The 461,373-nt window shown below is 59.8% G+C and carries 410 protein-coding genes, 5 tRNA genes and 7 pseudogenes (2 of these 422 cut by a window edge); 245 read left to right on the top strand and 177 right to left on the bottom strand.

The annotated features are described in order from the left end of the window. Positions 1 to 390 carry the 3' end of an HPP family protein gene (locus KD146_RS05530; RefSeq protein ID WP_212657723.1) on the top strand. The gene continues 837 nt to the left of window position 1, outside the view, so the window shows 390 of its 1,227 coding nt (coding positions 838–1,227); its start codon lies beyond the left edge, outside the window; its stop codon occupies positions 388 to 390. 43 nt (positions 391 to 433) lie between these two features. Here KD146_RS05530 and rimO read toward each other — a convergent pair whose 3' ends face one another. Next, positions 434 to 1,765, bottom strand: a complete 1,332-nt coding sequence (gene rimO / locus KD146_RS05535; protein WP_212657724.1) for a 30S ribosomal protein S12 methylthiotransferase RimO — start codon at positions 1,763 to 1,765, stop codon at positions 434 to 436. Positions 1,766 to 2,016: 251 nt separating this feature from the next. Between rimO and KD146_RS05540 the strand changes: the two genes are divergently transcribed. After that, complete coding sequence (locus tag KD146_RS05540) at positions 2,017 to 2,391, top strand: DoxX family protein (protein ID WP_212657725.1); 375 nt, start codon at positions 2,017 to 2,019, stop codon at positions 2,389 to 2,391. A gap of 77 nt (positions 2,392 to 2,468) precedes the next feature. On the opposite strand, the gene KD146_RS05545 is transcribed toward KD146_RS05540, so the two are convergent. Next, on the bottom strand, positions 2,469 to 3,020 hold the full coding sequence (locus KD146_RS05545; RefSeq protein WP_212657726.1) for a DUF4282 domain-containing protein: 552 nt from the start codon (positions 3,018 to 3,020) through the stop codon (positions 2,469 to 2,471). Between the two features lie 45 nt (positions 3,021 to 3,065). Further along, on the bottom strand, positions 3,066 to 3,833 hold the full coding sequence (lipB, locus tag KD146_RS05550) for a lipoyl(octanoyl) transferase LipB (protein ID WP_212657727.1): 768 nt from the start codon (positions 3,831 to 3,833) through the stop codon (positions 3,066 to 3,068). A gap of 76 nt (positions 3,834 to 3,909) precedes the next feature. Here lipB and KD146_RS05555 point away from each other — a divergent pair, with 76 nt between their 5' ends. The 7 genes from KD146_RS05555 (at position 3,910) to KD146_RS05585 (ending at position 11,047) form a co-directional block, all read left to right on the top strand. Beyond that, a complete protein-coding gene (locus KD146_RS05555) occupies positions 3,910 to 4,143 on the top strand; it encodes a FliM/FliN family flagellar motor switch protein (RefSeq protein ID WP_212657728.1) in 234 nt (77 codons plus the stop codon). 105 nt (positions 4,144 to 4,248) lie between these two features. Further along, positions 4,249 to 4,335: transfer RNA gene (locus tag KD146_RS05560), tRNA-Leu, on the top strand. Between the two features lie 177 nt (positions 4,336 to 4,512). After that, complete coding sequence (locus KD146_RS05565; protein WP_212657729.1) at positions 4,513 to 6,759, top strand: amino acid permease; 2,247 nt, start codon at positions 4,513 to 4,515, stop codon at positions 6,757 to 6,759. A 151-nt stretch (positions 6,760 to 6,910) separates the two neighbouring features. Then, positions 6,911 to 8,323 carry a magnesium transporter gene (gene mgtE / locus KD146_RS05570; protein ID WP_212659122.1) on the top strand — a complete coding sequence of 471 codons (1,413 nt, stop codon included), beginning with the start codon at positions 6,911 to 6,913 and terminating at the stop codon, positions 8,321 to 8,323. Positions 8,324 to 8,680: 357 nt separating this feature from the next. Next, positions 8,681 to 9,106: a DUF1489 family protein gene (locus tag KD146_RS05575; protein ID WP_249327590.1), complete on the top strand. Its 426-nt coding sequence runs from the start codon at positions 8,681 to 8,683 to the stop codon at positions 9,104 to 9,106. 88 nt (positions 9,107 to 9,194) lie between these two features. Beyond that, on the top strand, positions 9,195 to 10,043 hold the full coding sequence (locus tag KD146_RS05580) for a division plane positioning ATPase MipZ (RefSeq protein WP_212657730.1): 849 nt from the start codon (positions 9,195 to 9,197) through the stop codon (positions 10,041 to 10,043). 95 nt (positions 10,044 to 10,138) lie between these two features. Further along, a complete protein-coding gene (locus KD146_RS05585; RefSeq protein ID WP_212657731.1) occupies positions 10,139 to 11,047 on the top strand; it encodes a division plane positioning ATPase MipZ in 909 nt (302 codons plus the stop codon). A gap of 11 nt (positions 11,048 to 11,058) precedes the next feature. Here the strand turns inward: KD146_RS05585 and KD146_RS05590 are convergent, their stop codons facing one another. Both KD146_RS05590 and KD146_RS05595 read right to left on the bottom strand, forming a co-directional pair. Beyond that, positions 11,059 to 11,328, bottom strand: a complete 270-nt coding sequence (locus KD146_RS05590; protein ID WP_212657732.1) for a hypothetical protein — start codon at positions 11,326 to 11,328, stop codon at positions 11,059 to 11,061. Between the two features lie 86 nt (positions 11,329 to 11,414). Continuing rightward, complete coding sequence (locus KD146_RS05595) at positions 11,415 to 13,010, bottom strand: serine hydrolase (protein ID WP_212657733.1); 1,596 nt, start codon at positions 13,008 to 13,010, stop codon at positions 11,415 to 11,417. A gap of 486 nt (positions 13,011 to 13,496) precedes the next feature. Between KD146_RS05595 and clpS the strand changes: the two genes are divergently transcribed. Together clpS and clpA are read left to right on the top strand one after the other, a co-directional pair. Next, complete coding sequence (gene clpS, locus KD146_RS05600; RefSeq protein WP_249327755.1) at positions 13,497 to 13,838, top strand: ATP-dependent Clp protease adapter ClpS; 342 nt, start codon at positions 13,497 to 13,499, stop codon at positions 13,836 to 13,838. 9 nt (positions 13,839 to 13,847) lie between these two features. Continuing rightward, positions 13,848 to 16,190, top strand: coding sequence for an ATP-dependent Clp protease ATP-binding subunit ClpA (gene clpA / locus KD146_RS05605; RefSeq protein ID WP_212657734.1), 2,343 nt, complete (start codon positions 13,848 to 13,850; stop codon positions 16,188 to 16,190). 339 nt (positions 16,191 to 16,529) lie between these two features. Here clpA and KD146_RS05610 read toward each other — a convergent pair whose 3' ends face one another. Continuing rightward, entirely contained in the window at positions 16,530 to 17,414 is an 885-nt protein-coding gene (locus KD146_RS05610) for a LysR family transcriptional regulator (protein ID WP_249327756.1), read from the bottom strand. A gap of 93 nt (positions 17,415 to 17,507) precedes the next feature. On the opposite strand from KD146_RS05610, the gene KD146_RS05615 reads away from it, so the two are divergent. Both KD146_RS05615 and KD146_RS05620 read left to right on the top strand, forming a co-directional pair. Further along, complete coding sequence (locus KD146_RS05615; protein WP_212659125.1) at positions 17,508 to 18,689, top strand: MFS transporter; 1,182 nt, start codon at positions 17,508 to 17,510, stop codon at positions 18,687 to 18,689. Between the two features lie 163 nt (positions 18,690 to 18,852). Beyond that, a complete protein-coding gene (locus KD146_RS05620; RefSeq protein WP_212657736.1) occupies positions 18,853 to 18,990 on the top strand; it encodes a hypothetical protein in 138 nt (45 codons plus the stop codon). A 165-nt stretch (positions 18,991 to 19,155) separates the two neighbouring features. Here the strand turns inward: KD146_RS05620 and KD146_RS05625 are convergent, their stop codons facing one another. Further along, the gene (locus KD146_RS05625; RefSeq protein WP_212657737.1) at positions 19,156 to 19,809 is read right to left on the bottom strand and encodes a YoaK family protein; all 654 of its coding nucleotides are present in this window, start codon (positions 19,807 to 19,809) and stop codon (positions 19,156 to 19,158) included. Between the two features lie 381 nt (positions 19,810 to 20,190). Here KD146_RS05625 and dnaE point away from each other — a divergent pair, with 381 nt between their 5' ends. From dnaE to KD146_RS05695, 14 genes are all read left to right on the top strand, one after another. Then, positions 20,191 to 23,646, top strand: coding sequence for a DNA polymerase III subunit alpha (dnaE, locus tag KD146_RS05630; RefSeq protein ID WP_212657738.1), 3,456 nt, complete (start codon positions 20,191 to 20,193; stop codon positions 23,644 to 23,646). Positions 23,647 to 24,009: 363 nt separating this feature from the next. Next, entirely contained in the window at positions 24,010 to 24,825 is an 816-nt protein-coding gene (gene rpsB, locus KD146_RS05635; protein ID WP_212657739.1) for a 30S ribosomal protein S2, read from the top strand. A 73-nt stretch (positions 24,826 to 24,898) separates the two neighbouring features. Further along, positions 24,899 to 25,828 (top strand): translation elongation factor Ts, encoded by a 930-nt coding sequence (gene tsf / locus KD146_RS05640; RefSeq protein ID WP_212657740.1) that lies wholly within the window; start codon positions 24,899 to 24,901, stop codon positions 25,826 to 25,828. A 202-nt stretch (positions 25,829 to 26,030) separates the two neighbouring features. Next, complete coding sequence (pyrH, locus tag KD146_RS05645; RefSeq protein WP_212657741.1) at positions 26,031 to 26,750, top strand: UMP kinase; 720 nt, start codon at positions 26,031 to 26,033, stop codon at positions 26,748 to 26,750. Between the two features lie 17 nt (positions 26,751 to 26,767). Then, positions 26,768 to 27,322: a ribosome recycling factor gene (frr, locus tag KD146_RS05650; RefSeq protein ID WP_212657742.1), complete on the top strand. Its 555-nt coding sequence runs from the start codon at positions 26,768 to 26,770 to the stop codon at positions 27,320 to 27,322. Positions 27,323 to 27,351: 29 nt separating this feature from the next. Continuing rightward, positions 27,352 to 28,113, top strand: a complete 762-nt coding sequence (gene uppS, locus KD146_RS05655) for an undecaprenyl pyrophosphate synthase (protein WP_212657743.1) — start codon at positions 27,352 to 27,354, stop codon at positions 28,111 to 28,113. Continuing rightward, on the top strand, positions 28,110 to 28,970 hold the full coding sequence (locus KD146_RS05660) for a phosphatidate cytidylyltransferase (protein ID WP_212657744.1): 861 nt from the start codon (positions 28,110 to 28,112) through the stop codon (positions 28,968 to 28,970). Before uppS ends, KD146_RS05660 begins: the two co-directional genes overlap by 4 nt. Positions 28,971 to 29,004: 34 nt before the next feature. After that, positions 29,005 to 30,141, top strand: a complete 1,137-nt coding sequence (gene rseP, locus KD146_RS05665; protein ID WP_212657745.1) for an RIP metalloprotease RseP — start codon at positions 29,005 to 29,007, stop codon at positions 30,139 to 30,141. A gap of 140 nt (positions 30,142 to 30,281) precedes the next feature. Continuing rightward, positions 30,282 to 32,465 carry an outer membrane protein assembly factor BamA gene (bamA, locus tag KD146_RS05670; RefSeq protein ID WP_212657746.1) on the top strand — a complete coding sequence of 728 codons (2,184 nt, stop codon included), beginning with the start codon at positions 30,282 to 30,284 and terminating at the stop codon, positions 32,463 to 32,465. 72 nt (positions 32,466 to 32,537) lie between these two features. Next, positions 32,538 to 33,566, top strand: coding sequence for a UDP-3-O-(3-hydroxymyristoyl)glucosamine N-acyltransferase (lpxD, locus tag KD146_RS05675; RefSeq protein WP_212657747.1), 1,029 nt, complete (start codon positions 32,538 to 32,540; stop codon positions 33,564 to 33,566). Further along, on the top strand, positions 33,563 to 34,027 hold the full coding sequence (gene fabZ, locus KD146_RS05680) for a 3-hydroxyacyl-ACP dehydratase FabZ (RefSeq protein WP_212657748.1): 465 nt from the start codon (positions 33,563 to 33,565) through the stop codon (positions 34,025 to 34,027). Before lpxD ends, fabZ begins: the two co-directional genes overlap by 4 nt. Further along, on the top strand, positions 34,024 to 34,833 hold the full coding sequence (gene lpxA / locus KD146_RS05685) for an acyl-ACP--UDP-N-acetylglucosamine O-acyltransferase (protein ID WP_212657749.1): 810 nt from the start codon (positions 34,024 to 34,026) through the stop codon (positions 34,831 to 34,833). Before fabZ ends, lpxA begins: the two co-directional genes overlap by 4 nt. A gap of 8 nt (positions 34,834 to 34,841) precedes the next feature. Continuing rightward, a complete protein-coding gene (gene lpxI / locus KD146_RS18445; protein ID WP_212657750.1) occupies positions 34,842 to 35,678 on the top strand; it encodes a UDP-2,3-diacylglucosamine diphosphatase LpxI domain-containing protein in 837 nt (278 codons plus the stop codon). Further along, on the top strand, positions 35,671 to 36,801 hold the full coding sequence (locus KD146_RS05695; protein ID WP_249327759.1) for a lipid-A-disaccharide synthase: 1,131 nt from the start codon (positions 35,671 to 35,673) through the stop codon (positions 36,799 to 36,801). The genes lpxI and KD146_RS05695 overlap by 8 nt, the downstream gene beginning before the upstream one ends. On the opposite strand, the gene gltA is transcribed toward KD146_RS05695, so the two are convergent. Together gltA and gltX are read right to left on the bottom strand one after the other, a co-directional pair. Beyond that, positions 36,798 to 38,087 carry a citrate synthase gene (gltA, locus tag KD146_RS05700; RefSeq protein WP_212657752.1) on the bottom strand — a complete coding sequence of 430 codons (1,290 nt, stop codon included), beginning with the start codon at positions 38,085 to 38,087 and terminating at the stop codon, positions 36,798 to 36,800. The genes KD146_RS05695 and gltA overlap by 4 nt on opposite strands. A gap of 155 nt (positions 38,088 to 38,242) precedes the next feature. Continuing rightward, complete coding sequence (gene gltX / locus KD146_RS05705) at positions 38,243 to 39,661, bottom strand: glutamate--tRNA ligase (RefSeq protein ID WP_427857037.1); 1,419 nt, start codon at positions 39,659 to 39,661, stop codon at positions 38,243 to 38,245. Between the two features lie 242 nt (positions 39,662 to 39,903). On the opposite strand from gltX, the gene KD146_RS05710 reads away from it, so the two are divergent. After that, positions 39,904 to 41,883 (top strand): ComEC/Rec2 family competence protein, encoded by a 1,980-nt coding sequence (locus KD146_RS05710; RefSeq protein WP_212657754.1) that lies wholly within the window; start codon positions 39,904 to 39,906, stop codon positions 41,881 to 41,883. On the opposite strand, the gene KD146_RS05715 is transcribed toward KD146_RS05710, so the two are convergent. Genes KD146_RS05715 through KD146_RS05730 form a run of 4 tightly spaced genes read right to left on the bottom strand, consistent with a single transcriptional unit; the run spans position 41,855 to position 46,237 of the window. Continuing rightward, positions 41,855 to 43,813, bottom strand: a complete 1,959-nt coding sequence (locus tag KD146_RS05715) for a beta-galactosidase (RefSeq protein ID WP_212657755.1) — start codon at positions 43,811 to 43,813, stop codon at positions 41,855 to 41,857. The two genes, KD146_RS05710 and KD146_RS05715, sit on opposite strands and share 29 nt — an antisense overlap. Positions 43,814 to 43,823: 10 nt before the next feature. Continuing rightward, on the bottom strand, positions 43,824 to 44,699 hold the full coding sequence (locus tag KD146_RS05720; RefSeq protein ID WP_212657756.1) for an SMP-30/gluconolactonase/LRE family protein: 876 nt from the start codon (positions 44,697 to 44,699) through the stop codon (positions 43,824 to 43,826). Next, the gene (locus KD146_RS05725) at positions 44,696 to 45,307 is read right to left on the bottom strand and encodes a 2-dehydro-3-deoxy-6-phosphogalactonate aldolase (RefSeq protein WP_212657757.1); all 612 of its coding nucleotides are present in this window, start codon (positions 45,305 to 45,307) and stop codon (positions 44,696 to 44,698) included. Before KD146_RS05725 ends, KD146_RS05720 begins: the two co-directional genes overlap by 4 nt. A gap of 9 nt (positions 45,308 to 45,316) precedes the next feature. Beyond that, positions 45,317 to 46,237, bottom strand: a complete 921-nt coding sequence (locus KD146_RS05730) for a 2-dehydro-3-deoxygalactonokinase (RefSeq protein ID WP_212657758.1) — start codon at positions 46,235 to 46,237, stop codon at positions 45,317 to 45,319. Positions 46,238 to 46,531: 294 nt separating this feature from the next. Between KD146_RS05730 and KD146_RS05735 the strand changes: the two genes are divergently transcribed. Beyond that, positions 46,532 to 48,340: an IlvD/Edd family dehydratase gene (locus KD146_RS05735; RefSeq protein WP_212657759.1), complete on the top strand. Its 1,809-nt coding sequence runs from the start codon at positions 46,532 to 46,534 to the stop codon at positions 48,338 to 48,340. 103 nt (positions 48,341 to 48,443) lie between these two features. Here KD146_RS05735 and aat read toward each other — a convergent pair whose 3' ends face one another. The 5 genes from aat to KD146_RS05760 all read right to left on the bottom strand — a co-directional run bounded on the left by aat (position 48,444) and on the right by KD146_RS05760 (position 52,414). Continuing rightward, complete coding sequence (gene aat, locus KD146_RS05740) at positions 48,444 to 49,073, bottom strand: leucyl/phenylalanyl-tRNA--protein transferase (protein ID WP_212657760.1); 630 nt, start codon at positions 49,071 to 49,073, stop codon at positions 48,444 to 48,446. Between the two features lie 50 nt (positions 49,074 to 49,123). Then, on the bottom strand, positions 49,124 to 50,470 hold the full coding sequence (gene accC / locus KD146_RS05745) for an acetyl-CoA carboxylase biotin carboxylase subunit (RefSeq protein ID WP_212657761.1): 1,347 nt from the start codon (positions 50,468 to 50,470) through the stop codon (positions 49,124 to 49,126). 10 nt (positions 50,471 to 50,480) lie between these two features. Beyond that, positions 50,481 to 50,975, bottom strand: a complete 495-nt coding sequence (accB, locus tag KD146_RS05750) for an acetyl-CoA carboxylase biotin carboxyl carrier protein (protein WP_212657762.1) — start codon at positions 50,973 to 50,975, stop codon at positions 50,481 to 50,483. Between the two features lie 34 nt (positions 50,976 to 51,009). Next, positions 51,010 to 51,447 carry a type II 3-dehydroquinate dehydratase gene (aroQ, locus tag KD146_RS05755; protein ID WP_212657763.1) on the bottom strand — a complete coding sequence of 146 codons (438 nt, stop codon included), beginning with the start codon at positions 51,445 to 51,447 and terminating at the stop codon, positions 51,010 to 51,012. Between the two features lie 94 nt (positions 51,448 to 51,541). Beyond that, positions 51,542 to 52,414, bottom strand: coding sequence for a DsbA family protein (locus tag KD146_RS05760; protein ID WP_212657764.1), 873 nt, complete (start codon positions 52,412 to 52,414; stop codon positions 51,542 to 51,544). Between the two features lie 155 nt (positions 52,415 to 52,569). Between KD146_RS05760 and KD146_RS05765 the strand changes: the two genes are divergently transcribed. Further along, positions 52,570 to 53,715, top strand: coding sequence for a pyridoxal phosphate-dependent aminotransferase (locus KD146_RS05765; RefSeq protein WP_212657765.1), 1,146 nt, complete (start codon positions 52,570 to 52,572; stop codon positions 53,713 to 53,715). A 101-nt stretch (positions 53,716 to 53,816) separates the two neighbouring features. Further along, positions 53,817 to 54,398 carry a hypothetical protein gene (locus KD146_RS05770; protein WP_212657766.1) on the top strand — a complete coding sequence of 194 codons (582 nt, stop codon included), beginning with the start codon at positions 53,817 to 53,819 and terminating at the stop codon, positions 54,396 to 54,398. 67 nt (positions 54,399 to 54,465) lie between these two features. On the opposite strand, the gene KD146_RS05775 is transcribed toward KD146_RS05770, so the two are convergent. Further along, the gene (locus tag KD146_RS05775) at positions 54,466 to 57,192 is read right to left on the bottom strand and encodes an Rne/Rng family ribonuclease (protein WP_212657767.1); all 2,727 of its coding nucleotides are present in this window, start codon (positions 57,190 to 57,192) and stop codon (positions 54,466 to 54,468) included. Positions 57,193 to 57,836: 644 nt separating this feature from the next. On the opposite strand from KD146_RS05775, the gene KD146_RS05780 reads away from it, so the two are divergent. The 4 genes from KD146_RS05780 (at position 57,837) to prfB (ending at position 63,419) form a co-directional block, all read left to right on the top strand. Beyond that, complete coding sequence (locus KD146_RS05780; RefSeq protein WP_212657768.1) at positions 57,837 to 59,087, top strand: N-acetylmuramoyl-L-alanine amidase; 1,251 nt, start codon at positions 57,837 to 57,839, stop codon at positions 59,085 to 59,087. A 185-nt stretch (positions 59,088 to 59,272) separates the two neighbouring features. Continuing rightward, positions 59,273 to 61,744 (top strand): penicillin-binding protein 1A, encoded by a 2,472-nt coding sequence (locus KD146_RS05785; protein ID WP_212657769.1) that lies wholly within the window; start codon positions 59,273 to 59,275, stop codon positions 61,742 to 61,744. Then, complete coding sequence (locus KD146_RS05790) at positions 61,745 to 62,239, top strand: peptide deformylase (RefSeq protein WP_212657770.1); 495 nt, start codon at positions 61,745 to 61,747, stop codon at positions 62,237 to 62,239. It abuts the gene before it with no gap. Between the two features lie 57 nt (positions 62,240 to 62,296). Then, positions 62,297 to 63,419 (top strand): peptide chain release factor 2 gene (gene prfB, locus KD146_RS05795; RefSeq protein WP_212657771.1). Its coding sequence is split into 2 segments (ribosomal slippage): positions 62,297 to 62,365 and positions 62,367 to 63,419, totalling 1,122 coding nucleotides; the frame shifts between segments, so codons are not numbered across the junction. A 3-nt stretch (positions 63,420 to 63,422) separates the two neighbouring features. On the opposite strand, the gene KD146_RS18450 is transcribed toward prfB, so the two are convergent. Next, positions 63,423 to 64,583 carry a M23 family metallopeptidase gene (locus KD146_RS18450; protein ID WP_212657772.1) on the bottom strand — a complete coding sequence of 387 codons (1,161 nt, stop codon included), beginning with the start codon at positions 64,581 to 64,583 and terminating at the stop codon, positions 63,423 to 63,425. A 63-nt stretch (positions 64,584 to 64,646) separates the two neighbouring features. Beyond that, positions 64,647 to 65,135, bottom strand: a complete 489-nt coding sequence (locus KD146_RS05805) for a peroxiredoxin (protein ID WP_212657773.1) — start codon at positions 65,133 to 65,135, stop codon at positions 64,647 to 64,649. A gap of 141 nt (positions 65,136 to 65,276) precedes the next feature. Between KD146_RS05805 and KD146_RS18455 the strand changes: the two genes are divergently transcribed. Beyond that, positions 65,277 to 68,762 carry an AsmA-like C-terminal domain-containing protein gene (locus tag KD146_RS18455; protein WP_212657774.1) on the top strand — a complete coding sequence of 1,162 codons (3,486 nt, stop codon included), beginning with the start codon at positions 65,277 to 65,279 and terminating at the stop codon, positions 68,760 to 68,762. Between the two features lie 53 nt (positions 68,763 to 68,815). Here the strand turns inward: KD146_RS18455 and tyrS are convergent, their stop codons facing one another. Next, positions 68,816 to 70,060, bottom strand: coding sequence for a tyrosine--tRNA ligase (tyrS, locus tag KD146_RS05815; RefSeq protein WP_212657775.1), 1,245 nt, complete (start codon positions 70,058 to 70,060; stop codon positions 68,816 to 68,818). A gap of 90 nt (positions 70,061 to 70,150) precedes the next feature. Beyond that, positions 70,151 to 70,813 carry an alpha/beta hydrolase gene (locus KD146_RS05820; protein ID WP_212657776.1) on the bottom strand — a complete coding sequence of 221 codons (663 nt, stop codon included), beginning with the start codon at positions 70,811 to 70,813 and terminating at the stop codon, positions 70,151 to 70,153. A gap of 288 nt (positions 70,814 to 71,101) precedes the next feature. Here KD146_RS05820 and KD146_RS05825 point away from each other — a divergent pair, with 288 nt between their 5' ends. The 9 genes from KD146_RS05825 (at position 71,102) to aroA (ending at position 79,770) form a co-directional block, all read left to right on the top strand. Further along, positions 71,102 to 72,232, top strand: coding sequence for a cysteine desulfurase family protein (locus tag KD146_RS05825; protein ID WP_212657777.1), 1,131 nt, complete (start codon positions 71,102 to 71,104; stop codon positions 72,230 to 72,232). Between the two features lie 66 nt (positions 72,233 to 72,298). Then, entirely contained in the window at positions 72,299 to 73,801 is a 1,503-nt protein-coding gene (sufB, locus tag KD146_RS05830) for a Fe-S cluster assembly protein SufB (RefSeq protein ID WP_212657778.1), read from the top strand. Continuing rightward, positions 73,798 to 74,271 (top strand): cupin domain-containing protein, encoded by a 474-nt coding sequence (locus KD146_RS05835; protein ID WP_212657779.1) that lies wholly within the window; start codon positions 73,798 to 73,800, stop codon positions 74,269 to 74,271. Before sufB ends, KD146_RS05835 begins: the two co-directional genes overlap by 4 nt. Before the next feature lie 92 nt (positions 74,272 to 74,363). Further along, positions 74,364 to 75,113 (top strand): Fe-S cluster assembly ATPase SufC, encoded by a 750-nt coding sequence (gene sufC, locus KD146_RS05840; protein ID WP_212659126.1) that lies wholly within the window; start codon positions 74,364 to 74,366, stop codon positions 75,111 to 75,113. 2 nt (positions 75,114 to 75,115) lie between these two features. Continuing rightward, positions 75,116 to 76,324, top strand: a complete 1,209-nt coding sequence (gene sufD / locus KD146_RS05845; RefSeq protein ID WP_212657780.1) for a Fe-S cluster assembly protein SufD — start codon at positions 75,116 to 75,118, stop codon at positions 76,322 to 76,324. Next, positions 76,324 to 77,544: a cysteine desulfurase gene (locus tag KD146_RS05850; RefSeq protein ID WP_212657781.1), complete on the top strand. Its 1,221-nt coding sequence runs from the start codon at positions 76,324 to 76,326 to the stop codon at positions 77,542 to 77,544. Before sufD ends, KD146_RS05850 begins: the two co-directional genes overlap by 1 nt. A gap of 16 nt (positions 77,545 to 77,560) precedes the next feature. Further along, positions 77,561 to 77,986: an SUF system Fe-S cluster assembly protein gene (locus KD146_RS05855; RefSeq protein WP_249327595.1), complete on the top strand. Its 426-nt coding sequence runs from the start codon at positions 77,561 to 77,563 to the stop codon at positions 77,984 to 77,986. A gap of 54 nt (positions 77,987 to 78,040) precedes the next feature. After that, the gene (locus KD146_RS05860; protein WP_212657782.1) at positions 78,041 to 78,421 is read left to right on the top strand and encodes a HesB/IscA family protein; all 381 of its coding nucleotides are present in this window, start codon (positions 78,041 to 78,043) and stop codon (positions 78,419 to 78,421) included. Between the two features lie 71 nt (positions 78,422 to 78,492). After that, positions 78,493 to 79,770 carry a 3-phosphoshikimate 1-carboxyvinyltransferase gene (gene aroA, locus KD146_RS05865; protein ID WP_212657783.1) on the top strand — a complete coding sequence of 426 codons (1,278 nt, stop codon included), beginning with the start codon at positions 78,493 to 78,495 and terminating at the stop codon, positions 79,768 to 79,770. A gap of 1 nt (position 79,771) precedes the next feature. Here the strand turns inward: aroA and KD146_RS05870 are convergent, their stop codons facing one another. From KD146_RS05870 to parE, 3 genes are all read right to left on the bottom strand, one after another. Continuing rightward, the gene (locus KD146_RS05870) at positions 79,772 to 80,842 is read right to left on the bottom strand and encodes a GGDEF domain-containing protein (RefSeq protein WP_212657784.1); all 1,071 of its coding nucleotides are present in this window, start codon (positions 80,840 to 80,842) and stop codon (positions 79,772 to 79,774) included. A 151-nt stretch (positions 80,843 to 80,993) separates the two neighbouring features. Then, entirely contained in the window at positions 80,994 to 82,583 is a 1,590-nt protein-coding gene (locus KD146_RS05875; protein ID WP_249327596.1) for a DEAD/DEAH box helicase, read from the bottom strand. Between the two features lie 363 nt (positions 82,584 to 82,946). Beyond that, positions 82,947 to 84,980, bottom strand: a complete 2,034-nt coding sequence (gene parE, locus KD146_RS05880) for a DNA topoisomerase IV subunit B (RefSeq protein WP_212657786.1) — start codon at positions 84,978 to 84,980, stop codon at positions 82,947 to 82,949. A 214-nt stretch (positions 84,981 to 85,194) separates the two neighbouring features. On the opposite strand from parE, the gene KD146_RS05885 reads away from it, so the two are divergent. From KD146_RS05885 to KD146_RS05905, 5 genes are all read left to right on the top strand, one after another. Further along, complete coding sequence (locus KD146_RS05885) at positions 85,195 to 85,680, top strand: hypothetical protein (protein ID WP_212657787.1); 486 nt, start codon at positions 85,195 to 85,197, stop codon at positions 85,678 to 85,680. 33 nt (positions 85,681 to 85,713) lie between these two features. Then, on the top strand, positions 85,714 to 86,031 hold the full coding sequence (locus KD146_RS05890) for a hypothetical protein (protein ID WP_212657788.1): 318 nt from the start codon (positions 85,714 to 85,716) through the stop codon (positions 86,029 to 86,031). A 571-nt stretch (positions 86,032 to 86,602) separates the two neighbouring features. Next, a complete protein-coding gene (locus KD146_RS05895) occupies positions 86,603 to 88,123 on the top strand; it encodes an ATP-binding cassette domain-containing protein (protein ID WP_212657789.1) in 1,521 nt (506 codons plus the stop codon). Positions 88,124 to 88,227: 104 nt separating this feature from the next. Continuing rightward, complete coding sequence (locus KD146_RS05900) at positions 88,228 to 88,890, top strand: PilZ domain-containing protein (RefSeq protein WP_212657790.1); 663 nt, start codon at positions 88,228 to 88,230, stop codon at positions 88,888 to 88,890. 118 nt (positions 88,891 to 89,008) lie between these two features. Continuing rightward, complete coding sequence (locus KD146_RS05905; protein ID WP_212657791.1) at positions 89,009 to 89,689, top strand: PilZ domain-containing protein; 681 nt, start codon at positions 89,009 to 89,011, stop codon at positions 89,687 to 89,689. Positions 89,690 to 89,705: 16 nt separating this feature from the next. On the opposite strand, the gene KD146_RS05910 is transcribed toward KD146_RS05905, so the two are convergent. The 3 genes from KD146_RS05910 to KD146_RS05920 all read right to left on the bottom strand — a co-directional run bounded on the left by KD146_RS05910 (position 89,706) and on the right by KD146_RS05920 (position 92,157). Continuing rightward, the gene (locus tag KD146_RS05910) at positions 89,706 to 90,065 is read right to left on the bottom strand and encodes a YciI family protein (RefSeq protein ID WP_212657792.1); all 360 of its coding nucleotides are present in this window, start codon (positions 90,063 to 90,065) and stop codon (positions 89,706 to 89,708) included. A 252-nt stretch (positions 90,066 to 90,317) separates the two neighbouring features. Then, positions 90,318 to 91,727 (bottom strand): type I glutamate--ammonia ligase, encoded by a 1,410-nt coding sequence (glnA, locus tag KD146_RS05915; RefSeq protein WP_212657793.1) that lies wholly within the window; start codon positions 91,725 to 91,727, stop codon positions 90,318 to 90,320. 91 nt (positions 91,728 to 91,818) lie between these two features. After that, positions 91,819 to 92,157 carry a P-II family nitrogen regulator gene (locus tag KD146_RS05920; RefSeq protein WP_035079039.1) on the bottom strand — a complete coding sequence of 113 codons (339 nt, stop codon included), beginning with the start codon at positions 92,155 to 92,157 and terminating at the stop codon, positions 91,819 to 91,821. Between the two features lie 374 nt (positions 92,158 to 92,531). Between KD146_RS05920 and KD146_RS05925 the strand changes: the two genes are divergently transcribed. The 3 genes from KD146_RS05925 (at position 92,532) to KD146_RS05935 (ending at position 95,614) form a co-directional block, all read left to right on the top strand. Then, positions 92,532 to 92,616 (top strand) — tRNA-Leu (locus KD146_RS05925). Between the two features lie 48 nt (positions 92,617 to 92,664). Continuing rightward, positions 92,665 to 94,044 carry a trigger factor gene (gene tig, locus KD146_RS05930; protein WP_212657794.1) on the top strand — a complete coding sequence of 460 codons (1,380 nt, stop codon included), beginning with the start codon at positions 92,665 to 92,667 and terminating at the stop codon, positions 94,042 to 94,044. A gap of 97 nt (positions 94,045 to 94,141) precedes the next feature. Further along, complete coding sequence (locus tag KD146_RS05935) at positions 94,142 to 95,614, top strand: NAD(P)H-hydrate epimerase (RefSeq protein ID WP_212657795.1); 1,473 nt, start codon at positions 94,142 to 94,144, stop codon at positions 95,612 to 95,614. 20 nt (positions 95,615 to 95,634) lie between these two features. On the opposite strand, the gene KD146_RS05940 is transcribed toward KD146_RS05935, so the two are convergent. After that, positions 95,635 to 96,909, bottom strand: coding sequence for a cytochrome P450 (locus KD146_RS05940; protein ID WP_212657796.1), 1,275 nt, complete (start codon positions 96,907 to 96,909; stop codon positions 95,635 to 95,637). A gap of 129 nt (positions 96,910 to 97,038) precedes the next feature. On the opposite strand from KD146_RS05940, the gene KD146_RS05945 reads away from it, so the two are divergent. After that, entirely contained in the window at positions 97,039 to 97,269 is a 231-nt protein-coding gene (locus tag KD146_RS05945) for a hypothetical protein (protein WP_269368593.1), read from the top strand. Here the strand turns inward: KD146_RS05945 and KD146_RS05950 are convergent. Further along, positions 97,266 to 97,655 carry a hypothetical protein gene (locus KD146_RS05950; protein ID WP_212657798.1) on the bottom strand — a complete coding sequence of 130 codons (390 nt, stop codon included), beginning with the start codon at positions 97,653 to 97,655 and terminating at the stop codon, positions 97,266 to 97,268. The genes KD146_RS05945 and KD146_RS05950 overlap by 4 nt on opposite strands. Positions 97,656 to 97,739: 84 nt before the next feature. Between KD146_RS05950 and KD146_RS05955 the strand changes: the two genes are divergently transcribed. The 3 genes from KD146_RS05955 (at position 97,740) to clpX (ending at position 100,384) form a co-directional block, all read left to right on the top strand. Beyond that, positions 97,740 to 98,084: a winged helix-turn-helix transcriptional regulator gene (locus KD146_RS05955; protein ID WP_212657799.1), complete on the top strand. Its 345-nt coding sequence runs from the start codon at positions 97,740 to 97,742 to the stop codon at positions 98,082 to 98,084. A gap of 220 nt (positions 98,085 to 98,304) precedes the next feature. Continuing rightward, a complete protein-coding gene (locus tag KD146_RS05960; protein ID WP_212657800.1) occupies positions 98,305 to 98,934 on the top strand; it encodes an ATP-dependent Clp protease proteolytic subunit in 630 nt (209 codons plus the stop codon). A 172-nt stretch (positions 98,935 to 99,106) separates the two neighbouring features. Continuing rightward, a complete protein-coding gene (gene clpX, locus KD146_RS05965) occupies positions 99,107 to 100,384 on the top strand; it encodes an ATP-dependent Clp protease ATP-binding subunit ClpX (protein ID WP_212657801.1) in 1,278 nt (425 codons plus the stop codon). Positions 100,385 to 100,448: 64 nt separating this feature from the next. On the opposite strand, the gene KD146_RS05970 is transcribed toward clpX, so the two are convergent. Continuing rightward, positions 100,449 to 101,531 (bottom strand): citrate synthase/methylcitrate synthase, encoded by a 1,083-nt coding sequence (locus KD146_RS05970; RefSeq protein WP_212657802.1) that lies wholly within the window; start codon positions 101,529 to 101,531, stop codon positions 100,449 to 100,451. Positions 101,532 to 101,614: 83 nt separating this feature from the next. Here KD146_RS05970 and KD146_RS05975 point away from each other — a divergent pair, with 83 nt between their 5' ends. Then, entirely contained in the window at positions 101,615 to 102,748 is a 1,134-nt protein-coding gene (locus KD146_RS05975) for a citrate/2-methylcitrate synthase (protein ID WP_212657803.1), read from the top strand. 5 nt (positions 102,749 to 102,753) lie between these two features. Here the strand turns inward: KD146_RS05975 and rocF are convergent, their stop codons facing one another. Then, the gene (gene rocF / locus KD146_RS05980) at positions 102,754 to 103,725 is read right to left on the bottom strand and encodes an arginase (RefSeq protein ID WP_212657804.1); all 972 of its coding nucleotides are present in this window, start codon (positions 103,723 to 103,725) and stop codon (positions 102,754 to 102,756) included. Positions 103,726 to 104,147: 422 nt separating this feature from the next. Here rocF and lon point away from each other — a divergent pair, with 422 nt between their 5' ends. The 5 genes from lon (at position 104,148) to KD146_RS06005 (ending at position 109,042) form a co-directional block, all read left to right on the top strand. Further along, a complete protein-coding gene (gene lon, locus KD146_RS05985) occupies positions 104,148 to 106,583 on the top strand; it encodes an endopeptidase La (protein ID WP_212657805.1) in 2,436 nt (811 codons plus the stop codon). Between the two features lie 174 nt (positions 106,584 to 106,757). Further along, entirely contained in the window at positions 106,758 to 108,014 is a 1,257-nt protein-coding gene (locus tag KD146_RS05990) for a TCR/Tet family MFS transporter (protein ID WP_427857047.1), read from the top strand. Between the two features lie 209 nt (positions 108,015 to 108,223). Continuing rightward, positions 108,224 to 108,496: an HU family DNA-binding protein gene (locus KD146_RS05995; RefSeq protein ID WP_212657807.1), complete on the top strand. Its 273-nt coding sequence runs from the start codon at positions 108,224 to 108,226 to the stop codon at positions 108,494 to 108,496. A 131-nt stretch (positions 108,497 to 108,627) separates the two neighbouring features. After that, positions 108,628 to 108,703 (top strand) — tRNA-Val (locus KD146_RS06000). A 262-nt stretch (positions 108,704 to 108,965) separates the two neighbouring features. Further along, a tRNA-Asp gene (locus KD146_RS06005) sits at positions 108,966 to 109,042 on the top strand. Positions 109,043 to 109,434: 392 nt separating this feature from the next. Here KD146_RS06005 and KD146_RS06010 read toward each other — a convergent pair. Next, complete coding sequence (locus KD146_RS06010) at positions 109,435 to 110,094, bottom strand: DUF4386 family protein (RefSeq protein ID WP_212657808.1); 660 nt, start codon at positions 110,092 to 110,094, stop codon at positions 109,435 to 109,437. Positions 110,095 to 110,253: 159 nt separating this feature from the next. Here KD146_RS06010 and KD146_RS06015 point away from each other — a divergent pair, with 159 nt between their 5' ends. Beyond that, the gene (locus tag KD146_RS06015; protein WP_212657809.1) at positions 110,254 to 111,285 is read left to right on the top strand and encodes an AraC family transcriptional regulator; all 1,032 of its coding nucleotides are present in this window, start codon (positions 110,254 to 110,256) and stop codon (positions 111,283 to 111,285) included. A 219-nt stretch (positions 111,286 to 111,504) separates the two neighbouring features. Here the strand turns inward: KD146_RS06015 and KD146_RS06020 are convergent, their stop codons facing one another. From KD146_RS06020 to KD146_RS06030, 3 genes are all read right to left on the bottom strand, one after another. Next, positions 111,505 to 111,987 (bottom strand): DUF3237 domain-containing protein, encoded by a 483-nt coding sequence (locus KD146_RS06020; protein ID WP_212657810.1) that lies wholly within the window; start codon positions 111,985 to 111,987, stop codon positions 111,505 to 111,507. Further along, a complete protein-coding gene (locus KD146_RS06025; protein ID WP_212657811.1) occupies positions 111,984 to 112,919 on the bottom strand; it encodes an alpha/beta hydrolase in 936 nt (311 codons plus the stop codon). The genes KD146_RS06020 and KD146_RS06025 overlap by 4 nt, the downstream gene beginning before the upstream one ends. Positions 112,920 to 113,269: 350 nt before the next feature. Beyond that, entirely contained in the window at positions 113,270 to 113,959 is a 690-nt protein-coding gene (locus KD146_RS06030) for a TetR/AcrR family transcriptional regulator (RefSeq protein ID WP_212657812.1), read from the bottom strand. Positions 113,960 to 114,133: 174 nt separating this feature from the next. Between KD146_RS06030 and KD146_RS06035 the strand changes: the two genes are divergently transcribed. From KD146_RS06035 to KD146_RS06085, 11 genes are all read left to right on the top strand, one after another. Next, a complete protein-coding gene (locus KD146_RS06035) occupies positions 114,134 to 115,039 on the top strand; it encodes a shikimate dehydrogenase (protein WP_345790749.1) in 906 nt (301 codons plus the stop codon). Positions 115,040 to 115,105: 66 nt separating this feature from the next. Continuing rightward, positions 115,106 to 116,098 (top strand): TRAP transporter substrate-binding protein DctP, encoded by a 993-nt coding sequence (gene dctP / locus KD146_RS06040; RefSeq protein ID WP_212657813.1) that lies wholly within the window; start codon positions 115,106 to 115,108, stop codon positions 116,096 to 116,098. A gap of 57 nt (positions 116,099 to 116,155) precedes the next feature. Then, entirely contained in the window at positions 116,156 to 116,671 is a 516-nt protein-coding gene (locus tag KD146_RS06045) for a TRAP transporter small permease (protein ID WP_212657814.1), read from the top strand. Next, the gene (locus tag KD146_RS06050; protein WP_212657815.1) at positions 116,664 to 117,959 is read left to right on the top strand and encodes a TRAP transporter large permease; all 1,296 of its coding nucleotides are present in this window, start codon (positions 116,664 to 116,666) and stop codon (positions 117,957 to 117,959) included. Before KD146_RS06045 ends, KD146_RS06050 begins: the two co-directional genes overlap by 8 nt. 11 nt (positions 117,960 to 117,970) lie before the next feature. Beyond that, positions 117,971 to 119,863, top strand: coding sequence for a bifunctional sugar phosphate isomerase/epimerase/4-hydroxyphenylpyruvate dioxygenase family protein (locus KD146_RS06055; RefSeq protein WP_212657816.1), 1,893 nt, complete (start codon positions 117,971 to 117,973; stop codon positions 119,861 to 119,863). Between the two features lie 160 nt (positions 119,864 to 120,023). Continuing rightward, positions 120,024 to 120,497: a MarR family winged helix-turn-helix transcriptional regulator gene (locus KD146_RS06060; protein WP_212657817.1), complete on the top strand. Its 474-nt coding sequence runs from the start codon at positions 120,024 to 120,026 to the stop codon at positions 120,495 to 120,497. After that, complete coding sequence (locus KD146_RS06065; protein WP_212657818.1) at positions 120,494 to 121,621, top strand: HlyD family secretion protein; 1,128 nt, start codon at positions 120,494 to 120,496, stop codon at positions 121,619 to 121,621. The genes KD146_RS06060 and KD146_RS06065 overlap by 4 nt, the downstream gene beginning before the upstream one ends. 48 nt (positions 121,622 to 121,669) lie before the next feature. Then, entirely contained in the window at positions 121,670 to 123,244 is a 1,575-nt protein-coding gene (locus tag KD146_RS06070; RefSeq protein ID WP_212657819.1) for a DHA2 family efflux MFS transporter permease subunit, read from the top strand. A 45-nt stretch (positions 123,245 to 123,289) separates the two neighbouring features. Beyond that, a complete protein-coding gene (locus KD146_RS06075; RefSeq protein ID WP_212657820.1) occupies positions 123,290 to 123,478 on the top strand; it encodes a CoA transferase in 189 nt (62 codons plus the stop codon). 279 nt (positions 123,479 to 123,757) lie between these two features. Further along, positions 123,758 to 125,236, top strand: a complete 1,479-nt coding sequence (locus tag KD146_RS06080) for a sensor histidine kinase (protein WP_212657821.1) — start codon at positions 123,758 to 123,760, stop codon at positions 125,234 to 125,236. A 6-nt stretch (positions 125,237 to 125,242) separates the two neighbouring features. Further along, the gene (locus KD146_RS06085) at positions 125,243 to 125,620 is read left to right on the top strand and encodes a response regulator (RefSeq protein ID WP_212657822.1); all 378 of its coding nucleotides are present in this window, start codon (positions 125,243 to 125,245) and stop codon (positions 125,618 to 125,620) included. A gap of 92 nt (positions 125,621 to 125,712) precedes the next feature. Here KD146_RS06085 and KD146_RS06090 read toward each other — a convergent pair whose 3' ends face one another. Continuing rightward, positions 125,713 to 126,537: a hypothetical protein gene (locus tag KD146_RS06090; protein ID WP_212657823.1), complete on the bottom strand. Its 825-nt coding sequence runs from the start codon at positions 126,535 to 126,537 to the stop codon at positions 125,713 to 125,715. A gap of 169 nt (positions 126,538 to 126,706) precedes the next feature. On the opposite strand from KD146_RS06090, the gene KD146_RS06095 reads away from it, so the two are divergent. Then, a complete protein-coding gene (locus KD146_RS06095; protein WP_212657824.1) occupies positions 126,707 to 128,290 on the top strand; it encodes a hypothetical protein in 1,584 nt (527 codons plus the stop codon). Positions 128,291 to 128,609: 319 nt separating this feature from the next. Then, positions 128,610 to 129,227 (top strand): hypothetical protein, encoded by a 618-nt coding sequence (locus KD146_RS06100; protein WP_212657825.1) that lies wholly within the window; start codon positions 128,610 to 128,612, stop codon positions 129,225 to 129,227. A gap of 13 nt (positions 129,228 to 129,240) precedes the next feature. Here KD146_RS06100 and KD146_RS06105 read toward each other — a convergent pair whose 3' ends face one another. After that, positions 129,241 to 129,876: a response regulator gene (locus tag KD146_RS06105; protein WP_345790750.1), complete on the bottom strand. Its 636-nt coding sequence runs from the start codon at positions 129,874 to 129,876 to the stop codon at positions 129,241 to 129,243. Beyond that, positions 129,873 to 131,948: a sensor histidine kinase gene (locus KD146_RS06110; RefSeq protein ID WP_212657826.1), complete on the bottom strand. Its 2,076-nt coding sequence runs from the start codon at positions 131,946 to 131,948 to the stop codon at positions 129,873 to 129,875. The genes KD146_RS06105 and KD146_RS06110 overlap by 4 nt, the downstream gene beginning before the upstream one ends. A 156-nt stretch (positions 131,949 to 132,104) precedes the next feature. Between KD146_RS06110 and KD146_RS18460 the strand changes: the two genes are divergently transcribed. Continuing rightward, positions 132,105 to 132,659 (top strand): YbjN domain-containing protein, encoded by a 555-nt coding sequence (locus tag KD146_RS18460; protein WP_212657827.1) that lies wholly within the window; start codon positions 132,105 to 132,107, stop codon positions 132,657 to 132,659. Positions 132,660 to 132,828: 169 nt separating this feature from the next. Beyond that, positions 132,829 to 133,095, top strand: coding sequence for a hypothetical protein (locus KD146_RS06120; protein WP_212657828.1), 267 nt, complete (start codon positions 132,829 to 132,831; stop codon positions 133,093 to 133,095). Positions 133,096 to 133,391: 296 nt separating this feature from the next. Here the strand turns inward: KD146_RS06120 and KD146_RS06125 are convergent, their stop codons facing one another. The 7 genes from KD146_RS06125 to iolD all read right to left on the bottom strand — a co-directional run bounded on the left by KD146_RS06125 (position 133,392) and on the right by iolD (position 141,212). Beyond that, complete coding sequence (locus KD146_RS06125; protein WP_212657829.1) at positions 133,392 to 134,369, bottom strand: Gfo/Idh/MocA family protein; 978 nt, start codon at positions 134,367 to 134,369, stop codon at positions 133,392 to 133,394. A 187-nt stretch (positions 134,370 to 134,556) separates the two neighbouring features. Next, a complete protein-coding gene (locus tag KD146_RS06130; RefSeq protein WP_212657830.1) occupies positions 134,557 to 135,792 on the bottom strand; it encodes an MFS transporter in 1,236 nt (411 codons plus the stop codon). A gap of 105 nt (positions 135,793 to 135,897) precedes the next feature. After that, positions 135,898 to 136,344: a GreA/GreB family elongation factor gene (locus tag KD146_RS06135; protein WP_212657831.1), complete on the bottom strand. Its 447-nt coding sequence runs from the start codon at positions 136,342 to 136,344 to the stop codon at positions 135,898 to 135,900. 335 nt (positions 136,345 to 136,679) lie between these two features. After that, positions 136,680 to 137,510, bottom strand: a complete 831-nt coding sequence (locus KD146_RS06140) for a class II fructose-bisphosphate aldolase (protein WP_212657832.1) — start codon at positions 137,508 to 137,510, stop codon at positions 136,680 to 136,682. Continuing rightward, positions 137,507 to 138,349, bottom strand: coding sequence for a 5-deoxy-glucuronate isomerase (locus tag KD146_RS06145; RefSeq protein ID WP_212657833.1), 843 nt, complete (start codon positions 138,347 to 138,349; stop codon positions 137,507 to 137,509). The genes KD146_RS06140 and KD146_RS06145 overlap by 4 nt, the downstream gene beginning before the upstream one ends. 6 nt (positions 138,350 to 138,355) lie before the next feature. Then, positions 138,356 to 139,339 carry a 5-dehydro-2-deoxygluconokinase gene (iolC, locus tag KD146_RS06150; RefSeq protein ID WP_345790751.1) on the bottom strand — a complete coding sequence of 328 codons (984 nt, stop codon included), beginning with the start codon at positions 139,337 to 139,339 and terminating at the stop codon, positions 138,356 to 138,358. A gap of 1 nt (position 139,340) precedes the next feature. Continuing rightward, positions 139,341 to 141,212 (bottom strand): 3D-(3,5/4)-trihydroxycyclohexane-1,2-dione acylhydrolase (decyclizing), encoded by a 1,872-nt coding sequence (iolD, locus tag KD146_RS06155; RefSeq protein WP_212657835.1) that lies wholly within the window; start codon positions 141,210 to 141,212, stop codon positions 139,341 to 139,343. Between the two features lie 136 nt (positions 141,213 to 141,348). On the opposite strand from iolD, the gene KD146_RS06160 reads away from it, so the two are divergent. The 3 genes from KD146_RS06160 to KD146_RS06170 are packed head-to-tail and all read left to right on the top strand — an operon-like array spanning position 141,349 to position 144,550. Then, positions 141,349 to 142,464 carry a Gfo/Idh/MocA family protein gene (locus KD146_RS06160; RefSeq protein ID WP_212657836.1) on the top strand — a complete coding sequence of 372 codons (1,116 nt, stop codon included), beginning with the start codon at positions 141,349 to 141,351 and terminating at the stop codon, positions 142,462 to 142,464. Between the two features lie 20 nt (positions 142,465 to 142,484). Next, positions 142,485 to 143,378: a sugar phosphate isomerase/epimerase family protein gene (locus KD146_RS06165; protein WP_212657837.1), complete on the top strand. Its 894-nt coding sequence runs from the start codon at positions 142,485 to 142,487 to the stop codon at positions 143,376 to 143,378. Positions 143,379 to 143,389: 11 nt separating this feature from the next. Continuing rightward, positions 143,390 to 144,550 (top strand): Gfo/Idh/MocA family protein, encoded by a 1,161-nt coding sequence (locus KD146_RS06170; protein WP_212657838.1) that lies wholly within the window; start codon positions 143,390 to 143,392, stop codon positions 144,548 to 144,550. An 8-nt stretch (positions 144,551 to 144,558) separates the two neighbouring features. Here KD146_RS06170 and KD146_RS06175 read toward each other — a convergent pair whose 3' ends face one another. Continuing rightward, positions 144,559 to 145,557 carry a LacI family DNA-binding transcriptional regulator gene (locus KD146_RS06175; protein ID WP_212657839.1) on the bottom strand — a complete coding sequence of 333 codons (999 nt, stop codon included), beginning with the start codon at positions 145,555 to 145,557 and terminating at the stop codon, positions 144,559 to 144,561. Positions 145,558 to 145,746: 189 nt separating this feature from the next. Between KD146_RS06175 and KD146_RS06180 the strand changes: the two genes are divergently transcribed. The 12 genes from KD146_RS06180 to KD146_RS06235 all read left to right on the top strand — a co-directional run bounded on the left by KD146_RS06180 (position 145,747) and on the right by KD146_RS06235 (position 158,852). Further along, positions 145,747 to 146,697, top strand: coding sequence for a sugar ABC transporter substrate-binding protein (locus KD146_RS06180; protein WP_212657840.1), 951 nt, complete (start codon positions 145,747 to 145,749; stop codon positions 146,695 to 146,697). 57 nt (positions 146,698 to 146,754) lie between these two features. Next, entirely contained in the window at positions 146,755 to 147,876 is a 1,122-nt protein-coding gene (locus tag KD146_RS06185) for an ABC transporter permease (RefSeq protein ID WP_212657841.1), read from the top strand. A 1-nt stretch (position 147,877) separates the two neighbouring features. Continuing rightward, positions 147,878 to 148,657, top strand: coding sequence for an ATP-binding cassette domain-containing protein (locus KD146_RS06190; RefSeq protein WP_212657842.1), 780 nt, complete (start codon positions 147,878 to 147,880; stop codon positions 148,655 to 148,657). A gap of 808 nt (positions 148,658 to 149,465) precedes the next feature. Continuing rightward, positions 149,466 to 150,572, top strand: coding sequence for an ABC transporter ATP-binding protein (locus tag KD146_RS06195; protein WP_212657843.1), 1,107 nt, complete (start codon positions 149,466 to 149,468; stop codon positions 150,570 to 150,572). Further along, on the top strand, positions 150,559 to 151,629 hold the full coding sequence (locus KD146_RS06200) for an ABC transporter ATP-binding protein (protein ID WP_212657844.1): 1,071 nt from the start codon (positions 150,559 to 150,561) through the stop codon (positions 151,627 to 151,629). The genes KD146_RS06195 and KD146_RS06200 overlap by 14 nt, the downstream gene beginning before the upstream one ends. Before the next feature lie 2 nt (positions 151,630 to 151,631). After that, complete coding sequence (locus KD146_RS06205; RefSeq protein ID WP_212657845.1) at positions 151,632 to 152,504, top strand: carbohydrate ABC transporter permease; 873 nt, start codon at positions 151,632 to 151,634, stop codon at positions 152,502 to 152,504. Beyond that, positions 152,501 to 153,397 carry a carbohydrate ABC transporter permease gene (locus KD146_RS06210; RefSeq protein ID WP_427857057.1) on the top strand — a complete coding sequence of 299 codons (897 nt, stop codon included), beginning with the start codon at positions 152,501 to 152,503 and terminating at the stop codon, positions 153,395 to 153,397. Before KD146_RS06205 ends, KD146_RS06210 begins: the two co-directional genes overlap by 4 nt. Positions 153,398 to 153,406: 9 nt before the next feature. After that, positions 153,407 to 153,688, top strand: coding sequence for a DUF2160 domain-containing protein (locus KD146_RS06215; RefSeq protein ID WP_212657846.1), 282 nt, complete (start codon positions 153,407 to 153,409; stop codon positions 153,686 to 153,688). A 72-nt stretch (positions 153,689 to 153,760) separates the two neighbouring features. Further along, a complete protein-coding gene (locus tag KD146_RS06220; protein ID WP_212657847.1) occupies positions 153,761 to 155,494 on the top strand; it encodes an ABC transporter substrate-binding protein in 1,734 nt (577 codons plus the stop codon). A 223-nt stretch (positions 155,495 to 155,717) separates the two neighbouring features. Continuing rightward, on the top strand, positions 155,718 to 156,905 hold the full coding sequence (locus KD146_RS06225) for an efflux RND transporter periplasmic adaptor subunit (protein ID WP_212657848.1): 1,188 nt from the start codon (positions 155,718 to 155,720) through the stop codon (positions 156,903 to 156,905). After that, positions 156,905 to 157,651, top strand: a complete 747-nt coding sequence (locus KD146_RS06230; protein WP_427857059.1) for an ABC transporter ATP-binding protein — start codon at positions 156,905 to 156,907, stop codon at positions 157,649 to 157,651. Before KD146_RS06225 ends, KD146_RS06230 begins: the two co-directional genes overlap by 1 nt. Then, the gene (locus KD146_RS06235) at positions 157,641 to 158,852 is read left to right on the top strand and encodes an ABC transporter permease (protein ID WP_212657849.1); all 1,212 of its coding nucleotides are present in this window, start codon (positions 157,641 to 157,643) and stop codon (positions 158,850 to 158,852) included. Before KD146_RS06230 ends, KD146_RS06235 begins: the two co-directional genes overlap by 11 nt. A 50-nt stretch (positions 158,853 to 158,902) precedes the next feature. Here KD146_RS06235 and ccoS read toward each other — a convergent pair whose 3' ends face one another. The 8 genes from ccoS to ccoN are packed head-to-tail and all read right to left on the bottom strand — an operon-like array spanning position 158,903 to position 165,777. Continuing rightward, positions 158,903 to 159,067: a cbb3-type cytochrome oxidase assembly protein CcoS gene (gene ccoS / locus KD146_RS06240; RefSeq protein ID WP_212657850.1), complete on the bottom strand. Its 165-nt coding sequence runs from the start codon at positions 159,065 to 159,067 to the stop codon at positions 158,903 to 158,905. Beyond that, on the bottom strand, positions 159,064 to 161,325 hold the full coding sequence (locus KD146_RS06245; RefSeq protein ID WP_212657851.1) for a heavy metal translocating P-type ATPase: 2,262 nt from the start codon (positions 161,323 to 161,325) through the stop codon (positions 159,064 to 159,066). The genes ccoS and KD146_RS06245 overlap by 4 nt, the downstream gene beginning before the upstream one ends. Positions 161,326 to 161,329: 4 nt before the next feature. Further along, positions 161,330 to 162,127 (bottom strand): DUF2189 domain-containing protein, encoded by a 798-nt coding sequence (locus tag KD146_RS06250; protein WP_212657852.1) that lies wholly within the window; start codon positions 162,125 to 162,127, stop codon positions 161,330 to 161,332. Positions 162,128 to 162,151: 24 nt separating this feature from the next. Continuing rightward, complete coding sequence (locus KD146_RS06255) at positions 162,152 to 162,364, bottom strand: hypothetical protein (RefSeq protein WP_212659219.1); 213 nt, start codon at positions 162,362 to 162,364, stop codon at positions 162,152 to 162,154. After that, the gene (ccoP, locus tag KD146_RS06260; RefSeq protein ID WP_212657853.1) at positions 162,361 to 163,242 is read right to left on the bottom strand and encodes a cytochrome-c oxidase, cbb3-type subunit III; all 882 of its coding nucleotides are present in this window, start codon (positions 163,240 to 163,242) and stop codon (positions 162,361 to 162,363) included. Before ccoP ends, KD146_RS06255 begins: the two co-directional genes overlap by 4 nt. Then, positions 163,233 to 163,406, bottom strand: coding sequence for a cbb3-type cytochrome c oxidase subunit 3 (locus KD146_RS06265; protein ID WP_212657854.1), 174 nt, complete (start codon positions 163,404 to 163,406; stop codon positions 163,233 to 163,235). The genes ccoP and KD146_RS06265 overlap by 10 nt, the downstream gene beginning before the upstream one ends. Beyond that, on the bottom strand, positions 163,407 to 164,138 hold the full coding sequence (gene ccoO, locus KD146_RS06270) for a cytochrome-c oxidase, cbb3-type subunit II (RefSeq protein ID WP_212657855.1): 732 nt from the start codon (positions 164,136 to 164,138) through the stop codon (positions 163,407 to 163,409). It lies immediately after the preceding gene. A gap of 4 nt (positions 164,139 to 164,142) precedes the next feature. Continuing rightward, positions 164,143 to 165,777, bottom strand: a complete 1,635-nt coding sequence (gene ccoN / locus KD146_RS06275; RefSeq protein WP_212657856.1) for a cytochrome-c oxidase, cbb3-type subunit I — start codon at positions 165,775 to 165,777, stop codon at positions 164,143 to 164,145. A 237-nt stretch (positions 165,778 to 166,014) separates the two neighbouring features. Between ccoN and KD146_RS06280 the strand changes: the two genes are divergently transcribed. Then, a complete protein-coding gene (locus tag KD146_RS06280; protein WP_212657857.1) occupies positions 166,015 to 166,500 on the top strand; it encodes a DUF2249 domain-containing protein in 486 nt (161 codons plus the stop codon). 6 nt (positions 166,501 to 166,506) lie between these two features. On the opposite strand, the gene KD146_RS06285 is transcribed toward KD146_RS06280, so the two are convergent. The 4 genes from KD146_RS06285 to nirK all read right to left on the bottom strand — a co-directional run bounded on the left by KD146_RS06285 (position 166,507) and on the right by nirK (position 170,657). Then, entirely contained in the window at positions 166,507 to 167,721 is a 1,215-nt protein-coding gene (locus KD146_RS06285; protein WP_212657858.1) for an NnrS family protein, read from the bottom strand. Positions 167,722 to 167,807: 86 nt separating this feature from the next. Continuing rightward, positions 167,808 to 168,506: a Crp/Fnr family transcriptional regulator gene (locus KD146_RS06290; protein ID WP_212657859.1), complete on the bottom strand. Its 699-nt coding sequence runs from the start codon at positions 168,504 to 168,506 to the stop codon at positions 167,808 to 167,810. 66 nt (positions 168,507 to 168,572) lie between these two features. Beyond that, complete coding sequence (locus KD146_RS06295; RefSeq protein WP_212657860.1) at positions 168,573 to 169,463, bottom strand: SUMF1/EgtB/PvdO family nonheme iron enzyme; 891 nt, start codon at positions 169,461 to 169,463, stop codon at positions 168,573 to 168,575. Between the two features lie 69 nt (positions 169,464 to 169,532). After that, positions 169,533 to 170,657: a copper-containing nitrite reductase gene (gene nirK, locus KD146_RS06300; RefSeq protein WP_212657861.1), complete on the bottom strand. Its 1,125-nt coding sequence runs from the start codon at positions 170,655 to 170,657 to the stop codon at positions 169,533 to 169,535. 219 nt (positions 170,658 to 170,876) lie between these two features. Here nirK and KD146_RS06305 point away from each other — a divergent pair, with 219 nt between their 5' ends. Further along, positions 170,877 to 171,323 (top strand): pseudoazurin, encoded by a 447-nt coding sequence (locus KD146_RS06305; protein ID WP_212657862.1) that lies wholly within the window; start codon positions 170,877 to 170,879, stop codon positions 171,321 to 171,323. Between the two features lie 107 nt (positions 171,324 to 171,430). Here the strand turns inward: KD146_RS06305 and KD146_RS06310 are convergent, their stop codons facing one another. From KD146_RS06310 to ltnD, 3 genes are read right to left on the bottom strand one after another with little or no spacing between them, the layout of a single operon-like run. Then, a complete protein-coding gene (locus tag KD146_RS06310) occupies positions 171,431 to 172,318 on the bottom strand; it encodes an NAD-dependent epimerase/dehydratase family protein (protein ID WP_212657863.1) in 888 nt (295 codons plus the stop codon). Between the two features lie 50 nt (positions 172,319 to 172,368). Then, entirely contained in the window at positions 172,369 to 173,142 is a 774-nt protein-coding gene (gene otnI / locus KD146_RS06315; protein ID WP_212657864.1) for a 2-oxo-tetronate isomerase, read from the bottom strand. 3 nt (positions 173,143 to 173,145) lie between these two features. After that, a complete protein-coding gene (gene ltnD / locus KD146_RS06320; protein WP_212657865.1) occupies positions 173,146 to 174,063 on the bottom strand; it encodes an L-threonate dehydrogenase in 918 nt (305 codons plus the stop codon). A 128-nt stretch (positions 174,064 to 174,191) separates the two neighbouring features. On the opposite strand from ltnD, the gene KD146_RS06325 reads away from it, so the two are divergent. From KD146_RS06325 to KD146_RS06335, 3 genes are read left to right on the top strand one after another with little or no spacing between them, the layout of a single operon-like run. After that, a complete protein-coding gene (locus KD146_RS06325; RefSeq protein WP_212657866.1) occupies positions 174,192 to 175,244 on the top strand; it encodes a LacI family DNA-binding transcriptional regulator in 1,053 nt (350 codons plus the stop codon). Between the two features lie 7 nt (positions 175,245 to 175,251). Then, positions 175,252 to 176,532 carry a 3-oxo-tetronate kinase gene (otnK, locus tag KD146_RS06330; protein ID WP_249327598.1) on the top strand — a complete coding sequence of 427 codons (1,281 nt, stop codon included), beginning with the start codon at positions 175,252 to 175,254 and terminating at the stop codon, positions 176,530 to 176,532. After that, complete coding sequence (locus KD146_RS06335) at positions 176,529 to 177,500, top strand: NAD(P)-dependent oxidoreductase (protein WP_345790814.1); 972 nt, start codon at positions 176,529 to 176,531, stop codon at positions 177,498 to 177,500. The genes otnK and KD146_RS06335 overlap by 4 nt, the downstream gene beginning before the upstream one ends. 132 nt (positions 177,501 to 177,632) lie before the next feature. Here the strand turns inward: KD146_RS06335 and KD146_RS06340 are convergent, their stop codons facing one another. Next, a complete protein-coding gene (locus tag KD146_RS06340) occupies positions 177,633 to 178,568 on the bottom strand; it encodes an NAD-dependent epimerase/dehydratase family protein (protein WP_212657868.1) in 936 nt (311 codons plus the stop codon). Between the two features lie 265 nt (positions 178,569 to 178,833). On the opposite strand from KD146_RS06340, the gene KD146_RS06345 reads away from it, so the two are divergent. From KD146_RS06345 to KD146_RS06420, 16 genes are all read left to right on the top strand, one after another. Continuing rightward, positions 178,834 to 180,141, top strand: coding sequence for an ABC transporter substrate-binding protein (locus tag KD146_RS06345; RefSeq protein WP_212657869.1), 1,308 nt, complete (start codon positions 178,834 to 178,836; stop codon positions 180,139 to 180,141). Beyond that, the gene (locus KD146_RS06350) at positions 180,141 to 181,106 is read left to right on the top strand and encodes a carbohydrate ABC transporter permease (protein WP_212657870.1); all 966 of its coding nucleotides are present in this window, start codon (positions 180,141 to 180,143) and stop codon (positions 181,104 to 181,106) included. The genes KD146_RS06345 and KD146_RS06350 overlap by 1 nt, the downstream gene beginning before the upstream one ends. After that, positions 181,103 to 181,924, top strand: a complete 822-nt coding sequence (locus KD146_RS06355) for a carbohydrate ABC transporter permease (protein WP_212657871.1) — start codon at positions 181,103 to 181,105, stop codon at positions 181,922 to 181,924. The genes KD146_RS06350 and KD146_RS06355 overlap by 4 nt, the downstream gene beginning before the upstream one ends. Positions 181,925 to 181,926: 2 nt before the next feature. Then, complete coding sequence (locus KD146_RS06360; protein WP_212657872.1) at positions 181,927 to 183,948, top strand: alpha-amylase family protein; 2,022 nt, start codon at positions 181,927 to 181,929, stop codon at positions 183,946 to 183,948. A 112-nt stretch (positions 183,949 to 184,060) separates the two neighbouring features. Beyond that, on the top strand, positions 184,061 to 185,089 hold the full coding sequence (locus KD146_RS06365; protein ID WP_212657873.1) for a LacI family DNA-binding transcriptional regulator: 1,029 nt from the start codon (positions 184,061 to 184,063) through the stop codon (positions 185,087 to 185,089). 24 nt (positions 185,090 to 185,113) lie between these two features. Next, positions 185,114 to 186,178 (top strand): ABC transporter ATP-binding protein, encoded by a 1,065-nt coding sequence (locus tag KD146_RS06370; RefSeq protein WP_212657874.1) that lies wholly within the window; start codon positions 185,114 to 185,116, stop codon positions 186,176 to 186,178. A gap of 18 nt (positions 186,179 to 186,196) precedes the next feature. Beyond that, positions 186,197 to 188,431: a glycoside hydrolase family 95 protein gene (locus KD146_RS06375; protein WP_212657875.1), complete on the top strand. Its 2,235-nt coding sequence runs from the start codon at positions 186,197 to 186,199 to the stop codon at positions 188,429 to 188,431. Between the two features lie 220 nt (positions 188,432 to 188,651). After that, the gene (atpD, locus tag KD146_RS06380) at positions 188,652 to 190,097 is read left to right on the top strand and encodes a F0F1 ATP synthase subunit beta (protein WP_212657876.1); all 1,446 of its coding nucleotides are present in this window, start codon (positions 188,652 to 188,654) and stop codon (positions 190,095 to 190,097) included. Beyond that, complete coding sequence (locus tag KD146_RS06385) at positions 190,087 to 190,476, top strand: F0F1 ATP synthase subunit epsilon (protein ID WP_212657877.1); 390 nt, start codon at positions 190,087 to 190,089, stop codon at positions 190,474 to 190,476. The genes atpD and KD146_RS06385 overlap by 11 nt, the downstream gene beginning before the upstream one ends. Further along, positions 190,469 to 190,804 (top strand): AtpZ/AtpI family protein, encoded by a 336-nt coding sequence (locus KD146_RS06390; protein ID WP_212657878.1) that lies wholly within the window; start codon positions 190,469 to 190,471, stop codon positions 190,802 to 190,804. The genes KD146_RS06385 and KD146_RS06390 overlap by 8 nt, the downstream gene beginning before the upstream one ends. Further along, complete coding sequence (locus tag KD146_RS06395) at positions 190,791 to 191,102, top strand: ATP synthase subunit I (RefSeq protein WP_212657879.1); 312 nt, start codon at positions 190,791 to 190,793, stop codon at positions 191,100 to 191,102. Before KD146_RS06390 ends, KD146_RS06395 begins: the two co-directional genes overlap by 14 nt. Then, positions 191,092 to 191,799: a F0F1 ATP synthase subunit A gene (locus KD146_RS06400; RefSeq protein ID WP_212657880.1), complete on the top strand. Its 708-nt coding sequence runs from the start codon at positions 191,092 to 191,094 to the stop codon at positions 191,797 to 191,799. Before KD146_RS06395 ends, KD146_RS06400 begins: the two co-directional genes overlap by 11 nt. Before the next feature lie 26 nt (positions 191,800 to 191,825). Further along, positions 191,826 to 192,119 carry a F0F1 ATP synthase subunit C gene (locus KD146_RS06405; RefSeq protein WP_212657881.1) on the top strand — a complete coding sequence of 98 codons (294 nt, stop codon included), beginning with the start codon at positions 191,826 to 191,828 and terminating at the stop codon, positions 192,117 to 192,119. 3 nt (positions 192,120 to 192,122) lie between these two features. Beyond that, positions 192,123 to 192,905: a F0F1 ATP synthase subunit delta gene (locus KD146_RS06410; RefSeq protein WP_212657882.1), complete on the top strand. Its 783-nt coding sequence runs from the start codon at positions 192,123 to 192,125 to the stop codon at positions 192,903 to 192,905. Continuing rightward, positions 192,902 to 194,458 (top strand): alternate F1F0 ATPase, F1 subunit alpha, encoded by a 1,557-nt coding sequence (locus tag KD146_RS06415; RefSeq protein ID WP_212657883.1) that lies wholly within the window; start codon positions 192,902 to 192,904, stop codon positions 194,456 to 194,458. Before KD146_RS06410 ends, KD146_RS06415 begins: the two co-directional genes overlap by 4 nt. Continuing rightward, complete coding sequence (locus KD146_RS06420; protein ID WP_212657884.1) at positions 194,455 to 195,327, top strand: F0F1 ATP synthase subunit gamma; 873 nt, start codon at positions 194,455 to 194,457, stop codon at positions 195,325 to 195,327. Before KD146_RS06415 ends, KD146_RS06420 begins: the two co-directional genes overlap by 4 nt. A 22-nt stretch (positions 195,328 to 195,349) precedes the next feature. Here KD146_RS06420 and KD146_RS06425 read toward each other — a convergent pair whose 3' ends face one another. Both KD146_RS06425 and KD146_RS06430 read right to left on the bottom strand, forming a co-directional pair. Then, a complete protein-coding gene (locus KD146_RS06425; RefSeq protein WP_212657885.1) occupies positions 195,350 to 195,733 on the bottom strand; it encodes a hypothetical protein in 384 nt (127 codons plus the stop codon). Between the two features lie 18 nt (positions 195,734 to 195,751). Further along, positions 195,752 to 196,588: a universal stress protein gene (locus KD146_RS06430; protein WP_212657886.1), complete on the bottom strand. Its 837-nt coding sequence runs from the start codon at positions 196,586 to 196,588 to the stop codon at positions 195,752 to 195,754. A 234-nt stretch (positions 196,589 to 196,822) separates the two neighbouring features. On the opposite strand from KD146_RS06430, the gene KD146_RS06435 reads away from it, so the two are divergent. The 28 genes from KD146_RS06435 (at position 196,823) to KD146_RS06570 (ending at position 228,581) form a co-directional block, all read left to right on the top strand. Then, the gene (locus KD146_RS06435; RefSeq protein WP_212657887.1) at positions 196,823 to 197,578 is read left to right on the top strand and encodes an SDR family NAD(P)-dependent oxidoreductase; all 756 of its coding nucleotides are present in this window, start codon (positions 196,823 to 196,825) and stop codon (positions 197,576 to 197,578) included. Positions 197,579 to 197,594: 16 nt separating this feature from the next. Beyond that, positions 197,595 to 197,972: a hypothetical protein gene (locus tag KD146_RS06440; RefSeq protein ID WP_212657888.1), complete on the top strand. Its 378-nt coding sequence runs from the start codon at positions 197,595 to 197,597 to the stop codon at positions 197,970 to 197,972. Continuing rightward, complete coding sequence (locus tag KD146_RS06445) at positions 197,854 to 200,163, top strand: acetate--CoA ligase family protein (protein ID WP_212657889.1); 2,310 nt, start codon at positions 197,854 to 197,856, stop codon at positions 200,161 to 200,163. The genes KD146_RS06440 and KD146_RS06445 overlap by 119 nt, the downstream gene beginning before the upstream one ends. 184 nt (positions 200,164 to 200,347) lie before the next feature. Beyond that, positions 200,348 to 201,538 (top strand): acetate/propionate family kinase, encoded by a 1,191-nt coding sequence (locus KD146_RS06450; protein ID WP_212657890.1) that lies wholly within the window; start codon positions 200,348 to 200,350, stop codon positions 201,536 to 201,538. Next, on the top strand, positions 201,535 to 203,895 hold the full coding sequence (locus KD146_RS06455) for a phosphoketolase family protein (protein ID WP_212657891.1): 2,361 nt from the start codon (positions 201,535 to 201,537) through the stop codon (positions 203,893 to 203,895). Before KD146_RS06450 ends, KD146_RS06455 begins: the two co-directional genes overlap by 4 nt. Positions 203,896 to 204,010: 115 nt before the next feature. Continuing rightward, entirely contained in the window at positions 204,011 to 204,742 is a 732-nt protein-coding gene (gene msrA, locus KD146_RS06460; protein WP_212657892.1) for a peptide-methionine (S)-S-oxide reductase MsrA, read from the top strand. 141 nt (positions 204,743 to 204,883) lie between these two features. Then, the gene (locus KD146_RS06465) at positions 204,884 to 205,429 is read left to right on the top strand and encodes an outer membrane protein (RefSeq protein WP_212657893.1); all 546 of its coding nucleotides are present in this window, start codon (positions 204,884 to 204,886) and stop codon (positions 205,427 to 205,429) included. Positions 205,430 to 205,779: 350 nt separating this feature from the next. Continuing rightward, a complete protein-coding gene (locus tag KD146_RS06470; RefSeq protein ID WP_212657894.1) occupies positions 205,780 to 206,355 on the top strand; it encodes an outer membrane protein in 576 nt (191 codons plus the stop codon). Positions 206,356 to 206,783: 428 nt separating this feature from the next. Then, on the top strand, positions 206,784 to 207,149 hold the full coding sequence (locus KD146_RS06475; RefSeq protein WP_212657895.1) for an NADH-quinone oxidoreductase subunit A: 366 nt from the start codon (positions 206,784 to 206,786) through the stop codon (positions 207,147 to 207,149). Beyond that, positions 207,140 to 207,718, top strand: coding sequence for a NuoB/complex I 20 kDa subunit family protein (locus tag KD146_RS06480; RefSeq protein ID WP_212657896.1), 579 nt, complete (start codon positions 207,140 to 207,142; stop codon positions 207,716 to 207,718). Before KD146_RS06475 ends, KD146_RS06480 begins: the two co-directional genes overlap by 10 nt. An 11-nt stretch (positions 207,719 to 207,729) precedes the next feature. Further along, entirely contained in the window at positions 207,730 to 208,347 is a 618-nt protein-coding gene (locus tag KD146_RS06485; protein ID WP_212657897.1) for an NADH-quinone oxidoreductase subunit C, read from the top strand. Beyond that, complete coding sequence (locus tag KD146_RS06490) at positions 208,344 to 209,537, top strand: NADH-quinone oxidoreductase subunit D (protein ID WP_212657898.1); 1,194 nt, start codon at positions 208,344 to 208,346, stop codon at positions 209,535 to 209,537. The genes KD146_RS06485 and KD146_RS06490 overlap by 4 nt, the downstream gene beginning before the upstream one ends. Further along, positions 209,537 to 210,826, top strand: a complete 1,290-nt coding sequence (nuoE, locus tag KD146_RS06495) for an NADH-quinone oxidoreductase subunit NuoE (protein WP_212657899.1) — start codon at positions 209,537 to 209,539, stop codon at positions 210,824 to 210,826. Before KD146_RS06490 ends, nuoE begins: the two co-directional genes overlap by 1 nt. A gap of 11 nt (positions 210,827 to 210,837) precedes the next feature. Further along, entirely contained in the window at positions 210,838 to 212,145 is a 1,308-nt protein-coding gene (gene nuoF, locus KD146_RS06500; protein WP_212657900.1) for an NADH-quinone oxidoreductase subunit NuoF, read from the top strand. Positions 212,146 to 212,150: 5 nt separating this feature from the next. Continuing rightward, positions 212,151 to 214,256: an NADH-quinone oxidoreductase subunit NuoG gene (gene nuoG, locus KD146_RS06505; RefSeq protein ID WP_212657901.1), complete on the top strand. Its 2,106-nt coding sequence runs from the start codon at positions 212,151 to 212,153 to the stop codon at positions 214,254 to 214,256. A 9-nt stretch (positions 214,257 to 214,265) separates the two neighbouring features. Further along, positions 214,266 to 215,363 (top strand): NADH-quinone oxidoreductase subunit NuoH, encoded by a 1,098-nt coding sequence (nuoH, locus tag KD146_RS06510; RefSeq protein WP_212657902.1) that lies wholly within the window; start codon positions 214,266 to 214,268, stop codon positions 215,361 to 215,363. Continuing rightward, entirely contained in the window at positions 215,363 to 215,851 is a 489-nt protein-coding gene (gene nuoI, locus KD146_RS06515) for an NADH-quinone oxidoreductase subunit NuoI (RefSeq protein WP_212659133.1), read from the top strand. Before nuoH ends, nuoI begins: the two co-directional genes overlap by 1 nt. A gap of 11 nt (positions 215,852 to 215,862) precedes the next feature. Further along, entirely contained in the window at positions 215,863 to 216,471 is a 609-nt protein-coding gene (locus tag KD146_RS06520) for an NADH-quinone oxidoreductase subunit J (RefSeq protein WP_212657903.1), read from the top strand. Between the two features lie 21 nt (positions 216,472 to 216,492). Further along, a complete protein-coding gene (nuoK, locus tag KD146_RS06525; protein ID WP_269368821.1) occupies positions 216,493 to 216,795 on the top strand; it encodes an NADH-quinone oxidoreductase subunit NuoK in 303 nt (100 codons plus the stop codon). Between the two features lie 11 nt (positions 216,796 to 216,806). Next, entirely contained in the window at positions 216,807 to 218,858 is a 2,052-nt protein-coding gene (gene nuoL / locus KD146_RS06530) for an NADH-quinone oxidoreductase subunit L (RefSeq protein ID WP_212657905.1), read from the top strand. After that, positions 218,858 to 220,429, top strand: a complete 1,572-nt coding sequence (locus KD146_RS06535) for an NADH-quinone oxidoreductase subunit M (protein ID WP_212657906.1) — start codon at positions 218,858 to 218,860, stop codon at positions 220,427 to 220,429. Before nuoL ends, KD146_RS06535 begins: the two co-directional genes overlap by 1 nt. 9 nt (positions 220,430 to 220,438) lie before the next feature. After that, positions 220,439 to 221,884 carry an NADH-quinone oxidoreductase subunit NuoN gene (gene nuoN / locus KD146_RS06540; protein WP_212657907.1) on the top strand — a complete coding sequence of 482 codons (1,446 nt, stop codon included), beginning with the start codon at positions 220,439 to 220,441 and terminating at the stop codon, positions 221,882 to 221,884. Next, positions 221,885 to 222,715: a biotin--[acetyl-CoA-carboxylase] ligase gene (locus tag KD146_RS06545; protein ID WP_212657908.1), complete on the top strand. Its 831-nt coding sequence runs from the start codon at positions 221,885 to 221,887 to the stop codon at positions 222,713 to 222,715. A gap of 71 nt (positions 222,716 to 222,786) precedes the next feature. Further along, complete coding sequence (locus KD146_RS06550; protein ID WP_212657909.1) at positions 222,787 to 224,460, top strand: ribonuclease J; 1,674 nt, start codon at positions 222,787 to 222,789, stop codon at positions 224,458 to 224,460. A 121-nt stretch (positions 224,461 to 224,581) separates the two neighbouring features. Continuing rightward, positions 224,582 to 224,833, top strand: coding sequence for a DUF1467 family protein (locus KD146_RS06555; RefSeq protein WP_212657910.1), 252 nt, complete (start codon positions 224,582 to 224,584; stop codon positions 224,831 to 224,833). A gap of 352 nt (positions 224,834 to 225,185) precedes the next feature. Beyond that, positions 225,186 to 226,535: a proline--tRNA ligase gene (proS, locus tag KD146_RS06560; RefSeq protein ID WP_212657911.1), complete on the top strand. Its 1,350-nt coding sequence runs from the start codon at positions 225,186 to 225,188 to the stop codon at positions 226,533 to 226,535. Continuing rightward, positions 226,532 to 227,902 carry an ABC transporter permease gene (locus KD146_RS06565; protein ID WP_427857060.1) on the top strand — a complete coding sequence of 457 codons (1,371 nt, stop codon included), beginning with the start codon at positions 226,532 to 226,534 and terminating at the stop codon, positions 227,900 to 227,902. The genes proS and KD146_RS06565 overlap by 4 nt, the downstream gene beginning before the upstream one ends. Next, positions 227,895 to 228,581, top strand: coding sequence for an ABC transporter ATP-binding protein (locus tag KD146_RS06570; protein ID WP_212657912.1), 687 nt, complete (start codon positions 227,895 to 227,897; stop codon positions 228,579 to 228,581). The genes KD146_RS06565 and KD146_RS06570 overlap by 8 nt, the downstream gene beginning before the upstream one ends. 14 nt (positions 228,582 to 228,595) lie before the next feature. Here the strand turns inward: KD146_RS06570 and KD146_RS06575 are convergent, their stop codons facing one another. The 7 genes from KD146_RS06575 to KD146_RS06605 form a co-directional block, all read right to left on the bottom strand. Further along, positions 228,596 to 229,012 (bottom strand): HIT family protein, encoded by a 417-nt coding sequence (locus KD146_RS06575; protein WP_212657913.1) that lies wholly within the window; start codon positions 229,010 to 229,012, stop codon positions 228,596 to 228,598. A gap of 4 nt (positions 229,013 to 229,016) precedes the next feature. Continuing rightward, the gene (locus tag KD146_RS06580; RefSeq protein WP_212657914.1) at positions 229,017 to 230,141 is read right to left on the bottom strand and encodes a hypothetical protein; all 1,125 of its coding nucleotides are present in this window, start codon (positions 230,139 to 230,141) and stop codon (positions 229,017 to 229,019) included. A 59-nt stretch (positions 230,142 to 230,200) separates the two neighbouring features. Then, positions 230,201 to 231,376: a GNAT family N-acetyltransferase gene (locus tag KD146_RS06585; protein ID WP_212657915.1), complete on the bottom strand. Its 1,176-nt coding sequence runs from the start codon at positions 231,374 to 231,376 to the stop codon at positions 230,201 to 230,203. Continuing rightward, positions 231,366 to 232,127, bottom strand: coding sequence for a glycerophosphodiester phosphodiesterase family protein (locus KD146_RS06590; RefSeq protein ID WP_212657916.1), 762 nt, complete (start codon positions 232,125 to 232,127; stop codon positions 231,366 to 231,368). Before KD146_RS06590 ends, KD146_RS06585 begins: the two co-directional genes overlap by 11 nt. A 63-nt stretch (positions 232,128 to 232,190) precedes the next feature. Continuing rightward, complete coding sequence (locus tag KD146_RS06595; protein ID WP_212657917.1) at positions 232,191 to 232,649, bottom strand: RidA family protein; 459 nt, start codon at positions 232,647 to 232,649, stop codon at positions 232,191 to 232,193. Next, positions 232,646 to 233,968 (bottom strand): DNA polymerase IV, encoded by a 1,323-nt coding sequence (locus tag KD146_RS06600; protein ID WP_212657918.1) that lies wholly within the window; start codon positions 233,966 to 233,968, stop codon positions 232,646 to 232,648. The genes KD146_RS06595 and KD146_RS06600 overlap by 4 nt, the downstream gene beginning before the upstream one ends. Next, positions 233,969 to 234,250, bottom strand: a complete 282-nt coding sequence (locus KD146_RS06605) for a DUF3572 family protein (RefSeq protein ID WP_212657919.1) — start codon at positions 234,248 to 234,250, stop codon at positions 233,969 to 233,971. A gap of 99 nt (positions 234,251 to 234,349) precedes the next feature. On the opposite strand from KD146_RS06605, the gene KD146_RS06610 reads away from it, so the two are divergent. Both KD146_RS06610 and KD146_RS06615 read left to right on the top strand, forming a co-directional pair. Beyond that, entirely contained in the window at positions 234,350 to 234,721 is a 372-nt protein-coding gene (locus KD146_RS06610; protein ID WP_108459298.1) for a response regulator, read from the top strand. A 93-nt stretch (positions 234,722 to 234,814) separates the two neighbouring features. Beyond that, the gene (locus tag KD146_RS06615; RefSeq protein ID WP_212657920.1) at positions 234,815 to 236,185 is read left to right on the top strand and encodes a PleD family two-component system response regulator; all 1,371 of its coding nucleotides are present in this window, start codon (positions 234,815 to 234,817) and stop codon (positions 236,183 to 236,185) included. A gap of 411 nt (positions 236,186 to 236,596) precedes the next feature. Here KD146_RS06615 and rpmG read toward each other — a convergent pair whose 3' ends face one another. The 3 genes from rpmG to rnr all read right to left on the bottom strand — a co-directional run bounded on the left by rpmG (position 236,597) and on the right by rnr (position 239,571). Beyond that, positions 236,597 to 236,764, bottom strand: a complete 168-nt coding sequence (gene rpmG, locus KD146_RS06620) for a 50S ribosomal protein L33 (protein ID WP_193336018.1) — start codon at positions 236,762 to 236,764, stop codon at positions 236,597 to 236,599. 118 nt (positions 236,765 to 236,882) lie between these two features. Continuing rightward, a complete protein-coding gene (locus KD146_RS06625) occupies positions 236,883 to 237,281 on the bottom strand; it encodes a DUF983 domain-containing protein (protein WP_212657921.1) in 399 nt (132 codons plus the stop codon). A gap of 4 nt (positions 237,282 to 237,285) precedes the next feature. Continuing rightward, a complete protein-coding gene (gene rnr / locus KD146_RS06630; RefSeq protein ID WP_212657922.1) occupies positions 237,286 to 239,571 on the bottom strand; it encodes a ribonuclease R in 2,286 nt (761 codons plus the stop codon). A gap of 226 nt (positions 239,572 to 239,797) precedes the next feature. Between rnr and KD146_RS06635 the strand changes: the two genes are divergently transcribed. Together KD146_RS06635 and KD146_RS06640 are read left to right on the top strand one after the other, a co-directional pair. Continuing rightward, a complete protein-coding gene (locus KD146_RS06635) occupies positions 239,798 to 240,181 on the top strand; it encodes a DUF1761 domain-containing protein (protein ID WP_212657923.1) in 384 nt (127 codons plus the stop codon). Between the two features lie 122 nt (positions 240,182 to 240,303). Further along, positions 240,304 to 241,350 carry a dipeptidase gene (locus KD146_RS06640; RefSeq protein ID WP_212657924.1) on the top strand — a complete coding sequence of 349 codons (1,047 nt, stop codon included), beginning with the start codon at positions 240,304 to 240,306 and terminating at the stop codon, positions 241,348 to 241,350. A 113-nt stretch (positions 241,351 to 241,463) separates the two neighbouring features. Here the strand turns inward: KD146_RS06640 and topA are convergent, their stop codons facing one another. Continuing rightward, positions 241,464 to 244,100 carry a type I DNA topoisomerase gene (gene topA, locus KD146_RS06645; RefSeq protein WP_212657925.1) on the bottom strand — a complete coding sequence of 879 codons (2,637 nt, stop codon included), beginning with the start codon at positions 244,098 to 244,100 and terminating at the stop codon, positions 241,464 to 241,466. Positions 244,101 to 244,360: 260 nt separating this feature from the next. On the opposite strand from topA, the gene KD146_RS06650 reads away from it, so the two are divergent. Then, entirely contained in the window at positions 244,361 to 245,392 is a 1,032-nt protein-coding gene (locus KD146_RS06650) for an aldo/keto reductase (RefSeq protein WP_212657926.1), read from the top strand. Positions 245,393 to 245,469: 77 nt separating this feature from the next. Here the strand turns inward: KD146_RS06650 and dprA are convergent, their stop codons facing one another. From dprA to KD146_RS06680, 6 genes are all read right to left on the bottom strand, one after another. Further along, positions 245,470 to 246,591 carry a DNA-processing protein DprA gene (gene dprA / locus KD146_RS06655; RefSeq protein ID WP_212657927.1) on the bottom strand — a complete coding sequence of 374 codons (1,122 nt, stop codon included), beginning with the start codon at positions 246,589 to 246,591 and terminating at the stop codon, positions 245,470 to 245,472. A gap of 3 nt (positions 246,592 to 246,594) precedes the next feature. Continuing rightward, a complete protein-coding gene (gene plsY / locus KD146_RS06660) occupies positions 246,595 to 247,203 on the bottom strand; it encodes a glycerol-3-phosphate 1-O-acyltransferase PlsY (protein ID WP_212657928.1) in 609 nt (202 codons plus the stop codon). Positions 247,204 to 247,322: 119 nt separating this feature from the next. Further along, on the bottom strand, positions 247,323 to 248,615 hold the full coding sequence (pyrC, locus tag KD146_RS06665; protein WP_212657929.1) for a dihydroorotase: 1,293 nt from the start codon (positions 248,613 to 248,615) through the stop codon (positions 247,323 to 247,325). After that, complete coding sequence (locus KD146_RS06670) at positions 248,612 to 249,601, bottom strand: aspartate carbamoyltransferase catalytic subunit (RefSeq protein WP_212657930.1); 990 nt, start codon at positions 249,599 to 249,601, stop codon at positions 248,612 to 248,614. Before KD146_RS06670 ends, pyrC begins: the two co-directional genes overlap by 4 nt. Positions 249,602 to 249,674: 73 nt before the next feature. Then, positions 249,675 to 250,109: a DUF4345 domain-containing protein gene (locus KD146_RS06675; protein ID WP_212657931.1), complete on the bottom strand. Its 435-nt coding sequence runs from the start codon at positions 250,107 to 250,109 to the stop codon at positions 249,675 to 249,677. Next, positions 250,106 to 250,933: an SDR family oxidoreductase gene (locus KD146_RS06680; RefSeq protein ID WP_212657932.1), complete on the bottom strand. Its 828-nt coding sequence runs from the start codon at positions 250,931 to 250,933 to the stop codon at positions 250,106 to 250,108. Before KD146_RS06680 ends, KD146_RS06675 begins: the two co-directional genes overlap by 4 nt. Positions 250,934 to 251,070: 137 nt before the next feature. Here KD146_RS06680 and KD146_RS06685 point away from each other — a divergent pair, with 137 nt between their 5' ends. Continuing rightward, positions 251,071 to 252,033, top strand: coding sequence for an AraC family transcriptional regulator (locus KD146_RS06685; RefSeq protein WP_212657933.1), 963 nt, complete (start codon positions 251,071 to 251,073; stop codon positions 252,031 to 252,033). On the opposite strand, the gene ruvX is transcribed toward KD146_RS06685, so the two are convergent. Further along, complete coding sequence (ruvX, locus tag KD146_RS06690; protein WP_212657934.1) at positions 252,030 to 252,491, bottom strand: Holliday junction resolvase RuvX; 462 nt, start codon at positions 252,489 to 252,491, stop codon at positions 252,030 to 252,032. The two genes, KD146_RS06685 and ruvX, sit on opposite strands and share 4 nt — an antisense overlap. Positions 252,492 to 252,560: 69 nt before the next feature. Here ruvX and KD146_RS06695 point away from each other — a divergent pair, with 69 nt between their 5' ends. From KD146_RS06695 to KD146_RS06715, 5 genes are all read left to right on the top strand, one after another. Next, positions 252,561 to 253,094 carry a hypothetical protein gene (locus tag KD146_RS06695; RefSeq protein ID WP_212657935.1) on the top strand — a complete coding sequence of 178 codons (534 nt, stop codon included), beginning with the start codon at positions 252,561 to 252,563 and terminating at the stop codon, positions 253,092 to 253,094. 83 nt (positions 253,095 to 253,177) lie between these two features. After that, entirely contained in the window at positions 253,178 to 253,465 is a 288-nt protein-coding gene (gatC, locus tag KD146_RS06700) for an Asp-tRNA(Asn)/Glu-tRNA(Gln) amidotransferase subunit GatC (protein ID WP_212657936.1), read from the top strand. Further along, complete coding sequence (locus tag KD146_RS06705) at positions 253,466 to 253,948, top strand: GNAT family N-acetyltransferase (protein ID WP_212657937.1); 483 nt, start codon at positions 253,466 to 253,468, stop codon at positions 253,946 to 253,948. Between the two features lie 74 nt (positions 253,949 to 254,022). Continuing rightward, entirely contained in the window at positions 254,023 to 255,507 is a 1,485-nt protein-coding gene (gene gatA / locus KD146_RS06710; protein WP_212657938.1) for an Asp-tRNA(Asn)/Glu-tRNA(Gln) amidotransferase subunit GatA, read from the top strand. Positions 255,508 to 255,624: 117 nt separating this feature from the next. Further along, positions 255,625 to 255,942: a hypothetical protein gene (locus KD146_RS06715; RefSeq protein ID WP_212657939.1), complete on the top strand. Its 318-nt coding sequence runs from the start codon at positions 255,625 to 255,627 to the stop codon at positions 255,940 to 255,942. Here KD146_RS06715 and KD146_RS06720 read toward each other — a convergent pair. Together KD146_RS06720 and KD146_RS06725 are read right to left on the bottom strand one after the other, a co-directional pair. Then, positions 255,929 to 256,573 carry a DUF998 domain-containing protein gene (locus KD146_RS06720; RefSeq protein ID WP_212657940.1) on the bottom strand — a complete coding sequence of 215 codons (645 nt, stop codon included), beginning with the start codon at positions 256,571 to 256,573 and terminating at the stop codon, positions 255,929 to 255,931. The two genes, KD146_RS06715 and KD146_RS06720, sit on opposite strands and share 14 nt — an antisense overlap. 122 nt (positions 256,574 to 256,695) lie before the next feature. After that, positions 256,696 to 256,953 carry a YjhX family toxin gene (locus KD146_RS06725; protein WP_212657941.1) on the bottom strand — a complete coding sequence of 86 codons (258 nt, stop codon included), beginning with the start codon at positions 256,951 to 256,953 and terminating at the stop codon, positions 256,696 to 256,698. A gap of 248 nt (positions 256,954 to 257,201) precedes the next feature. On the opposite strand from KD146_RS06725, the gene KD146_RS06730 reads away from it, so the two are divergent. From KD146_RS06730 to gatB, 3 genes are all read left to right on the top strand, one after another. Further along, positions 257,202 to 257,513 carry a chorismate mutase gene (locus KD146_RS06730; RefSeq protein ID WP_212657942.1) on the top strand — a complete coding sequence of 104 codons (312 nt, stop codon included), beginning with the start codon at positions 257,202 to 257,204 and terminating at the stop codon, positions 257,511 to 257,513. Between the two features lie 11 nt (positions 257,514 to 257,524). Then, positions 257,525 to 258,037 (top strand): GNAT family N-acetyltransferase, encoded by a 513-nt coding sequence (locus KD146_RS06735; protein WP_212657943.1) that lies wholly within the window; start codon positions 257,525 to 257,527, stop codon positions 258,035 to 258,037. Positions 258,038 to 258,126: 89 nt separating this feature from the next. Next, positions 258,127 to 259,626: an Asp-tRNA(Asn)/Glu-tRNA(Gln) amidotransferase subunit GatB gene (gene gatB, locus KD146_RS06740; protein ID WP_212657944.1), complete on the top strand. Its 1,500-nt coding sequence runs from the start codon at positions 258,127 to 258,129 to the stop codon at positions 259,624 to 259,626. 60 nt (positions 259,627 to 259,686) lie between these two features. Here the strand turns inward: gatB and KD146_RS06745 are convergent, their stop codons facing one another. The 4 genes from KD146_RS06745 to purM all read right to left on the bottom strand — a co-directional run bounded on the left by KD146_RS06745 (position 259,687) and on the right by purM (position 262,609). Further along, entirely contained in the window at positions 259,687 to 259,896 is a 210-nt protein-coding gene (locus KD146_RS06745) for a hypothetical protein (protein WP_212657945.1), read from the bottom strand. A gap of 49 nt (positions 259,897 to 259,945) precedes the next feature. Then, on the bottom strand, positions 259,946 to 260,836 hold the full coding sequence (locus KD146_RS06750) for a DMT family transporter (RefSeq protein WP_212657946.1): 891 nt from the start codon (positions 260,834 to 260,836) through the stop codon (positions 259,946 to 259,948). Positions 260,837 to 260,945: 109 nt separating this feature from the next. Beyond that, entirely contained in the window at positions 260,946 to 261,536 is a 591-nt protein-coding gene (gene purN / locus KD146_RS06755; RefSeq protein ID WP_212657947.1) for a phosphoribosylglycinamide formyltransferase, read from the bottom strand. Further along, the gene (gene purM, locus KD146_RS06760; protein ID WP_212657948.1) at positions 261,533 to 262,609 is read right to left on the bottom strand and encodes a phosphoribosylformylglycinamidine cyclo-ligase; all 1,077 of its coding nucleotides are present in this window, start codon (positions 262,607 to 262,609) and stop codon (positions 261,533 to 261,535) included. The genes purN and purM overlap by 4 nt, the downstream gene beginning before the upstream one ends. Positions 262,610 to 262,743: 134 nt before the next feature. Between purM and KD146_RS06765 the strand changes: the two genes are divergently transcribed. The 4 genes from KD146_RS06765 to KD146_RS06780 are packed head-to-tail and all read left to right on the top strand — an operon-like array spanning position 262,744 to position 268,282. Further along, entirely contained in the window at positions 262,744 to 263,862 is a 1,119-nt protein-coding gene (locus KD146_RS06765; protein ID WP_212657949.1) for an AI-2E family transporter, read from the top strand. Next, the gene (locus tag KD146_RS06770; protein WP_212657950.1) at positions 263,840 to 264,586 is read left to right on the top strand and encodes a P-loop NTPase family protein; all 747 of its coding nucleotides are present in this window, start codon (positions 263,840 to 263,842) and stop codon (positions 264,584 to 264,586) included. Before KD146_RS06765 ends, KD146_RS06770 begins: the two co-directional genes overlap by 23 nt. Further along, positions 264,579 to 266,744, top strand: coding sequence for an RNA degradosome polyphosphate kinase (locus tag KD146_RS06775; protein ID WP_212657951.1), 2,166 nt, complete (start codon positions 264,579 to 264,581; stop codon positions 266,742 to 266,744). Before KD146_RS06770 ends, KD146_RS06775 begins: the two co-directional genes overlap by 8 nt. Before the next feature lie 2 nt (positions 266,745 to 266,746). Continuing rightward, the gene (locus KD146_RS06780; RefSeq protein ID WP_212657952.1) at positions 266,747 to 268,282 is read left to right on the top strand and encodes a Ppx/GppA phosphatase family protein; all 1,536 of its coding nucleotides are present in this window, start codon (positions 266,747 to 266,749) and stop codon (positions 268,280 to 268,282) included. A 3-nt stretch (positions 268,283 to 268,285) separates the two neighbouring features. Here KD146_RS06780 and rnd read toward each other — a convergent pair whose 3' ends face one another. Continuing rightward, positions 268,286 to 269,464: a ribonuclease D gene (gene rnd / locus KD146_RS06785; RefSeq protein ID WP_212657953.1), complete on the bottom strand. Its 1,179-nt coding sequence runs from the start codon at positions 269,462 to 269,464 to the stop codon at positions 268,286 to 268,288. Positions 269,465 to 269,665: 201 nt separating this feature from the next. Here rnd and aspS point away from each other — a divergent pair, with 201 nt between their 5' ends. The 16 genes from aspS to KD146_RS06865 all read left to right on the top strand — a co-directional run bounded on the left by aspS (position 269,666) and on the right by KD146_RS06865 (position 286,056). Next, positions 269,666 to 271,462: an aspartate--tRNA ligase gene (gene aspS, locus KD146_RS06790; RefSeq protein WP_212657954.1), complete on the top strand. Its 1,797-nt coding sequence runs from the start codon at positions 269,666 to 269,668 to the stop codon at positions 271,460 to 271,462. A 160-nt stretch (positions 271,463 to 271,622) separates the two neighbouring features. Next, positions 271,623 to 273,224 (top strand): EAL domain-containing protein, encoded by a 1,602-nt coding sequence (locus tag KD146_RS06795; RefSeq protein ID WP_212657955.1) that lies wholly within the window; start codon positions 271,623 to 271,625, stop codon positions 273,222 to 273,224. Between the two features lie 128 nt (positions 273,225 to 273,352). Further along, positions 273,353 to 275,638 carry an NADP-dependent malic enzyme gene (locus tag KD146_RS06800; protein WP_212657956.1) on the top strand — a complete coding sequence of 762 codons (2,286 nt, stop codon included), beginning with the start codon at positions 273,353 to 273,355 and terminating at the stop codon, positions 275,636 to 275,638. Next, positions 275,635 to 275,928: a Dabb family protein gene (locus KD146_RS06805; RefSeq protein ID WP_212657957.1), complete on the top strand. Its 294-nt coding sequence runs from the start codon at positions 275,635 to 275,637 to the stop codon at positions 275,926 to 275,928. Before KD146_RS06800 ends, KD146_RS06805 begins: the two co-directional genes overlap by 4 nt. A 112-nt stretch (positions 275,929 to 276,040) precedes the next feature. Further along, the gene (locus KD146_RS06810) at positions 276,041 to 276,205 is read left to right on the top strand and encodes a hypothetical protein (RefSeq protein WP_212657958.1); all 165 of its coding nucleotides are present in this window, start codon (positions 276,041 to 276,043) and stop codon (positions 276,203 to 276,205) included. A 106-nt stretch (positions 276,206 to 276,311) separates the two neighbouring features. Beyond that, positions 276,312 to 276,713 carry an FtsB family cell division protein gene (locus tag KD146_RS06815; RefSeq protein ID WP_212657959.1) on the top strand — a complete coding sequence of 134 codons (402 nt, stop codon included), beginning with the start codon at positions 276,312 to 276,314 and terminating at the stop codon, positions 276,711 to 276,713. 116 nt (positions 276,714 to 276,829) lie between these two features. After that, entirely contained in the window at positions 276,830 to 277,849 is a 1,020-nt protein-coding gene (pdhA, locus tag KD146_RS06820) for a pyruvate dehydrogenase (acetyl-transferring) E1 component subunit alpha (RefSeq protein ID WP_212657960.1), read from the top strand. A gap of 11 nt (positions 277,850 to 277,860) precedes the next feature. Next, a complete protein-coding gene (locus KD146_RS06825) occupies positions 277,861 to 278,256 on the top strand; it encodes a hypothetical protein (RefSeq protein WP_212657961.1) in 396 nt (131 codons plus the stop codon). 1 nt (position 278,257) lies between these two features. Further along, the gene (locus KD146_RS06830) at positions 278,258 to 279,658 is read left to right on the top strand and encodes a pyruvate dehydrogenase complex E1 component subunit beta (RefSeq protein WP_212657962.1); all 1,401 of its coding nucleotides are present in this window, start codon (positions 278,258 to 278,260) and stop codon (positions 279,656 to 279,658) included. An 11-nt stretch (positions 279,659 to 279,669) separates the two neighbouring features. After that, on the top strand, positions 279,670 to 281,040 hold the full coding sequence (locus KD146_RS06835) for a pyruvate dehydrogenase complex dihydrolipoamide acetyltransferase (RefSeq protein WP_212657963.1): 1,371 nt from the start codon (positions 279,670 to 279,672) through the stop codon (positions 281,038 to 281,040). 10 nt (positions 281,041 to 281,050) lie between these two features. Beyond that, complete coding sequence (locus tag KD146_RS06840) at positions 281,051 to 281,698, top strand: SGNH/GDSL hydrolase family protein (protein ID WP_212657964.1); 648 nt, start codon at positions 281,051 to 281,053, stop codon at positions 281,696 to 281,698. Positions 281,699 to 281,728: 30 nt separating this feature from the next. Next, positions 281,729 to 283,168: a dihydrolipoyl dehydrogenase gene (gene lpdA, locus KD146_RS06845; RefSeq protein ID WP_212657965.1), complete on the top strand. Its 1,440-nt coding sequence runs from the start codon at positions 281,729 to 281,731 to the stop codon at positions 283,166 to 283,168. 50 nt (positions 283,169 to 283,218) lie between these two features. Next, entirely contained in the window at positions 283,219 to 284,265 is a 1,047-nt protein-coding gene (locus KD146_RS06850) for a Gfo/Idh/MocA family protein (RefSeq protein WP_212657966.1), read from the top strand. A 121-nt stretch (positions 284,266 to 284,386) separates the two neighbouring features. Further along, positions 284,387 to 284,644: a GlsB/YeaQ/YmgE family stress response membrane protein gene (locus KD146_RS06855; RefSeq protein ID WP_212659135.1), complete on the top strand. Its 258-nt coding sequence runs from the start codon at positions 284,387 to 284,389 to the stop codon at positions 284,642 to 284,644. A 15-nt stretch (positions 284,645 to 284,659) separates the two neighbouring features. Next, complete coding sequence (gene lipA / locus KD146_RS06860) at positions 284,660 to 285,613, top strand: lipoyl synthase (RefSeq protein ID WP_212657967.1); 954 nt, start codon at positions 284,660 to 284,662, stop codon at positions 285,611 to 285,613. Continuing rightward, entirely contained in the window at positions 285,613 to 286,056 is a 444-nt protein-coding gene (locus KD146_RS06865) for a type II toxin-antitoxin system RatA family toxin (RefSeq protein WP_212657968.1), read from the top strand. The genes lipA and KD146_RS06865 overlap by 1 nt, the downstream gene beginning before the upstream one ends. A gap of 22 nt (positions 286,057 to 286,078) precedes the next feature. Here KD146_RS06865 and KD146_RS06870 read toward each other — a convergent pair whose 3' ends face one another. Continuing rightward, on the bottom strand, positions 286,079 to 286,588 hold the full coding sequence (locus KD146_RS06870) for a CinA family protein (RefSeq protein WP_212657969.1): 510 nt from the start codon (positions 286,586 to 286,588) through the stop codon (positions 286,079 to 286,081). Next, positions 286,588 to 287,799, bottom strand: a complete 1,212-nt coding sequence (locus KD146_RS06875) for a bifunctional 2-C-methyl-D-erythritol 4-phosphate cytidylyltransferase/2-C-methyl-D-erythritol 2,4-cyclodiphosphate synthase (RefSeq protein ID WP_345790757.1) — start codon at positions 287,797 to 287,799, stop codon at positions 286,588 to 286,590. Before KD146_RS06875 ends, KD146_RS06870 begins: the two co-directional genes overlap by 1 nt. Before the next feature lie 178 nt (positions 287,800 to 287,977). Between KD146_RS06875 and dusB the strand changes: the two genes are divergently transcribed. The 3 genes from dusB to ntrC are packed head-to-tail and all read left to right on the top strand — an operon-like array spanning position 287,978 to position 291,533. Beyond that, complete coding sequence (gene dusB / locus KD146_RS06880) at positions 287,978 to 288,958, top strand: tRNA dihydrouridine synthase DusB (protein ID WP_249327600.1); 981 nt, start codon at positions 287,978 to 287,980, stop codon at positions 288,956 to 288,958. After that, positions 288,955 to 290,091, top strand: a complete 1,137-nt coding sequence (locus KD146_RS06885) for a two-component system sensor histidine kinase NtrB (RefSeq protein ID WP_212657971.1) — start codon at positions 288,955 to 288,957, stop codon at positions 290,089 to 290,091. Before dusB ends, KD146_RS06885 begins: the two co-directional genes overlap by 4 nt. After that, the gene (gene ntrC / locus KD146_RS06890) at positions 290,088 to 291,533 is read left to right on the top strand and encodes a nitrogen regulation protein NR(I) (protein WP_212657972.1); all 1,446 of its coding nucleotides are present in this window, start codon (positions 290,088 to 290,090) and stop codon (positions 291,531 to 291,533) included. Before KD146_RS06885 ends, ntrC begins: the two co-directional genes overlap by 4 nt. Positions 291,534 to 291,576: 43 nt before the next feature. Here the strand turns inward: ntrC and KD146_RS06895 are convergent, their stop codons facing one another. Further along, positions 291,577 to 292,413 carry an alpha/beta fold hydrolase gene (locus KD146_RS06895; RefSeq protein ID WP_212657973.1) on the bottom strand — a complete coding sequence of 279 codons (837 nt, stop codon included), beginning with the start codon at positions 292,411 to 292,413 and terminating at the stop codon, positions 291,577 to 291,579. Between the two features lie 425 nt (positions 292,414 to 292,838). On the opposite strand from KD146_RS06895, the gene KD146_RS06900 reads away from it, so the two are divergent. The 4 genes from KD146_RS06900 (at position 292,839) to hflX (ending at position 298,372) form a co-directional block, all read left to right on the top strand. After that, a complete protein-coding gene (locus tag KD146_RS06900) occupies positions 292,839 to 295,172 on the top strand; it encodes a sensor histidine kinase NtrY-like (RefSeq protein ID WP_212657974.1) in 2,334 nt (777 codons plus the stop codon). Further along, positions 295,172 to 296,554 (top strand): nitrogen assimilation response regulator NtrX, encoded by a 1,383-nt coding sequence (ntrX, locus tag KD146_RS06905; RefSeq protein ID WP_212657975.1) that lies wholly within the window; start codon positions 295,172 to 295,174, stop codon positions 296,552 to 296,554. Before KD146_RS06900 ends, ntrX begins: the two co-directional genes overlap by 1 nt. Before the next feature lie 183 nt (positions 296,555 to 296,737). Next, positions 296,738 to 296,989 (top strand): RNA chaperone Hfq, encoded by a 252-nt coding sequence (hfq, locus tag KD146_RS06910; protein ID WP_046138466.1) that lies wholly within the window; start codon positions 296,738 to 296,740, stop codon positions 296,987 to 296,989. Between the two features lie 9 nt (positions 296,990 to 296,998). Further along, positions 296,999 to 298,372, top strand: coding sequence for a GTPase HflX (hflX, locus tag KD146_RS06915; protein ID WP_212657976.1), 1,374 nt, complete (start codon positions 296,999 to 297,001; stop codon positions 298,370 to 298,372). Here the strand turns inward: hflX and mazG are convergent. After that, the gene (gene mazG, locus KD146_RS06920; RefSeq protein WP_212657977.1) at positions 298,369 to 299,178 is read right to left on the bottom strand and encodes a nucleoside triphosphate pyrophosphohydrolase; all 810 of its coding nucleotides are present in this window, start codon (positions 299,176 to 299,178) and stop codon (positions 298,369 to 298,371) included. The two genes, hflX and mazG, sit on opposite strands and share 4 nt — an antisense overlap. A 579-nt stretch (positions 299,179 to 299,757) precedes the next feature. On the opposite strand from mazG, the gene fgd reads away from it, so the two are divergent. The 6 genes from fgd (at position 299,758) to KD146_RS06950 (ending at position 305,503) form a co-directional block, all read left to right on the top strand. After that, the gene (gene fgd, locus KD146_RS06925) at positions 299,758 to 300,789 is read left to right on the top strand and encodes a glucose-6-phosphate dehydrogenase (coenzyme-F420) (protein ID WP_212657978.1); all 1,032 of its coding nucleotides are present in this window, start codon (positions 299,758 to 299,760) and stop codon (positions 300,787 to 300,789) included. 28 nt (positions 300,790 to 300,817) lie between these two features. Then, positions 300,818 to 301,654, top strand: coding sequence for a coenzyme F420-0:L-glutamate ligase (gene cofE, locus KD146_RS06930; protein ID WP_212657979.1), 837 nt, complete (start codon positions 300,818 to 300,820; stop codon positions 301,652 to 301,654). Positions 301,655 to 301,658: 4 nt separating this feature from the next. Continuing rightward, positions 301,659 to 302,603 (top strand): putative F420-0 ABC transporter substrate-binding protein, encoded by a 945-nt coding sequence (locus KD146_RS06935; protein WP_212657980.1) that lies wholly within the window; start codon positions 301,659 to 301,661, stop codon positions 302,601 to 302,603. Further along, entirely contained in the window at positions 302,600 to 303,619 is a 1,020-nt protein-coding gene (locus KD146_RS06940) for a putative F420-0 ABC transporter permease subunit (protein ID WP_212657981.1), read from the top strand. The genes KD146_RS06935 and KD146_RS06940 overlap by 4 nt, the downstream gene beginning before the upstream one ends. Then, on the top strand, positions 303,616 to 304,404 hold the full coding sequence (locus KD146_RS06945) for an ABC transporter ATP-binding protein (protein ID WP_212657982.1): 789 nt from the start codon (positions 303,616 to 303,618) through the stop codon (positions 304,402 to 304,404). Before KD146_RS06940 ends, KD146_RS06945 begins: the two co-directional genes overlap by 4 nt. Before the next feature lie 97 nt (positions 304,405 to 304,501). After that, positions 304,502 to 305,503: a TIGR03842 family LLM class F420-dependent oxidoreductase gene (locus KD146_RS06950; protein ID WP_212657983.1), complete on the top strand. Its 1,002-nt coding sequence runs from the start codon at positions 304,502 to 304,504 to the stop codon at positions 305,501 to 305,503. Positions 305,504 to 305,515: 12 nt separating this feature from the next. Here KD146_RS06950 and KD146_RS06955 read toward each other — a convergent pair whose 3' ends face one another. From KD146_RS06955 to KD146_RS06985, 7 genes are read right to left on the bottom strand one after another with little or no spacing between them, the layout of a single operon-like run. Then, a complete protein-coding gene (locus tag KD146_RS06955; RefSeq protein ID WP_212657984.1) occupies positions 305,516 to 306,352 on the bottom strand; it encodes an MBL fold metallo-hydrolase in 837 nt (278 codons plus the stop codon). Between the two features lie 3 nt (positions 306,353 to 306,355). Next, a complete protein-coding gene (locus tag KD146_RS06960) occupies positions 306,356 to 307,135 on the bottom strand; it encodes a TatD family hydrolase (protein WP_212657985.1) in 780 nt (259 codons plus the stop codon). 3 nt (positions 307,136 to 307,138) lie between these two features. Further along, positions 307,139 to 308,689: a methionine--tRNA ligase gene (gene metG, locus KD146_RS06965; RefSeq protein WP_212657986.1), complete on the bottom strand. Its 1,551-nt coding sequence runs from the start codon at positions 308,687 to 308,689 to the stop codon at positions 307,139 to 307,141. After that, a complete protein-coding gene (locus KD146_RS06970; RefSeq protein WP_212657987.1) occupies positions 308,686 to 309,714 on the bottom strand; it encodes an AAA family ATPase in 1,029 nt (342 codons plus the stop codon). The genes metG and KD146_RS06970 overlap by 4 nt, the downstream gene beginning before the upstream one ends. Further along, entirely contained in the window at positions 309,711 to 310,397 is a 687-nt protein-coding gene (tmk, locus tag KD146_RS06975) for a dTMP kinase (RefSeq protein WP_212657988.1), read from the bottom strand. Before tmk ends, KD146_RS06970 begins: the two co-directional genes overlap by 4 nt. 21 nt (positions 310,398 to 310,418) lie before the next feature. Further along, on the bottom strand, positions 310,419 to 311,564 hold the full coding sequence (locus KD146_RS06980; RefSeq protein WP_269368464.1) for a D-alanyl-D-alanine carboxypeptidase family protein: 1,146 nt from the start codon (positions 311,562 to 311,564) through the stop codon (positions 310,419 to 310,421). 45 nt (positions 311,565 to 311,609) lie between these two features. Continuing rightward, positions 311,610 to 312,668, bottom strand: a complete 1,059-nt coding sequence (locus tag KD146_RS06985; protein ID WP_249327601.1) for a septal ring lytic transglycosylase RlpA family protein — start codon at positions 312,666 to 312,668, stop codon at positions 311,610 to 311,612. Positions 312,669 to 312,910: 242 nt separating this feature from the next. Between KD146_RS06985 and metH the strand changes: the two genes are divergently transcribed. The 3 genes from metH to KD146_RS07000 all read left to right on the top strand — a co-directional run bounded on the left by metH (position 312,911) and on the right by KD146_RS07000 (position 318,032). Then, positions 312,911 to 316,672, top strand: a complete 3,762-nt coding sequence (metH, locus tag KD146_RS06990) for a methionine synthase (RefSeq protein ID WP_212657989.1) — start codon at positions 312,911 to 312,913, stop codon at positions 316,670 to 316,672. A 2-nt stretch (positions 316,673 to 316,674) separates the two neighbouring features. Further along, positions 316,675 to 317,025: a hypothetical protein gene (locus tag KD146_RS06995; RefSeq protein ID WP_212657990.1), complete on the top strand. Its 351-nt coding sequence runs from the start codon at positions 316,675 to 316,677 to the stop codon at positions 317,023 to 317,025. A 62-nt stretch (positions 317,026 to 317,087) separates the two neighbouring features. Further along, complete coding sequence (locus KD146_RS07000) at positions 317,088 to 318,032, top strand: patatin-like phospholipase family protein (protein ID WP_212657991.1); 945 nt, start codon at positions 317,088 to 317,090, stop codon at positions 318,030 to 318,032. On the opposite strand, the gene KD146_RS07005 is transcribed toward KD146_RS07000, so the two are convergent. Both KD146_RS07005 and folD read right to left on the bottom strand, forming a co-directional pair. Beyond that, complete coding sequence (locus KD146_RS07005; protein WP_212657992.1) at positions 318,029 to 318,580, bottom strand: DUF1643 domain-containing protein; 552 nt, start codon at positions 318,578 to 318,580, stop codon at positions 318,029 to 318,031. The genes KD146_RS07000 and KD146_RS07005 overlap by 4 nt on opposite strands. Positions 318,581 to 318,590: 10 nt before the next feature. After that, complete coding sequence (gene folD / locus KD146_RS07010; RefSeq protein ID WP_212657993.1) at positions 318,591 to 319,493, bottom strand: bifunctional methylenetetrahydrofolate dehydrogenase/methenyltetrahydrofolate cyclohydrolase FolD; 903 nt, start codon at positions 319,491 to 319,493, stop codon at positions 318,591 to 318,593. 121 nt (positions 319,494 to 319,614) lie between these two features. Between folD and KD146_RS07015 the strand changes: the two genes are divergently transcribed. Next, positions 319,615 to 320,049 carry a DUF1801 domain-containing protein gene (locus KD146_RS07015; RefSeq protein ID WP_212657994.1) on the top strand — a complete coding sequence of 145 codons (435 nt, stop codon included), beginning with the start codon at positions 319,615 to 319,617 and terminating at the stop codon, positions 320,047 to 320,049. 333 nt (positions 320,050 to 320,382) lie between these two features. Continuing rightward, on the top strand, positions 320,383 to 321,855 hold the full coding sequence (locus tag KD146_RS07020) for an AMP nucleosidase (RefSeq protein ID WP_212657995.1): 1,473 nt from the start codon (positions 320,383 to 320,385) through the stop codon (positions 321,853 to 321,855). 8 nt (positions 321,856 to 321,863) lie between these two features. Here KD146_RS07020 and KD146_RS07025 read toward each other — a convergent pair whose 3' ends face one another. The 4 genes from KD146_RS07025 to eno form a co-directional block, all read right to left on the bottom strand. Next, positions 321,864 to 322,070: a helix-turn-helix transcriptional regulator gene (locus tag KD146_RS07025; protein WP_212657996.1), complete on the bottom strand. Its 207-nt coding sequence runs from the start codon at positions 322,068 to 322,070 to the stop codon at positions 321,864 to 321,866. Next, the gene (locus tag KD146_RS07030; protein WP_212657997.1) at positions 322,067 to 322,468 is read right to left on the bottom strand and encodes a hypothetical protein; all 402 of its coding nucleotides are present in this window, start codon (positions 322,466 to 322,468) and stop codon (positions 322,067 to 322,069) included. The genes KD146_RS07025 and KD146_RS07030 overlap by 4 nt, the downstream gene beginning before the upstream one ends. Before the next feature lie 66 nt (positions 322,469 to 322,534). Then, the gene (locus KD146_RS07035) at positions 322,535 to 323,323 is read right to left on the bottom strand and encodes a phosphotransferase (RefSeq protein WP_212657998.1); all 789 of its coding nucleotides are present in this window, start codon (positions 323,321 to 323,323) and stop codon (positions 322,535 to 322,537) included. A gap of 1 nt (position 323,324) precedes the next feature. Further along, entirely contained in the window at positions 323,325 to 324,602 is a 1,278-nt protein-coding gene (eno, locus tag KD146_RS07040; protein WP_212657999.1) for a phosphopyruvate hydratase, read from the bottom strand. A 189-nt stretch (positions 324,603 to 324,791) separates the two neighbouring features. On the opposite strand from eno, the gene KD146_RS07045 reads away from it, so the two are divergent. Next, positions 324,792 to 325,223 carry a VOC family protein gene (locus tag KD146_RS07045; protein WP_212658000.1) on the top strand — a complete coding sequence of 144 codons (432 nt, stop codon included), beginning with the start codon at positions 324,792 to 324,794 and terminating at the stop codon, positions 325,221 to 325,223. Between the two features lie 3 nt (positions 325,224 to 325,226). On the opposite strand, the gene KD146_RS07050 is transcribed toward KD146_RS07045, so the two are convergent. The 6 genes from KD146_RS07050 to tpiA all read right to left on the bottom strand — a co-directional run bounded on the left by KD146_RS07050 (position 325,227) and on the right by tpiA (position 330,038). Next, positions 325,227 to 326,192, bottom strand: coding sequence for an NAD-dependent epimerase/dehydratase family protein (locus tag KD146_RS07050; protein WP_212658001.1), 966 nt, complete (start codon positions 326,190 to 326,192; stop codon positions 325,227 to 325,229). Between the two features lie 10 nt (positions 326,193 to 326,202). Further along, on the bottom strand, positions 326,203 to 326,385 hold the full coding sequence (locus KD146_RS07055) for a DUF4169 family protein (RefSeq protein WP_212658002.1): 183 nt from the start codon (positions 326,383 to 326,385) through the stop codon (positions 326,203 to 326,205). A 60-nt stretch (positions 326,386 to 326,445) separates the two neighbouring features. Continuing rightward, positions 326,446 to 326,952, bottom strand: a complete 507-nt coding sequence (locus tag KD146_RS07060; RefSeq protein ID WP_212658003.1) for a GNAT family N-acetyltransferase — start codon at positions 326,950 to 326,952, stop codon at positions 326,446 to 326,448. Then, positions 326,952 to 328,580, bottom strand: coding sequence for a CTP synthase (gene pyrG, locus KD146_RS07065; RefSeq protein ID WP_212658004.1), 1,629 nt, complete (start codon positions 328,578 to 328,580; stop codon positions 326,952 to 326,954). Before pyrG ends, KD146_RS07060 begins: the two co-directional genes overlap by 1 nt. A gap of 111 nt (positions 328,581 to 328,691) precedes the next feature. Further along, positions 328,692 to 329,174 (bottom strand): preprotein translocase subunit SecG, encoded by a 483-nt coding sequence (secG, locus tag KD146_RS07070; protein WP_212658005.1) that lies wholly within the window; start codon positions 329,172 to 329,174, stop codon positions 328,692 to 328,694. A gap of 108 nt (positions 329,175 to 329,282) precedes the next feature. Next, a complete protein-coding gene (gene tpiA / locus KD146_RS07075; protein ID WP_212658006.1) occupies positions 329,283 to 330,038 on the bottom strand; it encodes a triose-phosphate isomerase in 756 nt (251 codons plus the stop codon). 124 nt (positions 330,039 to 330,162) lie between these two features. On the opposite strand from tpiA, the gene KD146_RS07080 reads away from it, so the two are divergent. From KD146_RS07080 to KD146_RS07120, 9 genes are all read left to right on the top strand, one after another. After that, a complete protein-coding gene (locus KD146_RS07080) occupies positions 330,163 to 332,034 on the top strand; it encodes a peptidylprolyl isomerase (RefSeq protein ID WP_212658007.1) in 1,872 nt (623 codons plus the stop codon). A 37-nt stretch (positions 332,035 to 332,071) separates the two neighbouring features. Beyond that, a complete protein-coding gene (gene trpE, locus KD146_RS07085; protein ID WP_212658008.1) occupies positions 332,072 to 333,580 on the top strand; it encodes an anthranilate synthase component I in 1,509 nt (502 codons plus the stop codon). Between the two features lie 100 nt (positions 333,581 to 333,680). Further along, positions 333,681 to 334,280 carry an anthranilate synthase component II gene (locus KD146_RS07090; protein WP_212658009.1) on the top strand — a complete coding sequence of 200 codons (600 nt, stop codon included), beginning with the start codon at positions 333,681 to 333,683 and terminating at the stop codon, positions 334,278 to 334,280. Continuing rightward, positions 334,277 to 335,299, top strand: coding sequence for an anthranilate phosphoribosyltransferase (gene trpD, locus KD146_RS07095; RefSeq protein ID WP_282221404.1), 1,023 nt, complete (start codon positions 334,277 to 334,279; stop codon positions 335,297 to 335,299). The genes KD146_RS07090 and trpD overlap by 4 nt, the downstream gene beginning before the upstream one ends. Beyond that, entirely contained in the window at positions 335,296 to 336,108 is an 813-nt protein-coding gene (gene trpC, locus KD146_RS07100; protein ID WP_212658011.1) for an indole-3-glycerol phosphate synthase TrpC, read from the top strand. Before trpD ends, trpC begins: the two co-directional genes overlap by 4 nt. After that, a complete protein-coding gene (gene moaC / locus KD146_RS07105; RefSeq protein WP_212658012.1) occupies positions 336,108 to 336,584 on the top strand; it encodes a cyclic pyranopterin monophosphate synthase MoaC in 477 nt (158 codons plus the stop codon). The genes trpC and moaC overlap by 1 nt, the downstream gene beginning before the upstream one ends. Further along, entirely contained in the window at positions 336,581 to 337,783 is a 1,203-nt protein-coding gene (locus KD146_RS07110; RefSeq protein ID WP_212658013.1) for a molybdopterin molybdotransferase MoeA, read from the top strand. Before moaC ends, KD146_RS07110 begins: the two co-directional genes overlap by 4 nt. Positions 337,784 to 337,890: 107 nt before the next feature. Continuing rightward, positions 337,891 to 338,604 (top strand): transcriptional repressor LexA, encoded by a 714-nt coding sequence (gene lexA, locus KD146_RS07115; RefSeq protein WP_212658014.1) that lies wholly within the window; start codon positions 337,891 to 337,893, stop codon positions 338,602 to 338,604. Next, positions 338,604 to 338,978 carry a YybH family protein gene (locus KD146_RS07120; RefSeq protein WP_212658015.1) on the top strand — a complete coding sequence of 125 codons (375 nt, stop codon included), beginning with the start codon at positions 338,604 to 338,606 and terminating at the stop codon, positions 338,976 to 338,978. The genes lexA and KD146_RS07120 overlap by 1 nt, the downstream gene beginning before the upstream one ends. Before the next feature lie 55 nt (positions 338,979 to 339,033). On the opposite strand, the gene KD146_RS07125 is transcribed toward KD146_RS07120, so the two are convergent. From KD146_RS07125 to KD146_RS07135, 3 genes are all read right to left on the bottom strand, one after another. After that, positions 339,034 to 339,537: a GyrI-like domain-containing protein gene (locus KD146_RS07125; RefSeq protein WP_212658016.1), complete on the bottom strand. Its 504-nt coding sequence runs from the start codon at positions 339,535 to 339,537 to the stop codon at positions 339,034 to 339,036. Between the two features lie 107 nt (positions 339,538 to 339,644). Next, positions 339,645 to 340,049 (bottom strand): DUF2155 domain-containing protein, encoded by a 405-nt coding sequence (locus KD146_RS07130; protein WP_212659139.1) that lies wholly within the window; start codon positions 340,047 to 340,049, stop codon positions 339,645 to 339,647. A gap of 37 nt (positions 340,050 to 340,086) precedes the next feature. Continuing rightward, a complete protein-coding gene (locus tag KD146_RS07135) occupies positions 340,087 to 340,470 on the bottom strand; it encodes an NADH:ubiquinone oxidoreductase subunit NDUFA12 (RefSeq protein ID WP_212659140.1) in 384 nt (127 codons plus the stop codon). A gap of 781 nt (positions 340,471 to 341,251) precedes the next feature. Here KD146_RS07135 and KD146_RS07140 point away from each other — a divergent pair. Continuing rightward, positions 341,252 to 344,968 carry a vitamin B12-dependent ribonucleotide reductase gene (locus KD146_RS07140; protein WP_212658017.1) on the top strand — a complete coding sequence of 1,239 codons (3,717 nt, stop codon included), beginning with the start codon at positions 341,252 to 341,254 and terminating at the stop codon, positions 344,966 to 344,968. 677 nt (positions 344,969 to 345,645) lie between these two features. On the opposite strand, the gene KD146_RS07145 is transcribed toward KD146_RS07140, so the two are convergent. After that, the gene (locus KD146_RS07145) at positions 345,646 to 347,766 is read right to left on the bottom strand and encodes a histidine kinase dimerization/phosphoacceptor domain -containing protein (protein WP_212658018.1); all 2,121 of its coding nucleotides are present in this window, start codon (positions 347,764 to 347,766) and stop codon (positions 345,646 to 345,648) included. 20 nt (positions 347,767 to 347,786) lie between these two features. Further along, complete coding sequence (locus KD146_RS07150; protein WP_212658019.1) at positions 347,787 to 348,320, bottom strand: biliverdin-producing heme oxygenase; 534 nt, start codon at positions 348,318 to 348,320, stop codon at positions 347,787 to 347,789. Between the two features lie 127 nt (positions 348,321 to 348,447). Between KD146_RS07150 and KD146_RS18565 the strand changes: the two are divergent. Continuing rightward, positions 348,448 to 348,828 (top strand): annotated as a pseudogene (locus KD146_RS18565) (hypothetical protein). Between the two features lie 240 nt (positions 348,829 to 349,068). Here KD146_RS18565 and KD146_RS07160 read toward each other — a convergent pair. The 7 genes from KD146_RS07160 to KD146_RS07190 all read right to left on the bottom strand — a co-directional run bounded on the left by KD146_RS07160 (position 349,069) and on the right by KD146_RS07190 (position 355,979). After that, positions 349,069 to 349,773 (bottom strand): DUF421 domain-containing protein, encoded by a 705-nt coding sequence (locus KD146_RS07160; protein WP_212658021.1) that lies wholly within the window; start codon positions 349,771 to 349,773, stop codon positions 349,069 to 349,071. A 527-nt stretch (positions 349,774 to 350,300) separates the two neighbouring features. After that, the gene (locus KD146_RS07165; protein WP_212658022.1) at positions 350,301 to 350,438 is read right to left on the bottom strand and encodes a hypothetical protein; all 138 of its coding nucleotides are present in this window, start codon (positions 350,436 to 350,438) and stop codon (positions 350,301 to 350,303) included. A gap of 9 nt (positions 350,439 to 350,447) precedes the next feature. Next, positions 350,448 to 351,341, bottom strand: a complete 894-nt coding sequence (locus KD146_RS07170) for an SDR family oxidoreductase (RefSeq protein ID WP_212658023.1) — start codon at positions 351,339 to 351,341, stop codon at positions 350,448 to 350,450. A 209-nt stretch (positions 351,342 to 351,550) separates the two neighbouring features. Beyond that, complete coding sequence (gene treZ / locus KD146_RS07175) at positions 351,551 to 353,263, bottom strand: malto-oligosyltrehalose trehalohydrolase (protein ID WP_282558795.1); 1,713 nt, start codon at positions 353,261 to 353,263, stop codon at positions 351,551 to 351,553. Further along, on the bottom strand, positions 353,263 to 353,604 hold the full coding sequence (locus KD146_RS18545) for a DUF2934 domain-containing protein (RefSeq protein WP_427857061.1): 342 nt from the start codon (positions 353,602 to 353,604) through the stop codon (positions 353,263 to 353,265). The genes treZ and KD146_RS18545 overlap by 1 nt, the downstream gene beginning before the upstream one ends. Positions 353,605 to 354,128: 524 nt before the next feature. Continuing rightward, positions 354,129 to 354,872, bottom strand: a complete 744-nt coding sequence (locus KD146_RS07185; protein WP_212658027.1) for a DUF4386 domain-containing protein — start codon at positions 354,870 to 354,872, stop codon at positions 354,129 to 354,131. Positions 354,873 to 354,983: 111 nt separating this feature from the next. After that, positions 354,984 to 355,979: an NAD(P)-dependent alcohol dehydrogenase gene (locus KD146_RS07190; RefSeq protein WP_212658028.1), complete on the bottom strand. Its 996-nt coding sequence runs from the start codon at positions 355,977 to 355,979 to the stop codon at positions 354,984 to 354,986. Between the two features lie 94 nt (positions 355,980 to 356,073). Here KD146_RS07190 and KD146_RS07195 point away from each other — a divergent pair, with 94 nt between their 5' ends. Next, on the top strand, positions 356,074 to 357,018 hold the full coding sequence (locus KD146_RS07195; RefSeq protein ID WP_249327604.1) for a LysR family transcriptional regulator: 945 nt from the start codon (positions 356,074 to 356,076) through the stop codon (positions 357,016 to 357,018). On the opposite strand, the gene KD146_RS07200 is transcribed toward KD146_RS07195, so the two are convergent. Together KD146_RS07200 and KD146_RS07205 are read right to left on the bottom strand one after the other, a co-directional pair. After that, a complete protein-coding gene (locus KD146_RS07200; RefSeq protein WP_212658029.1) occupies positions 356,990 to 357,982 on the bottom strand; it encodes an NAD(P)-dependent alcohol dehydrogenase in 993 nt (330 codons plus the stop codon). The two genes, KD146_RS07195 and KD146_RS07200, sit on opposite strands and share 29 nt — an antisense overlap. 490 nt (positions 357,983 to 358,472) lie before the next feature. Then, positions 358,473 to 359,255: a FadR/GntR family transcriptional regulator gene (locus KD146_RS07205; protein WP_212658030.1), complete on the bottom strand. Its 783-nt coding sequence runs from the start codon at positions 359,253 to 359,255 to the stop codon at positions 358,473 to 358,475. Positions 359,256 to 359,361: 106 nt separating this feature from the next. Between KD146_RS07205 and KD146_RS07210 the strand changes: the two genes are divergently transcribed. From KD146_RS07210 to dgoD, 4 genes are read left to right on the top strand one after another with little or no spacing between them, the layout of a single operon-like run. Beyond that, positions 359,362 to 360,384, top strand: coding sequence for a DctP family TRAP transporter solute-binding subunit (locus tag KD146_RS07210; protein ID WP_212658031.1), 1,023 nt, complete (start codon positions 359,362 to 359,364; stop codon positions 360,382 to 360,384). Positions 360,385 to 360,436: 52 nt separating this feature from the next. Next, the gene (locus tag KD146_RS07215; protein WP_212658032.1) at positions 360,437 to 360,946 is read left to right on the top strand and encodes a TRAP transporter small permease; all 510 of its coding nucleotides are present in this window, start codon (positions 360,437 to 360,439) and stop codon (positions 360,944 to 360,946) included. After that, positions 360,943 to 362,217: a TRAP transporter large permease gene (locus KD146_RS07220; protein ID WP_212658033.1), complete on the top strand. Its 1,275-nt coding sequence runs from the start codon at positions 360,943 to 360,945 to the stop codon at positions 362,215 to 362,217. The genes KD146_RS07215 and KD146_RS07220 overlap by 4 nt, the downstream gene beginning before the upstream one ends. Continuing rightward, positions 362,214 to 363,407 (top strand): galactonate dehydratase, encoded by a 1,194-nt coding sequence (gene dgoD, locus KD146_RS07225; protein ID WP_249327605.1) that lies wholly within the window; start codon positions 362,214 to 362,216, stop codon positions 363,405 to 363,407. Before KD146_RS07220 ends, dgoD begins: the two co-directional genes overlap by 4 nt. A 394-nt stretch (positions 363,408 to 363,801) precedes the next feature. Here the strand turns inward: dgoD and KD146_RS07230 are convergent, their stop codons facing one another. Then, positions 363,802 to 364,488 carry a hypothetical protein gene (locus KD146_RS07230; protein ID WP_212658034.1) on the bottom strand — a complete coding sequence of 229 codons (687 nt, stop codon included), beginning with the start codon at positions 364,486 to 364,488 and terminating at the stop codon, positions 363,802 to 363,804. Positions 364,489 to 364,694: 206 nt separating this feature from the next. Then, positions 364,695 to 365,165, bottom strand: a complete 471-nt coding sequence (locus KD146_RS07235; protein WP_212658035.1) for a hypothetical protein — start codon at positions 365,163 to 365,165, stop codon at positions 364,695 to 364,697. A 415-nt stretch (positions 365,166 to 365,580) separates the two neighbouring features. On the opposite strand from KD146_RS07235, the gene KD146_RS07240 reads away from it, so the two are divergent. Continuing rightward, a complete protein-coding gene (locus KD146_RS07240; RefSeq protein ID WP_212658036.1) occupies positions 365,581 to 365,892 on the top strand; it encodes a hypothetical protein in 312 nt (103 codons plus the stop codon). Beyond that, the gene (locus tag KD146_RS07245; RefSeq protein WP_212658037.1) at positions 365,892 to 366,653 is read left to right on the top strand and encodes an SOS response-associated peptidase family protein; all 762 of its coding nucleotides are present in this window, start codon (positions 365,892 to 365,894) and stop codon (positions 366,651 to 366,653) included. The genes KD146_RS07240 and KD146_RS07245 overlap by 1 nt, the downstream gene beginning before the upstream one ends. Here the strand turns inward: KD146_RS07245 and KD146_RS07250 are convergent. Next, on the bottom strand, positions 366,650 to 366,973 hold the full coding sequence (locus KD146_RS07250; RefSeq protein ID WP_212658038.1) for a hypothetical protein: 324 nt from the start codon (positions 366,971 to 366,973) through the stop codon (positions 366,650 to 366,652). The two genes, KD146_RS07245 and KD146_RS07250, sit on opposite strands and share 4 nt — an antisense overlap. Positions 366,974 to 367,250: 277 nt before the next feature. On the opposite strand from KD146_RS07250, the gene KD146_RS07255 reads away from it, so the two are divergent. Both KD146_RS07255 and KD146_RS07260 read left to right on the top strand, forming a co-directional pair. Next, positions 367,251 to 367,520 (top strand): hypothetical protein, encoded by a 270-nt coding sequence (locus tag KD146_RS07255; RefSeq protein WP_212658039.1) that lies wholly within the window; start codon positions 367,251 to 367,253, stop codon positions 367,518 to 367,520. A gap of 281 nt (positions 367,521 to 367,801) precedes the next feature. After that, positions 367,802 to 368,242 carry a thermonuclease family protein gene (locus KD146_RS07260; protein WP_249327606.1) on the top strand — a complete coding sequence of 147 codons (441 nt, stop codon included), beginning with the start codon at positions 367,802 to 367,804 and terminating at the stop codon, positions 368,240 to 368,242. Between the two features lie 384 nt (positions 368,243 to 368,626). Here the strand turns inward: KD146_RS07260 and KD146_RS18195 are convergent, their stop codons facing one another. The 7 genes from KD146_RS18195 to KD146_RS07290 all read right to left on the bottom strand — a co-directional run bounded on the left by KD146_RS18195 (position 368,627) and on the right by KD146_RS07290 (position 375,427). Next, entirely contained in the window at positions 368,627 to 369,043 is a 417-nt protein-coding gene (locus KD146_RS18195; RefSeq protein WP_427857062.1) for an enolase C-terminal domain-like protein, read from the bottom strand. After that, a complete protein-coding gene (locus KD146_RS07265; RefSeq protein ID WP_212658041.1) occupies positions 369,015 to 370,091 on the bottom strand; it encodes an ABC transporter ATP-binding protein in 1,077 nt (358 codons plus the stop codon). The genes KD146_RS18195 and KD146_RS07265 overlap by 29 nt, the downstream gene beginning before the upstream one ends. Before the next feature lie 14 nt (positions 370,092 to 370,105). After that, positions 370,106 to 370,930 carry a carbohydrate ABC transporter permease gene (locus KD146_RS07270; protein WP_212658042.1) on the bottom strand — a complete coding sequence of 275 codons (825 nt, stop codon included), beginning with the start codon at positions 370,928 to 370,930 and terminating at the stop codon, positions 370,106 to 370,108. Further along, on the bottom strand, positions 370,927 to 371,862 hold the full coding sequence (locus tag KD146_RS07275) for a carbohydrate ABC transporter permease (protein WP_212658043.1): 936 nt from the start codon (positions 371,860 to 371,862) through the stop codon (positions 370,927 to 370,929). The genes KD146_RS07270 and KD146_RS07275 overlap by 4 nt, the downstream gene beginning before the upstream one ends. 39 nt (positions 371,863 to 371,901) lie before the next feature. Further along, positions 371,902 to 373,203, bottom strand: a complete 1,302-nt coding sequence (locus KD146_RS07280; RefSeq protein WP_212658044.1) for an ABC transporter substrate-binding protein — start codon at positions 373,201 to 373,203, stop codon at positions 371,902 to 371,904. 110 nt (positions 373,204 to 373,313) lie between these two features. After that, positions 373,314 to 374,471, bottom strand: coding sequence for a serine hydrolase domain-containing protein (locus KD146_RS07285; protein ID WP_212658045.1), 1,158 nt, complete (start codon positions 374,469 to 374,471; stop codon positions 373,314 to 373,316). Then, entirely contained in the window at positions 374,468 to 375,427 is a 960-nt protein-coding gene (locus KD146_RS07290; RefSeq protein ID WP_212658046.1) for a glycoside hydrolase family protein, read from the bottom strand. Before KD146_RS07290 ends, KD146_RS07285 begins: the two co-directional genes overlap by 4 nt. A gap of 122 nt (positions 375,428 to 375,549) precedes the next feature. Here KD146_RS07290 and KD146_RS07295 point away from each other — a divergent pair, with 122 nt between their 5' ends. Beyond that, on the top strand, positions 375,550 to 376,599 hold the full coding sequence (locus KD146_RS07295) for a LacI family DNA-binding transcriptional regulator (protein WP_212658047.1): 1,050 nt from the start codon (positions 375,550 to 375,552) through the stop codon (positions 376,597 to 376,599). An 846-nt stretch (positions 376,600 to 377,445) separates the two neighbouring features. Here the strand turns inward: KD146_RS07295 and KD146_RS07300 are convergent. The 9 genes from KD146_RS07300 to KD146_RS07340 all read right to left on the bottom strand — a co-directional run bounded on the left by KD146_RS07300 (position 377,446) and on the right by KD146_RS07340 (position 390,684). Further along, positions 377,446 to 378,600 carry a mandelate racemase/muconate lactonizing enzyme family protein gene (locus tag KD146_RS07300; RefSeq protein ID WP_212658048.1) on the bottom strand — a complete coding sequence of 385 codons (1,155 nt, stop codon included), beginning with the start codon at positions 378,598 to 378,600 and terminating at the stop codon, positions 377,446 to 377,448. Between the two features lie 157 nt (positions 378,601 to 378,757). Further along, positions 378,758 to 380,869, bottom strand: coding sequence for a beta-galactosidase (locus KD146_RS07305; protein WP_212658049.1), 2,112 nt, complete (start codon positions 380,867 to 380,869; stop codon positions 378,758 to 378,760). A gap of 87 nt (positions 380,870 to 380,956) precedes the next feature. After that, a complete protein-coding gene (locus KD146_RS07310) occupies positions 380,957 to 381,832 on the bottom strand; it encodes a 2-hydroxy-3-oxopropionate reductase (RefSeq protein ID WP_212658050.1) in 876 nt (291 codons plus the stop codon). 10 nt (positions 381,833 to 381,842) lie between these two features. Further along, positions 381,843 to 382,619, bottom strand: coding sequence for a hydroxypyruvate isomerase (gene hyi, locus KD146_RS07315; protein WP_212658051.1), 777 nt, complete (start codon positions 382,617 to 382,619; stop codon positions 381,843 to 381,845). Positions 382,620 to 382,623: 4 nt separating this feature from the next. Continuing rightward, positions 382,624 to 384,372: an ABC transporter ATP-binding protein gene (locus KD146_RS07320; RefSeq protein ID WP_212659143.1), complete on the bottom strand. Its 1,749-nt coding sequence runs from the start codon at positions 384,370 to 384,372 to the stop codon at positions 382,624 to 382,626. Between the two features lie 11 nt (positions 384,373 to 384,383). Next, the gene (locus KD146_RS07325) at positions 384,384 to 385,475 is read right to left on the bottom strand and encodes an ABC transporter permease (RefSeq protein WP_249327786.1); all 1,092 of its coding nucleotides are present in this window, start codon (positions 385,473 to 385,475) and stop codon (positions 384,384 to 384,386) included. A gap of 83 nt (positions 385,476 to 385,558) precedes the next feature. Continuing rightward, on the bottom strand, positions 385,559 to 386,545 hold the full coding sequence (locus KD146_RS07330) for an ABC transporter permease (RefSeq protein ID WP_212658053.1): 987 nt from the start codon (positions 386,543 to 386,545) through the stop codon (positions 385,559 to 385,561). Positions 386,546 to 386,567: 22 nt separating this feature from the next. Then, positions 386,568 to 388,676, bottom strand: coding sequence for a family 10 glycosylhydrolase (locus KD146_RS07335; RefSeq protein WP_212658054.1), 2,109 nt, complete (start codon positions 388,674 to 388,676; stop codon positions 386,568 to 386,570). Positions 388,677 to 388,755: 79 nt separating this feature from the next. Continuing rightward, a complete protein-coding gene (locus tag KD146_RS07340; protein ID WP_212658055.1) occupies positions 388,756 to 390,684 on the bottom strand; it encodes an ABC transporter substrate-binding protein in 1,929 nt (642 codons plus the stop codon). A gap of 238 nt (positions 390,685 to 390,922) precedes the next feature. Here KD146_RS07340 and KD146_RS07345 point away from each other — a divergent pair, with 238 nt between their 5' ends. Next, entirely contained in the window at positions 390,923 to 391,939 is a 1,017-nt protein-coding gene (locus KD146_RS07345) for a LacI family DNA-binding transcriptional regulator (protein WP_212658056.1), read from the top strand. A 352-nt stretch (positions 391,940 to 392,291) separates the two neighbouring features. On the opposite strand, the gene KD146_RS07350 is transcribed toward KD146_RS07345, so the two are convergent. From KD146_RS07350 to KD146_RS07370, 5 genes are all read right to left on the bottom strand, one after another. Continuing rightward, a complete protein-coding gene (locus tag KD146_RS07350; protein ID WP_212658057.1) occupies positions 392,292 to 392,672 on the bottom strand; it encodes a GFA family protein in 381 nt (126 codons plus the stop codon). A 28-nt stretch (positions 392,673 to 392,700) separates the two neighbouring features. Continuing rightward, a complete protein-coding gene (locus KD146_RS07355) occupies positions 392,701 to 393,678 on the bottom strand; it encodes a LacI family DNA-binding transcriptional regulator (protein WP_212658058.1) in 978 nt (325 codons plus the stop codon). 107 nt (positions 393,679 to 393,785) lie between these two features. Next, on the bottom strand, positions 393,786 to 395,276 hold the full coding sequence (locus tag KD146_RS07360) for a tripartite tricarboxylate transporter permease (protein WP_212658059.1): 1,491 nt from the start codon (positions 395,274 to 395,276) through the stop codon (positions 393,786 to 393,788). Positions 395,277 to 395,294: 18 nt separating this feature from the next. Then, positions 395,295 to 395,714 (bottom strand): tripartite tricarboxylate transporter TctB family protein, encoded by a 420-nt coding sequence (locus tag KD146_RS07365; protein WP_212658060.1) that lies wholly within the window; start codon positions 395,712 to 395,714, stop codon positions 395,295 to 395,297. Between the two features lie 69 nt (positions 395,715 to 395,783). Continuing rightward, positions 395,784 to 396,830 (bottom strand): type 2 periplasmic-binding domain-containing protein, encoded by a 1,047-nt coding sequence (locus KD146_RS07370; protein ID WP_212658061.1) that lies wholly within the window; start codon positions 396,828 to 396,830, stop codon positions 395,784 to 395,786. 234 nt (positions 396,831 to 397,064) lie between these two features. On the opposite strand from KD146_RS07370, the gene araD reads away from it, so the two are divergent. Genes araD through KD146_RS07385 form a run of 3 tightly spaced genes read left to right on the top strand, consistent with a single transcriptional unit; the run spans position 397,065 to position 400,446 of the window. Beyond that, on the top strand, positions 397,065 to 398,807 hold the full coding sequence (araD, locus tag KD146_RS07375) for an L-arabinonate dehydratase (protein ID WP_212658062.1): 1,743 nt from the start codon (positions 397,065 to 397,067) through the stop codon (positions 398,805 to 398,807). A gap of 15 nt (positions 398,808 to 398,822) precedes the next feature. Continuing rightward, on the top strand, positions 398,823 to 399,722 hold the full coding sequence (locus KD146_RS07380; RefSeq protein WP_212658063.1) for a dihydrodipicolinate synthase family protein: 900 nt from the start codon (positions 398,823 to 398,825) through the stop codon (positions 399,720 to 399,722). A 13-nt stretch (positions 399,723 to 399,735) separates the two neighbouring features. Continuing rightward, on the top strand, positions 399,736 to 400,446 hold the full coding sequence (locus KD146_RS07385; protein ID WP_212658064.1) for a ribonuclease activity regulator RraA: 711 nt from the start codon (positions 399,736 to 399,738) through the stop codon (positions 400,444 to 400,446). A 63-nt stretch (positions 400,447 to 400,509) separates the two neighbouring features. On the opposite strand, the gene KD146_RS07390 is transcribed toward KD146_RS07385, so the two are convergent. From KD146_RS07390 to KD146_RS07400, 3 genes are read right to left on the bottom strand one after another with little or no spacing between them, the layout of a single operon-like run. Then, the gene (locus KD146_RS07390) at positions 400,510 to 401,490 is read right to left on the bottom strand and encodes an FAD:protein FMN transferase (RefSeq protein ID WP_345790759.1); all 981 of its coding nucleotides are present in this window, start codon (positions 401,488 to 401,490) and stop codon (positions 400,510 to 400,512) included. After that, the gene (locus KD146_RS07395; protein WP_212658065.1) at positions 401,471 to 403,663 is read right to left on the bottom strand and encodes a PepSY domain-containing protein; all 2,193 of its coding nucleotides are present in this window, start codon (positions 403,661 to 403,663) and stop codon (positions 401,471 to 401,473) included. The genes KD146_RS07390 and KD146_RS07395 overlap by 20 nt, the downstream gene beginning before the upstream one ends. Before the next feature lie 15 nt (positions 403,664 to 403,678). Further along, positions 403,679 to 404,152: a DUF2271 domain-containing protein gene (locus tag KD146_RS07400; RefSeq protein WP_212658066.1), complete on the bottom strand. Its 474-nt coding sequence runs from the start codon at positions 404,150 to 404,152 to the stop codon at positions 403,679 to 403,681. A 134-nt stretch (positions 404,153 to 404,286) separates the two neighbouring features. Here KD146_RS07400 and KD146_RS07405 point away from each other — a divergent pair, with 134 nt between their 5' ends. The 7 genes from KD146_RS07405 (at position 404,287) to KD146_RS07435 (ending at position 412,417) form a co-directional block, all read left to right on the top strand. Continuing rightward, positions 404,287 to 404,943, top strand: a complete 657-nt coding sequence (locus KD146_RS07405; protein ID WP_212659145.1) for a response regulator transcription factor — start codon at positions 404,287 to 404,289, stop codon at positions 404,941 to 404,943. Continuing rightward, the gene (locus KD146_RS07410) at positions 404,940 to 406,265 is read left to right on the top strand and encodes an ATP-binding protein (protein WP_212658067.1); all 1,326 of its coding nucleotides are present in this window, start codon (positions 404,940 to 404,942) and stop codon (positions 406,263 to 406,265) included. The genes KD146_RS07405 and KD146_RS07410 overlap by 4 nt, the downstream gene beginning before the upstream one ends. A 136-nt stretch (positions 406,266 to 406,401) precedes the next feature. Further along, positions 406,402 to 407,181 carry a sulfite exporter TauE/SafE family protein gene (locus KD146_RS07415; RefSeq protein ID WP_212658068.1) on the top strand — a complete coding sequence of 260 codons (780 nt, stop codon included), beginning with the start codon at positions 406,402 to 406,404 and terminating at the stop codon, positions 407,179 to 407,181. Positions 407,182 to 407,298: 117 nt separating this feature from the next. Continuing rightward, complete coding sequence (locus KD146_RS07420; protein WP_212658069.1) at positions 407,299 to 407,970, top strand: hypothetical protein; 672 nt, start codon at positions 407,299 to 407,301, stop codon at positions 407,968 to 407,970. Further along, positions 407,967 to 409,364 (top strand): O-antigen ligase family protein, encoded by a 1,398-nt coding sequence (locus KD146_RS07425; RefSeq protein ID WP_212658070.1) that lies wholly within the window; start codon positions 407,967 to 407,969, stop codon positions 409,362 to 409,364. The genes KD146_RS07420 and KD146_RS07425 overlap by 4 nt, the downstream gene beginning before the upstream one ends. A 9-nt stretch (positions 409,365 to 409,373) precedes the next feature. Further along, positions 409,374 to 410,144, top strand: a complete 771-nt coding sequence (locus KD146_RS07430; RefSeq protein WP_212658071.1) for a metallophosphoesterase family protein — start codon at positions 409,374 to 409,376, stop codon at positions 410,142 to 410,144. A gap of 119 nt (positions 410,145 to 410,263) precedes the next feature. Beyond that, positions 410,264 to 412,417, top strand: coding sequence for a GumC family protein (locus KD146_RS07435; protein ID WP_212658072.1), 2,154 nt, complete (start codon positions 410,264 to 410,266; stop codon positions 412,415 to 412,417). A gap of 1,315 nt (positions 412,418 to 413,732) precedes the next feature. On the opposite strand, the gene KD146_RS07440 is transcribed toward KD146_RS07435, so the two are convergent. Further along, the gene (locus KD146_RS07440) at positions 413,733 to 414,530 is read right to left on the bottom strand and encodes a sugar transferase (protein WP_249327607.1); all 798 of its coding nucleotides are present in this window, start codon (positions 414,528 to 414,530) and stop codon (positions 413,733 to 413,735) included. Positions 414,531 to 414,893: 363 nt separating this feature from the next. Then, positions 414,894 to 415,247, bottom strand: coding sequence for a hypothetical protein (locus KD146_RS07445; RefSeq protein ID WP_212658073.1), 354 nt, complete (start codon positions 415,245 to 415,247; stop codon positions 414,894 to 414,896). Between the two features lie 493 nt (positions 415,248 to 415,740). Between KD146_RS07445 and galU the strand changes: the two genes are divergently transcribed. Continuing rightward, positions 415,741 to 416,640, top strand: coding sequence for a UTP--glucose-1-phosphate uridylyltransferase GalU (gene galU / locus KD146_RS07450; RefSeq protein WP_249327608.1), 900 nt, complete (start codon positions 415,741 to 415,743; stop codon positions 416,638 to 416,640). Positions 416,641 to 416,963: 323 nt separating this feature from the next. Here galU and KD146_RS07455 read toward each other — a convergent pair whose 3' ends face one another. The 3 genes from KD146_RS07455 to KD146_RS07465 all read right to left on the bottom strand — a co-directional run bounded on the left by KD146_RS07455 (position 416,964) and on the right by KD146_RS07465 (position 421,005). Next, positions 416,964 to 417,392, bottom strand: coding sequence for a hypothetical protein (locus KD146_RS07455; RefSeq protein ID WP_212658075.1), 429 nt, complete (start codon positions 417,390 to 417,392; stop codon positions 416,964 to 416,966). A gap of 73 nt (positions 417,393 to 417,465) precedes the next feature. Beyond that, positions 417,466 to 417,831 carry a VanZ family protein gene (locus KD146_RS07460; RefSeq protein ID WP_212658076.1) on the bottom strand — a complete coding sequence of 122 codons (366 nt, stop codon included), beginning with the start codon at positions 417,829 to 417,831 and terminating at the stop codon, positions 417,466 to 417,468. 1,158 nt (positions 417,832 to 418,989) lie between these two features. Continuing rightward, complete coding sequence (locus tag KD146_RS07465) at positions 418,990 to 421,005, bottom strand: MobA/MobL family protein (RefSeq protein WP_212658077.1); 2,016 nt, start codon at positions 421,003 to 421,005, stop codon at positions 418,990 to 418,992. 193 nt (positions 421,006 to 421,198) lie between these two features. On the opposite strand from KD146_RS07465, the gene KD146_RS07470 reads away from it, so the two are divergent. The 10 genes from KD146_RS07470 (at position 421,199) to KD146_RS07515 (ending at position 432,836) form a co-directional block, all read left to right on the top strand. After that, complete coding sequence (locus KD146_RS07470) at positions 421,199 to 422,065, top strand: hypothetical protein (protein WP_212658078.1); 867 nt, start codon at positions 421,199 to 421,201, stop codon at positions 422,063 to 422,065. 577 nt (positions 422,066 to 422,642) lie between these two features. Continuing rightward, positions 422,643 to 423,767, top strand: a complete 1,125-nt coding sequence (gmd, locus tag KD146_RS07475) for a GDP-mannose 4,6-dehydratase (RefSeq protein WP_212658079.1) — start codon at positions 422,643 to 422,645, stop codon at positions 423,765 to 423,767. Positions 423,768 to 423,771: 4 nt separating this feature from the next. Beyond that, on the top strand, positions 423,772 to 424,728 hold the full coding sequence (fcl, locus tag KD146_RS07480; protein WP_282558796.1) for a GDP-L-fucose synthase: 957 nt from the start codon (positions 423,772 to 423,774) through the stop codon (positions 424,726 to 424,728). After that, complete coding sequence (locus KD146_RS07485) at positions 424,725 to 425,984, top strand: WcaI family glycosyltransferase (RefSeq protein WP_212658080.1); 1,260 nt, start codon at positions 424,725 to 424,727, stop codon at positions 425,982 to 425,984. Before fcl ends, KD146_RS07485 begins: the two co-directional genes overlap by 4 nt. Positions 425,985 to 426,075: 91 nt before the next feature. Further along, positions 426,076 to 427,407: a hypothetical protein gene (locus KD146_RS07490; RefSeq protein WP_212658081.1), complete on the top strand. Its 1,332-nt coding sequence runs from the start codon at positions 426,076 to 426,078 to the stop codon at positions 427,405 to 427,407. Next, the gene (locus KD146_RS07495; protein WP_212658082.1) at positions 427,404 to 428,456 is read left to right on the top strand and encodes an O-fucosyltransferase family protein; all 1,053 of its coding nucleotides are present in this window, start codon (positions 427,404 to 427,406) and stop codon (positions 428,454 to 428,456) included. Before KD146_RS07490 ends, KD146_RS07495 begins: the two co-directional genes overlap by 4 nt. Before the next feature lie 238 nt (positions 428,457 to 428,694). Next, entirely contained in the window at positions 428,695 to 429,705 is a 1,011-nt protein-coding gene (locus KD146_RS07500) for an MATE family efflux transporter (protein ID WP_212658083.1), read from the top strand. A 323-nt stretch (positions 429,706 to 430,028) separates the two neighbouring features. Beyond that, positions 430,029 to 430,862, top strand: a complete 834-nt coding sequence (locus KD146_RS07505; RefSeq protein ID WP_212658084.1) for a glycosyltransferase — start codon at positions 430,029 to 430,031, stop codon at positions 430,860 to 430,862. Beyond that, complete coding sequence (locus KD146_RS07510; protein WP_212658085.1) at positions 430,862 to 431,725, top strand: sulfotransferase family protein; 864 nt, start codon at positions 430,862 to 430,864, stop codon at positions 431,723 to 431,725. The genes KD146_RS07505 and KD146_RS07510 overlap by 1 nt, the downstream gene beginning before the upstream one ends. Before the next feature lie 310 nt (positions 431,726 to 432,035). Next, on the top strand, positions 432,036 to 432,836 hold the full coding sequence (locus tag KD146_RS07515) for a glycosyltransferase (RefSeq protein ID WP_212658086.1): 801 nt from the start codon (positions 432,036 to 432,038) through the stop codon (positions 432,834 to 432,836). Between the two features lie 50 nt (positions 432,837 to 432,886). Here the strand turns inward: KD146_RS07515 and KD146_RS07520 are convergent. Next, positions 432,887 to 433,816 (bottom strand): annotated as a pseudogene (locus tag KD146_RS07520) (IS3 family transposase); the annotation flags it as partial. Between the two features lie 63 nt (positions 433,817 to 433,879). Between KD146_RS07520 and KD146_RS07525 the strand changes: the two are divergent. Then, positions 433,880 to 434,929: an IS110 family RNA-guided transposase gene (locus KD146_RS07525; RefSeq protein ID WP_212658087.1), complete on the top strand. Its 1,050-nt coding sequence runs from the start codon at positions 433,880 to 433,882 to the stop codon at positions 434,927 to 434,929. A gap of 241 nt (positions 434,930 to 435,170) precedes the next feature. On the opposite strand, the pseudogene KD146_RS07530 reads toward KD146_RS07525, so the two are convergent. The 4 genes and pseudogenes from KD146_RS07530 to KD146_RS07545 all read right to left on the bottom strand — a co-directional run. Further along, positions 435,171 to 435,428, bottom strand: a pseudogene (locus tag KD146_RS07530) (transposase); the annotation flags it as partial. Between the two features lie 63 nt (positions 435,429 to 435,491). Next, a pseudogene (locus KD146_RS07535) lies at positions 435,492 to 436,435 on the bottom strand (sulfate adenylyltransferase subunit 1); the annotation flags it as partial. 11 nt (positions 436,436 to 436,446) lie between these two features. Further along, positions 436,447 to 437,075: pseudogene (cysD, locus tag KD146_RS07540) on the bottom strand (sulfate adenylyltransferase subunit CysD); the annotation flags it as partial. An 18-nt stretch (positions 437,076 to 437,093) separates the two neighbouring features. Then, positions 437,094 to 438,050: an endonuclease/exonuclease/phosphatase family protein gene (locus KD146_RS07545; RefSeq protein WP_212658088.1), complete on the bottom strand. Its 957-nt coding sequence runs from the start codon at positions 438,048 to 438,050 to the stop codon at positions 437,094 to 437,096. 285 nt (positions 438,051 to 438,335) lie between these two features. On the opposite strand from KD146_RS07545, the pseudogene KD146_RS07550 reads away from it, so the two are divergent. Beyond that, positions 438,336 to 439,208, top strand: a pseudogene (locus KD146_RS07550) (IS3 family transposase); the annotation flags it as partial. A gap of 317 nt (positions 439,209 to 439,525) precedes the next feature. Here KD146_RS07550 and KD146_RS07555 read toward each other — a convergent pair. The 6 genes and pseudogenes from KD146_RS07555 to KD146_RS07580 form a co-directional block, all read right to left on the bottom strand. Beyond that, positions 439,526 to 440,544, bottom strand: a pseudogene (locus KD146_RS07555) (IS110 family RNA-guided transposase). 89 nt (positions 440,545 to 440,633) lie between these two features. Further along, the gene (locus tag KD146_RS07560) at positions 440,634 to 441,158 is read right to left on the bottom strand and encodes a hypothetical protein (protein WP_212658089.1); all 525 of its coding nucleotides are present in this window, start codon (positions 441,156 to 441,158) and stop codon (positions 440,634 to 440,636) included. After that, positions 441,149 to 441,712, bottom strand: coding sequence for a tyrosine-type recombinase/integrase (locus KD146_RS07565; protein WP_212659148.1), 564 nt, complete (start codon positions 441,710 to 441,712; stop codon positions 441,149 to 441,151). Before KD146_RS07565 ends, KD146_RS07560 begins: the two co-directional genes overlap by 10 nt. Before the next feature lie 61 nt (positions 441,713 to 441,773). Further along, positions 441,774 to 442,028, bottom strand: coding sequence for a site-specific integrase (locus KD146_RS18550; protein WP_212658090.1), 255 nt, complete (start codon positions 442,026 to 442,028; stop codon positions 441,774 to 441,776). Then, on the bottom strand, positions 442,025 to 443,929 hold the full coding sequence (locus KD146_RS07575) for an AAA family ATPase (protein ID WP_212658091.1): 1,905 nt from the start codon (positions 443,927 to 443,929) through the stop codon (positions 442,025 to 442,027). The genes KD146_RS18550 and KD146_RS07575 overlap by 4 nt, the downstream gene beginning before the upstream one ends. Positions 443,930 to 444,005: 76 nt before the next feature. Then, positions 444,006 to 445,226, bottom strand: coding sequence for a DUF4357 domain-containing protein (locus tag KD146_RS07580; protein WP_212658092.1), 1,221 nt, complete (start codon positions 445,224 to 445,226; stop codon positions 444,006 to 444,008). Between the two features lie 612 nt (positions 445,227 to 445,838). Here KD146_RS07580 and KD146_RS07585 point away from each other — a divergent pair. Continuing rightward, positions 445,839 to 447,251 carry a phosphohexomutase domain-containing protein gene (locus KD146_RS07585; RefSeq protein ID WP_212658093.1) on the top strand — a complete coding sequence of 471 codons (1,413 nt, stop codon included), beginning with the start codon at positions 445,839 to 445,841 and terminating at the stop codon, positions 447,249 to 447,251. Positions 447,252 to 447,505: 254 nt separating this feature from the next. On the opposite strand, the gene cysN is transcribed toward KD146_RS07585, so the two are convergent. Next, positions 447,506 to 449,395, bottom strand: coding sequence for a sulfate adenylyltransferase subunit CysN (gene cysN / locus KD146_RS07590; protein ID WP_212658094.1), 1,890 nt, complete (start codon positions 449,393 to 449,395; stop codon positions 447,506 to 447,508). Continuing rightward, positions 449,395 to 450,303 carry a sulfate adenylyltransferase subunit CysD gene (gene cysD / locus KD146_RS07595; protein WP_212658095.1) on the bottom strand — a complete coding sequence of 303 codons (909 nt, stop codon included), beginning with the start codon at positions 450,301 to 450,303 and terminating at the stop codon, positions 449,395 to 449,397. The genes cysN and cysD (KD146_RS07595) overlap by 1 nt, the downstream gene beginning before the upstream one ends. 442 nt (positions 450,304 to 450,745) lie before the next feature. Between cysD (KD146_RS07595) and KD146_RS07600 the strand changes: the two genes are divergently transcribed. The 3 genes from KD146_RS07600 (at position 450,746) to KD146_RS07610 (ending at position 453,349) form a co-directional block, all read left to right on the top strand. After that, positions 450,746 to 452,173, top strand: coding sequence for a mannose-1-phosphate guanylyltransferase/mannose-6-phosphate isomerase (locus tag KD146_RS07600; protein ID WP_212658096.1), 1,428 nt, complete (start codon positions 450,746 to 450,748; stop codon positions 452,171 to 452,173). 102 nt (positions 452,174 to 452,275) lie between these two features. After that, positions 452,276 to 452,351 (top strand) — tRNA-Thr (locus KD146_RS07605). Between the two features lie 776 nt (positions 452,352 to 453,127). Beyond that, positions 453,128 to 453,349: a hypothetical protein gene (locus KD146_RS07610; protein WP_212658097.1), complete on the top strand. Its 222-nt coding sequence runs from the start codon at positions 453,128 to 453,130 to the stop codon at positions 453,347 to 453,349. A gap of 296 nt (positions 453,350 to 453,645) precedes the next feature. Here KD146_RS07610 and KD146_RS07615 read toward each other — a convergent pair whose 3' ends face one another. The 4 genes in view from KD146_RS07615 to KD146_RS07630 are tightly spaced (at most 21 nt apart) and all read right to left on the bottom strand, a layout consistent with a single transcriptional unit that may run on beyond the window. Beyond that, entirely contained in the window at positions 453,646 to 454,755 is a 1,110-nt protein-coding gene (locus KD146_RS07615; protein WP_212658098.1) for a CehA/McbA family metallohydrolase, read from the bottom strand. Next, positions 454,752 to 457,862, bottom strand: a complete 3,111-nt coding sequence (locus tag KD146_RS07620; RefSeq protein WP_249327610.1) for an alpha-mannosidase — start codon at positions 457,860 to 457,862, stop codon at positions 454,752 to 454,754. Before KD146_RS07620 ends, KD146_RS07615 begins: the two co-directional genes overlap by 4 nt. A gap of 4 nt (positions 457,863 to 457,866) precedes the next feature. Continuing rightward, positions 457,867 to 460,332: a hypothetical protein gene (locus KD146_RS07625; protein WP_212658099.1), complete on the bottom strand. Its 2,466-nt coding sequence runs from the start codon at positions 460,330 to 460,332 to the stop codon at positions 457,867 to 457,869. 21 nt (positions 460,333 to 460,353) lie between these two features. After that, positions 460,354 to 461,373: the 3' portion of an HAD family hydrolase gene (locus KD146_RS07630; RefSeq protein WP_212658100.1), read on the bottom strand. 213 nt of this gene lie beyond the right edge of the window; 1,020 of the gene's 1,233 nt are visible here — the last part of the coding sequence; its start codon lies beyond the right edge, outside the window — the gene reads right to left on this strand; it ends in the stop codon at positions 460,354 to 460,356.

Below are 461,373 nucleotides of genomic sequence, written 5' to 3' on the forward strand. Positions count from 1 at the left end.
AATCGGGTGATCGGCATCCTGACCCAGACCGATCTGCTCGACAAAGCCGATTGGGGCATGTCGGCGACGGGTTCTGGTCTGGGGTGGCGCCTGCGCGCGATAAGCAATTCAGATCGCTCGCTCAAGGGACGGGTGGAGGACGTTATGAGCACGCCGGTCAAGGCTGCTCATCCTGATACTCATATCGCCCAGGTAGTGCCTTATATGGCCGATGCCGGGCTGCATCATTTGCCCGTCACCGATGATGATCAGCGATTGGTTGGCATGCTGACCCAGTCCGATGTGATGGCCGCCATGTATGCAGTGTCGGTCGGCGAGACCGCTTTGGCCGTAGCGCAGACCCCCGTGCGACCGGCCAGAAAAAAGGCGCTGCCCGTGAGCAGCGCCTGATAATTTGAGTCCGGAAACAACGCCAAGGCGTTGAAACTGAATCCTAGTTCAGAGTCGCGCTGGGCGTGGCGAACAGGTCGTATTCATCGCTGTCAGTCACCAGAACGTCGATCATGTCGCCGGGCTTGATGCCGGTGGCATTGGCGATGATGACCTGGCCGTCGATCTCGGGCGCATCCCATTTGGAGCGGGCAATCGCCTTGTTCTGTTCGGGCTGCACATCGTCCACCAGCACCTGAATGGTGCGGCCGACCTTCTTGGCCAGCTGGCCGGTCGAGACGTTCTGCGCCACTTCCATCAGCCGTTCGAAGCGATCCTGCATGACATCGTCGGGCACAATGCCTTCGAGTTCATTGGCAGGGGCGCCGGTGACGGGCTCATATTTGAAGCAGCCGGCGCGGTCGATTTCGGCTTCCTCGATGAAGTCGAGCATCATCTCGAAGTCTTCTTCGGTCTCGCCGGGAAAACCGACGATGAAGTTCGAACGCACGGTGAGGTCCGGAACCTGCTCGCGCCACTTCAGGATGCGGTTGAGCGTCTTGTCCTGATGGGCGGGACGACGCATGGCCTTGAGCACCTTTGGCGAGGCGTGCTGGAACGGAATGTCGAGATAGGGCAGCACCAGGCCTTCGGCCATCAGCTCCATGATCGAATCCACATGGGGGTAGGGGTAGACGTAGTGCAGGCGCACCCAGGCACCCAACTGGCCCAGTTCCTTGGCCAGATCGTAGAACTTGGCCTTGACCGGGCGGCCACGGTAATTGGATTCGGCATATTTGATGTCGACGCCATAGGCGCTGGTGTCCTGGGAAATCACCAGCAGTTCCTTGACGCCATTGCGGACCAGACCTTCGGCTTCGCCCAGAATGCCGGCAGCGGGGCGCGAGGCCAGATCGCCGCGGATCTGCGGGATGATGCAGAACGAGCAGCGATTATTGCAGCCTTCGGAAATCTTGAGATAGGCGTAGTGGCGCGGGGTCAGCTTGAGGCCTTGCTCGGGCACCAGGTCGACGAATTTGTTGGGCACGGGCGGCAGGTGCTCATGCACGGCGCTGACCACATTCTCGTATTGGTGCGGGCCGGAGATGGCGAGCACGGACGGGTGTGTCTGACGGATCAGTTCTTCTTCGACGCCCAGGCAGCCCGTGACGATGACGCGGCCGTTCTCATTGAGGGCTTCGCCGATGGCTTCGAGCGATTCCTGCTTGGCGCTGTCGAGAAAGCCGCAGGTGTTGACCAGGACGATATCGGCCCCGGCATAGTCGCGGCTGAAGGCATAGCCCTGGCTGCGCAGCGTGGACATGATGCGTTCACTGTCGACGAGGGCTTTTGGGCAGCCGAGGCTGACGAGGCCGATTTTAGGCGCTTGGCTCATGTGAGCTTCTTGTTCCGATGTGGGAAAGGATTGCGCGCGTCATACAGAGAATTTGATGGTTACGCAATGTGACCGCCCCTCGGCAGGTGGGTGGCTGCCGTGCTGTGACCGGCCAGCAGGCTGGCTATGAGTGCACTGCTGAACAGTGCGTTTGCATTTGAGCCGATATTGGAAACGTTGGCTATGCTCTAGGAGAGCGGCACCGGCGTCATAAATCTGGCGCATCCAACCCCGCTCAAAGGAGCCTTGCCTTGTTCGATCGTCTCTCCACCTATTCGCCGCAGGCCCTTGGCGTGCTCCGTATCGCGACCGCCCTGCTGTTCATCGCCCACGGTACCCAGAAGCTGTTTGGCTTTCCTGTAGCGGCCATGGGCCCAACCGAAGGCCTGATGCTGATTGGCGGTCTGCTGGAAGTGTTTGGCGGTCTGGCCGTGCTGGTTGGCTTCTTTACCCGTCCAGTGTCGTTCGTGCTCAGCGGCATGATGGCCGTGGCCTATTTCCTGTTCCACTTCCCCGGCAGCTTCTTCCCGCAGGCCAATGGCGGCGACGCAGCCGTGCTGTTCAGCTTTGTGTTCCTCTATCTGGTGTTCGCCGGCCCCGGCGCCTGGAGCATCAACAAGCAGTAAGCTTGCCGAATTGAATCAAGAAGGCCGCCCAGATGATTGTCTGGGCGGCCTTTTTTCTTTCGTGCCGCGCAGCGCGATCAGCTTTTGGCAGGTGGCGTGCGTTTGGCGGTGCGGCGTGGCTTGTGCGTCTCGCCGGGCTTGGTGGCGGGGGAGCGGGTTGCCGCTGGCTTGGGTGCCGCGGCTGGCTTGGCGCTGGCTGGCGGGACGTAAGGGGCGGGCTCGGTCGCCGGGGTGATGTATTCATCAGCTTCAGCGTAATCGGCGTCTTCGCCTTCCTCGGCCAGATCCCGAATGGCGTCGCGCACCTCGTCGATCAGCGACGAGGAATAGCGCGAGCGGTTGACCGTCTCGCCGCTCTGCTCATGGGTCTTGAACCAGACCAGTAGGGCCTCGCAGGTCACGCGCAGGATGATGAAGGCCAGCAGACCATAGACGGCGATCTCCAGCAGGCCCCACAGGCCCATGCCAAAGCCGAAGCTGAAGGTCAGGAACAGATGGCTGACGGCCCAGAGCAGAATGCCGCCCAGACCCAGCGCATAGAGAATGGGCACCAGCTTGGGCGACAGGATGGCGTCGAGCCGGAACAGGGTCTGGCGGGTGAACAGGCGCTTGAGGTCGTCCAGCGTCATGACGGGCTCCTTGGAAATGGCTTAAAACAGGGTTCGATTCGATTGTTACGCAAGTTGGGGGTCGGCGCCAGCCCCGACAAGGCTTGGCTCGGATGCGTCCACCGTGGGGCCGAAACGGGCCTCAAAGGTCTGCCGCAGCACCGAATCGACCTCGGGCATGGACACCAGATGCCCCAGATCCTCGAAGCTGGTCACCCCGGCGTCGGAAATGCCGCAGGGCACGATGCCGTCATAGTGACCCAGATCGGGCGACACATTGAGCGAAATGCCGTGAAAAGTGACCCATTTGGACACCCGCACGCCGATGGCCGCGATCTTGTCCTCGGTCAGCACGCCCTTTTCCGGGCGCTTGACCCAGACGCCGATGCGCGGCGCCGGCTTGCTCTCGGCCTTGATATTGTGGGCCGCCAGCGTGTCCACCACCCAGTCCTCAAGCCCTTGCACCAGGCAGCGGATATCGCGGCCGCGCTGTGTCAGGTCCAGCATCACATAGGCCACGCGCTGGCCTGGACCGTGATAGGTGTATTGCCCACCCCGACCCGCATCGAATACCTCAAAGCGGTCTGAGAGCAGGTCTGCGGGCTGCGCAGAGGTACCTGCGGTGTAAAGCGGCGGGTGCTCGAGCAGCCAGATGGCTTCTTCGGCCGCGCCAGCGGCAATGGCGGCGGCGCGGGCCTTCATGGCGGCCAGTGCGACGGGGTAGGGCACGGGCTCGGCCGAAATCACCCATTGCACGGGCCGGGCGTCGTTCCGTGCCAATTTGCTACGGATTTCGCAGTGCGCGTCACCATTTGTTAATGGTTCCATAACCATGGGTGCCAGAGGATACCTTCACATAAGAGATTCACCGGCACCTTGAGCGGCGCCGCGACGGGGTTCAGACATATCTATGGGCACATTAGACAATATTGAAGTGGACATCACCGTCGAACTGGGTGCCACGACGATGCCGATCCATCATTTGCTGCGCATGGGCCGTGGTGCGGTGATCGAACTGGATGCCGGCGAGAACGATCCCCTGTGCATCTATGCCAATGGCACGCTGATCGCGCATGGCGAAGTCAGCGTCGAGGACGGGCATTTGCGTGTGCAGATCTCCAACAAAACCTCGCGTCACCGCTAGCCTCTCCACAGACATTTCCAAATCTCGATTTAAGCGCTTGAGGTTACGACAGACCTTTGCTACATCCCCACTCGCTTCGCCCGGTGGGCGTGGCTCTACCAGAATGCGGTCGTGGCGGAATTGGTAGACGCGCAGCGTTGAGGTCGCTGTGGGGTAACACCCGTGGAAGTTCGAGTCTTCTCGACCGCACCATCATCTCCGGATGATACGAAAAAATGGGCTGCCCCTCGGGGCGGCCTTTTTTGTTTGCGGTGGGTGCAGATTCGGTCCTGCTGCAGATGCAGGGAAGCTGCGCATTCCATCCCGATTGCTTTGTTTCTGGCGCCGCACTAATCCTAGCGAATTCAGCTGGTGCGGTGCGCTCCCAAAATGTCGAAAAACTCTGAAAAGCCGCAGGGCATGGGCACTTTTGGCGGGGTGTTCACGCCCAGCGTGCTGACGATTCTGGGCCTGGTACTGTTCTTGCGGCTTGGCTATGTCGTGGGCACGGTGGGGCTGTGGCAGACGCTGCTGATTATCGGATTGGCCAGCCTGGTGTCGGTGCTCACCAGTATCTCGCTGGCGGCGGTGGCCACCAATATCGAGGTCAAGAGCGGCGGGGTGTACTACATCATCTCGCGCACGCTGGGCGTGGCCTATGGCGGGGCCATCGGGCTGGTGCTGTTTGTGGCGCTGGCGGTCTCGGTGGGGTTTTACTGCGTCGGCTTTGCCGAGGGCGTCACGGCGACTTTTGACATCACCACGCCCTTTGCTGCGCAGGGCATTGCGGCGGCCGCGGTGCTGCTGATGGCGGTGATCGCCTGGTTCGGCTCGGATCTGGCGACCCGGGTGCAATATGTCGTCATGGCCTTTCTGGTGTTTTCGCTGATTTCCTTTGGCATGGGCGCCTGGGGGCATTGGGACAATTCGCGGCTGGTTGCTGCGTTGGGTCCAAATCAGGGCTGGATCGGCTTCTGGCCAGCCTTTGCCATCTTCTTTCCAGCGGTCACGGGCTTCACCCAGGGGGTGAACATGTCCGGTGATCTGGCTGATCCGGTTCGCAGTATTCCCCGCGGCACTGCCTATGCGGTAGGCCTTTCCATCCTTGTCTATGTCGTGGTGGCGGTGCTGCTGGCGGGCGCGGTGCCACGCGGTATCCTGACCTTCGACTATGGCGCCATGCGCAATGTCGCCGCGTTCGGGCCGCTGATCGATGCGGGAATTTTCGCTGCCACGCTGTCCTCGGCGCTGGCGTCGCTGATGGGGGCCCCACGCATCCTGCAATCGCTGGCCAAGGACAAGGTGTTTCCGTTCCTGGCCGTGTTCGGGGTCGGGCATGGCCCGAGCGACAATCCGCGCAACGGCATTTTGCTGGGCACGCTGATCGCGCTGGGCACGGTGGCACTGGGCAATCTCAATGTCATCGCCTCGGTCGTGGCCATGTTCTTTGTGGTGACCTATGGCCTGCTCAATTACGCGACCTATTTCGAAGCCAGCGGTCGCAGCCCGTCCTTCCGGCCGGCGCTGAGCTGGTATGACCCGCGCCTGAGCCTTGTTGGCGGTCTGGTATCGCTTGGTGTGATGCTGGCGATCAATCTGACAGCGGGGCTGGTGGCCATAGCGGTGATCTTGGCGGTCTATCAATATCTGCAATCGACTGCGACCGAGTCACGCTGGGCCGACGGGCAACGCTCCTATGAGCTGCAGGCGGTGCGCGACAATCTGCTGGCAGCGAGTGCGCGGCCCGAGCATGCCCGCGACTGGCGTCCGCAAATCCTGGCTTTTTCCAATGATGAAGCGCGCCGCGAGCGCCTGCTGCGCTTTGCTGCCTGGATTGAGGGTCATAGCGGCCTGACCACGGTGATCCGGATATTGGAGGGCAAGGGCAGGCGGGCCCGGCGCGAGTTGGCCCTTGCCGAAAAGGCGCTGGAGCGCGATCTGGCGGCCAAGGGGCTGACGGCGTTCCCGTTGGTGGTGTCAGCGACCGATCTGGATGTTGCCGTGCCGGTGGCCGTACAATCGGTGGGGATCGGGCCCACCCGCATCAATACCGTGCTGCTCAACTGGCTTGATCCGGCCAAGCGCACCGAGGATCCCGAACAGGCAAAACGCTTTTTGGGTAATCTGCACGCCTCGTTCCTGCTGGGCTTCAATCTGGTGGTGTTTGATGCCCATGAGGATGATTGGGAACGGCTGACCGCGACCAGGCCTGCCGCGCGCACCATCGATATCTGGTGGTCCGACAATGCGACCGGTCGGCTGATGTTGGTGCTGGCCTATCTGATGACCCGCAATACCGATTGGCGCGGTGCGCCAATCCGGGTGATCACGGCGGATGCCGAAACTGATGTCGACCTGCGCCAGGCCGAGCTTGAGGAAGAACTCAAATCGGTGCGCATCGCGGCCGAGGTCATTGTTCTGCCAATCGGGGACGACCGGCTGGAAGGTTTGATTGGGCAATCAGCCGATAGCGCCATTGTGTTTGTGCCGCTGGGTATTCGCGAGCAGGAGTTCACCGACTGGTTGGGCACGCCGCTGGCCAACATCCTGCCGCGCCTGCCAATTGTTGCGCTGGTGATGGCCGCCGAGGAAATGGACCTTTCTGCTGACCCTGATCAGGCGGAGATCTCCGACTAGTCGTCCGAGGCGGCCTGGGCGACACTTCTTGGCGGTTCTGACGAAGAATTCACTGCAAGGGTCGGAAATCGCTACGGCAAAGCTGGCGGATCATGGGCTGATTGGTTACAGCTGAAGAGCCCCGTAATCCCGGCGAAAAGGGCCTCCCGTGATCACAGACCCCGACAGCACCTCCGGCGAAGAGCCCGGCATCGATCCCAATGCCTTTCGCGATGATGATGATCGCATCAGTCCGCACTGGCTGGAGCGCTTGCGCGCCTTCCTGATTGCCGGGCGCAGCGAAGACATCGCCACGGTCATGCAGCCGCTCTATTCGTCCGATGTCGGCGATGTGCTGGAATCGCTCGATGCCGATGAGCGCCTGTTGCTGGTCCGCCTGCTGGGCGAGAATTTTGACTATTCCGCGCTGACCGAGGTCGATGAATCGATCCGCGTCGAGCTGATGGAAGAACTGCCCAACGCTGAAATCGCGCGCGGTATGGCCGGGCTCGACAATGACGACGCGGTCTTCATCCTCGAGGACATGGAGCAGGTCGACCGCGACGAGGTTCTGGCCAAGCTGCCGACCTTTGAGCGGCTCAGCCTCAAGCGCAGTCTGGACTTCCCCGAAGATTCCGCCGGTCGGCGGATGCTCACCGATTTCATCGCCATTCCGCCCTTCTGGACGGTGGGTCAGACCATCGACTATCTGCGGCGCGAGGTCGATCTGCCGGATGAATTCTACCAGATCTATGTGGTGGATGCGTCCTACTCGGTGCTGGGCACCATCCCGCTGGACAAGTTCATTCGTGCGCCACGCACCACATCGATTGAATCGATGATGAACACCAATCTGGTGCTGGTCGACGCCAATGAAGATCAGGAAGAAGCCGCCCGCGACTTCGAGCGCTACGATCTGGTCGAAATCGGCGTGGTGGATGAGAGCAATCGTCTGGTCGGCGTGCTGACGATCGATGACATTGTCGACGTGATCCACGAAGAGGCCGATGAAGACATCAAGCTGCTCGCGGGTGTGGGTGACGAGGATATTTCTGATTCCACCGCCGATACCGTGCGCAGTCGTGTGCCGTGGTTGATCGTCAATCTGTTCAGCGCTGTGATGGTCTCCATGGTGATCGGGCTGTTCAATGCCACCATCGAGCAGATGGTGGCGCTGGCCGTGCTGATGCCGATTGTCGCCTCCATGGGCGGCAATGCGGGCACCCAGACCATGACGGTGACCGTGCGGGCGTTGTCGATGCGCGAACTCGATGGCCGCCGCCTGCGCCGGTTGATCACGCGCGAGATGGTGGTTGGCCTGTTCAACGGCGTGATTTTTGCCGTGCTGATCGGGCTGGTCACCTGGCTGCGCTTCAACAATCTGCAGTTGGGCGGGGTTATCGGTCTGGCCATGGTGATCAATATGGCCGTGGCGGGGACAGCCGGAATTCTCATTCCGCTGACGCTCGACAAGTTCAAGGCCGACCCGGCGATCGCTTCTTCGGTGTTTGTGACCACTGTCACCGATGTCGTTGGGTTCTTTGCCTTTTTGGGCATTGCCGGGCTGTGGTTCGGGCTGTTCTAGCGCCGTTTCACCCCCTTCAGAACGCGACTCGAAGAGACGTTCACGCCTGTGGACTGTGGCAACATCGCCGCTTGCAAAGCTTTTATGACGCGGTTAACGATTTGATACCGGACCTTGCGGGGACAGCTTTGTCTTCCTATTTGTCCGGAGTGAACGGCTGACAAGGAGCGATTTATGCGTGGTCAACCGAGAGCCACTTTGTGGCGTGCAGCAAGCTGGACAATGGTTTGCCTGCTCTCGATGGGATTGGTTTTCTCCGTGGTTGCTGGCGTCTAGGCGCTGGAGTTATTCACTTTCAAAAATTCAGGAAGGGCGCCCGGGCCACTTGGGCGCCCTTCTTTTTGTCTGGAGTTGCGGATGATCCATATGATCAAGCTGTGCGTGGGCGTATCGAGCTTTGAAGAGCTCGAGAGCTATCGCAATGAGCGCGCCCATTGGTGGGATGCCGATTACGGTGAGGATGTGCATGTCCACCGCACCCGCATGATGCCCAAACGCGCTGCGGAGATGGAGGGGCAAGCCTCGATCTACTGGGTGATTGGCGGGCAGGTGGTGTGCCGCCAGCCTATCCAGCGCCTGGCGCCCTATACCGATCCCGAGGGCAAGAATTACTGCGACATCATTCTGGCCCCAGACCTGATCCGCACCGTCCCCTATCCCAAGCGGCCCTTTCAGGGCTGGCGCTATCTCAAGCCCGACGATGCGCCGCCCGATCTGGGCGCCAATGAGAACGCAGATTCGCTGGCGCTGGCTGCCGACCTCGCCAAATTGGGACTGATCTAGGGGTTAAGATCGGTTAATCTTAAGCGCCTGTTAACCATAGCAGCCCTTGTTAGCAGTGTGCGTTTGAGCACTGATTTGGGGGGCGACGATGGCGCGAAACGGTGCGCATGTCATAGTGGTCGGAAATGAAAAGGGCGGGTCGGGCAAATCGACCACCGCCTTTCATCTGGCAATCTATCTGCTGCATGCTGGCCACCGGGTGGCCAGCATTGATGTGGATAGCCGCCAGCAGACCTTTACCCATTATGTCCGCAACCGGCGCGCCTATGCGCAGGAGCGCGGCATCAATCTGCTCAATCCGCAGCATTTTCATCTGCCATCGGCTTGGGGCGACTCGCGCCGCGAGAACGATCAGGCCGAGTTCGACGTGTTCCGCCGCGCTGTCAGCGAAGTGGAAAACCGCGCCGACTTCGTCATCATCGATACGCCCGGCTTTGATACCAATCTGACGCGGCTGGCCCATTCGCTGGCCGACACGCTGGTGACGCCGATCAATGACAGTCTGATCGACATCAATGTGCTGGCGCGGGTGGACGCGGAAACCGGTGTGCCAGTCGAAACCAGCCATTATGCACGCCTTGTGCAGCGGGCGCGGTCCGAACGCCTGTCAGTGACTGGCGAGAGCGTCGACTGGGTGCTGGTGCGCAACCGCATCTCCATGCTCGGTTCGCGCAATGCAAGGCAGGTGCATGCCACGCTTGATGCCATTGCCACGCGCTTTGGCTGCCGGGTATCGGATGGCATTGCCGAGCGGGTTATCTTCCGTTCGCTGTTTTCGAGCGGTCTGACGGTGTTTGATCCGCTCGATAGCGAGGGGGGTGGCGAACACGCCAGCGTCTCCCATGTCGCGGCCCGGCAGGAGTATCGCAACCTGGTGGGTGCGCTCAATCTGCCCATCATTCAGCGCGCGGCCGAACCGATGCGGCTGTCGGCCTGATCACGCGTTAATCGTTTAACGATTATTCACCATTGGCACGCTTGCAAGCCTGCGCCGAAGGCCGGACAATTGCGCTCGGGTTTCGGGAGTGAAAAATGGCCGGACATGGCGTCCATGTCATCGTTGTAGGTAATGAGAAAGGCGGGTCGGGCAAGTCCACGACGGCCTTCCATCTGGCGATCTATCTGCTCTATCAAGGCTACAAGGTGGCCTCGATCGACGTGGATAGCCGCCAGCAGACGCTGACCCATTATGTGCGCAACCGCCGGGCCTGGGCCAAGGGGCGGGATCTGCGGCTGCCCCATACCACCCATTTCCATCTGCCGGTGGCGCGTGGCGACTCGCTGCGCGAGAACCACAAGGTCGAGTTCGACCTTTTCCGCCAGGCGGTGGGGGAGGTTGAGCACGATGCCGATTTTGTTGTGATCGACACCCCCGGCTTTGACACCAATCTGACACGGCTGGCCCATTCGCTGGCCGACACGCTGGTTACCCCGGTCAATGACAGTCTGATCGATCTCAACGTGATGGCGCAGATTGACCCGGTCACGGGTGAGCCGCGTGAGATGAGCCACTATTCCCGCCTGGTGCAGCGGGCGCGCTCGGAGCGGCTGGCGATTGATGGGAGAACCGTTGACTGGGTGCTGGTGCGCAACCGCATCTCGATGCTGAGCTCGCGCAATATGCGGCAGGTTCAGACCATGCTGGAGCGGATTGCGCTGCGGCTGGGTTGCCGGGTGGCTGACGGGATCGCCGAGCGCGTAATCTTCCGCTCGCTGTTTCCGGCGGGTCTGACGGTATTTGATCCGCTCGACGAGGACATGCTGGGCGGCGTGCCGTCAATGTCCCATACCAGTGCGCGACAGGAATATCGCAATCTGGTGGAAGCGCTGCACCTGCCTGTCAGCGAACGGGCCGAAGCGCGCAAGGCGCTCTCGGCAAGCCTGTCGCCACACAAGGATGGATCCCAGCGCTTCGTGCACATGCTCAATAGCGAAATCTGAGGGCAGGCGGCCTAGCGGTCGCCTACATTGAGCTTGAGTGCGCGGGCACCGCCAGGTGCAAACACGTCGATATCCACATTGACGGGATCCTGCACCATGCGGCGCGTGCGGGCCGACATGGCCATCACAACACCGAGCAGGTCACCCACACCGCGCTTGCGCGGCATCATGCGATCGGTAATTCCGGCCAGCACGCGATTGCGCGCGGCCATATCTTCATTGAGCAGACTCGAACGACCCACAAAGTTGGCCAGCTCGGTCAGGGCAGTACGTTCGCTCATTGGGCTACTCCAAACACAGGCACCAATTTGCTTCCCCTATTGGCCAGTGGCTCCGTGGCCCTGGCTCGTTTTCTTGTCGTCTCAGTTCAGCTCTGCATTGCCAGGCATGCCAGGTTCTGCTGCTTGAGCTGGTTGCACATGGCGGTCGCATCGTCGCGGCCACCAAAGCCGATGAAGCGGGCGCGGTAGAACACGCTGCCATTCTTTTCAAAGCGCTCCACATAGGAGCGGAAGTCACCCAGATTGCCGGCCTTGCCAGCGGCATCGGCCAGCATGGCGCGGGCGCTGTCTTCGGATGGACCTGCGCCGATCTGCACGACCCAGCCGCCGGGCGCGGGGGCTGCGGCAGCGGTCTGCACGCTGCCCGAGGTCAGCAGGTCGATAGGCTGGCTATTGGCCTGGATCGGTGCGGGGGGCTGCATGCCCAGCGGCGCCGATGGTGTGGTCTGGCCGAGCGCAGCGGGCGGCGCGCCCAGATTATAGGTATCGCTGAGCCAGGCGCCGATGACGTCTTCGCTGGGATAGGCCGGCTGTGGCGCCTGGGAAGGCGCTGCAAGCGTGTTGGCGGCCTGTACAGCAGGCTGCAGACCCAGATCGGCGGGCATGGGTGCCGGTACCGGTGCAATGCTGGCCACGGCCACCTGTGGCGCGACTGGGGTCAACTGCGCCTGTGGCTGGGCGCCATTGGCAGCAACCAGCTGCGCCAGACGGAAGCCGGGCAGGGGCATGGGCATGACAAAGACGGGGGCAGCGGCGGGCGACTGGGCGACAGCCACCTGGGTGTTGCCCTGACGACCCGGCATCGGGATCATGGCGGTGCGCAGATAGTCGCCGCGGCGGCCCTTGGTCAGATAGGTCGACACCAGCTGGCGAACCTTCTCGTCACGCGAGGCGGACGAGTTGAAGCCAAAGGCAACGATCACGATGTGGCGATTGTCCTTGCGGGCGGCGGTGAGCAGGTTGGACCCTGCGGCGTTGATATAGCCGGTCTTGATGCCGTCCACAGCGCCCATATAGCCCAGCACGCGGTTATGGTTGCCATAGGTCTTCTTGCCGTAGCTGAAGCTCTTGGTCTGGAACAGTTCATAATAGCTGGGGAAGTGCTGGTAGATGGCGATGCCCAGAATGGCCTGGTCGCGCACTGTAGTCAGCTGAGCGCCATCGGGCAGGCCCGAGGCGTTGCGATAGGTGGTGCTGCGCATGCCAAGGGCTCGGGCCGTTGCCGTCATGCGCTTGGCGAAATTCTCTTCGGAGCCCGAGATGTGCTCGGCGATGACGCGGGCCATATCATTGGCCGACAGGGTCACCAGCGACTTCATGGCGTCTTCCACCGTAATAGTGGAGCCAGCGCGCAGGCCAAGTTTGGTCGGCACGGCCGCGGCGGCATGGGCCGAAACGGTCATCTTGGTGGAGAGTTTGAGGTTGCCTGCGCTCAGTTCCTGGAACAGGACATAGAGCGTCATCACCTTGGCGACCGAAGCGGGGTAGCGCTTGCTGTCGGCTGCGGATTCATACAGCACATTGCCCGACTTGGCGTCGACGACAATGCCGGCATATTTGCGGAGGTTTTCGATTGCCTGTGCCGGTGCAGCAGCATGTGCACTGACCGCCAGGGCAATAAGGATTGCGGCAAAGGCGCGGACAAACGCGACGCGCCATGGGGTTTTCGCCTGGGAAGCCACCCGATACTCCAACTCTTACTCTCGGGCACTTCTGTGCCCGTACGCAACTACAACAACACAAAACTCAGGTCGGTCCGGGGAGCCCCACGCGCCCAGCTCGACCATGAATTTCCAAGTTCTACGTTGCGCCCCGTTACTATTCCGTAAAATGCCACCGATTTCCGGCAGGGTGTTGAAACGGTGTCACGCGGTCGTGATCAGGCAGGCGTGGTTGCGGTGGAGACGCCGGGCTGTGAAGGGTGTGTGCAGGGCAGTGCAGGGGAACAAACCGGACGCCATGGCTCGACGTTTGCGGCGTTCAGACCCGGTGCTTTTTGCCACCTCACAAATTCGGGAAGTATGGGCCCTTAACACAGCGCCGATTTTGCCTACATAATGACACTCACCATGCTGCTTCGTTTTCCTCACGACAGATGTATAGCCATGAACTTTGACGATCGCCTCGCCATGACCGATGCGGTGCCTGCGGTTTTCCGCCAGGTGCCCATGCCTGCCAGCGCGGGGCCCAAGGATGATGAACCCGGCAAGGGTGACACCGACACCGGGACCATCACCAAGACCCGGCCCAAGACCAAGCGCCCGAGCCTGTATCGGGTGCTGCTACTCAATGACGATTACACGCCGATGGAATTCGTCATTCTCGTTCTGCAGGACGTCTTCAACAAATCGCGTGAAGACGCCATGCAGATCATGCTGCACGTTCACCAAAAGGGGGTGGGTGAGTGCGGCGTATATCCATACGAAGTCGCTGAGACCAAGGTCACACGCGTCATGGATACGGCACGCAAGAACCAGCATCCGCTGCAATGCGTGATGGAAAAGCAATAGGAACATCATATGCCCTCATTTTCTCGCGGACTTGAAAAGGCTCTGCATCAGGCAATGAACCTGGCGCGTGAGCGGAACCATGAGTTCGCAACGCTCGAGCACCTCTTGCTGGCCCTGACCGACGACCGTGAAACGATCGCCGTTCTGACCGGCTGCGATGTCGATGTCGACGCGCTCAAGAGCGACCTTGAAGATTTCATCAATGAAGAGCTCGACAGCCTGATCGTGCCCAATGGGCAGGATGCACGGCCGACGGCGGCTTTCCAGCGCGTGATCCAGCGTGCTGTCATTCACGTCCAGTCATCTGGTCGCGAAGAGGTTACCGGTGCCAATGTGCTGGTGGCGATCTTTGCCGAACGCGAAAGCCATGCTGCCTACTTCCTTGAACAGCAGGACATGAGCCGGCTGGACGCGGTCAACTTCATCAGTCACGGCATTACCAAGTCCGGTCCCAGCGAGGAGCGGAAGATCCATGGCGCCGAGGACGGCGAGAACCACGGGGAAGGTGGTGCGGAAGCCAAGAAGACCTCTGCTCTGGCCGATTTCTGCGTCAACCTCAATGAGAAGGCTCGTGCCGGCAAGATCGATCCGCTAATCGGTCGTGATGCCGAACTGCGCCGGACCATTCAGGTGCTGTGCCGCCGTTCCAAGAACAATCCGCTCTATGTCGGTGATGCCGGCGTCGGCAAGACTGCCATTGCTGAAGGTCTGGCCCGCAAGATCATTGAAGGCGATGTGCCTGAAGTGCTCAGGGAGGCGGTCATCTATTCGCTCGATATGGGCTCGCTGCTGGCGGGTACCCGCTATCGCGGTGATTTCGAGGAACGCCTCAAGGCCGTGATGAAGGAGCTCGAAAAGCTCCCCAACTCGGTGCTGTTCATTGACGAGATCCACACCATGATCGGTGCCGGCGCCACCTCGGGCGGCGCGCTCGATGCGTCCAACCTGCTCAAGCCAGCGCTGGCCAGCGGGGCGATCCGGTGCATCGGTTCGACCACCTACAAGGAATACCGCCAGTTCTTCGAGAAGGACCGGGCTCTGGTCCGTCGCTTCCAGAAGATCGACGTCAACGAGCCGTCGGTTCCTGATGCCATCGAGATCGTAAAGGGTCTGCGGCCTTATTTCGAAGAGTTCCACAAGATCAAGTACACCGATGATGCTCTCAAGGCAGCGGTGGAGCTGAGTGCGCGGTACATCAATGACCGCAAGCTGCCTGACAAGGCGATCGACGTGCTCGACGAGACCGGCGCCAGCCAGATGCTGGTGAGCGAAGACAAGCGCAAGAAGGTCATTGATGTCGAAGACATCGAAGCCACCATTGCCACGATTGCGCGCATTCCGCCCAAATCGGTCTCCAAGTCCGATGCCGAACTGCTGGGCAGCCTTGAGCAGAACCTCAAGACTGTCGTGTTCGGTCAGGATGCGGCCATCACCGCGCTATCCTCGGCGATCAAGCTGGCCCGTGCGGGTCTGCGCGAGCCCGAAAAGCCCATCGGCTCCTACCTGTTCACTGGTCCGACCGGCGTGGGCAAGACCGAAGCGGCCAAGCAGCTTGCCGATACGCTTGGGGTGGAACTGCTGCGCTTCGACATGTCCGAATATATGGAGCGTCACACTGTCAGCCGTCTGATCGGTGCGCCTCCGGGCTATGTCGGGTTTGACCAGGGCGGTCTGCTGACCGATGGCGTCGACCAGAACCCGCATTGCGTGGTGCTGCTCGATGAAATCGAGAAGGCCCATCCCGATCTCTACAACATCCTGTTGCAGGTGATGGATCACGGCAAGCTGACCGATCACACCGGCAAGTCGGTGGATTTCCGCAATGTCATCCTGATCATGACGTCCAATGTGGGCGCCATGGAGCTGGCCAAGAGCCCGATCGGGTTTGGGCGCAAGCGCGAGCAGGGCGACGATGAAGAGGCGATCAACCGCCTGTTCACGCCGGAATTCCGCAACCGCCTGGATGCGATCATCTCGTTTGCACCGCTGCCACGCGAAGTCGTGCGCCGCGTTGTCGAGAAGTTCGTGCTGCAGCTTGAGGGCCAGCTGGCCGAGCGCAATGTCACCATCGTGCTGCAGCCAGAGGCCGCCGACTGGTTGGCTGAACGCGGCTATGACGAGCATATGGGTGCCCGTCCGCTTGGCCGGGTCATTCAGGAGCACATCAAGAAGCCACTGGCCGAAGAGGTGCTGTTTGGCGAACTGGTCAATGGCGGCACGGTCACCGTGGCCGTGGTGGGCGAAGGCAAGGAAGCCAAGCTTGAGCTGATCGCGGCCCCGCCGCGCGCCGCCAAGCCCAAGGCGCTGCCCAAGCCCAAAAAACCCAAGGCAACCGCGACCAAGAGCTCGTAGCGTAACCTAGAAAAGAGACCCGGAGCGATCCGGGTCTTTTTTTGAGGGCCTAGAGGGGGCAGCTTTGGGTGGATTCCCGACAGTTCGCTTCTGGAACGGTCACCCGGAAAAGTAGACCTCCGGTGATTGGCGCGTTCGGGACCGGGCGGTCATCAAAGGCCAGGCAAGCGCATCAGTTCTTGAGGGCTCCCGGAGTGGCAGGCCGCTCAGCGCCATGTCTGGAAGGCAGAGCTGGGCGTCGTTTCGAATGAAGAGCATCTCACCCGGATTGCTTTGGCCGTTCGAACAGACATGGAGCAGACAAAATGTCACTTCCGTGCAAATTCCCAAATGACCGCATCACTCTATCAACGCCTCCAGCCAATCCAGAAATACCCCCAGACGCCGCAGGCCGGAGACGCGCGTCAGATACAGGGCAGAGATAGCCAGCGGTTCGGCCTGCAGTTGACTGGGAAATAACTCAACCAAATGCCCCGCAAGGATATCCTCTTCGATCATGAAGTCGGAAAACCGCGCGATACCCAATCCACCCAAAACCATCCGGCGTACGGCTTCTCCATTACCCGCGGTCATGGCGGGCGGCACCGTTACGGGTTCGGCCAGACCGGCGAAGTGCAGCGTGTTGATGTGATCTGGCGCAGCGAAACGCACTTGCTCCAGTTGGGCGAGGTCAACGGGCGTCTCAGGCCATCCGTGGCGATCCAGATATTCCGGTGTGGCCACCAACTTCCATGACGTGCGCCCGAGTGGGCGGTGCAACATATCGCTATCGGGCAGCTGGCCAAGCCGGATAGCCACGTCTGCGTGGCTGCCAATCAGGTCCACCACCGTATCCGTCATGTCGATAGACAACTGGATCTCAGGATACTTGGCGTGAAACTCGGCCAGGCGCGGGGCGAGGACATGTAGGACGTAAGGAACTGGTGCGTTGACACGCAGCGGTCCGGCCGGGGCCTGTCCACTGGTCGCGATCTCTTGCAGGGTTTCACTGCGGTCCAGGATCTCGCGCGCCTCAGCCAGTACGGCAGAGCCTTCGGGGGTAATTTCGATTGATCGCGTGGTGCGGCGCAGCAACGCGACCTTCAACTGCTCTTCAAGCCGCGTGACTGACCGGCTGAGTGTTGAGGCAGACACGCCCCTGCGCCGCGCGGATTCAGCAAAGCCGCCATCATCGACGATCCCGACAAAAGCGGCCAAATCCCCCATGCGCAGCAATTCGTGCATTTTCTGCAAAGATCTGTTCCAAGCTTGCCTGTTCTCGCAATAGATAGCGGCTGGCATATACGGCGTCGACATCAAATTTGTTGGAGAAAACCGATGCCACTAGCCCTCTGGGCGCTGACCATCAGCGCTTTCGCAGTCGGAACGACCGAGTTCGTTATCGTCGGCTTGCTTCCCACCATTGCTGCCGATCTCGGCGTCTCAATCCCATCCGCTGGCCTACTGGTCAGCCTCTATGCGCTTGGTGTAACCATCGGAGCGCCGGTGTTGACAGCGCTGGCTGATCGAATGCCCCGCAAGACGCTGCTATTGGTCTTGTTGGCGCTGTTCATCGTCGGTAACGCCTTTGCCGCCTTCGCGCCGGATTATAATAGCCTTGTCATCGCGCGCTTTATTACGGGCTTGGCTCACGGCGTGTTCTTTGCAATTGCTTCGACTATCGCGACAGATCTTGTGGAGCCTGAAAAGGAAAGTTCAGCCATCGCGCTGGTATTTCTTGGCTTGACCGTTGCGCTGGTCACCGGAGTGCCATTGGGCACCTTTATCGGTCAGAATTTCGGTTGGCAGTCCACCTTCCTGGGCGTCGTCGTGCTTGGCGTGATCGGCTTCATCGCCTCAGCCCTGCTGTTGCCCGCCAGGCTTAGCCGTACTGCATCGCCGGGACTAAAAGCGCAGTTGCAGGTGCTGACCTCACCGCGCCTGCTGCTGGTCTATCTGATCACGGCTGTCGGTTATGGCGGTAACTTCATTGCTTTCACCTTCCTTGCGCCGATGTTGAACGAAATCACGGGTCTGTCTGCGGGCGCGGTGAGCCTTGTGCTGCTGCTCTACGGTGCATCTGTCGCCGTGGGGAACATCGCAGGCGGCAAACTGGCTGACCGTATCGGTGCGGTGGCGTCCTTGACCGTGATCTTTGTTGGCCTTGCGATATCACTGGTCGCACTCGGTGCGGCCCTCACCAGTCCGATTGCAGCCATCGCGGTTGCAGCCTTCTGGGGCGGTTTTGCCTTTGCCAACGTGCCGCCGCTGCAATCTTACGTCGTGCAAATCGCACGCGAGGTCTCTCCGGGTGCGGTTGATGTGGCGTCTGGTCTGAACATTGGTGCGTTCAACCTCGGGATCGCCGGGGGCGCATGGGCCGGGGGGCTTGTGGTCGAAGGCATCGGCCTTGCCGCTGCACCCTACATCGCCGCTGGTGTGGTGTTTGTGGCGATCGTTCTGGTGCGCCTGTCGGGTGGCCTGAACGCGCCAGACCCCCAAGCCGTCGCAGCCGAATAACCTCGCTCGTCTCGCCGCATCATGGTGCGGCGAGACGAGCCAATGACATGGAGCTTCGTGTCATGTCCGCCCTGAATCTGATCTGAAAAGCCCGCCTGACCAACCCTCGGGCTGGTGTTGACGTGGGAATGGCCTTTGTCAGTCAACTCTGGATGGAGACTTCATGCCCAAGACAACCAAAATTGCTCTTGCTGCGTTCATCACCTTTTTCATGGCCCCGATCATTGGTGGTGTGATGGGGTTCATCAATGCCGGATCTGCTTTGTTGGCCCATTGGCCGGCGTCATTCATCATGGCCTGACCGGTCGCCTTTATCGTCAGTCAGGTCGTGAACCCGCTGGCGTTCAAGCTGGCCTTCATGGTGGCGCCGTCACGCAAGGCGTAACGTTGGGGTTACGGATTGGTTTGGGGCGGGCGGTTTGCAGTCCGACCCCGACTGCTCAGCCAGCAAACCTATCTGTGGGGCTCAGGCCATGACCTTGGCGGGGCGGCGCGCGATAAAGGCAATCATAAAGCCGAGATAAACCAAAGCGGGGACCAGCAGGGCGTTGATGCCGAGCATGGCATAGCCCAGTCCGCCGATCAGCGCCCCGATCATCAGTGAGTTCCAGACCAGCAGGTGCTGCAGCCAGCGCCAGGGTGGCGCCAGTCCGCGCAGCGCACGGGCGAAGTCCTGGCCGGCGGCAAATAGCGTACCGGTCACGAAGGTTGTGCCCAACCGCACGGAGCCGGTGGCCGGCAGAATGGCATTCTGCGCGCCCGCGCCAGCAGCCAGCACCAGCATGAACTGGGTTGCCGGAAAACCCAGCATGGCCAGCGCCAGGGTCAGCAGCACGCTCGCCAGCACCAAAGCTGTGACCGCGCCCGATCCCCAGCGGGCCCCCGCCAGCAATGCCAGCATCGAGCCAATAAAGCTGCCGATCACAAACAGCAGCACCAGCGACGCAGCGGTCGCGGCGATGGACCAGCCGCCATGAGCCAGCGCGTCACCGAGCTGGGTGGTGTTGCCACTCATAAAGGAGGTGTAGTGGCCGCCCAGTTCGATGAAACCGATCGCGTCGGCGAAGCCGGCAGCAGCAGTCAGCAACAGCCCCAGACTTAGTTGCGGGGTGGGGGTCATCGGGCTGGCGACATGGTGGTGAGACTCGCTGAGCTGAGGGTGATCAAAGACTGGTCGCTTCGATCCCGTGCGGCAAGGGTTTTGCGGCTTGCGTGCATCTCGATGTTAACAGTCTGCTAACCAGTGACCGCCAATCCCCGCTGTTCCCGCTAGTCACACTCGACAGGAACAAACATCGAACGTATAAGAACATTATAGCAACACGGGAGACGACGATGCTCACTTTCATCAAGGACTTTGCCGCATTCGTTACGCTGGGCGCCTTCACGATTGGTTCGCTCACCTGGATGGATATCATTGCCCGACTCGTGTGACGCTGGCTGTGGATTGCGGCATCGGGGCGGTATGATAATCGCCCCGAGCCGGTCATAAAGGTTCACCATGCACGGCCCCGGTTTTATCCATCTCCACGTTCACTCTGCCTATTCCCTGCTTGAGGGTGCGCTGCAGCTTGAGACCATTCTCAAACTCGCGGCCGCCGATGAGCAGCCGGCGCTGGGTATTGCCGATACCGGCAATCTGTTCGGGGCGTTGGAGTTTTCCGAAAAAGCCAGCAAGAAGGGCATTCAGCCGCTGGTCGGGGTTGAACTGGCGATTGATTTTGCGGCCAGCGAAGAGCGCGTCAACGAACGCGGCCACATCGCCTGGAGCGGCAAGTCCAGCGTGGTGCTGCTGGCCCAGAGCGAGGTGGGTTTCGGCAATCTGTCGCGACTGGTTTCGCAGTCCTATATTGAAGGCGACGGGGGCACGGCGCGGGCACAACTGGACTGGCTGTCGCGGGAGCGGCTCGAGGGGCTGATCTGTCTCAGCGGCGGCCCTGAGGGGGCCATCGACATGGCCTTCGCCCAGGGGCAGGATGCCAATGCGATCAAGCGGCTGGACCGTCTGGCGGAGCTGTTTGGCGAGCGCTTCTACATCGAATTGCAGCGCCATGGCCGGGTGCAGGAAGCAGCCGTGGAGCCGCGGCTGGTGGATTACGCCTACCGCAAGGGCATTCCTCTGGTCGCCACTAATGAGCCCTTCTTCAAATCGGCCAAGGAATTTGAGGCGCATGATGCGCTGCTGGCGATAGCCGGCGGCACCGTGCTGGCCCAGACCGAGCGGCGCAAGCTGAACGATCAGTACTATTTCAAGACCCGGGCCGAGATGGAGGCGCTGTTCTCCGATCTGCCCGAGGCGCTGAACTCCACGGTCGAGATCGCCCAGCGCGTGTCCTACCGACCGCAGACCCGCAAGCCCATCCTGCCCAAATTCGCCGCAGCGCCAGATCTGAGCGATGAAGACGCCGTGGCGGCCGAGGCCGACGCGCTGCGCGCCATGGCAGAGGAGGGGCTGCGCAACCGCCTTGAAGCCACAGGTCCGGCACCCGGCAAGACCGAGCAGGAATACTGGGAGCGACTGGAGTTCGAACTCGACATCATCCAGTCGATGAAGTTTCCGGGCTACTTCCTGATCGTGGCCGATTTCATTCGCTGGTCAAAATCGCAGGGCATTCCGGTCGGTCCCGGCCGTGGTTCGGGTGCTGGCTCGCTGGTGGCTTATGCCACCACCATTACCGACCTTGATCCGCTGGCCTACAATCTGCTGTTCGAACGCTTCCTGAACCCAGAACGCGTTTCGATGCCCGACTTTGACATCGATTTCTGTCAGGATCGGCGCGAAGAAGTCATTCGCTACGTGCAGCGCAAATACGGCACCGAACAGGTCAGTCAGATCATCACCTTCGGTACGCTGCAGGCGCGCGCTGTGCTGCGCGACGTCGGGCGCGTGCTGCAAATGCCCTATGGCCAGGTGGACCGCATCTGCAAGATGGTGCCCGCCAATCCGGCCGACCCCTGGTCGATCGAGCGCACCATGACCGAGGTCCCCGAATTCAAGGCGCTGAGCGAAGAAGACGAAACCGTGGCCGATCTGGTGGCCATCGGCAAGAATCTCGAAGGTCTGTTCCGCCACGCCTCGACCCACGCTGCCGGTATCATCATTGGTGACCGGCCGCTGCATGATCTGGCGCCGCTTTATCGCGATCCGCGCTCGGACATGCCGGTGTGCCAGTACAATATGAAGTGGAGCGAGGCCGCCGGCCTGGTCAAGTTCGACTTTCTGGGCCTCAAGACACTGACCACGGTGCAGTACGCGGTCAACATGGTCAATCTGGATGGCGGCAGCTTCCGGATTGAAGATATCCCGATCAACGACAAGCCGACCTACGAGCTGTATGCGCGGGGCGACACGTTTGGCGTGTTCCAGGTTGAGGGCGCTGGCATGCGTCGGGCGCTGCTCGACATGAAGCCCGACCGGTTCGAGGACATCATCGCTATCGTGGCGTTGTATCGTCCCGGTCCAATGGACAATATTCCGCTGTTCTGTGACCGCAAGCATGGTCGCGAGGAGGTGGAATACCCGCATCCAGAGCTGTCCAAGGTGCTCGACGAGACCTATGGCATTATCGTCTATCAGGAACAGGTGATGCAGATTGCGCAGCTGCTCAGCGGTTACTCGCTGGGTGAAGCCGATATGCTGCGCCGCGCCATGGGCAAGAAGATCAAGGCTGAGATGGACGCGCAGCGCGAGCGTTTCCGCGAAGGGGCGATCAAGCACGGTCTCAAGCAGTCGCTCGCCGACACAATTTTTGACCTGCTCGCCAAGTTCGCCAATTACGGCTTCAACAAGAGCCATGCCGCAACCTACGCCCTGGTGAGCTACCAGACCGCCTATCTCAAGGCGCATTATCCGCACGAGTTCCTGGCAGCGTCGATGACGCTGGATATGGGCAATACCGATAAGCTGGCCGAGTTCCGCAGCGAAGCCAAGCGCAACAAGATCGAACTCGTACCGCCCTGCGTGAACCGCTCACAGGTGGTGTTCTCGGTCAAGGACAAGGCCATTCTTTATGGCCTGTGCGCGGTCAAGGGCGTCGGTCGCCAGGTGGCCGAGCACATCATCGAGGTGCGTGGTGATACCCCGTTCAAGGACCTGGGTGACTTTGCTCGCCGGGTTGATCCGCGCGTGCTGTCCAAGCGGACACTGGAAACGCTGGCGAACGCCGGTGCGTTTGATGATATCGTGCCGCGGCGCGAAGTGGCCTTTGCGGCCATCGAAACCGTGATGGGCATGGCCCACACGCTGACCGCGGAGCGCAATGAAGGTCAGTGGAACATGTTCGACGCTGGCGAGCCTGAAACGCTGCGCCTGCCCGAAGGGGTGCCGAACTGGTCCACAACCGAACGTGCCGACCGTGAGCTTTCGGCCTTTGGCTTCCATCTGTCGGCCCACCCGCTCGATGCCTATTCCGACATGTTCGACAAGCTGCGGGTGCAGCGTTGGGGTGATTTTGAACGGGCCGTCAAGGATGGCGCCTCGGCGGGACGTCTGGCCGGGACCATTAGCGGTCGGCAGGATCGCCGGACCCGCAAGGGAACGCCGATGATGATCCTGACGCTGTCCGATCAGTCGGGCAGCTATGAAGTGATCGCGTTTTCCGAGCAGATTACCCAGTTCGGTGCCATTCTGCAGCCGGGCAAATCCGTGATCCTGCAGGTTGGCGCGGATGAGCGCGCTGAGGGCGTGAGCCTGCGGCTGCTGTCGGCCGAGCCCATTGATGGCATTGCCGAAAAGATCGACCGGCGCCTGACCGTGTTTGCTGCCAGTGCTGCGCCCCTGGGATCTATCAGTGCCCAGCTCAAGCGGGGCGGGGAGGGATCTGTCAATTTCGTGGTGATCCGCGATGGTGGTGCCCGTGAGTACGAGATCGAACTGCCCGGCACCTACCTGCTGACAACGGCCGTCGCCGGGGGGATCAAGGCGCTTGAAGGCGTGACGGATGTCCGCTTCCACTGATTGAAGCGTGGTGTCTGCCGTCCTAGACGACGGTGATGTGGCTGTCATGTCGGGTTCACTGGCTGACTGCCTTGGTGCGAACGCTTGTTGTGCGCTGATCACGACGTGTCAGTGCTTCGGGCGTTTGTCGTCTGCGTGTCGTGCGGCCCGCCGGTTTGCTTTCGCAAGGAATGGGCGTGGGGCAGGGCTTATCTCACTTGCCCTTTTTAGAGACATCGCCTATATCGCGCTTGCGTTTGACTGCGTGTCAGCGCGATTTCACACACGAGGCAGGCTTTTCGGGGAACCGAAGATCCATCCGGTGGCGGGATACCGTCGCAGCGCCTTGTGGAGGCATCAACCGGTAAACAAGGAGCAGCCCACATGGCACTGCCCGATTTCTCTATGCGTCAATTGCTTGAAGCTGGCGTCCACTTTGGTCACCAGAAGCACCGCTGGAACCCCAAGATGGAACGCTACATCTTTGGCGTTCGCAACGACATTCACATTCTCGATCTGAGTCAGACCGTGCCGGCTCTGAGCCGCGCCCTGCAGCTGATCAGCGACACTGTTGCTGACGGTGGCCGCGTGCTGTTCGTTGGTACCAAGCGTCAGGCTGCTCCGCTGGTAGCTGATGCTGCCAAGCAGTCGGCTCAGTACTTCGTGAACTCCCGCTGGCTCGGCGGCACGCTGACCAACTGGCAGACCATCTCGAACTCGATCGCCCGCCTGCGTACCCTGGAAGCCATGAGCGAAGACGAACTCGCTCTGCGCACCAAGAAGGAACGCCTGATGATGAGCCGCGAGCAGGAACGCCTTGAGCGTGACCTGGGCGGCATCAAGGACATGGGCAACCTGCCATCGCTGCTGTTCGTGATCGACACGAACAAGGAAGCCAATGCGATCAAGGAAGCTCGTCGTCTGGGTATCCCAGTTGTGGCTATCGTTGATACAAATTGCGATCCCGACACTGTCGATTATCCGATCCCGGGCAATGACGATGCGTCGCGCGCACTTGAACTCTACGTGTCGCTCGTCGCCAAGGCTGCCATTGACGGCATCGCCCGTTCGTCGTCCGACTTCGGCGCCGATCTGGGTGCTGTTGAGCAGGCTCCTGCAGAAGAACTGCCAGTTGAAGCAGCGCCTGCTGTTGAAGCTGCCGCAGAAGCACCTGCTGCCGCTGAACCAGCCGCCAAGTAAGTTCGCTACGACGAACTCTATATTGATTTGAACCATGCGGCCCCCTCAGACGGGGCCGCCAAGAGGTGACCCCATGGATATCACTGCAGGAATGGTCAAGCAGCTTCGCGACGCGACTGACGTCGGGATGATGGACTGCAAGAAGGCCCTGGTCGAAAACAATGGCGACATGGAAGCAGCAATCGACTGGTTGCGCACCCGTGGCTTGTCCAAGGCTGCCAAAAAGGCTGATCGTATTGCCGCCGAAGGCCTGGTCGGCATTGCCGCCGATGGCAAGAAGGCTGCCGTTGTCGAAGTGAACTCGGAAACTGACTTTGTTGCGCGCAACGAGCAGTTCCAGACCATCGTCGACAATATTGCCAAGCTGGCGCTCGACGCTGACGGCGACGCTGCCAAGCTCGGCGAAATGCCGTTCCCAGGCGCCGGTCATTCGGTTTCTGCCGAGTTGAACGAAGCCATCGCCAAGATTGGCGAGAACATGAACCTGCGTCGCACTGAGGTTGTCTCGGTCACTGATGGCGTGGTGGAAAGCTATGTCCACAATGCCGTCAAGGCAGGCCTGGGCAAGATCGGCATTCTGGTTGCACTGGAATCGACCGGCGACAAGGCTGCGCTGGCCACTCTGGGCAAGCAGCTGGCAATGCACATTGCAGCCACCAACCCGCTTTCGATCGATCCCGAAGACCTCGACCAGGACGTTGTGGCGCGCGAGCGCAGCATCATTCTCGAGCAGGTCAAGGAATCGGGCAAGCCCGCTGATATCGCCGAAAAGATGGTCGATGGCCGTATGCGCAAGTACTTCGAAGAAGTCACGCTGCTGGCACAGACCTTCGTGATCGATGGCGAGACCAAGGTCCGCGATGCGATCAAGAATGCCGAGAAGGATGTTGGCGCCCCGATCAAGCTGACCAAGTTCGTGCGCTATGCGCTGGGCGAGGGCATTGAGAAGGCCGAGAGTGACTTCGCTGCTGAAGTGGCTGCCACTGCCGGCGTGAAGAAGTAACGCCTTTAATGATTGCGGGTGGGCCCAAGGGCCCGCTCGCCGTTCTCCCGCCTGCCTTGATTTGGCCCGGGATCGAGCACAAAACCCTGTCTAAACTTGTTTCGACTGGTGTAGCGCTTTCTTTTGAAGGCGCTTTTGCCTTAGTGTCTGCCGGGCCGCCGGATTCGGTGCCCCACCGCTTTTTTCCGTAAGGGGTTCGTCGATGGTGCCTGCCTATAAACGCATTTTGCTCAAGGTGTCGGGTGAGGTGCTGGCCGGGGACCAGTCTTTCGGCATTGAACCCGAATTTCTCCAGTCCGTTGCCAAGCAGATCGCTGATGCCGCCAAGAACGGTTCGCAGATCGCTATTGTTATCGGTGCTGGCAATATTTTCCGCGGTATGGCTGTTGCGGCCAATGGCACTGATCGCGTGACCGCTGACCTGATGGGCATGCTGGGCACGGTGATCAATTCACTGGCCCTGAGCAATGCCATTGCCCGCCAGGGCATCAAGTCAAAGGTGTTTTCTGCGCTGAACATGCCCTCGGTCGCCGATAGCTTCACGGCACGCGCCGCCAAGGCTGCGCTGGATGAAGGGTTTGTCGTGGTGTGTGCCGGTGGTACCGGCAATCCGTTTTTTACGACCGATACGGCAGCGGCGCTCAAGGCCATCGAACTTGACTGCGACGTGTTGCTCAAGGGGACCAAGGTGGACGGCGTCTATTCAGCCGATCCCAAGAAGGATCCCAATGCGACCCGCTATGATACGATCAGCTATGATGACGTGATCGGTCAGAATTTGAAGGTTATGGACACAGCCGCATTCGCGCTTGCTCGTGATAATGGCTTGCCGATAATCGTGTATGCGCTTGACGACGAAGCCGGTCTGGCCGGTGTGCTGGCGGGGACTACCCGCTCTACGCGCGTTGGCTTGCCGCTCTAGACTGGAAGGACGGAAGAATGGCCTATAACCTGGACGACCTCAAAACCCGCATGCAGAAGTCGATTGCATCACTGCGCGACGAACTGGCTGGTTTGCGAACCGGACGGGCAAGCGCCAGTCTGCTCGAGCCCGTGACTGTTGAAGCCTATGGTTCGCGCATGCCGCTCAATCAGGTGGCGACCGTTACCGTGCCAGAGGCCCGCATGCTCAGCGTGCAGGTCTGGGATCGTGGTATGGCCAATGCCGTTGAAAAGGCAATCCGCGATAGCGGTCTGGGTCTGAACCCGATGGGCGAGGGGCAGATCATTCGCGTGCCGCTGCCCGAACTCAACGAAGAGCGCCGGCGCGATCTGACCAAGGTTGCCCATACCTATGCTGAAGCTGCCCGTGTTGCGGTGCGCCATATTCGCCGTGACGGCATGGACGCGCTCAAGAAGGCCGAAAAGGATGGCGATCTGGGTCAGGACGAGGCACGCTCGCAGTCCGATCTGGTACAGAAGGCCACCGATGCTGCTGTCGCTGATATCGATCAGGTCGTGGCAGCAAAAGAAGCGGAAATCATGCAGGTTTGACGCAAACCCGCTGCGCTGGGAGGGCGTAGATGTCTATTGATCCAGCCATCGTCGCCGAACCGGTGCAGCGGTCGCCTTTGCGCGTGCCGCAGCATCTCGGCGTCATCATGGATGGCAATGGGCGTTGGGCAACGGCGCGGGGCAAGCGCCGAACCGAAGGCCATGTCGAAGGGGTCAAATCCCTGCGCAAGATGGTCGAGCTGTGCATCACCTATGGCGTGGGACATCTGACGGTGTTCAGTTTCTCGTCGGAGAACTGGAGCCGGCCGCGCGAAGAAGTATCCTTCATCTTCAATCTGCTGCGGCGCTTTGTTGCCTCGGATCTGCAGCGACTGATCCGCAACAATGTCCAGGTGCGGATCATTGGCAGCCGGGATGGCCTTGAGCCCTCTTTGGTGCGCCTGATTGAGGACGTCGAAGCCAAGACAGCCGGCAATACCGGGCTGGTTCTGGTGGTCGCCTTCAATTATGGCGGCAAGGCCGAAATTGCCGAAGCAACACGACGCATCGCCCGCGAAGTGGCGGCCGGCCGGTTGTCTGCCGATGATATCGACGAGACCACCATCGAGGCGGCGCTTTATACGGCTGGTTTGCCCGATCCCGATTTGATCATCCGGACCAGCGGCGAACAGCGCATTTCCAATTTCCTGTTGTGGCAGGCGGCATATGCCGAGTTTGTCTTTGTGGATGAGCATTGGCCTGATTTTGATGAAGCCAGCTTTGTGCGGGTGCTCGAGACTTTCTCGCAGCGTGACCGGCGGTATGGCGGCATCGGGACGGAGCAGTCTTGAGTGATCCCAGCGAGCTTGGTTCAGAACCCTCCGGCGGTCGCCGCAGCCTGTGGTCAGATCTCGGTCCGCGGCTGATTTCCGCGATGGTCATGATTGCGCTGACCGTGGCGGCGCTATTTGTCGGCAGCTATTTCTTCGCCGCGGTCGTCGGTGCTGTATTTGCCGGCGCCTATCGCGAGTGGGAAACCATGGTCTCGCGTGCGCCGCTCACGCCGACGGGTATGGCGCTGATCGGCATTGTTGCCTTGTCTGGCCTGGTATTTCCGCTGTTTGGAGCCCTTGGCAGCCTGACGGTGATTGCCATTGGCTGTGTCATTGCATTGTTGGCTCGTGGTGAAGGCATGTGGTGGCGGGTCCTGGGCCTGCTGATCTATGGCGCCATTATCATCGCGGCTCTTGTCATGCGCGGCGACACCATGGCCGGTGTGTGGGCCGGGCTTTATCTCGGCACGGTGGTGTGGATGACCGATTCCGCGGCGTTCTTCACCGGCCGCCAGATCGGCGGCGAGAAGCTGGCTCCGGATATCTCACCGGGCAAGACATGGTCGGGGGCTCTGGGTGGCCTGGCGCTCGGCACCGGGGCAGGGCTGGTGATCTGGATTTTAGCGACGGATTCCCCGTGGTGGATCGGCTTGGCGTTGTCAGCAGCGATCAGCGTTCTGGGCCAGTTGGGCGATTTGAGCGAGAGTGCCGTCAAACGTCATTTCCGGGTCAAGGATAGCGGCGACATCATACCGGGGCATGGCGGGCTGATGGACCGACTGGACAGCCTCACATTTGGCGTGTTGCTGGTGTTGCTGGTCGGCACACTTCATCTCGGCTTCGGCTCCGTCGCTGAAGGGCTGCTCTACTGGTAGATTGGCGCAAGGCGCCGACTGCACAAGGAAGACAATGTTCGAATTCATCTACTGGCTGCTCTCCTACGTCGTTCCGTTTCTCGCGGTCCTGACCGTGATCGTGTTCGTGCACGAGATGGGTCACTATCTCGTTGCCCGCTGGAACGGCATCGCCATCCAGACTTTCTCGGTCGGCTTTGGCCGCGAGTTGTTCGGCTGGGACGACCAGCACGGGACGCGCTGGCGTATCTCCGCGATCCCGCTGGGCGGCTATGTGCGGTTTGTCGGCGATATGGATGCCGCCAGCACGCCGGACCGTGAGGTGATCGCCAAGGCCGACCCAGAGTTGTCCAAGCGACTGTTTGCCAACAAGAATGTCTGGCAACGCATCTCTGTTGTGCTGGCCGGTCCGGTTGCCAACGTCATTCTGACTTTCGTCATTCTGTATGCGCTGCTGCTTGGCTATGGCCGCTATACCATCCCGCCTGTCGTGGGCACGGTGATTGCTGAATCACCTGCCGCAATGGCTGGTCTGGAGCCGGGTGATATTATCGTCTCGGTGGATGGCTATACGGTGCGTGGCTTTGAGGACTTCCAGCGTCTGGTCGCCACCAGCCCTGAGCGGCCGGTGACCATCGAACTGGAACGCGGCAGCAGGCTTGAGACCCTGGTGCTGGTGCCTGAGGCCACCGAGGTGGAAGACAGGTTCGGCAATGCGCAACGGATTGGCCGAATCGGGGTGAGCCGCGACGTCGCTGAAACCGATGTAACGCTCTATCGACCCAGCCCAATTGAAGCGATTGGTATGACAAGCGAAGAAATAAGCTTCATTGTGCAGCGTACCGCCGCTTTTCTTGGTGACTTCTTTGTGGGACGCGGTGATGTCGAGCAATTGGGTGGACCGGTCAAAGTTGCCAAGGTTTCCGGCGAGGTTGCGACTCTGGGAATCGTCGCACTCATAAATCTGACGGCTTTGCTTTCGCTAAATATCGGAATTTTCAATCTTTTACCGGTACCCATGCTCGACGGCGGTCACCTCATGTACTATCTGGTGGAAGCTGTTCGAGGGCGTCCACTCAGCACGAAAGTTCAGGAAATCGGCTTCCGTATCGGATTTGCCCTTGTCCTGAGCCTCATGGTGTTTACGCTCTTTAACGATACGGTTTTTGCTCATCTGGGAATTCTGCGTTAACGCTCAGTTAACTTAGGTTCGTAAGGTGTTGCAGGAATACAAGAGCACCAAGCATTTGCTAACCGCGACAGGGCTTACGCCTTGTCCTTGGTTAAAAAGGCGGTAAAACGGTGTAATGGAGTTAGTCTTGGGGGAGCGCTATGCATGGCGATTCCTTGGGCATGGTCGCAGAAGGCAATAACAATATGATCCACCCCACCAAGTTGATGCGCGGCGCATTTCTGGCGCTAGCGATACTGGGCGCAGCACCGCTCGCAGGTCCCAGCATCCCGCTTCTTGGCGCTGCGACGGCTCAGGCGCAGGAGCAGCTGGTCGGCTCGGTATTGTTTGAGGGCAATCGCCGCTTCACCGATGCGCAGCTTCTGGCAATGGTCGATGTGTCGGCTTCCGGCATTTTCACTCAGCAGCGTCTCGCATCCGATATCGAGAGTATTCGCCAGGCTTATGACCGCGATGGTTTTCTGACCGTATCGGTCACCTCGCGGACCGAGGCGACTGTTGATGGTCGTGTCCGTGTTATTTTCGTTGTCAATGAAGGTGATCGCGCGGGTATCGCGGCAATCAACTTCACCGGCAATAATTCTATCCAGGGCGGCAACCTCAAGGGTGCCATGCTGACCAAGGAAACCGGCATTCTGAGCTGGTTGTTCAAAGATGACGGCTATGACGAGCAGAAGCTTGCAGTCGATCGCGAGCGGATCCGTCTGTATTACGCCAATCGCGGTTTCCCTGATGCTCAGGTGACGTCAGTCGGTGAATACGATGCGGCTCGCAATGCCTATTTCATCAACTTCACCATCAATGAAGGCCAGAAGTACAAGTTTGCCGGCGTCGGTATCGAGACCAGCATTCCCGGCCTGAATACAGATGCGCTTCGCGGCACTGTGCAGACAGGTGAAGGCAGTCGTTATTCCGTGAGCGAACTGCAGTCGACGATCGAGGACATGTCCTACGAAGCGACTACGCAGGGTTACTCCTTTGCTGATGTCCGGGCCCGTCTGGATCGCGATGTTGCCAATGGCACATTCAACGTCACTTACCTGGTCGATGAAGGTCCGCGCGTCTATGTTGAGCGGGTCAACATCACCGGCAATGACAAGACCCGCGACTTCGTTATCCGTCGTGAGCTGGAGTTTGCTGAAGGGGACCCCTTCAACCGTGCACTGGTGGTTCGTGGCCGCAACAACATTGACGCACTGGACTACTTCTCGTCCGTCAGCGTGACGACAGCTGCTGGCTCGGCTCCTGACAAGGTGGTCATCAATGTCGCTGTGACTGAAAAGTCCACCGGTGAGTATGGCGCCACTGCAGGCTATTCGACGACCGATGGTATTTTGGGCGAGGTCTCACTGACCGAACGCAATTTCCTGGGCCGTGGTCAGTATCTGCGCGCAGCCATTGGTGCATCCCAGGCCGGGCGTACGTTTGATTTCTCGTTCACCGAACCCCGTTTCATGGGCTTGAAGGTCTCTGCCGGCATTGACGCGTATCACCGCATCAATGAGGAAACGACCAGCACGTTCTATGGTTCGCAGGCGACCGGTGGTCAGTTGCGTGCCGGTATCCCACTGACGTCCGACTTGTCGTCGACGGTGTTTGCCGGTCTCGAGCGCAAGATCATTACCGACGTCAATGACAACCCGACATACCAGTCATCGCTGGTGGTGGATGGTCAGGAATTCAACAAGGCCTATATTGGCTACACCCTGACCTGGAACGGTTTGGATGATGTCAAGAAGCCAACTGAAGGCCTCTATGCAACGTTCACCCAGCAGTACATTGGCTGGGACCATAATCTGGTGAAGTCCGAAGCTCGCGCACGTTATTTCGTGCCCGTGGTGGAAGACAGCGGGATTGTTGCGAGCTTGAAAGGTCAGGCTGGCGTGATCAATGATCTGAGCGGCAACGGCGTTCATGCGGTTGAGGCGTTCAATCCTGGTACGCAGTTGATCCGTGGCTTTGAAGGCCGGGGCCTTGGTCCACGTCTGCAGAGCGGTGAGTATCTTGGTGCAACCATGTATGCCGGTCTGTCTGCCGAGATCAGCTTTCCGATCCCGGCTGTGCCTGAGAGCTATGGTCTGAGCGGCGCCCTGTGGGCCGATGCGGCCTGGGTTGATGGTCTGCCACGGATTGGCACTGGCAGTGCCGCACTGTCCAATGTTGATGCGGGCAGCCAGGACGCTCCATGGCGTACTTCGATCGGCGCGTCGCTGATCTGGGACAGCCCATTTGGTCCTCTGCGTGGCGATTTCGCCCACGTGCTGAACAAGTCGACGTCGGACCGTACGCAGGTCTTCCAGCTTTCGCTGCAGACTCTGCTCTAGCCATAATGGCGTAAAACAATTCTTTGAGCCGCGGGGCGGTAGCGCCGCGGCTCAATGCATTTAAGTGACATCATGGTCGACACTCGTTTTCATCGCTTTGCCGGCCCCACCACGGTCGGCACCCTTTTAAGAGCGCTTGAGCGCAACGATCTGTTGCAGGATTTAGCAGCGCCCGACCTGATGATCGATGGTGCAACTGACCTCGATGTGGCCGGCGCCAACGATTTCGCCCTTGCTGCCCATGTCAGCTACACCGACGCTCTTAAATCTACTGCTGCTGGTGTGGTCATTGTTTCTCGGGCCTTGGCTGATGCCGTTCCTGAGGGCTGCGTGGCCCTGGTGTGCGACAAGCCGCATCATCTTTTCGCTGATGTCCTGGACTATCTCTATCCCAACAGCACGCGCAGCGTGATTGCCGGCGGTCGTGATGATCTGGGCGAGCCGGTTTTCGAAGCTGATGTGGTGATCGGCACCAATGTGGTGCTCGGACAGGGCGTCGAGATTGGTCGTGGTTCGATCATCGGGGCGAACACGGTCATCGGGGCTGGTGTCACCATTGGTCGCAATACGACCATTGCCGCCAACTGCACCATCGATTGTGCGCATATCGGCAATGGCGTGGTGATTCACTCGGGCACGCGTATTGGCTCTGAGGGCTTCGGCTGGCTCGATTTTGGTGTGTCCAATCGCAAGTTGCCACAGTTGGGGCGCGTGCTGATCCAGAACAATGTCGAGATTGGTGCCAATGCAACGATTGATCGCGGCGCTCTTGGCGACACGATGATCGGCGAGGGCACTAAGATCGACAACCTTGTCCAAATCGGCCACAACTGCCGTATTGGTCGCAATTGCATTATCGCGGCGATGTCGGGCCTGTCAGGTTCGACCATCGTTGGCGACGGGGTTCTGATGGGCGGCGGCGTTGGCACATCAGGGCATTTGGAGATTGGTGCGGGGTCGGTCGTTCATGGCCGCGCCGCCGTCACCAAGGACTGGCCTGAGGGCTCTAAGCTTGCCGGGGCACCTGCCCAGGACATTATGGATTTCTGGCGAGAGATCGCCGCTATGCGCAAACTATCAAAAGGGGTTAAGCGGGGATGACCGAGAGCACCGAGCTCACAGCAATGAGCATTGCCGAGATCCTCACGGCCCTGCCGCATCGCTATCCGTTCCTGATGATTGACAAGATTATCAAGATCAATGGCGATGAGACGGCGGTTGGGGTCAAGAACGTCACGTTCAACGAGCCGATCTTCCAGGGGCATTTCCCCGAGAACCCGATTTTTCCGGGTGTCCTGATCATTGAAGGCATGGCCCAGACCGCTGGTGCGATTGTGATCAAACACGATTCCAACAGCGGCAAGAAGAACATCGTTTTGATGCTGGGGGTCGACAAGGCCAAGTTCCGCAAGCCAGCGGGTCCAGGCGACGTGATTGAATTTCACATTGCCAAGATCCAGCGTCGCCGCAATGTCGGCCGGTACAAGGCCGAGGCCATCGTTGACGGTACGGTCATTGCCGAGGCCGAAATCACGGCAATGATTGTCGAGGCGACTTCGTGAGCCTAGCGATCGTTCATCCGACAGCTCTTGTCGGTGCCGGCGCGCAGTTGGGCCAAGGCGTCAAGATCGGACCGTATTGTATTGTGGGCGACAGGGTCGTGCTGCATGACAATGTCGAGCTGGTTTCTCACGTGTCTATTGACGGCAATACCGTGGTCGGTGCGGGTACGCGGATTTACCCGTTTGCTTCGGTCGGCCACGAGCCGCAGGATCTGAAGTATCACGGTGAAGCCTCACGGCTGGAAATCGGTGAGCGTTGCGTTATTCGCGAGTCGGTCACCATCAATCCGGGCACTGAAGGCGGCGGCATGCTGACCAAGATCGGCAATGAATGCCTGATCATGGCCAGTGCGCATGTGGCTCACGACGCGATCATTGGCAACAATGTGATCATGGCCAACTATGTCGGCATCGCTGGTCATTGCCAGATCGGTGACAATGTCATTTTTGGCGGCACTTGCGTCATCCATCAGTTCACACGCATTGGTGCACACGCCTTTATCGGCGCGCAATCGATGGTTGATGGCGACATCATTCCCTACGGCATGGCTGTGGGTAATCGTGCATCGCTGACCGGTTTGAACCTGGTTGGTCTCAAGCGCCGCAAGTTTGATCGTGAAGCGATCCACCGGCTGCGTGCGGCCTACCGGCAGATTTTCTCAAATGAGGGAACACTGCGCGAACGGGTCGAAGATGCCGCTGACCTGTTCAAGGAAGATGCGCTGGTGCAGGATGTGGTGGCCTTCATCATGGCGGCCTCTGACCGGCCGATTCTGACACCACGCAACGGCCAGTCCTCGGAGTGAGGAACAAGGTGGCGGGACGGCTCTCGATCTTTGCGGGGACCGGGGCTCTCGTTCCCCACATTGTCGAGGCAGCATTGAGCGGCGGGTACAAGGTGCAGGTGCTGACCCTGGCGCCGCGCGACGCAATCCCGGGCATCAAGATGATCAACGTTGATCTCGACAACCCGCTTGGCATCATCTGGTCGCTCAAGGTGTTTCGTACCACGCAAATTGCCATGGCCGGTGGCATCCACTTGCCAGACAAGGCGCGTGAGGGACTGATCCGGTTTGCCAATGGCAATGTCGATACCGGCAACGTGGTGGCCGAAGCGCCGGTTGGTGATGCCGCGCTGGGTGCGTTGGCAAAAGTACTCAAGAACATGACCGGTGCCGACATGATCGGGGTGCATGAATTGTCCCCAGATCTGCTTGCTGGTGAGGGCGTCATTGCCGGCGCTGGATTTGACGATCACGCCGCCGCTTTATTCGCATTGGAAACAGCGCGGGCCATCGGAATGCTCGATATCGGACAGGCGGCGGTGACGTCAGGGCGCCGGATCATTGCCGTTGAAGACATTGGTGGCACCGATGCCCTGATCGAACGCGTCGGGGCGCTGCGCGCGCGCGGGCTGGCAGGCAATGGCAGTACCCCGCTGATCCTGGCCAAGGCCATGCAGCCACAACAGGCCGGGTTCGTCGATTTGCCGGCCGTGGGGCCGCGGACGGTTACTGGCTGTGCCGCGGCCGGCATCGCGGCAATTGCGGTCGAGGCTGGGCATAGTCTGGTGCTGGAGCGCGCTGCGCTTCAGGCCGCCGCCAAGCAGCACGGCGTGGTGGTCCTGGGGATGACTCTTGACCATGGATGAGCCGCTCAAGCTTTTCATTCTGGCGGGTGAACCATCGGGCGATCGGATTGCTGCCGATCTGGTGGCGCGGCTACAGCAGCGTGTGCCGCTGGCCCTTGCCGGTGTAGGCGGTGACGAACTCAGCGCTCTGGGGCTTCAATCACTTTACCCCATGAGCGATCTGTCCGTGATGGGCATTAGTGATGTGTTGCGCCGACTACCGCTGCTGCTGTGGCGGGTTGAGCAGACCGCGCGCGCCATTCGGGCCGACAAGCCGGACATTGTTGTGCTGGTTGACGCGCAGGATTTCTCCAAACTGGTGGCCAAGCGCCTGAAGGCGCTCGGCTATGCGGGGACGGTCATCCTCTATGTTGCACCGTCGGTTTGGGCGCGGGCGCCTGAACGGGCCGCCAAGCTCGAGCCGCTGTTCGACGAAGTTCTCGCGGTGCTGCCATTTGAGCCTGCGGTCATGCGGAGCCTGGGCGGCCCGCTCACCAGCTATGTGGGGCATCCGGCTCTCGCCGAAAGGCTGGAACAGGCTGATGGGGCCGAGAAGGGACCGCTGGTGTTGTTGCCAGGGAGCCGCGAGGGTGAGTTGCGTCGACATCTGCCGCTATTTCGGTCCGTTGTGGCGCAACTGGCCGAGCACCCCGTCATTGATGGTGTAGTGATCCCGACGTTGCCATCACTGGCAGCGCGCATTCAAGGCGAAGTTGCTGACTGGCCTGTGCCAGTGGCTGTGATTGATCAGCGTGGCGATCGCCGAGCCCTATACGGGCGGGCTGTTGCGGCGCTGTCAGTGGCTGGCACGGCAACGCTGGAACTGGCATTGGCCCGCGTGCCAATGGTGGTGAGCTATGTGATGGATGGGCACCAGGCGCGGGTCTTCGACAAGCTGGGGCGCCCCATAATTTCTCTGCCCAACATCATTCTGGATCGCCCCGAAGTCAGCGAGCTGGTGCAGGCCAAGCCGGACGCAGACGCCATCGTTGCCAGTCTGTGCGCATTGCTGGACAACAAAAAAGCCCGCCAGGACCAGATATTGGCCTTTGGCGAGCTTGTCGAATTGATGGTGGCGGGCAGCGGCGACTTTCCCCGTCAGGATCCAGCGGACCGGATCCTGAGCTATTGGTCTGCCGCTTAGCGGGCGTCGACCTGCTTGTAGTCGCGGGCTGGCGAGCCATCATAAAGCTGCCGTGGGCGACCAATCTTCTTCTGCGGATCGCCGATCATTTCCTTCCACTGGGAAATCCAGCCGACGGTGCGGGCGACAGAGAACAGCACGGTGAACATCGACGTCGGGAAGCCAATCGCTTCAAGGATGATGCCCGAGTAGAAGTCCACATTCGGGTAGAGCTTGCGCTCGATGAAGTATGGATCTTCAAGCGCGATTTTCTCGAGTTCCTGCGCCACCTGCAGCGTGGGATTGTTGTGCACGCCGAGCAGGTCAAGGACCTCCTTGGCAGTCTTCTGCATCACGGTCGCGCGGGGATCGAAGTTCTTGTAGACGCGATGGCCAAAGCCCATCAGCTTGAACGGATCGCTCTTGTCCTTGGCGCGGGCAATGAACTCAGGAATGCGATCGACGGTGCCGATTTCCTTGAGCATGTTGAGCGCAGCTTCGTTCGCGCCGCCATGGGCAGGGCCCCACAGGCAAGCCACACCGGCTGCGATACAGGCGAATGGGTTGGCGTCGGACGAACCAGCCAGGCGAACGGTAGAGGTCGAGGCGTTCTGCTCGTGGTCTGCATGCAGGGTGAAGATCAGGTCCATTGCCTTGGCAATGGTTGGGTTCACCTCATAATTCTCGGCCGGAACCGAAAAGCACATGTGCAGGAAGTTCGACGCGTAATCGAGATCGTTGCGTGGATACACGAAGGGCTGGCCGACCGAGTATTTGTAGGCCATGGCCGCGATCGTTGGCATCTTGGCGATCATGCGGATCGAGGCGATCTCGCGCTGCTGCGGATCGGTGATGTCGGTGGAGTCATGGTAGAACGCTGCCATGGCGCCGACCACACCGGTCATGATGGCCATTGGATGGGCATCGCGGCGGAAGCCACGGTAGAAGTAGTGCATCTGCTCATGCACCATGGTGTGACGTGTCACCAGTTCATCGAACTCGACCAGTTGGGTCTTGTTGGGCAGTTCGCCGTAGAGCAGCAGATAGCAGACTTCTATGTACGAAGCGTTTTCCGAGAGCTGATCAATGGGATAGCCGCGGTAGAGCAACTGGCCCTTGTCACCATCGATATAGGTGATGGCACTGTCACAGGCCGCCGTGGAGGTAAACCCCGGGTCGTACGTAAACATGCCGGTCTTGGCGTATAAGGTGCGGATGTCGATGACATCCGGACCAACGGTGCCAGACAGAAGCGGGAATTCGTGGGTCTGATCCCCGATGACGAGTTTGGCGACTTTATCGGTCATTTAGCTCTCCTCGAAGGCCCCGGAACCCCAATTGGAAAGGGATTTCGGTAGGGTCGGGGCCGTGTATGTGGCAGTCACATAATTACCGGACAGGTATCAGCTTTTGCTGTCCTGAGGCAACTGATGGGTAAGCAAGGCTTACCCTGCTATTAGCACTAGACAGCGCTGATTTGATCCTGAAGGCGCGCCATTGCTTCGTCGCGACCGATCAGCACCATAACCTCAAAGATGCCTGGTGAGACAGTGCGTCCGGTCAGCGCAGCCCGCAATGGCTGTGCCAGTTTGCCCAGCTTGAGGCCCTTGGCCTCGGCCAGGGTGCGCATGGCAGCGTCGATGGCAGGCACCGACCATTCATTGAGACCGTGCAGCATTTCGGCCATGTCACCAAGCACGATGCGCGATTCCGGTGTCAGCAGCGCTGACGCCTTTTCATCAATAGCAAGCGGACGTGACGCGTAGATGAACTGGGCCAGATCGATGAGTTCCAACACGGTTTTGGCGCGTGGCTGCAATTCTGGTAGGGCGCTGAGGGCGGTGTCCCGGTTGGCCGAGAGTCCCTCGGCGTCAGCAGTGCGGCCAACTTCCCGGGCCGTTGCCAGCATGACGTCGTAGAGATATTCCGGCGTTGCTTCGCGGATGTAATGGCCGTTGATGTTCTCTAGCTTTACGAAGTCGAAGCGTGCGGCGCCCTTGTTGAGCCCGTCCAGCGCAAACCACTCGACCATCTGGTCGGTGCTGAAGAACTCGTCGTCGCCATGGCTCCAGCCGAGACGGGCGAGATAGTTGCGCAGGGCTTCAGGCAAGTATCCCATCTGGCGGTAGGCTTCTACGCCCAGAGCGCCATGACGCTTGGAGAGCTTGGCGCCGTCAGGACCGTGGATCAACGGGATATGGGCCATCTCCGGCACGGGCCAGCCCATGGCGTTGTAGATGATAATCTGGCGGGCCGCATTGGTCAGGTGATCGTCGCCACGGATAATGTGGGTGACGCCCATATCGTGATCATCGACCACCACGGCGTGCATATAGGTGGGCGTGCCGTCAGAGCGCATGATGATGAAATCATCCAGGTTCTCAGCCTTGAATACGACCTGGCCCTGCACATGGTCGTTGACGGCGATGTCGCCGCTCAGCGGCGCCTTGATGCGGATCACCGGGGCAACCCCCTCGGGAGCTTCGCTCTGGTCGCGATCGCGCCAGTAACCGTTATAGCGTGGCGGCTTGCCGGCGGCACGGGCCTCTTCACGCATCTGGTCTAGCTCGGCTGATGAGCAATAGCAGTAGTAGGCATGGCCCAGTTCAACCAACTGGCGCGCCACCTCGGCGTGACGGTCGGCGCGTGCGAACTGGCTGATCGGGTCGCCTTCCCAATCCAGACCCAGCCATTTCAGGCCATCGATCAAGGCAACCACAGCCGCATCAGTAGAGCGTTCGCGGTCCGTATCTTCGATACGCAGCAGCATCTTGCCGCCCTGGTTTTTGGCGAATGCCCAGCTGAACAGCGCCGTGCGGGCGCCGCCAATGTGCAGATAACCAGTGGGCGAAGGGGCGAAACGGGTGACGACCTGGGACATGAGACCGGAGTGCTTGGAGAGATTGAGAGCCGTGTGTAGCATAGAGGGGCACGAGCGCAAGGGCGGGGGCAGGGCCGGTGCAGCGGGGCGAAACTCTCGATCGCGAAATCGACGATATGAGACGGGTCTCACCCGCATCCCCTATGCCTGCCGTCCTGCCCGGACGGGGGCGTCAGACTGGACGAACCGCTCCCTTCTCTGCGGCTGTCACGCAAGTCAGGGACGCTGTATCGGCGCGGCGGTTGTTCATCCTGTTGCCCTTTGCAATGCTGGCGGGGCTGATTGCGTATGCCAGTCTTCCCGTTGAACCGCAAAGCTGGGCGTTGGTCGCCGTCGGGCTGGCTGTCCTGGCATTGGTCGTAGCGCTGCGTGCGTCGACTATCCTGCCGCTGTTGGGGCTGCTGGCCGCGTTTTGGGCCGGGGTCTGCCTATTGCCACTACATGGGTTCTGGTTCGGCACCGAAATGCTGCGCTATCCGGCTTATGGGGCGTATTCGGCACGGGTCGATGCCATTGTTTCGGCCACTGAAAGTACGCGCCGCATCATCATTTCGGATCTGACCCCGTTCGATGGCGCCCGAGCACTGCCGATTGTCCGGGCACGGTTGGTCACGCCACCCACGCCGCCGCTGGCGCCGGGTGACACGATTGAGGCCAAAGTTCGCTTGGCACCCGTTCCCGGTCCCGTTCTTTCCGGTAGCTTTGATGGACAGTTTCACGCCTACTTCGCCGGTGTTGGCGCCTATGGCATTGTAACCAGCGGTTTTTCCAAAACCGGGTCGGGGGCGCAGTTCGACCCGGGGCGCGTGGTTGAGCAATTGCGCATGGGGATTGGTGCTCGTATCGCGGGTGTGCTTGATGGTGCTTCAGCTGCCATTGGGCGGGCCATGGTGGTGGGCGATCAAAGCGAGATCACCGATGAAACCCGCGAGGTGATGGCGCAGTCGGGGCTGGCCCATATCTATTCGATATCCGGGCTGCATCTATCGATTGTTGCAGGTGGCGTGTTCTGGCTGATGCGCTGGCTGCTGGCCGCCATTCCGCCTGTCGCCAATCGCTGGTCGGTCAAGAAGGTAGCGGCAGTGACCGGGCTGATCGCGGCAGGGGGATATTTGCTGCTGGCCGGTGGCGTGGGGAATATCCCGGCTCTGCGTTCAACCATGATGCTGGGCCTGATCTTTGGTGCGGTTCTGGCCGGACGCCGGGCGCTAACAATGCGCAATGTTGCCATTGCGGCCCTTGCGATCATGGTGATTGATCCAGCCAGCGTGTTCCGGGCCAGTTTCCAGCTGTCATTTGCCGCTGTGGTGGCCTTGATCGGTATCTACGAGATGCCGCGATCTGCCCCAAGGGGTAATCGCAACTGGATGGCTCGCATGGGCGGATCGTTATGGGCTGCGGCGGCTACCAGCCTGATCGCCGGTATGGCGACGCTGCTGTTTTCCGCATATCATTTCCAGCAGACCGCACCCCTCAGCGTGGTAGGCAATGTGTTGGTGCTGCCTGTCGTCAGCCTGATCATCATGCCCTTCGGGGTGTTGTCCGTGCTGGCGATGCCATTGGGCATCGAGAAGCCCTTTGTCGCCATCATGGGCTGGGGCATCGACCGGATGGTCGATGGTGCTGTTCTGGTGGCGGGTTGGAGCGCTGGACTAACGGGTAACCCATTGCTGACCGTTTGGGCCCTGATCATCGGTCTGGCGGCCTTGGCGTGGTTTGCCTTTTTGCCCACTCGCTGGCGCTTGGCTGGCCCGCTGCTGGCGGTGCCGTTGGTGCTGCTGTTTGGGCTGGACCACCGTCCCGATGTGCTGATTGCCGACACCACCCAGGCAGTGGCGGTTCGACAAGGCGAAGCGATGGGTCTGGTGACGGGGCGCGGCGGCAGTTTTGCGGTCAATGTTTGGAGCGATCACTACCAGGAGGAGATCGCTGACACTTTCGAAGGAGCCCGCTGCGACAGATTGGGGTGCATCGCGCGTACCCCGGAATTCTCTATCGCCGTGATCAAAAATGCCGCCGCTTTTGCTGAAGATTGCGGGCTGCATGATTTGGTGGTCGCCCGTCTGCGCGCGCCGGTTACCTGCAAAGGAAGCCTGGTAATCGACAGTGAAGACCTGCAGGCCGGGGGCGTGCAGTGGCTGCGCTGGGATGGTTCGGCGGCGCGGTTTGACCTCCGCACCGCCATTCCCAACCTCAACCGGCCGTGGCGAGTCGCGCGATAGTAACGCCCGCCGCTGGAATTTCGGCGGTGCCAAGCACGTATCCGGTTTCGTCATGCGCAAGTGTCAGGGTGGCTGGGCCAGCATTGTAGTTGACGTAGACACGCAGGCCGTCGCGCGTGCGGCAGCGCACGCCCGCTGGCAGGTTCAATGTCACCAGATCGGCCTCGGCGATCAGATAGTCGACCACGCGATGGACGAGTGCCTTGGTGCCGGTGCCGCCCAGATAGTAGAGCTTGCCCTGATTGACCAGAACCGGCCAACCTTCGGTGTCCTCGATGACCACATTGGCCTTGGTCTCGATGCGTTCGCGCCAGTGGTGGACCGAGCCGCTGCCTTTGACCTCGATTTCGAGCGACGGATCAATGCTGTCGATGCGCAGCACCTTGAGGTCAAGCAGATTGCTTGGCAGATCCGGCGCCAGCCTGGGCGGGATGGCGAAATTCTGCGTCTTGGAGCCAGAGCGCGGACCGATCAGCAGGTGGCCATCAAATTCGCTGATTGCCGTGCGCAGCTCGTCATTCCAGGCAAACAGGGCCGGGATAGCAATAATGTCGTAGCCGGCAAAGCTAGTGGTGCTGGGTGGTAGAATATCGATATCCAGCCCGTGACGGCGGAAGGCCGCATAGAGCGCCCGCACATGGGCGCCATGCGTGAAGCCCTTGGCCTGCGGTTGAACGTCCCAGGCCCATTCGCTCTGATAGTCATAGACGAGGCCGACGCGTCCCTTGCTGGCGGCGCCCGTAATGCCGATCGACTTGAGTTCCTGCGCGACCTGAAGGGCTTCATGGTAAGCGGGAGCAGGTTCGCTGTCGGGGCGCAAGAGGCCGGCATGCATCTGTTCCTGCGCAAAGGGTGCCTGGCGCCAGCGGAAATAGGAAACAACCTCCGCGCCATGGGCAAAGGCTTCCCACGCCCAGAGACGCGCCATGCCGGGCAAGGGATCGGGATTGAAATCGGCCCAGTTCACCGGACCGGGCTGCTGCTCCATGATCCACCAGCGGCCGTGACCAACGGTGCGGTAGAGATCGTGGTGGAATGCCTGATAGTCGGGTTCACCCTGGCGCAGATACTGGCGCTTGACCTCTTCGGGCTCGGTGCTAACAGCGAGATGGCCAATCGGGTAAGCGTCCCAGGCCGCCACATCAAGGGATTTGGCAACGTCATAGTGGTCGAATTCGGTATAGCGGCCCATGAAGTTATGGATGACCGGCAGGTCGGGGCGCTTGGCTTTGAGGATGTCGTACTGCACCTTGTTGAAGGCGGCGACCTGATCTGATGCGTAGCGCCGATAGTCCAGGTCATGGGCGGGCGCTGGTTCGCAGACCAGAAGATTGGGGAGTTCGACCTGATCGAAGCGGTTGTATTCCATGGACCAGAACACATTGCCCCATGCCTCGTTCAAGGCTTCGACCGTGCCGTATTTTTCGGCCAACCAGCGCTGAAACCCAACCTTTGCGGCCGGCGAATAGGAATAGGTGGTGCCGTGGCAGCCATATTCATTGTCGGTCTGCCAGCCGCCCAGCGCGGGATGGCTGGCGACGGCATCGGCCAGCAACTGCGTGATGCGGGCGGATTCTTCGCGATAGCCAAGATGCGAGAAATCGTAGTGGCGGCGCGAGCCAAAACCTTTCTGGCGGCCATTGGCGTCGACAGCGAGCATGTCTGGGTGCTTGTCGACCATCCAGCGTGGTGGGGTGGCAGTGGGTGTGCAGAAAATGACCTTGAGCCCGTGGCGTCCCAGCACATCCATGGAGCGGATGATCCAATCGAACTGCAGATACCCCGGCGTGGGTTCGAGCTTTGACCAGGCGAACTCGCCTATCCGGACAAAGGCGATGCCGACCTCAGCCATGCGCGCTGCATCCTGCTCCCAGACCTCCTCGGACCAGTGTTCTGGATAGTAGCAAACGCCCAGGGCTGGATTGATCATGACGGAGTTCTCAGAGTTTGATTGGGGTTTCGGCCTGACCGGCGACGTCGACGTCGATAGCAAAGACACTGCCGGCGTGTGGTTCATTTGCCCTCTGTTCTGGGCTCAGTCCGGTATTGGCGGTGGTGATGAACATGGTCTTGAGGTCAGCTCCACCAAAGGCAGGGCAGGTCACCTGACTGACGGGGAGTTCAACGATCCGATCAATTGATCCATCGGGTGCGTGGCGGACGACACAATTGCCGCCCCATCGCGCGTTCCAGAGGTAGCCTTCGCTATCCACGACCGCGCCGTCAGGGGAGCCGCGATGGTCCGATACATCGGCAAACAGTGTCCACTCGCCAATCGGCATGCCGGTTGCCGGATCAGTGGCGCATTGCATGATCTGGCGGGTCGGGGTGTCGGACCAGTAGGCAATGGTGCCATCGGGCGAGAAGCAGGTGGCATTTGGAATGCTGATATTGGACTTGAGCGTGCTCAGCGTGCCGTCACGATAGTGATAGACGGCGCCGATAGGGGTTTCTTCGTTCTTGCCCATGGTGCCGATCCAGAAGGCGCCAGAGGGATGCACGCGGCTATCATTGGTGCGGGTCTCACCATTGCTGGCTTCGATGCCCACAATCGGCGCGATGCCGCCCATGGTGATGTCAAAACCCTTGAGTCCGGTTTCAGCGGCCAGCACCAGGGTGTTGTCGTCAACAATTGCGGCCGCAGCGACCACTTCGTTGAACAGCCACTGATTGGTGATTTCACCGGTAGCATTGGCCGCGTACAGGGTGTCTTCCTTGATATCGAAAAAGAACAGTTCCTGGCGTCCGGGATGCCAGAGCGGGCCCTCGCCGAGGGTGCACTGGGTGTCGATGAGAAGGCGGGCCGTCTGGCTCATTGGGGGAACCCCGCATCATAGGCGGCAACCGCCGCATTTGCGCGTTCGCTAACCTGGGCCGCGTCCATGCCGGGCTTGTAGATATAGGTTCCCAGGCCAAAGCCCGAGCAACCGGCAGCGAAGTACTCATCGAAATTGTCGGGATTGGCACCGCCGACCGCATAGAGCGGAATTTCCGGCGGCAGCACGGCCTTCATGGCCTTGATACCCTTGGGGCCAAGTACTTCGGCGGGAAAGAACTTCAGGCCTGTGGCACCCGCCTTGATGGCGCGGAATGCGTCGGAGGGCGTGAATACGCCGGGGAAGGACAACATCTGCATTCGGATCGTTTCTGCGATCACCTGCTTGTTGGTGTCAGGCGAGACAACGAATGTGCCGCCTGCCTCGGATACGGCGGCGACCTGCTTCTTGTTCAGCACGGTACCCGCCCCAATGGTGGCGATATCGCCCAGCGCATTTGACGCCATGGCGATACTGATCAGCGCATCGGGGGAATTGAGCGGGACCTCGATCATGGTGATCCCTGCCTCGATCAGGGCTTCACAAACATCGATGGTTTCGCTGGGGGGGATGCCGCGCAGAATGGCAATGAGGTGACGGTGTTCCATAAGCGGCTCCTAGGCGGCGTAGCTGCGCGCGGCCTTCAGGCCCGCCAGCACAATATTGGTGGTGTCCTGCGGCAACCCGGTGGCGCCAATCATTTCAAGGACTTGGGCGTAAAGGGCGCACAGGCTGGGTGAGCCAATCAATGGCACTGCCTGCTGGCCGATCAAATGGCGGTTGCTGGCGACTTCAGTGCCGATCAGCAGACCCGAGAGATAGCCGGCGCACCAGTCAGGCTGACGATTTGACAGCAGGGCGCTGGCGCGTACCTGAAACAGGGTGCCGAGCAATTGTTCGGGGTGGTCCAGACCGGCGCGGGCGCCTGCTATAAAGCCCTCCGCTCGGCCGGGACCGTCGAGGTCCCCGTTCATGGAGTGGCGCAGGACCGAGTGGGTACGCAGGACTTCGTAGATTTCGCCGGTCATCGCCGTTGAGAAGTGGTCAATGCGGGTCCCCGAAAGACGGGCCCATTTGGAGTGGGTGCCGGGCATGCAAACCATGCCGGAAAAGCCGGGCTCAAGAGCCGCAAGACCGAGCAATTGGGTCTCTTCGCCGCGCATGACATTGTCAGCGCCCGCCTTTTGGCAAACGCCGGGTAGAATCGCCGGGGCGAAGCGTCCGTCAGGCATTGTAGGGTGGACAGCGCCGGCCAGCAGACCGCGCAAATCGGTGGGAGTTTCAAGATAAGGGGCCTCGAGCCAGCCCTGACGCGCGCCGGCCATGCCACAGATCAGCACGTCCAGTGCTCCCCCGCCGGCAGCCGTAACCCCATCAAGCACCTCGATAAGTGCGGCGGGAAATTCCTCGCGAGTCAGCTTACCCATGCCCTTGGCCGATTGCCGCTCCAGCGCCACGCTGCCATCAGGGGCAATGCCCCATGCTCGCAGGTTGGATGTGCCCCAATCAACGGCGACCCAGTCTACGATATTCGTCACGAATTCCCCTCCGTCGCCCAAATTTGGCGCGACCCTAATGGCTGAATCTCATTTCAGCCAGACCGAATATCCGGCCCGGTCGTCGTCAAACCTGCTCTCCGAAGCATCGTCCTGTCTCGTCGTCCGGTAAGTCCGTGTGAGCGTTCCGACAGATTTTCGCGGGATTTCTGGACTTTGCGCATAAGTATGATTTTTTCTACCAAAGACCATTCACAGCGCGTCCAGCCATGCTAGAACGTTGGCAAATCCCGGCGCCTGCGTGCGCACGGTGAGGAGCAGCAAGGAAGTTCAAAAATGACGGCAGGTAACGGCGATTCAGCGGGCAACAAATTGCGTTCGCGCGCCTGGTTCGACAATCCAGAGAACCCGGACATGACGGCTCTCTATCTTGAGCGCTACATGAATTTCGGCGTTTCGCGTGAAGAGCTGCAGTCAGGCAAGCCCATTATCGGTATTGCCCAGACCGGTTCGGATTTGAGCCCCTGCAACCGTCATCACATCGTTCTGGCAGAGCGCGTGCGTGAAGGCATTCGCGAAGCGGGCGGTATTGCCATCGAATTTCCGGTGCATCCGATTCAGGAAACCGGCAAGCGTCCGACGGCGGGGCTGGATCGCAATCTGGCCTATCTTGGTCTGGTTGAAGTTCTGTACGGCTATCCACTTGATGGCGTTGTGCTGACCATTGGTTGCGACAAGACCACGCCCGCCATGCTGATGGGTGCTGCTACCGTCAATATTCCGTCGATTGCCCTGTCGGTCGGCCCCATGCTGAACGGCTGGCACAAGGGCGAGCGCACTGGCTCGGGCACCATTGTGTGGAAGGCGCGCCAGATGATGGCCGCCGGCGAAATCGACTATGCCCAGTTCATCGAACTGGTGGCCTCATCGGCCCCCTCGACCGGCTTCTGCAACACCATGGGCACGGCTTCGACCATGAATTCGCTGGCGGAAGCGCTGGGCATGCAATTGCCCGGTTCGGCGGCAATTCCCGCGCCCTATCGTGATCGCCAGGAAATGGCTTATCGCACCGGCAAGCGGATCGTTGACATGGTGCATGAGGACCTCAAGCCCTCTGACGTCATGACCAAGGACAATTTCGTCAACGCCATCGTGGTCAATTCGGCCATTGGTGGTTCGACCAACGCGCCGATCCACATTCAGGCCATCGCCAAGCACATGGGCGTTGAGCTCGAGTTGCAGGATTTCCAGACCCACGGCCACAAGGTGCCGCTGCTGGTGAACCTGCAGCCCGCCGGTGAATATCTGGGCGAAGATTTCTATCATGCCGGCGGTGTGCCGGCGGTGGTCAATGAGTTGATGGGGCAGGGGCTGATCCGTGAGGGTGCGCCGACAGTCAACGGCAAGACCATTGGCGAAAACTGCGCCGCGACCACCATTCAGGACGACAAGGTCATCCGTCACTTCGACAACCCGCTCAAGGTGGATGCAGGCTTCCTGGTGCTGCGTGGCAATCTGTTCGACAATGCCATCATGAAGACCAGCGTGATCTCGCCCGAGTTCCGCGATCGCTACCTCAACAACCCAGCCCATCCAGGCATGTTTGAGGGCAAGGCGGTGGTCTTTGATGGTCCGGAAGATTATCACCACCGGATCGATGATCCGGCGCTGGAAATCGACGAAAACACGCTGTTGTTCATGCGCGGCGCTGGTCCGATCGGCTATCCCGGCGCGGCCGAAGTGGTCAATATGCGGCCACCCAGCTATCTGATCAAAAAGGGTATTACAGCGCTCGCGTGCATTGGCGATGGTCGTCAGTCCGGCACCTCCGGCTCACCCTCGATCCTGAACGCTTCGCCAGAAGCTGCCGCGGGTGGCAATCTGGCCATTCTCAAGACTGGCGATCGGGTTCGGATCGATCTGAACAAGGGGCAGGCCAACATTCTGATCTCGGACGAAGAGATCGCCACACGGCGAGCCGATCTGGAAGCTTCGGGTGGCTATAAGTATCCCAAGCATCAGACCCCATGGCAGGAAATCCAGCGCGGTATCGTTGGCCAGCTGGGTGATGGCGCCATCCTCAAGCCTGCCGAGAAGTATCAGCGGATTGCTCAGAGTGAGGGCGTGCCGCGCGACAACCACTAGGTTGCGCCAAGCCCCCAAAACACCAAAGGTCCCGCCAACTGGTGGGGCCTTTTTCGTTTCTGCCACTGCGTTATCGGTAACGGGTCAGTTGCGCGTTGGGCGGTCAGTTTCGGTCGATGGCTGACCAGTCGCCCTGCAGCAGGAGTGCATCGGCAAGGCGCTCTTCATAGAGTTCGCGGGGGATTTCGATGCCGCCCAGCGATTCCAGATGATCGGTGAGAAACTGGGTGTCGAGCAGCACGTAGCCACCGGTGTTGAGCCGATCCACCAGATGGGCCATGGCGATCTTGCTGGCATTGGTACGGCGGTGGAACATGGATTCCCCGAAAAAGGCGCCGCCAATGGCGAGCCCGTAAAGTCCGCCGACCAGTTCGGCGCCGTCCCAGACCTCAACCGTGTGGGCCACACCGCGTTCGAACAACTCGCCATAGACTGACCGGATGGTGCGGTTGATCCAGGTCGTGTCGCGGTCTGCGCCCACTGTGGCACAGGCGTCGATTACAGCTTCGAAATCGGTATCGACCTTGGTGACAAAACCGGATTTGCGGATTGCCTTGCGCAAGCTGGTGGAGAGGCGAAAGCCGTCCAGGGGAATGATGCCGCGCTGCTCCGGGCTGACCCAGAACAGGTTCTCGTCCTGAGCGTCCTCAGACATGGGAAAGATGCCCGCCTGATAGGCGCGCACGATCAATTCAGGGGTGATCTCAAGTTCGAACGGGTTTGGGCGGGACATGACGCACCTTGGGTCTAAAGGAAAGGGGCGCAGTGCGCCCCTTTGGTAGATCAGACCTTGTTCTCGGCCAGGTATTTTTCAAGCCAGTGAATGTCATAATTGCCCGAAAGAATGTCGGGCTCCTTGATCAGACGCTGGAACAGCGGCAGCGTGGTCTTGATGCCGTCGATTACGAACTCGTCAATGGCGCGGCGCAGGCGCTGCAGACACTCGTCGCGGGTGCGACCATAGACGATCAGCTTGCCGATGAGCGAGTCGTAATAGGGCGGGATCTTGTAACCCTGATAAACCGCCGAATCGACGCGAATTCCGACGCCACCTGCGGGGTGGTAGAAGGTGATCGTGCCGGGCGAAGGAGCGAAGGTCTGTGGGTCTTCGGCATTGATACGCACTTCAATGGCATGACCGTTGAACTGGACCTTGTCCTGGGTGATGGACAGCTTCTCGCCCGAAGCGACGCGAATCTGCTCATAGACGATGTCTATACCGGTGATGCGTTCGGTGACTGGATGCTCCACCTGCAGGCGGGTGTTCATTTCGATGAAATAGAACTCGCCGTCTTCGTAGAGAAATTCGATCGTGCCAGCGCCTGAGTATTTCAGCTTGCGCATGGCGACCGCGCAAATTTCGCCGATTTCGTCGCGTTCCTGCGGCTTGATGGTGGGGCCACCGGCCTCTTCCCAAACCTTCTGATTGCGGCGCTGCAGCGAGCAGTCACGAACGCCCAGATGCACCGCATTGCCCTGTCCGTCGCCCAGTATCTGGACTTCGATGTGGCGCGGCTTGCCAAGGTATTTTTCCATGTAGACCGAGCCATTGCCGAAAGCAGCAGCAGCTTCGGAACGTGCGGTGGACCAGGCGGTCAACACGTCGTCTTCGGAGTTGGCCAGCTTCATGCCGCGACCACCACCGCCAGCGGTGGCCTTGATCAGGACGGGATAGCCAATTTCCTTGGCCATGCGCTTGGCTTCAGCTTCGGTTTCAACCGCGCCGGGCGAGCCGGGAACCACGGGAATGCCAAGCTCGACGGCGGTCTTTTTGGCCGTGATCTTGTCGCCCATGATGTCGATATGGTGGCTGGAGGGACCGATGAAGGTCACCTTGTGCTCGGTCAGGATCTTGGCAAAGCGAGCATTCTCGGACAGGAAGCCATAGCCGGGATGCACGGCGTCTGCGCCGGTGATCTCGATGGCAGCCATGATCGAGGGAATGTTGAGATAGCTGTCCTTGGCGGACGGCGGCCCAATGCAGACGCTTTCGTCGGCAAGGCGAACGTGCATGGCATTGGCGTCAGCGGTGGAGTGCACCGCCACGGTCTGGATGCCGAGCTCCTTGCAGGCGCGCAGGATGCGCAATGCGATTTCGCCGCGATTGGCGATCAGGACCTTTTGGAACATGGGGTTCCCCTTACTCGATGACGACGAGTGGCTCGCCGTATTCCACCGGCTGGGCGTCCTCGAACAGGATGCGCGTGACGGTGCCCGAGCGATGTGCGGGGATCTGGTTCATGGTCTTCATGGCTTCAATGATGAGCAGCGTCTGACCCTCGGTCACCTTGGCGCCAACCGAAACAAAAGCCGCCTTGCCTGGCTCTGGTGCGGTGTAGGCGGTGCCAACCATCGGCGAGGTCAGTGTGCCGGGGTTGGAAGCGAGATCTTCAGCGGCAGCAGGCGCTGCAGCAGGAACCGAGCCAGCTGGTGCCATCGAGGCGGCAGGCGCTGCCGCCGGTGCGGGCGCATAATGCTGCGGCGCTGCGTAGGTTACGCCTTCATTGGGGTATGAGCGGGTGACACGGACCCGGAAGTCCTCCTGCTCGATTTCGATCTCGGCGAGATCTTCCTTGTTCAGCAGCTCGGCGATGGCTCGGATCAGATCCTGATCCACTTGCGATGACTTGGTCATTCTTGTCGGTCTCCCGCGCGTTACGCGTTGATCGTTACTTGAGTTTTTCGGCGAGCGCCATGAGCGCCATTGTATACCCGGTGACACCAAAGCCGCAAATGACACCGAACGCCACAGCCGACACATAGGAATGGTGCCGGAAGGCTTCGCGCTGGTGGATGTTGCTCAGATGCACTTCTGCAACGGGCAGCCCGACGGCCTTGAGCGCGTCGTGGATGGCTACGGACGTATGGGAATAGGCTGCCGGATTGATGATAATCGCGTCGGCGGTCTTGCGGGCATCCTGAATCCAGGTGACCAGCTCGCCTTCGTGATTGGATTGGCGGAAGTCGATTGTCAGGCCCTGTTCAGTGCCTGTCTGCTTGCACAGAGCCTCGATATCCTTGAGCGTTTGCGCGCCATAGATATCCGGCTCGCGCGTGCCGAGCAGATTGAGGTTCGGGCCGTTGAGGACGAGAACGCGCTTTGCCATAATTTTTGCCTTGTGCACCGGGTCTTCGTGCTGAAGCAAGCGCGGTTACACGAAATGCACCGAAAACGCAAAGAACCCGGTAGATTATGACCGATCAGCTATCGCACTGGGTTTCGCCGCATTCGCGCATATTGGCGATACGCTGGCGCAGTTCATCCACGCCGATGGCGCCAGGGATGACCTCATTGCCGATGATATAGGTCGGGGTGCCGGTGATGTTGAGCGCCTTGGCGATCTCATAGGACGTCTGGATCGTCCTGGAGACGCTGTCAGTGCCCATATCGAGCTCAAGGCTGACCGGGCTCAGGCCCAGGTCGGCTGCGGCCGCCAGGGCCACATCCTTGTCGACCTTGCCGCGACTGGTGAACAGCGCTTCGTGGAAGCTCCAGTAGTCGACGTCAGAATCACCAACCAGCACGGCGATGCGGGCGGCATCGATGGATTCGTTGGAAAGAATGGGGAATTCCTTGAAGATCACGCGCAGATTGGGATCTTCGGCCAGCAGGGTGGCCAGGTCGGGCAGGGCCGAGCGGCAGTAGCCGCAATTGTAATCAAAGAACTCGACCAGGGTCACATCACCATCGGGATTGCCGACCACAACCTGACCGGGGTCATTGAAGATCGCTTCCTGCATGGTGGCAATGGCGGCGGTGGCCTGACTGCGTTCTTCGGCGCGCAGTGTCGAATCAAGCGCCACCGAGACGCGCTGCAGGATCTTTGGATCGCTCATCAGGAAGGATTCGATCATCGGGTTGATGATGTCGGCGTCGAGCGTGGCGACTTCCTGAGCAGGCGCGGCAGCCATGGTGGCGCTGCGCTGGGCGTCATAGGCGGTGATTGCGTCATCAATCATGGCCTGCACAGCCACGCTGTCCGTCTGCGGGGCGGGCTGGATGATTGTGGCATAACCCAGGGCGCCAGCAAGGATACCCGCAAGGGCGACGAGAGCGATGGTGACGCGTGACATGGCTGGTTGGAACTCCGGTCCTGATGAAACGCCTGCCTTCTAGCAGAGCTGAAGCCAGATTAGCAGGGGGGAGTGAACAGGTACTTGGTGTGCCCATCAATTGTTGTTGAGGGGCGGGGCAGTTCGCGATAGGCGGATGGGGTCAAGGAGTGTGCATGACCGACCTTCCCGCCGACGGGCTGATGCCCTTTCACGCCATGGAAATTCTCAAGCGCGCCAAGGTGCTTGAGGCAAGCGGGCGCAGCATCTGCCATCTCGAGGTGGGCGAACCCGGTTCGCCGCCGGCGCCCAAGGTGCTCGAAGCAGTGCGTCAGGCGTTGCCGCAGGCACAGGGCTATACCAATGCCAAGGGCCTGGGCGAGCTGCGCGAGGGCCTTGTCGCCTACTACCAGAACCAGCATGACGTGGTTGTGGATGCCGACGTCATTGTGTGCACCATGGGGTCATCGGCCGGTTTTATCCTGGCCTTCCACACGGCGTTTCGTCCCGGCGCGCGGATCGCCATCACCCGGCCGGGCTATCCGGCCTATGTGAACACGCTGCTCGGGCTGGGCTTCGGTATCACCGAAATCCCGCTGTCCGTCAGCAATGGCTGGCGCCTGACCGGCGCTGATATTGCAGCCGCTCATGCGGAGCAGCCATTTGAAGGGCTGCTGTTTGCCAGCCCGGCCAATCCCACCGGTGCCGCAATTGATCGGGCAGGGCTGGCTGACATTATCGCCACTTGCGAGCGTCTGGGGATAACTATGATCTCAGACGAGATCTATCACGGTCTCGATTATCGCGGTCCCTCCGTCAGCGCGCTGGAGCTGACAAAAAAAGCTATCATTATCAATAGCTTCTCAAAGTATTATTGCATGACCGGCTGGCGCATTGGCTGGATGGTGTTGCCTGAAATGCTGGTGCGGCGGGCCGAAATCCTGCAGCAGAACCTGTTTATCTCAGCGCCGACACTGAGCCAGATTGCGGCGACTGTGGCGCTGGGGGAGCGCGATTATGCCGAAGAGCAGAAAGCGGGCTACGCAAACAACAGGTTGGCGCTCGACGACGGGCTGCGCGCCTTGGGATTTGATGTCGGCGGGGCGTCCGACGGGGCGTTCTATGCCTATGTCGGTATCTCCAAATTCTCCAATGATTCCATGGCGTTCTGCGAAGCCATGCTGGAGGAAGCGGGCGTGGCGATGACGCCTGGCATCGATTTCGATCGGGTCAATGGGCAGGGCTATGTGCGGCTGTCCTATGCGGGAAAAAGCGAGACAATTGCGCTGGCGCTTGAGCGCATGAGCGGGTTTTTACGCTAACAGACTGTTAGCACTGAACCTATGAAGTGCGTCGCAACACTGACATTGACGCAACTTTGCGGTGCTAGAGTGCATTGGCGGGAGGACGAGGAGGTCCGGCCATGCATGCACAACCGGTTGATCCGAGTGTTCTGGCGCATTGCGTTGCCATTGTTGTGTCCCAGAACAAGGTAGATGGCGAGGCGCTTATGCGACTTGCCGAACGGCTTCGCTTCGGCGCGGTGATAGCCCACTCACCCAAGCTCAAGCCGGAGCCTTTCAATCACCGCCTGGTATTCTTTCTGGTCCATTTCGACTTCGCCAATACCGCCCGCATGCAATTGCTGCGCGATCTGCGCCACTTTCCCTCAGTCAGCCTGGCCTATGCGCCGGTGGTGATGTTTTTGCGCGACGCGTCGGCAGCGCAGATCAAAGCCGGCATCGAGATGGGCTTTGACGATGTGATCAATGTGCCGGGCGAGGGGTCCGCTATTGCGCATCGGCTGGCAAGCCAGATCGGGCGCGAACATCTCTATGTCGAAACCCGCACCTATCTGGGGCCTGACCGTCACCGCATGGACAGGTTCGGGCCTGGTCCGGCGCAACGTCAGGCGGAAGAACCCCATGCCCGTCTGTTCATTATGCGCACGGTCGAGGAAGGGGTCCATATCTTGCGGCGCGAGGATGTCCACAAAGCCCATTGAGGCCGGTTGGCGCGCTCGCAGCCCCCCAAAACAATGAAGGCGGCCCGAGGGCCGCCTTCTGTCTGTCTTAGCCCAGGCCAAGGCGGCGTTGCCACCAGCCGGCCTTCTTCTTGGGTGCCGGTTCGTCAGCCGCTTCGGCTTCGCTCGGTGCGGCGCTGGATGAAACCACAACGCCCTCTTCAGGCAGTTCCTTCTTGGCGCGGCGTGGCTTGGCTGGCGCCTCGGGTGCGGCTTCAACGGCTGCGGCAGCTTCTGGCGCTGGTGCAGGCTCGGCTGTGGGTGCAGCTTCAGCGACGCTGACCTCTGGCGCTGCCTCAGCGGCTGCTTCAGTGGCCTTGGGCTTGCGCGCCCGTGGCTTACGCTTGGGCTTTTCGGCCGGCGCTTCCTCGGCCGCAGCGTCTGGCGCCGCAGCAGCGGCTTCAGCGGCAACAGCGGCCACTTCGGCTGGCGAGGTTGGCTTGCCCGCTGCCGGCTTGCGACGGCGGGTCCGCTTGGGCTTTTCAGCCGGTGCGTCTTCTGCCGCAACTTCAACAGCTTCAGCGGTTGCCGCTTCTACGGGAGCAGCTTCGGCGGGTGCTGCCAGTTCTTCCTGGACCAGCAGCTTGTCGGCCACTGCATCGACAGTTTCAGGTGTCAGCGCGGTTTCACCGGTGGCTGGGGATTGTTCGGTTCCCTCTTCGCCATCGCGACGGTTGCGGCGGCCACCACGACGACCGCGGCGGCGGCGCTTGCGCGGCTCGCCATCGGCGCCTTCAGCATCTTCAGCTGTGGGACGAGCGCTGTTTTCCTCGCCGTCTTCGGCCTCGGCATCAGCATCGGCTTCAGCGCCTTCGGCAGGAGCCTGTGCGGCGCGCTGCTGGGGTGGACGCTGGCCATTCTCTTCGCCGCGCTCGGCACCGCCACGACGGCGACGGCGACGACGGCGCGTCCGGCCTTCACCTTCGCCAGCGTCGGCGTTGGATGCGGCCTTTTCCTCGGCTTCTTCGTCCTCGACCTCGTCGACGATATCATCGTCAGCATCGTCTTCGATGATGGCGCTATCGACGCGGACATGCTCGGCAGCGCGCTGCTCGGCATAGGCGATGACCCGGGCATCGCCCTTCTCGATGGCGAACTGGTGACCGGTCATCTTGCCATCAGCGGTGATGGTGATGGATAGCTGGTTGCGGATTTCCAGCGTGGTCAGGGTCTCGCGCTTGAAGTTGAGGATGTAGAGGGCGACCTCGACGGGCACCCGCACGTTGATCGACTGGCCCTGACGGCGCAGCACGTGTTCCTCGATATTGCGCATGATCATCAGCGCCAGCGACTCGACCGAGCGCACCAGACCGGTGCCATCGCACATCGGGCACTTGTGGGTGGAGCTTTCAACGACGCCAAAGCGGATACGCTGACGGCTCATTTCCATCAGGCCGAAATGGCTGATGCGGCCAACCTGAATGCGGGCGCGATCGTCCTTGAGGCAGTCCTTGAGCTTGCGCTCGACAGCCCGGTTGGAGCGGTTTTCCATCATGTCGATGAAATCGATCACGATCAGACCGGCCAGATCCCGCAGACGGAGCTGGCGCGCGACTTCATCGGCAGCTTCCAGGTTGGTCTGGAGCGCGGTGTCCTCGATATTGTGCTCCTTGGTGGAGCGGCCCGAGTTCACGTCGATCGAAACCAGCGCTTCAGTCGGGTTGATCACGATGTAACCGCCTGAAGGCAGGGTGACCGTGGGCGAGAACATGGAGTCGAGCTGTGCCTCGATGCCATATTTGGAGAATAGCGGCTGATCATCCTTGTAGAGCTGCACGTTCTTGGCGTGGCTCGGCATGATCATGCGCATGAAGTCCTTGGCTTCACGGAAGGCGTCGTCGCCCGCCACAAAGACCTCGTCGATCTCCTTGTTGTAGAGATCGCGGATGGTTCGCTTGATCAGCGAGCCTTCCTCATAGACTAGGCACGGTGCCTGGCTCTTGAGGGTGAGCTCGCGCACGCTCTCCCAGAGGCGCATCAGATATTCAAAGTCGCGCTTGACCTCGGCCTTGGTGCGTGACGCACCGGCGGTGCGCAGAATGACGCCCATGCCCTGGGGTACTTCGAGATCGGACGTGATTTCCTTGAGGCGCTTGCGATCAGCAGCGTTGGTGATCTTGCGCGAGATGCCGCCACCGCGAGCGGTATTGGGCATCAGCACCGAATAGCGACCAGCCAGCGAGAGATAGGTTGTCAGGGCAGCGCCCTTGTTGCCGCGCTCTTCCTTGACCACCTGCACCAGCATGACCTGACGGCGCTTGATGACTTCCTGGATCTTGTAGTGCTTGCGGGTGTGGCTCTGACGGCGACGCTCTGGCACTTCCTCAAGCGCATCGGCGCCACCGATCGATTCGACCGGTTCGGAATTGGCTGGAGCCTGTTCGATGTGGCTCTCGTCTTCCCCGTCAGCGCTGTCGGAATCGCCATCGGTCTCGGCTGCAGCTTCTGCCGCGCCGGTATCCTCGGAGTCTTCCGCGTGCTCGTCATCGTGTTCTTCGTCGCGCAGCAGGGCTTCGCGGTCAGCAACGGGGATCTGGTAATAGTCTGGGTGGATTTCGCTAAAGGCCAGGAAGCCATGGCGATTGCCGCCATAGTCGACAAAGGCGGCCTGCAGGGACGGCTCAACGCGCGTCACCTTGGCGAGGTAGATGTTACCCCGCAACTGGCGGCGGGTCGCCGATTCAAAGTCGAACTCCTCGAGCCGGTTACCTGCGGTAACGACGATCCGTGTTTCTTCCGGGTGGATGGCATCCACCAGCATTCTCTTGGTAGCCATAATTAACTCCGCGCGCTCGCGCGCCGACAAGAGGGCGCCGGATAGCCGACATCCTTCTGGTAGCGCAGTGCGAGGCGAATGGTTTGGGGGTAAGTGCGCGCAGAAGCTCTGCCTTGGGCGCGCCGATATGATTGGTCATGGCTGAAAGTTGCAGCGTGACAAAGCGGCAATCGTCTTGTTCGATCGCGTCGCGTGTTGTCCGACTGCGGGCCATCTGACCTCTTCCTATTGGGTTGCCTGTATCCGAGGATCAACGGGCAACCGTCCGGCCCGAGTGGGACCGAAATTCGTATAAAAGCGCAAGAATTGCCGCTTTCAAGCCAGGGTCAGCGGGTCTCTTCGTCCCGCGTCCCGGCCACTTCTCGTTCCGCCGTTGTGAGCTTTAAGCTGCAAAAACAGGTGCACCGAGAAGCTTGCGCTTCACCATAAGCGTGTAGGGGCGTCGCGACCAAATGGCAACAGGAAACTCCAAAACCCAGCCATGACGGCGATTTGTCTGGGCATAGGCGAGCCGATGGCAGAGCGGATGTTGGCCCGGTGGGCAAATCATCGCATAAGAGCCAGATGCGCCGCAGAATCGCCCAAAGCGGATGGGAGATGCAGCGCATTCAGATTTAGGGGTCGATCTGCTCTTGTTCCATTCCATGCGTATTCTGCTGTTGCCACTGCTGGTCTGCCTGATGTCGATGACGGTTGGCAGCCTGGCGCAAGAGGCGGTGGCGCCCGTTTCGGCGCCCGTTGGCCTGCCCAATGTGATGGATGTGCGGGTTACGGTGACGCCCGAGCGCGCCCGGCTGGTCATTGATCTGGCCGCCAAGACCGAATTCTCGCTGGTTTCGCTGAGTGAGCCGGATCGACTGGCCATTGACGTGCGCGCGGCCACCCTCACGGTGCCAGAGCCGGTGGCGACGCCCTCGGAAGAAGGCGTGATCTCCGAATATCGGGTGGAGCAGGCTGGCCCGGACCGGGTGCGCACCACGCTGATGCTATCGGCGCCCGCCCAGGTACAGCAGGCTTATGTGCTCGATCCGTTCGAAGATCAGCCCGCGCGTCTGGTTGTAGATATCATTCCGGCCAGCGCCGGCGAGTTTGCGACCAATGTCGCGCGGGACCTGGCGACGGCGCAGGATATGGCGGCACTGGGCGCCGTCGTGCCCGTGACCGACAGCTCCACGCCGGCGGGCGGTTCGGAACTGCCAATCGCAACGCGTCCGCTGGTAGTGATTGACCCCGGTCATGGCGGCATTGACAGCGGCGCCGAGGCGGCCGGGGGCATCAAGGAAAAGGACATCGTGTTGTCCTTTGCGCTCAAGCTGCAGCAATTGCTGGTGGATTCGGGCCGGTTCGACGTGGCGCTGACGCGTGAGGATGACACGTTTCTGCGCCTTGAGGAGCGGGTTGCGCTGGCGCGGACCAACAAGGCCGACATTTTCATCTCGATCCATGCCGACAGCTTCCAGCAGCCCGAAATTCGCGGCGCCAGTGTCTATACGCGCGACGAGAACGCCACCGACGTGCTGGACAAGGTGCTGGCCGACTCCGAGAACAAGAGCGATGTGATCGCCGGGTTTGCCATGCCGCAGATGGCGCCCGAGGTGGTCGACATCCTGCTCGACCTGATGCGGCGCGAAATGCGGCACCAGTCCTATACGCTGGCCCAGTCCATCGTGCATCAGCTCGAGCCCAGCGTGACGCTGCGGCGGTTTCCGGTGCGGCAGGCCGATTTTTTTGTGCTGCAGGCGCCCGACGTGCCCTCCGTTCTGGTTGAGCTGGGCTTTCTGTCCAATGCCAGCGACATGGCCAATCTGCTGCAGGGCGACTGGCAGAGCCGGACAGCGGATGCGCTGGCACGCGGGATTTCGAGCTATTTTGACAGCCTGAGTGCCCCGCAGTGATGTGATAATTCGGCCACGACGGCGAGCAAGCGGTGGAAGCGTGGGGACGTTGCGGGCTTGTGATCCACTTTGGGGCCCGCGTCTGCTATGATTCTGCCAACTATCCCGGTGCGCCAGAGGCGGCACCGCATTGACCATCAAGCGTTTCTGGCCATACGAGGCGGCGCTGCGGAGAAATTGACTATATGCTGCGCTTGATCGGCTGGCTGTTCGGCTTTGGAATGTTTCTGGCCCTGGTCGCGGTTGCCGGGGGCGTCATCTATCTGACGTCGGTATCCTCGCAACTGCCCGACTATACCGTGCTCAAGGATTATCAGCCGCCGGTGACGACGCGCGTACATGCGGCCGATGGCACGCTGCTGGCCGAATTTGCCCGCGAACGGCGGCTGTTCCAGCCCATCGAGACGGTGCCGCCGCTTGTTATCGAGGCGTTCCTGTCGGCAGAGGACAAGGACTTCTACAGCCATGGCGGCATCGCCATTGATGGCATTTTCCGCGCGCTGCGTGACAATGCGCTGGCGCGGCTGGATGGCAATAATACCATTCAGGGCGGCGGTTCATCGATCACCCAGCAGGTAGCCAAGAATTTCCTGCTGACCGCGGACCAGACCTGGGATCGCAAGCTGCAGGAAGCGCTGCTGGCGATCCGGATCGAATCGACCTTTTCCAAGGACCGGATCCTTGAGCTCTATCTCAACGAGATCTTTCTGGGCCTGAACTCCTATGGAGTGGCGGCGGCGGCGCTGAACTATTTCGACAAGGCGCTGTATCAGCTGACGCTGAGCGAGGCCGCCTATATCGCGGCGCTGCCCAAGGGGCCGAACAATTACCATCCATTCCGACGCCCGCAGGCGGCCATTGAGCGCCGCAACTGGGTGATCGATCGCATGGTCGAGAATGGCTATGTCAGCGCCAAGGACGGCGCCGCGTCCAAGGACGAGCCACTCAATGTCATTCCGCGTTCGGGCGGCAGCCAGCTCTATTCGGCCGAGTATTTCACCGAGGAAGTCCGGCGCGAGCTGGCCAAGCTGTATGGCGAGGACCAGCTGTATGGCGGCGGGCTGTCGGTGCGCACGACGCTGGAGCCCAAACTGCAGGGCTATGCACGCCAGGCGTTGATGGACGGGCTGATTGCCTATGACCATGGCAAGGGGTTCCGCGAGCCGGTGGCCAGCATCGAGCTGGGCTCGGACTGGGGCATCGACGTCAACAAGGTGTCGCCGCTGAGCGATGTGCCCGAGTGGCAACTCGCCGTGGTGCTCGAGCTGGGCCAGAACGAGGCGCGCATCGGGCTGCGCCCGGATGGTGCCGCGGGCGGCGGGGTGTCGGACGAACGGCTTGAGGGCACGCTGTCCGGTCCGGAAATCAAGTGGGTTTCCAAGCCGGTACAGGACATTCTCAAGGTGGGGGATGTGGTGTATGTCTCGCCTGTGGCGGGCAAGACCGGGATCTATACGCTTGAACAGGTGCCCGAGATCGAGGGCGCGCTGGTGGCGATGGATCCACGCACCGGACGCGTTCTGGCCATGGTGGGCGGTTTCTCCTATTCGCTGAGCGAATTCAACCGGGCGACCCAGGCGCTGCGGCAGCCCGGTTCCTCGTTCAAACCAATTGTCTATGCAGCGGCGCTGGACAATGGCTATACGCCGGCCTCGGTGGTGCTCGATGCGCCGGTTGAAATCCGCAATAGCGATGGCTCGATCTGGCGCCCGGAAAACTACGCGCAGGAGTTTTACGGCCCGCAGACGCTGCGGCGCGGCATTGAACGCAGCCGGAACGTGATGACAGTGCGGCTGGCGCGCGATATCGGCATGCCGCTGGTGGCCGAATATGCGCGCCTGTTCGGCGTCTATGACACCATGCAGCCGGTGCTGGCGATGGCGCTGGGCGCGGGTGAAACCACCGATATGCGGATGACTGCGGCCTATGCGACTATCGCCAATGGCGGGCGCAAGATTGTGCCGACACTGATCGACCGTGTGCAGGATCGCTATGGCGTGACGGTCTACAAGCATGACCAGCGCCTGTGCCAGGGCTGCAAGGCGGATGGCTGGCAAGGGCAGGGTGAGCCGCTGATCGTGGACAATCGCGAGCAGGTGCTCGACCCGATGACGGCCTACCAGATCACCTCGATGATGGAAGGCGTGGTGCAGCGCGGCACCGGTACCGCCGCCAAGGTGCTCAACCGGCCCGTGGCCGGCAAGACCGGGACAACCAATGATTACAAGGATGCCTGGTTTGTCGGGTTTACGCCCGAACTGGCGGTGGGCGTCTATGTCGGTTACGACCAGCCGCGGTCGATGGGACGCTCGGTGACAGGTGGCTCGTTCGCGGTCCCGATCTTCACCGAATTTGTCGGCAAGGCGCTTGAGGGCAAGCCGGCCACGCAGTTCAAGGTGCCATCGGGCATGAGCACGGCCTGGATCAATCCCAATTCGGGCGTGAAGGCATTTGATGGCGAAGCGGCCATTGAGGAAGCGTTCAAACCCGGAACCGGCCCCAATCTGATGACCTCGGTGATCGGGCTGGACGTCAATACGTTCGATGCCATCCAGCGCCAGCAGCAGATGCAGCAGCAATATGGCGGCGGGATTACCCAGCCGAGCGGCAATGGGCAGTATCTCGATCCCAATCTTGGACGTGGCGGGCTGTTCTAGATGGCGGACTTTACCGTCTATCCCGATCAGGTCCTGACCCAGGCGGCGGCTGCGCGCGCAGTTGACGATGGGATGCGCGCGGCGGGTGTAGCCTTGCAAGCGGCGGCTGCCAGCGTTGAAGCCTATGGGCTGGCGGCAGTCCATATCGGACTGCTGGAGCCCGTGGTGGTGGTCAGCCTGGCCGGGCAGGGCGCGGCGCGTGACTATCGCGTGATGTTCAATCCGCGGATTGTCGCACTGGCGGATGAGAAGGCCTTCGGCCCCGAGGGCTCGGTCTCAATGCCGGGCATTGAAGTGCCGATCGAGCGGGCCGAGTGGGCCGAGATCGCCTTTGACAGTGCCGAAGGCCATGGCGAAACGATGCGGCTTGAGGGCTTTGCTGCGCGGGTTGCCCAACATGAGATCGATCAGGTGAACGGGGTGTTTTTCCTCAACCGGCTGTCGCGGCTCAAGCGCGATACGGCGATCCGGAAATTCCACAAGAGCCAGCGCTAGCTTGATCGCGGCGGGCGGGTCGGCTACACGGGGCGCCGCTAATACAGGATAGATTCAATGCGCACGGAAATCGAAAAGACCGTCGCCGAAATCGAGCAGGTTCTGACCCTGCTGAGGAGGCATCTTTGACTGGGATACTGCAGAAATACGCCTCGACGCGCTAACGGCGCAGACTGAATCCCCCGAATTCTGGAATGATCCGGAAAAGGCCCGCACGACCATGCGCGAGCGCGATGAGCTCGACGTGGCGGTCAAATCCGTGCGCGAGCTGGAAGCAGGGATTCGCGACAATTCCGAGCTGATCGAACTGGGCGAGCTGGAAGGCGATGCCGAGGTGGTCAAGGAAGCCGAAGACGCCCTGCTTGAGCTCAAGCAGCTGGCGCGACGCCGGCAGATCGAAACGCTGCTGTCAGGCGAAGTGGACAGCAATGATTGCTATGTGGAAATCCACTCCGGTGCCGGCGGTACCGAGAGCCAGGACTGGGCCAACATGCTTTTGCGCATGTACACCCGCTGGGCGGAACGGCGGAAGATGAAGGTCGACGTCATCGAAATGCACGATGGCGAAGAAGCTGGCATCAAGTCCGCCACCATTCTGGTCAAGGGCCACAACGCCTATGGCTGGATGAAGACCGAGAGCGGCGTGCATCGTCTGGTGCGCATCAGCCCCTATGACTCGGCTGCGCGGCGCCACACCAGCTTCTCGAGCGTCTGGGTCTATCCGGTGGTCGATGATTCCATCGATATCGAGATCCGCGAAGCCGATCTCAAGGTCGATACCTATCGCGCCTCGGGCGCTGGTGGTCAGCACGTCAATACGACGGACTCGGCGATCCGCATCACCCATATTCCGTCAGGCATTATCGTGGCCTGTCAGCAGGAGCGTAGCCAGCACAAGAACCGTGCGACGGCCATGGCCATGCTGAAATCGCGGCTATATGAAGCCGAACTGCAGAAGCGCGAGGAAGAGGCCAACGCCCAGGCGGCGAGCAAGACCGAGATCGGCTGGGGTCACCAGATCCGCAGCTATGTCCTGCAGCCCTACCAGATGGTCAAGGATCTGCGTACGAGCGTGGAAAGCGGCCAGCCGTCGCTGGTGCTGGATGGTGATCTGGATGGCTTCATGGAAGCCGCGCTTGCCCAACGTGTGGGCGTGGCGACTGATGTGGAGAGCGAGTAGGCGTTAGCTCAACAGGGCTGACAGTCGGTTACCAGCATCAAGGAAGGCCTTGGGGTTGATGGCGCTGTCGCCCTTGCGCACTTCAAAATGCAGATGCGGGCCGGTTGACCGGCCCGTTGAGCCGACCTTGGCAATGGGGGTGCCGGTGCTGACGCGCTGGCCCTCCTTGCTGAGATAACCCGACAGATGCGCGTAGCGGGTTACGAGGCCGCCATCGTGGGTGACCTCGACCACCTTGCCATAGCCCGAGCGGGTGCCCACGAAAGTGACGACACCGCGTCCCGCGCTATAGACGGGTGTGCCTGACGCTGCAGCGAAGTCGAGACCGGAGTGGAAGGCGCGGTTGCCGGTGAACGGGTCGGTGCGGTTGCCGAAGGTCGAGCTGCGGCGATAATTGCCGGAAATGGGCATGTGGACGGGCGCACCCTCGATGCTGTCGCGCGCCGCCTTGTAACGCAGCAACGCTTCCATCACGGCATTGGCGTCATCGACCATTGGCGAGCTTTCGCTGCTGTCGACGGCGTCCAGCAGTGGGCCACCCATGCCGGCTTCACCTGCCGGCAGATCAACCCGAATGCCCAGATCGCTCAATTCGGCGACAATGCTGTCGGTGCGGGCCACGGCCGTCTCGGCGATGGAGGTCATGGCAAACTGGGTTTCGTCCATCATCTGGTTGACGGCTGCGGCGGTCGCGTCGATGTCGGGGTTGCCGCCAATAGCCGGGTTGGCCAGAAAGGCGAGCGGCATGTCGGACTGGGCTGGCTGGGAGAGCGTAGCCGCTTCAATGCCAAGTTCGCCAGCCTTGTCGACCAGAATACGGACCAGTTGGTGCTGTTCGAGCAGAACTTCCTGCTGCTGAGCCAGTTCCTGGAGCTGCAGGTTGACGTCGCCGGCCTGGGCATAGCTGCGCGAGTGCAGGCGGTCGATTTCGACGCGGAGCTGGGCGATGCGGTCTTCATAGGCCTGGACGACCTGTTCGCTCTGGCCATTGAGCAGGCGGGAGATGTCGGGCGAGAGCAGAAACGCGGTGCCGAGCAGTCCATTGCCGCCCAGCAGCAGTGCGAACATGGTGTAGAACAGGGCGGGATGGACGCCGCGACGGGCTGGTCTGGTCGATTTGTCGCGACCTTTGTCGGTCCGCCCGAAACTGGCTTGATTACGCACTCTACATCCCCGTCGCACCACACTTATGGTAAGCAGAGTATGGCGCGCCGTGGTTAATAAAGCCTATTTGGCGCCTTGTTCGGACAGGTGTTCTGCCAGGGTATCGAGCACTTTTTGAGCGTGGCCACGTATGCGGGTAGCCTTGATTACCGCGGCAATGGTGCCATCGGCAGCGATGATGAAACTAGTGCGGATCAACCCCATGAACTCACGGCCATAGAGTTTCTTGAGCTGCCACAGACCGTAGGCCTGGATGGCAACACGATTGGGATCGGCGGCGAGCGGCACCTTCAGATCGTGTCTGGCGCGAAACTTCTGATGGCTTTGAATGGTGTCGGGGGAGATGCCGACAAGAGTGGCGCCGAGGGCGGTAAACTCGTCAGCGAGATCGGAGAATTCGCGGTTCTCGTCATTGCAGCCGGGCGTGCCATCCTGCGGGTAGAAGAACAATACGACGGGGCTGCCTGTGTGGGCGGCGAGATGAAAGTCACGGCCATTGTCGAGGGGCAGGGAAAAGTCTGGCGCTTTGTCCCCTGTTGCGAGTTGGCGCATGACGCGTCCTATCAGTGAATGCTCGAAAAATGTGGGTGTCGGTGCCCTAAAACAGCCGGTATCATTGGGCATTAGAGCGCATAACGCGCCTGATTCCTTTGGGCGCCAGAAGATATCGGCAGAGCCTGGTTCTGGAAGCAAGTGAGCGCGTCAATCTTACCACCAGACACCCCCGACAGTAAGGCGGCGCCAGCCAAGCGCCACCCTGTGCGCCATACAGCCAAAATCGCGGTCTGGGTTCTGGGTATTCCGGCGCTTCTGTCGCTGCTGCTCTATCTGGTGCTGCTGATCACGCCGATCCGCCTGCCATTCGGCAGTGAGGCGGCACAGGCGGCCGCCAGTTCGGCGCTGCCGCCGACCAGTCAATTGACGCTGGGTCCCATGGCGCTGGCGCTGGAAAACGGTGTGTGGCCGGTCATCCAATTCTCGCCGGTATTGTTCACCGACAGCAAGACTGGTGCGCGGGTCGCCATGGATGCGCTGGAAGTCGGCTTTTCGCCGACCCGGGCCTTGTTCGGCCAGCCTGGCGCGACGGTGACCATCGTCAAACCCCACATCCAGATTGTGCAGGATCTGTTCGGGCCCCGGCTGACGAGCTTTCAACTGGTGGAAGACCCCGGCGGCGGCCCTCCCATTATCCGGGTTCAGGAGGGCGATGACGCCTTTCCCACGGTTGATATCGGATCAGAGGGCATTGATCTGGGCGCGGCTGCAGCGCCCATTTCCATGCGCTCGGACAATGACTGGCTGATCTACAATCTCGAAGCCAGCGAAGTGGGTATTGCCGATCTGGTGGATCAAGCGGCGCAGGGGCGGTTCTCGCGGCTGCGCGTGCGTGACGGCATCGTGGGCATGCATGATTCCGTCTATGGGCTGTTCCGCCGCTTTGAGGACATCAACCTGGAGATAGGCCCATCTGCCGATTTGCAGGATACGCACGGCACGTTCTCGGCGACACTGGGTGGACGGCGGCTGTCGGGCAGCGTGTCGCGCACGCTCGACGATGCAGGCAATGCCCGGTTCGAGGCCGATGTAGCCAATATCGATTTCGCGGCGTTTCTGCCCTTTATCGACGATGCCGGCAGTATGGCGGCGCTGCGTGGCGCCGGGGCCTTGTCGATTGACGTCAATTTCGATGGCGCGCGCGGCAAGCTGGTCGATGGGCGGTTCAAGGTCGACCTGACCGGGCTCGATCTGCGGCTCAAGGATGCCTATTTTCCGATCGCCAGTTCGATCATGGATATCAACTGGACGCCGGGTTCGGGGCAGTTTTCCCTAGAGGATGCGGCGCTTCAGATTGGCAATAGTTCGGCTCGGGTGTCGGGCGTTTTTGCGATGGGGCTGGACCCGACCTATGGGCCGACGCTGGGTATTGCGCTGAACGCGAGCAAGGTCGTCATCCACCCCGAAGATATGGAAGCGCCGCAAACGCCGTTTGACAGCGTGGAGTTCTCGGGCTGGTCGGCACCGCTTTACGGGGCGCTGGGCATTGATCGGTTGATCGCGCGCAAGGGCGCGGCTCTGGTGGAGGCCGCGGGCCGTATGGACATGCTGCAGGCCGGGCTGGGGATCGACATGACGATCGCCGGGCAGGGCGTCAGCGCGGACGACATGAAACGCCTGTGGCCCTACGTGATGGCGCCGGAAAGCCGCGACTGGTTTGTGGCCAATGTAACCGAAGGCGCAGTCAAGACGGCGCGCATGGCATTCAGGTTTCCCGTCGGCTCGATGGGGGAAGAGGGCGAGAACAAGCCGATCCCCGATGGCGCGATTCAGATCGATCTGGTGGGCGAGGGGGTGGCGGTCAAGCCAACCGCGGCGATGGCACCGATTGCGGTGGGCGGCGAGACGCGGCTGCAGATCGATGATGCCGATGTCACCATTTCGGCGGGTGGTGGGCGACTGGCGACAGAAGCCGGCACGATCGTGGTCGCCAATCCGGCGGTGATTATCGACAATTCGCAGCTCGACGACCGGATCGTCGAGGTTTCCGGCGATATCACCAGCGCCATTCCGGCCTTGCTCGATCTGGTGGAAAGCCAGCAGCCCGATCTGCTCGCCAATGCCGAGTTGCCGTTTGATCTCAAAGCACTGACCGGGGTGGTTGATGCGGGGTTGGTGGCCACGATCCATCTGCCGGACGAGGCATCGGGCCGGCAGATGAGCTTTGACTACGTGCTCAACGGCACGGTGGCCGATTTCACCAGCACCCAGCCCATCGAAAATCGCAGCATTGGCAATGGCCAGCTGACCTTCAGCGCATCGCAGGACGGCTATCAGCTGGGTGGAACGGCGGAGATCGACGGCATCCCGGCCCGCGTGGAAATCGGTGGTACCCCAACCACTGATCCGATGTTCCGGCTGTCTTCGACCCTGGATGTGGCCGAGCTGGCCAAGATGGGGGTGGATGCCTCTAAGTTCCTCTCGGGCAAGGTGCGCTTTGTGGCGCAGCCGGCGGCTGACGGAACGCTGCAAATGGCGGTCGACCTCAAGGATGCCGCGCTCAATATCAAGGATCTGGGGATCACCAAGGCAGCCGGTACGGCCGGTTCGCTCAGTGCGATTGTGCGCCAGGACGGTCAGCGCACCGCGCTGAGCGGGATTGACCTGTCGTTTGGCAGTGTGCGGGCACTGGGCGAGATGGAAGTCGATGCCAGCAAGGGGCTAGTGTCGGCCGATTTCAGCCAGATTGCGCTGAGCCAGGGCGATAGTGCGCGGCTGACGGTCGCGCCGCTTGATGGCGGCTATGCGGTGCGCATTGGCGGCACCCAGCTTGATCTCAAGCCGATGCTGAAGCGGTTCTTCGGGCTCAATGAAGGGGCGGGCGGGGTGCAGGCCACCCAGCTGGACCAGACCATTGTGCTCGATGTCGAGCTTGAGCGGGCGCTGGGTTTCTATGCGACCACGGCGTTCAATCTTGATCTCTCATTGCGGTTGCGCGGTAGCGATGTGCGCGAGGCCAGCCTGACCGGGCAGTTCAATGACGGCAATGGGCTGTCGGTGACCAGCAATCCGGCGCCGAAGGGGCGGACGATTTCGGTGGCCTTCAATGATGCCGGCACGATCCTGCGCTTTCTGGGGGTCTATTCCCAGCTTGCGGGTGGGTCGGGCAATCTGGTGCTGACCACCGATCGCGATCAGGATGTCGAGATGGGGCAGTTGCTGATGCGCGACTTTGCCATTGTCGATGAGGCCAATGTTGCGCAGGTGCTGGGCAATCACTCGGATTCGCGGGCGGCAATTGCGCGGCAGAACCGGCTCGATTTTGATGTGGCCGAGGTTGATTTTCTGCGGCGCTCAGACCGGGTAGAGGTGAGCAATGCCATGGTGACCGGCAGCACGGTGGGCGGCACGATGCGCGGGTTCATCTATACCAAGCAGAAGCAATATGACCTGACGGGCACCTATGTGCCGCTGTTCGGGCTCAACAGCGTGTTCCAGAAGATTCCGCTGCTCGGCCCGATCCTGGGCGGGCGCGATGGCGAGGGCCTGGTGGGCGTGACCTTTGCGGTGCAGGGGCCGCTGGACAAGCCCGAGTTCAAGATCAATCCGCTATCGGCGCTGGTGCCGGGGGCGTTCCGCGAGCTGTTCGAATTCCGGGCCAAGGAATTGCCGCAGGCAGAATAGAAAAAGGCGCCGATTGCGCGGCGCCTTTTGTCTGGTTCGCTGTGGGGCCTCGATCAGACCGGCTTGAGCAGCGCGTGGCGCTTCTTGCCCACCGAAAGTTTGATGACGCCTTCTTCGAGCAAGGCATTGTCGCCAATGGCCAGCTTGTCGTCGTCGATCACCGCGTCATTGACGCGAACGGCGCCCGATTTGACGTGGCGGCGCGCTTCGCCATTGGAGGCCGCCAGACCAACCGTGACCAGGGCGGCCAGAATGCCGACGCCGCCCGCCAGTTCGGCATGGGTGACGGTGGCGGTGGGCAGCGACAGATCAATCGAGCCCGCCTCAAAGGTGGCGCGGGCGGTTTCGGCAGCTTCTTCGGCGGCAGCGCGGCCGCGGATCATGGCGGTGACTTCGGTGGCGAGGCGCTTTTTGGCTTCGTTGATGTCCCCGGCAATGACGCGGGCGATCTCATCGAGCGGCAGGGTGGTGTAGAGCTTGAGGAAGCGCTCGACGTCGGCGTCCTCGGTATTGCGCCAGTACTGCCAGAAATCGTAGGCCGAAAGCAGGTCTTCATTGAGCCAGATGGCCCCGTTGAGCGACTTGCCCATCTTGGCGCCCGAGGCGGTGGTCAGCAGCGGGCTGGTCAGGGCATAGAGCTGGGGGGTGCCCAGACGATGACCCAGATCGATGCCGTTGACGATATTGCCCCACTGGTCCGATCCGCCCATCTGCAGCCGCACGCCATAGCGGCGGTTGAGTTCGACGAAGTCGTAGGCCTGCAGGATCATGTAGTTGAATTCGAGGAAGCTGAGCGACTGCTCGCGATCGAGCCGCTGTTTGACCGAGTCAAAGCTGAGCATGCGGTTGATCGAGAAGTGCTGGCCGACATCGCGCAGGAATTCGAGATAGTTGAGCGGCATGAGCCACTCGGCATTGTTGAGCATCAGTGCGTCTTTGGCGGCATCGCCAAAGGTCAGGTAGTTGGAGAACACCTGCTTGATGCCATTGATGTTGGCATCAATGGTGTCGGTGGTCATCAGCTTGCGCGCTTCGTCCTTGAAGGAGGGGTCGCCCACCATGCCGGTGCCGCCGCCCATCAGGGCTACGGCGCGGTGGCCGGTCCTTTCGAGCCAGTGCAGCATCATGATCTGGATCAGGCTGCCGACATGGAGCGAGGAGGCGGTGGGATCAAAGCCGATATAGGCGGTGACGGTCTCGGTGCAGAACAGCTCGTCCAGCCCCGTATCGTCGGAGGTCTGGTGGATGAAGCCGCGCTCGGAGAGCGTGCGGAGAAATTCAGATTTGAACTGGGTCATTTGGTGCGATCCGGATAACGCTTTTGGAATGGGGAGACCCGCCTGGCGGCATCTCCCCGGGTTCGGATGATCGCAATAATGCGCTCGAGACTAGCGCCCGCCGCCGTCGGCGATCTCCTGACGGCGACGGTCGAGATATTCGGCGCAGGCGGTGGTCAGTTCGTCCACCTTGCCCTCGAAGAAGTGGTTGGCACCTTCAACGATCTGCTGCTCGATGGTGATGCCCTTCTGGGTCTTGAGCTTGTCGACCAGCTTCTGCACCGAGCTTGGCGGCGCAACGCGGTCCTTGTCACCATGGATGATCAGGCCCGACGACGGGCAGGGGGCCAGGAACGAGAAGTCATAAAGGTTTTCCGGTGGGGCAACCGAGATGAAGCCCTCAACCTCGGGACGGCGCATCAGCAGCTGCATGCCGATCCAGGCACCAAAGGAGAATCCGGCGATCCAGCAGCCGCGCGATTCGCGGTTGATGGTCTGCAGCCAATCGAGCGCGGATGCGGCGTCAGAGAGTTCACCGACACCGTGATCGAACATGCCCTGGCTGCGGCCGACGCCGCGCGAATTGAAGCGGAGCACCGCAAAGCCGCGTTCAACGAACATGTAGAACAGGTTGTAGATGATCTGGTTATTCATCGTGCCACCAAACTGGGGGTGGGGATGAAGCAGGATGGCAATCGGAGCATTGGGCTCCTTGCCTGGCTGGTAACGGCCTTCCAGACGACCCTCTGGTCCGTTGAAAATCACTTCTGGCATGGTGTCACTTCTTCCGGCCGTTGTGGCTCTGTTCGTGTGCATTCTGCGGTGTTTTGGCGGGGGGCTGCGGCTTGACTAAGCCTGCCCGGCTCCCTAAAACATGGGTCGCAAAATCTAGTTTAGAATTATTCGAAACTCGGGTTTTAGGCCACGTGCGGCCTGCAAGAGCGCCCCTTGTAATGAAGTTGGGCGTCAAATTTCAAGAAGTGTTTGCAAGCAGGGGCGCCAAGGCGTCTCGGCACAGGCATGGATGGTATGAGCGGCGCGCATGCGCCAAACGGGAATCCGATGACCAGACCGGCGATCTATCTTGATCATAACGCCGCGTCCCCGCTTCTGCCTGAAGCGCGGGCGGCGCTGATGGCTGCGCTCGATCTGGTCGGCAATCCATCATCGGTGCATGGCCATGGCCGTGCCCTGCGCAATGTTATCGACACCGCCCGGGGGCAAGTGGCTGCGCTGGCAGATGCCGAACGCAAGCAGGTGGTGTTCACCGGTTCGGCGACCGAAGCGATCACCCAGGCAATTGTCGGTGGCGCCAAGGCGTTTGATGCCAGTGCCATTGTCATCAGTGCCGGTGAGCATGCGGCGGTAGGCAAGGCGGCCGAAGCGACCGGATTGCCGGTGATCATCATTGGCCTGCTGGGCGATGGCTGCATTGATCTCGATCAACTGGCGCAGGTAATCGCGGACGCCGAGGGTAATCTGCTGGTGGCGCTGCACTGGGTGAACAATGAGACCGGCGTGATCCAGCCTATGGGGCGGATCAATGGGCTGGTCGGACCAACCCGGCATACGCTGTTTGTTGATGCGGTTCAGGCCTTTGGCAAGCTGGACCTCGAATTTGCCGCTTCGGCACCCGATATGATGGCGGTGAGTGGCCACAAGATTGGCGCTGCGGCCGGTATCGGTGCGCTGCTGGTCAAGGCTCATGCCGACACTGTCCGGTTGATTCCGGGCGGCGGGCAGGAGCAGGGTCGACGCGGTGGCACTGAAGCGGTGGCGCTGATTGCGGCCTTTGGTGCGGCAGCGGCTGCCATCGCCGGACGCTACCAGGCGGCCGATGTTGCCGCACTGACGGCACGGCTCGAAGCAGCCCTGCCTGCTGAAGCGGTGGTGTTTGGCGGCGATCGGTTGGGCAATGTGACCAATTTCGCGGTGCCGCGCGTAAAGAACAGTACAGCGATGATGGGACTGGACCTGCTGGGTCTGTCGGTATCGTCGGGCTCTGCCTGCTCGTCGGGCAAGGTTGGTCCCAGCCATGTGCTGGCTGCCATGGGGGTCAATGAAGACCTGGCTGAGTGCGCATTGCGTGTCAGCCTGGGCTGGAATTCCACTGCGGCGGACGTTGATGCGTTCGTTGCCGGTTACAAATCAGTGCTTGAGCGCCAGAGGGCGCGGCAAGGGCAGGCGGCCTAGGCTGCATCAGTTTTAGACGGTTCGCGGCGACCTTGAATCGCCGAGGAGCAATTAGGAGAAGCCGACATGGCGGACTACGACCATATTCCGACGCTCAAAGAGAACATTGATCGCGCCACCGTGGATTCGGTGCTGTCGCTTGACGTGGACAAGTACAAATACGGTTTCGAGACCGATATCGAATCCGACATGGCCCCGAAGGGTCTGAGCGAAGATACGGTCCGGTTCATCTCGGCCAAGAAGAATGAACCCGAGTGGATGCTGGAATGGCGTCTGGAAGCCTATAAGCGCTTCCTGACCCTAGAAGAGCCGACCTGGGCCAAGGTGCATTATCCCAAGATCGATCTTCAGGACATGCACTACTACGCTGCGCCCAAATCGACGCCAGCGCCCACCAGTCTGGATGAAGTCGATCCGGCGCTGCTCGAGATGTATGACAAGCTGGGCATTCCGCTCAAGGAGCGCGAGATCCTGGCCGGCGTCGAGCGTCCCAATGTGGCCGTCGACGCGGTGATGGATTCGGTGTCCGTCGTGACTACGTTCCGTGAGGAACTGGCCAAGGTGGGCATCATCTTCTGCTCGATCTCGGAAGCCATTCGTGAATATCCCGAGATGATCAAGAAGTACCTCGCCTCTGTGGTGCCGGTTTCGGACAATTACTATGCGACGCTGAACAGCGCCGTGTTTACCGATGGCTCGTTCGTCTACATCCCCAAGGGCGTCCGCTGCCCGATGGAACTGAGCACCTATTTCCGGATCAACGAAAAAAAGACCGGGCAGTTCGAGCGCACGCTGATCATCGCCGAAGAAGGTAGCTATGTGAGCTATCTCGAAGGCTGCACCGCACCAATGCGCGCCGAGAGCCAGCTGCATGCCGCTGTGGTGGAGCTGGTGGCGATGGATGATGCCGAGATCAAGTACTCGACCGTTCAGAACTGGTATCCCGGCGACAAGGACGGCAAGGGCGGCATCTACAATTTCGTCACCAAGCGTGGCGATTGCCGCGGCGCCAATTCCAAGATCTCCTGGACCCAGGTGGAAACCGGTTCGGCCGTGACCTGGAAGTATCCAAGCTGCATTCTGCGCGGCGACGGTTCGCGCGGCGAGTTCTACTCGATCGCCATTTCGAACGGGTACCAACAGGTCGATAGCGGCACCAAGATGATCCATCTGGGCAAGAACACGTCCAGCCGCATCATCTCCAAGGGCATTGCCGCCGGCTTTTCGGACAATACCTATCGCGGTCAGGTCTCGGCTCATGCCAAGGCCAAGAATGCGCGCAACTTCACGCAGTGCGACAGCTTGCTGATCGGCGACAAGTGCGGTGCCCATACCGTGCCCTATATCGAGAGCCGCAATGGCACCGCGGTGTTCGAGCACGAAGCGACGACATCCAAGATTTCGGACGACCAGATGTTCTATTGCCAGCAGCGTGGCCTGAACGAAGAAGAAGCGGTGGCGTTGATCGTGAACGGCTTCGTACGCGACGTGCTGCAGCATCTGCCCATGGAATTCATGGTCGAGACGCAGAAGCTGATCGCCATCAGCCTAGAAGGCAGTGTTGGATGAGCCAGAACAATATGCAGACCGTGGTCAGCCTGGCTGATCTGGCGCTCAAGCGGCGCGACATGGCTGCGGGTATTGGTTCGAATTCAGCCAATATCTCCAAGGCCATGGGACTGACCCAGCTTGGTGCGAGCTATTTCGAAGTCGCGCCGCGCGAAGCCGCCTTTCCGCTGCATGCCCATTATCAGGAAGATGAGATCATCATCATTTTGTCGGGCACAGGCACCTATCGCTTCGGCGAGCACAGCCATGCGGTCAAGGCGGGTGATGCCTTGTCGGCCCCCGCTGGTCGGGCGGAGCTAGCGCATCAACTGACCAATACGGGCAGCGAGAGCCTGAAATACATCTGTGTTTCGACCCTGCCTGAAATCAATGTGGTGGAGCTGCCCGAGCTGGGTGTGGTGCGCATTCATAGCCGCGCACCCAATGGCCCGGGGTCGGTGGAGCTGAAAACGCCCGCCAGCAACACGTAATTCGGGCTTTCGGCCCAGACGCAATTGGGGGCATTGCCCCGCACAAACGGACGGCAGCAGTGCCGGAAAGAGCAGACAAGATGACCACTCCAATCCTTGAAATCCGCAATTTGCACGCGCGTATCGAAGATCGTGAAATCCTTAAGGGCGTGAACCTGATCATTCCGCCCGGCGAAGTGCACGCCGTGATGGGCCGTAATGGTTCGGGCAAGTCGACGCTGAGCTATGTGCTGGCGGGCAAGGAAGACTATGAGATCACCGAGGGCGAAGTGCTGCTCGACGGCGAGAACCTGCTGGACATGGACCCGGCCGAGCGCGCTGCGGCCGGCCTGTTCCTGGCCTTTCAGTACCCGATCGAGATTCCCGGCGTGGCAACCATGACATTCCTCAAGGCCGCCATGAACGCCCAGCGCAAGGCACGCGGCGAAGCCGAGATGAGCACACCCGATTTCATGCGCGCGGTGAAGACTGCCGGCACCGATCTGCAGATCGACACCGCCATGCTCAAGCGTCCGCTCAATGTGGGCTTTTCGGGCGGCGAGAAGAAGCGCGCCGAAGTGCTGCAGATGGCGCTGCTCGAGCCCAAGATGTGCATTCTGGACGAGACAGATTCGGGCCTCGATATCGATGCGCTGCAGGTCGTTTCCAAGGGCGTGAACGCGCTGCGGACTGCTGGCCGCTCGATGCTGGTGATCACGCACTATCAGCGCCTGCTCAACCACATCGTGCCTGACGTGGTGCATGTGTTCAGCGATGGCAAGATTGTTGAAAGCGGCGACAAGGATCTGGCACTCAAGCTCGAAGCCAAGGGCTATGCCGACTTCGACGGCGCGGCGGCCTGATCATGAGACAGACCATGCCCGTCCGGCTCGGTGCAGCCGAAGATACATTGATCGCCCAGCTCAACAGCGTGGGTGCGACCGCAGAAGCCGAACGGATGACCGTTGCGGGCCTGCCGACGCGCCGGGTCGAGAGCTACCACTATACCGACCTCAAGACGCTGCTTAGAGCCGTGCCCCCGCTGGCACAGGCCGCCAACGAGGCCAGCGCCCCGGCGCTGCGTGTTCCCGGCGCCTACCGGTTGATGATTGCCAATGGCGTGGTGCAGTCCGCGACCACGGCGCCCGCTGGCGTGATCGTCGGCAAGGCCGAGGGTGGCGTGCTGAGCACGCGCGACGACGTGCTGGTGCACCTCAATGGGGCGCTGGCCAAGGAAAGCCTGACGCTGACGCTGGAGAACAGTGTTGATCCGGTGATCCAGATTGATCGCCGTGCCGAAGGCGAAGCAGCCCATGTGGCGGATTCGCTGAAGATCTTTGTGGCAGACAATGCCTCGGCGGTAATCCTGGAGACCTTCTCGGGCTCCGATGCCGCCCATGTGGGTAATCACGCGACCTATCTGGCAGTTGGTAAAAATGCGGTGGTGACCCATATCACCGTTGATCTGTCGGCCAAGGCGACCACGCACTTCGCGACCAATGAGTATCAGCTGGCCGAAGGCGCCAAGCTGCGCACGCTGACGATCCATGCCGGTGCGGCGCTGTCGCGCTCGCAGGTGTTCGCCCGCTTTGCCGGCGAAGGTGCCCATGCCGACTTTACCGGGCTCAACCTGGTCGAAGACGGTCAGCACAATGACATCACGATCGATATCCGGCACGGCGTGGCCAACACGACCAGCCAGGAAATGTACAAGCAGATCGCCCGTGGGCGGTCCAAGGCGGTGTTCCAAGGCAAGATCGTTGTCGACCGCGACGCTCAGAAGGTCGACGCCAAGATGATGATGCAGGGGCTTATGCTCTCGGACGAAGCCGAGATCCTGAGCAAGCCTGAGCTGGAAATCTATGCCGATGACGTGGTGTGCGGTCATGGCTCGACCTGTGGCGAGCTGGACGAAGACTCCATGTTCTACCTGATGAGCCGCGGCATTCCCAAGGCTGAAGCCGAGACCATGCTGGTGCGCGGCTTCATCGAGGAAGTGCTCGACCCGATCGAAGATGAAGAGCTCAACGAAGCCCTGACAGGCATTGTTGATGGCTGGTTGCTGGGGGCCTGATGGCTTTCGATCTCGATACAGTCCGGGCGGACTTTCCGATCCTATCGGAAGTCATCCACGGCAAGCGTCTGGTCTATCTGGACAGCGGTGCATCGGCGCAGAAGCCAGTGCAAGTGCTTGATCGGATGGATTATGCGTTCCGCCACGAATACGCCAACGTCCACCGGGGCCTGCATACGTTGGCCAACCGGGCCACTGAGGCCTATGAGGGCGGTCGTGAGGCCACAAGGGCGTTTCTGAATGCGGGCCGGGTCGAGGAAATCATCTTCACCCGTTCGGCGACCGAGGCGATCAATCTGGTGGCGTCGTCCTTTGCTGGGCCGCGCATCAGCGCGGGCGACGAAATCGTGCTCTCGATCATGGAGCACCACTCCAATATCGTGCCGTGGCACTTTCACCGCGAACGCAAGGGTGCGGTGATCAAATGGGTCGATGTACGCGATGATGGCAGTTTTGATCTGGAGGCCTTCGAGGCCTCACTGAGTGACCGGACGCGTATCGTTGCGGTTACCCATATGTCCAATGTTCTGGGCACGGTGACGCCGATCAAGCAGGTTATCGAGATCGCCCATGCGCGCGGCATTCCGGTGCTGATCGATGGCAGCCAGGGCGCCGTGCACACCAAGGTCGATGTGCAAGATCTGGATGCTGATTTCTACATCATGACCGGGCACAAGCTGTACGGACCCACCGGGATCGGTGTGCTGTATGGCAAGTATGACCTGCTGGCCGAAATGCAGCCCTATCAGGGTGGCGGCGAGATGATCGATACGGTCAGCCTGGACGAGGTGAGCTATAACGAGCCGCCGCATCGGTTCGAGGCTGGTACCCCGCCGATCGTGCAGGGGATCGGGCTGGGTGCGGCGCTGAAATACATCACCGATCTGGGGCAGGACGCGATTGCGGCCCACGAGGCCGAGGTGGCTGCCTATGCCGCCGAGCGGCTGAGCCGGATCAATTCGCTGCGCATGATCGGCACCGCGCCGGGCAAGGGCGGGATTTTCTCGTTTGAGATCAAGGGGGCGCATGCCCACGACGTCTCGACGATCCTGGATCGCTTTGGCATCGCCGTGCGGGCCGGGACGCATTGCGCCCAGCCGCTGCTCAAACGTTTTGGTGTCACCTCTACCTGCCGTGCCTCGTTCGCCCTATATAACGGCAAGGACGATGTGGACGCTCTGGTGGACGGCATTGAACGCGCCATGACCTTTTTCGCGTAACAGCGAGGACTTTTGAATGACCGACGACGCCAAGACTGACGAGACGAGCATCGACGAATCCCAGATCGCGCCAGCACCGGCACTGCCTGTGGCGGGCGTTCAGCCGACCATTGGCGGCGATCTGCCCGAATCCGAGGTGGAGCGCATCACCTCCGATCTGATCGGCGCGCTCAAGACCGTCTATGATCCGGAAATTCCGGTCGATATCTATGAGCTGGGCCTGATCTACAAGGTTGATCTGGATGACGACCGCAATCTGGTGATCGACATGACGCTGACCGCGCCGGGCTGTCCGGTGGCTGGCGAAATGCCGGGCTGGGTGGAAAATGCCGCGCGCAGCGTCGAGGGCATTCAGGACGTCACCGTCAATATGGTGTTTGATCCCCCCTGGGATGCCACCCGCATGAGCGAAGAAGCTCAAGTTGCGTTGAACTGGTGGTAATTTCGGCCGGTCAGACCTATATATCGTGAAACGCCGATAGAAAGATTTCCGCTTATGGCCTTCAAGATCATGTCGCTGAGTGATGCCGCTGCAGAGCGAATCCGCGAAATCATCGAAGATTCCGACAAGCCCGTGATCGGCGTGCGTGTCGGCGTCAAGAATGCCGGCTGCGCGGGCATGGCCTATACGCTTGACTATGTGAGCGAGCCGGTGGCCGGTGACGACCATGTCAGCGACAAGGGCGTTGAGGTCTATGTCGAGCCTAAGGCGACGATGTTCCTGCTTGGCACGATGATGGATTTCGAAGAATCCAAGATGAGCGCCGGTTTCACCTTCCGCAATCCCAACCAGACCGGGGAATGCGGTTGTGGCGAGAGCGTGCAGCTCAAGCCCGCTGACCTCAAGGCCATCGCCGAGGCGCGCGCCACCGCCTAGCGCTGGTTGCACGGCGGGGCGGTATGGCCTAACAGGTCTGAGCATTTTGGCTCCAGCCCCTGAGACCATTCATGACTGCTCTGCCCGCGGCTCTCGCGATTACGCCGCCATCCCATCCGCTTGTGGGCCGCGTGTCCCCGCCAGGCTCGAAATCCATCACCAACCGGGCCTTGCTGCTCGCGGCACTGGCCAATGGCACCAGCCATCTCACCGGCGCGCTCAAGAGCAAGGACACCGTGCTGATGGCGGCGGCGCTGCGCCAGATGGGTGTCAGCGTCGAAGAGCCCGACGCCACCAGTTTCGTGGTCACCAGTTCGGGCCGGCTGCAAGCGCCTGAGGGACCACTTTTCCTGGGCAATGCGGGCACTGCCACGCGGTTTCTGACCGCTGCGGTGGCCACGGTGAACGGCACGGTCATTGTTGATGGTGACGAAGAGATGCAGGTGCGTCCGATTGGGCCACTGGTCGACGCGCTGGTGTCACTGGGCATTGAGGCGAGCTGTCCGACAGGCTGCCCGCCGGTGACCATTGTGGGCAAGGGCAGCTTTGGCCAGGGCCGGGTCGAAATCGATGGCGGGCTTTCCAGCCAATATGTTTCAGCACTGCTGATGGCGGCGCCGCTGGGCGATGGTCCAGTCGAGATCGCCCTGACGGGCAGCGATATCGGCGCGCGCGGCTATGTCGATCTGACGCTGGCTGCCATGCGCAGCTTTGGCGCGGTGGTCGAACAGGTCGATGCGGGCACGTGGCGGGTTGAACCCACCGGTTACACGGCCACCGACCTGCTGATTGAGCCCGACGCGTCAGCGGCAACCTATCTATGGGGCGCAGCGGCGCTTACCGGCGGCGATATCAACCTGGGGGTTGAGGCGGACGCCTTCACCCAGCCCGATGCTGCTGCACAGGCTGTTATCGCACAGTTTCCCAATATGCCTGCCGTGATCGACGGCTCGCAAATGCAGGATGCGGTGCCGACCCTAGCGGTGCTGGCAGCGTTCAACAATTATCCCGTGCGGTTTGTCGGTATCGCCAATCTGCGTGTCAAGGAAACCGACCGGGTGCATGCGGTGGCGACGGAGCTGTCGCGCATTCTGCCGGGTCTGGGAGTCGAGGAGGGCGATGATCTGCTGGTCGCGTCCGATCCCGACCTCGCCAGCAAGCTGGCGGACCGCAACAGCCGGGTCAAAATCGAGACCTATCATGATCACCGGATTGCCATGAGCTTTGCCCTGGCGGGGCTGCGTGTGCCCGGGATCGTCATCCTGGACCCCGCATGCACGGGCAAGACCTATCCGGCCTATTGGGACATGCTGGCGGGTCTTGGTGTGCAACTGACGGCGGCAGACTAGATCAGGCCGCCGAGGCCTTGCCTTTGCCGGTCGCAGGAATGGCGTTGACCAGTTCCTGCTCGTTGATCACCCGGTTGCGGCCTGCATGCTTGGCGGCGTACAGGCAGCGATCGGCGCGTTCGATCAGCGAGGCGGCCGTGTCTGAGCGCCGGAACGTGGCGACACCGAACGAGGCGGTGATGCGACCAAGCTTCTCATTGGTGGAGCGCTTGAGCAGTTCCTTGGCCTGAATGGCCCGGCGGATGTTCTCGGCTGTGGTGATGGCGCCTTCGATATCGGTGAACGGCAATACGGCAACGAACTCCTCGCCACCGTAGCGCGCGGCAAGATCCTTGCCCCTGATATTGGACTTCAACGTCATGGCGACGAGGCGCAGCACCTGATCGCCGGTCTGGTGACCATAGGTGTCGTTAAAGTTCTTGAAGTGATCGATATCAACCAGCATCAGGCTCAAAGGCTCTTTGCTGCTGCTTGCTTCGGCGATCGCAGTATCGAGGCCTTCGTCAAAGCTCTTGCGATTGGCGATCTTGGTGAGCGGGTCGAGCATGGACTCGCGGCGCACATCGTCCAGATCACGCTGCAGGGCGGCGATATCGTCGCGCGAATCCTGCAGTTTCTGTTCCAGAGACCGGTTGGTTTCCTGCATCATGCGGGTTTCAGCCAGCAGTTTGGCGGAAAGCGCCTTGATTGCTGCAGCGGAAATCTCGCGTTCCAGGTCGCCACCGGCGGACTGCAACGAGCCAGAATAGGCATTGGCCGTGGTCATGGCGCTGTCGATGGCGTCGTGCACGGCCTCGATGCGGTCGTGCATGCGCTTGGAGACAGCAGTCATGCGGTCGTTGACGTTGGATTTGAGGAATTCGTTGTAGAGCGCCTCGGCAAGTCCCTCGGTCGGGGACCCGCCATTGCGAAACATCTCGTTGATGCGGTTGTTCAACGTCGGGTTTACACCCGTGGCATAGGTATACAGCAGTTCATAAAACTGAGGGTAGGGCGGAATGCCGCTACGCTTCAGCAGTTCAAATGCTGAGTTGGCGTAACCAAGTGCCCGTTTGAATTCCTGATCCGACAACTCTTCCCTCTTGCGCCGTGGTGCCGCAACCGGTAGCGCCAAAGCAAGCGCCCCCCGAGTCATTGTCGATAACTACCTCAATGCCCCTAATAAACACAACAGCACTGGATCAATAAAACCCAATAACTGCGCAGTCTTGCGTATAGATAGACTAGGGGTCGATGCGCGCAGAGCGAAGCAGGAAGGCTGGAATAGGACCGTCATTGCCAAAAGGCGAACTGCTGTCGGTCACGGTTTCAGTCTCGCGCTTTTCAGCAGGACGCCGATTGCGACCCCGTGTGGGGCGGGACTCGGCGGCTTCCTCTGCCTTGGCTTCCTGTGCCGGAGCCGGTTCGGCCGCTGCCTCGACGGCCTTGGGCCCGGCAGCTTCGGCGGGCGGCCGGGTGCGCGAACCACCGCGGCGCGAACGCGCTGGACGGGTTTCGGAGGTATCGGTTTCGCTGGCTGCCAGGGTTGCTTCCGGTTCTGCTGCCGGCGTGGTGGCTGCAGCTTCAGATGCGGCCGCTTCGGCCTGTGCGCGGGTGCGTGGGCCGCCCCGGCGTGTACGGGCCGGACGGGCAGGGCGATCCTCGGTTGCATCGGCGGATGCAGCGGGCGCAGCCGGGCGCTTGCCGGCATCATCGAGATACTCGATGGGCTTTTCGATCAGCTTGAGGATGGCGTCCAGGTGCTTGCTGTCGGCAGGACCAACCAGCGTATAGGCAACACCCGAGCGACCGGCACGACCGGTACGACCGATGCGGTGCACATAGTCTTCGGCGTGCACGGGCACGTCGAAATTGAAGACGTGGCTCACGGCCGGAATATCGAGGCCGCGGGCCGCAACGTCGCTGGCCACCAGAAGGGTCAGACGATCGTTCTTGAACGCATCAAGCGTTTCGGTGCGGCTCTTCTGGTCCATATCGCCGTGCAGGGCGCCAGCGCTGAAACCATGGCGCTCCAGCGAGCGGGCCAGGGTGGCCACATCGCGCTTGCGATTGCAGAAGATGATGGCATTGGTCAGACCGTCGGCAGCCTTGATGCGATCGCGCAAAGCGGCGCGCTTTTCATCGGGCTTGGAGCCAACACGGATCAGTTTCTGATCAATGGTGTCAGCGGTCGAGCTCTGGCGCGATGCCTGAATCTGAACCGGGTCCTTGAGGAATTTCTTGGTCAGCCGCTCGATCTCTTTGGACATGGTGGCCGAGAACAGCATGGTCTGACGGCGTGGCGGCAGGCGGCCACAGATCTTTTCGATGTCGTCGATAAAGCCCATGTCGAGCATGCGGTCGGCTTCGTCGATCACCAGGATCTCGACGCCGTTGAGCATGATCTTGCCCCGCTCGATCTGGTCAAGCAGGCGCCCGGGCGTTGCGATCAGCACGTCTACGCCACGATCGAGCTTCTTGTTCTGCTCTTCGAAGGAAACGCCGCCAATGATCAGGGCCATCGAGATGCGATGGTTCTTGCCGTATTTCTCAAAATTCTCGGCAACCTGCGCAGCGAGTTCGCGCGTCGGCTCCAGAATAAGCGTACGGGGCATGCGGGCACGGGCACGGCCGTTTTCGAGCAGCGTCAGCATGGGCAGAACGAACGAAGCCGTCTTGCCGGTGCCGGTCTGAGCGATGCCGATAATGTCCTTTTTCTGAAGGACATGGGGAATAGCCTGAGCCTGGATTTCGGTCGGCTTGGTGTAGCCCGCCGCGGTGACCGCATCGGTTACTTTGGTTGATAGGCCGAGCTCGGAAAAATCGTCAGTCAAATTGGGTAATCCACGTGTGAGGCGAAGCCCGGGGCCAAGTCCAGTCCGAGACATTCGAACGGTGCGCCGGGATGGTCAGTTGTGGCGCGAAACCGCGGCTGCAAAAAGCATCCACAACTGGGATGGCCACCGAACGGGATGCACCTAGTGCAGGTACGACGGAGTGGCCCTGAGGCACTGTAGCAAAGGCGGGCACAGTCAATGTGACAGGCCGTCAAGCAGAATGCCCCAGCGGCGCGGACCATAGCGCAAAGGCCTTATCTGTCAACGGTCTTGCGCCGTTTAGCCTTAATAGGCGTTCCTTGCAGGTCAGTTGTTCTGGCGCCTGTTGCGAACCATGAGTGGGTCGCAACACTATTGACGCTAGATATCGAGGTCGGTGACGAAGGCAGCATTCTCCTGAATGAAGTCGAAGCGGGCTTCGGGTTTGGTCCCCATCAGACGATCCACGCTGATGCGTGTGGCGTCCAAATCATCGCGCACCTTTACCTGCAACAGTGTGCGGCTTTTGACCGACATGGTGGTTTCGCGCAGATGGGCGAATGGCATCTCGCCCAGGCCCTTGAAGCGGGTGGTGTCGATCTTGCCCTTGCCGGTGAACTCGGTGGCCATCAGTTCGGCCCGGTGCTCATCATCGCGGGCATAAAGGGTCTTGCCGCCCTGGCTGATGCGATAGAGCGGCGGCATGGCCAAGAACAGGTGACCGCCATCAATGAGCTTTGGCATCTCCTGGAAGAAGAAGGTCATCAGCAGGGCTGCAATATGGGCGCCGTCGACGTCAGCATCGGTCATGATGATGATCTTGTCGTAGCGCAGGTCTTCCTCGCGATAGCGATCGCGGGTGCCACAGCCCAGCGCCTGGATCATGTCGGAGATCAACTGGCTGGCCGCCATCTTCTCGCGACTGGCGCCGGCGACATTGAGGATCTTGCCGCGCAGCGGCAGCACGGCCTGGCTGGCTCGGCTGCGGGCCTGCTTGGCGCTGCCACCAGCCGAGTCACCCTCGACGATGAACAGTTCAGCGCCCTGGGCGGCCGTCTGTGTGCAATCGGCCAGCTTGCCGGGCAGGCGCAGCTTGCGCGTGGCGCTGGCGCGATCAATCTCTTTTTCCTTGCGGCGGCGCAGCCGTTCCTCGGCGCGCTCCACGGCCCAGTCGAGCAGTTTGCCCGCCTGGTTGGGGGAGGCGGCGAGCCAATGATCAAAAGCGTCGCGCACGGCGCTGTCGACAATGCGGGTGGCTTCGCCAGAGGCCAGCTTGTCCTTGGTCTGGCCGACAAATTCGGGTTCACGCACAAACACCGAGAGCATGGTGTTGCAGTGGGCGAAGATGTCTTCGGCGGTCAGATTGGCGGCCGCCTTGTTCTTGGTGAGTTCGGCATAGCCCTTGAGGCCGCGCAGCAGGGCCGTCCGCAGACCTGCTTCATGTGTGCCGCCATCGCGGGTTGGCACGGTGTTGCAGTAGGATGACATGCCGCCATCGCCCAGCGTCCAGGAGATGGCCCATTCGACCGCGCCGTGCGTGCCAGGCTTGCCGTGGCTGCCGGCGAACAGATCATCGACGATGCGGGTCTCGCCCTCGATGCGGGCAAGCATGAAGTCCTTTAGGCCATTGGGATAATGGAACACGGCCTTGGCGGGAGCGTCGTCGGATGCCAGTTCCTCGTCGCAGCTCCAGCGCAGCTCGACACCGGCAAACAGATAGGCCTTGGCCCGGGTCATGCGGAACAGACGGGCTGCCGAGAAGTGAGCGGCGTCGCCGAAAATCTGGGCGTCAGGATGGAAGCGGGTGGTGGTGCCGCGACGGTTATTGACCCGACCAACGGTTTCCAGCGCCGTCACGGGTTTGCCACGCGAATAGCTCTGGCGATAGAGCATCTGGTCGCGGGCGACCTCGACCGTGAGGTCGTCAGAGAGCGCGTTGACCACCGAGACGCCGACGCCGTGCAGGCCGCCGGAGGTTTCATAGGCCTTGGAGTCGAACTTGCCGCCGGCATGGAGCTTGGTCAGCACCAGTTCCAGGGTGGAAATTTCGGGCTGCTTGGGATGCGGTTCGACGGGGATGCCGCGGCCGTTATCGGTCACCGTGACATAACCATCAGTGCCCAGATGCACCTCAATGCGGGTGGCGTGGCCGGCAATGGCCTCGTCCATGGAGTTGTCGATAACTTCGGCAAACAGGTGGTGCAGCGCGTTGGTATCGGTCCCGCCAATATACATGCCGGGGCGCCGACGAACGGGCTCAAGTCCTTCAAGGACTTCAATATCGGAGGCCGAGTAAGAGCCCGCCGCAGCCGCCGCGCTTGGCGTTTTGGCTGCAGGTGTGGCAGGCTGAGGCTGGCTGGCTTGCGGCTGAGTTGAGGGTTCAGCTGCGCCGAAAAGATCTTCTGCTTGCGACATGCACGTTCCGTCTCTCGTGCCCGAATCAGGCGTTTTCGAGTTCTATCATATAAGAGGGCCTTGCCGGCGCGGGCACGCCAGAGCCGGACACAACTGGTTTCCCCACAAAGCTGAACCCGCGATGAATGAGCGGTTCCGGGGCGGTTCAAGGGGATGGAACTAGACCGGGATCAATCACGTCAATGCGTCAGACACCTTGAAAGGAATTTTCCACATGGCTTTTACTGCCGCCGCCTTCAAGACCATCACCCGTAGCGCGCTTGTCGCCGCTGTATTGGGCGCATCCAGTCTGGTGGCTGCGCCGGCATTTGCCGAGAGCAGTTTCACGCTGCGCATCGAGGGTGGTCAGGGTCTGGCCCAGGATCAGCGCTATGACCGGCACAATAGCTGGAATGGCAATCCCGGCTATCGCATGCGCTGCCTGACCAATCGCGAAGTTGTGGGGGGTGTTTCGGCCTATGGCTATGGCCAGGTGGACATTGTGGGCGAGTATGCGGATGATCGCCTGGAATTGCGGGCCGTCAAAGGCAACTGGCTCTACGGCATGCGCATTGACAAGTGCACGGGGCAGGTCGACCGCCTGCAACGGATTGGACGGGCCCATGGTGGCTATGATGGTGGTCGTCACGACGATGGCGGCTATCGCAGCCACAGTCGCAGTGGCGGCGGGTTTCAGTTCCAGTTCAATTTCGGCAATTGATAAAAGCAGCGGGGGCGCAGCAAGGAGACGATCATGGCCAAATTTACGGCTGTGCTGATGATGGCTTTAGCATTGGGGGCGGGCGCTGCAGCGCCGGCCCAGGCGCAAAGCTTTGGGATATTCTTCGGAGATGAAGCCTCCGACTTCTATCCAGAGCGCATAACCTGCCTCAACGATTACCAGATCCGGCAGGAAGTTGCCGATTTGGGGTACACAAATATCTATCTCAATGTCCCCAACGAAAAACACGTCCAGGTGCGCGCCACCAAGGGTGACTGGGTCTATCTGCTTGATTTCAATTACTGTTCTGCCCAGATTGAGCGACGCGCCCGGCTGCGCCCGGCTGGCTGATGGCCGCTTTGGGACAAAACCGTCCCGGAATCGGGCGGCAGATTTACGTTCCGTTTGCTTCTTGAAAGCACTTTCTTAAAGGCGCGCTGATAGACCAATCGTCATACGGTTTTTTGTTTGGAGTATCCGTATGCGAGCCGATCGGGATCTCAGTTCTGCGTATCAGAATCCGAATGGTTCGGTTGCTATCGGTGTTTGGCCGCAAGCCGGGTTTTCCAGTATTGCGTACCGGCTGGCCAATCTCTCTGTCCCGCGTATTGGGGCACTTATAATGGTATCAGCGCTCTTTTACCTGGTCTGATCGGCGGCGAATTGATTTTCGCGGCCGGCTTGGCTATTGTCGCTCTGTTCAAACCACTCAGACGACAGGAGGGCTGCATGATCGTTTTTAGGCATCACCGTCAGCGTGGCCCCGTCTTCGCCCTGCGGCTTCAACTGCAGGGCTGATCAGGACCTGGTTCGGACGCACTAACGTATCCCCCATTCTGGTTTGCCCTTCGTGGCGGTCATTGACGACCGTCTAACGGCATTTTGGCGCCCCATGTCCGGCGCCCACCAGTGAGATAACGAAATGGGTTCGATCAGCCTCCGCAATGCTGGCCTAGTGGCCACAGAAACACTTTTCTCCAATCTGAGCTTTGTCATTGGCGATGGCGACCGTGTCGGCCTTGTGGCTGGCAATGGGCGTGGCAAGACAAGCCTGCTGCGCGCCATGGCCGGGAAGGGCGCGTTGAGCGAGGGCGATGTCGTGTGCTCGCGCGGTCTGCGGGTGGGCTATGTCGAGCAGGACATGCCGGCAACCAGCATGGGGCTGACGCTATACGAGATGGTGCAGGCAGCGCTGCCTGAGAGCGAGCGGGAAACAGATAGCTGGCGGGTTGATGTGGTGCTCGACGAATTCGAGACGCCCGAGGCCATGCGCCATCGTCTGCTCCGTGACCTCAGTGGCGGGTGGCAGCGCATTGCGTTGATCGCGCAGTGCTGGGTACTGCAGCCCGACGCGTTATTGCTTGACGAGCCGACCAATCATCTCGATCTGGGCAAGCTGTTTCAACTAGAGAACTGGATCAACCAGGCCGCACGCAATATTCCCGTGGTCATTGCCAGCCATGACCGGGAGTTTCTGGACGCCACGACAACGCGTACATTGTTTCTGCGTCCGGAAGCCCCAGCCATGTTTGCCTTGCCCTATAGCCAGGCCCGACTGGCACTGGCGGAACTTGATGAAGCTGCCGAAGCCAAGCGCGAACGAGACCTCAAGGAGGTCAGCAAGCTGCGCAAGCAGGCAGCCAAGCTGACCAATATCGGGATCAATTCAGGCAGCGACCTGCTGGTGGTGAAGTCCAAATATCTGCGCGAGCGGGCCCAGAAAATCGAAAGCGCGGTGCGGTCGGTCCACAAGGAGCGTAGTGGTGACATCCGGCTAGGCAATAGTGGCGCACAAGCCAAGGTGATGCTGGCATTTGAGGATGTCACGGTAAACACGCCGAGCGGCGAAAAGCTGTTCCGTATCGACAAGCTGCACGTGTTTCAGGGTGACCGGCTGGTCATTCTGGGGCGCAACGGGACTGGCAAATCGCAGTTCATGGGATTGGTGCACCGCGCCATGACGGGGGCTGAAATGGCCGGGGTGCGAGTGAGCCCGCAGGTCGTGCCCGGATATATCGACCAAGCCATGAGCTTTCTGCCCAAGAAGGGGTCGCTGCTGGACTTTATTGCCGGCAATTATGATCAGGGCGACCAACGCAGCAAGAGCCTGCTGGCAACAGCGGGTTTTGCGCTGGAAAAGCAGGAACGGCCGATCAGTGAGTTGTCCTTTGGTCAGCGGGCGCGGCTGGGGCTCCTGGCTCTACGCCTTCAGGAACCGAATTTTTACCTGCTTGATGAGCCTACCAACCACGTTGATATCGCCGGACAGGAAAGACTGGAGGCCGAAATTCTGGCCCATGGCGCGACCTGCCTGTTGGTTTCGCATGACCGCAGTTTCGTACGGGGGCTGGGGGACCGTTTCCTGATCATCGAGAACAGACGACTGGTAGAGGTTGAAAGTCCGGAGCCGTTCTTTGCAGTAATGGCGCAAGAAGAAGGGTGAGTTATTTTATTTTGCTGTCAGTAATTTAGCGTCTCGATTGTGAATGGTTTGTTTATGAGTTCGCAAGCAATCTCTTGCCATAGCGCAGTGTGGGGGAAGACGTTGTGGCTTCAGAACAGATTACAGCCTTGCAAAAGCAAGGTCAGCACAACAATGTTCGCTATGTAGGCGCAGTGACCGGGCGTTATATATTGTCCGGGCGGCCGGTGACGTCGGGTGAAGGCGCTGCGGTGCTGGCGTGTCGGCTCTGTTCTGTTTCGCCGGTGCAGGCTGTCATCGTCGCGCCGGTGCTGGCCCAACTTGCTGAGCCGGTTGTCGCGCACTTCCAAGACTTCGGCATGTTGCGTGGGTCAGTGGTGCGCAAACTGGCCAGTGGCTTTGTGATCGATCTGGAGCTCGAAGACGACGGTCGGGCGCGACTAGCAGCAAAAATCCGCTGGAAGAAGATCATTGTCAGTCGGCATACGCCGGACAAACGTGAGTTCAAGCGTGTCCTGCCGCGCCATCCCCGTACCGTAATGACGCTGGGCGATGGCAGTACGTCGCCGTGCTTTGTCATTGATATTTCGCAGTCTGGGGTCGCGGTATCGGCCAGTCTGGTACCCGGAATAGGCACGCCCGTGGCCATCGGCGCGCTGCTGGGGCGGGTTGTGCGTCACCTCGAAATAGGGTTTGCGGTGGCGTTTCTGACAGTGCAGCCTTTGGAGCTGCTGGAAAAGCTGATGGCGCCCAAAGCAACCAGAACGATGTCTGCGGTGGCTGCTTAGCTACATCCTTATCTTTCACGGATAAGAAGTCTTAAGGAACGGTCCCTACATTTATATTCGTATTGCGTACGAATGCCAAAACTCAGCTCTTATTGCGAGCGGATGGGAGAGGGACCCCATGTCAGTGAGCGTTGATTGCGGTGAATTGTCACCGCGGACCAGTTATGATTGGCACGATGTCCGTTTTATCGGTGCCGTGGCCGGTCGTTACGCCCTGTCGGATCGCAAGCGTCCAGGTGCCAACAAAGCTCCCGTCTATGCGTGTCGCCTGTGTTCGGTTTCCACACGTACCGCTGTTGTGGTGGGGCCGGTGGTGGGCGAAGAGGGGGAGGTCGTCACCGCACATTTTGATGCTTTCGGCATATTGCGTGGCCGCATCAACCGGCAGCTCCCGTCCGGTTTCGTCATGGATCTGATGCTGAATACGGCGGCGCGGGAGAAGCTGGGCCGCAAAATCGTCTGGCAGAAGAAGCGCGTTTACGAGCAGGTGGAAGATCGTCGCGAACACAAACGCATCCAGTTGCGTGACCCGCGCACCATCATTTCGCTCGGCGACGGATCCCGGATACCCTGCTTCGTGATTGACGTGTCCAAATCCGGTATCGCGCTGTCGGCGCAGCACGCGCCCGAGATCGGCACGCCGCTGGCGGTGGGCAAGCTGGTTGGCCGGGTGGTGCGCTATCTCGATGTCGGCTTTGCCGTCAAATTCCTGCAGTTGCAGGAACTCGAAGATATCGAGGCGCTGGTGGTGCCGCCTGAAATCGCGCCGCTTGCTGATAGTGAGCGCGCGGGGCGCTAGCACCGCGCCAACTGCGCTATTGCATGATCTGGCGGACTTCGACTGTGCCTTCCCAGCCCGGCCAGAACTGCTTGTGCAACTCCAGAAACCGGCTGGCCCGGTCGATTGCTGCCTGGCGACTGTCCACTTCATAGACCGCGTGGCCGCCCACCCATTCCTTGGTTTCAGCAAATGGCCCGTCGATCACATCAACCGTGTTGTCAGCCAGTCTGACGGTGGCGCCGTGCTCTATGGGGAGCAGGCCACCCTGTTCCAGCAAGGCGCCGGCGGCGGCGGCCTCCATGCCGAGCGCCATGATCGCGTTCATCAGTTCGGCAGGCGGCGGTGAGGTGGTCTTGCTCGTCGATGATGTCTTGACCAGCGTCATGAACTTCATGGTGTGCTCCCGTATCAGGTTTGAAACGCGCGGATGCTTTTCGCGGTTCGTACTGTCTCGACGAGCGAGCGCTGCGCTTTTCGACACGCCCCACGGTGGTCTGGAAGGAAAATCCAGTTAAGGGAGGCAAATGGCTTTCAAAACGCCCGAGCCAGCGTGGATGGATGGCATTTGGAAGGCTGGCAATTGCGTCCAGACAAAAAGAAAGGGCGCCTCGTGGCGCCCCTTCCCAAATTTTTGGACCGTTTCGGCTTATGCCGAGTAGTACATTTCGAACTCGACCGGATGAGGGGTCTGCTCGTACTTGATTACTTCGGCCATCTTGAGCTCGATGTAGGCATCGATCTGATCGTTGTCGAACACGCCGCCAGCGGTCAGGAATTCGCGATCCTTGTCGAGGCTTTCCAGCGCTTCGCGCAGCGAGCCGGAAACGGTCGGGATTTCCATCAGTTCCTGGCGTGGGAGCTCGTAGAGATCCTTGTCCATTGGATCGCCGGGGTGGATCTTGTTCTTGATGCCATCGAGGCCAGCCATGAGCATGGCCGAGAAGGCCAGGTATGGGTTTGCCAGTGGATCGGGGAAACGGATCTCGACGCGCTTGGCCTTGGGCGACTGGCCAAAGGGGATGCGGCAGGAAGCGGAACGGTTGCGAGCCGAGTAGGCCAGCAGCACGGGGGCTTCGAAACCGGGCACCAAACGCTTGTAGCTGTTGGTGGATGGGTTCGAGAAGGCGTTGATCGCCTTGGCGTGCTTGATGATGCCGCCGATGTAGTACAGCGCTTCCATCGACAGGCCGGCATACTGATCGCCAGCAAAGAGCGGCTTGCCGTCCTTCCAGATCGACTGGTGGCAGTGCATGCCCGAGCCGTTGTCACCAAAGACTGGCTTTGGCATGAAGGTCACGGTCTTGCCATAGGCATTGGCAACCTGGTGGATGACATACTTGTAGATCTGTACGTCGTCGGCAGCCTTGATCATCGGCGCAAACTTGATGCCGAGTTCGTGCTGGGCCGAGGCCACTTCATGGTGGTGCTTTTCAACGACCACGCCCATGTCGGCCATGGCAGCGAGCATTTCGCCACGGATGTCCTGGGCGCTATCGAGCGGCGGCACGGGGAAGTAGCCCTTCTTGAGACCGATATGGTGACCGGTGTTACCGGACTCATAGGCGGTGTCGTTGTTGGACGGCAGTTCAGGGTGGTCGACTTCAAAGCCCACCTTGTAGGGGGTGTTGGAGTACCGCACGTCGTCGAACATGAAGAATTCTGGCTCTGCGCCGAACACTACGGAATCGCCAATGCCGGAAGCCTTGAGGTATTCCTCGGCCTTCTTGGCAGTGGTGCGTGGGTCGCGGCTGTAGGGCTGGTAGGTCAGCGGCTCGAGAATGTCGCAGTTGATGACCATGGTGGACGCGCCAAAGAAGGGGTCCATGTAAGCAGATGACGGATCGGGCATCAGAACCATGTCGGACTCGTTAATGGCCTTCCAGCCACCGATCGAGGAACCATCGAACATGGTGCCTTCCTCGAACAGATCCTCGTCAACGATCGAGCAATCGAGCGTGACGTGCTGCAGCTTGCCGCGCGGGTCGGTGAAGCGCAGGTCGAGATACTTGATGTTCTCGTCTTTGATACGCTTGAGGAGGTCGCTTGCGGTGGTCATTCGGTATTCCCCTGTCTAATTAGGAACTTTTGTTATTGGCACGGCTGGACGCGTGCGGGGTGAACTACCCCGCCCAATGGGTTCGAAAACCCTAAAGCGCGTCGTCCCCGAATTCTCCGGTACGGATACGGATGGCTTGCTCGATCGAATAAACAAAGATCTTGCCGTCGCCGATACGTCCTGTCTGGGCTGCGTTGCGGATGGCTTCGATGGCCTTTTCGGCGAGTTCATCGGGGCACACGACCTCGACTTTCACCTTGGGCAGGAAGTCCACGACATATTCAGCGCCGCGATAAAGTTCGGTATGGCCCTTCTGGCGACCAAAGCCCTTGGCTTCGGTCACAGTGATGCCCTGGAGGCCTACTTCCTGCAGTGCCTCTTTGACTTCGTCGAGCTTGAACGGCTTTACGATAGCCTCGATCTTCTTCATTTGAGCCTCCACGGGTCTTTCTGGGCGGATACCGCATAGTCGTATGCACGGGGTGTGCCAGCTCGATTTTGCAACCGAAAAGGCAATTAGTACAACGCTTTACGTCAGTATGGCGGCGGTATTGCCTGCGCCGCCACGGGTGTCTATGCCTAATTGTTGTGCAGTATGGGTGTATTTTGTGCGGAATGTCGATGTCTGTCGGTCTGGTCCTGCCTCGACGCCGCTACATTGGGCAAACTGCCTGCCAAAGCCAAGCGGCATGTGGGGCCAGGGAGCAGAACCGCCCAGCAATCGGCGCAAATAGAGCAGCAAGGCTTTGACTGGCTTTCCGTCTTCATATAGATGCAACGCCAACCCGGCCAACGGGTCCTTTAGCGGGTGTGGCGGAACTGGTAGACGCACTGGATTTAGGTTCCAGCGCCGCAAGGCGTGGAGGTTCGAGTCCTCTCACCCGCACCAAATTTGGGATCTGGCCCTCCAGAGACAATGATCACGGGATTGAACCGAATGCAGGTTACCGAAACCCTCAATGAAGGTCTGAAGCGCAAGTTGAGCGTTACCATTCCGGCCGCCGACTTGAACGAGCGCCTCGGTGCCAAGCTCGAAGAGCTTAAGGGCCAGGCCAACATCAAGGGCTTCCGTCCGGGCAAAGTGCCAATGGCGCACATCAAGAAGATGTTCGGCCGTTCGGCCATGTCCGAAGTGATGACCGACGCAATCAACAACACCGTCACCGAGACGCTGGACAAGCGCGAAGAGCGCGCTGCCGCCCAGCCAAAGGTTGATCTGCCCGACGATCAGGCCGTGATCAACGAAGTGCTCGAAGGCAAGGCCGATCTGGCATTTGAAGTCGAATATGAAGTCCTGCCACCCGTCGAACTGATGGACCTCAAGGGCGTGCCGCTGACCAAGCCGGTCATCGATATCGCTGAAGACGAAATCGACGCCGAAGTGAACCGCGTGTTCGCGCAGAACCGTGGCTACACCGACAAGGGCGACGGCGCCGTTGTTGAGAATGGCGACCGTCTGGGTCTGTCGTTTGTCGGCAAGATCGACGGCAAGGAATTCGATGGCGGCAAGTCCGACCATGCGCACCTGACCGTTGGTTCGAACGAATTCATCCCGGGCTTTGAAGAGCAGCTGATCGGTTTCAAGAAGGGCGAGACCCGCGAAATCGAAGTGACCTTCCCCAAGGATTACCAGAGCGACGAACTGGCCGGCAAGAAGGCGACCTTCGAGGTCACCGTGCTGCATGTCGATGGTCCGAACACTGGCGAGCTGGACGATGAGTTCGCCAAGCGTCTGGGCGTTGAGAACGTTCAGGCGCTGCGCGATGCCGTCAAGGGTCAGATGGAATCGGCGCTGGCGTCGATGAGCCGTCAGCACATGAAGCGTCAGGTGCTCGATGCGCTTGATGATGGCCACAAGTTCGACGTTCCAGCCCAGCTGGTTGAAGCCGAATTCGCCACCATCTGGCAGCGGGTCGAGCATGAAGTGCAGAGCCATGGCAAGTCCTTCGAGGACGAAGGCACCACCGAGGAAGCTGCACGCGAACAGTACCGCACCATTGCCGAGCGCCGCGTGCGTCTGGGCCTGGTGGTTGCCGAAATCGGCAACAAGAACGACGTGAACGTGACCGAGGAAGAGCATCAGCAGGCACTGATCGCCGAAGTGCGCCGCTTCCAGGGCCAGGAACAGCAGGTTTATGACTACTACCGTCAGAACCCGCAGGCGCTGGCTGGTCTGCGTGCCCCCGTCTTTGAGAACAAGGTCGTCGACTTTGTCATCGAGCAGGGCAAGATCACCGACAAGAAGATGACCCGTGAAGAGCTGGCCAAGCTGATCCAGGCCGACGAGGACGAGGTTCCGGCAGAACATCACCACTAAGGTGCCCTGACCGCCAAATTTAAAGCCGCCCAGAAATGGGCGGCTTTTTTGTTTGTGGTGTAGAACAGGCCGACGATTCCCCGCCCTGCGAGTTCCCATGACCTCTTCGAGCGCCGATATTCTCCTGACCCCGCGACAAATGGGCGAGGCCGACCGGCTGGCCGCGCAGGCTGGCAGCAAGTCCCTCAAGCTGATGGAAGCGGCGGGTCGGGCGGTCGCCGAAGCGGTCACCGAGCACTATTATCAACGTTCGGTGCTGGTGCTGTGCGGACCGGGCAATAATGGCGGCGACGGTTTTGTGGTTGCGCGATTGCTCAAGCACAAGGGTTGGCCGGTACAGCTCCGGCTGATCGGCGATCCGGCTGCGCTCAAGGGCGACGCGGCGGCGATGGCCAAGCAATGGGCCGGGCGGCTGGTAGCACCGACCGCCAAAGATGTGGACGAGGCCGATCTGATCATTGATGGCCTGTTGGGCGCCGGGCTGGACCGCGATGTCGATGGCGCGTTTGCCGAGATCATCGCGGCCGTCAATGCCAGTTCGCGGCCGGTTGTCAGCATCGATGTGCCCTCGGGGCTGGATGGCGCGACCGGTCTGGAGCGTGGCCCGACAATGGATGCGGCGCTGACCGTGACGTTCTTCCGGCTCAAGCCGGGGCATTTGCTGCTGCCCGGTCGTGAACTGTGCGGCGAAGTGGTGCTGGCCGATATTGGCATCCCGTCAGCCGTCCTTGATACGATCGGGGCAGAGACATGGCAGAACTCGCCGACGCTGTGGTCGGTCCCGGTGGCCAGCAATGATGGCAACAAGTTTGATCGCGGCCACTGCGTGGTGGTTTCCGGCGGCCCGCTACAGACAGGGGCAGCGCGTCTGTCGGCCATGGCAGCGTTTCGCGTTGGCGCGGGCGTTGTCTCGCTGACCGGGTCTGAGGCCGCGCTGCAGGTGCACGCGCAGCATGTCACAGCCGTGATGCTCAAGCCGGCCGCTGACAGCGCAGCGCTGGCGGACCTGTTGACCGACAAGCGGATGAATGCGGTGGTGATCGGGCCGGCGGCCGGCATTGGCCCGCACACGCGTGACAATGTGCTGGCCGTCCTGCGCTCGGGCGCGGCTGCAGTGCTGGATGCGGACGCCCTGACCAGCTTTTCCGATGATTTCCAGACGCTGGCCGAGTCCATCAAGGCACAGGACCGCCCCGTGGTGCTCACGCCGCATGCGGGCGAATTTGCGCGGCTGTTCGGCGATGTGCCGGGCGGCAAGCTGGAGCAGGCGCGCGCTGCTGCCGAGCATTCAGGCGCGATCATTGTGCTCAAGGGCAGCGATACGGTGATTGCCAGCCCCGATGGCCGCGCTGCCATCAATGCCAATGCGCCGGCCTGGTTGGGCACGGCGGGGTCTGGCGATGTGCTGGCGGGCATGGTTGCCGGATTGATGGGGCAGGGCATGGCGGGCTGGGAAGCGGCGTGTGCCGGTGTCTGGCTGCATGCCGAGGCCGCCAACCGTTTCGGCGGTCCCGGACTGATCAGCGAAGATCTACCGTTGCTGGTGCCAGGGGTGCTGGCGAGCCTCTAATAGCGCAGGGTCAGGGGAGCTCAGTCCCACCGCACCATGAGCTTTTGCAGGCCGTGGAATGGATAGACGTCATTGTATTGAGGCGGCTCGGCCAGACGCAGGCGGGGCAGGCGTTCGAACAGGGTGCTGAGCGCTATCTGCAGTTCGATGCGGGCCAGCGGGGCGCCGATGCAGAAGTGGATGCCGGCGCCGAAGCTGACATTGGCGCCGTCGGTGCGGAAGGGATCGAAGCTACTGGCATTGGCGAAACGGGCGGGGTCGCGATTGGCAGCGCCCATCAACATGCCGATGACATCGCCTTTGCGCAGGGTAATGCCATTATAGTCCATGTCACTGAGCGTATAGCGGGTGAACAGATGCAGCGGCGCGTCAAAGCGCAGGCATTCCTCAACTGTGGCAGCCGTCTGGGCGTCGCTGGTAAACAGGGTGGCGGGGTCCAGTCCACTCTCGAGAATCGATTTGACGCCATTGCCGGTCGTGTGGACGGTTGCCTCGTGCCCGGCATTGAGCAGCAGGATGACCGTTGAGAGCACTTCTTCGTCGCTCAGCCGCTCGCCATTCTGTTCGGCGGTGATCATGTGCGTGAGCAGATCTTCGCGGGGCTGCTTGCGGCGCTCGGCGATCACGCCGCGCAGATAATCGGTGAATTCAGCGGCCGCAGCATTGGCGTCGAGCTCGACTTCCCGGGTGACGCCGAACATGTACATTGCAACCATGCGGTTGGACCAGGCCAGCAGTTGCGGCGCGCTTTCGGCGGGTAGTCCGATCATTTCGGCAATGATGATGGCGGGGATCGGGGCTGCAAAGGCCTTGATCAGGTCAACGCTATCCTGATCCTGGAAGGCGTCGATATCCTGGAAGGCGTCGATCATCTCATTGGCGAGCTTGAGGATGCGCGGACGCAATTGCTCGACATGGCGCGAGACAAAGGCGCGGTTGACCAGCGTGCGCAGGCGGGTATGGCCGGGCGGTTCAAGGTTGAGCAGCGAATATTGCTCGGTGAGATCGAAATCGGCCGTGTGCGCCTGGGGCTGTGGCATGCCGATTTCTTCGCGCGTGGCCACGTGCAGGATTTCGCGGCCGAAGCGCTTGTCGCGGAGCAGGGCGCTGACATCCTTGAAACTGGCAAAGCACCAGTGACCATACTGATCCCAGAACGCCGGTGCACTGACCGCGTGCAGTTGCTGATAGAAGCCATAGGGGTTCTGCACGAACCCAGGTGCCTGGGGGTCTGCGCTGATACGGGCAGTTTCGGGGATGTTGGTATAGGGGGTAAGCTGAACGATGGCGGCCATGCAGAGGGGTAACCGATGCTAGAAAATACTGGTGCGACATTAGAAGGTCGGCACTGCAATGCAATCGGCGGGTTGCCCTTGCTGGAAAAATCGCTAGTTGAATGCCAACGAGCCATGGAGTGCCGACACGTGAGCGACCTGACCCTGAACCAAGCCATCGACAATATCTACGCGTCGATCAAGAATGATAACGACGAGCTGGACAGCCACATTGCCGCGCTCAAGGCTGCCATGGCGCGCGAAGGCGCCAAGGAAGCCGTGTTTGAGCCCGGCAAGCTAGCACAGTCCAATCGGCAGGGCCGCAAGATCATGCAGTCCTACTTCAAGAAAAAGGGCGTGGCCGTCAGTTTCTCGGCCTAAGCCATTATCGGTGGCTGCCGGCGTCGCAAGGCGATCAGCAGCAGACCACTGAACAGAATTGCGTTGAACATGGGGAAGCCCGACACCGCCAGCGGCAGCACGCCATTGGCGGTGTAAAACAACCCTACGCCCAGATCGACGAGTTGAATGGCCAACATGGCCTGCAACCAGAGCGCGTCCACCTGCGGGCGGCGCGCCAGCACGATCAGCGCTACGCCGAATGCCAGGAACCGCGCTGCCAGCATGCCGATGAGGTAAAAGCTGTCGCTTGGCGGTGTCGCCAGCCCCATGCTGGCGAGGAAGAACTCCGGCGCGAATAGCGTCAGGACGCCCAGCGCAAGCTGGGAGATGGCAATAAGCAGCAGAACAATGCGGAGATAGGTCATTTGAGATGCCTTTCGGTTGTTGATTGCCGAGAGGTAGCCTTTTCGCTATACAAAAGTAAGTAATTACAAAAAGTATAGCGCAAAATGATTGATCCCAACGCCGCATGTGAGCCGGAGTGTCCGGTGGCCGAGGCTGCCAGTGTGCTGGACGGCAAGTGGACCACGCTGATCTTCCGTGAACTGCTGGGTGGTACCAAGCGGTATAGCCAGTTGCAGCGCGCCATTGGCGGAATCAGCCCACGCATGCTGGCCATGCGGCTGGGTGATCTCGAAGCGCGGGGGATGGTGGACAAGACCATTTATCCCACGGTGCCACCCAAGACCGAATATACGCTGACCACGCTGGGGCGCTCGGTGGAACCGGTGATTGCTGCAATGGCGCAGTTTGGTGTGCAATTGCAGCAACGTGCAATTAACCCCGCGCCGTGAGAATGGCCTGAGTGGTGCTTGGCCTATTGAAGCGCGCCGCAATGCCGCCTATCTCTGCCGGTATCGCGCAGTGAGGCGGTTTCGACCGTAGTTGCGCAGTCGCGCTGATTCGAATTGACACGATCGCCGGATCTGGAATTTCCGTTCCGGCGGCTACCGTGTCCCAACAAACGACAAATGCTAGCCTGGTCAGCGAACCGGCACAGCAAAGGGGCAATACATGCGGGATCCGCACGATATCTACATGAATACGCTCGTTCCGATGGTGGTTGAGCAGTCCAACCGCGGCGAACGCGCCTTCGACATCTATTCGCGTCTGCTGCGCGAGCGCATCATTTTCGTGACCGGCGTGGTCGAGGACAACATGGCTTCGCTGATCGTGGCGCAGCTGCTGTTCCTCGAATCAGAGAACCCGAAAAAAGAAATCGCGCTCTACATCAATTCGCCTGGCGGCGTTGTGACAGCTGGTTTGTCAATTTATGACACCATGCAGTTCATCCGTCCTGCCGTTGCCACCATGGTGATGGGTCAGGCTGCATCGATGGGCTCGCTGCTGCTGGCCGCTGGCGAAAAGGGCATGCGTACCTCGCTGCCAAATTCGCGCGTGATGGTTCACCAGCCTTCCGGCGGCTTCCAGGGGCAGGTCACCGACATCATGATTCATGCCAAGGAAGTCGAGGGCTTGAAGCGTCGTCTTAATCAGATTTATGAGAAGCACACCGGCCGCACTTACGAGGAAATCGAGAACGCTCTTGAGCGCGATCGCTTCCTTTCGCCGGAAGAAGCGCTGACCTTTGGTCTGATCGACAGCGTCCACGACAAGCGCGCGGTGCCTGACACTGCTGAGTAATTTGTCCACGTTAAGCACAAACCCGTTGCGCCGTGGACTGTGATCCACACGCGATTGCACCAAGCCGGATCGATCTTTAGGATCGGTTCGGCTTAGACTTTCTTTAGGCTCAGGTATTACCGTCAGGGAAATGCCTGGTTTTGGGGGCGCTCTGCCCCCGGGAGTGACAAAGATGTCCAAAGAGACAACGAACGGCGAAACCTCTAAGAACACGCTTTATTGCTCGTTCTGCGGGAAATCCCAGCACGAGGTTCGCAAGCTGATCGCCGGTCCGACCGTTTTCATCTGTGATGAATGCGTCGAGCTGTGCATGGACATCATCCGCGAAGAGAACAAGACCAGTATGGTCAAGTCCTCCGAGGGCGTGCCGACACCGGCAGATATCTGCAAGGTGCTCGATGATTACGTTATCGGTCAGTTCCGCGCCAAGCGGGTACTCTCCGTGGCTGTCCACAATCACTACAAGCGTCTGCACCATGCGTCCAAGAACCAGGACGTTGAGCTTTCCAAGTCCAACATTCTGCTGATCGGTCCGACCGGTTCGGGCAAGACCCTGCTGGCGCAGACACTGGCGCGCATCCTTGATGTGCCGTTCACCATGGCTGATGCCACCACGCTGACCGAAGCCGGCTATGTCGGCGAGGACGTGGAAAACATCATCCTCAAGCTGCTTCAGGCCGCCGACTACAATGTCGACAAGGCTCAGCGCGGCATCGTCTACATCGACGAAGTCGACAAGATCAGCCGCAAGTCTGACAATCCGTCGATAACCCGCGACGTTTCGGGTGAAGGCGTGCAGCAGGCGCTGCTCAAGATCATGGAAGGCACCGTTGCTTCGGTGCCGCCACAGGGTGGCCGCAAGCATCCACAGCAGGAATTCCTGCAGGTGGATACGACCAATATCCTGTTCATCGTCGGCGGTGCGTTTGCGGGTCTGGAAAAGATCATCTCGGCGCGCGGCGAGGGGTCGGGCATCGGCTTCTCGGCCGTGGTCAAGGATCCCAATGATCGTCGTGTTGGCCAGATCTTGGCTGACGTTGCTCCCGAAGATCTGGTCCGTTTCGGCCTGATCCCGGAATTCATCGGCCGTCTGCCGGTGCTGGCAACGCTGGAAGATCTCGATATCGCCGCCCTGATCGAAATCCTGACTTCGCCCAAGAATGCTCTGGTGCGTCAGTATCAGCGCCTGTTCCAGATGGAAGAGGTCGAACTGACGTTCAAGGACGAGGCGCTGCAGGCGATTGCCGAAAAGGCAATCGAACGCAAGACCGGTGCACGTGGTCTGCGCTCGATCATGGAAGGCATTCTGCTCGATACCATGTACGACCTGCCTTCGCTTGAAGGTGTGGAAGAAGTGGTGATCAGCGCCGAAGTGGTGAACGGCAAGGACGTGCGTCCGCTGTACATCTACTCCGAGCGCAAGAAGGAAGAAGTGCCCGCAGGGGCATAAGCCTTCCCGCGACTGAAATTGAGAACGCCGGGCCCCTGGGTCCGGCGTTCTTGTTTGTGCACTGTCAGGCGGCGGCTTGTGGCTGCGGGCCGATATATAGCGATCTGGGGCGGATGAGCCGGCCGGTCTCGGCTTGTTCGCGGGCATGGGCAATCCAGCCGCCAACCCGACCCATGGCAAAGACGCCGGTGAAAGCCTGACGCGGGAAGCCGAGCGCCTCGAGCAGCAGGGCGGTATAGAATTCGACATTGGTGTCGAGTGGCCGGTCCGGCTTTTTGGCCTTGAGTTGGTCCAGTGCAGTGCGCTCCACGGCCTCGGCCAACGCCAGGCGGGCGGGGTCGATGGCGCCGGCGCCGGCGAGCAGGCGCACGGCAGATTTCAGCGCATCGGCACGCGGGTCACGGACACGATAGACACGATGGCCAAAGCCCATCAGCCGCTCGCCGCGCGCCAGTTCCGCGGCGATCCAGTTGGGTGCATTGTCGGGCGTGGCCGCAGCGTCGAGCATGTCGAGCACAGGGCCTGGGGCGCCGCCATGCAGCGGGCCCTTGAGCGCACTGAGGGCGGCCAGCACGGATGAGGTCATTCCCGCCCGGGTCGAGGCCACCACACGGGCCGCAAAGGTTGATGCGTTGAGGCCGTGATCGGCGACTGTCACCAGATAGCGATCAAGGGCCGCAGTCTGCTCGGGGCTCGGAATGTCGCCGGTCATCATGCGCAGCGTGTCAGCAGCGTGGCTGCTGGCCCGCTTGGGGGCGATCGCGGATTTGCCTGCCTTGAGCCGGAGGAGGGCGGGGATGAAGACCGCCGGGGCCGCAACCAGGCGAAGGGCGGCGGACAGATCATCTCCATCATCAAGGCGAGCGATCAGGGCTCGCATGGCATCGACCGGTGGCAGTGTCAGAACGGCCGGATCGACCGTTATCAGGTGGTCGAATATCTCTGCACGGGCTGCGCCTAGTGCTGCGGGCAGAGAGGGTGTTTGCGGGAAGAAACCGGCAAACAGCAGGGCCAGTACATTCTCATAGCGAGCGTTCGCAACCAGATCATCAAGCGAGCTACCGCGGATGATCAGGCGACCATTCTTGCCGTCAACATCAGACAGCACGGTGCTGGCTGCGACGACGTCTTCAAGACCTGCGTTCATCTTGTTCTCCTGTGGTTGTTGCTGGCCAAACTAGGAGAGTTTAAGTTGACGTCAATCTTGACCAATTGGATCAATGTGACGCGATGGACTGGCTGAACACCAACGAAGCTCTGACGCTGCTGGGAACCCAGCCGCAGACCCTGTACGCCAATGTCAGCCGTGGCCGGATCAAGGCCAAGCGCGACCCCAATGACAGCCGCAAGAGCCTGTATCGCGGCGACGATGTGCGGCGACTGGCCAAGCGGGCTGCGGGGCGGCGGCGTCAGGAAACAGTGGCTGCCGAGGCAATCCGCTGGGGCGAACCCGTCATGCCATCCAGCCTGTCGACCATTGAAGAGGGACGACTGCTCTATCGCGGGCAGGATGCTGTCGAGTTGTCCGAGCGCGCCACACTGGAGCAGGTGGCGGCCCTGTTGTGGGAGGTTGACGGTTTCCAGTTGCCGACCCGCCCGCGTGGGGTGGCGCCATCCCTGCAGGCGGCGTTTGTGGCCATGGCTGAGCGCGCTGCCATCGATCCGCCCAGCATTGGACGATCCGAAGCGATTTTGCGCAGTGAGGCGATTTCGGTCCTGGCGACGCTGGCCAGTAGTCTGGTGGGCGGGCGATCGGCAACCGATCCGTTACATGTTGCGCTGGCGATCTCCTGGGATCGGGCAGGGGCGGCTGACATTATTCGCAGAGCGCTCGTGCTACTGGCGGATCACGAACTCAATGCCTCAACCTTCGCGACCCGGGTGACGGTGTCGACGGGGGCTGCGCTATCTGCTGGTGTGCTGTCGGGGCTGGCGACGCTGAGTGGTCCGCTGCATGGCGGTGCTGGCAAGGCCGCACAGGCGCTGGGGGCAGAGGCCAAGGCCATCGGGGCCGAGGCGGCCGTCTTGGCGCGGCTGGGGCAAGGCGTGCCCTTGCCCGCTTTTGGGCACCAGCTCTATCCCGACGGTGACATCCGAGCGGCGGCGCTATTTGGGCGCTTTACGCCGCCTGAACATTTCGCGGCATTGCATGCCGCCGCCACCAAGATCACGGGCGAACGGGCCAATATCGACTTTGCCCTAGCGGCCTTGACCGAAGCGTATGATCTGCCCAGCGACGCGCCGCTGGTACTGTTTTCGCTGGCGCGCTGTGTCGGCTGGCTGGCGCACGGGCTTGAGCAGGCCACCAGCGGCCAGTTGATCCGGCCTCGGGCGCACTATGTCGCGGTTGCGGGCGACCGCTAGCGGTTTCAGATGCCGAGCGTGGTGGCTTCTATGCCCAGGCGTCGGCTCTGCCGCGGCATGATCTGACGGCCGAACAGGCTGGCGGTCAGATCGACCAGCAGACGTGCGCTCATGCCGCCATTGTCGAGATAGGGGTTGAGTTCAACGATATCGAGCGAGCCCATGGTGCCGCTATCGTGGATCATTTCCATGACCAGATGGGCCTCGCGGAAGCTGAGGCCGCCGGCAACGGGGGTGCCAGCGCCGGGGGCAATGCCGGGATCGATCACGTCAACATCAAGGCTGACATGGAGGTGACCATCGGCCTGTTCGACCTTGGCCAGCACGTCGCGCATCAGCGCCACAACGCCGCTCTCATCGATGCGCCGCATATCGATCACATCGACGCCGCGTTGCTCGAGAAGTTGACGTTCGGGACGGTCAATAGAACGCGCACCAAACACGGTGACGTTGCGCGGGTCGACACTACCGCGCCAGTCGCCGGAATACTCCGGCCCGAAATCGGGTTCGCCGCATAGCAGGGCCAGCGGCATGCCGTGAATATTGCCGGTCTCGGAGGTGGCTGGGGTGTTGAAGTCACCATGCGCATCAACCCAGAGCACGAAAAGGGGCTTGTTGATGGCTGCGCAGTGTTTGGCGACGCCGGACAATGTGCCCATTGAGAGGCTGTGGTCGCCGCCGATGAACACGGGCAGGCGCTGTTCCTGCAAGGTTTCAAGAGCCAACAGGCTGCTGCGGGCTGCCAGTGCCAGCACTTCGGCCTTGCGACTGTCCGGTGTCTGCCAGGCTGGGCTTTCGGTCGCGCCGCCCGATTCGATATCGCCGCGTTCGGCCACGGTGTGCCCAAGATCGGCGAGAACATCAGCAAGTCCGGCAATGCGCATCGCCTCGGGGCCCATGATGCAGCCGCGCCGGGATGCGCCGGCGTCGCAGGGGATGCCGATCAGATCGATAGCGGTGTTGGCCGTTTGGCTCATGAGATTTCCTGAAAATGGCGGCGGGTGCGGCGTGCGTGATGGGAGACGAGAGTATGCAGGCTTAGGGCGACAAGGCAAAAGCGCATTTGCGCCGTTAACCGCTTTGGTGGCGATAGGGGTGCACAAAGCCGTCAACGCGCTTGATCGGTTCGGCTGGCCTCCCCAATTATCCCGTCATGGGAACAAGGTATTCGGACTTGTTCGCATCCGCTTTGCAGCCAAGGCACATGGGTGTTTCCGGGCTGGCACGCATATCTTGTGTGCATGGGCGCATTAACTGTCGGTTTTCCGCCAAGGTTGACTTGCAGCGGGCTTAGGCGGACCTATTTATTAACCGGAATCAGCCCAATCTTAAGGTTTGGAGCTGTCTACTAAGGGCGCGCACCAATCCTTCCTCCCGCGCGCCCCGGAAAGGATACGAGATGACGGACGTCAATCCCACAGGCGGCGAAACCAGCCGGGATCGCGTTTACCCAGTTCTTCCGCTGCGCGATATCGTCGTTTTCCCCGGCATGATTGTGCCGCTATTCGTGGGCCGCGAGAAATCGGTCAAAGCGCTTGAAGACGTCATGCGCGACGATAAGCACATTCTTGTCGTGACCCAGAAGAATGCGCAGGACGATGATCCGGCTCCCGATCAGATTTACGACACCGGTACCATTGCGACCGTGCTGCAGCTGCTCAAGCTGCCCGACGGCACCGTAAAGGTTCTGGTCGAAGGTCTGCATCGCGCAACCATTGATCGCTATCTGCAGACGGAAGAGTATTTTGAGGCCGAGGCATCAATTCTGCCCGAGCCCGAAGAGGACGCGGTCGAGATCGAGGCGCTGTCGCGCTCGGCGCTGACCGAGTTCGAGAGCTATGTGAAGCTGAACAAGAAGATTTCGGCTGAAGTGGTGGCTGCCGTCGGGCAGATCGAAAACCACTCCAAGTTGGCCGATACCATTGCCAGCCATCTGGTGATCAAGATCCACGAGAAGGAAGATCTGCTTTCGAGCATTTCGGTCATTGACCGCTTCCAGAAGATTCTTGGTCTGATGGAAGGCGAGATCGGCGTCCTGCAGGTAGAAAAGCGCATCCGGAGCCGCGTCAAGCGGCAGATGGAGAAGACCCAGCGCGAGTACTATCTCAACGAGCAGATGAAGGCGATCCAGAAGGAACTGGGCGATGGCGAAGAGGGCTCCAACGAGATCGCCGAGATCGAGGAGCGTATCGCCAAGACCCGTCTGAGCAAGGAAGCCAAGCTCAAGGCTGAAGCCGAGCTGAAAAAGCTCAAGGCCATGAGCCCGATGTCGGCTGAAGCCACCGTGGTACGCAATTATCTCGACACGCTGCTCGGCCTGCCATGGGGCAAGAAGAGCAAGGTCAAGCGCGACCTGGTTCTGGCTGAAAAGGTGCTCGACGAAGATCACTACGGGCTCGAAAAGGTCAAGGAACGCATTCTCGAGTATCTTGCCGTGCAGGGTCGTACAGGCTCGCTGAAGGGTCCGATCCTGTGCCTTGTTGGCCCTCCGGGCGTCGGCAAGACCTCACTGGGCAAATCGATTGCGAAGGCGACTGGTCGTGCCTTCGTGCGCATGGCGCTGGGCGGCGTGCGGGACGAAGCCGAGATCCGTGGCCATCGCCGGACCTATATCGGGTCCATGCCTGGCAAGGTGATCCAGTCCCTCAAGAAAGTCGGCAAGTCCAATCCGCTCTTCCTGCTCGATGAAATCGACAAGATGGGCCAGGATTTCCGTGGCGACCCGTCGTCGGCACTACTCGAAGTGCTCGATCCGGAACAGAACCACACCTTTGCCGATCACTATCTCGAAGTCGATTATGACCTCAGCGATGTGATGTTCGTGACCACCTCGAACACGTTGAACATTCCCGGCCCACTGATGGACCGCATGGAGATCATTCGCCTGTCCGGTTACACCGAGCAGGAGAAGCACGCGATCGCCAAACAGCACCTGATTCCGGAAACACTGAAGGAAAACGGTCTGGCCCATGGCGAGTTCGAGCTGAGCGACGAGATGCTGACCGCCTTGATCCAGCGCTACACCCGCGAAGCGGGCGTGCGTAACCTCAAGCGTGAAATCAGCAAGCTGATGCGCAAGGCGGTGGCCGAGATCGTCAAGACCAAGGTCAAGACAATCGTCATCGACGAAGAGAAGCTGACGAAATATCTGGGCGCTGACATCTACAAGCATGGCGAGATCGAAGCCGAGGCCCAGGTCGGCCTGGTAACCGGTCTGGCATGGACATCGGTGGGCGGCGAGTTGCTGACCATTGAAGGCGTGATGACGCCGGGCAAGGGTCGCATGACCGTGACCGGCAACATCAAGGAAGTGATGAAGGAATCGCTGACGGCGGCCACGGCATATGTGCGGTCCAAGTCGATAGATTTCGGTATCAAGCCGCCCATGTTCGATACGCGTGACATTCACGTGCATCTGCCAGAAGGCGCTACGCCCAAGGATGGCCCATCGGCTGGTATCGGCCTGGCGACCGCTATCGTTTCGGTGATGACGGGTATTGCCGTGCGCAATGATGTGGCCATGACTGGCGAGATCACCCTGCGTGGTCGCGTGCTGCCGATTGGTGGCCTGAAGGAGAAGCTGCTCGCGGCGCTCCGTGGTGGCATCAAGACGGTGCTGATCCCTGAAGAGAATGTGCGTGATCTCGCCGAGATCCCGGACATCGTCAAGGATGGCATGGAGATCATTCCGGTCAGCCGGATGGATCAGGTCATCGAGCACGCCCTTGTCAGCAAGCCAGAAGCCATTGAGTGGGATTTTGAAGCTGCTGCTGCCGAGGCGGCACGCAAGCCGGCCGCCCCTGCAGATGATGCAGCATCGGGTCTGCCGCACTAGGCTGGACTGGATTGTAGAACCAACGGCGGCCCTTCGGGGCCGCCGTTTTTGTTTGGGGGGACAGAACCGGGAAGTGATGCCACGCCGGTTTTGGATCATCCCTGCGCCCGGAGGCTTCAATCGGGCAGGGCACCTCAGCTTCGACAAAGGCGCAGGAACGGCCTTGTCAGCCAGATGTGTGGCGTACATCTATGTTGGGCGGGGCCATGTGGCCCCTTGAGGGACTGGGCCGTGAACAAGGCGCTGATCGTGATTCTGGCGGCGGTTCTGCTTGATGCGGTGGGCATCGGCCTGATTTTTCCGATTCTGCCTGCGTTGTTGCGCGATGTCGGCCACATCAGCGAGATCGCCACTCTGCTGGGCATCATGCTGGCGCTGTATTCGGCTTGCCAGTTCCTGTTCTCGCCCGTGCTAGGCGTATTGAGCGACCGGTTTGGGCGTCGGCCGGTATTGCTGGTGTCACTGGCGGGGGCGGCCTTGGACTACCTGGTCATGGCGGTCGCGCCCGAGTTGTGGATGCTGGTCCTGGGACGGGCTATTTCGGGCATGACCAGCGCCAATATGGCGGTGGCGACAGCCTATATCACCGACATATCGAGCGAAGAGGAACGGGCCAAGCGGTTTGGACTGTTCCACGCCATGTTCGGTATCGGCTTCATCATCGGGCCCGTGCTGGGCGGGGTGTTGGGTGATTACTGGGTGCGGGCGCCGTTCATAGCGGCGGCGGTTCTCAATGGCCTGAACTTTGCGCTGGCGCTGTTTGTGTTGCCAGAATCCCGGGCAGGGCAGCGCGACGCCAAGTTTGATCTTGATGCCCTCAATCCCTTCAAGCCGCTGAAATGGGCGCTGAGCTTTGTGGCGCTGATTCCCTTGATCGCGATCTTTGTGATTCTGAATTTTGTCGGCAGCATGTATGGCACGCTATGGGCGCTTTTCGCCGAGGACAGCTTTGCCTGGAACGGCATGATGATTGGCTTGTCGCTGGGGGCCTATGGCTTGTTCCATGCAGGGGCGCAGGCATTTCTCACCGGTCCGGCCGTCGCCTGGCTGGGCGAGCGCTGGGCGTTGATCGTGGGGATGATGTGCGAGATGGCCGCGCTGGCGGTGCTGGGACTGGCGACGCAAGGCTGGGTGGTGTTTGCCATCATGCCTTTGTTTGCCCTGGGCGGTATCGGCATGCCGGCGCTGCAGTCTCTGATTACGACCCAGGTCGGGGCGGACAAGCAGGGACAATTGCAGGGTGTGCTGGCCAGTCTGGTCAGTCTGGCCGCAGTGTTCGGCCCGCTGTTCTTCAGTTTTGCCTATTTTGGCATTCGCGACTCGTGGCCGGGGCTAATCTGGATCATCGGGGCCGCGATCTATTTGCTGGCCTTGCCGCTTATGCTCGGTATCCGTCGCCGGGTGATTGTCCAGCCCAAGCGCAGTGGATAACGCCAAAAACCAGCGGAAAAGCCCGGAAAACCAGCGCAAACCAACAATGCGGACTTGTAGAGGTGCTGTTTCCGGTCCATTAACAGCGTTGCACCGTTCGGCCTCGCGAGAAGCCCGGAAATCCTTGCGTTTCACTCAGAATCGACCAAGGGTTGCCGAGTTTTAACCTTTGCCAGCGAGGGCGGGCAATTTCACTCTGAGGAAACGCAATGAACAAGAACGATCTGGTTGGCGTTGTCGCCGACAAAGCGACGATTACCAAGGCACAGGCCGCTGAGGCTGTGGACGCAGTGTTCGCCGCAATCACCGACACCCTGAAGGCTGGCGACGAAGTCCGCCTCGTCGGTTTCGGCACTTTCGCTGTTTCGCAGCGCAAGGCTTCGACCGGCCGCAATCCGGCCACTGGCGCCGAGATTCAGATCCCGGCCTCCAATCAGGCCAAGTTCAAGCCCGGTAAGGGCCTGAAGGACGCGATCAACTAAGATCAGTCCTTCAGACTGGTACAGTTACCGGCCCCGTGCGTTTTCCGCCGGGGCCGTTTCATTTGGTGGTTGACGATAGCGGGCAGGGACCTTAATCAGAGCCACCTTGCTTTGGTCGTGATCGACCATGCGGGCGATTAGCTCAGTTGGTAGAGCGCTTCGTTTACACCGAAGATGTCGGCGGTTCGAGCCCGTCATCGCCCACCATTTCCCCTGCCTCCCTCATGCACCGGTCCGGTGCACAATCCGGGTTCTCAACATCGCGATATGCGGCGCGAGACGGCGGGGTGTGCGGATTTGATACTTCACTTCAAGAAATATGCGGTAGCGCCTGTTTTTGTGGATGATTTCCACAGCGTCGCGCTTATTTTTGAAAATGTCGCATCATTCTGAATTTGGTCGCTTGACTTGATCGGAGGGGGTCGGTAAACGAACCCCACGTTGCGCGGACGACTTGGTCGCCGCCGCTGCGGGAGTAGCTCAGTTGGTTAGAGCGCCGGCCTGTCACGCCGGAGGTCGCGGGTTCGAGCCCCGTCTCTCGCGCCACCCTTTTTCAGGGTCTGCGTGTTTTCTAGATAGAGTTTCAACTTTTGAGTTGGTCGAGTTTCAACTATTGAACTCGCTTAGTTCATCACTTGGTTTTTGTGGGCGATTCGTCGCGCGTGCTCTGCGGCGTGTACAGCGACGATAGTCACTGGCATTTACACCTTTTGCAGTTCTCGGTTCTGGTCAGTCGAGTTGCCCATCTTGGCCGCCAGCATTCGACTGATGCGTCCCCCGCGTTTACCTCAACTGCTTCCGTTCGGCGCCTGTTCATCAGGCGGCGCTTCTCGAGTGGTCCAAAAAGTTCGAGGCGTGTTGCTGCGAAATCGCTAGCCAACCCCACAGCTTGGGGAGCTGCACTCGGTTTGCGCACAGAAAAGACACTTGCTGGAGCCTTAGGCTTTCCTGTTCAGCAACACGAACCCGACCCAAACGAACCAGGCAATGTAGCCAAGTCCGAACACAGGGCCCGCTGTGTCATTCAGCGCGGGAATGAGGGTCAAGAGGCCGGACACTCCAATCACGAGGCTGAAACAGCCAAGGGATTTCGGCATCAGTGCGGTGCGCAGCATGGCCGCACCGACAACTATGGCCCAAACGGCGCCGGCGATCTCATTACCGCCGCCAAGACCGTTTTCAACGCCCGAGAAGATTTGCCACATCAGCACGGCGCCCTCGGGGTCGGAAGCGTATTGGGTAGCGACGACTTCCTTGCCGACATTGGCGACCATTCCCGCTCCGACCACGAGGGTGGCCCAAAGCGCACCGAAAACCTGAACGACGCTAGAGAGCGTCGGCGCGTGCGGCTTGAAGATATCGGCGAGCGCGACCGCCAGCAGGGCAACCAGGAAGCCGTTGACCACATAGATGATCGTGTACCAGCTGGTCATGAGTGTCTGTTCGTTGATCACGAAGGAGACGACGGAGGCGGGATCGGCATCCGCCATACCGTAACCGGATCCGGCGAGGACTGTGAGGAGGAGGATGAAACCAAAAATATAGGTGGCAGCGGCACCAAATCCGGCCGCAGCGCCCCATTTTTGAAGTGAAAACATGTCTGCACCCTTTGTATTTTGGGCGGCGAAATCACCGTCCCCATGGTGGAATGGTGGGGGTATAGGCGACGCCTCTCCAGAGGAGCATGACCGTTGGTTTCAAGTCGTTGGCCTTGGGCGTCATGTTGGTTAAGGTCCAGCCCAAACGAGGATGATCAGATGAAACGCGCAACCGTTGCCGCAGGATTAGTCCGCTCGCTTGCTGCATACGCGACACGCTCGGGATTGCATCAGCCGGACATCCTTGGAGAGGTTGGATTGACCGAGGCTGAGCTACGCGATCAGGACAACCGCATCGGCTTTGACACCTACCTGAAACTCATTGATGTGCTCATCTCTCAAACAGGTGAGCCGGCTTTGCTGGCAAAGCACGCCGTTGAGACGCAACTTGAGAAAATCAGTGTCGTCGGGTTGATCGTTGGCTCCGCCGCCTCCCTGCCCGATGCGATGCAGCAGCTGAACCGCTACGCTACTCTCATGGTGGATATCGACATTATGGAAAGTGGCCCGCGGTTCAGCGTGTCGCAGGACGGCAGCGAAGTCTGGATCATCGACAACAGGCCCGATCCGAACCGAAGCCCTGCGTTGACCGAGGCTGCATTCGGACGGTTCATCGGCGAGTTCAGGCGCAACCTTCCCGAGCATCCTTTCGCCGTGCGAATTGAAATGACCCATGCCAAACCGGCGCACGCGGACGGACTTGAGCAATTGCTGCAATGCCCCATCACTTTTGGACGCACGCGCAATGCAATGCAGATCGCACCAGAATGGCTCTCGCGCCCTTTCGAGAACACGTCCCGGTACGTGTTCGGCATTTTTTCCGAGAAGGCGGACGCCCTGCTCCAGGACCTGGCAAGAGAAGATAGTATCCGTGCACGCGTGGAAGCTGGACTGATGCCTGGCCTTCACAAGGGCGAAGCCTCGATTGACGCGATCGCTTCCGAACTCGGTATGAGCCGGGCGACACTCTATCGCCGCCTCAAGCAGGAAGGCACGACGTTTGCCGAGGTTGCCGATGAATTGAGATGCCGCATGGCATCTGACTATCTCTCCGCCCGCAAGGTCTCCGTCAATGAAGCGGCTTATCTGGTGGGTTTTTCGGAGGCTTCCTCGTTTGTGCGTGCCTTCCGTCGCTGGACCGGGCAGACCCCGACCGAATATCGCGATCAATTGCTCGCGGCTTCGGCCTGATTGACGGCAAGCGACAATAGAACTTCCCCGCATCACGGTGCTGCGTCGTTAATGGCGCTCGGCGCTTATCGATGATGCCTTATCTTAACATGTGCCCAGAACTGACCGCTGTCGAGAAAGCCCGAAGGCACACCGATAGGCTGGAATGGGGCGCAAAGCAGAATGGTAGTGTCAGGGGATGGCATTTTGGCAGCTCTAGGAACTAACGAATTTCACGCCTTACCGAACTGCGTAGACAGCGATTGTTATGCCCGCAGAACTGGGCGCAATGGACGACAAGAAGACGGTGTCGCGCAGCCAGTGGTGAGGTCCATCGGGCGCGTCAAAGCGCGGCGTCGCGAAAAAATAGTACTCCGAGGGGTCAACGGGCTGACCCTGGCGCAGGCGCGCGAGCACCTCGGGCGAGGAGACGCGAAGGCCCTGGTTCTGTACGAATATCAGCGTGCCATCGTCGGCACGCATGGAGTAGCTGGCAGAAATTTCCGATGTTCCATCAGGGCGGATCAGGGGCCAGTCAGAGCCGCCGGGCAGGATCGTGCCCTGCAGGCGCGGCCCCTCGACCCGGCCGGACAGAATGGGAATGTGCAGCCTCTCGCCCTGAGCATGGCGACCCGCGCTGATGGGCTGGCCAATCGTCGCACTGATGGTGAAGGCATAGTCCAGCGTGGGCAGGCTGGGCTTGCTGGGCGGGGCGGAGGTCATGGACGGGAATTGATGCGGTCCAGCCAGACGCACATGGCGCTCAGGCTGGTGCGGCTGGCTTCGCAATATTCCATGGCGCGCAGGTAGCCGTGAATGAGCCCTTCACCGGTGTCCACCGTCACGGCGACACCGGAGTCCTGCAGTTTTTTGGCGTAATCCAGCCCGTCATCGCGCAGCGGGTCGTTCTGCGCCACGGCGATATAGGCAGGCGGCAGGTCAGCGTGATTGTCTGCCAGCATGGGTGCCGCCATCGGGTTGCGCAGATCGGCCGGGTTGGGGCAGTACATAGCATTGACCGCCGGCATGCCTGCGACGCTGAGCAGAGGCGCTGTGGCGTTCTCGACATAGGCGGGGCGCTGCATCTCGAAATCGACAGCAGGATAGACCAGCAATTGCCCGCTCAGGGCAATGTCGCCGCCGCGGAAGAACAGGGCGAGGCTGGCAGCCAGATTGGCCCCGGCACTGTCGCCGCCGACGGCGATCCGGGCTGGGTCAATGGACAGCTTTTCCGCATTCGCGGCAACCCAGCGCACCACTTCCTGACACTGGGTAATGGCGGCAGGGAAGGGGTGTTCGGGGGCCAGAGCGTAGTCGACACTGATGACGGTCTGCCGGTTGGCGGCTGCGATCCGGCTGGTGATATCCCAATGGGTCTCAGGGCTGCCCTGCATCCAGGCCCCACCATGCATGTAGATCAGGCAAGGCTGGGTGGAATTGTTGCCATGGCGGAACACGCGCACCCGCACATCGCCCGCCGCGCTGGGGATCCAGTGTTCGGCATCGGTCTCTACTCTCTGCGGCGTGGGCAGACGCATGTCCCGGGCAATGACTTCAAACAGAGCGCGGCGATCAGCCGGCTTGGCCCCAGCGGGAAGCTGTTTCCATTTTTCGTTCCAGACAGCCAGAAACGGTTCCAATTGTGGGTTCAGCACGGCTCTTCCTCCCAGTTACACGCGTCGAGCGGCATTTATCTTAACGTACTAACCAGTTCGTACATGTCAATGGGGCGTGCGGGAGGGTTGGTGTGGATATTTCGAGGCGGGATGGGTGCGGGGGGCAAAGAAAGGGGACGCTGCCAGAGCAAAGGCCCTGGGATAGGCAGGTCGTGCAGCTGTGCGACGGCTTCACGACCCGGCAAGATCGGTCGCGCGGTTTGTGCCGATATTCCGGGGGGTGGAGTCGCGGGCCACGCCGCGTGCCGAGGGGGGGGGGAGCGACGTTGGTTGGCGATACCGCAATAGGCGAGCCTGCGCCGATCACCTTGCCGGTGCGGTCGGGTCGATCAGTGGGCGATTGCGGCCAGTTCAGTGGGCTCAATGACGAAGCGGAGAATCATCGCCACGACCTGGTTGCGCAACCGGGCCTGTTCGCGGTCTCCCTCCATGGCACGCTCAAAGATGCGACTGAAAGTGGCGCGGTTGGAGACATTGAAGAAGCAGAGCGCGCTGATGTGCCAGTGCAGGTCGAGCGGCTCGATTCCCTTGCGGAAGACGCCTGCTTCCACGCCGCGCTGGTAGATGCGCTTGAGATTGTCGATGGCGGTGGCATTGAGCTGCTGAATGGTCACCGAGCGTTCGAGGAACATGCCGTTATGGATGTTCTCGATCATCACCATGCGAATGAAATCGGGATGACTGTTGTGGTGCTCGAAGGTGAATTCGACCAGGCGGCGCAGTGCGTCAGTGGGGCTGAGGTGATCAAGGTTGAGCTCGACCTCGCCGCTGCGCACCACGCGGTAGGCCTCTTCCAGACAACGCAGGTACAGGCCGTCCTTGTCGTCGAAATAATAGTAGATCATGCGCTTGGAGGCATTGGTCTTGGCGGCGATCTCGTCGATCCGGGCACCGGACAGACCATTGTCTGCAAATTCGCGCATGGCGACTTCAATGATGTTGCGTTTGGTCCCTTCCGGGTCTTGTGCACGGGTTTTGGCGGTCGCCTTTTTCCCGGTTTTACTAACGATTTCGCTCATGAAGCCCACCACAAATTGCCGCCCCGTTGCATCGCCGTTGACTAAACTAACCAGTTCGTACAAAGTGCATGCAACGTGTTTACCCTTGTTAACCGCCGCGACGACAAAAGCAAAGGCGGAGCAGGTGTGCAGATCGCCCCCAGAGGTTGGGGTGGCGGTCTTGGGGAGGTTTTCGTGCAGTTGACCCAGTCTGTCAGCGCTGATGTAGGCGAGGCCGTGCCGGCTCAGAACGGTCCGTCGGTGCTCGTTGGTCTGGTGGGTCGCAACATCCAGCGGTCGCGCACGCCGCGTATGCATGAGGTCGAGGGCGCGCGGCACGGCATGCGCTATACCTATCAGCTTATCGATGCCGCCATGGCCGGTGACAGCGCGCTCGGCATTGCCCAGATCCTGGAGGCGGCAGCGTTGTTCGGCTTCGCGGGGCTGAACATCACCTATCCTTACAAACAGGCGATCATGCCACATCTCGACGAGATCGATGATGGTGCTGCGCGTGTCGGGGCGGTCAATACGGTAGTGCTCCGCAAGGGCAAGTCGCGTGGCTACAACACAGATCTGTGGGGTTTTGGGCAGGGCTTTGACCTTGAGATGGGCGATGCACCGCGCCAGACAGTTGTGCAACTGGGTGCTGGTGGCGCCGGTTCGGCGGTGGCCAATGCCCTTGTGGGCTGCGGTGTGGGTGAGTTGCTCATTGCCGATCTGGATCATGCGCGTGCCACAGCGCTGGTGGCGCGGTTGAATGGCAAGGGCGCCAATGCGGCGGCGCTATCGCTCGAGAGCATCGGGACGCGGCGGTTCGATGGCATCGTCAACGCCACCCCGATCGGTATGGATGCCACGCCGGGCATGCCGGTGGACCGCTCGGTGCTGCGCCCCGACATCTGGGTGGCCGATATCATCTATTTTCCATTGGAAACCGAGCTGCTGGCAAGCGCCCGGGCCCTGGGGTGCAGAACCCTGTCGGGCGCTTCAATGGCTGTTTTTCAAGCCGTGAAGGCGTTTGAACTGTTCACGGGCAGGCCTGCTGATGCAGATGCCATGCGCGCGACATTCGACGGCTTCGAGACAAGAGTTCCATAGCCCAGTACGGGTGGAGGAAAATGCCCGGATCCGCTGGACCGGGACGGATGCAAAAGGGAGGAACCAATGCGTTCAATCGTCGACAACAAGACCATCATGACCGGACTAGCTGCTCTGGCCATCAGCATGCTTTCGACTGCCAGCTTTGCGCAGGACAAGGTCGAGCTGATCTATTCCGACACCGTTGCTGAATCGGATATCCGCAGCGAATTGCTGCGCACCGAATTCGGTGGTTGCCTGGGTGACGGTTTTGACTTCAAGCCCTATTTCGGCGCGACCCTGTTCAAGCAGGGCACCGAATTGACCGCCATGCAGCGCGGCAATCTCGATATGGCCGGCCTGGCAATCTATGACTTCCAGAATCAGGTGCCTGCCACCGGCATTCTGGGCGCTGCCTATCTTTATCGCGACTATGATCACCTGCGTGCTGTCACCCATTCAGACGTTCTGAACGAGCTTTGGGGCGAAGTGGAAAGCGCAACGGGCGTCAAGGTTCTGGCCAATCCCTATATTGGGACGCGGCACGTCAACCTGCGTGGCGACAAGAAGATCATGACGCCTGAGGACATGGCCGGCGTCAAGCTGCGCATGCCGGGCGGCGAAGGCTGGCAGTTCGTGGGCGAGGCGCTGGGCGCCAACCCGACACCAATGGCGTTCACCGAAGTCTATACCGGCCTCCAGACCGGCGCGATCGATGGTCAGGACAATCCCCTGCCAGCCGACAAGTCGATGAAATTCTATGAAGTCACCGACCAGATCGTGCTGACCGGTCATCTGATCGCCAACAACCAGTTCTCGATCTCGATGTCCAAGTGGGACAGCATGAACGCAGAGCAGCAGGGCAAGGTGCAGGAATGCGCGTTCAACTTCGAGGCGGCGCTGGACAAGGAAACGTTGGCACAGGAGGCGGTGCTTGTCGATTTCTTCAAGGGCGAAGGGCTGGACGTTTACGAGCCTAACAAGACAGCCTTCCGCGACCACGTTCTGGACATGTACGTCAATTCGGACTTCTCCAAGGACTGGCCAGCAGGTCTGCTGGACAAGATCAACGCCCTCTAGGGCGGGCCAGAAGCGACCCGGGCATTCCGGGTCGCTTCACTTCCGGGGAGGATGACCATGAGCCACCTAGCCTTGCTGTGGGGCAGACTGCACCGGATAGCGGAAGCGCTGATCGTGCTGCTGCTCGCCAGCATGTTCGCGAGCTTTCTGATCCAGATCGTGTTTCGCTACTTTCTGAACCTGCCGCTGGGCTGGACGGTGGAATTCGTCACCATTGCCTGGTTGTGGGGCATTCTGTTCGGCTATGCGTTTGTGCTGCGCGACGATGAGGTCATCCGCCTCGATATTGTCTATCTGGCCGTGCCGACGCCGGCGCAGCGCGCCATGGACTTCCTCTCCTCTGCGGTGGTTGCAGGCATCCTGGTGTGGTCGCTGCCGCAGATCTACAACTACATCTCCTTCATGAAGATCGAGCGGACGGCCTTTCTCAAGATCCGCTTCGATCATCTGTTCGCCATTTACATCCCCTTCGTCCTGGCCGTGGTGGTGCGCAGTCTGCGGACCTGCTGGCGTGCCCTGAAAGGGCAGGGATATGGGCCAACCGCCAGCAGCGAGGCTGCCGAGAATGTTTGATCCTTTCGTCTGGGCGCTCGTGCTGATCGTCGGGCTGTCGCTGTTCGGCTATTCAATCGGCATCGCCATGCTGGTGGGGTCAATCGTGTTTCTGGCGGGGCGCGGCTTTGACACCTCCATTGCCTCCGAAACGCTGCTGCAGGGCCTGTTCAACAGCTACACGCTACTCTCCATTCCCCTGTTCATTCTGGCTGCCGACATCATGAATGCGGGCTCGCTGGCGGATCGGCTCCTGCGCTTTTCCCAGGCGGTGGTGGGCCGGTTCCGTGGTGGGCTGGGTCATGTGAATGTGTTTTCCAGCCTGATCTTTTCGGGCATGTCCGGCTCGGCCATCGCTGATGCCGTGGGCATGGGCCGCATCATCATCAACATGATGACCAAGAACGGGCAGTACAGCCCCGCTTATGCTGCGGCGATCACTGCTGCATCGGCCACGATCGGACCGATCATTCCGCCGTCCATTCCGATGGTGCTCTATGCGCTGGTCTCGGACACCTCGATCGGCTTCCTGTTTGCGGCCGGTATTCTGCCTGGCCTGCTGATGGGCGTGGTGCTGATGGTGATGAATGGCCTGATTGCCAAGCAACGCGGCTTTCCGCGCGATGAAGTGGTGCCCCTCAAGGCTCTGCCGGGCGTCACCTTCCGGGCGATCCCGGCGCTGCTGCTGCCGCTGATCCTGCTCGGGGGCATCTATGGGGGCATCATGACGCCAACCGAAGCGGCGGCGGTGGCTGCGGCCTATGCGCTGGTGATCTCGGTTGTGGTCTATCGTTCAGTTTCGGCGGGGCAGTTCTATACGACGCTGCTCAACAGTGCGCGCTCGACCGCTGCGGTGGGTATTCTGATCGCAGGGGCCCTGGCGTTCAATTACGTGATTACCCGTCAGGACGTGCCGGCGAGCCTGGCCATGTTCATTCAGCAGTTTGACCTGTCGCCAGTGGGCTTCCTGATCGCCATCAATCTGCTGATGCTGGCGTTGGGCTGTGTGCTGGAGGGCGGCGCGATCCTGCTGATCATCGTGCCGATTTTCATCCCGACCGCCCAGGCAATGGGTATTGATCTGGTGCACTTCGGTGTCGTGGTGGTGGTCAACGCCATGCTCGGGCTGATCACGCCACCCTATGGCCTGCTGTTGTTTGTGGTTGCCAACATTACCGGGCAACCCGTGGGGCGCATCATTCGGGAACTGCTGCCCTTTCTGGGGGCCCTGTTCATCGCCTTGGGGATCATCACCTTCGTTCCCGACTTCGTTTTGTTTCTGCCACGCCTGCTTGGCTATCGCGGCTGAGGAGAACTGCCATGAAAACCGGCATTGCCACCGTATCGATCAGCGGCGACTTGCGCGAAAAGCTCAGCGCCATCGCCAATGCCGGGTTCGACGGGATCGAGATCTTCGAGAATGATTTTCTAGCCTTTGAAAGCAGCCCGGCCGATGTGGGCAAGATGGTGCGCGATCACGGGCTGGAAATTCAATTGTTTCAGCCGTTTCGTGATTTTGAGGGCATGCCAGAACCGGCCCGGAGCCGGGTGTTTGACCGGGCCGAACGCAAGTTTGACCTGATGGAACAGCTGGGCGCCGATCTCGTGTTGATCTGTTCAAATGTGTCGCCAATGGCGCTGGGCGGGATCGACCGCGCGGCCGCCGATTTTGCCGAGTTGGGGGAGCGCGCGGCCAAGCGCGGGCTGCGCGTGGGCTATGAGGCCCTGGCCTGGGGCCGGCACATCAATGATCACCGCGATGCCTGGGAGATCGTGCGGCGCGCCAATCACCCCAATGTGGGCCTGATACTGGACAGCTTTCATACGCTGTCGCGCGGCATTGCGGTGGATTCGATCCGCTCGATCCCAGCAGACAAGATATTTTTTGTGCAGCTGGCCGATGCGCCCCTGATCGATATGGACCTGCTCTATTGGAGTCGGCATTTCCGCAATATGCCAGGACAGGGGGATCTTGATGTCACCGGTTTTACGCGAGCCGTGCTGGCAACAGGCTATAGCGATGTATTTTCGCTCGAAATCTTCAATGACCAGTTTCGCGGAGGCTCACCGGCATCGATTGCGCTGGATGGCAAGCGCAGTCTAAGCAATCTGATGGACGCCGTGCAGCGGGTCGACGGGCCGGTTGCTGCACTGACCGCGCGACTGCCGCCGCCGGCAGAGGTGGAGGGCGTGGCCTTTGTCGAATTTGCCGTGGGCGAGGCGGAGTCAGACGATCTGGTGGCGATCCTGAGCGCGCTGGGGTTTCGGCATGCCGCCCGGCACCGTGCCAAGGACATCGATGTATGGCAGCAGGGGGAGATCCGCATCCTGCTCAACCGGGACCGTGAGGGTTTTGCGCATTCCTCCTACATCGTGCATGGCGCAGGCGTGTGTGACATCGGCCTGAGGCTGGACAATTCGACAGAGGCGCTGGAACGCGCCAAGGCTCTGGGCGCCAAGGTGTTCGAACAGGCCCCCGGACCGGGGGAGCTTGCCATTCCCGCCATTCGCGGACTGGGCGGCAGCATATTGCACTTCATTGACGGATCGGCCCCGCTCTCGGGTGTGTGGGAGCTCGAATTCGAGGCGGTCGATGCGCAGTCTCCAGTTGAGGAAGCAGGTCTGACCCGGTTAGATCACATTGCCCAGACCATGGACGCAAGCGAGATGCTGACCTGGCAGTTATTCTACAATTCGCTGTTTGCTACGCGCAAAACGCCAACGCTGGATGTCGTGGATCCCGCGGGACTGGTGCGCAGTCTAGCGATCGAAAACAGCGATGGCTCGTTCCGCTTCACGCTGAACGGCGCTGAGAACCAGCGGACCCTGGCGGGGCATTTCATCGCCGAGGGTTTTGGGTCTGCTGCCCAGCATATTGCGCTGCAAAGCAATGACATCTTTGCCACGCTTGCGGTTCTCAAGACGCGCGGCTTCGTGCCGCTTGCGATCTCGCCCAATTACTATGATGATCTGGCCGCCCGGTTCGGGCTTGACGATGGATTTCTCGAGCAGTTGTCTGCCAGCGGTGTGCTCTATGACCGCGATGAGGGTGGCGAGTTCTACCAGGTCTATAGTCAGACCTATGCTGAAGGCTTCTTCTTTGAGATCGTGGAGCGGCGCGGCGGCTATAGTGGCTATGGCGCAGCCAATGCGCCCTTCCGCATAGCCGCGCAGAAGCGTCAACTCAGACTGCCATCAATGCCCCGCCACTAGAACTTCGCCAATGGCGGGGCCGACATACAGACAAGTTCACTTGCTAACCAGGCCTGCCTAGAGTGGGCTGGGGCTGCCCTACGGGGGGCAACGTCGATTGACAAGGTGCTGGGTACAACATAAGCGTGCATATTATAAGTGTACTTACGGAAAACTCTGCATGGACGCCACCGACCCATGGAAACCGTCCATTGGTACTTTGTTGCACGAGGTCACGCGGCTGTTACGCCGGCGGTTTGAAGAGGAAGCGAAACGACACGGCCTGACGCTGGCGCAATGGCGAGCCATGGTCACCATTCACAAGCAGGATGGCATTACTCAGGTGGCATTGGCCGCATATATCGACTGCGATGCCATGACGTTGAGTGGCATTCTTGACCGTCTAGACAAGCGCGGTCTGATCGAGCGTATCGTGCATCCCGATGATAGTCGCGCCAAGCAGACCCGACTGACGCCCGCCGGTCAGTCGCTAATGGCCCAGTCACAGGATGTCGCGGCGCAGGTCTTTTCCCAAGCGCTAGAGGGGCTGGACGAGCAGGCGCGCCAGGCACTGACCGAAAGCCTGATGCGCATCCGCACCAATCTCTCCGCCCAAGAACCCAGCATTGTCGAAATCGGAAAGCCTGCTGAATGAACACCCGCGCTCCCGCTTCAGGGGAAAACATCTCAAAAACCGCGCCTGACGCTGTGGCTCCCGCTAATAAAGCAGCACAGAACAATGCGCCGTCCCAAAAGGGTGGCGGCCCACGGCGACTGATCCTGATGGCCGTCATCCCGCTCTTGATCATTGGCACAGGAGCCTGGTTCTGGCTCACCGGCGGGCGCTTCGAAGAAACCGACAACGCTTATGTTCAGCAATCCAAGCTATCAATCAGTGCGGATGTGTCTGGTCGTGTCGCCGAGGTGCTCGTCCATGACAACCAGATCGTCAGCGCTGGCGATATGCTGTTCTCCATTGATCCGCAGCCATTTTCGATTGCGTTGAGTCAGGCCAATGCAGCGCTGGCTTCAGCTCGGGTCAATGTCGAGCAGCTCAAGATCGCCTATGGCACCGCACAGGCGCAACTCCACGCCAGTCTGGACACGCTGGCAATTCGTCAGGCCGCGTTTGACCGCAAGAATGCCTTGGTGACACAGGGGCTAACCGCCGATGCCTCACTCGATGATTCCAAGTTGGCAGTACAGCAGGCGCAGAGCGCTGTGGACTTGGGCCAGCAGCAGGTCGCAGCAGCCATTGCGGCGCTTGCGGGTGACCCAGCGATTGCAACAGATGCCCATCCTGCTGTTCTGGCAGCATTGGCGTCGGTCGAACAGGCTGGACGCAATCTGAATAAGGCGTCTGTGGTCGCCCCGGCGAGTGGGATTATTTCAAATGTCTCGAGCCTCAATGTCGGCCAGTTCATCGCCGCAGGCGCAATGATCGCGGCGTTGGTTGAAACCGACGACACCTGGATCCAAGCCAATTTCAAGGAGACCCAACTGGCTGAGCTCAAAGTTGGTCAACCGGTCGAAATCCATGTCGATGCCTATCCAGATGTTCTGCACGGCACGCTGGACAGCTTTGGCGCGGCGACAGGGTCTGAATTTGCCCTGATCCCGGCGCAGAACGCCACCGGCAATTGGGTCAAGGTAGTGCAGCGCGTGCCGGTGCGTATTGTATTGTCTGAACGGGCTTCAGTTGTCTTGCGCACCGGGATGAGCGCCAAGGTCACGGTCGATACTGGGCGCTCCACGATCGACAAGCTCCGGGGCCAATAGCGGCGGCTAGGGCAGGGCGCTGGCACTAACTGACATTTGGAGGCCGACATGGCCCGCACGACCGCGCAGACAGAGTCGGCGCCAACACTTGTGGTCAAGAACAAGGGGCTGCTGACGGCTGCGCTGATGCTTGCGACCATCATGCAGGTGCTCGACACCACGATCGCCAATGTTGCCTTGCCCCATATGGCGGCCTCGCTGGGCGCCGCCCAGAACGAGATCACCTGGGTCCTGACCTCCTATATCGTGGCGGCGGCAATCGCGACGCCCCTGACGGGTTGGCTGGCCGATCGGCTGGGACAGAAACGCCTGTTTCTGATTGCCGTGATTGGCTTTACCGTCGCGTCGGCTCTGTGCGGCATTGCCACCAATCTCCCTGAAATGGTGGTCTTTCGCCTGATTCAGGGGTTGTTCGGCGCTGTCATTGCGCCGCTGGCACAGACTGTCCTGCTCAACATCAATCCGCGGGAAAAGATCGGTCAGGCCATGGCCATTTACGGCATGGGTATAATGGTCGCGCCGATCATCGGTCCCACATTAGGGGGCTGGCTGACAGAGAGCTTTGACTGGCGCTGGGTCTTCTTGATCAACCTGCCCGTCGGCATTGCTGCGGTCTTTATGCTGTGGGCCTTCATGCCAGCCACTGAAATCACAAAGCGCCGCTTCGACTTCTTCGGGTTTGGGATGCTCGCTATCAGTGTTGGTGCCCTGCAGCTCATGCTCGACCGCGGCGCCGACAATTTCTGGTTCGCCTCAACCGAGACTTGGGTTGAACTGGGACTGGTGGTTTCGGGGCTGTGGGTCTTTGTGGTCCATTGTCTGACGGCCGAAAATCCCTTCATTGATGTTCGCATCTTCAAGGACCTCAACTTCATGCTGGCGTCAGTGATGATGTTTGTCGTGGGGATCACGCTGTTTTCAGGCTTGGCGCTGCTGCCCCCGTTGCTGCAGACCCTGATGGGCTATCCAGTCATCTTCTCGAGCGTCATGATGGCGCCGCGCGGGGTGGCGACACTACTCTCGATGGTGATAGTTGGAAGATTGAGCGGTAAGGTCGATCCTCGCATCATGATGCTCTTCGGCACGGGCTGCATGGCCTATTCGCTTTATGGCATGACCAGCTTCAACCTGCAGATGGATTATTGGCCGGTGGTGACCACGGGCGTGCTGCAAGGGTTTGGCATGGGCTTTCTATTTGTACCGCTTTCGACAATGGCGTTTTCGACAATCGCGCCGCGGTTCCGGGGGGATGCCACATCAATGTTCGCTCTGGTGCGCAATATGGGGCAGGGGGTTGGGATTTCGCTGGTCACCGCCGTGCTGGCCAGCATGATGCAGGTCAATCACGCCGAGCTGGCGGCCAGACTGACGGCTACCTCGCAGAATGTGGTCAATCAAATGCCGGGCCTGCTCACCGCTAGCCCACAGATCACCGCCATCATCAATGGCATGGTCACCCAGCAGGCGGCCATGCTGAGCTATCTGGATGACTTCTGGCTTATGCTGATGTTAAGCTTGGCCGTTATCCCGCTGATCCTGCTCATGCGCGGGCCTAGAATCCCAGAGCGCGAACTGACAGATGCAGAAAAAGCTCTGGAGCGCGCCCACGCCATGGGGGACTGACTGGTGCGCCGACCAAGCCCGTGAAAGGGCAGGTCAAGAGGGTAGATGATCGACTTGTCCCTGCTCGAACCCATGTTCTCCGTGCTGAGGCCGGACGCTGCCATCTTCCGCCACACGGGGAACGTCAAAGAGCGCATAGGCTCGGCCTCCAATACGTCCTGTCCGCGCAATGTCCATGTCTGCCGGGACGGCATATATCTGGCGCTCTCCGGCTCCATCCAAGGCGGAAACTAAACAGGGCGCGTTTTCCATTGAAGGAAAGATGATCGATGCACCAATAGTAGCCCGGGCTCGTGCCATTGTGATGCGTGCCAATGCTAAATGACCGAATGTCGGGGTTGGTTTAGCTGCCGTGAGCAGGTGTCAGGGGCAATTTGCGTGTCAGGATGAGCATTTCTCTATCGGACAGCCTCGAGCGCGCACATTGGCGTTGCGGCACGGCGCTTGCTGGACGCGCCTACGGCAGTCTGGTCTAACCGACTTCGAAAAGATCTCTGCGAGTTGGGAATTACTATGTCCGACCAGAACGACGCATACGGTTTTCTCGCCGGCGGCGGAGAAATGGGCGCCCTTATGCGTGCTTATGACTGGCAAGGGTCAGCTCTAGGCGCTCCTGATGGCTGGCCGCAGAGCCTGCGTCTGACCATTCGACTAATGCTGCATAGTCGCCAGCCCATGTTTATCTGGTGGGGCTCCGATCTTATCCAATTCTACAATGATGCCTATAGGGAGACCATGGGCCCCGCCATGCATCCGGCTGCATTGGGTGCCAAGGGGAGAGAATGCTGGGCAGACATCTGGTCTATTATTGGACCGCAGATCGACTACGTCATGTCGGGCCACGGTTCGACCTGGCAGGATGACCAGTTGGTGCCGATCAATCGGCATGGCCAGCCTGAAAGCGTGTGGTGGACCTATGGCTACTCACCAATAGACTTTGAAGGTGCCGTCGGCGGTGTTCTGGTTGTTTGCAGCGATGTCAGCGACAAGCATCGTTATACCCAAGAGCTGCAGTCCCGTACGGAGAGACTGGGCCAGCTGTTTGAGCAGGCACCAGGGTTTATCGCCATACTGCGCGGACCTAACCATGTCTTTGAGCTGACAAATGCGTCCTATCGCAAGTTGACCGGGCGGGACGAAGCAAGTCTCATCGGCAAGCCGGTACGCGATGCTGTTCCTGACGCCGGAGGGCAGGGGTTCTTTGAACTGCTTGATCAGGTTTATCAGACTGGTGAACCATTTGTCGGCCGCCGCGTACCCATTGAGTTGCAGCCTGACGAGAAGACTGAAGCTGAAACGTTTTACCTCGACTTCATCTACCAGGCGATCCGGGAGTCTGACGGGACAATCAGCGGCATCTTCGTGGAAGGTCAGGATGTATCAGACCATGTGCTGGCCGAAGAGCGGCTGACCCTGATAAACGGCGAGTTGCAGCATCGGGTCAAGAATACGCTGGCAATGGTGCAGGCTATCGCCAACCAGACGCTGAAACCGGTAATCGATCGCGAACCGGTTGAAACCTTCGAAAAGCGCCTGTTTGCCCTGAGTCGGGCCCATGACACGCTTGTGCAGGAAAACTGGTCGCAGGCCGATATTCGTATTGCCACCAGTTCTAGCCTGAGTGCGTTTGGGGTGGCCGACCGCGTTGCCGTCAAGGGCCCAAGTGTTGAGCTCGGCCCAAATGCCATTTTGTCGCTATCGATGATCCTGCATGAGTTGACGACCAATGCGGTCAAATATGGAGCACTCTCGGTCGAACGCGGTCACGTATCGATCACATGGGAGGTTGTAGACAAGGAGGACTGTCCGTTTCTGCAATTTGATTGGCAGGAGCGTGAAGGGCCCGCCGTTGTCAAACCGGAGCATCGCGGGTTTGGCTCGAAGCTGATTAGCCGCGGGATCGATGGAACCGGCGAGGTCGCCCTGGATTATGCTCCGTCAGGGTTTGCTGCGCATTTCACAGCACCACTGAGCGCACTAACGCGAGTGTAGTCTGAAATGGTCTTTCAACGCGGTAATCCGGTTGTGCTTGTCGTTGAAGACGAAGCCATGATCCTGCTCGATACGGTGGACATGCTCGAGAATGCAGGGGTGACAGCCATTGAAGCGGCCAATGCGCGCCAAGCACTGTCCATCCTTGAGGATCAGTCTGGCGTCGACGTGGTATTCACTGACATCGATATGCCCGGAGACATGAACGGCTTGGCGCTGGCAGCCGAGATCCGATCGCGCTGGCCGGCAATTCCCGTTATTCTCACATCGGGCCACATGAAGCCGGAATTGCATCAACTGCCGCCTGAGACGTCATTTTTTAGCAAGCCCTACAACCAGCGCGAACTGCTCACCAAAATATCGGGATTGATCTCCTCCGGGTAGCCAGAGGGATCTCGAATTCTGGCACGCAAGCCCTTGTGCTGTTGGTGCGAGTTCAAAGCGCCGACCCGGCCAGCGCTTTAAACACATCGCAATCAGTCCCGATCGCGAATAGCCTCGGTCAGCATCTGGCTTAGTCCGGTACCACACCTGCCGTCCTGGACGGGGAAAGTAACACGACGCAGTAGCTCGAAGCCTGGTTGATCCTCCTCCTGCTCAAAGGTGATGGCCACCGTGCGGCTATAGAGCTGGGAATAGTAGCGGGCGCGTGCTTCAAGCAGGATATCGGCGTGAAGAATACACAGCTCGATGGCCGCGCGATCAAGATCAGGGGTGGAGATATCGGCAAGTCCGGCATCGACAGCATAGGTGAGCGAGAGCTGGCCTGGCGTTAGGCCAGGCTCTGCCCAGCGCAGGGTTGCCTTGATCGCCGCGCTGAGGTCTGGCGCCAGATTGTCCAGCCCGACGCCCAACGGCTTGGGCGTACATGGAGCGCCGTCGGCAATGTCAAAGACCATCTCGTGAAAGCGCGTCAAAGTCATGTTTGCTGGAACGTCATCATCCCGCCTGGATGGGGTGAAATCCCAGCGAACGCGGACCGCACTGATATCCTGCTCCTGTAGAGCTTCTGCGCTATTTGCCACGAGGTTGCCGCACAGTGGCTGGACCATTCTGGCATAATGATCGGATGGGACTTCGCCAAAGGGTTCCGGATCGAAATTTGGCACGGCGCGCACGACAACCGTCTTATAGCCATCGGGATCAGTCTCGATGAGATAGTCAGTGATCGTCAGCGAGGTGCCATTACCGAGGATTATGCTCTCGTCCTGCGCCAAGGCCGTCGAGGCGCTGCTGAGTAGCAATGCCAACGTACAGCACAGGGCAGTCGAGATGAACGATGTCAGATACGCCTTGAACACGGAAAAAACTCTCCAGGACCTGTGACCAGTCGCGGGCAGAAAAGTCCCCGCTTCCGGATAATCTAGGTCCGTTGTGCGTATTCAGGCTCTCCCCCGTTCGGGGGATGGCGAGCCAGGCCATCGGCTCAATACCATTGCATTTGGCGTGGTTGAGCAGGGCGAAAAGACAATGCAGCACAGGATCCGGCGTGGGGCTGCCACCACCATTGTGACGTCATTGATGTTGCTTGGTGCATTCGTATCACCTGTGCTGGCAGGCACAGCTTCATTCGTGACGCTGCACTATTCGGCCGATCGCTTCGTGCCACATTTCCATTTTGATGGGCCTGTCATCGAGGGTGATGCGAAGGCTCTAGCCGCTCTGATCGACAGTTTCGTCGACTGTGAACCAGAACTGCTAGACATCAGAGGTAGCAATTGTGCGATTGTCACGCTGAACAGCCCGGGTGGTGACTATATTGAAGGCTTACGGCTGGCCGCCTTGATGCGCGATCGGGCAATTGGGACTGTGGTTGAAGACACTGCTCAATGCTACTCGGCCTGTGCGTTCGCTTTCCTGGGCGGCTCAGGCTACGCCCGCCAGCAGGGCATTGGCGCCTATATCGACCGGATGATCGAGCCCGGCGGGATCCTGGGCTTCCACGCGCCGTATTTTGCTTCGGACGCGCTTGACGGGCTGGTGGCTGACTTCGGCATGGATGATGTTCTGGGTGCCAGCCGCGACGACATTGCGCTGATGATACAGCAACTGGTCCAGTGGAACGTCAACGCGAACGCATTGAGCTATATTGCGAGCATGGGGCCCTCGCAGACCTACGACATTGTCGAAGGTGAGGACTACGCCATGCTGTGGGCGCAACTGCCGCCAGCGCCGCTCTACTATTGGAACAGCAATACCGCGGATGCGCTGCGTAATGCCTGCATTAATCTACTTGCCTACCACCTCGATAGCTGGCCTTCCGATGTGGTCGAGAAGGTCGCGCTGGCCCCTGAGACAAATCTGGCCAACAATGAGCAGGGCCATTCGTTGAGCGGTTTTCGCCTGACCACACATAGTCCACTAGAGCCCAGTTATTGCGCGTTGCCGCATGAGCAGTTTGACCTCAACGGCGACATTGATCTGGCGCTACTCACCGCCCCTGGCGTCTCCGGCGCAGCACGACCACTGGTCTCGCTGTTCAGCCGCGGCGACGGTTGGTCCACCATGGGCACTGGCGGCGACCCTGTGCGCCGATATCTGCAAAAGGGCAGCATGAGCCAGCTATTCGTACCGGTCAGAGGGGCCGTGGAGAGCGACTTCGTCAAGTTCATGGATTATCTGCCGCTACGCAAATTCGCCCGGTTCAACGCTTATAGCATGATTGACGACACGGTTGAGTTTGCGGCCTCCCCGCTTCCCATGTCGGTACTGGGTGAGAACGCCAATGCGCGCGTGATGAGCTATGGTCAACAGCAGATCGTTGTCCAGGCAGGCAGTCAGTTGCTCTACACTACGGCGAGACAAGAACACGCGAACCGAACTGATGTCGACGTCACCCTGACAACCGATTTTGAGAATGGGTTTGTTGTGGGGGGCTATTATTTCTCGGGTCGGCCATATCTCTGGGTTGGCCTTAAAGGGGAGAACGGTGCCGCGGTGGTGGTGCGCATCGAGACGCCGGAGATGCCGCAAGACATGACCGCTGCGCTGATCGAACAGGAAGAGATCGCCTGCAGTTTTTCGTTGCACGGCCATAGGCTTGATTGCTCATGAGACGACGTCAAAGCGGTAGGCGGGGTAGCTGAATGGGTAGCCTGATGCCGATATTTTTCGTCGTCCAAGGAGGCGTATTTCTGGCGTGGACCATACTCGTCTTCCGCTTTCTGTTCGCTTTGCGTGCCGACGCCGTCTCAGCGTCGGGGCGAACACTGCCCAGCATGGCGACGCAGTTGAGAGCGTTTTGTGGCGGGATGGTCGAGCCCCGCTACCGTGGTCAACGCGCTCGTCTCATGCTTCTGACGACCGTGCTGGTACTTATGTCCGCAATGTCATTCGTATTCTTCGCCTGATCACCAAACCGAGGTCTGTTGCCATGCTGCCCCATGTTGTTCGTAGCGTTTTGGTTGTTGCGCTCGGGTGGATCATGGGAGCAATCTCTGCATTGGCGCATCCACCCATTATCTCATGTCCGGCAGATCAGGCGGTCTACCGACTGCAAACCGAGGATGGCCCGCTTGAGATCGGCTTTATTCCCGCAGTCAGTTTCATTTCAGCGGCGTCCGACCTCTACCTCTACCTGACCACGACGCAACGGACCTATTGGTTTAGTTTTTCGGTGTCGAACGGTTATAGCGGCATGACGCTGCATCCGGTTAGTGACCCTGCGGAAGCATCAAACGCCGGCAGGGAGGGTGGTGCGCGCGAGCTACTCGCAGACTATTTCGCAGCAGACCCGGACGCAGCAGAGCAAGAGGTCTGGGCATCGTTGCGCTTCTACTCGCTCGACAGTGATCTGACTTTCAAGTTCGAGCCTCCACTTTCCGGCGAGCCTGCCCCAGCCTATGTGATGATGCCCGAGATCGGCCTGACGCTCTGGTATGAGCCGCAGGTATTGACCGAGGACCCCGGGGCGGACCGCGACCCCATTCCGCGTGGCATATTTGAACTGACCGAGTGCCTGCCAGCGCCACGCGCCAAGGTACGCCTTTGAACCCGTTGATCTGTCAGGTCAGACCAAGTCGGTTGGCGTGCACAGCGGCTTCAGCCCGTGTGGAGATGCCAAGCTTGCGATAGATGGCCTTGATGTGGGTTGCGATGGTTGTCTCCGCCAGTCCCAGCGCCTGGGCGACATCGGCGTTGCGTAGCCCCTTGGCAATCAGGGAAAGCACCTCGAGTTCACGCGCTGTCAGCTTCTCTGTATCGCTCTCAATAGGACCCGTGCGTTGAAAATGTTCCATGATTCGCCGGGCGATGGTGGGCGAGAGAGCGGGCATGCCTTGCTCAAGTTGCCCAAGTTGACGCTGGATCAGCGTGCTTGGCTGGCCTTTGAGCAAGTATCCTTGGGCTCCTGCGGACAGTGCAGCAACGATATGCGCATCTTCTCCGAGCACGGTGGTGACCACACAGATGGTATCGGGTGTCTGCTTTCGAATGCGGCGGATTACATCCAGCCCCGACCCGTCGGGTAGTCCCAGATCGATCAGTGCCATGTCCCAGCTCTGCTCGTCGACCCTGGCAACCGCGCCCGCAACGGTTTGTGCGGTGCTGATGGCCGATTGGGGGAAAGCCTCCCGTGCGATGCCGGTGAGCCATTCCCGCGCCTCGGCGACATCCTCTACGATCAGCAAATTGTTGATCACGCTATGCTTCCTTCCAGCAGTGGCATGCGGGCATGAATGCGTGTGCCGCTGGCGCCGGTGATCGACAACGAACCGCCTTCGCCCAGCACACGGGAGGATATGTTCTCGAGACCGTGGCCGGGCTTGGGACCTGCATCAGCAAAGCCTGTGCCGTTGTCCGAAATTGTCAGCGAGATTTCGTTATTGTTCTCAATGATTTCTATAGACAGCTGTTCGGCATTAGCGTGCCGGATGGCGTTGCTGGCGCCCTCCCGTACGATAGAGCGTAATGTATGGGCCAAGCGGGCGCTTACACCGATGGCGGGCGAACCAGAAGAGCGCCAGTTCAACTGTAGCCCGGCCGATGCGAGACGCTCATTGGTTTCGTATCGCAACTCAGCCAGCACCTCGTCGAGCGCCATGCCATCACCCTGCACATTGCTGATGATATCACGCAGGTCGGCCAACGTTTCACTCACGATGGCATCCTTGCGCTGCACATCGGGTGTATGAAGTGTGCGCAGCAACTGGGCACCGATATTGTCGTGCAAGTCACGGGCGATCCGGGTTCGCTCTTTGCGGACACCCTGCTCATGAGCGTCGCTGCTATTGAGCGCGTGAGCAACCAAATCAACGAGATCCTGTGCTCGGCCGACATCATGCATTGAGAACAGCCGTCGCCCCCCAGCGGCGAACTGCAGGACGAGTGGCGGCAAGGTGGAGTGCCCGGGAACAACCAACCCCTGTCCATCATCGATAAGTGCGGCATATGCGGCTGGGGTGGTCGGCTGAACTGTCAAAGGGTCAAAGGTTTCGACCAGCAGAGCCTGCCATTTGGCGGACTGTCGCTCGGGTACCCGCTCCAAGCCGATCTCAACAAGTTGCGGGAAGCCCTGCTTGGTCAAGCCAGGACGTTTGTCGAACCAGCCACCGATTGCATTGCGGAGTGGCAGATACACCAGACCCAGCACCAGCAAGGCTATGCCAAACGCGGGAACACGTTCAACAGCAACGCCGTAAATCAGAAACGCGTCGAGGGCGACCAGCAGAATTGCACCAACCAGGTAGGAGCCAAGACGGAACGCCCAGGCGCCCAGATCGAACAGTCGATAGCGCGCTACGCCAAGGGCCAGTCCGGCGTAAAAAAGCAAGACAATGCCGAAAGCGTGGGCTTGGGAAATCTGCGGTTCGAGCCCGATCAGCAGAGGGACTGCAATGGCCACCACAAAAACGATGCTGCCTGCCATGATGGATAGCCCAAACCAGCCCAGAGCGGCGCGGGCGACAGGATCGCGGCGGGTCAGCGATAGTTGGATCGCGACTAACCCGGCGATGACCAGAAGTTGCACAATGATCGTGGTATAGCTGCCGATGCTGGGCGTTGGTGCAATCTGGGCAATCCCGATCCACGGGGCCAGTCCCGATACGACCCAGACCGCAACAAGCACCGCATTGGGTGCAATGCGTCTGGGATAGACGCTCAACAGGCAGATGATCGCCGCGCCCCAACTGACCGAACCGGCTTGATTAAGTACCGTCAACATCACCAGCTGTTCAGCGGGGAGAGCCAACTCCCGAGTGCCGTAGATCGCCGCTGATACCGCCGCCGCCATCAGCCCAACGCCAGAGACAGCCAAGAAGAACGGACCTGCTTCGCGCCGCCTCAACGCCCAGACCCAGCCGCCCAGTGCCATACCCGCAAAGCCGACAAAGATTTGCAGCCAGAACTCGAATGGCAGGGCCCATGCGGGCCGACTTGCTTGAGGCGCGACGTAGACGCGGTGCGTGCCTTCAGTAGCGCTTGTGATGTCAAGCCAGATCCGATTCTCACTTATGATGTCGACGAGCGCAGACTGCTGGCGCCGGAAGGCGTTGAGCTCGGAATAAGACCCCAGCGTGTCGGGTTCTTCAACGATGTCTGTGGCATTAACAGAGATGCCGGTTGTGGTGTCTGAGCCGATCGCGTTCAGCCGCTCGCCGCCTTTCAACTCCGGCTCGAAGTCGTTGCGTTGCGCCTGGGCGATAACGATGCTGCCGTCATCTCCTGGTGACAGTATTACCCCAATCCAGGGTTGGTTGACGGCGAACGCCAATGCGCCCGCTGAAGCGAGGACCGACAAGCCCAGAAGCAAGACAAGCCAGAAAAAAGCTGGTGTTCGGATTTTTGCTGCTCCCCCGGGCGTCGTAGTCTAACGCGTTTCTCGCATTGCCCCACTCCTCTGAACAGGGGATGCCATAGAAGCAGGCAAGTGCCTAGTTTTGCGACCAGTATTTTGAGGAGCTTGGGAGCCAAGGTGTCCGCGTACGGTCGCAAACTGCGTCATAGGTCCGGTGTATGGCAAACGGGTAAGGTGATCCTTCTTGCGAGCCTGGCCGTGGTGCTGGCCGCTTTCCTGCTCTGGCCCAAAGCGCAAGCGCGTGAAGCGAGCAATGTTGATACCATCATGCAGATTGCTCAGGTATTTGGCACCGCTCGGCTGGACCGTGACAGCAACAGTTCTCCACGCATCAGCGCTGAGCTGGATGGCTTCGCCTACACCATAACCTTTTTCGACTGTGGGCCATCAGACACCTGCAGCAGTGCGCAGTTTGTGACCCATTTCGACGTGATGGCTGACCAGGCCAAACTCGATCAATGGAATGGCCAGACTGCCGGGCCGCGTGCGTATTTTGATGCTATGGGCGGCACCAGCCTGGCCCAGACCACGCAACTGGATGATGCCCCTGGACCGGCCATTGTCATGGGGATGATCGGCAACTGGGGCAATGCAGTATTCGATTTCGCTGTGCTCATCGACCCATAGGAGAAGTCCCCTGAGACCTTGGATACTCGCCACAGCAACGCTGATCGGCGTTGCTGCCAGCACACCAACTCAGGCCCAATTTCCCCGTGAGGGTATCGCGGAGATTCCCAATGGCGTGTCGACGCCTTTTTCGGGCAGGTGGTCGGTCGGCTTTCCTGAGGGGGACGGCATGATCAATGGTGAGCCGCTCGTCACCTGCGATAGGCCGGTGCAGTTGTTAGCGGTCGGCAACAACGCCCTGAGTTATGTCGCACCCAATGGCAACGAAATTCTGTTTGAACTGACGGCATTCTCGGGGCGCACTGCCTGGTTTCCGCCAGCAGGCGAGAGCCTCTTGGCCGTATGGACGTCCCCGGACGAGTTCTACAGCTATTCAGTCGCACTGACTAATGGTCGGGCTCGCTGGGATGAACCGCATGTCTACCGCCGGTGCTAGTCTCGCTTCTTTGGTCGTCGTTCCGGCTCGGACTCAAGTGGGTGAACCCAGTCTGTTGGCCGGATTGCTCTGCACATTGATAGGCTGCCCAAACACGGCGTGCATTGTTCTCAACGCCCGCGGAACCTGACCTGTCTGGTGATATTCGCCTCGTGGTCGCCTCAGGAAGGTAGATCACCGACTTGTCTGGACGACCCACACCGTAGTGCAGCGGGTCGAGATCTCTGGTTGAGGGCCGCTTTTTATCTTGTCCTGCTAGTGCCAGACAAACTCTCAAAGCCGTCGCAGCCTCGCGACTATTCGGGATAGATAACCCCTATTTGCGCTCGAATGTTGTCAAGCGCAGCCATGATGGCGACGCTCTGGGCGATCGGCATTATCGGGCTTGACCGTTCGCCGTCCGCCACCAGACGTTCCAGTTCGGCAGCCTGGAACTGCATGCCACGGCCCTGTACGTTGGAGGTGTATTCCTCGATCAGCTGACTGTTGGTATCGTAAACCCGAAACGTGGTCGGCATGTACCAGGTGCGATCGATTTCGATATAGCCTCGGGTTGCGCAAATCTCGGCGCGATTGGGGCCTGAGGCATCGCTGGCAGCAATGAAGCTCATGGTGGCGCCGTTGGCATAGCGCAGGATACCGGTGACCTCGGCGTCGGCACCAGTAGGCCGCAGGTGTCCTGTGGCCTGGATCGTCTGAGGCTCGCCAAGAATGTCGAAGGCGAAAGACACAGGATACACGCCCAGATCAAGCAGTGCGCCGCCGCCCAGTTCCAGCGCATTCAGTCGATGGGCAGGATCCGCTGTCAGGCTCTGTGTATGAGTGGCCAGCATGGTGCGGACCTCGCCAATAACGCCGTCCGCCAGTATTTCACGCAGTCGGATCATGTGCGGCAAAAATCGGGTCCACATAGCTTCCAGAACGATGACGTCGTGAGCCTCTCCAAGTTCAAGCAACCGTTGCGCTTCGGCAGCATTGAGGGTGAGCGGCTTTTCGATCAGGACGTGCTTGCCGGCGTTGATAGCAATCTCAGCGGCGATTATGTGACTCGGGTTCGCGGTCGCGATATAAATTGCATCGACTGTAGGGTCCTTCGCCAAAGCCTCATAACTGCCATGAGCGCGCGGCAGTCCGAATTCGGCGGCGAATGCTGCTGCCCGTTCGGCTGATCGGGAGCCTATGGCACTCACCGCGCGTCCCGACAGTTGCAGGTCAGATACGAAGCGCCGTGCAATATTGCCCGCCGCCAGAATGCCCCAGCGTAATTTGGTCATGATCGTTCTCCTGAAGCAGAGGTGCCTGTTGACGTCGCGGTACGGGAAGGGCGCCATTGCGGTGGGCCCGCATGAACGTCAGACGTCGGCGGTTGATTTAAGTTTACCCCGAGCGAAGCAGTCCAGCCAAATGGCTGTGCTTCTACATAGACTGGCAGTGAGGCATCTACGTCACTGGCACAGACTATTATCCGGGCTGTCGCGATTCAGTTATCTTCCCCAGTTTTCGCGTGGGCGCTACAGTTTCGATATTGGGCAGCAGAATGGTCAGGAAGCCGAGTAGCAGCAGCAATGGGCAGGCATTGAAGACGTATTCAATGCCGATCTGGTCGGCAACTGCTCCCAGCAGCGCTGCACCCAATGCGCCAATGCCAAACGCAAAGCCGAACACAAATCCGGCCACCATCCCCACTTTGCGGGGCAGCAGTTCCTGGGCATAGACCACAATGGCAGAGAATGCGGAAGACAGGATCAACCCCACCATGATGCTCATCACTGCGGTCCCAAACAGGTTCATGTGCGGCAGCAGAAGCGCAAAGGGGAGGGCACCAAGGATCGAGCCCCAAATCACCTTGATGCGGCCAACTCTGTCGCCAATCGGGCCGCCGAAGAATGTCCCCACCGCGATGGCTGCGAGGAATGCGAACAGGTAGCCCTGGGCCTCACGAACCGGGAGGGCAAACTTCTCGATCAAGAAGAAGGCGTAATAGGTCTTGAAGGTCTCAATGTAAACATACTTGCTCAGCAACAGGGCCCCGATGACGGCGAAGGCGATGACCAATTGACGCTGTGCGACGGGGGATCGTGCTGGCATTGTGGCGCCAGACTTCTTGATTGAAATCTGGTGATTGGCATACCACCGCGCTACATGCGTCAGCACGATAGCGCCGACCACAGCGAGCAAACCGAACCATACCGTGCTGATCTGCCCGAGAGGCAGAACGATCAACGCCGCGGCCAGTGGGCCAAGGGCAGTGCCGGTATTGCCGCCAACCTGGAAGCTGGACTGGGCAAAGCCCAGTCGTCCACCCGAGGCCAGCCGCGCAATGCGGGATGCCTCGGGGTGAAACAGCGCCGAGCCGACACCCATCACTGCTGCCGCGACCAGCAAAAGCTGGAACGAGCTCGCCGTCGCCAGCAGCACGATACCCGCTGCAACGATCACCAGCGACACTGCAAGCAGATATGGCTTTGGCTTTACGTCGCCATATAACCCCATCGCCGGTTGCAGCAGGCTGGCCGTGATCTGTTGCGCCAGCGTCAGCAGACCGAGCTGGAAATAGTCCAGATCGTAGTTGGCCTTGAGGAGTGGATAGAGCGCAGGCAGCAAGAATTGCAGTAGATCATTGATCAGGTGCGCGCCGCTAACCATGAAGATGATCACGTAGGAAGGGCGGGTGGCTTTGTTGGCAGCGGTGGACATTTCAATTCCGGGCAAAGAAGGGCCATGAGGCCTGTGTGATGAAAATGAACGAGTGAAAATCGGCAAAAAAAGAGTCTAAAATCAGCGACGTAAGTCAGCTGCCGGCTAGGTACCGTGCCGCTGCAGTCTGTCGTAGTCACACCGCACGAGTGCGCCGTCAGCTTCTGGCTGAAACAATACCATTTCGAGTTCCACCGCTTCGGGATGCTCCGGGTCCGAGGCCGGTGCAGCGAAAATCTGCCCCTCGGCCATACCCAGCAGCGCGAGGCCGCGGTGGGATTTGATCGACAGCCCCTGCTGCCGGTCCGTGTGCTGAGGGCTGAGGCAAAGCAGGTGCTCGCGTGCGCGCCCTCCATTGACACGATAGCGAACTAGGCTGCCCAGCGTTGCCAGTTCAGGTTCAATTGCTTCGACTTCAAGAACCAAGGCGTTCTGCAGCTTTTCCAGCAGTTGACGGAAATAGGCAGGTGAACCGAGCCCACCCTGAGTGGCTATCCCGGTGAGGATGGCATGGTCGCGCCTGCTCAGCAGGGGACGCGCGGATGTGATCATGGAGTGTCTCGACGTGCGCCATGGCTGCAACGACGTTGCAGCGCACGGGAACAAAGAATGAAACTGTCAGAATAAAGCGACCTGGGTCGGCTCTTGCGGGTGCAGGTAGCCGAGCCAGGCTAGAAGCCTATGAGCAGGCTCCCGCGCAACATCCTGAAAAGTACATTCGAGCACATGGGCGCCATACAACCATGTTGGCACCTAAAGTCAATCTTGCTGCGGCCCCTTAGTACTTGCCTCTTCATGCGAGGGACGTTGGGGCACTTGCCACACACGTCCATCTTGCGATGGTCAAACATGGCTGTCGTGCGCTTGCTTCGGCTCCGAATGGGGCGTCAGGCGGGGCCAATCTCGCGCAGGATGGGGCGCGTTGCTTCGGTTATGGGGGCCTCGACGGCTTTGAGCAGGGCGATGCGGTCGAACTGCTCCGGGGCTGCGGTCAAGGACTGACGCAAAGCGGCGCCGAACAACATGCGCAGCTCCGTGCCGATATTGAACTTGCAGACATTGGTGTTGTGGGCGAGGAACTGACGCATCTGGCCGGGCACACCGGAGCCACCGTGGATGACCAGGGGCACGTTAGTGGCCGCTTGAATGGCGCGGACCGCGTCCACGTCGATTGTTGCGGCCTGTTCGGTCTGCAGGTGCACATTGCCCACGGAGACCGCCATTGCGTCCACGCCGGTCTGGCTGGCGAAACGGGCGGCGTCGGCGGCGCTGGTGCGGGCCGAAGCCTCACCTGAGGCATAGCCGACAAAGCCGATTTCACCTTCGCATGAGACACCGGCGGCATGGGCCATTTCAGCAACGGCACGGGTCTCGGCGATGTTCTGTTTCAGCGGAAGTCGCGATCCGTCAAACATCACCGAGGTAAAGCCGCAGGCGATGGCGGCCTGGCATTCATCGAGTGCGGTGCCGTGATCAAGATGGGCGACAACCGACACGCTGGCGACCTCTGCCAGCGCCTTGAACATCGCCGCCAGCACGGGCAGGGGCGTGTGCGCCCGGCAACCCGGACCAGCCTGCAGGATCACAGGCAGGTTTTCCGCTTCAGCGGCACGGACATAGGCGCGGGCATCTTCCCATCCCAGCACCACAACACCTGCCAGGGCGTACCCCTTGTCGCGTGCGGGCAGCAGGACATCACTGAGGGTGACAAGGCTCATTTGAATTTGGCGATCATGTCTTTGATGCCGGGGATGGTCTCGATCTGGGCGGCATGGGTGGGTTGGAAATACTGCACCAGCGAGCGCTGGCTCAGCCCGCCCAGAATGGTGAAGTAGTACATTTCATAACCCGGCAGCACCGCGCAGGGATGGTAGCCCTTGTCGAGGCAGATCGTTGAACCATCAACGATGTGATAGGCGTCGCCGGGCTTGTTGTCCTCGCGCTGCAGCATCTGCACGCCAGAGCCGGTATTGGGGCGGAAGCGGAAATTATAGGTTTCGTCGTGTCGCGTTTCGAGCGGCAGCCGGTCGGTATCGTGCTTGTGCGAGGGGAAGCCGGACCAGCCGCCCTGACCAACGGTGTAGAGCTCGCTGACCAGAAGCCGGCCAACCCGATCATGGTAGCGCTGGCCAAGGATGTGCTTGATCTTGCGGTGGGTCTTGGTTTCGTCCGAGCCATATTGGACAAAGTCAATCTCGTCGCTGCGCACGGCAAAGGGGGTGAGCACCTCGTCAAAGCGCGCCCCGGCGATGAAGACTTCGGCGGTTTCAGAAGTGCAGACCAGCGTGGCGCGGGTGTGTGAAGGCACATAGACGCCCTCGGGCTCACCATCCCACACATCCACCCCCCGACCGCCAATGGCGTCGAACTGCATGCCTTCAACGCTGACATCGACCATGCCGGTGGCGGGCACGATGCAGGTTTCATAGCCCGGCACGACATATTCGAAGGCCTGACCGCGGACCAGCTTGACGATGTTGAAATAGGTCAGTGGAACGCAGGCATCATCAATGTCGACAATGGGTTTGTTCTGATTGTCATAGGGGGCAATGTGCATGGCGCTCTACTCTATTTGGGTTGGGCCAGGATGGCTGGCCATGAAATCATCCAGTTCTGCGCTTGTCGGCATGGCCGGGGCACACCCTATCTTGGAGACGACAATAGCGGCGGCTGCCGAGCCATAGAGCACGGCCTGATGAAGCGGCCAGTCGCGCGTCAGACCGGCTAAAAAGCCACCCATGAAGGCATCGCCAGCGCCGGTTGGTTTAAGCGCGGTGACGTGGAAAATGCCGGTTCGGGTTTCGCCATTGGGGGTGATGGTGATCGCGCCAAATTCGCCCATCTTGTAGACGACGATGCGGCCCTGGCGCTGGGCCAGTTGGCGGGCAAATGCCAGCCCCTTGTGCTTGCCGCCAGCCATGAAGCCGAACTCGTCGTCATTGCCCACAATGATGTCGCACAGGGCGCTGGCGCGCGAATAGACGTCGGCTGCCACCGCAGCGGAAGGCCAGGAATAGGGGCGGTAATCGACGTCGAAAATGACGGGCATCCCGGCAGCGCGGGCGCGTTCCATGGCGGCGAAGGTCGCGCTACGCGATGGCTCGCTTGCCAGGGCCGTGCCGGCGGAAGCAAAGGCATCAAAGCTGTCGAAATCGACTTGCTCGACATCGGTCAGAGTGAGTTCGAAGTCGGCAGCACCATTGCGATAAATCACTGACTGGTGGTCCTCGATCCGGCTTTCCACCACAGCCAGTGAGTTGCGGGCTTCGCCGCCGACAGGGGTCACGTGTTGGGCGTCGATACCATAGTGGGCTAACTGATTGATGCAAAACCGGCCAATGGCATCGTCGGAAACGCGGGTCAGCAGCGCGGCCTGCAAGCCGTGACGGGTCAGCGCCACGGCGATATTGGCCGCCGATCCACCGAGGCTAACAGTCATCTGGGTTGCGTCTTGGGTGCGGATGCCGGGAGGATCGGGATAAAGGTCCATTCCTGCGCGGCCCAGCACCAGGAATTTCTGGTGGGTACTGTTGAGGGGGCTGGTCACCTCAAGTCCCCTTGCGCTGGCGTTGCCGGCCAGCTTCCTGTTCGAGGTGGGCGGCACGCACGCTGTCATTGTCGGTGATGTGTGGCGTGCCCACTTCCCACCAGGCGTGGCCCTGTGTGGTCCAGCCGTCATAGGCATCGACCTTCATGCAGATCACATAGGTCGTCTTGCTGGCCTTGGCGCGGGCAAAGGCTGCTGTCAGATCGGCAGGGTTGGCGACTGTCTCGGCAACGGCGCCCATGGCGCGCGCATGGGCTTCAAAATCGACCGTGACGGGATTAGTGACGGTCGGGTTATCCGCGATCAGATTGTTGAACGAGGTGTTGCCGGTATTGTTCTGCAGCTTGTTGATGACGGCGAAACCGCCATTGTCGAGCATCAGGATGATCAGCTTTTTCTCGCTCAATACCGATGAATAGATGTCCGAGTTCATCAGCAGATAGGAGCCGTCGCCAACAAACACGATGGTGTCAGCCTCGGGCTCGCGTTCCATTTGCGCGATGCGGGCGCCCCAGCCCCCAGCAATTTCGTAGCCCATGCAGGAAAATCCGAACTCGACATCTACAGTGCCGATATCAAGGGTACGCCAATTGGCGGTGACTTCTGCGGGCAGGCCGCCAGCGGCAACAACGATGCGATCACGGGTGCCGCAATGGGCGTTCACCACGCCGATAGCCTGTGCATAGGAAGCCGGCCGGTTACCAATGCGTACATTGTCGGCGACGTAGGCATTCCATTTGGTGCGCTCGCCCTTGGCGAAGGCCACCCAGTCAGTGGGCGCGTTGTACTCTTCCAGGCTGTTGTCGAGCTCAGCCAATGCAAGCTTGGCATCGGCTACAACGGGCAGGGATTGGTGCTTGCCGGCATCATGGCGGGCGGCATTGAGCGCGATGATGCGGGCGTCCTTGTCAAAGGCGGTCCACGACCCGGTGGTGAAATCCTGCAGCCGTGTGCCGATAGCGACGATAACGTCGGCCTTGCGGGCCACAGCATTGGCGCTGTCGGAGCCGGTGACGCCGATTGGTCCAATATTGAGCGGGTGGGTTTCGAGCATATTGGCCCGGCCAGCAATGGTCTGCACCACCGGGATGGCATGGCGCTCCGCCAGGGCGGTGAGTTCTGACACTGCACGGGCATATTGCACGCCACCGCCAGCAATAATCATCGGGCGCTTGGCGGTTCTGAGCATTGCCACCGCGTCCGCCATTTCCTCACCATCGGGACCCTGACGGCGAATGCGATGGATCTTCTTTTCGAACAGGCTGGCCGGATAGTCATAAGCCCAGCCCTGAACGTCCTGCGGCAATCCGATAAACGCCGGCCCGCTATCGGCGGGGTCGAGCATGGTGGCCAAGGCCGATGGCAGCGACTGGATGATCTGCGCGGGGTGGGTAATCCGGTCCCAATAGCGGGACACTGATTTGAAGGCGTCGTTGACCCCCAGAGTGGGATTGTTGAAATGCTCCATCTGCTGCAACACCGGATCGGGCAGGCGGGTGATGAAGGTGTCACCGCACAGCAGCAACATGGGCAGACGGTTGGCGTGGGCCAGAGCGGCGGCGGTCAGCAGATTGGTGGTGCCGGGACCCGCCGAGGCGGTGCAGAACATGAAACGCTGGCGCAGATGCTGCTTGGTATAGGCGGCAGCCGCAAAGCCCATGCTCTGTTCGTTCTGGCCGCGATAGACCGGCAGCTCCGCGCGGTGGTCGTACAGCGCCTCGCCCAGACAGGTGACATTGCCGTGCCCGAAAATGGCAAAGCCGCCGCCACAGACACGCTGCTCGTGACCGTCAATGACGATGTACTGACTGGCCAGGTAGCGAATGATGGCCTGTGCGGTGGTCAGTCGAATGGTCTGGTCTGCGGAACTCATCGCGCCCTCGTCGGTCACTGTCAGTGCGCGCCACAGCGTTTGCCAGTTGACGCGATATCGGTGGTTAGAATACAAGTTTTGCAACCGGTTGCAAGCAATTTGCAGGTAAATACCAAACCGGATGAGGGGGTCTGGGATGACCGAAATTGGAATCGGCATTGTTGGTGGCGGCTATATGGGCAAGGCGCATGCCGTTGCCATGGCTGCAGTCGGCGCGGTGTTTGACACCGCCTTGCGGCCGCGGCTGGAGATGGTCTGTGCTGCCAGTCCGGCCAGCGCCGAGCGGTATCGTCAGGCCTATGGATTTGCGCGAGCCACGGCTGACTGGCGCGCGCTGGTGGACGATCGGCGTGTCGAGGCCATTGTGATTGCTTCGCCGCAGGAGACTCATTGCGACATCGCCGAGGCGGCGTTCGCGCTTGGCAAGCCGGTGTTGTGCGAAAAGCCGATGGGCGCCAGCCTGGCCGAGAGCGCGTCAATGACCGCGGCCGCTGCGGCCAGCGGCGCGATCAACATGGTGGGATTCAACTATATCCGCACGCCAGCCTCGCAATTTGCCAGACGGCTGATCGCCGAAGGTCGCATCGGCACGGTCACCTGGTTCCGGGGCGAACATACCGAAGATTTTTATGCGGATCCGCAGGCGCCTGCGTCATGGCGCACGGAAGGCCAGGCCAATGGCACAATGGGCGATCTGGCGCCGCATATGATCAATGCAGCATTGGCGCTGATTGGTCCGATTGATGGCCTGATTGCAGAAGTGGAAACAGTGCATCAGAGCCGGCCTGGTCCCAAGGGGCCGGTGTCAGTGAGCAATGATGATCAGGCACAGATGATGTGTCGCTTCACCAATGGTGCCATGGGTCACATGTTCTTCAGCCGTATCGCGAGCGGTCGGAAGATGGGCTACGCCTATGAAGTGGTCGGGACCAAGGGGTCTATCCGGTTTGATCAGGAGGACCAGAACGCGCTCTGGCTCTATGACAGCGCCGACCGGGAGGCCGAACGGGGGTTCCGCAAGATCCTGATCGGGCCAAGCCATCCGGACTATCTGGCGTTTTGTCAGGGGCCGGGACACGGCACGGGCTATCAGGACCAGATCATCATCGAGGCGCGCGACTTTCTCAAGGCGATCGAAACCGGCAAGCCGGTCTGGCCGACCTTTGCGGACGGGCTCGCCGTCAACCAAATCGTTTCGGCGGCGCATGTGTCGAGCGCGGACAAAAAATGGGTTTCCATACCGGCGGACTGACGCCTGGGAGAGGTTCTGTCATGACTATCAAAATCGCCAATGCGCCCTGTTCCTGGGGCATTGAATTTGCCGATGGTGCGGGCAATCCGCCCTGGCGCAAGGTGCTGCAGGAATGCGCGGAAGCAGGCTATAAGGGCATTGAGTTGGGACCGGTCGGCTATATGCCCGAAGATCCTGCAGCGCTGGGCGCGGCGCTTGATGAATTCGGTCTGGAACTGGTGGGTGGCGTGGTCTTCCGACCCTTCCACGACCCGGCTGCATGGGATGAAGTGCAAGATGCAGCCGTTCGGACCTGCAAGGCGCTTTCGGCGCATGGGGCGCAGCATCTGGTGCTGATCGACTCGATCTCGCCGCAGCGTGCGCCCACCGCAGGTCGCGCTGGTGAGGCTGAGCAAATGGATCGGGCTGAATGGGTTGCCTACCGCGACAAGTTCGCAACCATTGCGCGCATGGGGACGGAGGAATACGGGCTCACGGTTGGTATCCACGCCCATGCGGCGGGCTTTATGGATTTTGAACCAGAGCTTGAGCGTCTGCTCGAAGAAGTCGACGAGAGCATTCTCAAGATCTGCTTTGATACCGGGCACCATTCCTATGCCGGGTTTGACCCGGTGGCCTTTCTCAAGCGCCATATCGGACGGGTGTCCTATATGCATTTCAAGGATATCGACCCGGTGGTGAAGCGCGATGTCATCGCCAATCGCACGGGCTTTTACGATGCCTGCGGGCAAGGGATATTCTGCAATCTGGGGCAGGGGGACGTGGATTTTCCGGCCGTGCGTGACATCCTGTTGCAGAACAATTTTGATGGCTGGTGCACGGTGGAGCAGGATTGCGATCCGCTCGGTGACACGCTGCCGATCAAGGACGCTCAAGCCAATCGCCAATATCTGGAATCCATCGGATTCAACTAGGGAATAGTCACATGAAGAAGCTGAACTGGGGCATGATCGGTGGCGGGCAAGGCAGCCAGATCGGCCCTGCCCACCGTCTGGGTTCGGGGCTGGACGGGGCGTTTTCCTTTGTCGCTGGCGCGCTCGATCACAATGCCGATGCCGGACGCGCCTATGCGCAGACCCTGGGTATCGCGCCTGATCGGGCTTATGGCGACTGGCGCGAAATGCTGGCCGGCGAGAGCGCGCGCGAGGATCGCGTTGATCTGGTCACCGTGGCGACGCCCAACGCGACGCATTACGAAATTACCAAGGCCTTTCTCAAAGCCGGTTTTCACGTGCTGTGCGAGAAACCGATGACCATGACGGTTGCGGAGGGCGAGGACATCGTCCGCACTGCCGCCGCGTCGGGTAAAATCTGCGCGGTCAATTACGGCTATACTGGATATTCGCTGGTGCGCCATATGCGGGCCATGGTGGCTCGTGGTGATCTGGGCAAGGTTCGTCTGGTGGTTGCCGAGTTCGCGCATGGCCACCACGGCAATGCCGCCGATGCCGACAATCCCCGGGTGCGCTGGCGCTATGATCCAGCGCAGGCTGGCGTATCGGCGCAGTTTACCGATTGCGGTATCCATGCGCTGCATATGGCGAGCTTCGTTACAGGCCAGGAAGTCGAGAAGCTGTCAGCGGACTTTGCCTCGTGCATCGAGTCACGCGTTCTGGAAGACGACGCGATGGTCAATTTCCGCATGAATGGTGGTGCCGTGGGCCGGTTGTGGACATCGTCGGTGGCGATCGGCCGTCAGCACGGCCTGACCATTCAGGTGTTCGGCGAAACCGGCGGCTTGCGCTGGGCGCAGGAGCAGCCCAATCAACTCTATTGGACGCCCCTTGGAGGTCGGGTGCAGATCATCGAGCGGGGCGAGGCCAATCTGTCCCCGGAGGCTGATCGCTCAAGCCGGGTCACTGTCGGGCACGCCGAGGGTATGCCGCTTGCTTTTGCCAATATTTACTCGGACCTGGCCGAGATGATCAGCGCGACCAAGGAGGGGCGTGCGGCCGATCCTGCCGCTTCACTGTGTCCAATGGCAGTGGATGGTTTGCGGTCCATGGCAGCTGTTCATGGGGCCGTTGTGTCGGCCAAGGGGCAGGGCGAGTGGGTTGATGCGCGGCCGCCCATGTTTCGCGATTAGGTGAACTTTCAAGTGCGGGGTCGCAAGGTCCCGCGCTCTACAATCCGGCAGGCAAAGGTGCGCGCCTCGGGGCGTCGATCCGGGTTTGCCAGCAAGGACTCGATCAGCTCGATCGAGGAATTGACGATGTCTTCGACGGGCTGATGAATGGTGGTCAGGTTAACCGATTCCCAGCCGGCTATTTCCATATCGTTCAGGCCCAGTACGCCAATATCCTGGGGTACGCGCAGCCCAGCGTCGCGCATGGCGCTCAGAGCGCCCAGCGAGATGACGTCGTCGGCACAGAAATAGGCCTGTGCTGGTTTCTCTGCGAGCAGTTTGGTCATCGCTTCGCGCCCCGCGGGAAAGCTATAGGCCTTTGCGTAAGTGCAGGACGCCCTGACATTGGTGTGTTTGCGCAGCTCGGTGGCGAAACCCTGCCAGCGATCCCTAGTCGATGAGGCCGTCTCGGGACCGCCCAGAAAGCCTACATTTGTGTAGCCACGCGCCAGGAATTCCTGGGCGGCCATCTGGCCGCAATATTCATTGTCGATGCCCACGACATGAACTTCGGGCGATCCCGACTTCTGCCCGAAAGTGTGCACGACCGGTATTGCCGCAGCGCGGAACGCCTTGGCGAAATCCTGGGGCAGTGTGGACGATGCAACAATGACGCCGTCTACTGAGTATTGCCGCAGCATCTGTACAGAATGTGCCGGGTCGGTCTCATTGGATAGGTTTACCAGCAGCGGCCTCAGGCCTCGTTCCTGGAGTCCCAGGGTGAACAGGTCGAACACCTGCAGGAAGAACGGGTTCTTGAAGTTGCTGACCACCAGACCGATGAGCTTGGTGCGGCGGGTGGTCAGGCTGCGCGCCAGAAAATTTGGGCTGTAGCCAAGTTCGGCGGCGGCCTTCTCAACCTTGATGCGCATCTTCTTGGAGACCGACGCGCCTTCGGTGAAGCAACGCGAGACGGCCGAACGGGAAACCCCGGCGCGTTCAGCCACGTCCTTGAGCGTCGGTATCATTGTGTCATCTCCACACGAACTAAGCCCACGCTACTTACAGCAAAACTCCCGACGGGTTCAGTATCGATAGTATGAGAAATTTTGCAACCGATTGCAAATGCGGTTCCGGTGTGTATTACTGATTAACAGAAGGTGGAGAAACGCTGCCTTCCCTGGACGGAACGCCGAAGAAAATTCTGGGAGGAATTTATGAAGTCGATGTTTAAGGCCCTCGCGCTGACGGCCCTGGTTGCGGTTGCCCCACTCGCCTCAGCGACTGTGGCGCAAGCCGAAGGTGAGAAGTACATTCTGGTCAGCCACGCACCGGACTCCGATAGCTGGTGGAATACAATCAAAAATGGCGTGGCGCTTGCGGGCGAGCAGATGGGTGTTGAGGTCGAGTACCGCAATCCGCCAACAGGCGATCTTGGCGACATGGCCCGGATCATCGATCAGGCCGCGGCCTCAGGGCCCAACGGGATCATCACCACACTGGCCGATTATGACGTGCTCAGTGGCCCCATCCGTGCCGCGGTCGATCAGGGCATCAATGTCATCATCATTAATTCAGGCTCTGCAGAACAGGCACGCGAAGTTGGCGCGATGATGTTTGTGGGGCAGCCTGAGTACGATGCGGGCTATGCTGCCGGTCTGCGTGCCAAGGGCGATGGTGTTGAGAGTTTCGTCTGTGTGAACCACGTGATCTCCAACGCTGCGGTGGCTGAGCGCTGCCGTGGATTTGCTGATGGTCTTGGTATTGATCTGGGCGAGTCGATGATCGACGTTGGCCAGGATCCAGCTGAAATCAAGAACCGCGTGATGGCCTATCTTTCGGCCAATCCCGACGTTGATGCGATTATCACGCTTGGGCCAACCTCGGCTGATCCGACAATCCTGGCGCTTGAAGAAAACGGCATGGCTGGCGAAATCTACTTCGGTACTTTCGATCTGGGCACCGAAATCGTCAACGCCATCAAGTCGGGCGTTATCGAGTGGGGTATCGACCAGCAGCCCTTCCTGCAGGCCTACCTGCCAGTGGTGATCATGACCAATTATGATCGGTATGGCGTTCTGCCAGGCAATAACATCAATTCGGGCCCCGGTTTTGTCACCAAGGACGGCCTCGAAATGGTTGAAAAGTACGCTGGTGAGTACCGCTAGCTATCGAGATGGGGCGGCTATTCAATAGCCGCCCTTTTCATATTGGGGAGGGTTAGCATGTCGGATCCGGTACAATCTGGTTCAGACGACGAACGCGTCAAATCCACGTCGCCTTTGCGCAAAGCACTGCTGAGGCCTGAACTGGGCGCCATATTTGGCACCATGGTGGTATTCGCCATGTTTGCCTTGCTGGCTTCCGATTCAGGGATGTTCTCGGCGGCGGGCATTTTGAACTGGTCCACCGTGTCAGCACAGTTTGCCATTATCGCGGTAGGCGCCTGCCTGCTGATGATTGCGGGCGAGTTTGACCTGTCGATTGGCTCGATGATCGGTTTTGCCGGCATGTCGATCGCGCTGTTGGCTGTAACCTTTGGTTGGCCCATGTGGGCCGCGATCCTGGTGACATTCGGGGTCTGCCTAGCCATTGGCGCGCTGAACGGTTTCATCGTGGTCAAGACAGGGCTGCCCAGTTTCATCGTTACGCTGGCGCTGTTGTTCATTCTGCGTGGCTTTACGATTTTCGTGCCACAGACGCTCGAGCGTAAGACCATCATTGGTGGCATTCGCGAGGCGGCGGAGGGCGATTGGGTTGCCTCGCTGTTTGGGGGCAAAATCCTGCAGCCGCTCTTCTCGTGGATGGGCGATAATGGCTGGATCGAGGTCTATGACCGCGGGATCAATGCCGGAAAACCCATTGTGGACGGGATTCCCGCACTGGTTGTGTGGGCCCTGGTGTTGATCGTGTTTGCTCATGTGCTGCTGACTCGCACCCGTTTCGGCAACTGGATCTTCGCTTCTGGCGGTGACGCCCGGGCGGCCAGCTATGTTGGTGTGCCGGTCAATCGCGTCAAAATCCTGATGTTCGTTTTCACGGCCTTCTGCGCCACCGTGCTGGCAACGTGTCAGGTCATGGAGTTCGGTTCTGCGGGCGCCGACCGCGGGGTGCTCAAGGAGTTCGAGGCGATTATTTCAGTGGTGATCGGCGGCGCTTTGCTGACCGGCGGCTATGGCTCGATTATCGGGGCAGGGCTTGGCGCGCTGATTTTTGGCGTCGTGCAGCAGGGATTGTTCTTTGCTGGCGTCGAAAGCTCGCTGTTCCGGGTGTTCCTGGGCCTTATTCTTCTGCTGGCTGTGGTGTTGAACACCTATATCCGCCGCCTGATTACCGGGGAGCGCTAGGATGACCAAACCCGTTATCGAGATGAAGAATATCGAGAAGCACTTTGGCCAGATTATCGCTCTGGCCGGGGTCTCGCTTGAGGTGATGGCCGGCGAATGTCATTGCCTGCTTGGGGACAATGGGGCCGGCAAGTCGACCTTCATCAAGACCATGTCTGGAGTGCACAAGCCAACCAAGGGCGAGATCCTGCTCGATGGTGCGCCGATGAACTTCACCACGCCACGCGATGCCATCGATGCCGGCATCGCCACTGTGTATCAGGATCTTGCGATGATCCCGCTGATGTCGATCAGCCGCAACTTCTTCATGGGCAACGAGCCCCTGACGGGGCGGGGGCCTTTCAAGTTCTTCGACCATGATCTGGCCAATGAGGTCACCATGAGCGAAATGCGCAAGATGGGCATCAATCTGCGCGGGCCGGATCAGGCGGTGGGGACGCTTTCGGGTGGCGAACGCCAGACCGTAGCAATCGCGCGCGCGGTGTATTTCGGCGCCCGGGTGCTGATCCTCGACGAACCGACCTCGGCGCTGGGTGTGCGGCAGACCTCCAATGTGCTGGCGACCATCGACAAGGTGCGCAAGAAGGGCGTGGCTGTGGTGTTCATCACCCATAATGTGCGCCACGCGATGGCCGTTGGGGACCGGTTCACCGTCCTCAACCGCGGCCAGACGCTAGGCACCGCGCCGCGGGGTGAAATCAGCTCCGAGGAGTTGCAGGACCTGATGGCTGGTGGGCAGGAACTGGCTGTGCTCGAAGGTTCATTGAGCGGCACTGTCTGAGCTGCAAGGCACGCACTACGAATAGCGATGGGTCCCACACCGTTCAGCGATGGTGTGGGGCCTTTTTGTTGGGTGGTGAGAAGGTATCAAGAGGTCCGCAGCACGGCTCTCGGTGCTGCAATTGGAGGGGGCGTTCAAAGCGAATGTGACCTCAACCATCTGATCGCAAACATCAAAATCGGTTCCGGATCCGGAGGGAGTGCCGAAATGCAGTGTCGGCCGTGAATGCGCGTTTGGTTTCTTAATGGTGATGATGCGCGGCATATTTGGTTTCGATTGACACTCGATTTGGTTTCGTATTAGCTCGGATTGTGCTCGAGATGACTGGATAACCAGCGCCGGGCGGCCGGGAGGAATCAATGGTTTGCACTTGCGCCCATGGCGTATTTGCCGATGGTGACGCCGTTGTCGGGTGTTCCAGTCCGGCGCGGCTAAGGCCGGCTGTATCGCCCAATGTCAGGGTCTTCACATTTCGCATTGCGGCTGTCGTCAAGTCGGCTGCTCAGGCGTATGGTTTGATAGATCTACCCGACCCCGCACGCTTGGCGCCTTTTGGCGCTGCGGCGAACGCCGTGTCGGAACTTGCTGCAGACCACGGTGATCCTGGCCAGCATTTTGGACCCGATCTCAGTGCAGATGGAATGCGTTCCGCGGTAGCCCGGGGATGGGCGCAAATCCGCGAAACGATTGTAAGCCGCCTCCGGCCTGGCACATCGGACACGATGGGCTGCGCTGCGTAACTCGACTGCTACCTGGCACTGATTGGCGTTTGCGACGCCGGCTTAGCTGGTTGGAAAGGATCAAGAGCTTGCTCGAACTCGACAGCATTACCAAGGTGGTCGGCGCACAGACCCATATAAGCGATGTGTCGCTAAGGCTGGAGCGCGGGACGCTGAACGTGCTGCTGGGCCCGACATTGTCGGGCAAGACCAGCTTGATGCGCCTGATGGCAGGGTTGGACAAGCCTACACATGGCCGACTGAGTTTTGACGGTGTCGATGTGACGGGGGTGCCACCACAGAAGCGTGACATCGCCATGGTGTTTCAGCAGTTCATCAACTACCCCACCATGACCGTCTATGAGAATATTGCCTCGCCGATGCGCGTGGCCGGGGCCGACAAAAAGGCGATCGACGAAGCGGTACAGAGCGCCGCTGAACTGATGAAGCTGACACCCTACCTGCAGCGGACACCGTTGAACCTGTCGGGTGGTCAGCAACAGCGCTGCGCGCTGGCGCGTGCCATTGTCAAGAATGCCGGTCTGGTGCTGCTTGATGAGCCACTTGCCAATCTCGATTACAAATTACGCGAAGAATTGCGCGCGGAACTGCCGCGCATCTTTGCTGAGGCTGGCACGATCTTCGTCTACGCTACGACCGAACCATCGGAGGCGCTCTTGCTGGGCGGCAATACGGCCACCCTGTCGGAGGGGTGTATCACCCAGTTCGGCAAGACCATCGATGTTTTCCGGCAGCCGCGTGACCTGATCACAGCGAAGACCTTTTCCGACCCGCCGCTCAATATCATTACCATGCGCAAGGCGGGCACGTCGTTTCAGATTGAGGGGGGCTTCGGCTTTGCCGTGCCGCCGCATCTGGTCAGCATCCCTGATGGTACCTACACGATCGGCTTCCAGCCACATCATTTATCGCTGACCCCCGCCAATGCCGCATCGGTGGCAATCAACGCCAGTGTGACGGCCATGGAAATTACCGGATCAGAGAGCTTTGTGCATTTGCGCTATGTCGATGCGCGCTGGGTCATGCTGACCTCGGGTGTTCATGACTTTGATGTCGATTCACAGATTGAAGTGTTTCTGGATCCGCAATTGCTGCTGGTCTTCGACGAGCAGGGGCGTTCCGTGACCACTAGCCAACCAAACGCTACAGGGGAGGCGCGCAATGGCACGAATTGATCTCGACCATATCCGCCACTCCTATCTCCCCAACCCCAAGAGCGATGCCGACTTTGCGCTCAAGGAAGTCCATCACCAATGGGATGATGGCGGCGCCTACGCCCTGCTCGGTCCCTCAGGGTGTGGCAAGACCAGCCTGCTGAACATTATTTCGGGACTGGTTCACCCCTCGCGCGGCCGTATTCTGTTCGACGGCATGGATGTGACGGCGCTGACGCCTGAACAACGCAACATCGCCCAGGTTTTCCAGTTCCCCGTGATCTACGACACCATGACGGTGTACGATAATCTGGCGTTTCCGTTGCGAAACCGGCGGTTCGCCGAGGACGATATCAAGCGCAAGGTCACCGAGACGCTTGAGATGATCGATCTGTCTGATCTGGCGCATCGGAAGGCGCGCGGCCTGACCGCTGATCAGAAGCAGAAAATCTCGCTGGGCCGTGGTCTGGTGCGCTCTGACGTCAACGCCATCCTGTTCGATGAACCACTCACGGTGATCGATCCGCACATGAAATGGGTGCTGCGCAGCCAGCTCAAGCAGCTGCACAAGCGCTTTGGCCACACCATGGTCTATGTCACCCACGATCAGACCGAGGCGCTGACCTTCGCTGACAAGGTGATGGTGATGTATGAAGGAGTTATCGTGCAGATCGGCACGCCGTCGGAACTGTTCGAGCGCCCAAGCCATACCTTTGTTGGTTATTTCATCGGCTCGCCCGGCATGAATGTGTTTCCGGTAGCCTTGGACGGCGCCGTGGCGCGCCTTGGCAATCAGAGCGTTGATCTGCCCGGCTCAGCCAGGGTCGAAGCGGGTGCAAAGACCGAACTCGGTGTTCGACCGGAGTATGTCCAAGTTGGGCGCCAAGGGCTGCCGATCACGATTCATGCGGTGGAGGATATCGGTCGCCACAAGATCGTGCGGGCCCGGCTCGACGGTCTCGATCTGGCCGCCATAGTTCCTGAACACGGTGAGATCCCTGCTGATCCACACATCACCTTCGATCCGAAGGGCATCAATATCTACGCCAATTCCTGGCGCCAGGACTTGAGGGGCTGATCATGGAAAGAAGCTGGAACAACAGAGCCTGGTTTCTGGTGCTGCCGATGCTGGTGCTGGTGGCATTCTCGGCGATCATTCCGCTGATGACGGTGGTCAACTATTCGGTGCAGGACACTTTCGGCAATAACCAGTTCTTCTGGGCGGGGCTGGAGTGGTTTGAGGAAGTGCTGCACTCGGATCGCTTCTGGAATGCGCTGGGGCGCAATCTGATTTTTTCCGGTCTGATCCTGGCCATTGAAGTGCCGCTGGGCATCCTGATTGCGCTCAACATGCCCAAAAAGGGTCTGGGGGTGACGGTCTGTCTGGTGCTGATGTCGCTGCCATTGCTGATCCCGTGGAACGTGGTGGGGACCATCTGGCAGGTATTCGGCCGTGTCGATATTGGCTTGCTTGGCCATACGCTGGCTGGGCTGGGTATCGACTACAACTATGTGCAGGACCCCTTTGATGCCTGGGTCACGGTGGTGCTGATGGACGTCTGGCACTGGACCAGCCTTGTCGTACTGCTTTGCTATGCCGGTCTGGTCTCGATCCCGGATGCCTATTACCAAGCGGCCAAAATTGATGGCGCCTCGCGCTGGTCGGTCTTCCGGTTCATTCAACTGCCCAAGATGCAACGCGTGCTGCTGATCGCCGTGCTGCTGCGTTTCATGGATTCGTTCATGATCTACACCGAGCCCTTCGTGGTGACGGGCGGCGGGCCGGGCAATTCGACGACCTTCCTGTCCATTGATCTGGTGAAGATAGCAATTGGGCAGTTTGACCTTGGCCCTGCTGCCGCGATGTCGCTGATCTACTTCATGATCGTGCTGCTGATGAGCTGGGTGTTCTATACCGTCATGACCAATCTGGGGCAGGGAGACGACCGATGAGTGATCCTGCAATGGGCGCTGCCGCCCCGATGAGCAATGCTGCCTTGGACCAAACGCAACAGGGTGGTGGCGTTATCAGTCGCCGTCCGCGGACAGTCAGCTATTCCTGGCTGATCCCCACCATCTACATCGTGTTTCTGCTGCTGCCGATCTACTGGCTGGTCAATATGAGTTTCAAGACCAATCAGGAAATCACCGCATCCTTCACCTTGTTTCCCAACGAGTTCACCTGGCACAATTACGCCGTGATCTTCACCGATCCGTCCTGGTATTCGGGCTATATCAACTCGATCATCTATGTTGCGCTCAATACGGTGATTTCCCTGCTGGTGGCGCTGCCGGCGGCCTATGCCTTCTCGCGTTACCGCTTTTTGGGCGACAAGCACCTATTCTTCTGGCTGCTGACCAACCGCATGGCCCCGCCTGCGGTGTTCGCGCTGCCGTTCTTCCAGTTGTATTCATCGTTCGGTCTGATCGACACCCATATCGCGGTGGCGCTGGCGCACTGCCTGTTCAATGTGCCTTTGGCGATCTGGATCCTTGAGGGCTTCATGTCGGGCGTGCCCAAGGAAATCGACGAGACCGCCTATATTGACGGCTACTCGTTCCCGCGTTTCTTCATCAAGATTTTCATGCCGCTGATTGCTTCGGGCATCGGTGTGGTGGCTTTCTTCTGCTTCATGTTCTCCTGGGTCGAACTGCTGCTGGCCCGCACGCTGACCACCACGGACGCCAAGCCGATTTCAGCGATCATGACTCGAACGGTTTCGGCCTCGGGGATGGATTGGGGGGTGCTGGCAGCAGCCGGGGTTCTGACCATCATCCCGGGTGCTTTGGTCATCTATTTCGTACGCAACTACATCGCCAAGGGCTTTGCCCTCGGGCGGGTTTAGGAGGGCGCTATGGACTTCTCATGGATGGCCTGGACCTGGCCGACGGCGTTGTTCTTTCTTACCATTTTTGCGCTGCTGGTCGGTATGGCCATCTGGGAATATCGCGTTCCCGGCGGCAGCCCTCGCGTGGGCATTCTCAGGTTCGAAACAACGCGCGGTGATCGCCTGTTCGTGTCGCTGCTGGGCAGTGCCTTTATCAATCTCGCATGGCTTGGGCTGATCGGGCCCAACCTGTGGTGGAGTCTCGCCGTGTCGGTGGTCTACGCGATCTGCGTGTTCCGCTTTGTCTAGGCGAGGGGATGGGGGGCGGCCCCGCATGGTTGCCGCTTTCAGACGAAAATCAAAAGACTAGGGAGGACTACAATGCGACTGAACTTGCTTACATCGACTGCAACGCTCGCCCTGATGCTTGCAGGCACCCCGGCTTATGCCGGCATGGCGGAGGCGGAGGCATTCCTTGACGCTGAAATCGGCGAGATGTCGACGCTGTCACGCGCCGACCAGGAAGCCGAAATGCAGTGGTTCATCGACGCCGCAGCGCCATTCGCAGGAATGGAAGTCAAGGTGGCCTCGGAAACCCTGACTACGCACGAATACGAGTCCAAGACGCTGGCACAGGCGTTCTTCGATATCACCGGTATCAAGGTCACCCATGACCTGATCGGCGAAGGCGACGTTGTCGAAAAGCTGCAAACCCAGATGCAGTCGGGCGAGAACATCTATGACGCCTATATCAATGACAGCGATCTGATCGGCACCCACTGGCGCTATCAGCAGGTCCGCAATCTGACTGACTGGATGGCTGGTGAGGGCGCTGCCGTTACCAATCCTGGTCTGGACCTCGAGGACTTCATCGGTTCCTCGTTTACGACGGCACCTGATGGCAAACTCTACCAGTTGCCCGATCAGCAGTTTGCCAATCTGTACTGGTTCCGTGCTGACTGGTTCGCCGATGAAGCCAACAAGTCGGAATTCAAGGCTAAGTATGGCTACGATCTGGGCGTTCCGGTGAACTGGTCGGCATATGAGGATATCGCCGAGTTTTTCACCGGTCGCGAAATCGACGGCGTGGAAGTCTATGGCCACATGGACTACGGCAAAAAGGATCCTTCGCTGGGCTGGCGCTTCACCGATGCATGGCTCTCCATGGCCGGCAATGGCGACAAGGGCATTCCCAACGGCCTGCCCGTCGACGAATGGGGCATCAAGGTCAACGACAAATCCCAGCCTGTTGGGTCTTGCGTCGCCCGTGGTGGTGACACCAATGGACCGGCTGCTGTCTATTCGATCCAGAAGTATCTCGACTGGCTGAAGGCTTATGCGCCACCAGAAGCGCAGGGCATGACGTTCGGTGAATCCGGCCCCGTGCCATCGCAGGGCAATATTGCCCAGCAGATCTTCTGGTACACCGCCTTCACTGCCGACATGGTCAAGCCCGGCCTGCCAGTGATGAACGAAGACGGCACGCCCAAATGGCGTATGGCGCCTTCGCCACACGGCGTTTACTGGAAAGACGGCATGAAGCTTGGCTATCAGGACGTGGGGTCATGGACACTGATGAAGTCGACCCCGGTTGACCGCGCATCGGCTGCCTGGCTGTACGCGCAGTTCGTGACCTCCAAGACCGTGGACGTCAAGAAAAGCCATGTTGGCCTGACTTTCGCTCGCGAAAGCACGATCCGTGACCAGAGCTTTACCGATCGCGCTCCACAACTTGGTGGACTGGTCGAATTCTATCGCTCGCCTGCGCGTGTGCAGTGGTCCCCAACCGGTACCAACGTTCCTGACTATCCAAAGCTGGCTCAGCTCTGGTGGCAGGCGATTGGTGATGCTGCAGCAGGCGCAAAGACACCTCAGGAAGCCATGGACTCGCTGTGTGAAGAGCAGGAGAAGGTGATGTCGCGCCTCGAACGCGCTGGCATTCAGGGCGAATTCGGCCCCGTGCTCGCTGAAGAGCATGATCTGGCCTACTGGAATGCCGATGCAGTCGCCAACGGCAATCTGGCGCCACAGCTGGCAATCGCTGATGAAAAAGAGCAGGGCATGACCGTCAATTACGACGACCTGCTCAAGAGCTGGGCTGACGCTCAGCAGTAACCGCACATCTCTCCCAACAGAGGCAGGCGTCGGACCGGGTAATGCCTGGCCCGGCGCCATTTCTTTGGTCTCAATAGGATTTACGAGGCTGCGAGGAGCTCTTGGCCTCTATCATTGGTTATCAAAACCGCGAGACGTTTGATGCAGGTCAAAAGCCTTGCTTCAGTCTCTTCTAGGCTTCTGATCGGTCGGCAGTGCGTCGATCCAGTTCGGGAGTTGTCGAGTGCCAACCAAAACCGCTGAGATCGAATCCATACTGCGTCAGGCCAAGCCGCAACACAGATGGGTCTGGCCGACCGTGATTGTGGTTGGGCTGGCTGCGGTTACTGGCGGGGCATGGATTTGGTGGCAGGGCGCAGTTGGCGAGAGCGCGCCGTCATATGTGACGCAGGTCATCGATAGTGGCGACGTGACTGTCACTGTCACTGCCACCGGTTCGGTGGAGCCCACAAACACGGTGCAGATATCGACAGAATTGTCTGGCACGGTTCGATCGGTCAATTTTGACTTCAACGACATCGTCAAATCCGGCGATGTGCTGGCCCAGCTTGATACGGCAACCCTTGAGGCCAACCTTACCCGTGCGCGGGCCAATGTTGACGCTGCACAGGCCCGGGTGGCCGAAGCCCGGGCAACGCTGGATGAGACCGATCAGGCCTATGAACGCTCGCTGCAACTGGCCGACAAGGGCGTAGCGTCCGATCAGGTGCTGCTGAGCGCTAAATCCAATTTCGCCCGTGCAACCGCTGCACTGCAAAGCGCGGCTGCCAATGTCGCGATTGCGCAGGCCGACCTGGCGCTTAACGAAGCCAACCTGACCAAAGCCTGCATCTGCGCTCCCATTGACGGGATCATTCTTGATCGCAATGTCGAAGTTGGCCAGATTTTGGCAGCGTCTTTCTCCGCCCCAACACTGTTCACGCTGGCCGAAGACCTCTCGCGCATGCAGTTGCAGGTCGACATCGACGAGGCAGATATTGGCCTGGTGTCCGAAGGCGATCGGGCCAGCTTTACGGTCGAGGCATTTCAGAACATGTCGTTCCCGGCCGAGATTGCCGAACTGCGCTTTGCGCCACTGACCGTCAACGGCGTGGTGACCTACAAGGCCATTCTAGCTGTCGACAATTCGGATCTCCTGTTGCGCCCCGGCATGACGGCAACGGCCTCTATCATTGTGGCGGAGTCCGCAGGTGTGTTGCGGGTGCCCAATGCGGCATTGCGGTTCACCCCGGACACACCAATAACACCACCTTTGGAGCCAGCAGGGCAGCGAACAGTGTGGGTTCTGCGCGGTGATCAAGCGGTGCCCGTTCTTATGCAGCCCGGCAGTAGTGATGGCAGCTTTACGGTCGTTCTGGATGGCGAGCTTGGCATTGGTGATCGGGTGATCGTTGATGCGGGCCCGGCCTGATGCCTGCCCCCACTGAGATGCCGCACGCCCCTGACGTGGCTGAGACCCTTATTGAACTGCGCGGGATCACCAAGGTCTTTGGCACTGGTGAGGCCGAGGTGCATGCCTTGCGCGGCGTTGATCTGACCATTGCTCGGGGGGAGTTTGCCGCCATTATGGGCCCAAGCGGCTCGGGCAAGTCGACAGCCATGAACATAATCGGTTGCCTCGATAGCCCAAGCGCGGGCAGCTATCTGTTCGGTGGCGTTGACGTCGGCTGTATCGGACGCAATCAGAGTGCGCTGCTGCGGCGCAATTTCCTCGGATTTGTGTTCCAGGGCTATAATCTGTTGGCGCGCACGTCAGCCCTCGACAATGTGGAACTGCCGCTCATCTATCAGGGTATTGCTGCAGGCCAGCGACGACGCATGGCGCTCGAAGCGCTGGCAAGGGTCGGTTTGAGTGGGCGCGAACATCACGACCCATCGCAGTTGTCTGGCGGTCAGCAGCAAAGAGTGGCCATAGCGCGCGCCATAGTCAGCCGGCCCGATGTGGTGCTGGCGGACGAACCGACCGGCAATCTTGATACGGCAATGGCGGGCGACATCATGGAGTTGCTGGTCGCGCTCAATCGAGACGAAGGAATCACCATTGTCATGGTGACCCACGAGCCGGACATGGCGGCGTACGCCGATCGGCTAATTAGCTTTCGCGACGGTCGTATCGAGTCCGATGTGGTGACCAAGGGGCGTCTCAATGATACTTGAAACCGGTCGATTGGCCATTCACGCGATCTTTCGCAATGCCCTGCGCTCATCGCTTACCGTGCTGGGCGTGGTGATTGGTGTGGTGGCGGTCATTGCCATGGTGACACTGGGGCAGGGCACCACCGCCAGGGTCGCCACAGAAGTCGCCCAGCTGGGCAGCAATCTGTTGATGGTCATGCCGGGTCAAGAGGCCGGTGGGCCCGCCTCCGGCGGCGGTAGCGCGGCCAGCTTCACCATTCGCGATGTGGACGCGGTTGCTGATCAAATTCCGGGCGCACTGACAGCCGCTCCCTTTGCCTCACGCACGATGACACTGGTTTTTGGAGCGGAAAATCACAGCTCTGCGGTGACGGGTACCGATAACCGCTATTTCATCGCCCGCGACTGGCCCATTGAATACGGACGGGATTTCTATGAAAGCGAGCTGCAGGCCGGTAGTGCTGCATGCGTCATTGGCGACACGACCCGCAGCCTGTTCTTTGGAACAGGTGACCCGATCGGGGAGACTATTCGCGTCGGCCAGATTTCCTGCCGGATCATTGGCGTGCTCGTGTCACGTGGCAGTTCGAGCTTCGGCTCTGATCAGGATGATATCGTCATCATGCCGCTGCGCACCTTTCAGCGCCGCATTGCCGGCAATGCCGACGTGAACATGATCTATGTCGCGGTGCGGGAGGGGTTCTCGACCGCCAAGGTCATTCGCGACATTGAGCTACTGATGCGCGAGCGTCGTCAGATCGCAACGGGCGAAGAAGACGACTTTAATGTTTTCGACATGGAGCAGGTCGCTTCCATGCTATCGACCGTGACTGGCATTTTGACGGGTCTTCTGGCCGCGGTGGCCGGCGTCAGTCTTCTGGTGGGCGGTATTGGCATCATGAACATCATGCTGGTTTCGGTGACCGAGCGCACCAAGGAGATCGGCATTCGACTGGCGATTGGCGCCTCAGAGCGCCAGATCTTGATGCAGTTCCTCGTCGAGGCGATCGTGTTGTCGCTGTTCGGTGGCATTATTGGCATTGGTCTGGGCCTGGCTCTGGCGGCCATTGCCGGCAGTTTTCTCGATGTGCCGTTCATCATCGACCCGCTCGTGGTGTTTGGTGCCTTTGCGTTCTCGGCAGCCATTGGTGTGATCTTTGGATATTTCCCGGCCCGACAGGCTGCGCGCCTCAACCCCATAGAAGCACTCCGTCGGGAATGAGGTCGCCCTGAAAGCGCGCCGCCTAACGTTGCTGCAGCGGGTGGCGCGGATTACTGAGGCGGGTCCTGACGGGGCTCATCGTCCTCGTAGAGGATACGTTGGGCGGCGCCGTCGAGGTCGTCATACTGGCCATCGCGCAAGGTCCACAGGAAGATTGCCAGACCGGCAGCCCCCAGTACGATCGAAACGGGTATGAGAAAGAAGAAATCGCTCATGTCAGTGCTGACGCAGGACGGCTCAACACGATGGGCGGCCGCTTGAACTGCGGGTAGCCCCGCCAGCCAAGACGCAGCGCGTTCAGTACCACTACGATCGACGAAAGCGACATGGCGATTGCGGCGAGGAAGGGATTGACCAGACCGGCCAGAGCGACGGGCAGGGCGACCACGTTGTAGAGAACCGAAAGCGCCAGATTCTGTTGCACCAGCTTGCCCGCGTCACGGGCAATCGCCAGTGCCAGTGGGATGGCGCTGAGATCGTCATGCAGGAAGACGAAATCCGCGGCGCTACGCCCGACATCGGCAGCACTGGACGGCGCCATTGAGGCGTGAGCCGCAGTGAGAGCTGGGGCATCATTGAGGCCGTCGCCCACCATCAGTACCTTGCGTCCCTGCGCAGCCAGCGCTGCAATAATTTGGGTCTTGCCGCCGGGCAGTATATCGCTGGCGAAGCGGGGAATGCCCAGCGCTGTGGCGACGCTTGCCACTGGCGCCGTGCGGTCGCCCGAAACGATCTCAAGCTGCAGGCCCCGACCCTGCAATGCAGCGACGGCATCTATGGCCCGCGGGCGAAGGGTCTCGGTGAAATTGAAGTTGTGCACGGCAAAACCATTGCAGCTCAGGACTGTACTGCTGGTCTCTGTGTTGTCCGCTATGGCCCATTCGGCGCGACCGAGGCGAAAGGTGTCGCCATTCAAGGTGCCTTCGATGCCCAAGCCGGGGTGCTCGGTCACATTGTCAAACACAATGCCGGACGATTCCGTTTTGCCGGTCTGGGCGATTGCCCAAGAGAACGGATGCCGGGAATAGCTGGCCAGTGCTGCGGCGCGGCCAAGTAGAGCTGGTTCGATATGTGCCGGATGCTGCAATTGGGGCGTGCCCAGGGTCAGGGTGCCGGTCTTGTCGAAAATGATGGTGTCGATTTCCGCCAGCCGTTCAAGGGCCGAGCCATCCTTGACCATGATGCCAGCATCGAACAGGCGGCGGGCGGCCACGACCTGCACCATGGGCACGGCCAGACCGAGCGCGCAGGGGCAGGTGATGATCAGCACGGCAATGGCCACAGTAACAGCGTTATGCAGATCGCCATTGATGACCATCCAACCCACAAAAGCAGCCAATGCCGCAAGGTGCACCACGGGCGAGTAGAATTCGGCTGCGCGATCAGCAATGCGCCGATAGCGGTTGCGTCCGCTCTCGGCGGCTTCCATCAGTCGGACCATCTGCGCCAGCGTGGAATCCTGTTCGGCGGCTTGGGCCCGAAGGGTGAGGGGGCCGGTCAGATTGAGCGTTCCCGCTTCAAGCAGGAGGCCTTCCGATGCGGCGACAGGCACGCTTTCCCCATTGATCAGGCTGCGGTCGAGGTCCGAGCGACCGCTCAGGACGACAGCATCGACGGGGACGCGTTCGCCTGCGGCCAGCAGGATGGTCATGCCGGGGATGATCTCGCGCAGAGGCAGGTATTCGCGGTTGCCGTCTTGAGTGAGGACCAACGCGCCGCGAGGCGCCAGCTTGATCAGGCCCTTGACCGCATTGCGAGCGCGCTCGCGCATGACGTGATCAAGCGTGCGGCCAATAAGCAGGAAGAAGATCAGCGAGACTGCGGCGTCGTAATAGACCTGATCGCCCTGAAAGATGGTGTCATAAAAGCTCAGGGCGAACGCCAAGGTGATGCCGATGGTGATGGGCACGTCCATATTGGTGCGGCCATGTCGAACAGCGTTCCAAGCCGAGACATAGAAGATACGGCCTGAATAGAGCATGGCAGGCAGGGCCAGAGCCGCGCAGATCCAGTGCAGCACGTCGCGGGTAGCATCATCGGCGCCAGCCCAGACCGAACCGGATAGCATCATGATGTTCATCGAAACAAAGGCTGATACCGCCAAAGCGCGCAACAGGCCAGGCAGGGTGCGGTCTGCTTGGTCTTCCTGGGTTTCAAACAGATTAGCGGGGTACCCCAAATCGGCCAGCGTCCTGACCATGGGTGGTGGTGCGGCGGTATCGCGCCAGCGCACGGCCACGCGTTTGGTCGACAGGTTGACCCGGGCCGAGACGATGCCCTCGATGCCGCTCAGGGCTTTTTCAATGCTGCGAATGCAGCCGCCACAATGGATCGAGGGCACGGACAAATCGGTCTGGCGCAGGCCATCGCCGATATCGCGACTGGCCAGGCGCAGTTCGTTATCGCCCGGGCCAGGCTGAGTGGGTCCCGCGACAGCCTCGATGAACTCTGGCGGCGGCAGGCAACAAGTCATGTGTTTAGTCCCGCACGGCTGCGTAAGCGTGCCAGGTGGCATGGCCCAGCAGTGGGAAGATGATGATCAAGCCAATCAGGGCGGTGCCAAGGCCAATGGCCGTCAGCGCGAGCACGATTGCGCCCCACAGCAGCGCTGCAGGCAGGTTGTTCCAGACAAAGGACATGGACAGGCCCATCGCCGAGAAAGCGTCCAGACGCCGGTCCAGCATCATGGGGATGGAAAAGGCGCTGATCGCAAATGCAAAGGCAGCAAACAGGCCGCCGATTGCCGTACCGACCAGCAGCATGGCAATGCCGGTAGGGGTGGTGAACAGCGTGTTGATAATCTGGTCAAAGCCGGGGAACGGGCGCACGCCGAAAAACAGGGCATAGAGGAGCACTGCGGCGCGCACCCAGATCAACATCAGCATGAGCAAAATAGTGCCGACATAGAGCAGGTGCGTTCCGCCACCGCGGCGGGGGAAGACCATTGCCCAGAAGGAGACCTTTTCGCCGGCTTCAATACGGCGGCTCTTTTCATAGAGTCCTGTCGCGAGCAGTGGCCCGACCACGAGAAATCCAGCCAGGGCAGGAAACAGGATCTGGGCCCAGCCAAAGTTGACCATGGCGCCAATCACCAGCAGGGAGAGCAGCGCGATACCAAGGCCATAGAGTAGGCTGGGAAGGGGATGTGTCCACAGATCACGCCAGCCCAGAGAGAGCCATTTAAGGGCGTCGGTCGCGGGTAGATGGCGATTATGATCGACGGCCTTGGGCAGCGCCGGGACGGTATCGGGAATGGGGAGCAGTGTCTTGGCCATGATGCGATCCGATTATTGGCTGTCTCAGCAAGCTGACTTGGCGGCGCGATAAGTGCCGTTTTCACCAGCGTCCTGAAGATGGGTGATGCAGTCGGGCTGCGAGGAAAAAGCCACGTAGACCAGGTGCGCATTGGCGGCCAGCAGGACGCCGATGAGCACAAGGGCCACGGCCACCATCATGCGGCGAGTGCCGCGCGCACAAGTGTCGACGCCCTTTAGGTGACCGGGCACAGTCATTGCGCGTTGGCCCGCAGATCAAGGACATAAAGCGTCAGCAGCTTGATGTCGGCGGGCGTCAGGCGCCCCTCCCAGGATGGCATGACGCCTGCGCGGCCGGCAAAGACCGAGTGGCGGATGGCAGCGCGGTCACTACCATATATCCAGAAAGCGTCTGTCAGATTGGGGGCCCCGGTATCAGTAAGGCCCTTGGCCGTCTCGCCATGACAGGCGGCACAATTTTCAGCAAAAATGGTCGCGCCCGTTGCCAGGAGTTCTGGATCGGTTGCCGCTGCCAGATCGGGCTGTGACAAGGCCTGCACATAGGTCACGACCGTGTTGATGTCTTCGCTTTCGAGCATCTGGTCGCGTCCAAACGCCAGCATCTGGGCATAGCGCGTGTCGTCGCTGGAGCCATTGATGCCCACGCGGATGGTTTCGGCGATGATCTCTGGATCGTCGCCCCACATGGTGGGGGCCTGGGTCAGATTGGGGAAGCCGGGATTGCCAGTTGCGCTGGTGCCGTGACAGGCGGCGCAGTTGTCGCCAAACAGCGTATTGCCCGTCTCGCGTACAATGGTCATCAGGGCTGGATCAGCCTGAATTGCAGCATAGTCCTCAGACACAATTCGATCCGTCCAGGTTGCCCTGTCCATTTGTGCCTGCTGCACCACCTCGGCTACTTCTGCCTTCTGGTCAACGCCCAGAAGGCCGCGGAAATAGCCATTTATGCCAGGCCAGCTGGGATTGAGGATGGTCCAGATGACAGCAAAACAGACCGCGATCGTCAGAACGATATAGAGAATTTTGGGAACGGGTGTGTTGAGTTCCTTGATGCCATTCCATTCATGCCCGGTGGTCATCTGCCCCGAGATCTTGTCGCGTTCACCTACCGCCATGGCCGGTCCTCCTCTTCAAGGATCGGCATTTTGGCAGCTTCATCAAACCCCTTCTTGTTGGACGGCCAATAGGTCCACACCAGTGCAATAATGCTCAGGGCGACGAGGTAAAACAGGCCGAACGACTTGGAAAAGCCGACGATTGTCTCGTGATCGAACGGCATCTATTCGGCCTCCGCCTGGTTGGGTTGGTGAGCGGCATTGGTCAGGTTGCCGAGGATCTGGAGATAGGCCACCAGCGCATCCATTTCGGTGAGACGTTCGGGAACGCCATCAAAAGTGCGAACATTGGTGGCGTCGCCATAGCGTTCAAAAACGCCATCGCCTTCTGGCGTATCGGGATTGGCCTGTCCAAAAGCGTCCAGGCTGGCGTTGACGATCTGTTCGTCGCTATAGGGTACCCCCACGGTACGTAGCGCGGTCAGGTGTTCACCCAGATCGTCGGTGCGCAACGAGTTGCGCAGCAGCCAGCGATAAGCCGGCATCTTGGATTCAGGCACCACGTCACGTGGGTTGTTCAGATGAAGGGTCTGCCAGTCATCTGAGTACTTGTTTCCCACGCGGGCAAGGTCAGGACCTGTACGCTTGGAGCCCCAGAGCATGGGATGGTCGTAGCTGCTCTCCACGGCCAGCGAATAAGGTCCGTAGCGTTCCACTTCATCGCGCAGGGTTCGGATCATCTGGCTGTGGCAGGCATAGCAGCCTTCGCGGATGTAGATGTTGCGCCCCGCCACTTCGAGCGGTGTGTAGACGCGCATGTCGGGCGCCTCTTCGACGGTCTCGTCGATAGAAAACAGGGGGGCGATCTCGATCAGGCCGCCAATCGATGCGACGATGACGATGAAAACAACAAGCCCAATGGCGCTGCGTTCTAGATTGTAGTGAAGGCCGAACATCAGGCTATTCTCCGGCTTGCAGTGCAGGGGTTTCGAGATCGATGGTGTCGGCCTCCGTCGCGGGCATGCGGATTGTCATGACCACGTTGTAGAGCGCGACCAGGGCGCCAAGCAGAAACAGCAGGCCACCGAAAGCACGCGCGATATAGTAGGGGTGCATCTCCACCAGGCTGTCGATGAACGAGTAGCTCAGCGTACCGCTCTCAGTGTAGGTGCGCCACATCAGGCCCTGGATGACTCCCGAGTTCCACATCGCGAAGACGTAGATAACCGTGCCCGACAGGGCGAGCCAGAAATGCACTTCGACCAGCTTGTTGGAGTACAGGCTCGGTTTCTTCCACATTGATGGCACCAGGGCATAGAGCGAGCCGAAGGTGATCATGGCGACCCAGCCGAGCGCGCCAGCGTGAACGTGGCCAATGGTCCAATCGGTATAGTGCGAGAGTGAGTTCACCGCACGAATGGCCATGAACGAGCCTTCGAAAGTGGTAATGCCGTAAAAGATGGCCGCCAGAGCCATGAAGCGCAGAACAGCGTCATCGCGCACCTTGTGCCAAGCGCCGTTCAGCGTGAGCAGGGCGTTACCGGCGGAAGCCCAGGATGGGACCAGCAATACCAGCGAGAAGGCCATGCCCAGCGTCTGCACCCAATGGGGCAGGGCTGTGTAGTGCAGGTGGTGCGAACCAGCCCACATATACATGAAGGTGATGCCCCAGAAGCTGATGATCGACATGCGATAGGAAAAGATGGGACGACCGGCCCGCTTGGGCAGATAGTAGTACATCATGCCCAGAAAGCCGGCGGTGAGGAAGAAGGCCACGGCGTTATGGCCATACCACCACTGGGTCATGGCGTCCTGAACGCCGGAGAACAGCGAGTAGGATTTGGCACTGCCAAACGAGACCGGTACGGCCAGATTGTTGACGATATGCAGAATGGCCACGACCAGAATGAAGGCCATGTAATACCAGTTTGCCACATAGATATGGGGCTCCTTGCGGCGGGCCAGTGTGCGCATATAGATCAGGAAATAGACGACCCAGACGACAACCAGCCAGATATCGGCGTACCATTCGGGCTCGGCATATTCCTTGGACTGAGTAAGGCCCATGAGATAGCCGCTGGCAGCGATCACGCAGAACAGATTATAGCCGAGCAGCACAAACCAGGGACTGATCTGATCGGGCAGGCGAGCACGGGTGGTGCGCTGCAACACATGAAATGAGGTGGCGATCAGGGCATTGCCGCCAAAGCCGAAAATGACGCCGCTGGTATGGACCGGACGCAGGCGGCCAAAGCTGGCCCAGGCTGCGTCGAATGTCATGTCTGGCCAAGCCAGCAGGGACGCGACCCAGAAGCCTACGCCCATGCCCACCACGCCCCACAACAGGGTCAGGATGATACCGACGCGCGTTGGTGCGTCGTAATACTCATTGAGACGGTCATCGCTGGGTTCGGGCGCGTCCTTGCCGCTCATCACGATAAAGAACCCAATTAGCCCAGCTGCCATTACGATCCAGCCGTGGATGCCAATCAGGTCGTCACGACCTGCCACTGCCATTGCCAGCCCGACAATGCCCAGCCCTCCCAGGATGAGCATTGCCCAGAGCCGTTCGGCTCGTGTCAGATCTGCAATCATTATTGTTGTGCCCCAACGTCGGATGCAGGCAAGTTTGCCCAGTTAGGTCCAACCCCTAGCGAAAAAAATACGGGCGTCTTTGATCTGGCGCAAAGACGGCGTCCTTCATGGGGAGTGAGCGTCAAATACATGTGGCGTTGCACGGACTTATTTGCGCGCCGACAAAGTTGCCCGTTCAGCCTGCGGTTAGCTTAAGGCTGAGGGAGAGCCGCCAAATCTGGATGAGGAGGATACGCTGTGGATGATCTTGAGCTCGATGTGCGCCCGATTCTTGCCAGTGGCGGAGAGCCGTTCGGCGCCATAATGAGTGCAGTAAACAAGTTGATCGGTGGCCAGAAACTCAAGCTGATTGCGGGGTTTCGACCCGACCCCTTGTTCAAGGTTATGGCTGAAAAGGGCTTTTCGGCGACCAGCACGTCGCTGGACAGTGGCGACTGGCAGGTCGTGTTCACGCCGATGCCGGTTTCAAATCCTGCCAGACCCGAAACCTGGCCTGATCCTATGGATTATCTGGACTGCAGTGGTTTGGAACTCGTCCCGGCGCAGCAGAGCGTTGAGGTCGCACTGGCTTTACGTGGCGAGGGCGACGTATTGTTCGCACTGTTCTCCGAAGAACCGCTGGCGCTGTATGCGCGGTTGAAATCGAACGGGCACGCCTGGGTGGGGGATTTTGACGATACCGGAGAGGCGTATCGTTTGATGATACGCTGTGGACATGGCTGAGCGGGTTCAGCCACGCTCGCGTCGTTGCCGCGACAGCACAGGGCCATATTCGAAGACGTAAAGCCCGAAGGCGAAGATCCAGCCCATACCAGCGACTGTGAGCAGTTCCATGTGTGCGGCTGGCCAAAAACTGGTCATTGGACGTGAAACTGCTGCGATCAGTAGTGCGGCATAGCTTGCGATCGTGGTTGGCGACGCTGCCAGCGGCAAGCCGGTATGCCCCCGTGTTGCGCGGGTCATAATGGCCAATGTCATAACCCCGATAACCCCGACCGTGAAAACATGAAGTGCTGCGACGGGCTCAAACCAGCCGAGTTGGGCCAAGGCAATCAAGCCAAAGCCGAACGGTACGAAACCGTAGCCAAGATGCAGAATCAGTACGAGCTTTTCGTCCCAGACCTGCCAGCCGCGCCAACGCAACAGCCGTGCCAGATGTAACAGTGCCGCTGCGCCGCACGCCAGCGCTGACCACATCGTTCCCGGCATCAGGACCCACAGTGTCAATGCTGCCAGACTCACCAGCAAGACCAGGGCATCAAAGCGGTTATAGGAAACGGGCAGGCGGTCAAAATGGTGTTTGGACAGCCAGTTTCGGGTGAAGCTGGGAACAACCCGCCCACCCATGATCGATACCAGCATCACATAGGCGCTGACCGCCAGACGGTTGGCCAGGCCAACGTCGCCACCGGTGGCAATCAGCGTGTGGAAGCCGATATTGGCCAGCGCCAAGGCGGCGATGCCGCCGAGAATTTTGAGATCCTTCCACTTTTTTCCAGCAATGATCTCGCGCGCACAGATCGCCAGCAACATGGGGAGGAAACTGGCTTCAATCAGCAGAGATGGCAGCAGTCCCAAGGCATCGGGCGCCAGCATGGTGAGGCGACCTGCACACCACAGGGCGAACAGAAACGCCAGCGGCGTGCCAGATACCGGCAGGCGGCCGGTCCAGTTGGGCACGGCGGTGAGCAAAAATCCGGCCAACGCCGCTGAGCTGTATCCAAACAGCATTTCATGGGCATGCCAGTAAGCGCCGCCATAGCTGCCGCCAATTTCCCAGCTCGCTATCAGAGCGCCGATCCAAAGGGCCATGGCGGCAATCGCCCAGATGCCAGCCGCCAGAAAGAAAGGTCGGAATCCGTACGAGAATAGCACTGGACCGGTGCGGGCAATGCCGCGGGGAATCGGTTGGCGTTTGCTTGCCGACGGATTGCTGCCTGCCATACTGAATCTCCATCGAACCAATTGGCTCAACAGGCGTCTAGTAGCTCAGCGCGCCGGCGTCATTGCGATGGCGCAATCAGCGCTGTTTAGTCGGCGCTACCTTCGGCCAAAAGACGCAGTGCCGTGGCGTCGCGGACCAGCAGCTTCTGTCGTCCACCCTGGACCAGCCCCTTGGTCTCCCATGCGCTCAGAATTCGGGACACGGTGTGCAGGGTGGTGCCGGTCATCTCAGCGATGTCCTGGCGGGAGATGGGGAAGTCAATACGGATGCCGGCACTCTCGATCTTGCCGGCCTGTTTGATCAATCGAAGCACGGCGTGTGCGACGCGGCGTTCGACTTCTTCGGTCGCCATTTCGCGAATACGCGTATGGGCTTCCTGCAAGCGCTCGCCGATGGTCCGCATGGCGTTGACCGCCAGATGCGGGTTCTTTTCGACGAAGAGATCCCACACCTCCGTTGGCCAGCAGATAACCACGCTTTCAGCCGCTGCTGTGGGTGTGCCGGGATAATCCTGCCGTTGCAGGGCCTTGGCAAAGCCGAAGATATCGCCGGGGTGAACAACCCGGACGATGATCTGCTGCCCGTCAGCGGTGACCTGGGTCACCTTGAGGCGTCCGTGCAGCAGCAGGAAAAAGTGTGTTGCGGCAGCGCCCTGTTCGAAGACTGCTTCGCCAACGGCAAACCGGCGGAGTGAGGCTTGCGCCAGCAGGTCGTCAAGCTCGCTGTCGCTGAGCTTGTTGAACAGTGGCAGGGCGCGCACCAAACTTCGGTCTATTCCGGCCAAGATCACCGTCCCATCGTGTCGTTGGCTTTGCCTACCACGATTGACGGCTTTGGGGGTACAGCGAAATCAGATGTGCAGCATGGTCCGCAGTCGCTCGGTCCAGCTGGGACGGCGCACGAGGCGGAAGCCGAAGTTGGCAGGCGGGGTGCCAACCGAGCATCCACCGCTCTTGGCGTCGCGCACAAATACACTCATTGGTGCACGGTGCTGGCCATCCAATACGCGGATTGAGCAGGCCGGCGTCTCAGTCAGGAGAATACCAGCCGCATCGATTTGCACACGGCGGTGGCAGGTCTGGGTCCATTCCCACACATTGCCAGCGATGTCGGCAACGCCGTGTTCGTTCGTGCCAAAGCTACCCAGCGGCAGTGGCATACGGCCGCTGGCGGTTTTCCGTTTGGCTTCCAGTTCATAATCAGCCAGCCAGCGCAGTGCTGGATTGGCGCTGTCGTCGACGCCGAGGGCCTCGTCGGGCCGGTTAGCACCGGCCGCGAATGCCCATTCCCGATCCGTCGGGAGGGTCCAGGTCTGACCGGTCTGGCGAGACAACCACCCCGCATAGCGGATAGCGTCCTCATAGTTGACACCCGTTACCGGGATATCGCCTTGACCGACATTTTGCGGTGCCGCTGGCGCACAAGCGCCCTGGGTGACGCAACGTGCGTAATCGGCATCGGTGACCTGGAACTGCATGATGGTGAGGGGCGCGGGCAAGCGGGTTTTCAGCAGTGGCGCGTCAATCGCGTTGCCCTCGCGGACAAAGCTGCCGTCAGGACGATAGATGAAATCTGCCGGGGCTAGCGTAACGATCGCCGGACCAGCCATGGCAGCAGATCGGCCATTCATATCTGGCAGGTTCAGTTGCAGGCCTATCAGCACAACGCCGACGAGTAGCAACCCTGCGGGCAATGCCATGGAATTGGCGATGGCGGTCCAGGGGCGGGGCAGGGCGAGCATTGTGGCGCTCCAGGTGGGGGTGTGATGCGGCACACCAATGGCGCCGCACCCATGTTTGGGTATTTCAGATCAGATTGGGCTGGGGGCCATGACACCGGTCATCAGGTCGTCATCCCATTCGCCGGTCACCTTGAAGTGGCCTGCAGCGCCCAGTTCGAACGCCTCGATCAGGTTGTGGTTGACGTAGGCGTAGATGCCGGGTTGCAGGAAGGTGTAGAGGGCGACGCCCGCAGCACCGCCAGCGACGAACCAAGTCTCGAGGCCGACGTCAGGCTGATTGCCGAACTTGCCACCGGGCCAGACAAAGTCGCCGTGGCCACCAATCAGGTGCGGGCGGGTGTCTCGGTTGGCCTGGGAATGGACCACGAGTACGCGTTCACCCACAGCGGCCGTCATGGCATTCTCGCCCGTCAGCGCGCCGACCTTGCCATTAAACACGACATGGCTGGGTTTAAGCGTGCGCATCACCTCAAGAGTGTCAGCATAACCGTCACCAATGCTCTCGTAGGTGATGTAATTGCCGTCTGCGTCCTTGGGCACGTAGAAGTCCTGCTCGCCGACATAGTAGACGCGGTCGTAGCCAAGAGCATTGCCCTTGCCGTCATTCAGGCCTTCACGCGGCAGCACCATGATGGCGCCATTCATGCCGGCCGTGACATGCCAGGGGACCATGCCGGAAGGCGCGCAATGGTAGACGAAGGCGCCGGTCTTGGTCGCCTTGAAGCGCAACACAGCCTTTTCGCCAGGGTTTACCTCGGTCAGTTGGGCGCCGCCCAGCGCGCCCGTGGCGGCGTGGAAGTCGATATTGTGCGCCATCAGATTGGTGTCGGGATTGATCAGCGTCAGTTCGACGTAGTCACCTTCGTGAACAACCATTAGCGGCCCGGGAACCGAGCCATTGAACGTCATCGCCCAGATGGTTGTGCCATCTTCATCGACTTCGTGCACTTTTTCTTCGATCACCATGGTGAATTCGACGATCTTGGGACCGCCTGTAGCCACCTGTTCATGCGTATGCACGAAGGGTGGTGCCACCAGCTCGACCTTTACCCGTTCCAGCGTGGAGACATCAACGACCGGCGCCATTGCTGCTTCAGCGGTCGCAGGCAATACTGTGGCAAGCTGAACTGCGGCGCCTATTGCTGTGGCGCCAACAAGTAGATTGCGGCGCGAAATCCCATTATTGATTGTCATGACACTTTCCTTAATTCCGGGTTCGGCCTGTCAGTGCCGGTACGGTTTCGGGATAGGCCCAATATCATTACCTCTCTTTGATCAAGCGCAAATTAAAATCATATTTTCGGCCGCGGAATTGTTATAAATATTTGATTTGGGACAAAGATAGACGAGGGGCTTGCGCCTAGAAGGTCGCCAACGGGACCGCTCTGGCCCCATTTCTCAAGGAGACCGAAGATGAGCAATGTCCTCAAAGCCCTGATCGCAGCCGCCGCAATTGCCGGCTTTGCGGTTGTGCCAGCCATCGCTGCCGATTTCGAGATGCATATGCTCAACAAGGGGGATGCTGGCGCAATGGTGTTTGAACCTGCTTTTGTTCAGATCCAGCCCGGCGATACCGTGACATTTGTACCCACTGACAAAGGGCACAACGCCGAAACTATCAAGGACATGATCCCTGAGGGTGCAGAGACCTTCAAGAGCAAGATCAATGAGACCTTTACCGTCACTTTTGATGTTGCCGGTGCCTATGGCATCAAGTGCACACCGCACTACGCAATGGGCATGGTCGGTATGATTATGGTCGGTGACGACCTGGCCAATCTGGACGCCGTCAAGGCCGTCAAGGTTCCCAGGAAGGTTGGGGAACGCTTCGATGCCGTTTATGCCGAACTTGGCCTGTAGGGCCACAACGCATCAACAAAAAGCCCGCAGGGTCACCTGCGGGCTTTTTTGTCTCCGGCTAGCCCGTCACCGGTCGCAGCGATCTCGGTACTATCAGACCAACGAGGCTAGACGTATTGACGCCAGTTATGCTGTTCCTTAAAGCCGAGGACGTCACGGATCTTGCGATTGGAGATCGGTGCTTCTGTTGTACCCATCGTCCGGGTAATAGGGGTATTTGGTGCCCATTTGGCAAGGAACTCTGCGGTCGGCTGATCAGCCGTGATCTCGTCGTTCACCGCATTGAATACCTGATAGCCGAGGCCATCCTTTTTCACGCAGAGATCAACGATCTGGCCCAGATCACGGGCATCGATATAGCTCCAGGCATTGCGTTTGCGCGAAGCCGGGTTGGCGATGAAGTCGGGGAACATGGCGTATTCATGGGGCTCGATCACATTGCCGATACGCAGGGCATAGATGTCGATACCGCTTCGCATGGCGAAGGCACGTGCCGTCTTTTCATTGACCACCTTGGACAGGCCGTAGCTGTCCATTGGATCGCTGTCGTAATCTTCCTCAAGCGGGAAGCTGTGATAGTCCTTGTCGCCCTCGGCAAAGCACACCCCATAGGTGGTCTCGCTGGATGCGATGATGACCTTCCTGATCCCCAGCTTTACCGCCGCTTCGATGACGTTATAGGTCGAGATAACGTTGGCACTGAAGGTGGTGTTGTCCGGGCGTAGCAGCACGCGCGGCACCGCTGCAAAGTGGACGAGGGCGTCAACTGGTGCTGGGCCGGCGCCGGTGGTGAAGCCATCGAAATCAAAATGCATCGAGAGTGCGTTGAAAGCCTGTCCACTCTCGGTCAGGTCTGCGGTCAACGTGTTTACGCCGGGATGGTCCAGCGGCACCAGATCGACATTGAGAACGCTGTGGCCCTGATCGAGCAGGTAGGGCACGACATGGCGCCCGGCCTTGCCGCTGCCGCCAGTGAAGACAATTCGCTTAATCATGATTGCAGTCCTTCAGTGAGAGTTAGCGCGCCGACCAGATAGGGCTAGCGCTAAAATCCGAGGTTCTGGCGCCAGGCCAGGCCGGCGAGCGTGTCGCCCGCGGGGCGATATTCGAGGCCGACGAAACCGTCATAGCCACTGGCATCGAGGTGACGCAGGATGCGGCCGTCATCGAGCTCCCCGCTGCCTGGTTCGTGGCGGTCGGGAACGGCGGAAATTTGCACGTGCCCGATCATGCCGATCAATGTGTCGATGCTGCGGATGATGTCGCCGTGCAAGATCTGCCGGTGATAAATATCGTATTGCAGTTCGAGATTGGGCAGACCGAGTTCAGTGACGAGGTCGGCTGCAAAGCCAAAATCACTGAGAAAATATCCCGGCATGTCGCGCGCATTGATCGGCTCGATGACCATGGTCAAGCCATGCTCAGCCGCGCGCTGACAGGCATGCGTAGTGTTTTCGCGGTAGGTCGCGACCGCTTGAGGATCCGTCCTGTCGGCTAGCCCGCTCATCATGTGAAGGCGATGGGGGCGCAGGACGCTGGCATAGCGTAACGCGGCGCTTACCGATCGTTCAAAGTCGTTTCTACGCGCGGGCAGGGCCGCCATACCGCGGTCGCCAGCCTCCCAATCGCCTGGCGGCAGGTTGAAAAGGGCGAGTTGAAGATTATTGCGCTCCAACTGCTCAGCAATCTGGTCTGGCTCATGGGCATAGGGAAACAGGAACTCGACCGCTGAGAAACCAGCCGCCGCGGCTGCGGCGAAGCGGTCCAGAAACTCAAGCTCATTGAACATCATCGACAAATTGGCGGCGAGCTTGACCATTGCCTAGTGCTCCTTGGCCTGAGGAAGATTGATGCCGGTTATCTGGGCGATGAGGCGGGCGGGCGATGCGTCATCATCGCGGCCCATGCCCGCAGCGGCGGTGGCCAGAAAGAGTTGCAATGCGGAAGCGGCAATCGGCAGGGGAAATGTCTCCGTTCGTCCGATATCGCTGACGATGCCAAGATCCTTGGTGAAGATGTTAACGGCGCTTTTGGGTGCGTAGTCACCTTCGAGGATGTGTGGAACGCGGTTCTCGAACATCCACGAATTGCCAGCAGAGGCGGTGATAACCTCATAGACCTTGTCGATATCCAGGCCGAGTTTGCTGGCAAAGGTGATGGCTTCGCACGCGGCGGCGATGTGGACCCCCGCGAGCAGTTGGTTGACGATCTTGAAGGAGGCGCCGATGCCGGGCGTTTCGCCGAGTTCGTAGACCTTGCCAGCCATGGCATCGAGTGCGGGCCGCGCAACGGCGAACGCGTGCGGAGATCCCGATGCCATGAAGGTCAGTTCGCCCGTGCCGGCGCGCGCAGCGCCCCCACTCATGGGGGCGTCGAGGTAGTGGATGTCGCGTTGACTGCATCGTTCTGCCAGGGCGCGAACCGCGTCAGGAGCCATGGTGGCGCAGGAAATCACCACGCCGCCCGGCACCATCGCCGGCACAATGCCGTTGTCGCCAAACAGCACTGCTTCGGTCTGCGCTGCGTTGACCACAACAACCACCGCGATTTGTGCGCCTTTGGCCGCATCGGCTGGACTGGTACAGGCCCGAGCGCCCAAGTCACCGAGTGCGGCGGTCGCCGATGCGGTAACGTCATAGCCACTCACCGTATGGCCAGATGCCAGCAGCGATTTGGCCATGCCAAGTCCCATGGACCCAAGTCCGATCATCGCCACAGCGAGGCTGGTTGTTTCTGTCATTGGAGGGCTCCGCGTGAATTTGGTGCGCTGGAGTATTCGGTCGTTTCAGAGATTGCGATCCCCGGAAATGCCAATTATGTTAGCGCTGTCATGTTGCTTGATCATGGCTACTGTCGGATAGGGAGTCAATGAAGTCAGATCAGCCCAAGTTGACGTCATCGGTAGGCAAACGACTGGCGCAGCGGCGTCAGGGTGTCACGCTCGCGGACGTTGCGCGCATAGCAAAGGTCAGCGAAATCACGGTGTCGCGGGTTTTGCGGCGTCAAGGTGCCATTGCCGAGTCGACGCGTGAGCGGGTCTTGGATGCGGTTCAACATGTCGGCTATGTGCCCAACCGGCTGGCAGGAGGACTGGCATCTTCGGGATCGAAGCTGGTGGGCGTAATCGTGCCGTCGCTGACCAATATAGTGTTTCCCGAGGTGCTGGACGGTATTCGGTCGGCGCTGGCCGATACCGGGTTTCAGGCCGTTATCGGCGTCAGCGACTATGATTTGAACACCGAGGAAGAACTGGTGGCGTCCTTGTTGGCCTGGCGCCCCGAGGCGATGGTCATTGCTGGCGTCGAGCACACGCCCGTGGCGCGGGCCATGCTTGAGGGCAGCGGCGTGCGGATTGCCGAAATCATGGAAATTGACAGCCAGCCCATCGATTTGGCGGTTGGCCATTCGCATCGGCAGGCCGGCTATGACACGGGCCGGTATCTGATCGACAAGGGGTATCGCCGCTTTGGCTATGTCGGTCACGACTGGACAGCGGATCGGCGCGCGCAGCTTCGCCATGATGGCCTGGTCATGGCGCTCGCCGAGGCTGGCCTCGAGCTGATTGACCGATCTCTGCACGATGGACCGAGTTCGACAGCATCTGGCCGTAGCGTGCTGGCCGCACTTCTGTCGCGCCAGAGCGCGCTTGATGTCGTGGTATTTTCCAATGACGACATGGCCACGGGTGGCGTGTTTCACTGTATGAGCGCGGGCATTGTTCCCAAGGTCGATCTTGGCCTGTTTGGCTTTAACGGCCTCGATATTGGCCAGGCGCTGCCCACACCGTTGTCGACACTGCGGTCAAACCGTTTTCTGACGGGCAGGACGGCGATCGAAATGCTGCTCAGGCAACGTGATCGACCTATGCAGCCGGAGATCATCGATACTGGCTACCAAATCCTTCCCGGCGCCACAGCTTGAGGGCCACATGACCAATTCCATCCTGCTCGGCGCGATTGCCGACGATCTGACCGGGGCCACCGATCTGTCGCTGATGCTGGCGCGCAACGGCATGAAGACCGTGCAGGTGATCGGTGTTCCTGAAGAGGGCGCTGATTTCGGTGATGCCGAGGCTGTCGTGGTGGCGTTGAAGTCTCGGACGATTCCGGCTGATCAGGCTGTTGCCATGGCGCTGGCGTCAGCTTTGGTGCTGCGTGCCGCTGGCACCGAACAGTTCCTGTTCAAATATTGCTCGACCTTCGATTCGACAGATGCGGGAAATATTGGCCCGGTCGCCGAAGCGCTGATGGATCTCCTCGATGTGCCCATCGCAATCGCTTGCCCGGCATTTCCCGCGGCCGGGCGATCGGTTTACCAGGGGCACCTGTTTGTCGGATCGTCGCTGCTCTCGGACAGTGCGATGCGAGATCATCCTTTGACTCCCATGCGCGATCCCAATCTGGTGCGGGTGCTGCAAGCTCAGTGCGCGGCCCGCGTCGGACTCCTGCCACTCGATATCGTTTCGGCCGGGGCCGAGGTAATCAATGCGGTCCTGCACAAGGCGCAGCAAGCCGGCTTCCGTCTGATGATCGCCGATGCGGTTCGGGATGCAGACCTTCGGGTTCTCGGCAAGGCGCTGGCCGGAGCCAGGTTGATTACCGGTGGGTCTGGTATCGCCATGGGGTTGCCTGAGAACTTCCGCTTGCAGGGGCGGATTGGCAGTGCGGCGGTGCCAGAGAAAATGGCAGCCCCTGCTGGCAAGTCAGTCATTCTTGCGGGCTCCTGCTCGGAGGCAACGCGAGGGCAGGTGGACGAGGCGATTGCGGCTGGTCGCCCAGCCCTGAAGATCGTTCCAGCTGATGTGGCAGCTGGTAGCCAAACGGTTTCCGATGTCGCCAACTGGGTGCTGGCCAATACCGACGCCGGGCCCGCGCTGGTTTACTCCAGCGACGAGCCTGATGCGGTGCGCGCGGTTCAGGATAAGCTCGGCAAGGACGAGGCCGGGCTGCTGGTTGAGCATCTCCTGGCCAACCTTGCCGTCATTCTGCGCGACAACGGCTTTTCACGGTTCATCGTGGCCGGGGGCGAGACCTCAGGCGCGGTTGTTGCCGCTCTGGGGGTGTCCAGCTTGCGGATTGGTCCGGAGATCGCGCCAGGGGTGCCGTGGACACGCAGCGTTGGTGGGCCCGATCTGGCGCTAGCGCTGAAGTCGGGCAATTTCGGCGCGCCTGACTTTTTTCAGACGGCCTGGGACTTGCTCCAGGACTGAGCTCTCAATTTAACGCGAACAATGGCGCTGCAAAAGCAGCGGGAAAGGACAATCCAATGTCTGAGGAGACAATCGAGCGCGAGGCCGTGGGCTTTATCGGGCTGGGCATGATGGGGCACGGCATTGCCAAAAATATCGTCGAAAATGGCCATCCTTTGTCGGTCATCGCGCACCGCAATCGCAAGCCGGTCGAGGACCTTGTCGGGCGCGGCGCTGTTGAGGTGACCTCATTGGGTGAGTTGGCCAGGCAATCGAATGTGGTCTTCTTGTGTGTAACCGGTTCGCCGGAGGTTGAGGCTGCCGTGCGCGGGCCGGACGGACTGTTGACCAATCTGCGGCCTGGTTCGGTCGTGGTGGACTGTTCCAGTTCTGATCCGACATCGACTGCCATGCTCGCGGCAGAGTTGAAGGCCAGAGGGATCGATTTTGCTGATGCGCCGCTGAGCCGGACGCCGAAAGAGGCCTGGGAGGGTACGCTCGACACCATGGTAGGGGCGGATGATGCGGTGTTCGCACGGTTGCAGCCGATCCTGGATACCTGGGCGGCCAAGATCGTGCATATCGGTGGGGTTGGTGACGGCCATCGAATGAAGCTGCTCAACAACTTCATTTCGCTTGGCTATGGAGCCATCTATGCCGAGGCTCTGGCACTTGCTGAGCGGGTGGGCATTTCGGCCGAGCGTGTTGATAGCGTGATCAGCGGGGGGCGCATGGATTGTGGCTTCTACCAGACCTTCATGCGCTACACGCTTGAGGGAGATCGCGATGCCCACAAGTTCAGCCTGGCCAATGCCTTCAAGGATTTACGTTATCTGGAATCGATGGCCAATGGGGCAGGGCTGGTCAACCCCGTGGGCAATGCGGTGAAGAATTCCTATGCCGCAGCCGTGGCAGCAGATGGTGCCGGCGACTACGTGCCCATGCTGCCCGCCTATATCGACAGGCTAAACGGCGGCAAGTCCAAATAGGGACGACCCGAAGCCCCGTCGGGGCTTCGGTCAGCAAAGATGCTGGTCATGGATTGGTAAAGTCGAACGGGGGGGCGCCCGCGTTCGACTTTAGCCGATATACCAAATCTTGCGCGGGTCGTCGGGAGCTCGCTAATAGTTGAATGCGTCATCGACCAGTCGCGCCATGTCGTAGCGCGGATGCCAGCCCAGGAGTTGCCGCGCCTTGGCATTATCGAGCCAGTTGGAATGAAACGGCGTCTCTATTGTCACGCTGGTCAGGTTACGCGTCTGTTTCAGGTGCTCGGCCACGGCGCCATAATCAACCGGTTGGTTCATCGCAATATTGAACAGGTTCTGGCGACTTGCGGGATTGTCGAGCGCAGCGAGCATGGCATTCACCAGATCAGTGACATGGATGAAGTTGCGTTTTAAGGTTGCGCCGGTGCTATCGAGCAGAATTGGAACCTTACTGGTGGTGGCGTACTCAGTTCGTTGCGCGGACGTCAGCAATTGGTCCCAATCGGGACCGCCGAACTGTTGGTCAAAATCCAGGACATGGCGGAAATCATCCTTTTCCATGATCCAGGGTGCCCGCAGGCAGCAGCCATTAATGCCGTACTGGACGTAGTACTGCTCCAGCATCACTTCTTCGAGCACTTTGGATAGGGCGTAGACGCCGGGGTAGGGCTTGCGGGGCGAGTTTTCCGTAATGGGGGAGTCGTAGCTGTTGATGATGTGGCCGACGACGCAATCGCCGCCAATCAACATGAACTGACGCGCCGTGGGGCTCTGACGATAGCTTTCCAGCATCCAGAACATGCCTTTGACCGACACATCCATGGCGGACAGAGGGTCTTCCTTGACGGTTGCCATGTGGATGACATGGGTCACACCAGCCATGGCCTGCTCGACAGCCTCGCGGTCGGCGATAGAGCCGCGCACCGATTCGAGACGGTCGCGCGCGGACAGGGTGCGATTGTGGCATAGGGCGCGGATGCGCAGGTCAGGCCAGCGGGGGTCTGCAAGCAACTGATCAAGAAGTACGCGGCCGACCTTGCCTGTCGCGCCGGTTACCAGAACGAGCATTGCGATAGTCCCTTGATTATACGCGCGCATTTCGCGCGGGTTCTGTCATCATCGGGCAATGCTAACGCATGAAACGCAAAAGAACGACCGTGTTGTTGATGGTTCTTTAGGCGTGACCTGTCCGACGCTTTCCCCGGAATTGCGGGCCTGAACGGACATCTGTCTGCATAATTCCCCTTGCCAATCACAACGTAGTTGATAACGTTATGACGTAATTGATCGGGTAACGTCAAAAATGGCGACCGGTCTATGGGAGGAGAAATCGATGACTGTATCCATCAGAATTCCGTCTTCTATCCGTCGCCGTGCCATCCTGGCTGGCGCGACCGCTGCGCTGCTTGCAAGCGTGGCACCGCACGCTGCATTGGCGCAGGACCTCAGTGGGGAATTGTCCATTCTGCAGTGGCAAACCGGCACCGATGGCAAGATGTGGCAGGAGATCGGTGAGAAGTTCACCGAAATGCATCCAGGCGTGACCATTCGCGAATTTCTGCCGGCTGGTGCCCAGGGTGATCCGCGCGCCGGCATTCGTACCGCCATCATGAGCGGCGAAGTTGTCGACGTGATCATCAATACCTGGCCGGCCTTCCGGGCAGAACTGGTTGACGCCGGCATTTTGCGTCCGATCGATGATGAGTGGGCGCAGTTTGGCTGGGACGACAAGCTGAACCAGTCGTGGCGTGATCTGGGGTCGATTGATGGCACCACCTATGGCCTGACCTACACGTACGGTGATCGCTCGGGGATCTGGTACAAGACCGCGCATATGGAGAAGGCGGGTATTACTCCACCAAAGACCTGGGATGAGTTCCTCGCCAGCTTCGAAAAGCTCAATGCGGCAGGCTATGGAACCGCTGTTGCAGTGCCTGCCAAGTTCTGGGCACACGCAGAGTGGTTTGAATCGCTTCTGCTGCGCACGGCAGGGGTCGAGACTGCCGCGCAACTGGCCGCACACGAGATCGCCTGGACCGATCCCAAGGTAAAGGGTGCGCTGGTCAAGTTTGCCGAGATGCTCAATGCGGGTTGTTGCGGTGATCCAGCGGTAATGTTCGCCAATGATCTGGGTGAGTCCTACGCGCAGATATTCCGCGCCGATGAGGCCAACTACATGCTGATCGGTATGTGGACCAATTCGCTGCTGAAGAACGATTACGGCCTAACCGAAGGCGAGGACTACTCACTGCTGCAGTTCCCGGCTCTGGGCATGGGCTTTGACGACACCTCCAGTGTCGACACCAAAGAGCTCAACGTGACGACCAATGGTAGCAATCCCGAGGCCGCTAACGCCTTCCTCGACTTTATCGTTAGTGCAGAAGCGTCCAATATCATGGCCAGCTATGGCTATGCGTCGCCGAGCAAGGCAGCCGATGCTTCTCTATTGGGGCCGGTACAGCAGATTGCGACCGAAGCGGTCGCGCAATCCAAGGTTCAGTTTGTGCTTGGCGATTTGCTGCCGGGTGACCTGGTCGATGAATATCGTGTCCAGTTGCAGAAGTTCCTGGCCGATCCGTCTGAAGCCAATATTGACGCGGTGTTGACCGCTATCGAAGCCAAGGCAATGGAAGCCTACTGATGGCACAACCCGTCGCTCCTTTTGCGCCAGTCGCGACGGACAAGGGTTCCTCCCCCCTGGGTGGTGGGCAGCGCGAGCTGCTTGCCACCCGCGGGTGGCGGCTCAAGGACACGCCTGCGGCCTGGTTGCTGATCGCGCCGGTGTTGATCCTGTTCGGTATCGCGGTGGTTTATCCGCTGATCGAGACCATCCGCTTGTCGTTCTTTGACATCAAAGGGCTGGGCAAGCCGAAATATATCGAATTTGGCAATTACATCAGGCTGTTCTCCGACCCGGGGTTCCGCAGTACGCTGACAACAACGCTTATATTCACTGTTGGAACCGCCGCGATCTCGGTGACGCTGGGCTGGATTCTGGCAATGCTTTGCGCCTTCGCGCCCCGCGAGACACTGCCATTTCGCGTCATGATTTTTGTGACCTTTGGTATATCCGAGGCGGTCTCGGGCTATATCTGGATCAATATCCTGCGGCCTGACTCGGCGGGACTGCTCAACAGCGTCATCGGCATTTTCTCGCCGGGCTTTACCCATCCGTGGTTGGGGGACGCCAATACCGCTCTGGCATCGCTCATATTCGTTGTCGCCTGGAGCGGTGTGGGGCTGCCGCTCATGCTGTGTTTTGCCGCGGTGCAATCGATCCCCAAAAGCGTATTGGAAGCCGCCTATATGGATGGTGCCAAGCCGCTGTCGATCATGCGCCACATCATGGTGCCGCTGTCGCTCCCGGGCGTGCGGGTGGCTATTTTCATCAACCTTCTTGGCGCCTTGCGCGCCTTTGACATCATTTATGTGCTGACTGGTGGCGGACCTGTTCGCGCCACTGAGACGGTGGGCTTTTTCATGTACCGGGAGTCCATGACGCAGTTCAAACTTGGCTACGGCGCTGCGGCGACCGTGGTGTTGCTGGTTGCCGTGTTGATCGTTTCAACACCGGCCATCATGCAGCGTACGGCAGGTGCGAAATGAACGGTCGAGTTCCGTATGGGATCGTTGCGCTGGTTGGCGTATTTGCCTTCATCTGGCTGATCCCTGTGGTGGGCATTGTCGTCACGTCGATCCGACCACCGTCCGAGATTACCTTGGGGTGGTGGCGGCTGGATGAAGTCAGTTTCACTCTGAGCGCATGGATCCGGGTGTGGGAGGAGTACCCACTGGCCAATGCCTTCTGGTTTACGGCACTCTTGGCCGGAATAGCGACGATCAGCACGATGCTGCTGACGCCGGCGGCGGCCTATGCATTCCACTTTCTCAAGTTTCCATTCCGCCGCCTTTTGCTGGTGCTGATCATCAATGCCTTCGTCCTGCCGCAGCAGGTGGTGATCATTCCGTTATTCCAGTTGTGGCGGGACCTCGGGCTGATCGACAATATCGCCGCCGTGCTGATCCCTTATGTCGGGCTGAGCTTTGCCTGGTCGATCTTCCTCGTGAAGAACTTCCTTGAGGACTTTCCCAAGGAACTTATCGAGGCAGCCCGGATCGACGGTTGCGGCGCAATCTCTTCGCTACTGCATGTGGTGCTGCCCAATGCCCGCAGCCCGATCTTTGCGGTGGGTATTCTACAGTTTCTTTGGACCTGGAATGCGCTGCTGCTGCCCATGCTGTTCCTGCGCAGCAATGTGCCGCTGCCGGTACTGCTGACCAAGGTGGCAGGTACCTATGAGTCCAATTGGGATCTGCGCTCGGTCGCCGCGATTGTCACCACCATCGTTCCATTGCTGGTCTTCATGATTTTTCAGCGTCAGTTCGCAGCCGGGTCGCAAACCCGTAGCGGCGCCAAGGAGTAGTTATGCCCACACGTACCAATAAGCCGCTGCGATACCGCCAGATCCATCTTGATTTCCACACTTCGGAGCACATTCCCGGCATCGGTTCGGCATTCGATGCGGAGGACTTCGTTTCGACCTTCAAGGCCGCTCATGTTGACTCGGTGACCATCTTCGCCAAGTGCCATCATGGCTGGTCCTATTACCCCACAAAGGTGGGCGAACAGCACCCGCAGCTGACGCGCGATCTGATGGGTGACATGGTCACGGCCCTGGTCGCGGCAGATATCGAGTGCCCGATCTACATCTCGGTGCAATGGGATGAGCGGAACGCGCGGCTACACCCCGAATGGCGCGCGCGCTCAGCGACCAAGAACCGCTTTGACCCCAGCCAGCTAGAGGCGGGCTGGCACACATTGTGCTTGAACCACAAGGCGTATCGAGACGAGTTGCTCGAGCAGGCGCGCGAGGTGGCGCGAAACTATCAGACGCCCGGTCTGTTTTTCGACATCGTGCTGACGCCCGATTGCGTTTGCGAGCAGTGTCTGGAGACGATGGCCGAGCAGGGGCTTGATGCCACCAAACACGCTGACCGCCTCAAAAAGGATGAGTGGGTCAATGAGGTGTTTCGCAGCGAGATGAGTGCTGCGCTTCGCGCGGAGTTTCCCGGACTGCGCGTCTTCTACAATTGTGGTCACATCCACAAGCAGGGACCGCAGCGCTTTGCGCCTTACAGCCATCTTGAACTGGAGAGCCTGCCGACCGGTGGCTGGGGGTATGACCACTTTCCCTCCAGTGCGCGCTATGCGGCGACGCTTGGGCTCGATTTCCTTGCCCATACCGGGAAGTTCCACACATCGTGGGGCGAGTTTGGCGGCTTCAAGCATCCAGACGCGCTTGAATATGAGACGGCGCAGATGGTGGCGCTTGGCTCCAAGTGTCTTGTGGGTGACCAGTTGCATCCCAACGGGGCGATCAACCCTGATACCTACGCGTCGATCGCCCCGGCCTATGCGCGGATCGAAAAGCTGGAGCCGTTTCTGGACGGGGCCAAGCAGATATCGGAAGTGGCCATTCTGTCGGCCGAGTACTTCCATCCGGTTGGCGACCGCAACAACCATGCTGACGATGGCGCAGCGCAGATGTTGCTTGAGCTGAAACGGCCTTTTGATGTGATTGATCCAAGCGCGGATTTTGGCAGTTATCGGGTGATCATCCTGCCTGACACGGTCCCGGTGGATAGCGTGCTGGCTCACCGGCTTGATGGCTATCTAAAGCAAGGCGGCAAGCTGCTGCTGTCAGGGTGTTCGGCTCTTGGTGCCGATGGCGAATTCGCTGTGCCGACAGGCGTACGTAGTGGTGGCGAAGTTGGTTTCGAGCCGTCCTACCTCAGGGCTGGCAAGGCGCTTGATGCAAGCATGACCGAAACGCCGTTCGTCGTTTATGGGACCGCACAGGAGATCGAGTCTCAAGGAGCGCAGGTGCTGGCCGATGTTGTTCGCCCCTATTTCAACCGCACCTATCAGCACTTCTCATCTCACGCCCATGCGCCGGATGATCCGGATGCCAAGCCGCTTGGTGCAGGTGTGACGCTGCATAACGGCGTGGGCTATGTGGCCTATCCAATCTTCTCGATCTACCACGCCATGGGGCAGCCACTGTACAAATATGTCGTGCGTGGGCTTCTGGACAAGTTGCTGCCAGACCCCGCATTGCTGACCGACTTGCCATCGGCGGGTCGGGCCACACTGGTGCGGCAGGCCGAGCACGGACGGCACATGGTGCACTTGCTTTACGGTCCTCCCCAGGTGCGGGGCAAGGCCGTCCCCACCGATGAGGGGAGCCGCGTCATGGAGATGATCGAGGATATTCCAGCCATTGGACCGGTTTCGGTCCGCGTGCGCCTGCAAGAACGGCCAGGTCGCGCCTACGAAGCACTATCCGGTGCTGAGTTGCCCATCACGGATTTCGGCGACGGGTACTATGGCGTGTCCGTGGAAAAGCTGAAAATCCATACCGCGGTTGTGTTTGAGGATCGCGCCTAGAACGACTTTGGTTTGGCTTGCGGCAGTGACAGTCAGGCCAAACCATGACTATGCAGAAAGAAGGCGCCCGACTGCACGAGTATGGGGGCATTCATGCGGAACCAGTAGAGTTATGACAGAGATCAGCACCAAGCCCCGACCCGCCACCATTGTCGACGTCGCCCGCGAGGCTGGCGTGGCGGTTGGTACGGTGTCGCGCTACATTAATGGCTTGCCAATCCGGGGCGGCAATCGCGAGCGGATAGCCAAGGTCATCGATGATCTGGGCTATCGGCGGAATAGTGCTGCAGCCTCGATAAAGACCAAGACCACCCACATCGTTGGTATGCTGGTGCCTGCAGTCAGTGAGTTCCACGCGGCTTTGCTGGACCAACTGGCGCGCCGTATGCGCCAGACTGGGCGAGCCGTTGTGTGTTTCTGCCACGACACCGAGCCAGAGGCCATTGTTGATGGTCTGGAGTTCTTTGCGGGTCACCGTGTCGACGCGGTGGTGATGGATGGCAATGAAGAATTGCGGCAGCGCCTGGCGCCGTACATTGAGCAGGGCATGCTCGTGGTTCTGTACGACAATGACCTGCCAAACCTGGCGGCTGACCGGGTGTTTGTGGACAATCGCCGGAGCAGCAGACGGCTGGTGGACCACCTGCTGGACCTGGGTCACGAGCGCGTTGCCATTATTCACGGCAATTTGCGCGACTCCGTCGGCCGCGATCGCCTTGAAGGCTATCGAGACGCGCTCAAGGCCCATGGCGTGCGGGAGTACCCCGAACTGGTGATGGACGGGGGCTGGAGCGACCAGCGCGGCTATAGCAGCATGGGCGATCTGATGAGCCTGCCTGAGCCCCCAACGGCCGTGTTTGGTGCCAATTACAATATGAGCATTGGCGCATTGCGCTGGTTGCGCGAGCACGACATGACCATTCCCGATGATATTTCGCTGGTGAGCTTTGACGACGTTCCGGCGTTCTCGGTGCACCAGCCCGGCATTACGGCGGTCGGGCAGCCGGTTGAGAAAATCGCGGAGTCCATCGTGTCTGTTCTGGCCGAGCGGCTGGGCCAAAATGATCCGCTGGGCAAGCGAACAGTGCGCATTGATGCAAACATCATACTGAGAGGCTCGACCCGCCGTTTGAGCCCTTAGCGAGCCGCCCGAGGAGGCAAGAGAATGGCCGATGTGGTCCTGAGCAATGTCGACAAGTCCTACGGTGCCCTCGAGGTGATCGGGGGGCTCAATCTGAGCATAGAGGACGGCTCATTCACCGTATTTGTCGGACCCTCAGGCTGCGGGAAATCCACGCTGTTGCGGATGATTGCCGGGTTGGAGCCAATTTCAGGCGGTGAGGTGCAGATTGGTGGTCGACGGGTCAACGAGGCCGAGCCGATCGAGCGTGGCGTTGCCATGGTGTTTCAGAACTATGCGCTCTATCCGCATATGAGCGTGGAACAGAATATCGGGTTTTCCCTGCGGATGGCTGGGCTCAACCGGTCCCAGATAGCAACCCGGGTGGCCGCAGCAGCGGCGAGCCTGCAGCTCGAGCCATTGATGAAGCGCAAGCCGGCAGAATTATCCGGCGGCCAGCGGCAGCGTGTGGCGATCGGGCGGGCGATTGTACGCAATCCCGAAGTATTCCTGTTCGACGAGCCATTGAGCAATCTGGACGCTGAACTGCGCGTCTCTATGCGCGTTGAGATCGCCAAGCTGCACCGGCAGTTGGGATCAACCATGATCTACGTGACCCATGACCAGACCGAGGCCATGACACTTGCGGACAAGATCGTGGTGATGCGGGCGGGAAAGATCGAGCAGGAAGGCACCCCAGAGGCCCTCTACGAGGATCCGGTGAACATGTTTGTCGCCGGGTTCATTGGATCGCCGCGGATGAATTTCCTGCCGGGTACGGCAGGAGATGGCCAGGTGACGCTGGCAGACGGCACGCGCTTTGCCGTTGCCGGGCTCGCAGCAAAGGGCTCGGTTACGCTCGGGATCCGGCCAGAGCATTTTGTCGTCGCGCAGGGCGGCGAAACGCCCATGGAAATGGTTGTTGACGTGGTCGAGAACCTCGGTGGGACCCGGTTTCTTTATGGTGCGCTAGCCTCGGGGGAAGCCCTGGTCATTGAGGCCCGTGATCAGGCCGGCATTCGCTCGGGGGACAAGGTGGCCATTGGCGTCCAACCCGACAGAGCCTTTGCCTTTGACGGTGACGGCAATCGGCTACGCGCAAACAGCTAAAGACCATTGGAGACTATGATGAGTGATCTTGAGCTCTGGTACAAAACACCAGCGGCGGAGTGGACCGATGCCTTGCCCCTGGGCAATGGCCGCCTGGGCGCCATGGTATTTGGCGGCGTTCCGCGCGACGAGTTTCAGCTCAATGAGGACACGCTGTGGAGCGGCGGGCCATATCAGCCAGCCAATCAGGACGCACGGGCTCATCTGGACACTGTTCGGGAGCACATATTTGCTGGCCGATACGCGCAAGCGCAGTCCTTGGCCAACCAGCACCTGATGGGACGTCCCTATCTGGAAATGTCCTATCAGCCGGCGGGCCATCTCTATCTGGATGTGGCCCACGATGCGCTGTTTGAGAATTACCGGCGCTCGCTGGATCTCGACACGGCAGTGACGCGCACGGTCTACCAATCGGACGGCGTGGCATTCAGGCGTGATGCCTTCGTATCGGCGGCCGATGGGCTATTGGTTGTGCGGATCTCCGCTGATGCGCCGGGAGCCGTCAATGTCGGTGTGGAATTGACCAGCCCGCAGCATGGGATCTCGTCGGCTGACCCGGATGGTATTGTGCGGTTCGCCGGGCATAACCGAAGCGAACATGGCGTTGATGGCGCTTTGCGGTTTGCGATGCGAGCCAAGGTGCAAGCGGAGGGTGGCACAAAGTCAGTGGTCGGCGCCCAATTGCGCGTAAGCGATGCAGACTCCGTGTTGATCCTGCTCGACATCGCCACCAGCTTTGTGCGCTACGACGACGTCTCGGGTGATCCTGAGATGTCGATTGATGCCCGCATGGATGCCGCGGGAGGTAAGAGCTTCGATACGTTGCTCAGGGCCCATATTGCCGAGCATCAGTGCCTGTTCCGGCGCATGGGCATAGATCTGGGGCGCACTGAATCCGCCGACCTGCCGACCAATGAACGTATTGCCGGTTTTGCTGAAGGGGACGATCCCGCTCTGGCGTCGCTCTACGTCCAGTATGGCCGGTATTTGATGATTACCAGCAGTCGCCCCGGAACCCAGCCGTCAACCTTGCAGGGTATCTGGAACAAGGAAACCCGGCCGCCCTGGGGCAGCAAATACACCACCAATATCAACCTGCAGATGAACTACTGGTTGCCCGATCGCGCCAATCTGGCGGCGTGTTTTGAGCCGGTACTGGCGTTGCTGGAGGATATTGCAGTCACCGGGCAGGTGATGGCGCAGAGCCATTATGGGGCGCGTGGCTGGGTACTGCACCACAATACTGATCTGTGGCGGGCGACGGGACCGGTCGATGGTGCTCAGTGGGGGCTGTGGCCTACAGGCGGCGCGTGGATTTGCGCGCAGGCCTGGGAACATGTCGCCTATGAGGGTTTTCCAGCTAAATTGGTAACGCGCCTGTATCCAATTCTTAAAGGCGCCGCTGAATTTTTCGTCGACACGCTTGTCGAGTTGCCGGGCACCAGTCACCTCGTGACCAATCCTTCGCTGTCGCCTGAAAATGTCCATCCGATGGGCGCGTCGATCTGTGCAGGACCCGCAATGGACAGTCAGATCTTGCGCGATCTTTTCGACGCAACAATCGCAGCAGCGGGGCGGCTTGGCGTTGATCGGGAGTTGGTCGAGACCCTTGGAGCGACACGTGACAGGCTACCGGAAGACCGGATCGGTGCGGCAGGGCAATTGCAGGAGTGGCTGGAGGATTGGGATATGGATGTGCCCGAGATTCACCATCGCCACGTCTCCCACCTTTACGGGCTTTATCCGAGCCACCAGATCACTGCGGAAGAGACCCCCGCACTGTTTGACGCCGCGCGGCGGTCGCTGGAAATCCGAGGCGACGATGCCACGGGCTGGGGGATTGGCTGGCGGATCAATCTGTGGGCGCGCCTGCGCGATGGTGACCACGCTCATGATGTGTTGCGGCGACTGCTGCATCCCGAGCGCAGCTACACCAATCTGTTTGACGCGCATCCTCCGTTTCAGATCGATGGCAATTTTGGTGGAGCCGCCGGTATTCTCGAGATGATCGTGCAATCTTCTGAGAAGGGCATCCGGCTTCTGCCAGCTTTGCCTGGTTGCTGGCCTGCGGGAAGTCTGCAGGGCATGCGGGTTTATGGTGGCATCGAGCTTGATATGGCCTGGTCGCGGGGCAAGGTCACAGCGCTCTGTTTGACGTCGCAAGCTGACCGGGACGTGGTTGTCGCCGTTGGCGACGCGATGCAGACCTTCAAGCTGGCTGCGGGTGTCTCAACTGATTGCGTGATTGCCTGATTTCAGGATAGCGCCGGAGCGCGACTACTGCACCGTTGCGGTCGGCTGGCCTGTGACAATGATTGACGCAGATCAATAGGCGCCTGCTGCGGCGGTCTATGCTGTGCCTGCACAACGGCATCGGTTTGAACTGCGCTGATTGGCTCGGGACTGTCGATGCTGCCATGATCAATGCACCGAATTGGTGCTTGGTCGTGTTGCAGGAAAAGGTCCGCAGCGTTTGAACAAGCCATCTGCCCATGAGCGCGTATCTGAAGCAAACACCGGCGTGGTCACCGCCGTGCGTGGTAGCGTGGTGGATGTGCGGTTCGACGACCGCTTGCCCGGGATTCATTCGGTCTTGCGCATCGCGGCCACCCAGCCTGTTGTTCTTGAAGTTCTCGCGCAGCGCGACGCCCACCATGTGCGATGTATTGCTCTGACGCCCACACAGGGGCTGGCGCGGGGCATGAGCGTTGCTGACAGCGGCGGTCCCTTGCTCGCACCGGTCGGTAGGTCGGTTCTGTCGCGCATGTTTGACGTGCTGGGCAATGCGATTGACCGCAAACCCGCACCTGACGATGTGACCTGGCGATCCGTGCACAATGCACCGCCGCCGCTTTTGCAGCGGATCACCAAGGCTGAAGTCTTTGAGACCGGGATCAAGGTGATCGACGTTCTCGCGCCGCTGGAACGCGGTGGTAAGGCCGGGCTGTTTGGTGGGGCAGGGGTCGGCAAGACGGTGCTGCTGACCGAAATCATCCACAACATGATCGGCCATCACGGTGGCGTCAGCATTTTCTGCGGCATCGGCGAACGCTCCCGAGAGGGCGAGGATCTCTATCGGGAAATGGAGCAGGCTGGCGTTCTGGCCAATATGGTCATGCTGTTCGGGCAAATGAACGAACCGCCGGGCGCGCGTTTTCGGATTGGGCATGCTGCGCTGACCATGGCGGAGTACTTCCGCGACGACGAGCATCGCGACGTGCTCTTGCTGATCGACAACATATTCCGGTTTATCCAGGCGGGCTCGGAAGTGTCTGGATTGATGGGGCAGATGCCGTCGCGCCTTGGCTATCAGCCCACCATGGGGACTGAGTTGTCTGGTCTTGAGGAGCGTATCGCCAATACAGCGAGCGGTGCCATTACCTCGATCCAGGCTGTCTACGTGCCCGCCGATGATTTCACGGACCCTGCTGCCGTTCATACTTTTTCACATCTCTCAGCGTCGCTGGCGCTATCGCGCAAGCGGGCTAGTGAAGGGCTGTTTCCGGCGGTCGATCCCCTGCAATCGAATTCGAAGATGGCAACGCCGGGTATTCTGGGAGAGCGGCATTTCCAGCTCGCGCAGGCAATCCGGCGGACATTGGCGCAATATGCCGAGCTCAAGGACATCATTGCCATGCTGGGGCTGGAGCAGCTCTCGCCGGATGATCGCAAGATTGTTGCGCGGGCGCGTCGGCTGGAACGGTTCCTGACCCAACCTTTCTTCACCACCGAACAATTCACGGGCATCAAAGGCCGGCTCGTATCGCGCGCCGATGCTCTCGATGGCTGCGAGCGCATTCTGAACGACGAGTTCAAGGATTACCCCGAAAGCGCGCTGTACATGATCGGCGCTATCGATGAGGCCAAGGAGAAGTCCTCCGCCTCGACAGAGACTGCAGGGGGGATGCATGCGACTTAAAATCCTGCTGCCATTTGGAGTATTCGCCGATCTCGAAGCCGTTGAGCGCATCGTGGTCACGACAACGGCCGGTTCACTGGGCATTCTTCCCAACCGGCTGGACTGCGCTGCGGCCATTGTGCCGGGCATCGTGGAGTACCAAACCGCGGCCGACGGCGTCCGTTATGCCGCGCTTGATGAGGGCGTGATGATCAAGACCGGTCGCGAAGTGGTCATTTCCGTACGCCGCGCCTTTGCCGGTGATGGTCTTGATCTGCTGCAGGCGCAATTGGAGCGCGAGTTCCTGACCCAAACGGCGGCTGAACAGGAAGCCCGCGCCGTCTTGGCCAAACTTGAGAGCGGATTCCTGCACCGGTTTGTGGACGTCCGCCATGAATGACCCTGACCGGGACAAAGGCTCGGGGCCGACAGGATTTGTCGATCGTGTCGGGCGACAGGCCAGACGTCGCCTGAAAGTCCAGCGTGATGGCGAGCAGAACGTCTGGTTTGGCCTGGGCATGATGGGTTTGATCGGTTGGTCGATCGTGGTGCCAACCCTGCTTGGTGCCTTGTTAGGCCAGTGGCTGGACAGCCAGAGCGTGGGGGGGCGGTCATGGACGCTGGCCTTGCTGGTCGCCGGGCTGGTGCTGGGCTGCTTGAACGCGTGGCACTGGGTATCCAACCAAGACAGAACGATGCGCGAGGAGGACCGCAATGACCATGAGTGATGCAGCGCCTGCAATCCTGTCGGCTTTGGCCGGCGCAGCATTGGGCGCGGTGTTCTTTGTCGGGCTATGGTGGACAGTGCGGCAGCTGTTGACGGCGTCACAACCAGCCCTGCTGATGCTGGCCAGCATGCTGGGTCGGACGGGTCTGGTTTTGGGCGGGTTCTATCTGGTTGCCGACGGTTCCTGGCAACGTCTGTTGTTTTGCCTGGCGGGGTTTATCGTGGCTCGCATGGTGGTGACGAGACTACTGCCAATGGAAACGCCGGGCACCGCAGCGGGGCACCGCGATGCGGCTTAGTCCCGACGAACTGGTGCTCTGGACCGTGGCGGGCGTCTACATCAATGCGACGCTGGTGTGTACCTGGGTTCTCATGGCGGTGCTGGCTCTTGGCTCGTTTGTCGTGACCCGAACGCTGACGACAGGCGAAGAACGGTCAAACTGGCAGAACCTGCTCGAAATTCTGGTCACGGGAATTCTGGATCAGATCCGGGAAATCGGACTGGAGCACCCGCGCAAGTACCTGCCTTTTCTGGGCACGTTGTTCCTGTTCATTGCGGCATCGAGCCTGTCGAGTATCGTTCCGATGTTCGAGCCGCCAACGGGATCCCTGTCGACGACCTTTGCGCTGGCATTGTGCGTGTTTCTCGCCGTGCCGCTCTATGGCATTTCCGCGCGCGGTCTGGGGGGGTACCTCAAATCCTATATCGAGCCGACGGTGATCATGTTGCCGTTTAACGCCATCAGTGAAGTATCGCGCACCCTGGCACTGGCGGTGCGCCTGTTCGGCAACATGATGAGTGGGGCGATGATCGTCGGTATTCTGATCAGCATCACCCCTTTGCTGTTCCCCATCGTCATGACGGCGCTGGGACTGCTCACCGGCATGGTCCAGGCGTACATCTTCAGCATCCTGGCCGCGGTCTATATCGCAGCCGCAGCCAACCAACCTCAATCGTCAAAACAGCCACCGCCCGTCGCGTCCAACTTGGTCTAGGCGCACAGGAACGAAAGGACTTTTCCATGGACTATCTCGGTCTCGTCGCCATTGTCTCGATTGCCGTCGCAGGAATCACCACAGGGTTTGGCACCATGGCGCCCGCGCTGGCGGAAGGCCGCGCTGTCGCTACGGCGATGACGGCACTCGCCCAGCAACCCGATGCATCCCCGACCATTACCCGAACCCTGTTCGTTGGCCTGGCCATGATCGAGTCGACAGCCATCTACTGTTTTGTGGTTTCCATGATCTTGGTCTTTGCCAATCCGTTCTGGAATTATGCGCTGGCGATGGCTGCCGCCCAGGCAGCGGGGAACTAGCCGATGGAGATCGACTGGTTCACCATTGGTGCACAGATAGTCAACTTTCTGGTCCTGGTGTGGTTGCTTAAGCGGTTCCTCTACCAGCCCGTGCTCAACGCCATTGATCAACGCGAGAAGCGGATCGCAGCGGCCCTGGACGATGCAGCGTCAAGCAAGGCCGAGGCGGCCATTGAACGGGACGCGCTACAGGCCAAGAGTGCCGAGCTTGAGAATCAGCGGGCAGGCCTTCTCGCGCAGGCCGTCGCGGATGCGGATGCAGAGCGCACGCGCTTGTCCAACGCTGCTCGGGCCGAGGTTGAGACCACCAAGACGCAGCAACGTTCTGCTCTGGTTCTGGACGCTGCAAACCTGAGCGCGGAGATAGCCCGGCGAGCGCAGAACGAGGTATTTGCCATTTCGCGCAAGGCTCTGGCGGATTTGGCGGACGAGACGCTGGAGGCACAACTGACTGGCCTTTTTGTCCGCAAGCTAGAGGCCCTCGACAAGGCCGAAATGGCGGCCGTGGCACAAATGCTTACATCAACTCGGGCGCCAGCGGTGATCCGATCCGCCTTCGCGCTTACGAGCGCTCAGAAAGCCAGGATCGGCAAGGCATTCTCGGCAGCACTAGGTATCGACGCACAACTTGAGTTCGAGATCGACGCGGATCTGATCAGCGGCATTGAACTGGTCGGTGGTGGGCAAAAGCTGGCCTGGAGCGTGGCTGACTATCTCAAGACGCTGGAGAAGAGTGTCGGTGATTTGATGGGCCGCGATGCCTTGGGGACTGGAGGGGCGGCATGACGCTGCGTGCTCAAGCCTCCCGGTCAATTGATGTGTCAGCTGCCTTTGCCGCGCTGGCGGATGCGCGGAAGCGCTTCGTTCCGGATTTTTCGGCTCGCGAGATTGGGCGCATTATGCGGGTTTCAACAGGCATCGCATCAGTTTCCGGCCTGTTCAGCGTCGGCGCTGAAGAGATGCTGGCGTTTCCTGGCGGGGCTTTTGGCATTGCCTTCAATGTCGACGAGACCGAAATCGGCGTTGTGCTGCTGGACGATTATGCGCACCTGCATGCCGGCGATATGGTCGAACGCACGGGGCGGGTGATGGATGTCGCCGTTGGATCGGGCCTGTTGGGCCGGGTGATCGATCCACTGGGCCGTGCTGTCGACGGTCTGGGGCCGGTCATTGCGGACAAGCGTCTGCCCATTGAACGGCCTGCTGCGGCCATTATGGATCGGGCGGCGGTGTCGGAGCCCTTGCAGTCGGGTCTGAAGGTGATCGACGCGCTCATACCCATCGGACGTGGGCAGCGCGAACTGATCCTGGGTGATCGGCAGACTGGCAAGACCGCGATCGCCATCGACACCATTCTCAACCAGGCCGGCAAGGATGTGGTCTGCGTCTATTGCGCCATTGGTCAGCGCGCCGCCGGGGTCGCCGCGGTGATCCAGGAGCTGCGTGCCCATGGCGCCATGGAGTATACAAGCGTTGTGGTTGCAGAGGGTAACTCACCACCCGGGCAAATCTACATCGCGCCCTATGCCGCAACCAGTATTGCCGAGCATTTCATGGAGCAGGGCCGGGATGTGCTGATCGTCTATGACGACCTAACGCAACACGCGCGCGCCTACCGTGAACTGTCTTTGCTATTGCGGCGCCCGCCGGGACGTGAAGCCTTCCCTGGTGACATCTTCTATATTCATGCCCGGCTACTGGAACGCGCGACGCACCTGCGAGAGGGCCTTGGCGGCGGCTCGCTGACGGCGCTGCCCATTATCGAGACTGAAGCGCAAAATATTGCCGCGTATGTCCCAACCAATCTGATCTCCATCACTGATGGCCAGATCTACCTGTCGCCGTCTTTGTTCGAACTCGGTGTGCTGCCTGCGGTGGATGTGGGGCGGTCGGTGTCACGTGTTGGTGGCAAAGCGCAGCGTGCGGCCTTCAGGGCGGTCTCGGGTGATCTCAAGCTCGCTTATGCCCAGTTTGAGGAACTGGAGAGTTTCGCGCGCTTTGGTGCACGTCTGGACGCTGATACGCGAAAGACGATCGAGCACGGCGAACGCATTCGCGCCTGTCTCAAGCAGAATGAACTCAGTCCGGAGACAGTGCCGCAACAACTGACCATTTTACTCGCTTTGACGGCCGGCTTGCTTGATGCGGTGACTGTTGCCTCCATGGTCGAGGCACAAGATGCGCTGCGGGAAGCTGCGCGAGACATGCCGACGAATGTGGTCGCACGACTGGAAACGGCATCGCGCCTGAGCGCCGAAGACCGGGCAATTATCGTAGAGTTGGCGCGCACAGCTTTGCACAACTGGTCCGGGTCGCGCCTGGTCGGTTCGGTGCAATGAGCTCGACGATTGCAGGGCTGCGCAAGACGATCGACAGTGCCCAGGACCTGCACGCCGTTGTGCGCACCATGAAGGCGCTCGCCGCGTCCAGCATCATTGAATACGAGCAGTCGGTGCATGCGCTCGATGATTATTACCGGACGGTTCAACTGGGGCTGGGAGTTTGCATCCGCAATGGGGGCGACGCGGTGTTGCCATTGAAGCACCATCAGGGCGTTGCCGCTGTTGTGGTTTTTGGCTCGGATCAGGGATTGGTCGGTCGCTTCAATGACGCTGTCGCCCATCAGGCGATTTCGTCATTCGGTAATAGCCCGCATACGCGGTTCTGGGCTGTCGGAGAGCGGGCTTCTGAGCCGCTAAAGGATGCGGGCCTAACGGTGGATAGGCTGTTTGGGGTACCTGTGTCGGTCAGCGCAATTGGGTTGCTGGTCACAGAAATACTGGGGCACTACGAGGCAGCGTTCAGCCGTGGCGAGATCAATCAGTTGCATGTCGCCTATAACAAGGCCGGGTCTGGTGTGGCGTTCGCACCATTGGCCGAGAAGGTGCTGCCGCTTGATGAAAACTGGCGTAAGACGGTTAGCGCCTGTCCATGGCCATCGGGTACCTTGCCCGAAGAAATCGGCACAGGCCCCGCAACGTTAAGCGCTTTCGTGCGCGAATTTCTGTTCGTTTCGCTCTTTCGGGCCTGCGCGGCTTCGCTGGCGAGCGAAAATGCCAGTCGGCTTGCGGCGATGCAGCGTGCCGACAAAAATATCGACAGCTTGCTGGGTGAGCTCACCAGCCAGTTTCATCGAATGCGGCAGGATGGCATCGATGAAGAATTGTTCGACGTCGTCGCAGGCTATGAGGCGCTGAACGAGGGTTAGTCGCGCAGCGCCCGAGGGTCGACTAGCCGTGCATGCGATCAGCGCCATTGAAATAGGTGCGCGCGGCAGCCACGATCTGGGGATCAGTGGGATGGTCCATCGGCTGGTTGTCCCACACATTGGCCGCAATGGCCGGATGAGATTTTTCGAGAAAACGCATCAGTTCGATGCGGGCCTGTCCCGGGCCAGCGAGCAGAATGGCCTGCGCGCCCACCAGCGTATCGGCAATATCGGTCATGAAGGCAGGTTCGAGCGCGGTTTTTCCCAGTCCCAGGTGGTCTGCCTTTCGATGCACGTGATGGTTGGGGACGCCATTGTGCACGGCATCCTTTTCGATGTTCTGGGTGGTGAGATGGAAGATTTTGGCTTCCTGGTGATCGATCCAGACGGCTGCGTGATAGGTCATTGGTATTCCTTAAGGTGTTCAGTGGGTCGTCAGGATCGGCAGTCGCGTATGCTCGAGAATGGAGCGGGTTGCGCCACCTAGAACCAGTTCGCGCACACGGCTGTGGCCATAAGCGCCCATCACCAGCATGTCTGCGCCGGCTGCCAGCGCGGCAGCCTGCAATGTCTCGCCCACCGGGACGGTGCCGCGTGAGCGAGTCAGCAAGCGGGAGGCGATGCCGTGGTGACCCAGCCAATGGCTAAGAGCCATGGCGCTTTTGCCCTCGATTGCCTTGTCATCATCTACAACGACGATGCTGACATCCTTTGCGGCCTTGAGAAACGGCATGGCATCGCGAACAGCGCGCGCGGCGGCGCGACCGCCATCCCATGCGATGCAGACGCCAAATACTTCATCGGTGGCAGGCACCTCGATGTCGGGCACGATCAGGGCGGGACCGCCATTGGCAAAGACCAGATCGATGACCATGGCTTCCTGCTGGTCACTGCCGGGCGCGGCAAGAATGGTGAGATCGTTGGTGCGGGAGGGAACGATCCAGTTGTCGATCAGGTCCTCGGGGCGACACCGAATTCGCTGAATGGAAATTGGTTTTGCCAGTTCGTCGGCCTGTTGCTTGAGCCATTGCGCCATCACACCCGCGGTTGTCTTGCTGTCGGCTTCGGCGCGTTCTGACATGGCGGTCACATTGATTGCCATATCCGCCAGAACATTGCTGACGGGCGCGATATCGACCTCGTGTACCGAAGCGCAAAAACGTGCATCGATCCGTGCAGCGATTGCCATCCCCAAAGAGATTGCCTGCCGGGGCGTGGCATCTGGAAAGGTCGCTATTGGTAGAAAGCAATCGTAGCTCATGATGGAGTCGCTCCTCGTCCTTGATGGCAAGAGTATGGACCGTAGTGTCGTTGCGGCTGTTGACCGGGATCAATTTGAGCGCCGAATGCGCCACGGGGAATTGCCCTCAAGTTGCGCGAGATCAAGAACAAGGGCGTGTGGGCATGATCTGAGTTGGCATCGGAATTAGGACGAAGCTGCGTGGCTGTCATTACGCCCGCAATCGACCTTCAGGTCCCTCAAGGAGATTTTGCTATGCCTTATGATTTCAAGGACAAAGTTGCTGTCGTCACCGGCGCAGCTTCGGGTATCGGTGAAGCGATTGCCCAGCTTTTGGCGGCATCAGGCGCCAAAGTGCTGGTTGCCGACCTTAATGAGGATGGCGCCCGCAGCGTGGCCGAGTCGATCACCGCAAAGGGTGGTGTGGCCAAGGGTATTGCGGTCGATGTGAGTGATGCTGTCGAGGTGGAAGCCATGGTGGCAGCGGCGCAGCGCGAGTTTGGTGTACTGCATCTGGCGGTCAATAATGCAGGCATCTCCGGTGCAGCGGCGACAACGGGCGAGTATCCGCTCGACAGTTGGCACAAGGTTATCGCGACCAATCTGAACAGCGTGTTTTATGGCTTGCGATACCAGATCCCGGCCATCATTGCGTCGGGTGGCGGCTCCATCGTCAACATGGCCTCAATCCTCGGATCGGTCGCTTTCGCGACCGCGCCAGCGTATGTCGCGGCCAAGCATGGCGTCGTCGGGCTGACCAAGACTGCCGCCATCGAATATGCCAAGCACGGCATTCGCATCAACTCGATCGGCCCTGCATTTATCGACACCCCATTGTTGAGCAATCATCTCGATGCCGCGACACTGACCGCTATCGCCGGAATGCACCCGGTTGGTCGGCTGGGCACCTCCGCCGAAGTTGCCGCATTGACTGCGTTCCTGTTGTCCGAGGACGCCTCCTTTATCACCGGCAGCTATCATCTGGTGGATGGCGGATACACCGCGCAGTAGCGGGAGCGACCTGATCATGACCAAAGCACCACTGTACCGCATTGAGCTCGAACTTGCCCGCGAACCGGGTCACCCGCAGGGCGATCAGGCGCATAGCTATCGCCTGTATTTTCCGCTCACACCGGAGGGACACATCGATCCCTCCGCCTATCGCGACACGCCTGACTGGTGTCGCGTGGTCCGGCGCAGGCCGGGCGAGGAAGAGGCTCGTGGGCGCATTGTTCGGGGCCCCAACAATAGCTGGGTCTTCGATTACGTCGAGGAGACCACCACCGATGATGAGGTCGGGTTCAGGCTCGCAGAGGAACGCTTCGTGTTGGGCGAGTACATATCGATCCGCGAGGATGACGGCAAAATGCACGTATTTCGTGTTATTTCCGTTCGACCGGACTGATCGTCTGTTGCCGACGTTCAGTCGCACCCCCACCAGAGTAGCGCCGGATTTTTTGATGACGAACACGAGCCTGAACCATGCCTTGGCCCCTCGATCCGTCGCGCTGATCGGGGCGTCTAAACGCCCCGGTTCGCTCGGTGCGCTGGTGCTGTCCAATATCCTGACTAGCGGCTTTAGCGGCGCGGTCTATCCGGTCAATCCAAAATATACCGAACTGGGCGGCTTGCCGTGTGTGGCGCGGGTGGGGGACCTGCCTGCGGTCCCCGACCTGTGTGTCATCGCAACGCCGGCGCACACGATTCCGGATTTGATTGCCGAAATCGGCGCTGCCGGCGGACGCTCCGTGGTCATCATTACAGCGGGTATCGGCAAGGAGGATGATTTGCGCGAGCGCATGTTGGCAGCAGCTGCCGAACATGGCGTCAGGATCATTGGACCCAATACCATTGGACTGCTGGCGCCTCTGGTCGGGCTTAACGCGAGTTTCACCCATATTCCCGCCCGTCCGGGATCGCTAGCACTACTGTCGCAATCCGGCGCGATCATTTCCTCGGTCATTGACTGGGCGGAGGCCGAGGGCATCGGTTTTTCCCAGATCGTGTCGCTGGGTGACATGGCCGATCTTGATGTCAGCGACTTTCTGAGTGTGCTGGCGGAAGACGCCAATACGTCGGCGATTTTGATGTATCTGGAGTCCATTCCCGACGCGTCCAGGTTTATGGCGGCGGCGCAAGCGGCCGCGCGACGCAAGCCGGTCATCGCGATTAAACCAGGGCGCCACGAGGCGGCTGCGCGTGCTGCCCAAACCCATACCGGGGCTCTGGCCGGCGCGGACAGTGTGGTGGATGCTGCGCTGCGTCGTGCGGGGGTCATACGCGTGCAGCATCTTGAGGACCTGTTCTCAGCGGCCGAAATCTGTGCGCGCTTTGCGCCATTGGAGCGCGGTCGGGTTGGTATCGTAACCAATGGCGGTGGGGCTGGCGTACTGGCAATTGACGAGTTGATCGATCGTGGGTGCGAAATTGCCGAGCTGTCGCAAGAAACGCTATCGACCCTGGAACAGGTCCTGCCGGCCAATTGGTCGCGCGCCAACCCGGTGGATATTATCGGGGATGCCAAAGCAGAGCGCTACGTCGCAGCTCTGCGCGCAGTTGCTGCGGATCCTGGGGTCGACGTGGTCCTGGCGATGAATTGCCCGACGGCGCTCGCTGCGCCCAGCGATGCCGCGCAAGGCGTGGTATCGGTGGTTGAGCACGGCCTGATCAATGGCAAGCCGGTGTTGGCAACATGGCTCGGAGAGCACGCTGCTGCCGGTGCCCGCAACCTACTCAACGGGGCAGGCGTGGCCACCGTGAACACACCATCAAAAGCCGCTGATGCCGTTGAAATGCTGACCCGATGGCACCGCGCCAGCCTGTTGCTGCAGCGCGTTTCGACAGATTTGGTTGGTTCGGATGATCGGGCCAGCGCGGCCGCCGTTTTGGAGGGAGCCGCGAGACAGTGCCGCAGCATGCTGACTGAACCCGAAGCCGAAACCGTTCTGGCGGCCTATGGCATTGCCGTGCCGCACACCATGACAGTGCTGCGTGTCGACGATGTTGGGGAGGCGGCGACGCAGTTGCTGGCTGGCGGTGGGCAGGTTGCCGTCAAAATGCTGTCCTCCACGCTGACCCACAAGTCTGATCTGGGCGGTGTCGTCCTCGGTCTTGCTTCTGCAAAGGAGGCCGTTGCTGCTGCGCATGGAATTGCCGACAGGCTCGCCGATCTCGGGGTTGGCGCCGAACTGGAAGGATTCAGCATTCAGGAGATGATTGTCCGGCCCCGCGCCGAGGAGCTTTTGATCGGTATTACCACAGATCCGGTATTCGGACCGGTGCTGATGTTCGGGGCAGGGGGTGTTTCGGTCGAGGTGGTGCGCGATACCACCATGGAGCTGCTACCGGTGGACCGTGCACTGGCAGCGGACATGATTGATCGCACACGCGTCAGTGCTTTGCTGGCGGGCTATCGCGACAGGCCGGCGGCGGATCGCGATGCGATTGTCCTTGTGCTGATGGCTGTGTCGCGGCTGGTCACGGATTTTCCGCAGATCACTGCGATCGATATCAATCCGGTGCTGGCCGATGCAGACGGCGCTGTCGCACTCGATGCCCGGATCGAGCTCAACCTCGACGCCGATCCACCACGCTGATTCTCCAGTGGGCCGCTGAGTTGATTTGGGTCAAGGCGTCGCGGGCACTTCTGCTGCATGGTTCCGGTATCGATAGATAGCGGGACGGGACGCATGAATTTCCTTGGGTTGACCGCAGGCTACAATTTTATCACCTCAAGCAATCGCTCTTGGTCACCACTCATCTTGCCGCCCGGGTGTGGGCATGGGTGAGGCACAGCGAGACCACTATCTGCTTGCGATCAATGCTGGTTCGTCGAGCCTGAAGTTCGCCGTCTTTCGGCAGATAGACCTTGTCCAAACGGCCGGTGGCGCAGTCAATCGTATTGGACAGTCTGATAGCCGGCTGACAATTGATGGAGGTGACATTGGTCCCGTATCATCAGCCACCCATGCTGAAGCCGTTGAACACGCGCTGGCCTGGATAGACCGGGCCTTTGGCATTGGGTCCCTGGTGGCCATCGGGCATCGCATTGTGCATGGCGGTGCCGCCTACCGTGAACATTGTGTGGTCGATGATGCCGTCATTGCCGAGCTTGAACGCATCGTCGACTACGCACCCGAGCATTTGCCGTCAGAGATTGCGATTGTCAGTCTGTGTCGCGCGCGGTTCCCGAACGTGCCGCAAATTGCGTGTTTTGATACCGTTTTCCATCGGGACATGCCGCTTGTCGCCAGACAATTATCAATACCGCGTCGGTTCGCTGAAGTCGGCGTTGAACGGTATGGTTTTCATGGGCTTTCTTGTAGCTACGTGCTTGAGGTTTTGAACAGGCTCGACCCTGATCGCGCACGAGGCCGGGTCGTTCTGGCCCATATCGGCAATGGGGTCAGCCTGACCGCAGTGCGTGCTGGCCGCAGCATTGATACAACGATGGGGTTTACGCCTGCAGCGGGCGTTCCCATGGGAACCCGTAGCGGTGACATCGACCCTGGACTGGTCCGCTATCTGACCAAGACGGAGCGGCTGGACGCAGACGCATTCGACCATCTGGTCAATCACCAATCGGGCCTGCTCGGCATGTCGGAAATCAGCGCCGATGTGCGCATCCTGCTGGACGCAGAGACGCAGGATCGCCGGGCAGCAGAGGCGCTTGGTGTCTATTGCTATCGCATTCGGCAAGCCATTGGCGCTCTCGCTGCAAGCCTCGGCGGTCTTGATGCGCTCGTCTTTACAGGCGGTGTTGGGGAGAATGCTGCTGTTATTCGCGAGCGCGTCTGTGCCGAGCTTGAGTTTCTTGGAATCGCACTCGATCCCACCAGCAACCAGGCCAATGCCATCACCATTTCGACCGATACTGCCCGTGTCGGCGTACACGTTATTCCGACGGACGAGGAAGCGGTTATCGCCGCGGCCGTTATCCGATTGCTCAAGCAGGAGACTTTCGCGTCATGACCAACCCACTCTCAGCTGACCTGCTAGCCCGTATGGACGCCTATTGGCGTGCTGCAAACTACCTTTCGGTGGGACAGATCTATCTGCGCGACAATCCTCTGCTGCGCGAGAAACTGACGCTGGATCACGTCAAGCCACGGCTGCTTGGGCACTGGGGGACGACGCCGGGGCTGAATTTTATCTATGCCCATCTCAATCGCGTCATCAAGGAGCGCGACCTGGACATGATTTACGTCACCGGGCCAGGGCACGGCGGCCCAGGGCTGGTAGCCAACACCTATCTTGAGGGCACCTATAGCGAGTTCTATCCCGAGATTGGGGAGGATGAGGCTGGCCTTGCCAAGCTGGTCCGGCAGTTTTCCTGGCCCGGTGGCATTCCCAGTCATGTGGCTGCGGAAACGCCCGGGTCGATCAATGAGGGAGGCGAGCTGGGTTATTCACTGATGCATGCCTATGGGGCGGCGTTTGACAACCCGGAGTTGATCGTGACCTGCGTCGTGGGTGACGGGGAAGCAGAGACCGGTGCTCTAGCGACCAGTTGGCATTCCAACAAGTTTCTCAACCCGGCGCGTGATGGCGCAGTGCTGCCAATTCTGCACCTGAACGGCTATAAGATCGCCAGTCCCACCATACTTGCCCGGATCAGCCATGACGAACTTGATGCGTTACTGCGTGGTTACGGGTATGCGCCCCATTTTGTCGAGGGCCACGATCCCGAGCTGATGCATCAGGCCATGGCATCGGCCATGGATAAGGTGATGGACGAGATTGCGGCCATTCAGCTCGCAGCACGCAGTGGGGTGGAGGTGCAGCGACCGGCCTGGCCGATGATTGTGTTGCGCTCGCCCAAGGGCTGGACCGGACCCAAGGAAGTGGATGGTAATCCAACCGAGGACTCCTGGCGTTCCCATCAGGTTCCTCTGTCCAAGCTTGCCGAGGTTCCCGGCCATCTCAAGGTGCTTGAGGACTGGCTACTCAGCTATCGCGCTGAAGAACTTTTTGATGATGCAGGTAAGCTCCTCCCTGAATTGGCCGCGTTGGCGCCGAGCGGCAACCGCCGCATGGGCGCCAATCCGCATGCCAATGGCGGACTGCTGCTCAAGGATCTGAAGCTACCTGATTTCCGCGATTATGCGCTTGATGTGCCATCGCCTGGAGCTGTCGAGGGCGAGTCGACGCGCGTCGCCGGGGCGTTTTTGCGCGACGTGTTGACGCTCAACGATGGCGCGCAGAATTTTCGGGTATTCGGTCCCGATGAGACGCAGTCAAACCGGCTCGGGGCTGTGTTTGAAGTGACCGACCGGGTCTTCATGGGAGACCTGATCGAGACGGACCGACAGATTTCACGGGATGGCCGCGTAATGGAAGTGCTCAGCGAGCACCTCTGTCAGGGATGGCTGGAGGGATATCTGCTTACGGGCCGGCACGGATTTTTCTCGTGCTACGAGGCTTTTATCCATGTGGTGGATTCGATGTTCAATCAGCACGCCAAATGGCTCAACGTTTCCAAGAGCGTGCCGTGGCGTAAACCGATTGCCTCGTTGACCTATCTGTTGACGTCGCATGTATGGCGTCAGGACCATAACGGGTTCAGCCATCAGGATCCGGGCTTCATCGATCACGTCATGAACAAGAAGGCTGGTGTGGTGCGGGTCTATATGCCGCCCGACGCCAATACGCTGCTATCGGTCGTCGATCATTGTCTGCGCAGTCGTGACTACATTAATGTGATCGTGGCGGGAAAGCAGCCCGAGCCGCAATGGCTGGACGGCCCTGCTGCTGAGGCGCATTGCGCTGCCGGACTGGGCGTCTGGGAATGGGCCTCAAATTGCGGCACTGAAGAACCTGATGCCGTTGTGGCATGTGCCGGGGATGTGCCGACGATGGAAGCCCTGGCGGCGGTAGCGCTATTGCGAGAGCAAGCGCCCGATATCAAGCTGCGCTTCGTCAATGTGGTTGATCTGATGGCGCTGCAGCCACCCAGCATCCATCCGCATGGCATTGATGATGCAGCGTTTGATGCCATGTTTACAACCGACAAGCCGGTGATTTTCGTTCATCACGGCTATCCAGCCCTGATCCACCGACTGACTTATCGGCGGAGCAATCATGACAATTTCCACGTCCATGGATTTCAGGAGGAGGGGACGACCACCACACCTTTTGACATGGCTGTGCTCAACCAGATTGACCGGTTTCATGTCGCCAAGGACGTGATTGACCGCGTGCCACGTCTGGCAGACCGACGTGAGGCATTTGCGGATCTGGTTGCCAGCAGGCTTGCGGAACACAACGACTATATTCGTGAGAACGGCGAGGACTTACCGGAAATCCGCAACTGGGTCTGGCCTGGTTAGAGGGCAGTGACCGGATCCGGCATCGTTCATAACAACGTGATGCGGCTGATCTGAGGTAACCAAACGGCCATATAATGCGAACTGAAGAGCAGATAGCTCCAACAAAGGTACGCTCATGTCCAGAACTCTTGCCCTATCAGCCAGTCGCCAGAACGGGTGGCGGGTCACCGTCGCCTCCTTGCTGCTGCTGCCCGCCATGGCATTGGGGCTTTTCAACCAGCCTGTTGCCGCACAGGAAGCGCCCGTCGTGATCCCTGCACCGGCGCTCGATCTGACTGAAACAGGCAGCAGCGCAACCGCGATTTTCGCAGGGGGGTGTTTTTGGGGTGTTCAGGGCGTGTTTCAGCACGTCAATGGCGTCACCATGGCGGTATCTGGCTATTCCGGCGGCGCTGCTGAGACGGCAACTTATGAGCTCACCGGTAGCGGAACGACCGGGCACGCTGAAGCCGTTCAGGTGAACTATGACCCCGCCATCATTAGCTATGGCGAGCTGCTGCAGATCTATTTCTCGGTGGCACACAATCCTACCCAGCTCAATTATCAGGGGCCAGACCGCGGGACGCAGTATCGTTCGACGATCTTCGCCGTGAACGATGAGCAGGCCGAAACGGCCAAGGCCTATATTGAACAGCTTGATGCCGCAGATCGCTTTGAGGGGCCGATCGTGACCACCATTGAGCCGTTTGAGGCGTTCTATGCCGCTGAGCAGTATCACCAGGACTTTCTGACGCTGAACCCGTCATGGCCCTATATCGTGGTTCATGACCTTCCCAAGATCGCTGCGCTCGAGGCGATCTTTCCCGATTCCTTCAGGGAAGACCCCGTGCTCGTCGGAAGTCTCTAGCCGAAGCTGGTAGCCACAGGCGGCTAAAGTCGCCTGTGACACATATGCAACGCTGAACGGTGCTGTTGCGTACAGGGCGGAACGGGTTCGAAAAGGGCGCGTTCTGGCTGCAACGCTTCAATACCTGCAAGGAGAACGGCAATGCGCATGTTCAACACTATCGCTATCACCGCACTGGCCACCTCGCTCAGCTTGGGCACGGCAATTGGTGCCGATCTGATCACCGTGCCGACCAGCAGTACCGCTGACATCCCCGTCTACGAGGACGCTGGCTTTGACTGGAATGGCTTTTACGGCGGCCTCTATGGCGTGGCGCAGAACAGTGAAGTTGCCGGCACCCAATATGGCCTGGGTGTTCAGGCTGGTGTGAACGCGCAGTTTGATTTCTACCTGCTTGGTGCTGAAGTTGCCGTGCATGGCCTGACCGGCGATGCGGGAAACACCAGCTATGGTCAGCTTCTGGGCCGTGCCGGCCTGGTGGTGACTGATGACGTGGTTGTCTACGCGGCCGGTGGTTATGGAATCGATCTGGGCGTGCCCGAAGAAGATGACGCTCTTCTGGGCGGCGGTCTGGAGGTCGCGCTGACCGACAATGTGTCGATCGACGCACAATATCTCCGGAGTTTTCCGCTGAGCGGTGATAACGCCAAGGACCAGATTTCAGTGGGGGCCAATTTCCACTTCTAGCCTAGAAACCCTGGGTTTTCAGCCCGCAGTTAAAGGTCCGAAATCCAAACAGCTCCGCCTTGGCGGGGCTGTTTTTGTTGGTGGGGTGGCGCAATTATGGCGAAGGTGTGGCTTGACGGAGCGACTCAGTCATGAACACATGTGCGCCACTTCGTCGCCCTCTTCTGCAGGGTGATTGGTGGGATTTGTATCAAATTGGGCCAAATGCGCGACATTGGCGCAACACCTCCCCTCAAATGGTCATGGAATGTTATCCGCACCGCCTAATTTCGATAGGCGGAGGCTTGCCACGCGCGTTGTGCTGATGCATCTAACGGTGGACTACGGTTAACTCTATGGGAGTGCAAGATATGTTTGTACGTTCGCTTTCTCTCGGTGTGGCTGCTGCCGCGCTGCTCGCTGGTGGTGCTCAGGCCGCCGATCTGATCATCCCAACGACCCCAATGCCGATCTATGAGTCGGCTGGTTTCAGCTGGGAAGGTCTCTATGCAGGCGTTAACGCTGGTGGCGTGTTCACCAACGCAAACGGTCTGACCAATCTGCAGGCTAGCACCTCGCAGTTTTCGGTTGGTGGTGCTGTCGGCGTGAACTTCATCGCCTATGACCCAATCCTGCTCGGCCTCGAAGTTCAGGGCGACTACGTGTTCCAGGACGGCGATGACGCCGGCATGTTCCTGGCACTGGCTCGCGTTGGCGCAGTCGTGACCGATCAGGTCATGGTATACGCTGCTGGCGGTGTTGGCATGACCAGCCGTTCGGGCACCACTGAAAACATCTATGCCATCGGTGGTGGTGTTGAAGTTGCAGTGACCGAATCTGTGTCGGTTCGTGGTGAAGTTCTGGGTCTCGGCGATTTCTCGAGCGCCGCTGGCGACCAGTTCTTTGACGGTGCCAAGGCAACCGTCGGCGTGTTCTACCACTTCTAAGATTTGCAATCGGGAAGGGCGGTTCGCCGCCCTCCTGACCTAGCGTCTTGCAAACCCAATTCGGCGAACCGCTCTGCGGTTCGCCGTTTTGCTTTGCAGCGGGGTCTCGCTTCTGGCGCGGCCCTTTTTTGTGCGTAGTGGCCCGCGAATCTTGCAGCGCGATTCTGATGTTGCGGGTCGCAGGCCGTTTGATGGTCCGATCATTTGACCGCGAATGCTGCGACGCACATAGGCAGTGAGCGACGCTCAGGCCCGTGGAGCCGGGGTATGATATATGAATATTTTTGTCATATTTTCTTTCCCTTGAAACACGATAGGCAAAGGTCTAAGCCCAACCCATCATCTGTCGCGTCGGTTCGCAGGCCCCAATTGCCTGTGATGCTCACGTGACGCCGGTCGCCCGACCGGACTAGAAAACAGGCTGCCGCATGACTGATTTGCTCAGCGATTATCTGCCCATCATCATTTTCCTTGGCTTGTCTGCCGTTATTGGCCTCGCCTTGTTGGTGGTTCCTTTTCTCGTCGCCGTGAAGAACCCAGATCCGGAGAAGGTGTCTGCCTTCGAAGCCGGCTTCGATGCGTTCGACGACGCGCGCATGAAGTTCGATGTCCGATTCTATCTGGTGTCGATCCTCTTCATCATTTTCGATCTCGAAGTGGCGTTCCTGTTCCCTTGGGCAGTTGCGTTTCAGGATGTGGGTTGGTTCGGCTTCTGGTCGATGATGATCTTCCTGGGCGTGCTGACGGTCGGCTTTATCTATGAATGGCGGAAAGGGGCCCTGGAATGGGATTGAGCGATAACGAAACGCTTGTCGCGCCGCGCCCGACGGGCCTGATCGATCCGCGGACCCAGCAGGTTGCTGGTGCCAATGACCCATTTTTCACCGATGTGACGGACGAACTGGCTGACAAGGGTTTTCTTGTCTCCACTGTGTCGCAGCTCGTGACATGGGCGCGCACTGGTTCGCTGATGTGGATGCAGACGGGTCTGGCTTGCTGCGCCGTTGAAATGATGCAGATGTCGATGCCGCGCTACGATATCGAGCGCTTTGGTACGGCGCCGCGCGCATCGCCACGCCAGTCAGACGTATTGATCGTCGCCGGCACGCTGACCAACAAGATGGCGCCAGCTCTGCGCAAGGTCTACGACCAGATGCCTGAGCCGCGCTATGTCATTTCGATGGGTAGCTGCGCCAATGGCGGCGGCTATTACCACTATTCCTATTCGGTGGTTCGCGGTTGTGACCGTGTGCTGCCGGTAGACGTCTATGTCCCTGGCTGCCCTCCGACGGCTGAAGCGCTTCTGTACGGCATTTTGCTGTTGCAGAAAAAGATTCGCCGTACCGGCACCATCGAACGTTAGGACCGCTGAATATGGATGAAGCCATTCAGGTTGATCCGCTTGTGGACCTTGGCCAGCATATCGCTGGTGCATTGGGTGATGCGGTTGTTGAGCAGAAGGTCACTTTTGGCGAGCTGACGCTTACGGTCGATCGCGAGTCGATTGTCGCTGTCGCGACGTTCCTGCGCGACGACCCGAAGTGTCGCTTTGTCAGCTTTGTGGATGTCTGCGGCGCTGACTACCCGGAACGCGATGAGCGGTTTGACGTCGTCTACCATTTCATGAGCCCTTATCTGAACCAGCGGGTGAGGGTGAAGCTGAGTACCGATGACGTTACACCTGTGCCGAGCATTACCGGTGTGTTCCGCGGTGCTGACTGGTTCGAACGCGAGACTTACGATCTCTACGGCGTGCTGTTCTCGGGTCATAACGATCTGCGGCGCATTCTGACCGATTATGGTTTTGACGGCCATCCGCTGCGCAAGGACTTCCCGGTCTCGGGCTTTGTGCAGGTGCGCTACGACGAAGAGCGCAAGCGCGTGGTCTATGAGCCCGTGCAATTGATGCAGGAATTCCGCACCTTTGACTATTTGTCGCCCTGGGAAGGTACCGATTACGTGCTGCCCGGTGACGAGAAGGCCAAGCAATGACCGTTGAAGCCAATGTTCGCAATTTCACCATCAATTTTGGCCCGGTCCATCCGTCTGCCCATGGTGTGCTGCGCCTGATTCTCGAACTCGACGGTGAAGTCGTCGAGCGCGTAGATCCGCATATCGGTCTGCTGCACCGCGGTACTGAGAAGCTGATTGAGTCCAAGACCTATCTGCAGGCTGTTCCGTATTTCGATCGTCTGGACTATGTGGCCCCGATGAACCAGGAGCATGCATTTGCGCTGGCCGTCGAGAAGCTGCTGGGCTTGGAAGTGCCGCGCCGTGGCCAGTTGATCCGGGTGCTGTATTCGGAGATCGGTCGTCTGCTGGCGCATCTGATGAACGTGACCACACAGGCCATGGACGTTGGTGCGTTGACACCGCCGGTCTGGGGCTTTGAGTGGCGCGAAAAGCTGATGATCTTTTATGAGCGTGCTTCGGGCGCGCGCATGCATGCTGCTTATTTCCGTCCCGGTGGTGTACATCAGGATCTGCCACAGGCTCTGGTCGATGATATCGACGCGTTCTGCGACGAGTTCCTGGTTTTCGTGAAAGACCTCGATACGCTGCTGACTGACAACCGCATCTTCAAGCAGCGCAATGTCGACATCGGCGTTGTGAAGCTGGAAGACGCCTGGAACTGGGGGTTCTCCGGCGTAATGGTGCGTGGTTCCGGCGCGGCTTGGGATTTGCGCAAGAGCCAGCCCTATGAATGCTATGACGAGATGGAATTCGATATTCCAATCGGCAAGAACGGCGACTGCTATGACCGCTATCTGATCCGTATGGAAGAGATGCGTCAGTCAGCCAAGATCATGAAGCAGTGTGTGGTCAAGCTGAATGCTGCTGATGGCAAGGGTCCGGTGTCGTCGCTGGATGGCAAGGTTGTGCCGCCCAAGCGCGCCGAAATGAAGCAGTCGATGGAAGCGCTGATCCATCACTTCAAGCTCTATACCGAAGGCTACAAGGTTCCCGCTGGCGAGGTGTATGCCTGTGTGGAAGCGCCCAAGGGTGAGTTTGGTGTGTATCTGGTCAGCGATGGCACCAACAAGCCATACCGCTGCAAGATCCGCGCGCCGGGTTTTGCGCATTTGTCGGCCATGGATTTCCTGTGTCGCGGCCACATGCTGGCTGACGTCTCGGCAATCCTTGGCTCGCTCGATATCGTGTTCGGAGAGGTTGATCGCTGATGGTTTCGCGTCGCCTAGCTGACGAGTCGGTTCAACCGACGTCGTTCGCATTTAGTGCTGAGAACGCCAAATGGGCGGAATGGAAGATCGGTTTGTATCCGACCGGCCGTCAGCAGTCTGCCGTTATCCCGCTATTGATGCGGGCGCAGGATCAGGATGGCTGGGTCAGCCGCGCTACGATCGAAACGATCGCGGACATGCTTGGCATGGCCTACATTCGTGTTCTGGAAGTGGCAACGTTCTATACCCAGTTTCAGTTGCAGCCCGTTGGTACGCGCGCCCACATTCAGGTATGCGGCACCACGCCGTGTATGCTGCGTGGCGCTGGCGATCTGATTGCGATCTGCAAAAGCAAGATCCATCACGACCCGCACCATCTCAATGCTGACGGCACAATGAGCTGGGAAGAGGTCGAGTGTGCCGGTGCGTGCGTGAACGCGCCGATGGTCACGATCTATCATGACACCTACGAAGATCTGACGGGCGAGCGCTTCGAAGAGATCGTGGACGCTTTTGCTGCAGGCAAGGGTGACACGATCAAGCCGGGTCCCCAGATTGAGCGTTTGCATTCCGCGGCCGAAGGTGGACAGACCACACTGCTGGTGAAGCCGACTGCTAAACGTGAAAAGTTCATTCCGCCAGCTGCGCCGGAAGACGCTGCTGCGTCGGCCGCCAAGCCGACAACTGCTGCCAAGCCCAAGGACGTGACTGCAGAGTCTGCGCCTGCCATCAAGGGTACGCCCGATGCGGCCAAGGTCTCGCAGGGCAAGGCCGAAGCCGAACGCAAGGCTGCCGATGCGGCTGCAAATGCCAATGGCAAACCGAACAACGCCATGCGTCCAAAGGCGACTGGTGCAGAATCCGATGCGGGCAAGGTTGATGGGGGCAGGGCTGCAACCAAGACGCCGAAGCCACGTCAGGCTGATGCTGCAGAGGCGCCAGCCAAGAAGACCCGCACAATCATTGCGCCCAAGGCCAATCCGGCCGAGGTCAATCCAGTGGCCGAGAAGGGTGGCGCTGCGCCGCTGTTCAGCGCGCCTGCCGGTAGTGCCGATGATCTCAAGCTGATCTCTGGTGTTGGACCGGTGCTGGAGCGCAAACTCAATGCGCTGGGCATCACCAAGTGGAGCCAGGTCGCGGCGTTCAGCGCTGATGATGTGGCCAAGGTAGATGACGCGCTCAGCTTCAAGGGTCGTATCACCCGTGATGACTGGATCAAGCAAGCTGCCGCTCTGGCCAAAGGCGGCGAGGCAGAATATGCCCGCGTCTTCGGCAAGAAGCCGCGATAGGAGTGTGAAGAGTGCTCGCTGATAAAGATCGCATTTTCACCAATCTGTACGGTCAACACGACTGGACGCTGGCTGGCGCGCGCGAACGCGGCGCCTGGGTCGGCACCAAGGAATTCATCGATTCCGGCCGTGACTGGATTACCAATGAAGTCAAAGCTTCTGGCCTGCGCGGCCGCGGCGGTGCGGGTTTCCCCACTGCGTTGAAGTGGACCTTTATGCCCAAGGTCAGCGATGGCCGGCCGCATTACCTTCTGGTCAATGCCGATGAGTCCGAGCCTGGTACCTGCAAGGATCGCGATATCCTACGGCATGATCCGCACCATCTGGTCGAGGGTTGCCTGCTGGCGGCCCGCGCGATGGATGCGCATCTGGCCTTTATCTACGTGCGTGGTGAGTTCATCCGTGAGCGCCAGCATCTGGAACGCGCCGTCGAGGAGGCCTATGAGGCCAAGTTGATCGGCAAGGATAATATCCACGGCTGGGATCTGGACATCATCGTCCATCACGGCGCCGGCGCTTACATCTGCGGCGAAGAAACCGCGTTGATGGAGTCGCTGGAAGGCAAGAAGGGTCAACCCCGTCTCAAGCCGCCATTCCCGGCTGGCATGGGTGTCTACGGCAATCCCACGACCGTGAATAACGTCGAGTCGATCGCGGTTGTACCCGAAATTCTGCGCCGCTCGGGCGCCTGGTTCTCCTCGATTGGTCGTGCCAACAATACTGGTACCAAGCTGATGTGCGTGTCAGGCCATGTGAATCGGCCGGCGACTTTCGAAGAGGCCATGGGCGAAAGCTTCAAGGACATCATCGAGAAGCATTGCGGCGGTATTCGTGGTGGCTGGGACAATCTGCTTGCGGTTATTCCGGGTGGTGCGTCGGTGCCATGTGTGCCCGGCGAGCGTATTCAGGACGCCATTGTCGATTTTGATGGTTTGAAGGAAGCCGGCTCATCGCTGGGCACCGCGGCTATCATCGTGATGGACAAGCAGACCGACATCATCAAGGCCATCTGGCGCCTGTCGGCTTTCTACAAGCATGAGAGCTGCGGGCAGTGCACGCCATGCCGTGAAGGCACGGGCTGGATGATGCGCGTGATGGAGCGCATGGTCGAAGGCCGCGCCCAGAAGCGCGAAATCGACATGCTGTTCGAAGTGACCAAGCAGATTGAAGGTCACACTATCTGTGCTTTGGGCGACGCCGCTGCGTGGCCAATCCAGGGCCTGATCCGCAATTTCCGTCATGTGATCGAAGAGCGGATCGACCAGTACACATATTCATCCACCAGCGACGGCGCCGTGCCGTCGATCGCGGCGGAGTAGGGCTGATGGCAAGTATCAAAGTTGACGGCCAGCTCGTCGAAGTTCCTGACTACTACACGCTGATGCAGGCGGCCGAAGCCGCTGGCGCGGAAATTCCGCGCTTCTGTTATCACGACCGCCTGTCGGTCGCCGGTAACTGCCGCATGTGTCTGGTCGAAGTGAAGGGTGGTCCGCCAAAGCCGACCGCCAGTTGCGCCATGGCGGTCAAGGACATGCGTCCGGGCCCCAATGGCGAGCCGCCTGAAATGTTCACCAACACGCCAATGGTCAAAAAGGCCCGTGAAGGCGTGATGGAGTTCCTGCTGATCAACCACCCGCTGGATTGCCCGATCTGCGATCAGGGCGGCGAATGCGATCTGCAGGACCAGGCCATGGCCTATGGCGTGGACAAGAACCGGTTTGCGGAAAACAAGCGTGCCGTCGAAGACAAGTATATTGGCCCACTGGTCAAGACCTCGATGAACCGTTGCATTCACTGCACGCGCTGTGTTCGGTTCACTACCGAAGTGGCCGGCATTGCCGAAATGGGCCTGCTGGGTCGCGGCGAAGACGCCGAGATCACCACCTATCTTGAACAAGCGCTCAGCAGTGAGTTGCAGGGCAATGTGATTGATCTGTGCCCGGTTGGCGCACTGACCTCCAAGCCCTACGCGTTCAATGCGCGCCCCTGGGAATTGACCAAGACGGAATCCATCGACGTGATGGATGCTGTTGGCTCCAACATCCGCGTTGATAGCCGCGGTCGCGAAGTGATGCGCATCCTGCCGCGCGTCAATGAGGCGATCAATGAGGAGTGGATTTCTGACAAGACCCGCTTTGTGTGGGATGGGCTCAAGAGCCAGCGTCTGGATCGCCCCTATGTTCGCAAGGGTGGCAAGCTCAAGGCTGCCAGCTGGGATGAAGCACTCGCTACTGTTGCGGCACGCGTCAAGAAGGCCGGCAGCAAGGTTGGCGCGATCGCCGGTGATCTGGCGGCTGTCGAAGAGATGTACGCGCTCAAGAGCCTGCTGGCTTCAGTTGGCTCAGGCATGACTGACGTGCGGCCGGCAATGTCGGGGATTGATCCTTCGATGCCGCGTTCGGCCTACATGTTCAACCCGACTATTGCCGGGATCGAGCAGGCTGATGCGATTGTCATCATTGGTGCCAATCCCCGTCTTGAGGCGTCGTTGGTCAATGCGCGTATTCGCAAGACCTGGCGCGCGACCGGCCTGCCAATCGCCCTGATCGGTGAAGCGGCAGACCTGACTTATGAATACACCCATTTGGGTGCGGGCTTTGAAACGCTGGCCGATCTGGCCGCGGGCAAGGGCCACTTCGCTGAGATCCTGGGCAATGCCAAACGGCCGCTGATCATCGTCGGTGAAGGCGCAGTCTCGCATGCTTCGCTTGGCAAGCAGGTTGGCCGTGACACCATTGCGCTGGCCGCCAAGCTGGCGACTGCTGGCAAGGACGTCGAAGCGGACTGGAATGGCTTTGCGCTGTTGCACAATGCTGCCAGCCGCGTCGGCGGTCTCGATATTGGCTTCGTGCCTCATGATGGCGGCGTCTGCTCGGCAGACCAGATCGCGCTGGCCGGTAAGGGCGAGCTTGATGTGCTGTTTATGCTGGGCGCTGATGAGTATGACATGTCGGAAACCGGCAAGGCTTTCGTGGTCTATATCGGAACCCATGGTGACGCTGGTGCGCACCGTGCTGACGTGATCCTGCCGGCGGCGACCTACACCGAGAAATCGGGGACTTACGTGAACACCGAAGGGCGGGTTCAGGTGACCAACCGTGCGGTGTTCCCGCCGGGTGATGCCAAGGAAGACTGGGCCATTATCCGCGCCCTGTCGGGTGCCATGGGCAAGCCGTTGCCGTTCAATTCGCTGACCCAGTTGCGTGCAGCCATCTACGCTGAATTCCCGCATCTGGCGCGTATCGATCAGATCGCACCTGGCGCGGTTGCCGATGTGGCCAAGCTAGCCAAGGCCGTTATCAAGACCAAGTCGGCGCCGTTCGGTTCGGTGATCTCTGAGTTTTATCTCAGCAATCCAATCGCTCGCGCTTCGGCGGTCATGGGTGAATGCGCAGCTACCGCAGCCGGTCTCCGGCAGGCCGCGGAGTAGGGGAGCACAATGGACTTTTTTCTCGCTGCTCTCGACTATCTGCTCGGTATCCCGCCCTTGGGCTGGGGGGTGCATGTCGGTTTTGTCTACAAGGCATTGCTGCTGCTGGTGAGCTTGCTGGTCTTTACCGCGTTCATCCTGCTGGCGGACCGCAAGATCTGGGCTGCCGTGCAGTTGCGCCGCGGTCCCAATGTGGTGGGGCCGTTTGGTTTGCTGCAGAGCTTTGCCGATCTGATCAAGTTCGCGCTCAAGGAACCTGTCATTCCGGGCGGTGCGGACAAGATCCTGTTCCTGCTCGCGCCCTTGCTGACGGCCACGCTGGCTTTGACCGGCTGGGTTGTTGTGCCCGTGGGTGAAGGCCTGGCGATTGCCGATATCAATCTTGGCATCCTGTATCTGCTGGCGATCTCATCCCTGGGCGTTTACGGCGTCATCATTGGTGGATGGGCCTCGAACTCGAAGTATCCGTTTCTTGGGTCGCTGCGTGCGGCGGCTCAGATGGTGTCCTATGAAGTGTCCATTGGCCTGGTGATCATCACTGTGCTGCTGTGCGTGGGTTCGCTGAACCTGACCGACATCGTGATCGCACAGAAGGAAATGGGGCTGGCCAATATGATCGGCCTGCCGCAGCTGACGTTCCTGAACTGGTTCTGGCTGCCGCTGTTTCCAATGTTCGTGATTTTCTATATTTCGGCGCTGGCTGAGACCAACCGCCCTCCATTCGATCTGGCCGAAGGCGAGTCCGAGCTGGTGGCCGGTTTCATGACCGAGTATTCGGCTACGCCATACATGCTGTTCATGCTGGGTGAGTACATCTCGATCCTGCTGATGTGCGCCATGACCACCATCCTGTTCCTGGGTGGTTGGACGGCACCAATTGATCTGCCACCGTTCACCTGGATTCCGGGTGTGGTGTGGTTCGTGATCAAAGTAAGCTTGGTGTTCTTCATGTTCGCCATGGCCAAGGCAATCGTGCCGCGCTACCGCTATGACCAGTTGATGCGCATTGGCTGGAAGCTGTTCCTGCCGCTGTCGCTGCTGATGGTCGTTATTGTTGCTTTCGTTCTTCAGCTCACCGGCTGGGGCTGGCATGGAGGGATGGCTTGATGCGCGTCGCCCAGTTTTTCAACACGCTGCTGCTCACCGAACTGGTGAAGGCCTTTGGCCTGACGATGCGGTATTTCTTTTCGCCCAAGCCAACCATCAACTACCCCTTCGAAAAGGGGCATGTGAGCCCCCGTTTTCGTGGTGAGCATGCATTGCGTCGCTATCCCAATGGCGAAGAGCGTTGCATTGCGTGCAAGCTGTGCGAGGCGATCTGCCCGGCACAGGCCATCACCATCGAAGCGGGCCCACGCCAGAATGACGGTACCCGTCGTACCATCCGGTACGATATCGACATGGTGAAATGCATCTATTGCGGCTTCTGTCAGGAAGCTTGTCCGGTTGATGCCATCGTCGAAGGGCCGAACTTCGAGTTTGCGACTGAAACGCGTGAAGAGCTGTATTTCTCCAAAGAGAAGCTGCTCGCCAATGGCGATCGTTGGGAGCGAGAAATTGCTGCCAATCTGTCCGCCGACGCACCGTATCGCTGAGAGGGAAGACGATGACGCTTCCACTATTCTTCTTTTATCTGTTCGCAGCCATCGCTGTGGCTTCGGCGTTCATGGTCATTTCGGCCAAGAACCCGGTGCATGCCGTGCTGTTCCTGATTTTGACGTTCTTCAACGCGTCGGGCCTGTTCATGCTCGCCGGGGCCGAGTTCCTGGCACTGATCCTGATCGTGGTTTATGTCGGCGCTGTGGCGGTGCTGTTCCTGTTCGTGGTGATGATGCTCGACGTGGACTTCGCCTCGTTGCGGCAGGGCTTCCTGCAATACGCGCCTGTCGGGGTGGTGGTCGGCGTGATCCTGCTCCTCGAACTGCTGCTGCTGGCGGGCAGCTTCGTGGTGTCGCCGGAGGTGACCAGTTCGGCAGTACTGCCAATGGATGGCGGTGTGGACAATATCCGGGCTATCGGCCAGGTGCTGTACACGCGTTACGTCTTCCTGTTCCAAGGTGCGGCCGCCGTGCTGCTGGTGGCGATGATCGGCGCGATCGTGCTGACCTTGCGTCACAAGAGCAACGTCAAGCGGCAGGACCCGATCAAGCAGGTCGGCCGCCGTCCATCGGAAACGCTGGAAGTCGTCAAAGTCAAAAGTGGTCAAGGGCTGTAGGGGGCAAATATGGGCACCGGTATCGAGCTTGGTCACTATCTGACCGTTGGCGCCATTCTGTTCACGTTGGGCGTGTTCGGCATCTTCATCAACCGCAAGAACATCATCGTCATTCTGATGTCGGTTGAATTGATCCTGCTGGCAGTGAATTTGAATTTCGTCGCGTTCAGCGCGCAGCTAAATGACCTTCAGGGTCAGATCTTTGCGCTGCTGATCCTGACTGTGGCTGCTGCCGAAGCGGCCATCGGGCTGGCCATTCTGGTCATTTTCTATCGCAACCGTGGTTCGATCGCGGTTGAAGACGTCAACATGATGAAGGGCTAAGAACCACCGCTATGATCCAAGCGATTGTTTTCCTGCCCCTTATCGGCGCGCTAATTGCCGGTCTGTTGGGGCGTACCATCGGCCACCGGAACAGTGAGTACGTCACCACCGGTCTGCTGATCCTGTCAGCTGTTCTGAGCTGGGTTGTATTCCTGCCCGTCGCCTTTGGCGGCGGTCTGGCGGGTGCCGAAGTTGACGGTCATACCGCTGTCCTCAAGATCGAGCTGATGCGCTGGATCCAGGTCGGCGATATGGACCTGCGCTGGGTGCTGCGCGTTGATACGCTGACGGCCATCATGCTGGTGGTGGTCAATACGGTCTCGGCCTTGGTGCATGTCTATTCGATCGGCTACATGGCCGACGACCCACATCGCAGCCGGTTCTTTGCCTATCTCTCGCTGTTCACCTTCGCCATGCTGATGCTTGTGACGGCTGACAACTTCCTGCAGATGTTCTTCGGCTGGGAAGGTGTGGGTCTGGCGTCCTATCTGCTGATTGGTTTCTGGTACACAAAGCCATCCGCCACTGCGGCGGCAATGAAGGCCTTTGTGGTCAACCGCGTTGGTGACTTCGGCTTTGCCCTGGGCATTTTCGGCGCCTTCATGGTGCTGGGTCATATCGACTTCGACGGGGCGTTCCACGCGGCTGAAGGTTTTGCCACAACTGGCCTGCCAGTTATGCAGTTCCTGGGCTGGCAGCTCGATGCCATGACCGTGGTTTGCCTGCTGTTGTTCATGGGTGCCATGGGCAAGTCGGCGCAGTTCCTGCTGCACACCTGGCTGCCGGACGCCATGGAAGGCCCGACACCGGTGTCGGCGCTGATCCATGCGGCTACCATGGTGACCGCTGGTGTGTTCATGGTGGCGCGTCTGTCGCCACTGTTTGAAACATCGCCTGCGGCCATGACCTTTGTGCTGGTGATCGGTGCCATTACGGCGTTCTTTGCGGCGACGGTTGGTCTGGTTCAGAACGACATCAAACGCGTTATCGCCTATTCGACCTGTTCGCAGCTGGGCTATATGTTCGTTGCGCTCGGGGCAGGGGCCTACTCGGCCGGCGTATTCCACCTGTTCACGCATGCCTTCTTCAAGGCCTTGTTGTTCCTGGGAGCTGGCGCGGTCATCCACGCCATGCATCACGAGCAGGACATGCGGAATATGGGTGGCCTGCGCCACAAGATCCCGGTGACCTATGCCATGATGCTGATCGGCACGCTGGCCCTGACTGGTGTTGGTATCCCCGGTAGCGAGTGGTTGGGCTTTGCCGGCTTCTTCTCCAAGGATTCCATTATCGAAGCGGCTTATGCCGTGGGCGGTAATACCGGCATGTTCGCCTTCTGGATGCTTGTGATCGCAGCACTGTTCACGAGCTTCTATTCGTGGCGGCTGATCCACCTGACCTTCCACGGCGCGCCACGTCCAGCTGCTCATGGTCATGATGATCATGCAGCGCATGACGATCACGGTCATGACGATCACGGTTCGGCCTATGATCACGCCCATGAAGCACCCAATGTGATGCTGGTGCCACTTTATGTGCTGGGCGCCGGTGCTGTGCTGGCGGGTGCGGTGTTCTATTCGATGTTCTTCCACGATGTGGGCCATATCGAACACTTCTTTGCCGGTGCCGTTGTTGTCGACCACGAGATCATCGAGGCCGCCCATCACGTGCCGGTCTGGGTCAAGTGGAGCGCGACGATTGCCATGATCCTCGGCTTTGTCGCCGCCTACTGGATGTATATCCGTCGTCCGGAAATGCCTGCTCGACTGGCCGGCACCAATCCGGGGCTCTACAAGTTCCTGCTCAACAAGTGGTACTTCGACGAACTTTACGACACGATCTTCGTCAAGCCAGCCTTGTGGATCGGACGCGCCTTCTGGAAGGGCTTCGATGACTGGCTGATCGATGACAAGATTACCGAAGGCCTTGGCCGCCGGGTGCAGAACGTGACCGGTTGGGTCACCAAGCTTCAGTCCGGCTATCTCTACCACTATGCATTCGCCATGCTGATCGGCATTGCGGCACTGCTGACCTGGGCCATTGTGGCCGGGGGACTGATCTGATGAACTTCGACAATACCATCCTCACAGTCCTTACCTGGTTGCCGCTTGTCGGCGCTGCGGTGATCCTGTTCATGCCTCGGACGGCTCTTGAGGCCATTCGCTGGACGACCTTTGCGGTCACGGCCCTTGTGCTGGTGCTGTCGCTGTTCATGTGGCAGGCATTTGATCCATCCAATGCCGGTTTCCAGTTCGTTGTAAACTACGCCTGGATTGGCGATACGATTGGGTATCGCGTCGGCGTGGACGGCATTTCGGTGTTGTTCGTGGTGCTCACCGCGCTGCTGATGCCATTTGCCATTCTCGCCAGCTGGACTGTCGAGAAGCGCGTCAAGGAATACATGATCGTCTTCCTGATCCTGGAAACGCTGATGGTCGGTGTGTTCACCACGCTCGATCTGGCGATGTTCTATGTGTTCTTTGAAGGCACGCTGCTGCCGATGTTTCTGATCATCGGTATCTGGGGGGGTACTGCCCGCATCCAGGCCAGCTACAAGTTCTTCTTCTACACCTTTACCGGCTCGGTGCTGATGCTGCTGGCCATCATGGCCATGTACTGGAATGGCGGCACTACCGACATTACCAAGCTGCTGACCCACGAGTTCCCGTTGTCATGGCAGCCTTGGCTGTGGTGGGCGTTCTTCGCTTCGCTGGCCGTAAAAATGCCAATGTGGCCGTTCCATCGCTGGTTGCCTGAGGCACACGTGCAGGCGCCGACGGCTGGTTCGGTGATCCTGGCGGCAATTCTGCTCAAGCTGGGTGGCTACGGCTTCCTGCGCTTCAGCCTGCCCATGTTCCCCGATGCTTCGGCTCAGTTTGCCAACATCATCTTCTTCCTGTCCGTTGCTGCCATCATCGTGACCTCGCTGGTTGCCCTGGTGCAGACAGACATGAAGAAGCTGATCGCCTATTCCTCTGTGGCCCATATGGGTTTTGTCACCATGGGTATCTTTGCGGGCAATGCCTTGGGTATTCAGGGAGCGATGTTCCAGATGATCTCGCACGGTATCGTGTCGGGGGCGCTGTTCCTGTGTGTCGGCGTGATCTACGACCGCATGCATACCCGTGACATCGAAGCCTATGGTGGTCTGGTTGAACGCATGCCGCGCTATGCCCTGGCGTTCATGGTCTTCACCATGGCCAATGTGGGTCTGCCGGGTACGTCGGGTTTCGTTGGTGAATTCCTCACCATGATGGGCGTGTTCCAGGTCAATACCTGGGTGGCGTTTGGCGCAGCCTTTGGCGTGATCTTCTCGGCCTGCTACGCGCTGTGGCTCTATCGCCGGGTGATCTTCGGCGCCCTGACCAAGGAAAGCCTGAAGGGTATTCTTGATCTGGATCTGCGCGAAAAGGTCATGCTCTACCCGCTGATCGTGCTGACCATCGTGTTTGGTTTCTACCCGGCGCCGATTCTGGATACGACTGCCGCTGCGGTCGATAATCTGGTGTCGCATTATGCCGTATCGGTTGGGCTTGATCCTGCCGTATCGCTGGCCGACGCACAGGCGCCACTTGTTTATGCCGAACCGGTTGCTGGCGCGGATGCGCCTGCTGCCGAGCCTGCTGCTCACTAGGAGAGTCCCGTGAACTCAGACGTTATCGATTTCGCGAGCCTGGCTCCCGCTTATCCGGAAATGCTGCTGGCCATTGGTGCCGTGGTATTGCTGATGCTGGGCGTGACCATCAATAAGGAGCGTTCGCTCCTGGTCTCCTATGGCGCCGTGCTGCTTCTGCTCGTCGTTGGTGCGCTGGTGATGTTTGCGCCGGCGGATGGCGTGTTGTTCAACGGCGTTTTCGTCGCTGACAGCTTTGCGCGCTACATGAAGGTGCTGGTGCTTGGCGGCTCCGCGTTCTCGCTTTTGCTGGCCCTGCCGCGGGCAGAAGAGAATGGCACGCACAAATTTGAATACGCAGTTCTTGTCCTGCTCGCCACGCTCGGCATGATGATGATGGTGTCGGCCAACGACCTGATGAGCCTCTATGTCGGCCTTGAGCTACAGTCGCTATCGCTCTATGTGCTGGCGGCCATCAAGCGCGACGACAGCAAGGCAACAGAGGCTGGCCTGAAGTACTTTGTGCTCGGTGCGTTGTCCTCGGGCATGCTGCTATATGGTGCTTCCTTGGTTTACGGCTTTACCGGCCACACCAATCTGCAGGAAATCGTCCTGGCCGTTGCTGAAGAAGGTCGCTCTATCGGGTTGATCTTTGGTCTGGTGTTCCTGTTGGCAGGCGTTGCGTTCAAGATTTCCGCCGTGCCATTCCACATGTGGACGCCGGACGTCTATGAGGGTGCACCAACGCCGGTAACAGCGTTCTTTGCGACCGCACCCAAGGTTGCCGCCATGACGCTGATGGTGCGCCTGACCATGGATACTTTCCAGGGTATTACACAGGATTGGCAGCAGATCGTCATCTTCCTCTCGATTGCCTCGATGGTGTTGGCGGCCTTTGCCGCTATCGGCCAGAAGTCGATCAAGCGCCTGATCGCCTATTCCTCGATTGGTCACGTGGGTTTCGCCCTGGTTGGTCTGTCGTCGGGGACACAGGTGGGTGTTGAGGGTGTGGCGATCTACATGGCGATCTATGTGGCCATGACGATTGGGCTGTTTGCCTGCATCCTGGCGCTGCGTTCAGATGGCAGCTACGTCGAGAACATCAGTGATTTTGCTGGCGTGGCGCAGAAGCGTCCGTTTGTTGCGGCAGTGATGGCTGTGGTGATGTTCTCGCTGATCGGTATGCCGCCACTGGCCGGTTTCTTTGCCAAATGGCATGCCTTCCTGGCCGCCATTGACGCCCAGCTCTACGTGCTGGCGGTTATTGGTGTTCTGGCCTCGGCTGTCAGTGCGTTCTACTACCTGCGGATCGTCAAGGTGATGTATTTCGACGAGCCAACCCGCGAGTTCGAAGCTGTTCCGATGGAGCTTAATGTCATCATGGCGGTAAGTGGCTTCTTCGTGGTCACTTACTACTTCACAATTGGTGCCCCGCTGGCCAGTTTTGCCCATGTTGCGGCTGGAAGCCTGTTCTAGGTGAACGACTTCTCGCTCGGGCCCAAGGCACGCGCAGCCGGCTATCGGCTGCGCGGCTTTGACAGCGTTGGTTCGACGAACACCGAAGCGCTGGAAGCGGCAGCAGCAGGAGATCCGGGCGGCATCTGGTTTGCTGCTCGTCAGCAGTTGTCGGGCAGGGGCCGACGGGGGCGCCAGTGGGAGAGCGCCTATGGCAATCTCGCTGCCACGCTGTTGATTGTACCCGATTGCGACCCCACATTATCGGCAACGCTGGGCTTTGTGGCTGGCGTTTCCCTCAATCGGGCCCTGTCGTCGATCCTGCCGCAGGGGCTGGTTCGAATTGGCATAGACGGCGCGAATGGGCAGGACGGCCGATCGCGTATTGCCCTGAAATGGCCAAACGACGTGCTGGCGGATGGTGCCAAGCTGGCCGGTATTCTTCTCGAAGCCAATAAATTGCCAGATGGCCGGCAGGCCATTGCTATTGGTCTGGGTGTCAATGTGGTTGCCGCGCCGCAAGGCTTGCCCTATCCCGCAACCAGCCTGAATGATTTGGGTGTCCCTCGGGACGCCAGTGAAGTCTTTGAGGCGCTGAGTGATTCCTGGACAGAAACTTTTGGTCTGTGGAATGACGGTCGCGGTATCGGTGATGTTCTCAAGCAGTGGCGCGCATCGGCGGCCGGCATCGGGGCTCCCGTTGCAGTGACGCAGAATGGCGATGTTCTGCGGGGCATATTTGAATCTATCGACGACGTGGGGCGCTTGATCGTCCGCGCCGAGGATGATCGTCGGATCGCGATTACAGCGGGCGACGTGCATTTTGGGGCAACGGCCAGCGCCCGAAGCTGACCATTAATCGCACAGGCGACCGGCGACCAAAGATCGTGACGGCGTTGTGCTCGAAAGGACTGAACTGACCCATGGCTAAAACCCAAAGGGATGAACTCGTCTTCGTGCCACTTGGCGGCGTCGGCGAGATCGGCATGAATATGGGCGCGTACGGCTTTGGGCCGGAAAAGTCGCGCAAATGGATCGTGGTCGATTGCGGCGTGACTTTTGGTGGCCCGGATCTGCCTGGCATTGAGTTGATCATGGCCAATCCCGAATTTCTCGAGGAACGCGCTGATGACGTGCTGGGTCTGATTCTGACCCATAGCCACGAAGATCACTATGGTGCTGTGCTCGATTTGTGGCCCGGCTTTGAAAAGCCGGTTTTTGCCACCCGCTTCACCGGTGCAATGCTGGCGGCAAAGCGCGCTGGTGACGGCATCGTCGAAAATGTCGATCTCAAGATCATGACGCCGGGTCAGCCTTTTGACCTTGGCCCATTCACGATCGAGGCCATCAACGTTGCGCACTCGATTCCCGAATCGAATGCCCTGCTGATCTCAACGCCCATTGGCCGCGTGCTGCATACGGGTGACTGGAAGCTGGATCCCACCCCGGTCGGCAATGCGCCTACCGATGTGGAGCGGCTCAAGAAGATTGGTGAGGACACTTCCACACCACTCGCGCTGATCTGCGACTCGACCAATGCGCTCAAGGACGGCGAGAGCCCCAGCGAGGCTGAAGTTGCAGCCAATCTGGCGGCGATGATTGCCGAAGCGCCCAATCGCGTTGCGGTAACAACCTTCGCCTCCAATGTGGGCCGGGTGATCTCGATTGTGCGCGCAGCCGAAAAGGCTGGTCGGCAGGTGGTGATGTCGGGTCGTTCGCTGCACCGGATCATGGGCATTGCCCGTGAACTGGGAATGCTTGAGGGCCTGCCGCCGTTGCTTGATCAGGATGCCTACCGTTCGATTGCCCGCAACAAGATCGTGCTGATCTGCACGGGCAGCCAGGGCGAGGCCCGTGCGGCGATCGCGCGCATTGCGCGTGGTGATCACCCCGTAATCGCGCTGGCGTCTGGTGACCGGATGATTTTCTCGTCCTGGGCCATTCCCGGCAATGAGCGTGAAGTCATCGATATCCAGAATCAGCTGATTGATCAGGGCGTTGAGGTGATTACGGCCAATGATGGGCTGGTTCATGTGACGGGCCACCCACGGCGTGATGAAGTGCGGCAGCTCTATAGCTGGGTGAAGCCCGATGTTCTGGTGCCGGTGCATGGCGAGGCCGTGCATCTGCAGGCCCATGCCAAGCTTGGTCGCGAGTCGGGCATCGCCAAGGTGTGCGAAGCGCGTAATGGCGACATGGTACGCCTGTTCCCCGACACCACGCTGATGCCAGCCGAAGTGCGTACCGGCGAACTTTATCTTGATGGGCTGGTGCTGTGCACGCCTGAAGAGTCTGGCGTGAAGGGTCGCCGGCGCCTGTCGTTTGGTGGCCATGTCGTGGTCAGCCTGTGCGTCAATGGCGGCGGGCAGGTGGTCTCGGGTCCCGATCTGGTGATCGATGGCCTGCCGGAAACGGAAGACGAGTCGTTGAGTGATCTGGTCGAGGACACCATTGCTGGCGTTCTCAAGTCGATGCCGCCCAAGCGCCGCAGCGATACCGAAGTGCTCAATTCCGCCTTGTTCAAGGCGATCCGCAACGAGGTCAACGCCTATTGGGGCCGCAAGCCCAATGTGTCGGTGTTCGTGCACCGCGTCTAAGACCGAAATTGTCGCGGCCGGTGCGCATTGGCCGCGACATCATTCCAGCTTTCGCCTGCGGGGTCGGATGGAGTAGGGCTGGAGCAGCATTTTGCTCGCCAACACTTTCCGGGGACATCTCATGCAGATTGGTTCGATGATCGCCGTGTTCTTTGTGCTGTGGTGGATCAGCTTCGTGGCTGTGCTCCCCATCGGCAATAAGAGCTTTCATGAAGCAGGCGAGAAGATGGTCGCCGGTGGTGATCCGGGTGCGCCTATCGCGCCGCGCCTGTGGCGCAAGGTGCTGATGGCCACGGGCCTGGCGATCGTTTTGACCCTGCTGCTGATCTGGGGTCTGTCCAACGAAACGCTGCACCACTACTGGAATCGCTAGGCGTCAATAGCGCTGAGCGACGCATTCAGCCGGAGTGACATTAAAGGCCAAGTTTTCTGGATATCTCGGGACAATAAAAAAGCGGGGCACCAGGGCCCCGCTGAATAAGTTTGTTCGACAATACGCTGGTCTTAGGCTCGCTGTTAAAGCGCGCAGCCAACGCTCCTCCCTTGACGTTGTCGACGTCCGGCGGTTTGTAACCACCTGTGCTTTATTGAGACGGACCCTAACAAGGGATTGGGTGGCTGTCACGTAGATTCTGCATGCCTTCCATGCTTGCATCGGATGGACGAGTAGGATTTGAGTGGGCATCAACAAAAGCCTTGAGTCGACGGACATTTCGGGAGTTCACATGCGCCTGTCTCGCTATTTTTTGCCGGTGCTGCGCGACGTCCCCAAGGACGCTGAAATCGCTTCGCATCGCCTGATGCTTCGAGCCGGTATGATCCGTCAGCAGGCTTCGGGTCTCTATTCCTGGCTGCCTTTGGGCTACAAGGTCCTGATGAAGGTGCAGAAGATCATCGAGGAGGAGCAGAATCGCTCTGGCGCAGTGCAATTGCTGATGCCAACCATCCAGTCGGCTGATCTGTGGCGCGAAAGCGGGCGCTATGAGGCCTATGGCAAGGAAATGCTGCGTATCGAGGATCGCCACGAGCGCGAATTCCTCTACGGCCCGACCAATGAGGAGATGATCACCGACATCTTCCGCAGCTATGTGAAGTCCTACAAGGACCTGCCGCTGAACCTCTACCATATCCAGTGGAAGTTCCGTGATGAGGTACGTCCACGCTTTGGCACCATGCGCAGCCGCGAATTCTTGATGAAGGACGCCTATTCGTTCGACCTGAGCAAGGAAGATGCGGTCAAGGCGTATGAGCGCATGTTCGTGGCTTATCTGCGAACCTATGCCCGCATGGGGCTGACCGCGATCCCCATGCGCGCTGATACAGGCCCCATCGGTGGTGATCTCAGCCATGAGTTTATCGTTCTGGCCGATACGGGCGAGAGTGCGGTATTCTGCGACAAGCGTTTGCTCGACAAGCCTATTCCGCCGCAGGATACGGACTTCCAGGGTGATCTGAAGCCTATCTTTGAAGACTGGACCTCACACTATGCCGCGACCGAGGAAATGGTCGACATGGGCGAGTATGAGGCCTCCGTTTCCGAAGAAAACCGGGTTTCGGCGCGTGGCATTGAAGTCGGTCATATTTTCTACTTCGGCACGAAGTACTCCGAGCCGATGAAGGCGACTGTGACCGGTCCCGATGGCAAGGAAATTACCGTGCATATGGGCTCGTACGGGATTGGGCCGACCCGCCTGGTGCCAGCAATCATTGAAGCGTTCCACGATGAAGATGGCATTGTCTGGCCGGTGTCGGTTGCGCCTTTCGAGGCCGTGTTGATCAACCTCAAGGCTGGCGATGATGCCTGCAATGCGGCATGTGACACCCTTTACGCCGATCTGAACGCGGCTGGCCTGGACATGCTCTATGATGATCGTGACCAGGGGGCAGGCGCCAAGTTCACCACGGCTGATCTGATCGGTATTCCCTATCAGATCATCATCGGGCCACGCGGACTCAAGAACGGCGAAGCCGAGATCAAGCATCGCAAGACCGGTGAGCGCGAGACACTGCCGATCAGCGAGGCGGTCGCCCGCCTCAAGAGCTTGATCGAACCTCAGAGAAAGACTGACATTTGACCGACACGGCGCAGCCTGCACTGAACAAGGGCACGCGCGCCTTTTCGCGCTTTGAATGGATGGTGGCCGGGCGCTATCTGCGTGCCCGGCGCAAGGAGGCGTTCATTTCGGTGATCGCCAGCCTGACCATGGTCGGTGTGGCGATCGGCGTGGCGACGTTGATCGTGGTGATGTCGGTCATGAATGGCTTCCGAGCCGAATTGCTCACCAAGATCCTGGGCCTGAACGGCCATTTCACCGCATTTCCGATTGAACGCGAATTCACCGACTATAAGGAGACCATCGCTGCGCTGGAGCAGATCGACGGTGTGAGCTTCGCGGTCTATTTCGTTGAAGGTCAGGTACTGGCGTCCGGTCGGGGGAGTTCGACGGGTGTAACCGTGCGGGGTATGGACGCGGCAAACCTTGAGAAGCTCGAACTGCTGTATGATTCAGCGGAGCAGGGCGGTTGGGATGAGTGGGACACCTCGAACGGCGTCGCGATCGGTTACCGGTTGGCGCAGACGCTGGGCGTATCGCTGGGCGATCAGGTCCAGATCATCAATCCAGATGGGGCGATGACGCCGTTTGGCTCGACGCCACAGATCAGAAGTTATCCGGTCAATGTGATCTTTGATCTGGGCATGGTCGAGTTCGACAGCTTTTTCATGTACATGCCGCTCGAGCCGGCTCAGACCTACTTCAAGAAGTTTGAAGAAGTGCTCAAGCCGGGTATGGGCCCGCTGGATCCATTGGCGAGCGATGCCGAGATTGATGCCGCCTATGAGCGGATCAATCAGGTCTCGGCGGCCGAAATCTTTATCGATGATCCGGACAATGTCACCGAGATGCGGCAGCGGCTGCAATCTGACCCGTCGACGCGACCGTTGGTGCTGACAGACTGGCAGCAACGCAATGAGACCTTCTTCTCGGCGCTGCAGGTCGAGCGGGTGGTGATGTTCACGATCCTGTCGATGATCATCCTGGTGGCGGCGTTCAACATCATTTCCAGCCTCATCATGCTGGTAAAAGACAAGAGTTCCGATATTGCCGTGCTGCGGACCATGGGAGCGACGCGCGGGGCGATCATGCGCATTTTCTCTATCACCGGGACCACCATCGGGGTTATCGGCACGCTGACCGGCGTGGTGCTGGGCCTTATAGTCGCCGCCAATGCGGAACCCCTGCGCGCCTTCATTTCCAACACGCTGGGCGTGGCGATCTTCCCGCCCGAGGTGTTCTTCCTGTCATCGCTGCCCTCCAAGACAGACCCGGTGGAAGTTGCCGTGGTCGTGGGGCTCGCACTGGGACTGAGTTTTCTGGCGACGCTATATCCCGCCTGGCGAGCGGCCCAATATGATCCGGTAGAGGCATTGCGCTATGAGTAAGCCACATCTGGTTCTGACCGATGTCCATCGCCATTACGGCCAGGGCGACAAGACGGTGCGGGTTCTCGAAGCTGCCAATCTGAGCGTGGCGAGCGGTGAGCTCGTTGCGCTTGTCGCGCCGTCGGGTGCGGGCAAGTCGACACTGCTGCACCTCTCAGGACTGCTGGAGAGCCCTCAGAGCGGCGAAGTGGAACTGATGGGGATCAAGACCAGCCATCTGGGCGATCGCGGTCGTACGCAGCTGCGTCGCTCCACAGTGGGTTATGTCTATCAGTTCCATCATCTGCTGCCCGAGTTCACGGCGCTGGAGAATGTTTCCATGCCGCAATTGATCGCCGGCAAGTCCCCGGCCGAGGCCGACAAGCGTTCCATGGAATTGCTGGAGCTGCTGGGGATTGCCGCGCGGGCCAGTCACCGTCCGGCGGAGTTGTCCGGCGGCGAGCAGCAGCGGGTGGCCATTGCCCGCGCCGCGGCCAATCATCCCAAGGTTATTCTTGCAGATGAGCCCACGGGCAATCTTGATCCGGAAACCAGCGATATCGTTTTCGGGGCGCTGGCTGATTTGATCAAGAATGAGGGCGCAGCGGCGCTGATCGCCACGCACAACCACGATCTGGCGCGACGTGCCGATCGGATCGTCACACTCAAAGGTGGATTGGTGGTCGATCACACGCTGTGATCGCTGCCTGCCTGCTAGAGATGGGCCGCGATGGCCTTGGCGTGTTCTGCCAGTTCGGCATTGTCGGCCTGGCCACCGCCATGGGCGCCCAATGGCACGCCTTCAAACACCGGTATGACGTGGAAATGCAGATGGAACACCGTTTGCCCGGCCGGCGCTTCGTTGAACTGGGCGACGCGCACGCCATCGGCACTGAATGCGGCCTTGGCGGCATTGGCGATGCGCTGAACCAGCGGCATGAGCGCTGACAGGGTTGCCGGGTCGGCGTCCAGCAAATTGCGCGATGCGGTCTTGGGGATGATCAGCGTATGGCCGCGTGACTGGGGAAATATGTCCATCATCACCAGTGCCGTATCGTCTTCGAACACCTTGTGGGACGGGATCTCGCCAGCGATGATCTTGGCGAAGATGTTTGATGGATTATAGGTCATGGGTTCACTCCGCCGGCTGGGCAATATCCGGCTGGCCCTTTTGAAAGAAACGGAAGCGGAAATAGTTCAACACGGCCAGACCGGTGAAGGTGACCGGCACATAGCGAAAGCCGCGGCGAATGAAGAACAGGGCAATGCTGGCTGCGGTAGCAGCGCTCATGGCGCCTTTGCCCATCGCGGAGGTGAAGGACGAGGGCACTATGTGCCGATAGATCAGCGCGTCTGAGCGATAGAAATCAAGCGCCTTGGCGGCAAAGGCCCGCTTTGAAGCGGAATACGCCTTGAGTTCATCCAGCCCCATATCGCCATGAAACTCGACCTCAGAACCCAGCGCCCAGACTTCGGGCGGCGCCAGGCGGGTCTTGCCGATTTCGGTAAAGAGGCTGGTCAGATCGCGGAAGGTGACGAAGTTGGCGTTCCAGCAATCATCGGTCTTGGCACCATGGGCCAACACCAGCACATCGGCGGCTTCGAGCTTGGCGCGCATGGCGGTGTAGTCGCCTGCGGTGAAATCAACGCCGGACTTTGCCGTCTCGACGATCCCGCCAGCCCGCGTGAGTTTTTCGATCATCGCCGATCCAAAGGCGCCGCTGGCACCGGTGACGAGGAATTTGCGCCCCCTGATCTGGCAGGTTGTGCCGGCGATCAGGTCAAAGACGTTGGCGAAGGACGAGAAGAAATTGTGCGGATAGACGTGGTGCATGGCGTGGTAGTTATTATCCACCCAGAGCAGGCCCTGTTGTCCGCCGACCCGGTCCATTGACATGTGGTTGTAGTCCAGACCTTCCTCACGCAAGGTCATCACCAGCATGACCGTACGGATGGCGGCGACCAGGGCGATTGGCGGCCAGGGCATTATTGGCAGAAAGATCAGCGTGCCGGCCATCGAGGTGAGGTATTCGGGCAGGATGTGATACCAGATATTGGCCCGCGCATAGGCCGGGTTGATCTGCATGTCGAGGCCGAGAAACTTGTGATGGACCCAGTGCCAGGACGAGAATTTGCGCAGCAGGGGAACTGAAGAATTCTCCCACTTGTGCAACGTCCAGTGCAGCGCATCAAACAGCGCGGTCGAGACCACGAAGACAAGAGCGGCCTGCAGCAGAAAAACCAGAATATCCCAGATCATGGCTACCTACATAGTGCCCGCGGGCGTCGGGGGAAAGTGGCGATTGCCCTGATGCCGCATCAGCGGTCGGTCCGCTCGCCTTTGCGAAACGGGGTGAACTGGTCGAGCATGTCCTGATTGCGTTCTACGGCCCGGCGCTCTTGCTCAAGATAATCGGCAACAGCGGACCGCAAGCCGGGGTGAGCAAGCCAGTGCACTGAATAGGTGCTGGAGGGCGCATATCCGCGCGCCAGCTTGTGGTCGCCCTGCGCGCCAGCTTCGACAACTGCCAGCTTGTGGGCGATGGCGTAATCGATGGCCTGATAGTAGCAGAGCTCGAAGTGCAAAAACGGCACGTCGCGGGTGCAGCCCCAGTTACGGCCGAAGATGCGATCCTTGCCCACAAAATTGATGGCGCCGGCGATCGGCTCGTCGCCGTCATAGGCCAGCATCAAGACGATTGAGTCGGCCATGGTGGCGCTGATGCGCGAGAAAAATTCGCGGTTGAGGTAGGGGCGGCCCCATTTGCGGGCGCCGGTATCCTCATAGAAATCGTAGAAAGCGTCCCAGTGGTGCTCCTGCAGATCTTTGCCCGAGAGCCACTTGATGGTCAGACCATCGATCAGTGCATCACGGCGTTCGCGCCGTATGGTCTTGCGCTTGCGCGAGGAGAGCGTTTCAAGGAAGTCGTCAAAGCTGGCATAGCCGTCATTGTGCCAGTGGAACTGGGTGTCGACCCGTTTGAGCCAGCCATCAGCCTCGATCTCACTGGCTTCAGCTTCAGGCACGAAGGTGGCGTGTACTGATGAAGCGTCGCGCTGCAGCGCGAGCCGCTGGGCGGTTGAGAGCAGCGCTGCACGGATGTCAGGGCTACCCGATGGCACCAACAGCTTGGGGGCCGTGGCGGGTGTGAACGGCACCGAGCATTGCAGCTTTGGATAGTAGCTGCCGCCAGCGCGCTCAAGGGCATCGGCCCAACCATGGTCGAATACATATTCGCCCATGGAGTGCGACTTGAGAAACAGCGGCATCAGGCCGACCGGCTGCTCGTTCGCGTCGGTTAGCACGATGTGCTGGGGCTGCCAGCCGGTGCGTGCCGTGGCACAGCCCGATTCTTCGAGCGCAAGAAAGAAGGCGTGGTCTAGGAAGGGGGTATCGACCTTGCCCTCGGTTGAGGGTGCAAGCGCGTTCCACACGGCCGCCGGGATGCTGGCAGTCGAGGGATGGATGGTGGCCGTGTAACCGCTATCGGGCAATGTCGGGATTGAAACCTTCGAAGACGATCTGGTCCATATGGGGCCGAGCGGCCGCCGCTTCAACCTTGGACCGAATTGTCCACGCCGTCACGGGCTTTCCCAGTGCTCGCCAGAACTTGATCGCGGGCAGCTCCAGCGCCAGATGATGGCAAGAAATGAAATCGAACTGGGTTTCGTGCCAGTGCAGCAGATGACGCAGGGTGTAGCGCTGCTCATCGTTCAACTGGCTGGTTTCGTCGTCGTCAGGATAGGCATAGGTGATGATGCCGCGTGGCCCACCAAATCCACACTCGCGGATGGCGGTAAGCAGCGCCGGATCAAATGATTCGATGGTCACCGGACCCGCGTAGTCGGCCAGGCTTTCTGCAACGCTGCGTGCCAGCAACTGGGTACTGGTAGCATCGCGTTGCTGCTTGAGCTCGATCTGCAGCAGCGTGCGGCCGCTGATCTGGGCGAGGAAGTTGGTGAAGCGTTGCGGCTTGTCGCCCGCAGCGCTGCCCAGCAGGGCTGTGCCGGTGACCTGATCAGCGCTGGCGTCGGCAATCGGGCCAGGCAGGCCAATCAGGCGTTCCATCGCATCGTCGTGGAACACGACCGGCACGCTATCGCGGGTCAATTGGACATCGCACTCAATGGCGAAATCGCCGGCAATTGCAGCCTCAAAGGCCGATGCACTGTTTTCGATGATGCCCGCGGCCTTGTCATGCAGGCCGCGGTGCGCGATTGGGCGGGGAAACAGGGTGTCGGTCATACTGGCTCTCGTCGATTATTGAGTGCCCCAAGTGACACCAGAGTGTGACGAGCGTGTAACGCCCTAGACCTCGACTACCGCTTCGATTTCTACCGCTGCGCCGAAGGGCAGGGAGGCGACGCCGAAAGCGGCCCGGGCGTGCTTGCCCTTGTCGCCCAGAACGGCGACCAGCATGTTGGAGCAGCCATTGGCTACCAGGTGCTGTTCAGTAAATTCGGGGGTCGATGCCACCAGAACCGTAATCTTGACGATACGCTTGATGTCTTCGAGCGGTACGCCGGCGCCGTGGACGATCTGCGACAGGATGTTCAGTGCAGCCAGTTCGGCGGCGTTGCCGCCCTGAACCACATTCATGTTGTCGCCGAGCAGACCGGTCACCACGCCAGTTTCATTGGCCGAGAGCTGACCGGACACATAAAGCATGTTGCCGCTGCGATTGACCGGGACATAGCTGGCAACGGGCGCCTTGGGGGCGGGCAGCTCGTAGCCAAATTCGCGGAGTTTTTCGATCGGGCTGGTCATTTGGTCTTGCCTTCGGTTTGATCGTCTTCTGGGTCCGTCGGCGGCGCCGGCGGATGTTTGTAAAGTTTGCCGCGTACAACGGCCTCGCGGCCAAAGCGGGAGCGGACACGGTCCATGGCGCGTTCTGCCGCTGCCTTGCGAGCCACAGCCGGTTCCAGCAAATCAGCGGGATCGCTGCCATCGGCGGCATCGATACCCGAAACGCCGATTCCAATCAGCCGAAAAGCTGTGCCATCAATCTCGCGTTCGAGCAGGGACAACCCTGTTTGATAAATGACATTGGCAAGTTGGGTGGGGATCATCAAGTGCCGCGCACGGGTGCGCAAGCGGAAACCCGCCGATTTCAACTTTAGGGTGACAGTATCCCCCACCACATTCTTGGCCTTGAGCCGTTCCGACAGGCGCTCGGTGACCTTGAGCAATTCGGTGGACAGCGCGTCCAGCGAAGCCATGTCGGTGTTGAAAGTGGTTTCAGAGGAGATGGTCTTCATTTCGCCACTGGTCGAAATGCGGCGGCTATCCTCGCCGCGGGATAGCCGAGCCAAACGTGCGCCGGTCTCGCCATAGCGACGCATCAGGCGTTCCGGGGATTCGTTTTGGAGCTGGCCGATGGTCACCAGCCCGTCCTTGCGCAGATTTTCGGTGAGTACCTTGCCCACACCATAGATCAGGCTGATGGGCTTGGGCGCGAGGAAGGCTACCGTCTCAGCGGCGCCGATAACGGCAAAGCCGCGCGGCTTGTCGAGATCGGAGGCGACCTTGGCGAGAAATTTGTTGTGGCTGAGGCCCACGGAAATGGAGACACCGATTTCGGTGGCTATAGTGCGGGCAAACCGGGCCAGCACCACGGCTGGTGGCGCCTTGTGCAATGATTGGGTGCCCGCCATATCGAGAAAGGCCTCGTCAATCGAGATTGGCTCGACCAATGGCGTCAGAGCATCCATGTGGGCGCGGATCTGCCGACTGACGTCGACATATTTGGCCATGTTGGGCTTGATGATGACCGCGTCGGGACACAGTTCGCGCGCCTTGAACATTGGCATGGCGGAGCGGACGCCCGACTGGCGGGCGATATAGCAGCAGGTCGAGACGACGCCACGGGTACCACCACCGATAATCAGCGGCTTGTCGCGCAGGCTGGGATCATCGCGTTTTTCGACCGAGGCATAAAAGGCATCGCAGTCGACATGGGCGGTGCTGAGCGAAAACAGTTCATCGTGGCAGCGCAGGCGCGGCGAGCCGCAGGCCGGACAACGCGTTGGCGCGCTCTCCAGTGTGCCATGCTCAAGGCAGTCCCGACAAAGCCAATCGAGCGCCAATCAATACTCCGTCCGGTTGATCTGGTGAAAGACGCGCATGAAGTCTTCGGGTGAAATGGCAGAGTTTGCGCATAGAGCGAGTAGAATCGGTTCGTTTGATGCAAAATACTCAACAAGGCCGCGCTGCAGGGCCGGTGTGCCCACGGCATTGCGCAGGGCATCGGGGTCCATGCCGGCGTTCTGCATGAAGGCCAGCAGTTCCTCGGGGTGTTCGGCCAGATAGCCCAGGCAGGTATCGGCGAGGGAGGCCAGAGACGACTCGACATTCTCGGAACGGGGCAAGACAGGCTCTTTTTGATGATTTGTAAGCGTTTGGATGGTAGCTGAAGAGAGCGGCAAAGCGAAGTGCCGCCAGCGCCTTAGCGGCGCGAGGAAGGATCAATGCCCAAGACAGTGATGATCGTTGAAGACAATGAGCTCAATATGAAACTCTTCAATGATCTGCTTGAATCGCGTGGATATGCCGTCATCCAGACCCGCAATGGTATGGAAGCGCTCGATCTTGCGCGTGCGCACCACCCTGATTTGATCCTGATGGACATCCAGTTACCCGAAGTTTCGGGGCTGGTGGTGACCAAATGGCTCAAGGATGATGATGAGCTGGCTCACATTCCCGTCATCGCCGTGACTGCATTTGCCATGAAGGGCGATGAAGAGCGGATTTTGCAGGGTGGTTGTGAGGGATACATCAGCAAGCCGATCTCCGTGCCTCACTTTCTGGAAACTATTGCCCGCTACATTGGCCCGGCCTGATCACCAGCAAGCGGCGTATGCTTGTGAGTGATCAGCCCGCTCGACGCTGATGGTGGACGCCATTGGCCGGCGAACTGGTTTCCGGGGCTGATAGTGACCGCACGCGTTCTGATCGTTGACGACATCCCAACCAATGTCCGCCTTCTTGAGGCGCGACTGAGTGCTGAATATTATGATGTCGTGACGGCGTCGTCGGGCCGTGAGGCCCTGGCGATCTGCGATCAACAGGACATTGATATCGTTCTGCTCGACGTGATGATGCCCGAAATGGACGGCTTTGAGGTCTGCCAGCAGCTCAAGGGCAATCCCAAGACCCAACACCTTCCCGTTCTGATGATCACTGCGCTCGACCAGGCTTCAGACCGGGTGCGTGGGCTTGAGGTGGGTGCCGACGATTTTCTCACCAAGCCTGTCGATGATGTGCAGCTGATGGCGCGCGTCAAAAGCCTGGTGCGGCTGAAGAGCCTCACAGACGAATTGCGGGCCCGGGCGATGACCGGCCAGCAGATTGCCATCGAAGACGCATTGCGCGCGATGGACAAGATCAACACGACCGGCGGCGCCATTCTGGTAATCGATACCGATGAGCGGCACGCGGAGCGCATCAAGAGTTATCTCACGCCTGAACACGACGTGGATATCCTGACTAACCCTGCCGATGCAGTGTTCCAGGTCACGGGTGCGCAATATGAATTGGCGCTGGTGTCGATGTCGCTGAGCGATTTTGATCCGCTGCGGGTGTGCTCGCAGATGCGCACGCTCGAGCATACGCGCAATCTGCCGATCATTCTGATCGCCGATGATGCGGACAAGCCCAAAGTGGTGCGGGCGTTGGATCTGGGCGTCAATGATTTCATCTCGCGGCCCGTCGAGCGCAACGAGCTTGCCGCCCGGGTGCGTACGCAAATCCGGCGTCAGCGCTATGCGCTCGAGCTGCGCCAGAGCGTCAATAACACCATGGCGCTGGCCGTTACCGACGACATGACCGGGCTCTATAATCGCCGCTATTTTGATCGCCATCTGGGTGTGATGCTGGGCAAGGCGCAGGAGCTCAAGCGCGATATGGCGCTGATGATTCTGGACATTGACCACTTCAAATCGGTCAATGACAGCCATGGCCACGACATTGGCGATGCAGTGCTCAAGGAGTTCTCTGTTCGCTTGAAGAGAAACATCCGTGGCGTTGATCTTGCTTGCAGATTCGGCGGCGAGGAATTTGTTGTGCTGATGCCCGATATCGATATCCGCCAGGCGGAAGCCGTGGCGGAGCGGGTACGGCAGTCGATTTCTGACCGTGGTTTCGAAGTGGGTTCGGCGCGGCCGCTATCGGTGACGGTGTCGGCCGGGGTCGCGCTCAATGAGAGCGCTGCGGATACCCCTGAGTCGCTGATCAAGCGGGCCGATGTGGCGCTGTATCGCGCCAAGCGTGAAGGTCGCAATCGGGTGGTGTTCGACGCCGCCTAGGCGATCGCTGCAATTGGACCTATTAGGGTTATCTGTTATAATTAACAAACGGTTGCCGGGCTGAGGGGCCCGGTTTTCCTTGTGTTTTAAAGGCTTGAGAGTAGGTTGCCTTCAACACCAGCACGGCGCTCCCCAGGGGCGCGGCTGATGGTTCCCTACGGCTCGTCTCAGGTCCGCCGCAACTCCTGAGCCCCGTAGGGCGGTTGGTCCGGACGCGGACAGAGTGGCCTCTTCGACATGCCGCTCCGGACCAGCCACTCCTCACTCAAAAGATACCGCACATGGCCACTACTGGCTAGCAGACTGTTCACGTTGAGTGTGGTGGTTGGCCCATAGCTGTGACTAACGGGTACAAAAAAGCCCCGCATCGGAGATGCAGGGCTTTTGATTGGTCGTCGAACAGGCGCCAGATTACTTGATCTTGGCTTCCTTGAACTCGACGTGCTTGCGCACTACGGGGTCGTACTTGTTGTACGACAGCTTCTCGGTCTGCGTGCGGGCGTTCTTTTTGGTGACGTAGAAGAAGCCAGTATCAGCTGTCGACACGAGCTTGATCTTGACGGAAGCAGCTTTGGCCATGTTGTAGTCCTTCACAAAGCGAAAGGCGCCGTGGATTCCCCGGCGCCGGAATTTGGGCGCAACCTACGGATTTGCCGCAGATTGTCAAGCCAGCTCGCGCGATTCAGGCGCGGATGGTTCAGTCGGTCTGGCCGGTGCCAAAGCCATACATGCCATTGGCCCATTGCAGGCCGACAATGGCGCCCTTGATCGAGGGCAGCAGCGCCAGAGGCAGGATCACCGCCAGCGGGATCATGGTGTAGAGGTAGGTCAGTGGATTGACGTGCCAGACCATGTCCATGTGCAGCATGATGCCGACCAGCAGATGGCCCACGATCATGATGGCGATATAGGGCGGGAAGTCGTCTGCACGGTGCAGATCGAGCTGTTCGCCACAGGTGTCGCAGTGATCGGCGACCTTGAGATAGGCCCGGAACATCTTGCCCTGACCGCAATGAGGGCACTTGCACAGGGTGCCGCGCCACATGGCCTGACCAACCGAACGCTGCGGGATTGCCTTTGTCTTGCCGACTGCCATCACATCACCTCTTCTTGCGCCCCTTGGGGCCGTAAGACTTAGATGGGCGCTTCTTGGTGCGTCTGACAGATGACGGATTGACGCGTTCGCCTTCCGAAAGCAGTTCGAAGCGCAAGGCGCCGGCAACCGGGGCGGCTTCAAGCAGGCGGACGGTGACGCGATCGCCCAAGGTGAACTTCTCCCCGGTGCGCTCGCCGATCATGGACTGGCGCTCTTCGACATAGCGGTAGAAGTCCTTGCCCAGGGTCGACGCCGGGATGAAGCCGTCGGCGCCAGTCTCGAACAGGCGCACGAACAGGCCCGAACGGGTGACGCCGGAAATGCGGCCCTCAAAGCGTGCGCCAATCTTGGTCGCCAGGAACTGGGCCAGCAGGCGGTCGGCAGTTTCGCGTTCGGCCCGCATGGCCCGGCGCTCGGTCGCCGAGATGTGCTGAGCGATTCCAGGCAGATGCAGCATTTCGCTTTCGCTGAGTCCATCGCTGCCCAGGTTCAGGGCGGCGATCAGCGCGCGGTGCACGATCAGATCGGCATAGCGGCGAATGGGCGAGGTGAAGTGGGCGTAGCGGTCGAGGTTGAGACCGAAATGGCCGTAGTTCTCTGCACTGTATTCTGCCTGCGCCTGGCTGCGCAGCACCATCTCGCTGACCTGCTCGACATTGCCGGCCTTGCGCGACTGGGCGAGGATGCCGTTGAAATCGGCGGCGCGGACGCTGTCGGACTTCTTGACCGCGATATCGAGTGAGCCAAGGAAGTCACGCAGGGCCTGCAGCTTTTCCGAGGATGGCTCGTCGTGCACGCGATAGAGCAGGACAGTCTTCTTCTGTTCCAGCGTCTCAGCGGCCGCGACATTGGCGGCGATCATCATTTCCTCAATGAGGCGATGCGCGTCGAGCCGTTCGGGTACGCGGATGTCGCTGACCATGCCCTTGGCATCGAGCACGATCTTGCGCTCGGGCAGATCGAGGTCGAGGGGGCCGCGATGGTCACGGGCCTTGGACATGGCGGCATAGGCGGCGTAGAGGGGCCGCAGAATGGTGTCGAGCAGCGGGCCGGTCTGGTCATCAGGGTGGCCATCAATGGCTGACTGGGCCTGCTGGTAGCTCAATTTGGCGGCCGAGCGCATCAGGATGCGATGGAAGCTGTGGCTGCGCTTGCGGCCGTCGGCGCCAAAGATCATGCGGACGGCCAGCGCCGCGCGCGGCACGCCCTGTTTCAACGAACACAGTTCGTTGGAAATGCCCTCTGGCAGCATAGGCACCACGCGGTCGGGGAAATAGACCGAATTGCCACGGACATAGGCTTCACGGTCCAGCACCGAACCGGGTTGGACATAGGCGGCGACGTCGGCAATGGCGACGGTGACGATATGGCCATCGGGATTGGCCGGATCGGTGTCGGGCTGGGCATAGACAGCGTCGTCGTGATCCTTGGCGTCGGCGGGATCGATGGTGATCAACGGCACGTCGCGCCAGTCTTCCCGACCCTTGAGAGTAGCTTCCCTGGCCTCTTCTGCCGCGCGGATCACCGATTGGGGGAAGCGATAGGGAATCTCGAGATTGTGGATGGCGATCAGGCTGACCGCCCCTTCGGACATGGGATTGCCGATGACTGCGGTAACCTTGGCGCGCGGAATCATCAGGCGGCCGGAAAGCTTGACCTCGACCTCGACCAGATCGCCGTCTGCCGCATCGCGCAGATCACCCTGCGGGATCCGCATTTCCTTCTGCTTGCGATCAACCGGGATCAGGCGGGCGCCATCATCGTCCATGCGCACAATGCCGATCTGGCCGCGGCGTGGCTTGTCGAGGATCTTCATCGCCTTGGCGGTGTAGACGGGAACCTCGGCGTCACCGGCATCAATGCGGGCCAGAATTCGATCACCGGGTGCCGGGGCGACACGGGCATCGCGACCGCCCAGAACGGAGACGCGGGGCTTTTCGCCTTCTTCCTCGTTCCACTGAGCCGGATAGGCGTGCAGATCGTCGGGGTCAGCGTCGGTGGGGATGTCGAGCACGGTGACGTGGGGCAGGGCAGCGGTGCGGCGGAGCGCCTTGCGGGTGCGGGTGATGACACCCTCGCCCTCAAGTTCAGCCAGCATGGCCTTGAACGGGCGGCGCATGTCGCCACGAATGCCGAACACCTTGGCCAGATCGCGCTTGCCCTTGATGTCGGTCTGCTGCGCCAGAGCCTCAAGCAATTGCTCACGTGTGGGCAGGGCATCAGCCGCTGGTTTGCGCGTGCGTTTGGGACCGGAGAGATTTTTGGGTTTTGAGATTGGAGGCCTGGCCATTTGGTCGTTTCTAAAGAGGTCCCGGATAGATAGGGCAATCTGCGCCGGATTGCCAATTTGCATTGCGAACGCATGGTTGGCGGGATCGTTGCGGATTGCGCGTCGACGAGATGCAGCCCAGTTCAATCGTGTTTGCATCCTGATGCACGCGGCGCGATGATCAGGGGCTGGTTCAACGGCGGGAGGGCCTGACCAGTATCCTATTGCAGGTTCAGGGGAGGATGCCGTGCAGGAACTGACAATGAGTGTGAACTGGATCGCCGTAATTGTGGGGGCAGTGCTGGCCTTCGGTCTTGGCAGCGTGTGGTTTTCGCCGATGATGTTCGGCAAGAGCTGGTCGCGCGGGGTCAAGATGGACGCTGGCGCGCCGACAGGTATGGGGCCCGCGCTGGTGCTGCAGGCGCTGGGTACTTTTGGCTTCGCCTGGGTGGTGGGCATTACCGCAGCTGCCGGCCATTTGCTGACGGTCCTGCTGATCGCGGCCAGTATGGCGTTATTGCAGGCCGGCACGGCGGCGTTTTCCCAGCACGGTCGCGGCGCGGTGCTGGCCGAGGCAGGCTATGTGATCACCATCGCGATCATCATGATCGGGGTGCATGCCGTTCTGTAGCAGGGGGCGCGCATGGCGGGCGGCGCGTCGGCGCACCTGCCGCGCGCCGCGGGTGCTGCCAAGATGGGCGATAGTGTGGGACGCTGCGCACCTGTTGTTGCGATTCCCTTCCTGGATATTTCATGCCTACCATTCCCTTTTTCGACGGCCATAACGATACGCTGCTCAAGCTGCTGGAGGCCGAGGGCGATCCGACACAGCTGTTCATGGATGGCATGGACAAGGCCGATATCGATCTGCCGCGCGCCAGGGCCGCAGGCATGGCGGGTGGGTTCTTCGCGATCTTTCCACCGCCGCTGAAGGGTAATCTGGGGTCTGTGGTGGCTGGTGCGGGCAATAATCGCGGCGGCCTGCCGCCCGAACTGGGACTGGCTGATGCACAAGCGGTGACACTGGGCATGGCGTCGATCCTGATGCGGATCGAGCGCGCCGGTGGCGTGGCCATCTGTCGTGATGCAGCGGCGGTGCGTGCGGCCATCGCGCAGGGCACGCTGGCCAGCGTACTGCACATTGAGGGTGCCGAGGCCATCGATACCGACTTCAGGGCGCTGGACGTGCTCTATGCGGCCGGGTTGCGCTCAATCGGGCTGGTATGGAGCCGGGCCAACGCCTTTGGTACCGGCGTGCCGTTCCGCTATCCGTCTGACGCCGACATTGGCCCCGGGCTCAGCGATGCGGGCAAGGCTTTGGTGCGCGAGTGCAATGACCGGGGGATCATGATCGATCTGTCCCATCTCAATGCCGCCGGGTTCCGTGACGTGGCCGCCATTAGCGACAAGCCGCTGGTGGCCACGCATTCCAATGTGCATGCGATCAGCGCTCATGCCCGCAATCTGGTGGACTGGCAGCTGGCCGCGATTGCCGAGAGCCAGGGCGTTGTGGGGCTGAATTTTGCCACCGGGTTTTTGCGGCCGGACGGCAAGATGCGCGTCGACACCGAGATCGAGGTGATGGTGCGCCATATTGATGCGCTGGTTGAAGCGCTGGGTGAGGATGGTGTGGCGCTGGGTTCGGATTTTGATGGTGCCATGGTGCCAGCGCCGATTGGCGATGTGACCGGGGTGCCCAAGCTGCTGCAGGCGCTGCTCGACAAGGGCTATGGCGAAGCGCTGGTGCGCAAGATCGCGCTGGAGAACTGGTTGAGCATGATCGAGCGCTGCATCGGGTAAAAGCCCTGCCAGCCTCCCCCTGAGCGGGGGAGGCACAGCGCGGTGTGGTTCCCGATGCTGGCCACTGTGCGAGCAGCAGCGCTACGGGGCGCCGTGTCAGCGCCCCATGGTGCCTAGAACGGCACGTCTTCGTCGGAGACGGTCTTTTTGGCCGGCGCTTTTTTGGCAGCAGGTTTCTTTGCTGCGGCTGTTTTGGCTGGGGCCTTCTTGGCTGCCGGCTTTTTGGCGGCTGCCTTTTTGGCCGGCGCCTTCTTGACCTTCTTGCCGGTAGCTTCGGCGCGCGCCGCGATCCACTCGACAGCCTGCTCGAGCGTTACCGCTTCGGGCTGGATGTCCTTGGGGATGGTGGCGTTGATCTTGCCCTGATTGACATAGGGGCCATAGCGTCCGGCGCGGACGGTGATGGGGCCATTGTCGTGCTCGAAGGTCTGGATGGCCGCCACTGTGCCGCCGCGCTTGAAGCCGCCAGCGGCTTTTTGGGCCAGCAGGTCGACGGCGCGGTTGAGGCCGACAGTGAAGACTTCCTCGACATCGGGCAGGTTGGCGTATTTGCCATCGCACAGGATGAACGGGCCATAGCGACCCAGGCCCGCCGTGATGGGCAGACCGGATTCGGGATGCAGGCCGACATCGCGGGGCAGGGAGAGCAGCTTGAGGGCGCTTTCCAGCGTCGTGGCGGCCGCGTCCCAACCCTTGGGAATGGAGCTGCGCTTGGCGTCCTTGCCGCCGGCATCACCGAGCTGGACATAGGGGCCGAAGCGCCCGGTCTTGAGGAAGACCTCCTCGCCGGATTCCGGGTCGATGCCGAGCACGCCGTCACCAGCGGCGGCTTCGGGCGACTGCCCGCTGGCCGCATCGGAGAGCTGCATGGTGTGCTTGCACTCGGGATAGTTCGAGCAACCGATAAAGGCGCCAAACTTGCCCAGCTTGAGCGAGAGCTGACCTTCACCACAGGTGGGGCAGCGACGCGGATCGGAGCCATCTTCCTTGGGTGGGAAGATGCGGCTGGCCAAGGCGTCATTGAGGACGTCGAGCACCTCTGAAACGCGCAGATCCTTGATCTCGGTGGTGGCGGCGGTGAAATCCTTCCAGAAGTCACGCAGCACCTGCTTGTATTCCAGGTGGCCGGCCGAGATTTCGTCGAGCTGTTCCTCGAGGCCGGCGGTGAAGCCGTATTCGACATAGCGATTGAAGAAGTTCTCGAGGAAGGCGGTGACGATGCGGCCGCGATCTTCGGGGTGCAGCGCCTTGCCCTCAAGCCGGACATAGTCGCGGTCCTTGAGCGTGGTCAGCGTGGCCGCATAGGTGGAAGGACGGCCAATGCCGAGCTCTTCCATCTTCTTGATCAGGCTCGCTTCGGTATAGCGGCTGGGCGGCTGGGTGAAGTGCTGCTCGATGTCCACAGCCTGCAGGTCGGGCTTGTCACCCACTGCCAGTGGTGGCAGTTCGCGGCTATCCTCGTCTTCGGTGTCCTCGTCAGATTTGACCTCGACACCATAGAGCTTGAGGAAGCCGGGGAAGCTGACGACCGACCCGACGGCGCGCAGTTCGACAGCGCGGCCGGGCACGTTGACGGCGATATCGACCGTGGTGCGATCGATCTCGGCCGATTTCATCTGGCTGGCCAGGGTGCGGCGCCAGATCAGGCCGTAAAGCTTGGCCTGGTCGGCATCAAGGCTGAGGTTTTCGGGCCGCTTGAACATGTCGGTGGGCCGGATGGCCTCATGGGCCTCCTGGGCATTTTTCGCCTTGGTCTGGTAGATGCGGGCCTTTTCGGGCAGGTATTCCTCGCCAAAATACTTGCCGATGACCGAGCGGGCCATGGCGATGCCCTCGGGGGCCATCTGGACCGCGTCGGTACGCATATAGGTGATCAGACCGTCTTCGTAGAGCCGCTGGGCAATCTGCATGGTGCGGCTGGGCGACAGGCTGAGGCGCGATGAGGCGTCCTGCTGCAGGCTCGATGTGGTGAACGGCGCATAGGGATTGCGCTTGGTCGGTTTCTTGTCGACGGCTGAGACGTTGAACTGGCCAGCCTCGATGAGCTTTTTGAGTTCAGCGGCATTCTCGCCGTTCTGGATGGCGAGCTTGTCGGTCTTTTTGCCATCAACCGAGAGCAGGCGCGCCAGAAAGCTCTTGCCGGCCTGGGCCAGCTTGGCTTCGACGGACCAATACTCATCGGGCTTGAACTTTTCGATCTCGGATTCGCGGTCAGAGACCAGACGCAGGGCAACCGATTGCACGCGGCCGGCCGAACGGGAGCCGGGCAGCTTGCGCCAGAGGATGGGCGAGAGCGTAAAGCCCACCAGGTAATCGAGGGCGCGGCGGGCCAGATAGGCATCGACCAGTGGCATGTCGATTTCGCGCGGCACCTGCATGGCCGCCAGAATGGCGTCTTTGGTGATGGCGTTGAACAGCACGCGGCGGACGGTGACGTCCTTCTTGATGGCCTTTTTCTGCCGCAGGACATCGAGCACGTGCCAGGAAATGGCTTCGCCTTCGCGATCCGGGTCAGTCGCCAGGATCAGTTCGTCGGCGCCCTTGAGCGCGTTGGCGATATCGGCGATGCGCTTCTTGGAGGCCGTGTCGACCTCCCAGGACATGGCGAAATCTTCGTCCGGACGCACCGACCCGTCCTTGGCCGGCAAATCGCGGACATGGCCGAAGGAGGCCAGGACATGATAGTCCGAACCCAGATATTTGTTGATTGTCTTGGCTTTAGCCGGACTTTCAACGACAACGACCTTCATGACGAACCTGTTCCGCAACCGCTTTAAGAGAAGTGGCGCAACATGGTGAACCCTCGATGGACTGTCAACGGGCTGTAATTGGCTGGCCCGCGCCTCCCCTTCGGGGAGAGATATCTTGCATGGATAGCCGGACGGGTGCAGACTTGGGTTGTGCGCAGTTCTGCGCTCGACCCATTTCCATTGTGACCGACATCGTTGTGGCTGCGCCGTTCGCGCCGCTTTTGGTTGTCCGTCGGGTCGATTCATGAGGAGATTTGATTATGGAATACCGCAAACTCGGTAATAGCGGTGCCGTTGTGTCGGCCTATGCGCTGGGCACGATGACCTTTGGCGCGGAGTCCGACGAGGCCACCTCGTTTCAGCTGATGGATGATTATGTCGCCGCTGGCGGCAATTTCATCGATACCGCCAATGTGTATAGCGCCGGCGTTTCGGAGGAAATCGTCGGACGCTGGCTCAAGAGCAAGCCAGGCGTGCTGCGTGATCTGGTGATCACCACCAAGGGGCGTTTTCCCATGGGGCAGGGGCCAAACCATCTCGGCCTGTCGCGCAAGAATCTCAATGAAGCGCTGGATGCCTCGCTCAAGCGGCTCGGTGTCGAGCATATCGATCTCTACCAGATGCACGCCTGGGACGCGCTGACGCCAATCGAGGAAACGCTGCGCTTTCTCGATGACGCGATCGGTAACGGCAAGATTGCCTATTATGGCTTTTCCAACTTCCTGGGCTGGCAGATGACCAAGGCGGTGTGGACGGCCAAGGCCAATGGCTTTGCGCCGCCGGTAACGCTGCAGCCACAATATAATCTGCTGGTGCGCGACATCGAGCATGAGGTGGTGCCCGCCGCGCTCGATGCCAATATCGGTCTTCTGCCGTGGTCGCCACTGGGTGGTGGCTGGCTGAGCGGCAAGTACAAGCGCGACCAGATGCCGACCGGGGCAACGCGGCTGGGTGAAAATCCCAAGCGTGGCATGGAGGCGTTCGAGAAGCGCAACTCCAATCTGATGACCTGGGAGGTGATTGGCGCGGTTGAGGACATCGCCAAGGCACGCGGCGCCAGCATGGCGCAGGTGGCACTGGCCTGGGTCTGTGCCCGTCCGGCGGTGACGTCGGTGATTCTGGGGGCGCGCACCACCGCGCAGCTCAAGGATAATCTGGGTGCTGCCGATCTGGTGCTGAGCAGCGATGAGATGGCCACGCTGACCGCGGCAAGCCAGCCGGAAATGAGTGACTATCCTTATGGGACCGGCGGCATTGATCAGCGCCATCGCAAGATTGGCGGCGGTCGCTAAAGGTCTGATTGGGAGGGGGCACCCCTCCCATCTTCCCCTGGATGAAGGAGGGCACCGCGTGGTCGGGGCTGGATCTGCTAGTCCCGCAAGGCCACCAACTGGCCGCTCGACCATTCGATCTGGCCGGCCAGGTCGAGTTCGAGCAGCAGCATCTGCATAGTGGCGGCCGATATGCCGACCTGTCGGACCAGTTCATCGACATCGATCGGGGTGACGCTGAGAGCAGCGAGCAGACGGGTCTTGTCGTCGTCGCTGGGCGGCGGAGCATCGGGGACGCTGTCGGGCTCCCAATCGCGGTCGAACAGGGCATTGCGCGACGGGTCGGCGCTGCCCAGGGTTTCGAGTATATCAGCGGCGCCCGTGATCAGTTTGGCGCCTTGCTGGATCAGCGCATTGCCACCTTCAGCGCGGGGATCGAGTGGCGAGCCGGGAACGGCGAAGACGTCGCGGTTTTGCTCGAGCGCCAGCCGGGCAGTGATCAATGAACCACTGCGCTTGGCCGCTTCAACCACGACCACACCCAGCGATAACCCCGAAACCAGACGGTTACGCCTTGGGAAGTCGCGGGCGCGTGGCTCCCAGCCCAGCGGCATTTCAGTGAGCAGAGCGCCGCCATTGTCGAGAATGTCGTGGGCCAGCGGGATGTTCTCGGTGGGGTAGATCTTGTCGAAACCACCGGCAAGGACGGCGATGGTGCCGCTGAGCAGCGTTGCCTTGTGCGCCGCTGCATCGATGCCGCGGGCCAGACCCGAAACAATGGTATAGCCCGCTTCGCCCAGATCCGTCGCCAGCAGGCGGGTCATCTTGACCCCGGCCGCCGAGGCATTGCGCGCCCCGACAATGCCCACCGTGCGGCGCCAGTCGAGATTGGGGCCACTGGCCATGGTGATCAGCGGCGGTGCGGCCGGGATATAGTGGAGCAGGGATGGATAATCGGCATCGCTGCTGGTGACGAGGCGGGCGCCGTAACGTGACAGACCGGCGATCTCATCTTCAGCTTCGGACTGGCTGGTAATACGGACCGGTCTGCCGGTGCGGCGCGTCAGGGACGGCAGGGCCTCAAGGGCGGCCTGTGCCGAGCCGAAGCGGTTGAGCAATCGGCGGAAGGTGGCCGGGCCAATGTTTTCGGTACGTAGCAGTCGCAACCAGGCAAGGCGCGTGACCGGATCAAGTGCAGCAACACCCTGATCCGGCGGCACGGGTCAGGCCTTCTTTTTCTCAGAGCCGATCCTGGGCTCGGTACCCGCAATCAGCCGAGCAATGTTTTCGCGGTGCTGGAAGAACAGCAGCAGGGCCATCACGGCCGCAGCACCGGCCAGGTATTCGTTGACCACGACATAGGCAAAGATTGGCGCCGTGGCTCCTGCTGTCAGGGCAGCCAGAGACGAGAATTTCCGCGCCACCGCGATGAACAGCCAGACCGCGCAGAAGATCAGGCCGACAGGCCAGCTCAGCGCCAGCAGTGAACCAATGAAGACGGCGACGCCCTTGCCGCCCTTGAAGTTGAGCCAGACGGGAAAGCAATGGCCCAGAAAGGCGCCAATGCCCGCGATCATGGCTGCTTCTTCGCCCCACAGGCCGCGCGCAAGCAGAACGGGCACGGCGGCCTTGGAGGCGTCGAGCACCAAAGTGGCAAAAGCGATCCAGCGATTGCCGGTGCGCAGCACATTAGTGGCGCCGATATTGCCCGAGCCGATGTCGCGAATGTCGCCCAGCCCGGCCGAACGAGTGAGCAGCAGACCAAAGGGAATGGAGCCAAACAGATAGCCCAGAACGACAGCATAGAGCAGCGAGAGAACGTCAATCGACATCGGGGCTTGGTATCCTTTGTGGCGTTTAGGCGCGAAAATACCCCCCTCCCAACCTCTCCCGCAAGGGGGGCGGTGCAGTTGGGTGGGGATGACGGACCGGTGGTCGTTGGTGTTTGGGGCTAGTCGATGTGGGTGTGGACGGTCTCGCCAGCGACGATAGTGCGCATGACCTTGCCCGCCAGACGCGCGCCTTCGAAGCTGGTATTGCGCGACTTGGAGCGGATGTCGGTCTCGCTGACCTGCCAGGGATAATCGAGATCGAACAGGATCAGATCGGCGGGTGCGCCCTTGGCAATGCGGCCTGATGGCAGACCCAGAATGTCAGCGGGGCGGCTGGTCATGGCGCGCAGTACGGTCAGCAGGTCGACATCGCCGGAATGAACCAGACGCAGGGCTGCAGCCAGCAGGGTCTCAAGGCCAATGGCCCCGTCGGAGGCTTCGGCGAAAGGCTGGCGCTTGACCTCGGTATCCTGGGGATCGTGATCGGAATGGATGGTGTCGATGGTGCCGTCGCGCAGGGCCTGGATCATGGCCTGGCGATCATCTTCTGAGCGCAGCGGCGTGGAGAGTTTGAAGAAGGTGCGATAGCGGCCAATGTCGTTTTCGTTGAGCGCCAGATTGTTGATCGAGATGCCAGCCGTAACGGCTCTGTTACGCTTCTTGGCCGCTGCCACCAGCTCGACCGCGGCCGCGCAGGAGATCTGGGCGGCGTGGTACTTGACGCCCGTCAGTGCGGCCAGTTGCAGATCGCGGGCCAGCGGGATCGTCTCGGCTTCGCGCGGAATACCCTTCAGCCCCAGAATGGTGGCGAACAGGCCCTCGTTCATCACGCCGGTACCGGTCAGATCGGTGTCGGAGACGTGGTGGACGAATGTCAGACCGTAATTTGCGGCGTAGCTCATGGCCGTGCGCAGCATGGAGGGCGACTGGATGGAATGGCGACCATCGGTGAGGCAGACCGCACCGGCTTCCTTGAGCAGGCCATATTCGGTCATCTCGGTGCCGTTGAGACCCTTGGTGATGGCGCCTGCAGGCAGCACATTGACCTTTGAAGTGGCCCTGGCGCGGCGGATCAGGAAGTCAACCAGCGCGCCATCATCCACCACGGGCGTGGTATCGGGCATCATCACGAAGCTGGTAATGCCCCCGGCTGCAGCGGCTTCGCCAGCCGATTGCAGGGTTTCGCGATACTCCTTGCCCGGCTCGCCCGTGAAGACGCGCATGTCGATCAGGCCGGGCGCCAGTACCAGACCCTTGGCATTGATCACCTCGGCACCGTCTGGAACGCCAATAGGCGCGCCGATGGCAAGTTCGGCAATGATGCCATCTTCGATCAGCACGGCGCCAAGATGATCGGTGCCGGTGGCCGGATCGACGATGCGGGCGTTCTCGATGAGTGTGGCGCGGGTCATGACGCGTCTCCCGACGACAGCAGGGCATCGAGCACGGCCATGCGCACGGCGACACCCATTTCCACCTGATCAGTGATGACGGAAGCCGGACCGTCGGCAATGGCGGGATCAATCTCGACGCCGCGGTTCATCGGACCGGGATGCATGACGATGGCGTCGGGTTTGGCATAGCCGAGCTTTTCGGCATCGAGCCCATAGAAATGGTAATATTCGCGGACCGAGGGGATCATGCGGCCCTGGGCGCGTTCGTGCTGCAGGCGCAGCATCATGACAACGTCGGCGCCAGCCAGACCCTCGCGCATGTCGGTGAAAACCTCGGTAGCGAGGTTTTCGATGCCGGCGGGCAGCAGGTTGCGCGGAGCAATGACGCGGGTGCGCACATTGAGCGCGCCAAGCAAAAGCAGGTTTGAGCGCACCACGCGCGAATTGGCAATATCGCCACAGATGGCGACGGTCAGGCCCGAAATGCGGCCCTTGTGATTGCGGATGGTCAGGGCATCAAGCAGCGCCTGGGTGGGGTGCTCATGGGCCCCGTCACCGGCATTGATGACGGCGCAGCCAACCTTCTGGCTCAGCAGTTCGACCGCCCCGGCCGCCGAATGGCGCACGACGATAACGTCGGGACGCATGGCGTTGAGCGTGGCTGCGGTATCGATCAGGGTTTCGCCCTTGGAGACCGAGCTGGTCTTGACCGACATGTTCATGACCAGGGCGCCGAGGCGTTTGCCGGCGATCTCGAAGGAGGCCTGGGTGCGCGTGGAGGGCTCGAAAAACAGGTTGATCTGGGTCTTGCCCGAGAGCGTGGGGTGGGTTTTCCGTTCCTGGCGGGAAATCGGCACCATGGCTTCGGCGCGATCGAGCAGCTGAATGATCTCATGCTGCTGCAGATCGGCTATCGAGAGCAGATGGCGCTGACTGAAAGGAGGAAAATCACCGGTGGCACCGGCGGATGAATTCGAGGCTGTGCTGGCGCGAGCTTGGGCCATGCGCTCCCATTCCCTATGATTTGCAGCGGTCTAGCCGAGGGAAAGCGGAGGGGCAAGGCCCAAGCGGGGAATATCAACGGCTGGGACGTGCGGTTGGGAGCGGTGTTGGCGCTGGCCGCGACCGTGTCTGCCACCAGATCAGAGACAATCCGGCAAGACCCAGGACGAGCTCAACGGCGCCTGCGACGATGAACCCGTCATGGGGCAGCCCATCGACGGCAAAGCCCAGCAGCCGCGACAACCCGTAGCTCAAATTGAACAGGCTGCCGAGCCAGATGGCCGGCTGTTGAAAATCGGTTCGGATAACGCCCAGTGTACAAAAGCCTGCCAGGCCCAGCATGAACAGGCCGGGCGCTCGCAACTCGTTGAGCAGGTCGACCTTGCCGCTCAGATCCAGACCATAACCGGCATAGAAGTTGACGGGCATGAACAGGATCATGGCCCCCAGGGCCAGAGTCAGGACGGCAATGACCGTGAGGTAGAGGCGGATGGCGCTTGTGATCTTCATGCTGCGCGGTGCCAGACGCCCGAAGCGGCGGTCGCTGTGACGTAATCCGCGAAGTCGCGCGGCGGCCGGCCCAGAGCGCGCTGCACACCATCGGCAAGCGCCTCGTTGCGGCCATCAAAGACTTCCTGGCAAAGCCTGGTCAGCAGATCGGCATAGCGCTGACCCAGCTCAGGCAGCAGGGCAGCGTGGAACTGCTCAAGCGTGATGGGCAGGTATTGCAGTTCGATCCCGGCGGTTGCTGCGATGACGGCGGCGGCCTCGGCGAAAGTGAGCAGGCGCGGGCCGGTGATTTCATACCGCTGGTTGGCGTGGCGCGGATCGGTCAGGGCTGCCACTGCGACATCGGCGACATCATCGGCATCGATGAAGGGTTCGCGGCGGTCGCCGGCGGGCATGGCAATCGTGCCAGAGAGGACGGAAGGCAGCAGAGTGCCTTCGCTGAAATTCTGGAAGAACCAGCTGGCGCGGACAATGGTGGTCTCGATGGGGGCTGCCATGAGGATGTCTTCGCTGCGCAGGGCATTGGTCTCGCCGCGGCCCGAGAGCAGGACGAGGCGTTTCAGGCCTGCGGCGACTGCCAGATCGGTAAAAGCCTGGATGGCTTGGGGGGCGCCGTCTTCTGCCAGGTCGGGGACATAGCTGACAAAAGCTGTTTCGGCACCGGCAAGCGTGGCGGCCCAGGTGGTGCGGTCGTCCCAGTCAAAGGCCGGAGTGGATCTGCGCGAGGCGGGGCGAACGGGATAGCCGGCCTGGGTCAGGCGGGCGGCGACGCGACTGCCGATCTTGCCGGTAGCGCCGATGACGAGGATGGGGATGCTGGACATACTGAAAATCCTTGGGTGTTTGCGATGTCCACAAGATGATCGGATGCAGCGGGACTAACAATGATGATTTGTCGCTCTAAATATGCGGGTCGTCCAGAAGTGTGGACGTTTTGCTGCTTTTAGGCTAATCGTCCTGCATGAGTGATGTGCATTTCCAACCGCCGCCATTGACCGATCCGCTGGGTGAGGTGCTGCATATGCTGCGCCTGACCGGGACATTGTATTGCCGTGCCGAGATGACGGCGCCGTGGGGTATCGAGATGCCCCAGCTGCCCGGGGCGATGCTGTTCATGATCGTCACTTCGGGGCGGGGCTGGCTGCGCATGCGCGATATCCCGCCGCAAATGCTGGAGCAGGGCAGCATGGTGTTGCTGCCGCATGGCACGAGCGTGGAGCTGGCCAGTTCGCCGGGCGCTGCAACCACACCGCTGTTCGATATTCCCTCGACCAAGGTCAGTGAGCGCTATGAATTGATGCAATGGGGCGGCGGCGGTGCGCTGATGCGGGCGACCACCGGGGTGGTGCAGTTTGATCATGTGGCGGCGCAGCGCCTGATTTCGCTGTTGCCACCGGTGATCCGGGTGGATGCCTGGGATGAGGATGTTGATAGCTGGATGCAGAGCACGCTGCGGCTGATTGCGCGCGAAGCGGCAGCATTGCGACCCGGTGGCGAAACCGTGATGACGCGGCTGGCCGATATCATGGTGATTCAGGCGCTGCGGCGCTGGCTGGATACGGCCCCAGAGGCCAATCTGGGGTGGCTGGCAGCGTTGCGCGACCCGCAGATCGGGCGCGCGCTGGCGCAGATCCATCGCGGCGCAGCAGAAGACGTCAGCGTGGCGGGGCTGGCCGATATCGCCGGCATGTCACGCTCGGCGTTTTCGGCGCGGTTTACCGACATGGTGGGGCAGCCGGCCATGCAGTATGTCACGCAATGGCGGCTGCATCTGGCGCGTGCGGCATTGTTCGAGAGCGGGCAGCCGGTCGGGGTGATCGGCGCGCGGGCAGGCTATAATTCGGAGGCCGCGTTTGGGCGGGCGTTCAAGCAGTTCTTCGGGGTGTCGCCGGGCGCGGCGCGGCGCGAGGCGATTGCGCGCTAGTCGTGGCGCAGACGATCCAGCGCACCCTGCAGGATGTAACTGGCGGCCAGTTTATCGACGACCTCGGCGCGGCGGTCGCGGCGCATATCGGCCTCGATCATCATGCGGGTGACGGCACTGGTCGAGAGGCGCTCATCCCAGAAGGCGATGGGCAGGGTAATGCGTTGGGCCAGGCTGCGGGCAAAGGCGCGGGTCGATTGCACGCGCGGACCTTCGGAGCCGTCCATATTGAGGGGCAGGCCCAGAATGATGGCGACAATGGTGTTCTCGGCAATGAGTTCGTCGAGCCGGATGGCGTCGGCAGTGAACTTGGTGCGCTTGATGGTTTCGAGCGGGGTGGCCGAGTAGCGCATGCCGTCCGAGACAGCCACGCCAATGGTCTTGGTGCCCAGGTCGAGGCCCAGAATCTTGCCCCGGGGGGGAATCGCCGCCAGTGGATTGGCGTATTCTTCGGTCATGTCGTGCTCGCTTGCCACAATGGTGGTGTCCTATAGGGTGCGGCGGCATTTGGCGACTGGAAAGCGGCGATGAAACTCACCTGGTTCGGCGGCACGACCGCCCGCATTCACATTGGCGGCGTGATTCTGGTGATCGACGCCGCCGGGGCACCGGCACAGATTGTCGCCAGCGAGCTGGTGTCGGGCGCCGACTGCGTGGTGGAGAATTTCGGCGCTGGGCTTGAGGCGGTCGATAGCGCCCAATGGCGGCCCCGCAAGGCGCAGCGTCCGCTGGATGAAGAAGCCACAGAGCCCGCGGTGGCGTGCTGGCAGGCGGGACCGGGGGCTCTCTTGGTCGAGGCTCCCGGGGAGCCGGTGCTGTTGCTGATCAAGGGCCCTGTGCCCGAACTGGGCCGCTGGGCCGATGGGGCCGTGGTGGTGTTGTTTGGCGATGGGGAAGCCTTGAGCGGTGCCGGGCAGGCGGTGCTGGCGGGGCGCGGGCCGCGCCTATTGGCGCTGGCCGGTGACGAGGCGGCACTGGATCAGGCAATAGGGGCGTTACGCGATGTGTTGGACGGTGCGGCCCTGCTGGCGCTGGAAGCCGGGTTGGCTGTAGAAATCTGATCCGACGCATCAGCCATTTTCATTGTCTTTTGTGCCGCACGGTTGTTATTGAAGCGGCAAATACGATCCTTGTGGAGTTAGCTATGTCCGTCGACGCCAAGACCGTTAAGCGCATTGGGAGCCTGGCGCGCATCCGCATTGAAGACGATGAGGTTGGCGCCTATCAGGAAGAGCTCAATGCGATCCTGGGTTTCGTCGAGCAGCTGAGCGAAGTCGATGTTGAGGGTGTGGCCCCGATGACCTCGGTAATGCCGATGACATTGCGCCTGCGCGACGATGTGGTCAGCGACGGCGAGTACCCCGAAAAGATCGTCGCCAATGCGCCACTGAGCGAAGACAATTTCTTCATGGTGCCCAAGGTGATCGAATAGATGAGCATCAGCATCGCCCTTGAGACGGCGTTGCAGGATGACGTGCGCGGGCTTGTGGCCCAGCTCAATGAGCATCTGCTGCCGCTGTCACCGCCCGAATTCCAGTTCAAGATGAGCGTGGAACAGATGTCGGGTGTCGATACCAGCGTTTTTGTGGCGCGCGATGAGGCCGGCACGGCAGTAGGCATGGGGGCTCTGAAGGTGCACTCGAGCGCACTGGGTGAGGTCAAACGCATGTTCACCCTGCCAGAAGTGCGCGGCCAGCGTGTGGGTACGGCCCTGTTGGCGGCCATTATCGCGCTGGCGCGCGACAAGGAGCTGGCCACGGTGATGCTGGAAACCGGAACCGGCCCAGGTTTCGATGGTGCGCACCGACTTTACGAGCGCAGCGGCTTTGTGGCTCGCGGCCCGTTTCTGGACTATCCTGACAGCGAATGGTCGGCGTTTTTTGAAATGCCGCTGACCGTGGCGCAACCGGCCTAGGCCGACCTGACGACGACCAATTCATCCGGCGCGATTGCGCCGAACCGCTACGACCTTTCTGAGCGAGATCCGTTTTGACTGACCTGACCAAACTGAGCCTGGCCGCCGCCCGCAAGGGCCTCGTCGACAAGAGCTTCACCTCGAGCGAATTGACCGGGGCGTATCTGGGCGCGATCGATAAGGCCAATCCCAGCCTGAACGCCTATGTTGCGGTCACGGGTGAGCAGGCGCTCGAGATGGCCAAGGCCAGCGACGAGAAGCTGGCCAAGGGGCAGGGCGGCACGCTTGAAGGCATTCCGCTGGGCATCAAGGACCTGTTCGCCACCAAGGGTGTGCACACCCAGGCTGCCAGCCACATTCTGGATGGCTTCAAGCCGGAATACGAATCAACCGTGACAGCAAATCTGTGGCGCGACGGCGCGGTGATGTTGGGCAAGCTGAACATGGATGAGTTCGCCATGGGCTCGTCCAACGAAACCAGCTATTACGGCAATGTGATCAACCCGTTCCGCGCCGAAGGCAGCAATGCCAATCTGGTGCCTGGTGGGTCTTCGGGTGGTTCGGCTGCGGCCGTGGCTGCCTGGCTGTGCGCTGGTGCGACGGCGACTGATACCGGCGGTTCGATCCGCCAGCCCGCAGCCTTTACCGGCACGGTCGGTATCAAGCCGACATATGGCCGTTGCTCGCGTTGGGGCACGGTGGCGTTTGCTTCCTCGCTCGATCAGGCCGGCCCGATTGCCCGCTCGGTTGAAGATGCGGCGCTGATGATGACCTCGATGTCCGGTTTCGACGCCAAGGATTCGACCAGTGTGGATATGGCCGTGCCTGATTTTGCTGCTGCCGTTGAGCGTGGCGTAAAGGGTCTGACCATTGGCGTGCCGCGCGAATACCGCCTTGAAGGCATGCCCGCCGAGATCGAAAAGCTGTGGCAGCAGGGCCTGGACTGGCTCAAGGCAGAGGGTGCCACGGTCAAGGATATCAGCCTGCCGCACACCAAGTATGCCCTGCCAGCCTATTACATCGTGGCACCCGCCGAGGCGTCGTCCAATCTGGCGCGCTATGACGGCGTCAAGTATGGCCTGCGCGTTACCGGCAAGGACATTACCGACATGTATGAGCTGACCCGGGCGGCCGGGTTTGGCCGCGAGGTGAAGCGCCGCATCATGATCGGCACCTATGTGCTGTCCGCCGGCTATTTCGACGCCTATTACGTCAAGGCGCAGCAGGTCCGCACGCTGATCAAGAAAGACTTTGAAGACGCCTTCCACGCTGGTGTCGACGCCATTCTGACCCCAGCCACACCCTCTGCCGCGTTCGGCATTGGCGATGAGGCGATGGCCAATGATCCGGTCAAGATGTACCTCAACGACATCTTCACGGTGACGGTGAACATGGCTGGTCTGCCCGGCATTGCCGTGCCGGCGGGCAAGGATGGTCAGGGGCTGCCACTGGGTCTTCAGCTGATCGGCAAGCCGTTTGATGAAGAGACGCTGTTTGCCACGGCGCGGGTCATCGAACGCAGCGCCGATATGGATTTCTCCCCCAAGCCCTGGTGGTAGGCCGCAAAGGCGCTACTTGATCGTGGGGCTGTTCCACCTTATCTGGCGCAGATGCACAAACTGAAACTGGTAGTGACGCCGCCGCGTGCGGCGTCGGGGCCAACAAGAGTATCTCCGATGGCCACTGACGTTTTCACGACCCAGGACTGGTCCGAACCACCCAAGGATCTCTCCATGCCGCTGCAGGCGCTGTGGTGGCTCAAAAAGGGCGAGTTGCGGGTTGGACCCGAGTGGGAACAGGCGCACAATATTGTCCAGGCGATGGAAGGGGTGCAGGCGTTCGACTGGGTGCATGCCCTGATGCACTGGATTGAAGCCGATATGGGCAATGCCGACTACTGGTATCGCCGGGCTGGCAAGAAGCGTGCGACCGCGAGCGTGGCCAGCGAGTGGGAACACATCGCAGCGGTGCTCAGCGATATCACGAAGCACTAAAGCGCAGCTTGCCGCGCAGGATCAGCGCGCCGGTGACGATATACCAGAGCGTTTGTGGCCAGGCGGCCAGCCGTTCGACAGTGCCGCGCCCCCCCAGATAGATCTCCGCCACATAAAGCACGAAGCCGAGCAGGGCCAGAACGCCTGTGGTCAGGCTATAGATGGCGAATGCACGGTGCGTCTGCCAGACGACCTTGGCCATCAGCATGAAGCCGAAGCAGGCCAGCCCCAGCGCCAGGGCAGCGCCAATCACATGCATCGCCGGGATGGTGTCGAGCGGGAAGGCGCCCGCCAGCATGGTGCCGTCGCCGCCCAGCGCGAGCAGCCATAATGCAGCAATCTTGAGTTTTGTCTGGGGCCAGAGATCGCGGGTGAACCAGACGCCGAGCACGACCAGTACACCGTTGAGCGCCATGCCCAGATTGAACACCAGGCTGAGCGGAGAGCAGACCGGCATGATGCCGTCAGGCGCCGGATTGAGATAGGTGCCGCAACTGGTGACGCCGAGCAGGCTGATGTCGTTGGTGAGCATGGAATAGCCCGGCCACGCCGCCTGGGCGACGAACTGGGCAATGAAGAACTCGACGGTGAGCAGCCAGAAAATGGCGCCTAGGCGAATCTGGCCGGGCATGAGGGTCTCCGTGTTGTGCGGAGTGGGCCGGGCCGCACGGGCAAAGTCAAATCACGAGCTTGATGGAGGGCACCCAGAGCGGCCCTCGGAACTGGTCCGAGGGCTCTTTGGTAACGCTGAGGCTACCGGTTGTCATATTCACTGCGGACCAGTTCCAGGCCGCGTCGGGTGATTCGGTAGGGCTGCCCATTGCAGGATTTGATGGCCTTCCTGGCCTTGAGTTTTTTGAACAGCAGCATGGTGCAGGTGTTCATCAACCAGCCTTCGCGGTTGAACATTTCCAGGCCTACGGTCTTGCCAGCCTGGTTGCGGGTGAGCGCAATACAGCCACCCTGAGCGAGGGCATGGAGCACCCGCTGTTCGTCTCTTGAGATATCCATTGAACGTCTGTCGCCAAATGGCGCGGCAGTACAGCCACGCATAAACGCTATCAGCGGCCGGCATCACGCCCGGCGGCTGACTGGTTCATTTATGCCTCGTCACAATTGAACGAGGCTTTAGCGGGCTTCAGACTGAGTAGACATGCGGGTTTGATATAGGAGCAGGCTTATTTTGCACAAGTAGGGCGGTTGAAATCATCGCCCGGTCGGTGCAAACCAGCAACAGCCCAAGAGGACTGGAACCTGCCGTGACCACTCAAGCCGCCCCTGCCGACTGCCAGACCAAGGACGATGTCCGCGCCGAAATCGACCGGATCGACGGTCTGTTGCTGAACCTGTTTGCCGAGCGGCACCGCTATGTGACGCGGATGGCCGAGATCAAGACGGATCCCCATGAGGCGCGTGATCCAGCGCGCATCGAGGCGGTGATCGGTAAAATCCGCGAGCGCAGTTTGGCTCTTGATCTTGATGAAGATCAGGCCGAACTTGTATGGCGGACCCTGATCGACTGGAACATCAATTACGAGAAGGGCATCATCGCGGCGCGGCGCCGCGGATAGCGGAGGTCACCATGCCAGGCATCACCATTCGCAAAGCGGACAGCGCGGATGCCAGGAGACTAGCCGATATTGCCTTTCAGGCCTGGGAACACGGGATTTACCCATTGCTTGCGGCGCAGCCGGGGCTGCGCGAATCCGAAAAGTACCGGCTGACCCAGGTGGTGGCCGAAACGATCAGCCGGATCATCGTGGCGGAGGTCGACGGGATCGTGGTGGGCTGGTGCTCGCGGGCGGCGCGGCGAAGCTACATTCCCTATCTGTTCGTAATGCCCGAATTGCAGCGCAACGGGCTGGGCTCGGCGCTGCTGCGGCGCATGGAATCAATGCTCGAGCTGGCTGGTGCCGAGCGGGTCCATCTGGAGACCCCAGCGGACAATGTACCGGCGGTGCGGTTTTACGAAAAGCAGGGCTACCGCATTCTGGCGCTGCGCTCGGATGGTCGCGACGCGCATGAGCCGTTCATGAGCGTGCATCTGGAAAAGCGGCTGCTGCCCTTTGATGGTGACCTGGGACACGAGGATTAGCGCAGCCAAAGGCGCTCAAACCATTGCATCAACACGGCTCAGGCTCTATGCGTTTGGCATCGTTTCGCCTTGCCTCGCAGGATGCTCAATTGACCCTCATCGACACGCGCACGCCCAATCCCAAGAGCTTCATTGCCGGTTCGACCGGTGACTGGGAAGTCATCATCGGTATGGAAGTGCACGCGCAGGTCACTTCCGAGAGCAAGCTGTTCTCCGGTTCGTCGACGGCCTTCGGCAATCCGGCAAACGCCAATGTCTCGTTTGTGGACGCGGGCATGCCGGGCATGTTGCCCACCATCAATATCGAATGCGTGCGTCAGGCCGTGCGTACCGGGCTGGGCCTGAAGGCCAAGATCAACAAGCGCAGCGTGTTTGACCGCAAGAACTATTTCTATCCCGACCAGCCGCCGGGTTACCAGATCTCGCAGTACAAGGATCCGATTGTCGGCGAGGGTGTGGTGGCGCTCGACATGAATGGCGATCAGGTCGAGATCGGTATCGAGCGCGTGCATCTGGAAACCGATGCGGGCAAGCTGCTGCATGACCAGCACCCCAATATGAGCTTTGTCGATCTCAATCGTGCCGGCGTGGCGCTGATGGAGATCGTCAGCAAGCCCGATTTGCGGTCGTCCGAGGAAGCCAAGGAATATCTGGCCAAGCTGCGCTCGATCTTGCGCTATCTGGGCACCTGCGACGGCAATATGGAGCAGGGCTCGATGCGCGCCGACGTCAATGTCTCAGTGCGCCGCCCGGGCGGTGAATTCGGCACGCGCTGCGAGATCAAGAATGTGAACTCGATCCGTTTTGCCGGCCAGGCCATCGAGTTCGAGGCGCGGCGCCAGATCGATATTCTTGAAGATGGCGGCACCATCGACCAGGAAACGCGGCTGTATGACCCCAAGGCGGGCGAGACGCGCTCAATGCGCTCCAAGGAAGATGCGCAGGACTATCGCTACTTCCCCGATCCTGACCTGCTGCCGCTTGAATTCGACGATGCGTTCGTGTCGGCGCTGGCCGATGGCCTTCCCGAGCTGCCAGACGAGAAAAAGGCGCGTTTCATCAGCGATTTCGGCGTGACGCCCTATGATGCGATGGTGCTGACGCTCGACCGCGAAACGGCGGATTACTTCGAGTCGGTTGTGGCCTTTGGTGGCGCCAAGCGCGATGGCAAGGCCGTGGCCAATATGCTCAATGCCGACGTCGCCGCGTTTGCCAACAGCCAGGGCCTGGCGATCTGGGAAACCCATTTGCAGCCCAGCCAGATTGCAGGGATTGTTGATCTGATGGCGGCAGGGACGATTTCGTCCAAGGGCGCCAAGGACCTGCTGCAGGTGATCATCGCCGAAGAGCCCGAGGGTGAGCCCGCCGAGATCGTCGAGCGTCGCGGCATGAAGCAGGTGACCGATATGGGCGCCATTGAAGCGATCGTGGATGAGATCATTGCCGCCAATCCCGAGCAGGTCGAAAAGGTCAAAGCCAAGCCGACCATGATTGGCTGGTTTGTCGGTCAGGCGATGAAGGCTTCGGGCGGCAAGGCGAACCCGCAGGCGCTCAATGAGCTGATGAAGAACAAGCTCGGCATCGAATAGCGCCTGGCGCACGCAGATACGAAAGCGGCCAGTGGAAACACTGGCCGCTTTTTTTTGTTCTCAGGGATTGGGATCGTGGCCCGGTTCGGGCGGCAGCTCGGGCTGGATGGTGGGCTGCGGCTCCTCGACCGGCGGGGCCACGGGCAGCTCGCGCGGCTGCGGTGGCACCGGATCGACCGGCTGCGGCTGAGCCGGCTCGGGCTGCGGGGTGACCTCCGGGGTCGTGGTGGGATCGATATCGGGGGTCTGATCGGGGTCGGACTGGGTCATCAAGATGCTCCTTTGGACAAGGAACGTGTGATGGCCCGGCTTGTTCCGATCAGGTGGCGACGCGGCGCCAGAGTTTGCCGATGCGGCCATCAATCAGCAGCAGGCCGGTAAAGATGACGAACATGCCCAGAATCTGGATGGGCAGGACCGTTTCGCGCAGCACTGTCACGCCCAGAATTACCGCCGAGATGGGGGCGATGAAAGTGGTCGTGGCGAAGTTGGTCGGGCCGACGCGCGGCAGGATGCGATACATGACCTGGAAGGTGAAGGCTGTCGACATCAGGCCGATGGCAATGGCCGCCAGCCAGGTTTCGGGGCGCACCATGACGGGCGTGCCCTCGGTGATGAAGGCGACCGGAATGGAGACAGTAGCGGCGCCAGTGAGCGCGATGGAGGCCAGTGCCGTGGGTTCAATGGCTTTGAAGCTGCGGGTGATGTTGAGCGAGAGCGCGTAGCACAGCGTGGCCAGCAGGCAGGCGCCAATAGCCCACAGGCGCGAATCGCCGCCCGTGGAGAGGGCGGGCCAGGCCAGAATGAAGGCTCCGGCAAAGCCGACGGTGACGCCGGTCATCTTGATGCGTGAGGCCTTTTCGCCGCCGAGCCAGAAATGGCTGACGATGACGGTGACCAGCGGGGTCAGCGCATTGATGATGGCGGCAACACCACTGGCGAGATTGGCCTGGGCGAGGGGGAACAGGGCGAAGGGAATGGCGTAGGCCAAAATGCCCAGCCCACCCAGCTTGATCCAGAGCATGGGATCGCGGGGGATGGGTTTGCGCCGCAGCAGCAGGAAGACCCAGCAGCCAATGGCGCCAATGCCAACGCGGAACGAGGTGACCCAGATGGGGCCGATTTCGCGGATCAGCACCGCATTGAAGATGAACGAGCAGCCCCAGATGGCGCCGAGCATTATGATCAAGAACCAGTCACGGCGTTCCATTGCGGTCTCCTTCGCGGGGGCACGCTATGCCCGCAGGGAACAAAGGTCGAACCGATTTTGACGATACAGCCATCAATTTTGGTGATGGGTCCGCCAGGGGCGGAATGGCTCAGGTTAGGGCAGCGATCTGGCCGGAAGCGAGCAGCCGCAGCGCTTCGGGGTATATGCGGTGCTCCTGGACTAGTACGCGCGCTGCAAGGCTGTCGGGGGTGTCACCGGGCAAAACGGGCACTTGGGCCTGAAGGATAGGCGCGCCTTCGTCGAGACCGGGGGTGACGAAGTGGACGGTGCAGCCATGGGTGGCGGCCCCATCGGCAAGGGCCCGCGCGTGGGTGTCCAGACCCTTATAGAGCGGCAGCAGCGAAGGGTGGATGTTGATCATCCGACCGGCCCAGTGATTGACGAAGTCCGCGCCCAGAATGCGCATGAACCCGGCCAGACAGACATAGTCGACGTCCCAGCTTTCCAGCGTCTGGGTCATGACGTCTTCGAACATGTCGCGGCTGGGAAATTTGCTCTGCGCCAGCGAGGCCGTGGCGATGCCGTGTTCGGCTGCGGTCACCAGACCAGCCGCGGCGGCGCGGTTGGACAGCACACCGACGATTTCGGCGGGGTAATCGGGGGCCTGAGCGGCGGCAATCAGGGCGGACATGTTGGAGCCGCGGCCCGAGATCAGAATGCCGACGCGCTTGCGGGTCACAGCGAGAGCGCGCCTTCGAAGGTCACGGGCTCATCCGTGCGGTCGGTAAGCTTGCCAACCACCGCAGCGATTTCGCCAGCAGCGTTGAGATGGGCGACCAAATTGTCGGCATCGGCGGGGTCAACCGCCACCAGCATGCCGACGCCGCAATTGAAGGTGCGCAGCATTTCGTGCTGATCGACACCGCCGACCTTGCTGAGCCAGCCGAAGACCTTTGGCACGGTGATGGCGCTCAGGTCGACATGGGCGGCGAGATGGTCGGGCAGCACGCGGGGGATGTTGTCAATGAAGCCGCCGCCGGTGATGTGGGCCAGTGCCTTGATGCCCAGTCCGGCCTTGAGGGCCGAAAGCAGGGACTTCACATAAATGCGGGTCGGGGTCAGCAAGGCTTCCGACAGCGGGGTGCCCGGTGCGAACGGGGCATCAGCGGTCCAGTCGAGGCCGGAAAGGTCGACGATCTTGCGGACCAGCGAATAGCCATTGGAATGGACGCCCGAGGAGGCGATGGCGACCAGCGTATCGCCAGCGGCAATGTCGGGGCGGGGCAGCAGGGTGCCACGCTCGGCGGCGCCAACGGCAAAGCCCGCCAGATCATAATCCTTGCCCGAATACATGCCGGGCATTTCAGCGGTTTCGCCGCCGATCAGCGCGCAGCCAGACAGGCGGCAGCCTTCGGCGATGCCCGAGACAATGGCGGTGCCCTGTTCGACGTCCAGCTTGCCGGTGGCGAAGTAGTCCAGGAAGAACAGCGGCTCGGCGCCCTGCACGATAATGTCGTTGACGCACATGGCCACCAGGTCCTGCCCGATGGTGGAATGGTTGCCCGTATCAATGGCGATCTTGAGCTTGGTGCCGACGCCGTCATTGGCTGCAACCAGCACCGGATCGGTGAAGCCGGCGGCCTTGAGATCGAACAAACCACCAAATCCACCGATCTCGCCGTCGGCGCCCGGGCGACGCGTGGAGCGTACCGCTGGCTTGATGGCTTCGACCAGTGCATTGCCGGCATCGATGTCGACGCCTGCCTGCTTGTATGAAAGTCCGTTTGATGTCAGGTTTTGCTTGTCAGACATGGACTTCGGACCTCTATGGGGAAAGCGTGCGCAAAGCCGTCACCGGATGAGCAAGGCGGTTGCCAACTCCGGAGCCGGAAGTTAGACGGCCTGATAGCTTCTCCACCACAGCGACGCAAGGGCCGCACATCACCATGACCCTGAGAAATCAAGTCCTGATCTGGATTGCCTTCCTTGTTGTGCTGATCCTGCTGTTGTGGCTGTTCCGCGGGATCATGCTGCCATTTGTAGTTGGCGCGGCGCTGGCTTATCTGCTCAATCCGCTGGTCAATCAACTGCAGCGCTGGCATTTCAGCCGCGGCTGGGCCACGGCCGTCGTGCTGCTCAGCGTGATCACCATATTTGTCGGCCTGTTCTTCATGTTCGTGCCGCTGGTCGGCCAGCAGATCATTGGCCTGCTGCAGCGCCTGCCGGGCTATGTTTCGGATCTGCAGGGCCTGATTACCGAATGGTCGCCCTCGATCAATGAGTGGCTGGGGCCCGAGCGCGCTGCGCAGTTCCAGACCTCGATCAATGATCTGGCGCGCCAGGCGCTGGGCTTTATCGCGACGCTGCCCGCCGAGCTGGTCAATATCGGCTATACCGGCGCCGCCGTGATCGGCGTGACCATCCTGACCCCTGTGGTGGCGTTCTATCTGCTGCTGGAGTGGGAGGGCATGGTGCGTGGGCTTCAGGGACTGCTGCCACGGGACCACAAGCCAGAGATCAATGGCATTCTGAGCGATATCGACAAGTCGATGGCCGGGGTGATCCGCGGACAGGGCGGTGTGTTGCTGATTGACGCGGTCTATTATGCAACGGCGCTGAGCCTGATCGGCCTGAATTTCGGGTTGGCCGTGGGGCTGATCAGCGGCTTGCTAAGTTTTGTGCCGTTCATGGGATTTGCCTTTGGCTTCTCGCTGTCGATCGGCATCGCCCTGGTGCAGTTCTGGCCCAATTACTGGATGGTAGTGGCCGTTGCGGCCATTTTCATGGTCTGGCAGTTCATCGAGGGCAACATCCTTTATCCCAAGCTGGTTGGCTCGAGCATCAACATCAATCCGGTGTGGCTGATGTTTGCCTTGCTGGCCTTTGGCGCGCTATTTGGCTTTGTTGGCCTGTTGCTGGCGGTGCCGTTGGCGGCAATTGTGGGTGTGCTGGTGCGCTATGGCGTGAGCAAGTACAAAGCCAGCAGCCTTTATCTGGGGCATAATGGCGGGCTGATCGTGCCCGAGCACAATGGTGACACCAATGACACCACCAGTGCTCCCTGAAGGCGCCGGAACGACCCGTCAGCTGGCCCTGGAGCTCGACCACACCCCAGCGCAAGGCGAAGCTGACTTTCTGGTCGGTGAAGGCAATAGTCTGGCCCATAGCCGCATCATGGCATTTCCCGAATGGTCCGAGCCGGTAACGCTGCTGATGGGACCTGCCAAATCGGGAAAATCGCATCTGGCGCGTATCTTTGCCGACCGCAGCGGCGCACGCGTGGCAGGGGTGGATGACCTGCAGGCCTTGGCAACACAGGGCGGCCGCGATCCGCTTATCGTCGAGGATGTGGACCGGCTGGGTTATGACGAGGCGGGACTGTTTCACCTGCTCAACCAATCGCTGCGCGATGGGCGACCGATCCTGCTTACCGCACGTGAAGAGGTTGCGCAGTGGCCGCTGGCGACCGATGATGTGCGCTCGCGGGTCCGGCGGGCCACGGCATTCACGCTGGAGATGACGGACGACATCCAATTGTCACAGATGTTCGTGAAGTTGTTCGGGGATCGCCAGATCAAGGTCGATCCCAAGATAATCGGCTATTTGGTGGCGCGCATGGAGCGTTCCGCCGAAGAAGCCGTGCTTCTTGCCGATCTGATGGATAGGCTCGCCCTGGCAAAGGGCAGCGCCATTACCCGCAGTATCGCCGCCGATGCACTCGATCGCCGCAGCGCCGAAAATGGCGAGATGCGCGATGAACAGGACTGGGATATCGAAGCCGATGAATGACATGAGCGAGTTTTCCGACACTGACGGTTCAGCGCCTGACAGCGAGGCGCTGCGCACGAGCCCGGCGCGGTTCGTCAATCGCGAGGTCAGCTGGCTGCAGTTCAACATGCGGGTGCTCGAAGAGGCGGGCAATGTGCATCACCCGTTGCTGGAGCGGCTGCGCTTTGTGTCGATATCGGCCAACAATCTCGATGAATTCTACATGGTGCGTGTGGCGGGGCTGAAGGGCCAGCTGCGGGCAGGGCTGTCCAAGCAGAGCGCCGATGGGCTGACGCCCGGCGAGCAGCTGGAGGAAATTGCCACGCTGGCGCAGCATCTGCAGCTGGAACAGCAGGATCACTGGCAGGAGCTGCGCGAGGAACTGTTCGCGCAAAATGTGGTGATTCACGAGCAGGATGATCTGACGCCTGATCAGGTGAGCTATCTCGAAAAGCTGTTCCGCGAAGAGATATTTCCCGTCCTGACCCCGATTGCCGTCGATCCGGCGCATCCGTTCCCGTTCATCCCCAATCTGGGTCTGGCGCTGGCGTTTGAACTCAAGCGACCCGATAGCGATCAGCCTCTGACCGCGCTGGTGCGTATTCCAGGCAATCTGGATCGTTTCATCAACCTGCCGGGCAGCCTGGTATCGGAGGGGCGCAGCGAGGTCGTGACCATCGACACGCTGGTCAAGCTGTTCTTCCACAAGATGTTCCCCGGCCATACCGTGGCCGGTTCGGGCGCCTTCCGGGTGATCCGCGACAGCGAAATCGAAATCGACGACGAAGCGGCCGATCTGGTGGTGGAATTTGAGAGCGCGCTGCGGCAGCGGCGGCGCGGTCAGGTGATCCGCATGGAGATCGAAAGCTCGACGCCCCGGGCCCTGAAACGACAGATTGGCGAGCAGCTCGGCGTCAAAGAAGTCGACGTGTTTGAGGTGCAGGGTTTTCTGGGACTGGCCGATGCGAGCAAGGTCTGCGATGTCGACCGGCCTGATCTGAAGTTCACGCCCTATCACGCGCGCTTTCCCGAGCGGATCCGCGACTATAATGGCGACAGTTTCGCCGCCATTCGCGCCAAGGACATTCTGGTGCACCACCCGTTCGAAAGCTTCGACGTGGTGGCGCAGTTCCTGATGCAGGCGGCGCGTGACCCCGATGTGGTGGCGATCAAGCAGACGCTGTATCGCACCTCGGCGGACAGCCCGATCATCAAGGCGCTGGTGCTGGCGGCTGAAGCGGGCAAGTCGGTGACCTGTCTTGTTGAGCTCAAGGCGCGGTTTGATGAAGAGGCCAATATTCGCTGGGCGCGCGATCTGGAGCGGGCCGGGGCACAGGTGGTGTTCGGCTTTATCGAGCTCAAGACCCACGCCAAGCTGAGCCAGGTAGTGCGGCGCGAAAAGGGCAAGCTGGTCAGCTATTGCCATATCGGTACCGGCAATTATCACCCGATCACCGCCAAGATTTATACCGATCTGAGCTATTTCACGATCGATCCGGCGATCACGCGGGACGTGGCGCGGGTGTTCAATTTCATCACCGGTTATGCCCGGCCGACCGAGCTTGAGACCATTGCGGTGTCGCCGGTCAATCTGCGCCAGCAATTGCTCGACGATATCGATCACGAGATCGAGCTGGCCCGTGGCGGGCAGGCTGCCAGCATTCTGCTCAAGATGAACTCGCTGGTGGATCCGCAGATTATTGACGGGCTCTACAATGCCAGCCAGGCCGGGGTGAAGGTGGATCTGATCGTGCGCGGCATCTGCTGCCTGCGGCCGGGTATTCCGGGGTTCTCGGATAATATCCGGGTCAAATCGGTCGTGGGCCGGTTCCTTGAACACAGCCGCATCTATTGCTTTGGCAATGGTGAGCCGATGCCCAATCCGCGCGCCAAGGTCTATATTTCCTCAGCCGATCTGATGGGCCGCAATCTCGATGGTCGGGTCGAGGTGATGGTGCCGATTCTCAACAACACCGTGCATAAGCAAATCCTCGATCGAATTCTGGTTGCCTATCTGCGCGACAACCAGCAGAGCTGGGAAGTGCTGCCCGATGGCAGTTCGCATCGCGTGCGTGTGGGTGAGGGCGAAGAGCCGTTCAATGCGCATGACTACTTCATGACCAATCCTTCGCTGTCCGGACGCGGCAGTGCCGGCATGGTCGAGGCAGATGAGGACTAGGCTTGAACAAGTTCTGGGGCGTTGATGCCGACCCGACAGCACAAGGCCGGATCAAGGGCGCCAAGCCCGTGGCGGTGCTCGATATCGGCTCCAACTCAGTTCGTCTGGTCGTTTATGAGCGTCATGCGCGCGCGCTGACGCCGCTTTACAACGAAAAATCCGCCTGCGCCCTGGGGCGCGGGGTTGGTCAGACGGGCCGACTGGCCGATGCCAATATGGCGCAGGCGCTGAACGCGATTAAGCGGTTTGCGCTGGTCAGCCGGATGATGCGGGTGGGCAAGGTGTTCATCCTGGCCACATCAGCGGTGCGTGATGCGGCCAACCGCGAAGAGTTTGTCAGCACGGTCGAAGCGCTGATGGAAAGCGAAGTGCAGGTGCTCAGCGGCGAGCAGGAGGCCCATTACGCGGCGCTTGGCGCGGTAGCGGGCATTTCCAATTTTGCCGGTACGGTTGGTGATCTGGGCGGGGGGAGCCTTGAGCTCTCCAACATCCTCAACGGCAATGATACCGATGGGCAGTCGTTCGAGCTGGGCGTGATCCGCCTGCAGGACGACAGCAATGGCTCGCCCAGCAAGGCGGCAAGCATTGTGCGGGAGCGGCTCAAGGATTCGGTGCTGTCCAAGGCCAGCAAGGGGACCTCTTTTGCGGCCATTGGTGGCACCTGGCGTGCGCTGGCCAAGTTGCATCAGATCGTGCGCAAATATCCGCTGCACATGGTGCAGCACTATGTGGTTTCGGCCGAGGAAATGCTGGAATTCTGCGGCGAGATTGTCGGCGCCAGCTCGCTCAAGGGCTATGAGGGGGCCGATCAGGTCAGCTCGTCGCGGCGCGAACTGGTGCCGTTCGGTGCCGCCGTGCTGGCCGAAGTGCTCAAGGCCGGCCAGTTCAAGGATGTGGTGTTTTCAGCGCTGGGTGTGCGTGAGGGCTATCTCTACGGCATGCTGGACAAGCGCGAGCAGGCGATTGATCCCCTGATCCAGGGGGCCGAGGAGCTTTCGGTACTGCGCTCGCGCTCGCCGGCCCATGCCAATGACCTGATCGAGTTCACCGGCCAGTTTCTGGCCGTGACCGGTGTGCAGGAAAGCAGCGAGGAAGCGCGGTTGCGCACCGTGGCGTGCCTGCTGGCTGATATTGGCTGGCGCGCGCATCCCGATTATCGCGGCTCGCAGAGTATTGATGCTGTGGCCTATGGCTCGCTGAGCGGTGTGGATCATCCCGGTCGGGCGTTCCTAGCCCAGATCATCGCCATTCGCTATGACGGCCCCAAGAGCAAGGCCGCGGCATCGCTGGTAAAGCTGGGCAGTGCCGAGCTGACGCAGCGGGCGCGGGTTATCGGAACGTTGTTCCGGGTTGCCTATCCGATGACGGCGGCCATGCCGGGCGTGTTGCCGCGCATCCGGTTCGAGCTGGATGATGATGCACTTTGGCTGGTGCTGCCGAGCGATCTCGCCTTTCTGGACGGCGAGCATCTGCAGAACCGGCTTGAAACCTTCGCCGGTGTGGCGGGCTTCAAGACAGCCAGGATCGTGGTGCGCTAGGGCCTATTCGGCGGCAGCGGACTGCTTGGGTTCTTTGACTTCGATCTCGACAATACCCTTGCGGGTTGCCACCAGACCGATGCGGCCATGCTTGATGGCCAGCGCCTTTTCACCAAACAGTTTGCGGCGCCAGCCTTTGAGGGCGGGCACGTCGGCCTCGTCATCGAGCACCAGTGCGTCAATTTCGTCTGAGGTGGCAATGATGCGGGCGGCGACGCCATTCTGCTCGGCGACGGCCTTGAGCAGAACGCGCACCAGATCACCGACAGCGCCCTTGGGCGAGGGGCCGCGATAGCGCTCGGGCATGCTGGGCAGCTCGGACTTGGGAATGTCCTCGACCTGCTTGAGCAGGGCCATAATGTCGCCAGCGGCCGAACTGCGGCCAAAACCGCGCGGCACCATGCGCAGGCGCTCAAAAGCATCGGGGGTGAGTGGGCGCTGCATGGCCAGTTCGAACAGCACATCGTCCTTGAGCACGCGGCTGCGCGGCTGATCGGTATCCTGTGCGCGCTGCTCGCGCCAGGCAGCCAGCTTTTTCAGCGCTGCCAGATCGCGGGGGCGGTTGATCTTCATCTTGAGGCGCACCCAGGCCTGTTCAGGCTGGACGACATAGGTGTCGATGCTGCGCAGGACGCCCATTTCATCTTCCACCCAGTCGCCGCGCCGTGTGGCTGCTACCTGCTTGCGCAGTTCGCGATAGATGTCGCGCAGATGGGTGACGTCGGCGATGGCATATAGGCGCTGCTTTTCCGAGAGCGGACGGGCCGACCAATCGGTGAAGCGGCTGGATTTGTCGAGTTCGACACTGGTGATGGAGCGCACCAGATTGTCATAGGAGACACTGTCGCCAAATCCGCAGACGCTGGCCGCCACCTGGGTGTCGAAGATATTGGCAGGGACCTGACCCGTGGCCTTGACGAAAATCTCGACATCCTGCCGGGCGGCATGGAAAACCTTGGTCACATCGGGATTGGCCAGCAAATCATAAAACGGGCTGAGATCGAAATCCGGCGCGAGTGGATCAATCAGTACGGCCTCGTCATCGGTCGCGACCTGGATGAGACAGAGTTTTGGCCAGTAAGTGGTTTCCCGGAGGAACTCTGTATCTACCGTCACAAAATCGAACTTGGCAGCGCGCTCGCAAAAATCGGCGAGCACATCTGTTGATACTATGAGGTCCATACGAGCGTCCGTCTCAAATTCGTCACCAATGGTAGTAGCAGGTGCGACAGATGCACTCCATACCGGATTTGTTAAGTGGTTGACGCCACTTGGGTGGATGGGAGGCCAATCGCGCCGTCAGGACCCGTTCAACTTGACAATTGGGGGCTCCCATGCGCTTTTCCGCCCCAAGATTCCGGCCTTTTTGCAGAGCTTTTTCACATGACTTCACATCGCTACCGCTCGCACACCTGCGGGGCCCTGACTGCCAAGGATGCGGGCGAGACCGTCCGTTTGAGCGGCTGGGTCCATCGTATCCGCGACCATGGCGGATTGCTGTTCATCGACTTGCGCGACCATTACGGTCTCACCCAGTGCGTCATCGACCCCGATTCGCCGGCCTTTGCGGCTGCCGAGCAGGTGCGTTCGGAATGGGTCATCCGCATTGATGGCGAGGTCAAGCTGCGCGCCGATGCTGCAGTGAACCCGAACCTGCCCACGGGCACGATCGAGATCTTCATCCGCGAGATCGAAGTGCTCTCGGCTGCCAAGGAACTCCCGCTGCCGGTGTTTGGCGAGCAGGAATATCCTGAAGATGTGCGGCTGACCTATCGTTTCGTGGATCTGCGCCGCGAAAAGCTGCATGCCAATATCGTCAAGCGCACCAAGATCATCAGCGCCATGCGCAACCGCATGGGTGAAGCCGGGTTTGGCGAGTATTCGACGCCAATCCTGACGGCCTCATCGCCCGAAGGCGCCCGTGACTTCCTGGTGCCAAGCCGCATCCATCCGGGCAAGTTCTTCGCGCTGCCGCAGGCACCCCAGCAATACAAGCAGTTGCTGATGGTGGCGGGCTTTGACCGCTACTTCCAGATTGCGCCGTGCTTCCGTGATGAAGACCCGCGCGCTGACCGCCTGCCAGGCGAGTTCTATCAGCTCGACATGGAAATGAGCTTCGTCACCCAGGAAGACGTCTGGGATACCATGACGCCGATCATGACCGGCATCTTTGAAGAGTTTGCCAATGGCAAGCGCGTCACCAAGGACTGGCCGCGCATTCCCTATGATACCGCGATCCGCAAGTATGGTTCGGATAAGCCCGATCTGCGCAACCCGATCGAAATGCAGGCTGTTACCGAGCACTTCGCCGGTTCAGGCTTCAAGGTGTTCGCCGGTCAGATCGAAGCCGACGACAAGGTCGAAGTCTGGGCCATTCCGGCCAAAAACAAGGCTGGCAATGAGCCGATTGGCCGTGCGTTCTGCGATCGCATGAATGCCTGGGCCCAGGGCGAAGGTCAGCCTGGCCTTGGCTATATCTTCTTCAAGGACGGGCAGGGCAGTGGTCCGATCGCCAAGAATATCGGCGAAGAGCGCACCGCAGCCCTCAAGGCCGAGCTTGAGCTTGATGACGGCGATGCGGTGTTCTTCGTATGCGGTCGTCCTGCCAAGTTTTACAAGTTTGCTGGCGACGCGCGCACCAAGGTCGGCACCGATCTCGATGTGATCGATACCGAACAGTTTGCGCTGTGCTGGATCGTGGACTTCCCATTCTACGAGTGGGACGAAGAGAACAAGCGCGTCGACTTCGCGCATAACCCGTTCTCGATGCCTCAGGGCGGCATTGACGCGCTGAACAACCAGGACCCGTTGACAATCAAGGCCTATCAGTATGATGCGGTCTGCAATGGCTACGAGATCGCCTCAGGGTCGATCCGTAACCAGCTGCCAGACACCATGGTCAAGGCGTTCGAGCTGACCGGCAAGAGCCGGGCCGAGGTCGAAGAGCAGTTTGGCGGACTTTATCGGGCATTCCAGTATGGCGCACCGCCGCATGGTGGCGCGGCCTTTGGTGTGGACCGTGTGGTGATGCTGCTGTGTGGCGTGCAGAACCTGCGTGAGATCACGGCGTTCCCGATGAACCAGCAGGCCGAAGACCTGCTGATGGGCGCGCCAAGCGCGGCGCCAGCGTCTCAACTGCGCGAGCTGAGCATCCGGCTGAACGTGCAAGACAAGAAGTAGCGCTGGAGCCTATTGCTAGTCTGGGCGGTCGCTGTTCGCAGCGGCCGCCTTTTTGTTGGGTGCTGCAACAGAAGGTTTCCGGGAATTAACCAGCGTTAATGATCCGTTAAATGCTGGCGGTTACCGATGAGGGGTCACTTAGCCGGCTCGGATTCGCCAATTGAAATCTCGATACTCCCATATCCTGATGCTGCTGGGCGCCATTTTGGCGTTCCTGCCCATTGTGGCAGTGGATTATCTGCTGGACGCTTATGTGCGCGTTCGCGAAAGAGATAATGCGTTTCAATATGTTGGGACGATAACCTCACAAATTGCTGTCGGATCGCACGACGCCATCGCCTCGCTGCGGACAATTTTGGCGGACAGCCCTTCGCTGTGCACCCCGACGTTTGTTGCCAATGTGCAGGTGGCGATCGAAAACAGTCTCAATATGAAGCAGGTTTTGGTCGAGAATGCCGACGGCGTGCAGTATTGCGACGCGTTCGGGCGCAATGTTTCGTTCTCGCCGCTCTCCAAGGCGCTGCCGGTCCCGGGCCGTACCGAGACCATTACGCTGGTCCAGTTCGGTGAAATGGACATGCCGGCGCTCAAGATCACCCAGTCGTTTGGTGAGTTGCGGCGGGTATCGGCGTTTGTGCCGCTCTTGGGCCAGACCAAGGGTTCGCTGTCCGAGGGGATTGATGCAGGCGGGATGCTGCGGGTCTCGCTGACCGATGGCACCTCAATCATGACGATTGGCGATCCGACCGGGTTTGACCGGCGGACCGAGTCGACCGAGTTCATCTTTGCCCAAGGCTTTGCCGGGGAGATGCCGCTCAAGGTGGAATATGCCATGCCGTTCGCCATGGCGCGCGCGGGCTATGCTGATCTCGATGTCAGCTTCACCATCGTGGCCTGCCTGATGAGCGCGGCATTCCTGATTCTGGCGCTGAATTATGTTCGACGCTCGCGGGTGCCAGCATTTGATTTGGAGCGCGCCATCGCGCGCGGTGAGATCAAGCCGTACTACCAGCCGGTGATCAATCTGCGAACCGGGGGGCTGGTTGGCTGCGAGGTGCTGTGTCGCTGGGAGAAGAAGAACGGCGAGATTGTGCCGCCCGGTGCCTTTATCGATTATGCCGAGGTAACGGGTCTGGCTATTCCCATGACGCTGTCGCTGATGCAGCAGGTCAAGTATGACCTGAGTGATCTGTGCACGCTGATGCCGGACATGAAGGTGGCGATCAATCTGTTTGAAGGCCACTTCCGTGACGACAGCATTGTTGCGGACGTGCAGGGAATTTTCGGCAATTCGCCGGTCAATTTCCGCCAGCTGGTGTTTGAAATCACCGAGCGCCATCCGCTGGCCAATTCAGGTGTCGCTAATAGCGTGATCGCCGGTCTGCACGCGATGGGCTGCAAGCTGGCCATGGATGACGCGGGCACGGGCCATTCCAATCTGGCCTATCTGGGCACGCTGGGTATCGACGTGATCAAGATCGACCGGATCTTTGTCGATATGATCAAGCCCGGCACCACGCAGGTGCCCGTACTCGACGGTCTGATTGCCATGGCCAAGGATCTTGATTGCGAGATCGTGGCTGAAGGCGTGGAAACCGAAGCGCAGGCGCTATACCTGCGGGCGCGCGGCGTGGTGCAGGCCCAGGGCTTCATTTTTGCTCCGGCGCTGAAAAATTCGGCGTTCAAGGAACTGGCCATGGCGCTGCATGCCAACATGGCCGAAACCACCCAGATTGAAGCGGTTGTCGCCAGCGCGGCGTAAAGCTGCGACCATAGTTGCAGGCATTGGCGGACTTAGCCCCTTTTCTTCGATGGCAATTGGTGGCACCAACACGGTCATGTACCGGTGCATTGGCTTGTCTTAAGTGAATGCTGAAGAGGAGATCTTAGGTGTCCACTGACGTCAACGAACAGCGGAAAGCCCTGCGCGATGCGGCGCTGCACTTCCATGAATTCCCCAAGCCCGGCAAGCTCGAGATCCAGCCAACCAAGCCGCTAGGCAACCAGCGCGATCTGGCGCTGGCCTATTCGCCCGGCGTGGCAGCGCCATGCGAAGAGATCGCTGCCAATCCCGATGCCGTGGCGCGCTATACCTCGCGACAGAATCTGGTGGCGGTGATTTCCAACGGTACGGCTGTTCTGGGACTGGGCAATATCGGTGCGCTGGCTTCCAAGCCAGTGATGGAAGGCAAGGCGGTTCTGTTCAAGAAGTTCGCCGGCATTGACGTGTTCGACCTGGAAATCGACGAGACCGATCCGCAGAAATTCATCGACGCCGTGGCGCCGCTCTGGCCGACCTTTGGCGGCATCAACCTTGAAGACATCCGCGCGCCCGATTGCTTTGAAATCGAAGAGACGCTGCGCGAGCGGATGCCGATCCCGGTGTTCCATGATGACCAGCACGGTACCGCGATCATCGTGGGTGCTGCTGTGCTCAACGGGCTGGAGCTCAAGGGCAAGAAGATTGAGGACGTCAAAATCTGCGCGTCCGGGGCAGGGGCTGCTGCCATTGCCTGCCTCAACGTGCTGGTGGCGCTCGGCGCCAAGTACGAAAACATCTGGGTCGCCGACAAGGACGGCCTGGTGACGCACAAGCGCAATGACATCAATGACAAGTGGCGTGGACAGTTTCGTCGGGTCAGCGAGGCAACCAGCCTGGCCGAGGTGATCGAAGGCGCCGACGTGTTCCTGGGGCTGTCGGCCGCGGGTGCGCTCAAGCCCGAAATGCTGGCCAAGATGGCGCCCAAGCCACTGGTGCTGGCGCTGGCCAATCCGAACCCCGAGATCCTGCCAGATCTGGCCAAGGCCACACGGCCTGATGCCATGGTCTGCACGGGGCGGTCTGACTTCCCCAATCAGGTCAATAACGTGCTGTGCTTCCCCTTCATTTTCCGTGGGGCGCTCGATGTGGCTGCGACCACGATCAATGAGGAAATGAAGCTGGCGGCCGTACGGGCGATCGCCAAGCTGGCGCGCGAGCCCGGCCTGGAAGTATCTCCGTCGGGGGCGCCGGCGGTTTATGGCCCCGATCACATCATTCCCAATCCATTCGATCAGCGCCTGATTCTGCGCATTGCGCCGGCCGTGGCGCGGGCTGCGATGGAAACGGGTGTGGCCAAGAACCCGATTACGGACTGGCCCGCCTATATGGATAGCCTGAACCGGTTCGTGTTCCGGTCGGGCTTGGTCATGAAGCCGATCATTGATCGCAGCCATGGCCAGAACAAGCGTATCGCCTTTGCTGATGGCGAGGACGAGCGCGTGCTGCGGGCTACCCAGGTACTGCTCGAAGAGCGCATTGCCCGACCGATCCTGATCGGTCGTCCCTCGGTGATCGAGGCGCGTATCGAGCGGTTTGGTCTGGGCCTGAAGCCCGGTCAGGACTTTGAGGTGATCAACCCCGAGGACGATCCCCGCTATCGCGACTATGTCAGCCTGTTCCACTCGCTGGTGGGTCGGGACGGGGTGACGCCGGATACGGCGCGACAGGTGGTCCGCACCAATCCGACAGTGATCGGCGCGCTGGCCGTACGGCGCGGCGAGGCCGATGGGCTGATCTGCGGGCTGCAGGGCCGGTTCATTCGCCATGTCCGTGACATCCGCTCGGTGATCGGTCTGCAGGACGGCGTCAGTGATGTTTCGGCGCTATCAATGTTGATCATGCCGCGTGGCGCGTTCTTCCTGGCAGACACCTACGTCAATATTGATCCGTCACCTGATGAGATCGTGGGGGTGGCCTTGCAGGCGCGCAATCACCTCAAGCGCTTCAACATCGAAGCCAAGGTGGCGTTGCTGAGCTATTCGAACTTTGGTTCGCGTGATGGCGACAGCGCCTACAAAATGCGTGAGGTCTACAAGAAGCTCAAGGTGATCGCGCCCGAGATGATTGTGGAAGGCGAGATGCAGGGCGATCTGGCGCTGAACCAGGATCTGCGCGAGCGCTATGTGCCGGATTCGGTGCTGGGCGGCGAAGCCAATCTGTTGATCTTCCCCAATCTGGACGCTGCCAATCTGTCGATGACGCTGCTCAAGGAAATGAACAATGCATTGTCGGTCGGGCCGATCCTGATGGGGCCGAAATCGCCGGCGCATATTCTGGCGCCCTCGACCACCAGCCGCGGCATCGTCAACATGGCCGCCATTGCCGCGACCGAAGCGATGGGGTCTGACGCGTGATCCGGCACACGGTGGCGTTCACGCTCAAGCACGCCCCGGGATCGGCCGAGGAGGCCGCGTTTCTGGGTGACGCCAAGACCATTCTGGCGGCTATTCCCGGCGTGCAGGATTTCGAGCAGTTGCGTCAGATCAGCCCGAAGACCGATTTCGCCTTTGGTTTTGCAATGCGGTTTGCTGATGAGGCGGCCTATAACGCCTATAATGACCACCCCGATCACACTGCTTTCGTGCGCGATCGCTGGCTGGTTGAAGTCGAGCGTTTCATGGAACTCGACTACCTGTCGCTCTAACCTTCAAACGGGGAGGGATTTTCCCGACTTCTATTGCAGCGCTATTTTTGGTGTTTTGTCCGGGGAAGCACGTGATGCGTGTTTACAGGCAAACAATATCAAGAGGTGCGTTGTGTTGGGAAAAGTGTATGAGAGCCTTGTGGGTCGCGGGACCAATGCCGGTGCGGGCGTTGCCTGGCTGCGGGAGCGGCCATTTCTGGTGATCATGGTGCTGGCAGCCCTGTGCTGGCTGTTCGTAGCCGCCGTACTGGTGGGCGTATTCCCGTCGGGTCTGTAACGATTTGACTGCGCCGACAGCGTGCTGCAACGCATTTGTCGGTTCGCAACGGGGCGTTAAGCCCTTGTCGGGCAAAGTGCGAGCGTTCAATTCTGGTTCGCCCCTTATGTCCACCACTCGCCTCAAACGCCCTGCCATCTGGCGCCCACTTGCTTTGACCGTCGCGCTGCTGGGGTTTCAGGGTTATCTGGGCTTCTCGGCCATTGGCGGGCAGTTCGGTATTGAGAACCGCGCCGAGATCCTGCTCGATATCGATCAGCTCAAGGCGAAGTCCTCGGCGCTGCAGGCCGAAATCGATGATTACCGCCACCGCGCCACGCTGATGGACCCGCGGCGCCTTGATCCCGACATCGTCACAGAACGGGCACGTTCCCTGCTCAATATGGCGAATGTAGACGATATTATCGTCATGGTTGATCCGCGCAGCGGTAAACCCATTTCCAGTAAATTCCAAGAATTAGCCACAGACGAGTTAACCGCTATAATCGAAGCGGATTCAACGCTTTAGGCTTTTCTGTGGGTGATGCGAGAGCATTGCTTTTTCCCGCTCGCTTGCGTTAGGGTGCGCATCTGTGGCCAAACTGGCCGAAGCGGCAATTTCATTTCCGATGCGGAGCGTTCTCTATGGCGCGTAAAGCTGTGGCTACCAAAGCCAAGACGCAATCCAATGTCCCCCAGTTCACGCCAGAGCAGGAGCTCGAAGCGTATCGCGAGATGCTGCTGATCCGGCGTTTTGAAGAGAAGGCCGGCCAGATGTATGGCATGGGCCTGATCGGTGGGTTCTGTCACCTCTATATCGGCCAGGAAGCTGTGGTCACCGGTATCACCATGGCCTCCGAAAAGGGCAAGGATGCCCAGATCACCGGCTATCGTGACCACGGACACATGCTGGTCATGGGGCTGGACCCCAAGGGTGTGATGGCCGAGCTGACCGGTCGCCAGGGCGGACTGTCGCGCGGCAAGGGCGGTTCGATGCACATGTTCTCCAATGAACATCGCTTTTATGGCGGCAACGGCATTGTGGGTGCACAAGTTTCGCTGGGCACCGGGCTGGCCTTTGCGGCCAAGTACCGTGGCGACAATTCGGTGTCGCTGGCCTATTTCGGCGACGGCGCGGCCAATCAGGGCCAGGTCTATGAGAGCTTCAACATGGCCAAGCTGTGGAAGCTGCCGGTCGTGTTCATCATCGAAAACAACAAATATGCCATGGGCACATCGATCGAGCGCGCTGCGGCGACGACCGATTTTTCCATGCGCGGCGCGTCGTTCGATATTCCGGGCGAGCAGGTGGACGGCATGGATGTGCGCATGGTGCATGATGCCGCCCAGCGCGCCATCGAATATGCCCGGTCGGGCAAGGGTCCGTACATTCTCGAGATGCTGACCTATCGGTATCGTGGTCACTCAATGTCCGATCCCGCGAAATATCGCACCAAGGACGAAGTGACCAAGTACCGGCAGGAACGCGATCCCATCGAGCAGGTGAAGGCTCGCCTGCTCGAATCGGGTGCGCAGACCGAAGAATCGCTCAAGGCGATCGAGGTCGAGATCCGGGCCATTGTGACCGAGGCTGCCGAGTTCGCGACCAATGATGCCGAGCCCGATCCCGCGGAACTGTGGACTGATATCACTATCAGCGCCTAAGGGACCAAAAGATGAGCGTGCTGCTTGGTGTCATTGCAGTCTTTGCCATTCTGTCACTATTGGTGGCGGTCTGGCAGGCCGTGATGATGGTGCAGCAGGCGCCCGTGGGTGAGCGTTTGGGTTCATTCATGGTGCTGGGGTGGTGGAAGTTCGCTGCCGTGCAGGCCAAGGCTGGTCCGGCTGCGGCAAGCAATGTCGAGATCTACAAGCGTGCCGCCATCGCCTTTCTTGTTTTCATCGTGCTGGGAGTGATGCTCAGCGGATGGGCGGTCAATCGGGGTTCGGGAGCGCAGGCTTCCATCACGTCCCGGCTGATCAACGATCCGCGGATCATTCCCGCCGAATTCGCCTTCAATACTGACCTTCGCCGTGTGGCCATGCCCGGCGTTCCTCTTTCGGAGAGTTGATATGCCTCAAATCCTGATGCCCGCGCTGTCGCCCACGATGGAAGAGGGAAAACTCTCCAAATGGCTGGTCAAGGTCGGCGATACCGTCGCGCCCGGCGATGTGCTGGCTGAGATCGAGACCGATAAGGCGACCATGGAAGTCGAGTCGGTCGATAGCGGCGTCGTCAAGGAATTGATGATCGAGGAAGGCACTGAAGGCGTAAAGGTCAATACACCGATCGCTCTGGTGCTCGGTGAAGGCGAAGAGGCCGGGGAAGCAACGCCCAAGGTCGCTGAACAGACAGCTTCAGCCGATCCCAAGGCCGAGAGCGCCGCCAGCGAACAGGCCAGCGTGCCCGCTGAAGCCAAGGCGCCGGCTGCGGCCGAAGCCCCCAAGTTCGTAGCCCAGGATGATCCCGATTTGCCCGAAGGCGTCGAGATGGTCGAGATGACCGTGCGCCAGGCGCTGAACGAGGCGATGGCCGAAGAGCTGCGCCGCGACAAGGACGTGTTCGTGATGGGTGAGGAGGTTGCTGAATATCAGGGCGCCTACAAGATCACCCAGAACCTGCTGCAGGAATTCGGTCCTGAGCGCGTTATCGACACGCCTATTACCGAGCACGGCTTTGCCGGTCTGGCTGTTGGTGCCGCGTTTGCCGGTCTTAAGCCAATCGTTGAATTCATGACCTGGAACTTTGCCATGCAGGCAATCGACCAGATCATCAACTCGGCTGCCAAGCAGCTTTACATGTCGGGCGGCCAGGTGACCGCGCCCATGGTGTTCCGTGGTCCCAATGGTGTGGCATCGCGCGTTGGCGCCCAGCATAGCCAGGACTATTCGAGCTGGTATGCGCATGTGCCCGGTCTGACAGTGATCGCGCCCTATAGCGCGGCTGATGCCAAGGGTCTGCTCAAAGCTGCCATTCGCTCACCCAATCCGGTGATCTTCCTCGAAAACGAGATCTTGTACGGGTCAACCGGACTGGTGCCCAAGGTCGACGATTTCGTGTTGCCAATTGGTAAGGCACGCATTGCCCGCAAGGGTGCCGATGTGACCATTGTGTCGTTCTCCATGGGTATGCGTTATGCGACCCAGGCCACCGAGAAGCTGGTGGCGGCGGGTGTCGATGTCGAATTGATCGACCTGCGCACGCTGCGGCCGCTGGACAGTGATACGGTCATCGAGTCGGTCAAGAAGACCGGCCGTCTGGTGACGGTTGAAGAGGGCTGGCCACAGGGTGGCATCGGCGCCGAGCTGTCTGCGCGGGTGATGGAACAGGCGTTTGACTATCTGGATGCGCCCGTGATGCGCGTGACCGGCAAGGATGTGCCGATGCCCTATGCTGCCAACCTCGAAAAACTGGCGCTGCCCAATGTCGATGAAGTTATCGCGGCGGTGAACGCCGTCACCTACCGTTCGTAAGGAGATTTGGGATGCCGATTGATATCACCATGCCGGCGCTCTCTCCCACGATGGAAGAGGGCAAGCTTGCCAAGTGGCACGTCAAGGAGGGCGACAGCGTCTCCTCGGGTGACGTGATCGCCGAAATTGAGACCGACAAGGCCACCATGGAAGTCGAGGCCGTCGATGAGGGCAAGATCGGCAAGATCATGGTTGCCGAAGGCACTGACAATGTGAAGGTCAATGCCGTGATTGCCGTGCTGTTGCAGGAAGGCGAAAGCGCCGACGACATGGCTGCTGCGCCCAAGGCCGAGGCTCCCAAGGCTGAAACGCCGAAAGCTGAAGCCCCCAAGGCGGCAGAACCTGCCAAGGATGCCGGCACGATCATGCGGGCCGATGCGGCTACCCAGACCGCGCCCACGGCCAAGGCCGACCCTGCGCCGGCGCCCGCCAAGCCGGCTGGTGGCAAGGTGTTCGCCTCGCCGCTGGCGCGCCGTCTGGCCAAGGAAGCGGGGATTGATGTTGCCGCCATTTCCGGCACCGGTCCCAAAGGTCGCGTGGTCAAAACGGACGTGGAAGCGGCTAAGTCGGGCAAGACCCCGCTCAAGGCTGCCGCGTCCGCTGCTGGCGCTTCGGTTGGTGCGGCTGCACCTGCCGGTGGCATGAGCAAGGAACAGGTTATCGCGCTCTATGAAGAGGGCAGCTACGAACTGGTGCCCAATGATGGCATGCGCAAGGTCGTTGCTGCGCGCCTGACCGAATCCAAGCAGACCGTGCCGCACTTCTATCTGACGCTGGATTGCCGGATTGACGCGCTGCTCGACGCGCGGGCGCAGATCAATGCACAGGCGCCCAAGAGCAAGGAAGGCAAGCCTGCCTACAAGCTCTCGGTCAATGACTTCGTGATGAAGGCGTGGGCCGTCGCGCTGCAACGCGTACCGCTGGCCAATGCGACCTGGGCCGGCGACAGCATTTTGTATCACAAGCGCAGCGACGTTGCGGTTGCTGTGGCGGTGCCCGGTGGGCTGTTTACGCCCGTGGTCAAGAGCTGCGATACGCTCAGCCTGCGCGAGATTTCCGACAAGGTGAAAGACCTTGCAACGCGCGCCAAGTCCAAGAAGCTGGCGCCGCATGAATATCAGGGCGGGGCTTCCTCGGTGTCCAATCTGGGCATGTTCGGGATCACCAATTTTGCGGCAGTGATCAATCCGCCCCATGGCACGATCCTGGCCGTGGGCGTTGGCGAAGAACGCGTTTTCCCCGACAAGGGTGAGATCAAGATCGGCAACTTCATGACGGTGACGCTGAGCTGCGATCACCGCGCGGTTGACGGGGCTCTGGGCGCTGAACTGCTCGGCGTGTTCAAGGGGCTGATCGAAAACCCCGTCATGATGCTGGCCTAGGGGCAGGGACATGAAAACCATTCTGGCCTATGGCGACAGCCTGACTTTCGGTGCCAATCCGACTGGTGGTCCGCGGCACGCTTTTGCGGATCGCTGGCCCAGCGCGCTTGAAGCTGGCCTTGCCGGCAAGGCGCGGGTGATCGCCGAAGGCCTTGGTGGTCGCACGACGGCGTCGGATGACTGGTACGCCAATGCGGACCGCAATGGCGCCCGCATTCTGCCCACGCTGCTGGAAAGCCACAGTCCGCTGGACCTGGTGATCATCATGCTGGGGACCAATGACCTCAAGCCCGCCATTTGCGGCTCGGCGCTGGAAGCCTCGTTCGGCATGCGCCGGCTGGTGCATGTTGTGCGCGGTCACTACGCGGGCAAGGGCGAAACGGCCCCCAAGATCATGCTGGTGGCGCCACCGCTGGTTTGCGAGAGCGAGAACGCCGACATGATGGGTCACTTCGGTGGCTATACGCACGGGCTCGAACAATCGAGCCAGTTTGCGGCCCATTATGCGCGGCGGGCCGAAGAGCTTGATACCGGCTTTTTTGACGCTTCGACGGTGGCCGTTGCCGATCCTGAAGACGGCGTTCATCTGGACGCAAAGAATACGCGGGCGATTGGCGAGGTCCTGGTGCCTGTCGTTACATCCATGTTGGGTCTCTGACCCGCTTCATCGACTATTCTGGAGGCCCAAATGGCTGACCAATACGACCTTCTCGTTATCGGCGCCGGTCCCGGCGGTTATGTTGCCGCGATCCGTGGCGCGCAGCTGGGCATGAAGGTGGGCATTATCGAGCGCGAGCATATGGCTGGCATCTGCTCGAACTGGGGCTGTATCCCGACCAAGGCGCTGCTGCGCTCTGCCGAAGTCTATGGCCATATGAGCCATGCCAAGGATTACGGGCTGACCGCCGAGAAATTCGGCTTCGATATTGACGGTGTGGTCAAGCGTTCGCGCGCCATTGCGGCGCAGATGAACAATGGCGTGCAGTTCCTGATGAAGAAGAACAAGATCGACATCATCTGGGGCGAGGCCGAAATCACCAAGCCTGGTGAGGTCAAAGTCGCGCCGACCAAGAAGAAGATCGTCGAGCCGCAGGGCCCTGTGCCCAAGAATGCGCTGGGCGAAGGCACCTACAAGGCCAAGAACATCATTATCGCAACCGGTGCGCGGCCCCGCGTGCTGCCCGGTATCGAGCCTGATGGCGACAAGATCTGGACCTATTTCGAAGCCATGAAGCCCGCCGCGATGCCCAAATCGCTGGTGGTGATGGGTTCGGGCGCCATTGGCGTGGAGTTTGCCTCGTTCTACCGCTCGATGGGCGCCGAGGTGACCATCATTGAATTGCTGCCGCAGATCATGCCGGTCGAAGACGCCGAAATTTCTGCCCTGGCCCGCAAGCGGCTGGAAAAGCGCGGCATCAAGATCATGACCGAGGCCAAGGTTGCCAAGGTTGAAAAGACCAAGGATGGCGTGATTGCCCATGTCGAGCTGAAATCAGGCGAGAAGCAGCAAATTGCTGGCGACAAGCTGATCTCGGCGATTGGCGTGATGTGCAATATCGAGGGCATCGGCCTGGAGAAGGTCGGGGTCAAAACCGAGCGCGGCGCCATTGTCATCGACGGCTACGGCAAGACCAATGTCGATGGCATCTGGGCGATTGGCGATGTGGCGGGCCCACCCATGCTGGCGCACAAGGCCGAGCATGAGGCCGTGATTACAGTCGAAAAGATCGCCGGCATGAAGGTGCACGGGCTCAACAAGCTGCTGGTGCCCGGTTGCACCTATTGCGAGCCGCAGGTGGCCAGCGTCGGTCTGACCGAAGCCAAGGCCAAGGAAGCCGGTCGTGAGATCAAGGTTGGCCGCTTCCCGTTCATCGGCAATGGCAAGGCGATTGCGCTGGGCGAGCCTGACGGGCTGGTCAAGACGATCTTTGATGCCAAGACCGGCGAATTGCTGGGTGCCCACATGATCGGTGCCGAAGTGACCGAGTTGATCCAGGGCTTTGTGGTGGCGATGAACCTCGAGACCACCGAGGAAGAACTGATGCACACCATCTTCCCGCATCCCACGCTGAGCGAGACGATGAAGGAAAGTGTGCTGGATGCTTATGGTCGCGCGCTGAACATGTAGCGCCCGACGTTTTCCACTGCCTATCCACAGGTTTTCAGAAAGTTATCCACATGGTCAAAGCGATACAAATCGGTCTGGGACATTGGGGATTCAGCTGGACCAAGGACGTTATCCCCAATGTTCCCACTGTTGAGATGGTGGGGTATGTGGATTCCAATCCTGACGCCACCAAGCGGGTACAGGACGAACTGGGGATCGACGCCAAGAGCTGCTTTTTGAGCCTGGACGATGCGGTCGCGGCGGTTGATGCGGATCTGGCGATCTGCACGCTGCGGACCGAAGCGCACTATCCGGTGGTCAAGCAGGCCCTGGAACTGGGGCTCAATGTGCTCGTGGAGAAGCCGTTCGCCTCGACCATCGCCCAGGCAAAGGAACTGGTGGCATTGGCCAAAGCCAAGGGCCGGGTGCTGATGGTCAGCCAGAACTATCGCTTCCAGTCTGCACCCATCGCCGTGGCCGAGCTGATCGGGGCGCAGAAGTTCGGGCCGGTCAATCTGGTGTCGATCGACTTCAGGCGCCATGCGCCCAGCCAGGGCTATCGCTACTGGGATATGCCTGATCCGCTGCTGGCGGACATGTCGATCCATCACTTCGATCTGATGCGCATGGTGCTCGGTGACGAGCCCAAGCGCGTATCGTGCCGCACCTGGAACCCGCCAGCCAGCCCGTTCGGGCATCATCCGATCGGGGTGGCGACGCTGGAGTTCGAAAAGGGGACGATCGTTTCCTATCGCGGTTCGTGGATGAGCAGCGGGCCGGTGACGCCGTGGTCGGGGGAGTGGACCATGGATTGCTCTGATGGCGAGATCATCTGGAGCTCGCGCGATCATTTCATGGGCAAGGCGGGGCCGGACCGGCTGGCGCTGCGCGAACGGGATGGTGATGCGGTGCCCGTGGCACTGGCCGATGTTGCGCTGGCAGACCGCATGGGGACGCTGGGAGCGATCGCCAAGACCATCGAGACGGGTGCTGCGCCGGCGCGGTTCAGCTCGGGCGAAGACAATCTGCATTCGCTGGCGCTGGTGCAGGCGACCATCCAGTCGGCCGCACGTGGCGGCGAATGGATTGAAATCGCCGATGTCATGGCCTCGGCGTAGCGCAGGTAAACATCTGGGAAGCCTTGAAGCAGGGCAGGCGAGACGCAATATCTCACCGACAACTTCAGGGGGACTGAATATGGCACTACCGGAACGACAAACCACAGGCGGCGGCTTTACAATGGGTCAGAACAATAATCGATCGGCGCTGATGTTTATCGGCATCGGCCTGCTGGCAGGGTTTCTGGCCAGTCTGATCGTTGGTGGCGGCGGGCTGATCACCTATCTGGTGAGCGGTGTGGTCGGTTCCTTCGTGGGGGGATATCTGTTCAACGCGCTGCGGATCAATCTTGGTATCCGCAACGAACTGCTGCGGCAGATCGTGACCTCAACGGTCGGCGCCATCATAGTCGTGCTGCTGGCACGGCTGATTGCTTAGAAGTCAGGACATCCCTTGGTCACACTGATCGACAATTCCGCGCTCAAGCCACGCCACCCCGAAAAGGCCAACAGGCCTGACAGCGTGGTGCTGCGCAAGCCGGACTGGATCCGCGTCAAGGCGCCGGGTTCGCCGGTTTACAAGGAGACCCAGCAGATCGTGCGTGAGCACGGGCTGGTGACGGTGTGCGAGGAGGCCGGCTGCCCCAATATTGGCGAGTGCTGGAGCAAGAAGCACGCGACCATGATGATCATGGGCGAAATCTGTACGCGCGCCTGCGCCTTCTGCAATGTACGTACCGGCATGCCCGGTCCGCTCGATGCCAGTGAGCCGGAAAAGGTCGCCAGTGCGGTCGAAAAGCTTGGGCTTGAGCATGTGGTGATCACCTCGGTGGACCGGGATGATCTGGCCGATGGCGGGGCGCAGCACTTTGCCGACGTGATCCTGGCGATCCGGGCCCGTAATCCCAAGACCACTATTGAAATCCTGACACCGGACTTCCTGCGCAAGGATGGCGCGCTCGAAGTGGTGGTGGCGGCCAAGCCAGACGTGTTCAACCACAATCTGGAAACCGTTCCGTCGAAATATCTCAAGGTGCGCCCCGGTGCGCGCTATTTCCACTCAATCCGTCTGCTGCAGCGGGTCAAGGAACTCGACCCCACCATGTTCACCAAATCGGGCATCATGGTCGGGCTTGGCGAGGAGCGGAATGAAGTGCTGCAATTGATGGATGACTTGCGCTCTGCAGAGGTGGATTTCCTGACCATCGGCCAGTATCTGCAGCCGACCAAAAAGCATACGCCGCTGATCCGCTTTGTGACGCCGGACGAGTTCAAGTCCTATGCGACGGTGGCGACGGCCAAGGGGTTCTCGCTTGTTTCATCGAGCCCGCTGACCCGCTCTTCGCATCATGCCGGTGAAGACTTTGCCGCGCTCAAGGCGGCCCGGATGGCAAAGCTGGGTCACTGATGAAACGCTTCTTCGAGCGGCATGTGCCGCATCTGCCGCAGCGCATGTTTCAGATCGTGTCAGATCTGCCGGACTATCCGCGCTTCATCCCCAACTGCAAGGCGATGGACGTGCGGCCAGATCCGGCAGCGGGATCGCCCAATGTGCAACTGGCCAAGATGACGTTGAATTTCGGACCTATCACCCAGGCCTATACCAGCCGGGTGACCAGCGATCCCGAGGCACTGACCATTTCGGCCAAGGCCGTCGATGGCCCGTTTGCCTATCTCGATAGTGTCTGGCGCTTTGAGGCCGAGGGCATGGGCACGCGGGTGCGCTTCGAAATCGACTTCAAGATATCCAATCCCTTCGTGGCAGCCGTGGCCGAGCCGGCCTTTGCGGCCAAGCAGGAAGAGATCATGCAGGCGTTCTGCGACGAGGCAGACCGGCGCTTCGGGAACTAGCCCAGAGCGCGGCTGGGCCCGTTCAGTCCTGCGTGCCGGTGAGAACCTCGACCACCAGATCAAGTGCGGCATTGACGCTGGCCTGGCGAATTTCGGCGCGTCCGAGATCGCCAAAACGGTGTTCGATGACCACGGTGGCCAGTTCGGACGAGACCGCCACATAGACCAGACCGACCGGCTTCTTTTCGGAGCCACCATCGGGGCCGGCAATGCCGGTGACCGCGACGGCGAAATCGGCGTGGGCCGTGTTGCGGGCACCGTCGGCCATGGCGCGGGCGACCTGGTTACTGACAGCGCCATAGTCACGGATCAGGCGGGCCTGCACATGGATCATGCGGGCCTTGGCGTCATTGGCGTAGGTAATGTATCCGCCAAAGAACGCCTTTGAGGCGCCGGGCACATCGGTGAGCGCGGCGGCGACAAGGCCGCCAGTGCAGCTTTCGGCCGTCACAATGGACTTTTTGGCGGCCGTGAGCAGTTCGATGACCTGCTGTGCAGGGTCAGTGGGTGTTGCGGCTGTTTTGGTTGTCATCAGTCAACCCTCGGCACTTCAATGCTTGCGCTTGCCATAGCCACGATACCTTCCTCCCGCCCGGTGAACCCGAGCTTCTCGCTTGTCGTTGCCTTGACCGCGATCCGCGATGACGCGATCCCAAGTGTTTCGGCAATGACAGTGCGCATTGCCGGCACGTGTGGCGCGATCTTGGGTCCTTCGCAGACAATTGTCACGTCGAGATTGACGATGCGGCCGCTGGCCTTGGCGACCAGTTCGCCAGCGTGCTTAAGGAACAAGGTGGAGGCTGCGCCTTTCCACTGCATATCGGAGGGTGGAAAGTGCACGCCGATATCGCCAGCGCCGATGGCGCCATAAATGGCGTCCGTCAAGGCATGCAGGGCGACGTCTGAATCGGAGTGACCGTTAAGCTTGAACTTGTAGGGAATGCGGACGCCGCCGAGCCAGACATGGTCGCCGGGTTCAAATGAGTGCACGTCAAAGCCGGTGCCGATGCGGGTTTCCATAGCGAGGTCTCCAGTCAGAATACGTTCGGCGTGGGCGAAGTCGTCGGGGTGGGTAATCTTGATATTGCTGCGCTCGCCGGCGACCATGGCGACACGCAGCCCGGCCCATTCGGCAATCTCGGCATCGTCGGTAAACTGGCGCGGCACGGTGGCGGCGCGCATATGGGCCGAAAAGATCTGGCCGAAACGGAAGCCCTGCGGGGTCTGCGCGGCAAAGAGCTGGTTGCGGTCTTCGGTCGTGCTGACCTGAGTGCCATCAAGCGAGCGCTTTATGGTGTCGGTGACGGGCAAGGTGGGCAGGGCACCCTCGGACTGGCTGAGCGCGCCAATGACATCACCAATCAGCCTTGCGCTGGCAAAGGGGCGTGCAGCGTCCTGAATCAGCACCAGATCAGGCCGGGCTGGCGCCAAGGCCTTGAGCCCGGCCAGTACCGAGGCCTGTCGCGATGCCCCGCCGACTACGGGAGGCAATAAACGGTCATCCTTGAGGCCGAGCGCGGCATAGCGGTCACCATGATCGGGATGGATGATGGTGACGATCTGGGTGACTTCCGGCACCGCGAGAAAGGCCGCAATGGTGCGGGTCAGGACCGGCTTGCCGCCAATGGTGCGATATTGTTTGGGATCGGGGATGCCGGTCGCTGCGGCGCGTTCGCCCTTGCCGGCAGCCACGATGATAACGGCAATTGTTTTTGGACGCATGGCGGGCAGAAACTCGGACAAGAAGCAGTCACATTAAGGTGGTCTAGCGTCGGTGGTCCTATGCGGCAAGTGCAGGGCTGCTGAACGCTGGCAATGCCCAGATAAGGGATTGCGCGGGCATGGGTTTTGACTATTGTGCGGGCATATTTGTAACGATGATCATTTCTGGGGCAGTGTTTTGTCGGTAGATGCCTGCAAGTTGAGCATCGGCGGCCATTCGGTCCGCAATAATGCTTTTCTCGCGCCCATGGCCGGGATCACTGACCGGTCATTCCGCAAGATGGCCGAGCGCTATGGCGCGGGTATGGTGGTGTCGGAAATGATCGCCAGCAATGCGCTGGCCACCGGCAACAAGGATATGGCGCGCCGCCTGGGCAAGCCGGAAAAGCTGCCGCACATGGTGCAACTCGCCGGTTGTGAAGCCGAGTGGATGCGCCGGGGCGCCAAGCTGGCCCAGGATGCAGGGGCCGATATCATCGACATCAACTTCGGCTGCCCATCCAAACGGGTGACCAATGGCTTTGCCGGGTCTGCCCTGATGCGGGTGCCCGATCACGCCATGACGCTGGTGGACGCCGTGGTTTCGGCCACGCCATTGCCGGTCACGGTCAAGATGCGACTGGGATGGGACGATGATAGTCTCAATGCGGCCGAGATGGCCCGCCGGGCGGTCGATGCTGGCGTGCAGATGATTTCGGTGCATGGGCGCACCCGGCAGCAGTTCTACAAAGGACAGGCGCGCTGGGAACTGGTGCGGGCCGTTGTAGAGGCCGTGAACGTGCCTGTGGTGGTCAATGGCGACATTACCGACCTTGATGCGGCGCAGGAGGCCCTGCGGCTGTCTGGTGCGGCAGCGGTCATGCTGGGACGCGGCGCTCAGGGACAACCATGGCGGGTGGGGGCTATTGGCGCCCGGTTGAGTGGACACGATGTGCCCGAGCAGCCTCGGGGTGAGGTGCTGACGGCGCTGATCTGCGAGCAATATGAAGACATGCTGAGCGAGTATGGCACTGGCGTGGGACTGCGGGCTGCGCGCAAGCATCTGGGCTGGTATCTCGATGCCGCCGGGATCGTGCTGGACAAGCCCAGCCGCACAGCCTTCCTCAACAATGAGACCCCCGCGGAGGTTCTGACCATGATCCGCGAGATTTTTTCGGGCGACTGGAAGGCCGCAGCATGAGTTCTGAACAAGCCAAACAAGCTGCAGCATCCGTGCCATCGGCTGCGGTCATTCAGGCGTTGCCGCAGCCGATTATCGTGTGTGACGACAATCGACAGATTGTCTTCGTGAATTATGCAGCAGAAGCGTTCTTTGGCGCTTCGCTGAGTGTGCTGACGCGGCAGCGGCTCGATGATCTGATAGCCTTTGGCTCGCCGATCATCAGTCTGGTTGAGACGGTGGCATTGCGCCGGGCGCCAATGACCGAATACCGCGTCCGTGTCGGTTCCTCGCGCTTTGGCGATGAGCGGATTGCCGATGTGTTCGCCAGTCCGCTTTCGGACAGTGATGGCCGGGTCGCCCTGCTGATTCAGGAACGCACCATGGCCGACAAGATCGATCGGCAGATGGTGTCGCGGGGCGCGGCGCGCTCGGTGACGGGGCTGGCGTCGATGCTGGCGCATGAAATCAAGAACCCGCTATCGGGTATCCGAGGCGCAGCGCAACTGCTCGAGCAGACCGTGAGCAGCGACGAAATTCCGCTGGCGCGCCTGATCCGCGAAGAGACCGACCGGATCGTGCATCTGATTGATCGGGTGGAAGTGTTTGGCGACGAGCGACCGATGGAGCGCGAGCCGATCAATATCCACGTCATTCTGGATCGGGTGAAGCTGCTGGCGCGCAATGGCGTGGCGCGCGGAATTTCGTTCTCCGAAGAGTATGATCCATCGTTGCCACCGGTGTTCGGCAATCGTGATCAACTGATCCAGGTCTTCCTCAATCTGGTGAAGAATGCCTCGGAATCCCTTGATCGTACACAGAATCCCGAGATCAAGTTCTCTACTGCATTTCGTCCGGGCATCCGTATCAGCGTGATGGGCGTGTCGGAACGCATTTCACTGCCGCTCGAGATTGTCATCGAAGACAATGGGCCGGGCGTGCCAGCTGACATCCTGCCGTTCCTGTTTGATCCATTCGTGACGACCAAGCAGAACGGGTCGGGGCTTGGGCTGGCGCTGGTGGCCAAGATCGTCGGTGACCATGGCGGCGTGATCGATTGCGACAGCCGGCCGGGTCGGACCAAGTTTCGTATTCTGCTTCCCGTTGCGAGCGGGGCCTTTCAAGTTCCAGAAGAAGAGGGAATGGCACCATGAGCCATGTCGTCCTGCTCGCCGATGACGATGCCGCCATCCGCATGGTGCTCAACCAGGCGCTGACACGTGCCGGCTATGAGGTGCGCCCCACGGGCAATATCTCGACCATGTGGAACTGGGTCAGCCGTGGTGAAGGTGACATTCTGATCACCGACGTGGCGATGCCCGATGGCAACGCCTTTGAGGTGATGCCCAAGATCAAGAAGCTGCGCCCCGATCTGCCGATGATCGTGATGAGCGCGCAGAACACCTTCATGACCGCCATTCGGGCGTCTGAGGTGGGGGCCTATGAATATCTGCCAAAGCCATTCGACATTACCGAAGTGCTTTCGGTGGTGGCGCGGGCGCTGGCCGATGCGAAGAAGCCGACCAAGGCCGAACGTCATGCCGATGAAGCCGGTGAAACCATGCCGCTGGTGGGTCGCTCCACCGCGATGCAGGATATCTATCGTGCGCTGGCGCGGCTGATGCAGACCGATCTGACGGTGATGATCACCGGCGAGAGCGGTACGGGCAAGGAACTGGTGGCGCGGGCGCTGCATGATTTCGGCAAGCGCCGGAACGGGCCGTTTGTGGCCATCAATATGGCAGCCATTCCGCGTGACCTGATCGAAGCCGAACTGTTCGGGCATGAGAAGGGTGCCTTTACCGGTGCCAATACGCGCTCTTCGGGGCGTTTTGAGCAGGCGGAGGGGGGCACGCTGTTCCTTGACGAAATCGGCGACATGCCGATGGATGCCCAGACCCGTCTGCTGCGCGTGCTGCAGGAAGGCGAATACACGATGGTCGGCGGGCGCAGCTCAATCAAGACGAATGTGCGCATCGTGGCAGCGACCCATCGTGACCTGAGCCAGATGATCCGCCAGGGTCTGTTCCGCGAAGATCTGTACTATCGCCTCAATGTAGTGCCGATCCGGTTGCCACCGCTGCGCGAACGCATTGACGATGTCGGTGATCTGGCGCTGCACTTCCTCAAGGTTGCACAGCGCGAGGGCGAGCCGGTGAAGTCGATTTCGCCCGAGGCCATCAAGCTGATGCAGAACTATTCCTGGCCGGGCAATGTGCGCGAGTTGGAGAATCTGGTTCGGCGGCTCTCGGCGCTGTACGCCGACGAAAGCATTTCGGCCGAGATCGTGCAGAACGAACTCAATATTGCCGATCGTCCGACGGCCACAGGGCCCTCGGGACCAGTGGATGTGTCGATGGCCGTGGAAACCCATGTGGGTGATGTGCTGCGCGAATATGAGCCCAATCTGCCGCCGCCCGGCCTCTATCAGCGGGTGATTGACCGGGTCGAGGCGCCATTGATCGCCATGGCGCTCAATGCCTGTGGGGGCAACCAGATCAAGGCGGCGGACCTGCTCGGGCTCAACCGCAATACGCTGCGCAAGAAGATCCGCACGCACAGCATCGAGATCGTCAAGCACAGCCGCCGCAATTAGCGCGGGTGGCCCGGCGCTGGCGACAGTGCCGGACCCGTTGTGATCAAGACCGGATGAAGGCCAGCATGTCAGGGTTGATGATATCGGCATGGACGGTCATCAGTCCGTGTGGATAGCCCGGATAGACCTTGAGTTCGGCACCGCTGACCAGCTTTGCTGACAGGTGTGCCGAGTTGCCGATCGGCACGATCTGGTCGTCATCACCATGCACAATCAGTGTCGGGACGCTGATAACCTTGAGATCATCTGTAAAGTCGGTTTCGGAGAAGGCCTTGATGCCGTCATAGTGCGCCTTGGCGCCGCCCATCATGCCCTGTCGCCACCAATTGCGGGCCAAGGCTGTATCCACAACCGCATCAGGCCGGTTGAAGCCATAGAACGGGCCGCTGGCCAGATTGTCGTAGAACTTGCTGCGATTGGCGGCCAGTTGCGCCCGCAGGCCGTCAAAGACTTCCATGGGCAGGCCGTCGGGATAGGAGTCGGTCTTGACCATGATGGGTGGGACAGCGGCGAGCATGATAAGCTTGGCAACGCGCCCATTGCCGCGTCTGGCCACATAGGCTGCAGCTTCACCGCCTCCGGTCGAGTGACCGATATGGACGGCGTTGCGCAGGTCCAGTTTTTCGGTCAGTGCGGCAATATCGGCCACATAGTGCGCCATGTCGTGGCCGTCCGATACTTGTGTAGACCGCCCATGGCCGCGACGGTCATGGGCAATGACCCGATATCCCTGGCTGTGAAAATACAGCATCTGGGTATCCCAGTCGTCGGACGAGAGCGGCCAGCCATGGTGGAATACGATAGGCTGGGCATCGCGCGGACCCCAATCCTTGTAGAAAAGTTCGACGCCGTCTGGAGTGGTTATGAAGCTATTGGTCATTGCAAAAGGCTCCTTGAAAACGGCACAACGCCGTTGATGCAGGGCCCGTCAGTGACGGAAGCAAGATACGCGGGATCAAGGGATTGGGGCCGGGCGTGGTACCAAAGACAGAACAGACCCAGAGGCCAGCAAAACTCAAGTCACGTGCGGCTTGCTCACCCCGTCATGCTGTTTCAAATCAAACGCCTGACGGGCCATGGCGAGGTATTGTGTAGCAGCTTTGGGGCGACGGAATTGTGGCAGTTTTAGCGGGGCTGATCTGCCCAAGGTGAGTGGCTCGATGGTGGTGGACCGGTCGCTGCGCATTCGTTCAATCAGAGTGGCCTGTGGTCAGTGTCACATTTTGGCAACATTTATCTTGAAGGGTCCGCCGAATTGCGTCAGGCTCGCGGCTTGCGGCGGATATGGAGTGCCACCCGGCATTAATGAGTGACATAGCCACGATCGAGGACGAGCCAGAGCGCATCTCACACGATGCCGGCAAGAGTGCGCGCGCGCCATTGTTCAACATGCGGAACAATCGGCCCCTTCGCGTGCTGGGCTTTGTCGTGGTCGTTGCATCGGTGCTGATGTCCTCGATCTCGTTCCTGATCCTGTCGGGCACCACCAATATCGAGCCATCGACCACAGTGTGGACGGTAATCTGGATTGTCACCGGCGTGCTGGTGCTGCTGGTGATCGCACTGGTGGTCACCGAAGCGGCGTTGCTGTTCCAGGCGCGCATGCGCAAGCAGGCCGGCGCGGGGATGCAGATCCGCATGGTGACGATGTTTGCCCTGGTCGCGGCCATTCCTGCGGCAATCGTTGCCGTGGTGGCGACAATCGCACTCAATCAGGGGCTGGATCAGTGGTTCAGCGAGCGCACACGCGCCATGGTTGAGAGCTCGCGGCTGGTCGCCCGCTCCTACATGCTCGAGCACGCTCAGGTGCTGCGCGATGATATCATCTGGACGGCGACCGAGCTGGAACAGGCTAAGGATACCTACGACAGTGATCCCGAGCGGTTTCAGCGTATTCTGACCGCGCTGGCCGTGACCCGGTCATTGCCCTTTACCTCGCTGGTCAACGGGCAGGGGGAGACCCTGGCCCGGGCGCAGATCGCGGTGCAGGGGGCCTATCCCAAATTGCCCGAGGGGATCACGGTCGGGCTGGTCGAGGGCATCCCGGCGGCCATTGCACCGGGGCGGGTCAATCTGGTCGGCTCTGTGATCAAGCTGCGTGGCTATGACGACACGTTCCTGTTCGTGGCGCGACCGGTCGAAGCCGAAGTGCTCGAATATATGCGGCTGACCGACGAGAACATCACTGAGTACCGGCAATACGCCTCGAACCGGCTGGTGTTTCAGATCACCTTCACCATCATGTATGTCGGTCTGGCCGTGGTGCTGCTGCTGGCAGCGCTGTGGATCGGTATTGCGCTCGCCAACCGGTTTGTTGATCCCATTCGAAACCTGATGATTGCTTCGACACGGGTGCGTGGTGGTGATCTTGATGTGCAGGTTCCGGTGCAGGAAGGCAAGGGTGATCTGCGCGATTTGTCTAACGGTTTCAACCTCATGACGCTGCAACTTAAACATCAGCGTGAGGCACTTCTGGCTGCCAATGAAATGAACGAGAAGCGGCGACAGTTCACCGAGGCCGTGGTGGAAGGTGTGTCTGCGGGCATTATCGGACTGGACCCGTTTGGTACGGTGACGCTGGTCAATGCCCGGGCCTGCGAGATGCTGGAGCGCGACGAAATCGGACTGATGGGGGAGCGGATCGAAGTGGCAATGCCGCAGCTGGCGCCCATTCTGGAGCGGGCGCGCTCGGCGCGGCGTGGTCAGGTACGCGACCAGATTCATCTGGGCAATGAAACCGACCGCCGCACCTATCAGGTGCAGCTGACCCGCGAGGGTTCGATTACCGAGTCCAAGGGCTATGTGTTGACCTTTGACGACATTACCGATCTTGAGTCAGCGCAGCGCACCAGTGCCTGGGCCGACGTGGCGCGGCGCATTGCACACGAGATCAAGAACCCGCTGACTCCCATTCAGCTATCGGCCGAACGCCTGCGGCGCCGCTATGGCTCCAAGCTGGAGGATGATCGCGAGGTGTTCGACAAATGCATCAACACCATTGTGCGGCAGGTGGGCGATATCGGACGTATGGTCGACGAGTTCTCGGCCTTTGCCCGCATGCCTGAAGCGGCGCCGGAGATCTCGGATCTGTCCGATATCGTGCGCCAGGCGGTGTTCCTGGAAAGCGTGCGGCTGCCCGAAATCACCATTGAAACCACGCTGCCCGAGGAGGCGATCTATGCCTGGTGCGATAACCGGCTGATTTCGCAGACGCTGACCAATCTGATCAAAAATGCCGTGGAGGCATTCGAGATGGTTGATCGCAGCGAGGATCTGCAGCCCAGGATTCTTGTGGACGGGCATATTGAAGGCAATCATGCCCGGGTTTCAGTGTCCGATAATGGCAAGGGCTGGCCCAAGGAAAACCGGCAACGGCTGCTTGAGCCCTATATGACCACCCGCGAAAAGGGCACCGGTCTGGGTCTGGCGATCGTTGCCCGGATCATCGAGCAGCATGGCGGCATCGTCGAGCTGGTTGACGCCGAACCCGATGCAACCGGGCGCATCGGCGCCTGCGTTACGTTCACACTGCCTTTGCAGTCTCCCATCAAGACGTCAGCGGCAGAGGAGGGGGCTGAGTCGCCCGCTCAATCTGCCCAACAGGAGGAGTCGCTCATTTCAGCGGCTGATCAGAAGTAATGGCACTCGATATTTTGATCATCGACGACGAAGACGATATCCGCGATCTGATCGCCGGCATTCTGGAGGATGAGGGTTTTGAGGCGCGGCAGGCGCACGATGCCGATAGCGGGCTGAATGAAATTGCCCGTCGCCGGCCCAGCCTGGTGTTTCTCGACATCTGGATGCAGGGGTCGCGGCTCGACGGGTTGCAGCTGCTTGATGTGTTTCAGAGCCAGCACCCCGACATGCCGGTGGTGATGATTTCGGGTCATGGCAATGTGGAGACCGCCGTGTCGGCGATCCGGCGCGGCGCGTATGACTACATTGAAAAGCCGTTCAAGATTGATCGCCTGTTGCACATTACCCAGCGTGCCATGGAGGCGACGCGCCTGCGCACCGAAGTGGCCGAACTCAAGGAGCGGTCGGCCACCAAGAGCGCAGACATGGTGGGAACGTCCACGGCGCTGCAGAACGTCAAAGGCATTATTGAGAAATCGGCGCCGACCAATTCGCGGATATTCATTTCCGGCCCATCGGGAGCGGGCAAGGGACTGGTAGCGCGGCTGATCCATCACCGTAGTCCGCGCGCTGAATCGCCGTTTATCGAGATCAATGCGTCGCTCTATGCACCCGAGGAAGTGCCGGTCGTGCTGTTCGGGCGCGAAACGCGCGACAAGAGCGGCATTCTCAATGTCGAGGTCGGTGCACTGGAGCGTGCGCATGGCGGCACGCTGTATCTGTCTGAGGTGACGACACTGCCGGCCCAGACGCAGGCAGCACTACTGCGCACGCTGGTGGAAAACCGGTTCAACCGGGTGGGCGGTACCCAGGCCGTGCCGATTGACGTGCGGATCATCGCCTCAAGTTCGCAGAACGTGGCGGCGCAGGTGGAAAGCGGAGAATTCCGCTCCGATCTGTTCCATCGCCTGTCGATCGTGCCATTGCCGCTGATCCCGCTCAAGGAGCGTCGCGAAGACGTGCCACCGCTGGTCAACGTGTTCATCGAACAGGTGGCGCGGATGCACAATCTGCAGCGTCTGGTGGTGGGTGATGATGCGATGGCCGTGTTGCAGGCCCAGGAATGGCCCGGCAATGCGCGGCAATTGCGCAATTCCATCGAGCGGTTGCTGATCCTGATGAAGGACCAGCAACCTGAGGATGGCGTGATTACCGCCGCCATGCTGCCATCGGACATTGGCGAGGTGCTGCCAACCGTCGGTGATACCGATGCCTCGGCCCATCTGATGAGCCTGCCCTTGCGTGAGGCCCGCGAAGTGTTCGAACGGCAATATCTGCTGGCACAGATTGAACGGTTCGGGGGTAATATCTCCAAAACTGCCGAATTTGTGGGGATGGAGCGCAGTGCTTTGCACCGCAAGATCAAGTCGCTGGGTCTCTAGACAAGGCCCAATTTTTAGACCCGGCCATGCAGTTGGTCGGGTAGGCACGAAAATGCATCTGTGCCATAGTGCTTAATGTGTGGTGAATGCACACCGGTGCGGACTGGGCGGCAGTTCGATTGCCGGTAGGCGAGCAAGCGCAACGACAACAGCGACAAGCAATGCCGCGAATTAGAGGCCTCAATGCCCAGCGAAAAGCAGCAAAACCTGCAGGATTCCTTTCTCAATCACGTGCGCAAGCAGAAGGTGCCAGTCACGATCTTCCTCGTGAATGGCGTCAAATTGCAGGGCGTGATTACCTGGTTCGACAATTTCTGCCTGCTGCTGCGCCGTGATGCGCAGTCGCAGTTGGTCTACAAGCATGCTATCTCGACCATTATGCCGGGGGCACCGATCCAGCTGTTCGATCCCGAGCAGAACCAAGACAGCGACTAACGAGTTTTTATGAGCGAATTCGACGATGAAGGGGCCGTCCAGAAGGGCGGCCCAAAGGCGTTTATTGACCAGCGAGACCAGCCATTTCGGGTGGGCATTGTTGTGCCGGATGTGCGCGGGCATTTTTCGCAGCACTCCATTGAAGCGCGACAGGCCGAATTTGAGGGACTGGCCGGGGCCATCGGCCTGGACGTTCAGTTCTCCGAAGTGGTCAAGGTGCGCGAGATCAAGCCGGCGACGTTTATCGGTGGCGGTCACACCGAAACGCTGGCCGGCAAGGTCAAGGAAGACAAGATTGACCTGTTGCTGATCGATGCGCAGCTGACTGCCATTCAGCAGCGCAATCTGGAGAAGGAAACCGCGGCCAAGGTGCTGGACCGGACCGGGTTGATCCTTGAAATCTTTGGCGACCGGGCTGCCACGCGTGAAGGTGTGTTGCAGGTCGAGTTGGCGCATCTGAACTATCAGAAGGGTCGTCTGGTACGGTCCTGGACCCACCTTGAACGCCAGCGCGGCAGTGGCGGCAGCGGCTTTATGGGTGGCCCTGGTGAAACCCAGATTGAAAGCGATCGACGCCAGATCATGGATCGTATCGTGCTGCTTGAAGACCGACTGGAGAAGGTCAAAAAGACCCGCATGCAGCAGCGTTCGCAGCGCGAAGGCACACCGATCGTGGCGCTGGTGGGCTACACCAATGCTGGTAAATCAAGCCTGTTCAACGCGATGACGCGCTCGGAAGTGTTTGCCAAGGACCTGCTGTTCGCGACGCTGGACACCACGGTGCGCAAGCTGGCGCTGCCGCATGGGCGCGAGATCATGCTCAGTGACACGGTGGGCTTTGTGGCAGACCTGCCAACCGATCTGGTGGCCGCTTTCCGCGCGACGCTGGAAGAGGTGATCGACGCCGATGTGATCCTGCACGCGCGCGACATAGCCAACCCGGACCATCTGGCCCAGGCGCAGGACGTTATCAGTGTGCTGGGCGATCTGGGCGTGCTGGCCGAAACCACGCCGATCATTGAGGTGTGGAACAAGATCGACCTGTTGGGGCAGGGCGGTCTGGCGCTCGAAGACGCGCTGGCCAGTATTGCGCCGGCCAGCAAGGTTGCCGCCGTTGTGCCGGTTTCCGCGCTAACCGGGCAGGGGCTTGATGCGCTGGCGTTGGCGGTCGAGACGGCACTGGGCGAAAAAAGCCGCAGCTATCACGTGCATGTGCCGCATAGCGCCGGTGGCGATATTGGCTGGCTGCATTCGCATACCGAAGTGATTTCGCGCGACGAACCCACCGAGCAGGGCACCGGATTCATGGTGCGGGTCGAGCCACGCCACAAGACGGCGTTCCTGGAACGCTTCAACGGCCGGATCGACAGCTCAGACGCCTAGAGCTTGTCGGCGGCGCGGATTTCATTCCAGTAGCCGTCCAGGCGGTCGAGCCCGGCATCCTTGGGGTCAACGCCATCTTCTCGGCAGCGCTGCTCGACGTGATGAAAGCGGCGGGTGAACTTGAAGTTGGCGTCGCGCAGGGCGCCCTCGGCATCGACACCGGCCTGACGGGCCAGATTGGCGACAGCAAACAGCAGGTCGCCAATTTCCTCGTGCACCGCCGCCTGATCCTGACGCTGGTGCGCTTCGCTCACTTCGGCCAGTTCCTCGGCGACCTTGGCCTGCACTGACGCGAAATCGGGCCAGTCAAAGCCCACTTTGGCCGCGCGCTTGGTAAGCTTTTCGGCACGGGCCAAAGCCGGCAGGACATGGGGCACATCGTCAAGAAGGGAAGGGGTGATATCACCCTTGCGGGCCGCTTTGGCGGCGCGCTCCTCGACCTTGATGGCTTCCCAGCGACCTTTGGCCATTTCAGCGCCCTGAGCGGCGTCTTCCCCAAATACGTGTGGATGGCGGCGGATCAGTTTCTGGGTGATGCCGTAGATGACGTCACCAATGTCGAAATGGCCAGCCTCGGTGGCCATCTGGGCGTGGTAGATCGGCTGCAACAGCAAGTCGCCCAGTTCCTCGCGCAGATCATCATAATCTTCGCGCTCGATAGCGTCTGAAACCTCATAGGCTTCCTCGATCGTATAGTGGCGAATGCTGGAGAAATCCTGCTCCAGATCCCATGGGCAGCCACCATCGGGGTTACGCAGGGCGGCCATGATTTCGATCAGGCGTGAGATGTCGCGTGAGGGCTGCATGGGGACGCTTTCACTGGCTTTGGAATCACAAAGCGACGGTAACGCGTCGAGGACGGTGATGTCGCCAACCTTGCCGGGTGGTGCGGGCGAAAATTGCCGCTGTGCAGTTGCCAAGCCTGATTGTTTCGCCACGACTCCCGGTTTTCAGGGCCTGCGTGCTGACATGCAAATTGCTCAGTTGCTCACAGGTTCCAACCCGCTATGACCACGCTGACACCGGCAAGGAATGTCGGGCGTTCGATGCGCGGCGGGCACAGATCCAGTCCGTAGTGCCGCGCTGTCGCGTCTAATCGGACAGTTCCGTACGGGCACAGTTAGGTGATGGGGTCGGTGGCGTCACCGGGGTCAACAATTCGGCCTGAGCGCAAGAGTAGTAACAGGTGACCGGGCGTGCATACCGGGCACATAATTCAGATACCCGTTATTCGCATAATATATATTATGGAACTTATACGGATTTGAAAACGGCCCAGAAGGCAGCAATTTGCGTGGCTTTTTATCAGTTCGTGCCAAAATGTACGAATCCGATGGACAGATTTGACCGTTTGGTCAAAACTCGCTGCCACGACATGACCAGCCATGGCTGCCAAGGAGGACGATGTGCGTTTCGGATACAAGGCTTCTGCTGAGCAATTCGCGCCCAACACGTTGCTGAAATTCGCCATCGAGGCCGAGCAAGCCGGGTTCGACTCGGTGTTTGTCAGCGATCACTTTCAGCCCTGGAAGCATACCGACGGCCATGCGCCGTTCGCACCCGCCTGGATGGCCGCGGTGCTGGCCAAGACCGAACGGATCATATTGGGCACGTCGGTGCTGACACCGACATTCCGCCTGCATCCGTCGGTTGTGGCGCATGCCTTTGGTACGTTGGGTTCGATGTTTCCCGGCCGGGTCATTCTGGGCGTCGGTACCGGCGAGTCGCTCAACGAGGTGCCATCGACCGGCATGGTTTGGCCCGAACTCAAGGAACGGTCGGCCCGTATGCGCGAAGCTGTGGCCTTGATCCGACAGCTGTGGAGCGAGGACCGCGTGACGTTCGAGGGCGAATACTACAAGACGCAGAACGCCACGATCTATGACAAGCCCGACGAAATGGTGCCGATCTATCTGGCCGCTGGCGGGCCTTTGAACGCGAAATATGCTGGCCGCGCCGGCGACGGTTTCATCTGTACATCAGGCAAGGGCGAAGAGCTTTACGTCGACAAACTGCTGCCCAATGTGGCGCTTGGCCGCGAAGAATCCGCGTTGGCTGACAAGCCTTTCGAGCGGATGATTGAAGTGAAAGTCTCGTTCGATACCGATCCTGAGGCGGCGCTGGAGAACACGCGTGGCTGGGCGGCGCTATCGCTGACGGCGGAGGAAAAACACTCGATCGAAGATCCTGCGGAAATGGAGCGCCTCGCGTCCGAACTGCCGATTGAGCGTATTGCGAAGCGCTGGATCGTCTCGAGCGATCCGGATGAGCATGTGAGCGCCATCAAGACCTATATGGATTATGGCTTTGATCATCTGGTATTCCATGCACCAGGTGATGATCAGAGCCGCTTCCTGGCGCTCTATGCCAAGGAAATTCTGCCGCGCTTGCGCGCATTGGCGCCAGCCGGGCAGTAGCCCCCTGCCCTCGATACGGGACGATGCGATGAGTTTGCCGCGATTTACGGTGTGGGGCGTTACTGGTGTCCCCGAAATTGGTGCCGGTGATGATCTGGTCAGCCACATCCTGCAGGCCGTCGCCGCGCAGGAAGCGGACGATCCAGAAGCAGCACTGCGCGATGGCGATATTCTGGTGGTGACCAGCAAGATCGTTTCCAAGGCGGAAGGTCGGCAATTTCCTGCCGCGGATCGCGAGAAGGTCATTGCGCAGGATACGGTGCGCGTCGTGGCCGAGCGCGTGCATCCCGGTGGCGTGACGCAGATCGTCGAGACCCGTCATGGCCTGATCATGGCTGCTGCAGGCGTGGATACGTCCAATGTGCCTGATGGAATTGCCCTGCGGCTGCCAGAGGATCCCGATGCTTCGGCACGGGCGATGTGTGCTGGCCTACGGGAGCGCCTGGGGATCACGCTTGGCCTCATCATCACCGACACCATGGGGCGGCCTTGGCGCGTCGGTCAGACCGATGTGGCTATTGGCGCTGCTGGCGTGATGGTTACAGATGACATGCGCGGCGGCGTCGATGCCAATGGGCGTCCGTTGCAGGTGACCATTACAGTGTTGGCTGATGAACTGGCCGGCGCCACCGATCTGGTCAAGGGCAAGGCCACAGGCATTCCCATTGCCGTGGTGCGCGGTTTGGGTCGTCTGGTCACCGATGTCGATGCGCCTGGCGCCCGTACGCTGGTGCGTTCGGTCGATGATGACATGTTCCGCTTTGGCTCTGCCGAGGCTTATCGCCTGGGTTATGAAGCCGCGCTGGCCGAGCTGCGCGATGGCGGCCAGACCACCTCAAAACGCGTCAAACAACGGCAGGATTAAAGCCATGCGTGCCTCTTTTCTCGCGGCATTTGCCGCCGTGTCGCTGTCTGCCGCGCCAGTGCTGGCCCAGACCAGCTATCCCTTGAGCATCGAGAACTGCGGCGTGTCCGTCGTGTTCGACGCAGCGCCCAAGCGCGTGGTGACGATCAAGTCGACAGCCACCGAAATGTTGCTGGCCCTTGGTCTGGGTAACAGGATTGTCGGCGTGGGTTTTCAGGATGGTCCGGTGCCACAGGCCTGGGCGGTCGGCGCTGGGGCGCTGCCGGTGCTGGCTGAAAAGCTGCCATCGCAGGAAGTGGTGCTCGAAGTGGAGCCCGACCTCATCTATGGCGGCTGGGAAAGCAATTTTGCGGCGGACGGCGCTGGCGAACGGGCCAGCCTGGCCAGCCTGGGTGTCGCCAGTTATGTCTCGCCGGCTGCCTGTCGCTCGATCAAGCCGGCCAAGCTGAGCTTTGACGGCCTGTTTGCCGATATCGCCGAGATGGGCGCGATATTTGATGCATCTTCGGCAGCAGACGCGCTGATTGCCGAACAGCAGGAAGCACTCGCCGCCATCCCCGCCGACGATCGTGGGCTGAGCGTGCTGTGGTATTCGTCAGGCACCAAGGCGCCCTATGTCGGAGCGGGCAGCAATGCGCCGGCCATGATGATGGCAGCGCTGGGACTGAACAATATCATGGGTGATGTCGACGAAGGCTGGGTTTCGGCCAGCTGGGAAGCCATTGTCGATGCCAATCCCGACGTGATCATCCTGGTTGATGCGGCGTGGAATTCGGTGGACCAAAAGAAGCAATTGCTCGCCGAGAATCCGATTACCAGTCAGCTCGATGCGGTCATTCACGAGCGGTACCTTGTGGTGCCGTTCCCGGCCTCCGAGGCCGGGGTGCGCAATGTCGGGGCGACAGCCGATATGGCGGCGCAACTGGCGGCGTTGTCCTTCTTAAAATGAGTTTGACCCGCGGCCCTCGGATAGCGCTTGGCGCCGGGCTGTGGGCGCTATTGCTGGCGAGCGTGGTGTTGGCGGTGACCTTTGGGCCCGCCGATATAGCGCCGCAGGAGGTCTGGCAGACCATTGGCAACCATTTCGGCTTGCCGATGGACAGTCCGGTGACGCGGCTGCGCGATGCGATCATCTGGGAATTGCGGCTGCCACGCGTACTGGTTGCCGCCGGGATTGGCGCGGGGCTGGCGCTATGTGGCGCCATCATGCAGGCGCTGACCCGCAATCCGCTGGCGGATCCCTATCTGCTGGGCCTTTCGTCCGGTGCCTCGTTCGGGGCCGTGGTGTTTTTGCTAGCCGGGGCGGCCTTGCTGATGCCGATCGGGGCGTTTCTGGGTGCCGGGGCCGCCATGGCGCTGACGTTACTGATCACAAGGCTTCTGGGTGGCGCCACGCCGTCGCGGGCCATTCTGGCGGGCATTGCCATTTCAGCGCTGGCGGCAGCAGGAACATCCTTTTTGATCTTCTGGTCGGCGACGGGTGATTCCTATCGTGAAATCCTGAGCTGGTTGATGGGCTCGCTCAGTGGCACTGGTTGGGGTGATGCGGGCATTGTCCTGAGCGCCGTCGTGCTGCTCGGTGTGCCGATGCTGATGAGTGGCCGCTCGCTTGATGCCTTTGCCTTTGGTGACGCGGCGGCGGCGACGCTGGGGATCGATGTGGCCCAGTTGCGCTGGGTGCTGCTGGGTGCCACGGCGCTGCTGACCGGTGCGCTCGTTGCCATTGGCGGCGCGATCGGTTTTGTGGGCCTGATCATTCCTCATGTGGTGCGCCTGGGGACCGGTTCGCGCCATCGGGTGCTGTTGCCGGTGACCATGCTGGTGGGTGCCATCTTCATGGTGTGGACCGATACCGCAGCGCGCAGCCTGTTCTCGCCGCGTGAATTGCCGGTGGGGATCATCACCGCTCTACTGGGCGCGCCGATCTTTCTGCTCGTACTGTTGCGCTATCGGCGGGTGACATGAGCGCGGGGCTGGCGTTCAGCGAAGTGGTGGTGCGCGCCGGGCAAAGCACGCTGCTTGATGGCGTCAGCTGTGCAGCGCGCGCAGGCCGATTGACCGGTCTGATTGGTCCCAATGGCGCCGGGAAATCGACATTAATGCGGGCGGCTCTGGGGCTCGTTGCCATGGATAGCGGTTCAATTCGCTTTGGTGACGCTGATCTGCCTGCCATGGCGCGGCGGGATCGGGCGCAAATGAGCGCGTTCGTCGAACAGAGCGGCGCGAGCGAGGTGCATCTGAGTGCCCGCGAAGTGGTGATGCTGGGCCGTATTCCGTTTCAATCGCTCTGGCAATCAACGGCGGGCCCGCAGGATGATGCCGCAGCCGATGCGGCGCTGGCTGCCGTGGGCATGACCGGCTTTGCCGAGCGGCAATACCAGACGCTTTCGGGTGGCGAACAACAGCGTCTGCAGGTGGCGCGAGCCTTGGCCCAGCAGCCGCAATTGCTGATTCTGGATGAGCCCACCAATCACCTTGATGTGCATGCGCAATTGAGCATTCTCAACCTGCTGCGGCAGCGGGCGCAGGCCGGCGCGACGGTTTTGCTGGCGTTGCATGATCTCAATCTGGCGGCAGCGTTCTGTGACGAGCTGGTGGTCCTCCATCACGGCCGGCAAGTGGCTCAGGGTTCACCCCAGGCGGTGTTGACCCCTGCCCTGCTGGCCGATGTCTATGCCGTCAAGGCGAGCGTTCTGGCGCATCCGCATTCAGGACGGCCGATGATTGCCTATGATCTGCCATCTGATTGAGGGACGTTGCGCAAATGCGATTGACATTAGCGTCGGCCCCGACCAAAATTTTGATCAGCTGGTCAAATTTCTGATCGATCGATAGTCGGAGGGCTCTATGGAATTCGGAATCACCTTCAAGGGTTTCATTGAACCCGAACGGGCGCGTTACCTGGTGCGCGCTGCTGAATATGCTGGCTTCACCTATTGCTGGTTCTACGATTCACACATTCTGTGGCGCGACTGTTACGCCGCCATTGCCATGTGCATGGAACACACAACCGATATGCGGTTTGGTCCGCTGGTGACCAATCCCGATGTGCGCGACTGGTCGGTGGCCGCGTCGCTGTTCGGTTCGCTGTCCAAGCAGAGTGGCGGACGCTTTGATCTGGCTGTTGGTCGCGGCGACAGTTCGCGCCGGGTGATGGGCAAAAAGCCAGCCAAGCTGGCCCGTGTTGCGGAATTCATCGAAAAGACCCGCGCCATGGTTCGCGGCGAGGCTGTCACCTATGATGACATCCCCGAGCCCGTCCAGTTCCCGTGGGCCGTTGGCCACGACATGCCGAGCTGGATTGCCGCCTATGGTCCGCTGGCGCTGAAAACCGCCGGTGAACATGCCGATGGCGTGGTGCTGCAGCTGGCAGATCCCGGGCTATGCAAATGGTTCACGGACCAGTGTCTGGATGCGGGCAAGGCCGCAGGCAAGGATATGAGCAATTACCGCTCTATGGCTGCTGCCCCCGCCTATTTCGGCGACAAGGCCCGCGCTATCGAGGCCACGAAGTGGTTCCCCGCCATGGTGGGCAATCACGTGGCTGATATTGTCGAAAAATATGGCGCCGACAGCGATCAGGTGCCAGCCAGCCTGACCAGCTATATCGAAAAGCGTCGCGGCTACGACTATTCCAAGCATGGTCAGGCCGATAACCCGTTCCTGGATTTCATCACGCCCGACGTGGTGGAGAACTTCTGTGTGCTTGGCGAGCCCGAGGAGCACATTGCCAAGATGCATGCGCTCAAGGCTGCGGGCATCACGCAATTCAACATCTATCTCGATAGTGGCGATGAGGAAGAGATCATTGCCGGCTATGGCCGACACGTGATCCCGGCGTTTCGCTAACAGGCGGACCGCTTAGCGATTGAGGATGGTGCCGGTTACGACGTCAATTCTCATGCCATCGAACGCCGGCGTTATGTGCGCCGGCGTTTCCGCGTCGAGCCGGGCATAGTCGAGGTCGATATGCATATCGGTCAACACGGCCTGGCGCGGCGCAAAGCGCTCGATCCAGTCCAGCGTTTCGGGCAGGCTGAGATGGCTGGGGTGCGGCGTGGGCCGCAAGGCATCCACGATCCACAGATCAAGACCGGTCAGGGCGGCGTGGGAGGCATCTGGAAAGCCGGACAGATCGCAGGAATAGGCAAGTCCAGCAATGCGGAAGCCGAGCGAGTTGATATTGCCGTGCTCCTGCTCAAAGGCGGAAATATCAAGAGTACCGCCCGGACCATCGATGCTCAGATGCTGGCCTGCCACGATTTCATGGGCATTGAGAATGGGCGGATAGTCGCTGCCCTTGGGGCTGGAAAAGCAATAGCCAAAGGCTTCGCGAATACGGTCGCCCGCCGCCTGCGTGAAATAGACATCGACCCGGCGACGATTGTGCAGCGCCAGAACGCGCAGATCATCAATGCCATGGGTGTGGTCGGCATGTTCGTGGGTATAAAGCACGGCATCAACGCTATCGACGCCGGCATCAAGCAATTGTTCGCGCAGATCGCATCCGGTGTCGATCAATACACGCGTGGGCACCTCGCTGCCATCGGTCCAACCCTCGATCAGCAGCGAGCAGCGCCGACGCCGGTTGCGGGGTTCGTCAGGGTCGCAGGCGCCCCAGACATTGCCAATGCGCGGCACGCCGCCCGATGAGCCGCAGCCCAGAATGGTCGCAATGATCCGTTGCGCGGCCGGCATGGGTCAGGCCAGTCCGGTTTTTGAGAATAGACGCGCGAAGTTGGCGGTCGTCTCGGCGCCGAGTTGTTCAAGGCTGACACCGCGCACCTCGGCGACCTTTTCAGCTGTGTAACGGACAAAGCTGGGCTCGTTGGATTGGCCGCGATGCGGAATGGGCGCCAGATAGGGAGCATCGGTTTCGACCAGATAGCGATTAGCTGGCACGAATTTGGCGACGTCACGAATTTCTTCGGCGTTCTTGAAGGTGATGATGCCCGAGAAGGAGATATAGCCACCCAGATCCAGCGCGGTTCGGGCGAGATCCGTGCCGGCGGTAAAGCAGTGCAGCAGGAAGGGGAATGCCCCCTGCCCGCTTTCGTCCTTGAGGATCGCCGCAATGTCGTCGTCGCACTTGCGGCTGTGGATAACCAGTGGAAGACCGGTAATGCGCGCAGCGGCAATATGACGACGCAGCCCGGTGGCCTGAGCCTGGCGCGGGGCGTTGTCATAGAAGTAGTCCAGGCCGGCCTCCCCGATGGCAACGCAGCGTGGGTGGGCCGAAAGCCGCACCAGATCGTCGGTCTGGATGTGCAGCTCTTCATCGGCGTGGTGCGGGTGGGTGCCGACGGAGCACCAGACATTGTCGAAGCGTTCGGCCAGTGCGATGTATGTGGAGAACTTTTCCACATGTGTGGATATCGTGACCATTCCGGTGACGCCGGCGGCGGCGGCACGCGCCATCACACCGTCGATGTCATTGGTCAGGGCTTCGAAGTCCAGATGGCAGTGGCTGTCGATCAACATGGCCTAGTCTGCCTTGCGCTCGATGCGGGCAAAAACGCCCTGCGGTGCCGGCAGTTCGGTGCCAGGCTGCAGCTTGTTGTGCTCCAGCGCATGGGCCAGCAGGCGCTCGCCCTGGGGCACCATCAACTGGTCGAGCAGGCGCTCGGCCGAAGCCGGCACGAAGGCAAGCATGGGAATGGTCAGGCGGCGTACGGTGTCGGCCGTGACGTAGAGTACCGTGGCCATGCGCTCTGGATCCGTCTTCTTGAGAGCCCAGGGTTCCTGGCCGGCAAAGTAGTTATTGGCCGAGCTCAACGCCGCGACGATGGCGCCGCTCGCCTCATGCACCAATTGCTCGTCCATGGCCTTGCGGGCCTGTTCGATGGCGGCGTCGACTTCCTGGATCAGCTCAAGATCGGCCGGGGTCATGTCACCGAAGCTGGGGACCTTGGCGTCGCAATTCTTGTTGATCATCGACAGCGAGCGCTGCGCCAGATTGCCCAGATTGTTGGCAAGGTCGGCATTGACGCGGTTCACCAGCTTGTCGCGGCTATAGTCGCCATCCTGACCGAAGGAGACTTCGCGCAGCAGGAAATAACGCAGCGCGTCCGGGCCAAACTCCTCGATCAGCACGAAAGGATCGATCACATTGCCCAGTGACTTGCTCATCTTCTGGCCGTCCACGGTAAGGAAGCCATGGGCAAAGACGCGATGGGGGACGTCGATGCCGGCGCTCATCAGGAAAGCGGGCCAGTAGACCGTGTGGAAGCGGATGATGTCCTTGCCGATCACATGCAGATCGGCGGGCCAGAATTTCTTGAACAGTTCGGCGGCTTCATCGGGGAAACCCAGACCACTGATATAATTGGTCAGCGCATCGACCCAGACATACATGACGTGGCCGGGGGCATCGGGCACCGGAATGCCCCAGTCAAAGGTGGTGCGCGAGATCGAGAGATCCTTCAGTCCGCCTTTGACGAAGGAAATGATCTCGTTGCGGCGCTCTTTGGGCGCGATGAAATCGGGGTTGGACTCATAGAGTGCCAGCAACTTGTCCTGATAGGCGGACAGGCGGAAGAAATAGGTTGGCTCCTCTACCCATTCGACCTGGGCGCCCGAGGGGGCAAAGCGCTTGCCATCCTTCTCGGTCAGTTCGTCTTCGTCGAAATAGGCCTCGTCCCGCACGGAGTACCAGCCCTTGTAGGTGGACTGGAAGATGTCGCCATTGTGAGACGCCGCCATCTTTTGCCAGATGGCCTGGCTGGACTGGTGGTGGCGCTCTTCGGTAGTGCGGATGAAGTCGTCATTGGAGACGTTGAGCTTACCGGCCAGTTTCTTGAACTCGGCAGCATTTCTATCCGCCAGTTCGCGCGGCGTGATGTCCTGCGCAGCGGCCGTCTGGACCATCTTGATGCCGTGCTCGTCGGTACCGGTCAGGAAATAGACCTCACGGCCTTCAAGCCGCTTGAAACGGGCAATCGCGTCGGTCGCAATCATCTCGTAGGCGTGGCCGATATGGGGCACGCCATTGGGATAGGAAATCGCGGTCGTGACGTAAAAGGGCTTTGAGGTCATTGGGTCTCGGCAGAAATGGGGATGGTCGTGGACACATGCTTCCTGATCGCATCGAAGATGGCGATGAGGGTCTGTTTCATGTCCAGATTGATCGCATCAGCATCGGCTAACAGGCTGTGGGCCTTGTCCCATAGCTCGTTGGCCGAGGCAAGGCGCATCCGCGCACCGGGCTGCATGGCGGCGTTGCGGGCTTCATCGGCAATCCAGTCGTCGAGCATTTCGCGGGCGAAGGACAGTTCGGGACTTTGCGCATCGGCGCCCAGCGTTTCGGCCAGTTTGAAAGCGACGCCGGGCGCATGTTCGCCCGGATTGCTCAGCCAGGTTTGCAGCGCCCCCAGTGCAGAATCCTTGCCCAGAGCCAGGGTTTCAAAGGCACGCCGTGGGCGGCCCCCTGACAGGGCGATGGCGCGATCAAGCTCATCGGCGGCCAGCGTGGCGTCGTGTTCACTCAGGATGGCGCGCACTTCATCGGCGGCAACGGGTCTGAGCGCCAGATTGTGGCAGCGCGACTTGATCGTGGGCAGCAATTGGCCGGGCCGGTGCGACACCAGCAGGAAGGTGGTGTCGGCCGGTGGTTCCTCAAGCGTCTTGAGCAGCGCATTGGCGGCTGACGGGTTGCAGTCATCAATGCTGTCAATGATGGCGACGCGGTGCCCTGCCCTGCCCCGGGTGTGATGCAGGCGGTCGCGCAGGCTGCGAATGTCCTCGACGCGGATGACAGTGTAGTAGCTCTTGGCGTCCTTGGGCCGGCGCCGCAGCAGGAAGATATTGGGGTGCGATAGCGCGGCGACCTGTTCCTCGACGCGATGGGCTGGCTCGTCGCCCGTGGCCGTCAGAATGGCGGCAGCGAGTTCGAAGGCGAAAGTTGCCTTGCCGATACCCATGGGGCCGTGCAGCAGAATGGCACCGGGCAGACGGCGATCGGTGATTTGGCTGGTAATGGCGGTACGGGCGGCATCATGGCCGCGGGCCTTCTGGCGGCGCTCGGGGGCCAGAACGTCATCAAGGGCATTGGGGTCCGTCACGCCTGCGACCCGGCGAGCAGTTCGGGAAAGCGCTGGCTGACGGCTTCCCAGATAGCGGCCTCAAGGGCTTCTTCATTCTGGGCGGCGGAAATGACGATGCAGCGATCCGGGTTGGCCCTGGCGATAGCGAGGAAACCGTCGCGCAGGCGAATATGCCAGTCGAGCTCTTCCTTTTCGAAGCGATCGCCGGTCAGTGCCAGTCCGTCCTCGACTGCGCGTTCGGCAACCCGCTTGAAGGCAGCTTCGGGATCCATGTCGAGCACGATGGTCAGATCGGGTGCGTGACCGTCGAGTGCCAGGCTTTCAAGGGCCGCAATGAGCTTGTCGTCCACGCCACCGGTCAGGCCCTGATAGGCGCGGGTGGAATCGTGGAAGCGATCGGACAACACCCAGACACCATTGGCCAGATTGGGGGCGATCAGTTGGTTGACGTGATCCAGCCGGGCAGCCGCAAACAGCACAGCTTCGGCCCCTGCCCCCCAGCTTTCCGAGCGTCCCTGCAGAATGAAGGAGCGGATGGCCTCGGCCTTGGGCGTACCGCCCGGCTCGCGGGTGCGCACGGCCTGCACAGAATGCTGTTGCAGATTTTGCAGCAGGCGCTTGACCTGCGTGGACTTGCCGACGCCTTCACCACCCTCAAAGGTGATGAAGCGGGCACGATTGGCTTTGGGCGATTCGAGCATGATGAGCGTTGTATCCGAGTCTCAGAGCCAGCCAAGAGCCAGTTGTCGCAATGCATCGGCCGCCTTGCGGGTGATGCCGCCTTCCAGCACGGTTTCGGCCGCGTAGAGAGGCGCGACCTGAACCAGCCGGTCGTCACAGAACACGCGCAGTTCAGCGATCTGGTCGCCGGCCAGCACGGGGGGGCGCAACGGTGCATTGTACTGCACTTCGGCGCTGAGGCATTTGCGCGAGCCGCGCGGCAGGTAAAGCGCTACCTCGCCGTTACCGATCAGGCCGACACTGCCGCTTTCTCCGCCATAGACGCTGGCATAGGCGACAATCGCACCGTCGGCATAAGCGGCGACGCGTTCAAAGGCGCGGGCGCCCCAGGTGATCAGCTTGCGACCTTCTTCGGCGCGTTGGGACATCGAGGTCAGGCCATGAATGACGCCAATGAGGCGGCGGCCGCCCTCTTTGGTGGAGATGACAGAGCCGTAGCCGGCTGCTTCGGTATGACCGGTCTTGAGACCGTCCACGCCAATACCCAGTTCAACCAGCGAGTTGCGATTGCCCTGCTTGATGCCGTTCCACTCCATATCCGGTTCGGAGAAGTAGTGGTAATATTGGGGATATTCGCGGATCAGATAGCGGGCCAGATCGGCCAGGTCACGTGCGGTTACGCGCATGTCGGGATCGGGCAAGCCGGTAGGATTGGTGAAATAGGAGCCCGTCAGGCCGATATCCTCGGCCAACTCGTTCATCATCGCGGCAAAGCTGGCTTCCGAGCCGGCAATACCTTCGGCCAGAATGATGGCGGCGTCGTTGCCCGACTGGATGATCACCGAACGGATCAGGTTCTCGACCGAAATCTTGGAATTGAGTTCGGCGAACATGGTCGAGCCGCCCGAAGAGGCGCCGCCAGTGCGCCAGGCGTGTTCTGAGACGAAAAACTCATCGGAAAAACTGAGGCGGCCGGTGCGGATCTGATCAAAGACCACCGCTATGGTCATCAGCTTGGCCATGCTGGCCGGCTCCATGGGCAGGTCAGCATCCTTCTGGAAGATGACGGTGCCGGTCTCATGGTCCATCAGAACGGCAAATTTGGCCTTGGTGTCGAAAGTGGCCTGCGCCCAAACCGGGGCCGCCATCGCCAGCAGCACTGCCAGTATATATCCGAGCCGTTTCACGCGCGCCTATCCCTCCATTGTCGGCCAATTTGCCGACAAATAGAACTAATAGAGACTTATGTCGTTCAGGCCAAGTTGCCGCGCCATATCAAGGGCATCAACTTTGGAAACACCGGGTTTGAGATGGGTCAGGACGAGCCGGGTTGCGTCCCGGCCATTAATGGTGACGGGCTCTTCGTCGACGGCGCCTAGCAAGGCGAACTGCTCGGCCAGCGCGATGGCATTGTTGCGATCAGCAAAGACACCAAGGCCCATCTTGATCTGACGGGCATCGACATCGACCGACTGAACCCATTCGTCGAGCGCTGTCGAGCGGGTTGCCATGGCCGTTGCTGCGGCGTGTGCGGTGCCGATGGCGAGATCCTGCTCCTGCGGTGTAGTGTCTGCATAGGAGAACAGGCCGCCGATGAAATTGCCGGCAATATCGGCCAGGCTATTTGTGTTGTCGGCATAGGCGTAGCGGGTATTGCTGCTGCCGCCGAAATCAGCGGGGCCGGAATAGCTGGCCACCAGCATGCGGGTATCGTCACCCTCAAGCGGCGCGCGGCCGACATATTCGGCACGAATCTGGGCGTGGCCATTGTTCACATAGCCAAGCATTTCCGCGGCACGATGCGAGAGATCCATGATGCGACCGGCCACATAGGGGCCGCGATCATTGACGCGAACGATGACCGAGCGACCGTTTTCCTGATTGGTAACACGGACATAGCTGGGCAGCGGCAGCGTTGGATGCGCGCCCGTTATGGCGTTGGCCGAGAAGATTTCACCATTCGCCGTGCGGCGTCCATGGAAGTCAGAGCCATACCAGGACGCTTCGCCACTATCGGCGTAGCTGGGGTTTTCCTGGGGCACATAGACCTTGCCGCGCACCGTATAGGGCTTGCCGACCTGATAGCGGCCGCCACCCTTGGGCGGATTGGGGTTGGAGGTGACCCGTGGCGAGGCGTTGACGCCATATTCCTTGGAAGTGAAGGCCGAGCGCTTCACGGTGGCGCCCAGATCGCCCATGCCGCAAGCCGCGATCATCGGCGCGATCAGGGTCGCCAGAGCGACAAGGCGGATGGCATGGCGCCAGGGTGTCGTCACGGTATGCATACTCATAGGCTGACCTTACTGCGAATGCCGATGGTAACGTGACCAGAGGGCAAGGTCGCGCAAAGAACAGTTTTCTGGTTTAGGGGAGGTTAAGGACAACAGACTGTTAGCATTGAGCATCGCATTTAGATGCAATGTGCGAATGACAGGCTTGGCGCGCATTCAGCCGCCCCTGACCTTGCGCTTTCGATGATATAAAGATATCTTTATGTCAATTCTGACGACCGTATGAACCGAGGTGAACGGCGATGAGCCTTTCCGAGCAGCAGCCCCCTATTCCCGACTGGAACGAAGTGCGCACCGCGTTGGCCGATGCCATGCGGGAGCGCATCCTGATTCTGGATGGCGCGATGGGCACGATGCTGCAGCGCCGCAAGTTCACCGAGGAGAACTTCCGGGGCGAGCGGTTCAAGGACTGGGATCTGCCATTGCAGGGCAATAATGACCTGCTGGTGATCACCGAGGCGCAGGCAGTCGAGGATATCCATCTCGAATATTATCTGGCCGGTGCCGATATCGTAGAGACCAATACGTTCTCGGCGACCTCGGTGGCGCAGGCCGATTATGGCTGCGAAGACGCGGTCTATGACATCAATTTCCAGGGTGTGGCGGTTGCCCGGCGGGCTGCGTTGCGGGCCGAGGCGGAAGATGGCCGGCGGCGTTTCGTGGCTGGTGCCCTGGGGCCAACCAACAAGACCTCGTCGATGTCGACGGACGTCAACAGCCCCGGCCACCGCTCGATCACCTTTGATGAACTGGTTGTGGCCTATGGCGAAGCCATTCGCGGTCTGGTTGATGCGGGCGCCGATCTGCTGCTGTTCGAGACGATTACCGATACGCTGAACACCAAGGCGGGCATTTTCGCGGCGCAGCGGCTGTTTGAAGAGCGCGGCATCGATGTGCCGATCATGATCTCGGGCACGATCACCGATCTGTCGGGGCGGACGCTGTCGGGTCAGACGCCGTCGGCATTCTGGTATTCGGTGCGCCATGCCAATCCGATCACTATCGGGCTGAACTGTGCCCTGGGCGCCGATCTGATGCGCGACCATATCGCGGAGCTGTCAGGCGTCGCCGACACTTTCATCTGCGCCTACCCCAATGCCGGCCTGCCCAATGAATTTGGCGGCTATGACGAAACACCCGAGATGATGGCAAGCCAGCTGGATCAGTTCGCCAGCGAAGGTCTGCTCAATATCGTGGGCGGTTGCTGTGGTTCGACGCCAGATCATATTCGGGCCATCGCCGAAACGGTGAGCAAGTATCAGCCGCGTGTGGTGCCCGAGATCGAGACCAGGCTGCGGCTGGCCGGACTTGAGCCCTTTACGCTGACTGCCGAAATTCCATTCGTGAATGTGGGTGAGCGCACCAATGTCACCGGCTCGGCCCGGTTCCGCAAACTGATCACGGCGGGCGATTATCACGCGGCACTCGAAGTGGCGCGCGATCAGGTGGCCAATGGTGCCCAGATCATCGACATCAACATGGATGAAGGGTTGATCGACTCCAAGCAGGTGATGATCGAGTATCTCAACCTGCTGGCAGCCGAGCCCGACATCGCCAAGGTGCCGTTGATGATCGACAGCTCCAAATGGGAGGTGATCGAGGCGGGCCTTAAGTGCGTCCAGGGCAAGGCACTGGTCAATTCGATCTCGATGAAGGAAGGCGAAGAGGCCTTCCTCAAGTCAGCCCGGCTGGTGCGGGCCTATGGCGCCGCCGTTGTGGTGATGGCGTTTGACGAACAGGGTCAGGCCGACACGTTCGAGCGCAAGGTCGAAATCTGTACCCGTGCCTACAAGCTGCTGACTGAAGAGGTGGGCTTTCCGCCCGAAGACATCGTGTTCGACCCCAATGTGTTCGCCGTGGCGACGGGCATTGAAGAGCATAATGGCTATGGCGTGGCCTTTATCGAAGCGACCAAGCAGATCACCGAGACCCTGCCCCATGTCCATATTTCGGGCGGCATCTCCAATCTGAGCTTCTCGTTCCGCGGCAATGAGCCGGTGCGCGAGGCCATGCACGCGGTGTTCCTGTATTATGCCATCCAGAACGGCATGGACATGGGCATCGTCAATGCCGGTCAGCTGGCCGTATACGAGTCGATCGATCCCGAACTGCGCGAGGCCTGCGAGGACGTGATCCTCAATCGCCGCGATGACGGCACGGATCGTCTGCTGGAGATTGCCGAGCGCTATCGCGGTACCGCCGGCAAGGAAGCGGCCGCCAAGGATATGAGCTGGCGCGAAAAACCGGTCGAAGACCGCATTGCGCATGCGCTGGTCAACGGCATTACCGAATTTATCGACGCCGATACCGAAGAAGCGCGCCAGAAGGCCGCTCGGCCGCTGCACGTTATCGAAGGCCCGCTCATGGCGGGCATGGGCATTGTGGGTGACCTGTTCGGCTCGGGCAAAATGTTCCTGCCCCAGGTGGTCAAGTCAGCCCGCGTGATGAAGCAGGCCGTGGCACTGCTGCTGCCCTATATGGAAGCCGAAAAGAACGCCGACGGCAATGCCACGGGCCGCAAGAGCGCGGGCAAGGTGCTGATGGCGACGGTGAAGGGCGATGTGCACGATATTGGCAAGAACATCGTGGGCGTGGTGCTCAGCTGCAATAATTACGAAATCATCGATCTGGGCGTGATGGTCCCCACCGCCAAGATCCTGCAGACGGCCAAGGACGAGAACGTCGATATTATCGGCCTGTCCGGGCTGATCACGCCGTCACTGGACGAGATGGTGCATGTGGCCGCCGAAATGGAGCGCGAAGGGTTCGACATTCCGCTGCTGATTGGTGGGGCGACCACCAGCCGCGTGCACACGGCCGTCAAGATCCACCCGCGCTATGAGCGGGGCCAGGCCGTGCATGTCAACGACGCCAGCCGCGCCGTTGGGGTGGTGGGCAATCTGCTCTCGGCCGACACCAAGGTGGCGTTTATCGACGACATCAAGGCCCAGTACGCCAAGGCTGCGGCGGCGCATTTGCGCGCCGAGGAAGACAAGAAGCGTCTGCCCCTGACCACCGCGCGCGCCAATGCTTTCAAGCCTGACTGGGAAGGCTATGAGCCCCCCAAGCCGAGCTTTTTGGGCACCAAGGTGTTCGCGGATTTTGATCTGGCGGAACTGGCTGGATACATTGACTGGACGCCGTTCTTCCAGACCTGGGAGCTCAAGGGACGCTATCCGGCCATTCTGCAGGACGAACGCCAGGGCGAAGCCGCGCGGGCGCTGTTTGACGATGCGCAGCGCATGCTCAAGCAGATCATTGACGAGAAATGGTTCGTGCCACGCGCCGTTGTGGGGCTGTGGCCAGCCAATGCGGTGGGCGACGATATCCGCCTGTTCACCGATGAAGGCCGCAAGGAAGAGTTGGCAACCCTGTTCACCCTGCGCCAGCAGTTGAGCAAGCGCGATGGCAAGCCCAATATGGCGCTGAGCGATTTCGTGGCACCGGTTGATAGCGGCAAGGCCGACTATATGGGCGCCTTCGTGGTCACCGCCGGGCTTGAAGAAGTGGCAATTGCCGAGCGGTTCGAGAAGCAGAACGACGATTATTCGTCCATTCTGGTCAAGGCGCTGGCGGATCGCTTTGCCGAGGCACTGGCTGAAATGATGCATGCGCGGGTGCGGCGCGAGCTGTGGGGTTATGCTGCCGACGAAACGCAGACCCCCGAAGAGCTGGCACAGGAAACCTATCGCGGCATTCGCCCGGCGCCGGGCTATCCAGCCCAGCCCGATCACACAGAAAAGACCACGTTGTTCAAGCTGCTGGACGCTGAAAAGAATGCCGGCGTCACGCTGACGGAGAGCTTTTCGATGTGGCCCGGCTCGTCGGTGTCAGGCTTTTACTACGCGCATCCCGATGCCTATTACTTCGGCGTGGCCAAGGTGGAACGCGATCAGGTGCTCGATTATGCCGCCCGCAAGGGCATGCCGGTCGAAGAGGTCGAACGCTGGCTCGGGCCGATCCTGAACTACATTCCCGGCCCGGCTATCGTGGCGGCGGAGTAAGCATGGCCAGGGTTGAACCCATTCCGGTGACCGTCGTGACCAAGGCAGGGCAGTTGCTGGCGCTGGACGCCGATACCGCCCTGCTCCGCCTGCCTGCCAATAGCGGGCACGGCCACCCCGATGGGCAGCATTGCGTGGCCTGTGCGACGCGTACCGATGTGCGTGCGATGCTCTATGATCTGCTTGAAAGCGCCAAGCGGGAGCTGCGACCGGCCTTTACGCGGGTAATCGTCGACGCCAGCGCGGTGCCGGATCCCGCCGTTGTCGTGGCGGCGCTGACCGGCAAGCTTCCGGCACAGGCGCTGCGCGATCATACCGTGGCGCGGCTGTTCTATCTGGCGGATGCGGCCTAGCGTCTCTTTCCCCGGCTGACGCCCTCGCCTATCGTGGGCAAAATAGCGTTGGGAGATCGATCATGGCCAAACCATCCATTGCGCTGGCGCTGGGCAGCGGCGCAGCGCGCGGCTGGGCCCATATTGGCGTGCTCGATGTGCTGACCGAGGCTGGCATCAAACCCGACATTGTCTGTGGCACCTCAATGGGCGCGCTGGTCGGTTCGGTCTATGCCAGCGGACGGTTGGACGCGCTGCGCGACTGGGCCATGGGTGCCGACTGGCGTGCCGTGGCGGCGATGATCGATGTGGGGCTGCTGGCCGGCGGGCTGGTGGATGGCGTTCACATCGTGAAGTGGCTGACCGGGCTGGGCCTGCCCGACAAGATCGAAGACCTCAAACTCCCCTTTGCGGCAGTGGCGACCGATATCAGCACGGGCCGGGAAATCTGGCTGCAATCGGGGTCGCTGGCGACGGCGGTGCGCGCCTCTATCGGCATGCCCGGCCTGTTCAGCCCCACCAAGTTGGACGGGCGCTGGTTGTCCGATGGCGGGCTGGTCAACCCGATCCCGGTCTCGGTGTGCCGGGCCATGGGCGCCGACTTCATCATTGCGGTCAATCTGAATGAGGACCTGTTGGGGCGTCGTCTGGTGATGGAAGCCGATCCAGCGGCCGATGATGCCAACAGGTCGGACACGGTGGCCAAGCCTGAAAGCCTGATGGAATTGATCGCGTCTATCCCCACCTCGGTGCAGTCGAAAATGTCGTCGCTGAGCTTTTTCGGGACGGGTAGCCCGACACCGGGTTATTTCGACGTGCTGACCAATGCCATCGACATCATGCAGGACCACATCACCCGCTCACGGCTTGCGGGCGAGCCGCCGCACGCCATGGTCATGCCGCGGGTGGCCGATATCGGTCTGATGGATTTCCACCGGGCGGGAGAATCGATCGCCGAGGGCCGTGCAGCGGCCGAACAGGTGCTGCCGGTCATCGAAGCCAAGCTGAAGGGCCGCAGCCGGCTCTAGCCGATCGTGAAGCGGCGCAGCGGGGTGTCGGCGCGCAAATAGAGCGGATGCTTGGGTGAACCGTCGGCATTGGTACCAAAGCACCAGAGATCGGTGCCGTCGGCCTGAAGTGCCGCCACCAGTGCCCTGCCCGCTGGTGCCAGCGCCTTGTTGAGCTTGCCGTGACACAGCACCACCAGGGCCGCGTCCGCCGCGACCTGGCGGATGGTGGGCAGGTTGTCTGGCGACACAGCCTCGACGCCCGGCGCCAGCAGCATTTTGGGATCGGTGGCGCGATAGTCGCCGACATTGGCCTTGACCATGGCGGCATAGCCTTCGCGCTGCGTGAAGCTCCACTCGCGGGCGCAGGTGGGATCATTGACCTCGGCGTCGGCGGTGCTGGGGTTCATGCCGATGAACAATACGTAACGATCAGGGAACGCATCGCCGGTCCAACGCCGCATTAGCTGGCGATAGCGGCCGTCGGCGCTGAAGCGCGCATCGCCGCGCACGCCCGGCATCAATGCCAGGCGCACCTTGCCGCCGGGATCGTGACTGGCTGCACTCACCGGACGGACCTTACGCGGTCAGATCGCTGGGGGGCACCAGACCATTGATCAACGAGGCTGTGGTGACGGTATTGGCCAGCAGGCAGGCAATGGTCATGGGTCCAACGCCACCCGGGACCGGGGTAATCGCACCGGCGACTTCCGACGCCTGTGCGAAATCAACGTCGCCGAGCAGGCGTGTCTTGCCCGCGCCGCGCTCGGGGGCGTCGATGCGGTTGATACCAACATCGATCACGGTGGCCCCCGGCTTGATCCAGTCACCCTTGATCATTTCGGGACGGCCGACAGCGGCGATGACAATATCGCCCTGGCGCACGATGGATGGCAGATCCTGGGTGCGTGAATGGGCCATGGTGACGGTGCAGTTCTCACGCAGCAGCAATTGGGCAATGGGCTTGCCCACCAGATTGGAGCGACCCACCACCACGGCGTGCTTGCCCGAGAGGTCGCCCAACTGGTCGCGCAGCAGCATCAGGCAACCCAATGGGGTGCAGGAGACCGGGCCCGGCAGGCCAATCGCCAGCTTGCCGACACTGGCGGGGGTGAAGCAGTCGACGTCCTTGGCAGGATCGATGGTTTCGATGATCTTCTTCGAATCGATATGATCGGGCACCGGCAATTGCACGAGGATGCCGTGGATGGCGGGATCGGCATTGAGCTTTTGCACCAGCGCCAGCACCTCGGCCTCGCTGACGGTTTCGGGCAGTTCGTATTTTTCCGAATGCATGCCCACGGCGACTGTCTGCTTGGCCTTCTGGGCGACATAGACCTGGCTGCCCGGATCGTGACCAACAATGACCACGGCCAGACCCGGGGTGATGCCGTGTTCGGTCTTGAGGCGTTCCACATGGTCGGCAATGCGACCGCGCAGACCTTCGGCGAAGCTCTTACCGTCGATGATCTTGGCTGCCATGTGACACCTCCATAGGGTTCAATCAGTGTTGGGATCGGCCGGTTGGACCGTTGGGCGCAGCAATAGGAAATGCGGAGACGCTCGTCTATGGTTTTGCCAGCAAAATGGGAGGGAGCCAGCCATGCCGGAACAGAAGACCAGACCGCATAGTGGTGACGTCGACGCCTTCATTGCGCAGGTGCCCGATGCGACCAAGCGCGCCGATAGCGAAACGCTGATCGCCATGATGGGTAAGGTGACGGGCGAACCGCCCGTGCTGTGGGGTACCATGGTGGGGTTTGGCCAGTATCACTATCGCTATGCCAGCGGACACGAGGGAGACACGTTTCTGATCGGTTTCGCCCCGCGCAAGGCCGCGTTCAGCCTTTATCTGATGGGCTGTTCCGAAGACGCCGATGCGGCGGAAATCACCGCATTGCTGGCCCGGCTGGGCAAGCACCGCATGGCCAAGGCGTGCTTGTACGTCAAGCGGCTCGCCGATATCGACCTGGGCGTTCTGGAAGAGTTGGCGCGGCGGTCGGTGGTGGCAACCAAAGCGCGTTATGTTGAGCATTGAAAGGGCCACCGGAACATCTCTGTCCTGGTGGCCCTTGGGAATGCCGGCCTACCGCACTGTTGAGGGCTTGGGGGACAAGCGGCCAACGCGGCACTCCTGGCTCACCGGTTGCATGGGTCGTTTGCTATGCCAGTGAACTGATCCTCAAGATGGTGCGCAATTGCGGCGAGAAAAGTGGCAATCACTCCGATGTGAAAAGACCCCGATATCAGGGCTGGAGTTGAAGCGGCGTCGAGAAGCTGTCATCAGGAAAGGCTAATCGTTGCCGGATGCGCAACACGATTCCGCCGACGGGGGTTCAATCCGGAGCCCGCGAGATGAAAGAGCAAGAAAATGACCATCAGCCCACCACGTGCCGAAACGCAATCCTTCACCGATCCTGAGAAGGCGTGGGCCTATCTGGCCGAGCTCTATCACCGCAATACCGGCTTTATCCGCGAGCATCTGGCGGCGCTGACCAAGGGAACCGTGCCGGCCAAGCGGGTGCGGGCCTGCTATCCGCAGATCGAGGTGCGTTCGACAAGCTACAGCCGCAGCGAGAGCACCCTGCCCTATGGCTTCCTGCATACGCCGGGCATCTATCGCACCACAGTCACGGCACCGGACCTGTTCCGCACCTATTTTATCGAGCAGTTCACGGTGATCCTGAAAAACCATGGCGGCACGATCGATATTGGCGAGTCGGACACCCCGATCCCGCTGCACTTTGCCGTGCCGGCCAATGAACGGATCGATGGCGAAGCGCTCAATGCGCTCAACATTCCGCTGCGCGATGTGTTCGACGCGCCCGATCTGGGCAATACCGATGACGAAATTGCCAATGGCACCTTCGTGCCGCCACGCGGCGGACCCTACCCGCTGGCAGCGTTTACAGCGCCGCGCGTCGACTATTCGCTGTTCCGGCTGAGCCACTACACCGGCACCGATGCCAGCCATTTTCAGAACTTCGTGATCTTCACCAATTACGCGTTCTACATCGATGAGTTCTGCCGCGTCGCCAAGCAGTACCTGGCTGACGGGCATACGCATTACGAGAGCTTTATCGAGCCGGGCAATGTGGTCACGGACAATGCGCTGACGGGCGGCAAGGTCGAGGGCACCTCGCCGGCGCGTGCACCGCAAATGCCGGCCTATCACCTGACCGCGGCCAATGGCCGGGGCATCACCATGGTCAATATCGGCGTGGGGCCGTCCAACGCCAAGACGATCACCGATCATATCGCGGTGCTGCGGCCCCATGCCTGGATCATGCTGGGCCATTGCGCCGGTCTGCGCAATTCGCAGGAGCTGGGCGATTATGTACTGGCGCACGCTTATGTGCGTGAAGATCACGTGCTCGACGCTGATCTGCCACTGTCGGTGCCGATCCCGGCGCTGGCCGAAGTGCAGGTTGCCCTTGAGCAGGCGGTGCACGAGATCACCGAGACCGAGGGCATCGAGACCAAGAAGATCATGCGCACCGGCACAGTGGCGACGTTTGATAATCGCAACTGGGAACTACGCGATCAGGCCGAGATCACCCAGCGGCTGAGCCAGTCGCGTGCCGTCGCGCTGGACATGGAATCGGCGACCATCGCCGCCAATGGTTTCCGCTTCCGCGTGCCCTATGGCACCCTGCTCTGCGTCTCCGACAAGCCGTTGCATGGTGAGCTCAAGCTGCCCGGCATGGCCTCGGACTTCTACCGCACCCAGATCAACCGGCATCTGCAGATTGGCCTGCGCGCCATGGAAATCCTGCGTGATCAGCCGGCAGAGCGGCTGCATTCACGCAAGCTGCGCAGCTTTGCCGAGACCGCGTTCCAGTAAGGGCGCGGTTACGGTTTCTGGGTCGCGTCGTCCTGAAAAACGGATTCGATGGGTTCTCCGAGTAGGCGCGCGATCTTGAAGGCCAGAGGGAGCGACGGGTCAAACCTGCCGCTCTCTATGGCGATGATGGACTGCCGGGATACGTCGAGCTTTTCTCCCATCACCGCCTGCGACCAGCCCTGCGCCGTGCGCAACTCCTTGAGGCGGTTCCTCAAAGTGGGGCTCCTTCGCGGCGCGAGAAGACCATCGCCGCACAGGAATAGGCTATCCAGTAGATCGGGTTGAGCCAGAACATGGGTAGCGTGGGGGCGTCGACATAACGTTCGAGATAGCCCCAGCTTGATACCAGGATCAGGATGACGGCCAGGCCGACGAAGATCGCCTTGATCTGAATGCTGCGCAAGAACTCGTCTATTTCAGTGACAAAACGCCAATGTGCCCAGAGGGTTGTCAGCAAAGCAGCAATCGGGACCAGGCTTGCGGCCCACAGGATTGGCGCGGCCAGTTCAAGGTTTCTGTTGCTCCAGTCGATCAGCAGGCTGAACAGCAGGAACAGCGCCATGGCACTCATCATCACCGTGAGAAAGCGCCTGTTGGCTTGCTTGTACATCATGGTCATCCCCGTGACTTGTAAAGTGTGCTTTACATAGGCGCGGTTCGAAATTGTGTCAAGCGTGCTTTACAGTTCGATATTTGCGACGAGGTTTTGGCGCTTCGCGTGGAAGGCATCGCGTTCGCGATGCCAGTGATCGAAATGACCGTCCAGCTGTAGGCGCGCGGCGACGGCAGGGCCGACCATGGCTGTCGCGAATGTCGGGTCGCCCATGTCATGCAGCACGGCTGCAACCCAATCGAGAAGCGCGGTATCGGTGGCGACGCCATAAGCCTGGCAGAATGCCTTGAGACGACGGGAGCCTTCAGCGAGATCGCGCATGGCAGGGGCGCGCATATCCCCTGCTTCGAACGAGAGCGGCACCATCCAGTAGGCGGCGTAGGCCAGATCACGCAGGCGCGGCCCAGGTCCCACCAGATCGAAATCGATGGCGGCGATGGGCATGCCGTCGGCAAAGACCAGATTGTAGGGCGCAAAGTCGTTGTGGCTGATGACCTCGTGTCGGGTCGGATCGGGATGGCGATAGGCCCACACATCGTCCGGTCCGGAGACAAAATCAGCTGTCGCATCATGATAGGCGCGCAGCAGTCTGGCGCCTGCGAGTAGCGGCAGATCTTCAGTCCAGAGGTGCGCGGTGTCGTTTACCGCGCCTGCAATGAAGGAGAGCGTTTCGCGGCCCTGTGCATCAATGCCGCGGAAGCGTGGGGCGCCAGTGAAGCCCTTGGCCTCCAGATGGCGCAGCAGCCGTTGAATGGCGGGGCTGGCGGGCGTCTGTGCGCGTCGGACGGAATCGCCGACGCGCACGACAGATTGGTTGACGTTGCCGCCGGTAAGGGCGACCTCGTCATCGTTCATATTAGCGGCCCTTGACGACCGAATAGCCGGCATACTTGGCCGAAGAGCCAAGCTGCTCTTCGATGCGGATCAGCTGGTTGTACTTGGCCAGACGATCCGAACGGCTCAGCGAGCCGGTCTTGATCTGACCGCAGTTCAGCGCGACCGCGAGATCGGCAATGGTGGAGTCTTCGGTTTCGCCCGAACGATGCGACATCACCGAGGTGTAACCGGCGCGGTGCGCGGTATCGACGGCGTTGAGGGTTTCCGAGAGCGAGCCGATCTGGTTGACCTTGACCAGGATGGAGTTGGCAACGCCCATCTTGATGCCCGATACGAGGCGCTCGGTATTGGTCACGAACAGATCGTCACCGACCAGCTGCACCTTGTCGCCAATGGCGTCGGTCAGGGCCTTCCAGCCTTCCCAGTCGTCTTCGCCCATGCCGTCTTCGATGGTGATGATCGGGTAGCGGGCAGCCAGATCGGCCAGGAAACGGACGTTTTCTTCCGAGGAGAGCGACTTGCCCTCGCCGACCATCTCGTACTTGCCGTTCTTGAAGTACTCGGTTGCCGCGCAATCGAGGCCGAGGAACACGTCCTCACCGGGCTTGTAGCCGGCTTTTTCGATCGAGCGCATGATGAAGCCGAGGGCTTCGTCAGCCGATTTCAGATTGGGTGCGAAGCCGCCTTCGTCGCCAACCGAGGTGTTGAAGCCTTCGGCAGACAAACCCTTTTTGAGGGTGTGGAAGATTTCCGAACCGATGCGGACGGCATCAGCCAGGTTTTCCGCGCCCACGGGCAGGATCATGAATTCCTGCATGTCGATGGGGTTATCGGCATGCTCGCCGCCATTGATGATGTTCATCATCGGCACGGGCAGCACATGGGCGTTCGGGCCACCAATATAGCGATAAAAGGGCAGCTCGCTCGATTCAGCAGCGGCCTTGGCCACGGCCAGCGATACGCCCAGAATGGCGTTGGCGCCCAGGCGCGACTTGTTGGGGGTGCCATCAAGGTCGATCATGGCCTGGTCGACGGCCAGTTGATCAAGCGCATCCATGCCCTGGATTTCGTCGAAGATGGCGGTGTTGACGTTCTCGACGGCCTGGGTCACGCCCTTGCCGGAGTACTTCTTGCCACCATCGCGCAACTCGACGGCTTCATGGGCACCAGTAGACGCGCCCGAGGGCACAGCGGCGCGGCCGAAGCTGCCGTCGTCAAGCACCACATCAACTTCTACCGTGGGGTTGCCGCGGCTGTCATAGATCTGGCGGCCGTTGACGTGGATGATTGAAGACATGGAAAGCCCTTCTTGTATGGGTTCGCTCGATTGGTGGCTCTCTGTTAGCCCTCAGCTATGACAAGGAAAAGAGGGCAGCCGGAAAAAAATGCGACTTTAGTCGGTGTTTGGGCGGCAGTTTGGCGCATATCCGATTGTCTGACCGTCGGATTATCGTTAATACCATTTGCAACACATGGAGGAGCCGGAATGGCCAAATCGTTCATCAAGCAGGTGGCACATGCCTGTATCTTCGCCCACGATCTTGCGGCCACCGAGGCTTTCTATCGAGACGTGCTGGGTATCCCGACGGCCTTTACCTTCATGCGGGGTGAAGAACGGATCGGTTATTACCTCGATCTGGGCGCCCGCACCTTCATCGAGGTGTTCAGCAAGGCCAATGCCAGTTTCGACGAAACCAATCAGATCAACCATATCTGCCTCGAGACCGAAGATATGGACGGGTTACTGGCCCATGTGCGCAGCCAGGGCGTGACCATCACCGACAAGAAGCGCGGCGTGGACGGGACCTGGCAAGCCTGGATGGCCGACCCCAATGGCGTCAAGCTGGAGATCTTCGAATACACCGCCGACAGCCTGCAATTCAAACCGCATGGCAGCGTGTGCGCGGTGAACTGGTAACGTCTAGCTGACCTGCGTGGTGACCTGTCCATCGCTTATGAGCCAGGTCACCGCTTCCTGAACGGCCTCGAGCGAGGTGTAGCGCGGGGCGTAGCCGAGCAATCGCCTGCCCTTTTCGATCGAGCAATTGGGCGAGCGGGCAATATGCTCGCGCGTGGCATGAGCCTCGTCGGGATTCTGTTCGGCGGCCCATTGAGCAAAGGGGGCGAAGTCCAGATTGGGCTCGTGACCGAACCAGCGATACATGGCTTCGGCATAGCCGCGCAGGGTCAATGCCCCTGAAGAGACCGCGTGGAAGCTCTCGCCCATCGATGCGGCATGATTGTCCATGGTACCCAAAATCACCTGGGCAACATCATCGGCATGGACGTCGTGGACCGTTTCAAGCCCGAAATTGGGCAGGCTGAGCCTCTGGTTGGCGGCGATGGCGGAAAACACCGCGGGATTGAAATGGCCAGCCGGATTGAGCGGCGCCCAGCCCGGACCGACGATATGGCCGGGATAAACGATGCTGACGGGGAAATTGCGCCGATGGGCGCGGCGCAGCAGGTCAGCCTCGATATCGGCCTTTTGTACCCCGTAGTCACCGAAGGGATATTTGACCGCTGATTCCAGCGTAGGCACGACCGCAGCGGCCCCGTGTGTCCAGATGGTGCCGACATGGATGAGGTGGCTGACATTGTGCTCCAGCGCATCAGCAAGCTGGTCGCTGCTGGCGCGGGTGAAACAGATCAGGTCGATGACGATATCGGCATTCAGATTGGCAATGGTGGTGCCGAAATTGCCCTTGGCCTCTTCGGCCTGCCGGTCGATCTGCAAGGTCTCGACATGGGACCAGACCGCATTGGTCTGATAGGGCCTGGCGACGCCGCGACTGACAGCGATGACCTGATGGCCTGCCATGGCAAGACGCGGCACCAGATAGGTGCCGATGTGACCGGTGGCGCCAATAACGACAACCTTGCTCATGGTATTCTCCCTAGTCTTCGTCGTCGCGCTTGTGGCCGTCAATGCGCTTGTCGGCCAGCGCCTGTTCGGCAGCGGTCAATTGTTTTTCGGCCTTGGTGCGGCCGAACTTGATGCGGTTCTGCTCGGCCTGTTCGGCCTTTTCAGTCCGGGCGCGCTGCTTGCGCACCTTTTGCAGATTGATGATCTCGGCCATTGGTGTCTCCACGGGTTCGACACCCTTGGCTAACATGGCGTCCGCCAGGGCGCCAAATACTCAGAGCGGCACATGTAGCCGCGGCAATGCCAGATAGATGCTGTCGCACCATTGCTCGCCCAGCAGGAACGTGTTGGCAGCCCGACCGGTTTCAACAAAACCCAGGCGCGCCAGGACATGTAGCGAGGCGGCATTGCGCGGATCGACATCGGCCTGCAGATCGGGCGTGTCGGTGACAGCGAAGATGTGGCTGATCACCGCGCGGGCGGCCTCGGTGGCGATCCCCTGCCCCCAGAAATCGGGATGGAGGATGAAACCGAAATCGGGCGGGCGCCAGCTGCCCACTTCGCCAATAACCCGGTCATCAAGCAGGATGAGGAACTGATGGCCTTCCGACTGGTTGTTGGCGATCATCCGCTCGAGCCAGGGCCGGGTCACCTCTATGCTGGCGTGCGGCAGCGTAGACCAAAACCGCATGGCGGCGGGATTGGACATGATCTCGAACAGCGGCCCGAGATCATCCCGTGTTGGGTGACGAAGCGTTAGGCGCTCCGTCTGCAGTTCCATCAGACCAGGCGGCTCTGATCCATGGCTGCCGCGATGAAGCTGGCGAACAATGGATGGGGCTCAAACGGCTTGGACTTCAGTTCGGGGTGGAACTGCACGCCAATGAACCAGGGATGGTCGGTGCGCTCGACAATTTCGGGCAGCTTGCCATCGGGCGAAACGCCAGAGAACAGCAGGCCGTTCTTTTCGAGCAGCTTGCGGTAATCCATGTTCACCTCGTAGCGGTGACGATGGCGCTCTGAAATGCGCGTGGTGCCATAGATATCGGCGACGCGGCTGCCACGGGTGAGCTGCGCGGGATAGGCGCCCAGACGCATGGTACCGCCCAAATCGCCTTCGGTGGCGCGCTTTTCGGTGTCATTACCCTTCACCCATTCGGTCATGATGCCGACGATGGGCTCCTTGGTGGGGCCGAATTCGGTCGAGGATGCGTTCTTGATGCCAGCGGTGTTGCGGGCAGCCTCAACACAGGCCATCTGCATGCCGAAGCAGATGCCGAAATACGGGACATCCTTGACGCGGGCAAAGCGGGCCGCTTCGATCTTGCCGGCCGAACCGCGCTCGCCAAAGCCGCCGGGCACCAGAATGCCGTGGACGTGCTCGAGATAGGGTGCCGGATCGTCGCGCTCGAAGACCTCGGAATCGATCCACTGCAGGTTGACCTTGACCTTGTTGGCAATGCCACCGTGGTTGAGGGCTTCGGACAGCGACTTATAGGCGTCCTTGAGGCCGGTATACTTGCCCACGATGGCGATGTTCACTTCGCCTTCGGGGTTGTGCAGACGGGCCGAAACTTCTTCCCAGGCCTTGAGCTGTGGCTCAGGCGCGTCCTTGATGCCAAAGGTGGCCAGGATTTCGCGGTCAAGGCCCTCATGGTGATAGGCCAGCGGCACATCATAGATCGAGCTGACGTCGAGCCCCTGAATAACGGCGCTTTCACGCACGTTACAGAACAGCGAAAGCTTCTTCTTTTCGCCTTCGGGGATTGGCCGATCGCAGCGCACCAGCAGCACGTCGGGTGCGATGCCGATCGAGCGCAGTTCCTTGACCGAGTGCTGGGTTGGCTTGGTCTTAAGCTCGCCCGCCGAGGGAATGTAGGGCATCAGCGTCAGATGCAGATAGCAGGTGTCGCCGCGCGGCAGATCATTGCCCAACTGACGGATGGCTTCAAAGAATGGCAGGCCTTCAATGTCGCCAACCGTGCCGCCGATCTCGACCAGCACGAAGTCAAAATCCTCATTGCCCTCAAGCACGAAGTTCTTGATGGCGTCGGTCACATGAGGAATGACCTGCACGGTGGCGCCGAGATATTCGCCTTTGCGCTCACGCGCCAGAATGTCGGAATAGATGCGGCCGGTGGTGATGTTGTCGCGCTTGTTGGCCGCACGACCGGTGAAGCGCTCATAGTGCCCCAGATCCAGATCGGTTTCGGCACCATCGTCGGTGACAAAGACTTCGCCGTGCTGGGTGGGCGACATCGTGCCCGGATCGATGTTGAGATAGGGGTCAAGCTTGCGCAGGCGAACCTTGTAGCCGCGCGCTTGCAGGACCGCGCCGAGCGCTGCCGATGCAAGACCTTTACCCAATGAGGAGACCACGCCTCCGGTGATGAATACGTACCGAGCCATGGGCGCTCACCTTAATCACATCAGCATCGATTCGTAGAGGCCACGTGCGGCTCTACACAAAAAGAAGAAGGGGATGTTGCCATCCCCCTCAATCGTCGTGCCTTGCGGCAGTTAGTTCGTCGCCGGAGCTGCCGGCGTTTCGGCAGGTGCATCGGGCACCGGCAAGCTGGCATTGCTGTCGGTTGCAGCGGCAGGTTCTGCCGGCGCAGTCTCGGCAGCAGGGGCCGCTGGCGTTGTTTCAGTGGTCGGCACTGGCAGATCGCTGGTGTCGTCACCCTGCAGCGAATTGAGCGCATCGAGCACGCTGCCCGGGGCTTCTTCGCCGTCAGTGGTCACTGCACGGTCCAGAATGCTGGAGGTGCCGCGATCGAGTTCGCTCAGTACGGTCAGGCCAATCGCTGTTGCAAAGAACAGGGCCGCCAGGATGGCCGTGGTGCGGGTCAGCAGATTCGCCGAGCCGCGGGCCGTCATCAGGCCGCCGCCGCCGCCACCACCGCCAATGCCCAGCGCGCCGCCCTCGGAACGCTGCAGCAGGATAACTGCAATCAGCGCCAGAACGATCAGCAGATAGGCCACAATCAGGACATTCGCCATGGTGTCTCAGTCTATTGGTCTGTCAAAAGATGGCGCGTCATACACGCCTGCGTCCGCAAATGCCAGAGGCCGGGCGGAATTTCCGACCAGCCCTTGGCGCTCACGGCGTCATACGGCGGAGATAATGGTGTAGAAGTCTTTTGCCAAGAGGCTGGCGCCACCAACGAGCCCACCATTAACGTTTTCCACGGCCAGTATTTCGCGGGCGTTCTGCGGCTTGAGCGAACCACCATAGAGAATGCGAATGGATGGGCCCTTTTCGGCGAAGCGCGCCGTGAGTTTTTCGCGGATCGCGGCGTGCATGCTGGAAATGTCTTCAATGGTCGGGGTGCGACCGGTGCCGATGGCCCAGATGGGTTCATAGGCAATGATGACTTCATGCTGGCTGGCGGCCTCGGGGATCGAGCCGGCAAGCTGAGCGGCCACGACGTTTTCCGCGTCGCCGCTGTCACGCTGGGATTCGGTTTCGCCGACGCAGATGATCGGCTTGAGGCCTGCACCGATGGCGGCTTCGGCCTTGGCGCAGACCTGGGCGTCGGTTTCACCATGATCGGCGCGGCGTTCGGAATGACCGACGATGACATATTGTGCACCGGCGTCAGCCAGCATGCCGGCGGAGATATCGCCGGTATGGGCGCCGTGGGATTCGGTGTGGCAATCCTGACCACCGGCCAGAATGCCCGCTGTGGCGCCTTGATGGACCACTTCGGACAGGATTGTTGCGGGTGGGCAGATCACCACCAGCGCGCGGGGCGCTTCACCGGTGGTCAGCATGCCGGCAAGGGCTGTCAGCTCGTCCAGCGAGCCACGCAATCCGTTCATTTTCCAGTTGCCTGCGATAAGCGGCGAGATTGTCGTGGTCACTGTTTGCTACTCCTGCCTCTTGCACCGGAACGGGCTTTGCCCTAACCCCGGCTGTCAAAATGGATTACTAATGCCCTGCCGCCATTGCGGTAAAGGCCCAAGTCTCTGAAACGGAACGTCCGATATGCTCGATAGTTTGCGCGGTTTTGCAAAATCCTGGCCCGGAAAGATCATGGGGGCGTTCCTTCTGGTTGGTGTAGCCGGATTCGGCATCAACAATGTGATCACTGATCTGGGCACCAATACGGTGGCCCGCGTGGGCGACGCGGAGATCAATTCGCGGACCTTCCTGCGCGCCTATCAGCGTCAGATCAATCAGGTAGCACAGCAGCTCGGTTCGGTGCCAACTGCCGAGCAGGCCGTCAATCTGGGTATTCCCTCAATGGTGCTGCAGGATCTGGCGCAGGATGCGGCGCTCGATCAGATGGCGAGCACGTTCGGTCTGGGCGTTTCGGAGGACAAGCTCAGCGAAATGTTGCGGGCTGATCCTTCCTTCCAGGGCACGCTGGGCACGTTCGATCCAAACGCCTTTACCCAGGTATTGCGCCAGAGCGGCCTGACGGAAGCTGAATATTTCCAGGATCAGGGCGATGCTGCGCGTCGCCAGCAGCTGATTTTGAGCCTGTTTGGTGACACTACCCTGCCCGAGACTGCCTCCAAGCTGATCAATCGCTATGTGGGTGATCAGCGTACGATCGATTTCTTCGTGCTGGGTGACACCAATATCGAAACGCCGGCAACGCCGAGCGAAGAGGAACTGGCAGCCTATCTCGAGGAGAACCAGGTCGAGTTCCGCACTGTTGAGACACGCACCGTTCAGATGCTGCGCCTGTCGCCAGCCGATCTGGCAGCAACCAAGACCATTGCAGCGGACGCCATTGCCGCCGAATATGAGCGCACCAAGGACGGGTTGACCAAGCCAGAGCGCCGCACGATCGAACAGGTCGTGCTCAATGACGAACAGGTTGCCGCTTTTGAAGCTGGTCAAGCCGCTGGCACACCGTTTGAAACGCTGCTGGCCGATAATGGCCTGAGCGCAACCGGTCTGGGCACACTGGCCGAGAGCGAAATCAATGACGGCAATCTGGCCCGTGCCGCCTATGGCGTCAGCGAAGGTGGCTTTGCCATCATCGATGGCGTGACGGGCAAGCGTGCGGTGCATGTTTCGGCCATCGAGCCGGGCGGCGTGCCGAGCCTGGATGAAGTCAGCGAGCAGATTGCACAGGGTCTGGCGCGTACCCAGGCCCGCAACGAGATCGCCGATGTGCAGGATCAGGTGGAAGAGTTGCGCGCAGCGTTCCGTCCGCTGACCGAAATTGCGGATCGCTTTGGCCTTCATCTCTATCAGGCTGATGTGACCGCCAGCGGTACCGAGTTGAACATCCTGCCGGATCTTGCCAGTGAAGACGCCGGGCGTATCAGCCAGGCCATCTTCAAGGCCGAGGAAGGTCAACTGACAGCGGCCATTCCACTGGCTGGCAGTGGCAACCTCTACTTCGACCTGACGGCGATTGAGCCGGCGCGGGACCAGACACTGGATGAAGTCCGTGATGCGGTCGCCGCTGCCGTGACCGCGCAGCGCACCAATGATGCCCTGTTGGCGGCCCGTGCTGATGCCGTGGCCAAGCTTGATGCCGGGACGCCGCTTGCCGATGTTGCGGCCAGCTACAATGTGTTCCCTCAGCTGAGCTCGCCGTTTACGCGATTTGGTGCTGCCGATGGCAGCGTCGACAGCGTGGTGGCCGCCGCAGCCTTTGCCGGCGGTGCCGAGCATCATGGTTCGGCGCTGAACCAGTCGGGCGAGCATATCGTGTTCCAGGTGGTCGCTGCGACCCCTGCCGAAGGCCCGCTCGACCCCGGTGCCCAGGCAAGCCTTGAGAACGAGGCGCGTATCGGCATCTATGGCGACTTCGTCACAGCCATCCGTGATGATGCCGGCCTGCGGATCAATCAGCAGGCCCTGCAGCAGACACTGGCTCTCACTTCCGGCCTGTAAATCAGGCCGGATCAACTCGAAACTGGACAATATCACGATGGGCGACGACGATTTTCAGCGCTTCTCTGAGCAATACAATGCCGGGAAATCGCAGATCGTCTGGCGGCGCATCGTGGCCGACCTCGAAACGCCGATTGGCACCTATCTCAAGCTCGCCGAGGGCCGCAAGAACACGTTCCTGCTGGAATCCGTGCAGGACGCGGCCGTGCGCGGACGTTACTCGATCATTGGTACACAGCCCGATGTGATCCTCAAGGTTGAGGCCGGGGCGGCCACGATCAACCGGAGCGCGCAGCTCGACGAGACCAGCTTTGAGCCGGTTGATGCGCTGCCCCTCGACGCCTTGCGCGAGCTGGTTGCAGGCAGCCAGATCGACATGCCCAAGGGATTGCCGCCGCAGTCGGCCGGCGTCTATGGTTATCTGGGCTATGAGATGGTGCGCTATATGGAAGTGCTGCCCGACAGCAATCCAGACCATCTGCAGACGCCTGAAGCTGTGTTGATGCGCCCATCGCTGCTGGCGATCTTCGACACGCTCAAGGATGAGCTCTATCTGACCGCGCCGGTCTATGTGCGTGACGGTGTTTCGGCCCGTCAGGCTCATGAAGCGGCCCAGGCGCGGATCGATGACGCGATTGCGCGGCTGGGCCGGGCCATGCCCGCCACCCCTGCCCTGCCCGATCTGGAAAGCATTGCGGTCACCAGCAATACCAGTCGCGATGAGTATTTTGCCATGGTGGCGCGGGCCAAGGAATACATCACGGCCGGCGATATCTTTCAGGTGGTGTTGAGCCAGCGTTTTTCGGCCGACTTCAACCTGCCGCCCACAGCGCTGTATCGCGCCCTGCGTCGGACCAATCCCAGCCCCTATATGTATTTCCTGGATTTCGGCGATTTCGCTGTCGCCGGATCGAGCCCGGAAATTCTGGTCCGGGTGCAGGATGGCGAGGTCACCATTCGCCCGATCGCGGGGACGCGCAAGCGTGGCGCGACGCCGAGCAAGGACGCGGAGATGGCGGCCGAGCTGATGAGCGACCCCAAGGAGCTGGCCGAGCATCTGATGCTGCTTGATCTGGGCCGCAATGATGTGGGGCGCGTGGCCAAGATCGGCACGGTCAAGGTCACCGACAAGTTCTTCCTCGAATACTATTCGCACGTCATGCACATCGTCTCCAATGTGGTGGGCGAGCTCGACCCGCAATACGATTTCGTTGACGCCCTGTCGGCGGGCTTTCCGGCGGGTACGGTATCGGGGGCGCCCAAGGTGCGCGCGATGGAGATCATTGACGAGCTGGAGAAATCCAGGCGCGGTATCTATGGCGGCTGCGTGGGCTATTTTGGAGCCGATGGCACCATGGACACCTGTATCGTGCTGCGCACGGCGATCCTGAAAGATGGCAAGCTGCATGTGCAGTCGGGCGCCGGTATTGTTGCCGATAGCCAGCCAGCGCTTGAGCAGATGGAATGCGAAAACAAGGCGCGGGCCCTTTTCAGCGCGGCAGAGGAAGCGCTACGCTATGCTGGCGAGGCAAGGATCGGACAATGATGCGGCAGGTATTTGACAGGCAGCGATGGCGGGGCGGCTTCTGACCGTGGCGCCCGATGGGGCCGCCGGAAGTTGACAAAAACCTGCCAGGAACCAGACCATGACCCGCACTCTCGTCATCGATAATTACGACAGCTTTACCTACAATCTCGTCCATTTTCTGGGCGAACTGGGCGCCGATGTTTCGGTGGTCCGTAACGACAAGATTACCCTTGAAGACATCGCCGCACAGGCGCCCGACGCCATTGTGCTGTCGCCAGGCCCCTGCACGCCCAATGAGGCCGGCATCTGTCTGGCCGTGATCGAGCGCTTCCAGGCCGAAATTCCGATGCTGGGTGTCTGTCTGGGGCATCAAGCCATTGGACAGGCCATGGGTGGAGAGGTGATCCGCGCGCCGCATCTGGTGCATGGCAAGACCTCAAAAATCAATCATACCGGCAAGGGCCTGTTCCGCGGGCTCAATGCGGGGTTTGAGGCTACGCGCTATCACTCGCTGACGGTGCGGCCGGAAACCCTGCCCGATGTGCTCGAGGTCACCGCGACCACCGAGGATGGCCTGATCATGGGCATGCAACACAAGACGTTGCCCGTTCATGGGGTGCAGTTCCATCCGGAGAGCATTGCCTCGGAAAATGGTCATGCCTTGCTGCAGAACTTCCTGAACATCGCCCGCGACTTCAACCAGAAGAGGGCCGCGTGATGGATATCAAGACCGCACTGAGCCAGATTGCCGAGCGCAAAAACCTGACGGGCGAAGAGATGCGCGATGTGATGCGCGTGATCATGGCTGGCGAGGCCACACCAAGCCAGATCGGCGCCTTTTTGATGGGCATGCGGATCAAGGGCGAGACCGTTGGCGAAATCGCCGCGGCGGTGTCGATCCTGCGCGAGCAGATGGTGCCCGTCGAGGCGCCCGCCGATGCCATCGACATTGTCGGCACGGGCGGCGACGGCATGGGCACGCTGAACATTTCGACCGCCGCTGCCATCGTGGTGGCTGCAGCCGGTGTGCCAGTGGCCAAGCATGGCAATCGCGCGCTGTCGTCCAAATCGGGTTCGTCGCAGGCGCTCGAAGCGCTGGGCGTTAAACTTGACCTGGAGCCCTCTGGCATTTCGCGCTGCATCAACCAGGCCGGCATCGGCTTCATGTTCGCGCCCAGTCACCATCCGGCGATGCGCCATGTGGGGCCATCGCGCGCCGAAATGGGCGTGCGCACCATGTTCAACCTGCTCGGTCCGCAGTCCAACCCGGCCGGTGTGCGCCGTTACATGCTGGGCGTTTACGCGCGCGAATGGGTCGAGCCTGTCGCCGCGGCGCTATTGGCCAACCGCGCCATCAAGGCCTGGGTGGTGCATGGCAGCGACGGGCTGGACGAGATCACGGTGACGGGCCCCAGCTTTGTCGCCCAGATTGCCAATGGCGATCTGCGCAGCTTTGAAGTGAGCCCGGAACAGGCCGGCCTGAAACAGCACGATCCCAAGGATCTGCTGGGTGGCGATCCCGAATACAATGCCCAGGCCATCCACGCCCTGTTTGACGGGCAGAGCGGCGCCTATCGCGATATCGTGCTGCTCAATGCCGGCGCGGCGCTGATTGTGGCCGACAAGGTGGCCGATCTGCGCGAAGGCGCAGCGGCGGCGGCCGAGCTGATTGACAGCGGCAAGGCCAAGGACACACTGACCCGCCTGGTGGCGGTATCGAATGGACGCGATGCATGACCGATATTCTCAAACAGATCGAAGCCTATAAGCGCGAGGAAATCGCCGCTGCCAAATCCATGCGGCCCTGGGCCGAAGTGGTGGCGCAGGCACATGATCAGGCGCCGACGCGCGGCTTTATCAAGGCGATCAAGGCCAAGCGGGCCAAGGATGAATATGCGCTGATCGCCGAAGTGAAGAAGGCCAGTCCGTCAAAGGGCCTGATCCGGGAGAACTTCAACCCGACCGAAATCGCCCTGGCTTATGAAGCAGCCGGCGCCGCGTGCCTGTCCGTGCTGACTGACCGGCCCAGCTTTCAGGGCTCGCCGCGCTTTCTCAAGGAAGCCCGCGCGGCGGTCAAACTGCCCGTGCTGCGCAAGGATTTTCTGTTCGAGACCTATCAGGTGGCGGAGGCGCGCGCCTGGGGCGCGGACTGCATTCTGATCATTCTGGCCGCCGTGGGCGATGACGTGGCTCGCTACCTGCTCGATGCCGCCGAAGAGTGGAAGATGGATGCGCTGGTGGAAGTACATGACCAGCTTGAGCTTGATCGGGCCGTGGCGCTGGGCGCCGAGTTCATCGGCATCAACAATCGCAATCTGCGCACCTTCGAGACGACGCTGGAAACTTCGGTTAATCTGGCCGTTGGCGTGCCCAAGGGGACGCTACTGGTCAGCGAAAGCGGCATCGTCAATCACGAACACCTGCTCAAGCTCGACCATGAAGCCGGTATCGGCAGCTTTCTGGTTGGCGAGAGCCTGATGCGCCAGGACGATGTGACCGCGGCAACCAGAGCGCTATTGCATGGCGCCGCGCAGGCTGCGCCCTGATGGCCGACGGGCTCACCCATCTCAATGCCCGGGGCGAAGCCCATATTGTCGATATTGCCGGCAAGCCCGCAACACGGCGGCGCGCCGTGGCACAGGCCCGTATTGTCGGGCAGCCGCAGACGATTGCCACCATTATGGGCGGCAGCCTCAAAAAGGGTGATGCGCTGGCGGTAGCGCGGATTGCCGGTATCATGGCGGCCAAAAAGACCGCTGAGCTGATCCCGTTGTGCCACCCCATCCCGCTGACCAAGGTCAGCGTGGAGATTGCCGAACATGGCGAAGATGCCATCCTGATTGTGGCGACGGCTGAAACTACCGGCCAGACCGGGGTCGAGATGGAAGCATTGGTGGCTGCCTCCACGGCGGCGCTGACATTGTATGACATGGCCAAGGCGATTGATCGCGCCATGGTGGTGACCGATATCTGCCTGATGGAAAAATCGGGCGGCAAGTCCGGGGATTTCGTGCGCGCATGAGCCTGCTCCCCGTTGAAGAGGCCATTGCGGCCATTCTCAAGCGCGTGCCGACGCCGGTCGGCGAAACCGTGTCGCTGGATGCGGCGGCGGGTCGGGTCTTGCTCGAACCGGTCAAGGCCCGCCATGACCAGCCGCCCTTCAATGCCAGCGCCATGGATGGCTATGCCGTCGGGGCCGCTGACATCATGGAAGGTCACAGCCTCAAGGTCGTGGGGACCTCCCAGGCCGGGGCCAGTTATGCCGGACGTCTGGGCTCGCAAGAAGCGGTCAGGATTTTTACCGGTGCGCCGGTGCCCGAAGGGGCCGATGCCGTCATCATGCAGGAACAGGCCCTGCTCGACGGCGATCAGGTGTCGTTCAGCATCGAGCCCTTGCCGGGGCGCAATATCCGGGCCCTGGGCAATGACTTCACCACAGGCCAGACGCTGATCGAGGCTGGCGTCCGACTGACCCCGATGCAGATTGCCGTGGCCGCGGCAGCCAATACCCCGACGCTGACCGTGGCGCGACGGCCGCGTATTGCGCTGCTGGCGACGGGTGATGAACTCGCCCTGCCCGGCGCGGCGCTGGGGCCTGACCAGATCATTGCTTCCAACAGCTTCGGGCTGGCGCCCATGCTGGCCCCCTATGCCCATACCATGACCGATCACGGCATTGCCCGCGATGACCGGGAAGCCCTGCGCGACAAGCTCAGCGCCATTCTGGCCGATGCACCGGACGTGCTGATCACGACCGGCGGCGCCAGCGTTGGCGACCACGATATCGTGCAGGAAATTCTCGTTGAACTGGGCGTGACGCTGGATTTCTGGCGCATCAATATGCGCCCGGGCAAGCCGCTGATGTTCGGCACGATCGGCAAGACGCTGGTATTCGGCCTGCCGGGCAATCCGGTTTCGGCGATGGTCACGGCGATTGTTTTCATCAAACCGGCGCTGCGACACTGGCTGGGCCTGACGCCGCAGACGCCCTGGCACCTGCCACTGGCTGCCGCGACCCCAGCCAATACGGCGCGGCGGCATTTCATGCGGGCACAGTTGCAGCAGACTCCCAATGGTCCGGTGGCGCTGCCAATTTCCCAGACCGATAGTGGGCACACTTCATCCATGGCGCTGGCTGACCTGTTGATTGTGCAGCCCGAACAGGCCCCTGGACAGGCGGCGGGCACGCTGGTCGAAACCATTGTGGTCGACGCCTTCTAGGTTTCGGGCCGCCCCAGTTGCAGGAAAATCGTCGAGCATATTGCAGAACATAACTGGAACACATATAGTCGTTCTGTCTATGTTCCGATTCTCACCCCGAGGGGCCTATGCTGACGCGCAAACAACACGAGCTGTTGATGTTCATCCATGAACGGATGAAGGAAAGCGGCATTCCGCCTTCGTTCGACGAGATGAAGGATGCCCTCGATCTGGCGTCCAAGTCGGGCATTCACCGGCTGATCACCGCGCTGGAAGAGCGCGGTTTCATCCGCCGCCTGCCCAATCGGGCCCGGGCGCTGGAAGTCGTTAAGCTGCCGGATTCGATGAACCCGTCGCTTGGCGGCCGTAAGGCCCGCTTTGAACCATCGGTGATCGAAGGCAATCTTGGCAAGGTGGCGAGCCCGCCATCGCGTGTCGCCGCCGATGATGATGGCGTGCGCTCGATTTCGATCCCGGTGATGGGTCGAATTGCAGCGGGTACGCCGATCGAGGCCATTCAGAGCCATTCCCACACCATTATGGTGCCGCCCGAAATGCTGGGCAGCGGCGAGCATTACGCACTGGAAGTGCGCGGTGACTCGATGATCGATGCCGGCATTTTTGATGGCGACACGGTATTGATCAAAAAGCAGGATGCAGCCAGCACCGGCGAGATCATCGTGGCGCTGGTGGATGATGAGGAAGCGACGCTCAAGCGCTTGCGCCGCAAGGGCAATACGGTGGCACTTGAAGCCGCCAACCCGGCTTATGAGACCCGCATTTTTCCGCCTGACCGGGTCAAGGTTCAGGGCCGGCTTGTCGGGTTGCTGCGTAAATATTGATGGGGGCGGCGACGCCCGAAGCGTTGATCGCGGCCTATGGCGAGGCGATCAACACGCATCGCTTCGCGGTCGTCGCGCCCTTGATCGCCCAGGATGCCAGTTTCTGGTTCAATGATGGATCTCATCTTGGCATTGCAGCGATACGCGATGCCTTTGAAGCCACATGGGCACGGCTGGTTGACGAGCGCTACTGGCTGGAAGACCTGATCTGGATCGTAAAAGGTCAGGATATCGCGGCCTGTCGCTATCTGTTTTGCTACACGGCGGTTGTGAACGGAGATGTTCAATCTGGCGCCGGTCGCGGCACCTGCATTGTCGAGCGGCGCTTGCATGGCTGGGTCATCGTTCACGAGCATCTGAGCGCCTTGGCCTAGCGGCGCGCGGTGCGTGACTTCGGGAGTGACGGGCGATCAATGCCGGTATTGGCGTTCAGGCCGGACCGGTGGTCTTGATCCGCAATGTGGTGACCCACTTGTCAGGATCAGGTTCCTGCTCCGGGTCGGTCTCGTAGATTTCCAGACGACAGGCAAAGTGATGACCGTCGGACTGGGTTGCGCTATCCCATTCAATGCCCCGCTCCTTGGCCCAGCCGATCAGCATGGCTGTGGCATCATAGAGATCGTCATAGGGGCCGGTATGGGTGGTCCAGACGTAATGCCCCGCCGGTAGTTGCGAGAATTTTACGGTGTCGTCACCCGCTGCCGCGCGGTCCACCGGGACCCCTGCTTCCACTTCAAGCGTTCTGGCCATATCGATGCGGTTGTATTTGTAGAATGGCGCGCCGGTCGGCGTGATGCCATTGGCGGAGAGCCAGGAAAATAGCGCCGGAAAGCCCTCATTTGCGGGCTGCGCCATTTCGGCCATTGATACGGTAAAGCTGATATAGGCGTAGGTCTGGACCGGCAGGTCCTGGAAACGTGGAACAGTCAGCATAAGGCGCTCCTCCCGCAATATCATGCAGTCGCGCAGTTCTGCCCGCCTGCATCAATGCTGGTGACATTAGAATGGCGCGCGTCAGCGGGCCAGTACCATTGAGAGAATCAGTCGCGCGCGTCGGGCGGCGGTACGTCGGTGCTGGTGCGGCACTCGATCAGCCACACATCATAGACTGCGTGATCGACGGCGTTGAGCGCCGGGCTGTCGGCGAACATCCAGCCGGTAAAGATGCGCTTGGATGTGCCGGTCAGGCTGCGCTGATCGACTTCGAGAAAGGCCGATGTCCGCTGGGTCTCGGTGGCAGCGCGATTGTAGCAGGCGCGCGGGGTGATCTCGAGCGCGCCGAACAGCACGGTTTCATCGATATAGACGTCGAAGCGGGTGATGCGGCCGGTGATCTTGTCGAGCCCGGCAAAGGTCGCCACCGGATTGGCAATGGGCTGGGCCGATACGGGCGCTGCAACGCCAAAGACGCCCAGCGCCGCGAGCGGCGCCAGGGTCATCATCATGCGGGCAAGAGTTTTGAGGTGGCGCAAGGCGCCGTCCTTATTCTGGCGACCAGGCGTCGTAGTCACCGGTCACGCGGGGGCGTTCGCCCTTGTTGAGCAGGCTGCCATCGGGACGATAGGCGGCTGCCGTGCCGGTCAGGTTCTGCTGATGGGGCAGCTCCCAGCTCTTGGCGACATAGTTGGCCTTGGTTGGCACGATGTCGGTGCGATAGTGCATCCAGCCGTGCCAGCCCTGACCAATGGTCGAGGCGTCAGCGGGGCCGGCATAGGTCACATAACGCCGATCAGCCTTACGATCCTGGAAATAGCGATTGCCGAATTCGTCGCTGCCGACATAGTCGCCGAAGCGCCAGATCCACAGACGGGTGCCCCAGGTCTGACCACCCCACCAGGAGAAGATTTCGCTCAGGAACTGCTTGATACCGGATTTAGCCAATTGTCGATTCCGCCGTCGATAGCTGCGAGTGCGCCGGGTGTAACATGCGTGGTCAGATCAGCCTAGTGTTTGGCGGGTTTTTCGCGCGCTGTTTTCGCGCCCCGCTCACCCTTCTATAGGAGGGGCATCGGGGCCAGCTTTGCAGTGAGCGCCACCCTGCCCTGCACACAGCATCTGGTAGTGGGTCACAGGCAGATCACCACAAGCACTGGTAGTGGGCGCATTGTGGATTTCGCGTAATTTTTCTGCGCTTGACAGCTTTGTGACGGTTTGATTCGACGGCGTTGGTGGCATGGTTAGCCCATTGTAAACACGCGCCTGGCGGTGAATTTAGCCGTGGAATCTCGGCACTTTAGCGGGGCTTGTTCGGCTCACATATGCGCCGTTCACGTGACGCTCCAGCCTGCATAAAAGGGGGCGGCCAAGTCCGCGTTTTCCTTGCAGTTTGTCCCCACTATCCACATAATGAGCCTACTAGTGGTTGTCTGAACCACCCCTCCAACCACTAGACCTTGTGATTTCTTGCGTTGACGCATCGTTTGAATCGGCAGATGTTTTGGACAGGCCGACAACACACCATGTCGTCGGCTCAAGACCCCTGCTCAAAGCACTGGCATCAGACCGGCGCCATACAGGGGCACAGGCAAGTTTTTCGAGCCCGGCCACGGGCTCGGTTGGTGACGCGTCAAAACAGATTTGGGTGAGAAGCCGGGTTTTTCGGCTCGCGGGCATTTGTGTGCCCGTTACATTGGGGACTAAGACGACTATGCGCATTGAACGCCGGTTTACCAAAGCCAATGAAGACCGCTACGCCGGTCTCGAATTCCGCTCGGCCACGAGTGAGATTCGCAACCCGGATGGCTCGGTCGTCTTCAAGCTCGAAGATATCGCCATCCCCAAGAGCTGGAGCCAGGTTGCGGCTGACATCATTGCTCAGAAATACTTCCGCAAGGCCGGCGTCGCCAAGGCCCTCAAGAAGGTTGAAGAGAATTCCGTGCCGTCCTGGCTGTGGCGCTCCGTCCCCGACGAAGCTGCGCTCGCCAAGCTGCCGGAAGATGAGCGCTACGGTTCAGAAATGGACAGCCGCCAGGTGTTTGATCGCCTGGCTGGCACCTGGACCTATTGGGGCTGGAAAGGCGGCTATTTCGACAGTGAAGAAGATGCGCGCACCTTCTTTGACGAGCTGGCCTATATGCTGGCCAGCCAGCGCGTGGCGCCCAACAGCCCGCAATGGTTCAATACCGGTCTGCACTGGGCCTATGGCATTGATGGTCCGGGCCAGGGGCACTTCTATGTGGACCCCTTCACCCACAAGCTGGTGAGTTCCAAGAGCTCGTATGAACATCCCCAGCCCCATGCCTGCTTCATCCAGTCGGTCAATGACGATCTGGTCAATGAAAACGGCATCATGGATCTGTGGGTGCGTGAAGCGCGCCTGTTCAAATATGGTTCGGGCACCGGCACCAATTTCTCGGCCCTGCGCGGTTCGGGCGAAAAGCTCTCGGGCGGCGGCAAGTCCAGCGGTCTGATGAGCTTCCTCAAGATTGGTGACCGGGCGGCCGGCGCCATCAAGTCGGGCGGCACCACCCGTCGCGCCGCCAAGATGGTGGTGCTGGATATCGATCACCCCGATGTCGAGGAATACATCAACTGGAAGGTCAAGGAAGAGCAGAAGGTTGCCGCTTTGGTGACCGGCTCCAAGGTCGTCTCCAAGCACCTCAAGGCCATCATGAAGGCTGCCGTCAACTGCGAAGGCAGCGGCGATGACTGCTTTGATGTGGCGATGAACCCCGCGCTCAAGCGCGAAGTGCGCGCTGCCAAGAAGGCCCTGGTCCCCGAGAACTACATCTTCCGGGTCATCCAGTTCGCCAAGCAGGGCTATACCGATATCGAATTCCCGGTCTACGACACCGATTGGGACAGCGAAGCCTACCTGACCGTTTCGGGCCAGAACTCGAACAATTCGGTGCGGGTGAGCGACGAGTTCCTGCGCGCCGTTGAAGGCGATAGCGACTGGGACCTCAAGGCACGCCAGTCCGGCGTTGTCACCAAGACCCTTAAAGCCCGCGATCTGTGGGAGCAGGTGGGCTATGCCGCCTGGGCCTCGGCCGATCCCGGCATTCAGTACCACACCACCATCAATGAGTGGCACACCAGCCCCGAGGCCGGTCCGATCAATGCATCGAACCCCTGCTCGGAATACATGTTCCTTGATGACACCGCCTGCAATCTGGCATCGGTGAACCTGCTGCCCTATCGCAACCAGGATGGCTCGTTCAACACCGCTGCCTATGAGCACACCGTGCGTCTGTGGACCGTGGTGCTGGAAATCTCGGTGATGATGGCGCAGTTCCCATCCAAGGCGATTGCTGAACGGTCGTTCGAATACCGCACGCTGGGTATCGGTTACGCCAATATTGGCGGCTTCCTGATGACCTCGGGTATTCCCTATGACTCCAAGGAAGGCCGCGCCATTGCCGGTGCTGTCACCGCCATCATGACCGGCGTGAGCTATGCGACCTCGGCCGAAATGGCCAAGGAGCTGGGCCCGTTCAAGGATTACAAGCGCAATTCCAAGCACATGCTGCGCGTCATCCGCAATCACCGCAATGCTGCCCACGGCAATGCCGAAGGCTATGAAAAGCTCTCGATCACCCCCGTGCCGCTCGATCATGCTTCGCTGATCGACAGCGAATTGAGCGAACGCGCCAAGATCGCCTGGGACAACGCGCTCAAGCTGGGCGAAAAGCACGGCTACCGTAACGCCCAGGTTTCGGTTATCGCCCCGACCGGCACGATCGGTCTGGTGATGGATTGCGACACCACCGGCATCGAGCCAGACTTTGCGCTGGTCAAGTTCAAGAAGCTCGCCGGTGGCGGTTACTTCAAGATCATCAACCGCGCCGTGCCACCTGCCCTGCGCACGCTGGGCTATTCGGAAGCCGATATTGCCGAGATGGAGGCCTATGCGGTCGGCCATGGCAATCTCAACCAGGCACCGGGCGTCAATCCATCCACGCTCAAGGCCAAGGGCTTTACCGATGAGAAGATCGCCGCGCTGAACGCTGCGACCGCATCGGCCTTCGACATCAAGTTCATCTTCAACCAGTGGACACTGGGTGCGGACTTCCTCAAGACGCTGGGCGTCACCGATGAGCAACTGGGCGATTTCTCGTTCGACCTGCTCAGCTTCCTGGGCTTTTCCAAGAAGGATATCGAGGCGGCCAATATCCACGTCTGTGGCGCGATGACCCTGGAAGGTGCCCCGCACCTCAAGGCCGAGCATCTGCCCGTGTTCGATTGCGCTGCGCCTTGCGGCAAGATCGGCAAGCGCTCGCTGTCGATTGAATCGCACATCCTGATGATGGCGGCTGCACAGCCTTTCATCTCGGGCGCGATTTCCAAGACCATCAACATGCCAAACGACGCGACCGTCGAAGACGCCAAGCAGGCCTATATGCTGTCCTGGCGCCTGGCCTTGAAGGCCAATGCGCTCTATCGCGACGGCTCCAAGCTCAGCCAGCCGCTCAATTCATCCGTGCTGGCTGCGGCCGACGAGGATGAAGACGAGGATGCAGCCGAGGAAATGGCGGCGATGTCATCTGCCGCCCGCGTGCCGCAGGTTGCCGAAAAGATCGTCGAGCGCATCGTTGAAACGGTCATTCGTGACCGCGAAAAAATGCCCGATCGCCGCAAGGGTTACACCCAGAAGGCCGTCGTTGGTGGCCATAAGGTCTATCTGCGCACCGGCGAATATGATGATGGCCGTCTGGGCGAGATCTTCATCGACATGCACAAGGAAGGCGCAGCCTTCCGCGCGATGATGAACAATTTCGCCATCGCCATCTCGCTGGGCCTGCAATATGGCGTGCCGCTGGACGAGTATGTGGAGGCCTTCACCTTCACCCGCTTCGAGCCTGCCGGCATGGTCATGGGCAATGACCGGATCAAGAACGCCACCTCGATCCTGGATTACGTGTTCCGCGAACTGGCCGTGTCCTATCTCGATCGTGACGATCTGGCCCACGTCAATCCCGAAAGCCCGACCTCGCTGGGCAAGGGAGCCGACGAAGACAAGGCAACCGGTCGCCCCGCTGCCAACACCCCGGCCCCCATGCCTGCCGACAAGTTCGTGTCGCGTGGCATGACCCGTGGTCGCGTCAGCAATAAGAGCCTGATGATCGTTTCGGGCGACCATCACCTGAACCCGGTTCAGGCGATGCAGACCTCGACGGTGACCGCGCTCAAGGCGGCAACGGCGCTCAAGCCTGACAGCCAGGTGGCCCCCGCGGCCTTCCCGGCCGCCGAACTGAGCCCCCTGCCCAGCCCGCCGCCGAGCAAGGATACCGGCCTGCTGCGCGCCGAAGCCCAGATGAAGGGCTATACCGGCGACCAGTGTACCGAGTGCCACAACTTCACCATGGTGCGGAACGGCACCTGCCTGAAGTGCGACACCTGCGGGACGACGACTGGGTGTAGCTAAGTAGCTAAAAGATAGAAATAGTGTCGCTGCATATGAAGTTTGACCAGATTCCTGGCATCAGACGCAGAGAGGTGAGGCAAAGTGTGCCTCATCTCCTCAGGTCGGCCGACTAGGAAGTCGCCACTGACCAGATTGGTACTTGCTCGAAGTGCGATACTTGGGGGACGACGACTGGCCGAAATTGCCGTTCGAGGTACTGTTTGTGTGACGATCCCGATAGAATTTCCATTAGCGGGGCCGTCGTTTCCATCGCCGAACCGATAGTTTGTCCATTCAAGCAAAAAGGCCCGGAAATCCGGGCCTTTACTTTTGCGCCTCCCCAGCACCTGCACTCGAGTACTCCGGAGGGGCTGGAGACACGATTGCTTGTCGAAAACATTGATCTTGAGTGGCCTATCCTGCGGGGGCACCACCGTCGCACGGGCTAATGGTGGCGCTTGTTTCCAACGACCGTTCTGGGGCCGATAGCGGACCGGCGGCTTTTAGGACCTGAACGACGAAAGCTGCCGTTAGAGCGCTGCGCCAAAATGCCTTAAGTGATTGCGCCCATTGCTCAACCTAGGGAGCTGTAGCTAACAAGCTGGCTGCCGTTTCATAGACGGAGGCTGAACGGCTACAAAAGGCCGGAACAAATGTTGGGACCGGACACCTCCCCAAGGTCAGAAAAACTGACAACATTACGCCTCGTACCCACGGCTTTGTATCGGCGCGACGACGACAGCCCGGGTACCCGGAGAATTGTCTTCGAACTCGATACTGCCCTTCAAATTGCTCACCAGTGCACTCAGCATTCTGGTGCCAAAGCCGGTTCCATTGACCGGGCCGGAGATGCCTTTGCCGGAATCAGAAATGGTCACCCGCAGGTTTGATCTGATCTGTTCGATCTTGATCGTCGCCGACCCGGGGCGCCCGTCATAGGCGTATTTGGCAAGGTTGGTGAAAAGCTCATTGACCACCAGCCCGACGGTGACGGCGTCGTCGGTCTTGATCAATACGGGGGCCAGATCAAGGTGGAGATGGTCCCCCCATTCGCTGTTCATGGTGGCCAAGAGCTCGGCAACCAGTTCCCCGATATATCGGGACAGATCGATGATTTCGACGCTATCGTCCTGATAGAGCCGCCGGTGGGCGAGTGAAACGGCCATCAGTCGATGCTCAGCCTGTTCAAGGCTGGATTTGACCTCCTGGGAAGCGCCGCGCCCCTGCATGCGAAGAAAGGTGGCCACCAGCGACAGGCTGTTCTGAACCCGGTGATTAACCTCTCTCAACAGCACGTCCTTCTGCTGCATCAGGCTGACATTGTCATTGAGCGAGCGGCTCAGTTCGCTATTGAGCAGGCGGATCCGGCTATTGTTGCGGGCCTCGTGCAGCGAACGCACAACGCGCCCTGCAGATTCGATCTGTGCCAGGTTCCAGTCTTCCGACTTGCCGCTGACCTGTTCGGACCATTCGTCAAAGGATGCGCGGGGCGTGAGTACCGTGTTGGGGTCCTTCGCGCCCTCCTTGTGCGGATTGCCTGCCCACTTGATGGTCTGCAGGACTTCGGCGCGGAACCACATCAGCACAGTTGGCACATCGGTGGCCATTTTGACCGCAATCAATCCACTGGCCTTGTCCTTAAAGGCCATGGCCGGAGGAAATTTTGCAGATAGCTGACGGGTCACCACAGGCTGGCTCGAACTGATCGCGCGGACATAGTCGCTGATGGCGTGGATATCGTCGGTCGGGGGGCAGCTGCCAAACTGCACCAGCTTGTCGCCCTGCAGCACCGCAAAGCCATGGGCATTGAGCAGTTCAGCCAGATCCCGTCCGGTTCGGGCAAAGAACTGGCTCAGGTTGCGGTCCTCGCCGACCAGTCGGAGGATTCTGTCCTCCTGCGCGCGCAATGCGATGCGCTCGCGATAGAGCTCGCTATCTTCGCGCGCCTTGATCACCCGCGCCAGATTGGAGGCCATGTTTTGGCAGGCCAGGCGGATGTTGAGCGGCAGCGGCCGCGGCTGGTGGTGATGGCAGGCCACCAGCCCCCACAATATGCCATCCTTGACGATAGACATTGAGGCTGACGCCGCCACGCCCATATTCTTGAGATACTGGATATGAACCGGAGAGACGCTCCGAATTGTCGAGTCACTCATATCGATCGTTTGCAGATCAGAACTGGCGCTGACGACTGGCGAGGGCTGATAATGCACATCAGCAATGACCCGGACCTTGTTGCGGACGTAGAGGTCACGCGCCTGTTTGGGAATGTCAGTGGCGGGGAAGTGGTGGCGCATGAAGCTGGGCGAATTGTCAGCGATGCTCTCGCCCACGACAACTCCGGCCTCATCGTCGACGAACCGATAGACCATCACCCTTCCATAGCCAGTCAGGCGCTGAAACACGCGCGACGCTTCATTGGCCAAATCAAGTAGCGAGGTCGCCCGGTCCAGTTGGGCTTCAAGCGCATCAAGCTCAGCGAGAAACGCGCCGTCCGGTGTGTGACCATCGGCTTTGCCGGTCAGCTCGACAATAATGTGCGCCCCACTGGCATAGGCCACCGCATCCCATGATGAGTTGGCGAACACGAGCTCGCCAAGAACCTGAATGCCCGTTCCGGGCAATGAATCCTGCACCACCTGACAGTCGATCCCGACCAGCTCTTCAAGCGTGCGGCCCAGAATTTCTGAAGGGTCGGCCAGCTCACCGGCGCAGCCTACGACCTGACCTGAGCGCGGATCGGAAATAAGCATGATGCCGTGAGGCTGAATTGAACCCGGGATGTGGATGGGCTCCAGATCACAGCTGGTCAGGTCCATTTGGTTCGTCTCGTCCAACACTAACTCCGATAGATTTCCAGTGCTCTTTCAAAGAGCACTTGCGCGCTCGCCAAGGCAGCCGACCGGTCGAAGGCTGGTTCGGTGTCGGCTGCCTCCAAAATCGCTAGGAATGCGGGCCAACGGTGCATGTCTTCAACCTGGATGGCAAGGTGCCGTGCACCGAATTCGGCGCTGAGGCCAAGGGTTTGCGCGCGCCGGAAGAGCAATCGCGCTCCCACTCCGGACCCTTCGAGAACATAAAGCGCGCCCAATTTGGTGGACCAGTCGGGCAGTGTAATCGGGGCAAGAGGCTGAGGAGCCGATGCAATCTTCAAATCATCCATATCCGCTTGCATCGCCGCTACGAGAGGCAATACCGGCCAGGCGGCAACCGCGTCGCACTCAGGCTCGACAAGGCTGCGAAACAGATAGTTGTTCAGGACGAAGGATCGATAGCTTTCGACATCGTGGAATGGGCCGATTGCCGCGTCGAGGCGGGCATGGATTTCCGCGGTGTGCTCGCGCAGGGCAGCTCTCAAACTGTTGGTACTCATGCCGCTTTCCGAAACAGTCTGACACAATTCCAGACAATCGATGTCAGATCCATCCAACCACGCCAAGGGTGTAATGAGAGCCGTGGGCATTTGGTCTCTAGTGCACGGTTGGACGTGATTGCGAACTGTGGTCGGAGTAGCGGCGAAAACCCGCGAAGTGCTTTGGGATCGCCCCTTTGGCTCGGCCCGCAAGAATGGCCCCTTCGGCATTCCGTCCATGTTGCCGATCGATATCGGCACGCCGAACAATGGCGGAGGTGTCATCACGGCGTCGAGCTTGTTCCTAATTGGGGCAGCAACCGACGACATCTTCCGCGCGATCGACATCTAGACCGGCGAAGAGGTCTGGCAGGTCGCTCTGCCGGCCGGGGGGCAGGCAACGCCGATGACCTATGAGGCCCAGGGTCGCCAGATCGTGGTGATCAATGCCGGTGGTCACGACTTTATGGAGACCCCGATCGGGGATTACTTCATCGCGTACGCGCTGCCCGAAGATCTCGCCAGATAGCACCATTCGGAACGGTAAGGCCGGCTTCCGGCCTTGCTGGCCTGCATCCGTGCATCACCACCCCCGGACCATGTCTGGGGTGGTGTCGGTTTGACACCATTCTCTTGGCAATTCTTGGTGGTGGTGGAAGGCCGTCATCCTGAGATGAGCATAGCGCGACTCCTGGATCAAAGACCGGTGGCTGCATCGAAACCGGTGTCCCGTGGGTGGGCTTGCCTTCAACTGGCTCGATTGGTGCTGTCAGCGCGTTGCCGGTGTCCAGCGGTCATGCCCGCAACGCAGGCAGGTGCCGGGGCCTTGGCCGACCCCCACCGCAATTGTGGTCCCGCAGCGATAGCAGGACAGATGCATCTGGTGATCCACGAGGTGATCAGCCGCGATCACCTGCGGCGCCACGATTTCCCATGGCGGTACAATGGGTAGGCCCCAGGGGGGCGTGCCGTTATGCTGAAAAATGCTCATGGCACCGTTTGGCTCGACGAAGGCGCTGCTCACTTCGCCCAGTTGCTTGACCCCGGCTTGCCGCAATTTCTGGAAAATCTCGCTGGCGCCCAGTTCGGCATCGCCCGTGACTTCGCTCAGTACGCCCTGGTCAACAATTTGGCGCGGCTCGCCATCCACCAGCCGTTCCACGCGCTTATGTCGCGCGATCAGCAGGTCCAGGCCGCGGTTGGCCAGCACGACAATGGTGATCACCGCCATGGCATGGAGTAGCGGCACATCGGGCTGGAACATCGGATCGCCAACGGCCGAGCCCAGCGCGATCACCAGCAGGAATTCGACGGTCGACAACTGCCCGATGGTCCTGCTACCCAGCCAGCGCAAAAGCAGCAGGCCATAGCCATAGACAATCAAGGTACGGAACAGGATTTCGAGGTAAATCCAGGCTCCCTGGTCGCCCACGAAAATCCGGATCAGATCAATCCCTTGTGCTGGTTGTTCCATTATCCGCGACTCTGGTTGTCAAAAACAACGGGTGGACCGCCCCCCGAATGATGGTCTGTGCCGCGAGTGAGATAAGGGCTGACGCAAATTATTCGGGTAGGGCTGGTTGCCTAACAAAGCCCTATGACGTCCCAGCAAATGCACAGTCGGATCTAGCGAACAGCTCCCGGAAGCGACGCTGGTAGACAATTGTGGTCTCCCCATTCACACCAAGTCTCTATGCATTGGGGCCTCACGCCAAATAACGCTTTTGCAGCCCTCCGGTTTCCGTTCGCGTGTTCAAGGGCCCCAATAGGGCTTTCACAAAACTGGGGCTAAAGCGTAATTGGAGCTGGGGCATTGCAATTTCGATCGATGATGAAACATCCTGGTTTCCTTCTGAAATCTGAAAAAAAAAGCAGCGGCCCGAGATGGGCGCGGAGCGCGCCAAGTGCGGACCGCTACGGTGGCTCTGCGTCAAGTTTTTTTTAACGAATAGCAGTTCCGGTAGAGGTGGAAATGTGATCGACCCGATCAACTAGCATGGGTCAAAATCCAAAAGCGCCACCCAACTCGGCATCAGTTCCCAGCGGCGCCGCGGCCAGGTCGGAATGAAATACCTTGTCGCCGGTGCGCCCCGGATCGATATCGGCCCGCAGCTGTTCACCGGTTATTTCCATGTTCATACGACCCTCCTAGACCACTCCCTTGCCGCCGGTTGCGCCGAATACCTCACCTGTGATGTAGCTGCCTTCTTGGGAAGCGAGCAGCACGTAGATCGCAGACAGTTCAACTGGTTGCCCGGGCCGACCAAAGGCGCTGCCCTCGCCGAAGTTCCCGACCTTCTCTGGGAATTGTCCGCCGCTTGGCTGCAACACAGTCCAGAACGGTCCGGGTGCCACTGCATTAGCGCGGATGCCTCTTTCCATAACCTGGGCGGAAAGCGCCTTCGTATAGGCAACAATACCGGCCTTCGATGTTGCATAATCAAGTAGGTGCGCAGACGGTTCGAACGCCTGAATAGAGGCGGTATTGATGATAGCTGCGCCAGGCGGCAAATGCGGAAGAGCGGCCTGAGTAAGCCAATGCATGGCATAAAGGTTGGTTTTCATGGTCAGATCGAAATCTTCGCTGCTGACTTCAGCAACGGAATTGCGGGCTTGCTGCCGGGCAGCGTTAATGACCAGAATATCAAGCCCGCCCAGTTCTTCCACGGTTCGGGCTACAATGTCTTTGCAGGTCTGCTCCTGAGAAATATCACCCGGCAGCGCTACGGCTTTTGTGCCCGCTTTTTCGATATAACCAATGACGTCACTGGCATCCTCAATCTCGGCGGGCAGGAAGTTGATCGCCACATCGGCACCTTCGCGTGCATATGCGATGGCCGCAGCGCGGCCAATGCCTGAGTCACCGCCAGTGATGAGCGCCTTGCGGCCCAGCAAGCGCCCGAACCCGGCATAACTTTCTTCGCCGTGATCGGGCCTCGGCTTCATCTGGCTGACCAAGCCTGGCGGCGATTGCTGCTGACGGGGAAATGGGGGAGCGGGATACTGGTGCCTTGGATCCTGCATGGTGAAACGGTCTGTCATGATGGGCCTCTTTTCTCAGTGAAAAGGCCAATGCCTGAACCGGCGTCACGTTCCCAATCAGTTCGGTCGTCCTGCATGCCGATCCGAAGATGCAACCGTTAAAGATGGACATGCCCAGCCCGGCTACGTAGTCGAGCTGCGGGCAAGATTGTCGAAATCGACGCCCTCCCGTTTCTGTACCCGGTATGTGGAGGTGGGGGCTGACTGCATCATGTCAGTTTGCTCCAGGCGGCAAGGGCGTAGGGATCGCGCTGTAGATCGAAGAGCGCAAAGTCAGGCTCGCGCGCCCTTGGCGCATGCTGGCCTATTTCTCCAAAATTGAGATCGATGATCAACTCGCCCGCCTCAAACTCCCAGTGTGCAGTCAAGGCCTTTTCGCCGACGACATGAGCCGTACTGTGCTGGCGTAAGGTGGCAGTCAGGGGAAAAATACAAGCCTTACGAAATGCGAGGACCTGCTGAGTGAGCCGCAGCCAGGCGTCAGCAGCAGGAGATGAGGACCAATCCAGCCGGGAGCGTTGGAAGGTCGCTGGATCTATCGGGTCGGGCACCGCCTCCCCAAGCGCGGCGATACCTGCAAATTCTTCGACGCGGCCATTGCGCAGGGCGTCAGCGAAGTCGCCTTCGTAGTCAGCGAAGAACTGGAATGGGGACAACGACCCGCGTTCCTCTCCCATGAATATCATGGGCGTATAGGGAGCCGTGAGCAACAAGGCATACGCCGTCTTTACGGCGTTTTCGTCGGCCAGCGTTAGGAGCCGTTCGCCCTTGGCGCGGTTGCCGACCTGATCATGGGTCTGGATGGCATTGATGAAGCTGGTGACCGGCAAGTAGGCGCAGTCCGAACCGCGTGGCGTGTCGCGCCCCTCTCGCGGCTGGCCTTCCTCGATATGGCCACGCTCCAGCGCACGGGCCAGATCTCCAATCGGGTCTTGTGCAAAGGAGACGTAGTAATCCTGGCTCTCGCCTGTCAGGCTTGTATGCACCGCATGATGAAAATCATCATTCCAGCTGGCCGCATACAGCCCTGATCCGCGCAGCGTGGGCTCGTTGCGTTCATCCTCCACAATGAGATGAAGAGGCCTGCCCAGGTCCTGTTTCCGAACAGCTTCGCCCACTTCCATCAAGAACTTGGCTGCCCCTTCACCCCGGATCTGATGGACGGCATCGAGCCGCAGCCCATCGAGCCGGTACTCCTCCAACCACATAAGTGCGCAGTCGATCCAGAACTGACGCACCGCTTTTCGCGAAAAGTCGATGGCGGCACCCCACGGGGTGTGCCGGTCGGGGTCGAAGAATTCCGGTGTGATCGTGTGGAGATAGGCGCCATCTGGACCGAAGTGGTTCATGACCAAGTCGAGAACGACGCATATCCCATTGTGCTGAGCAGTGTTGACGAGATGTCTCAGATCGTTGGGCGAGCCATAGATTGGATGTGGCGCAAAGGGCAGTACTCCGTCGTAACCCCAGCCTCGCGACCCGGAAAACTGGCTGACCGGCATGATCTCGATTGCGGTGAAACCGAGTTTTGCCAACTCGCCCATCTTGTCGGCCGCGGCGCGGAATGTTCCGGCCGGGGTGAATGTGCCTATGTGCAGTTCATATAGGACATATTCGTTGAAGGGACGCGCTTTCCATGAAGGTGCCCATTCGAAATCCGCGCCCGAAACCAGGCGTGAAGGCCCATGGACGTCTGAGACTTGCAGGCGGCTGGCCGGATCCGGATAGCGGATTTCATCAACGATGAAGCTGTAGTGTTCACCTTCTTCAGCAGAGAATGCGGTTTCCCAGAATCCGTCGTCGCCGCGATCCATGCGCATTGGCCGCCCTTTGCCGACCGCAATGGACACAGCGTTCGCAGAAGGCGACCATAACCTAGCCCGCCACTGCGCGCCTATTTGCTTTACACTCCAATGCGACATTAGAATTGGCCTCCTGGCAAAGCCAGAGGGGGCCTTTGAAGCATTACATCTGCTTCCCTTACCCTAAGGCGCCGCTCGAGAGCTCCAAACCAGTACTGTTGTTCCTGACCATTGGGTTTCCCGTCCTCCTCCCATAGAAAGTATGCTGTGTGCAGCACCTTTTGTTGGAAAAGAGGGTCAACCCAGGGACCTTTGCCTGCTTTCTGCATCAGTGCTCTCCGAATGCATGCCTGTAATGCGGAACAGTGCGTTTCGCTCCATCGCAGGTCAGAATTCGGGTTAACTTGTCCGGTTCTCGCATGGAGTCGCCAAAACCTATCTGCCAGGTAACGGGCCATCATGAGATACCGAAGGGTTCCAATCTCATGTCTGCTTTTGGCAGCGCTTGGTCAAAAGCTCATTCTCCGCTCCAGGCCCCCATTCAGCCGTTTATCGGAGTTCGGGCAATAGCAAGAATGGGGCCGATTGCGGACTGTCCGCCTTTGGGGGCTGCATTACGGGAAGCAGCTATAGAGCACGCGGCCGGTCCAACGGCTTATTGGGGCCGGAAGCCGTCCATCCCGCCCACCTCTTCGCTTACCGGAGATGGGCCATGACAGCTAACGAGGCCAGTTTTTCTGGCCCAGCACTGCATCCTTGAGCTCGCTCCAGGCACGTGTCTGCAATGACCTTCCGACAACGTGAGCTGGGAGGCAGGTCATTTCGCTGAGCGGAGGGCAATGACGAGCAGGGCAACTCCGGCGAGCGAGCCGAAAACCATGACGCCAATGCCCGAGAAGATCCAGAAAACGTCCATCTCTTGGCTCCTTGTTTGTGGGGCGAGAACGCCCGGGGCAAGACCGGGTATCCGTCCGCTGCTGCGCGGCTAAGACTGCACCTGGGCGACGGCCGCGCGGGCGTGCACCGAAATGAACCTCCGGTGCACCCGCCCGCCCATGATCGTTAGCCACAGGCACGTGGCGATCTCCGCGAGCGCTGCAGGTATCACGGCTAACGGCGAGACCATCGGCTCGAGCTCAGGGGCGAGGAAGACCACGAACAGGTCGGTCCAGTAGCCGGCGAGCGCCAGCATCATCACGATACCGAGCAGCTTCGGCACGAAGCCTGAGCGGTAGAACAGTAGACCGATGGTGAAGCACCATGCGCCAAAGAAGATGCCGTTCGCGGTGTAGCCGTAGGCATGCAGGTTGAGCAGGAACTGGATGAGGTCCTGCACCTGCTCCGGCGGGAAGGACGGCAGCGCACCGTTGACGAGGAGCAGCACGCCGAAGTGATAGACGACGTTGGCGCCCATCCACGGCAGTCGCAACAGGTTTAGAAAGAGTGCGAGCAGCGCGAGGTTCTTGTCGACCTGCTTCAGGAGCACCCAGAAGGCGAGACCGAGGAAGGCGTCGAGCAGCAGCACGAAAAGATCGGCGATACCTGCCAGCGCGTAGGTGGTCTGGTCGGCCGTAATTGCCGACATCGTGGCCGCCGCGTCGCCCTGTACGACCATGCCGGTCCTCACGGAGAATTCGGCGAAGCCGGCGAGGATAGCCACGCCAAGATAGGCGAGACCGGCCGCACGGGCCCAATTAAAGCGCGTCGTTTCATTGGCAGTGTTGGTCATGGAACTCTCCGATTTGGCAAGGCGGTGACGGTCGCCGGCCGCAACCAGCGGCCGGTGGGATGACGGTGGGCAAAGGCGCGAGCGCCTTCGCGTGAGATTGGAACGGAGGCGCTAGGCGGCAGCGCGTACCGGGAGGGGCATGGCGACGTTGACCACGACCGCGCCCACCTTGTGCCGCTCGGAAACCCGCCGATACGCGTCGGCAATGCCAGTCAGCGGCTCGATGCTGTCGATCACCGAGCGGACGACGCCGCTCTCGACGAGGTCAGCGAGGACAGCCAGGTCCGCGGCGCTGTCGCCGTTGACGCCGATTACGATCCTGCGGCCCTGCGGGTCGGTACGCATCGAGCGAAGGATGTCCGGAACACCAAACTCAAGCGGCACGAAAAGTCCACCAGGTGACAGGACGCGCGCGGCCTCGCGGAAGCTCGATACCCCCGCGGTATCAAAGATGACGTCGTAGGTTTCTTTGCCGCGTGTGAAGTCGACTCGCTTGTAATCGATGATGTGGTCAGCCCCCAGCGACCTGACCAACTCCACATTGTCGGTGCTAGTGAGCGCAGTAACCTCCGCACCGAGGTGCTTGGCAATTTGTACGCCGAACACGCCAACCCCGCCCGATGCGCCTGTGACCAGCACCTTTTGGCCGGACTGAACCTTGGCGAAATCGCGCAGGAAGACCAGGGCCGAGAGGCCACCGAAGGGCAGCGCCGCCGCTTCGCCATAGCCAAGGGTTTCCGGTTTCTTGACGATGGTTTTGTCCTCGGCAATGGCGATGTACTCGGCGTGTGCGCCGGCCCCAACAACGCCGAAGACCTCGTCGCCCATCTTGAAGCGTGTGACCGAAGCGCCGACCGCAACGACACGGCCCGAAAAGCTACCGCCCTGGATCGGATTGCGTGGGCGGAAAAGGCCGAAGATCATCCGCGCCGGAATCTGCAGCACGCCGCCGGCATTCATTTCGACCATGCGCCAAGCGCCGGTCGAGACCGACGTGGCGTAGACTTGGACGAGGACCTCTTCGTCATTGATTTCAGGGCGCGCTACCTCGGCGATGTGCACCACCTTCTCTGCCGGTCCGTAGTCCTTGTTCACTGCAGCTTTCATTGTAATTTCCTCGATCCACGTCGTTGCTGTTTGAATGAGGGAGTTCTAGGCGTCCCTGTTCCCATTAGAAATTGACTGAATTCTTTCTTTTGGTATGCGTATCCGTATGGATTGGCGGTCAGTAAAGTTCGACTGGAACAGGGCGCGCGCATTCCTCGTCACGGCCGAGGAAGGCTCGCTCTCTGCCGCGGCGCGGGCGCTCGGCATGACCCAGCCGACGCTCGGCCGCCAAGTCGACGCATTGGAGGAAGAGCTCGGGGTGGTGCTCTTCGAACGGGCAGGACGGGGGCTGGTCCTGACGCCATCCGGGCTGGAACTGCTCGATCAGGTCCGCAGGATGGGCGAAGCAGCGACCGGCGTGTCGCTGACCGCTTCGGGGCAGACGCAGTCGGTTGAGGGAAGCATTCGCATCACCGCCAGCGAGATCGAGGCGCTGACCCTCCTGCCGCCGATTATCGCCAAGCTTCGTTGTGAAGCTCCCGGCATCAACATCGAGGTCCTCGGTTCCAATGTCGCGGCCGACCTGCGGCGGCGCGAGGCTGACATCGCCATCCGCAGCTTCCGTCCGACCGAGCCCGAACTGATTGCGAAGAAGATTAGCGAAAGTACCGCCCGGCTCTTCGCCTCTAGTGACTACTTAGACAGGCTGGGCCGTCCGGTAACGCTGGAGAAGGTCAACGGCGCCGACTTCATCGGCTACGAACCGCCGGATACATTTGTTCACAGCCTCAATGAGATGGTCGGCCTGTCCGTGAGCCGGACCAACCTGAAGGTGATCAGCCCGAGTACGGCGATGCACTGGGAGCTGGTGAAGCTCGGGGTCGGCCTGTCCGTCATTCCTGATCGGCTGGGAGACGCGGAACATGGGGTCGAACGGGTGCTGGACGGGGTTGCCAAGCCGCTCGTCTTTCCGACCTGGCTGACGACGCACCGCGAACTCAACACCTCGCGGCGCGTGCGTTTCGTGTTTGACTTTCTTGCCGACGAGTTGGCAGTTCCGGCGGCGACTTCTACCCCCGCGAAGAAGCCTCGCCGCTGACGTCGAGCACCACGATGCCGGTCTTGGCGCCGCTTTCGACATAGCGATGCGCATCGATCGCGTCTTCGAGTGGAAAGGCCTTGTCGACAACAACCTTGAGCTTGCGGACGGCTATCTGTTGTTTGAGGAAGTCGAGGTCCTCGACCGGTTCGCCTGCGAGCTGAGACAGCACTTTCACGCGTCCGCGACGGTTCTCGACCAGCCCCCTCAGCATCTGGCGCGTGTGCGGATTGCCCAAGAAGTAGCGTCCTCCATCATTGAGTGCGGTGACACTTGGTCCAAATGGGCTGAGCCCGACAACGTCTATGATCGCGTCATAGCATTCGCCGGTTCGCCAGAAGTCGGTCGACTCGTAGTCAATGACCTTGTCGGCGCCGAGGTCGCTGAGCATCTGATGCTTGCTCACCCTGTCGACCGCGGTCACCTCAGCGCCCGCCTCCTTGGAGAGTTGCGTTGCGAACATGCCGATCGAGCCGCCAGCGCCGTTGATCAAGACCTTCTCGCCCGGCTGCGGATCGCACTTGCGGACGAAGTGCAGGCCGTTGAGACCGCCGGTCGGAATTCCCGCTGCTTCGGCATAGCTCAGCGTCGGCGGAATGGTGGTCAGGCTGCCAGCCTCCGGTATGGTCGCATACTCGGCATAAGCCCCCATACCGAACCCTGTTGGACCGAAAACCCGGTCCCCCGCCTTGAAGCGCGTGACGCCTTCGCCAAGCGCCTCGACAACACCTGCCACCTCCATGCCGAGCACCGGCTGCCGCGGCCGGGTGATGCCAATCGCCAGACGTGCCGGTACCCAAACCCAGCTGACCATCTTGAAGGCGCGGACCTCGCAGTCGCCCAGCGTTATGCCCGCAGCGTGGACCCGAACTAGCACCTGGCCCGGCTTTGGTTCTGGCTTGGGCACGTCCCGAAGCTCAAGGACATCGGGCGGGCCGTAGCGCGTACAGTAAACAGCTCTCATCACTCCCCACCATAGCGAAGGCGATCTCGATGACAACCACGACGGGGCCGGCCCATCTTGGCGCAAGACAGCGGAAAGCCTTAAATGTGTAGGGTTCCCAGCAGTTTTGATGCGGGAGAGAGGCCAACCAAACCGACCGCTTTCAGAAATTCGAAAAGCCTGCCCGAAGGGCAGAAATGGGGCGCATTTCTGCCTGGCAGTTGGCGACCCCTTTGTCGCCGTTCGAGTGACTTGCGTCGCTGCCCGAAACCTGCCGTTTATTGAGTTTCCGACCGACGACAGAGCCGGGGCCGGTAGCAGACTGGCAGCTTTCGGCAACGCGGTCGTCGTATCGGACATAATCGGCCCCCTAACGAAATCCGTGCCAAAGTGCTGCAGTGCGACTTGCGAGCTGTCATTGGTGACGCCTGGGTTTGGCTGGTCGGTCTTTGGCCAGCCAACTTATCCATGGCAGTGCCGCATCTGCTTCTTTTCTCGACTCGCACACTCCCTAGAACCCTGCGGAGGGCAGATTTTCAAGGCCCGCGGTCCTGCGGTTGAATTCCAGCATCTTTGCCATTTCTATCTGCGCGGCCGACGGATCTCTTGCACGGATTGCCTCGGCGACTTTGATGTGTCCCTCGCGAGTCACCGGCTCGGGGCTTTTGGCCAGCACGCCATATTCGTAAGAAATCCAGAGCATGGTGAGAATGATGGGGCGCAATTGCCGCATCATCAGATTGCCAGTGGCTTCCAGGATAGTGGCGTGGAAATTGCAGTCCGCGTTGAATAGATCCTCAACCGCCCCCGAGTTGGGATGCATCGCATAGGCTGCGTCCAAGATTGCTGCCACCTGCGCGTCAGTGGCGCGTACCGCAGCCAATGCGGCGGCCTGTGGCTCAATGATGCCGCGGAGCTCAGTCGTCTCGGCGAACATTGATTGCAGCCGCGGATGGGTCGGCTCGTGCCAGGCCACGACCTCCGCATCAAGAAGGCTCCATTCTTCTATCGGTCGCACACGCGTGCCATAGCGTCGTGCCGTGCGCACCATGCCTTTGCCTGACAAGACCTTGATAGCATCGCGGACCGTGGTTCTGCTGACGCCCAGAGAAACTGCCAGCTCGGGCTCTGTCGGCATGATCTCGCCGGGACGATAAACGTCGTTCGCAATCCGTCGCCCTAGATCGTCCACTGCGATCTTGGTTGCCCCGGTGGGGAGCGCCGATCCCATCACGGCACGCAAAAGGCCGGACACTTTTGGTTGCGGCGCCACTTGCGCGTCATCGTTTCTCACTACGAACCTTTACATGTGATCTAAAGAAATGCATGATCTTGGCGATGGTGCTCTAGAAACCACCAAAAGCCAACTCGGCCCAAAGGCCGATCTAGGGAGGACAATTATGTTTAATATCCGTACTGCAATCGGCGCTCTGATGGGGGTTTTGTCCCTTTCATCGGTCAGTATCGCTGAAGAAATCAAGTTTGGCATAGGTGTCGCCGAGGGCGACTACCCCGAATATAACGCCGTGCTCCGCTTCAAGGAGTATGTCGAGTTCAAGACCAATGGCGAAATTACCGTTCGTCTGTTCCCGGGCAATCAGTTGGGCGGCGAGCGCGAAATGCTGGAGCAGGTGCAGCAGGGCAGCCTCGAACTGACGCTGCCAGCTGACGGCGCCATGGCGGGCTTCTATCCCCCCATGCAGGTCTGGTCAGTTCCTTACATTTTTGAAAGCGCCCCAATCGCCTGGGAGGTCATGAGTGGACCGTTCGGCGACGCCATGCGCGAGGATATCCTCGAGCAGACCGGCATGCGCGCGCTGGCGTTCTCGCAGAACGGCTTCCGTTCATTCACGAACAACGTGCGGCCAATCGTCAATCCCGACGACATGGCGGGCCTCAAGATCCGCACCATGGAAAGCCCGGTCTATATGGAAATGGTCAAGTCACTTGGCGCGACAGCCGTTCCGATCAGCGGCGCTGAAGTGGTGATGGCCCTGCGTCAGGGCGTGGTAGACGGGCAGGAGAACCCGCCAGCAGTTGTCTATAGCGGTGGTGCCGGCGAAGTTCAGAAGTACTACACGCTGAACGAACACACTTTCGGACTTCATGTGGTCATTGCCAATAATGACTGGTTTGAATCGCTCACCCCAGGTCACCAGCAGATCATCCAGGATGCTGCCAAGCTGGCCGCCTGGACGGAGAACCTGCAAAAGACCGAGGGCGACTGGCTCTATAGCCGCCAGCTGCAGGACGAGCTCGGGATGGAAATCCATGTTTCCACCCCTGAGGAAAAGGTCGCCTTCCGTGACGTTGTCCAGGAGCCGGTGCTGCAGTTTATTCGCAGCAATGTTGGCGATGAACTGGTCGACGACCTTCTCGCGGAAGTAGAGACCGTAAAAGCCCGCATGTACGGTTCCGAGTAAGCGATCCCATCCGCCGCGGACCGTTGGTCCGCGGCATTGAAGGAAACTTGCCATGCAGGCATTTGCGAACCGCGCTGCCTTCCTGCTCGCCCGTGCGAGCGAGATTCTGGCGACACTGCTGTTGATCTCTGTCACTGCCCTCAATCTCACGCAGGTCGTGGGCCGGTATGCCTTCAGTATCGGCTTTAGCTGGACCGAAGAACTGATGCGCTATCAGATGATCTGGCTGATGATGCTGGGCTCCGTGGCCGCAGTATATCGGGTTGAACACATGGGGATCGAGAGCCTTGAATCCATGGTGGCGCCGCGTTACGGCGCTCTGGTGCGCTCGGCTCTTTACTCTGTCGGCGCCATATTTTGTTTGGTCGTGCTGGTCTATGGCTGGCCTCTTGCGCTGCGCAATGCCGGCCAGGTCGCCCCTGCCTCGGGCATTCCCATGATCTATCCCTATATGGCCTTACCCGTCGGGTCGGCCCTGCTTCTCATTCAGATTGGCCTATCCTGGTTCGGGGGCTGGGACGAGCAGAGCAGGACTTCTGACGCGGCAGGAGGCAAAGCATGATTTGGGTCGCTCTTGCCGGCATCGGCCTGCTGCTGATCGGTGTGCCAGTTGCCTTCTCACTCGGGCTGGCCGGCCTGATCGGCGTTTTGCTGGCCGATATTCCATTGTCCATCGTCACGACACGCCTGTTCACCGGCGTGGACAGTTTCATATTTCTGGCGGTCCCGTTCTACATCCTGGCTGCTGAAATCATGAGCCAGGGCGGCATTACGACCAGGCTCATTGCCATCGCTTCGGGTGCCACGCGCAAAATGCGCGGGGGAACTGCCTATGCCAACATTGGCACTTCCGTTCTTTTCGCGGGCATTTCAGGGTCTGCCGTAGCCGACGCTGCGGCGCTGGGCCGGGTCTTCATGGAAGAGATGCCAAAGGAAGGCTATTCACGCCCCTACGCCGCCGCGGTCACTGTCGCTTCCTCTATCATTGGACCCATTATCCCGCCCTCGGGGCTGGCAATTCTGATCGGTGCGGTTACAGGCGTCTCCATCATCGATTTGTTCCTGGCTGGCGTCGGGCCAGGTATCCTGTTGGGCGCCTCCTGCGCAGCCATCGTCTTCTTTGATGCAGTCCGGGGCCGCTTGCCTCGCCCGCGCCTTGCTGACAATCAAGGTCCACGTTGGCGCATGATTATTGAGGGCGTTGCTGTCGCCACGCTGCCTCTGATCATTGTCGGCGGTATGGTTCTCGGGGCCTACACGGCAACCGAGGGCGGTGGCATCGCGGTGGCTTATGCGATCTTTCTGTCCGTTGTTGTCTTTAGAAAGATGGACATGGCTGGTCTCTGGCAAGCCTTCATGCGCGCGGCCCGCACTTCGGCCACCATCTACCTGTTGGTCGCCGCAGCAACGATCCTGTCCTATGCGCTCAACCTGCTGGGTATCTCCAGCTTCGTCCGCGAAGCGGCGCTGATTTTCCAGGATCAACCTCTCTACTTCCTGTTCGCACTATCTGTGATGATGCTGATCTTGGGCACGTTTCTCGATATCGGTGCGGCGATCCTGATCTTCATGCCTCTGGTGATGCCCGCAGTGACAGCACTGGGCATTGATCCGCTGCAGGCCAGTATGATCGTGATGGTCACGCTTGCCATCGGGCTGGTTACACCACCAGTAGGTGTTGTGCTGTTTGTCATCATGCGGGTGGGAAGCATCGGCATGATTCCACTTCTGCGCTCTCTGCTGCCCTTTCTTATCGCCCAGCTTGTAGCGGTGGTGATCCTCTGCCTCGTCCCTGAAATTTCGACTTGGCTACCGCAAATTCTGAATCCTTGAGTGAGGCCGAAGTGAAGATAACTGCCATCCAAACTGTGGTCGTGAACGCGATCCATCGCAATTGGGTATTCGTCAAGGTGCTGACAGACCAACCAGGCCTCTATGGGTGGGGTGAAGCCACGCTCGAGTGGAAAACGCGCGCTGTTTGCGCCACGATTGAGGACCTCGAACCCTTCGTCATCGGCGAGGACCCCACGCGCATCGAGCATGTCGTGCGTCGCATGACTGGTTTCAGCTTCTGGCCACTCGGCGCCATCGGGCTCACGGCGGTTTCCGGAATTGAACACGCCCTTTGGGATATCAAGGGCAAGGCCCTTGGCGTCCCCGTTCACGACCTGCTTGGCGGCCGTGTACGCGACAATGTGGCAGTCTACACCCATCTACGCCGCGCCAAGATCGGCGCCCAGGTCCCCACCAGTGACATCAACGCATTCTGTGACGCTGTGCAGGAAACAGTCGAGATGGGCTACAACGCCATCAAGCTGGGCTTTGTCCCCTACACTGGTTACGCTGCCCCCCTGCCAGAAGTTCGTCACGTTGAAAAGCTCGCACGCGCGGTTCGTGAACGCGTGGGAGATGGTATTGAGATCATGACAGATTTCCATGGTCGACCGGATAGTGTCGAAGCGGCACGCGCCTATATCGATGCGATCGCCCCCATCCGGCCCCTATTTGTGGAAGAGGCAATTCAACCCGGCGACGCCACGGCGATGGCCGACCTGGCGCGGCAAGTATCCTGTCCTCTGGCAACCGGTGAACGCCTGTTCACTCCTCGCGAATTCGCTGACCTCGCCGAAAAGCGTGCGGTGGCCTATATCCAACCCGATCTGGCTCACTGCGGCGGCCTCACCGGTGGGCGCAAAATCGCAGCCATCGCAGAAGCTGCGCATATGGGCGTTGCACCTCACAATCCCATGGGGCCGATAGCCGGTGCCGTCGCTTTACACTTCGATCTTGCGACCCCCAACTTCGTCATCCAGGAAGAGGCCGTGGGCCTGGTCCCTTGGTTCCGCGATATTTGTACCCAAACCTATCCACTCGACATGCAGAATGGCGTCTGGGGCGTACCTGACGCGCCCGGCCTCGGTATCGAGATTGACGAAGCAGCAGCGGCCCGTCACCCATTCGCGCAGGAAGAAATTCCGGCCCTTGACGCGATTCTGCCCGATGGACGTATCGCCAATTGGTGATGCATCAGTCTGGAAACGTTTTGCGATCGAGCGCGGCGCTCAACCGTGTCGCCTCCGATCAGTGATTGCACACTTTCGTGTCGGCGTGTTCCGAAACAACACCGTCGGCACACCACCCAACCGGAGGCAAGACCGGTTACCGCGCATGTCTACAATTGGGAACTGGCAATTCTGGCTTGAATGAACGGATTGGGGCACGTTGCCGAAGCGGCGCGACACTGGACATTTGATAGAGCGCGTCATCGGCCCGCACCATCACACGTCTATGATGCTGGGCGATCGCAAGTAAATGATGTTGTGCCGAGACCGCTCTCAAAGCTGCCCGGCCGCTTTCGGCAAGTGGCGGATTACAGCTAAGCGACGGGAATGGGGCGCATCGCCGTCAGCATTGCAACTATTCTGAACCGACCCCATGCCAGAAGGCGTCCACGGCAACCTCGGTTTTATAGAAGGCTTCAGGTTTGAACCTGCATCTCTGAGCTACTGCGGCAACCTCAGGATCGTTCTCAAATTTCTTGAGTAGCGCACGCAATTTTAGTTCCCTCTCATCGATAGCAGCGGCGACTGCCAAGCCAGCGTGGCGGGTCAAGATGGCAAGGTCATTGACTGCTTCAGCTACGAAGCCTGCTCGACGGCTTAGATAGCTGAACGAACGCCCCTCCGGGTGCCAGCGAAGGACGGTTCGCTCGTCGTTCCAGCGATGAGCGTGACTACCTTTCGGAACGCCATAGTGCGCAACGACCGTATTGCGGAGATCTGCAATCGCAGCGTGCTTGTGCTTCAATTCCTCAGGGAACGACCTCGTCACATCAACGGGCCGGCGACCATCCTGATCTGAGATAGTGGCACGGGCATACATAGCAACAGCATGAGTCATCAGCGCAGCGGCAAACCGGAACCGCTCGCTCTCGTCTTTTTCGACTTCATGCAGGGTATTGATGGCTCTTTTGGCTTCCAGCAGATCAGCGTGTACCGAGAATGCAGAATGGTATCGATCAATGGCATCCGTCAAATCTTTGAATCGACGAGATTCCCTAAATTCTGAAGCCATCGCTCTCAGATCGTACGCCCACTTCTCCAATTAATTCGCTCCAGCCCGTCATTGAGGTCGGCAGTTTGCACCAGGTACCTGCATTGGCAAGGTGGGCGTCCAGAGCGCCACAATTGGCGCTGAACAAAATATCCATGTCCGCTTTTAGGAACTCGTTCAAGCAAGTCGAACGGCGGGAATGGGGCGCCAAGCTGCCCCCCACTGAAGTCATGTTGTATAGCTGTCGAGGTCCAAACCTAGCGGTCGCCTTCCCCTGCGCCTAATTCCCAAAGCAACGCACGGCAAGTCTGCTCTCGCTCATCTGCACATTCTGCTTCCCGTCGTTTGGGTGGGATCTTTCTGAGCCCGTCAAGATCACGCTGCAATTTCGCGATTAGCCGGTGACGTTCCACGACCGCGGGTCCGGTATCAGGGGGACGAGCCAATGGCGCGTTCGGCCGCGACGCGGTTGAGATGGACTGCCGAATACGTTGGCCAATGAGCGAAAAGATGCCGACCACCAGCATTGCTCGGTCGGCGTCGGTTTGGCCAAGGTCAGCTGGTAAACTCAGTTTGAAATCCTGGACCGACTGATCACGGCGCAGGCGGAAACTGGTGTGAAATTCAACCTGGCCGTTCTCGCTCCACAGCTGAATTTTTAGGTCACGCACATAGTGCCGAAATCTCTCTGACAGCTCCGCGGTCATTCGATCGACCTGTGCCTTCATTGCCGTCTCCCCTGGAAGACTTGTCCCTCAAATCCTCCCCGCCACTGGCGCTGGTATTCTGCCAGCGGGATAAGGAGATCAAAATGCCAAAAGGGCGAGATAGCAAGCGCGTGGCGTCGCAGTTCCTGAACGGCCTCGCAGTCGCGGTCTTCAGCGTGGGTTTGCTCGGCCCACTAGTCCAAGGAGACACTGACACCACCAGTCTCATGTTGGCTATCGTGGTTGCAGTGGCATTGCACGGGCTCGCGCAGTTCATCAGTTGGCGCTGAGTTGGATTGAGATCTGAGAAGCTTATTTGCCGCGCACTGCCATGTGCTACGCTGCACCCCTGGTGGCATCGATTGAGCTCACTATTCTGCCCGGGCGATAGGATGTCTGCCGCTATGATCTCTACAATCAGTCACGATGAGCCTGCATGACAGTTTACCAGTGGACCACCGATGATGATGAGGTGGCATTTGATGCCATCACAGTTGGCATTGGGGCGCCGCCAAGGGGCTTTGATCCGGTGGAGCTGACAGCAAGCGTCTATTGGCCAGATTGGATTACCCAAGGCGATAAAGTCAGAGGTTCGATGGAAGGCCCCTACTCTATCGACGATGCCCTTCGCCGCGCAGAATCCCTGCGCACAATCTGGGCATTCAAGCGTGTTGTGATCGCCATTGAAGAGCGCGAACTCTGGCAGCCCGAATGGGGCGAGCTAGCCGAATTTGAAGGTTTTGACTGATGTGCAATCTCTACTCCCACACCAGTAATCGGCAGGCGATCATCGACTTCGTCAAAGAGGTCAACCGCATCCACGACAGTGTTGGCAATCTCGAACCTCAGCCGGGCATCTTTCCAGACTATGCAGCGCCCATCGTGCGCAATACCGCCATTGGCCGCGAGCTGGCCAAGGTTCGGTGGGGCATGCCTTCCAGCCAGTTCGCCTTGATGCAGAGCGCCAAGAAGCGCGCGGCAAAGCTTGAAGATAAAGGGCAAGTGGTGGACTTCGCCGAATTGCTCAAGCTCGAGCCAGATAGCGGCACAACCAATGTGCGCAACATCTTTGATCCGGTCAAAGGCCGCTGGAACCAGCACTGGAACCGCTGGATGGGTGTCGAGAACAGGTGCGTCGTGCCCTTCACATCGTTCTCAGAGTTCGATGGCACCATGCAGGACGGCAAGAAGCGGGGCGACACCTGGTTTGCCCTGGATGAAAGCCGGCCACTGGCCTTCTTTGCAGGCATCTGGGTCGAAGGTTGGACCAGTGTGCGCAAGGTCAAAACTGGAGTCGAAACAGCAGACTATTTCGGCTTCTTGACCTCAGAGCCCAACGACGTTGTTGGGGCCATCCACCCCAAGGCCATGCCGGTTATTCTGACCAAACCTGAAGAGGTCGAGATGTGGCTGTCGGCGCCCAAGGATGAAGCCATCCAGCTACAGCGCCCCCTGCCCGATGGCGTACTCGACATCGTCGCTGTTGGCGTCAAACAGGACGGCGCCTAAAGGTCATCGTCAGGCACATACCACCTTAACCCGAACATTCGGCCACCACAGCATGGCGCATTGAGCTTGGCTGCCAACCTGTTGATCTCGAAATTGTAGCCCAGCACGGCAACCAGCGTTGGAAGATCGAGCTCTGCCTCTACCCCACAGGGCTTTGCCTGCTTGAGGCCTTGATGATGCCGCTGGCATTCAATGAAGCCGCGCCATTTCTCATGCATGGCCTTGCCAATTGTTGGCGGAATGCGGCCCTGCGGCTCATCAAGACGGATCTGGCATCGATCGTTCGCATAGTTGATCGAATTGATATCTGGCGGGTTCAAGGCTTTGCGGCATTTGCCGAGCCTGCCAATTGCCCTGAGCGCGTCAGGTCCGGTGACATCGCCCACCATGCCCAACAGTCTGTCAGCCCGATATGCGCCACGGCGGCTACATTCATCGCAGCGCACGCGGATCACTCTTTGGCCCATTTTGGACAGGGTCACAGGTTGTGACGACATCGATCGAGATTGACTCCAATAGGCAGCAGTTCCTATTTTGTTCTCATTCTTCGCGACAAGAGTCGAGAGGGATCCGTGTCAATGTGATGGGAGAACTGACATGCTGACGGTTCAGAAGCCGGATATCAAACCAACCAGCCTGATCGTGCTGCTGGCATTTGTCCGGGACGAAGAAGGCGAGTTGCAAACCGCTTTCGAGCCCCGAGAGGTGCCGTCAGAAGACAAGGCCAAGATGGATGCGCGACGGATGGCAGCACTGGGCACCTATGCTGGTGTGATTGCCTGGTCTCGGACAGCAGACCTGGTCAATGGTGTGTTCGGGGATCCGGTTGTGATCTTTCAGGACGGCGACGTTCCAGACTTGGAGTGACCACTTCAAACTGCCACCATGTGTGGCTTGAGACAATGGCACCCCTGCCCTTTGGTTAGCCCCGCTCACACGCCCAGCCATCGCCATCACGATCCAACTGGTACACGTCGGGCCCAACCACGCGCACTGGCCCACTGACATATGCTGGCCCGTTTCCCGATCCACCTGCACAATCGACGTCACTGGCTATTGGCACGCATTTGCCTTCATAGCTGGGGTGAAACTGGTCTGCCGCTACTTGGTGAACGAGTATCAGTTGCCCGATGAGGAGAACGGCCAGTATGTCGCGACAGAAACCATGGATAGCTGGCTGCATTCTTGCCATTTCCGCGTTGGTGCCCTCGATTGCTTCTGCACAGTCCTATTCCAATCTGGAGATGTGCGGAAACAGACCAAACACAGCGCACAAGACCTGTGTCGTGGATGGCGACACCCTCTGGCTCGATGGCGAGAACATTCGTCTGAAAGACTTCGACACACCCGAGCCGCAAACGCAGATCTGTGGTGGCGAACGCGAAGTCGCACTGGCAATAAGAGCGAGCTCAAGGCTTCTTGATCTGCTCAACCACAATGATTGGACAATCGAGCGCTTCGGACTGGACAGCACCAGAAGCAAGCGCAGACTTGCGACCATCCGTATCAACGGTAGAGATGTCGGAGACATCTTGATCAGCGAGGGCTTGGCACGTCGTTGGCCTGACGGAGACGAATTCTGGTGTTGATAGTGTTTTGGAAGGTTGGCGAATTCAAACGTTCAACCTAGTTGTTATAGGCGCGAGGTCTGAAATGGGGCGGAAACCGCCGGTCACCAACGCACCCCATTCCCGCCATCCAAGTGGCGGTTTGGATTTCCTAAATGCGGAATGTCCGTTCAAGTCGCGGCAATGGCAACGGGTAGAAAGGGGACTGGCAGGTTTTAGGCAACTACTCCCGCAACCTGCCAAGGAATTAGGCAGCACGATAAGGTAAGGCTGCTCCAAATGCTGATGAAGCCCGTGTGACTTGTCCCAGGTTTCACCAGTTGGTGAAAGGCCCGTAGCGGCGTCGCAAATGCGGTGGTTCTGAGTATGCGAGTTCAGATACTCTCAGGCGGTCCTCATAGACGTCTACGCCAAGGCCTGGTCCGTCGGGCACGATGTACGCGCCATCTTCGAGTTCAACCTGAACGGGGAAGAGTTCCCTGTTGTCAAAGCCGAGTTGCTCCACAGGGCTTGCCGGCATTCCAGCCAAGAGAAATTGGGAACAACCGCGCCCATGTGAACTGACGCCGCAGTGCACACTGGTCCCAGCGGATTATGCGGCATGCGATCGGCATAGTGCGCCTCGCAACAGCCGGCGACCTTCATGGCCTCGGTGAAACCACCGACATTGCAGATGTCGATGTGGGCATGTGGGCATGTGGGAGGATGTCGTTTTCCACATAGGGGCAAACTGCCACTTGGATGACGAAGCGCCAGGACATCTGCCCAACCGCTACACCCCTCACCTGCACGCTTAGGCGGCAGGCTTTTGTCCTTGATCATCAAAGACGTGACATTCTGAGGCCGCGATGCCGAGCTGAATGCGCGCCCCTGTTTCCAGATGGCTTTGCCCCGGCAGCGCTGCGGTGATCTCAGTGCCATCTGCCAGTGCAACGCGTACGACAGTTTCGTTGCCAAGGGACTCAACCAACAGAACCGTGCCTTGCAGCGGCCCTTTTGGGTCGGCGCTCAAGCCGTGTGGCCGCACACCCAATGTAACCGCCTGCCCCACCGAAAGCCCAGCAGCAGGTATGCTCCACGCCATGGTGGCATCCTTGGTGACAAACTGAGCGATATCTGCAGTGATCGACTGCACCGTTCCGGCAATGAAGTTCATCTTGGGTGAACCGATGAAGCCCGCCACGAACTGGTTGGCAGGATTGTTGTAGAGTTCAAGAGGCGAACCTACCTGCTGCAGCACGCCGCCATTGAGCACCACGATCTTGTCCGCCAGGGTCATCGCCTCGACCTGATCATGCGTGACATAGATCATCGTGGCGCCCAGATCGTGATGCAGTCGCGCAAGTTCCATGCGCATGTCGACGCGCAGGGCAGCATCGAGATTGGACAGAGGCTCATCGAACAGGAAGACATCCGGCTCGCGCACGATGGCCCGGCCAATGGCCACGCGCTGGCGCTGTCCGCCTGAGAGCTGGGCAGGCTTGCGATCAAGCAATTGCTCCATCTGCAAGACCTTGGCCACAGCGCGGATCTTGCGATCGCGCTCATCCCTGGGCGTACCGGCCAGTTTCAACCCGAAGCCAACATTGTCGTACACGCTCATATGCGGATAGAGCGCGTAGGACTGGAATACCATGGCGACGCCGCGATCACGGGGTTCGATATCGTTGACCACGCGATCACCAATAGTCACCTCGCCGCCCGAAATATCCTCTAGACCGGCGATCATGCGCAGCAGGGTAGATTTGCCGCAGCCCGACGGCCCGACAAAGACGACGAACTCACCGTGACCGATATCGAGGTCGACACCTTTGATGACTTTGACATCGCCATAATTCTTGACGACCGAGCGAAGGGATAGTTGGGCCATTTGAAGTCTCCGGATTAGCCCTTCACCGCGCCCTGCATGAGGGCGGCGACGAACTGGCGCTGGAACGCGAGGAACAGCAGCACGGTGGGTGTGAGGATGAGCAGAGAGCCTGCGCACAGCAGTGGGACGTCAGTGCCCCACTGGCCCTGGAAGGCGCCCAGGGCACCGGCCATTGTGCGTTGCATAGGGTCCTGAACCAGGACGACCGGCAGCAGGAACTGGTTCCAGGTCCAAAGGAAAAGCAGAATGGACAGCGACATGATCGCGGGACGCGCCAGGGGGACCTGAACAAGCAGGAATTCCTTCCAGCGGGTGGCGCCATCCAGTTGGGCTGCCTCGCTGAGGTCCTGCGGAACGTTGAGGAAATGGGCGCGCATCCAGTAGACGCCGAAGGGCATGTAGAGGCCGATCAACGGCAGAATGATGGCGAACCGTGTGTTGAGCAGGCCCATGGCCCGCACTTCGTAATATAGCGGGGTGATGACAGCCTCGAAAGGCAGTGTCAGGCCGAACACAAACACCAGATAGAGCCATTTGTAGCGATCGGTGGTCAACTTCGCCAAACCATAGCCCGCCATGGTGGCGATCAGCACCGAGAGCGGCACCACGCCGAGAACAATCAGACTGCTGGAAACCAGCAATTGATCCATCCTGGCTACTTCGAACGCCTTGATAAAATTGCTCCACTGCGGATCGGCGGGCCATTGCAGACCATTGGGATAGGTGCCCGAAGGCGCCAGTGCAGCCGACAGCATGCTCAGAAACGGCAGGATTGTGAGCAGCATCAGGGCAATGATCAGGACCCGCGCCAGGACGGTTTTTGACGTGAGCGTCTTCATTTTTTATCTCGTGTGAACCACTGGACCGGACCGATCGAAATCAACACCAGAACCATCAGGACGATGGCCAGCGCTGAGGCCAGCCCGACCTGACGATGGGCGAAGGCCAGTCGATAGATCTCCAGCCCCGGAACCGTGGTGGTGATGCCCGGCCCACCCTGGGTGGCGATGTAGACGATGTCGAAACTGGCCAGCGCCGCGATGATGGTGAGCGTCATGCACACGCCAATTTCTTGCCGCAGACCCGGCAGGGTAATGTAGACAAACTCATGCCATGGCCGGGCGCCGTCCAGTCGGGCAGCCTCATATAGGCTTGGATCGATCTTGGTGATGCCGGTCACCAGCAGCATGATGCACAGACCGAGCAGTACCCAGGCGCCGATGACGCCGACTGCGGGCAGCGCCCAGACGAAATCGCCGAGCCAGCCGCGCGTCCAGTCTGACAGCCCGATAGCTTTGAGACCCTGATTGACCACGCCCATGGAGGCGAACATCCAGCTCCAGGCAATGCCGGCGGCCACAAGGGGGATGACCTGGGGAAGAAAGAAAATCGTGCGGGTGACGGTGCCAAAAGTGCCCGCCATCTGGCCGCGAATGGCAGAGGCGATCGCCAGCCCAAGCCCGACCGGGATCAGCGTGAAATACAGCACGAGTTGGAAGGCATTGCCGATGATCTGGAGCAGATCGGAGTCGGTGAGCACGGTGATGTAGTTGGACAAGCCATAGAAGCGGGCCTCGCCAATGCCGTCCCAGCGCAGGAAAGAATAATACAGGCTCATCGCAAGAGGCACGAGCACGAAGGTTGCATAAGCCAGAAAGGCTGGCGCGATGAATATCCAGGCCGTCAGCTTGCTTTTGCGGCTTCTCCGATGACGGGGAAGCCGCTGTGTTGGGCGCTGATCGGCCGGAACGGACGTGAGTTGTTCAGTCATGTTTCATTCCGAAACCAATCAGGGGATACCGCTTAGAACCTAGCGAGACAGCTGGGTCACGTATTCATCCTGCACGGCTTCGAGCAGACCTTCAGGCGTCTGCTGCCCACCCACCATTTTCTGCAGTTCTGGCGTCCAGCCCGCTGAAAAAATGGCACCAGTGGCATTGGCGATGAAGTCCATTGCACCATTATCCTGAGCCAGGGCGTTGCCGGCCTCAAGCGATGCTTCAGTGACTGAACCGGGCTCAACAGCGGGGATAGGCAGGTCAACCGGGCCGCCGGGGTTGGAGCCACCAACGGCCACGTTAATCTTGCGGGCCTCTTCGTTGCGGGCCACCCAGTCGAGGAAGAATGCAGCACAATCGGGATTGACGGCCTTGGCACTGATACCGAAGGTCAGCGGTGAGGACATGGTGGCGTGGCGACCATCCGCTTCCTCACTAGGCATGATGAAGAAGCCAAACTGGCCTTCAGCATTGCTGTCGAGATTGCCCGATTCCCAGTCGCCGTTGAACATGAACACGCCTTCGCCACCGATGAAGCGGCTCATCATCTGAAAATATTCGATGGCATTGGCATCGCTGGGGAAGTACCCATCCTTGATCCAGCGATCAAGGTGCTGGGCCGCCTTGAGGTTGTCCGCTGTGTCGATGGTCGCGCCTTCCTTCTGGAAGATCCAGTCATTGATCGGCTCAGGGGCGCCGTAAGCGCCCATCAGGTTTTGCAGCGGAAAAGCAAAGCCGCCAGTGCCCTTGTTCCACTGCATGATCGGCTGGAGACCGGCTTCTTTTGCCTTGGCCATGAGGGCATCGAGTTCGGCCACCGTCTGGGGTGCAGCAGTCATGCCAATCTGCCCGGCCTTGGCCTTGTTGTAGAACACGCCGGTCATGGAATAGTTCAGGCCCATGGCATAGAGCGAGCCCGTGCCGCGCGGTCGCCCGCCTTCTTCAACGCGTAGCTGCACCAGCTGGCCTTCGGGGAACTGATCCCACCCAAAGTCGGTGAAATAGCCGTCCAGATTCATCAGCAGATCGTTGGCCACAAGGTCGGTCAACGATGGCAGACGAACGAGATCGGGCGCATTGTCTTCGGACAGGATGCGAGGCGAATTCTCCATCATGTTGGCGAACTGGTCTTCCTTGATGTCAAAGGTGACATTGGGAAACTGAGTGGCGAATTCGTCGGCCAGCCGCGTTGGCAGCGGGAAACCGGTTTCGAAATATGCGTTGAGCACGACCGGATCGGTGCCGCAGCTGGGCGCGGCCAGAGCCGTGCCGGCGGTGGCGGCAACCGAAAATGTCAGGGCGATGCGAAGCGCGTTGCGTGAATGGTATCTCAAGATTACCTCCTCCGGGGCATGGTCGGCAGTGGATGTTTCCGTCTGCTAAATGGATTTAGCACATGGTCGCTAGTGGCTGTCAATATGTTCTGGTGGCAAGAATGGAACGGCTAGACCAAAACGCGCAATGCGTCGAGAATACGCGTCGCCCGCAGGTCTTCGGGGCCCATCATCCAATTGGTGACATAGCCAAAACCAATTTTGCGCACGGGGTCGGCAAAGCCGACCTGGCCGCCTGCACCGTCGTGCCCGAAACACCCGTCCGAAAGATAGCGGCGAGCTTCGGAATCGAGCTGGAATCCGCACCCCCATCGCGAGAAAGGTGGTTCGCCGCCAAACACCGGCGCGCCGGTGCTGCGGGTTTGCGTGGCGCGAGCGATCACGTCCTGCTCAAGCAGTTCGATACCGCGCGTCGGCGCGACCGTAGCCGACCACATCAATGCCAGCGCTGCGGCACTGGCCAGCCCACCGGCGCCAGGAATTTCGGCTGCGCGAATGCGCTGCTTGTTGAAGCCGCCATCGGCGGTGACCAGATCGGCGGGCAATGCGTGGCCGAGTGTCATCGCCTTGTAAGGCCAGTTTGGTGGCGGCTTGTCCGCTTCTTCCGCCCAAAGTGCAGAAAGTGGCGGGCTCACCTGCAAATGCGCGGCGCGCCCGGCGATCGCTTCGGGCAGGCCGATCCAGGCATCAACACCCAGAGGTCCGGCGATGAGGTGGCGAAAATAGCTGCCAACCGACATGCCGCTGACCCGGCGCACGATCTCCCCCGCCAGCCACCCATGAGTAAGGGCGTGGTAGGCGTAGCCGGTTCCCGGCTGCCAGAGTGGTTCCTGAGCTGCCAGCACATGGACCATACGCTCCCAGTCGACAATATCGTCTTCGCTAAGTTCAAGGCGTGGCGCACTCAGTCCAGCTTGGTGCGCAAACGCCTGCCCCACCGTCACGTCGGCTTTACCGGCAGCTGCAAATTCGGGCCAGTAGTGGCTGACCGGGGAGTCGTAATCGAGCCGCCCCTCCTGCACCAGCCGCGCCGCCATGATCGAGACCAACCCCTTGGTGCAGGAAAATATGACTGACGGCGTGTCCTGAGACCACGCGCGGCCGGTCCGCTGGTCAGCAGTGCCGGCCCACAGATCGATAACACTGCGGCCTTCAATGACCACGTGAAGGGCAGCCCCCATGGCCGGGTGCCCATCAAAGCCCGCGGCAAAAGCATCAGCAACGGGTTCGAACCCGGGTGCAACCGAACCAGAAACGACCAAGCTCACGAGCGAACCTCCAGAGCCAGGTAGCCGTCTCGCCCGACGACAATGCGCATCGGGTCGCAGATACCGCCCACAAAGCCGCCATTCTCGACAACATTGTTGAACGCCATCAACCAGTGCGCGCCATCCCGGTCGGTAGCGATCCGGCCAGCATAGAGGTGATCATCCACGAGCAGACGCGCCGCGGTCGGATCAACCTTAGCAGGCATGGTATCGACTGGCAGGGTCCAGATACCCCCCTGGGTCCCAGCCCGATTTCCCGCCATCTTGGCAGTATCGCAGCAGAATATCAGGTGTTGCTGACCTTCGATTTCGATCACCTGAAGGACTTCGAGATGGGCAAATCCACTATCGCCATCGCTCAGTGGTGGCCGGACGGCCCACTCTGAGAGATCGGTAGAGACGGCATGAGCGACCACGCCGCGATCAGGCTCGATGCCCGTCTTGCCGCGCGCGGTGATCAGCATGTGCCAGAGCTGATCGTCTTCCCGCCAGAAGACCCACGGATCGCGCCAGGCCTCTTCGGGCCAGTCGCTGGTGCCCAATGTTTCATACAGGGTGGCGTCCGCCGCGCATATCGGTCCGGACTGCTTGGTCCAGCTATAAAGATCGGGCGAGGTCGCCAGACCAATCGTTTCGATATTGGCGTTGTTATCAGGGGAAAGGAAGCGCGAGCCAGTATAGAACATGCGCCACATGCCGTCGGGGCCGCGCACGACACTGCCTGTCCAGGTCGCACTGCCGTCAAACGCGCCCGGCACGCCTGCGTCAAACACGCGGCCATGGTCGGACCAGTTTCGCAGATCGCGCGAGGTGGCATGTCCGATCCGGGCAAAACGATGCCGCAGATCGGGATGCCCGAGCCATTTGGGTGCATGCAGATAGTACAGGTGATGGACCTCGCCATCATCGGCCAGCCAAAAATCCCAAACCCAATGATCATGCAGCTCAAATGCCATCAACGCCCCCTGCTAAAACCATTTAGCACATGCAACGCCTTTGTTCAGTTGTCAAGTTGCGGCGGTGTGGCTATCCAAGGTCAGGCACGTTCACGCGCCTTGGAAAAGCAGGAAAGCCGGCATTGGGAAAAAAACGCGTTACTCTGGCCGACGTTGCCAAACTGGCGGGCCTGTCCACCTCTGCGGCATCCATGATCATGACCGGGCGGCCGGACACACGGCTATCCGCAGACGCCCATGCCAAGGTGCACGCAGCTGCCGCCAGTCTGGGCTACCGACCCAATGTTGCGGCGCGGGCGCTGCGGACGGACAAGTCTCGCTCGATCGCGCTGATCTCAGACTATGTGGCGACCACCCGGTTCGCCAGCGGACTGATCCGCGGCGCGCTTGCGGCCGCTGAGGCCGCCAAACACGTCATGCTGGTGCTTGAGACGGCCGGCGAGCCGGCACGCGAGATCGAGGCAGTTGAGGCGGCGCTGGACCGCCAGGTCGATGGGGTGATCTTCGCCGCGATGCGGGCACGCGAGGTCTTTGTGCCGGACGTGTCGATCAATGTTCCCATTGTCATGCTCAATGGTACCAGCGCACGCTTCCCGACCGCTGTGCTGCCCGATGAGTATGAAGGTGGACGCTCCGCGGTCCGTCTGTTGCTGGGCACCGGCATCACCGACGACATCGTGCTGTTGGGTCACAACCCGGACGAAGAAGAAGGGCTGTTTCGCTCCGCATCGATTGCTCGGCGCATTGCCGGCGTCCGCGACGAGATGGCGGCGGCGGGCGTGGCATTCGCGCATGAACTCAGTTGCTGGAACTGGGAACCTGCGCATGGCTTCGATCTGGTTCACGCCTTGCTCAAACAGCACCGTCCAAAGGCCATATTGTGCCTTAATGACCGGCTCGCGTTCGGCGCTTACCAGGCACTTGGTGAGGCAGGACTGAGCATTCCCGGCGATGTATCGCTGGTGTCATTCGATAATGACGAACTGGCGTCCTATCTGCGTCCCGGACTAACCACGATCGCTCTTCCACACGAGGCCATGGGGCGGCGCGCGGTGGAAATGCTGCTCGATCGCAATTCTGGTGGGGAGGCTTTGATCCCCATGCCGTCCGTTATCCGGGGATCACTTCGGCCAAACGACCGCATCAAAAACCTGACCACTTCTCTTTCTTGACAAGGGAAGTCAGGTCTTGAGGCAAAGTACGCCGCACTTGCATATCCCGCCAAAGTGCTACTTTGTTTGGCGACACCAACGTTTTGTTGCCAAGAACTCAATGCCCAAGCGAACTGCTTAAGTGAACAGGAAAATGGCATAGCGACCGGACATGCGCCGCCGGATCAGTGTCACGCCTGTGTAAATAGCCCCGTGCTTGCGATTGGCCATGATGTAGACGACAAAAACCTTGTCCACGGGACTGAGAATGGCTTGGTCACTGAGAAGATTCTATAATCTCGGTGTCATTCCAGCGCAGGCCGGAATTCATCCAGAGATACCCCAACGTTCATAATGCGGGGAAAGACCTCAGGACTGCGCCAGCCGGAACCTGTCTTCGGGCGCAAAGCGAGCCGGAGGTCGGGATTTCACCGTGTGGGGGAATCCACAGCCTCCACAAACTTATCCCCGCCCCCGAAATCCCATGTCATCATGTCCGCGTTCCCACCAGTCACCGGTTCCAACGCAGGATCGGGTGGGAGGTCCGGGGGATGGGGGCGCCTGTCCAGTGGGGCAAGCGGCAGTCGCGTCTGAAATACCGGCGCAGGCTGAACCGACCCTCGCGCAAAACCGGTTCGTGACGGGCGGCCCTTGGCTCCCCCACCACACTACCCCTTGGCCGGGTCAACGGCCGCCCGTTACCCGTGTACCCGCGAGGCCAATCCGGCCGGGCGGCGCATCGTCATGCGGGTTTGCCTGTGCCTTCTGCCAATCGCCAAATTTGGGCGTGCAAGGCGGGCGTCAGCCAAACCGTCCCGCAGCATGCGGTAAGCGTGACGCGTCTGCCGTGCCGCTAACGGCCAGGCCCTACCAGTTGGTGAAGGAGCCGTCGCGGCGGCGCAGATGGGGGGCTTCGCTGAAGGCAAAGCTCTGTCTGGCTACAAGGGCTTCATTGACCTCCACGCCCAGGCCGGGGGTGTCGGGGACGATATAGACGGCCCGGTTCAGCTCGAGTTTGACGGGGAAGAATGCGGAATCGTCAAAACCGAGATGGGTCTCGGCCGGCGAGGCGCGGGTTTCCAGCCAGGCGAAATTGGCGACACAGGCCGAGAAGTGAATGGTGGCGGCAGTGCAGATGGGCCCCAGCGGGTTGTGTGGCATCATGTCGACATAGTGCGCCTCGCTCCAGCCGGCGATCTTCATTGCCTCGGTCAGCCCACCCACATTGCAAACATCCAGCCGGTTGAACTGGTGGATGTCGCGCTCGATGAAGGGCAGGAACTGCCACTTGCTGGAAAATTCCTCGCCGATGGCGAAGGGAATATCGGTCAAGCGCCGCAGGGCTTCATAGGCGGCGGGGCTTTCGTCGCGAATCGGTTCTTCGAGGAAATCCAGCGTGCCGCGCGGCATTTTCTGGCAGAAGCTGGCAGCCTCGGCGACACTGAGCCGGTGGTGATAATCAATGCCGAGCACGATGTCCGGGCCCAGCACTTCGCGTGCCCTGGTGCACCACTTGGCTGAGGGCGCGATGTGTTCGCGCGGCTCGTAGATGTCCTTGCTCTCATGACCTGAAGGCGATAGCCGCATCGCCGTCCAGCCAGCATCAACCAGCATCTGGGCCTGTTCGATCATGGCCGGTCCGGGCTCGCCAAACGTGCTGGCAAAGGTCGGGATATGATGGCGCTGCTTGCCGCCCAGAAGCTGATGGACCGGCACGCCAAGGGCCTTGCCCTTGATATCGTAGAGCGCGATGTCGATCGCCGAAATGGCCGCGGTGAGCACGCGGCCGCCTTCAAAATACTGGCTGCGGTACATTTCCTGCCACAGGGCGCCGATGGCAAAGGGATCCCGCCCGATCAGGAATTCGGCAAAGTGCTCAATGGCGCTAACGACGGCTTTTTCCCGGCTCGAGAGCCCGCTCTCGCCCCAGCCGTAAATGCCCTCATCGGTCTCGACCTTGACCAGCAGCTGATTGCGCACCCCGACCTTGACGGCATAGCACACGATATTGGTGATCTTCATTCTGGGCGTCCTTGCCGGTCGGTGATTGTCCTGCGCGGTTTGAGCATAAACCCGATGTTGGCTGCGGCCAAAGCCTGGCGCGGAACCCAGGCGAACAACGACAGCGCCCGGCCGATGGGATACCGGTCGGGCGCAGGATGGGTGATCCGTGTTTTGGCTATCGGAGCCGGACGACGAGCACCCCGCGTGGCGGCAGCGTGACGCTGGAGCCCTCAAGCACCGTCCCCTCATCGATCCAGCTTGGCGTATCGAAACCCGTGGGCGCCTTGTCGCCGATAGTGACGCTGCTGGTCTGCGGCACGCGGGTGTGGTTGATCATCCACAGATAGCTGCCGGTGGCGTCGTCATGCAGGCGTGCCTGCACCGCATTATTGCCCAGCGTGACATGCTGGGTCTTGCCCAGCCAGGCAAAGACCGCCGCGAAATACTCACGATTGGCGTCGGTCGAGGTACGGAAATAGGTGATGGAGGGATTGCTGCCCACCAGCAGCGTCTTACCTGTGCCCGCCTGATGCTCGACAATGGCGAGGCGCCCATCGGTAAAGCGCGCGCGCTCCACGCCGCCGGCCAGTTCATAGGCCTGCAGGAAGCCGCCCCCGGTGACCGTGTTGCCATCGAGATCGAAGGCCACGCGGTCGCCAATATCGGGCATGAACTCGACCTCGGTTTCGCGGGCGCCAAAGATGGCGTCGAGCCCGTTATTGGGCTGCACGGTGCCGACCTTGCCGCGATCACCGAAATAGCCTGGGCAGGCTTCGCTGATCAGCTTGCCGCCGGCCTTTACCCATACTGCCAGACGCGCAGCATTCTCCGAGTTCAGCGAGATCGGGTATGGCGCGTAGATGGCGTCATAGTTCGCAATATCGTCGATATGAACCCAGTCGGCCTGAATGCCATTGTCGAAGAACCCGCGATAGGCACCCCACATGGCATCCCCATAGGTGGTGGGCTGATGCCTGTGGTTGAGCAGGTAATCCCAGGCCTGGGCCTCCGGAATGACCAGAATGCCGATATCACCCTTGCGCGGTCGCGCCTTGAACACGGCGGCCTGCTCGGGGGCATTGGCCCATTTGGCCATGCCGCTGGCCATGTCGGAGCGCGGTGTGCGCGAGCCGTCCATGCCGTAGGAGCCGAAGGCGCCAAACAGCGACCCATCGAGCAGGGGGCGATAGCGCAGGTTGAGCACGCCCGTGGCCCCGGCGGCAAACGACGTCATGGTCCAGACCTTGATGTCGTCAGGCTCGGCGACGCGCCCATCATCCTTGTCGCGGCCAAGTACCTGTGGCTGCATCCATAGCGGGCCACCCTGGCGCTCGGCATGCCAGAACGGCTTGCCCCGCGATGCGGCGCGGGTCAGGTCGGCGCCAAAGAAGTTGCGCCATGGCTGGTTGCCCTTGCGCGCTGGGATCCAGGTCATGCCATAGAGCTCGACCTTGGAGGCGGCGAGCCAGTCATCGCAGCCGCCAGAAATCATGTTGGGGATGGCGCCGGCAATGCCATGGGCGGCGATCAGGCAATCGGGATCAATGCTCCGCACCAGATCGATGCGCCACTGCATCTGATCGTAGAAATTGTCGCGCTTGAAGGTCACCCAGTCCAGGCTCTCGGGATAGGGACCAATCTCTACCGGTGGCTCGACATCGAGCCAGTCAGCGTGGCTGTAGCGGTACCAGGCCTGGCTGAGGGTTTCGAGATCGCCATACTTGGCCTTGAGCCAGTCGCGAAACGCCTGCTTGGTGAACTCAGAATAATCCACCAGCGGCGAGTAATTGCACTCGTTCCAGACATCGTAGCCGAGCAGGCCCTTGTGCCCCTTGTAGCGGGTCACCAGCGCCTTGAGGAAGTTGCCGGCGGCTTCCTTGACCTCGGGGCAGTTGAGGGTCAATGCCCCTGCCCCGCCGCCATTATTGGCGAAGCCGCCAGTGGCTGACGACTGGCCCATGGTCGACGGCAGCGGCGTGCCGTCGCCGCGCAGCTGGCGTGCATGGGCAAATTTGCGCATCGCCCAGTCCGGCACACTGTGGATCAGTTCGGCGATAATGGTCTTGATGCCGTTCTCGGCCGCCAGATCGAGCTGGCGGTCGAACTCGGCCCAGTCATATTGGCCCGGCTTGCGCTCAATGGCGCTCCACATGAACCAGTGACGGAAGACATTCAGGCCATCCTGGCTGGCGACCCCGTAATCGCGCTCCCAATCTTCGCGGGGTGGGTTGGACTTGCGGAAATATACCGCCCCAAATGGGACTTGAGGGACATCTTTCAACGACATTTCTTGGCTCCTTGAGGCAAAGTTCAAGCGTTCGACAAAACGGGGTTTTGCCGTCGGGAATGGATTGGGTCGCGATACGTTGGTCGGCTAGCCGGTCTGGCCGGCCAGGGCTTCGAGGGTCAGGATCAGGGCCGAGTGGTCCTTGTCGCCATCGCCGCGGGCGATCGCTGTATTCATCAATTGCTGGGTTGTCGCGGTGTTGGGTAGCGCCAGGTTCAGCGCCTTGGCGCCGTCAACGGCCAAACCCAGATCCTTGCGATGCAGGCGAATACGGAAACCGGGATCGAATGTGCGGTTGATCATGCGTTCGCCATGCACCTCGAGAATGCGCGAGGCGGCAAAGCCGCCCATCAACGCTTCGCGGACCTTGGCCGGATCGGCTCCCGCTGCCTTGGCGAAGGTCATGGCCTCGCTGACCGCGGCGATGGTCAGGCCGACGATGATCTGGTTGGCGACCTTGCAGGTCTGGCCGGCGCCGACATCACCGACGAGCGTAATGTTCTTGCCCATCAGTTCGAGCAGCGGCCGCGCGCGTTCAAAAGCAGCTGTCGTGCCGCCGCACATGATGGTCAGCGCGGCGTTCTTGGCGCCAAGTTCACCACCGGAGACCGGGGCGTCGAGGTAGTCACACCCCAGATCGGCAAGCCTGGCGGCAAAGGCCTGGGTTTGGACAGGCGAGATCGAACTCATGTCGATCACCAGCTTGCCCTTGCTCAGACCTTCGGCGACGCCATTGGGTCCGAACAGGACAGCGTCGACGTCCGGGGTGTCGGGTAGCATCAGGATGATGATATCCGCGGCCTGGGCAACAGCCCTGGCACTGTCGAGCGGGGTGCCGCCCTGCTCCACCAGATGTTGGCAAACCGGCTTGACCCGATTGAGGAAGACGCTGTGCCCGGCGGCAATCAGGTGGCCCGCCATGGGGGATCCCATGACACCAAGGCCGATAAATCCGATGTTCATTTCGACGTCCTCACAGATAAGGTTTCATCCAGCCCAGACCGGCACTGGTGCCAGCCAGAGGCTTGTATTCGCAGCCGATCCAGCCGGCATAGCCGAGCTTTTCGAGGGTCGCGAAGATGATTGGATAGTTGATCTCGCCAGTTCCGGGTTCGTTGCGGCCGGGATTGTCAGCGATCTGGATATGGGCGATCCGCTCACGCAGCCGCTCATAGGTGGCCAGCAGGTCACCCTGCATCACCTGGGTGTGGTAGATGTCATATTGCAGGAACAGATTGTCGGATCCCACGGCGTCGAAGATGGCTTCGGCATGATCGGTCGTGGAAACAAAAAAGCCCGGAATGTCCCGCAAGTTGATGGGTTCAAGCAGTAACTTGATGCCTGCATCAGCCAGTCTGGGTGCGGCATAGGCGAGATTTTTCACCAGCGTATCCTGCAGCACACCATGTTCAACGCCTTTGGGTGCAATTCCCGCCAGGCAGTTGATCCTGCTGCAGTTCAGTGCCTTGCCAAATTCAATTGCGGTAGCAATCCCAGCCTGAAATTCCTCGATGCGATCTGGCAGGCAACCAATGCCACGCTCGCCACCCGCCCAGTCGCCCGCAGGCAGGTTGAACAGCGCCTGTTCAAGCTTGTGCTTGGCCAGTTGTGCGGCAATGGCCCGGGGATCTTCTGCGTAAGGACCGACATATTCGACAGCGCCGAAGCCGTCACGGGCGGCGGCCTCGAAGCGGTCGAGAAACGGCAGGTCGGCGTAGAGAAACGATAGATTGGCAGCAAAACGTGGCACTGGATTATCCCTGTTTGTTGAACCGCGTGCGGTGCATCATGCGCTTATGGCGCGGGTCCGGGTTGGGCACGGCAGAGATCAGGCTCTGCGTGTAAGGTTGTTGCGGTGTGGTGCAGATCTGCTCGGTGTCGCCCAGCTCGACAATCTTGCCGCGATGCATAACGGCGACCCGGTCGCAGAAATAGCGAACCACCGAGATGTCGTGCGAGATGAAGATGAAGCTCAGCGACAGCCGCTGTTGGATCTGCAGCAACAGATCAAGGATCTGGGCGCGGATCGAGACATCGAGTGCCGCCGTCGCCTCATCGGCGATGATTACCTTGGGGTCCAGAGCCAGAGCGCGGGCAATGCCAATACGCTGACGCTGGCCGCCGGAGAAGGCGTGCGGATAGCGCTCCATGATCAGCGGATCGAGCCCCACCAGTTCGAGCAGTTCGGCAACCCGATCATCGAGCTCTGCGCCATGCATGGTGCCACTGACGATGAGGGGATCGGCAACGATCTGGCGCACCGTCATGCGCGGATTGAGCGAGGCAAATGGATCCTGAAAAATCAGGCGAACATCGCGATGGAAGTCTCTCAGGCCGCCCTTGTCGAGCGACGTCACCTCAAGCGCATCGGCGCCGTCATTGCGGTGATAGAGCACCGAGCCCGATGTGGGTTCGACAGTCCGCAAAATAAGACGGCCAAGCGTTGTCTTGCCCGATCCGCTCTCGCCTACGATGCCGAGATTTTCCCCAGGCATCAGGTCAAAGCTGACCTCGTCCACCGCCTTGAGCGCATAGCCGTTTGAGCCCAGCCAGCCGGTGGTGGCTCCATAGACCTTGGTCAGGTCGCGTACCTGCAGCACGGGGGTAACGCCATCACGCGCAGGCTTGGCGGCGCGCTGCAGGTGCCCCTGTTCGAGCTTGACCGTCGAGGCCAGCAGCCGCTTGGTATAGGGATGCTGGGCGTCGTGGAAAATGTCATCCACCCCGCCCTGCTCGACAATGCGGCCATAATGCATGACGGCCACAGCATCGGCCACTTCGGCGACGACCCCCATATCATGGGTGATCAGCAGCATGGCCATACCGCGGCTGACCTGCAGTCGGCGGATCAGATCCAGGATTTCAGCCTGGGTGGTCACATCCAGTGCTGTGGTGGGCTCGTCTGCGATCAGGATTTCCGGATCGGCTGCCAGCGCCATCGCGATCATCGCCCGCTGGCGCATGCCCCCGGAGAACTCGAACGTATAGCGGTCCACCATTTTGTCGGGGTCGGGAATTTCCACCTGGCGCAGCAGCGCAATGGCTTCATCGCGGGCTTCCTGCTTGCTCATGCGTCGATGCAGTTGCACCGCCTCAATGATCTGAGAGCCAATGGTGTGGACGGGCGAAAGCGAGCTCATCGGCTCCTGAAAGATCAGACCGATGCGGCCGCCGCGAATGTGCAGCAGTTCACGGCTGCGTTCATTGAGAGGCGCAATATCGATTTCCGCTTCCTTGCCACGCAGCAGGATCTTGCCGCTGGTGATCGACCCATTGCGATCGAGAATGCGCAGCAGCGCCCGTGCCGTGACGCTCTTGCCAGATCCACTTTCACCGACCAGACACAGGGTCTGACCACGGCGCAGCACGAAGCTGACATCGCGCACGGCGTGCAGAATATTGGTGCGCAGACGGAAGTCTAGGCTGAGGTTCTCAACCGACAGGACGATATCGGCATCCTCGGTGGAGATGTTGGCGTGCGGCTGTTGAAGCGTATCTTGCATGGTCATCAGCCTCAGCTTTCGTACGGATCGGCGGCATCACGCATGCCATCACCGAGGAAGTTGAAGGACAGCACCGCGATCACCACGGCACCGGCGGGCCAGATCAGCAGCCAGGGTGCGGTGGCAATCGTGCGCACGTTCTGGGCGTCCTGCAGCAACACGCCCCAGGAGACGACCGGCGCCTTGAGCCCGATGCCAAGGAAACTCAACGCCGTCTCAGCAACGATCATCGTTGGTAGTGCCAGGGTGACCACAGCCAGGATGTGGCTTGTCAGTGATGGCAGGATGTGGCGGAAAATCAGGCGACGTTCACGCGAACCATCCAGACGCGCGGCAGTAACGAAGTCTTCGCTGCGGAGCGCGAAGAACCGTCCCCGGACCTCTCGCGCCAGCCCGGTCCAGCCGAACAGCGACACGATAAGGGTGATGATGAAGTACACTTGAAGAGGCGACCACGTGATGGGGATCGCTGCCGCCAGCCCCAGCCATAATGGAATGGTTGGCATGGAGCTGATGATCTCGATGCCCCGCTGAATGGTCATGTCCACCCAGCCGCCATAAAAGCCCGACAGGCTACCCAGGGTGACACCAAAACAAAGACTCACCAGCACGCCGACCAGGCCGATCGACATCGATATACGGGTGCCATAGATCAGACGGCTCAGCAGATCGCGACCCAGCTTGTCGCTGCCCATCAGATACATGGTGTCGGTGGCTTTGAGCGGCCCCATCAGGTGCAGGTCAGCCGGGATCAGGCCCCAGAGCTTATATTCCGGCCCCCGAACGAAGAACCCGATGGGCACGATCAGCGCGTCATCGACGACGAAAGTCCGGCGCAGCGATTCTGGATCCACACTCTGGGTGTACCCTTTGACATGTGGCAGGAAACGGCTTGAGCCATCCTCGGCCGGTGCGAACAGCGAAATCGACTGCGGTGGCGCGTAGGTGAACTGCGGCCGCGATGCCTCAGGCAAGGCGGGCGCCAGAAACTCGGCGAACAGCCCGATAAAGTAGAGCATCAGGATAAGGCTGCCGGCAAAGACCGCCACCTTGTTACGGCGAAACTTGTGCCAGATCAGGGTCCATTGGCCTGCGGCCGCCATGTTCTCGGGTGCGGTGCCGGTTGCCAGTGCGCTGGTGGCCGGGGCGCTTTCGAGATCATCGGTGATAAAGCTGTGCGCGGTCATCAGTTGAACCTTATTCTTGGGTCAAGCAGGGCCAGAAGAATGTCCGAGATCAGCATGCCCACCAGGGTAAGCGCGCCCATCAGCAGGATGAAACTGCCGGCCAGATACATGTCCTGCGACACCAGGGCGCGCAGCAGCAGCGGCCCGGCCGTTGGCAGATTGAGCACAATGGCGGTGATGGTGACCCCGGAGATCAGCTCGGGCAGCACCCAACCAATCGCGGAAACAAAGGGGTTGAGCGCGATACGCAGCGGGTATTTCAGCACGACCTTGTATTCAGGCAGCCCCTTGGCCTTGGCCGTCACGACATAGGGTTTGTTCAACTCGTCAGTGAGATTGGCGCGCAGGATGCGGATCAGCGCCGCGGTGCCGGAGGTGCCGATCACGATGACCGGGATCCAAAGATGGGCCAGCAGGTCAAGAAACTTGGGCATCGACCAAGCCGCGTCGATGAATTCCTGCGATTGCAGGCCGCCAACATTCTGCCCCAGATACTTGTAGGACACATACATCAGCGTCAGGGCCAGAATGAAGTTGGGAATGGCCAGGCCAATGAACCCGAACAGCGTGGCGACGTGATCGCCCACGGAGTGACGGCGCATGGCTGAAAAGATGCCGATGGGCAGTGCCACGGCCCACACGAACAGCAGCGCGGCAACCGATATGGCTAGGGTCGAGCCCATACGTTCCCAGATCAGTTCCGAAACCGGCCGGTTCCAGTCGAAGGAATAGCCAAAATCGCCGCGGAACAGGATGCCACTGATCCATTTGCCATACTGGACCCAGATCGGGTCATCGAAGCCATAGACAGCGCGCAACTGCGCGATCTGGGCGGGGTCGACATTCTCGCCATTCTCGCTCATGCGGGCGATCAGCGAGGTAAGATAATCGCCCGGCGGCAGCTGGATGATCATGAAGGCGATCATCGAGATGCCGAACAGGGTCGGGATCATGTAGAGCAGTCGCTTGATGATGTATTTCAGCATTTGTGTCCGGCCCAAGCCGCTCCTATGCCCAAACGACGTGTACGACTTCGAGCAGGTCAATATCGGGGACCGTGATGGTCACCCGACCCTGGCTCACTGTTGCAGCCGCTGTGGTGCCGCGCACCAGCAAATGCGCACTCGCCAACTGTCTGCCCGTCGGAATTGCAATGCTCACGGTCTGCTCGCCCACGGGATAGAACTCGCGGATCGGGCCCTTCATCATCATCGGATTGGTCAGATTGAACAGCAGCACAGCGCGTTCATCGGCATTGTCGCGGATGGCGACGTCCAGCACCGAGGCTCCGCTCAGTTCGACCTCGGGCCGATCACCGAGTGCCCAGCGCACCGCATTGGTCATCATGCGGCTATGGTCGAGAGCCTGTACGTCGTGAAAGATCGCGCCGATATTCCATGGAATGAACACGGTGCGGCCGCCACTATCATGCTCGCGCACGACCATAGCAGCGCCCTGGGGCTCCTGACGCGGGTAGACTTCTTCCATCGGCAGGTCAGGAAAGTCAGGCACGTAGAGCACAGGCGCTGTGGCGCCCGAGATGGGCTCAACCGCCATCAGATGCGTGCCGCCAATGATCCGCTCGGCCCCGTCAAAACCTGCATTGATCGGGTGATCCCCTGCAAAGGAGACATAGGTGTTCCTGACCGGTCCCCGCATGGCGCTGAGGCGGTTCGCGCCCAGCACGTCACCCAGACCAAGGGCATTGCGCGGCTCGTTATCGGCATTGCGGGTGGCGGTCTCGTTAGCCGCCACCAGACTGCCACCGAGGGCCACATAGTCTGCCAGCATGGCGCATTGCGCATCTGACAGGCAGACCGCATTGGCCAGAATGATGACCTTGAACTTGTCCAGCATAGCCGGCGTCATCGCCTGATCGGAGACCAGTTCAAACGGTAGCTTGGCTTCGACCAGAGCCTGATAAAACCCCAGGTCATCGGCCTCGGCGGCGCGGCGCGTATCCTGGCCGTGATGCCGCAACGTGGTTGCGGGATCGAGCAATGCGATCTGGGCGGTGGGCGTAAGATTGGCCAACACCGGTTCGAGCCGGGCATGCAGTCCAAAACTGTCGGCGACCGGCTGGATCCAGCGCTGGTCAGGCACCACGCCATTGAACTTGGTGAACCAGGGCAACATGCCGTGGGTTGCGCCATTGGTGATCCATGACTGGATTTCGGGTCCCGTGGTCACTGAATCCTTCCAGCGATGTTCTTCTTCGGGGCCAATCGAGGTGATCAGGATGGCCGGGCGCTCGCGGAACGTGGCGCGCATGCGCTTGCCGTTGCGACCGGCCATCCAGATCGATTCCGTGCCCCGGCGCCCCTGATCGTCGACCACCAGGAACGGGCAGTGCTTTTCGATCAGACCGAGATCGAACTCGATCAGCGACACGCCGCCCATATTGGGAATGAAACTGGCATTGGGGCGGATGGATTTGACCAGATCGTCCCAATCGACAACCAGTTGTGTCAACACCTGGCGGCGCCACGCGGTCCAACCCATCCAGGCCGGATCGTCCAGGCTTGAGGTTCGCGGCAGGTCCAGGCCGGTCGCAGTCTTGAAACGGGTGGTGCAGCTATCACAGTAACACACGCCATGGCCCTGCCAGCGATTGGCGAACACGGCGTCAATGTCATAGTTCTCGACAATCTCGCGGATCACCTGCGGCATGAATTTCTGGTTGTAATCGCCATATGCGCAGGTCACCCAGACATCGGGAAAGGCCCAGTGGCGGCGCTTGTTGCCGTCGCGATCGACGGCGATCCATTCGGGGTGCGCGTCGGCGGCGTCCTGATGGATGGCATGTGGGTCCACGCGCGCCATGACGTGCATGTTCAGGCTGCGCGCGCCCTCGACCAGTGCGCCAAAGGGGTCGCTATCGCCGATAAACTTGGAGACATAGTGATAGGGCACCTTGCTGGGGTAGTAGGCGACATATCCACCAGCGCTCAGACAGGTCGCGTTGGACTGGGTGCGCTTGAAAATGTCGATCCACTGATCGGGGTCGTATTTGACCGGATCATCTTCAGCCAGCGTCAACTGCGTCCAGCGTGTTGCGGAACGATACCAGTCGGGCTGGCGGAGATGAGAATTGGTCGGCGTTGCAAGAGCGTCCATGCCAGCCTCTGAATGCGAGATACAGGGAGCCCGCGCTGACCCTTGCGGGCCAGCGGGGAAATCATCGTCAAAGCGTCGTTCAGGACTTGAAGAACTGCTCGGGCCGGGTTGGCCCCGGGGTTGGCCAGCCGAACGAATTGGGCATGGTCTTGGTCACGTTGACCATGTCGTTCTTGACCACGCCGTAGCCGTCCGGTGGCAGGCTGACGCCGAACACCAGGAACTGGTCTGCAGCGTTTTCCAGCAGTTCTGCCATCAGGGCGTTCTGCTTTTCCGGATTACCTGTCGCCAGCAATTGGCGGTACAGGTCCTGCTGCGCCTTGATCTCGGCAGGCGGTTCGATTGCCTGCGGATTGGTCGGCTCGGTGTAGTAGAGGTTCCAGCCCGGCGCGTAGAGCGCATTGGAATTGAACGGCACGAAGTAGCGGGCATCGAGCATGGCCGCGACGCCGCCATTGGCACCGAACTGATGACAGGTGGCATCAAACTCACGGCCGTTGCGGACGCGCGTTTCCCAGAGCGAGCGATCCATGGTGCGGACCTGGGCATCGAGGCCAACGGCCTGAAACATCGGAATGGCCAGTTGCAGCATGTCGGTGAAGGTCGTGCGGCTCTGGTCGATCTCGAAGATGATCGAGAGACGCCGACCTTCGGCATCCAGTCGATAGCCACTGTCGTCCTTCTCGGGCACCAGCGTGTCGAGCAACGCGTTGGCTGCGTCCGGATCATACTCGGTGTGCTGGGTCGCCAGCCGCTCATTGTAGAGCGGATCATCGGGGTTGATGCTTGGCTGGGCCGGAGATCCCCGCCCCACAAACACCGCGTCGATCAGCGCCTGACGATCCACGGCCACCGACATCGCCTCGCGGAAGGCGCGGGTATTGAACAGCGCATTCTTGGTAGCGTCGGTGTGGTTCAGGTTGAGCTGGAACACCATGACATTGGCGGCGGTTTCTTTGAGCGTATAGAAGCCGTAATCGCCGCTTTCCTGCCCATCAAACAGCACCGGCTTGTTGGTCGGTGTGGCGATGTACTGGTCCATCATGTCGATCTCGCCCTGCAGGGTCTTGAGCAGAAGGACTTCTGGGTCGGCGACCATCTGGTACACGACGCGATCAAAATAAGGCAGTTGCGTGCCCGCAGTATCGATCTTGAAGTAGTAGGGGTTGCGAACAGCGATCGCCTGCTCGGTATTCTGACCCGGCGCGGATTGCCAGGTCCAGGCCATCAGCGTGGGACGCTCGGAATTGGCGAAGAAGGTATTGTCGTCATCCAGACCGTTTTCGCGCTGGAACAGAGCAATCCAGCTTTCCAGGCCGGCTTCCTTGGCCAGCTGGTCGGCATCGGGATTGTACTTGATGTGGAACTTCTCGAGGTAGTGGCGCGGTGCCTGCGTGGTGTGATCATCACGGGCCCAGGCCATACGCTGCACAAAGAAGCCGTTGGGGCCCTTGAACGTCACCTTGAAGTTGAAATCGTCGATGACCGTCAGCTTGCCAAACTCGCCATCCACTTTCCAGAAGCTTGATCCGCCCTTGGAGACGTCGGTGTCGGTCAGGATGTCGTCATACCAGAACTGAATATCAGCGGTGGTATAGGGCGCGCCGTCTGACCACTTCAGCCCCTTGCGGAGGCGGAAGCTATATTCGGTTGAATCATCGTTGACCTCATAGCCCTCGGCCACATTAGGCGTCAGACCGGACCAATCGGGAGTGAAGCGGATCAATGGCTCATAGCCTTGATAGCGCACGATCATCGACAGCGAACCGCCGCCAACCAGAGCGTGGCGCCAGTCGCCGCCCTGTTTGCCGGGGCGCTCGGTCGGGGTGATGATCAGGGGATTTTCAGGCAGACGCTGGTCAATGGGCGGCAATGCGCCGCTATCAACCTGGGCCTGCAATGACGGGGATTCTACTGCCTCCTGAGCGCGGATCAGTCCAGGGACTGCCATCGCACCTACAAAGGCGGAACTGGCGGCGACAAACGCGCGTCGGCTCATTCTAACCATATCGAACTCCTCCTCAGCCGCGCTGTTTTGTAACATGTTAGCGGCTAGCTGCAGGCTTGCGTATAGCTTTTGTTAGGTAAAGCGTTATGTGCAAAAAAATTGCCGAATGTGCGTAAGTTGGTCAGCCATACTGCCTTAACCGCCAGACATGAACACACCTTTAGTGCCAACTATTGCGGTTTCACATAAACCGTTCTACCTAACGTTATGTCGCTGATAGGTGAGCGAGGAGCAGACGATGGCCAAAATCACGCTGTCCAAAATTGCTGCGGTGTCCGGGCTGTCCAAGTTCGCTGTCTCGCGGGCACTTGCCGGAAAATCCGGCGTTAGCGAGGACACCAGAAAGCGCGTCGAGCAGATTGCCGCTGATCTTGGCTATCAGAAGGCCACACCCAAGGGCGAAGCCCCGACCATTGGCGTGATCTTCCACGACGCTGATCTGATCAACAGCGAACTGCATCTGCTGGTTCAAAACGGCGTTCAGGCTGAGGCACACCGACTGGGCTATCGTACCAGCATGCGCTGGACACATGATCCCGCAGAGATGGAAACGCTTATCGCCAGTTGCAGCGGCGCCATCCTAGTCGGCACCCATGATCGCCAATGCCTGGATCGAGCCTACGCTGTTGGTAAGCCGCTGGTCCGTACCGGTTGGCTGGATGCGCTCGAACAGGTCGACCAAGTTTGCTCGACGGACCATGAAGCGGGCTCCGCAGTGGCGCTGTATCTGCTTGGACTGGGGCACCGTTCGGTGGCCTATGTTCAGGGTACCCCAGGCTATCGGGGCCGCGTTGAGCGCCACTATGGCGCTCGGGAAGTGTTCGAACGACATGGTGACGTCGAGTTCACCAACCTAAAGTTCGACGCCGAGAACCGCTTCTCTGAAGTGCTCGCGGCGCTGCATGAGCAGGGAACCGTGCCCACCGCCTTCTTCTGCGCACATGACGGACTGGCGGTGACCGTCATTTCCGAACTGCTGCGTCTTGGCTACCACATTCCCGACGATGTCTCGGTAATAGGCTTTGGCGACAATTCCGCTGCCCAGCAGATTTCTCCAGCGCTGACGACCGTGAAAGTCCATGGCTACAGCATCGGCACCGCAAGTGTGCGGATGATTGATGACCGGGTTGTCGGGCGATTGCCTCCTGCCCCGGTCCGGTTGCAGATTGCCAATGCCATTGTTGAGCGCCAGTCGGCGGGTGTCGCCAATCCCAGCCGCGCGCTCCTTAGAATGGGACGTCGCCAGAGGCAGTGACTGACAGTGGTCGTCTCTAAGCCTGCTGCCCATGGTCCTGGGTGCCTGAGCGAACCCACAAACTTATCCCCGCCCCCGAAATTCCATGCCATCATGTCCGCGTTCCCACCAGTCACCGGTTCCAACGCAGGATCGGGTGGGAGGTCCGGGGGATGGGGGCGCCTGTCCAGTGGGGTAAGCGGCAGTCGCGTCTGAAATACCGGCGCAGGCTGAACCGACCCTCGCGCGAAACCGGTTCGTGACGGGCGGCCCTTGGCTCCCCCACCACACTACCCCTTGGCCGGGTCAACGGCCGCCCGTTACCCGTGTACCCGCGAGGCCAATCCGGCCGGGCGGCATATCGTCGTGCCTGCTATCGGGGCTCCTGCTGATTTCGGGCATAGCACCGCGTTCCTGCAAAATCGGGCAGCCAGTGCGCGCGCCGGACCGTCCACAGTTCATAGTCTGGCGTGAACTGTTCGGGGTCATCGAGCGCGCCCAGATGCACCTCAACCTCATCATCGCTGCGCGCGAAGACCGAGGAGCCACATTGGGGGCAGAAGTGACGGCCCTGATAGTCCCGCGTCTCGCCGCTGATGGTCACCGCGTGGGCCGGAAAGATCGCGGCTGCAAAGAACAGTGCGCCGTGATGCTTGCGGCAGTCCATGCAATGGCAAAGCCCCACTCGGTCCGGCTGGCCGCGCGCCACCAGCCGCACTGCGCCACACAGACATCCACCGCTGAGCTGATCCATAGGGGCCTCCCTTGGTGGCGCGTTTTGGCTAGGCTGAACCGCGCCGGACGATCTCAAAGCCGATATCGTGCACTGCCTGCAGTGGCTCAGCCGAGCGGAAACGATCGACCAGGGCGTTGGCAGCCACCTGCCCCAGCACCTGACGATCAATGCGGATGCTGGTCAGGCCCGGCTCGGTGCTGGCGGCAAACTCCTGATCGCCAAACCCGATCACGGCCAGATCTTCGGGGATTTTCAGCCCGCGTTTATTGGCTTCGATCAGCACGCCCTGGGCGAACTGGTCCGAACTGCAGAACACCACCGAGCGGGGTGGCAGCCCCTGCTCCAGCAATTGGGTCAGGGCATCGCGACCAAGGCCAAGCGAAGCGGAAATATCGTATTCGACACGGCCCACACTCGTGCCGGTCCGCTTGGCAAAGCGGCTGGCAAAGGCATCGCGGCGGCGTACGGCGCGCTCATCGCCCGCAGTGATGGTGGTCGCCTTGAGATAGCCCGCATCAACGGCGTAGTCGGCCGCGGCCAGCCCGGCTTCGGCATGGGAAAACCCGACGCAGCAATCGATCGGCGTATCGGAAATGTCCCAGACCTCGACCACCGGAATGCCCGCATTGTGCAGCATGCGGCGCGCGCCGGCGCTGTGGTGCTTGCCGGTCAGCAGAATGGCGTCGGGCCGGCGCGAGAGATGGGTGGCAATGGCCTGCTCCTCGCGGCCCAGATCAAAGCCGGTTTCGGACAGCATGATCTGATAGCCGTGCCCCCACATGATATTGGAGAAGGCGTGGAGCATGCTCGAATAGACAATATTGGTCACCGAGGGCACCAGCGCCGCAATCAGATTGCTCTTACTCGACGCCAGGGCGCCGGCCACCGCATTGGGCACATAGCCGGTGCGCTCGATCGCATCATGGATGCGTTGCAGCGTTTCGGGCGAGACTTTTTCGGGCGCCGAAAGCGCGCGCGACACGGTCACCTGTGAGACACCGGCCAACCGGCCGACTTCGGCCATGGTGACACCACCCCCTGAGGGGCGACGGGTGTTTGAACTGTCCTTGGAGCGAATTCCCATGTCAGTTCAATACCCTGCAAAACCGGCAACGGGAAGCGGGCTTGGCCTCAGATTGTGTCCCTGTTCCGGCGCGCCATGAGGATGGACAGGCCAATCGAGGTAGCGATCAGCACCCAGAGCACCATGGCGATCCAGCTCTTGGTGAAAAAGATGGTCAAATCACCGAACGATTCGAGGCTTTTGACGAAGTAGATTTCGGCTGATGGTCCCAGAATGAAGCCGATGATAAAGGGGGCGATCTCGAGCCGCAATTTGGTGGCCAGCCAACCGAACAGCCCGAAGATCAGAAGCGTCCAGACATCGAACATAATGCCGTAATTGATGGTGTAGGCGCCGATCACGCACATCATCAGGATGACCGGAAACAGGATGTGTTTGGGGACCGCCACCACCAGCGCAAACCAGCGGATGGCGAAATACATCATCAGAAACATGGCAATGTTGGCGATCACCATGGCCACAATCATGGCGTCCCAGGTGGGACCATTATTGCCGATGAAAAGCGGGCCCACCTGAATGCCCTGCAGCGCGAAGGCGCCAATCAGCAAGGCAGTAGTGGAATCGCCGGGGATGCCCAGCGATAGCAGCGGCACCAGTGCGCCGCCGGTCAGCCCATTATTGCCGGCTTCGGATGCCATGATGCCGGCCGGCTCTCCCTTACCGAAGCGCTCGGGGTGCCGGGATGTCGTCTTGGCCGCCGTATAGGCCAAAATGGAGGCCGCCGAGCCGCCCACGCCGGGCAGGATGCCGACAAAGGTGCCGATGCCCGAGGACCGCAGCAGATTGCCGATCTGGCCCTTGAAGACCGAGAAGGAGAAGCGCGATGAGGCCCCAACCTCAATCTCGCTGAGCGACATGCCCTTGCGCATGCCCTTTTCGGCCTCGCTGAGAATGGTCGCCAGACCGAACAGTGCGATGAGCACGGGAAGCAGCGAGAAGCCGCCTTCCAGCCAGTAATCGAGCCCGGGCGGGATGAGGCGGAAATGGCCGTTGCCACCATCGGTGACGTCATAGACCCCGATCAGGCTGACGAAGATGCCCAGAAAGCCCGAGAAAATGCCGAGCAGCATATTGCTCGACAGCGCCGCCATCACGGTCAGGGCGAACAGGATGATCAGGAATTTTTCGACATAGGAAAACTTGATGGCAAAATCGGCCAGGGCTGGGGCGAAGAAGTAGAGTGCGGCCAGCGACACCAGACCGCCCACCAGCGACGCCACGATGCCGATTCGCATGGCTTTCTCGCCCTCGCCGCGCTGGGCCATGGGGTAGCCGTCAAAACAGGTGGTGATTGATGAGGGAGTGCCGGGAATACCCAGCAGGACGGCCGGGACCAGCCCGCCGGAGATACCGCCGACATAAAGGCCCAGCAGCAACGCCAGGCCATTCTCGAGCCCCAGCGAATAGGTGAGCGGCAGGCAGATTGCCACCGCCATGGTGGCGGTCATGCCGGGAATGGCGCCGAAAATGATGCCCACCAGCGTGCCGCCAACGGCCAGCGAAACAAAGAGCGGGGTGATGAATTCGAGGACTTCCATGGTCGCAATCCTCCGCGCTCAAGGCAGGGTCAGGTAGAAGATTTCGGTAAACAGCCACCACACCAGCACCGGGCCGAGTATGGCGACGATGGCGACGGGAATGAATTTGGCCAGCGTGCGCTGCTGCATGAAGAGCAGCCCGGTCAGCGCCAGAAACGGCACCGAGCACAGCAGGAACCCCAGACCGGTATTGGGCCAGAAGTCGCCGACCGGCACCATCAGTGAGAAGTAGAGGATGGTCAGCCCCAGCGTGCCGAAAAACCGCAGCTTGTCCATTTGCGCAAACGTTTCGCGCCACATGGTGCCTGACGCCAGGATGTCCCGCCGCTGCGTGACGAGAATGGCCAGGCCCAGGATCAAAAGGATGATCCCGATCAGCGTGGGAAAGATCGTGTGGGAGGTCGGAAAATCGACCGTGACGCGGGTCAGTTCACCCATTGTGGTGGTCCATCTCTGGTAAACGGAACGACGCCCCGGCCGTGACCGGCCGAGGCAAGGTAATGGGCGCTATTCAGCCTTGAGCTGATCGACAATACCACTGATGCGATCGCGCTTGGCGCTGAGATGAGCCAGGGCCGCGTCACGGGCCTGGAAGTTCGGGATGAAGAAAGCCGCGGCCTGCTTCTGCTGGATCGAGCCTTCCGCATAGATTTCAGCCAGAGCGGCGTCGATGGTGTCCATCAGGGCCGGATCCATGTCCTTGTTGTAGAGCAGGAAGAACTCCTTATCGAAGGCGAAGTCCTCGCTGCCATCGAGCGTGACGCTGGTGGCCGGGCTGGCGAACTGCATGAAGTCGTCGCGCGTCGTGTCGCCCATACCGGCCTCGGGGGCCTGCTCAAGCGTCGCGGGGCGTGCGGTGATCCAGACAAAGCGCATCGCCTTGGCATCGTCGGCTGGTAATTGGGTGAACTGCTCATTGGCCTGGATCGAGCCATTAATCACATCGGCCAGCCCATCCCACATGGCCTGGTTCTTGTCGGCCTGTGAGCCAGTATTGACTGCTACTACATTGGCTTCTGAGCCCGGGGCGTTGACCCGGGCGGCGTTCTGCATCGCGGTGAAGCCGATTTCCGAGACACCGCCGGGCTGAATGGCAACGCGTACGGCCGTGCCCGCTTCAGCCGCTGCCAGAATGTCTTCCATGGTCTGGTAGGGCGAACTGGCCGGCACCAGGAAAGCGTTGCCGGGATTGATCGCAACGGTCGGCCCAATCACGTAATTGGCGAATGGATCATCATTACCCGGGACGCCATAGACGTGGGACAGATAGATCTGGTCGTGGTGCAGCATGATGGTTGTGCCACGGCTATCGCGGTCAAGGGCCTTGAGCCCTTCACTGGTGCCAACCGGATCAACCTTGATGTTGACGCCTAGGTGTTCAGCCAGCGCTTCGGCCACAATGGCCGAGTTCTGATAGGTGTCGCCGCCCGTTGAGGTGGAGCCAATGACCATGCGGATATTGCGGGGCAAGTCCTGGCCCGAAGCGGTTAGCGGTGAAGCGGCCAGCGCCACGGTGCCCAAGGCCGCCAGAATTGTTCTGCGGTTCAGTGTCATAGTGTCCTCCCATTGCCGCTTAGCGGCGTTCGCGAAAGTGGCGGACCTTCTCCCCGTCCGGCCACATCGATCCACATACGTAATGTATGCGCATTCATTTTGATGCATCATTCTTCCGACCCTTGTCAACCGCACAACATCCGATTGGAGCGTAATGCTCAAACTCACTCGCGAACGTGTTGACACTATCAGATGCATGCGCATACATCTGCGGCATTGAATTGGAGGAACGTCATGACCGAAGGTACCCGCAAAGACGCGGCATCGCTGCGCTCAGCGCGCTGGCTCGCGCCCGACGACCTGCGCAGCTTTGGACACCGTTCACGCTTGATGCAGCTGGGGTTTTCCGAGGAAGATTTTGCCGGAAAGCCGGTGATCGGCATTCTCAACACCTGGTCCGAGCTCAATTCCTGCCACAGCCACTTTCCGCAGCGGGTCGTGGACGTCAAGCGCGGCATTGCGCAGGCCGGTGGCTTTGCCGTGGAACTGCCTACCCTGTCGGTCGATGAGAGCTTCACCAAACCCACCTCCATGCTTTACCGCAATCTGCTGGCCATGGAGACCGAGGAAATGATCCGCTCGCACCCGCTCGACGGTGTGGTGCTGATGGGTGGTTGTGACAAGACCACCCCGGGATTGGTGATGGGTGCAATCACCGCTGGCGTGCCCATGATCTATCTGCCAGCGGGCCCGATGCTGCGCGGGCATTATGCCGGCACTGTTCTGGGCTCGGGCTCAGACGCGTGGAAATACTGGGACGAGCGTCGTGCCGGCAATGTCAGCGACGAGCAGTGGCGTGGCCTGCAGGGCGGCATTGCTCGTTCAGCGGGCGTTTGCATGACGATGGGCACAGCCTCGACGATGACGGCGATTACCGACGCAATGGGGATCACGCTGCCCGGAGCCTCGTCGATCCCCGCGGTGGATTCGGCCCATTCGCGCATGTCGGCCAGTTGCGGTCGCCGGATCGTTGACATGGTCTGGGAAGATCTGACCCCGGACAAGATTGTCACCGACGCCGCCCTGCGCAATGCCGCCATCGTCGCCATGGCTACAGGGTGCTCCACCAATGCGGTGGTGCATCTGATTGCGATGGCGCGCCGCGCTGGTGTTGCTCTGGGTCTGGACGATCTGGACGCGCTGGGCCGGGTGACGCCGCTACTGGCCAATGTCCGTCCATCGGGCAAGGACTATCTGATGGAGGACTTCTACTTCGCTGGTGGGCTGCTGGCCTTGATGAAGCAGATCCAGGATCGGCTCGACACCGCGTGTCTGACAGTGAACGGCAAGACGCTGGGCGAAAATCTCGAAGGCGCCGAGGTCTATAATGACGACGTCATTCGTCCGCTCTCCAACCCCGTATATCACGAAGGCTCGCTGGCGGTGCTGCGCGGCAATCTGTGCCCGGATGGCGCGGTGATCAAACCCGCCGCATGCGACCCGAAATACTACCAGCACGAGGGCCCCGCGCTGGTTTTTGACAGCTATCCGGAGATGAAGAAGGCGGTGGATGACGAAACGCTCGACATCACCCCAGACCACGTCATGGTGTTGCGGAATGCCGGGCCACAGGGGGGGCCGGGAATGCCCGAATGGGGCATGCTGCCAATCCCCAAGGCCCTGATCAAAAAGGGTTTCCGCGATATGTTGCGGATATCGGATGCGCGTATGTCGGGCACCTCCTACGGCGCTTGCGTGCTGCATGTGGCACCGGAATCCTTTGTTGGGGGCCCGCTCGCACTGCTCAAGACGGGCGACATGATCCGCTTGGATCTGGTCAATCGGCGGCTGGATATGCTGGTGGCCGAGGATGAACTTGAGCGCCGCCGCGCCGCCTGGACGCCACCCGCGCCGCTGTTTGAACGGGGTTGGGGCTGGATGTACTCCAAGCATGTCACGCAGGCCGACAAGGGCTGCGACTTCGATTTTCTTGAACGCGATTTCGGCGCTGCTGCCGGCGAACCCGACATTTACTAGAACAAGGCCCGTATCATGACGTTGACTCTCGACCAGGCCCTGACCGGCATTTCCGGCATTCTCGTCACCCCCTATGACGCCGCGGGTGAGGTGGCCCCTGCCCGGCTGGCCCCAATTCTTGATCGTGCGCTGGGCGCAGGCCTGCATATGCCGGTGGTCAACGGCAATACGGGCGAGTTCTATGCCCTGACTACCGAAGAAGCCTCGGTCATGGTGCGCGAAGTTGCTGAGTTGGTTGACGGGCGGGCGCCGCTGCTGGCAGGGATCGGACGCGGCATTCGGGATGCCATGGCGCTGGCAAAAGTGTCCGCACAGGCGGGCGCAGCAGCTCTGATGGTACACCAGCCACCGGATCCCTTTGTCGCGCCCCGCGGTACCGTGGATTATCTCAAGGGGATAGCCGACGCGTCGGGTGGCCTGCCGATGATGCTCTATCTGCGCAACGACGCCATAGGGACCAAGGCGATCACCGAGCTTTGCGCCATACCGGGCGTCAAAGGCGTCAAATGGGCCACCCCAAATCCGCTCAAACTGGCCGAGGCCAAGGCAGCGTGCGACCCCTCCATCGTCTGGGTTGGCGGACTTGCCGAGGTCTGGGCACCAGCGCTGTACGCTGTTGGTGCACGCGGCTTTACCTCTGGACTGATCAATGTCTGGCCTGAACGCTCTCTCGCCATTCATGCTGCGCTTGAGGCCGGGGATTACGGACTGGCCAATGAACTGATCGCTGGCATGAAAGCCTTCGAGGATATCCGCGCGCAGGAAATGAACGGCACCAATGTGACCGGGGTCAAGGCAGCTCTGTTGGCACTGGGACGCGACTGCGGACCAACACGCCCACCCTCGGCCTGGCCCCTAACCAATGCGCAGCAAACCCAGCTCGACGCCTTTATTGCCCAGAACAAGCTGACCTAAGGATACCTGCAAGATGGATGAGACACTGCGCGAAAAGCTCGCGACCATATCCGTGGCGACGCTGGCCACAGCCCTGTACAAGCGCGGCCTGCGCAACCAGGTCATTCAGGACGTGCACCCTGTGCGGCGCAAGCGGCGCAATATGGTCGGCCCCGCCTTTACGCTGCGCTATATTCCGGCCCGCGAAGATCGCAATCAGCTGGTGGAATTCCGCAATCCCGAGCATCCGCAGCGTGTCGCCGTCGAGACCTGTCCTGCCGGCCATGTGCTGGTGATGGACAGCCGCAAGGATCCCCGCGCTGCCTCGGCCGGCGATATCCTGGTCACGCGCATGATGGTGCGCGGCGTTGCCGGGGTGGTCACCGATGGCGGTTTCCGCGATGCGGCGATTATTGGTGAGCTGGACATCGCGGCGTATCACAATCGCCCATCGAGTCCTACGAACCTGACGCTGCATGAAGCGCTGGACCTCAATATCCCCATCGGATGCGGCGACGTTGCTGTGTTTCCCGGCGATATCATCGTCGGCGACGACGATTCCGTGATCGTCATCCCTCAGGCCATTGCCGATGAAGTCGCTGATGAGACTGTCGAGATGACTGCCTACGAGGACTTTGTCGTCGAAAAGGTCAAGAATGGCACGCCGATCATTGGTCTCTATCCCCGGACGCAGGAACATTTCGCCGAAGAGTTCGCCATCTGGCGCAAGCGCGAGAAGCGCTGAGGCGTAGCGACATCGGGGTCGGTCCCCTGTCAGCTGCATATGAAGAAGCGACGTCTGCTTTTTCTATATTGATGCGGATTCACGGCTCGCTGGCGCGAAGGCGCCAAGGCCCTGGGTCGCGAAGCCATCGGCGCTGGCGGTTATCAATATAGCGTCCAAGCCATTGGCGGCGCAGAGCCGTGGAGCATCGGTCTCGCCGGCTACCATCAGGGCCGTGGCCCAGGCATCGGCGAGGACGCAATCGGGGGCACGAACGGTAACCGACAGCAAACCGTTTTCGACTGGCTGTCCTTTACCTGGATCCATGGTGTGACTGAGCCAGCGCCCCGCCACGAGGCGACGATGCCGGTAATTGCCCGAGGTGGCCAGCGATCCATTGTGTAGCAATATGCGGGAGACGATCTCCCGTTTATCGGCCACCGGGGCCTCCAACGCGATGGACCAGGGTTGCCCATCGCCGCGATAACCGCCGGCCTGCAGTTCACCATCTATCGAAACCAGATAGTTGGCTACGCCATGGTCTTCCATGCACCGCGCCATCAGATCCACCGCAAAGCCCTTGGCGATGCCGGAAAGATCAAAGCTGACCGGCGCGAGGCGCCTGGCGCGCAGGCCTCGCATGTCGAGTTCGAGCTGCGATTTGAAGCGCGGGTTGCCAATTCTGGTTTGGGCGCCCGTCTCCCCCGAGGGACCGAAGCCCCAGGCATTGGTAGCGTCCAGCACGGCCATATCGAAGCGTCCGGCTGATTGCTGGCGTACGCCCTCACCAAGCGCCAGAACATTGGCCAGAGCGTCAGGGATCGCATGCCAGTGTCCGACAGGCGCAGCGTTGAGGCGCATCAGATCGGAGCGTGGTTTCCAGGTCGACATCTGGGTATCAACAAGATCACAGGCTGCAGCCAGGGCTGCCTGCAGCGCTGCCGGTTCTATGCCACTAGGTGGATAGGCGATGGCAGACCACCGCGTTCCCATAGCTGGCCCGTTCAGCGCCACTCGGGGTTGCGTTGCAGTAGCCGCATTCATGCTAATAGACATCTTCGGCATATCGACCCGCACTTTGCAGACGCTCCACGCTTAGGTCGAGGGGCGCGAGCACATTGTCGAGCGAGGCACGTACGCCGTCCCCCATGGCTGCGCTGCCACACACCATGAAGCGTGCGCCTTGCCGCACCAGACTACGCAACTGCTCGGCCTCATCCAGCAGGCGATGCTGGACGTATCGCCCGCCCATCACGCGGGAGAATACCGCAAATAGACGAGTCAGACGGCCGGCGTCCAATTGCGCTTTCAGTTCCTCGCGATAGAGGAAATCAGAGGACGGGTCGCGCCCGCCAGAGAACAGATAAACCGGCCGGTGGCGACTATTTGCTCTAACGAAACCAACTAGCGGCGCCACGCCGGCACCTGCACCGATCAGGATCAATGGTTGGCATCCGGTATCCGGGCGGAAATCCGGATTTGGGCGGACAAACGCCTCAACACTATCGCCGGGGCGCAATCCAAACAGGTAGTCTGAGCACACCCCGCCCCGCAGCTTGCGCACGCAGATTTCCAGAATGCCATCGGCAGAGCGCGAGGCGATGGAATAATAGCGCGGAATCGGGTCCGTGGGCGGCATGATCCCGGCCAGATCGCCAGCGAAAAAGCCATCCAGTCCAAGGCGGCTTTTGAGGGCCTGCGTCCAACTCGGCGCCGCAGGAATCGCGAAGCGCAGCAAGACCGTGGGGGCCTGAACCTCAATGCCGTAGTCGTGCCGTTCGATCAGTTTGTAGGACTGGGTTTTCGGTTGGGTCGGCTGATGCAGCAACTCCAGAGTCTCCCCCATGGCGGCGCCCAGTCTGCGACCCCATTGGCCAAAGGCCTGGGCAGACTGGCGGTCAATGGGTTCAAAGCCCGTGATCGGCTTGAGCCCGTGCGCCGCCATGGCATGCTCCACCGTCTCGGCATAGGCGCAAAAGTGCCTGAACTTTCGATCACCAAAGCCCAATACGGCGTAGTCGATACCGGTGCCTTGGAAACGGGCGAGCCGCTCAATGAACCGATTGGCATTGGCCGGGGCTGTGCCATTGCCATAAGTGGCGGCAAGCACCAGTACCCGGCTAGCGCTGGGATAGGACGCGCGCAGGCCGTTCATGGGCGCCACATGCACGGCATGCCCGTTCTTTGCCAGTGCTGTCCGCAGGGTGGCGGCAAATGACCAGGTGGTATTGCTCTCGCTGCCCACCAGGATCACCGTGTCGGCCTTGCGCCATCCAGCGTCGCAGGGCATGCGTGGCATGCTGGTGCGGCGGCGCAGCCAGATCAGCGTGCCTGTGATCATCAGTACCGGCACGGCCAGGCTGGCTAGGCCAAGCAGCACACCGAGCCACCAATACCCCTGCCCCGTGTGCAGCGTATAGATTGCCTCATAAAGCGTCTGCATCGGTGCATTGGGGGTGAAGTCTAGCAGTGCGCCGCTGGCCTGATCCACGTAACCCGTGCCAGCGCTGGTGGTCACTGTGAACACATCCTGGGTGTCATCTGCCATTGGCAAAATTATCGAGCGCAGGTCGCTGATCGGTACCTCCTGCAAAGCGGAAAGGCTGGCAATTGGGGCTGGCATCTCGCCGCTGCCGTAGGGCGGAAATCCGAAGCCTTGCCCGCCGTCGCTGACTATGCCGAACGTGACCAATGTCAAGTAGACGCCAGTCATTGCCGATAGTAGCAGACAGATGACGGCCAGCCGCGCCAGTTCGACGTGTAAACGCTGCGAGAGCGTGCCGCGAGCGGTTGCGAAGAGTTGCTTCCAGCCACCCATGCGGTTGATCAGCAGCGCTATGCCGCTGGTAGCCAGAATGACCATGGCGACCGCAGCCACACCGGCAACCACACGACCGCCATCGCCCAGAAACAGCGAACGATGCAGCTCTGTGAAGAAAGTGAAAAGTGCCGAGTGCTCGACCGGGCCCAGACTTGCACCGGTAACGGGATCGATACCAATGCCAAGATTGGCTACATAGGCTGTCACTGCACCCGACGCTGAGCGAACGACGCTCTCGGTCTGGGGTTGATGCGCCAATACACGATCAACGAGCGTGGCAACACTCATCTCGTTTCCCGCCGGCGCGAAGACGCGCTCGACCAGAGGCTGCAGCGACAGGACTGCACCCGTGATGGCCATGAAACTGACCACCAGTGCGGCGAGCAGCCCGGGAATGGAGTGGAGACAGCGGAGCATGGCAAAAACCTCACGCTACATGTTGACGCTTGCAGAGCCAATGAAGCCCTGGCCGGACTGGGCACTGCCGGACTGACCGCTATCGAGGGCGAGCACCACATCGTCGGCGGCTGATCCCTGATGTTCCACCGCGCTGTCGATATGGATGGTGTACCCGGCGTCGATCAACGCATCGGCCAGGGACAGATTGATGGAAAAGCTTTTGCCGCTGCCGATGCTGGCACCGGTGATGCCATCCAGGCTCAGTGTTGCGTCCCGCGCAGCGAGGCGCGCCCAACCGCTGAGATCACGATAGTATCTGGACTTGCGCCCGGCCACGTAGAGGGTGGAGTCATAGCTGCCATCGGGCTTGGCCAGATATACGGCCAAATAGGCCTCGGGTCCCCGATAACTGCTCATCTGTCCCTGAATGGTGACGTCGCGAGCATAGGCCGCCACAGGGGCGACGAGTGCGGTGCCGAGCAGGAGGATGGCGAGAAATTTCTTCATGGCATTGGCCTGTGTTGAGTGACTGCACACCAAATGCCATGCCAAGCTGACGCCAGACTGAAGCCATAGTCCGCCCGCGTTCAGCCCCGTGTAAGGTTTGGGGTATTGATGTGGCGATCAAGCTCGGGGCAGACATGCGCATATTGTTAGTTGAAGACGACCACGTGCTAGGTGCGGCCATTCGCGACCACCTGACGTCTGGCGGTCACGGCGTGGACTGGGTGCAGCGGCTCGATGATGCGCAATCAGCTCTCGATACCGCCAGCTATGAATTGATGCTGCTCGATCTCAACCTGCCCGATGGGCGGGGGCTTGACCTGCTTCGGCGCTTGCGGCGCGGCGGCGACCAGTTGCCGGTCATCATCACCACTGCACAGGATCAGATCGCCGTGCGGATCGAGGGGCTTAATTCGGGGGCTGACGACTATCTGGTCAAGCCGTTCGACCTCAGTGAGATGATGGCTCGCATCGCCGCTGTTTCTCGGCGCTACGGTGGACAGACTGCGACGCAACTGGTTCTGGGTGATGTTGAAATCGATCAGGCACGGCGCGTGGTACTGGTGCGGGGAGAGAGTGTGGCCTTAAGCGCGCGCGAATGGGCGGTGCTGGAACGTTTGGTCAGTCGCCCTGGCGCCATTGTGAGCAAGGGAGAGATTGAGGAATCGCTCTATGCCTTCGGCGCAGAAATCGAAAGCAATGCCGTGGAAGTCTATGTAAGCCGCCTGCGCAAGAAGCTCGGGCGTGATCTGGTTCAGACCATTCGTGGGCTGGGCTATCAGGTGTCGGTATGAAGCGGCGCTCTCTGACCTGGCAATTGGCGATTGGGCTGTCCCTGATGACGGGGCTGCTGTGGCTGGGCGCTGCTGCAATCTCGGCGACGGTCATGCACCATGCGGTCAATGAGGCTTACGACTACGCGCTGCGTGAATCCGCAGATCGCTTGTTGCCGCTAGCCCTGCACGATCTGCGCGAGCCCGGGGAACGCCGACGTCCCGTGGAAGCGGTGGACGAGGATGTCGGCGACTTCAGCTACATCATCCGCAACCGCGCAGGCGCAATCGTGCTCAATGATGGCGATCTGCCCGATGACATCCTTCCGCCCGTGGGCGAACATGGCTATTTCGACACAAGAGCGGGTCGCATCTATGCAAATGCCGACCGCCGTTCCGGCGTTGGCATTGTGGTGCTGGAAGGTGAGAGCGAACGCAGTGAAGCGCTGATGGACGGCACCTTTGGTCTGATTGTCCCGCTAGCGGGGCTGCTGCCGCTGGTCATATTGGGTGTCTGGTTTGCGCTACGTCTGGCACTGACCCCGCTAGAGCGGTTGCGCCGCGATCTTTCCGAGCGTGGCCGGCACAATCTCGAACCCCTCGATCCCGATAGCTATCCGCCCGAGCTGGCGCCGATCGTGGCTGAAACTGCAAACCTGCTGCACAGACTGCAAAAGGCGCTCGACGCGGAACGGGCATTTGCAGCCAGCAGCGCCCATGAATTGCGCACGCCGATCGCCGGAGCCCTGGCGCAAACCCAGGTCCTGGCCCAGGAGTTGCGCGACCATCCCGCTGCCCTTCGGACGGCTGAGATCGAGCGGGCGCTGCGCCGTTTGAGTTCGCTAGCGGAGCGGCTGCTGCAATTTGCGCGGCTTGAGGCGGGCTTCGCCCGCAGCGATGTCCATGTATCGCTGCTGCCGATTATCACGTTGATCACCCGGGACTTCCAGGCCATGGGCACGCCGCTTTCGCTGGAAGTTGCTCCTGGTGCCGACCCCACAGGCTTGGTCAATGCCGATGCCTTCGCGTTGGTGCTGCGCAATATGATCGACAACGCCGTGCGTCATGGCACACCGGACAGCGAGATCAGCGTTATCGTCGCCAAAGATGGCACGATCAGTGTCATCAACGCGGGACCGGTTGTCGCCCCCGAGACGCTGTCCAGTCTGGGACGACCGTTCACACGTGGGCACACAGCAGCGTCAGGAGCAGGTATCGGGCTGTCGATTGTCTGCTCGGTCATCGAGCAGACCGGCGGCTCTCTTTCATTGGCTTCACCGGCAATCGGTGCGGTAGATGGCTTTGAGGCCCGCATTCGGTTTGACCAGCAAAACCGCGTCTGAGCGGGATGCCGACCCGACCAGAAACTACAGTCTTTGCAGCAGCGGAATTTCCTGAAAGCGGCTCTGTTTTTGCGATTTTCCGAATGTGCTGGTAAATAATGGTTCGCAAATTGGTCAGGCTTAGAAATGATAGGCAATGCCAATTATTGACCCGTTATATTCACTCGCTGGCTTTGTGGTTGGGTCAATAGTTGGGGTGACCGGTGTTGGCGGCGGCTCATTGATGACGCCCTTGCTCATCCTGTTGTTTGGCGTTCATCCAACGACAGCCATCGGCACAGATCTGTTGTTTGCGGCCGCAACCAAGACTGCCGGATCGACCATTCATGGGTTACGCAGATCCATAGATTGGGGTGTGCTCGCATTATTGGCCTTGGGCAGTATCCCTGGGGCCTTGGTCAGTGTTTGGGCACTTTCTTCAAGTGACTTGGATATGGAGGGGCTAGCGCGCTGGCTCTCGACAGTTCTCGGCATCATGCTTTTGATCACCGCGGCGACTATTCTCTTTCGCGACCGACTACTCTCTGTTGGACAAAGCGGCAAAGCCCGACCCCGACATGAGCGAGTTTTCAGCACCATAATATTTGGCTTCGTGATTGGCGTGCTGGTCTCAATTGCTTCAATTGGTGCGGGCGCTATCGGGGTAGCGGTGCTGATGATAATCTACCCACGAATGCCAATCTTGCGCATCGTCGCCACTGATATCGCTCACGCGGTCCCTCTGACCCTGGTGGCAGGTATTGGACACTGGGCAATTGGCAATGTCGATTGGTCGATGCTGGTCTCCCTATTGGTGGGGTCAATCCCAGGCATTCTGATCGCCAGTCATTTTGCGCACAAAATTCCTGACCTCGTCATAAGATGGACATTGAGTACCGTCTTGGCGGTGGTTGGGTGCAAACTCCTTTTCAGTTAGCTCTGTTGTGAACGATACCGTTGGCGCGCTTTACTTTTCATGCTGTAAGCTAGGGAGTGCTGTTTTGGCATTTCTACGGGAGCTCGAAGAATTCAACACTTTGTCGCAAAGAGCGCGATGTTCTTGGCCGTCTCTGCTGTATGCATCTCGACGGCCATTGGCGGCGCATGGGCCATGTATCGAGAAGTTCAGCCCATGGGGCTGGGGTTTTCATCGCTTGAACGAGTGGTCTCAATGCAGGATGCACACTCTTTGCAGGGCTTATCCATCGCCAGTAAAAATCAGGCACTACTCGATTGCGCCAACACGCTAAAAGCGCTGCGATCGTTGGCCATGCGCTATCGCTCCCCTGAAGAACGGGCGCAGATTGCACCTAAATGCCGATCGATGGCTGACGACATTGTAGAGCGTGCGCCCAGCAATGCGTATGGCTGGTATGTTGGTGCGCTGGCCAGCGCAGAGCTTCTGGATTGGGATGGTTTTAACAAGCGTCTTGAGATGTCATGGCGAGTAGGGGCAACTGAGCAATGGATCGGTGAACTACGTGTTGCATTGGCCGAAGACAATTTTTCTCGGCTAAATGATGCGATGATGGCCGCCAACGATGCCGACTTACATATGTTAGTGCTTAGTAATCGCGGCGTTCGCACAATTGCTCAACGCTATGTATCTAATCCCGAATTCCGAGAGCGAATTACGCAGATCGTTGAGACCATGCCCGCACAGAACCAGACCAGGTTTGTCAACAATGTTCGGCGGTATGCCAATGCAAGTGGGCGCGGCAGATGAGCCAGATCGAAATCAGTTCTGCCAATGCCACAGAAAAAGGCGAGCGGGCGACTACGCGATTGAGCCGGCTTAACGAAGTGACTTTTTGGGTCATGCTTGGTGTTGTGGCGCTTGCTCCAATTCCCTTCGGAAGTGCGAGGGGCTTCTTTTGGGGACTTTTGGCCTTTATTATCGGAACATGGGCGCTGATTTACACAATCGGCGTGGTCGCAATTTGGCAAGGCCTAAGGATCGGCTTTGAGCGATTTGGACTACAGGTGTTGCTCATGGGTATTTTTTGTTTGTGGCTGGTTGTCCAAATCCTGCCGCTTGACCTTGTTCCGCTACAATTAAGAGATGGGGTGTCTGTGCCCCTATCCACCATCAGCGTCGCGCCGGATGCAACGGCCCTTATGTTGGTCCGGCAACTAACTTACGGGCTATTTTTTATCCTTGTCTTGCAAGCGTGTGCCAACGAAACACGGCGAAGCCTGATGTTTGATGTGCTCTTGGTGATCACGGTTGCCTACGGGGTTTTTGGCCTGGTCAGCCTTCAGTCAGGTGACACAATTCTGGGGCTCGAAAAGTGGGCCTATCAGGGCTATGCCACCAGCACATTCGTCAACCGCAATTCCTTTGCGACGTTCCTGGCAATGGGCGGCGCGCTCGCGGCTGCACGAATAGGCAAATTGATGGCAGATGCATCTTTGCATCACGTCAATGATGGCCGACCGCGCAATGTGCGCAGCAATTTAATAATGTACGGTCTGGCCTATCTCTTTTTGGTAACGGTCGTGCTGTCGACTGGCTCACGCATGGGCTTGTTTGTAACGATCATTGGGGGAGCCATCAGCGCAACGATAGCGGTGCGGCGGTCCAAGCGCCTGGCGCATCTTGCGCTTGCCATCCCAACCGCTCTGGCAATCGTCGTCTTGGCGTTTGTGTTGTATGGCTCGCGGGTAGTAGAGCGACTTGGCGGTTTGGAATCCAGTGCAGACGTCAGATCAGATCTCTATTGGCAAATTTTCGAGATGGTGCGCGAAAGACCTTTTTGGGGCTATGGCGGGGGCACCTTTGAACTTGCCTTCCCTATTGTTCATCAGGCTCCAGTCAGCTCGGATGTGGTGTGGTCCATGGCCCACAATTCCTATTTGGCCCTATGGGTAGAAGCTGGTCTGATATTTGGCTCGCTCCCAATCATTGCGATCGGCGCGATTGCCATAAAGATAATTACGGCAGTAATTCGCAGGCGTGGAAACCTGGAAACACAGGCAATTGCATTGGGCGTCATAGCTATCGGGGCTATTCATTCGTTGGTTGATTTCAGCCTGGAAATCCCGGCCAATACATTCGTTTTTTTGGCCCTTCTGGCAGCGGGAACCGCATCTACCGTCAATCTTAAAGTGACCAAATAGCAGGCCCAAGTGCACGGTTTTTTGCAGTCTATTTTTGGGACGAAGCCACATTGTCCGCCTCGTCAACATCTTTCTGCCCCAACATTACCGAGCGCTATCTACGCTATTGGTGATGTGCATGGTTGCCTTGCGCTGCTGCATCTTCTGCATAAACGTATTTTGGCGGACTGTGCCGATATTCCAGGTGAAAAATGGCTTGTGTATCTGGGGGACTATGTCGACCGTGGACCCAATTCAGCTGGCGTGTTGGATGAACTGCTATCGCCCCTACCCTCTGACGTTCGAAAGATAACTTTGGCAGGAAACCACGAAATTATGATGCTGGAGTTTCTCGACAATCCCGCTCCCAAGAGCCGTTGGCTGCAGTTCGGGGGCACTGAAACACTCGCTTCATATGGTATTGATGCCAACGTATTAATGGCCCGTTCTAAAAAAGACCGACAGAGCCTTCTTGCAAGTCATATTCCCACTGAACATGTCGAGCTCATGCGCACACTGCCTCTTACGTTGTCGGTTCCCGGGACAGTATTTGTGCATGCTGGTCTTCGGCCTGGTGTTCCCGTACATCAGCAATCTGAAGATGACGCACTCTGGATCCGTGAGCAATTTCTGACTGCCCCGGCGGTCGAAGGGCGCACAGTTGTGCATGGGCACACTCCAGGGGCTGACCCCGTTGTTGAGCCAGGCCGCATCTGCGTTGATACTGGTGCTTTCGCAACTGGCGTTCTTACCGCTGCAAAGTTAACCCCTACCGAACCCATCCGATTTATACGTACCTGATGGGTTAGGATTGGGCGTGTAACTGTGTTTGTGCATGGCACTTGGCGTTTAAACCATTCCAATCTACAGGGTGTGTAATGTCCGCCGAAATCGCGTCTAAGAAGTTGGGACCTAAGTGAATGGAAGAATCTGAGATCGACCTTCGCGGCTTGCTGGGCGTGCTTCGTCGTCAGCTTCGCCTGATCCTTGTCACTCTGGTCGCAGTGGTTGCAGCAGCAGTCATTGGCGCGTTTGCGTTGACGCCTGTGTTTTCCGCTTCGGCACTTATTCTTGTTGATCCAAGTGGTAAAAATCTACTGGACCCTCAATCCGAATTCTCCAGCGCCGGTGCAGATAGCGCACGTATAGACAGTGAAGTGGAAATACTGCGTTCGGACAGTATTCTTTTGCGTGTAGTTTCATCTCAGCAGCTTGTCGCTGACAGTGAATTTGGTCCCTCTCTGGGCTGGCGTGAGCGCCTAATGGCTTTCTTGCGTCTTTCAGATCAGCAGCTGCCAACAGGGGAAGATGCTCTCAATGGCACGCTATCCAAACTTCGCAACGCAGTGCAAGTGCAGCGGCGTGGACTGACATACCTGATCTCAGTGCAGGCAAAGTCTACAAATCCCGAGACTTCCGCGCGCCTCGCTAACGCTCTGGCCGATGCGTATATCTCGGAGCAGCTGAACTCTAAGATCGGTAGCGTCTTAGCATCTCGAGACATCTTGAACGCCAGGGTGAATCAAGCCCGCGCGGCAATCGTGGATTCCGAGAGCTCGTTCGACGGTTTCATCGAAGGCAATATTGATCGGATCAGCAAAGAGAGTGGGTCCGCAAATCTCGCCCAGATTCAACGCGAAATTGAAGCGTTGTCTGCAGCTCGGCAGAACGACTCTGCGTTGGCCGCTGCTGCTCGGGCAAGCCTTGAACAAGAGGATTTCCAAACTCTGGTCGCAACACTGCAGTCTGATGCACTATCCAGTCTGCAAGCCCAACGCGAACAGCTTAGCGCTACATTAGCTAATGCAGATTCAGATTCGCCCGCCGCTGCTGACTTGCGCAACCAACTCGCTCAGATCAACGAAAGCCTCCTAAATGAAGCACGCTCTCAGGTAGATAGCCTGCAAAGCACGGTATCGCTTTCTGAGCAACGAGAAGAATCTCTTCGCCAAGATCTGCGAAGTCAGGTGCTTAGGACAAATCTGTCTGCAGACGTGTTGACTGAAATCTATAGTTTGCAGCAAAGCTCCGAAATAGCTCGCGCCCAGTACCAAACGTTACTGTCTCGTGTTCAAGATCTGGACACCCAAGCCAATCTCCAAGTTGCGGACAGCCGTATTGTGTCTCCTGCTCTCTCACCCCAATCGCCTGCGTTCCCCAATCGCAGGCTGATTATTGTCTTGGCTGGTCTGTTCGGTCTGGGCCTCGGTGTCGCCTTGGCCTTCTTGTATGAAAACTTGATTGGTGGCTTTACAAGCGAAGAGCAAATCGAAGCAGTGCTTAAAACCCGATTTGCATCAGCAGTGCCGCTTCAGAACAACAAGGGTGACAATCAGAGCTATGCAGATCTGCTGATTGACAAGCCACTTTCCATCTACGCTGAATCGATCAGGCGAATTCGGCTCACACTTGACAAACCTGGTGCGCGAGCACTGGGCATCCGCAACGGCACTCAATCCAAACACGCCAAATGTCAGGTGGTCATGGTCAGCTCAGCGGCGCCGAATGACGGCAAAAGCACAGTGGCACTGGCCTTGGCTCGCTCCTATAGCCTCACCGGACAAAGCACACTTTTGATTGACTGCGACCTTCGCAAGCCCAGTCTACATCGCCATCTAAATCTTAGCCCATCAAAAGGCTTACAGGAGTTTTTGGGCTCATCGGACGAAGACAATCAAGTCATCAAAGAAATTATGGCCACTGACCCGCTACTGCCAAGCCTTAACGTGATCCTGGGCGACCGGCAGAACCAGCTGCCGACCGACCAATTGCTGGCGGGCGTCACATTCGGACGATTGATTGAGGCCGCACGCAAAACATTTGATGTCGTGATCATCGACACCCCACCAGTTGGTCCGGTAGTGGATGGGCTTTATATCGCCCCATTTGCTGACGTCATTGTCTTTGTGGCGCGATGGGCTGCGACTTCCCAGACAGACGCAAAGAGAGCGATCGAAAGCTTGCGCGCTTCAAAAAACCCGGAGACGGAAATTGTAGCTGTGCTTAATCAGCAAAATGAATCCAGATCCAGCTACAAGCAAAAATACGGGCAGTATTACACTGCCGCATACTAACGACGCGTTGCCCTAGCTTCTGGCCAACTAACTCCCCGAAAAACTGGGTACGTATGCCGCCACTGTGACGATGGCATGCTGAGTCCTACGTTTGGGCGGGTTTGGTGCTACGTATGACGGTCAAAGGTGCCCGATAGGGTCACCGACTGGATATCGGGGAGACTCATTCCGTGGGGGCGCACATTTCTTGGAAAACGAGGCGCTCGAAGTTGTAGGCTAGATTGGTCAGGGCGAGTTTCGCTTCGGCCCGCGTGATACCGATTGTGCGGGTGAACGGCAGAATGGGTTCTTTTAATGGGGAGGACGTGCTCGGTCCCTGCCCAGATCGTGGTCGTGGCGGCTTTGGCCAGCGCGTGTCGCAATCGGCATCGCTATGCCCTTGGACTTGTGCTCTTGGATGTGGCTGGTAAGCGTATGCTGGGCCAGCCAAGCTTTCTTGCTCTCTGAGAGGAAAGCGCTTCCGGTCGAAATTTCGCTGCCGGTGTTCTGATGGTCAACGGTCTATCGCAGCATCCGGCCATCTGGATAGATTACCGAAGTGACTGCTGCAGCCCGGATCCAGCTACAGCGCCTGTCGACGCAGCTATGGCTTTAGTAACCAAACACTGAGAAGGAGGTTACGGGCAGCGGGCTGCTGCCTGATCGACATCGTATCGTGTCACCAATGTTTCAGAGTCTATCGCGCGCTGGTGTGCTTCCTACGCTGCCTTGGCTGGTTCGCCCGGCCAAGTCTGCTGCCCCGTTCTGCCGGCTTTGATGGCGTTCCGCTCGCCATCGTAGTGCGCTGCGTGGGTGCAGAACCAGTCAGGCGGCCACAACTGCCCAGACATGGGGATGCACCCCTTCTTATGCAGTTGCCAGCGGACGGTTTTCATCACGTTTGAGCCCTGCTGTCTCGGTCATGCAATTGCAGATTTGGCGGGCGGCACTCCCATCAGGAGTTTGGTCCTCAGCGAAAATCCCAGTAACCGTATCAAATTCGAGTGGTCCAAGATTTTGCCCTCTACGCAGACACCTACCAGGTTGAGCAGGACCTGCAGGATCAGACTCTTCAACATGTTCCCCGGACCAACAGGCGGTCTGCGCACTCGTTGCCGTCAAAATTACCAAGCGCTTCGACTGACCTGGACCTGAAATACAACAAATCCGCTGTCGGCACCAAAACCTCGAGCCGATCGCCAATATGGCTCAAGGCTGCAAAGATGATCGTGCAGCCCGAACAGTGAATGCGGATCCATTAGGGCGTTGCATGGCCGGGCAACACATACGCGTTGTGACTGCAGCAATGGCGCGGGGGAGTTTGCGGTTTTCCCGCTCAGCTACCAGTTCCGCGCAGAAACTCCTGGACCACAGTCTTGGCAATAATGCGCAAGTCCAGCAAGACGGAAAAATTTTGGATATAGGCAAGATCATGGTCAACGCGAGCCCGGGCTAAGGCAGGATCGGATGCGTCGCCCCTATATCCATTTGCCTGTGCCCAGCCCGTTATCCCTGGCCTCATAGCAAGACGATAATCGTAGTATGAGACCAAATTCCGATAGGTTTGATTGGAAGACATCATATTAGGAACATGCGGTCGAGGTCCCACGATTGACATGTCCCCCCTTATTACGTTGATCAGTTGTGGCAGCTCATCAATGCTCGTGCTCCGCAAGAACCTACCCACTTTTGTAATGCGTGGATCGCCTGATCGCGTGTGATTGATACCTGTCTCGTCGCATTCGTGTATGCGCATCGAGCGGAATTTAAACGCCGTAAAGGAGCCGCCATCCAGGCCTTCTCGTGGCTGCTTAAAGAAAACTGGTCCCCGACTTTCGAGGCGAATAGCAACAGCAACAAGCAAGAAGAGAGGAGTAAGCAAAGCCAAACCGAGCACGGACGCGAACAGATCAAATACCCGTTTAACCAGCAGTTGAAAACCATAGGTCGGGTTTTCAACATGTGGCACCGGGATATCGCACCTCATCGCGAGCGGCAGCCCACTATGAAGGGTAATTTTGTATTCATCAGCAAATTTTACTGGATGCAAGGCTACGGCAGAAAAATGCGGCACTGCTACCTGATCACGAGATTTGATCGACTGGGCAATGTTTGCGAATTCGTGATTGCCCATAATACCCCACCTAAAAATCTATAAGCTCTACTTTTGGCACCAAACAAGAATAGCTAATTTAGAGTGTACGGCAATATTGAAAATCCGCAGAGCTGCAATGGGGGTTAATTTCAGCTCCAGCGACCGGTAAATTTGCACAAATTGCCTGAAACTACAGATAAAAAACATCTGTAATGAGTGATACCAGTTACATTGACTAGCAGCTGCCGTTGAATTCAAAGAATTCCGGTCTTATTGTCCATCCTGCTCGACTTCTAGATCGTACGATGGTTGGTGCTCCGATCATATGGTCTAGCCGAGTGCCTCCAGTTGACCGTACGCACACGTCAGATACCTCTGACGCGTGCGCTTGCATCGATCTACCTAAAGTGGGCTCGCTGCATTGCCCAGAGCGCCAGAGTCTGGCAGCAAGAGTTCAAACAGCGCATCGATTTCAGCCTGAAACCCCTCATCTGCAGCGTTCGCGGCAAAAACTTCGGAGCGAAGGGCGATAAACGACGCATTGGCCACTTCCAGATCGACAGCTGAAGCCAGAGCGCCCGCATAAGCATTGATAGCTGTTTCGCAGGTCGGCACCGTTCCCGCTGGAATCGTGCACGATGCAAACACAGTCGAGTAAAGGCCTTCATAGCCCGCAACGGGGGCAGCGGTCGAAGTTGAAATGGCTGCCATACCGAGCACACCAGCCGCCGCAATAGTCGTGATCAGCTTACGCATCTGACATTCCTGTAGTTACACCGCGCACAAACTGCTGGTGTTACTCGCTAATAGCTGTGGAGCCGAATTCGGTCAAGTCGATGTTGAGGCCTTGTTTACCGTAAGGTGACGAGCAAGTGCGGAAGCGCAATTACCCGTTGCCCGCAGACTACCGGAAACAGCCCTTCCCGGTAGTTTACCTCGTTGTAGCGCACTTAAGCTGCAGGGCAGACAAGCGCTCACTGCATAGAATGAGGTCGGAATTTCACTTCGTTTTGAATGGCGAAGTTCTAAGGATCAGACGATCCAGTCGAGAACCGATGCACGTCGTTGCTTTGCTACCCAACGAAAAATGGCCAGCATTGATCGTAGGGAAAAGAACAAAGGCGACGCCCTCCCCTTCCTCCCCCGCCAACCACAACATGATTCAATAATGCTCGATTATTGCGCTGCTCCGTTTTTCGGTAATACTTGGCGCAACATAGTTCATGATTATCAGCACGGAGAGATACCTTTGTCCAAACGCGTCAGAACGGCCGTATTTCCGGTAGCCGGTCTCGGAACCCGATTCCTGCCCGCCACCAAGGCAATGCCCAAGGAGATGCTGACCGTTGTGGACCGGCCGCTCATTCAATACGCGGTCGATGAAGCGCGCGAAGCGGGCATTGAGCATTTTGTCTTTGTTACCGGCCGCAACAAGGGCGTGATCGAAGACCATTTCGACCGCCAGTTCGAGCTCGAAACCACGCTGGAAGCGCGTGGCAAGACCGAGGCTCTCGACGAGCTCCGCAAGGATTTGCCTTCGGCCGGCCACAGCAGCTTCACCCGCCAGCAGGAACCGCTGGGTCTGGGCCACGCTGTCTGGTGCGCCCGCGAAATCGTCGGCAATAACCCCTTTGCCCTTCTGCTGCCCGACATGATCTTCCGCGCGCAGCCCGGTGTCCTGCGCCAGATGATCGACGCCTATGAGGACGAACAGAATGGCGGCAATGTTATTGGCGTGGAGGAGTGCGCCTGGGAAGACGTATCCTCCTATGGCGTAGTCGTGCGCGGGGAGGGCCCCGATACCGGCTTCACCATCAATGGCATGGTCGAAAAGCCCAAGCGTGAAGAGGCGCCATCGAACCTGTTTATTTCGGGTCGCTATATTCTGCAGCCGGAAATCTTTAACCTGCTGGCCGACCAGGCCAAGGGCGCTGGCGGAGAAATCCAGCTGACCGACGCCATGCAGGTGCTGATGCAGGAGCAGCGTTTCACCGGGGTAAAATACGAAGGCAAGGTCTTCGACTGCGGTTCAAAGCTCGGCTTTTTGTCGGCCAATGTGCTGTTTGCCCTGGACCGGGACGATATCCGCGACGGCTTCATCAAGGAACTACGCAATCTCGATCTGGGCGCTCAAATAGCTGAACATTGAAGCACCCCAGCGGTAGAGCCGTTCGCGCACCCGAGCAACGCCAACGCAGGCACACGAGCTCGACTTGGTCATGGTTTCGTGGCCATCGGTGGTCATCCAATCCAAAACCTGAGTGCTCAGGTGGAATAATGGATCACGCGAAAAAGGCAGCTAAAATTGGTTGGCGATATAGATCGCCGCTGGCATCATAACTCTCGATGCTGCCGCTCTGAGCAAAAGGTCGTTTAGCCAAATACTCAGGTGATGTCGCTCAAGCGGTTTTATCAGACATTGTGCCTGCAACCGAGCGATCAGTCGCGTTGGCGGGGTGCCAAAACCGCAGCCTAAACAGGCGACGTCGCGTTAAATTGTGCACTACCGATTGTTTGCCGGCATGCACCCGGTGAGGTACGGGGGCTGGAGATTTCAGCGTATGGATCTTTGTTGATGCGTGCCTTGGCAGCGTTGCGACGTGCGGCGGTGCGGCCGAGACCGTAGTTGATCGGCAACTCCTCGATGACATTGGGGTCATACTCATCAAGAGACTTGGCGGCCTCGGCGTGATCGGGATCCTTAGGCTTGCTCCTGGCCTTGAGCAGGTAATCCCGAGGAGGCTGAATTTGGCGACCAGCACTAAAAGCTCGAATGGGGAGCTTATATCGAAAACGACTGGCACCACGAAATCCCCAATAACCGGAAAACCTCGACGACCAACGCGCTTGAAAAACTGGCCGACCAATCAAACCCGATATGGCTGGGTGTGTGATCAGCATTACGGCGGGTGAAACCGAGCGGCAACAACCCGCCCTACCCTTACAGTCCAAGCTTGGCGAGATGGTTTCAAAACTATCGGTAACGCCCTCGCAAAAACCTCCATCTGTTCATGATTTGCGCGCCCAACCAGCCGATCCCCAGCCCCATCGACGCACCTGCCGATTTGATCAAGGCGTCATGAACTCGGCCATGCCGATCTGCCCGGAGTTCCTGTAAAAGCTCCAATCCAAATGCCCCCAGCAGCACCACCAACGCTGCAAACCAAATATGTCGGGGGTAAGCCAGGGCGAATAGTAGGCCGACGACAAAGAAGGCCAATACACGCTCGATATCTACACCCATGGGAAGATGGGGTCGCAGACCTATAGGCGACAATGTTGCCGCTGCGATGGCGAGGAGGACGGTCCAGGCGAAGATCTGCAAAGCGCGATTTGTCATAAAGGCGTCATAGACTAGGCAGCGATTGCTGGGTAGGTGCATCGTTAAATGCCAGTCTGCAATAGCGCTCATCAATCACGAAAGGGAAAAGCCGCTGCAATCATGTCGATTGCCGTCGCAGATAATGTCAGCATAAGCAAGCGCCCGCTGTCGGCCAAATATCTTGCGCGTGGAGGCCACCAGCTCGTTATCCCAGTCACTGGCGGCTCATGCGCACCGCGTGCGGCTGCGTACAAGGGTTCCGCTCCAACTGCCGCGACGACCTTCACAATGTTATAGAGTGCCAGCGCCGCCCTGGGTACTTGGCAGACGTTCGATAATTGGTCATTGTCAGACATCACAGGCACTGACTGAGCTAAAAGCCGTAATCGCTGCCTAGCGCCTCGGCCAAATCGCAATCGTCTTTTTCACGCTGCTTTGCACGGCGCTGCTCCTGGAGATGGTGATCGTGCAGCGTTAAGACCACACTGACAAGCGTTGGGCGGGAGGCCCGAGATCCCGCATGGCCTGGTGCAACCCAATACCAGTCTCAACTTTGCCTGTAGCCTTGCCGCATTGACCAGACCAAACCGATCTCGGTATCGCCGCGATATACTAAGTAGGCGGTCTTTATGCGTTCCCGCCTCCTTGAAGAAATACGACCATTGAAGAAAGGTCCGTATCGGTCTGGATCGCGAGTTTGACCGGCTGAGAGGGGCTCGCCGTCAACAAACGGATGTTGGAACCGCATAAACTACTCCTTACCTATCCAATGCTCAGTGGGCCCCCACTACGCATTCTATGGCAGTCCATGGTCTTCGCTTTGAAAAACTTAGTGAAAGCTCTGCATGAGCATAGCGAGCGATGGCTCAAATATGCATTTGGCGTGTTGATAGCGCTTTTCGTCTCCGCGCTAAGAGGCACTGACCGCTGTCTGGGGAGCAACCGCACCAGAATTCTAAGGTAAACGGCAACAAAACCCATCAAGCTATCGAACTGTCAACTGACCTGCCTCTCTCTGGACTCTCTCCTTAATACAATATGTGTTTTTGCTTTCGGTCGCTCCGTGCACCACCTCCGCGCGAAATCGCGCTGATATGGATGGTTTTTGTGCATTTCGAGACAACAGTAAATTCAGACGAACTTCGCTAAACAAATCGGGCTGGTTGCGCGCACACGTCAGTCGTTCTCTTCCGCACCCGGTTCGAAATCGTCCCATTCGTGTTCGAACGGCTCATCCGTGACGTTATCGCAAACCTCTTCCTCCAGCAGCGGGCCATCGATTTCGACGTACTCCTCCGGCTCTTCCCTGTCGCCTTGCTCCACCTTCCCGAACGCCGCGTCTTCGACGACGAACTCGTCCCATTCTACTTCTCGCGAGGCATCGATGGCTGCAAAGCCGTTCGCGTGCGTTTGCAGCCAGGCGTCGAGACGTTTTGACAAGCCCGCGGCATCGGTGTCCGGCATGTAACCGGGATAGCGCCAATGGATGTCCATGTAAAAAGTGGCCAGCAGTTGCATTGTGGCTGCCACTGAAGACGGTGAAGTGCTCACCTCACCCATGGCATCGACGCAAAAGAGTGGCCAGCCTTGGGATGGCAGGGCTGAAAAATGCCCCAGAGGCTTGTGGACGATTGCCGTTCTGAGATTGCCCATGGTTGAAAGGGATTTACCGTTGGTCAGCGAGGCCTGAAACATAGGTTGCCATTTGAGCACCTGCACATGGTGTGAGAGGACATCCAACAGCTCAAGGCTCGGCCAGTCACTATCACCGCGACGGAGGAGAACGACTTTATTGTTGCCAGCGAGTGCGGATGCGAGCGCAAGCGACAGTTCGGCCGCCGCCATGCTATCGGGATCATCTATAATTATGATCGCTTGCGAAATCATCCGCTCACTCAAGTCTTTGATTTCGACCAGCGCCGACCTTGGCGCGGGGTGGCCGGCAGGCGTCGCAATCGTGACAGGAATAATGCCGGCGCGATTGGCAATGCCGGCAATGTCCTGTGCCAACAGTTCAGCCCTGCTTTGCGCCTCAACAATTACCACATCGCTGCCGGCGAAGAGCTTCTCGAGCACCGTTCGCGTAGCACTGCTGAACTCCTTGCGAACGTGGTAGCTCACATCCAGCTTACAGCTTGAGCGCTCGCTCAACATAAGAGCGCGGCCAAGCGCCGCGAGTTCGGATTGAACGAGGTGGACCCCGGCAAACCACTCTACGTCGCTGTCAGCAATATCGAGTTCGACGCAAAGCCCCAGCCCGATCGTGGCTTCAACAAGCTCCTTGGCATGATCGGGCAAGACATACCTAGCGTAAAAAGTTTCGAGCTCGACGCGTGTAAACGGCGCTTTGAAACAAGCGACCGCGCCATCGAAGCATTCGACCACCTCGCGGTTTTCCTGCTCCCGCGTCGTGTTGACCAGGAGCGCGCGACCATCAATCTGCGGATCGTCAGTGCGCTTGGATCTGCGCCAACGTCGAACCGCCGTTATGGGTACAGGGCGCAGGGCGATCGGCGGGTTCGGGGTGACGCGCAGGGTCGAGCCTGCCCGCTCAAATGCCTGGTTCTGAAAGAGATGCCACAACCGCCCCCAATTTCGGCCATAGGCAATTCCGTTCCGGTTGATCGGATCAAGCGTCGTATAGCGCTTTTTCGCAGCACCTTGGGGCGTGAGCTGACGGGGCGACACCAGCACATGGCAGTGCAAATTGGCGCTGGCCATTGCCATGATGCGGGCGAACTCATCTGTATCGCCGTCTTGGTCCAACAGGTCTTCGCTATGCAGGTTCTTTGCGGCGTCATGCGGGGTATGCACAGCCAAAGTGGCGGCTAATCCATGCTTTTCGACGATGACCTGACGCACGAACTGTTCAGCGAGAGTGCAGCTTCCTTGCAGCTCAAATTCTGCCGGCATCGGCAAAGACAAGAGTAGCTCGAAGCCCAGCACCGCCTTTGGCAGAGTGCTCGCGGTTTCCATGAGTTCCCACAAGCGGTAGACATCGTCACCAAGGTTTTCGCAGCCGAGCGGCAGCACCGTGCTGGTGTAAAAACCATCCTGCCTATCGGAATAGTCGAACATCTCGCCGGTCCGCTGCGAAACCAGCTGGGTGCGGGTGAGATAGGCCAAGCGCTGGATGGTTGAGTGACCAAGCGAGCGCTGGATTTGTGTTACTCGTGCAAAAGCTATCGCCATAGAAATGCGCCCCTATACGGACAGTGCGAACCCCATTCACATTTCTCAGCAAGTATCAAAAAAACTATCTTCAGTATTTTATTCGAAAAACGTGCGTCGCGGGGCTGTGCCTTGCCAGGATCCGCACGATCCTCAAATCGCGGACGACGGATGCACCGATCGTCCAGGCACTTAGCGACGAAAGGACATCGCAATGTCGGATCACTTTAATACTGCCTCAGAAACGGTAGCAGAACAACTCAAGACGTTCACCGAGGTGCAGCGCCAGCTGCAGCAAACACGCCTCACCGCCGCTCAGTCACCGGCTGACCGTGCACTAGTGCTTGAGCAGAAACGCGCCAAGCTCAGCCTCTCATCAATCAAAGACGAGATCGCTCTGACGGGCACTCTTGCTCAGATAGCTAAGGAAATCGACTTGGCGACCTGCGTCCTTGACACATCTGAATTGCGCGGCGCCTTGCTGACGATCATGGATAACGCCAGCGACATAGCCGCGGTGGCCGCTTTCCGAACTCGCGATGAGAAGTTCAAGGCAGACAAACGCCCGGTTAAATTTGGTGTTCGCGCCTTTCTGGCCGTGGCGCACCCCAGTGCCGAGCTGATCGAGCAGACTAAGGCGCTTCGCTTCCGCGAGGATCGCTTGGCTGGCGGCTTTGGCGGTCGCGCCGACCTCGATACACTTGTGACGCTGGGACGTGATTTTAACTGCACGGTCCGCGTCAAAAGCGGAAAAGACACGATCGACCTTGTGCGCGATGGAACGGTCGATGAAGCAACGCTCAAAATGCTCGCTTCTCAATATGTCACGGAAAATCCGACGACACCGCCATCAGCGGAGGCAACGGGGTCAAAGAATATGGCGGCCGAGAGCGGTTTGCTCAACCGTGACGCAATCGACGGGGCATCGGCGCCAGAAGAAGCGGAAAAGCGCGTGTCGTTCAATCTTTCCAAACAGCACGGATCACGTTCCCCCGGTCGCCACGGCATGGCAAACGCGGCTGCGTCGATGAGCCGCTCGCTCCCAGGCAAGCAGCACGAAAAGACCGACGACACTGCTTGAGCAGGAGCTGAACTTCGACAAGAGCTTGAGCCAGGATCGGGCGGGCACATGTGTCCTGCCCCATCCATTCTTTAAGTAGGCTTGGATCGGCCTTTCACGTGGCGCCCGGCAACACTCAAGCGAAGTTGTGATCGATATCGATCCGTGCCATGGGCGACAAAGGGGCATGAGGCAGGTTGGGAATGAGGCGCCGCATGGGTCTGATACCCCGAGGAATGTCCAAAAAGGATTGTTGTGCGACACGCAGTGTGGAACCCTGCGTTTGGATGGGGTGCGCCATCTTCCTTTCCGCACGTGAGAGACGCCGCGCAGCGGCGCACGCACTCCTTCATCCTTTCATGCGAAGATTGCATGGTGCCCATGCAAAATTGCGGCAATGTCAATATTCCTGAACGGTTGAAGGGATTTGCTTACCCTTTGCTCGCTAACCATCTGCCCCGACTAACAAATGACCGGGTTCTCGTTCGCTGCAATTGCGTGTAACTGTGACTTGTCTGTGGGAGCATTGGCTTCATGACGACTTGCGGCCTCGACGGCACGCGGGTCAATGATCTGAAACGTGTTTTGAGGTTATTGCATGAGTTCGGGCAAGGTTGCGCTGATTACCGGTATCACGGGCCAGGACGGCTCCTATCTCGCCGAGCTGCTGCTTGAGAAGGGCTATGAGGTCCACGGCATCAAGCGTCGGGCCTCGCTTATCAACACCCAGCGCGTCGACCACATCTACGAGGATCCGCACTCCAAGAACGGCCGATTCAAGCTCCATTACGGTGATCTCTCGGACACCTCGAACCTCACCCGCCTCATGCGCGATATCGAACCGGACGAGGTCTATAACCTCGGCGCTCAGTCGCATGTGGCGGTCAGCTTCGAGGCGCCCGAATATACCGCAGATGTCGACGCGATCGGCACCTTGCGCCTGCTTGAGGCCATCCGCTTCCTCGGGCTCGAGAAGAAGTCCCGGTTCTACCAAGCTTCGACCTCGGAACTCTTCGGCCTCGTCCAGGAGACCCCGCAGCGCGAGACGACACCCTTCTATCCGCGCTCGCCCTATGCCGTGGCCAAGATGTACGCCTACTGGATCACGGTGAACTATCGCGAATCCTACGGTATCTATGCCTGCAACGGCATTCTCTTCAACCACGAGTCGCCGCGCCGCGGCGAAACCTTCGTGACGCGCAAGATCACCCGTGGCCTCTCCAATATCGCCATGGGGCTCGAAGCCTGTCTCTATATGGGCAATATCGACGCGCTGCGCGACTGGGGCCATGCCAAGGACTATGTGCGTATGCAGTGGATGATGCTGCAGCAGGATAAACCGGAGGATTTCGTCATCGCGACGGGTGTACAGTATTCCGTGCGCGAGTTCATCCAGTGGACAGCCAGGGAACTCGGCATCACGCTCGAATTCTCGGGGTCCGGCGTCGACGAGATCGCGACGGTAGCGGCAATCGAGGGCGACCTGGCCCCTGCCCTCAAGGTCTGCGACGTGATCGTGCGTATCGATCCGCGCTATTTCCGTCCTGCAGAAGTAGAGACCCTCTTGGGCGATCCGAGCAAGGCCAAACAGAAGCTTGGCTGGACCCCTGAAATCACCGCCCAGGAGATGTGTGCGGAAATGGTGCGCGAAGACCACAAGGCCGCGCGGCGTCACGCCCTGCTCAAGCAGCACGGTCTCGATCTTCCTGTGAGCGTGGAATAGCGGAATGACCTTCGATCTGACCAATAAGTGTGTTTATGTCGCCGGACATCGCGGGATGGTGGGAAGCGCCGTCGTGCGCCGACTTGCTTCGGAAGGCTGCGAGGTGATCACCGCCGATCGCGACGTCGTCGACCTCAAGCGCCAGGCCGAGGTCGAGGCCTTCATGCGTGATGCAAAGCCGGATGCCATCGTCATGGCAGCGGCAAAGGTCGGCGGCATTCTTGCCAATGACACCTATCCGGCCGATTTTCTTTACGATAATCTCATCATCGAGGCGAACATCACCCAATCGGCTTTCCAGAACGGCGTCCAAAAGATGCTGTTCCTGGGTTCGAGCTGCATCTATCCCAAAATGGCCGAGCAGCCGATCACCGAGGATGCCCTGCTGACCGGGCCGCTCGAGCCGACTAACGAATGGTACGCCATCGCCAAGATCGCCGGCATTAAGCTCGCCCAAGCCTATCGCAAGCAGCATGGCTGCGACTTCATCTCCGCCATGCCGACCAATCTCTACGGGCCGGGCGACAATTTCGAACTGAACTCAAGCCATGTGATGCCGGCCCTGATCCGCAAGGCCCATGAGGCGAAATTGCGTGGCGATGACAGTATTACCGTTTGGGGCACGGGCGCACCGCGGCGCGAATTCCTCCATGCCGACGATTGCGCCGATGCGCTGGTGTTTCTGTTGAAGACATATTCAGGAGATGAGCACGTAAACGTAGGATCGAGCCAGGATGTAACAATTATCGAGCTAACTGAGCTCGTTTGCGAGATAGTGGGCTTCGGTGGCACCATTGTTCATGATCTTTCCAAGCCAGATGGAGCTCCCCGGAAGCTCATGAGCGCGGAGCGCATCCATAGTCTTGGCTGGTCCCCGACGATCGAGCTACGTGAAGGGATCTCAGCTACCTATCAGTGGTTCCGTAAGAACCATGCAGCTGTGGAGCGTAGGGAGCAGTGAGGATCCTTATAGTCGGCCTAAACTACTCTCCTGAGAAAGTGGGGATTGCAGTATACACCACGGGCCTCGCAGAGTACCTTGTTGCGGAGGGGAACGAAGTTAAAGTAGTGGCGGGAAATCCCTACTACCCTTCGTGGCAACCTATCGATGGCTTCAAAGCAGGACGCTACTCACATCAGGTAAAGAATGGTGTTAAAGTCACTTGGGTGCCACATTATATTCCTAGAAACCCGACTGGAGGAAAGCGTTTACTGCATCACATCAGTTTTGCTTTATCCAGTTTGCTTCCAGCCATAAAGGAAGCTTTATCATGGAAGCCACATATCGTCATCACGATTGCTCCTTCGCTAATTGCTGCTCCTGTTGCCCGCTTGGCGGCCCTCATCTGCGGTGCAAAGTCTTGGCTTCACTTGCAGGACTTTGAAGTCGAAGCTGCTTTTGCGACGAACTTACTCACTGGTGGTGGTGTGGTCAAAGGAGTTGCCCTTTATTTTGAACGAATCATACTTTGTATGTTTCATTCGGTATCAACCATATCACCGCAGATGTGCCTTAGGCTTATCGCTAAGGGCATTCCTAGTACTCAGATCAGCGAGTTTCGCAACTGGGCCGACCTTGAGGGCATCAAACCTGCGGAGCATTTCTCTACGTTCCGGCGACGATGGGCGATCTTAACGCCGTATGTCGCACTCTATTCCGGCAACATCGGCAATAAGCAGGGCGTCGAACTCATCGTGGAAGCTGCCAGAAATCTGCAGCATCGTGACGACTTGACCTTCGTTGTCTGCGGAGAAGGTCCTCGTCGGAAAGAAATGGAGATGAGGGCCGCCGACCTTAAAAATATCCAATTTCACGACCTACAGCCAAGAGAGCAACTAAACGATCTGCTGGCACTTGCAACTATCCACCTAATGCCGCAGACGGCGGGAGCTGCCGATTTGCTACTTCCATCGAAACTGACAAACATGCTCGCTTCAGGACGGCCAATAGTGACGACGGCCGAGAAGAACACGAGCTTAGCTGTCGAAGTTGAGGGATGTGGTATCACTGTGCCCCCTTCGAGCCCGAGCAAATTCGCAGGGGCCATCGAAGAACTCCTCACGAATACTGACCTCTATGAAAGGGCGTCGCGAGCCAGTCGGCAAAGAGCGGAGCAGAACTGGGACGCGCAGGTTATCCTGGGCGAACTCCATAGAAAGCTACATCATACTGTAGAGGGCGTTAGACCCGAGCACTTGGATGTTGGCCGTGAGTGAAGGTAGGATGCCCTCTGATCTTAACGGCACAGCGAGAAGTCCTAGGCGGACGGAGCACGGGCTCGTAGTCCATACTTTCATCGCAACTCTGGTGATCTCTGTTGTAATTCTGTTTATCTCTATCGGTGAATCATACCAAGGAGAGTACAGCAACCCAATCCTTTTGATTTCCGTGTGCTTAATTCTCTGGCTTGCGGCTCTGATCCGGGACGTAATGTCTCCCTCGGGGCGGCCAGTCTCTACCCTAGTTTCAATCTACATGGTTTCATTCTTTCTTGTTCCTGGTCTTCTTCATTTGGATCAGAAGAGATTCCCTTTCTTCAATGCGAACTATAGTGTACCTATTCTTGAAAAGTCAGCAATGGTGGTCTTTTTATTCTCCATATTTTATCTGATTGGCGCCAACGTAAATTTTGGCCAACGAGGTGCAGTCAGTCGCGGAGAGAACTTTCTGGGCTATCGGCCGCCGCGTATGCCGCTCTTGATATTACTGAGTGCCGCCCTAGCCGTGACAGCCGGCGCGTTGTTCGGTTTCGACCGACTTCATACTACTCGAGGTGAGTTTTCACACGTATTTGCGGAGCTTTCGGCTACTGATCTGATACAGCAATCCGTTGCAAGAATATGTGGATTTTTGACATTTTTATACGCAACTATAAACATACGAAGCAGGCGGAATATTGCCAGCGCCTCTGTACTTCTATTTTCCATTTTAGTATTTCTAGCTACTAATAATATACTTTCGCTGCCCCGATACATCGTAGCTGGGTACATTATCAGTACGGTTGTAGTCCATTTTCGCCTGACGCCAAAAAGCAAAGCCTTGGGGGTTGTCGTGTTAATGGTTGGGCAGATCACCTTGTTTCCTATCCTGAGCGAGCTAGCCCGCGGCGATATCGCGGCGTATTTCAATAGGTCTCAATTCGATTACCTCGCGACGAGTGGGGATTTCGACGGCTTCCAATCGACAACCAGTGTTGTGCAAATGGTAGAAGGAACTGGCGTCAAATCCGGATTGCAGCTGCTTTCGGCACTTCTCTTTTTCGTTCCTCGGGAGCTCTTCCCTGAAAAGAGTGTCGGAACGGGCGGAGAGGCCGCGCAATACGCCAGCTTTCCGTTTATAAATCTCTCTGCACCAATCCCGTCAGAGCTATACGTTGATTTTGGCACTTGGGGGCTGGTGGTGCTAAGCCTTGTTTTCGGCACTGCAGTGCAGATGCTCGATAGATCATACGACAGGGTTGCCAATGTTCCTGGGCATATAGCGAGAATAGTGCCGGCCTTAGTCGCCGGGTTCGCGATCATAGTAATGCGGGGCTCACTGGTAGGGGTAATCGGTCCTTTGGTCATGTCCGTAGTCTACGCTCATTTTGCTCAACACATTGTTCGCGACGAAGGTCCCTACAAAGGCATCACAAGATGAGCATGGAAGCGATATTTTTAGAGTTAGACCGCCTGCAAAAGACATCTGTACGTCCCTGGTTAGTTGTCAGGCAGCTGCCGATTGGCCTCGGCGGGCAAATTACTACTCGGATGTGCGGCCTGCTGCTAGCGCTGGCCACAGCCCGCAAAGCAGTATTTATTGAGGCCGCCGATCCCCCATATCTACAAACGTTCGAACCTATGACGCACTTCTGCAACGGTGCCGACGTCCTTGAAGTAGGGCCGCTTGTCAGTCTTGCACGCACTCAGAACAGTGAGCCGGTTGTAGTTTTTGACCCCCTCCAGATGTTTGATGAAGCTACTCATTCAAGAGACGTGCAGGCTCGGCTGATTTGCGACCGCCTGAGCATCGAGCAAATCTCCTCAAACGTTTTGGAAGGTGCTGTATTGGAATGGATGGACCAAATTCCTGAAGTGACGGCATACGTCGCCCAGCAAAAAGAACGTTTGTCAGTTTCGGAAAATACCCTGGGTGTCCATTACCGGAGGGGCGACAAAAAAGTTGAGTCGGCTTTCGTTCCGGCTGAAGAAATAAACGCGCGTATTTCGCGACTACACCAAAAATGGTCCTTTGATGCGGTCTACCTTGCCAGTGATACTGCATCAGCACCGCATGATATCTCGTTACCAATGGGTGTTGACCTCATATTTGATGAAGAAGAGGTCAGATACAACAATGCCAATCATAAAATGCTTATGCGAAGGCCGGAGCTAGCCAAGCAAGAAACATTGAGTGCATACAAGAATATCGCAATGCTCTCCTTGTGCGGTGGAGTGATCGGGCAAAGTAACGCACATTTCGCGAGGATCGCTGGTTCTGCCATTTGTTTTCGGACGGGCCGTACCGATCGGGTCGACCTGATTGACGGTTGGATCGCTGAAAAGCGCTCGCCCGCCCTAAGAGCATACTACTCAGGTTTTCGAACTGTGAGAAATCTGGGCAGAAAAGTGTTCTCGAACTTCTCCACCAGAGCGCGATTCGAAAAGGACCTTCAAAAGCGCATTCGCGATGAAGGTGGGCCCGACTAAGTTGCGAAACCTCCTTTTTGCGCGGTCCATTCTATTTGGCTCGTTTACCAAACTCGGGGGGGCCCTTGTGGTGGTTCTGGGACTTCCTTTGATCGCTAACGCGCTCCCGCTTCAGGAATACTCTCAGTTTCTAATTGCTATGAGTGCCTCCTCGTTTATGACAATTCTTTACGGTGCTGTCGGTAGAGTAGTAGTGCGAGACCTGAGTTCGGTGCTTTCATCAGGCGGAAGTGCGGATGTGAGTAAAACTCGAGCAGAAGCGTTAGGCATCTACATTTTCACGACAGTGGTTGTTTTCGTTATATCGGCTGTCCTTGTGCTGATATCCGGATCAAGCAGCACTCGCTGGCTTCTGACGGTTGTGCTCATACTTACGATGGCGTATGGATTTTTTCAGCAGGCAGAAGTTCTCCGGGTTGCAAGTAGGACTGATCACGTTTCAAGTCTGTGGATGTTACTGGCTAACATATTCCTATTCCTTGCTATACTGTTCGTCCCGTACAACACCGCCCTCGGGGTATCTTTTGTATATTTCGGCGTCCCGGCAATTTTTCAAATAGCAGCGGCAGTCCACCTTGTCATCTCCTTAAGGAGTATTGAGCGACCCCGATTCAAATTAAAATCTTTGATGGCGCAGCTTATATCCAGCTTAGATTTTTTGGTATATTCTGTTGCTGATTATCTAAAGATTTTCTTGTCCGGAATTCTTCTCGGTATTGCGTCCGGTGAGGTGGATTACGCCAAGTACACGACTATTGTCCTTGTCGTAGCCCGGCTAGTGAACCCTTTGTCATTGATTACCAGACCTCTTCTTCCAGCATACATCGACGCCAGAGCCGCTGGTGACACCCAATGGATACGGTCTGCACGGACATGGTGCACGCTCCTCCTGGGCGGAGGGGGAGCTGCCATTTTGATCCTCCCTATTCTTCACAACGCAGGTGTGCTGAATCTTGTTCTTCAGCGCGAGGCTGATGCTATTACTCTTGTAGAGGTGATTTCGTTTTCAGTTTTCCTATGTTCCCACGCCGGTATAGCGCTCGTTTCCCCTTTCTTCTTCGCGACCCGAAGAATGACGCGGGCACTAGCTCATACGAGCCTGCTGGCGGTTACAGTGTCGCTTTTGCTCGGCTACTGTCTGGCTCTTCATTTTGGAGCAGCGGGTATGTTGTTTGCCACCGCACTAGGATCCTTGGCGATCGTCTTGATGGCCTCGTATTACTTGTACACTGAGGTGCTAGTTTGCTGAAAGGAAATGCGCATTGGATTATGAGACAGCGCGCGTCGGGCGCTCCTCTAATCGTTTTTCTCTGGGAGAACTTCGGTCCAATGCACTTGGACCGGCTAGCTGCAGTTCAACAGAGCTCGCCGATGTCGCGTGTAGTGGGTTTGGAGTTGAACGCCAGTAGCGACGTATATTCTTGGGAAAGGAGAAATCCAGATGAGCCGTTGTGTATTTTCACAGCTTGCGACAAGAAGCAAGGAATAATCGGGACAGTATTCGCGCTATTTAGATTACGCCTGAGACTAGGGCGCGGTTCTTATTTTCTTTGCCACTACGAGAATCCGGTCGTGTTTATCTTTGCTTGGATTCTAAGATTGTCGCGTTGCGATGTCATAACGATGGGCGATTCGAAGTTTGATGACTACAAGAGGGTCTTATGGCGGGAGGTGCTGAAAACTTTTATGTACTTACCCTATACAGGGGCTTTTGCTGCAGCGAGACGGTCCAAAGAGTATTATCAGTTTCTTGGCTTCCGTGCAGCTAGGGTATCAGCGGGATATGACTCGTTATCCATTCAAAGAATAAAAGCAGCAGCGAAGGAACTCCCTGTTGAGGAAGAGGTTCCCTTCGAACATCGGTCCTTCATTGTTGTGGCCCGGCTTGTACCAAAAAAAAATCTGAACACGCTCTTGGACGCTTACGTTCTGTACCGAAATGCGAACGTAGACCCGAGAAAACTGCACATTTTCGGTGATGGGCCACTCGAGCGAGAGCTCCGTGAGCATGCAAACAGTCTGGGGATAGGTCAGGATGTAGTGTTCCACGGATTCGTGCAAGCTGCTGAAGTTTGCAAGCAGCTCAATAGATCTCTAGCGCTCCTTCTGCCAAGTATTGAGGAGCAGTTTGGTCTTGTCGTGATCGAGGCTCAAGCTTTGGGTGTGCCAGTGGTGGTCTCCGACAACTGCGGGGCTCGGGATGAGTTGGTGCGTTCAGGTGTCAACGGCTTCGTCGTGGAGGCCCAAAACCCGAAGGGACTGGCGTTTTTCATGGGCATGTTGTCGAACGACGAAGAACTTTGGAGTGAAATGGTGCGCTCCTCGGCTGCTTTCGCCATGCGCGGTGACGTCGTTAAATTTGTTGAGGGTGTGCAACATCACCTGTCCTTGGATGGAGAGAAATGATGAAATTGGTCAAGGCAAAGTGGTATGCACGCCGCCTGATTTCGTATGTGGGGCGGCCTCGTTTGATCATTCAAGAGAAGCCGGTGTTGATGGATAGTTCGAAGAGATGTGAAAGCCCTATATTCTTGGCAGGGCTCCACCGGTCAGGAACTACTTTAGTTAGGAGGATGTTCAACTCTCACCCAAACATCGCTTGTCCCCCCGAAAGTTATTTTTTCTCCAATTTTTCTTTGATAGGGGAGGATGAACTGGCAAGGAAAGGATTTGAGGGCTTCGGCCTGAACAGCGAAGAGATCTGGAACTACTTGGGCAGGTGTGCAAGCCAGCTCCACGAGGCCTACCGCCTAATGAATGGTAAGGAGCGTTGGGCCGACAAGACACCTCAGTATGTTGATCGATTGGAGTCCATCGACAAAATGTTTGGTGCCCGTGCGAACTACGTTTTCATTATTAGACATCCATATGACATCGCCTTTTCGATTGAGAGTAGAGGGTGGAGGCTAGTTGAGCATGAGAGTATTTTCGAAGGTGCCTTAGCCTACGTGGCGGAGAAGTTAGAGAAGCTACTTAGATTTGAGCTGGAGGTAGGTGAGCGCGGGACACGCCTGGTGTATGAGGAGCTAACGGCGGACCCGCAGAAGGCGCTCACGGCAGCGTTACATGCAATCGGAGAGCAGTATTCTGATGAGATGTTACGCTTTCACGAGAAGTCACACAACTACGGCGTGGAGGACCCAGTAGTCCGAGGCACGAAGGCGGTCAACCCAAGTCATGAGAATTGGAAGGCTTGGGATAGTACCAAGTGTGCTAGAGCGCGCGTAGTTCTCGGAGAGCTCGCCGAGAAGCTGAATTACAGATTTTGATGACAGTGTTTTTGTTGCGCTGCTTTCTCGACCTGCCGTATGAATGTGAGGTTACCTGTTGATCAGCACTATAGGGTTCATCGGGCCATTTCCACCGCCTGTGCACGGCCAGTCTTGGGCCACCGAGAGTCTGGCCAACGAACTAGAAAATGCGGGTGTGACACTTGAACGTTACAACCTATCAACTTCGAGAAGTGTTGGTTGGATAGGTGTGATTAACAAGCTGAGAGTACATTTCGGAGCAGCTGTTTTCTGCCGTAGATCGCATAGGGTGATTTACATTTCCGCTAACTCCAATACGGGAATGTGGTTGACCTCGTTTGTTGTGGCGAGGGCCCGTTTCCTAGGCTGCAAGCTGGTGATCCATCATCATTCATATGACCATGTTCTCCGCCGCAGGTCGAGCATGGTGTTGTTGGCGCGGATAGCCGGCCCGAATGCTGTCCACGTTGTTCTCGGACAGAAAATGGCGGCTGACATGCGCCTAAGCACTCCAGAGGTAGGTAAGATAATCGTCCTCAACAATGCCGGTCTAGTGGAGAAGAAGCTCCTATCCCTCCCAGAGAATAGTGGGTCAAAGATTGTGCTTGGGCACTTGAGCAATCTGACTGCCGAAAAGGGGATTTCGGAAGTGGTGGAGCTCGCAATCAGGCTAAGGGAAATGAGTTTACCGGTTCGGCTAGTGATTGCGGGTCCAGCTGGTGACCACGCGGCACGAGACGCGATTTCTTTAGCCCGGAGGATTCTTGGTGAAGATTTCAACTACAAAGGTCCAGTTCATGGAAATGACAAGATCCGATTCTTCTCAGAAATTACGCATCTTATCTTCCCAACGCGTTACAAAAATGAAGCTTCTCCAATTGTGTTGCTTGAGGCAATGGCTGCTGCAGTCCCGTGCATTTCAAATATGCGCGGTTGTATCTCAAACGATTTGGGGAAGGAGGGCGGTGTTGTAGTTGAAGATGCTCTTAAGTTTACGTCTTGCGCTATCAACTATCTCACTACCCGCAACCTAGAAACTGCGTCCTCAGCAGCGCGTAATAGGTATATCACGCTGAAGCACGAATACGATGTTCAGTTCTCGAACCTATTACGAATTCTTACTGTCTGACCGGCCTCTTTTCTGATGACGCACTGGTGGTGTGACGTTGCCCCCAACTTCTATCCAGCGTGATGGAGACTCTGTCGGTTGTTTTGGCCGATCTGGCGGGGTTGAGCGACGGGAGCTGCCGCGGAGCTGGTCATTGAGCGGAGCGGCAGGTCCCGTCGCGGGTTGAAGGTGTCGGCATATTCGGCAGGCGTCATCCAACCCAGCCGCGAGTGAGGCCGGTGCAGATTGTAGTCGGCGCGCCATGACGCCACGGTTGCCCGCACGTTGGTGAGCGATGGGAACAGGGTCTCGTTGAGCAGCACGTCCCGCAGCCGACCGTTGAAGCTCTCGATGAAGGCATTCTGGATCGGCTTGCCCCGGGCAATGTAGTGCCAGTCGATCTTCATGCGGTCAGCGAAGCCCAAGATGGCATTGGACGTGAACTCAGTCCCGTTGTCGCTGACGATCATCTTGGGTCGTCCTCGGCTGGCCATGAGAGTCTCCAGCTCTCTGGCAACGCGCAGACCAGACAGCGAAGTGTCGGCAACCAGGGTCAGGCATTCGCGTGTGCAATCATCGACTACCGTGAGCACCCGGAAGCGCCGACCATCTGTCATCTGGTCGGAGACGAAGTCTAGGGACCAGCGATCGTTGGGCGCCAAGGGGATCAACATCGGCGCCCTGGTTCCCATGGCGCGCTTGCGGCAACCACGGCGGCGCACCATCAGCTTCTCTTCGCGGTAGATCCGGAACAGCCGCTTGTGATTGACCTGATACCCTTCCCGCCGCAGCAGGACGTGAAGGCGCCGATAGCCGAACCGTCGCCGCTCATGGGCAATGGCCTTCATCCGCTCGCGCAGCACGATGTCATCGGTTCGAAGCGTCTGGTAGCGCATCGTCATCCGGCAACATCCCAACACCCGGCACGCCCGCCGCTCGCTCATCCCATAGGCAGTCTGGAGATGGGCGACAGCATCCCGCTCGGCGGCGGGCGCTACCATTAATGGGATGACCTGCCCCACCCTCCGAGACATTGTTGATGTTTGATCAATGGAGGAAGCAAAATGATCAGGAATGCACCTAAGGAAGCTGCCGTGTTCGGTGTTGATCTCGGGAAGAACCTTTTCCACGTTGTGGGCCTGGATGCGCGAGGCGGCGTTATTCAGCGCGCCAAGTTCCGGCGAGACACGGTGCTGGCCTTTTTCCAACGCGCCGCGCCAACCCTGGTGGGGATGGAGGCCTGCCCTGGATCGCAGTGGTTCGCGCGCAAGTTGCAGGCGTTCGGACACGAGGTTCGGATCGTGCCGGCGCAGTTCGTAAAGCCATTCGTGAAGTCCCAGAAGAACGACACCATCGATGCTGAAGCCATTCCCGAGGCTGTGACCAGACCAACAATGCGCTTCACACAAGTGCGGACCGTTGAGCAGATCGATGTGCAGGCTCTGCATCGGATGCGAGATCAGCTGGTCTCCAGCCGTACCCGCCTGGTCAATCAAGCCAGGGCATTCTGCCTGGAATATGGGATCGCAATGCGACAAGGCATCGGCACTTTCCGTGTCGATCTTCCGCGAATCCTTGCCGATGACAGCAATGATCTCAGCCAGGCGATGCGACAGATGCTTGCTGAAGTTCTGGACGACATCGGCCATGTCGATCACCGCATCTCTTCTGTCACCAGGCAGATTGAAGCGCTGGCCGATCGCGAGGACCGCGCCAGGCGGCTTATGACAATACCTGGCATTGGCCCGATGGCAGCGACAGCATTGCTGGCGGCTGTTGGCGACGGCCGTCAGTTCCGACGAGCTCGAGAACTCGCCGCCTGGCTCGGGCTGACGCCCAGAGAGCATTCAACGGGCGGCAAGACGACGTTGTTGGGCATCAGCAAGCGGGGAAACCGATACGTGAGGAAGCTTCTGGTCCATGGCGCGCGATCCTGCATCACTCATATGAATCGAACCAAGGACCGGATCGGCGACTGGCTTGATGCTCTGGAAAGCAGGATGCACGTCAACAAGGTCACCGTCGCCCTGGCGGCAAAGATGGCGAGGATGGCGTGGGCCATCATCGTGCGGCCCGGCGCCATATACGACAGACGAGATCCGGCTGTCGCCTAAGGGCGCCGGCCTGAAGAAAGCGAGGCTCGGGAGAGTGATGACGAAACAGTCGATCAGCGCATTGTAAGCTCTGTGTAAAAAAGCGTGCTCCTGCACGAACCATTTTCTGAGAACCATGCGCGCGGATCTCATCATGGCCTGACCGCAACAGCGGTCCACTCGCGAGAGGCCGGATACATTTAGGCGGACTGCCGTCGTCAGAACGAAATCGATCCTTGCCCGGGCGGGGCAGGTCATACATTTTTCCAAGAAGATCTTTCAGCGCGGCATTATCGAGCATGCTGTCGGCCAGCAGCTTCTTGAGCCGGGCGTTCTCGTCCTCAAGAGCCTTCAGTCGTCGGGCCTCGCTGACGTCCATGCCGCCATACTTGGCCTTCCACTTGTAGACGCTGGCATTGCTGACGCCGTGCTTGCGGCACAGGTCGGCAACTGGCACGCCAGCCTCCTGCTCTTTCAATATCCCGATGATCTGCTCTTCGGTAAACCTGGTTCGTTTCATCTCTGGTCCTTCGGATGGGGCCAGAGCCTACTTCAAACTGGATTAGGCCCAGGGGGCAACGTCAACATCGCCGCGCGAGATATCGACTTCCCGGTCCAAGACCAGCGTCACGGCCTGTCCGGCCGCGTCACGGTCGAGGTCGCCATCCATGGTGACGATGCGCTTGATCGCGGCAGGCGCGCGAGAGGCCGCGACCAGCACCTCGTCGCCGACAGCGATCTCGCCGGACGCGAGGGTCCCCGAGAACCCGCGGAAATCGAGATTGGGACGGTTGACCCATTGCACTGGGAACCGGAACGGGCTTGTGGTGCGGTCTTCTTCCACCGCGATGGTCTCGAGATAGGGCGCCAGGGCACTGCCCTTGAACCAGGGCGTCCTGGCGCTGGGGGCAAGGATATTGGCCCCACGCAGCGCCGAGACCGGAATGGTGGCCAGCGTCTTGAAGCCCAGCGGTTCGGCAAAGGCGCGGTATTCCGCCTCCATTCCGTCGAACACTGCCTGGTCATAGTCGACCAGGTCGATCTTGTTGATCGCCAGCACCACATGCTTCACGCCCACCAAGGACAAGATAAAACTGTGGCGCAGGGTCTGGGTGAAGACGCCCTTGCGGGCATCTACCAGCACCAAAGCAAGCTCGGCATTGGAGGCGCCGGTGGCCATGTTGCGGGTATATTGCGCATGGCCCGGCGTATCGGCGACGATGAACTTGCGCTTGTCGGTGGAAAAGAACCGATAGGCGACGTCGATGGTGATCCCCTGCTCCCGCTCGGCAGTGAGACCATCCACGAGAAGCGAGAAGTCGATACCCTCGTCGCCCACATGGCGGTTGTGGCTCTCCTTCTTGAGGCTCGCAATTGATCGTCCAGCACCAGCTGGCTGTCATAGAGCAGCCGGCCGATCAGGGTGGACTTGCCATCGTCGACGCTGCCGCAGGTCAGGAAGCGCAGCAGCGACTTGTCCGCCTGCTGCGCCAGCCAGAGGTCGAGATCATTATTGGGACTGGGCATCAAGGCGCTCATCAGAAATACCCTTCCTGCTTCTTCTTTTCCATCGACCCGACGGAACCGCTGTCGATCAGCCTGCCCTCGCGTTCCGAGGTGCGGCTGGCCTGCATTTCCATGATGATCGAGGGCACATCGGCCGCGTCCGAGCGGATCGCGCCGGTCAGGGGGTAACAGCCAAGGGTGCGGAACCGCACCATTTCCTCGCGCGGCACTTCGCCAGGGTTGAGCGGCATGCGCTCGTCATCCACCATCACCAGCGGGCCCGAGCGCTCGACCACGGGCCGGCGCTTGGCAAAATAGAGCGGTACGATGGGGATCTCCTGGTCATAGATATAGGTCCACACATCCAGTTCGGTCCAGTTCGAGATCGGGAACACCCGTATGCTTTCGCCCGGATTGAGCCGCGTATTGAAGGTCCGCCATAGCTCAGGGCGCTGGTTCTTGGGGTCCCAGGCATGGTGGCATTGCGGTGCGAGAAGACCCGCTCCTTGGCCTGGATCTTTTCCTCGTCGCGCCGCGCCCCGCCGATCGCCGCGTCATATTTGCCGGTATTTAGCGCCTGACGCAGCGCCGCGGTCTTCATGATGTCGGTATAGCGCGAGGAGCCATGGTCGAACGGATTGATCCCGTCGCGCACGCCGTCCAAACGCCCTGAGCCGCACTATTGTCGTTCTGGCGTGAGCGCAATCTCTGCGACCAGTCCTCTATGGTTGGATCCAAAGTGGTCGGGCATGGCCGAGATCGCGGTGAACGCGGCATTGCCCGAGACCAGAACATGATCGATAGATGCGCCGAGGTCGCCCAGCTCCACCGGCCAGGTTCCCGGCTCGAAAGCGGCGCGCTTGATCCCGGTCGCGTCGAGCAGGTCGGAGAAAGGGCCGAACCAAGCCGCAGCGTTGAAGTCACCAGCAACAAGCGTTTTTCCCTCGAGCCCATCCAGAAGGCGCCTCAGCGCATTGAACTCGCCGATCTGTTGCTCGCCAAAGTAGGGACGCAACAACTGAGTGGCGATCACATTGAGCGGCGCGCCGTCGATTTCGACACGGGCGATCACGGTCTGATGCCCGGAGGCACCCGTCAACCTTGTGATCCTAGGCTCCTTTAGGTCTAGGCGCGAGAGCATAAGCACATCGCCGCATTTTCCCTCGCCCTCCCCACCGCAACCCAGTTGAAACGGGTAGCGGGCTGCAAGAGCCTCGAGAAATGGCACGACCGGGCCGGACTCGTTGAGTAGCACCAGGTCGGCATGCGACTGCAACAGATAGTCGGCGATGGATGGACCGTTCTCGGTGTTGGAGCCCAGCATATTGAAGGCAATTATCTTGAGGTCGGGTTCGGCCGTCGCCATCAATCGCGAAGATGGCGCAAGATCGCGATAGACAAGGGCCAGAACAAAGACCGCGCCCCCCAGAAGTAGGACGCCCCGAATGCGTGCGCCGGCGACCATTAGGGCCAGGGCTATGAACACCAGAAGTGCCGTGATGTGCACCCGAATATTGCCCAGGATCATGATGAGCGGGTCTTGCCAGTCGAGATGCCCGAGCGCGATGAGGCAGGTTAAGAGGAGTCCCAGCGCAAAGACGGCGCCTCGTGTTTCCAATGCGATGGTGCGCAGCATCCCTGGCCCCTTCCTTCTTGCCGGTCAAACAAACCCGGCATTTTACTCAAATGCCAGTTTTAACCTTGGCACAGCAAAAAATCGCCATGTTCTCCGTTTGTACCAGTATACACCCATCGAGGCTAATCATGGCCTCGTGTCGGGTTGGGCGAGATGCTGCAATGAAGCGGCCGCCCCGGTGCTACCAACACCGAAGCGGCCCGACCAGAGCAACCCCTGCATAGGACAGGAGTATACTATGGCTGATCACAGCCCTAGCGCGACCACGCGCATTCTTGAAGGCGTTTTGGAAGGAGCGCTCAGCAAAGCCGGCCTGCTGAGCGCAAATTGATGATTGATCGCGAGCATGAACTATCGGTGATCCGGCAGGCGCGGGTGCTCAATATCAGCCGAAGCAGCGTCTATTACCTGCCACGTCCGGTCTCGCCCGGCGATCTGGCACTGATGCGCCAGATCGATGAACTGCACCTGGATTACCCGTTCGCCGGCGCCCGCATGCTGCGCGATCTGCTGGGTCGGGAAGGGTTTGCTGTTGGTCGACAGCATGTGAGCACGCTGATGAAGCGGATGGGCATTGAGGCGATTTGCCGCCGACCCAATACCAGCAAGCCTGCGCCAGGCCACAAGGTCTATCCCTACCTGCTGCGCAGGCTGGCGGTAACGCGGCCCAATCAGGTCTGGGAAATCGACATCACTTATATCCCGATGGCGCGCGGCTTCGTCTACCTGACGGCCGTCGTGGACTGGTTTAGCCGTCGAGTAGTGGCCTGGCGGCTCTCGATCAGCATGGACGTGAGCTTCTGCATCGAGGTTGAGGAGGCCTTGGGTAAATACGGCGCCCCCGAAATCTTCAACAGCGATCACAGCAGCCAATTTACCAGCATGGCCTTCACCGGCCTGCTGCGCGACAATGGCATCGCCATCAGCATGGACGGCAGAGGGGCACGGCGCGACAACGTCTTTGTCGAGCGGCTCTGGCGGTCCATCAAGTGCGAGGAGGTTTACCTGCGCGCCAATGACACCGTCTCGGATGCGCGAACCTCGATCGGCAAGCATCTGGCCTTCTACAATGGCTGGCGACCGCACTCGAGCCTTGACCGGATGACCCCGGACGAAGCCTACTTCAATGCGCTGATGCCAATCCTGGCAGCGGCATAACCAAGGCCAAATCCATTTTGCGAAGCCCAGATAACTGTTCAGACAAACCGAGCCATGTGTGGACGGCCCCGGTTTTGCAAGAGAAAAAGTATGGTTCGGGCGCGGTCGGGTGCAGCCATGTGTCCGGCCTCCAGATGCGGCGCACACAAATGGCCGCGGGCCTTGATGAAGTCCGCAGATTGGATCCCAATCACCTCTACGCGCACGAGGCGCTTGGCTCGGAAGGGTTCTTCCAATCCCCGGTTCGACCGGTTCGTCATCACTACTCAGTCCTCATGCACACCACTACCAAAACATGCTTGGCAATGGATAGACGTCTACGCGGCTGCCGCCACGTAAGATTGCTTTCGGGTCAGCAATGCCCAGGCGATGCGCGCCATCTTGTTGGCCAGCGCCACGGTTACAACACTTGTCGGTTTGCGTTCGAGCAGCTTGCTGGCCCAGACCTTGACGGCATGCCCCTGTCGGACAAACCGGGTGACGGCGGTCGCACCAATCACGAGAAGCCGTCGAATATAGCTATCGGCCTGCTTGCTGATACCGATTAGTCGCTCCTTGCCGCCACTGCTGTGAGATTTTGGCGTCAAACCGAGCCAGGCTGCAAACTGGCGCGATGATTTGAACAGCGTCGCGTCGGGGACCGTTGCCGCAATAGCGCTGGCCGTTATAGGCCCGACACCAGGGATGGTCGCAAGACGCTGGCTAGCCTCGTTGCTGTGATGCCAAAATCAATGATTTCCGCCTCGATCTTCTTGATCTCGGTTTTGATGGTGCCAAGCTCATCGGTTAAGCCTTGCAAGGCTCTCTTGGCCGCTTGTGGCAGGCTATCCTGTATCGCTTGCCAAGCGGCGATGACCACCTTTACCCCACCGGGGCCTCGAGGTGCGATAATGCCAAATTCGGCAAGATGGCCCCGCAAAGCATTGATGAGCATCGTCTGCTGGCGAACCAGAAGGTCGCGAACCTTGTGCAGCATCAAGACCCCCTGCTGATCAACCGATTTGATGGCAACAAACCGCATCGTCGGGCGGGTCACTGCTTCGGCGATCGCTTCGGCGTCAGCGGCATCTGTCTTGCCACGCTTCACGTAGGGCTTCACATAAGCCGGTGGCATCAGCCTGACGATGTGGCCTAGCTTCACGAGCTCTCTGCCCCAATGATGGGCCGTACTGCAGGCCTCGATTCCAACTAAACAGGGAGAGATTTTACCAAAAAACCGAAGAACCTCGCTGCGACGCAACTGTCGGCGAACAATGACGTTCCCCGTGACGCCAACGCAATGCACCTGAAACACGTTCTTCGCTAGATCCAGCCCGATCGTCGTAATCGCTTCCATGGACGGTTCTCCTCATGTGACCGATTCAAAACAGCGGCCACATCCTGCCACAAAATTCGGTGTAGGGGCCGTCCACCACATCACCTCTGTCAGCCTGCCCGGACTCGCTTGCGGGCAAACGCGACAAGACGCTGGTCGCTCTGGGCTTTGAGGGGCTTTGCCGACGGTCCGAACTTGCTGCCCTCAGAACCGAGGATGTGGTCGAGAACCGGCACGGTCAACTGGCTCTCCTCATCCGTCGGGGCAAGGCGGACCAGAACGGTGATGGCCGCGTGGTCACGTTGTCCGAAGCGACCGCAAGTGCCCTGATGGATTGGATCGCCGCCGCCGGGATCGAAGACGGTCCACTGATCCGGCCAATCTATCGTGGAAGGGCTTTGGCCCGTCACATGGCGGACTTCTCGATTTCGAGTCTGTTGAAGTCGATTGGACCGCTCGGGATGGGGTTCATCGGGGCGTCCGGTCACCACCGTTTTGAAGCGCAGCCTCACGAGCGACGTAGCTGCATGAAAACGATGATCGAATCGATTGCGCGCAGAGAGCGAGGGAATGACGAATGCATGGAGGTGTGTTTGCGGACGCCTCACATGCAGTCCATTGATCGCTATGCCCAAAGGTCCAAGTCGACGTTCTCGATGTATCTGGCGACCACATTCATCGAGCGCCAGCCACCTGCTCGCATGACTTGAATAGCACCATGTCCATCCATGGTCAGCTGCTGAGCTGCCCCCACCCGCAGCGAATGGCCAGAAACCCTTTTCGCCAATTCAGCGTCCTGTTCCCAGCGCCGCATCAGCTTCTTGAGCACCCGAGAGACCACCACCGGATCAAGGAATCGGCGAAGAACATTGTTTTGATAGATTGGCCGCAGCAAAGCCCCGTCATCGATCCTGCTCACCTTCAACCAGTGATGCACGCGCTCTGTTGTCCTGGAGGATAAAGGCGCCACCCTGCCCTCACCCGTTTGGTCATTTTTCGCCCGACGGACCAGGACCGATATACTACCCCGCTCGTTCTCCATAAGATCCTCGACACGAAGCCCGACCAATTCGGCGCGCCGGCACAGCGTGTCGAACCCGACCCGCACCAAGATTTCATCGCGTAGCCCGATAAGATCGTCGGAACATCGATCAATCAGTCGATCTCGCAGCTGGGCAGTAACACCCAGCGCCTAACTTGGACGTGATGGCTTCTTGCGCCGAGCACGCCGAACGGCAAACCTCACATACTCATCCTTGCTGGGATCGGCATGTCGCAACAGGCGATGAATACGGGCAAAGCCGCCGGCCCAGGGTGGAGGGCAGCAGACGCTGTCTCTCCTCGTTCACATACGCCACCAGTGTTTCCGCACTGGCAGGAAGCGGTGTATGATCATGGGCAATACACCAGGCTTGGAACTGCTGCATATCCATCGCATAACCCCGAAGAGTATGGTCGCTATAGGCCCCCTCGAGGCGCTCCAACGCCTTATGCCACTCGCTCATGGCAGTCGCTTTTTCGTTGGAGCGCCAGCATCATGATCCTTGGCGACGCCCACAATCTGGCGAACCTCTTCACCCGATACGACGCGGTTTTCCAAAAGCCGCTGGGCCAACCGTTCAATTGCGGCCCGGTTATCGGCAACCAGGGCGCGGGAACGCTGCATCAATTGCTGCAGACGATTTTCAAGGCTCGTGCGGCTGGCATGGTCGAGTTCATGAAGGCGCGACGCATCCACGCCAAAGGCGAGAAGTTGATCGAACAGGCCGAAACGAAACTGAGCGTCAAAAAGCAGCTGTGTCGCCATCACCAAGTCATTGCTTGCCGTAGCATCGCAATTTCCACGCACTTCGATATCGGCGGCGCGACCAGCCAGAGCAGTGGTCACAAGGTCCTCGACATTAGTCCGGTCCATATGAAATGCGCTAAGATCACTCACCATCGAGCCGCCCGAGTCACCACGCATGACGATGGAAACTGCGTTCACCGGAATACCCAGGACGTACGCGACGATGGCATGGCCGGCTTCATGGATCGCAACCCGATAAAGATCGGCGGGGCGACGACCATCTTGACCGACAATGGCGCGTTCGACGTCGTCCCCTGTGATTTCGCGATCCGCTGCCATGGCGCGTGCTTTGGCAATACCCACCCATGCCTCAATGCTGGCGGGCGTTGGCAACCCCAGGGCAAATGCAAAATCTGTCACGCGTTGAAGCTGAGAAGTAGAGAGATTTTCGCCGGCGTAGTACTGAAAGAGCGCAGCGATTTCTGGCCGGGTGCGCGGCGGGTAGACCATGACTTTTTCGCCGATGCGACCGGGGCGGAGCATGGCACCATCTATGCGCAGCGGGTAATTACTTGCCGCGAGCAAAACCACCGGATTTGAGCATCGCCGCAACGCATCTATCTTGAGCAGCACGCCGGTGATGAGCGAGGTCCACCATTGCCGATGCTCAGGGTCGAGTGAGCTGCGATCAGGCAAGGCGTCCAGCTCATCCATGAATCCGATGGTATGAGGGTGCATTGCCACTTGCTGAAAGAATTCGGCCGCGGCCCGTGTGACGCCACCCAGATTGCCATCCGACTTCTCAAACCAGGCCGATACGCTGGTGCCGACAAAGCGCCACCCGGCGCTTCGGGCAACCGCTTTGGCGATAAGCGTCTTGCCGGTCCCTGGAGGTCCTGCAAGAAGCGTGAAAGGGGCATCACGGCTCGTCAACGCGCCGGTCTTGAGTTGCTGCAAACGAACCAGCATATCGTTTGACCATTCCCGCGTCTCAGCATTCAGGGGAAGCGACGTTACCGGTGGCGTGTTCACGTCCTGGGCAAAGGCTGCCTGATGGCCCAAGGCGGCGCGGCGCAAGCGGCGCAGGCAATCGGCAGGCTTGGACCTTGGGCGCAAGGCAGCGCATAAGTCGGGCAAATCGAGCGCGGTATCCTCTTCCCGCACGCCGCGGACTTTGCAGCCCGTAATCTCGGCAATTGCTTTGCGCAGGGAGAGCAGCGTCAGGCGCTCAAAACTAAGTGTGACGTCGGCGGCCAAACGTAGCGACAATGGCACCAAACTTTCAACGTCCGTAGAGATAGCGATGACCGCACCGCCGCCACGCTGCGTCGTAATAAGAGTATCGTCCTCGCTGCTTTGAATGCTGCGCTTACCGTCGCGATAAACCTGTGCGACCACATCGGCGTAGTCGAGGCTAAGCTGGCGACGCAGGCAAGTGGCCCAGACTTCGCTTGGCACCTCGAGCAAAACGACGGTGCAAGCCTGTTGACGCAACGTCTTGTCGAGTTTTTTGCCTATCAACTGGCCCAGCGCAAGCTTGGCCAGGATTGCTGAAATATCGGACACGTCGTGTAGCGGCGTGTCCATGTTGACGAATTTTTGAGCGAGTTTACGCATGGGGTCTCCGCGGGGCTTCCGGAGGGAGCCCCATTGCAAAGTAAAAGAAATGAAAGGGTGACTGACCGAGGCGCCGCTAAACTGCGGGCGCGGGACAGTCGGGCTCGTCTGGCGCGTGGCGGGTCCAACCGGCAAGATTGGGACCCTTGCAGCCGACAAGGAAATTGGCGGCGCCGCTGCCCGAGTCAAAGGACACCGGTTCGGTCAGACGGTAGCGCCCATTGTCTTCAGCCAGAATGCCGGAAAAGCGCCATTCATGACGCAGCGTGTTGACAACCGAACCGGCGGACGGGGTGACGCGAGAACGGACTTCGGAGCCGGCATGGACAATCCATTCCCCCTCAAACTCGGTGGCCTGGGCGTTGATGCCAACTGCAAAGAGGTGATAGCGCGTGCCGTCGATTTGCTTGGGGTCCACATAGGCGGCACGCTTGGGATCACCCTCGGCACCCATGACCATGTGCAGGATCGGTACATCCTTAAAGCCAAAGCCTGAGTCTCGGGCGAGACAGAGCGCTTGAGCAACGAAAAGACGCAGCTGGCAATATTCGGGGAATGAGCCATGATCGCCATTGGGCAACGGGTGGGCGCGCTTATAGCCGGGGAGCGAGCCAACGATGAGGCCCAAAATGCGTTCGGCAACACCCGCTTGGCGCTCACTCATACGGCCCGCAGCATCACGGATTACGACGACCCGCTCATAACCCTTGAGATGGGGCGCTTGAAGACGTTGGCGGCCCTCCCCGGTTTTGCCGGTATAGGCCCATGTGTCACGCAACGCACAGTAAACGGCAGGCCCGTTGATGTCATGCGGTAGATCGCGCCGGTCGGCGACATTGACAATGAATATTTCGGGAACAAAACCGGTGCCGCCCGCATAGACGACGGAAGAACGAATCGAGACGACATTGCGGTCATTCCCGCCGGGTGCACCAGCACCAGATTCTGGTGGGGTGCCGCCCCCCGCCCCGTTTCCCGGGAGGCGTGACGGCAGGTTGATACGAGTGTGGGGTGTGACCTTGCCTGCTTCGCAGACAAAAAAGCCCGCCTCGACCATGGCCATGATGGCTTCGACGGGCGCCGGATGGCCCGGCAATACCGCGATCAACTCTTCGATGGTGGATGAGCCGGTTTCGAGGACAAGACCAAGCACACGCACCTGAACGTCAAAGGTGACAGCCCAGTGTTTGACGAGGCCAGGGGCATCAATGCCGGGGCCCGTGGGGTCGATTGTGTTGAAGACAGGAGAAACGTTCTTGCCTGCGCATGCGCAGGCGTCAAGAATGGACGCAGCCATTGTAACCTCTAAGCAGGTTGTGGTGGTCAGGCTGCCGGGTTCCGTTACAGCGGAAACCGGTAGCCGCTCTGGCGAGCGCCACCTGTTAAAAAAGCACCTTGTGGTGCCTCTGGGTTTGAAGATGGGAGGGGTGCCCGATAACGTCAAGATCCGGCTGGCGCGCCGCTGCAACTAAATGTACGAATGGTTAACACTGCATGAACGAGGTCGCAAAGTCTTGGCGCGTCGACATTTTTGCAGTAGTCCTGTCGTGATTTGCCGTTCAATCGGCTGAGCGAGCATCAAAAATCGATGTGGGCGCGATCCAGCGCAAATAGTCTTTGAGGCACTCTGCTGCCCCCAGTCAAGACGGCAACTCTTGAAAAACATAACCCACTGGCACTGACCGATTCGGCGCCTCAACACCGCCGGTTGCCCGGCAACTGGCGTGTTTTGTCGTGAGCGAAAATCGGGCCAATGTCTGATAAGGACAAATATCGAAACCACTGGCACCGCGCAGATGGTTCTACCTGGCGTGTGAGCAATCAAAGTCTACATCTGGATATCGCTCTTTGCGCATCTTGGGCTCTTTGGTAAGTACCTGTGCATCAATGAATATGGGCCGTGGAACACATGACCAGCCTCAAATTTGGCACCAGTGGATTGCGAGGCCTGGCTACAGACCTCATCGGAACAGAGGCGCGACGCTATACGACTGCGTTCTTGCGCCATCTGGACCAGATTGGCGAAGCTGCTGATACTTTGTATCTTGGTCGAGACCTGCGTTCGAGCAGTTCAACCATACTTGCAGACTGCGCAAATGCCGCATCAGCCTTGGGTATTGAAGTTGTTGATTGTGGCGTATTGCCAGCGCCCGCACTTGCCTTACATGCTATGGCGGCAGGCTCCCCAAGCCTCATGATTACTGGCAGTCATATTCCTGCTGATCGCAACGGGCTGAAGTTTTACCGTGCCGCCCGAGAGATCAGCAAGGAGGACGAAACCGGTATTATACGGCAATTAGGGGACTTCCGATTTTCTGACATTTCCGCATCCACGCTGGATAATACCGCTGCGGCTTTTGATCGCTATCTGAATAGATACAACGGATTGTTGCGCGCTGACGCGTTGAAGGGCTGGCGAGTTGGCGTTTACGAGCACTCGAGCGCGGGAAGAGAAGCTTTAGCAAAAGTCTTTGCGGCTTATGGAGCCGAGATCGTTAGGCTCGGGCGCGTCGACGACTTTGTGGCCGTTGACACTGAGGCATTTACCGATGCGGTATTTGCCCCCTTAACAGGTTGGCTCGAGCAACACCGCCTTGATGCGATTATATCTGCAGACGGGGACGCGGATCGACCACTCTTCATGGACAATCAGGGGGAGTTCGTTCGTGGCGATGTTTTGGGACTGTTGGCGGCTCAGTTCTTTAAAGCTGACACAGTGGTAACGCCAGTCACCTCCAACACCGCCATCGAAGCGAGTGCCCTGTTCCCAACTGTGATCCGTACAAAAGTAGGTTCACCCTTCGTCATCGAAGGGATGGAGAAAGCGTTGGCGAGCGGCGGACGCCGTGTCTTTGGCTTCGAAGCCAATGGAGGGACGCTTTTGGGAACTGATCTCGCCACTGACGGCGAAACCCAACTGACCGCCCTTATGACGCGTGACGCCATCTTGCCATTGATTGGGGTTTTTGCTTTGGCAGCAGAACAATCATGCTCAATTTCAGACTTGGTCAAACAATTGCCATTGCGCGTCGCACTGAGTGGGCGATTGGAAAATTTCTCGAGCCAAAAGAGCAGCGCGTTGTTGGAGCAGTTGATGGTTCCACAGTCAGCAACAGCTTTTTTTGCAGCGCGTGGATCAATCGTGCGGATGGAAGCGATCGATGGACTTCAGTTCTTCCTCTCAGACGACACCATGGTCCACTACCGCGCTTCGGGCAACGCACCAGAGTTACGATGCTACGTCGAGGCCTGCACATCCGCCCAAGCTGATAGCGCCCTGCAGTGGGGGTTGGATGCAGCAAGAATAGGAATAGCGCAGTAAATCGAGAAGATGTTGATCGCTAATGGATCGTCTGCTCTTCGACCCCCTCTCGTGCTGTTCACGCTATGACGCTTTTTAAGGCCTGAATTTCCCGCCAGCCTACAAGCGAAAACCACTTACTTCGCTTTTAGCCTTGATGCCATTTCTCAGGCTCAAACGCCCGCGTTGCCCGGTAAGAGGCTGCCTCAGACATGAAATCATGAGCAAAGACCAGCCGAAGGGTTTTCCAAACAGCCGTTCCCTTCCCTGTTATTCTATCCATTTCCGCTTAGCCAGTCGTGGAGCTGATCAGCTAGGATTGTGGGTTCGTGTTCGGCGCCGTGCAGGATCAGTTCGGGCTGGGTGGGTTCTTCGAACGGGCTGTCAATGCCGGTGAAATTGGCGATTTCGCCGGCGCGGGCGCGCTTGTACAGGCCCTTGGGATCGCGCGCTTCGCACACCTCGATGGGCGTGTCGACATAGACCTCGACAAAGTCGATATCGCCGGCAATCTCGCGCGCCAGCCGCCGTTCATTGCGGAACGGCGAGATGAACGAGACCAGCACGATCAGGCCGGCATCGGCCATCAGCCGGGCCACTTCGGCCACGCGGCGGATGTTTTCCACGCGCGCCGCTTCGGTAAAGCCCAGATCCCGGTTCAGCCCGTGCCGCACATTGTCGCCATCCAGAATATAGGCGTGGCGGCCTTCGGCGGTCAGCCGCTTTTCCAGCAGATTGGCGATCGAGGACTTGCCCGAGCCCGACAGTCCGGTAAACCAGACGATGCGGGCGGTCTGCCCCTTCATGGCAGCGCGCACATCGCGGTTCACATCGAACGACTGATAGGTCAGGTTCTGCGCCCGGCGCAGACCAAAATCGATGGTCCCGGCCCCCAGCGTCGCATTGGTCAGCCGGTCCACCAGAATGAACCCGCCGGTCAACCCATTGCTGGCATAGCTGTCAAAGGCGATGGGCTTGTCCGTGGCAATGGTCAGCGTGGCCACTTCATTGAGGTCGACCTTGGTCGCTGCGGTCTGCTCGAGCGTGTTCACATTGGTGCGGAATTTGAGATCGGTAATGGTGGCCGGCACCATCTGCGCGCCCACCTTGAGCAGATAGGAGCGCCCTACAAACGCCGATTCCTCGGCCATCCACACCACGCGGGCCTGGAACTGGTTGGAATATTCCGGCGTCTCGCCGGGACGCGACAGCACATCGCCGCGCGAGATATCGACCTCGCGATCAAGCACCAGCGTCACCGCCTGCCCCGCCTGGGCATGGTCCAGATCACCATCCATGGTAACGATGCGACTGACCACGGCCGGTTTGCGCGAGGAGGCAATCAGCACCTCATCGCCCACGGCAATGGCGCCTGACGCCACCGTTCCCGAAAAGCCGCGGAAATCCAGATTGGGCCGGTTGACCCATTGCACCGGAAAGCGGAACTGCTGGGCGCTGCGGTCTTCGCTGACATCAATGGCTTCAAGATAGGGCACCAGCGCTGCGCCATCATACCAGGGCGTGCGCGGGCTTTGGCTCAGCATGTTGTCGCCGCGCAGCGCCGAGACCGGAATGGCCTCCAGCGTCTTGAACCCCAGCGGCGCGGCAAAGGCGCGATATTCAGCAACAATACGCTCAAACACGCCCTGATCGTAATCGACCAGATCGATCTTGTTGACCACCAGCACCACATGCTTGACCCCGATCAGCGACAGGATGAAGCTGTGTCGGCGGGTCTGGGTCAGCACGCCCTTGCGCGCATCGATCAACACCAGCGCCAGATCGGCATTGGACGCCCCGGTCGCCATATTGCGGGTATATTGCTCATGGCCCGGCGTATCGGCGACGATGAACTTGCGCTTGTCGGTGGAAAAGAACCGATAGGCCACGTCAATGGTGATGCCCTGCTCGCGCTCGGCGGTCAGCCCGTCCACCAGCAGCGAGAAGTCGATCCCCTCATCGCCCACATGGCGGTTATGGCTTTCCTTTTTCAGGCTCGCCAACTGGTCATCCAGGATCAGCTGGCTGTCATAGAGCAGCCGCCCGATCAGCGTGGACTTGCCATCGTCAACGCTGCCGCAGGTCAGAAAGCGCAGCATCGACTTGTCGGTCTGCTGGCGCAGCCACAGGGCGATATCGGTATCGGGTGTCACTGAGATATCCATCAGAAATACCCTTCCTGCTTCTTCTTTTCCATCGAACCCACGCTGTCGCTGTCGATCAGCCGCCCTTCGCGCTCCGAGGTCCGGCTGGCCTGCATCTCCATGATGATCGAGGCCAGATCGGCCGCATCGGAGCGGATAGCCCCGGTCAGCGGATAGCAGCCCAGCGTGCGGAACCGCACCATTTCCATGCGCGCAGTCTCGCCCGGCTCCAGCGGCATGCGCGCATCATCGACCATGATCAGCGTGCCCGAGCGCTCCACCACAGGGCGGGGCTTGGCAAAATACAGCGAGGGCAGTTCGATCCCCTCGGCATAGATGTAGGTCCACACGTCCAGCTCGGTCCAGTTGCTGATCGGGAACACCCGCATGCTCTCGCCGGGGTTCAGCCGCGTGTTGAACACCCGCCACAGCTCGGGCCGCTGGTTCTTGGGGTCCCAGGCATGGCTGGCATTGCGGTGCGAGAAGATGCGCTCCTTGGCCCGGCTCTTCTCCTCGTCGCGCCGCGCCCCGCCAATCGCCGCATCATACTGCCCGGCGTTGAGCGCCTGACGCAGCGCCTGGGTCTTCATGATGTCTGTATAGCGCGAGGAGCCATGCTCGAACGGATTGATATTGGCCGCCAGACCCTCGGGATTGGTATGGCTGATCAGCTCGAAGCCATGCTTGTCCGCCATCGCATCGCGAAACGCGATCATCTCGGCGAACTTCCAGGTCGTGTTCACATGCAGCAGCGGAAACGGGATCTTGGAGGGATAAAACGCCTTGCGCGCCAGATGCAGCAAAACGCTGGAATCCTTGCCGATCGAATACATCATCACCGGCCGCTCAAAACTCGAGGCAACCTCCCGCAAAATCTCAATGCTCTCAGCCTCGAGAGACTGCAAATGGGTTTGTGCACCAGTTAGCAACGCTATCAACTCCAATCGACAGGCCGCCACGAGTAGCCTGAACACGGCCAGTTGGTAGGCTGCATGGATTTTTCGATCAAGGCGAAATGGCCTGAAAGCGACGCCGCTTTGGGCCGAAAGGCACAATAAACTCAACGACTTGCGTTACCCGCCATTGAACACTGCGCGCATTTCGTAAATGCGCAGGAAAGTGCGTGCGAACACCGCTGAGGAGAAAAAAAGTTTATGGAACCAGCTTCAACCTCGGTTGGCCTGCCTCCGCTCAATTCCGTTCTCATCGGCGAGCCATGCACCAGATGCAAATCTGCCTATTAAGACAGTTTCACAGCGCGTTGGGGCATTAATCAGTATTGTGTTTTTCGGCACGCCCGACTTCAATAAAATTACTTTGAATGGTAATTGACGTCGCATCTAATTGTTAATTGAGCCGGGGATTTAATTGATGTCGGATTTGATCGTTCCAGTCATTCTGGCGGGTGGACAGGGCACTCGGCTCTGGCCGATGTCTCGAGCTGCACGCCCAAAACAGTTCCTGTCTCTGGTCGGCGACGTCAGCTTGTTCCAGCAGACGCTGCAGCGCGTCAACGACCAGTCGGTCTACGCACCGCCGGTGGTAATTACCAATGCAGACTACCGATTCATTGTAGCGGAACAGGCCGCAGAACTCGAACTGGCACTGCACGCTACACTTCTCGAGCCGCTCGCACGCAATACCGCCGTCGCCATTGCCGCGGCAGCGGCCTTTGTGAGTGCCAGCTTTGGCCCAGAAGCAATCATGCTCGTTTTACCCTCCGACCATGATGTGTCCATTGATGAAGGCTACCGCCACGCCATTCAGCATGCGGCACACGCTGCCCGAAACGGCAGTTTGGTCACATTTGGCCTTCTGCCTACACATGCTGAGACTGGCTACGGCTATATCAAAGCAAATGCTTCCCCGGGTGACGGCGCGAAACCAATTGATGCTTTTGTCGAGAAGCCTGACCTAAAGCGTGCCCAGCAAATGCTAGCAGAAGGCGGATACTTCTGGAATTCAGGGATGTTCATGCTCGGGGCGGGCGCCTTTATGCGCGAGTGCGCAAGTCTGGCTCCTGAAACTTTCTCTGCAGCTGAGGCCTCTGTGACAACGGCCAAATCTGATCTGGATTTCGTACGTCTTGACGAGGCAAGCTTTTCACAAGCTCCCAACATATCGGTTGACTACGCCATCTTTGAGAAGACCAAGCTTGCGATGGTGACACCAGTCAACTTCGGCTGGTCTGACTTGGGAAGTTGGGATGCAGTTTGGAAAGCCAGTTCGAAAGATGCCAACAACAATGCAAGTCAGGGCAACGTTACGATGAATGACGTTTCCAACTCACTCGTTGTAACCGACCACGCACATGTGGCTGTTGATGGCCTGGACAATGTCGCTGTCATAGCAAGTAATGACGCTATCTATGTTGGAAAGTTGTCAGAGGCACAGAAGGTCGGAGCAATGGTCAAAGTGCTTCGCGCCGACAAAAAAACATCAGGTCTCACAGAAATCCATAAGACAGCATACCGCCCTTGGGGTGGGTATTCCTCAATATTGGCGGGCGATCGTTTCCAGGTTAAACGGCTCTTCGTCAAACCTGGTAAAAAACTGAGCCTGCAGAAGCATCATCATCGTGCAGAACATTGGATTGTGGTTCGAGGCACAGCCGATGTGACAATCGACGGAGTGGTGACAACACTAAGTGAAAACCAGTCGATCTACTTACCACTTGGCTGTACCCACCGCCTTGCTAACCCTGGAAAGATCGAGCTCGAGTTGATCGAAGTGCAGACGGGATCCTACCTGGGTGAAGACGACATCATTCGCATTGAGGACGAATTTGGTCGTGTTTGAGCGCATCGCTGCGGTATCGACGACAGCCAAGTATTCTTAGGGCAATAATGCTCGCCCTGCCCCATTGCAGAGCAAGCACTTCGATGCTAAACGACGGCCCGTGCCGATATAGCTCAGTTGGTAGAGCACCTGATTTGTAATCAGGGGGTCACGGGTTCGAACCCTGTTGTCGGCACCACAAGTCCCTACATTATGGTTTTCTTGTCTCCGTCATGCCGGCGGTGATATTTGCTCGACTATCACCGCGAATAAGTGGCAGTTTCACCGATAGTGCACTGATCCAGTGTCACGGCCTCAGATCATGCTTTGGCGATCTTTATTGTGAATGACTGTATTTCAACTGATAGCCTTGTTTTGGCGGCTGCGCGTGGACATCAAGTTCGTGCCTTTGCGCCAGTAGCCTAGGGAGAGGCTGACTGCAACGAACAGAACGTAGACGGCATCAATGGAGAGGAGAGCAAGCGGTGACCATCAAATTTGAGCCGTCAGAACTGCCCGGTTGGCCGGCGGCTATGAGCCAGCAAATGGCCGCCTCTTACTGCGGTCTCTCAGTAGGAACCTTCGCTTCTGTGTGCCCCGTCGCCCCGATCTCGATAACAGCGTCCAAGGCAGGCCAAAGGTATCTCAAGTTGCGCTTGGATGAATGGCTTCTATCGCTCGATATCAACGAGCCCAGTCCAAATGCGGGAATTGAGCGCATGCGCCGCGTTCGCCAAGTGAGAACGCAAGCCCGAAGAATACTGAGGACGCGGGGCGCCAAATACTAGGGTGCGGGTAGCTTGGCAGAGTGTCGGTCAGCTGCTCCCTCAAACCCAGCAATCCATGCAATTTGCTCGCACGAAATGCGGTCGGGCGGCATTACACCAAGATAAATCGGCGCAACGTGGTCCAGCAATGGTAAGCTTAATTTGCAAGTTTAGTTGATCGCCAGATGGTTGGGCATATGTTCGCGTCATGGACAATCAACTCACAAATTGGGCCAGCCTGCTCACTCTCACCGTCGCTGCCGCGGCAATTCTGTTTACGGCAGCTATCTTGGCGATCACCAAACGAAACAAGCAACAGTCCCAAACGATGATTGAGCCCGAGCACAGCCTTGTCCGTCCACAGCAGGCAGCTAATGCCAACCCAGAGGTTGTTGCACGCTTTATACAGGCCTTTAACGAAAACTCCTGACAAGCATTATGCATTGACGCTGCTGCCAAAGGATTTTTACCGTCGCCCGTGCGGATATCACTTTCACAAATTGTGAAAGCTAATGGTCACTCCCAAACGCCCAACGACAAATCTGAGCAAAGACGAACACGCTGAACCTGCTGCCAAAAACCGCACTCGTTGGCTGCTCATTACCATACAACGCCTATTCGCTTGCTCCTGGTCGGCGCCACAACGCCCCGACACCAGCCCGATGGGCATCCTTGTGCCCCCAATAGGCCTATGAAAGACGTAGTTTCAATGCGCCATGGGCATGCCTAAAAGCTTGGGTCATAGTTGAAATACAGCGGATTTGAGAGGGCGACCATATTCTGGCTCTGGGCCATGGAGTTTGGCACTTCGGGGTATGGGGCCTGTGGGCCTTCGATTTCCACCCGGTAGTAATTTCGTTCTCCGGTCGCCGGCGTATCGATAAACTGCACCGAACGCGTATCGGCGTCGGTGATGAAGCTACCGAAATCGTCGCGATTTTTGATCACCCGCACCTTGTAACAGGCACCCGAAATGCCGCCGCCAACCAGCCGCACTTCAAACGTCACTGGCCGCCCGGTGGGTTTGACGTTATCGCCCATCATCATGTCCATCACGCCGTCGCCATCATGATCGGCCCAGAGTTCGACACGCGGATTATAGGGGTTGGAGCTGACTGAAGCCCGCCCTGCAACCAAAGCCTCGAGCAGCGCCTGTTTGCTGCGTGACCTGGCAAAGACCCAGGTGGTTGGGGTCCCGACATAATTGCCGGTGGCTTCAATGCTCAGCGGGGTAATCTGTTCAGGGGTGTCGGGGACGCCATGATGGCTATCGCTACCGCCGCGCGCGCCCAGCATCCGCCCTGACTTCAGCATGTCGTCCCAGATCCGCACGCCGGGCACATTCTTGGGCCAGACGCTGGTGTTCCATATCTCCACAGAGTCGGCGAGATCGAAAGAGTAGCCGTAGTGGTTCTTGGTGCTGGGATGGTTCGCCGACATGTGGATTGCCAGCTCCTGCTTGAGCTTGAGGATGTTCCAGTCACGGTCATCGCGGTGATCGAAAACGCGTTGGTGATCATAGGGCTCAGCGGAAAGAATATTGATGTGCCCGCGGCAGGCGGTGAGCTCGGCACCGTAGAACAGCAGGACGGTGTCGGATCTGAATTCGGGATCTGCCCAGGTATGCTGCGCGACGGCGCCCTGCACATGAACGTCGTGATCCGTGATCGCCAAATAGTCAAATCCCATCTTCTCGGCAAAGCCGATGATCTTGGCTTGAGGATTGTTCGAGGAATCCTTGCTGTGGCGCGAGTGCATGTGCCAGTCGCCCTTGAGCCAGACACCATCGATGTGACTGGCCAGCGGCGGCAAGGTTTCTGGAATGGGCGGGATCATGGCGCATCCGCCATGGTCAGGCGCAGGGTCACGATCTGAAACGGCGCCAAGCGTAACCGGACGGTTTCACTTTCGATGGACACAGGCTCAGGCGCGCGCTCGAGCAGATTGACGATCTCGACCGATTGCGTCCCGATTGGCAGGTGAACAACTGCCTCGCCCTGCCGGCCATGGGTTTCCCATAGACGGGCGATGATGGCGTCGCCAGTCTCGCTTTTCTTTATGGCTTCAAGTGTAACGCCAGAACCATCGACCTGAACAAGTGGCTGCATGTTGCTGGTAGCCTCAGCGCTACCGGCGACAAGCCTGAGTGGCAGATTGTAGGCCTCGGCTCGGGCCGGTATGTCGCTAGCCAGCAGGCCGTGATGCACGAACAGCGCATAGCTAAAGCGGTGTTCCCCCTGATCGGCCTGGGCCCAGGGATAGGTGGGTGACTTCAACAGGGTCAGGCGCACCGTGCTGCCGCGAACGTCATAGCCATATTTGCAGTCATTGAAGAAAGCGACGCCTAAGTCAGGTTCGGACATATCCATCCAGCGATGCATCACGGTTTCAAAGCGCGCCTGATCCCAGGATGTATTGCGATGGGTGGGACGACGCACATGCCCAAACTGAATTTCGGCGGTGCTTTCGCGCGCCACCAGATCGAGTGGGAATGCGGCCTTTATCAGGGTGTCGTGTTCATGCCAGTCGATGAAACTTTCAATATCAAGACGTTCGCTGCCGCTTTCCAGCGACACGATCTGCACAATTCGGGAGGTTTCATAGTGCCATTCAAGACGTAGCGCTGCGCGGTAGGGACCGGTCTCGACGATTTCCGAAGAAACCAGATTGTCGATCTCCCAGATCTGATCCTCAAAGCTCTCATCGATGTCCCAGGCGTCATATTCGACCGGGGTATCGCGAAAGGCCTGCAGCCGGTTAGCGAGGCTGCCAGCGATGATGGTCTCACGCTGACTACGCTTGTCGAACAGCGACACGATGCGGCCCTTGTCGTCCAGACGGACCGAAATCAGAGCATTTTCCAGATGTCGTTCCGACACCCTCAAGTCAGTCAGCCCGGCGGCGGCCGTGCCCGGCACGAGCACGACCGGAGTAACACTGGTGGGCGCCAGACCTTGAACCGGCACGCCCTGGCTGATGCTGCCATCGGCATGGCAGATGCGCTGCGTAGCGCGCTGTTGACCGTCTAGGGTTACCAGCTGCGGCTGATCAGCGGCTATCTCAAGCAGCCCGTCGCGCGGCCGACCCAGCACGTTGAAAATGCCATGCTTGTCCTGTCGGGTCAGGCGCGCCGTCAGGTCGGTTCGCATTGCCTCTGCCTGGCTGAAGAAGCGGGCATAGTCGCGATCGCTATCCTCGAACACGGCGCCGATGGAGGTGCCGGGCAGAATATCGTGGAACTGGTTGAGCAGAACGATGCGCCACAAATCGTGCAGTTCCGCAGCCGGGTATGGCCGGTCCAGTTTCCGCTCCGCCAGCACAGCGAGCACTTCGAGTTCGCGCAGGGCCTGTTCGGCCAAACGGTTATAGCGCTTGTTCTTGGCAACCGAAGTCAGTGTGCCGCGATGGTATTCGAGATAAAGTTCGCCCACCCAGGTCGGAAAATCATCGCGATGCGCATTCATGCGGGCGAGCAGGCGCTCGAAATAGGGGCGCATGGGTTCGTGCCGGACGGCCGGGCAGCCCGGAATACCCTTCTCCATACGCCGGATGTTCTCCAGCATTTCGCGTGTGGGGCCGCCGCCCCCGTCCCCATGGCCGTAAACCAGGAACAGTTCGCTGTTGAGATCCTGCTGGCTGTGGCGCCGCCACGTGCCCATCACATGGGTGGGCTTGAGGTCCGGGCAGTAGGTAGTGCCAAAACCATTGGCCGTGTAGGGCTGCGTCGTCAGGAAATAAGCGGCAACGGTGCTGCCATCAATGCCTTCCCAGTGGAACGTCTCATTGGGCATGCGGTTGGTGTCATTCCAGCTCAGCTTATGGGTGACAAAAACATCGACATCGGAGAGTTTCATCATCTGCGGCAGCGCTGCTGAATAGCCGAATGTATCGGGAAGCCAGAAGATCCTGGGCGTCACGCCAAAGGTCTGCTCGTGATAGGCCACCCCGTGCAGGATATGCCGGGCAAAAGACTCGCCATTGGTGATGTTGGCGTCGGGCTCCAGCCACAGCGCGCCTTCGATCTCGAAGCGCCCGCCCTCTACCTGCGCCTGCAGCCGGTCGAACAGCTCGGGATAATCCTCTGACAGATAGTCGAGCAGGACGCCCTGATTGTACATGAACTGGTAGTCGGGATATTGCTCCATCAGCGCCAGTGCGGTCGCCATGGAGCGTGCCATTTTCTGCCGCGTTTCGCGAATGCGCCAGAGCCAGGCGACATCGATATGGGTGTGGCCGGTCACGGTGACAGTCGGCTTGTTCTCAAAATCATCGGCCTCATAGATGGCCTTGGCCAACTGTTCGGCCTGCCGCAAGGATGCTGCAAACCGCGCGGCATCGCCGGGGCGGAAATCAATCGCCTTGAGCGCGTCGTCAATCGTGTTGAGGATGAAGTGTCGCCGCGCGTCATCGGCGGTAAGCAGCCGCGCCACATTGAGTGGGACGCTGAGGTCGTAGAACACCTGTTCAACCAGCGGGTCGTGCAGCATTAATGACATGGCCATGCCATGCTGGCGCCGGTCTTCGATCGTGCCGGCTTCGAGCAGGATGTCGAAGCGCTCTCCAGGTTTACCCTCTGTCGTCAGCAGCAGTTCGCGGTGATTGCCATCGGCGCCCTGGGCGATCTTGCCGTTAACGCGGACCAGGCATTGGGGATCAGAACGACCGCGGGTGTTGCCGAACTGTGCATCCACCTTGAGGTAGACACGGCGATCCTTGGCCGCGTCCGGCAGTTCGACCGACGTCGCGAACCAGAAGTAGCTCTCCGGCTCACCCCAGACCAGAGAAGGCTCGACCTGCACCCAGGCGTTCGGATCCTGGGTAACAATCTCCGCCCGCTCTTCGGGCTGACCGCGCCGGAACCGTAGCGGCAGCGCCACATCCATGGGGGAGAAAATCTTCTGCTGCAGACGGCTCAGGAGGTGGTCGAGTTTCTCGATACGCATCAGACTATTCCTGAACACGAAGTTGGGTGACGGCAATTTCTGGCTCAGCGCCGGAATTGGGCAAAGTCTGAGCGACTTGATCGATCAACAGACCCTGTTGCCAGTAAAGCACCAGTTCTGAAGCCGAGGGGCGTCGCAGCACAAGGACATCGGCTCCTTCAAAGGTCAGCTGACATTGCTCAACATAGCGGGTGAAAGCCTGCAGCGACTGGCCTTGAGCAACAATAATGGCCCAGCCATGCTGCGCACCATGGCAGCGATATTCAATGCCCTGCCCCGGCCCCGCTTCGATCGCCTCAAGCGGCCCGGTTGCCTTGTAGGCGACAAGGCCCTCGCCGCCCTGCAGGATTAGCGTATTGCCCGACAGGGCGTGGGTCAGCCCGGAACGTGCGGCGTACACATGGGAGAACTGCAACCGTTCGCCTTGCCCTAGGCGATAGTGGACCAGAGCAACGTTTTCATGCTGCCCGACACGTGGCAGAGCGCCATTGCCTGCCCAGTAAGACGGGCGCTGCTGCCCCCACGGATCGTCTTCACCGGGGTGGTTTAGCCAGCTGCGGGCCATGGGGTGGCCGGCAAAGCGCAGATCGAGCACGTGCTGCTGGTGGCCATAGCCGCCTGCGTTGGCGCCGCTATTGGTCGAGAGCTGGATGTGTCTGGTCTTGTAGAGGTTAAGCAAGGCCGCTGGCCCATAGCCCTGGAAATAGCGCGCACTGACAACTTGCCCCTGCGCAGGCTCTACGTAGGTGGCAATGCTCGAGGGCGGCTGATATCGGCTGGCAGCGAACAACGGCAGCGAGGCCACGCCCTTGTTGAGCCAGCCCTGCCCGAACGCGACGGCCGCAAACGGCGCCAACTCCGTCAATGGCCCGGCGCGCAACTCCTTGTCGTAAGCGCGTCCCATTGACCCTGCCGGGACCCCGGCGAGGGTGTGCAGGGCTATCATGGTGAAGATGCGGTCACAAAGCGCCGATGCGCGCGCGGCGATTGACGCGGGACCTAACTCAGCAAGCGTCAGCAGACCGATGAAGTCGACCGGATAATAAGCGGCCGAATTCCACTCGGCCAAGCCATCGTCTTCGACTGCGTCGAACCATAAATTCAACCGTTCCGTGGCCAGGGCGGCTTGCTCTGCGCCCTTCCGCCCCGAAGTGACAAAGACCTCTTCAGGGAAACTCTGACCAGCAAGGAGCTGTGCAACATGAAAGCACAAGGCGTGGTTCTCGCTCCAGAACCACATCGCATCATTGCCGGGCTCGTCGACCCAATAGCGGAATTGAGTGAAGGTGAGGCAGATCCGCTCCGCAAGATCGCCGGGCAAGGCCGACCCATGTCGTATCCAGGCCCATAACAGCGGCACCGCGACGAAGTCGGAACAGTCGCGCCGCTCCTCCATGGCCAGCAGTGTCTCTTCGATAATGGGACGGATCCGCGGGTCGTCGACCCGGCCCGTCTCCAGCAGCGCAACCGCCGTGCCCATCCGCATTTCGCCAAAGCGAACCGCATGTTCCAGCGCCTGCTGCTTGCGGCTAGCCAGATCACCTGCAAGTTTTTTGGGCGTCACATCGTGCAGGACTGCGCAGCCAATGCTGCGGTCCACATTACTGTCACCTGCCGTAAAGGTCAGCGCCAGATCGTGATAGCCCTGAGGAAGGTCGCCTCCCTTGCACAATGTCAGTTCGGTGGCGCCTGCGGGCAAGTGAAAGCTCTGATCAAGGAATGTAGCGCGGGTATGCGAGGTGGACGCCAGTCGAGCGTGAATGTCTACGGCGATGGCCACCGGCGTATCAAAAACCAGTGTGACCTCGTCGGTGGCTTCGACCACGTCGCCGCGTGTCCTCACCTGGCTAGACAATGCCTTGAGTGCTTCTATATCAGCGCCCAGCTTGGCGCCGGGCAGGAAGATATCAAGCGTGACGTTGTCGAGCAGCACGAGTTCGAAGAACCAGTTGGTGTCGCGCTCGGCCATATCCTCCGTCAGGACAACGACTTCGCTACCAGCTGCCCTGATCGGCAGGTGAACAACGGTCTGCTGGTCAGTATTGCGGGTGAACGGTTCAAACCGTCCTGCCAGCTCGCCGTCAACCCAGATGTGCACCCCGCCGCGCGTGTGCAAGCGGAATGAGTAATAGCGATTTTGTGGCGCTGCGATGCGGGTACGGCACCAACGCGCGAGCCTGGTGGGGCGATGACGGAACTGGCTGAACTCTACCCGTCGGTTATTGCCTGGCAGGTACAGCGCCTCGACCGGCCAGTCGGTCCGCAAAACAACTGCGCGGCTCGCCGCGTCTTTCCAGGTCGCAACGCGGCAAGGAAGGTCCCCTACGTCGACGAAGCCGTTGACGTACTTGTAGTTTTGCGGGTCGTTTGCGGGCGCCGGCTCGCCGGGGAAATAGTGCGCCTCGACCGGAGAAAGTTCCCAAGCAGTGAGGCTGTCGCCTCGAGCGATGGACAGCAATGGCGTCGACATGGGTGGGCCTTGGTCTAGGTGTCAGTCCGACGATGGGGTCGGTTCGCGGAACCGCAGCAGCGGCTCCAGTTGATCGATCAGGCCCGGCAATTGTGCCGGGGAGGTAACCCTGTAATCGGGCACCTCATCGCGGTCAGCGGGTGTATGTGCCCGAAGGGTCGACCATGACATAAAAATCGAGGTGATCCCCAAGGCGTTGGCGCCCTTGATATCGCGCGACAGGTTGTTGCCGACCATCACGCAGCGCCAGGCGTCTGCCCGTGTCAGTCCCGCGGCCGTCAACGCAGCGTCGAACATGCGCGCATCGGGCTTGAGGACCCCGACATCCTCGGAAATTACCTGAGCGTCGAACAGGCCCCACAAATCGTGCTGGCTCAGCAGATTGACGAAGGTCTGTCTGGGGCCATCGGCTACAAGGACCAGCTTGTGCCCGGCTGCCTTGAGCGCCCGCACCATATCGCCGGCGCCGGGAATAAGGTCGCCACTGAGTACTACATCACTGCCGGGCGTCTTAACTTCGCTGCGCTCATCGACCAGCGTGTCGCCACAATCGAGAAAAATGGCGCCAAAATGATCATTTCTGGCGGCAAGTCCGGCCATGATCTGCTTGATCCGTTGGGGGATTAGATCGGCCAATTGTGACCATGACATCAGTTCAGGCCGGCTTTGCACCGGGACATAATCATGGCTGGGCACGAACGCATCATGGCGCATTTTCAGGCGAGCCAGCCGGTGATCGCGCTCACTGGCCTGATATAGGCCGCTCTTGGCGAAGGGGTTACCGAGGTGAACGCCCTCAAGGCCGGCAAGTGCCCCGCAGAGCGCCGACAGTTGCCGGCGATCCACCACGGGCATCTGCCGGGCCATGGCCCAATGGGCATGCTTGCCGGCCTCGACATACACCACCGGACGACCGTCCAGCATTTCGGCCTGCCCTGCCCCGGCATCCATGATCAATCGGCCGCCATGTGAGGATGCCTCGACCTTGGCAATTGCCCCATCGAGGCCGACATGCACCCAGACATGCTCCAGATCATAGAG

The organism is Devosia litorisediminis (assembly GCF_018334155.1).
Lineage (GTDB): Bacteria > Pseudomonadota > Alphaproteobacteria > Rhizobiales > Devosiaceae > Devosia > Devosia litorisediminis.

Excerpts from the sequence above, each read along its gene's own strand:
- KD146_RS06065 (WP_212657818.1), top strand. The coding sequence starts at position 120,494 with ATGAACACCCGCGCTCCCGCTTCAGGGGAAAACATCTCAAAAACCGCG.
- clpA (WP_212657734.1), top strand. The coding sequence starts at position 13,848 with ATGCCCTCATTTTCTCGCGGACTTGAAAAGGCTCTGCATCAGGCAATG.
- KD146_RS07290 (WP_212658046.1), bottom strand. The coding sequence starts at position 375,427 with ATGGCATTTGAGCTGCATGATCATTGGGTTTGGGATTTTTGGCTGGCC.
- aroQ (WP_212657763.1), bottom strand. The coding sequence starts at position 51,447 with ATGGCAAAGCGCGTTCTCGTCCTCAACGGCCCGAACCTCAATCTGCTC.
- KD146_RS07195 (WP_249327604.1), top strand. The coding sequence starts at position 356,074 with ATGCGTATCCGTATGGATTGGCGGTCAGTAAAGTTCGACTGGAACAGG.
- KD146_RS07210 (WP_212658031.1), top strand. The coding sequence starts at position 359,362 with ATGTTTAATATCCGTACTGCAATCGGCGCTCTGATGGGGGTTTTGTCC.
- aroA (WP_212657783.1), top strand. The coding sequence starts at position 78,493 with ATGACTGCTCTGCCCGCGGCTCTCGCGATTACGCCGCCATCCCATCCG.
- KD146_RS07545 (WP_212658088.1), bottom strand. The coding sequence starts at position 438,050 with ATGCTGCGCACCATCGCATTGGAAACACGAGGCGCCGTCTTTGCGCTG.
- KD146_RS07030 (WP_212657997.1), bottom strand. The coding sequence starts at position 322,468 with ATGATGTACAAGCAAGCCAACAGGCGCTTTCTCACGGTGATGATGAGT.
- KD146_RS07575 (WP_212658091.1), bottom strand. The coding sequence starts at position 443,929 with ATGCGTAAACTCGCTCAAAAATTCGTCAACATGGACACGCCGCTACAC.
- gatC (WP_212657936.1), top strand. The coding sequence starts at position 253,178 with ATGTCCGTCGACGCCAAGACCGTTAAGCGCATTGGGAGCCTGGCGCGC.
- KD146_RS07170 (WP_212658023.1), bottom strand. The coding sequence starts at position 351,341 with ATGACAGACCGTTTCACCATGCAGGATCCAAGGCACCAGTATCCCGCT.
- fgd (WP_212657978.1), top strand. The coding sequence starts at position 299,758 with ATGGCTGCCAAGGAGGACGATGTGCGTTTCGGATACAAGGCTTCTGCT.
- nuoE (WP_212657899.1), top strand. The coding sequence starts at position 209,537 with ATGGTTTCGCGTCGCCTAGCTGACGAGTCGGTTCAACCGACGTCGTTC.
- KD146_RS06420 (WP_212657884.1), top strand. The coding sequence starts at position 194,455 with ATGAGCTCGACGATTGCAGGGCTGCGCAAGACGATCGACAGTGCCCAG.
- KD146_RS07355 (WP_212658058.1), bottom strand. The coding sequence starts at position 393,678 with ATGGCCGAAGTCGGCCGGTTGGCCGGTGTCTCACAGGTGACCGTGTCG.
- KD146_RS07420 (WP_212658069.1), top strand. The coding sequence starts at position 407,299 with ATGTTCTTGGCCGTCTCTGCTGTATGCATCTCGACGGCCATTGGCGGC.
- KD146_RS07580 (WP_212658092.1), bottom strand. The coding sequence starts at position 445,226 with ATGGCTGCGTCCATTCTTGACGCCTGCGCATGCGCAGGCAAGAACGTT.
- KD146_RS05780 (WP_212657768.1), top strand. The coding sequence starts at position 57,837 with ATGCGTATTCTGCTGTTGCCACTGCTGGTCTGCCTGATGTCGATGACG.
- KD146_RS06250 (WP_212657852.1), bottom strand. The coding sequence starts at position 162,127 with ATGGCCAAGACACTGCTCCCCATTCCCGATACCGTCCCGGCGCTGCCC.
- KD146_RS06255 (WP_212659219.1), bottom strand. The coding sequence starts at position 162,364 with ATGACTGTGCCCGGTCACCTAAAGGGCGTCGACACTTGTGCGCGCGGC.
- rnd (WP_212657953.1), bottom strand. The coding sequence starts at position 269,464 with ATGGACCTCATAGTATCAACAGATGTGCTCGCCGATTTTTGCGAGCGC.
- KD146_RS07330 (WP_212658053.1), bottom strand. The coding sequence starts at position 386,545 with ATGCTGAAATACATCATCAAGCGACTGCTCTACATGATCCCGACCCTG.
- KD146_RS07335 (WP_212658054.1), bottom strand. The coding sequence starts at position 388,676 with ATGGACGCTCTTGCAACGCCGACCAATTCTCATCTCCGCCAGCCCGAC.
- KD146_RS07435 (WP_212658072.1), top strand. The coding sequence starts at position 410,264 with ATGGAAGAATCTGAGATCGACCTTCGCGGCTTGCTGGGCGTGCTTCGT.
- KD146_RS07365 (WP_212658060.1), bottom strand. The coding sequence starts at position 395,714 with ATGGGTGAACTGACCCGCGTCACGGTCGATTTTCCGACCTCCCACACG.
- KD146_RS06310 (WP_212657863.1), bottom strand. The coding sequence starts at position 172,318 with ATGATTAAGCGAATTGTCTTCACTGGCGGCAGCGGCAAGGCCGGGCGC.
- KD146_RS05855 (WP_249327595.1), top strand. The coding sequence starts at position 77,561 with ATGACCGACGACGCCAAGACTGACGAGACGAGCATCGACGAATCCCAG.
- KD146_RS07080 (WP_212658007.1), top strand. The coding sequence starts at position 330,163 with ATGCTCGATAGTTTGCGCGGTTTTGCAAAATCCTGGCCCGGAAAGATC.
- KD146_RS06365 (WP_212657873.1), top strand. The coding sequence starts at position 184,061 with ATGACAGAGATCAGCACCAAGCCCCGACCCGCCACCATTGTCGACGTC.
- KD146_RS06770 (WP_212657950.1), top strand. The coding sequence starts at position 263,840 with ATGACACCACCAGTGCTCCCTGAAGGCGCCGGAACGACCCGTCAGCTG.
- KD146_RS06575 (WP_212657913.1), bottom strand. The coding sequence starts at position 229,012 with ATGACCTATAATCCATCAAACATCTTCGCCAAGATCATCGCTGGCGAG.
- KD146_RS06675 (WP_212657931.1), bottom strand. The coding sequence starts at position 250,109 with ATGAAGATCACAAGCGCCATCCGCCTCTACCTCACGGTCATTGCCGTC.
- KD146_RS07220 (WP_212658033.1), top strand. The coding sequence starts at position 360,943 with ATGATTTGGGTCGCTCTTGCCGGCATCGGCCTGCTGCTGATCGGTGTG.
- KD146_RS07360 (WP_212658059.1), bottom strand. The coding sequence starts at position 395,276 with ATGGAAGTCCTCGAATTCATCACCCCGCTCTTTGTTTCGCTGGCCGTT.
- KD146_RS06325 (WP_212657866.1), top strand. The coding sequence starts at position 174,192 with ATGAAGTCAGATCAGCCCAAGTTGACGTCATCGGTAGGCAAACGACTG.
- KD146_RS07415 (WP_212658068.1), top strand. The coding sequence starts at position 406,402 with ATGCCAATTATTGACCCGTTATATTCACTCGCTGGCTTTGTGGTTGGG.
- KD146_RS07585 (WP_212658093.1), top strand. The coding sequence starts at position 445,839 with ATGACCAGCCTCAAATTTGGCACCAGTGGATTGCGAGGCCTGGCTACA.
- trpE (WP_212658008.1), top strand. The coding sequence starts at position 332,072 with ATGGGCGACGACGATTTTCAGCGCTTCTCTGAGCAATACAATGCCGGG.
- KD146_RS06235 (WP_212657849.1), top strand. The coding sequence starts at position 157,641 with ATGATACTTGAAACCGGTCGATTGGCCATTCACGCGATCTTTCGCAAT.
- KD146_RS05615 (WP_212659125.1), top strand. The coding sequence starts at position 17,508 with ATGCCACTAGCCCTCTGGGCGCTGACCATCAGCGCTTTCGCAGTCGGA.
- KD146_RS06135 (WP_212657831.1), bottom strand. The coding sequence starts at position 136,344 with ATGATCACATCCGCGCGTCCCCTGCTGAGCAGGCGCGACCATGCCATC.
- KD146_RS05585 (WP_212657731.1), top strand. The coding sequence starts at position 10,139 with ATGGCCGGACATGGCGTCCATGTCATCGTTGTAGGTAATGAGAAAGGC.
- KD146_RS06190 (WP_212657842.1), top strand. The coding sequence starts at position 147,878 with ATGACCAAACCCGTTATCGAGATGAAGAATATCGAGAAGCACTTTGGC.
- KD146_RS05610 (WP_249327756.1), bottom strand. The coding sequence starts at position 17,414 with ATGCACGAATTGCTGCGCATGGGGGATTTGGCCGCTTTTGTCGGGATC.
- KD146_RS05935 (WP_212657795.1), top strand. The coding sequence starts at position 94,142 with ATGACCTCTTCGAGCGCCGATATTCTCCTGACCCCGCGACAAATGGGC.
- ccoP (WP_212657853.1), bottom strand. The coding sequence starts at position 163,242 with ATGGCGGTAGGTGAACGCGACAAGATCTCGGGGCAGATGACCACCGGG.
- KD146_RS05825 (WP_212657777.1), top strand. The coding sequence starts at position 71,102 with ATGACCAGACCGGCGATCTATCTTGATCATAACGCCGCGTCCCCGCTT.
- KD146_RS05590 (WP_212657732.1), bottom strand. The coding sequence starts at position 11,328 with ATGAGCGAACGTACTGCCCTGACCGAGCTGGCCAACTTTGTGGGTCGT.
- gmd (WP_212658079.1), top strand. The coding sequence starts at position 422,643 with ATGAGTTCGGGCAAGGTTGCGCTGATTACCGGTATCACGGGCCAGGAC.
- topA (WP_212657925.1), bottom strand. The coding sequence starts at position 244,100 with ATGAAGGTCGTTGTCGTTGAAAGTCCGGCTAAAGCCAAGACAATCAAC.
- ltnD (WP_212657865.1), bottom strand. The coding sequence starts at position 174,063 with ATGACAGAAACAACCAGCCTCGCTGTGGCGATGATCGGACTTGGGTCC.
- KD146_RS06640 (WP_212657924.1), top strand. The coding sequence starts at position 240,304 with ATGCCTACCATTCCCTTTTTCGACGGCCATAACGATACGCTGCTCAAG.
- KD146_RS07610 (WP_212658097.1), top strand. The coding sequence starts at position 453,128 with ATGGACAATCAACTCACAAATTGGGCCAGCCTGCTCACTCTCACCGTC.
- KD146_RS07275 (WP_212658043.1), bottom strand. The coding sequence starts at position 371,862 with ATGACTGAACAACTCACGTCCGTTCCGGCCGATCAGCGCCCAACACAG.
- nuoH (WP_212657902.1), top strand. The coding sequence starts at position 214,266 with ATGGACTTTTTTCTCGCTGCTCTCGACTATCTGCTCGGTATCCCGCCC.
- KD146_RS07345 (WP_212658056.1), top strand. The coding sequence starts at position 390,923 with ATGGCCAAAATCACGCTGTCCAAAATTGCTGCGGTGTCCGGGCTGTCC.
- rnr (WP_212657922.1), bottom strand. The coding sequence starts at position 239,571 with ATGGCCAGGCCTCCAATCTCAAAACCCAAAAATCTCTCCGGTCCCAAA.
- KD146_RS06625 (WP_212657921.1), bottom strand. The coding sequence starts at position 237,281 with ATGGCAGTCGGCAAGACAAAGGCAATCCCGCAGCGTTCGGTTGGTCAG.
- KD146_RS07410 (WP_212658067.1), top strand. The coding sequence starts at position 404,940 with ATGAAGCGGCGCTCTCTGACCTGGCAATTGGCGATTGGGCTGTCCCTG.
- KD146_RS06725 (WP_212657941.1), bottom strand. The coding sequence starts at position 256,953 with ATGGATATCTCAAGAGACGAACAGCGGGTGCTCCATGCCCTCGCTCAG.
- tsf (WP_212657740.1), top strand. The coding sequence starts at position 24,899 with ATGGATATCACTGCAGGAATGGTCAAGCAGCTTCGCGACGCGACTGAC.
- KD146_RS06370 (WP_212657874.1), top strand. The coding sequence starts at position 185,114 with ATGGCCGATGTGGTCCTGAGCAATGTCGACAAGTCCTACGGTGCCCTC.
- KD146_RS05885 (WP_212657787.1), top strand. The coding sequence starts at position 85,195 with ATGGCTTTTACTGCCGCCGCCTTCAAGACCATCACCCGTAGCGCGCTT.
- KD146_RS05995 (WP_212657807.1), top strand. The coding sequence starts at position 108,224 with ATGAACAAGAACGATCTGGTTGGCGTTGTCGCCGACAAAGCGACGATT.
- KD146_RS07130 (WP_212659139.1), bottom strand. The coding sequence starts at position 340,049 with ATGATGATGACCCTGGCGCCGCTCGCGGCGCTGGGCGTCTTTGGCGTT.
- KD146_RS07140 (WP_212658017.1), top strand. The coding sequence starts at position 341,252 with ATGCGCATTGAACGCCGGTTTACCAAAGCCAATGAAGACCGCTACGCC.
- lon (WP_212657805.1), top strand. The coding sequence starts at position 104,148 with ATGACGGACGTCAATCCCACAGGCGGCGAAACCAGCCGGGATCGCGTT.
- KD146_RS07270 (WP_212658042.1), bottom strand. The coding sequence starts at position 370,930 with ATGAAGACGCTCACGTCAAAAACCGTCCTGGCGCGGGTCCTGATCATT.
- KD146_RS06595 (WP_212657917.1), bottom strand. The coding sequence starts at position 232,649 with ATGACCAGCCCGATCGAAAAACTCCGCGAATTTGGCTACGAGCTGCCC.
- KD146_RS06410 (WP_212657882.1), top strand. The coding sequence starts at position 192,123 with ATGGAGATCGACTGGTTCACCATTGGTGCACAGATAGTCAACTTTCTG.
- ccoS (WP_212657850.1), bottom strand. The coding sequence starts at position 159,067 with ATGAGCGATTTCTTCTTTCTCATACCCGTTTCGATCGTACTGGGGGCT.
- KD146_RS06060 (WP_212657817.1), top strand. The coding sequence starts at position 120,024 with ATGGACGCCACCGACCCATGGAAACCGTCCATTGGTACTTTGTTGCAC.
- KD146_RS06205 (WP_212657845.1), top strand. The coding sequence starts at position 151,632 with ATGGAAAGAAGCTGGAACAACAGAGCCTGGTTTCTGGTGCTGCCGATG.
- KD146_RS06835 (WP_212657963.1), top strand. The coding sequence starts at position 279,670 with ATGCCGATTGATATCACCATGCCGGCGCTCTCTCCCACGATGGAAGAG.
- KD146_RS05545 (WP_212657726.1), bottom strand. The coding sequence starts at position 3,020 with ATGACGCTGGACGACCTCAAGCGCCTGTTCACCCGCCAGACCCTGTTC.
- KD146_RS05760 (WP_212657764.1), bottom strand. The coding sequence starts at position 52,414 with ATGTCACGCGTCACCATCGCTCTCGTCGCCCTTGCGGGTATCCTTGCT.
- KD146_RS07150 (WP_212658019.1), bottom strand. The coding sequence starts at position 348,320 with ATGAGTACCAACAGTTTGAGAGCTGCCCTGCGCGAGCACACCGCGGAA.
- KD146_RS05850 (WP_212657781.1), top strand. The coding sequence starts at position 76,324 with ATGGCTTTCGATCTCGATACAGTCCGGGCGGACTTTCCGATCCTATCG.
- KD146_RS07510 (WP_212658085.1), top strand. The coding sequence starts at position 430,862 with ATGAAATTGGTCAAGGCAAAGTGGTATGCACGCCGCCTGATTTCGTAT.
- KD146_RS06935 (WP_212657980.1), top strand. The coding sequence starts at position 301,659 with ATGCGTGCCTCTTTTCTCGCGGCATTTGCCGCCGTGTCGCTGTCTGCC.
- KD146_RS06815 (WP_212657959.1), top strand. The coding sequence starts at position 276,312 with ATGTCCACCACTCGCCTCAAACGCCCTGCCATCTGGCGCCCACTTGCT.
- metG (WP_212657986.1), bottom strand. The coding sequence starts at position 308,689 with ATGACCTCAAAGCCCTTTTACGTCACGACCGCGATTTCCTATCCCAAT.
- KD146_RS06775 (WP_212657951.1), top strand. The coding sequence starts at position 264,579 with ATGAATGACATGAGCGAGTTTTCCGACACTGACGGTTCAGCGCCTGAC.
- KD146_RS06350 (WP_212657870.1), top strand. The coding sequence starts at position 180,141 with ATGGCACAACCCGTCGCTCCTTTTGCGCCAGTCGCGACGGACAAGGGT.
- KD146_RS06955 (WP_212657984.1), bottom strand. The coding sequence starts at position 306,352 with ATGCCGGCCGCGCAACGGATCATTGCGACCATTCTGGGCTGCGGCTCA.
- KD146_RS05720 (WP_212657756.1), bottom strand. The coding sequence starts at position 44,699 with ATGAGCCAGACGGCCCGCCTTCTCATCGACACCCAGTGCACCCTCGGC.
- rseP (WP_212657745.1), top strand. The coding sequence starts at position 29,005 with ATGTTCGAATTCATCTACTGGCTGCTCTCCTACGTCGTTCCGTTTCTC.
- KD146_RS06570 (WP_212657912.1), top strand. The coding sequence starts at position 227,895 with ATGAGTAAGCCACATCTGGTTCTGACCGATGTCCATCGCCATTACGGC.
- KD146_RS06340 (WP_212657868.1), bottom strand. The coding sequence starts at position 178,568 with ATGCTCGTTCTGGTAACCGGCGCGACAGGCAAGGTCGGCCGCGTACTT.
- KD146_RS06070 (WP_212657819.1), top strand. The coding sequence starts at position 121,670 with ATGGCCCGCACGACCGCGCAGACAGAGTCGGCGCCAACACTTGTGGTC.
- KD146_RS05805 (WP_212657773.1), bottom strand. The coding sequence starts at position 65,135 with ATGCGCCAACTCGCAACAGGGGACAAAGCGCCAGACTTTTCCCTGCCC.
- KD146_RS06850 (WP_212657966.1), top strand. The coding sequence starts at position 283,219 with ATGGTCAAAGCGATACAAATCGGTCTGGGACATTGGGGATTCAGCTGG.
- KD146_RS07320 (WP_212659143.1), bottom strand. The coding sequence starts at position 384,372 with ATGCAAGATACGCTTCAACAGCCGCACGCCAACATCTCCACCGAGGAT.
- KD146_RS07000 (WP_212657991.1), top strand. The coding sequence starts at position 317,088 with ATGGCCAAACCATCCATTGCGCTGGCGCTGGGCAGCGGCGCAGCGCGC.
- KD146_RS06520 (WP_212657903.1), top strand. The coding sequence starts at position 215,863 with ATGACGCTTCCACTATTCTTCTTTTATCTGTTCGCAGCCATCGCTGTG.
- pyrH (WP_212657741.1), top strand. The coding sequence starts at position 26,031 with ATGGTGCCTGCCTATAAACGCATTTTGCTCAAGGTGTCGGGTGAGGTG.
- KD146_RS05895 (WP_212657789.1), top strand. The coding sequence starts at position 86,603 with ATGGGTTCGATCAGCCTCCGCAATGCTGGCCTAGTGGCCACAGAAACA.
- KD146_RS05725 (WP_212657757.1), bottom strand. The coding sequence starts at position 45,307 with ATGGAACACCGTCACCTCATTGCCATTCTGCGCGGCATCCCCCCCAGC.
- KD146_RS06960 (WP_212657985.1), bottom strand. The coding sequence starts at position 307,135 with ATGTTGATCGACAGCCACTGCCATCTGGACTTCGAAGCCCTGACCAAT.
- KD146_RS05555 (WP_212657728.1), top strand. The coding sequence starts at position 3,910 with ATGGGCACATTAGACAATATTGAAGTGGACATCACCGTCGAACTGGGT.
- KD146_RS06375 (WP_212657875.1), top strand. The coding sequence starts at position 186,197 with ATGAGTGATCTTGAGCTCTGGTACAAAACACCAGCGGCGGAGTGGACC.
- KD146_RS06765 (WP_212657949.1), top strand. The coding sequence starts at position 262,744 with ATGACCCTGAGAAATCAAGTCCTGATCTGGATTGCCTTCCTTGTTGTG.
- KD146_RS06995 (WP_212657990.1), top strand. The coding sequence starts at position 316,675 with ATGGCCAGGGTTGAACCCATTCCGGTGACCGTCGTGACCAAGGCAGGG.
- KD146_RS05970 (WP_212657802.1), bottom strand. The coding sequence starts at position 101,531 with ATGAACGCAGGTCTTGAAGACGTCGTCGCAGCCAGCACCGTGCTGTCT.
- KD146_RS06750 (WP_212657946.1), bottom strand. The coding sequence starts at position 260,836 with ATGGAACGCCGTGACTGGTTCTTGATCATAATGCTCGGCGCCATCTGG.
- rocF (WP_212657804.1), bottom strand. The coding sequence starts at position 103,725 with ATGAGCCAAACGGCCAACACCGCTATCGATCTGATCGGCATCCCCTGC.
- KD146_RS05770 (WP_212657766.1), top strand. The coding sequence starts at position 53,817 with ATGCATGCACAACCGGTTGATCCGAGTGTTCTGGCGCATTGCGTTGCC.
- KD146_RS06475 (WP_212657895.1), top strand. The coding sequence starts at position 206,784 with ATGACTGATTTGCTCAGCGATTATCTGCCCATCATCATTTTCCTTGGC.
- KD146_RS07495 (WP_212658082.1), top strand. The coding sequence starts at position 427,404 with ATGAGCATGGAAGCGATATTTTTAGAGTTAGACCGCCTGCAAAAGACA.
- KD146_RS06900 (WP_212657974.1), top strand. The coding sequence starts at position 292,839 with ATGAGTGACATAGCCACGATCGAGGACGAGCCAGAGCGCATCTCACAC.
- KD146_RS06480 (WP_212657896.1), top strand. The coding sequence starts at position 207,140 with ATGGGATTGAGCGATAACGAAACGCTTGTCGCGCCGCGCCCGACGGGC.
- KD146_RS07015 (WP_212657994.1), top strand. The coding sequence starts at position 319,615 with ATGCCGGAACAGAAGACCAGACCGCATAGTGGTGACGTCGACGCCTTC.
- lpdA (WP_212657965.1), top strand. The coding sequence starts at position 281,729 with ATGGCTGACCAATACGACCTTCTCGTTATCGGCGCCGGTCCCGGCGGT.
- eno (WP_212657999.1), bottom strand. The coding sequence starts at position 324,602 with ATGTCTTCAATCATCCACGTCAACGGCCGCCAGATCTATGACAGCCGC.
- KD146_RS05835 (WP_212657779.1), top strand. The coding sequence starts at position 73,798 with ATGAGCCAGAACAATATGCAGACCGTGGTCAGCCTGGCTGATCTGGCG.
- KD146_RS06680 (WP_212657932.1), bottom strand. The coding sequence starts at position 250,933 with ATGTCCAGCATCCCCATCCTCGTCATCGGCGCTACCGGCAAGATCGGC.
- tig (WP_212657794.1), top strand. The coding sequence starts at position 92,665 with ATGCAGGTTACCGAAACCCTCAATGAAGGTCTGAAGCGCAAGTTGAGC.
- KD146_RS06465 (WP_212657893.1), top strand. The coding sequence starts at position 204,884 with ATGCGCATGTTCAACACTATCGCTATCACCGCACTGGCCACCTCGCTC.
- KD146_RS06865 (WP_212657968.1), top strand. The coding sequence starts at position 285,613 with ATGAAACGCTTCTTCGAGCGGCATGTGCCGCATCTGCCGCAGCGCATG.
- KD146_RS07055 (WP_212658002.1), bottom strand. The coding sequence starts at position 326,385 with ATGGCCGAGATCATCAATCTGCAAAAGGTGCGCAAGCAGCGCGCCCGG.
- KD146_RS05695 (WP_249327759.1), top strand. The coding sequence starts at position 35,671 with ATGGATGAGCCGCTCAAGCTTTTCATTCTGGCGGGTGAACCATCGGGC.
- ccoN (WP_212657856.1), bottom strand. The coding sequence starts at position 165,777 with ATGATTGCAGATCTGACACGAGCCGAACGGCTCTGGGCAATGCTCATC.
- parE (WP_212657786.1), bottom strand. The coding sequence starts at position 84,980 with ATGTCGCAAGCAGAAGATCTTTTCGGCGCAGCTGAACCCTCAACTCAG.
- KD146_RS06360 (WP_212657872.1), top strand. The coding sequence starts at position 181,927 with ATGCCCACACGTACCAATAAGCCGCTGCGATACCGCCAGATCCATCTT.
- KD146_RS06550 (WP_212657909.1), top strand. The coding sequence starts at position 222,787 with ATGGCTAAAACCCAAAGGGATGAACTCGTCTTCGTGCCACTTGGCGGC.
- KD146_RS07120 (WP_212658015.1), top strand. The coding sequence starts at position 338,604 with ATGGGGGCGGCGACGCCCGAAGCGTTGATCGCGGCCTATGGCGAGGCG.
- KD146_RS06100 (WP_212657825.1), top strand. The coding sequence starts at position 128,610 with ATGCTGCCCCATGTTGTTCGTAGCGTTTTGGTTGTTGCGCTCGGGTGG.
- KD146_RS06215 (WP_212657846.1), top strand. The coding sequence starts at position 153,407 with ATGGACTTCTCATGGATGGCCTGGACCTGGCCGACGGCGTTGTTCTTT.
- KD146_RS06425 (WP_212657885.1), bottom strand. The coding sequence starts at position 195,733 with ATGACCTATCACGCAGCCGTCTGGATCGATCACCAGGAAGCCAAAATC.
- KD146_RS06305 (WP_212657862.1), top strand. The coding sequence starts at position 170,877 with ATGAGCAATGTCCTCAAAGCCCTGATCGCAGCCGCCGCAATTGCCGGC.
- KD146_RS06045 (WP_212657814.1), top strand. The coding sequence starts at position 116,156 with ATGAGCCACCTAGCCTTGCTGTGGGGCAGACTGCACCGGATAGCGGAA.
- fabZ (WP_212657748.1), top strand. The coding sequence starts at position 33,563 with ATGACCGAGAGCACCGAGCTCACAGCAATGAGCATTGCCGAGATCCTC.
- KD146_RS06285 (WP_212657858.1), bottom strand. The coding sequence starts at position 167,721 with ATGGCAGGCAGCAATCCGTCGGCAAGCAAACGCCAACCGATTCCCCGC.
- KD146_RS07620 (WP_249327610.1), bottom strand. The coding sequence starts at position 457,862 with ATGCGTATCGAGAAACTCGACCACCTCCTGAGCCGTCTGCAGCAGAAG.
- iolD (WP_212657835.1), bottom strand. The coding sequence starts at position 141,212 with ATGAGTTCCGCAGACCAGACCATTCGACTGACCACCGCACAGGCCATC.
- uppS (WP_212657743.1), top strand. The coding sequence starts at position 27,352 with ATGTCTATTGATCCAGCCATCGTCGCCGAACCGGTGCAGCGGTCGCCT.
- KD146_RS07525 (WP_212658087.1), top strand. The coding sequence starts at position 433,880 with ATGATCAGGAATGCACCTAAGGAAGCTGCCGTGTTCGGTGTTGATCTC.
- KD146_RS07465 (WP_212658077.1), bottom strand. The coding sequence starts at position 421,005 with ATGGCGATAGCTTTTGCACGAGTAACACAAATCCAGCGCTCGCTTGGT.
- ccoO (WP_212657855.1), bottom strand. The coding sequence starts at position 164,138 with ATGTTCGGCCTTCACTACAATCTAGAACGCAGCGCCATTGGGCTTGTT.
- KD146_RS07600 (WP_212658096.1), top strand. The coding sequence starts at position 450,746 with ATGTCGGATTTGATCGTTCCAGTCATTCTGGCGGGTGGACAGGGCACT.
- KD146_RS07050 (WP_212658001.1), bottom strand. The coding sequence starts at position 326,192 with ATGAGCAAGGTTGTCGTTATTGGCGCCACCGGTCACATCGGCACCTAT.
- pyrG (WP_212658004.1), bottom strand. The coding sequence starts at position 328,580 with ATGGCTCGGTACGTATTCATCACCGGAGGCGTGGTCTCCTCATTGGGT.
- KD146_RS06950 (WP_212657983.1), top strand. The coding sequence starts at position 304,502 with ATGGAATTCGGAATCACCTTCAAGGGTTTCATTGAACCCGAACGGGCG.
- ntrC (WP_212657972.1), top strand. The coding sequence starts at position 290,088 with ATGAGCCATGTCGTCCTGCTCGCCGATGACGATGCCGCCATCCGCATG.
- bamA (WP_212657746.1), top strand. The coding sequence starts at position 30,282 with ATGCATGGCGATTCCTTGGGCATGGTCGCAGAAGGCAATAACAATATG.
- KD146_RS06140 (WP_212657832.1), bottom strand. The coding sequence starts at position 137,510 with ATGAGCCTTGTCACCCTCAGTGATGTCCTGCTGCCCGCACGCGACAAG.
- KD146_RS07060 (WP_212658003.1), bottom strand. The coding sequence starts at position 326,952 with ATGGAACTGCAGACGGAGCGCCTAACGCTTCGTCACCCAACACGGGAT.
- KD146_RS06010 (WP_212657808.1), bottom strand. The coding sequence starts at position 110,094 with ATGTTTTCACTTCAAAAATGGGGCGCTGCGGCCGGATTTGGTGCCGCT.
- proS (WP_212657911.1), top strand. The coding sequence starts at position 225,186 with ATGCGCCTGTCTCGCTATTTTTTGCCGGTGCTGCGCGACGTCCCCAAG.
- KD146_RS06175 (WP_212657839.1), bottom strand. The coding sequence starts at position 145,557 with ATGATACCGACGCTCAAGGACGTGGCTGAACGCGCCGGGGTTTCCCGT.
- KD146_RS05960 (WP_212657800.1), top strand. The coding sequence starts at position 98,305 with ATGCGGGATCCGCACGATATCTACATGAATACGCTCGTTCCGATGGTG.
- KD146_RS05950 (WP_212657798.1), bottom strand. The coding sequence starts at position 97,655 with ATGACCTATCTCCGCATTGTTCTGCTGCTTATTGCCATCTCCCAGCTT.
- KD146_RS07625 (WP_212658099.1), bottom strand. The coding sequence starts at position 460,332 with ATGTCGACGCCATTGCTGTCCATCGCTCGAGGCGACAGCCTCACTGCT.
- KD146_RS07200 (WP_212658029.1), bottom strand. The coding sequence starts at position 357,982 with ATGAGAGCTGTTTACTGTACGCGCTACGGCCCGCCCGATGTCCTTGAG.
- trpC (WP_212658011.1), top strand. The coding sequence starts at position 335,296 with ATGACCGATATTCTCAAACAGATCGAAGCCTATAAGCGCGAGGAAATC.
- folD (WP_212657993.1), bottom strand. The coding sequence starts at position 319,493 with ATGGCAGCCAAGATCATCGACGGTAAGAGCTTCGCCGAAGGTCTGCGC.
- lipB (WP_212657727.1), bottom strand. The coding sequence starts at position 3,833 with ATGGTTATGGAACCATTAACAAATGGTGACGCGCACTGCGAAATCCGT.
- KD146_RS06345 (WP_212657869.1), top strand. The coding sequence starts at position 178,834 with ATGACTGTATCCATCAGAATTCCGTCTTCTATCCGTCGCCGTGCCATC.
- KD146_RS07325 (WP_249327786.1), bottom strand. The coding sequence starts at position 385,475 with ATGGCGGCCGCAGGCCAATGGACCCTGATCTGGCACAAGTTTCGCCGT.
- KD146_RS07165 (WP_212658022.1), bottom strand. The coding sequence starts at position 350,438 with ATGAACATGGAAATAACCGGTGAACAGCTGCGGGCCGATATCGATCCG.
- KD146_RS06075 (WP_212657820.1), top strand. The coding sequence starts at position 123,290 with ATGATCGACTTGTCCCTGCTCGAACCCATGTTCTCCGTGCTGAGGCCG.
- KD146_RS06400 (WP_212657880.1), top strand. The coding sequence starts at position 191,092 with ATGCGGCTTAGTCCCGACGAACTGGTGCTCTGGACCGTGGCGGGCGTC.
- clpX (WP_212657801.1), top strand. The coding sequence starts at position 99,107 with ATGTCCAAAGAGACAACGAACGGCGAAACCTCTAAGAACACGCTTTAT.
- KD146_RS07145 (WP_212658018.1), bottom strand. The coding sequence starts at position 347,766 with ATGGACCTGACCAGCTGTGATCTGGAGCCCATCCACATCCCGGGTTCA.
- KD146_RS06695 (WP_212657935.1), top strand. The coding sequence starts at position 252,561 with ATGAAACTCACCTGGTTCGGCGGCACGACCGCCCGCATTCACATTGGC.
- KD146_RS07125 (WP_212658016.1), bottom strand. The coding sequence starts at position 339,537 with ATGCTGACTGTTCCACGTTTCCAGGACCTGCCGGTCCAGACCTACGCC.
- KD146_RS06735 (WP_212657943.1), top strand. The coding sequence starts at position 257,525 with ATGCCAGGCATCACCATTCGCAAAGCGGACAGCGCGGATGCCAGGAGA.
- KD146_RS06165 (WP_212657837.1), top strand. The coding sequence starts at position 142,485 with ATGACTATCAAAATCGCCAATGCGCCCTGTTCCTGGGGCATTGAATTT.
- KD146_RS06245 (WP_212657851.1), bottom strand. The coding sequence starts at position 161,325 with ATGACTTGTTGCCTGCCGCCGCCAGAGTTCATCGAGGCTGTCGCGGGA.
- araD (WP_212658062.1), top strand. The coding sequence starts at position 397,065 with ATGACCGAAGGTACCCGCAAAGACGCGGCATCGCTGCGCTCAGCGCGC.
- KD146_RS05955 (WP_212657799.1), top strand. The coding sequence starts at position 97,740 with ATGATTGATCCCAACGCCGCATGTGAGCCGGAGTGTCCGGTGGCCGAG.
- msrA (WP_212657892.1), top strand. The coding sequence starts at position 204,011 with ATGTCCAGAACTCTTGCCCTATCAGCCAGTCGCCAGAACGGGTGGCGG.
- KD146_RS06020 (WP_212657810.1), bottom strand. The coding sequence starts at position 111,987 with ATGACCTCCGCCCCGCCCAGCAAGCCCAGCCTGCCCACGCTGGACTAT.
- KD146_RS06265 (WP_212657854.1), bottom strand. The coding sequence starts at position 163,406 with ATGCCGTTCGATCACGAGACAATCGTCGGCTTTTCCAAGTCGTTCGGC.
- pdhA (WP_212657960.1), top strand. The coding sequence starts at position 276,830 with ATGGCGCGTAAAGCTGTGGCTACCAAAGCCAAGACGCAATCCAATGTC.
- KD146_RS07470 (WP_212658078.1), top strand. The coding sequence starts at position 421,199 with ATGTCGGATCACTTTAATACTGCCTCAGAAACGGTAGCAGAACAACTC.
- KD146_RS06160 (WP_212657836.1), top strand. The coding sequence starts at position 141,349 with ATGACCGAAATTGGAATCGGCATTGTTGGTGGCGGCTATATGGGCAAG.
- ntrX (WP_212657975.1), top strand. The coding sequence starts at position 295,172 with ATGGCACTCGATATTTTGATCATCGACGACGAAGACGATATCCGCGAT.
- KD146_RS06840 (WP_212657964.1), top strand. The coding sequence starts at position 281,051 with ATGAAAACCATTCTGGCCTATGGCGACAGCCTGACTTTCGGTGCCAAT.
- moaC (WP_212658012.1), top strand. The coding sequence starts at position 336,108 with ATGGCCGACGGGCTCACCCATCTCAATGCCCGGGGCGAAGCCCATATT.
- KD146_RS07035 (WP_212657998.1), bottom strand. The coding sequence starts at position 323,323 with ATGAACGATGACGAGGTCGCCCTTACCGGCGGCAACGTCAACCAATCT.
- KD146_RS06650 (WP_212657926.1), top strand. The coding sequence starts at position 244,361 with ATGGAATACCGCAAACTCGGTAATAGCGGTGCCGTTGTGTCGGCCTAT.
- treZ (WP_282558795.1), bottom strand. The coding sequence starts at position 353,263 with ATGTCGCATTGGAGTGTAAAGCAAATAGGCGCGCAGTGGCGGGCTAGG.
- sufD (WP_212657780.1), top strand. The coding sequence starts at position 75,116 with ATGAGACAGACCATGCCCGTCCGGCTCGGTGCAGCCGAAGATACATTG.
- KD146_RS06210 (WP_427857057.1), top strand. The coding sequence starts at position 152,501 with ATGAGTGATCCTGCAATGGGCGCTGCCGCCCCGATGAGCAATGCTGCC.
- KD146_RS05735 (WP_212657759.1), top strand. The coding sequence starts at position 46,532 with ATGACGGCAGGTAACGGCGATTCAGCGGGCAACAAATTGCGTTCGCGC.
- KD146_RS06580 (WP_212657914.1), bottom strand. The coding sequence starts at position 230,141 with ATGATCTGGGATATTCTGGTTTTTCTGCTGCAGGCCGCTCTTGTCTTC.
- KD146_RS06085 (WP_212657822.1), top strand. The coding sequence starts at position 125,243 with ATGGTCTTTCAACGCGGTAATCCGGTTGTGCTTGTCGTTGAAGACGAA.
- KD146_RS06470 (WP_212657894.1), top strand. The coding sequence starts at position 205,780 with ATGTTTGTACGTTCGCTTTCTCTCGGTGTGGCTGCTGCCGCGCTGCTC.
- mazG (WP_212657977.1), bottom strand. The coding sequence starts at position 299,178 with ATGCAGCCCTCACGCGACATCTCACGCCTGATCGAAATCATGGCCGCC.
- KD146_RS07160 (WP_212658021.1), bottom strand. The coding sequence starts at position 349,773 with ATGGAACAACCAGCACAAGGGATTGATCTGATCCGGATTTTCGTGGGC.
- KD146_RS06685 (WP_212657933.1), top strand. The coding sequence starts at position 251,071 with ATGAGTGATGTGCATTTCCAACCGCCGCCATTGACCGATCCGCTGGGT.
- KD146_RS06445 (WP_212657889.1), top strand. The coding sequence starts at position 197,854 with ATGATGAGGTCGGGTTCAGGCTCGCAGAGGAACGCTTCGTGTTGGGCG.
- KD146_RS07460 (WP_212658076.1), bottom strand. The coding sequence starts at position 417,831 with ATGACAAATCGCGCTTTGCAGATCTTCGCCTGGACCGTCCTCCTCGCC.
- KD146_RS06885 (WP_212657971.1), top strand. The coding sequence starts at position 288,955 with ATGAGTTCTGAACAAGCCAAACAAGCTGCAGCATCCGTGCCATCGGCT.
- KD146_RS05625 (WP_212657737.1), bottom strand. The coding sequence starts at position 19,809 with ATGACCCCCACCCCGCAACTAAGTCTGGGGCTGTTGCTGACTGCTGCT.
- KD146_RS06610 (WP_108459298.1), top strand. The coding sequence starts at position 234,350 with ATGCCCAAGACAGTGATGATCGTTGAAGACAATGAGCTCAATATGAAA.
- lexA (WP_212658014.1), top strand. The coding sequence starts at position 337,891 with ATGCTGACGCGCAAACAACACGAGCTGTTGATGTTCATCCATGAACGG.
- metH (WP_212657989.1), top strand. The coding sequence starts at position 312,911 with ATGAGCCTTTCCGAGCAGCAGCCCCCTATTCCCGACTGGAACGAAGTG.
- KD146_RS06555 (WP_212657910.1), top strand. The coding sequence starts at position 224,582 with ATGCAGATTGGTTCGATGATCGCCGTGTTCTTTGTGCTGTGGTGGATC.
- KD146_RS07255 (WP_212658039.1), top strand. The coding sequence starts at position 367,251 with ATGCTGACGGTTCAGAAGCCGGATATCAAACCAACCAGCCTGATCGTG.
- KD146_RS06030 (WP_212657812.1), bottom strand. The coding sequence starts at position 113,959 with ATGAGCGAAATCGTTAGTAAAACCGGGAAAAAGGCGACCGCCAAAACC.
- KD146_RS06450 (WP_212657890.1), top strand. The coding sequence starts at position 200,348 with ATGGGTGAGGCACAGCGAGACCACTATCTGCTTGCGATCAATGCTGGT.
- KD146_RS07405 (WP_212659145.1), top strand. The coding sequence starts at position 404,287 with ATGCGCATATTGTTAGTTGAAGACGACCACGTGCTAGGTGCGGCCATT.
- KD146_RS06185 (WP_212657841.1), top strand. The coding sequence starts at position 146,755 with ATGTCGGATCCGGTACAATCTGGTTCAGACGACGAACGCGTCAAATCC.
- KD146_RS07240 (WP_212658036.1), top strand. The coding sequence starts at position 365,581 with ATGACAGTTTACCAGTGGACCACCGATGATGATGAGGTGGCATTTGAT.
- KD146_RS07300 (WP_212658048.1), bottom strand. The coding sequence starts at position 378,600 with ATGAAGATCACCAATATCGTGTGCTATGCCGTCAAGGTCGGGGTGCGC.
- KD146_RS06830 (WP_212657962.1), top strand. The coding sequence starts at position 278,258 with ATGCCTCAAATCCTGATGCCCGCGCTGTCGCCCACGATGGAAGAGGGA.
- KD146_RS05820 (WP_212657776.1), bottom strand. The coding sequence starts at position 70,813 with ATGCCAGAAGTGATTTTCAACGGACCAGAGGGTCGTCTGGAAGGCCGT.
- KD146_RS06985 (WP_249327601.1), bottom strand. The coding sequence starts at position 312,668 with ATGAGTATGCATACCGTGACGACACCCTGGCGCCATGCCATCCGCCTT.
- KD146_RS18550 (WP_212658090.1), bottom strand. The coding sequence starts at position 442,028 with ATGAGCGAGTGGCATAAGGCGTTGGAGCGCCTCGAGGGGGCCTATAGC.
- otnK (WP_249327598.1), top strand. The coding sequence starts at position 175,252 with ATGACCAATTCCATCCTGCTCGGCGCGATTGCCGACGATCTGACCGGG.
- KD146_RS06895 (WP_212657973.1), bottom strand. The coding sequence starts at position 292,413 with ATGACCAATAGCTTCATAACCACTCCAGACGGCGTCGAACTTTTCTAC.
- KD146_RS06055 (WP_212657816.1), top strand. The coding sequence starts at position 117,971 with ATGAAAACCGGCATTGCCACCGTATCGATCAGCGGCGACTTGCGCGAA.
- KD146_RS05580 (WP_212657730.1), top strand. The coding sequence starts at position 9,195 with ATGGCGCGAAACGGTGCGCATGTCATAGTGGTCGGAAATGAAAAGGGC.
- aat (WP_212657760.1), bottom strand. The coding sequence starts at position 49,073 with ATGTCCCGCCCAAACCCGTTCGAACTTGAGATCACCCCTGAATTGATC.
- KD146_RS07110 (WP_212658013.1), top strand. The coding sequence starts at position 336,581 with ATGAGCCTGCTCCCCGTTGAAGAGGCCATTGCGGCCATTCTCAAGCGC.
- pyrC (WP_212657929.1), bottom strand. The coding sequence starts at position 248,615 with ATGACCCGCGCCACACTCATCGAGAACGCCCGCATCGTCGATCCGGCC.
- KD146_RS06390 (WP_212657878.1), top strand. The coding sequence starts at position 190,469 with ATGAATGACCCTGACCGGGACAAAGGCTCGGGGCCGACAGGATTTGTC.
- KD146_RS06405 (WP_212657881.1), top strand. The coding sequence starts at position 191,826 with ATGGACTATCTCGGTCTCGTCGCCATTGTCTCGATTGCCGTCGCAGGA.
- lpxD (WP_212657747.1), top strand. The coding sequence starts at position 32,538 with ATGGTCGACACTCGTTTTCATCGCTTTGCCGGCCCCACCACGGTCGGC.
- KD146_RS07380 (WP_212658063.1), top strand. The coding sequence starts at position 398,823 with ATGACGTTGACTCTCGACCAGGCCCTGACCGGCATTTCCGGCATTCTC.
- KD146_RS06855 (WP_212659135.1), top strand. The coding sequence starts at position 284,387 with ATGGGTCAGAACAATAATCGATCGGCGCTGATGTTTATCGGCATCGGC.
- KD146_RS07400 (WP_212658066.1), bottom strand. The coding sequence starts at position 404,152 with ATGAAGAAATTTCTCGCCATCCTCCTGCTCGGCACCGCACTCGTCGCC.
- KD146_RS07390 (WP_345790759.1), bottom strand. The coding sequence starts at position 401,490 with ATGCCGAAGATGTCTATTAGCATGAATGCGGCTACTGCAACGCAACCC.
- KD146_RS06870 (WP_212657969.1), bottom strand. The coding sequence starts at position 286,588 with ATGACAACCAAAACAGCCGCAACACCCACTGACCCTGCACAGCAGGTC.
- KD146_RS06395 (WP_212657879.1), top strand. The coding sequence starts at position 190,791 with ATGACCATGAGTGATGCAGCGCCTGCAATCCTGTCGGCTTTGGCCGGC.
- KD146_RS05785 (WP_212657769.1), top strand. The coding sequence starts at position 59,273 with ATGCTGCGCTTGATCGGCTGGCTGTTCGGCTTTGGAATGTTTCTGGCC.
- KD146_RS07265 (WP_212658041.1), bottom strand. The coding sequence starts at position 370,091 with ATGGCCCAACTATCCCTTCGCTCGGTCGTCAAGAATTATGGCGATGTC.
- KD146_RS06945 (WP_212657982.1), top strand. The coding sequence starts at position 303,616 with ATGAGCGCGGGGCTGGCGTTCAGCGAAGTGGTGGTGCGCGCCGGGCAA.
- KD146_RS06705 (WP_212657937.1), top strand. The coding sequence starts at position 253,466 with ATGAGCATCAGCATCGCCCTTGAGACGGCGTTGCAGGATGACGTGCGC.
- KD146_RS05990 (WP_427857047.1), top strand. The coding sequence starts at position 106,758 with ATGTGTGGCGTACATCTATGTTGGGCGGGGCCATGTGGCCCCTTGAGG.
- KD146_RS06230 (WP_427857059.1), top strand. The coding sequence starts at position 156,905 with ATGCCTGCCCCCACTGAGATGCCGCACGCCCCTGACGTGGCTGAGACC.
- KD146_RS06015 (WP_212657809.1), top strand. The coding sequence starts at position 110,254 with ATGAAACGCGCAACCGTTGCCGCAGGATTAGTCCGCTCGCTTGCTGCA.
- gltA (WP_212657752.1), bottom strand. The coding sequence starts at position 38,087 with ATGACCGATAAAGTCGCCAAACTCGTCATCGGGGATCAGACCCACGAA.
- nuoI (WP_212659133.1), top strand. The coding sequence starts at position 215,363 with ATGCGCGTCGCCCAGTTTTTCAACACGCTGCTGCTCACCGAACTGGTG.
- purM (WP_212657948.1), bottom strand. The coding sequence starts at position 262,609 with ATGTCTGACAAGCAAAACCTGACATCAAACGGACTTTCATACAAGCAG.
- aspS (WP_212657954.1), top strand. The coding sequence starts at position 269,666 with ATGACTTCACATCGCTACCGCTCGCACACCTGCGGGGCCCTGACTGCC.
- KD146_RS06430 (WP_212657886.1), bottom strand. The coding sequence starts at position 196,588 with ATGAGCTACGATTGCTTTCTACCAATAGCGACCTTTCCAGATGCCACG.
- KD146_RS07340 (WP_212658055.1), bottom strand. The coding sequence starts at position 390,684 with ATGGTTAGAATGAGCCGACGCGCGTTTGTCGCCGCCAGTTCCGCCTTT.
- nuoL (WP_212657905.1), top strand. The coding sequence starts at position 216,807 with ATGATCCAAGCGATTGTTTTCCTGCCCCTTATCGGCGCGCTAATTGCC.
- KD146_RS06720 (WP_212657940.1), bottom strand. The coding sequence starts at position 256,573 with ATGCCCGGCCAGATTCGCCTAGGCGCCATTTTCTGGCTGCTCACCGTC.
- KD146_RS06590 (WP_212657916.1), bottom strand. The coding sequence starts at position 232,127 with ATGACCGACACCCTGTTTCCCCGCCCAATCGCGCACCGCGGCCTGCAT.
- cofE (WP_212657979.1), top strand. The coding sequence starts at position 300,818 with ATGAGTTTGCCGCGATTTACGGTGTGGGGCGTTACTGGTGTCCCCGAA.
- sufB (WP_212657778.1), top strand. The coding sequence starts at position 72,299 with ATGGCGGACTACGACCATATTCCGACGCTCAAAGAGAACATTGATCGC.
- KD146_RS05910 (WP_212657792.1), bottom strand. The coding sequence starts at position 90,065 with ATGAAGTTCATGACGCTGGTCAAGACATCATCGACGAGCAAGACCACC.
- cysN (WP_212658094.1), bottom strand. The coding sequence starts at position 449,395 with ATGGATATCTCAGTGACACCCGATACCGATATCGCCCTGTGGCTGCGC.
- hflX (WP_212657976.1), top strand. The coding sequence starts at position 296,999 with ATGAGCGAATTCGACGATGAAGGGGCCGTCCAGAAGGGCGGCCCAAAG.
- KD146_RS06120 (WP_212657828.1), top strand. The coding sequence starts at position 132,829 with ATGATCAATGGTGAGCCGCTCGTCACCTGCGATAGGCCGGTGCAGTTG.
- KD146_RS06745 (WP_212657945.1), bottom strand. The coding sequence starts at position 259,896 with ATGACCCAGTCCGACCCCGATCAGACCCCCGATATCGATCCCACCACG.
- otnI (WP_212657864.1), bottom strand. The coding sequence starts at position 173,142 with ATGGTCAAGCTCGCCGCCAATTTGTCGATGATGTTCAATGAGCTTGAG.
- KD146_RS06670 (WP_212657930.1), bottom strand. The coding sequence starts at position 249,601 with ATGGCCCAAGCTCGCGCCAGCACAGCCTCGAATTCATCCGCCGGTGCC.
- KD146_RS05975 (WP_212657803.1), top strand. The coding sequence starts at position 101,615 with ATGGACTGGCTGAACACCAACGAAGCTCTGACGCTGCTGGGAACCCAG.
- tyrS (WP_212657775.1), bottom strand. The coding sequence starts at position 70,060 with ATGACCCAGTTCAAATCTGAATTTCTCCGCACGCTCTCCGAGCGCGGC.
- frr (WP_212657742.1), top strand. The coding sequence starts at position 26,768 with ATGGCCTATAACCTGGACGACCTCAAAACCCGCATGCAGAAGTCGATT.
- KD146_RS18195 (WP_427857062.1), bottom strand. The coding sequence starts at position 369,043 with ATGATCAAGGACAAAAGCCTGCCGCCTAAGCGTGCAGGTGAGGGGTGT.
- KD146_RS07370 (WP_212658061.1), bottom strand. The coding sequence starts at position 396,830 with ATGACACTGAACCGCAGAACAATTCTGGCGGCCTTGGGCACCGTGGCG.
- KD146_RS07260 (WP_249327606.1), top strand. The coding sequence starts at position 367,802 with ATGTCGCGACAGAAACCATGGATAGCTGGCTGCATTCTTGCCATTTCC.
- KD146_RS05620 (WP_212657736.1), top strand. The coding sequence starts at position 18,853 with ATGCCCAAGACAACCAAAATTGCTCTTGCTGCGTTCATCACCTTTTTC.
- secG (WP_212658005.1), bottom strand. The coding sequence starts at position 329,174 with ATGGCGAATGTCCTGATTGTGGCCTATCTGCTGATCGTTCTGGCGCTG.
- KD146_RS07385 (WP_212658064.1), top strand. The coding sequence starts at position 399,736 with ATGGATGAGACACTGCGCGAAAAGCTCGCGACCATATCCGTGGCGACG.
- KD146_RS05920 (WP_035079039.1), bottom strand. The coding sequence starts at position 92,157 with ATGAAGAAGATCGAGGCTATCGTAAAGCCGTTCAAGCTCGACGAAGTC.
- dnaE (WP_212657738.1), top strand. The coding sequence starts at position 20,191 with ATGCACGGCCCCGGTTTTATCCATCTCCACGTTCACTCTGCCTATTCC.
- KD146_RS06825 (WP_212657961.1), top strand. The coding sequence starts at position 277,861 with ATGAGCGTGCTGCTTGGTGTCATTGCAGTCTTTGCCATTCTGTCACTA.
- KD146_RS06220 (WP_212657847.1), top strand. The coding sequence starts at position 153,761 with ATGCGACTGAACTTGCTTACATCGACTGCAACGCTCGCCCTGATGCTT.
- KD146_RS06415 (WP_212657883.1), top strand. The coding sequence starts at position 192,902 with ATGACGCTGCGTGCTCAAGCCTCCCGGTCAATTGATGTGTCAGCTGCC.
- clpS (WP_249327755.1), top strand. The coding sequence starts at position 13,497 with ATGCCTGCCAGCGCGGGGCCCAAGGATGATGAACCCGGCAAGGGTGAC.
- nuoG (WP_212657901.1), top strand. The coding sequence starts at position 212,151 with ATGGCAAGTATCAAAGTTGACGGCCAGCTCGTCGAAGTTCCTGACTAC.
- plsY (WP_212657928.1), bottom strand. The coding sequence starts at position 247,203 with ATGTCGATTGACGTTCTCTCGCTGCTCTATGCTGTCGTTCTGGGCTAT.
- KD146_RS07090 (WP_212658009.1), top strand. The coding sequence starts at position 333,681 with ATGACCCGCACTCTCGTCATCGATAATTACGACAGCTTTACCTACAAT.
- KD146_RS06050 (WP_212657815.1), top strand. The coding sequence starts at position 116,664 with ATGTTTGATCCTTTCGTCTGGGCGCTCGTGCTGATCGTCGGGCTGTCG.
- KD146_RS05775 (WP_212657767.1), bottom strand. The coding sequence starts at position 57,192 with ATGGCTACCAAGAGAATGCTGGTGGATGCCATCCACCCGGAAGAAACA.
- KD146_RS07455 (WP_212658075.1), bottom strand. The coding sequence starts at position 417,392 with ATGCTGATCACACACCCAGCCATATCGGGTTTGATTGGTCGGCCAGTT.
- KD146_RS06125 (WP_212657829.1), bottom strand. The coding sequence starts at position 134,369 with ATGACCAAATTACGCTGGGGCATTCTGGCGGCGGGCAATATTGCACGG.
- KD146_RS18545 (WP_427857061.1), bottom strand. The coding sequence starts at position 353,604 with ATGATGGCCCGTTACCTGGCAGATAGGTTTTGGCGACTCCATGCGAGA.
- KD146_RS06130 (WP_212657830.1), bottom strand. The coding sequence starts at position 135,792 with ATGTCCACCGCTGCCAACAAAGCCACCCGCCCTTCCTACGTGATCATC.
- rpsB (WP_212657739.1), top strand. The coding sequence starts at position 24,010 with ATGGCACTGCCCGATTTCTCTATGCGTCAATTGCTTGAAGCTGGCGTC.
- KD146_RS06080 (WP_212657821.1), top strand. The coding sequence starts at position 123,758 with ATGTCCGACCAGAACGACGCATACGGTTTTCTCGCCGGCGGCGGAGAA.
- glnA (WP_212657793.1), bottom strand. The coding sequence starts at position 91,727 with ATGACCACCGCAAGCGACCTCCTCAAGCGTATCAAAGACGAGAACATC.
- KD146_RS06385 (WP_212657877.1), top strand. The coding sequence starts at position 190,087 with ATGCGACTTAAAATCCTGCTGCCATTTGGAGTATTCGCCGATCTCGAA.
- accB (WP_212657762.1), bottom strand. The coding sequence starts at position 50,975 with ATGACCAAGTCATCGCAAGTGGATCAGGATCTGATCCGAGCCATCGCC.
- KD146_RS06200 (WP_212657844.1), top strand. The coding sequence starts at position 150,559 with ATGGCACGAATTGATCTCGACCATATCCGCCACTCCTATCTCCCCAAC.
- KD146_RS07185 (WP_212658027.1), bottom strand. The coding sequence starts at position 354,872 with ATGACCAACACTGCCAATGAAACGACGCGCTTTAATTGGGCCCGTGCG.
- rpmG (WP_193336018.1), bottom strand. The coding sequence starts at position 236,764 with ATGGCCAAAGCTGCTTCCGTCAAGATCAAGCTCGTGTCGACAGCTGAT.
- fcl (WP_282558796.1), top strand. The coding sequence starts at position 423,772 with ATGACCTTCGATCTGACCAATAAGTGTGTTTATGTCGCCGGACATCGC.
- KD146_RS07425 (WP_212658070.1), top strand. The coding sequence starts at position 407,967 with ATGAGCCAGATCGAAATCAGTTCTGCCAATGCCACAGAAAAAGGCGAG.
- ruvX (WP_212657934.1), bottom strand. The coding sequence starts at position 252,491 with ATGACCGAAGAATACGCCAATCCACTGGCGGCGATTCCCCCCCGGGGC.
- KD146_RS06485 (WP_212657897.1), top strand. The coding sequence starts at position 207,730 with ATGGATGAAGCCATTCAGGTTGATCCGCTTGTGGACCTTGGCCAGCAT.
- KD146_RS06435 (WP_212657887.1), top strand. The coding sequence starts at position 196,823 with ATGCCTTATGATTTCAAGGACAAAGTTGCTGTCGTCACCGGCGCAGCT.
- KD146_RS06355 (WP_212657871.1), top strand. The coding sequence starts at position 181,103 with ATGAACGGTCGAGTTCCGTATGGGATCGTTGCGCTGGTTGGCGTATTT.
- accC (WP_212657761.1), bottom strand. The coding sequence starts at position 50,470 with ATGTTCCAAAAGGTCCTGATCGCCAATCGCGGCGAAATCGCATTGCGC.
- KD146_RS07190 (WP_212658028.1), bottom strand. The coding sequence starts at position 355,979 with ATGAAAGCTGCAGTGAACAAGGACTACGGACCGGCAGAGAAGGTGGTG.
- gltX (WP_427857037.1), bottom strand. The coding sequence starts at position 39,661 with ATGTCCCAGGTCGTCACCCGTTTCGCCCCTTCGCCCACTGGTTATCTG.
- KD146_RS06180 (WP_212657840.1), top strand. The coding sequence starts at position 145,747 with ATGAAGTCGATGTTTAAGGCCCTCGCGCTGACGGCCCTGGTTGCGGTT.
- KD146_RS05565 (WP_212657729.1), top strand. The coding sequence starts at position 4,513 with ATGTCGAAAAACTCTGAAAAGCCGCAGGGCATGGGCACTTTTGGCGGG.
- KD146_RS07310 (WP_212658050.1), bottom strand. The coding sequence starts at position 381,832 with ATGAACATCGGATTTATCGGCCTTGGTGTCATGGGATCCCCCATGGCG.
- KD146_RS07445 (WP_212658073.1), bottom strand. The coding sequence starts at position 415,247 with ATGCGTAAGCTGATCACGACTATTGCGGCGGCTGGTGTGCTCGGTATG.
- KD146_RS05905 (WP_212657791.1), top strand. The coding sequence starts at position 89,009 with ATGTCAGTGAGCGTTGATTGCGGTGAATTGTCACCGCGGACCAGTTAT.
- tmk (WP_212657988.1), bottom strand. The coding sequence starts at position 310,397 with ATGCTCGAATCGCCCAAAGCCAATCGTGCCCGCTTCATCACCTTTGAG.
- hfq (WP_046138466.1), top strand. The coding sequence starts at position 296,738 with ATGCCCAGCGAAAAGCAGCAAAACCTGCAGGATTCCTTTCTCAATCAC.
- KD146_RS06490 (WP_212657898.1), top strand. The coding sequence starts at position 208,344 with ATGACCGTTGAAGCCAATGTTCGCAATTTCACCATCAATTTTGGCCCG.
- KD146_RS06145 (WP_212657833.1), bottom strand. The coding sequence starts at position 138,349 with ATGCACATTGCCCCCTATGACAATCAGAACAAACCCATTGTCGACATT.
- KD146_RS05765 (WP_212657765.1), top strand. The coding sequence starts at position 52,570 with ATGACCGACCTTCCCGCCGACGGGCTGATGCCCTTTCACGCCATGGAA.
- KD146_RS06170 (WP_212657838.1), top strand. The coding sequence starts at position 143,390 with ATGAAGAAGCTGAACTGGGGCATGATCGGTGGCGGGCAAGGCAGCCAG.
- KD146_RS07020 (WP_212657995.1), top strand. The coding sequence starts at position 320,383 with ATGACCATCAGCCCACCACGTGCCGAAACGCAATCCTTCACCGATCCT.
- KD146_RS05575 (WP_249327590.1), top strand. The coding sequence starts at position 8,681 with ATGATCCATATGATCAAGCTGTGCGTGGGCGTATCGAGCTTTGAAGAG.
- KD146_RS07305 (WP_212658049.1), bottom strand. The coding sequence starts at position 380,869 with ATGTCGTTGAAAGATGTCCCTCAAGTCCCATTTGGGGCGGTATATTTC.
- KD146_RS07440 (WP_249327607.1), bottom strand. The coding sequence starts at position 414,530 with ATGGGCAATCACGAATTCGCAAACATTGCCCAGTCGATCAAATCTCGT.
- KD146_RS07235 (WP_212658035.1), bottom strand. The coding sequence starts at position 365,165 with ATGAAGGCACAGGTCGATCGAATGACCGCGGAGCTGTCAGAGAGATTT.
- nirK (WP_212657861.1), bottom strand. The coding sequence starts at position 170,657 with ATGACAATCAATAATGGGATTTCGCGCCGCAATCTACTTGTTGGCGCC.
- KD146_RS06940 (WP_212657981.1), top strand. The coding sequence starts at position 302,600 with ATGAGTTTGACCCGCGGCCCTCGGATAGCGCTTGGCGCCGGGCTGTGG.
- KD146_RS07350 (WP_212658057.1), bottom strand. The coding sequence starts at position 392,672 with ATGGATCAGCTCAGCGGTGGATGTCTGTGTGGCGCAGTGCGGCTGGTG.
- KD146_RS05790 (WP_212657770.1), top strand. The coding sequence starts at position 61,745 with ATGGCGGACTTTACCGTCTATCCCGATCAGGTCCTGACCCAGGCGGCG.
- KD146_RS05860 (WP_212657782.1), top strand. The coding sequence starts at position 78,041 with ATGGCCTTCAAGATCATGTCGCTGAGTGATGCCGCTGCAGAGCGAATC.
- KD146_RS05940 (WP_212657796.1), bottom strand. The coding sequence starts at position 96,909 with ATGGCCGCCATCGTTCAGCTTACCCCCTATACCAACATCCCCGAAACT.
- KD146_RS06535 (WP_212657906.1), top strand. The coding sequence starts at position 218,858 with ATGAACTTCGACAATACCATCCTCACAGTCCTTACCTGGTTGCCGCTT.
- KD146_RS06440 (WP_212657888.1), top strand. The coding sequence starts at position 197,595 with ATGACCAAAGCACCACTGTACCGCATTGAGCTCGAACTTGCCCGCGAA.
- KD146_RS06095 (WP_212657824.1), top strand. The coding sequence starts at position 126,707 with ATGCAGCACAGGATCCGGCGTGGGGCTGCCACCACCATTGTGACGTCA.
- KD146_RS07615 (WP_212658098.1), bottom strand. The coding sequence starts at position 454,755 with ATGATCCCGCCCATTCCAGAAACCTTGCCGCCGCTGGCCAGTCACATC.
- KD146_RS06455 (WP_212657891.1), top strand. The coding sequence starts at position 201,535 with ATGACCAACCCACTCTCAGCTGACCTGCTAGCCCGTATGGACGCCTAT.
- rimO (WP_212657724.1), bottom strand. The coding sequence starts at position 1,765 with ATGAGCCAAGCGCCTAAAATCGGCCTCGTCAGCCTCGGCTGCCCAAAA.
- KD146_RS07045 (WP_212658000.1), top strand. The coding sequence starts at position 324,792 with ATGGCCAAATCGTTCATCAAGCAGGTGGCACATGCCTGTATCTTCGCC.
- KD146_RS06295 (WP_212657860.1), bottom strand. The coding sequence starts at position 169,463 with ATGCTCGCCCTGCCCCGCCCCTGGACCGCCATCGCCAATTCCATGGCA.
- KD146_RS05715 (WP_212657755.1), bottom strand. The coding sequence starts at position 43,813 with ATGATCAATCCAGCCCTGGGCGTTTGCTACTATCCAGAACACTGGTCC.
- KD146_RS05890 (WP_212657788.1), top strand. The coding sequence starts at position 85,714 with ATGGCCAAATTTACGGCTGTGCTGATGATGGCTTTAGCATTGGGGGCG.
- KD146_RS07215 (WP_212658032.1), top strand. The coding sequence starts at position 360,437 with ATGCAGGCATTTGCGAACCGCGCTGCCTTCCTGCTCGCCCGTGCGAGC.
- KD146_RS07245 (WP_212658037.1), top strand. The coding sequence starts at position 365,892 with ATGTGCAATCTCTACTCCCACACCAGTAATCGGCAGGCGATCATCGAC.
- KD146_RS06715 (WP_212657939.1), top strand. The coding sequence starts at position 255,625 with ATGGCCACTGACGTTTTCACGACCCAGGACTGGTCCGAACCACCCAAG.
- KD146_RS07395 (WP_212658065.1), bottom strand. The coding sequence starts at position 403,663 with ATGCTCCGCTGTCTCCACTCCATTCCCGGGCTGCTCGCCGCACTGGTG.
- dctP (WP_212657813.1), top strand. The coding sequence starts at position 115,106 with ATGCGTTCAATCGTCGACAACAAGACCATCATGACCGGACTAGCTGCT.